The sequence below is a fragment of the Bacteroides faecis genome (assembly GCF_020091505.1).
Classification (GTDB): Bacteria; Bacteroidota; Bacteroidia; order Bacteroidales; family Bacteroidaceae; genus Bacteroides; species Bacteroides faecis.
This window is the reverse complement of sequence record NZ_CP081916.1, coordinates 4,670,298-5,131,670: the sequence shown is the minus strand read 5'-3', so window position 1 is coordinate 5,131,670 and position 461,373 is coordinate 4,670,298. Positions and strand designations below refer to the sequence as shown.

The window sequence follows — 461,373 nt, the reverse complement described above, 5'->3', positions numbered from 1 at the left end:
CCATAAAGCAGACGCACGTGACAGCCTTTCCGTACTTGTCGAGCAGTACGGAAAGGCTGTTTTCATTCAAGGGCTCTCCAACGTTCTCCATCAGGTAAGGACTATGGCAGCCTTTGCAGTGATTGGGGCAGTTGGAGAGATTGATAGCCAGCGTTACTTCGTCCGGTATTTCTTGAAATACAATATCGTAATCAGCGTACCGAAGCATAATATCTGAGGTCTGCCTCCTTTTGACGTGCCTGGGAGAAATTGCTGATACGTTTCATGTAGCCGATAACGCGGGTCAGATAGTCCACATCCTCGCTATGACATTCGGGACACTCGTGCAGATACCGTTTGTCGATGTGATGACATTTATTACATACGGTGTTCGGAATGTTGAATGTAAAGTAATTGCAGCCTTCGGTAGCAGCCACACGGAGTAATTGCCGGTATTGTTCTTTGCTGAGATGTTCTTCCAGGTTCATGTGCAGAGCAGAACCGCCTGTCAGATGTTCGATATAGCGATGGCCATGCAGACGGAATTTATCGACGATGTTCAGCGATTGATCTTCTACGATATAGAAGTAACTGTTATAGCATTCGCGGTAAGTCTGGAATCCTGCTTCCTTGTCCCATTTCGCATGCTTCACTCCGACATTTTCGGCAGGAATCATTTCACAGTTGAACAGAATGTCTTTTGTACGGTATTTCTTGTTATATTTTTCAATCATGCCGAGAATTTCCTGTACAAAAGCTTCATATTTAGGATTATCATTAATGTCGATTCCCATGAACTGTGCGGCTTCCACCAGTCCGTTTACACCGATAGTAAGATACTGACGACTCATATTGATGTAACCGGCATCAAATAGCGGCAACATTCCTTTTGCCTGCAGTTGCTTCAGATTCTCATTATAGGCCAGTTGTACTTTATGAACCAGATCGACTACTTCTTCCAGAAAGAAAGGATAAAGCATGCCGGATTTTACAGCGTGCTGGATACAGCGGTTCAGATTGATGGTGAGCACACTTTTAGAACCGGTAGAAACTCCTCCGGCTCCCAGCGTATAACTGAAACCGTTGTCTTGTATCTCATTACGCAAGCGGCAGCAACTGCTCAAAGAATCGGCATTGTCGCTCATATAAGTAAAGAAGGAATGCCCCTCTGCATACATCTCGGCAGTGAAGTCACCGTATTCTTTATCCAGCACGTCACCGTCTTTTGTCAAGAGTGCCATTGTCTCGACAGGGAATGTCAGTACGGTGCGGGTGCGTTCTTTATTAAACCATTTCATAAAACGCTTCTGCAACCAGCTGAGTGAATCCCAGTCGGGCTTGCTTCCATCCGGGAAAACGAAGTGCTCGAAAAGGCTGTTGAAATAATACTTGTCATAATAAGCTACATTCCAGAAGATAGCCTGGAAGTTGCGTGCTCCTGTAGGCTGATTGATGGAATAAACTATTTGTTCGAAACAGTCCGTTATAACTTTGTCAATCGATCTTTGTTTCAGGGATAGGTCTGCGAGTTTATCGGGGTTCTTATAATAATCCTGTCCGTATTCCAGTCCTATGAAATAGTTCATATACATCAGAAACTCGGGCGTAGCGCATGCCCCGCTCAACATACTCGATACGATGAATACCATATTGACGAATCCGCCACAGAAAGATTTCAGATTGGTGGGGGCAGTGGAATTGCCTCCTACGGCTGTTGTGCCTGCTATCAACCAGGGATACATCGTAATACTTGCACAGTAGTTGGCAAGATTGGTTTCATCATTCTTGTAGATGAAGTGATGATTCAGCAGGTCCAGATAACGGTCGGATATTTCTTTGCCGTACATATCTTTCAGGCGGTCTATCAACAGGCGGCGGTTGAGGCGGATAAAATTCGATTTGGGGAGTTCGCCTATCAGTGTGGCGATATTCTTGTTCTCCATATTGGCGTTGGAATCGTATTTGCTGCCGGTAGCCGGATTGGAAGCGTCGCAATAATCGAGAAGAAATTTGAGCTTGTCCCTTACTTCCCGGTCTTCCAGATGTTTCTGGCGATACAGCATATATGCCTTGGCAACGCTGTAATAATGCTCTGCCATCAGGGCGACCTCCACCTGGTTTTGGATTTCTTCTACATTTGTCCCGTCACTGATACTGACACGACTCAACACGTTGGTGATAACATCCTGTGTTGCAAAACTTCCTACTGACAAGAATGCCTTGGATATTGCATTCTTAATTTTGTCGAGGGAAAAAAGTTCTTTCTTCCCGTCCCTTTTGATAATAAATATCTCCGAACTGATTATACCTATATTTTAAGAATTAACAAATATAATTTGTGCTTACATAGTTATTCGTGCACGACAATTTCCGGAGCTTGTAATAAAATGGATCTGTGTAGGATTCGTTCTATTGCCTTTCACCCGAAAGCCTGGAATAACGGTTATCATATCGGCAGGTCTTCTGACTTGTTTCTGTTGTGACGCCTTCCCGGTTTGTTCAGCAAAACCAGTGGCGGATGAATGCCACAACATTTCTCTCATTCTGATGGAGGGATAAAACTTACAGCTACGGGGATAGTTCCTGATTTTCACGGGATTCCCTTTTAATTCCGTTTCATGTTGATGATGATTCGGAAACCGATGTTGTCGGCAAAGTTAGAAATTAAATCAATAATCCAACTGAAAAGGGGATAAAATTATTCGGCTATTATTAGCATATATCTGAAAGCCGTTATGCTGATTTCACTGTGCATAATAAAAAGAAAAAAATCTTTTTTGAAACAGGATACACAAACCCGGATACTGTCGCAAAGTGAAAATAAAGTGTTAATCTCATCGATTTGTGTCTTTTATCAATGTTCTGTTTTTAATATTGAGAATGAATGTTTTCGGTATGATTTTCTTTAGATAGAGAGAATTATGCATATAAAGATGAAATAATATACACTTTCTGAAGGCTTTATTGCATCAATATAACTGTTATATGCATCATAACAATGCATGAAACAGGTTGTTCCTTTAAATGAAACGGTCCGTTGGTTTTAAAGGAACGGGTCATTGGTCGGTGAGGAAGGTTTGTTTTCTTTGCAAGGAAGGGGGAAATCTCTTTTTCAACCGGCTTTTTACGCTGGTTGTTTTCATTTTCCATCACTATATATTGTGTTAACTTGGACTGGTTTTCTTACAATTGGTGTTATTGGGGATGTAACAGCTACAGAATTGTATCATATCGCAATATAATAATCGATATTCCTGTTCATTGGATATTTTTAGATTGGAAATCCAGCCGTTTTTTCGATCTTCCTTCTGATCCCTCTGTATATTTCGTATCCAGTTTTTGCATAATAGTCGTTCTTTCATATTTGTTCTCTAACAGGGAATGCCGGAACATACATGTATCGTTTCTCCTGGATGGATTGAGTAAATAGATGTTAATTCAGCTAGAGACCTGCGAACTAATATTTGATATGGAATGTTGTTTAATCTAAATAACGAGCTTTAATTATGAACTAAAAAGTTAGACATGAGCAAATAAAACATTTCTAATAATTTAGCAAATGAAACATTACAATTTAAAAAAGAATGATTATGAGAAAATCTATTATTTTATTAGCTATGGTATTGGGCGCTTTTACAGCGAATGCCCAGACTGTTGTGGAAGGTACAAAGTTTGCAGATAATTGGTCTGTAGAAGTAAACGCCGGTGTGATTACTCCTCTTACTCACAGCGCTTTCTTTAAGAATGCACGTCCCGGTTTCGGAATCGGAGTCTCCAAACAATTAACTCCTATATTTGGTTTAGGATTGCAAGGCATGGGATATATCAATACTACCCAAAGCAAAACAGCTTTTGACGCATCTGACGTTAGCCTGTTGGGTAAAGTAAACCTGATGAACCTGTTTGCAGGTTACAAGGGTGTTCCTCGTTTGTTTGAGGTTGAGGCAGTAGCCGGTGCGGGTTGGCTGCACTATTATGTGAATGGCGATGGCGATCAGAATTCATGGTCTACCCGCTTCGGATTGAATCTGAACTTTAACCTTGGTGAAAGCAAAGCCTGGACTTTAGGAGTGAAACCAGCCATTGTATATGATATGCAAGGTGACTTCAATCAGGCAAAAAGCCGTTTCAATGCCAACAATGCGGCATTTGAATTGACTGCCGGACTGACTTATCACTTTAAGACCAGTTCAGGAAACCGTTACTTCACTGAAGTGAGAGTTTACAACCAAGGCGAAATTGACGATCTGAACGCTTCTGTCAATGCTCTTCGTGGACAGGTGAATAATAAGGATGGTGAGTTGAACAGCGCTAACCAGAAAATCAGCGGATTGCAGCAGGAACTTGAAGCATGTCGCACTAAGGTTGTTCCGGTTGAAACTGTGGTAAAGACTGCCCGTGTTCCCGAATCTATCATTACTTTCAGACAAGGCAAATCATCGGTTGATGCTTCACAGCTCCCGAATGTAGAACGTGTAGCTTCTTATATGAAGAAATATGCCGACTCAAAAGTAGTGATCAAAGGATATGCTTCTCCGGAAGGTAGTGTGGAAGTCAATGCCCGAATAGCTGCGGCTCGTGCAGAGGCTGTAAAAACGATCTTGGTCAACAAATATAAGATTAATCCGGCACGTATCACTGCCGAAGGTCAGGGAGTAGGTGACATGTTTACCGAACCGGACTGGAACCGTGTAAGTATATGTACTATTGAAGATTAATAGGATATGTAAATAGAATAGGTGAGGGCTGTCCTTGTATGGGGCAGCCCTTATTTTGTTTTAAAACAAAATATGAATGGACGAAGTACAGAAAAATGGGTAAAGTCATTGTTTGTTTATTTAAAGTGACTATTTTTGGCAAACCATCCGTTTTATGCTGAAAAGAGTGGCAAAGCAATTGAAATAAAACTATTTATGGATATACATGATATCATTGACAACATATATAAACTGCCGGATGTTTCGAAAGAAGCATTATTGAGTGATGCTTCCGAAGTGGTATATCCTAAAGGTTTCCATCTGTTTTGGGCAAACCGTAAAAGCACTAAATTTTATCTGATGAAGAAAGGGATGCTGCATGCCTACACCCATAAGTCGGATAAGAAAGTTACATTCTGGTTCGGGAAGGAGGGAGATGCTATTTTCCCGTTGCAAACTCTCTATGATAATCAGGCGGGATATGAGAATATTGAACTTTTGGAAGACAGCGCCCTGTATGAACTGAGTGTTGATAAATTGCATAATCTCTATCTGGAAGATATACACATAGCCAACTGGGGAAGGAAATTTGCCGAAAGAGAATGTATCAAATCAGAGAAACTTTTTATTTCCCGACAATTCAAAACTTCATTGGAGAGATATCAGGAACTGATATCCGACTATCCTGATATACTTCAACGCGTACCGCTGGGTATTATAGCGTCATATTTAGGTATCTCGCAGGTCAATCTAAGTAGAATCCGGGCAAAGATCAGGTGATTTTTTATCAAATGTAAAATTCCTTTTTTACAAATGTAAAATAGAGGTGGACGGAAATTCATGACCTTTGCAACTAAAAACAATAAGTGTTATGAACTGGATTCTTTTGATTTTGGCAGGATGTCTCGAACTGGTATTTACCTTCTGTCTGGGAAAAATAAACAGGGTTATAGGAGTAGAGAAATATCTGTGGTCATTGGGGTTGCTGATATCTTTATGTGTCAGTATGCTTCTCCTGATAAGAGTAACAAAGGCATTGCCTGTTGGCACAGCTTATGCTATATGGACCGGTATCGGTGCGGCAGGCACTGTGTTGATCGGTATCTTTTTCTTTAAAGAACCGGCAAGCTGGAGCAGAATGTTTTTTATCTTCACATTGATTTGCTCCATCGTTGGTTTGAAATTGGTATCACATTGATACCTTATGGTATCATAAAAAAATAATTATCGATTATAATTTGGTAGTTATGAAAACAAAGCCCATATTTGCAGCCCCAAAATAAGGACAGGCATAGAAAATCCTCATCGGAGGGTGCTATAATAATAATTATGGTGCTGGATAAGATGAATGGTGCGAATCATTCAGCTTGTCCGGCACTATTTTATTTTGTAACAAATAGAGATTAGAGGAATAAGTAGCGAAGAAACTATGAAGGAGTTAAATTTGACACAAGGGAGCGTTCCGAAGGTATTACTGCAATTTGCGGTTCCTTTTCTGATTGCGAATGTGCTTCAGGCGCTTTATGGCGGGGCTGACCTCTTTGTTGTGGGACAATACGATGATTCTGCAAGTGTAGCGGCTGTGGCTATCGGCAGCCAGGTGATGCAGACAATTACAGGTATTATTCTTGGTATTACGACGGGAACAACCGTGCTGATCGCTATTGCTACCGGAGCCAAGGATGACAAGAAGGTGGCTTTTACCATCGGTTCTTCCGTGTGGCTGTTTTCAATGATCGGGGTACTGCTTACTTTGGTCATGGTGGCCTTTCATGGTCAGATAGCGGAGTTGATGCATACGCCGATGGAAGCAATGGCAGATACGAAAAGTTATATTCTGGTGTGTTCGGTCGGCATCTTGTTTATAGTAGGATATAACGTCGTATGTGGTATTCTGCGTGGGTTGGGAGACTCTAAGACACCGCTCTGTTTTGTAGCGCTGGCATGTGTGATTAATATTGTACTTGATTTTATACTGGTAGGATATTTCCATTTGGGAGCTACAGGAGCAGCAGTTGCCACCATAACGGCGCAGGGAGTCAGCTTTGTGATATCTCTTTGGTTCTTATATCGGCATGGATTCCATTTTGAGTTTACACGAAAAGATATCCGGCTGAACCGGAATCTGGCTAAAAGAATCATGACATTGGGGGCACCTATTGCGTTGCAGGATGCGTTGGTTAATATCTCCTTTTTGATTATAACCGTTATAGTCAATCAGATGGGAGTGATCGCATCGGCCTCTTTAGGTGTTGTAGAGAAAATCATAGTGTTTGCCATGTTGCCTCCGATGGCGATTTCATCGGCAGTGGCAACGATGACAGCACAAAACTACGGAGCCGGACTCATACAGCGGATGAACAGATGTCTGGCTTCCGGGATAGGTATTGCACTTGTTTTCGGTATATCGGTTTGTGTCTATTCACAATTCCTGCCGGAAACGCTTACCGCATTCTTTACGAAAGATGCTGCGGTTGTGGCAATGGCGGCGGAGTATCTGCGAGGATATAGCATCGACTGTATTATAGTAAGTTTTGTGTTCTGCATAAATTCTTACTTCAGCGGACAGGGAAATTCACTATTCCCGATGATTCACAGTTTGATAGCGACTTTCCTGTTTAGGATTCCGTTGTCGTACTGGTTCAGCCAGATAGATAGTTCTTCCCTGTTTATCATGGGGTTTGCTCCGCCTGTTTCAACAGTGGTTTCATTATTGATATGCATTTGGTATTTAAGGTATACACGGAAGAAAGTTTATTTGAAAGGCACAATGATGCCTGCTATGTCGAATTAGGTGTTTTTAAGTGGATATATTAACTAAAATCAATTTGTATGGAAGCTTATTTGAAGAAACTCTGTTTTGAGTATCAGGTTGAAGAAAAGGAAGTGAAAGAACTGTTGGCTCGCATGGAAATGGTGTATCTGGATAAAGGAGAAACGATTGCTTCTGCTACAATGCCCGAGCAGAGCTTGTATATTATCGTTTCCGGCATCCTGCATACATTTACTACCCGGCAGGGAGAGGACAAAACTGTCAGATTCCTGTCCGAAGGTGATGCTATCTTGTGCTACAATACAAGTAAGCATTCTATAAAAACACTGACAAGGTGTGTTGCCTATTACATCAGTGAAGATGAGATTGAAGAGTTATGCGCAACATCCATAACGTTTGCCAATCTGATGCGTCAGCTGATGGAATATCAGTTTTATTTGAAAGAGGAAATGAATGTAAATACCCGTAAACTGACAATCAGAGAAAGATATCTTTCTTTATTGACAGAGATACCCGATATCCTGTACAGGGTCCCTTTGAAATACATTACTTATTATTTAGGGGCTGACGTGACAAGTCTGGGATACTTGGCTGGCAGTCATAAATAAGAAACATTTTCTTGTGATCCGTCTCTTTAATATATTCCTTATTAAATAGTCTGTGGGCTTCCTGTTTTTTTAGTTGGAGAGGCTTTGGATTATTTGATAAGGAATATTATTTTTGTATCTCAAATGAAGAACTCGATCCCCCGATATACTTTCTATAAGAATAAGTATGGGAGTGAACTTTTAGTAGATGTCGTCGAACTGAAGTATGTAAAGAAGTTCCTCGCCCTAAGTTCTGTCCATACGCTGACTTACTATGATATCACGTTTGTCACAGAAGGAGAGGGCATGTTCTCGATAGATAATCAGACTTGTGAAGCGGTTTCCCGTGATGTGTTTTTCTCTAAACCGGGAGAGATTCGGAATTGGGATACCCATCGTATAGTTAATGGCTATGCCTTGATCTTTGAAGATGAGTTTTTATCTTCTCTTTTTAAAGATTCTCTTTTTGTGCAGCACCTCTCATTCTTCAAATCGGGGAAGACATCATCCAAATTACAGTTGTCGGATGAACTTTATATGCGTATCCTTCAGATATTGTATAACATTAAAGCGGAGATTGATTCGTACAAACAGAATGATGTACATGTATTGAGGGCATTACTCTATGAAGTACTGATGTTGTTGAACCGGGCCTATCAAAAAGCGGATATCGGGGGAGAGAGTACAAGTAAAGAAACCAACAATATCCATATAAACAAATTTATTAAGTTAGTTGACGCCCATTTGAAAGAACAGCATTCTGTTCAATATTATGCAGATAAACTTTGCATTACTCCGAATTACCTGAATGAGATTGTAACTTCAATAATGGGACTCAGTGCGAAGCAATATATACAGAATAAAGTAATGGATGAGTCTAAGAGACTACTTGCCTATACAGATTCCTCTATATCGGATATTGCATTTGAACTTCACTTCTCAACCGTTTCTTATTTTATCCGTTGCTTCCGACAACATACGGGAGAAACGCCTCTACTTTATCGAAAAACGCATAAACCGTAAAAAGTGCTATTTCTCCCTTTCTTTTTATTGCACTGATTGTGTTCTATATTCCTACTTTCGCATCAGATAATAACCATTTAAAATAATTGAATAATGAGAGATGCAGAAAAGACAGTAGGGAACATGATTGATAAGTTGAAAACGGCTTTTATCGGTTCCATAGATAATGAAGGATTTCCTAATATCAAGGCCATGTTGCAACCCCGAAAGCGGGAAGGGATAAAAACAGTTTATCTGACGACAAACACTTCATCAATGCGTGTCGCGCAGTATAGGGAAAACAATCATGCCTGTATTTACTTTTGTGATGCGAGGTTTTTTAGAGGTGTGATGCTGCGTGGCACTATGGAAGTGCTGACTGATAGTGCCAGTAAAGAGATGATCTGGCAGGAGGGTGACACCATGTATTATCCGGAAGGCGTGACAGATCCCGACTATTGCGTGCTGAAATTTACGGCAACTTCCGGAAGGTTTTACAGCGGTTTTAAGTCTGAGAGTTTCATGGTTGAATAAAGCTTGGAAACAGGGAGTGTTATGGGATTGGTAGGACAAGTAAATGAAGAGAGTTATCCCATTACATCCCTGACGTATTGCATGGGTGAAATACCATAAAATTCTTTGAATTTCTTCCCGAAATATTTGGCATCGCAATAGCCTAGTAAGGTTGCGATTTCAGAAACATTATATTGTCTGGAAGCCAGCATCGTTTTGGCAATCCCCATCTTATAGGAGAGAATGTAATTGGTGGGAGATTTTCCAACAATGAACTTCACTCTGTTATAGAATGCTGTGCGACTCATTCCTATGTCGGCACACAGCATTTCTACTGTATATTTTTCACTCGAAAGATTCTTCTCCAGACATTTCTGTATTTTATCTATCAGTATGGCGTCACTGTCGCCCTGTGATACCTTTTCAGAATGGTTGGCAGGAAGAGTAGCTGCCGCAAACTCTTTGAGTCGCTCTTTTTGTGCAGCACGGTGATTGATCAGAGCTATTATATCTGCCTTGAGTTTGCAGACGTTTATCATACGTAATTCTACTTTGTCGGCACCACAGCCGATATGTGCCAGATAGCTTTCGCTATCGCACAGGCTTATCAGAAGGATTACCGGAATATTACACATACAGGTATCCGCCTTTATCTCTGAGCAAAGCTCACTTCCATATATGCCATTGACTGTTTCGTCAACAATGATGACATCCGGATTACGCTGGGTGGGAGAGGAACAAACCAGTTCGGGATTGTCAAAAACGGAAACCTGAAAGTTTTTCGAGAATCGTTCATGTAGATAACCGCTCAGTTCTGTATCTGCCATAACCAGAAGGACATGAGGTACTTTATTGCCTTTCGATGCCTCTTTGTCTTTTGGAGACAACTGCTCTTTGCAGGGAAAAGTGTTTTCGTAACCATTCATTACAGAATATTGAGTGATCGGGCAGTAATCTTTTCTGCAAGGGATATGTATAGGGATACTGATTTGGATAAAAATGCCTCTTCCTTTTTTTCTTCCTGTTATTTTTCCATCATGTAGGCGGATTATTTTCTTGACTATATGGAAATGCCTGCAATAAGATATTGGCATTCCTGCCAGGATCGATTGTCCCGAACGTGAATCCCTTTTTTCAGTATACGTGCTGTTGCTTATTTGTAGGTTCCAGTAGCCATCGGTATGTGACACCCTAATGTCTATGTGCTCCTCCCGGGGAGTTATATCTATTATCTTATATAGTAAACATTGCAGCGTTGCAGTCATCATAGCTTCATTGATCCGGCAACTGACGTAGCCTGCTTCCCTGTTGGTGCATAGTTGTATCCTGCGTGTTTGGGCGTATGTCCGGCAATGGGTGATTATTGAATTGATATAAGTATGAAGTTCGAATTCGTTGGTTTGAAATTCTGAAGCTGCATGATTGGTCAGCTTGTTCAGGACTGCAATGTTTTGGTAGCATTCCATGACATGCATCGTGTAACCGAGCGCATGATTTAGCTTTTTTGAGATATCTTCCGGAAGTTTTTCCGAATCGATGTCATTCAGCAGATTCTGCATTAATGTTAATGGAGTTTGAGTCCTGTGTACCATGCTCAGGGCAAGGCTTAATTTGTCGTGGGAAAGTAGTTCTTTGTTGCGTTTTGTTCGATGGTAGGCTAGTAGAGATATAAATAATCCGAGGCTGAGACTTCCAATGGGATATGTCAGGGAACTTGCATCTTTTTCTGCCTTTATAGGAGGATGGAAAATACCTGAATATGGATGCGTCTGATTTAGATTCGCACTAATCAGCGTAAAAGTGAATATTAATATAAGTCTCATACAGAATTTAAATAAGGGTTAAATAGTTTTTGTGATAAGCCTATGCCGTTTTTTTCATTCAATCACATAGCTTGGTTCTAATATGCTACTGCAAGTATAATTAGTTTCCTATATCCGGACTGGGTATTTTTCGTCAAAAATAGGGGTAATATTTATCAAAGGATCATTTTATGGAGGGATTTAACTAAGAAAAGGGAGGTGGACCAGCTGTTTGTCATCCTTTTGTTATGTATCTGACATCAAAATGAAATATATCCGTTATGAGAATGCTATATTCAATGCTACTGGTATTTACCGAAAATAGTTTGGTAAATACCAATAATACCAGAAGTCTCTTATGTCTATATTCTTCGTTTGTTTATCCTTTCGGACAGACCCCATTCTTATAAAACAGATAACTTTCTTCTATCGCTTCAGCTGTATCGGCTTCTAATGCATATAATATTTCCCTGCAAAATTCCAGTTGTCCGATGCCATTGGCAGTTACAATATTTTCATCTCTTACAGCCTGTTTATTTATATAATTGGATTCGCCTGTATATTGATCTCCGGCATATTGTTTCAAGTAATCGAGTGTATTGCTGGTATGCTTTACCTCATTTAAAAAACCATGCATACCAAGAAAGACGGAGGCGTTGCAAATACCAGCAACCAGTTTCTTGTCTTTGAGTGCTTTCTTTACAAGCGGAACAATCAATTCGGCTTCCGGTGAAAACCATCTCATGCCGCCGATTAATATCAGGCCCGCATAGTCTTCCGGCATATCTTTTAGATCATAATCGGGTAATACTCTGAGTCCTCCTATTGAAGTGACAGGCTCTTTGGTTATTGAGAGGTATTTTACTTTATAATTGATGGGGTTTCCGGGTTTAACACCCTGATTCAAACAGATGGCTGTAAATGCACCCTCCCAATCGGCAAAACCATTTAATAATACAAATATTACTTCTTTCATACGTTATTCTATTTTTTGTATGCACAAAGATGCTATATTTAATTGAATTATGAGTCCATAGCCGGACGAATAAATTTATGTACTTGAAGATTTTGTGTAACGGAGAGTGTTTCAGTTTCGGGAAAACGTTCCGTCTGACTAATTTGAGAATGCAAAATAGGTGCAAGTGGCATTAAAAAGAAGTTGGGTATAGAAGAAGAGAACTTAAATTAGAAAACAAGTAAGATACTTATTATTATGGAGTAGAAACATTATTTTTGTATTCTATAATAATTGAAATATGGAATTCGTAGATCGGATAGAAAAACAAAAACGGCTCCAAAAAGCGTTGAACGGTGAGAAATCTGCATTTGTCGTTGTATATGGCAGGCGCAGGTTAGGAAAATCCACCCTGATAAAAAAAGTGCTGACTTCAAATGATGTGTACTATATAGCTGACCAAACCGAGCGTGCGCATCAAATCAGCCTGCTTGCCAAAGAAATCGGTATGGTAATACCGGATTTTGATAAAGTAGTATATCCTGATTGGGAAGCAATACTGACAGCTCTTAACCATCGGACTCAAGAGCGTTTTTCACTCTGTTTGGACGAGTTCCCGTATTTGGTCAAGAGTTCTCCTGAACTCCCTGCCCTATTGCAAAGGTTGATAGATTCCCGTAGCCTTAAGTATAACCTGATTATTTGTGGGTCTTCCCAACAATTGATGCAGGGATTGATATTGGATGGTAGTGCCCCGTTATACGGACGTGCAGACCAGATGCTGAAACTATCTCCTATACATATTAAGTATTTACAGGAAGTATTGCATTCGGATGCTGTGAGTACGGTGGAAGAATATGCTATATGGGGAGGTGTGCCCCGTTATTGGGAGCTTCGGTTACAAGATGACGGCTTGCAGGAGTCAATAGCTTATAATATACTCAATCCGTTAGGTACACTGTACGAGGAACCGATCCGTCTGTTTATGGACGATATGCGGGATGTAATTCAGGCATCGACGCTTCTCTCTGTGATTGGGAGCGGTGCCAACCGGTTATCGGAAATTGCCGCACGCCTGGAAAAACCGGCTACCCATTTATCCGGTCCATTAGAGAAACTACGCTAACTGGATTTCATCGAACGGGAGATTCCTTTCGGTGAGAATCCGAAGAACAGCAAGAAGAGCCTGTATAAGGTAAGTGACCCATTTATGGATTTCTATTTTCATTTTGTAGTTCCCAACCGCTCGCTGATAGAACTCGGACGTTCCGGTTTTGTGACGGATGCTATCTGCTCACAGTTTTCTCGATATGTATCTGCCTGGTGGGAAAAACTATGCCGTCAGGCCGTCAGTGGTGGAGTAATCGGCGGAGATATGTACAATCTTGCCGGACGTTGGTGGGGCAATGTATCAAGGGATGAAGCTATCGAACTGGACGTAGTGGCACAGAGTATGGACGGTAAGAAACTGCTTGTCGGGGAATGTAAATGGACAGAAGGTGAAGATGCAGGCAGGCTAATTTATGAACTGACTGCCAAAGCTCGGAAACTCCCTTTCTTGAAAGGGCAGGAAATCGTTCCGGTATTATTCCTGAAACAAAAGCCGCTTCGTGAGAGTGATGCTCTGGTGATAACACCTCAGGAAATTATTGATGCTATCGGCTAATTAAAGTAAAGAACCCGCTATTTTTGCTAAAGTGAAGAAAAAGAAAAAGCTCTGAAATTCTTGAATTTCAGAGCTTTACTATTTGCTTTCGCGGTGCGTACGGAAGATGAACCTTTATTCTATTCTTCACGTACTCAATATCTTAGCAATCTCTAAAATCTTTCTCCCACTAATAACCCCACGTGTGCAATTCTTTGGATTGCTTGGTGTTGCGGTGGTTGTTTGAGTTGGTGCAAAAATACGAAATAGTTCATATAATAATCATCAATAGCCTATAATTTTTACAAGAAAATATTGTATCTTTACTGCAAATAAAGAAACTTAGTATGTTTGAACAGATAAAGTTATACATATCCAACAAATGGGAGAAATTATATCCATTACTATTTTCTTCGATGATATGTTTGCTATTGTACTTTTTTAAAGATAATGAAATAATAGATAAGTGTTATTATAAATGTTTTGATAAAACATTTATATCAGCTTTAGTTACAGCGGAAAGTATTGTTTTTGGGTTTTTATTGACAACGATGGTAACTTTGATGCAGTTAAACAATTCCGCTATTAAAAATTTAATTGATACTAATAGATTTCCAGAGTTAATACAATACAATAAGACAGCGGTAATATATTCTTTTTTATCTGTTATCTTAACCTGTGTGTTTTTATTAACATTAGAAATTCAAATACCTTATTACAATATATTTGTTGCAATATGGATATTTGTTATGAATATGGTCATATTCCTAAGTTATAGATTTTTGAATATATTTTACTCCTTTCTTAAACGCTGAATACTATCTACCACAGTAGAAACTTCTTTATAAAGTTTCATATAAACCGTATTAATACCATTTTTTCTATCCATAAATTGAAGGTTTGAAGCTATAATAGGTTCTTCTATTGAAAAACGAAAATCAATTTTGTTTAGTAAAAATCTACAACATCCTCTATTTCAGCTCCATCTTCATCTAAGATATTTCCTTTAATTATAAGTTTATTACCTTTTTCTCGCCCTAATTCTGTTGCCTCTGAATGAATACGTCCAAAACTATCTATAATATTTAAGATTTCCCCTTTCTTTAAGCTTTTTACTTTATCCGCAGTAAAAGAACATTGCATGTATTTATCTGCATTAAGCTGATCGGATATACTTGCCAATCCTCTTGATGACCCTTTAGACAAATTATTTCTAAGAAGCCCGGTTGGTTTAGCTAATTTCAAATTTACATATTTTATTCTCACCATGTTTTCAACTCTTTCATACGCCTCTTTTTTTAAAAGAGGACTGATTTCAATCCAAAAAGTAGGAATAGAGTCCCTAATAGCCCTCGCCTCAAAATATGCACATATTTTTGACGGACTAACTCCCATTCTATTTGTCTCTAAATATAGTACTTTAAATTGGGGATCATATAAAAATACATTAGGATAGGCTAAGCCTTGTCCATCATCTAAGGGCAATGCTGTATAATCGTCTCCATTTCCAGGTTTATGAGCCGGTGGAATATTTTTTCGACTTGTAGTTACAAATAGACCAACAATACTTCCATTTTTCTGTATTTGAGTATATTTAAGTTCGATTGTTCTATATTGATCAAGAACAAAGGGTTTTAACGAAGATTCTTCGTTATCTAAAAGGAGTTGTACAAAATCCATGCTTTCTGGAATATTCACTGAATAGCATGTTACTTTTTTATTAACCATAGTATTATCGTCTTTTGTTACTTACAAAAGTATTACGTTACAACGAATTAAGCAAATTTTTAAATAGAAAATATTAATAATATACACAATCAAACTTGACCTTTATTCATTTTTTGATATGGCTAATAAGAACGCAAATTTATAAACGCCATTATATTGTTGGTTAATTTTCTAAAGTTCAAATGATTACAAAAATATTTTTTTTGTAAAAGTAGGGCACTACCCTTTTATTTACTCCTAATTTGCTTTGTATTCTTTCAATAATTCTATGGCAAACAGAGATTAAAAATCAATTCTGATACATTTTTCTATTAGCTTTTAGGGCTTTTTTGTTAGAATGTCCCTTTTTTACACCTATTATCAATCTAAGAAATCTTACTTTTGCCTGATAGTTAAGGCAAAATGGAGAAAATTCAAGTAATACAACCTACCAAATTGCTCGCTCCTTATATAAAGCAATATTGGTTTTTAAGGATAGATGATGTAAAGCAAGGCTTCCAACGTTCTATCCCGGCAGGTTGTGTAGCACTTGTTTTTCATAAAGGAAATAAAATTATTTCTTCTTTTCATAAGGGAACGCAGCCACAATCCTATATAAGTGGGCAAATCAGTACTTATTCAGACATAGAATTTTCCTTCTTGGATATGGTCATTATTTTATTCCAGCCTATCGGATGCAGGATGTTTTTTCCATATCCTATGGAAGAGTTTACTAATCAGAATATAAGCATTGATTTGTTAGATAATACCTATTTAGTAGAATTGGAAGAGAAAATAAATGAAGCATCAGATAATTATCAAATAGTCAGATTGATAGAAGAATATTTATTAAATAGACTATGCGAAAATATATCATGCAACGCCAATAGGATGATGGCTACTATACACAATATCAATGAAGGTGAAGGAAATATATCCGTTTTATCTCAAACGGCTTGTTTAGGATATAAGCAATTCAAACGGATATTCGCTGAATATGTAGGACTAAATCCAAAAGATTTTATCCAAATCACACGATTTAGAAAGGCATTCAATATTTTGCAATCAACTCCACAAATCAGTATAAGTAAGGTTGCCTATGATTGTGGATATTATGATAAATCACATTTAATAAAAGAGTTTAAAATGTTCACGGGTTATACCCCTACACAGTTACTTGATATTTGTGATATTTATACCGAAAATCTATCGGAATTCAATTCTGTATTTATCAACGACAACAAAGAACTTAATAATATCGCTTTATGAAAATATTGATATACGGTGCTGGCGTAGTGGGTTGTACTTATGGCTGGCAATTATCCAAAGCAGGATGTGACGTTACTGTATTGGTGCGTAAAGGGCAAAAAGAATTTGTACAAAAAAATGGTATTCACATTATTTGTTCTGACTTTAGAGAGAAAGTAAAAAAAGATACAGATATAATCTTTAAGCCTACAGTAATAGACGAACTTTCGTCAAATAATGATTTTGAATACATTATTGTCTCCACCAATAAATTGCAATTATCAACTATATTGCCAAGTCTTTCAAAGTCAGCAGGAAAAGCAAATGTTGTATTTTTCCAAAATAACTGGGATGTTTTTACTGAAATAGATAAATATCTAAAACCTGAACAATATTTTTTTGCCTTTCCCTTTATGGTCGGGGGCGGAAAAGAAGATAAAAGCATACATTGTGCCATTTCAGGTCTAAAATATTCCAATACTCCGTTAGGTGAAAAAGACGGGCGGATAACTCCACGAGTAGAAAAGCTTTCTATAATACTGGATAAAGCAAACTTAAAGCCTGTCATTTCTAATCAAATATTAGTATGGCTAATCACACATTATGCTGTCGCTGCCGGTCTTTCAGCGGGAATAATGAGTGCCGGAAGTGCCTCTAAATTTATAGAGAATACAGCTATTATCAAAACTACAATGAAAGCTATTCGGGAAGGCTTAGCTATTTGTGAAAGAATGGGCATCAATCCTAAAACAGAAAAAGCAAACAGATTATATCTTTTACCTCTATTTATCAGTGTGCCAATAGCTAAGAAAATTTATAGTAATGATGCTCTGCAACTTATGTTTGATGGACATATAAATCATTCTCCTGCTGAAATAAGGCAAATGATAGATGATATAATAGATAGTGGTGTAAAATATGCTGTTATAACTTCTAATTTGGCACAATTAAAAAGTTATATATCTTCTAACCAAACTAATAAAAGTAAGTGAATAAAGCTATCAATTCGATAGCCATTAAATATAAGTATATGAAAGATATATTACAAGAGAGATTTTTCCAATTATTATTGGAATGCTCGCAGCGTAAAGTTTCTGTAACAGAATTTACAGAAGCTATTGAGGAATTGGCTACACATTTAGCTGATTTCAGTTGCAACGAACAGGATTATAGCGTTTTACTTCGTTATTTCTCCTTTGGTTTGCATCGACTTAAATCGTATCGTGTGCGGTTTGAGCAAGAAAAAAATGCCCTACTTGCATTTAATTGAGGAAGCAATAGGATTACTAAATAATGAAATGCGTATTATCAAACTGCGCATAAAATATCCGGAACAGTTTCAGCAACACGCAAATAAACTATTCCTTTCCCCTCTCCATTTAGCAGACAAAACAAGCCTTATTAGTATCATGGAAATAGTCAGCGGTCTATTTCTCTCCCAGCGTATAATATATCAAAATGAAAAAACTGTTCACCTGACGGACTTAGGAAAAGCCTTTGAATGGCTCTTTAACATCAAATTAGGTGATTATCACCAAAAATACATGGATGTCATCAAGCGAAAACCAGCCAAACTAACGGAGTTCCTTAATGAACTGGCAAACCTTATCCGCAAAGAACACGAAAACAAAGGGTATAGATAATCAGGTGTTTAGCATCAATTTATACAGGGTAGCGTATGCTACCCTGTAATTTGTTTGCTTTCCTTTTCTGAACTTTGCTTCATCAATCGATTGAAAATCTTAATGTATAACCTGAAAAATGAAGCAATATGTATGTAGATAATTACGAGTTCAAAGACTGGATGCAAAAGTTACTTGATAAACTGCTTGAAGTAGGCAAAGATGTAAAGAGTTTGCAGACCAACCCCGAAGTGATGCCGGGTGATAAGTTATTGGATAATCAGGATTTATGCCTGTTGTTCAAAGTAAGTACCCGAACATTGCAGAGATTGAGAAGCAAGAAACTGCTGCCCTTTATGATGATTAGCGGGAAAGCCTACTATCGGGCTTCCGATGTGCGTGAGTTCATAAAGAAACGGTTCGATGTGGGTACGCTCCGAAAGTTCGAGAAAGAACACGGAACGGATAAGTAAGTATGAAATTCATCCCGAAACTGTACACGTGGCAGTTCCGGGATGTTTTTTCTTTTGACAAGCCTGTACTTATTTCTCTGCCGATATTATTCCCTCTTCCTTATAAGATGCTTCAAACTGTTTGGTAAGCGCAATAATCTGCTGGTTTGTCTTTACCAGTTCAACAGTGTATTGTTCCAGTTTGTAAAGCAGGGCAAGTGCTTTCTTTTCCGCAAAATTGGAATGGAGTTCTTTCACCGTTTGGTTATACAGTATGCCTATGCTCCTGAATTGTGAAAACAGTTGGGAGAGCTGGATGTAATAATCAACCTTGCTTTTATCAATCCTAAGTACTTTAAACGACTTTCCAAAGATACAGTTCTTGATGAAATGTGCCTTTACCTTATAGCCAGACTGGTCGTAAAAAGCTAAGAACTTGGCGTTCTCCACATCATCCAAATTCAGGGAATAACGGTGCGTTCGTGGGTCAAGTTTAGGCTTGCGCCCACCTTTGTTAAATGGCTTCCTTTTCTGTTCCATACTGATAATAATTTACTGGTTTTACGACTTCGGAGTAAAACCAACCACCTTCAAAGGTGGCAAGGTTTTGAGGCACAAAAAACGAAGTGCGGGCCTCAAAACACAACTTGCTATGTTCCAATGAACATAAAAATCTTCCCTACGATCAGATTGCCAAAGCAAGCGGTTCGGCTTCCTCCTATGTCTGTTTATCGGTTACAAAATTACAGACAGCTGTTTACCCCTGAAAGATGGGCTATTACGCCAAATTGCGACACAAACGGCCAAAGTACCCCCATTTTTAAAAGCATCTGTTTTTACCCTTTTCTTTGCTGAAAATTGATTGAATGGTGGCAATATATAAGGCAGTCAAACAAGGTTTGAATATGGCTTTAAAACATGTTTGAAAGGCGTTTAACGATTTGGCAATACTGCCATAAAACTGGCTTACCATCTTTCAACATTATTAAAAATCAATCAACCTATTCATAAACCATTAAAAATTGAAAGTATGGAAGAAGTAAAACAATCATTACAGGAACCTGCAAGCAAGGAACGGGAAAACTATAAATCGGTGTTCTTTAAAAAGCGGGCGGTTTGCAACCGTCAAAGCGTGTACATAAGTGGAGAAATACAGAAACGTATCATGCAGATTGTAGGTGTGATTACAAACAAACAAGTAAGCATCGGAAGTTTCATTGATAACGTACTGGAAGAGCATTTGAATACGTACAATGATGTCCTTTCGGTTCTCTACCGGGAAGAAATGCAAAAAGGAATATTCAACCAGCCAAAAGAGAATAAAGAATGAATATAATAACTATTGAGGAACAGACCTTTAAACAGTTATGCAGTCGGTTCGCCAACTTTGCTAATCAGGTGGAACGCATTTGCAGGTTGAACAATCATCAGTCCGATAAATGGTTGTCAGGTCGTGAAGTGTGTGCCCTGCTCGGTATCAGCATCCGAAGTTTGCAGAACTACCGGGACAGTGGTAAACTGGGTTACTCCCAAATCGGGAATAAGCTGTACTATAAATCTGTCGATATTGAAACACTGGTTGCTGAATGTACAGTTAACCATCTTTCAGGAAAGAAAAACAACTATATACCAACCAATAAATAAGTATCGCCTTATGACAAGAAAACAAGATGACAATTCAGAAGCAAACCAATCTTTTACCCTCCCGGCTATTGTGGGTACATGGGAAAGTTTAAATCTTCATCCTACGGTGATGATATATCCAAGTAAGAAAAAGTATCTCCTTTCGATGCTTCATGTATCGGATAACGGACAGGCGCAACCCGCTACTTACGAGATACAGAAAGAAGATAGCCGTTACTTTATTGTTTCAGCCTTTAAGCGGCTTTATATCGGCTATGACAAGGCAAAAGACAGCCTTTCCATTTCTTACTATGGCAATTATCTGCGTAATTGAAAATGTATATACTAATCATTCAAGCTAACTATAAATCAATATGGAACTAATAAACAGCAACAGTGAAATGATAAAAGAGTTCTTTCAATCTATGGATAGAATGTTAGACGGTATCAGCCGACTGGCAAAGGAGAGCAGACCGCATTTGAACGGCGAGAAGTTTCTAAGCAACCGGGAAGCAGCCAAATATCTGAAAGTAAGCATCCGCACGCTGCAAGAATGGCGAGATACGGGCGTTATCCCTTACATTCAGATAAAAGGCAAAATAATCTACCGTCAAAGCGATATAGAACGGCTTTTGCAGACCTACTACAACAAGGAACGGCAGGAATAACCCACCGTCCTAAAAAACACATTTTTTCCGAAACTGACTAAGAACATTAACTCTATCAGTGTAGTATTCCGTCTGTGCAAGCCTTTGGAAGAAAATACTACCCGGAGCGTAGCGCAGGCGTGGAGATTTTCTTTCAAACCCGTAGGGCTTGGGCTTGAACGGACGGAATACGAAGCTTACCTTTGTTAATGTTTTATTCAGCTTTGGAAGAATCTTCGCTAATCAGTCTGTATTTACTCAAACTTCTTCTCTTGCTTATTGTCATTTTTCATGCCACTTTCACTCAATGATTGTGATATAGAAGATGTAATTGTTAATTGGGCATTTTTAAAATTAGCTTCTTGTTGATATTGAATGCTTAGCCATTGAGGGAAATAGAATGACTTTACATTTTCCCATTTTATGTTTGTATAATGTAAATCTTGCGCCATTGCTTCTATTAATAACAACTCTTTATCAAAAATCAAATTGGAATTTGGAGTAGGATGTTGCAATACAGAATAATAGTCACTCCATGCTTTTCGCACTTTCTTACTATCATAAAAAACAACATCAATAGAATTAAGCGCACGAACATATTCTATTGTACACCTATTATAACGTGTTGCCATTAATATCTTAAAAATTTCCATTTTATCTTTTTTCTTATCAGTTCTGATTGATAAATACCTTGTTATAAGAACTGCTATAATGGGTGATAAAACAATTGCTATTATATTTATAATATTCTGTATATCCATTTTTTACTTATTTTGAGACGAAAATAGAAATTATTTATCAAAAAAGCAATAAAATTCAGCTTATTGAAAAATTCTTTTTCACATTCACCATATCACGCATAATGGAGCTATCTAAAACCTTTGCATAATGCTGTGTCATTCTGATATTGGAATGTCCCAAAATCTTAGATACATTTTCCATTGATACATCATTAGCGAGAAAAACAACTGTAGCCGCAGTATGTCTTGCAACATGAGTAGTTAGGCGTTTGGTAATGCTGCACAAATCAACGATTTCCTTTAGATAGGCATTCATGCGCTGATTACTAATTACAGGCAAAAGCACACCTTTCTTTATGCACTCTGCATTATCTTCATATTTCCTTAATATCCTTTGAGGAATAGATAAAACAGGAATATTGCACATTTGATTAGTTTTCTGTCTTGCCTTGCGTATCCATAAAGTACCGTTATTGTCTTTTATCAAGTGCTCACGGCTTAACTGCTGCACATCGACAAAAGCAAGTGCGGTAAAACAGCAAAAGACAAAAATATCCCTTACCTGCTCCAAACGTTTGATAGTAAATCCTTTGTTCATCAAAACATCCAATTCTTCACGTGAAAGGAACTCTACATTAACTTCTTCCTGCTTGAAGTGGATGCCGTAAAACGGGTCTTTCTTTATCCAGTCGTTAGCCAAAGCAATACGAACAACTTTTTTCAAGTTCTTCAAATGCTTCAATGCGGAATTGTTTTGGCAATGCTTATCCGTTTTCAGCCAAAAATCAAAATCACGGATAAATTGCCCGTCCAGTTCTGCCAGCATTATATCATCACGGTGGTAACAACTACGGATATATTCTTTCAAGCGGTTTATGGAAGTATCAAACTTGGTAACTGTGCTTTCCGTATATTCCTTACCAATCAGGGCACGGCATTTCTCGTTATGCTCCGCATACACTTCTAGCAAGCTGCGCTGCACCTTGTCCCGTCCGTAGAAACAATCCTTTATTGTATCGGCTGTTATCGGTTTGTTGTCTATTTCCAGTTCACGGTGTATCTGCAATACTTTGGCACGAATCGTATTGATATAGTGGTTCAGTTCTGTAGCTACACGGTCTTTTCCTTTGGAACATTCCTTTTTCTGATTCCATAAATCTACGGGAATGCTCCGTTTAATCATAACTTCGACTACTCGTTTGTTTACGGTGATGCGCATACAAATAGGAGCTTCACCGTTTTTCAAAAGTTTCGCTTTCTTGATAATGAACAATACGCTTAGTGTGTTTCTTTTCACTGCTCCCATAATTCTTTGTTTTTTAAGTGGTACAAAATTAGTTTGCTACACTCAAAAACCAGCTACGCAAAAAGCTGACAATCAAAGACAAAAGCGTCAATTCGTGGGAGCAAAAACAGTTTTCAAAAAGTCCCACGAATAAGCCACGTGAGAACTGCTTTAAACCGCTATTTTTTGCCTAAGCGGGGAAAAAGAAAAAGCTCTGAAATCCTTGAATTTCAGAGCTTTACTATTTGCTTTCGCGGTGCGTACGGGACTCGAACCCGTGACCCCATGCGTGACAGGCATGTATTCTAACCAACTGAACTAACGCACCAAATTTTAATTAAACTAACTCATCTTATTCTTCCTGCTTCTCTATTACTTAAGAAGCGGTCCGGACGGGACTCGAACCCGCGACCCCATGCGTGACAGGCATGTATTCTAACCAACTGAACTACCGAACCAGAATGTCATTTTGTTAATCTGCATCTCTCTTGATTGCGGGTGCAAAGGTAGATGTTTTTTGTAAATCTGCAAATGTTTTGATGAAATTTTTTTTTCAATAAAAAGCAAGAAAAATGCTTAGTGTCTCATTTTGAGTACTTTTATAAAGAAAAAAAGTTGTTTTTCCTTCTGTCAGGATGGTGACGCTATCCGGTCGTCATAGTGACGCTATCTTGATGGGATACCGTCACTATCCGAAGGTGATAGCGTCACCATCCTGAAACTTGTCATCCTCATCATAGGAAATAACTTTGGATATCTTTCTATCTGTAAGAAATCACCGTTTTTATATCAACTTTCTGCTTGAATAATTCGTAGTTTTGCAATAAATCGTTATTTTTGCACCCTAAAATAGGAGAGGTAGAACATTTTCTGCCCGGAATAGTAAATTAGTAAAAAGAATGATGACTACAGCCAAACTGTTATTGCACTGTCCCGATAAACCGGGAATCCTTGCGGAAGTGACAGATTTTATTACGGTAAACAAAGGAAATATTATTTATTTGGATCAGTATGTAGACCATGTGGAAAACATATTCTTCATGCGTATAGAATGGGAGTTAAAAGACTTTCTGGTGCCGCAGGAGAAGATTGAAGATTATTTCAGAACGCTTTATGGGCAGAAATATGAAATGGATTTCCGTCTTTATTTCTCGGATGTGAAACCGCGTATGGCTATATTTGTCTCTAAAATGTCCCACTGTCTTTTTGATATGCTGGCTCGTTATACGGCAGGCGAATGGAATGTAGAAATACCTCTTATTATAAGTAACCATCCGGATTTGCAGCATGTGGCTGAACGTTTCGGTATTCCTTTCTACTTGTTTCCTATCACCAAAGAGACAAAAGAAGAACAGGAACGTAAAGAAATGGAATTGCTTGCCAAACATAACATTACCTTTATCGTATTGGCACGTTATATGCAGGTGATCTCCGAACAAATGATTAATGCGTATCCGAATAAGATTATTAATATCCACCACTCTTTCCTTCCGGCATTTGTGGGAGCAAAGCCTTATCATGCCGCATTTCAGAGAGGTGTGAAGATTATCGGTGCAACCAGTCATTATGTGACTACGGAACTGGATGCCGGTCCGATTATCGAACAGGATGTAGTGCGTATTACACACAAAGATTCTATAGAAGATCTTGTAAATAAAGGAAAGGATCTGGAAAAAATCGTTCTTTCGCGTGCGGTACAAAAACATATCGAACGTAAGATTCTGGCTTATAAAAATAAAACAGTAATATTTAGTTGATGAAAGTAGCAGTCGTAAAATACAATGCTGGAAATATCCGTTCTGTGGATTACGCCTTGAAGAGGTTGGGAATAGAAGCAGTGATTACTGCTGATAAGGAAATTCTTCAATCTGCCGATAAGGTGATTTTCCCTGGAGTAGGAGAGGCGGAAACTACCATGAATCATTTAAAGGCAACAGGACTTGATGAACTGATTAAGAATCTGCGTCAGCCTGTGTTCGGAATTTGTCTCGGTATGCAGTTGATGTGCCGGTATTCCGAAGAAGGAGGGGGAGATTGCCTGAATATCTTTGATGTGGACGTGAAACGTTTTGTTCCGCAGAAGCATGAAGACAAAGTTCCGCACATGGGTTGGAATACAATCGGGAAAACAAATAGCAAACTGTTCGAGGGATTCACCGAACCGGAATTTGTCTATTTTGTGCATAGCTTTTATGTGCCGGTTTGTGACTTTACTGCTGCTGAAACTGATTATATTCATCCGTTTAGTGCGGCTTTGCATAAGGATAACTTTTATGCCACCCAATTCCATCCGGAGAAAAGTGGAAAGACGGGAGAGAAGATTCTGAAGAACTTTCTGGATCTCTAATAAACGTTGCAGCAGTTTATAATAAACTCCGCTATCGTTTATAATAAACTCGGTTGTCGTTTATAATAAACTAAATAGTAAATCGTAAATTATCAAATTGTAAATAGACAGATGATAGAAATTATTCCAGCCATTGATATTATTGACGGGAAATGTGTACGCCTTTCTCAGGGAGATTACGACAGTAAGAAGGTATATAACGAGAGTCCGGTGGAAGTTGCCAAGGAGTTCGAAGCGAATGGAATTCGCAGGCTTCATGTGGTAGATCTGGACGGAGCTGCTTCTCACCATGTAATCAACCATCGGGTATTGGAGCAGATTGCTACGCGTACCTCTTTAATAGTAGATTTCGGTGGTGGAGTAAAGAGTGATGAAGATTTGAAGATAGCTTTCGAAAGCGGTGCTCAGATGGTGACGGGTGGAAGTATTGCCGTGAAAGATCCGGAGCTGTTCTGTCATTGGCTGGAAGTATATGGCAGTGAGAAGATTATCCTCGGAGCAGACGTCAAAGAACATAAGATTGCTGTAAACGGCTGGAAAGACGAAAGTGCCTGTGAGCTTTTCCCCTTTCTCGAAGATTATATGAATAAAGGTATCCGGAAAGTTATTTGTACGGATATTAGTTGCGACGGGATGCTGAAAGGGCCATCTATTGACTTATATAAAGAGATGCTGGAGAAATTTTCGGACCTCTACCTGATGGCTAGCGGCGGGGTGAGTAATGTGGATGATATCATTGCCTTGAACGAAGCCGGAGTCCCCGGAGTTATCTTTGGTAAAGCATTGTACGAAGGACATATCACGTTGAAAGACCTGAGAATCTTTTTATAATCGGGTTTTCGGATAGAAAAATTACAAATTGTCAAATAGTAAATAAGATAGTATTGTGTTAGCAAAAAGAATTATACCTTGTCTGGATATAAAAGACGGACAGACCGTAAAGGGAACGAACTTTGTCAATTTGCGTCAGGCCGGTGATCCGGTGGAACTGGGGCGGGCTTACAGTGAACAAGGAGCTGATGAACTTGTTTTTCTGGATATCACTGCGAGTCATGAGGGGCGTAAGACTTTCACGGAACTGGTAAAGCGGATTGCTGCCAATATCAACATCCCGTTTACCGTAGGGGGAGGGATCAACGAATTGAATGATGTCGACCGCCTGCTGAATGCCGGTGCAGATAAGATTTCAATTAACTCTTCCGCTATTCGCAATCCTCAGCTGATTAATGATATTGCCAAGAATTTCGGGTCTCAGGTTTGTGTGCTGGCGGTAGATGCCAGACAAACGGAAAACGGATGGAAATGTTATCTGAATGGCGGACGTATTGAAACCGATAAAGAATTACTTTCGTGGACCAAAGAAGCGCAGGAGCGTGGAGCCGGTGAAATCTTGTTTACGAGCATGAACCATGACGGTGTAAAGACCGGCTACGCAAACGAAGCGCTTGCCTCTTTGGCGGAGCAACTTTCGATTCCTGTGATCGCTTCGGGTGGTGCGGGACTGAAAGAACACTTCCGTGATGCCTTTTTGGTGGGAAAAGCAGATGCGGCATTGGCTGCCAGCGTTTTTCATTTCGGAGAAATTAAAATTCCCGAATTAAAATCGTATCTTTGCGGCGAAGGAATAACCATCAGAGGGTGAGGTACCCCGGGCAGGCTTCCATGCAGATAGGAAGCATAATAGGACGTGGACTGTGAACAACGGTATGATGTCACACAAACGGCATAGTAATTTGAAATAGTAATTAGAACTTAAAATAAGATGGAATTGGATTTCGATAAGATGAACGGACTTGTTCCGGCTATCATACAGGACAACGAGACACGTAAAGTCTTGATGCTGGGTTTCATGAATAAAGAGGCCTATGACAAAACGGTGGAAACCGGAAAAGTAACTTTCTTCAGCCGTACCAAGAATCGTCTGTGGACGAAAGGAGAAGAAAGCGGTAACTTCCTTCACGTTGTTTCTATCAAAGCAGATTGTGATAACGATACCCTGTTGATTCAGGCAGATCCGGCAGGTCCTGTTTGTCATACGGGCACAGATACTTGCTGGGGTGAGAAAAATGAAGAACCTGTCATGTTCCTGAAAGCGTTGCAGGATTTCATCGACAAACGTCACGAAGAAATGCCCGAAGGATCTTATACCACCAGCCTGTTCGAATCCGGAATCAACAAGATTGCACAGAAGGTGGGAGAAGAAGCTGTGGAAACAGTGATCGAAGCGACCAATGGAACAAACGAACGTTTGATCTATGAAGGAGCCGACTTGATTTATCATATGATTGTGTTATTAACTTCAAAAGGCTATCGTATCGAAGACCTTGCACGTGAATTGCAGGAAAGACATAGCAGTACATGGAAGAAGCATTAATTCAATATAGGAACGTAGAAATCCATCAACAGGAACTCTGTGTGCTGAGCGATGTAAATCTTGAATTGCGCAAAGGAGAGTTCGTCTATCTGATCGGGAAGGTAGGTTCGGGAAAAACGAGCCTGCTCAAAACACTGTATGGCGAACTGGACGTGATCGACGGTGAAGCGGAAGTATTGGGCTATAATATGCGTTCAATCAAACGCAAGCATATCCCTCAGCTGAGAAGAAAGCTGGGAATCGTATTTCAGGACTTTCAGCTGCTGACGGATCGTACCGTATACAACAACCTGGAATTTGTACTTCGTGCCACCGGTTGGAAGAACAAGCGGGAAATTCAGGAAAGGATAGAGGAAGTGCTCGATTTGGTGGGAATGTCTAACAAAGGCTACAAACTCCCCAATGAACTTTCCGGTGGCGAACAGCAGCGCATCGTAATAGCACGTGCCGTACTCAATTCTCCGGCTATTATTCTGGCGGACGAACCGACCGGAAATCTGGATGTGGAGACAGGCAAGTCCATTGTTGAATTGTTGCACAACATCTGTGAATCGGGTTCTTCCGTGGTGATGACGACGCACAATCTGCAATTGCTGAAAGAATATCCCGGCAGCGTATATCGTTGCTCCGAGCATCGCATAACGGATGTGACCGACGAATACATGCCCAGGCAGAGAACAATAGAAATAGATTTAAATATAGATAACTAAAACAGTAACGAAAATGAAAGTTTTAAAGTTTGGAGGAACTTCCGTAGGTTCTGCTCAGCGGATGAAGGAAGTAGCCAAATTGATTACCGATGGTGAACAAAAGATTGTTGTCCTTTCTGCTATGTCAGGAACAACAAATACATTGGTGGAAATTTCGGACTATCTGTATAAGAAGAATCCGGAGGGTGCCAACGAGATTATCAATAAGCTGGAATCAAAATATAAACAGCACGTTGATGAACTTTATGCAACTCAGGAATATAAACAGAAAGGGCTGGAAGTCATCAAGTCTCACTTTGACTACATCCGCTCCTATACTAAAGACCTTTTCACTTTGTTCGAAGAGAAAGTGGTTTTGGCACAGGGAGAGCTTATTTCTACGGCTATGGTGAACTTCTACCTGCAGGAATGTGGTGTGAAGTCCGTGTTGCTCCCGGCTTTGGAATTCATGCGTACTGACAAGAACGCGGAGCCGGACCCCGTATATATTAAGGAGAAACTGCAGACACAACTGGAACTTTATCCGGATATGGAGATTTACATCACACAAGGTTTTATCTGCCGCAATGCTTACGGTGAGATCGATAACCTGCAGCGTGGTGGCAGCGATTACACCGCTTCTTTGATCGGTGCTGCCGTGAATGCTTCTGAAATCCAGATATGGACAGACATCGACGGTATGCACAACAACGACCCGCGCATTGTTGACAAGACAGCTCCGGTTCGCCAGTTGCATTTTGAAGAAGCTGCCGAGTTGGCTTACTTCGGTGCAAAAATTCTGCATCCGACTTGCATCCAGCCTGCTAAATATGCCAACATCCCTGTACGTCTGTTGAATACAATGGACCCGGATGCGCCCGGAACGTTGATTTCCAATGACACGGAGAAAGGCAAGATCAAAGCTGTAGCTGCTAAGAATAACATTACGGCTATCAAGATCAAGTCAAGCCGTATGTTGCTGGCTCACGGTTTCCTGCGTAAAGTCTTCGAAATTTTTGAAAGCTACCAGACTTCCATCGACATGATCTGTACTTCTGAGGTAGGTGTATCTGTTACGATAGACAACACCAAGCACCTGAATGAGATTCTGGACGACCTGAAAAAATACGGTACGGTCACTGTAGACAAAGATATGTGTATTATCTGTGTAGTAGGCGACTTGGAATGGGAGAATGTAGGTTTTGAAGCAAAAGCACTTGATGCGATGCGTGATATACCGGTACGAATGATTTCATTCGGAGGAAGTAACTACAACATCTCTTTCCTTATCCGGGAATGTGATAAGAAGATAGCGTTACAGTCGCTGAGTGACATGCTTTTCAACAACAAATAATTCCACAAATAATACTGAGCGCTTTTACCGATACTGATAAAAGCGCTCTTTTTAACTAACTAAACAAGTTTCTTGAATGATGAAAGGAATATTTCCAATCGATAAATTCCGTACTTTGCAGACACCTTTCTATTATTATGATACGAAAGTGCTGCGTGATACATTGTCGGCTATTAACCAAGAGGTTGCCAAATATCCTAGCTATTCCGTACACTATGCTGTCAAGGCAAATGCCAATCCGAAAGTAATGACCATTATCCGTGAAAGCGGAATGGGAGCCGACTGCGTGAGCGGTGGAGAAATACGTGCCGCTATCCGTGCCGGGTTTCCGGCCAATAAGGTTGTTTTTGCCGGAGTCGGTAAAGCAGACTGGGAGATCAACCTCGGACTGGAGTATGGCATCTTCTGTTTCAATGTAGAGTCTATTCCCGAACTGGAAGTCATCAATGAACTGGCTGCGGCACAGAATAAGATTGCTAATGTCGCTTTCCGCATCAATCCGGATGTAGGAGCACATACGCATGCTAATATCACTACCGGTCTGGCTGAAAACAAATTCGGTATCAGTATGCAGGATATGGACAAGGTGATCGATGTCGCCTTGGAGATGAAGAACGTGAAATTCATCGGCCTGCACTTCCATATCGGTTCTCAGATATTGGATATGGGCGATTTTATCGCGCTCTGCAACCGTGTGAATGAATTGCAGGATAAACTGGAAGCGCGTCATATTCTGGTAGAACACATCAATGTCGGCGGTGGCTTGGGTATTGACTACGGACATCCGAACCGTCAGTCCATTCCCGATTTCAAGAGCTACTTTGCTACCTATGCCGGACAACTGAAACTGCGCCCTTATCAGACACTGCACTTCGAACTGGGACGTGCGGTGGTAGGACAATGCGGTTCTCTGATATCCAAAGTACTGTATGTAAAGCAGGGAACCAAGAAGAAATTCGCCATCCTCGATGCAGGTATGACAGACTTGATTCGTCCGGCTTTGTATCAGGCTTACCACAAGATGGAAAACATTACTTCGGAAGACCCCGTAGAGGCATATGATGTAGTAGGCCCCATCTGTGAATCATCAGACGTTTTCGGTAAAGCGATTGATTTGAATAAGGTAAAGCGCGGAGACTTGATTGCACTTCGTTCTGCAGGGGCTTACGGCGAGATTATGGCATCCGGATATAACTGCCGTGAACTGCCGAAAGGATACACTTCTGACGAATTGGTGTAAATAAAATGTGAATGTAGTTTAAAAATACAGGGAGGATGGAACAATTTTAACTGAAATCTTGTTATTTTTGTAATGAGTTCAAAAGAAAACTACATTAACAACTTAATAAAAATATACGATTATGATTTCAGAAAAATTACAGAAAGCAATCAATGAGCAGATCACTGCGGAAATGTGGTCTTCTAACCTGTATTTAGCAATGTCTTTCTATTTTGAGAAAGAAGGTTTCAGTGGATTTGCACATTGGATGAAGAAGCAGTCTCATGAAGAACTGGAACATGCTTACGCAATGGCCGATTATATCATTAAACGTGGTGGAATGGCCAAAGTCGACAAGATCGATGTGGTTCCTAACGGCTGGGGTACTCCGCTGGAAGTGTTTGAGCATGTTTACAAACATGAATGCCATGTATCGGAAATGGTAGACAAGCTGGTAGATGTGGCTGCTGCTGAAAAAGATAAAGCTACTCAGGATTTCTTGTGGGGATTTGTTCGCGAACAAGTAGAAGAAGAAGCTACCGCACAGGGAATTGTGGATAAGATCAAGAAAGCCGGTGATACTGGTATTTTCTTTGTTGATTCACAGCTGGGACAACGTTGATGGCAATCTGAAAAATAGAAAATAAGATAGGAGAAGCTGTTTGGATTTATATTCAGACAGCTTCTTTTTTTTAACTTACTTTGCTCATATTTAAAAATCTGTTATCTTTGCCCACTGCAATGAGTTATTCTGCACACAAAGGATCATTCATTTGCTACAGTCTAATTTGGAGTATATGATCAGATTTTTATGGCTCCTGATGATGTTTAGCTGTTTGGCAGCCGCATCTTTTGGACAAGCAACTACTTCCTCTATGAGCGGAAGAGTTGAGGACGAACAAAACGAACCGTTACCGGGTACTACTGTAATTGCAATACACGAACCGTCCGGAACACGCTATGGTACAGTGACTAACCTGCAGGGAACTTACCATTTGGAAGGTATGCGCACCGGCGGGCCATATCGGATTGAATTTTCGTATGTCGGCTATCGGACAGCTATTTTTACCGGCATATCTCTGAAACTTGCCGAAACCTATGTCTGTGATGCCAAATTGAAAGAATCTGCCGAACTGGATGAAGTAGTCGTTATAGGCACGGCTTCTAAATTTGCCGGAGAAAAAACCGGAGCATCTACCCATATTACATCAAAAGATATTTCTTGTCTCCCTAATATTTCTCGTGGTCTGACGGCCATCACCAAGATGTCTCCTTACGCTACTAAAAATGGCTTTGGGGGGCGTGACCAACGTATGAACAACTACACGATTGACGGAGCGAACTTCAATTACAGTGCGGGACTGGATGGTGCTGTTTTGCCCGGAGGCGGAAATCCGATTTCAATTGATGCGCTGGAAGAGATACAGGTGAGTATCGCTCCTTTTGATATACGTCAGAGCAATTTTGTCGGAGGTTCGGTAAACGCGGTGACAAAGAGCGGAACAAATCGGTTTCGTGGTTCCGTCTATATGTACACAAAGAATGAATATCTGCGTGGGAACAAGGTAGACGGTTATGACCTCGGCGACCGGGAGGAAGAGCGGCGTAATGTATATGGATTTACTTTCGGCGGACCGGTTATAAAGAATAAGCTATTCTTTTTTGTGAATGGAGAATATGAATATAGTCCGCAGCCCATCCATAAATGGAAACTGTCCGATGACGGTAAGGACGATAGCCAGAATATGATTTCACGTGTGACGGCGGAAGACATGAGCCGTTTTTCGCAGGATCTGAAGAACTTGTATGGATATGATACCGGTTCGTGGACAGATTTTGCCGGACGTACGGATGTGTATCGTGTCATGGCACGTATGGACTGGAACATAACTGACAAACACCGTTTCATGCTACGTTATAACTATACCGGACAGAAAAAAGATAATAATCTGGTAGGATCGGCGTTGAGCATTAATGGCGGACCGGTCAGCCGCTATTCGATGTCTTTCCGTAATTCCACCTGGCAGCAATTGGATAATGTGAATTCACTGACTGCAGAGTTGAATAGCCGTTTGAGTGCTGCTTTGACCCATCAGCTTTTGGTGAGTCTGACTTTTAATGATGGAAACAAAAGAGAATGTAAGGGCGATTTTCCTACGGTCGATATCATGAAACCCGATGAAACGGGGACAAACCGTGCATTTATGAATGCAGGATACGAGCAGCATGCGTGGAAAAACGGAATCCGTGAAAAGGTTTGGAGCATTACAGATAACTTTTCCGTTCATTGGGGAAACCATAGTCTGACATTAGGGGCAAGTTTTGAATCGCAGAACGTTTCAAATAGCTATATGCGCTACGGAGCAGGGTATTACCGTTACAACAGTTACGAGGACTTCGTGAATAAGGCGGCTCCTGTAGCCTTTGCTCTCTGTTATTCTTTAACGGGAGACGCAGAAGCTCCGGCTTCCGTTCATTATGATCAGTTTTCGCTGTATGCGCAAGATCAATATAACGTGAATGAACGGCTTAAACTGCTTTATGGTATCCGCATGGATATTCCGCTTTATGTCAACAAGCGATATGAGAATCCTTCCATCACCTCTTACGAATTTAATGGTACGAAGCTGAGTACCGCTTACTGGCCGAAGGCGACTCCGCTGTTTTCGCCGCGTATTGGCTTCAATTACGATTTATCAGGTGATCAGACACTGAAACTTCGAGGAGGAACGGGAATCTTTACCGGACGTTTCCCATTAATTTTCCTGTCGAAGATGCAGGAAGGAAGCGGTATGCTGAAGACGACCGTCTCGGTACTTCAGAATACAAACGATCCTCGTGAGAAAGAGCTGTTGGCGGCTTTGGCAGGCGGTATTCGTAATCCTCAGCAGATCTTGTCGGAGATTGCCCCTCAGTATCCGGATTGTTTCCCCACAGAACCGGGAGCAGTAAATGAGATCATAACGATTGACCGCCACTTTAAGACTCCGCAGGTATGGACAACTTCTCTGGCACTGGACTATCGTTTGCCATTTCCTTTCCGGTCCGATTTGACGTTGGAGGCTATGTATATCAAGGATATCAATGCCATTCTGCAACAGAACGTGAACATGATTGCTCTGGATGAGTCCAAGATGTCCCGCCTGTCCGGTGCTGACGATCGCTATATTTATCCGGGAAATAAGGACAACCGCATCAATGCGGATATCACCCGTGCCATGCTGATGACGAATACAAGCAAAGGACATAGCTATACGCTGAACGCCACTATGAATATGGAGCCGGTCCGAAATCTGAATCTGATGGCATCCTATACTTATACCCGTTCCCGCACGTTGTCGAATAATGCGAGCAACCAGATCGAAAATGCGTGGCAACAGGAACCTTCCGTGCAGGGAGCCAACTATCTGTCCATGCACAATGCTTCTTATCTGGACTCCCCCCACCGTGTCATTGCATCTGCATCCTATACCATCGAATACGCCCGAAACTTTGCCACCGGCATTTCTCTGTTTTATACCGGGCAGTATAATGGTTCTTATACCTATCTGATTGATGGAGACCTGAATAACGACGGCTCTCAATATGACCTGATGTATATACCGGCTACCCGTGATGAACTGAATTTTACCGACTTGAAGAAAACAGACGGAACCGTGCTGTTCCCGGCGGCTGAGCAGAGAGAGGCTTTCTGGGCTTTTGTGGAGCAAGATCCGTATCTGAGAAAACGAAAGGGAAAATATGCGGAGACAAACGGAGCGTTTCAACCTTGGTATCACCGTTTTGATTTGCGTGTGGTACAGGACTTTAAGGTGAAGGCGGGAAAGACTACAAATACCCTTCAACTGAGTGTGGATATAATGAATATCGGAAATTTGCTGAATGATGCCTGGGGAGTACCCAAAGGTGCTACTATCAACAAACCGCTGCAATATAAGGGCTTGAATGAAAAGAATGAACCGATATATACCATGGGTACATTGACAGAAGACGGAGAGACAATATTGCCTTACCGTAGTTTTGCTCCCGTTCGTTCTTCTGTCAATTGTTGGCAGTTGCAATTTGGAATCCGTTACATCTTTAATTGAAAGGATAATCTTTAGATGAATAATGAAAATAGAAAAATAATCTTCCTGTTTCCTTTACTGATCTATTTAATTTCAGCACTGGTCGGTTGTACCTCTTCCCAAGAGCGGCGTATACTGGTCGTTCATTCTTATGAAGAAACGTACGCTGCTTATCCCGAGTTTAATCGTCTGATAGCTAAACAATTCAAGAAAGAAGGAGTCAATGCTGATATTCGGACGCTCTATCTGGATTGTGAATCCTATAAGGAAGAGACGGAACTGAAGCGAATGAGATATTTGCTTGATTCTGTATCTGGAGACTGGCGACCGGAAGTGATTCTGGTGAATGAAGATCAGGCGACCTACTCTCTTCTGAAGTGTGGTGATCCGTTAGTGAAAGAGGTGCCGGTGGTCTTTGCCGGAGTCAATTATCCGAATTGGGAGTTGTTGAAGCAATATCCCAATGCGACGGGCTTTCATGATAAGATCGGCTTTGTTCAAAATGCTGAAATGGCCAGAAAACTCTTTGGGGATAGTGTCCGTCTGTTTACACTTCTGGATTCTACTTTTCTGGATGTGCAGATAAGAAAGGACGCGAGGAAGCAATTGGCAGGACATAGAGTAACAGGTTTCATGGATTATCCCGACATTCCTTCTGTGGAACAGTATCGGCTGGTAAGGGAAGAGGGATATATTCGTTTTCTTTCCATTTCTATACGTAGCAACCGGGACAAGTCTGAAGCCAATCTGATGTGGGCGTTGAATAAGAACTATCGGGGGCAATGCTATATTCAGTTGAAGCGGGATTTTACGACCATCAATATTGGGGCCATCTGTGTGAGTCCCAGTCTGACTGTGATCAATGAGGGTTTTGAATGTGGAGAGAAACTGCTTGGAGGATATCTGACTTCGTTGCCGGTTCAGGTAGAAGAGGAGGTAAGAGCTGCTGTACATATATTGAATGGAGCTTCATCGTCGGATATGCCGGTGACTGAGAGCAAGAAGGAATACCTGGTTGACTGGAATGTGATGAAACAGTTGGGGATAAAGAAGGAGAAGATTCCTGCTAATTATAAGATTGTCAATATTCCCTTTAGTAAGGAATATCCATATTTTTATATTTCTTCCATCGTGTCTTTGGCTGGATTGTTGTTTGCCATTGTTACCTGTTTGTTGTGGCTCTATCTTCGTGAGCAGAAAAGGAAAAAGCAGGCACTTTATGCATTGGCAGACGAAAAGGAAACTCTGGCATTGGCTATTGAGGGAGGAACCACTTACGCATGGAAGTTGGAAGACGAGTTCTTTGTCTTTGAAGATGCCTTTTGGAGATCACAAGGTATGTCTCCCCGCAAATTGCCTTTTACGGACTTGGGGAAGTTTGTACACCCCGGCCATTGGGACAGTGTAAAGCTTAGCCGGAGAAACCTGAAAGAAGCAAGTAAAAAGATAGTTCAGCTACGCTGCGATTTTAGCGGAAGAGGATATCAGTGGTGGGAGTTTCGCTATACGACCAATCTGCTGGAAGGAGGGGGATACAAGACCGCCGGACTTTTGCTCAACATACAAGAGATGAAGGATCGGGAAGAAGAACTGGACGCTGCCCGTTTGCTGGCAGAAAAGGCGGAACTGAAACAATCCTTTCTGGCGAATATGAGCCATGAGATACGTACACCGCTAAATTCAATCGTAGGTTTCTCCAATATTCTGGCTAGCGATGAAGAATTAAGTCCGGAAGATAAGCAGGAGTATATTGACACCATTAATAAGAATAGCGATTTGCTGCTCAAACTGGTTAATGACATTCTGGAACTTTCCCGCATCGAGTCCGGATATATGTCTTTCTGCTATAAGAAGTGTATAGTGAAGGAACTGCTTAATGACGTCTATATGACCCATCAAGTGTTGATTGCACCCCGTCTTGATTTTCAGAAAGAGGAAGAAGATATATGTCTGGAAATTGATGTTGACAGAGACCGACTGATACAGGTCCTTACGAACTTTCTGAATAATGCGACCAAGTTTACGGAAAGTGGATTTATCAAAATCGGCTACTACTATATGGAGGAAGAAGAGGCAGTGCATATTTATGTGGAAGATACCGGCAGAGGCATTCCCCGTGAAGAACAGCAGATGATTTTCAGCCGCTTCTACAAGCAGAATGAATTTTCGCAGGGAGCCGGACTGGGACTGTCTATTTGCAAAGTGATTGTGGAAAAGCTGGGTGGCAAGATAACCCTTCAATCGGAAGCGGGCAAAGGAAGCCGTTTCACGGTCATTATACCTTGCCGGGTCATATCATGACGTATCGCGTAAAATGAGTCGTACCGACGTATAATAAATATGTAATATTCAAAACATAGCTCTCCGGAAATGGGCAGAGCTATTTCTTTTTCCCTTTCTCCATAGTTCCCAGATAGATTTCCAGTGAACGGGTAGAAATCTGTATTTCACGGAAAGATACTCCTAAAGAAGCGATCAACAGAATCAAAGCCAGCCCGAACACATACGCCGACAGTAATTGCAGTCCGATGTAGATGAGGAACATGCTGACTACACAGAAAAAAAGACTTGCAATGCCCAGCCCCTGCATCGTTCGTGTCAGGTTTAAGCGTTTTCTTAAATTCTCGATTTGTGCTACCGTGATATCCGTAGGATTTTCCATGTAACGGTCCCGCAACTGTCGTACCAATTGTGCATACGATAAAAAACGATTGGTATAAGCCAGTAAAATCAGTGAAACAGCCGAGAAAAGCAGGGCAGGAGTAGTGAGAGTCAATTCTTCCATCTTGAAAACAAATTAGTAAGTATTAGGTATTAAAGTATTAAGTATCAAGTATTAGGTATTATGCTATGCAGATAAACGATCGGCAGCTACGGTAATACCTAATACTTAATACCTGATACTTATTATTTAAGCACTCCGAGTTCTTTGCCGACTTTGATGAAGGCAGCGATACATTTGTCGAGATGTGCTTTCTCGTGTCCGGCGGAGATCTGTACACGGATACGAGCCTGTTCTTTCGGAACGACCGGATAATAGAATCCAGTCACATAAATTCCTTCTTCCTGCATGCGTGCAGCATAAATCTGCGACAGTTTGGCATCATACAACATAACGGCGCAGATTGCACTCTGTGTCGGTTTGATGTCGAATCCGGCGGCTGTCATCTGGTCGCGGAAGTAGTTTACATTCTCTACAAGCTTGTCATGCAGCGCATTGCTTTCTTTCAGCATTTTGAATACTTCGAGACTTGCACCGATGATACCCGGAGCCAATGAGTTGGAGAACAGGTAAGGACGGCTGCGCTGACGCAGTAAGTCGATAATCTCCTTGCGACCGGTAGTGAATCCGCCCAATGCACCTCCGAAAGCTTTGCCCAGTGTGCCTGTATAGATGTCCACACGTCCGTGAGTTTTGTACAGTTCGCTGACGCCGTGGCCTGTAGCGCCAACCACACCGGCAGAGTGCGATTCGTCTACCATAACCAGCGCATCGTACTTCTCGGCAAGATCACAAATCTGATCCATCGGCGCTACGTTGCCGTCCATAGAAAATACACCGTCGGTGACAACGATACGGAAACGTTGCGCCTGAGCCTCTTGCAGGCATCTTTCCAGGTCCTTCATATCCGCATTGGCATAACGATAACGTTTCGCCTTGCAAAGACGTACACCGTCGATGATAGAAGCGTGGTTCAGAGAATCGGAGATAATGGCATCCTCTTCGCTGAAAAGCGGTTCGAATACACCCCCGTTGGCATCGAAGCAAGCTGCGTACAGAATCGTATCTTCTGTCTGGAAATAATCCGAGATGGCAGCTTCCAGTTCCTTATGTATATCTTGCGTTCCGCAGATGAAGCGGACAGATGACATACCATATCCGCGGCGGTCCATCATTTCCTGAGAAGCTTTGATCAGGCGGGGGTGGTTGGACAGTCCCAGATAGTTGTTGGCGCAGAAGTTCAGCACTTCTTTGCCTTTTACAGTGATGGCAGCTTGCTGCGCACTTTCGATAAGTCGTTCTTCTTTGTAAAGTCCGGCTTCCTTAATTTCAGCCAGTGTCTGGCTGAGATATTCCTGCATTTTACCGTACATAGTGTTTGAGTGATTAAGTTATACTGCAAAGGACACGATTTTTCTTGGAATAAACAATATCTTTTTGATTTAAATCTGAAAAAAAAGTGCTTACTTTGCGCACTATTTAGCTTAACACTTTTATTTAAAAGGAAAAATGAAACACATTTTGATTATTGGAGCCACCGGACAAATAGGGTCCGAGTTGACGATGGAGTTGCGCAGGCGTTATGGAAACACAAACGTAGTAGCGGGTTATATTCAGGGCGCAGAGCCCAAAGGCGAGTTAAAGGAGTCGGGACCGTCGGCTGTTGTCGATGTAACGAATGGTGAAATGATTGAATCGGTGGTGAAAGAACACCACATAGATACAATATATAATTTGGCTGCACTGCTTTCGGTGGTAGCCGAGTCCAAGCCGAAGCTGGCCTGGAAGATTGGTATTGACGGATTGTGGAATGTTTTGGAAGTGGCGCGTGAGCAGGGATGTGCGGTATTTACCCCCAGTTCTATCGGATCGTTCGGTGCAAGCACGCCTCATACACTGACACCACAGGATACCGTTCAGCGTCCTCGCACCATGTATGGTGTCACCAAGGTGACGACAGAGCTGCTGAGTGACTACTATTTTAACAAATACGGTGTCGATACCCGTGCTGTCCGTTTCCCGGGCATCATTTCGAATGTGACCCCTCCGGGAGGAGGAACTACCGATTATGCCGTAGATATTTATTATTCGGCAGTGAAAGGAGAAAAATTTGTGTGCCCGATCAAAGAAGGCACTTTAATGGATATGATGTATATGCCGGACGCGCTGAACGCAGCAATCATGCTGATGGAAGCAGATCCGACCAGGCTGATACACCGCAACGCTTTCAATATCGCCTCTATGAGTTTCGATCCTGAGACGATATACCATGCCATCAAGAAGCATGTGCCTGCGTTCGAAATGGTCTATGACATAGATCCTTTGAAACAGCGCATAGCCGACAGCTGGCCCGATAGTCTGGACGATACCTGCGCCCGTGAGGAGTGGGGATGGAAGCCGGCTTACGATTTGGAGAGCATGACGGTGGATATGCTTGAAAAGCTAAGAGAGAAACTGAAAAAATGAAAAAACTTATTGCGGGGGTACTGGTGCTCAGTGTTCTGGGTTCCTGTGGAAACAAGAAAACGAGCATCGACCCCTTTGCATCTATCACACATGAGGTGGATTCTATCCGGCATAAAGCCGATTCAATCCATCAGGAGGAGTTGCCGGAAGAACCTAAACCGACAGAAGCGGACGAATCTTTCGACGATTTCATCTACAATTTTGCTTCCGATGATGCTTTGCAGCGTCAGCGTGTGAAATTCCCGTTGCCCTATTACAAGGGAGACGAGAAGACCAATATCGAAGAGCGCAACTGGAAGCATGATGACTTATTTACCAAACAGCATTATTATACGCTCCTGTTTGATAAGGAAGAAGATATGGATCTGGTGGGGGATACCTCGCTGACCTCCGTTCAGGTAGAATGGATATTCGTGAAAACCCGAATGGTGAAAAAGTATTATTTTGAGCGTATCAAGGGGGCATGGATTTTAGAGGCTATCAATCTGCGTCCTATTGAGCGGAATGAGAATGAGGACTTTGTGGAGTTCTTCAGCCATTTTGCTGCCGACAGCCTTTTTCAGAGCCAACGTGTGCAGGACCCTTTGGCTTTTGTCACCTCAGATCCGGATGATGACTTCTCTATTCTGGAGACCTCTCTGGATTTGAACCAGTGGTTCGCCTTCAAACCGGCATTGCCTGCAGACCGTCTCTCGAATATCAATTACGGACAGCGGAATGATGATAACTCGCCGACAAAGATTCTCGCATTGAAAGGAATTGGAAACGGCTTCTCTAATATTCTCTATTTCAAACGGAAGGCAGGCGAATGGCAGCTGTATAAGTTTGAAGATACCAGTATTTAGCAACCAAAAAACAGAAGAAATGTATTCTCTTTTATCACACAATACGTTTGGCATTGACGTCAGTGCCGAACGGTTTCAGGAATATGCTTCGGTAGAAGAACTGAAGACATTGATAGCTCAAGGTGCCCTTACGACACCTTTTTTACATATAGGCGGTGGGAGCAATCTGCTTTTCGCCAAAGATTATGACGGGCTGGTTCTGCATTCCCGTATCGAAGGAATCGAGGTGATGGAGGAGGACGACCGTAGTGTGTCCGTACGGGTAGGAGCAGGCGTGGTCTGGGATGACTTCGTAGGTTATTGTGTAGAGCACGGCTGGTATGGAACGGAAAACCTTTCCCTGATTCCCGGTGAAGTGGGAGCAAGTGCCGTGCAGAATATCGGTGCTTACGGGGTAGAGGTGAAAGACCTGATCATCTCCGTAGAGACGGTGAACATTCACGGTGAGGAGCGCGTTTATGCTGTAGAAGAATGTGGCTATGCCTATCGCGACAGCATTTTCAAACGTCCGGAGAATAAATCCGTATTTGTGACCTATGTTTGCTTCCGGCTCAGTAAGGAAGAACATTATACGTTGGATTACGGCACCATCCGTCAGGAACTCGAAAAGTATCCCGCACTGACATTGCCGGTGCTCCGGAAAGTGATCATCGATATCCGTGAAAGTAAACTGCCCGACCCGAAAGTGATGGGAAATGCCGGCAGTTTCTTTATGAATCCTATCGTTCCGCGCGAAAAGCTGGAAGCTTTGCAGCAGGAATTTCCCCGAATCCCTTTCTACGAACTGAATGACGGACGAGTGAAAATTCCGGCAGGATGGATGATCGACCAGTGCGGCTGGAAAGGAAAATCCCTGGGACCGGCAGCAGTGCATGACAAACAGGCATTAGTACTGGTGAACCGGGGCGGTGCAAAGGGGAGTGACATTATAGCACTTTCGGATGCGGTACGGGCTTCTGTTCGTGAGAAATTCGGCATAGACATCCATCCGGAAGTAAACTTGGTTAATGGATAATGGAGAATGATCAATTATCCATTAAAGAGTTATCCATTAGAGAAATTGTTGATTAAAGAAATGAAAGTAAGAATACTTGGAAGCGGAACATCGACGGGAGTTCCCCAGATAGGGTGTAGTTGTCCGGTCTGCACTTCTCCCGATCCCAAAGATAACCGTTTGCGTGCGTCTGCTATCGTTGAAACGGAAGACGCCCGGATACTGATCGATTGCGGACCCGATTTTCGGGCGCAGGTGTTGCATCTTCCTTTTGAGAAGATAGACGGGGTACTTATCACGCACGAGCATTATGATCATGTGGGCGGACTGGATGATTTGCGTCCGTTCTGCCGTTTCGGGGCGGTTCCTATTTATGCTGAAGAATATGTGGCACAGGCACTGCGTCTGCGGATGCCCTACTGTTTTGTCGATCATCGTTATCCCGGTGTTCCTGATATTCCTTTGCAGGAAGTGGTTGCCGGGCAAGCCTTTTCCATTCATCGTACGGAGGTGGTTCCTTTGCGGGTGATGCATGGGCGGTTGCCGATTCTGGGCTATCGTATCGGTCGGTTGGGCTATATCACGGATATGCTCACCATGCCCGAAGAATCTTATGAACAATTGGAGGGGATAGATGTTCTGATAATGAATGCGCTTCGCATCGCTCCTCATCCCACCCACCAGAGTCTGGAGGAGGCATTGAAGGCGGCAGAACGTATTCGGGCAAAGGAGACATACTTCATCCACATGAGTCATGATATGGGGCTGCATGAGAAGGTAGAGAAGGGACTTCCTGAAAATGTTCACCTTACATACGACGGAATGGAAATCATTTTCTGATTATCGGTGACTTTTTTTAGCAAAAGTTTTGTTTTCTTTGTAGAAATTATTATTTTTGCCCCTAGCCGATAAACAGCAAATATTATGAAACTTCGTACGATAGTGAAAATAGCGATCACTTCTTCTGTTGTACTTTTGTGCTCAGGTTTTGCGTTGTACTCTTTTTTCAGGTTATCGGCTGCCGAAGATCAGAAGGATTTCGATCTCTACACCTTGGTTCCTTCCTCCGCTTCAGCAGTGTTTGTGACAGAAGACGTGGCGGAATTTGTAATGGAAGTAGATGAGCTGACTTGTAGCAGAGACCATCAGTATCTTTATGTATCCAAACTGTTTTCTTATCTGAAACAATACCTTTACTCTCTTCTGGAAGATGCGCCTCACGGTTTGAGCAGGCAGATGAATCAGATGCTGATTAGTTTCCACGAACCGGACAATGATCGTAATCAGGTGCTTTATTGCCGGTTGGGGAATGGTGACCGTGAGCTGATCGACCGTTTTGTGCAGAAATACGTTTCGTCGGGCTATCCTCCGAAAACATTCGATTATAAGGGCGAGGATATTATCATTTATCCGATGGCTGACGGCGATTTTCTCGCTTGTTATCTGACGGAAGATTTCTTGGTGCTCAGTTGCCAGAAGAAACTGATAGAGGAGGTGATCGATATTCGTAAGACAGGCAAGTCATTGTCCGGAGACCCTGATTTTGAGGAAGTGCGTACACCGAAAAAAAGTACGGCTATCGCTACTGTTTATACCCGTCTGGCAGGAATGATGGGGTGGACGGAGTTTGATATGAAACTGAAAGATGATTTCATCTATTTCTCCGGCATCAGCCACCATGTAGATACTTGTTCCACCTTTATAAATGTAATCCGGCAACAGGAATCCGTCAAGGGATTTCCGGGTGAAACGCTGCCTTCTACCGCTTTTTATTTCAGCAAACAGGGAATTACGGATTGGGCGTCCTTGCTTTCCTATGGTGACCGGCAGGAATATGCGACGGCGGGCAGGACAGGTGAGGTCCTGAACCGGGATCGGGAACTGTCGCGCTATCTGGCGGAAAATACGGGGCAGGACTTGGTGGCGTGTCTTTTCCAGCGGGAAGATTCGCTGATGGGGCCTGCGGCTGTTTTGAGCCTCTCTGTGATGGATGTGACTGAAGCGGAAAGAATGTTGCGCTCGTTGGTAAATACGGCTCCGGCAGAGGAAGGAATGGGGCGGAATTCCCGTATAACTTTTTGTTATACTTCCGCTAAGGCCTATCCTGTATATAGGTTGCCTCAGACAACGTTGTTTACGCAACTAACCAGTTTCGTAGAGCCGTCTATGCATGTTTATGCCACATTCTATGGAGGGCGTTTGCTGCTGGCTCCGGATGAGGATAGTTTGTTGAGATATATCCGTCAGTTGGACAACGGTGAAGTGCTCGATGGAGCATTGGCTTATCGGGCGGGCACGGACGGATTATCTGATTCGTACCACTTCATGTTGATGGCGGACTTTGCCCATGTGCTCGACCAGTCCGGATATCAGGTTCGCTATGTGCCGGAATTCTTTCTCCGCAACTCCGACTTTTTCCGTAATTTCGTTCTTTTTGCACAGTTCACTTGTGCGGATGGGGTGGTGTATCCTAACCTTGTTTTGAAGTATAAATCCGAGTAGAATCCGATGAAAAAAACAGGCGAAAAATAGAGGGGGAAAATAGCTCTTAATTTGCGAAACTAAAAGCTCTGAAACGCCTTCTGGCAGGGCGCGAAAACCGAATGGAAACCAGTAGAGTAGAGAAGAGTATATAATTCTATTCTAAAGAAATAGAATTAATAAGAAAAAAGATAGAGGATTTTGCCGCCGCCGACTCACTTTTTATTCCATTCCGTAAGATGTCTTTGAGGGAACTCATGAAGGGGTGTCAAAAGTAACTAAAGTGAGGACTGTTTAGTTACTATTGACTTTTGGGGTCAGTCCGAAAACCCTGTTTGAGCTCCATGCTATACCGAAAAGAATATATTTAGGCACGGATTACACGGATTTCACGGTTTTAGTGCTATGATTACGTAAAACAACCGTGTTAATCCGTGTAATCCGTGCCTAATCCTCAATTTATAATTTTGTTCATTTCCGTACAAAAAATAATCTGAAAACAACCGGGTTTTCGAACTGATCCGACTTTTGGCGCACCTTCATGGGGCTTTTTTTGTCTCGCTGCCCAATCTCCTTCAGCTCGCTGCTCGATTTCTTTCGCCTCGCTGCTCAGTCCTTTTCAGCTCGCTGCTGAATCTGCGTTGGCTCCGAGGTGAATTCACTTCAGTTCGGTGTACGGTTACTGCAGGGGACAGTCATAAAAAAAACTCCCGATAGAAATGGTTTCATCGGAAGTCTTTTTATGCGGATCATTTTAATTCTTAGAACGGCAGGTCGTCTTTTGCATCGCCCGGAGTGAAATCCGGAGTAGCAGACGGAGCCGGAGGAGGAACGGGAGCACCCGGAGCCATAGGGGCACCTGCGCTTACACGCTCAACTTTCCATGCACGGATACTGTTGAACCAACGGTCGTTCCATTGACGGGCGTCAACGTCGAATGATACGGTCAGTTCTTCGCCCATCTGAATGTTGAACTGTTCGATTTTGTCGGCACCAAATACGTCGAAACACATTTTGCGCGGATATTGGTCATGGTTTTCAATTACGAACTCTTGTGATTTCCACTCGTTGCCGCTAGTCTTTGAAACTCCACTTCTCGGAGGGAGGATAGCGATGATTTTTCCTGTAAATTCCATTGCGATAATTTTAAATTCTGCGGCGAAGTTACAATTTTTTAGGAATATCCCTCACACAATGCTTGTTTTTTCTTTCGTTTTCTTGGGCAGCACGAATCTTTTTTCGTAACTTTGTGCGATATATAATTCAAAACTTAAATACTCGAAAATATATGAAATTTATCGTTTCAAGTACTGCTCTTTCCAGCCATTTACAGGCTATCAGTCGTGTAATTAACTCAAAGAATGCGCTGCCTATTCTCGATTGTTTTCTCTTCGAATTGGAAGACGGAACATTGTCTGTGACTGTTTCTGACAGTGAAACGACTATGGTGACTACCGTAGAGGTAAATGAAAGCGATACAAACGGGCGTTTTGCCGTAGTAGCAAAAACATTGCTTGATGCACTGAAAGAAATTCCGGAACAACCGTTGACATTCTACGTCAATACGGACAATTACGAAATCACAGTGCAGTATCAGAACGGAAAGTATAGTCTGATGGGACAGAATGCTGACGAATTTCCTCAGTCGGCTGTATTGGGCGACAATGCAGTCCGTGTGGAAATGGAAGCGAACGTACTGCTCGGCGGTATCAACCGCTCGGTATTTGCGACTGCCGACGATGAGCTCCGTCCGGTAATGAATGGTATATATTTCGATATTACAACAGAAGACATCACAATGGTGGCATCGGACGGTCATAAGCTGGTGCGTTGCAAAACGCTGGCTGCCAAAGGAAACGAGCGTGCCGCGTTCATCCTTCCGAAGAAACCCGCTACATTGCTGAAAAACCTGCTTCCGAAAGAACAGGGAACAGTGACCATCGAATTTGACGAACGCAACGCCGTGTTTATGCTGGAAAGCTACCGCATGGTCTGCCGTCTGATCGAAGGACGTTATCCGAACTACAACTCGGTGATTCCGCAGAACAACCCTCATAAAGTGACCGTAGACCGCCAGCAGCTGATCGGAGCTTTGCGCCGTGTGTCTATCTTCTCTTCCCAGGCAAGCAGCTTGATCAAACTGCGCATGCAGGAAAATCAGATTGTGATTTCCGCACAGGACATCGATTTCTCCACTTCTGCCGAAGAAACGCAAGTTTGCCAATATGCAGGCGCTGCCATGAGCATCGGATTCAAGTCTACTTTCCTCATCGATATCCTGAACAATATTTCAGCCGATGAAGTGGTAATCGAACTTGCCGATCCATCCCGTGCCGGAGTCATTGTACCGGTAGAGCAGGAAGAAAATGAAGACTTGCTGATGCTGCTGATGCCGATGATGTTGAACGATTAGTTATTTAATGGATAATTGAGAATGGATAATGGATAATGAGCTGCGCTGTCAGTAGTCAGGAGTTATCCATTTTTTATGTTTCCTGTCCATTCTTCATTATCCATTATCAATTGTCCATTATCCATTGAATAATTATCCATTAAAGAAAGATATGAGATTAAATTTGAAAAACCCGATTGTTTTCTTCGATTTGGAGACGACGGGAACCAATATCAACACAGACCGGATCGTTGAAATTTGCTATCTGAAAGTATATCCTAACGGGAATGAGGAAACGAAAACAATGCGTATCAATCCCGAAATGCATATTCCTGAGGCCTCTTCTGCCGTACATGGCATTTATGACGCCGACGTGGCGGATTGTCCGACTTTCAAGGAAGTGGCGAAGAATGTTGCCCGTGACATTGAAGGCTGCGATTTGGCCGGATTCAATTCCAACCGTTTTGATATTCCGGTACTGGCAGAAGAGTTTCTTCGTGCCGGCGTAGATATTGATATGACAAAACGCAAGTTTGTGGATGTACAGGTGATCTTTCATAAGATGGAGCAACGCACCCTTTCGGCTGCCTATAAGTTCTATTGCGAAAAGAGTCTGGAAGATGCCCATACGGCTGAGGCTGATACACGTGCCACTTACGAGGTGCTGAAAGCACAGCTCGACCGTTATCCGGATCTTCAGAACGATATCGCTTTCCTGGCAGAATATTCTAGTTTCAGTAAGAATGTAGATTTTGCCGGACGAATGGTGTATGACGACAACGGTGTGGAAGTATTTAACTTCGGAAAATATAAAGGAATGTCTGTAGCCGAGGTGCTGAAGAAAGATCCCGGATACTACAGCTGGATTTTAAACAGTGATTTCACGTTGAATACCAAAGCGGTGCTGACCAAAATCCGTTTGCGTGAAATGAGTAATTTGATTACAAAATAATGCTAAAAGGAAAAAAGATAATTCTTGGAATAACCGGTAGCATCGCTGCTTATAAGGCTTGTTACATTATCCGCGGGCTGATAAAGCAAGGAGCGGAAGTGCAGGTTGTCATTACTCCGGCGGGAAAAGAATTTATTACTCCCATCACTCTTTCGGCTCTGACCAGCAAACCGGTCATCAGCGAGTTTTTTGCCCAGCGGGACGGCACGTGGAACAGCCACGTAGACCTGGGATTGTGGGCAGATGCCATGCTGATCGCACCCGCCACTGCCTCTACCATCGGAAAGATGGCGAATGGGATAGCCGACAATATGCTGATAACCACTTATCTTTCGGCAAAAGCTCCGGTATTCGTGGCACCGGCTATGGACCTCGATATGTATGCCCATCCTTCTACACAGAAGAATCTGGATATACTGCGTTCCTACGGCAACCATATCATCGAACCCGGAACGGGCGAACTTGCCAGCCATCTGGTAGGCAAAGGGCGTATGGAAGAACCGGAAAACATTATTCGTGTGCTGGATGAATTTTTCTCTGCAAGTGCCGAACTTCAGGGAAGGAAAATCATGATAACCGCCGGACCGACTTACGAAAAAATTGATCCTGTCCGTTTTATCGGCAACTATTCTTCCGGTAAGATGGGATTTGCACTGGCGGAAGAGTGTGCACGCCGTGGGGCAGAGGTGACGTTGATTGCCGGACCGGTACAACTGAAAACGCAACATTCGCGTATTCACCGGATTGATGTGGAGTCTGCCCGGGAAATGTATGAAGCAGCGCAAGCCTGTTTCCCGACTGCTGATGTAGGGATTCTTTGTGCGGCGGTTGCTGATTTCCGTCCCGAAACGGTGGCCGGCCAAAAGATCAAGCGAGAGAAAGAAGAAGAACTGACCTTGCACCTTCAGGCTACGCAGGACATTGCTGCAAGCTTGGGAAAGATCAAAGAAGAAAATCAACTGTTAGTGGGCTTTGCCCTCGAAACGAACAACGAACAGCAGAATGCCGAAGGAAAGCTCGAACGCAAAAACTTCGACTTTATCGTCCTTAACTCCCTGAATGATGCAGGAGCCGGCTTCCGTCATGATACAAACAAGATTAGCATTATTGATCGCAAAGGTCGCAAGGATTATTCTTTGAAGCCTAAACAGGAAGTAGCACAGGACATTATCGACCATCTGGCCGCTGTCTTAACTCTCTGATCTTTAATTCTCATTTTTTAATTTTTAAATTACAGAAAGTGTTACGTTCACTCTATATTCAGAATTACGCATTGATAGAAAAACTGGATATCGGTTTTGAAACCGGGTTCTCTGTCATCACAGGTGAGACAGGAGCCGGAAAATCGATTATTCTGGGAGCAATCGGTCTGCTGCTGGGGCAGCGTGCCGACGTGAAAGCGATTCGTCGTGGAGCTTCTAAATGTATTATCGAAGCACGTTTTGATATCTCGGCATACGGCATGCGTCCGTTTTTTGAAGAGAACGAACTGGAATACGACGACGAAGAATGTATCCTGCGACGCGAAGTGCAGGCATCCGGCAAAAGCCGTGCATTCATTAATGACACGCCCGCTTCGCTGGCACAGGTGAAGGAACTGGGCGAACAGCTGATCGATGTGCATTCGCAACATCAGAATCTTTTGCTTAATAAGGAAGGTTTTCAGTTGAATGTGCTCGACATTCTGGCTCATAATGACGACGCGCTGGAGAAATACCATTCATTGTATAACGAATGGAAACAGCTCGACCGTGAACTCTCCGAGTTGACGGCACTTGCCGAGCAAAGCCGGACAGATGAAGACTATCTCCGTTTTCAGCTGGAACAGATTGAAGAGGCTCATCTTGCCGAAGGAGAGCAGAGCCTGCTGGAACAGGAAGCGGAAACATTGAGTCATGCCGAAGAAATCAAAGCGGGACTTTACCGCATCGAGCAGTCCTTTTTCTCGGATGAAGGCGGACTGCTTTCGTTCTTGAAAGATAATCTGAATACGCTGAATGGCCTGAAAAAAGTATATCAGCCTGCCGGCGAACTAAGCGACCGCATGGAAAGCGCTTATATCGAATTGAAGGATATTTCGCAGGAAGTATCATCGCAGGGAGAATCGATAGAGTTTAATCCTGCCCGGCTGGACGAAGTGAACGACCGTCTGAACCTGATTTATTCTTTGCAGCAGAAGCACCGGGTGCAGACGCTCGAAGAATTGATTGCCTTGGCGGATCAATACCGGAATAAACTGTCCGAGATTACCTCTTATGATGACCGGATAGCCGAACTGACTGCCCGCAAAGACGCCCAGTATGACCGGGTGAAGAAACAGGCAGCCGTACTGACAAAAGCCCGTGCGGCAGCCGCCCGCGAAGTAGAGAAACAGCTGGCTGGCCGGCTTGTCCCGCTGGGGATGCCCAACGTCCGCTTTCAGGTGGAAATGGGCTTGAAGAAAGAACCGGGTGTACAGGGTGAGGATACTGTCAACTTCCTGTTCTCCGCTAACAAGAACGGAACCTTGCAAAGCATATCTTCTGTCGCTTCCGGAGGAGAGATTGCACGTGTGATGCTTTCTATCAAAGCGATGATTGCCGGTGCGGTGAAATTGCCGACGATTGTATTTGATGAGATTGACACCGGAGTTTCCGGTGAGATAGCCGACCGCATGGCAGATATGATGCAGGAAATGGGTGACCGCAACCGCCAGGTGATCAGTATCACGCACCTGCCGCAAATTGCAGCTCGCGGGCGCGCTCATTATAAAGTATATAAGGAAGACAGCGATACGGAAACGAACAGCCATATCCGCCGTCTCACCGATGAAGAACGGGTAGAGGAAATAGCTCATATGCTGAGTGGAGCCACTCTGACAGAGGCTGCTCTTAGCAATGCGAAAGCTTTGTTGACCCGTATTTCATAATCCATAATTCAAAATTTATAATTCAAAATTACAATGACCGATAAAAGTGAAATGATTTTCGGCGTCCGTGCCGTCATAGAAGCCATTCAGGCAGGAAAAGAGATTGATAAGATCCTCGTCAAGAAAGATATTCAAAGTGATCTTTCAAAGGAACTTTTCGCAGCATTGAAAGGCTTGCTGATTCCTGTTCAGCGTGTGCCGGTGGAGCGTATCAACCGCATCACACGGAAGAATCATCAGGGTGTGGTTGCCTTCATTTCCTCTGTGACTTATCAGAAGACGGAAGACCTTGTTCCTTTCCTTTTCGAGCAAGGCAAGAATCCGTTCTTTGTGATGCTGGATGGCATAACGGATGTGCGTAACTTTGGCGCGATTGCCCGTACCTGCGAGTGTGCGGCGGTAGACGCGGTGATTATTCCTGCACGTGGCAGCGTGTCGGTGAATGCCGATGCCATGAAGACTTCCGCAGGTGCATTGCATACACTCCCTGTTTGCCGCGAACAAAATTTGCGTGCTACTTTGCAGTATCTCAAGGATAGCGGTTTTCGTATCGTTGCCGCTACCGAGAAAGGAGATTATGACTATACGAAAGCCGATTATACAGGTCCGATGTGTATTATTATGGGGGCGGAAGATACGGGTGTATCCTATGAAAATCTGGCTCTCTGTGACGAATGGGTGAAAATACCGATGCTGGGAACCATCGAATCTCTGAATGTTTCCGTGGCTGCCGGTATTTTGATTTATGAAGCTGTGAAACAAAGAAACAACGACTGATATGAAGAAACTTTTAATCTTACCTCTGGCGCTTTTCCTTTTGGTACAGAGCGGTTGGGCGCAAACCCCGAAATGGGTGGAGAAGGCGAAACGTGCTGTATTCTCAGTAGTGACTTATGACAAGAATGACAAGATACTGAATACCGGGAACGGATTTTTCGTATCCGAAGACGGGTTGGCTCTGTCCGATTACAGCCTTTTCAAAGGGGCCGAACGTGCGGTGATTATCACGGCTGAAGGCAAGCAGATGCCGGTCAGCCTGATTTTGGGAGCAGATGATATGTACGATGTGATTAAGTTCCGTGTGGCCATCACTGAGAAGAAAGTGCCGGCGTTGACCGTAGCAAATACGGCTCCGGCTGTAGGGGCTGATGCGTGGATGCTTCCTTATTCTACGCAGAAGAGTATCGCCTGCGTTTCGGGTAAAGTGAAAGAAGTATCGAAGATTGCCGGCGAATATCATTATTACACCTTGAGTATGCAGATGAAGGACAAGATGGTGAGTTGCCCGGTGATGAATGTGGAAGGACAGGTGTTCGGTATTTCCCAGAAGTCTTCCGGTGCCGATACAATAACGACTTGTTATGCGGCAGGAGCGGCTTTTGCGATGTCGCAGAAGATTAATGCTTTGTCTTTGGGAGATGTAGCCTTGAAAAACATTGGTATCCGTAAAGGATTGCCCGAAGCTGAAGATCAGGCATTGGTGTATCTGTTTATGGCTTCCACGCAGATGTCGGCTGATGACTATGAGAAATTGATGGACGATTTCATCCGCCAGTTCCCTGGCAGTACGGATGGATATATTCGCCGTGCCGGCTATTATGTGGCAAAAGGGAAGGAAGATCAGTCTTATTTCGATAAGGCGGTAGCTGATTTTAATCAGGCCCTGAAGATTTCAACCAAGAAGGATGATGTGTATTATAATATCGCCAAACTGATATACGGTTACCAGCTCTCGAAACCGGAGCAAACTTATAAAGACTGGACGTACGATACGGCTTTGAAGAATGTCCGTCAGGCGGCGGCTATCGATCCTCTTCCCGTTTATACGCAGTTGGAAGGTGATATACTTTTTGCTCAGCAGGATTATGCCGGTGCGTTGGCTGCTTATGAGAAGGTGAATGCCAGCAATCTGGCTTCGGCTGCTTCGTTCTTTAGTGCTGCCAAGACAAAAGAGTTGCTGAAGGCAGATGCAAAAGAAGTAATCGCATTGATGGACAGTTGCGTAGCTCATTGTCCGCAGCCTGTCACAGCAGACTTTGCTCCTTATCTGTTGGAACGTGCACAACTGTATATGAATAACGATCAGGCAAGAAATGCAATGCTCGATTATGATGCTTATTATAAGGCTGTGAATGGTCAGGTCAATGACCTTTTCTATTACTATCGTGAGCAGGCTGCATTGAAAGCCCGCCAATACCAGCGTGCATTGGATGATATCGTGAAAGCGATAGAGCTGAGTCCTAAGGATCTGACTTATCGGGCAGAGCATGCGGTTATTAATCTGCGGGTAGGGCGTTATGAAGAATCTATGCAGATATTGAACGATATATTGAAGGATGAGCCGAAGTATGCAGAAGCATACCGCTTGTTGGGACTTTGTCAGATACAGCTGAAGAAGACAGATGAGGCTTGTGGAAACTTCAATAAAGCGAAAGAACTGGGCGATCCGAATGTGGAGGGGCTTATAAAGAAATATTGTAAATAAGCGTATATCTGCCGACCGGAGATATATACTTAATGTTGAAAAAGTAAACCCCTGCCGACTACAGAAGTCGGCAGGGGTTCTTCGTTTTTGGGGACGTTGTAAAATACTCTCTCTCTCTAATTTCTCCCCACTTGTCAAGTTCAGGTTTCAGGTCTTAATATGATATATAGGTTTGATTCTTTTTTGTCTTGTTTATAAGTTAAATGCAGTAATTTGTGAAATACTGCATCCGTTCTTCATTTTTTTTCTCCAAATGGTTACTTTTTTACTTTTTGACCCATAAAAAGCCTGAAATCGACTTTGTTCAGTGAGTAAATTTAAAATATAGTATCTATGTCGTGCATACTCTTGTTGTATTTTCATGTTTTTAGTAATCCTGTCTTCGTTTTTCTTGTTTATAAGTGGAAAATAGTAGAGTTGCAGAAAGAGTTTTTTGAAAGGCGAAAATTAGAAGTAGCAAGTTTGGGAATTGCAAAATTAAACTAGAGTTATCTATATTTTAGGCGCAAATCGAAACTTATATTAAATTTATTTGTTTGTTTTCATAAATATGCCCATCTTTGTGCCGTTATTTGATTCGTTGCGTAATAGGTAACGGATAAGTGTGGGGTAAATAGATGATTTATAGCAAAAAAAGCATACAAGAAGTTCTGCCGGCAGATGTGACTGGCAGGAGCGTAGCGCACCCTAAACGTTGGTTAGTGGCTTTAGTACGTGTTTCTCATGAGAAGAAAACGAGTGAGCGGCTATCTAAAATGGGGATTGAAAATTTCCTTCCTGTTCAGCAAGAAGTGCATCAATGGAGTGATCGTCGAAAGGTAGTCGAGCGTGTTCTTCTTCCGATGATGATATTTGTGCATGTCGATCTTTATGAGCAGAAAGAAGTTTTAACATTGGGTTCTATCAGCCGATATATGGTGTTGCGTGGAGAGAGTACTCCTGCTGTCATTCCCGATGAACAGATGCACCGCTTTAAGTTCATGCTAGACTATTCTGACGAGACGATTAATATGAGTACGTCTCCCTTGTCACCAGGAGAAAAAATTAAGGTTATCAAAGGACCACTATCCGGACTTCAAGGAGAATTGGTTACTGTAAATGGGAAATCGAAAGTCGCAGTCCGGCTTACTATGCTGGGATGTGCTTTTGTAGATATACCAGTAGGGTGTGTGGAACCGCTGGAAAAATAAGGGTTTAAATAAGTGAAACAAGCATTAAGTGAACAAAAGGGGTATGGTGAATTTTTTACTGCAAGAAAACATAGATGATCTGCAAAAGCTGTCGGATCGTCTACTTCATATCAGCGATGAAAATGGGTATATATACGCTGATGACCTTTCAGAATTACATCAAGCAATTCACGAAAAAATCATAGATCTATATTCCCAACGGGGGAAGACACCGGAGCAGGATGCTACCCTGTGTTTGGCAATCCTAATGGGATATAATGTGTCGATGTACGCCAATCCGGAAGACGAAGAAAGAAAACAGGCTGTTTTGACCCGTTCTCTGTCTCTTCTCGATGTTCTTCCCCCTTCTCTTCTTAAGCAACAGTTATCTGCCGTTTGTCACGAGATGCAGGAGCTGTGCGAAATCAACTGAAACTTTTTTATTTGTCAATGAAAATGCAAAAACTTTTTAGCATTCTACTCTTTTGTTTGATGCTGGGAAGTGGCTCGCTTATGGCTCAGTCCATGAGTGACTCACAAGTACTGGAATATGTAAAGGACGGTATCCGGCAAGGTAAGGAACAGAAGCAGCTCGCTTCCGAACTGGCCCGTAAGGGTGTAACCAAGGAACAGGCAATGCGTGTGAAGCAGCTGTACGAGCAGCAGAACAATGTAAATACCTCGAAATCAACGGGCACGGACATCAACGAATCTCGCCTGCGTGAAGAAACAAAGGAAAATACTTCCGACATGCTGGAGGACCATCCCACCACTCAGGACCTTGCCCGTGGTGATCAGGTCTTCGGACGCAACATCTTCAATACCCGCAACCTGACATTTGAACCCAGTGTCAATCTGGCTACTCCCTCCAATTACCGTCTAGGTCCCGGTGATGAAGTAATCATTGATATCTGGGGTGCCAGTCAGAACACCATCCGCCAGCAGATCTCTCCGGAAGGTACCATCAATATTTCGAAGATCGGTCCTGTCAACCTCAGCGGTATGACGGTCTCTGCCGCCAATGACTATCTGAAAGCGGCATTGAATAAGATATATAACGGTTTAAACAATACTACCGACCCCACTTCGGACATCCGTCTGACACTTGGTAATATCCGTACCATCCAGATCAATGTGATGGGAGAAGTAGTGCAGCCGGGTACCTACGCCTTGTCTTCCTTCTCTACGGTCTTCCATGCGCTTTACCGCGCAGGCGGCGTGAGTGATATCGGTAGCCTCCGGAATGTGCAGCTGGTACGAAACGGAAAGAACATCGCCACCATTGACGTCTACGAATTCATCATGAAAGGCAATACGCAGGACGACATCCGCCTGCAGGAAGGTGATGTCGTGATTGTTCCTGCTTATGATGTATTGGTAAAGATCAGCGGCAAGGTAAAACGTCCTATGCGTTTCGAAATGAAAAAGGGGGAGTCGCTGTCTACCCTTATCACCTATGCCGGTGGCTTCGATGCCGATGCCTACACGCGTTCATTGCGTGTTGTCCGTCAGAATGGTGAGGAATACGAAGTCAACACGGTCAAGGACATGGATTACAGTATCTACAAAATGCGTAACGGTGATGTCGTAACCGCCGAAGCCATCCTTAACCGCTTCACAAATAAATTGGAAATCCGTGGTGCGGTGTACCGTCCCGGCATCTACCAGCTCAGCGGCAAACTGAATACCATCCGCGAATTAGTCAATGAGGCTCAGGGTCTGACCGGTGACGCTTTCCTGAATCGTGCCGTCCTATATCGGCAGCGTGAAGACCTGACCAGTGAAGTTGTTCCCGTAGATATCAGGTCTATTATGGACGGTACTTCCCCGAATCTTGCCTTGATGAAGAATGACATCCTCTACATCCCAAGTATCCATGATTTGGAGGATCGGGGCAATGTCACAGTTCATGGTGAGGTCGCGCACCCCGATTCATATCCCTATGCGGATAACATGACTCTTGAGGATCTGATCATTCAGGCCGGTGGTCTGCGCGAAGCTGCCTCTACTGTCCGGATTGATGTCTCGAGACGAATCAAGAATCCCCGCAGTACTGCGGATAATGATACGATCGGCCAGATGTACAGCTTCTCTTTGAAGGATGGCTTCGTAATAGACGGCCAGCCCGGTTTTATCCTTCAGCCTTATGATCAGGTATATGTCCGTCGCAGTCCCGGTTATCAGGCACAGCAGAACGTCGCCATTGAGGGTGAAATCCTTTTCGGAGGAAATTACGCCATGACCAGCCGTGAGGAACGTCTTTCTGATCTGGTGAATAAAGCCGGTGGTCCGACCAGTTACGCTTACCTGCGTGGTGCAAAGCTGACTCGTGTGGCTAATGCCAGTGAGAAGAAACGTATGAGCGATGTCGTCCGCTTAATGCAGAGACAGTTGGGTGAGGCCATGATTGATTCTTTGGGTATCCGCGTTGAAGATACCTTTACGGTTGGGATTGATTTGGAGAAGGCCTTGAGTAACCCTAAAGGTAATGCCGATCTTGTTTTGCGTGAAGGTGATGTGATCTCTGTTCCTAAGAATAATAATACCGTAACTATCAATGGTGCTGTCATGGTTCCGAATACGGTTTCTTATATACAGGGAAAAGATGTGGACTACTATTTGAATCAGGCCGGTGGTTATTCAGATAATGCGAAGAAGAGTAAGAAGTTCATCGTTTACATGAATGGTCAGGTGACGAAGGTGAAGGGTAGTGGTAAGAAACAGATTGAACCGGGTTGTGAGATTATTGTGCCTAGTAAGGCTAAGAAGAAGGCGAATATTGGGAACATACTGGGTTATGCTACTTCCTTCAGTTCTTTGGGGATGATGATTGCTTCTATTGCCAATTTGATAAAAAAATAACAGATATCTATCATGACAGAACAGAAACTAGCAAAAGACCTCTCATCCGTATCCAACGAACCGAAGGCTGATGAGATGGAAATTGACCTGATGGATATTCTAAGAAAAATCATCGCTATTCGTAAGACCTTATATAAGGCTGTCGGCATAGGTTTGGTCATTGGTATCATTGTGGCTTTGAGTATTCCAAAGAAATATACGGTTGAGGTAACTTTGTCTCCTGAAATGGGCCATTCCAAAGGCAATAGCGGTCTTGCATCAATGGCTGCCTCCTTCTTAGGAGCTGGGACAGGTATGAGTGGTGATGGGGTGGATGCTCTAAATGCTTCCCTTTCACCTGAGATTGTCTCTTCCACTCCTTTTCTGCTGGAGCTTTTGTCTATGAGCGTACCTAGCGGTGGTGAAGAAAGTGAAAAGATTGATTTAGGATCTTATTTGGATAGCCAGTCTTCTCCTTGGTGGAGTTACGTTATGGGACTTCCAGGTATGGCAATAAGCGGGGTAAGGGCGTTGTTCGCAGATGAAGATGAGTCCGACGGTTTGAGAAACAATAAGTTCGGTACTATTGAACTTACTAAAGAAGAGGATGAAAAAATCACTTCTTTAAAGAAGAACATAACAGCTGTGATGGATAAGAAGACTGCCATAACCAATGTTTCCGTCACTTTACAAGATCCCAAAGTTGCCGCTGTCGTAGCCGATTCCGTTGTCCATAAGTTACAGGAATACATCACAGGTTATCGTACTTTTAAAGCAAAGGAGGATTGCGCTTATTTGGAGAAGCTGTTCAAGGAACGCCGGGAGGAGTATTACGCGGCTCAGAAGAAGTATGCTGAGTATGTGGATACCCATGACAACCTGATTCTTCTGAGTGTTCGTGCCGAGCAGGAGCGTTTGCAGAACGACATGAGTTTGGCTTATCAGGTTTACAGTCAGGTTGCCAACCAGTTTCAAGTAGCCCAAGCAAAAGTTCAGGAAGAGAAACCCGTATTTGCGGTAGTAGAACCTGCGGTTGTACCTCAACAATCTTCCGGTACGAGCAGAAAGATGTATGTGATCGTCTTTGTCTTTCTGTCTGTGGCGACAGTCATCGGTTGGAAACTCTTTGGGGAAGAGTTTTGGGACAAGCTGAGGCGTGAATTTGTGTAATACGTCGTATAGAAGTTTTAAAAAAGGGAGAATATAGAATACGATCATGAAGAAATCATTGGAAAGATTTTTGCAATACACCAGCCGTAATTTTTTTAATTGTTGGCTTATTCTCGGGGTGGATACACTGATCTCCGGTTTGTGTACTCTGTCTGCCTTTATCGGCATTTATTACATTGTGGGCATCGGCTGGAATATTTTTCAGTTGTTACAGGTCACCGCTGTATCTTTGCTGTCAAGCATAATTGGTGATTTGCTTTTCAACACCTATCGCAACACCATCCGTTATTCCGAGATCAAGGATCTTTGGCGGATCACCTGTAGTGTTCTGTTCAAAACATGCTGTCTTGCCGTCTATGTGTTTTTTATATTAAACGGAGACCGCTTATTCGGCAGCCAGAATCTGGTATTTGTCATCTCCGACGGTATGTTCACTCTGATCGCTTTGATCGGTTTTAGAGTCATAGTCATCGTTACTTATGATTCTCTGATCGGTATGGTCCGTAAGACGGACACTCGTGTGTTGATCTATGGTACCGATGACAAGAGCGTTGCCTTGAAGACGCGTCTGCGCAACAGTTCGCATTACAAGATAGTCGGTTTTTGTATTTACAGTCCTGATCATAGTCGCCGTATTCTTGCCGATTCTCGTGTTTATTCATTCTCGGACAAGTCCGGTTTTAGGACGTTGATTCAGAAGCACCGTATACAGGCTGTTCTTTTTTCCCGCTATGATTCCATCAAGGAGGAAGAGAACCGTCTTCTTGAATATTGTAAGAGCATTGGTGTGAAGACTCTGATCGCCCCCTCAATCAGCGAGGCGGACGTCGATGGTCTTTTCCATCAGTTTGTCCGTCCTATCCGTATTGAGGACCTTTTGGGACGTGAGGAGATTAAGATCAACATGGCTGAAATTGCAGCGGAATATTGCAATAAGACCATTCTTGTTACTGGAGCTGCCGGTAGTATTGGCAGTGAGCTTTGCCGGCAACTAGCCCAGATCGGTGTCCGTAAACTAATATTATTTGATTCTGCCGAGAGTCCTCTTCATAACGTCCGTTTGGAGTTCGAGAAGAAATATCCTGGGATAGACTTCGTACCGGTTATCGGTGACGTTCGTGTTATTCAACGTCTCCGTATGGTCTTTGAACTGTATCATCCTCAAATCGTATTCCATGCTGCTGCTTATAAACATGTCCCTTTGATGGAAGAGAATCCTTGTGAAGCGGTCTATGTCAATGTAATAGGTTCCCGTCAGGTTGCCGATATGGCGGTGGAATATGAAGCAGAGAAGATGATTATGATCTCTACGGATAAAGCGGTTAACCCCACGAATGTAATGGGAGCCTCTAAGCGTCTGGCTGAGATCTATGTTCAGAGTTTGGGTACAGCAATAAAAGAAAGAAAAGTAAAGGGTAAGACAAAATTCATCACCACCCGTTTCGGTAATGTTTTAGGCAGTAATGGTTCTGTTATTCCCCGCTTTAAAGAGCAGATAGAGAATGGTGGTCCTGTCACTGTTACCCATCCTGACATCATCCGTTACTTTATGACCATTCCGGAAGCTTGTCGTTTGGTGATGGAGGCTGGCATGATGGGAGAGGGGAACGAGATCTTTGTTTTCGAGATGGGTGAGCCTGTAAGGATCGTGGATCTAGCTACCCGTATGATTGAGTTGGCCGGTTACCGTCTGGATGAGGACATCAAGGTAGAGTTTACAGGTCTTCGTCCTGGGGAGAAACTTTATGAGGAGCTTTTGAGTACTGAGGAGAATACTCTTCCTACTTCTAATAAGAAGATCAAGATTGCTAAGGTCCGTCGTTATGAGTATGATGACGTGTTGGATTCTTACTCTGATTTTGAGGCTTTAGTCCGAAATGTCAGGATCATGGACACTGTCGCTCTGATGAAAAAGATAGTTCCGGAGTTTATTTCTAAGAATTCACGATTTGAAGTCTTGGATAATGAGGACTCTTCGTTTGAAAAATAAATCCATCAATTTTACTTTTTTCTTAAACGGACTAAGATCATAGAAAAGTAAGCACTCAATTTAGGGTTATGAGTTAAAAGTTCTACATTTGTTGCAAACAAAATAACGATATTATGTATAGTAGTGAAGATTTAGAGAGTTTTTACTTTTAATATCAAACCGTGGTATTGTCTCGTGGAGAGTTTCTACAATATTTTTGTATGAAGAATAAAGTACCCTATAATATCTTTCAAAATGGTATAAGGATACTCATAATAAAATAGTCGAGGTCAAGGTTGACGGTATGCCTTGTGAACAGCCCTCTTGTAGTTCTACCGCTTGACAGAAATAGCGATAAGGGTGTGCGAATCCAGTTCTTTGTATAAATAATGGATTGCACATATCTCATAAAGAATCTTAGCTATCGGTAGGCTGTCACTAAAAAATATTGATTGGCTATAATATATAAATAATTTATAAATAATTACAAAAGCAAATGCTTTAGTCCTGTTACGGGGTCTAAAGTGACTACTTAATATGACAAAGAAAGTAATGTTAGTCTTCGGAACTCGTCCAGAGGCCATTAAGATGTGCCCGCTGGTCAAGGAGCTCCAGAAGCGTCCAGACGAGTTTGAAACCATTGTATGCATCACTGGTCAGCACCGGGAGATGCTCGACCAAGTGCTCCGAATCTTCGAAGTGAAGCCCGATTACGACCTCAATATCATGCAGAAGGGGCAGGATCTTACTGACGTCACTTCCCGAGTCCTTTATGGTATGCGTGATGTGCTTAAGAAGTGTCGTACTGATGTAGTCCTTGTACACGGCGACACTACTACCTCTACCGCTGCAGCTCTTGCTGCCTTCTATGAGCAGCTCCCTGTAGGTCACGTTGAGGCAGGTCTCCGTACCCACAACATTTACAGCCCATGGCCAGAGGAGATGAATCGTCAGATTACCGATCGTATCGCTATCTACAACTTCTCGCCAACCCCACTCTCAGAGAAGAACCTCCAGGACGAAAAAGTCCATGGCAACATTTACGTCACCGGCAATACCGTCATCGATGCCCTTCATATGGTAGTCGATAAGCTCAAGACTGATGTCACCCTTACTGAGGAACAGAACAAAGTGCTGCTCGAAGCAGGTTACGATGTCACTCGCCTCTTAAATGGTAAGAAGCTTGTTCTCATTACCGGTCACCGTCGTGAGAACTTTGGCAGCGGCTTTATCCGTATGGTGACTGCCATGAAGGACCTCTCCGAGAAGTACACAGATGTTGATTTCGTCTATCCAATGCACCTTAATCCTAACGTGCGCGAACCTATCCACGAAGTGTTTGGTGGAGACCTCACCCGTCCAAATTTCTTCTTCATCGAACCCCTCCAGTACCTCGAGTTTGTGCACCTCATGAGTAAGGCTAATATTGTTCTCACCGACTCTGGTGGCATTCAGGAAGAAGCACCAGCGCTTGGTAAGCCCGTTCTTGTGATGCGCGACACCACCGAGCGTCCTGAAGCTCTCGTTTTTGGTACTGTCGACCTTGTCGGTACTGATTACGATAAGATCGTCAATGAAGTCAGTACCCTTCTCGAGGATGCAGTCGCCTATGAGAAGATGTCTCATGCAGTCAATCCTTATGGCGACGGACAGGCTTGCCGTCGCATAGCCGATGTGCTCGCTGGTAAGGAGACTGACCGTTATGAGGTAAAGTAAATAACGTGAGTTGTTAGCATCCGAAAAAGTCGTATATGAAACACTCCTGAAATAGATTTCGTTTAAGTGAAGTTTCGACTATGAAATAGCAGAAAAGGCTCGGTCCGTTGCTATAGTACCTTTCACCGACTAATGGAAAGACCTTGACACATGGAACACTCTTGCCGATGAATTCCATTGTTCTATCATTAGCAATGTTGTAATAGGTGCTTATTACGAGAACACTCACGTTATCAACGACTCCAGTACCCCCCATCTATGTTGATGACTTGAATAATGTGGCTGTAGCTACTTGTCCTGATGGCATCCTTGTGTGTTGCAAAAGTCATTCGAAGGAGATCAAGAAGACAGTTGAGAACCTTATCCGCGTCCAATGTACGAGGAGGGGGGATGGGGCTCTTATTGTGTGCTTGATGACTCCACTATGAAGGAGGGCAGCATTCGTTCGCTAAAAGCATCACCCTAAACCCTGGTAAGAATATCTTTCATCAGACTCATTACCATCGTTCTGAGGGCTAGATTTTTGTAGAAGGTGAAAGGATCTTTGTGCTTGATGACAATGCGGAGAGAGTGAAGACTGGTGATACAGCCATCATTCCTGTAGAGACTTTCACTCTATTAGGGTGTTCACAAGGCTCACCTTCATTGAGGTTCAGAGCGGCAATCCGTTTGTTGAGGAGGATATTGAGAGAACAGAGAGGAAATAGAGTAAGTGATTAAGAGTTTGTGCCATATGTGATATATGAGTTTTGTTGATTATTCACTTTTGAAAAATGCAAAATAAACAAATAGGATCAATCAACCAGTTGAAAGCAGGAGCAATTCTCAATTATATTGTAATTGTTCTGAATATACTTGTCACATTACTATACACCCCATATATGCTTCGCATGATGGGGCAGAATGAGTATGGGCTATATGCACTTGTTGCTTCTGTAATTGCATACCTTACAGTTTTAGATTTCGGTATAGGAAATGCAATTGTAAGATATACAGCAAAATTTCGGGCAGAAGGAAAAATTACTGAGCAATATGAGATGTTCGGCATGTTCTTTCTTTTATATGTTGTGATAGGTATAATTGCTTTGTCAATAGGTACAGTTCTCTACTTTAATGTTGATTGTTTATTCGCCGAGACAATGTCTTTGGCAGAGCTATTGAAAGCAAGAGTTATGATACTTATTCTTGTATTTAACCTTGCTTTCACATTTCCAATGAGTATATTTGGTTCTATTATTACCGCTTATGAACGATTTACATTTCCCAAGGTCATAAACATAGTCAGAATCTTGTTGAATACCGGAGTAATGATAGTATTGCTATCAATGGGTTATAAGGCAATAGCATTGGTTGTTATTCAAACAATATTCAATGTTTTTACATTAATCATCAATTTTATCTATTGTAAAAAGAAATTGAGAATTCAAATTCTATTTTCGAATCTCAAACTATCCTTGCTTAAAGAAGTTGCCATTTATTCATTTTGGATTCTATTGGACGTTGTAATGAACCAGATATACTGGAATACTGGTCAATTCGTACTAGGGGCTATATCAGGAACTGCAGCTGTAGCAGTATTTGCCGTAGCCATACAGATGGAAAGCATGTACATGCAATTCTCTACTGCCATATCTTCTGTTTTCCTTCCAAAGGTTACTAGTATGGTCTCTCAGAGAAACGATAAAGAAGAAATCTCCAGCCTATTCATACGTACAGGAAGAATTCAAAACATCATAATGAGCTTTATGCTGTTTGGATTTATTGTATTTGGCAAAAGATTTATTGAATTGTGGGCAGGCGAAGATTATTCTGATGCATATTATATGACAGTTGCTTTTTTTGTTGCTCTCTATATTCCTCTGATTCAGAATCTTGGTATTACCATTCTTCAGGCTCGAAATGAAATGAAATTTAGAAGTTTACTATACATCTGTATTGCAGTTGTCGCTTTGGTTATTCAAATTATTTTGGCGAAGAGTTGGGGAGGAACCGGTTGTGCTTTAGCAATCGCAGGCGCTTTATTTGTTGGACAGGGGGTGATTATGAATATATACTATAAAAATAAACAATCTTTAGATATACCGAAATTCTGGAAGGAAATACTAAAGATGGATATAGTACCAATACTTATTGTCGGCATATTCTCTGTAATATTGAGGTTTGCCCCATTTGTAAACACCTGGACATCATTATTATTAACTGTTGCAGTATATGTATGTATATACGCTCCATTATATTATATGTTTAGTATGAATGAGGAGGAAAAGAATCTCATTGTTAAACCTATTCTGCGAATATTTTCAAAATGATTAATGTAATTGATAAACATAATTGTTGTGGCTGTAGTGCCTGTGCATCCATTTGTCCTAAACGATGCATTCAGATGGTTGCAGATAATGAAGGGTTTCTTTATCCTCAGGTCGATATGGATACCTGTATAGACTGTGCCCTCTGTGAAAAGGTGTGCAATGAACTGCAACCATACGAAAAACGAGAACCTCTCAAAGTACTTGCAGCTATCAACAAGAACGAGGAGATTCGACTCAAGAGTTCCTCTGGAGGCATCTTCTACATCCTTGCAGAAAAGATCATCAAAGAAGATGGTGTCGTCTTTGGTGCTCGCTTTGATGAGAATTGGCAGGTGGTAATAGATTATGCTGAGGATATGAAAGAGGTAGAAGCCTTCATGGGCTCCAAATATGTGCAGGCCCGCATGGAGAATGCATATAAAGATGTGAAGCGTTTCCTCACAGATAGTCGTATGGTACTTTTTTCTGGAACCCCTTGTCAGGTTGCTGGTCTTCACAAGTACCTTCGCAAGCCATATGATAACCTCTTGACGGTTGATTTTATCTGCCATGGTACACCAAGCCCAAAGGTATGGGGTATGTATCTCGATGAAGTTGTCAAAGAAGTAAAAAGTATCAGTAGCGTAGAGTTCCGCAATAAAGACAAGGGATGGAAGGACTTCAGTTTTAACCTTAGATTCAACGAAGGTGACAAGACAGCATCAATGCTTTCACCATATAAGCAAAATCACTATATGAAGGCATTCTTACGTGATATAATTCTTCGTCCTTCTTGTTACGAATGCAAAGCTAAGGGATGCAGCAGTCAGAGCGACATTACCATTGCCGACTTTTGGGGAGTCCACAATATCTATCCTGAGATGGATGATGACAAAGGTACCAGTCTAATACTCCTCAACACCGATAACGGAATAGATACTTTAGATAAAAAACAGGTTATTTCTGCGGAAACAAATTTTAAACGCATTAAATCACTCAATCCAGCTTGCTATCTTTCGCCAAAAGAACCCTCGAAACGCGATGAGTTTTTTGCAAGATTGGATAATGAGAATATGATAGAGCTGATAAACGAGTGTACTAGACCCACATCTAAACAACGATTATATAAAATAGTATATGATTGTACCTTGTTGATATATAATATGTTAGATCGTGTAGTGAAGGTAAAGAAGTCATTCAACTAGAATTCAAATTATTAGATGTCATCCTTGATGATCCCAGAATCATTTCGATATGCTTTAGAAATAAGGAGACTAGATGGAAATAATAGTAAAGAATGTTCATGTAAAAAATGAGTTGTGTGAATAATATTAACAAACAATGAAGGTCGGTGTATTAACATTAAGATTTCATTCCAATTTTGGCTTCATAATGCAAGCCTATGCAATGCAGTATGTCATCAAACAGTTGGGACATGAACCTTATACATACTACACTAAGGTTGTTGAGGAAAAACGTATAAATAAGGCAAAACAGGTAATTAAGAATTGCTTGCTTAAACTAATTAGAAAGTATAATGGTCCTGTAATTCCTCATTGGCCAACAAATGAAGATTACGAGATTATTGACACATACACAAACCAGTTTGTATTTGATAATATTGCATTAACCCCGTATTTTTCAAGTATTAAAGAACTTGAGAGATATGATCATCGTTGCTTTGAAGCATTCATTGTAGGCAGCGATCAAGTTTGGCGTGAGGAGTTTTCGCTCAATATTCCGACCTATTATTTTGATTTTGTCAAGCATCCTGCAAAGAAAATTTCTTATGCTGCTTCGTTTGGAGTTTCGAAGATTGACTACCCCAAATCACTGATAAACAAATGTAAGAGATTGATACGTGATTTCTCATTTGTATCAGTACGAGAAAAAGAAGGTGTGACCATCTGCCGAGAGAATTTTGGTGTTGATGCAGTACAAGTATTAGATCCGACCATGTTGGTTGATGATAAACAATATTCAAGTTTAGCGGATAAATCAACAAAAAAATATCCTGATAAATATATCATCACATACATTCTCGACGAAACTAATAAATCTACAGAATTTGTTGCTAAACTTAGCAAACAGTTAGATCTTCCTGTAGTAAATATTTTATCATATAAGAAGGGAAAGAAAGTAACCCCTTATCCTTCAATATATGATATACTTAAAGGGTTCAGAGATGCAGATTTTATAGTAACAGATTCTTTCCATGCTTCTGTTTTTTCTATATTATTCAATAGACAATTCTGTGTATTAAAAAATCCATATAGAGGTATAAGCAGAATCACTACGTTATTAAATACATTCTGTATCTCAGATAGAATTGTTGATGATACCCTACCTACAAATCAAATTGATTTTTACAATATTAACAAGATGCTTATTGGTAAGAGGACTGATTCTCTTTCACTTTTTAACAAGGTCCTAAATGAGTAGTTTAATTCATATATTTGATGATAACAAATTCTATACTCGGTTAATTCTTTTAATCTTAATCGAATTAGGGAATTTCTATTTACTGGAATCGCCATTAAATATTATGATTACGGCAATTGAAGTTGTAGTAGTGATGTCTTTGATGATAAGGAAAGATTATCCTTCTGCATTGATCTTTCATGTGATTTTTTGTTTGACGGGATGTGATGCGACATCCGCATCATCTGACGCACAATTATTCTCATATCCAGAAATTAAACTGATTGGTCCGCTCACGCTGTCGTATATATTGCTCGGCATGTTGTGGCTCGCAAATAGGAAAAAGACCATTCAAGCGCCCAAAGATTCGCTGTTGTGGGGGGTCCGAAAACTGATGTCATTTTTTTTGATCTATGGTACAGGTATCGGTGTTCTGGGCCTTCTTATCTTTAATTATCGACTCAATGACTTCATCACAGCATTCATTTACATATTTGTAGGTTATTTATACGTTGATATTTTCTCACGTAATTACGATGACAATTATCTGCATAAATGCAAGAATGCAGCTATGTCATTATTGCTGACGGCTCCGATTGTTTCATTCATATCATATTTTTTACTTAATATTCGAGTATCATATTCTGTGTTCGATGCCTTGGTGTTTAACGAGGAGTTTATTATGGGGGCTATCCTGATATTAATTCTGTTTACTGATGTTAAGTACAAGGTAGCATACATGGTATCGCTCACATTATACATCGTTTGTCTTGTCATAGCAGGACGAGGAGGTTTTTTCTTGTCTCTTTTGATATGTTTCTTGGTATTAATCTATTTTACATATTTTGTTCCAAATTCAATTCTCAAGTACACCAAGTATTTAAGAATTATATTCCCTATATTTATCATTGTAGGAGGATCTGCGATCGTAAGCTTCTTCTTATCTATCGAAGGTGGTCAGAGTCTTGCAGGAAACAAAGTTATGGAGTTGATTTCTTTGCTGGAAGCCTTGTTTACAATCGGTTCAACAGGATTCACTCTTACGGATATTTCCGATTCACCCTATATACGAGTTGCAGAGGTGTTGAATATTCTGGATAATGGTATAAGAGACCCTCTAGGTTTGATATTCGGTCATGGCTTTGGTGGAGTCTATACTGATAGTACTGGGTTATTCCGCAATGTAGATGTCTCAATTGGTGGTTTCCCTCTTGAGATTATCAATTCAGGAAGATATGGAACTGCCCACTCGTTTCTTCCGAACACTCTGCTGTTTAATGGCCTAATTGGAACATATATGCTTCTCAAAAAAGGTTTTATGTACTTGAAAAACATCAAGTATTCTCCATTATGCTTTGCAGGATATTTTCTATTCTTGTATAGTTTCTATTTCAATACATCACTATTTCTTGCAGCTACTTTCGCATTATATGCTGCAGAGTATGATATAAAGAAATATTCTAACGTGAACAATTAATACAATGAATATTCTAATAGTCGATTACATCTGTACCCGAGGTCATGTATTTTTCAATAGGATACATATCAATGCGCTAATGCAGACTGGACATAAGTTGTCGTATGTTTCCAGAAAAGGGTACTTAGAGGTTCCTGAGAATGCTGAGTACTATGAGATACCAGAAGAGTACTATTTACACCAAACAGAAAAGCAACTCAGTTCTATCCAGCATATAAAGTATGATATCAAAAAACTGCTTTATACAAAAAGCGTTGCTAACAAGATAAAGCCGGATGCAGTAGTTGTGCTAACCTACGATGCTCTATCTCTTGTATTCTTTAGGGTGAAGTGTCCTACATTCGTAATCAATCATGTAAATGTGGATTTCTTGAGTTTTTGGTACAGAGATCTTGCGACGAAACTTCTTCCGAACAATTTCATACATGTATGTTTGACAAAAAGGATACATGAGTATATGAAGTCAAGATGCAAGAACAAAAAGTCTGTTTATATTCCCCATGGATATTTGCCGGAACATATCCAAGTTAACGAGAAAGAGAATGTAGTCTTCTGCCCTACAACTTCATCCATGGATAAACATCTTTTAAACAGTATTATAAATAATGGCGAGGTAATTAAGTACTTGACAGAGCATAATATACAGTTAGTTATAAAATCAAACAAACAATATGGTAATGTTGCATCATGCATTACTATACTGAACGGATTTATTCATAAAAAACTATATCAAAAATTGGTTCAGAGCCCGATAGCAATCTTCTTGCCATATGATAAGTCATTTAATTATAGAGCTAGTGGTGTGTTTCATGAAGCACTTTCATATAACACTCCTATTGTGACTAGTGCAATACCTATTTTTGATGAGTATAAGAATTTGGTAACGTATGATTTTCAGGTCAAAAGTCCATCGGAATTCATAGCTGTAATTGAATTCGTAATGCAGAAAAGTGAATACTACCGTAATTTGGACATCTTGGATCCTTGCAAGTATTGGAAAGATTGTTTTATAGTCCAAAATAGATAATATATGAAAATCGTAATCATAGATACAAGTATTCCTATCAATACTAGGAATAGTAAAATTGAGAATTCGTTCAAAGAGATTTATCCTGAAGCTGAGATGCTGATTTTAACTTGGAAGAGAGATAAGGTAGCGTTTGTCACTCCATCCAACTATATCGTCTATGAGGCAGAGGCAGCATACGGTAATCCTACAGAGAAACTCAAGAAGATATTGGGTTTTGCTAAGTTTGCACGCAAGAAACTTCGTGAACTGCAGCCGGATGTAATCATAGCTTCACATTGGGAGTCGTTATTGGTGACTCCTTCCGATCTGCCTAATAAGCCTGTTCTTATTTACGAGAACCTAGATGTTCCAACTGGTTCTTATCTTATCCGCAAGGCAATTCAGATATTGGAGGGTAGAAAGTTGAAGAGTTTTGATTTGATTATCCATGCATCCCGATTCTTCCAGGAACTCTATCCCGAGTCAATGCCTCAGATTATACTTGAGAACAAGTCAAAGTTTGATTTCAAACAGGAGGAACAGTCAACTCACAATCCTTTCGTAGTGTCGTATATCGGTACCATCCGCTATAAGGAAATTTTGGAGCACTTTGTGACAGCAGCTTGCAGTATCGATGATATAGAAGTGAAAATCTTCGGTGATGGACATGATTTGGAGCACATAAAGGCATTCTCGAAGGGATACAAGAATATCTCGTTTTATGGTTCCTACTCGTTCTCACAGATACCAGAGATATATGGCCAGAGCGATCTTGTATGGGCTGCATACCCTAATAAAGACTATAATGTAGTGTATGCTATCTCAAACAAGTTTCATGAGTCAATGGCATGTGGCAAACCTTGCATTTATGCAGACAAGACCAAGTTGGGTGACTTTGTCAGTAGCAACAAGATGGGGTATATCGTAGATCCTTATTCGGATGAATCCATCAAAAAACTCATTTTGAATATCAAAGACAATCTCTCAGAATATGAAGCATGTAAGCGAAATATCCTGAAGAACAAGCAGTACGAAACTACTTGGGGGCAGGATTTTGCAAAAGTGGTAGATTTTATCAATCAAAAATTAGAGGAACGACGTCATGAATAGTAAGGACAGTCCGCTTGTGAGTGTAGTGATGCCATGCTACAATGCTGCTCAGTATATAACCGAATCAATAGAGTCTGTGATTGCTCAGACTCATCGGAACTGGGAGTTGATTATTGTCGATGATTATTCAAAGGATAATTCTGTTGAAATTATTCAAGACTATCAAAATAATGATAACCGCATTAAACTGATACGTAACGCAAGGCCATCTGGATCTCCTGCCGAGCCTAGGAATATTGGTATAGAGCATTCGACCGGTGAGTATATTGCCTTCCTTGATAGTGATGATATCTGGACTTCAGACAAGTTGCAAAAGCAGTTGGCAAAGTTCCAAGAGGGTGACTATGCTATAGTGTATGCAAACTACGAGGTGATGTGTGAGGATGGTTCCCGTACTGGCAAGATTGTGAAAGGACCAGCCTTTACGGACTATAAGCAATTGTTGAAATACAATAGCATAGGTTGCTCAGAGGCGATTTTCAGGAAAGAGTGTCTTAATGGTTGTCGTTTTAAGAAGATAGGTCATGAAGATTATCTCTTTTGGTTGACCTTCCTTAAGAATGGAGGTACTGCTGCAAACAGCAATGAGGTGCAGTTGATCTATAGAGAAAGAGAGTCATCTGTATCTGGAAATAAAGTAAAGGCCGCCAAGTGGACCTGGAATATCTACCGTAAGGAACTTGGTTTAAATATCCTCGAGGCATCTTTCTGTTTCCTGCATTATGTAATTAAGGGAATTGAGAGACATGTTGGAGTATAACAAATGTGTAAAAATGAGTGTCAATAATAATGGTTTTATAAACCAAGAGTGTATAGGAAGTAAAAAGAAAACAGCCTTTATTACCGTTCATGTTGGCGAAAATTTCGGATCTGCCTTGCAAGCAATTGCGACTCAAAGAGTATTGGAACAAGTAGACACAGAGCCTACTTTGATTAACTATATTCCTCCTCGAGTGACGTTTTCCGGCTTTCTGAAAAGAGGTTTAAAATCACCAAAGGACATCGTTTGTATGCTTTTGAAATTACCTTGCTTCTTGAAGAACAAGAAGATTTTTGAGTCGTTTGTCAAGAAGCATAGTAATATCTCTGTCCCTATCTATAAGGGTGATGATTTTACTAAGAAGTGTCCAAAAGCCGACTGCTACATCACTGGTAGTGATCAGGTGTGGAACTTTGTCTATAATGAGGGGTTTGATGAGCATTACTTCTTCCAAGGTATTCATGGTCGCAAGATTTCCTATGCAGCATCAATGGGAATGACCGAATTGAACGAAGATGAGAAACAATGTATGACCCAAAGCCTGAAAGACTATGACTATCTATCTGTCCGTGAAGAGAGCGGTAGAGAAGTCCTATCTGGACTTGGATTTGATGATGTGCAGGTCTTGATAGATCCCACATTGATGCTGGATAAGGATGAGTGGGCAAAATATGCATCACCCAGATTGATTGACAAGCCTTACCTCTTTGTATACATGCCATACAATGCCAGTGACGAGGAAGCACATTACAAAGTCATTCGTCAGATTGCTGCTAAAAAGAGCTTGAAGATTGTTTCCTTCTCACTTACATATCTGAAGGATAATCGTGCAGATATCACATTGCATTATCCATCACCAGCAGATTTCTTATCTTTGATGCTGTATGCTGACTATATCCTGACTAATTCGTTCCATGGAACGGCATTTAGCATTAATTTGAATAAAGACTTTGCGGCTATTAAGCCAAACAAGTTTGAGTCACGCATTACTAACATTCTGACCACAGTTAGCTTGATGGACCGTTTAGTGAATGGCCTTTTGGCATCGGAAGTAACCGATAAGATTCTCAGTACGATCAATTATGATAAGGTGAATGCAGTTCTTGATCAAAAACGAAGCGAAGCTATTGAGTATCTAAAATCGGTGATAAAATGAAAACCTATTTTCAGACAAATAACCTTGCAGAGTGCTGTGGATGTAGTGCATGCGCAACGGTCTGCCCCAAAAACTGCATAGAATTTAAGATAAATGCTGAGGGTTTCAAGTATCCTGTTAAAGATATGGATAAGTGTATTGACTGCGGTCTTTGCGAAAAGGTATGTTCTTTTTCTGATGAATACACTTGTAACAATACGCAACATCCTAAAGCGTATGCTGCTTACGATAGTCAGAACCGTGTGGGCAGCAGTAGCGGAGGATTGTTCTACACTTTGGCTAAACATATCATAGAGGATAAGCATGGATGGGTGTACGGAGCTTCGTTTGAAGATAAGCTCCAGTTAAAACATATTGGAGTAAATACTATCAAGGATCTACAGAAGTTACGCGGATCTAAGTATCTGCAAAGCGATATAGGCGATACCTTCAGACGAATCAAACAACATATCTCGAATGGAGAGTATGTACTTTTCGTTGGTACTCCTTGTTTAGTGGCTGGTTTGAAAGCGTACTTGAAATATAAGCAGAGTGAGTACTTACTGTGTGCAGATTTGATATGCCATGGTGTACCTTCCCAGTATGTTTTTGATGAACATGTCAAGTATTTGGAGAATAAGCATCAGGCTACATTGACCTCCTACCAGTTTCGTAACAACGCTCGGTGGGGAGTTTGTGAAATCGTAGATTTCGCAAACCCTAAGATCCATAAAGTGTTGCCTTCTTACGACTTGAGTCTCTATTTATATTCGTTTATGCGCTCATATACTTATCGCGAGAGTTGTTATCATTGCAAGTTCACAAAACTCCAGAGACAAGGTGACTTAACGCTTGCCGATTGGTGGGGTGTACGCTTATTCTTCCCATTGATGGATTATCGAAAGGGCGTTTCTTTGTTGTTGGTAAACAATGCAACTGGGGCAAAGGCATGGGAACAAATCAAAGACCGATGCGTATTTGAAGAGTCAAATATCGACGATGCATCCAAATACAACTGGAATCTGAATCACGTCAGCAAACGTCCCGTGGAGAGAGACACCATCTATCAGAGGATTCGGGAGGAAGGCTACGAGAAGACAATGAAGGATATCAATCCCAACAGTCATTCTACTTTACGCACTTGGATTATACGAATCAGAGAGTTGGAGATAGTTGATGATATTATCTACTATATGAGGAGGTTGATGGTGAAGATGAAATGATAGGATTACTAAAAAAAAAGCCCGCACAAAAGTCGCGTTATAGTATGGTGCAATGCAGATTTAATAGACGAAACTGATAGCGGGATTCAGATATAATACAAGATAAAGGATTGAAAAATAAAGAAACTTTGTCAAAAAAAATAACGGCAGAATGTGTCATGAGAATAATTTTACATTGTCTAAATGTATTGATCATTTGGAGAAAATATTATAAGAAAATTAAATGAACAGTAATTTATGAATTATTTATTAGTAGTTGCACATCCTGATGATGAGGTTTTAGGAGCTGGTGCGACAATAAAAAAACTTACTTCTGTAGGACATAATGTAGATATTTGTATTATGTGTACGGAAGCAAAAGCACGTGCGTTTCGTCCTGAAGATGAAGAATTAAATGCCGATCTTGATGCAAGTGCACAAATACTGGGTATCCGTAATAAGTATGAGGGGACCTTCCCAAATATTGAAATGAATAACTCTACGCATTTAAGTTTAGTTCAATTTATTGAAAAGGTTATAATAGTATCGGATTGCGATATAATAATTACTCATCATCCAGCAGATACTAATAATGATCATATGCATACAAGCATGGCTTGTCAAGCTGCAATAAGGTTATTTCAGCGTCGCACTGGGGTTAAACCATTGAAGGAGTTCTGGTTTATGGAAGTTCTTTCGTCAACAGAATGGTCTGTTAACACAAGCATGAATAGATTCCAGCCGAATACGTTTGTAGAGGTCGGGAGAGATAATGTGGATGTTAAGATTGCTGCTTTGGCAACTTATCGCGGAGTAATGAGAGCATATCCTCATCCTCGTTCAGAGGAAGCTATAAAAGGTTTGGCTGCATATCGTGGTGCACAGAGCGGAACAAACTATGCGGAAGCATTCGAGGTTGTTCTAAAAAGAATCTAATTGTTCACTTTATACTCATGGTTACTTCCTATCCATTTTTATACACTTTTCAATTTGATAACTTTCAAATTAGATAAACCAAATAATGTACAGATATTTTTTTAAACGATTCTTTGATATTTTGTTATCTCTAATTGCAATAGTAATATTGTCACCGCTTTATCTCATCATTGTCGTTTGTGTGAGGATATGGATGGGAAGTCCGATACTATTCTCACAAGAGAGGATTGGTAAGGGGGAGAAAATATTCAAGATGTATAAGTTTCGCTCGATGACTAATGCGAAGGATGAGAATGGCAATCTGCTCAATGAACAACAGCGACTGAACAAATTCGGAATCATGTTGCGTTCTACATCATTGGACGAGTTACCGGAGTTGTTCTCAATACTTATGGGTAATATGTCGATAGTGGGTCCGAGACCACTGAGAGCTTGTGACCTACCATACTTCAAAGAAAACGAAAGGGTGAGACATAGTGTTCGTGGTGGTCTAATACCTCCTGATGGATTATCGTTAGAGCCAATCACAACGTATGAAGAACAGTTTGAATATGAGGTTGATTATGTCAACAATATTTCGTTGTGGTTAGATTTGAAAGTGATATTCTACACACTCATTATACTCTTTAAACGTGTAAATGAGAATTATGGTATTGACGAACGTCCACATCTGAAGGAATACAGAATAAAACAGGGATTTGAAATAAAATAATCAACAAAATTATGGTCAAAGAAAAAATAAATGAACTGGTAGCTAAGTATGGTTCACCGCTTTATGTGTTTCAGAAGGAAGAGTTTGTGAAGAACTACCTCCATTTTGAGAAATGCTTTAAGAATTTGTATCCTAAGTATCAGTTGGCCTATTCTTACAAGACGAACTATACACCTGTCATTTGTGAGATTGTTAAGCAATTAGGTGGTTATGCTGAGGTAGTTTCAGACATGGAATATAATGTGGCAAAACGATTGGGCTATGATAACGAGAAAATCATCTACAATGGGCCTTATAAGACTGAGCTTAGTATTGAGCATCTGCTTGCGGGTGGCATTCTGAACATTGATAACATAGAGGAAGTGAAAAAGGTTTGTGTAGTTGCAGAAGCGCATACTGAGAAGCAACTGAAGGTCGGTATTCGTGTTAACATTAATATTGGTCAGTGCTTCATTTCCCGCTTCGGCATTGATAGCGATAACTCGGACCTTGATCTTGCCTTCTATTTGCTGAAAGAAAGTGGTGTGAAGGTAGAAGGCCTTCATTGCCACATCGGCCAGTCTCGTACCATTCAGGCATGGAAGAACAGAGCTGAAGTTATGTTAACCCTTGCTGACAAGTACTTTCCGGCAGAACCACCGAAGTATCTGAATTTGGGAAGCGGAATGTTTGCTGTAATGAAACCTTCGCTTGCTGAGCAATTTGGTGACAATATTCCATCTTTTGAGCAGTATGCTGCTGCAGTAGCCATTCCATTTGCTGAGCACTATGCTTCGTTGCCAGAAGAAAAGAAGCCTATTCTTTTTACAGAACCAGGCACAACAATTGTTAACAGCTATATTGACTTTGTCGGACGTGTTGACAGTATCAAGCGTATCAAAGGTCAAGACATTGTAGTGATGGATTGCAGTAAACACATGATTGGAGACATTTGCCAGATAAAGCAGTTACCAATAGATGTTATATGCTGCTCAGAAGAACAGATAGAATTGAATAATGCTAACTTCGTTGGTTATACTTGCTTAGAGCATGATGTGATGTACACCGCCTATCATGGTAAACTTGGAGTTGGCGACTATGTGGTATTTGCTAATGTGGGAGGTTACTCAAACAATTTTAAACCACCATTCATTGCTCCAAACTGTGCAATGTGTGAGCTTGACGAGAATGGAAATAGTCGAGTAATTAAGCGTAGAGAAGAGTTTGACGATGTATTCATCACTTATATTTTCTAAATATATGAGGGATTTAACTATACTTACAACTGCGTCTGGTGCGCAGTTTATGCCAGGTCTTGTATCTTGTCTGCATAACAATGGGGAACGAAAGGTGAAAGTGATTGGTGTGGATATGAAGAGTGACGAGACACTTTTACAGATGGTAGATGAATATTTCTTGGTTCCTTCAGCTTCTGATCCTCACTATGTGGATGCTTTGCTTGAAATATGTAGTAACGAGAAAGTTGACGTGTTGATGCCTTTCATGTCTAGTGAACTGGAAGAGTTGCAGAGAAGACGTAGCGAGTTTAAAGCTGTTGGTACTATGCTTTCTGTTTCTGATGGTGATGCTATCGCAATATCAAATAACAAGTTGGCACTATATGAGTTCATGGCTGTTCGCGGATTGAGAACTCCGAAATATTGTCCGGTTAGAAACCTCGAGGAATTTGACAAGGCGTTTGAATATATTGGTTATCCTCAGAAGGCGGTCTGCTTGAAAGCAACAGAAAGTAGTGGTAGTCGTGGAATCAGAATTGTAGATCCGACCAAGTCGAAGTTCGACATTCTTTTCTACGAGAAACCAAACTCTTTCTTCATCTCATACGATGAGTTAAGAGGTATTTTGGCAGAGAGGCCTTCATTTCCTGAAATGATGGCGATGGAGTATCTGCCTGGTGAGGAGTATTCGGTTGATCTATTGGCTGACAGGGGGAAGATTTTATATATGGCTGGTCGTGAAAGTAATGTAAACCTTGCAAGTATACCACAGGTAGCTACATTGAGAAAAAACGACGAAGCATATGAGATAGCAGAGAAAGTAATCGGTGCATTGGAACTAGATGGTAATGCTGACTTGGATTTCAAGTTTGACGAAAATGGTCATCCTGTTTTGATGGAGATTAATCCTCGTATTGCTGCCACCATGCAGATATTCAAAGAAGGTGGTCTGAACCTGCCTTATCTTCGTGTCAAGCAACTTATTGGGGAAGAACTGCCAGAAGTCAATATTGAATATGGTATTAAGATGCACAGAAGATACTTGGAAATGTTTGCAAGAGAATAAAAGAATGAGAAAAGTCCTTGTAATTGGTGATGACAGCTATATTGGGTGTAAAATCAAAGCATGGCTTGATGCATTTCCTTCCGAATACGATGTTGATATAATCTCATCTAGAGAAAATAAATGGAAAGAGGCAGATTATACTAAGTACGGAACTGTAGTAAATACTGCCGGTATTGCTCATATAAACAATATAACAGAAAACATGAAACCTCTGTTTTATGCCATTAATCGTGACTTACCGATTAATATTGGAAAAATTTGCAAAGAGAATGGTGTGAAGCATTTCATTCACTTTAGTTCGATGAATGTCTATGGCGATTGTTGTGATGACTTGAAGATTCGTAAGTTTGAAAAGCCGACTAGTTTTTATGGTGATAGCAAATATCAAGGTGACCTGGGGTTGAAGAAGTTGGAAAATGAAAACTTTAAGATTTCATACGTTCGGCCGCCGTTTGTTTATGGCAAGGGGTGCAAGGGTAACTACAACAACGTGGTGAAGCTTGCTTTGAAAGTGCCTTTCTTTCCCTGCTATCATAACAAGAAGAGTATGATATATATTGATAATCTCTGCGAATTTATTCGCAAGGTGATAGACACGGAATTGGATGGTGTGCTGACTCCGCAAAACAAAGAATTGGTTTCAACTTGCGATATTATTTATGAGATTGCCAAGGTACACGGCAGGAAGTTACCAACGTCAAGCATCTTCAATCCATTTATTTGGATAGCAGTGAAACTGTCGAAAAAGATACGTAGAGGGTTGGGAAACGACAACTACACTCTAGCACTATCGGATTACTTTAACTATAGCTATTGTGTAGTGAGCTTTAAAAATTCGATTAAGAATACCGAATCATAACATAATAAGATATAAATGCGAATCAGTAGTTGCCTTTGATTTATAGTTTAAAAAATAGATAAATAAATGTGATGGCAATTTTCCCATCGTATGCAAAAGAAGCTCGGATGTAGATTTGATCTTCATCGTTTTTTGAATATTTGTTTTCATTCTGTCGTAATTTTGGGTTTGAATGAATGGATTTACTGTCTGACAAGTTCGTTGATAGCCTCTGACATCAAATTCAATCTATAATTGCATGTTTAGTAAGAAGGTAACTTGGGGAATCATGAAAGCAGGTATTCCTTGGTAAAAGTGTGTATATCTTTGATTTTAAAGTATTGTTTATAGGCTCTGCAAAACAGATATATAGTTAACAGTTCCCGGTCGGTAAAGACAGGATTTGTGTTATTACTGAAACTCTGACAGTAGAACTTCAGTGAAGATTCATAAATATCGCAGATATACATATATAGTTTTATAAGTTTTAATTCTTTCTCCTAGGGAATTATAATTAGAAAAATGAATAGTTTATTCTTCTAATATAGTGTTTTTTAAGGAGACTAGAAGAATTTTTTATGAGGTAATTATCTGAATATTATAATTTTAATAAATGAAAAGGAGGTTGGTTTTCAACTACTGATTTGCATAAATTCTAATGAGATGTGATAATTGATAATCTGTTTCTTGATAACTTATTGGAGTAAGCTGTAGATTCCCTATGTTTGCGTCAAAATTATGACTTAAGAACTTCATCTGAAGATCAGTCGCAACGTATGCTTAATGCCGTTTTACCTGGTACTCAAGCTCCTATTCATAGACATCAATAAATAACAGAGTGTGCTTTTATCCTCAAAAAGGAAAGATTGAAGAGATTTTTTACGATGAAAAAGGTGTTGAATACGAGTGTTATTATCTTGATGCTAATTCTGAGTGTCGAGGATGTGTTGTTCCTAAAGGTATTTGGTATATCATTGACGTTGGATGATGTATGGAGTTATGAGTGAAGAAAAAGGATAAAATTGGTCATTATTATTTATCTGATTTTACAAGATAATTTTGGTCGGATTAGTATCTTTGCAAATCAATCATTGAGTGTATTTCTGCATAGTAATAATCGTATTGATAATAGCATATATGCTGTTCAAGAAGAAGTGTTATTATTTACATGAGGAATATTTGAAAACTAAAATGGCGTAAAATTATGATTATAGATGAAAAGTTGTTAGACAAGGTTTCAGAGAAAGCAAAAGCAAGTGAACGGCTGAGAATGAATTTTAATCTTCATGATTCTCTTGATGCAAAAGCGCAGCGTTTATTAAATGCATTGGAAATTGGTACTATACTTCCTGTTCACCGTCATCGTAATACCGCAGAAACTTATATTCTTCTTCGTGGAAAAATTCGTGTGATATTCTATAATGAAATGGGGGCTGAAACAGAATCGTTTTTATTAGATCCTTTGAATGGGAATTATGGTATTCATGTCCCTATCGGACAGTGGCACACATTAGAGGTATTAGAACAAGGTTCTGTTGTTTTTGAGGTGAAGGATGGTCCTTATATTCCATTCCAACCGGAAGATGTATTGTATTGATAAACGGTCCATTATTATTTATGTTCCTGTGAGTAGGATTTTATATAATCTTCAATTTCTTGTGTTGCAACAGTGTAAGTTAGTTGAAGCTGTTCAAAATGGGTATCTCTTGTAAAGCGACTTCTATTAGTAAGCATCGCTAATAAATTCTTGGATTTTAATTTATTACTAGAATATGTTAGCGCCCTAAAAACTAAATTATTAGTAGAGATTCCACTTTTTAAAATAGAGTATATATCGTAATAATCGCGGAAATTACTTCTACGTAACATTACTTCCATTTTCGTTCTTAATATTTGCTAATCTAAGATTATTTAAATAATTGATAGGTTTACTGACTGGAGAGTATTTAGGACAAGCATAAAATGAGAAGTTGACATCTGACACAAGATATTCTACATGGTCTATCCCTGAAGTTTACTTCTCTAGATTTGCAGCATCCCATCAAGGGATAGATCACAGCAGTATTTTCTGCCGCATCATCATTCGCAGCTTAATTTTTCCATTGTGGCTATCAATTATGATGTAAATATAGCTATTTTTAGAGAATTGTACAACTTTCTTCGCTTACCTTTTATCTCCTTTTTTTCATGTGGATTTCATCTTTTTCTACGAGTATAATTACCTGTGTTGATACCTTGTATCATCAGCATTAAATCCTGTCAGGTTGTTTTGTAAACATGGATTTCTGTTATGCACGTCTTGCAACGGGTTAACTGGATTAAGGTCTTGAGTAGTTCTGTGTTCACTGTATTTCGGGTGTGTAATATATTTTATAAGAATAAAGAACTTTATATTCCGGAGCAATAGTAGCGGAGTGAGGTGCGCCGACATTGCTTGTACAAGACAGAACGGAGTTTGGAGAGTGAGAACCTAGTACAATGGGAATAAAACTTTGAGCCGGCAATTTCGACTCACGCAACTTTTTTTGCCAATAATAGAATTTCGCTTCGTTGATTACTTCATTGGCATAAAATTACAAACCCTCAAATCGTTATTCTCGTAACGGGAATAGATTGATTCAAACTCTTTAAGCTTCCACATAGCTTTGGGGTGATAAAGGTAGAACAGAACAAAGAAAGTGAAAAGACGGGGGCAGCGAATGCTTACAAAGTAAATTGGTGCGAGTTATAAAATAGGATATTACTCCATTTGTAATTGCTTGCAATTCAATTCTTAGAATTGAAATAAACGACGATTGGGAGCGTATTCTTGAACGAATACACCGATAAAAAGAAAAAAACATTGAGGAGATTCAATACAATCTTCTCAATGTTTGAATCCAATCATTAAGAAGATTTTTTCAAACTTCCCAATGATTTTTGTAAACTTTCAAAGTGACATAATGACAAAAAGGACATATGGTCCCTTTTATAAATTCTTATGATACATTCTTTAAACTATCTTGCTGATTTTTAATTCATTGAGTGCCTTTTATGGACTGTTTTTATGTGATTGCCGAAATCGTATTTTACGCGAGTTAGATTGTTGCTTTGTTGATGAATGCTTTTGGTAGTTTACCAATAAAGTGTTGGATGTTGTACGAATTATTTGAAGGATGAAGTGTGGGAGATAGCATTAAGGACAATAATAACTGGTTATGCTCATAACAACAAAAAATCAGGTAGATATTTGTACACGATTTTAGGAAAACATGGCATTTGCTTTCTGTTTTTTACCTTGCTGATCCGCTTCTTTTTCCTCATTGCCATCTTCAAAACTATTATATGTCTTTTTGTCCTTTTGTCTTTTTGAGAGAGAAGGGTAAAGCGAAGTGTTGGATGCGGATGAGTGTGTGCAACTATTTGTAAACCAGATTATAACATGCTATTTGTTTCTCGGATAGGAAAAACGGAATCCTCAAAATAGGTTGTAGTATCGCGTAATATGCTTTTGGGGGAATATTTTTGTGGCAGGCTTCGCAAGTGAGGAGATTTCATCGGTCAACAGTTAATAGGTTTAAGAAAATATGCTACAAAAAACTACTTGGTTTCTTTTTTGTTTTCTATTCTTGATAGAAAAGGCGATTTTTTGACATAAAAGCTTTCTTTATTTAATTTATTTTATATCTTTGTTAGCATATCAAGATTACAATCAACTATTTATTCACATAAACTTAATAAAATTATGTTCAAAGCTCCTTTTTCTTTTGACGGTCGTATTCGCAGGATCGAATATTTCCTGTCTGGTATTATCGGTGGTATCGTTTTTGGTATTGCCTATTCTCTGGGATTAGCTACTTTATTTCTTGGTGCGGCTGCCGGTTCTGCAGGTGGTTCTGTTTTCGGTATCCTGATTGGTTTCGTGGCAGGTATTGCCTCCCTGTGGTTTTCTTTGGCACAGGGCGTTAAGCGTTTGCACGACTTGAACAAATCCGGCTGGCTGATTCTGATTTGCTGTGTTCCTATCATTGGTTGGGTATTCGGCCTTTATATGTTGTTTGCCGATGGTACGGTAGGTCCTAACCAGTATGGTGAAGATCCGAAAAACCGTATGCCGTATCAGCCACAGCCTGCTTCTGTCAATGTAACGGTGAACGTGTCGAGAGACGGAGTAAAGGTGGATCAGACGGTGAAAGCCACTCCTGCCGAAGCATCGGCTGAAACTTCAGCTGAAGCCCCTGCTGAAGAAGAAAAAACAGAAAAAGCTGAATAGTCTTTAATAAGAAGAAATATGGTTGCCTCTTGCAAAATTCGTTTTGCGGGAGGCATTTTTTTGCTACCTTTGAGGATTGGTAAACAAAAAAAGAAAGATAAATATGAAAAAAGTAATTTGCAGTGAAAAAGCGCCGGGAGCTATCGGACCTTATAGTCAGGCGATAGAAGCCAATGGAATGGTATTTGTATCCGGTCAGTTGCCTATTGATGCGGCTACCGGAAAGATGGCGGAAGGAATTGAAGAACAGGCACGCCAGTCGCTGGAGAATATAAAACACATCCTGGAAGAGACAGGTTTGACAATGGGAAACATTGTGAAAACGACTGTATTCCTCCAGGATATGTCATTGTTCGCCGGGATGAACGGCGTATATGCTACGTATTTTGACGGAGCTTTTCCGGCACGTTCGGCAGTTGCTGTAAAGGCTTTGCCGAAGGATGCGTTAGTAGAGATTGAGTGTATCGCGGTTCGCTAACAAATCGGCAACAATAAAGTTACTGCCTCCCACGAAGATAAAGTCTTTAGGGGGGCAGTTTTCTTTTGCCGCCCGCACGGCGTCTGCTACGGTAGGATAGGAGGTACCCTTCAGTCCCGCTTCCGAAGCCATTTTCATCAGCTCATCTTCCGGCAGCGCACGCTTCACGCTCGCTTTGGTGAAATAGTAGGTGGCGTCTTTCGGCAACAGTTCCAGGACGCTGCTGATATCTTTGTCATTGACCATGCCAAATACAATATGCAGTTCCTGATTTAATTTATTGTGTATATAGTTAAGCTGCTGACGGATACATTTGAAACCGTCGGCATTGTGACCTGTGTCGCAGATGACGTCGGGGTAGCTCTGGAGCTTTTGCCAGCGTCCCATCAGACCGGTCATTTCGCATACGTCAGAGAATCCGGTATGGTAATCCTTCTTGCTGATTTCATATCCCCGGTTCTTCAGAATCTCCAGGGCTGCGAGGATCGTGAGGCAATTTTCTGTCTGACAGAGGCCGCTCAGTTCGTAGTAGAGTCCCGTCATAAAACTGGAATTATGAATCAATATCGCGTCTTTTCTTTTATCAATGATTCTGTCTATGGCGTGTATGGCGTCGGTCGGGTTGATAAGAGAGACAAATTGCATCATTTTCATCGGAAGCTCCTGTATCTGCTGAAGTTTTATTTCCTCCTCCAATAACTCCTGCAACTCGGCTCTGGATTCTTTCAGGGTATCATAGGGGGCATATCTCACATTGGTGCAACTCTTTAATTCTTCCGCGAAGACGATGCAGGCATTCATAGCCTTGGCTTTCATCGTGAAGACTCTTTTCACTGCTCCTGATACTTTACCCACTATTACCGGAATGTCTTCTTTGATGATTCCTGCTTTTTCTTTGGCGATTTTAGTCAGTGTGTTGCCCAGATATTGCATATGATCCCAACCGATATTGGTAATGACACACAGATCGGGGGTGATGATATTGGTACAGTCCAGACGTCCGCCCATACCTACTTCGATTACAGCTACATCTACCTGCTGGTCGGCAAAGTAGCGGAATGCCATTGCTGTGGTGAGTTCGAAGAAAGAAGGGTGCAGAGGCTCGAAGAAAGAACGGTGTTCTTCTACAAAGCTGACTACATAATCTTCGGGAATCATTTCACCGTTGATACGGATACGCTCGCGGAAGTCAATCAGATGCGGGGAAGTAAATAGCCCGACTTTGTATCCTGCTGCTTGCAGTACGGCTGCGATCGTGTGTGAACAGGAGCCTTTTCCATTTGTTCCGGCGATGTGAATCGTTCTGAATTGTTGATGCGGATGACCTAAATGTTCGTCCAATTTGTGTGTTGTCTCTAAACCCGGCTTATATGCTTTTCCACCAATTTGCTGAAACATAGGTGTACTTTCATATAAGTACTTTAAAGTGTTCTGATAATCCATGTTTTATAATATTTAACTCCGGGCAATCTTTATTGCTCGCAAAATTGTTTATCTTTAGAACCATCAATTCAACCGATAGCGGAGGATTGATGAATCAGACTGCAAATATCAACATTAAATTCTAAGAAATCATGGGAACTAAGAAAAATTTTGTAATTGACACAAATGTTATTCTTCACGACTACAATTGCTTGAAGAATTTTCAGGAAAATGATATTCATCTTCCCCTTGTCGTACTGGAAGAACTGGACAAGTTCAAGAAAGGAAACGAGCAGATAAATTTCAATGCCCGTGAATTTGTCCGGGAACTGGATTTGCTGACGAGTGACGAGCTGTTCTCCCAAGGGGTGAGTCTGGGAGAAGGAATGGGTCGCCTGTTTGTAGTTCCCGGAAATGTGGATGCTCCCAAAGTGCATGAGTCTTTTCCGGTGAAGAAACCCGACCATCTGATACTGGCAGCTGTTGAATATCTGGCAGCCAAATATCCGAAAACTCCGGCTATATTGGTGACCAAGGACGTAAACCTGCGTATGAAAGCCCGTTCTATCGGTATTACCAGTGAGGACTATATCACAGATAAGGTATCCAATGTCGATATATTCGAGAAATCCAATGAGATCTTTGAAAATGTAGATCCGGCATTGATCGATCGCATCTATTCATCTAAAGAGGGCATTGATCTGAGCGAATTTGACTTTAAGGATGTCATTCACCCTAACGAATGCTTCGTTTTAAAGAGTGATCGTAACAGTGTACTGGCGCGCTACAATCCTTTTACTCATTCCATTTGCCGGGTAACGAAAGGACGTAATTATGGTATTGAGCCCCGTAATGCCGAACAGAGTTTCGCTTTCGAGATACTGAATGATCCGAACGTCAAATTAGTGGCATTGACCGGAAAAGCGGGAACAGGTAAGACATTGCTGGCTTTGGCAGCAGCTTTAGGCAAGTTGACTGACTATAAGCAGATATTGCTGGCACGTCCGGTAGTGGCATTGTCCAACAAGGATATCGGTTTTCTTCCGGGGGATGCCCAGGAAAAAGTGGCTCCTTACATGCAGCCGCTATTCGATAATCTGAATGTGATCAAGCGTCAGTTTGCCGCCAACTCGACCGAAGTGAAGCGTATCGAAGATATGCAGAAAAGCGAGCAGCTGGTGATTGAAGCATTGGCATTTATCCGCGGACGTAGTTTGAGCGAAATGTACTGTATCATTGATGAAGCGCAGAACCTTACCCCGAATGAAATAAAAACGATTATTACCCGTGCAGGTGAAGGTACGAAGATGGTATTCACAGGAGATATCCAGCAGATTGACCAGCCTTATCTGGATAGCCAGTCCAATGGTCTTGTGTATATGATCGACCGTATGAAAGACCAGAATATCTTTGCACATGTCAATCTGGTGAAAGGGGAACGTAGTCAGTTGAGTGAGTTGGCTAGCAACTTGTTATAAAAATGAAGAAATAAGAATGAAGAAAAAAGAATGAAGAATTACTTGCAGCATAAATGCGCTAGCGAATTCTTCATTCTTCATTTCCCCAAAGTTCTTCATTTTTTAGGCTTCTTTCTTTCCGAAGTATTTCAGGAATTGGGTACGTTCGAATGTATTGATACCTTGAACGTCTTTAATATTCAGCTTTCCTTTGAATTGAGCGATATTATTGAAACCTTTGCGTTCCATCCATGCGGAAAGGAAACGGGTGGATTCTCCGATAAATGCATTCGTATTCTGATAGATAGCACTGCAAACTTCTACGGCTGAAGCACCGGCAAGGATTACTTTTACTACCGCTTCCGGATTGGCGACACCGCCGGAGGCTGCATAATCGATTTTGTTTACCACTGAAGAAGCGATTCCAATCCAGCGGAGAGGAGTGGCAAGGTCGGCGGAGGTGCTGAACACTTCACCGGATACTTGTTCCATATTCTCAATGTTGATGTCCGGCTGGTAGAAACGGTTGAAAAGAACCACTGCAGCTGCTCCGTTAGCATATAGCTGGTCGATCAGGGCTACGGGGTTGGTCAGGTTGTCACCCAGTTTCATAATAACCGGAATGGTTACCGTTTGTTTGATATGACGCAGAATGTCGATGTGACGCTGCTCAAATGAGCCATACGTATATTGCACATCCGATTGCAATGCCAGAATATTGATTTCCAGTGCATCGGCGCCGGCCTCTTGTATCTGTTTGGCAAAGTCTACCCATTCCGAGTCTGAATAGCAGTTGATGCTGGCTATGATGGGAATAGAACACTCTTTCTTGCTTTCCTTGATTAAAGTGAGATATTCAGCTAACTTATGTTCACGGATATATTCTTCCAGATAATCACTTGCTTCCGGATAAAAAGCGGGGTCTTTCAGTTGATCCGCTTCCAGCATAATTTGCTCTTCAAACAGAGATTTCAGTACAATGGCACCTGCTCCTGCTTCTGCCAGTCTCTTATTCTTGCCGGCACTGTTGGTCAGTCCCGAGCTACTGATAATGATTGGGTTTCTGAGAGAAAGCCCTGCGAAAGTAGTTTTTAAATCGGTCATGGTAATAATGATTGATTAAGTATTATAGTTTCTTTCTCCGAATATCTTGCTTCCGACCCGCACTAAAGTACTTCCTGCAGCGATTGCTTCGTGATAGTCGTGTGACATACCCATCGACAATTCGCGGAAAGTATCCGAATCGGCAAACCAGTTTGCTTTTATTTCCTGAAAGAGCCTATTCAGTAAACAAAATTCCCGGTTAATTTGTTCAACATCGTCGGTGTTGCTTGCCATTCCCATCAATCCGCAGATGCGTATGTGAGACAGTTCTTTCCATTCGCCGGCATGCAGCATGTCTTTGCATTCTTCGGGGCTGAAACCGAATTTGGTTTCTTCTTGGGCAACGTGAATCTGTATCAGGCAGTTCACGATACGTCCCGCCTTGGCTGCTTGCTTGTTGACTTCCGCCAGTAGCTTATAAGTGTCGATTCCGTGTATCATTTCTACGTAGGGAATCATGTACTTAATCTTATTTGTCTGCAAGTGCCCGATAAAATGCCATTCGATGTCTTTCGGCAAAGTTTCGTATTTAGCTGTCATTTCCTGCACTTTGCTTTCTCCGAAAATACGCTGTCCCGCCTGATAAGCCTCTTCTATCGCTTCATTGGGGTGGAATTTTGAGACAGCAACCAGCCGGACTCCTTGTGGGAGTTCGGCCAGCACTTGCTTTAGATTGTCAGCAATACTCATGGTTACTTATGCTTTTGACGGATCAAATTCCGGTTTGTCATTCGGTCCGGCGCTATAAGGATATACATCCATCAGCGGAGTTTCTGATACCATACCGATTTGATAGTCAGCCATTGTTCCTTTCATGCCCTCGTCCAGTTTCTTCACTGCGTCGCGCAAGTCGGCAGCCTGAACCAGCACTTGGGTAGAAGTCTTTTTCTCGGCGCCGCTTTTCTCGTCAAGGGTGATAAAGATCAGTTTGCACTTAAACCAGCGGTCAGCGCTTTCTTCATCGCTGGGGAAAAGTTCGCTATAGTTGGCACGTTTGATGTCCGATACTGTAAATTCTCCTGTGATAAATGGAGTCATCTCCTCGATAATACGTGCTTCTGCTTCTGTAAAGCTGAGTGCATCTACCAGATAAGGTTCCGTCACTTTCTTCTGCATTCCGTTTTCCATTGTTTTCTCGTAACGGATTTTGCACTCAAACCAAGTATGCATTGCCATAATTTTTCTTCTTTTTTAGTTTATTGATTCGTGTAAATTGCCTACAAAGATAAACAAAATACGAAGTAACTGCCGAAAGATTTTTATTTTCTTTTATGCAGATTTCTCAATTCGAACGAAAGCATGACGCGGAAAAGTCCGATGATGAAGAAAGTAAAGGAGATCATGTAGACTACGTATAATGCGCCTACTGCCGGTTGCCACAATATGATCAGGGCACAGATAATGGCAAGGATGCCGAAAGCCATGTACCAGCCCCAGTCGCGAGTGCCGTAACGTTTGAGGTCGATGGAGTAGCCGGTGGAGGAGAAGCCCCGGAACATAAGCCAGAAGGCGATGATAAACGGAATGACTTCCATGCTGACCATCGGATAGGCGATCAGGTAAATACCTAAAATAAGGTCGATGATTCCTCCCACCAGATACCAGCCCCAACTGGGTACTCCCTTGCGGTTACTGAGAGAGAATATGATTTCGAGAATACCGCTTATCAGCATCGATATGCTGAAAACGATGCTCAATGCGACATAGCTGCTGAGGGGTGAGAACATAAGCCAAAGGGCGACAATGATATACACAATTCCTAATAAAAGAGAAGTCCACCAGTTTTTTACTGAGTGCTGGATCTCGTTGAATACAGTTTCCATACGTTTTAAATTTTAAATGAATACTCTGTGAATTTGTGGAGGAATAACAAATTGATTTTAGAAAAGGTTTTCGTGTGAACATATTCCGGGGATAAGTTGTTTTTATTATAAAGTAATTTTAAAATGTAAATGCAATATGGCAACAACAAATTTCAAAGGACAACCGGTGAAACTGATCGGTGAATTTATACAAGTAGGTAAAGTCGCTCCTGACTTTGAGTTAGTAAAAACTGATTTGTCTTCTTTCTCTCTGAAAGACCTGAACGGCAAAAATGTAATTCTAAATATTTTTCCAAGTCTGGATACGAGCGTTTGTGCAACATCGGTACGCAAATTTAATAAAATGGGAGCAGGTCTCAAAGATACGGTCGTACTGGCTATTTCCAAAGACCTTCCTTTTGCTCATGCACGCTTTTGCACGACTGAAGGCATTGAGAACGTAATTCCATTGTCTGACTTCCGCTTCTCTGACTTCGACGAGAGCTACGGACTGCGTATGGCAGACGGACCGCTGGCAGGATTACTGGCACGTGCAGTAGTCGTGATCGGTAAAGACGGCAAGGTAGCTTATACGGAGCTTGTTCCGGAGATTACTCAGGAACCGGACTATGACAAAGCATTAGCGGCAGTTAAAGAATAAGTATTAAGTAATAAGTATTAAGTATTATTCCATGCGGTTGGTACCAATAGTACAATAAGCGGCTTCGATTAATACTTAATACTTATTACTTAATACCTAATTACTTTTTTCCTAAACCTCAACCACATGGACAAAATTCGATTTTTCTTCATTGCCCTGTTAGGCATGGGCGCTGCCCACTTGTCGGCTCAAACCGCCGATAGTACAAAAACTTCTCCCTGGACAACGGAAGGTTTTGCCGGACTCAAACTGACGCAAGTAAGCCTGACCAACTGGTCTGCCGGAGGTGATAACTCCGTCGCTTTTGACTTGCAAGGTACTTATCAAGCTAATTATAAAAAAGGAAAGCATATATGGAATAACCGCCTTGAACTGGCTTATGGATTGAATAAGACAGGGGAGGACGGCATGAGAAAAGCCAATGATAAAATATATTTGAATACCAACTATGGTTATTCTATCGCCAAAAACTGGTATGCGAGTGCATTTGCCACTTTTCAGACGCAATTCTCACCCGGATATGACTATTCTGTCAATAAGGATGTCGCTATCTCCGAATTTATGTCACCGGGCTATTTGACCACCGGTCTGGGATTTACGTATGATCCGGGAAAGATTTTCACGGTTGTATTGTCTCCTGCTTCCTGGCGCGGAACCTTTGTTCTGAATGACCGTTTGTCTGACGAAGGTGACTTTGGAGTAGATCCCGGCAAGCATCTGTTGTCGAGCTTCGGTGCCAACCTGAAAGGGGAGGTGAAATATGAATTCTTGAAGAATATGACTGTATACTCCCGTCTGGACCTGTATTCTGATTATTTGCATAAACCTCAGAATATCGATGTCAACTGGGAAATACAGATAAATATGGCAATTAATAAATGGTTCTCCACCACGCTGACCACTAATATGGTATATGACGATCATATCAAGATCGTTCAAAAAGACGGCAGTAAAGGATCTCGCCTGCAATTCAAAGAGGTGTTAGGCGTGGGAGTGCAATTTAATTTCTAATTTAGGTATTAAGTATTAGGTATTAAGCCATGCGGATAAGCTCATAAACAGCAGCTTCGGTTAATACTTAATACCTAATACTTAATACTTATTTTTTCTTCATTCCTTTATAGACCAGGAAGCCTACGATGAATATTCCGATGGCGATGAAGCAATAGCCGATTTCGTGGCTGTATTCTGTGACTTTGGCGATCAGTTGTTCTTCGCTTTCGATGCCGGGCACTGTTGACAGATAATAACCGATAACAGCCAGGATGGTGTTCCATAATCCGGCTCCTATAGTAGTGTACAGCAGGAAGGTGTGCATTTTCATGCGGGCAAGTCCTGCCGGTATGGAAATTAGCTGACGTACTGCCGGAATCAATCGACCGATGAATGTGGAGAGTGCGCCATGCTTGTCGAAATACGATTCGGCATGCTGTACTTTTGCTTCGTCAATCAGACACATATGGCCGATACGGCTGTTGGCAAACTTATAAATGATGGGGCGTCCCAGCCATTTTGCCAGATAATAGTTGATTAATGCTCCGATATCTGCACCGATGGTGGCAAACAAGACTACCAGATAAATATTAAGCTCGTCATTGACAGCTGCCTTGTAAGCCGCCGGCGGGATGATCACTTCCGACGGGAAGGGGATGAAGGAGCTTTCTATAGTCATTAATAAAGTGATTGTCCAATAATTCAGGTGTTCCAGACACCACTGGATAAAAGCTACTGATTCCATATGTTTTTGGGCTAAAGTTTATTAATATGATTAGTTGTTTCCTTTCTCTTTCTTCATGCGTTCCCATACTTCTCTCAGCATCTGTTCTCCTTCTTCCGTTTGGTTGGGGCGGGATAACAGGTCCAGAATGATATCTTCGCTGATGGGATGCTCACTTTCATTGTTGTACTTGAAGAAGTCGTCTATTTCATTATGCATCAGGCTGAGGACACTCAGTTTCTCTGCGATGTCCGCATAGTTGGGATCAATCCGGTATGCCTCCTGAAAACAGAGCTTGGCCTGATATAAGTACTCTGCGTCCGAATAGGCCGAGGCTACCATATACCACATTTCCGCACTTGGTTCCATTGTCAGTGCTTTATCAAAAGATTTGACCGCTTTTTTCTTTTGATTTTCCTGTATGTAGAGTTTGCCTTCTGCCAGATAGATGGCAGGATCATCCGGTTGGATGGCTATGGCTTTTTTGCATAGCTGATGCGCTTCCTCATACTTGCCCAGTCGGGAGGCGGCTACGGCTTTATTGGTATAAGTATCTATCAGTAAGGGAGAATTGCCGAGACCCTCTTCTATAAAGCGGTCGATGACACGTTGGTAGTAATCGTCGGCTTCTTTCCATGCTTCTTTGTTGGAATATGTAAGCCCCAGAAACATATAACCCATTTCGGGAGGAAGAGCTTTGTACTTTATTGCCTTTTTATAATCTTCAATGGCGGCATCTGAGTTGTTCAAGTAGAAATAGCTATGTCCGCGATAGGCGTAAGCTTCTCCACATTTGTCGTCGGCAGCCAGTGCAAAGTCGCAGGCTTCGATTGCTTTTTCACAGTCTTCGGCTGCAAAGCGGCATTTGGCAAGCCCTACCCAGTAGCTGGCGTTGTAGGGGTCGATGTCGATCAGTTGATTGTAGAAAGTTGATGCGGCTTCGAGCTGGTTGGTACCTGTGAGGTAGTCCGCCATAACCGCCATGAAATCTTCTTTTTTGCCATGACGGGGAGCACCCTTGTCCAGCCATTCTTTGGCGGCTTCGGGATATCCCATATCCATATAAAGATAGACGATGTTGATGATCGTTTCCAGTTCATCAGCATCTTCTATAGTATCCAGTACATTTCGGGCGTTTTCCAGTTGTCCTTCGTTCAGCATAAGTTCCGCTTTCAGCATTTTCACATCTGTATCATATTCGTCTGTAATACTTTCCACCACTTTTTTTGCCAGAGGAATTTTGCCGGTATCCAGATAAAGATAAGCTTGCTCTACCAGTAGATCTGTACTGTCGGGATGCAGGTGGAGGCCGTAAGTTATGACTTCTTGCGCTTCGTTGAATTTACGTCCGGCGGCATATTGGTCAGCAATGTCGGCTAATTGGTCTCCGTCCAGATAGAGTTGCCGGTTTTCCGCTCTGGCCGTTTCATATTGAGCGATTAACTCGTTCAGTTCTTTATTTGCGGACGGTGAATTTTTTCTCCCCATTCTGATTTATTTTGATTTGAATAAGACAGTGCTAAAAGAGGTTTTAGGCACGGATTACACAAATTACACGGAACTGAAAGTTGATGTAACTTAGAACCGTGTTAATCCGTGTAATCCGTGCCTGAAAATATCAGTAAGCTATTTTTCGGCTTTTGGCACTGTGTCTTTTTGTTGTTACCAAGCCTGTGAAGGCTGAATTATTTATTGATTTTACCCCAGGTATCTTTTAATCCTACCGTACGGTTGAATACAAGTTTCTCCGGAGTCGAGTCTTTGTCTATATTGAAATAGCCGATGCGTTGGAATTGCAGGTATGAGAGTACAGGCAAGGTTGCCGCAAACTTCTCGATATAGCAATTCGGAAGAACTTTCAGAGAATCCGGATTGATGATTTCCTTCATTGCTTCCAGAGCTTCGCATTTCTTTGCTTCGCGGATAGCAGCCAGTTCATCGCGTGGGTTTTCTACTTTCCACAGACGGTCGTAGAGGCGCACTTCTGCTTGCAGGCAGTGGTTGCAGCTTACCCAGTGGAGCGTACCTTTCACTTTACGGTTGGCATCTGGCATACCGCTGCGGGTATTTGCATCATATTCGCAATATACTTCTGTGATCACACCGTTTTCATCCTTCTTGCATCCGGTACATTTCACGATGTAAGCGTTTTTGAGGCGTACTTCCTGTCCCGGAGTCATGCGGAAATATTTCTTGGGCGCGTCTTCCATGAAGTCTTCGCGTTCCATCCATAATTCGCGGCTGAACTCAATCATATGGCTTCCGGCTTCCGGATCTTCCGGATTGTTGATGGCTTCCAGTTGTTCTACTTGTCCTTCCGGATAGTTGGTGATGATGAGTTTCACCGGGTTGATGACAGCGGATATACGGGTAGCACGGCTGTTCAGATCGTCGCGGACAGAGCTTTCCAGCAATGCGATATCGTTCAGTGCGTCGTAAGTGGTGTAACCGATCTTATCGATAAATTTATGGATAGACTCCGGAGAGTAACCACGACGGCGGAAACCGCAGATAGTCGGCATACGGGGGTCGTCCCATCCGTTCACCAGTCCTTCTTTTACCAGCGTCAGCAGGTTACGTTTGCTCATCAGCGTGTAGCTCAGGTTCAGTTTGTTGAACTCAGTCTGACGGGGACGGTTGTCGTTCAGGTCCTTGCCTTCTTTCAGCCAGTCGATGAAGAGGTCGTAGAGCGGACGGTGCACCACAAACTCAAGTGTACACAGAGAGTGAGTTACTCCTTCAAAGAAGTCACTCTGTCCGTGGGCGAAGTCATACATCGGATAAGCCTTCCAGGTAGTGCCTGTACGGTGGTGCGGATGTTTTACGACACGATAGATGATCGGGTCGCGGAAGTGCATGTTAGGATTGGCCATGTCGATTTTGGCACGGAGTACCATAGCACCTTCTTCTATTTCACCGCTGTTCATCTTCTTGAAAAGTTCCAGACTTTCTTCGATAGGGCGGTCGCGGTAAGGGCTGTTCACACCTGCCTGGGTGGGAGTACCTTTTTGTTGGGCAATCTGTTCGGCAGTTTGCTCGTCAATATATGCTTTTCCTTCCTCGATGAGGCGGATGGCGAAGTCCCATAATTGCTGGAAATAGTCGGAAGCGTAGTATTCGTTTCCCCATTGGTAGCCCAGCCATTGAATATCTTCTTTGATGGCTTCTACATATTCCACATCCTCTTTGGTCGGATTTGTGTCGTCGAAACGAAGGTTACATACGCCGCCATGCTTGGCAGCGATGCCGAAGTCAAGGCAAATAGCTTTGGCATGACCGATGTGAAGGTATCCGTTCGGTTCGGGCGGGAAGCGGGTCTGCACTTTTCCACCATTTTTACCTTCCTTCAAATCCTTCTCTACTGCCTGTTCAATAAAGTTCAGGCTTTTCTTATCGCCTGTGTCTTCGTTTTTAATATCTGTCATAACGTTAAAATGTTAACTCTATTTATAGGCTACAAAAGTAGGACATTTTTTTTATTTTACTGGAATATAACCGCTCTTTTTTATAATCTCCTGCCCTTCGGGTGAAAGAATGAAGTCAATCAGAGGAGCTACCTGTTCTTTATTCTTCACATTATAGTAGTAATAAAGGGGGCGGACGATGGGATAAGTTTTGTTCGTTGCGTTCTCCACCGTCGGAGCGGCATAGTGGCTTCCGTCATATGATACGGAAAGCGTCTTGGTGCGCGGAGATACATAAGCCAGGCCGACATATCCGATAGCTCCTTTCGTCTGGCTGACGGATTGGATGATGGCACCTGTGGCGGGCATGGAAAGGCTGCCTGCCATATAATTTTTATTTTTCAGCACGTTTTCCTTGAAGAACTCATAAGTACCCGAAGAAGTTTCGCGGGAGTAGACTACTATTTTGCGGTCGTCGCCGCCTACCTGTTTCCAGTTGGTGATTTTTCCCCGGAAGATGTCTTCCAGTTGCTGGCGGGTGAGCTGTTTCACCGGATTGGAAGGATGCACCACTACGGCAAGGGCATCGTAGGCTACGATGACTTCGTCCACCTCTTGTCCGGCTTCCTTGGTTTTCATCTTTTCGCTGAATTTGATTGGACGGGAAGCCATGGCGATATCCGTCGTATTGTCCATCAGTGCAGAGATACCGACACCGGTTCCTCCGCCGGTGACTGTGACCCGTGCATCCGGCTGCAGATTCATAAATCGCTCTGCTGTTTGTTGGGCAACAGGCAATACAGTGTCGCTGCCTTTGATGCGCTGTGCGTTGGCGCTGAGAGACAGAAGGGAAAGGGCGATTAATAAATTTCTTCTCACTTTCATAATTATTCTTTTTATTGTTGGTGCAAATAAAACAATCACATATTACATTTTTGTTTCAGATAAGCGGGAAATAGTGTTTGTAACACAAATGTAACAGCATTGAAATACTTCCTTCAAACATTAGTCACACCTCCTTAATAAGGAGTCGCTTTCTTTGCATCAGAAAACCAATAGGTATGAAGAAGATTTTTGAGAAGATAATAGAAGGAATTTTGACTTGTAGCGGTTTCGTAACAAGTATTACTATCCTGCTGATCGTACTTTTCCTGTTTACAGAGGCTTTCGGGCTGTTCAATAGTAAAGTGATTGAAGAAGGGTATGTGTTGGCTTTGAACAAAAGTAATCGGGTAAATACGCTGAGTCCTGCTCAGATAAAGGATGTTTTCGACGAAGAGATAACAAACTGGAAAGAACTCGGTGGGGAGGATCTCCCTATCCGGGTTTTTCGTTTGGAAGACATCACGGAGTATTATACAGAGGAAGAACTCGGACCCGCTTATGAGTATGCCGGTGAAAGAATCATGCAACTGGTGGAGAAGACGCCCGGCATTGTAGCTTTTGTCCCGCAGAAATTTATAGTGCAGCCTGATGCGGTGCATTTTATCAAGGATAATACCATTTCGGTAAAAGATGTCTTTGCAGGTGCCGAGTGGTTCCCGACAGCTACTCCTGCTCCATTATTCGGATTTCTGCCGTTGATTGCGGGCACCTTGTGGGTAAGTCTGTTCGCTATCCTCTTTGCACTTCCGTTCGGACTTTCGGTATCTATCTATATGTCTGAGGTTGCTAATCCGAAGGTGCGCAACTGGCTGAAACCGATCATTGAACTGTTGAGTGGTATTCCTTCGGTGGTTTACGGTTTTTTCGGTTTGATTGTCGTTGTCCCGCTGATTCAGAAATTCTTTGATCTGCCGGTAGGGGAGAGTGGTTTGGCAGGAAGTATCATTCTGGCTATCATGGCGCTGCCTACTATTATAACAGTGACCGAAGATGCCATGCGGAACTGTCCGCGTTCGATGCGGGAAGCGAGTCTGGCTTTGGGAGCTTCGCAGTGGCAGACTATATATAAGGTAGTGATTCCCTATTCGATCTCCGGAATTACTTCCGGAGTAGTGCTGGGCATCGGGCGGGCTATCGGAGAGACGATGGCAGTGCTGATGGTGACGGGTAATGCCGCAGTGATACCGACAACGATTCTCGAACCGCTCCGGACCATTCCGGCAACGATTGCAGCGGAACTGGGAGAAGCTCCGGCAGGCGGACCGCATTACGAAGCGTTGTTCCTGTTGGGCGTCGTACTGTTCTTTATTACATTAATCATCAACTTTAGCGTGGAGTATATCTCTTCTAAAGGAATAAAACGTAGCAAGTAACATGGAAATACGAAGTAATAATAAAGCGAAACACCGTTCTCAGAAACTGGCATTCGGAATTTTCCGGTTGTTGAGTCTCTGTATTGTGCTGATTTTGTTTGCGATCCTCGGTTTCATTATATATAAAGGTGCGGGGGCTGTCAGTTGGGAGTTTATCACGTCCGCTCCTACGGATGGGATGACCGGCGGAGGCATCTGGCCGGCTATCGTCGGTACCTTTTATCTGATGGCAGGCAGTGTGCTTTTCGCTTTTCCGGTGGGAGTGATGAGTGGCATCTACATGAATGAATATGCACCGAAAGGGAAGCTGGTACGCTTTATCCGGGTGATGACGAATAACCTGAGCGGAATTCCTTCTATCGTTTTCGGTCTGTTCGGTATGGCTCTGTTTGTCAATTACATGGGATTCGGTGACAGTATTCTGGCTGGTTCTTTGACATTAGGTTTACTTTGCGTACCTTTGGTTATCCATACTACGGAGGAGGCGTTGAAAGCAATTCCCGACAGCATGCGTGAAGGAAGCCGGGCATTGGGAGCTACCAGGTTGCAGACGATCTGGCATGTGATTCTTCCGATGGGGATGCCGAACATCATTACAGGATTAATTCTGGCTTTGGGACGTGTTTCGGGTGAGACGGCACCGATTTTGTTTACTTGTGCCGCTTACTTCCTGCCGCAATTACCTGCAAGCATTCTGGATCAGTGTATGGCATTGCCGTATCACCTGTATGTGATTTCTACCAGCGGAACGGATATGGAAGCACAGTTACCGTTGGCTTATGGTACCGCTTTGGTGCTGATAGTGATTATCCTTCTGGTTAATCTGCTGGCAAATGCATTGAGAAAATATTTTGAGAAAAGAGTAAAAACGAATTGATTAGTATATGGATACAGTAAAAATAGATACACGCGATGTAAACTTCTGGTATGGTGACTTTCATGCCTTGAAGGGGATCAGCATGCAGATTGAAGAAAAGTCTGTAGTTGCCTTTATCGGACCGTCGGGATGTGGTAAATCGACTTTCCTCCGTCTTTTCAACCGGATGAACGACTTGATTCCTGCTACTCGCTTGGAAGGGGAGATCCGGATTGACGGACATAATATTTATGCCAAAGGAGTGGAAGTGGATGAACTTCGAAAGAATGTGGGAATGGTTTTTCAGCGTCCTAATCCTTTCCCGAAAAGTATATTCGAGAATGTAGCTTATGGGCTCCGTGTCAATGGGGTGAAAGATAATGCTTTCATTCGTCAGCGGGTAGAGGAGACACTGAAAGGGGCTGCGCTTTGGGATGAGGTCAAAGATAAGTTGAAGGAATCTGCCTATGCTTTGTCCGGTGGACAGCAGCAGCGTCTTTGCATTGCCCGTGCAATGGCGGTATCTCCTTCGGTATTGCTGATGGACGAACCAGCTTCCGCACTCGATCCTATTTCTACGGCTAAAGTAGAGGAATTGATTCATGAACTGAAGAAGGATTATACCATTGTAATCGTGACGCATAATATGCAGCAGGCCGCCCGTGTCAGCGACAAAACGGCTTTCTTTTATCTGGGAGAGATGGTGGAATATGATGATACGAAGAAGATATTCACCAATCCGGAAAAAGAGGCTACTCAGAATTATATAACCGGTCGTTTTGGTTAAGTATTGCCGGAATGTTTGCAGAAAACAGAATATTAATCATTTATATATAAAGAGACTATGGTAAAGTTTATAGAATCGGAGCTTATTCTATTGAAGAAAGAAGTGGATGAAATGTGGACATTGGTGTACAATCAGCTTGACCGTGCGGGGGAGGCCGTGATGACGCTTGATAAAGAACTGGCACAGCAAGTGATGGTGCGCGAACGTCGGGTGAATGCCTTTGAACTGAAGATAGACAGTGATATAGAGGATATCATCGCATTGTACAATCCGGTAGCGATTGACCTCCGTTTTGTACTGGCAATGCTGAAAATCAATACGAATCTGGAACGTCTGGGAGACTTTGCAGAAGGTATAGCCCGTTTCGTTATCCGCTGCAAGGAACCGGTGCTGGATGCCGATTTGCTGGCCCGTCTGCGCCTGGGAGAGATGCAGGCAGAGGTTTTATCGATGCTGGAACTGGCGAAACGTGCCTTGAACGAAGAAAATATTGAGATGGCGACTGCGGTATTTGGTAAAGACAACCTGTTGGATGACATTAATGCGGAAGCAACGGGTATTCTGGCAGATTATATCCGTGAACATCCGGAAACAGCTCATACTTGTGTAGACTTGGTTGGCGTGTTCCGGAAATTGGAACGTTCAGGTGACCACATTACCAACATTGCAGAGGAAATAGTATTCTTTATTGATGCAAAAGTCTTAAAACATAGCGGAAAAGTAGACGAAAACTATCCAAAATCGTAATTTTTTGCATGTTTTTAAACAAAAATTAGGGCTACTTAGAAAATAGTCCTATATTTGTCACCTGTAACGGACAAGTTACGGGCGTTTTTACTGCAAATGATAATAAATCCAAAGATATTTCAAAAAGATGTTATATGACATGTTTTATAATTTGGAGAATAACAGTAAAAGCGACTATATTTGCACCGTTATCCTGAAAACAATCTTTTTACCTTAAAAAAAAACTAATACCTATTGAAAACTGAAAAATGGAGCTTTGTGAAAAGCCCCATTTTTTTTGCTCTATACTGAAGGTCAGGAAGTTGCGTTATACGGTGTTTGAGAGAGGGGATTCTTCTTTGCGTCTATTGCTTTTCTGTCGATTTCATGGATCATATATCGTATCATTTCCTACATTTGTACTAATGCTTTCGAAACTTTCTTCGGGTAGGAACAAATCAGGCTATCAATATTATTCAGAGTGTTGATTAGAAAGTTCGGAATTTATTCACAAGTTAACCTTTGCAATATATGAAAAAAAACAGAAAGTTTTCCAACTTCCTTCCTTATTCGTATCTTTGTGCTATTATATTAGCGCAGCTGTTGATGAAAAAGCTAATATATTAGTACAGTTGGCTGAAAGGTTTAGAAGCTCTCTTATTTCCCTTTTTAGTCAGTATTTTATTGTAGAACATTAATAATTAACATTATGTTTTCTGGAATCGTAGAAGAGTATGCTACCTTGGTGGCACTGGTGAAAGACCAGGAGAATATACACTTTACATTTAAGTGTTCGTTTGTAAATGAGCTGAAGATTGATCAGAGTATTTCTCACAATGGAGTATGCCTGACGGTAGTGAACTTGACCGATGATACGTATACGGTAACTGCCATGAAAGAAACGCTGGACCGTTCGAATCTTGGTTTGCTGAAAGTGGGCGATAAGGTGAATGTAGAGCGCAGCATGATGATGAATGGCCGTCTGGACGGACATATCGTACAGGGGCATGTGGACCAGACCGCTACTTGTGTGGAAATAAAGGATGCGGACGGAAGCTGGTATTTTACATTCAAATATGCATTTGATAAGGAAATGGCGAAACGTGGCTATATCACAGTGGATAAGGGTTCAGTCACTGTAAATGGTGTCAGCTTGACGGTATGTAATCCGACGGATGATACTTTTCAGGTAGCTATTATTCCTTATACTTATGAGCATACTAACTTTCATACGTTCGAGATCGGTAGCGTAGTGAACATTGAGTTTGATATCATCGGCAAGTATATCAGCCGGATGATTCAATATAAATAGTTCAATTGGGAATTGTTAGCTTCAATCGTAATTTATAAATCGTAAAACTCTAATTTGGATGGATTTTCTGCAATTAGTGTTGTCTCGCCAAAGTGACCGGGCATATGATAAAGGTCGTCCGGTAGAAGCGGAGAAGCTGGAACGGATTCTGGAAGCTGCCCGTCTGTCTCCTTCTGCCTGCAATGCGCAGCCGTGGAAATTTGTGGTAGTGACAGATCATGAGCTGGCTTTAAAAGTAGGTAGGGCAGCAGCTGGACTAGGGATGAATAAGTTTGCTAAAGATGCCCCTGTGCATATTCTGATAGTGGAAGAGTCTGCCAATATTACATCCCTGCTTGGAGGTAAAGTAAAGGATAAGCATTTCCCGTTGATTGATATTGGTATTGCTGCCGCTCATATTACATTAGCTGCCGAAAGTGAAGGACTGGGGTCTTGTATTTTGGGATGGTTTGATGAAAAAGAGATAAAGCAATTGACTGGGATTCCTGCTTCTAAACGCTTGCTGTTGGATATCGCTATCGGGTATCCGGTGAAAGAAAAACGAAAGAAGATGAGGAAGACGAAAGAAAAGGTCATTTCTTATAATCGGTATTAATTGAAAAAAATGTATATTCCATACTTTTGAGAAGTAGATATATAAGAAAAAGCCTCGTTGGCTTAAAAGGAACGGCCTCTTCCTTTTAAACCAACGAGGCTTTCCTTTAAAACCAACGCACTGTTTCTTTTAAACTAAAAAGTATTCGTTGTAAGATGTTGACTATTAGTTGTTTACGAATACGGGCGCTTATGAGTATTTTTCTAGTAAAAAACAGATACAACAAAGCTTGTTTTTACAGATCTTTCAGTAGTACTTTACTTGCTTTCTTATAGTATTCTTCTCTGGATTCAGTCAGTACTTTCCACTCGTCATTGAACTCTTCATCCTTGTCTATCTTAAAGTTTTCGGAGCCGTACGTATCCAGGCGGTCAAGCAGAATCGCTACATTCAGTTGGTTGATATCCATTGAAGGCTGATAGCCGATATCTTCACTTTTCTGGTCGGTCACTACTTCGTGAATCAGATCTATCTCTTGCAACTGATAAAGTACTTGATTGGTCAGTCGGATCGGGATTTGGTGTTCTTCCGATATCTCCATGGCCGTATAAGGCGGCTCGTTTTTTTCAAACCGTTTGGCGATCAGTGACATGATAAGGATAGAAATGAAATCACGGTAACGTCTGCTGATGTTACGGGTGTCCTGATCGAAACTAAAACTGCGGATATTTTGTCCGGCATAGGTCAATTCGGCTCCAAACAAACAGATTGTCCAAGAAATTTGCAGCCATAGCAGAAACAAGGGGAGGGCGGCAAAGCTACCGTAAATAGCATTGTATTTCGATACCCATAACTGGCTGTTGATATACAAGAACTGGAAAGCCTGGTAAGCGGAGCCTGCCCAAATGCCTGCAATCAGTGCATGTTTGAATTTCACTTTCGTGTTGGGCATGAAAATGTAGAGTCCGGTGAACATCAGCCAGGTTAAGACAAATGGGATCAGGCGTATTGCGAATTTCATGACAGGAGCCAGTAAAACGAAATCGTCCATCTGCTTGAGTACAGTACTTACAAATAAAGAAAGTCCTCCCGAAACGACAATCAGAATCGGCATGAGCAGAAACATCGAGAAGTAGTCTGTTATCTTGCGGTACATGGAGCGTGCTTTCTTGACTTCCCAAATACGGTTGAAGGTGATTTCGATGTTACTCACCAGATTAATAACGGTCCATAACAACATCACCAGACCTACTCCAATGAAAATACCGCCTTTGGTTTGAGACAGGTAGGAGTTGACAAACGAAAGAATAGCTTCTGTCGTTTCGGTGTTTCCTCCGAAGCCGCTGCGGAACTGATGCTCCATCAGATTATCAAATCCGAATCCGCGGGCTACGGCAAAAAGGATAGCAAGTATAGGTACAATAGCAAGCAGTGTACTATATGTCAGTGCTGAGGCCTTATTAGCCATCCGGTCTTTGGTAAATCGATTGATGCAGAGATAGACGGTTTTAATAATATTGTAGAGCGAGAACTTCGTCCTAGTCACTTCATCTTCCGTGATGCGCCAGATGTCATACGTGATGAATTTCCATATATCGGTGATTTTCTTCTTCATGGCTCAGAATTTAAAAAGCAGTTTAAAAAAGAAAAAAAGCAGTCAGCCTATAAGCCGAGTTCTGTACCTTATATAATAAGGTGCCTGTCATTTATCTGAGTGGCGTGTCACCACGACACTTTAGCGGTCTACCCTCCGACATGGAGCGAGCAACTCTCATAACGCCGGTTTACATGACCTTACAACTCCTAAGACGTACAGCCCACATGTCACCATGCTGCTGGTAGGCTCTTACCCCACCTTCTCACCCTTACCTCTCCCCGAAAGGAGCGGCGGTTATTTTCTTCTACGTTACTCTACCCTCGCGGACAGCTTTCTGTTAGGAAGTAGGATGCTCTGTGTTGCCCGGACTTTCCTCCTGCACGAAACGCGCACGCGACAGACCGGCCAACTGCTTTAGACTGCAAAAGTACGTCATTTATTTTGTTTTAGCCAAAGAAAGTGTCACAAATAGAAATAATTTCTACCTTTGCTATCATTAAATCATGATTCAATGAAGAAAAATATCCTTTTTTTCTATTGCTTGCTGGTAGTAGCAGTAGTTAGTCTGAAAGCTCAGGAAATACGCCCCATGCCTGCTGATTCAGCTTATGGGGTAGTACACATTTCTGTTTGTAATATGCGTGATGAAGGTAAGTTTACTTCCGGAATGAGCACGCAGGCACTGCTTGGGATGCCGGTCAAGGTATTGCAATACACCGACTGGTACGAGATTCAGACTCCGGATGACTATACGGGATGGGTGCATCGGATGGTGATTACGCCGATGTCGAAAGAGAAATATGATGAATGGAACCGTGCAGAGAAGATTGTGGTGACTTCCCACTACGGATTTACGTATGAAAAACCGGATGACGACTCGCAGACCGTATCGGATGTTGTTGCCGGCAATCGCCTGAAGTGGGAGGGAAGTAAAGGGCATTTTTACAAGGTGTCTTATCCGGATGGCCGCCAGGCCTATATCTCCAAACATATTTCACAACCAGAGAGTAAATGGAGAGCTTCGTTGAAACAAGATGCTGAAAGTATTATTAAAACTGCTTATACAATGATCGGAATTCCCTATCTATGGGCGGGGACTTCTTCGAAAGGAGTTGATTGCAGCGGGCTGGTCCGGACCGTACTCTTTATGCATGATATTATCATCCCAAGGGATGCGTCACAACAGGCTTATGTAGGCGAACGCATTGAGATAGCCCCTGATTTCTCCAACGTGCAACGCGGAGACCTCGTCTTCTTCGGTCGTAAAGCTACAGCCGACCGTAAAGAAGGCATCTCACACGTCGGCATCTACCTGGGTAATAAACGCTTCATCCATGCCTTGGGAGACGTACATATCAGCAGCTTTGATCCCGAAGACGAGTGCTACGATGAGTTCAATACCGGTCGTCTGCTTTTTGCCACTCGTTTCCTGCCCTATATAAATAAGGAGAAAGGCATGAATACCACCGACCATAACCTCTATTATCTATATCACTAACCATTATCCATTAAACAAATGCCAAATAGAAGAGATTTTCTGAAAACGGCTGCCTTTGCGACTTTAGGTTCCGGAATAGCTGTCAGTCAGGTATTGGCGGGAGAATGTATGCCTTCTGCTATTCATGTTAATAAATATGGTATAGGGGGAAAGATGAAAATGACTTTTTTCCCTTATGAGTTAAAGTTGAGGCATGTCTTTACGGTAGCCACTTATTCGCGTACTACTACGCCCGATGTGCAGGTAGAGATCGAATATGAAGGGGTGACCGGGTATGGAGAAGCGTCTATGCCCCCTTATCTCGGAGAAACAGTGGAGTCGGTAATGAACTTCCTTAAAAAAGTAAATCTGGAGCAATTCAGCGATCCTTTTCAATTAGAGGACATTTTGTCATACGTTGACAGTCTGTCGCCTAAAGACACGGCAGCAAAAGCTGCGGTGGATATTGCCCTTCATGACTTGGTGGGAAAGCTGCTGGGAGCGCCTTGGTATAAGATATGGGGATTGAACAAAGAGAAGACGCCTTCTACCACCTTTACGATTGGTATTGATACGCCCGATGTGGTCCGTGCGAAAACAAAAGAATGTGCCGGTCTGTTTAATATATTAAAGGTGAAGCTGGGAAGGGACAATGATAAGGAAATGATAGAGACAATCCGTTCGGTAACGGACCTGCCGATAGCCGTTGATGCCAACCAGGGCTGGAAAGACCGCCAATATGCACTCGATATGATTCATTGGCTGAAAGAGAAAGGGATTGTGATGATAGAGCAGCCTATGCCGAAAGAGCAGTTGGATGACATTGCCTGGGTGACGCAACAAAGTCCTTTGCCTGTATTTGCCGACGAGTCGTTGCAGCGTTTAGGGGATGTAGCCGCTTTGAAAGGTGCATTTACGGGAATCAATATTAAATTGATGAAATGTACCGGAATGCGTGAAGCATGGAAGATGGTCACGCTGGCACATGCTTTGGGAATGCGCGTGATGGTGGGGTGTATGACGGAGACTTCGTGTGCGATATCTGCCGCCTCGCAATTTTCTCCGGCAGTCGATTTTGCCGACCTTGATGGAAACCTGCTTATCTCCAACGACCGCTTCAAAGGAGTGGAAGTAGTGAATGGAAAAATCACATTGAATGACTTACCCGGAATTGGTGTCATGAAAATCTGATCTTACTGAATGAATGTCAGACTGTTAAAGCCATCTGACATACAACGAATGTAAATTTGTCAGTTGCTGTCGTTAAGCGCTGTTAAGCCCTAAATATTCTCTGTTAAAAGAGGACAAAAAAGAGTGACAAGTAGAATAAGTGAACGATATTTGTTATTATTTTAACGTCGTAAAAGTTAAAACAATGTCAGATATTAACATTTTAAAGAATTATAAATCATGAAACAGACAACAAAGAACATTCTGGGAGTAGGAGCAATTATTCTTCTGAGCTCAGGAGTTGCAGGATTGACAACTTACAAATTGTTGCAATCTAACGAAGCTGCCAAGGAAACATCTTTTAATGAGATGTTCAAGCAGAATCCCAATGTCAAATTGGCTGCTTTTGATGCGGTAAACGCTCAGCCGGTTGATTTGACACAAGCTGCTGAGAACTCCCTTCATGCTGTTGTACATATAAGATCTACGCAAGAATCCAAAACTAAAACGATTCAGCAGGCACCGGATATTTTCGATTTCTTCTTCGGTGACGGACGTGGACAACAGCGTCAGGTACAAACCCAGCCTCGCGTAGGTTTTGGCTCGGGAGTGATTATCTCTAAAGACGGTTATATCGTAACCAACAATCACGTGATTGAAGGTGCAGATGAAATCAGTGTGAAGCTGAATGACAATCGTGAGTTTAAAGGACGTGTAATCGGTACTGACCCGAGCACTGACCTTGCATTAGTGAAAATAGAAGGAGATGATCTGCCGACTATTCCGGTAGGTGACTCTGATGCACTGAAAGTAGGCGAGTGGGTATTGGCAGTAGGTAACCCGTTCAATCTTAACTCTACTGTAACTGCCGGTATCGTCAGCGCAAAGGCTCGTTCATTGGGTGTATATAATGGTGGTATAGAATCTTTTATCCAGACAGACGCTGCCATTAACCAGGGAAATAGTGGTGGTGCACTGGTCAATGCTAAGGGAGAACTGGTAGGTATCAACTCTGTACTTTCTTCTCCGACCGGAGCTTATGCCGGATATGGATTTGCTATTCCGACCAGCATTATGACGAAGGTTATTGCTGACCTGAAACAATATGGAACTGTGCAGCGTGCTTTGCTCGGTATCCGTGGAGGATCTATTGGCAGCAGCTTGATGGACGACAGACAACCGATTGATAAGTCCGGTACTACTTTGGCAGATAAAGCTAAGGCACTGGGTGTAGTAGAAGGAGTCTGGGTTTCTGAAATCGTTGAAGGTGGTTCGGCTGCAGGTGCTGATATCAAAGTCGATGACGTAATTATCGGTCTGGATAATAAGAAGGTTTCAAATATGGCCGACTTGCAGGAAGCTCTTGCTAAACATCGTCCTGGGGATAAGGTGAAAGTAAAACTGATGCGTGATAAGAAGGAAAAGACTGTTGAAGTAACGTTGAAGAACGAACAAGGCACAACGAAGATTGTAAAAGACGCAGGTATGGACATCCTGGGTGCTGCATTCAAAGAATTGCCGGATGACTTGAAGAAACAGTTGAACCTCGGTTATGGCCTGCAAGTGACAGGTGTTTCTTCCGGTAAGATGTCAGATGCAGGAGTCCGCAAAGGCTTCATCATCCTGAAAGCTAATGACCAGCCGATGCGCAAAGTCAGTGATCTGGAAGAAGCAATGAAAGCTGCTGTTAAGTCTCCGAATCAGGTATTGTTCCTGACAGGTGTATTCCCATCCGGTAAACGCGGATACTTTGCAGTTGATCTGACTCAGGAATAAACTATAAATTAAGGTAAGAAGATTGTAGGATAAGCTAATGAAATAGAAAAAGGATGCCGTCACACAACTTGTCGGCATTCTTTTTTGTTTTATTAGTTGAAAATATAGTGAAAAAGTTGCCTAAATATGTATGTTAACAAATTATTTGTCGTAACTTTGCACTCCAAATCTGTTTTTAAAGAATGAGACAACTAAAGATTACCAAAAGTATCACTAACAGAGAGAGCGCTTCTCTTGACAAGTATTTGCAGGAAATCGGTCGTGAGGACCTGATTACAGTCGAGGAAGAAGTGGAACTCGCTCAGCGCATTCGTAAGGGTGACCGTGTAGCATTGGAAAAACTGACACGTGCCAATCTTCGTTTCGTCGTATCTGTGGCTAAGCAGTACCAGAACCAGGGTTTGAGTTTGCCTGACTTGATTAATGAAGGCAATTTAGGACTGATCAAAGCCGCCGAAAAGTTTGATGAAACACGTGGATTCAAGTTTATCAGCTACGCTGTATGGTGGATTCGTCAGTCTATTCTGCAAGCATTGGCAGAGCAGTCGCGTATTGTTCGTCTCCCGTTGAATCAGGTAGGTTCGCTGAATAAGATCAGCAAAGCCTTCTCAAAGTTCGAACAGGAAAACGAACGGCGTCCGTCTCCCGAAGAGTTGGCAGATGAGCTGGAAATTCCGGTTGACAAGATCTCTGATACGCTAAAGGTATCCGGCCGTCATATTTCGGTGGATGCACCTTTTGTGGAAGGAGAAGACAACAGCCTGCTGGATGTGTTGGTTAATGACGATTCGCCTATGGCGGACCGCTCTCTGGTTAATGAGTCTCTTGCGAGGGAAATTGATAGAGCTCTTTCTACGTTAACCGATAGAGAAAAAGAAATCATTCAGATGTTTTTCGGTATCGGACAACAAGAAATGACATTGGAAGAAATCGGCGATAAGTTTGGTCTCACACGTGAGCGCGTTCGCCAGATTAAAGAAAAAGCAATTAGAAGACTAAGACAAAGTAATCGTAGTAAATTGCTCAAATCCTACTTGGGATAAGTGAGGAATATCAGTTTCTGAAAGAAAAAAAGAATTAGAGTCGCATAAGTTACACTTCTTGGAGTAATCATCTGAAGAAGGTACTTATGCGACTTTTTACTTAGCTGTTGTTTATCTTATACTATGCAAATTTATGAAGAAGTCTGTTCTGATATTATTCACTCTTGTGGGGATTTGTATTGGCTTTGTCGCTTACGGACGATGTACTGGGACCGCTGGTGAGCCTGCAGTTGGGACTGTTGCATCTCATGCCGTTCCTTCGCCCTCCAGCAAAGAACAGCGTTTGCAAGAGAAAGCTCTTGCTGCGAAAGCCTATTGTATAGAGAATGGATTTAATACGAATTATTGTTTTCTGATAGATTTCAGTATTCCTTCCGGTAAAAAACGTTTCTTTGTCTGGGACTTCAAAGGTGACTCCATCAAATATTCAAGTCTCTGTGCTCATGGATATGGCAAGGAGAGCACGTTGAAAAAGCCGGTATATAGTAATGTGGAAGGGAGTTATTGTTCTTCTTTGGGAAAGTATAAGGTCGGAATTCGCTCATATAGCAAATGGGGAATTAATGTGCATTATAAATTACATGGGCTGGAGCCGACAAATAGCAATGCTTTCAAACGATATATCGTACTGCATTCTTATACTCCGGTGCCGGCTTCGGAGATATCCCCCATGTATCTTCCATTAGGTATTAGCCAGGGGTGTCCTGTGATTTGTGACGAGGTAATGCGTAAAGTGGATGCTCTGCTAAAAGTCGAAAAGAAGTCCGTGTTATTATGGATATATGAATAGAAATACTAAATCTTAATGATAAATAGATGATATTTCTTCTTTTTTGTTACCTTTGCCACAATTAAAAATTTATGATATGAAATACGTAAAAATACTATTTGCAATGGCACTTGTGTTGACAATGTGCTCGGCTTTCTCTTTAAAGAAAGACCACTCTAAAACAGTTTATGCCTTCGGAATTGCTGCCTCCTTTACGGATACGGTTGTGTATTTTACGGATATTCAGATATTGGATAGTGCGAAGGTTAGCAAGGAAGGTTTCCTCACTCATCGTGATTTGTATAGCTATCAGTTGAAGAACTATGTGGAAGATAACGGACTGCAGCAGAATAGTACATGTATGATCTATTTCTCAGAAAACAGAAAGAAGCTGGAGAAAGAAGCAACGAAAATTCTGAGTAAATATAAAAGGAACAGGAATACAACAGTGACACGGATTGATACTGATAAGTTTCATTTTATAAAACCGGAAGAGTAAGAGATTTATTGTTAATATGATAAGAGATGCAAGTTTGCATCTCTTATTTTTTTATCTTTGCGGTCATAACAAATGAAGAATATGATGAAAAAGATTAAAATATTATCCCTTTTGGTGTGTTTGATTGCTCTATTTACGGCTTGTCATGATGAAGAGGATAAAACTAATTATGGTTCGCGTACTGTGTTAGTTTATATTGCGGGTGACAACTCTCTTTCTCGTTTTGCCAGTGAAGATTTAAATGAAATGATAGAAGGTATGCAGAGTGTGGATGATAATCGCAACAATCTGCTGGTTTATATGGATAAAGGTTCGAATCCCAAGCTGATTCGTTTGAGAAAAGATAAAGACGTAGTAGTGCAAGATGTTATTGCCACTTATGATGCACAGAATTCTGTCGATGTTGATGTTATGAAGAATGTTTTTACAACAGCTTTTTCTCATTATCCGGCGGACAGCTATGGTGTTGTCTTTTGGTCGCATGGTGATGGATGGCTTCCTTATAATAATCCTTCTACTCGTTGGTGGGGACAGGATACTGGTAATGGGGATAACAGAATGAATATCCCTGATTTAAATGAAGCATTATCTGTAGCTCCTCATTTTGATTTTATATTATTTGATGCTTGTTATATGCAATCTGTTGAGGTCGTTTATCAATTACGTAATCGAGCTGATTATTTTATTGGTTCTCCGACAGAAATACCAGGTCCCGGAGCCCCTTATGAGGTAGTGGTTCCTGCATTGTTTGCTGTGAATAGCCCGGCTGTTAGTATTGCAGAAAATTATTATTCTGTTTATGCTAAAAAATATAATAGTACCGGTGCCGGCATTTCAAATGAAAATTGGACAGGAGGAGTTTCGATTTCTGTTATAAAGAGTAGTGAGTTATCGGCATTAGCTGCTGCTACGAGGGATGTTTTGCAAACAGCAGTCTCTATGCAGCAGTCACATGATATCGATATTTCTAGTATATTGTGCTATGATCCTTTACGTGAAAATAATTATCATGATTTGATGGGGCTGATGCAGTCAATACAAGGAAACTCACAAGCTTTTAATCATTACAAAGAAATGTATAAGAATGCTGTTATATGGAAAAATACTACAGATAATAATTATTGTACATATTCATCGGGCTATGGTAAGATGGTTTCTATGGATGGATTTGAAGGAGTCTCTACTTATATATTGCGTGAAAATAATTCTAGCCAGGAGAAATATTATCGTCAATTTGTGGAATGGTATTCTGCTGCCGATTGGGATTCTGTTGATTGGTAGTTCTAAGGTTGGTGATATTTGATTAATAACTTATATTTATTGTTCAGCTGAAATGAAAATTCTTTTAATGAGAAATTGTTTTCGGTTTATCATATTTCTTTTGTTTAGCATTGATTTATAGCTTCTAATTTATCGAATACTTGGTGACACTATGCCGTTATTATAGTGACAGTATCTTTGTTGGATGGTGTCACTATCGTAACAGGATAGTGTCACTATCTTTTTCTAATGATATAGCTCTATAATAATGTATATAGATTCTTCCTACTTTTAAAGCTATAAAGAAAAAATCTCTTTTCGATATCCTTGTCAATCAGTAAGTTATATTTTTATTCAAAAAAAACTTGAAAAAAGAGTCGTATATATTTGGATATTGTCATTAAGTTCTCTACTTTTGCACCCGCTTTGCTAGAGAGACAGAGCCTAACAATTGACATTCTGCTAGAGAATATGGCTTCAGAAAATAAAAACAAAAAAAACTTCGAAAAAGTTTGGATGTTATCTGAAAAAGTCCTTATCTTTGCATCCGCTTTCGCTAAGAAAGCTGCGCGACAGGAGTCACGTTAGTTCTTTGAAATATTGATAAACAATACAAGTAGTACAAGAAAAAATAGAACCGTCAATGCTTGTTGGATGCATAGCAGTATGTATCTGATGACAGGTATTAATGAAGTCAATAAATTGTACGGCATCCTGAACAGAGCAAATACCATTCTTTCATAGGAATGATAACAATACTTTTACAATGAAGAGTTTGATCCTGGCTCAGGATGAACGCTAGCTACAGGCTTAACACATGCAAGTCGAGGGGCAGCATTCCAGTTTGCTTGCAAACTGGAGATGGCGACCGGCGCACGGGTGAGTAACACGTATCCAACCTGCCGATAACTCGGGGATAGCCTTTCGAAAGAAAGATTAATACCCGATGGCATAATAGAACCGCATGGTTTGATTATTAAAGAATTTCGGTTATCGATGGGGATGCGTTCCATTAGGCAGTTGGTGGGGTAACGGCCCACCAAACCTTCGATGGATAGGGGTTCTGAGAGGAAGGTCCCCCACATTGGAACTGAGACACGGTCCAAACTCCTACGGGAGGCAGCAGTGAGGAATATTGGTCAATGGACGAGAGTCTGAACCAGCCAAGTAGCGTGAAGGATGACTGCCCTATGGGTTGTAAACTTCTTTTATATGGGAATAAAGTGGTCCACGTGTGGATTTTTGTATGTACCATATGAATAAGGATCGGCTAACTCCGTGCCAGCAGCCGCGGTAATACGGAGGATCCGAGCGTTATCCGGATTTATTGGGTTTAAAGGGAGCGTAGGTGGACAGTTAAGTCAGTTGTGAAAGTTTGCGGCTCAACCGTAAAATTGCAGTTGATACTGGCTGTCTTGAGTACAGTAGAGGTGGGCGGAATTCGTGGTGTAGCGGTGAAATGCTTAGATATCACGAAGAACTCCGATTGCGAAGGCAGCTCACTGGACTGCAACTGACACTGATGCTCGAAAGTGTGGGTATCAAACAGGATTAGATACCCTGGTAGTCCACACAGTAAACGATGAATACTCGCTGTTTGCGATATACAGTAAGCGGCCAAGCGAAAGCATTAAGTATTCCACCTGGGGAGTACGCCGGCAACGGTGAAACTCAAAGGAATTGACGGGGGCCCGCACAAGCGGAGGAACATGTGGTTTAATTCGATGATACGCGAGGAACCTTACCCGGGCTTAAATTGCATTTGAATAATCAAGAAATTGGTTAGTCGTAAGACAAATGTGAAGGTGCTGCATGGTTGTCGTCAGCTCGTGCCGTGAGGTGTCGGCTTAAGTGCCATAACGAGCGCAACCCTTATCTTCAGTTACTAACAGGTCATGCTGAGGACTCTGGAGAGACTGCCGTCGTAAGATGTGAGGAAGGTGGGGATGACGTCAAATCAGCACGGCCCTTACGTCCGGGGCTACACACGTGTTACAATGGGGGGTACAGAAGGCCGCTACCTGGTGACAGGATGCTAATCCCAAAAGCCTCTCTCAGTTCGGATCGAAGTCTGCAACCCGACTTCGTGAAGCTGGATTCGCTAGTAATCGCGCATCAGCCATGGCGCGGTGAATACGTTCCCGGGCCTTGTACACACCGCCCGTCAAGCCATGAAAGCCGGGGGTACCTGAAGTACGTAACCGCAAGGAGCGTCCTAGGGTAAAACTGGTAATTGGGGCTAAGTCGTAACAAGGTAGCCGTACCGGAAGGTGCGGCTGGAACACCTCCTTTCTGGAGTGATGCCGTTACAATGACTTTCATCGGTTCTATAATTGTACTACTGGTACTTGTTTATTTATAACATATAGATCAACCATCTATAGAAGTATAGATAGAGATAAACAAGAGAAATAAAGAAGCCGAGTCTAACATATCAGGTAGACAAGGTTGAACTAGTCCTATAGCTCAGTTGGTTAGAGCGCTACACTGATAATGTAGAGGTCGGCAGTTCAACTCTGCCTGGGACTACTTCGAGAAAGAAAATGAAAACTGCAGTGATCGGCATATATCCTTTTCCTGCGTCCTTGTTCATTCTTCTTTATCTTCGGGGGATTAGCTCAGCTGGCTAGAGCATCTGCCTTGCACGCAGAGGGTCAACGGTTCGAATCCGTTATTCTCCACCATCTCTGAACATAGAGAAACGATCTTTGACATGATGTACAAAAAGTAAAATTTAGTAAAGAGCTAAAAGTATATATCGAACCGTACGTAACAGATATGGTACATGGCTGTTGAGAATGCAGAAGCATTTTCGAAATTCCATTCTCCATCATCGGTTAAGTAAGTTTGAAAGAAAGTAAGCAAGGGCGCATGGCGGATGCCTTGGCTCTCGGAGGCGATGAAGGACGTGATAAGCTGCGATAAGCTCTGGGTAGGTGCAAATAACCTTTGATCCAGAGATTTCCGAATGGGACAACCCGGCATTCTGAAGGAATGTCATCCATCTTTGATGGAGGCTAACGCAGGGAACTGAAACATCTTAGTACCTGTAGGAAAAGAAAATAATAATGATTCCCCTAGTAGTGGCGAGCGAACGGGGAATAGCCCAAACCACCCATGTTACGGCATGTGTGGGGTTGTAGGACCACGATATCGCAAGACATCTGATGAATAGAATCCTCTGGAAAGTGGAACCATAGACGGTGATAGTCCTGTATATGAAGTCAGATTAAGCGTAGTGGTATCCTGAGTAGCGCGGGACACGAGAAATCTTGCGTGAATCTGCCGGGACCATCCGGTAAGGCTAAATACTCCCGAGAGACCGATAGCGAACCAGTACTGTGAAGGAAAGGTGAAAAGCACTTCGAACAGAAGAGTGAAATAGTCCCTGAAACCGTGCGCCTACAAGCGGTCGGAGCTGCGTAAGCAGTGACGGCGTGCCTTTTGCATAATGAACCTACGAGTTACTTTTTCCGGCAAGGTTAAGCATCTTGAGATGCGCAGCCGAAGCGAAAGCGAGTCTGAACAGGGCGTCGAGTCGGAAGGAGTAGACGCGAAACCAAGTGATCTACCCTTGGTCAGGTTGAAGGTTAGGTAACACTAACTGGAGGACCGAACCGATAAGCGTTGAAAAGCTTCCGGATGAACTGAGGGTGGGGGTGAAAGGCTAATCAAACTTGGAGATAGCTCGTACTCCCCGAAATGCATTTAGGTGCAGCCTTGTGAGTTACTAATGTGAGGTAGAGCGACTGATAAGATGCGAGGGCTTCACCGCCTATCAAGTCTTGATAAACTCCGAATGCGCATTAGTTCTATCACAGGAGTGAGGGCATGGGTGCTAAGGTCCATGTCCTAAAGGAGAAGAATCCAGACCATCAGCTAAGGTCCCGAAATAAACACTAAGTTGAACTAACGAAGTCAGATTGCTAAGACAGCTAGGATGTTGGCTTGGAAGCAGCCATTCATTTAAAGAGTGCGTAACAGCTCACTAGTCGAGGAGTTTGGCGTGGATAATAATCGGGCATCAAGTGTTTTACCGAAGCTATGGGATCCGTAAGGATCGGTAGGGGAGCATTCCACTCAGCGTCGAAGGTGAAGCGTGAGCTTTGCTGGAGCGTGTGGAAAAGCAAATGTAGGTATAAGTAACGATAAAGGGGGTGAGAAACCCCCTCGCCGAAAGACTAAGGTTTCCTGATCAACGCTAATCGGATCAGGGTTAGTCGGGTCCTAAGGCTCAGCCGAACGGTGAGGCCGATGGCAGAACAGGTTAATATTCCTGTACTACCTTAAGGAGTGACGTGGAGACGGAGGCGTGACAGCGCCGCGGACTGACGGAATAGTCCGTTGAAGGGTGTAGATGTTGATTATCCCAGGCAAATCCGGGATAAGAGTCGAACCTGATAGTATGGAGCGTTCTTCGGAACAATCCAATAGTGCGTGTAATCATACTCCCAAGAAAATCCGCTAAACTTAATCCTTAAGGTACCCGTACCGCAAACGGACACACGTAGTCGGGTTGAATATACTAAGGCGCTTGAGTGATTCACGGTTAAGGAACTAGGCAAATTGACCCTGTAACTTCGGGATAAAGGGTCCCAACGAGAGTTGGGCGCAGAGAATAGGTCCAGGCAACTGTTTAACAAAAACACAGGGCTGTGCGAAATTGAAAGATAATGTATACAGCCTGACACCTGCCCGGTGCTGGAAGGTTAAGAGGAGATGTCATCGCAAGAGAAGCATTGAATTGAAGCCCCAGTAAACGGCGGCCGTAACTATAACGGTCCTAAGGTAGCGAAATTCCTTGTCGGGTAAGTTCCGACCTGCACGAATGGTGTAATGATCTGGACACTGTCTCAACCGTGAGCTCAGTGAAATTGTAGTATCGGTGAAGATGCCGATTACCCGCGATGGGACGAAAAGACCCCGTGAACCTTTACTATAGCTTAACATTGAATTTGGGTAATTGATGTGTAGGATAGGCCGGAGACTTTGAAGCGCAGACGCCAGTTTGTGTGGAGTCGCTGTTGAAATACGGCCCTTTGATTATTTGAGTTCTAACTCGTTGATACGAGGACACTGTTTGGTGGGTAGTTTGACTGGGGTGGTCGCCTCCAAAATAGTAACGGAGGCTTCTAAAGGTGCCCTCAGGACGATTGGTAACCGTCCGCAGAGTGTAATGGCATAAGGGCGCTTGACTGGGAGACTTACAAGTCGATCAGGTAGGAAACTAGAGCATAGTGATCCGGTGTTTCCGTATGGAAGGGACATCGCTCAAAGGATAAAAGGTACTCCGGGGATAACAGGCTGATCCCTCCCAAGAGCTCATATCGACGGAGGGGTTTGGCACCTCGATGTCGGCTCGTCACATCCTGGGGCTGGAGAAGGTCCCAAGGGTTGGGCTGTTCGCCCATTAAAGTGGCACGCGAGCTGGGTTCAGAACGTCGTGAGACAGTTCGGTCTCTATCTATCGTGGGCGTATGAAATTTGCGTGGCTCTGACACTAGTACGAGAGGACCGTGTTGGACTGACCGCTGGTTTACCAGTTGTGCCGCCAGGTGCATTGCTGGGTATCTAAGTCGGGATTGGATAAGTGCTGAAAGCATCTAAGTACGAAGCCAGCCACAAGATTAGATTTCTTAGGGTCGTTAAAGACGATGACGTTGATAGGATGCAGGTGTAAAGGTGGTAACATCAAAGCCGAGCATTACTAATTGCCCGTCCACTTTCTTCCGGCTTTGTACGGATTGGATATATACGTTTAGCGATCGTATCAGCAAGTTCATTAAATTGGATTTTTGATATCTTACTTGAATTTTACTTTTCATCATGTCATAACCTTATTGAATTCATTCAGGTGGTTATAGCACGAGGGTTCCACCTCTTCCCATTCCGAACAGAGAAGTTAAGCCTCGTCACGCCGATGGTACTGCGTAACAGTGGGAGAGTAGGTAGCCGCCGTTTTAAAGAGTCCCCGCCAGTCTTTATTGACTGGCGGGGATTTCTGTATTTATACCCATCCATCATCTTTGCTATATTCTATCTTTTATCTTTATAAAGCCATATATTAGCTTCATTTTAGTTCAATCGGATTCGAATGATTCCTGCTTTTAAAACGTCTTATTCTATCGAAATCATATTCTCTCCTGTTGATTTTCTGTAGTTTGATCTAATTTATTTTCCTTTTCTTTTGTTTTCTCAGAACAAATGCATACTTTTGTAGTGTACTATTGAACTAATACACTTAGAGCCATATATTAGCTCTAACAGCTAAAAAAATAATATTATGATTAAAGTTGAGAATTTATCTTTTACTTATCCCAAATCAAAGCACATGGTATTACACGACTTTTCTTTTTCTTTAGAGGCAGGTCGGGTTTATGGACTGTTGGGACGTAATGGGGCAGGGAAATCAACTCTCCTTTATTTGATGACTGGATTATTGACTCCGAAAAAAGGGAAAATAATGTACCATGATATAAATGTCCGTTCTCGTCTGCCAATGACATTGCAGGATATGTTCTTGGTTCCGGAAGAATTTGAATTACCTTCTATATCATTGAAAAAGTATATTGACTTGAATGCTCCTTTTTATCCAAACTTTAGCAAAGAGGATATGTATAAGTATCTTCATTGTTTTGAAATGGATATGGATGTGAATTTAGGAGCACTTTCTATGGGGCAAAAAAAGAAAGTATTTATGAGTTTTGCTTTAGCTACCAATACTTCTCTTTTATTGATGGATGAACCGACAAATGGATTGGATATTCCGGGAAAGAGCCAGTTTCGCAAATTTATGGCATCGGGGATGACAGATAATAAAACAATTGTGATTTCAACTCATCAGATACGTGATATAGACAAAATGCTGGATTCTGTTATGATCATGGATGAAAGCCGGGTATTATTGAATGAATCGACAGTGCATATATGCGAGAAATTGTGCTTTAAGGAAAGTGATGACCGTAGTCTGATTGATAAAGCGCTTTTTGCCGTTCCTTCTTTGCATGGGAATAGTTTGCTTTTACTGAATGAACACAACGAAGATTCAGATATCAACATAGAACTGCTATTTAATGCAATACTGGCACAACCACAAAAGATTGCTAATTTGTTTCACGCTCAAGAAGAATAGATTATGATAAAGGATACATTTTTTAGTTTTTCTCGCTTTGGAAAATTATGCCGTAAAGAGATTTTAGAGAATTGGAAGTTGTATGTGCTTCAGTTGTTGGTAATGTATTTAATAATGGCAATTATATTGATTTGGTATAGCTATACTGATTATAGTAGTTTTAATATACTTACTAAAACAAATGATTTAAATGTTCATATATTTACGTTGGTCTTTTGGATGTGGTCTTGGTGGGCATTTATGTGCTTGGGAACTTCTTTTGCATTTAAAACCATGAAATGTAAAACAGGTCGTATTACAATGTTGATGATTCCTGCTACTGTCTTTGAGAAGTTTTTCTTTCGATGGCTGGTATATGTGCTTATTCTTCCTTTACTTATTTTTCTATCTATTTGGCTGGCGGATTATACACGTGTACTTTTTTATTCTGCAATATATTCAGAAATACCTTTTATTGAAGTTACTGACTTCAAACACTTTGTTGGTCAGGGAGATGGAGGGTATTCACTATGCCATAGTTGGAAAGATGGTTCTTTGCTAATATTACTTAATGTATATATTCAATCATTGTTTTTACTGGGGAGTATTGTTTGGCCTAAGAACTCTTTTATAAAAACACTTATTAGTATTGTGCTTGTTGCCTTTCTTTATAATTGGGGAGTAGTAGCTTTCACTCGTTTTTCAGAGAATAGTACTCTTTCAACCTTGATTTTGTTTTTCTTTAAGTGGGGATATATTTTATTCCCAATATTGACTATTATAAATTGGACATTGACTTATTTCCGCTTGAAAGAGTCGGAAGTAATCCATCGAATATAGAAAAGGAGGGTATGTATGAATTTTAAAGAAAGCAGAGCAATATATTTACAGATAGCCGACCGTATTTGTGATGATATCTTGTTGGGACAATACGAGGAAGAAGGACGTATCCCTTCTGTCAGGGAATATGCGTCTATTGTAGAAGTGAATGCAAATACAGTAATGCGTTCGTATGAGTATCTTCAGTCTCAGGAGGTGATTTACAATAAAAGAGGGATTGGCTTTTTTGTAGCGTCCGGGGCAAAGATGCTGATTCATTCATTGCGAAAAGAGCAATTCTTAAAAGAAGAAGTCGGCAGCTTTTTCAGGCAACTTTATACACTTGGTATTTCTATCAAAGAAATAGAGAAGATGTATTATGAGTTTATACAAAGACAAAATCAATAATAAACAGATAAGATATGAAACGCACAACATATATAATAATAGGACTTTTTGTATTGGGCTTATTCTTTATACCTATCCTTCTGCAGACACCTGGCGGTGAGAAAACCGATAATCGTTTATCAATGGAAGGTGAGCGGACTGAAATAGAAATGACGGGAATCCGTCATGTGAAGGTTGTTGAAAAGTTAGGGAAGATAGATAAAGATCATATAGGCGTATTAGGTAAGTTGGATGTGGAAGCCTCTCACTCTTCAGGTAAGAGTATATTTGTGTATCCGAAAAGTCAATATTTGCATGTGACACAAGAAGGGGATTGCTTATTGATTGAAATTAATCTGGATAATGAAGATATCTATCAGGTAATTAGACAGGTAGAAAATGGATGCAGATTGGTTTTAGATGGTTTGAATCTGGAATTGAAAACGGATTCAACATTGTTATCTATTGAGAATCGTGCGGCTAGGCTGGATATTAATGTAAGGAAATTGTGTTTGGACTCTTTATATCTCTTTAATGACGAATGGCAGAATATCTCATTGACTTCTTGTCGCTTTCGTTCGTTGGATATAAAAGGAGAGAAGTTGCAATTGAAAGCTGAGCGGGTAGAGGCAACAAACTATTATGAAGAGTTAGGGACTTTTAGAAGTCGTGAGACTACTCAGTTTATGGTTGAGAATCTGTATTTATCAGGAAAAGATTCGCATAAGTATCGGCCAGGTATGAATTGTAATCGTATCTTCTGGAGTCCTCAGGTCAGAGATGCAGAACTTGAGCTGACCTTGAATCAGAAGAGTGAGATCATATTGAATCGTTGAACATAAATGAAAAGGAAATGAAAGTCATAAAGTCTATTGCAGTTTTAAGTCTGTCAGCTTGTTTGTTTGCTTGTACTTCCAAACCTGATTTAGACGGATTTCGGAAGGTAGATATTAGTAATAATATGCTGGATACGATGCCGGAAGGCAGATTGAGTAATTATAAAGAAACGATAGAGAAAACTTATTTATTGGGGTGTCTGGTATTGAGTACAGCGGGTAGTTCGTCAGAAAGCTCTCCGGCTCAGTTGAAAGAATGGAAGGAGGCTCTGAGTATGCCCGATACGATAAAGCCGATATATAGGGAGAGACTGTGGGACTTTGTTTTTTATCCCCAGATTACTTATGAAGTTGAATCTAAGTATTTGGGTATTTATCAACGAAGAAAAACAGTAATTAAAGGTATCGGGCTTGATATGATAACAGGAGAAGAAGAAAAATATATCAAATCGAGACAAAAGTAGTTTTTGAGTATTTTATTCATTATAATATTTTAAAGCAGGTGTCATTTAGTAATATTACTAGGATATAACCGGAATAAAATTGGTGTAAAAGTGTGATTTTATAAGAAGAGAGGCGTTTTCTTTGCGTCTTTCTCTTTTTTATCAAATTGATTTTTGTAAATTTGGCGAGAATCTTACAGAGACACACAGTTAATATAGTAATAATACTAAATACTCCTGTTAATATGGAAAACAAAATTCAAGAGTTGACCGATAAGATTTATCGTGAAGGCGTGGAAAAGGGAAACGAGGAAGCGCAGAGACTTATCGCGAATGCTCAGGAAGAAGCAAAGAAGATTATTGAAGATGCTCGTAAAGAAGCTGACTCAATTGTTGCTGCCTCTCGTAAATCTGCTGATGAACTGGCAGATAATACAAAATCAGAGTTAAAACTATTTTCCGGTCAGGCTGTCAATGCACTCAAATCCGAGATTGCAACGATGGTCACTGACAAGTTGATAACCGCTTCTGTGAAGGATTTCGCTCAGGATAAGGATTATCTGAATGCGTTTATCGTTGCGCTGGCATCCAAATGGAGTGTAGATGAACCTATTGTCATCTCAACGGCTGACGCTGAATCACTGAAAAAGTATTTCGCAGCTCATGCAAAAGCTCTGCTGGATAAAGGTGTGACTATCGAACAAGTGAACGGTATCAAAACTTTATTCACGGTTTCTCCGGCGGACGGTTCATATAAGGTGAACTTCGGAGAAGAAGAATTCATGAATTACTTCAAAGCGTTCTTGCGTCCTCAATTGGTAGAAATGCTATTTTAAAAGAAGCGACTATGAGTAGTAAATACTATTACTTGGTAGCCGGTTTGCCGGAGCTCACTCTGGAGGACAGTAAACTGAGCTATACAGTAGCCGATTTTAAAACCGAAATCTACAGTGGATTGTCTGCTTCAGACCAGAAGTTGATTGACCTGTTCTATCTGAAGTTTGATAATGCCAACGTGTTGAAACTCCTCAAAGACAAAGAGGCGGAAATAGACAAACGGGGAAACTATTCTGCTGCGGAACTCACCGAGTATATTTCTATTCTGAAAGAAGGCGGTGAGATCAGTCCTAAAGAATTCCCTTCCTATTTATCTACTTTTATTTCCGACTATCTGAATACTCCGGCTGAAAGCATGGTGTTGCAGGAAGACCATCTGGCTGCTCTGTATTATGAACATGCTATGAAATGCGGAAATAAGTTCGTCTCTTCCTGGTTTGAATTCAATCTGAACATTAATAATATTCTTGTTGCATTTACAGCCCGTAAATTCAAATGGGATATTGTTTCCTATATTGTAGGAAATACGGAAGTGTGCGAAGCTTTGCGTACATCCAGTGCCCGCGATTTTGGTTTGTCCGGTGAAGTGGATGTTTTTGAATCGCTGGTGAAGATCAGTGAGATTACGGAACTGGTGGAACGTGAAAAGAAATTGGATGCTCTGCGGTGGAACTGGATGGAAGATGCTATCTTCTTCGATTATTTCACTGTAGAACGTATTTTCGCTTTCTTACTGAAGCTGGAAATGATTGAGCGTTGGATTTCATTGGATAAGGAAAGAGGAAATCAATTGTTCCGAAGCATTATTGAATCGCTGAAGAATGAGGTACAGATTCCCGCAGAATTCAGATAATAAATTTAAAAAAATATATGGCAACAAAAGGAACTGTTAGTGGCGTTATTGCCAACATGGTGACCCTCGTCGTTGACGGCCCGGTAGCTCAGAATGAGATTTGTTATATCTCTACCGGTGGCGATAGATTGATGGCGGAGGTGATTAAGGTTGTAGGTTCGCATGTGTATGTTCAGGTGTTCGAAAGCACACGTGGACTGAAGGTGGGCGCCGAAGCCGAATTTACAGGACACATGCTTGAAGTGACCTTGGGTCCGGGTATGTTATCGAAAAACTATGACGGTCTGCAAAACGACCTTGACAAGATGGACGGTGTTTTCCTGAAAAGAGGACAATATACATATCCGTTGGATAAAGAACGTATATGGCATTTTGTTCCGATGGTGAGCGCCGGTGATAAAGTGGTGGCTTCCGCATGGCTGGGACAAGTGGATGAAAACTTCCAGCCGCTGAAAATTATGGCTCCGTTTACTATGAATGGAACGGCTACCGTCAAAACGATTATGCCCGAAGGGGATTATAAAATAGAAGATACAATTGCTATTCTGACAGACGAGGAAGGAAATGACATTCCGGTGACTATGATTCAGAAATGGCCGGTGAAACGGGCTATGACGAATTATAAAGAAAAACCGCGTCCTTTCAAATTGCTGGAGACCGGTGTACGTGTTATTGATACGCTGAACCCGATTGTAGAAGGTGGTACGGGATTTATCCCCGGTCCGTTCGGTACAGGCAAGACAGTGCTTCAGCATGCTATTTCCAAACAGGCAGAAGCGGATATCGTAATTATCGCGGCTTGTGGTGAACGTGCAAACGAGGTTGTGGAAATCTTTACGGAATTCCCGGAACTGGTTGACCCGCATACGGGGCGTAAGCTGATGGAACGTACAATCATTATCGCGAATACTTCTAACATGCCGGTAGCAGCCCGTGAAGCGTCTGTATATACAGCTATGTCATTGGCTGAATATTATCGTTCGATGGGATTGAAAGTATTGCTGATGGCTGACTCTACTTCCCGTTGGGCACAGGCATTGCGTGAAATGTCCAACCGTATGGAAGAATTGCCCGGACCGGATGCGTTCCCAATGGATATTTCTGCTATTATTTCTAACTTCTATGGCCGTGCAGGTTATGTAAAACTGAATAACGACGAGACCGGCTCAATTACTTTTATCGGTACGGTGTCACCTGCCGGAGGTAACTTGAAGGAGCCTGTAACAGAAAACACAAAGAAGGTAGCCCGTTGTTTCTACGCACTGGAACAGGACCGTGCCGACAAGAAACGTTATCCGGCTGTGAATCCGATTGACTCATATTCCAAATATATCGAATATCCGGAATTTGAAGAATATATCAAAGATCATATCAATGATGAATGGATCGGTAAAGTGAATGAGCTTAAAACCCGTTTGCAGCGTGGTAAAGAAATTGCCGAACAAATCAACATTCTGGGTGATGACGGTGTACCTGTAGAATACCATGTTATCTTCTGGAAATCTGAACTGATCGACTTCGTAATCCTGCAGCAGGATGCCTTTGATGAGGTGGACTCGGTAACTCCGATGGAACGTCAGGAAGCTATTCTGAATATGATCATAGATATCTGTCATACAGAATTTGAATTTGAAAACTTCAATGAGGTAATGGATTACTTCAAGAAAATGATCAATGTCTGTAAGCAGATGAACTACTCGAAGTTCAAATCAGAGCAGTACGAAGGGTTCCAGCAGCAATTAAAAGAACTGATTGTCGAAAGAAGCGTTAAATAGTAAATTGTAAATAGCTAAATTGTAAATATATAGATGGCAACAAAAGCTTTTCAAAAGATATATACCAAGATTACTCAGATTACCAAGGCTACTTGTTCGCTGAAAGCGACAGGAGTAGGGTATGACGAGCTTGCCACTGTGAACGGTAAACTGGCACAGGTGGTTAAGATTGCCGGTGACGATGTCACTCTGCAGGTATTTGAAGGTACGGAAGGTATTCCTACCAACGCTGAAGTAGTGTTCCTCGGCAAATCGCCTACGTTGAAGGTGAGTGAGCAGTTGGCAGGACGTTTCTTCAATGCTTTCGGTGATCCGATTGACGGAGGTCCGGAAATTGAAGGACAGGAAGTGGAAATCGGTGGTCCGTCAGTGAATCCGGTGCGTCGTAAACAACCGTCGGAGTTGATTGCAACGGGTATTGCCGGCATCGACTTGAATAATACACTGGTATCCGGCCAGAAGATTCCGTTCTTTGCCGACCCTGACCAGCCTTTTAATCAGGTGATGGCAAACGTGGCATTGCGTGCTGAAACAGATAAGATTATTCTGGGCGGTATGGGTATGACCAACGATGACTACCTGTACTTTAAGAACGTATTCTCTAATGCCGGTGCTCTCGACCGTATTGTGAGTTTCATGAATACAACGGAAAATCCTCCGGTAGAACGTTTGTTGATTCCGGATATGGCATTGACCGCTGCTGAATATTTCGCTGTAAACAATAATGAGAAAGTACTGGTACTGCTAACTGATATGACCAGCTACGCCGATGCGTTGGCAATCGTATCTAACCGTATGGACCAGATTCCGTCTAAAGACTCTATGCCGGGTTCGCTCTATTCGGACTTGGCGAAGATTTACGAAAAGGCGGTACAGTTCCCTTCCGGTGGTTCTATTACGATTATTGCAGTGACGACATTGTCCGGTGGCGATATCACGCACGCTGTGCCTGATAATACGGGTTATATTACGGAAGGACAGTTGTTCTTGCGTCGTGACAGTGATATCGGTAAGGTCATTGTTGACCCGTTCCGTTCATTGTCTCGTCTGAAACAGCTGGTAACCGGTAAAAAGACACGTAAAGACCATCCGCAGGTGATGAATGCCGCTGTACGTCTGTATGCCGATGCTGCAAATGCAAAGACTAAGATGGAAAACGGTTTTGACCTGACCAATTACGACGAACGTACGTTGGCTTTTGCGAAGGACTATTCTAACCAGTTGCTGGCCATTGATGTCAACCTTGATACTACTGAAATGCTGGATGTGGCCTGGGGCTTGTTCGGTGAATATTTCCGTCCGGAAGAAGTGAATATCAAGAAGGAACTTGTTGACCAATACTGGCCGAAAGGTGAATAATTAGCAACTAGTAATTTATAACTAATAATTAGCAAAAACAACGTGGCTATAAAGTTTCAATATAACAAGACCTCTCTTCAGCAGCTCGAAAAGCAACTGAAAGTGCGGGTGCGTACGCTTCCTATCATTAAGAATAAGGAAAGCGCCCTCCGCATGGAAGTGAAACGCTGTAAAACGGAAGCTGCCGATCTGGAGGATAGGCTCGAACAACAAATTCAAGCCTATGAAGCCATGTTCGCCCTTTGGAATGAGTTTGACGCTTCATTGATAAAGGTGAATGATGTTCATCTTGGCGTGAAAAAGATTGCGGGTGTACGTGTACCGCTACTCGAAAATATCGATTTCGAGATACGTCCGTACAGTATGTTTAATGCTCCCAAATGGTATGCCGACGGTATCCATTTGCTGGAGGAACTTGCTCATACGGCAATTGAACGTGAGTTTATGCTCGCCAAGCTGAACCTGCTAGAACATGCGAGGAAAAAGACCACTCAGAAGGTGAATCTTTTTGAGAAGGTACAGATACCGGGCTATCAGGATGCATTGCGAAAGATCAAGCGGTTTATGGAAGATGAAGAGAACCTGTCGAAATCATCGCAAAAGATCATGAAGTCCCATCAGGAAAAAAGGAAGGAGGTAGAGGCATGATTACAAAAATGAAGAAACTTACATTCCTGGTTTATCATAAGGAATACGAAGAATTCCTGAACAGCCTGCGCGAACTTGGCGTGGTTCACATCGTGGAGAAACAGCAAGGTGCTGCCGACAATACGGAACTGCAAGAGAATATCCGTCTTTCCAACCGTCTGACAGCTACTCTGAAACTGCTTCAGAATCAGAAGCATGAGAAGGATGCTGTAATTGCAGCGGAAGGAGGAACTGCCGCTCGTGGTTTGCAGGTATTGGACGAAGTGGATGCTTTGCAGACAGAGCATGGCAAATTGTCTCAGCAACTGCAAGGTTATGCCAAGGAAAAGGAGGCATTGCAGGCATGGGGCAACTTTGATCCGGCAGGTGTCCGGAAGTTGAAAGATGCCGGTTATGTGATCGGTTTCTATAGCTGTTCGGAAGGAAACTATAAAGAAGAATGGGAGACGGAATACAATGCGATGATCATTAACCGTATTTCTTCCAAAGTGTTCTTTGTGACCGTCACCAAAGCCGGTCAGGAAGTAGATCTGGATGTAGAACAGGCCAAACTTCCCGCTTATTCGCTGGCACATCTTGAAACGTTGTATGATACAACGGAACAAGCTATTGAAGAGAACGAAAAGAAACTGGTTGCACTTTCTGAAACAGATGTACCTTCCCTGAAGGCAGCTCTGAAGGAATTGCAGGGGCAGATTGAATTCTCTAAAGTAGTATTGAGTTCAGAACAGGCAGCCGGTGATAAACTGATGCTGGTTGAAGGATGGGCTCCTGCCTACAGTAAAGTAGAGATAGAGGCTTATCTGAACGATGCACATGTATATTATGAGATTACCGATCCGATGCCGGGTGATAATGTTCCTATTCGGCTGAATAACAAGGGATTCTTTGCCTGGTTTGAACCGATCTGTAAACTGTATATGCTTCCGAAGTATAACGAACTGGACTTGACACCGTTCTTTGCCCCGTTCTTTATGGTTTTCTTCGGGCTCTGTCTGGGAGATTCCGGATATGGACTTTTCCTGTTTCTCGGAGCTACGGCATACCGGTTGATGGCAAAGAAAGTGACTCCATCCATGAAGTCCATCCTGTCGCTGATACAGGTGCTGGCTGTTTCAACCTTCTTCTGCGGTTTGCTGACAGGTACATTCTTCGGAGCGAACATTTATGATCTGGACTGGCCTATCGTGCAACGTCTGAAACATGCGGTTCTGATGGACAACAACGATATGTTCCAGTTGTCACTGATTTTGGGTGCTATTCAGATTCTGTTCGGTATGGTACTCAAAGCGGTGAATCAGACAATTCAGTTTGGTTTCAAGTATGCAGTAGCGACAATCGGATGGATTATCCTGTTGGTTTCAATGGCTGTTTCGGCTTTGTTGCCGAACGTGCTGCCGATGGGAGGTACAGTGCATCTGGTTATTCTGGGTATCTCCGGTGCGATGATATTCCTCTATAATAGTCCGGGAAAGAACATCTTTATGAATATCGGACTTGGGTTATGGGATTCATATAACATGGCTACCGGTCTGCTGGGGGATGTCTTGTCCTACGTTCGTCTGTTTGCCCTCGGACTTTCCGGAGGCATTCTGGCGGGAGTATTCAACAGCCTGGCAGTAGGTATGAGTCCGGATAACGTGATAGCAGGTCCTATTGTAATGGTGCTGATCTTTGTGATCGGTCATGCCATCAATATCTTCATGAATGTGCTCGGTGCAATGGTTCACCCGATGCGTCTGACATTCGTGGAGTTCTTCAAGAACTCCGGTTATGAAGGAGGCGGCAAGGAATACAAGCCTTTTAGAAATTTAGAATAGAATATTGAGAAATAACAAGTTAAGAATTAAACAATAAAAATAGAATAAGATTATGGAAATGAATTTGTTTATTGCCTACATTGGCATCGCGGTTATGGTTGGTTTGTCAGGCATTGGTAGTGCTTACGGAGTAACTATTGCAGGTAACGCTGCTATCGGCGCATTGAAAAAGAATGATAGTGCATTCGGTAACTTCCTTGTATTGACAGCACTTCCGGGTACACAGGGTCTGTACGGTTTTGCCGGTTACTTTATGTTTCAGACTATCTTCGGTATTCTGACTCCGGAAATCACTGCGATCCAGGCATCAGCAGTTTTGGGTGCAGGTATTGCTTTGGGATTGGTTGCATTGTTCTCGGCTATCCGTCAGGGACAAGTTTGTGCAAACGGTATCGCAGCTATCGGTCAGGGACACAACGTGTTTAGTAATACATTGATTCTTGCCGTATTCCCGGAACTTTACGCTATCGTTGCTTTGGCTGCTACCTTCTTGATCGGTAGTGCACTCGCGTAAATTTTTCCGCAACGATATTTTTTAATAAAGATCTTTCAATCCCCTTGTGAATGCAGCTTTGCGTTTGCAAGGGGATATTCTTTTTTCATGGCGGGCTAACCTTTCTTTCCTCTTATTAACTCATATTTTTCGCATAAAGTATTATTTTTCAAAGAATAATGCGTACTTTTGCACTCGCATACTAAAAAGAGTTTTAATATATTATATGGTAAAAGATTTATTAACCCCCGATTATATCTTCGAGTCCAGCTGGGAAGTATGTAATAAAGTGGGAGGGATATACACCGTATTGTCGACACGGGCGAATACATTGCAGGAAAAATTCCGCGACAGAATTTTTTTCATAGGTCCTGATGTGTGGCAAGGAAAAGAGAACCCTCTATTCATCGAGTCGGATAATCTGTGCGCTGACTGGAAAAAGCACGCATTCAAAAACGATCATCTTTCCGTCCGTGTAGGACGATGGAATATACCCGGTGAACCTATTGTCATTCTTGTTGATTTCCAACCTTTTTTTGAAAAGAAGAACGATATATACACAGAAATGTGGAATCGTTTTCAAGTAGACTCGTTGCACGCTTATGGCGATTACGACGAGGCTTCTATGTTTTCGTACGCTGCCGGAAAAGTAGTAGAGAGTTTCTACCGCTACAACCTGACAGAAACGGATAAGGTGGTATATCAGGCACATGAATGGATGACCGGAATGGGAGCACTTTATGTACAGGAAGCTGTCCCCGAAGTGGCTACTATTTTTACAACCCACGCTACTTCCATCGGACGCTCGATAGCCGGCAATCATAAGCCGCTGTATGACTATCTGTTTGCTTATAACGGCGACCAGATGGCGCAGGAACTGAATATGCAGTCAAAGCACTCTATTGAGAAGCAGACGGCGCATTATGTAGACTGTTTTACGACAGTAAGTGAAATTACGAATAATGAGTGCAAGGAATTGCTCGATAAACCGGCAGATGTAGTACTGATGAATGGTTTTGAGGACGATTTCGTACCTAAAGGCAGTACATTTACTGGAAAACGTAAACGTGCCCGCTCATTGATGTTGAACGTAGCCAATAAATTGTTGGGAACAAATCTGGATGACGATACGTTAATTATCGGTACCAGTGGTCGATATGAATTCAAGAACAAGGGTATTGACGTATTCCTGGAGTCATTGAACCGTCTGAACAGGGATAAAAAGCTCCATAAGAACGTATTGGCGTTTATCAATGTCCCCGGTTGGGTAGGAGATCCCCGTGAAGACTTGCAGGAACGTCTGAAAAGCAAAGAAAAATTTGATACACCGCTTGAAGTTCCTTTCATCACTCATTGGTTGCACAATATGACGCATGACCAGGTGCTGGATATGCTGAAATATCTGGGAATGGGCAATCGTCCCGAAGATAAAGTAAAGGTGATTTTTGTGCCTTGCTATCTGGACGGGCGTGATGGTATTCTGAATAAAGAGTATTATGATATATTGCTGGGACAGGATTTGAGCGTATATGCTTCCTATTACGAACCGTGGGGATATACTCCGCTGGAAAGTGTAGCGTTTCGTGTGCCTACCATTACTACTGATCTGGCAGGTTTTGGCCTTTGGGTGAACAGCCTGAAGAATCAGCATGGTATCAATGATGGAGTGGAAGTGCTGCATCGTTCGGACTATAATGATTCGGAAGTGGCGGATGGCATCAAAGATACGATTACGCTGTTTGCAGATAAGTCGGAAAAAGAAGTGAAGGAGATCCGTAAGCATGCGGCAGATGTTGCAGAGCAGGCATTGTGGAAACACTTCATTCAATATTATTACGAGGCTTATGATATTGCCTTGCGCAATGCCATGAAGCGTCAGTTAGGCTAAAGAAATATTTTATTATCAATAAGTAAACAAAAAACATTATGAAAATTAAAGTTAGTAATGTGAATACTCCGAACTGGAAAGAGGTTACAGTGAAGTCACGTATCCCGGCTGAGTTGGAGAAATTGTCCGAGATTTCACGCAACATCTGGTGGGCATGGAATTTTGAAGCGACAGAACTATTTAGAGATCTAGATCCGGAACTTTGGAAAGAATGTGGCCAGAACCCTGTGTTGTTGCTGGAACGTATGAGCTATGAGAAGCTGGAAGCGTTGGCAAAAGACAAGGTGATTCTGAGGAGAATGAATGATGTTTATACAAAATTCAGAGATTACATGGATGTGAAGCCGGATGAAAACCGTCCGTCTGTAGCTTATTTCAGCATGGAATATGGTTTGAGCAGCGTCCTGAAAATATATTCCGGTGGTCTGGGTGTATTGGCCGGTGACTACTTGAAAGAAGCTTCTGACAGCAATGTAGATCTTTGTGCGGTAGGTTTCCTGTATCGTTACGGTTACTTTACTCAGACGTTGTCTATGGATGGGCAGCAGATTGCCAACTACGAAGCGCAGAACTTCGGCCAACTTCCTATCGACCGTGTGATGGATGCGAATGGTCAGCCGTTGGTGGTGGATGTTCCTTATCTGGATTATTATGTACATGCTAACGTATGGCGTGTAAATGTAGGACGTATTTCTTTGTATCTGCTGGATACAGATAATGAAATGAACAGCGAGTTCGACCGTCCTATTACTCATCAGCTTTATGGTGGCGACTGGGAAAACCGTCTGAAACAGGAAATCCTGTTGGGTATCGGTGGTATCCTGACACTGAAAGCATTGGGTATCAAAAAAGATGTTTATCATTGTAACGAAGGACATGCTGCATTGATCAATGTGCAGCGTATCTGCGACTATGTAGCTACCGGACTGACATTCGATCAGTCTATCGAGCTGGTTCGCGCTTCTTCTCTTTATACAGTTCATACTCCGGTTCCTGCCGGTCACGACTACTTCGACGAAGGTTTGTTCGGTAAGTACATGGGTGGTTATCCTGCTAGAATGGGTATCAGCTGGGACGACCTGATGGATCTTGGACGTAACAATCCGGGTGACAAGGGCGAACGTTTCTGTATGTCGGTATTTGCCTGCAACACTTCTCAGGAAGTAAACGGTGTAAGCTGGCTGCACGGAAAAGTTTCTCAGGAGATGTTCTCTACTATCTGGAAAGGTTACTTCCCCGAAGAAATACATGTAGGTTATGTGACTAATGGTGTTCACTTCCCCACATGGAGTGCTACCGAATGGAAAGAACTGTACTTTAAATATTTCAACGAAAACTTCTGGTTCGACCAGTCGAATCCTAAGATTTGGGAAGCCATCTATAATGTACCCGATGAAGAGATCTGGAAGACTCGTATGACGATGAAGAATAAGTTGGTGGATTATATCCGCAAATCATTCCGTGATACATGGTTGAAAAACCAGGGAGATCCTTCGCGCATCGTTTCATTGATGGACAAGATTAACCCGAATGCGTTGCTGATTGGTTTCGGTCGTCGTTTCGCTACTTACAAACGTGCGCACCTGTTGTTTACTGACTTGGAACGTCTTTCTAAGATTGTGAACAACCCCGACTATCCGGTACAGTTCCTGTTTACAGGTAAGGCTCATCCGCATGATGGAGCAGGACAGGGTCTGATCAAACGTATTATCGAAATCTCCCGTCGTCCGGAATTCCTGGGTAAGATTATCTTCCTCGAAAACTACGATATGCAGTTGGCGCGTCGTCTGGTTTCAGGCGTTGATATCTGGTTGAACACTCCGACACGTCCGTTGGAAGCATCCGGTACATCAGGTGAAAAGGCTTTGATGAACGGTGTTGTCAACTTCTCTGTATTAGACGGATGGTGGCTGGAAGGCTACCGTGAAGGTGCAGGATGGGCGTTGACTGAAAAACGTACTTATCAGAATCAGGAACATCAGGATCAGTTGGATGCTGCTACTATCTACAGTATTCTTGAAACAGAAATCCTGCCGTTGTACTATGCTCGTAACAAGAAGGGCTACTCGGAAGGATGGATCAAGGTAGTGAAGAATTCCATCGCTCAGATTGCTCCTCACTATACAATGAAACGTCAGTTGGATGACTACTATAATAAATTCTACAACAAGTTGTCAAAACGCTTCCAGATGTTGTCTGCCGATGACAATGCAAAGGCAAAAGAAATTGCTGCATGGAAAGAAGAAGTAGTCTCTAAATGGGATTCTATCGAAATCGTATCTTGCGACAAGGTAGAAGAATTGAAAGCTGGTGATATCGAAAGCGGAAAAGAATATACTATTACTTACGTGATCGACGAGAAAGGCTTGAATGATGCTATAGGACTTGAATTGGTAACTACTTATACCACTGCGGATGGCAAACAGCACGTTTACTCTGTAGAACCGTTTAGTGTGATCAAGAAAGAAGGCAACCTGTACACATTCCAGGTTAAACACAGCCTGTCAAATGCCGGTAGCTTCAAGGTGTCTTACCGTATGTTCCCGAAGAATCCGGAGCTTCCGCACCGTCAGGACTTCTGTTACGTGCGCTGGTTTATCTGATAGCTTGACGGAGCAGGGAAGTGATGCTTCCCTGCTTGGCGTCCCTATATAAAAGAAGCCCCTGCAATTCGAGCGGTCGAAATTGCAGGGGCTATCTTTTTATATCTCAATGTAACGGCGTGGATAAGATCAGTATCTTCGGCAAAAGTGCCTGTACTTGAATCAGATTAACCTACTGCGTTAACAAGAATAAGATACCTTGTCGGATGTTGTGCCATCCTATTGGCACAACTGTGCCAACGGCGTGGCATAACTGTGCCAACACGGTGGCACAAGTGTGACAACGGTATGGCACAATTGTTACTTCATCAGGTGAAGTCTCTTATCAGCTTCATTTATTTGATTACTTCCGCTAACTTAGCTTGCAGACCTTCTCCGTGAAGACCACGGGCAATGATAGTACCGTCGCCGTCAATCAGCACAGTGTGAGGAATGCTGTTTACTGCATAAAGCTGTGCACCTTCGCTTTGCCAGAATTTCAGGTCGGACATTTGCGGCCAAGTCATATTCAGTTTTTTGATCGATTCTTTCCATGCGGCACCGTCCTGGTCGAGCGATACGCCAACGATTTCGAAGTTTTTGCCTTTGTATTGAGCGTAAGCTTCTACAAGATTAGGCATTTCACGACGGCAAGGACCACACCAGCTAGCCCAGAAGTCAACCAGTACCACTTTGCCTTTGCCTGCGTAATCAGACAGTTTCACAGTTTTACCTTCCGGAGTCTGCATTTCGAAGTCAATGAACTTAGTACCTACGGCAGTCTTCTTTTGTTTTTCAGTCTGCTCTTTTACTTTTACGATTGTTTCGTCATTTTGGAAATTAGCCGGGATTTGTTCCAACAAAGCAGCATTCTCTTCAGTAGAGTTATTGTAGAAAGTCTGTTTGAACAAGAATACACCTACCGGATTGGTGATGTTTTTCTGTACTCCTTCTTTGATTACTTTATCATATTCTTCTTCCAGCTGTGCACCTTCTTTTTGTTTGGCTTCTTTCTGCTCGTCACTTAAAGAAGAGTCGCCCATCGCTTCGTAGATGGCGTTCATCTTTTTGCTGATATCATTGATTTGAGTTCTGATAGCCTGGTAAGCGTCATTGTTTGAAGTACCGGTTGCAGAATCATTATCCTTTGTCAGGGCAATGTTTATTTTACCGTTTTCGAGGAAGAAATCAATCATAAGCGGTTCTCCGTTTACTTCGCAAGTGACATAACGGTTTACTACAGAATCCTGTGTGCCTTCAAAGGTAAAAGTACCTTTAGAGATGACTGCGGTATCTAGTTTAGTAAGATTTCTGCCTGTTGCTTCCTGAAGGTAAACAGTGTCGCCGTCGGCAGCGCCTTCTACTGTACCTGTGATAACGTATCCGGCTTTGTTTCCGGTACAAGCTACCATGCCCAACGCTGCCGCCGCAATAACTAAATAAGTTAACTTTTTCATGCTTTTGTAAAATTAGTGAATAAATATTTATGCAAAGATAGATTTTTTTTCTGTCTGCCATCGAAAAACACTGTTATATTAGATTAACACGTAGGTGGAAATCGCAGAAATGTGTACCTTTGCAGCCCAAACTTTAGTATGAATATGCAAGAAGACAAATCCATCATTGAGGTTAGCCATGTCTCGAAGTTTTTTGGCGACAAGACAGCATTGGATGATGTAACTCTGAACGTGAAAAAGGGCGAGTTTGTAACGATTCTCGGTCCTTCCGGTTGCGGAAAAACGACATTGTTGCGTCTCATTGCCGGTTTTCAGACAGCTTCGGAAGGCGAAATCCGAATTTCGGGTAAGGAAATCACACAGACTCCTCCCCACAAACGTCCGGTGAACACGGTATTCCAGAAATATGCTCTGTTCCCGCATTTGAATGTATACGACAATATTGCTTTTGGGCTGAAGCTGAAAAAGACGCCGAAACAGACGATCGGCAAGAAAGTGAAAGCCGCTTTGAAGATGGTTGGTATGACAGATTACGAGTATCGGGATGTCGATTCTCTTTCCGGTGGCCAGCAGCAGCGTGTAGCTATTGCCCGGGCGATTGTCAATGAGCCGGAAGTGTTACTGCTCGACGAACCATTGGCTGCGCTCGACCTGAAAATGCGTAAGGATATGCAGATGGAATTGAAAGAAATGCATAAATCTCTGGGCATTACCTTCGTATACGTGACTCATGATCAGGAGGAGGCACTGACGTTGAGTGATACAATCGTTGTGATGAGTGAAGGAAAGATTCAGCAGATCGGTACGCCGATTGATATCTACAATGAGCCGATCAATTCATTTGTGGCTGATTTTATCGGAGAGAGTAATATTCTCAACGGAACGATGATTCATGATAAACTGGTACGCTTCTGCGGTACGGAATTTGAATGTGTGGACGAAGGCTTTGGCGAAAATACTCCGGTGGACGTAGTGATCCGACCGGAAGACCTTTATATCTTTCCGGTTTCGGATATGGCACAGCTGACCGGTGTGGTACAGACTTCGATCTTCAAAGGAGTGCACTACGAAATGACCGTGCTTTGCGGTGGATATGAATTTCTGGTTCAGGATTATCATCATTTCGAAGTCGGTGCAGAGGTCGGTCTGCTGGTGAAACCGTTCGATATTCATATCATGAAGAAAGAACGTGTATGCAATACGTTTGAAGGTAAGTTGCAGGATGCTACTCATGTAGAGTTTCTGGGCTGTACGTTCGAATGTGCTTCTGTGGAAGGTCCGGAATCCGGAGCAGATGTCAAGGTAGAAGTGGACTTTGATAAAGTGATTCTTCAGGATAACGAAGAAGACGGTACGTTGACGGGAGAAGTGAAGTTCATCCTTTATAAAGGAGACCACTACCATCTGACCGTATGGTCTGACTGGGACGAGAATGTGTTTGTAGACACGAATGATGTCTGGGATGACGGAGACCGTGTGGGTATTACTATCCCTCCGGATGCGATTCGTGTAATTAAAATAACCGATTAACAGGAAAGGAAGTGAATAAGAAGTTTATAGTATTTTTGTCATCACGTAAGAGCTGGACTCTTCCTTACATTATTTTCTCGGCGATCTTTGTGGTCATACCGTTGCTTCTGATTGTCGTGTATGCGTTTACCGATGATAACGGTCATCTGACACTCGCCAATTTTCAAAAGTTCTTCGAACATCCCGAAGCCATCAATACCTTCGTCTATTCCATAGGTATTGCCATTATTACTACTCTTATCTGTATCCTGCTGGGATATCCCGCAGCCTGGATATTAAGCAACAGCAAGTTGAACCGTTCCAAAACGATGGTTGTACTGTTTATTCTGCCTATGTGGGTGAATATACTGGTGCGTACCCTTGCCACTGTCGCCTTGTTCGATTTCTTCAGCGTTCCGCTGGGAGAAGGGGCGTTGATATTCGGTATGGTCTACAACTTTATTCCTTTTATGATCTATCCCATTTATAATACCTTGCAGAAGATGGATCATAGCTATATTGAGGCGGCACAGGATTTGGGAGCCAATCCGGTACAAGTCTTTTTCAAGGCAGTTCTTCCGCTTTCCATGCCGGGAGTGATGAGCGGTATCATGATGGTGTTTATGCCGACCATTTCGACATTCGCCATTGCCGAGCTGTTGACGATGAACAACATCAAGTTGTTTGGTACTACTATTCAGGAAAATATCAATAACAGTATGTGGAACTATGGAGCGGCGCTTTCGCTGATCATGTTGTTGCTGATAGCTGCTACTTCGCTGTTCAGCACCGATGATAAGGACAATACTAACGAAGGAGGAGGCTTATGGTAAAGAAGATATTCGCGCAGACTTACTTGTGGATATTGCTGTTGTTGCTGTATTCCCCTATTGTGATTATTGTGATCTATTCCTTTACCGAAGCCAAAGTATTAGGCAACTGGACCGGATTTTCCACCAGACTTTATTCATCGCTTTTTAATACAGGTGCCCATCACTCTCTGATGAACGCCCTGATCAATACCATTACCATCGCGTTGCTGGCTGCCACTGTATCTACCTTGCTGGGTAGCATTGCCGCTATCGGCATCTTTAATTTAAAGGCACGTTCGCGCAAGGCGATTGGCTTTGTGAACAGTATTCCTATTCTGAACGGTGATATTATAACCGGTATATCGCTTTTCCTTTTATTCGTATCTTTGGGAATCACGCAAGGATATACGACGGTAGTACTGGCGCACATCACCTTTTGTACTCCCTACGTCGTATTAAGCGTGCTGCCACGTCTGAAACAGATGAATCCGAACATTTATGAAGCTGCCCTCGACTTGGGAGCCACTCCTATGCAGGCATTGCGGAAAGTGATCATTCCGGAGATTCGTCCGGGAATGATCAGCGGTTTTATGCTTGCTCTGACGCTGTCAATCGATGATTTTGCCGTCACTGTATTTACGATCGGCAATCAAGGGCTGGAAACACTTTCCACCTATATTTATGCCGATGCCCGCAAAGGAGGTCTGACTCCGGAGCTCCGTCCGCTGTCCGCTATTATTTTTGTGGTGGTGCTGGCATTGCTCATAGTGATTAATTACCGTGCCGGAAAAACGAAGAAGAAAGATTAATGAACATGTGCTGCTACGTAAATAAAATGAAAAGAATAGTTTCTGTTATCCTGTTTTTACTGGTCCTGTCCGGTTCTCTGAGCAGTTGTTACAATTCCGGTGAGCCACGCGAGAAAGTCCTTAAAATCTATAACTGGGCAGATTATATAGGCGAGGGGGTACTCGAAGACTTTCAGGCATACTATAAAGAACAGACAGGCGAAAATATCCGCATCGTTTATCAGACATTTGATATCAACGAGATCATGTTGACGAAGATCGAAAAGGGACATGAGGATTTTGATGTGGTTTGTCCGTCGGAATATATCATTGAGCGAATGCTGAAAAAGCATCTGCTGCTGCCCATTGACACCACTTTTGCCCATTCTCCCAACTACATGAACAATGTGGCGCCGTTTATCCGTGAACAGATTAATAAGCTGAGTCAGCCGGGTGAAGAAGCGAGCCGCTATGCGGTCTGCTATATGTGGGGAACGGCGGGAATCCTGTATAATCGGGCGTTTGTTCCCGATTCCGATGCTTCCTCTTGGGAATGCCTCTGGGACAAGAAATATGCAGGCAAGATTCTGATGAAAGACAGTTACCGGGATGCCTACGGAACAGCCGTTATCTATGCCCATGCCAAAGAGCTGGAAGAGGGAACCATGACGGTGGAGGACTTGATGAACGACTATTCGCCGCGTGCTATGGAGGTGGCCGAGAAGTATCTGAAAGCGATGAAGCCGAATATTGCCGGATGGGAAGCGGACTTCGGCAAAGAGATGATGACGAAGAATAAAGCATGGCTGAACATGACTTGGAGCGGTGATGCGATCTGGGCAATTGAAGAGGCGAATGCGGTGGGAGTAGATCTTGATTATGTAGTTCCGAAAGAAGGAAGTAATATCTGGTATGATGGCTGGGTGATTCCTAAATATGCGAAGAATCCGGTGGCTGCCAGCTACTTTATCAACTTTATGTGCCGTCCGGACATTGCGTTACGGAATATGGACTTCTGCGGATATGTGAGTTCTATCGCTACTCCGGAGATTCTGGAGGAGAAAGTAGATACGACTTTGGATTATTACGCCGATTTGAGTTATTTCTTTGGTCCGGATGCCGACAGCATACAGATTGACAAGATTCAATATCCCGACCGTAAAGTAGTGGAACGTTGCGCTATGATTCGTGACTTCGGAGATAAAACCAAAGAAGTGCTGGATATCTGGTCGCGCATAAAAGGCGACAATCTGGGGGTAGGTATTACTATTCTGATTTTTGTAGTGGTAGCCTTGATGAGCGGGTGGATGATTTATAAGAGATGGCAGCGTTACAATCGTCGGAAACAACAGAACCGCAGAAGCAGAAGAAAGAGAAAAAAGAATGTGAAGCGGTAAGCTAAAACACCCGGTAGTAAGCGGTGGATGATAAACGGATGATACGGTTGGAACCGGGCATCGTTTGTCATCCACCGCTTTTTTTATCCTGCTCTTTTCATGGAACGGATGATGTCTTTCGTCTCTTTGTCTACACGCAGAGATTCAATGATTTTCTGCAATGATTTATTGTAGGTCCAGTTATCCAGCCTGCTCTGTTGGAGATACTTCATTGTTTTATCCGGAAATTTAATGAAGCAGATGGAGATCATCCATGCCATTGCCATACGTGCATAGTAGGCCCCGTGTGTAAATCGGTCGGCATATGCCAGCAATGAATCGATATGCTCCTCATCTACATAATGAAACAGCATCACGATTCCGAACCGGAGCTGATACTCTTCTTTTGATTCCAGATAAGGCTGGACAAACTGCCATATCGTTTCTTTTCCTTTCCGTGCCGCTGTCTTCAGTTCGCCGGAGAAAATGTCGCATACAGCCCAGTTATTGATTCGCGGGACGAAGAGGCGAATGTATTTGATTCGTTCTTCCGGTTCCATCTTGGCACGTCCGATCACCATTCCCTGTAGCATTGTCTCTTCGTAATACAGTGTATCGGTTGCTTCGACGAACGTGCGCCAGTCTTCTTTCTTGGCTATTTCTTTAGCCATTGTTCTGAGTTGCGGGATACGTACGCCGAGAATATTATCGGCACCGGGAATTAAAGAAGAATGAAATTCCCTGTATGTAGGGTCTTCCAGCGTTTTCAGCTCGTTTCGGACGTTTTCTGTTGTTGTCATTAGAGTAGATTTATTATTTATGCAAATATGTGGAAAGAGTGTGGTTTCTTTATGCAGCCACACTCTCTTTTGTCTTTTATTCTATAAATAATGAAGCAGTCACCCTATTTCTTAGTCATATCAAAAGAAAATGTGGTAGCCGGAAATGTATCAAATACTTCTTCGTTTACCGTAACTTCCGTTGCCTGAATAGCAAACGTTAGTTTCTGCCCTTCGTAAGCGTATTTGCCTTTCTCGTCTGCTTTGATTGTTACTTTCACGGTGAGTTTGGGAGTCTCTTCTTCTCCTTCTGCTTTTACTGACGGCTGCTCCATTGCGATTTCCAATACTAAAGGTTCAGGTGAAAGTTGAAGCAAGATGTTATCTTTGTTGTCGTTGAAAGCTGCCTGATAAGGGATTTTGTATTCTATATCTCCCACAGCTTTAATGATGGCTTCGGCAGCCTCCGGATCTGTGATAATGCTTTTGATCAGACCATCTACCGGAAATTTGCTGATTAAAATATGGTTATCTTTCAATTCGGCATTTACGGCGACTCCTTCCTCCGTTTCATTTCCTGTACTTTCCAGGGGAGCAACAGATGTTGTCTGCATTTTACCGGAGTAGGTTCCTTCTACATCTTTGATGGAATATACCGGAATACTTTCGTCATCATCACTGCTACAGGAACTAAAGGTGCTTGCCAGCCCCAACGCCATTACCAATAAAACAAAACGACCAAGACAACATACTTTTTTCATTTCAGTTAAAGTTTTCATACTGTTAAACAAATTAGATTATTAATTCTCAAAATTAAGGTGTACGTACATAGAGTAAATACCGGGAATCACGGAATACTGCATCATGAAAATAAAAAAGAAAAAGGTACTCCCGCCGGTTTCTCCGTCTAAATCGTGCCGGAGTACCTTCAGACCTGTTTTTAAATGTCTGTTTTATTCAGAATATTTTTTTCTGATTGACTCTCTTGGAGTAATTCCGAAGTATTCTTTATACCTGTTGCGGAAGTTTTTCAGATCTTTCAGCCCAATCATTTCCGGTATTATGCTGACCGGATACTTTCCGCTTTCCAATAACTCGTGTGCTTTCTCCATGCGAATGGCTTCGATGAAGACGTTGGGAGCTTCACCGGTCAGTGACTTCCATTTGTTATAGAATTTGGTTCTGCTCATTCCCAGGTGTGAAGCTATTTCATCTATTGTCAGGTCTTCCTTCTCTATGCGCTCCAGAACATAATCTTTTGCTTCATCAATCAGTGACTTCCTGACATCTTCAAGAGTCTCCATGCCGGTCTCGGCAGACTGTACCTTCAAGAATTGTTCTCCGAACACTTTGTGGAGGAATGCTTTTCTCAAAAGGCGGCTGTTTCTGATAAGAACGGAAATCTCTATCTTTAAATCTTCCACGTGAAAGGGGGTGTGCATAAATGTATCTGCTAATGAAGCTTCCCTTTTGTTGCGTTGATCCACATCGATATGCGATCCGTAAAGAATAACCGGTATGATCGATGTCTCTTTAGAAGTCTTCAATCTTGAAGAAAGTTCATCACCACCCATTCCATGCAGCACTGTGTCACATATCAGCAGGTCCGGATGTTCTTTTTTTATACACGCCAATGCTTCCTGTCCATTATTAAAGCTTCTTACTATATATTTCTCCGACAGACATGTTTCCAGATAGAACCTGAAATCGTCATTACTATCCGCCAAAACTACGACCGGTCGGGACGAACTTCTTTTCTGCGTACCTTTGTGGAATAAAGCATCGGTCTTTTCCTCTTCCACATTCTTTTCGATGTGAACAAAAGTGTGCCCGGATGCGTTCTCACATAAACATTTCACAGGAAAGCGTAATGCGATAGTCTGGCATGAATGGTTAACCAGTATTTCTCCGTTACATAGCTCAATCAGCCTTTTACATAGAGTGCTTTTGGCGAAATGATATCTGGATTCCGTTTTCTGTTTAAGAAGATGCTTTGTAGAACATTTGTAACACTTCATCAGATTGCTGCTTTCGGTATGAGTAGTGCTGATTTCCCAATATTTGTTGCATAAAGATGCACTTAAAGTAATGTTTTTTGATGGCTCAGAATGATCTATTACATTCTTGATAAACTTCTCAATAACGGGAGAAATTTTACTTTTATCTATCCATACGCTGGCATATTTAAACTCCGTCCGAATCTCTAATTTTACTTGTTTACTTGTCGCATGATCTTGCAGAGAAGAAATTCTGCTATTAAGGAAATTTCCTAGTTCATATTCTGCAAAATTCATTCTTTTGGAATAGATGAATAGTTGTTTCATATCCATTAGCCTGGCTAAATGTTCGTTGAGGCAATCTATGTTGCGGATGGCCAATGACAGATCCTTTTTGATACTGTCAGGACAATCATTGTTGCAGGCTGACTTCAGCGGAGTATGAAGTGACGTGACCGGAGTACGGATATTCTGGAAAGAATCTATAAAGTATTGATTTTCTTCTTTTAAGAAAGCGATTTCTTTCTTCATGGTAGACGTGTGGAATACGAACCAATACAATAAAAACACTCCTGCTACCGAAAATAAAATTGAGAATAATTCATTTTGAGTAGTTATAGTTGTGAATATGGAAGCGGATAATGACGTTATAATTAAATATTTCATATTTATTTGTTTTATAGTAACGTCACTTGGTGAAACCGGTCTATTCCTCCTGTCTGAGTTTAAAACGAAAAATGCACAGTATTATAGTCTTATGATTGTATATCAATAAGTTCAAATAACATGATCTCAGAATTAGTTGTTCTTTGAAGGTTGATAATGGGAATGTGTAGTATATATGTAGAGTTTTAATTCTAATGTTTGAACTCTTTCTAAAGGAATGCTGATTTTCCTCCAAGTAACAATAATTATTTGATTGTTTTTTATTGATTATATATGTTAAATAGTTTATTCAAAATATGGCAGGATAGGAGGTAGTCTTGTCTTGTGTTGGGTACTTTTGGAATATTTTCCATTAAGTACCAATTTAGATTTTCTCATTTGTAGGTTAGGATAATATATACGTATTTTTTTATAATAAGGTATTGCTTGCTCTAAGGAGGTAAAGATACGGCTTAGTTATAAAAAATTGATATAATATTTGATTAAAAATGAATACTTATCACTTTTGGTGTTATATCTGCGATAAAAGGGATGAAAAACTTGTATATTTTTAATACAATGTTATATTTATTGTTCTATGAAAAATATGGGTAATCGTAATGAATGGTATACCTGTAATTAAAATAGTGTTAAAATAGAAGGCAGTAGGACCGAAGCTACTATTGAACCCTTTGTTTGCAAATTGGCGATGAGTGCCGATAAAGTAGATTTTAGTGAGGTCGTTCTAAAAAGTATACTTGATAAATAGGTATAATGCTGTGCATGTTTTCCTATATTTATCAGGTTCATTTGAAGTATTCTACTGTATGAATTAAAGAGTTTTGGTTATCTATTAATGGTCTAGTGTTTATGTTTTGTCCTGTTACAGTTGTATATCTATTGGGATGCACAACAGTAACCGGGTTGTAGCACAAGTCTGTCTGCCCGGTTGCTCAACTGTAACTTCATAGTCTCTTTATGATTGGATAGGGGATGCGAAGAAAAAGTGCAGTTTGGGTTGGATAAAAGGTGAAAAGTATATAGACGTTTTTTGTAAACTTATAGAAAAAAGAATGCTTTTTGAGGGTTAAGGTATTGATTAGTAGTGCTGTGACATTTTTGTTTCTCCCCTTATAATAATTAGATTAGATACAAAAATGTCACAGCATTCATCTGATAATCCTCGGTTGCTACTTCTCTTTTTTTAGCCCATTACTTTCCCACCAGTTAATTATATGAGCGTTGGAAGAGTAAATAGCTTCCGGAGGATGATCAATTAAATAAAGTCCGTATATTATTTTATTAGAGAATGGTACACGAATTTCTCAGAATTGTTTATTCTTTGTTTTTCTGTGTTACTTCGATACCGTCCGGCCACATAACTTTAGAATGGGCTATTGCATCATTACCATTGCCTGTCTGATCTATCGCTTTATCGCCTTCTCCTTCATTAAATTTCCAATAAGCACACAGACCGGGTGTGGTAGGCTCTACACTGTACATATTCTGATAGATTTCTTCTTGTGTACGGGCTACGTTCCAAATACGTGCCTCGCAAATTTCACCATCAAGTTGGCGGAGAAATACATCAGGTTCATCATAAGAGTGACCTATCTTGAACATGTAGGCCTGTTTCTCACGTTCTTGTTTACCCAGATTGATCGGTGTACCGTTACCATAATCTTCGATGCGACTCTGTTCCTTGCCATCTACATACATAATAGCAGTTTTATGTTCTGTATCGTAGGTCACAGCTACATGATACCACTCATTTGCCTGCAGCAGTTTGTTGTTACTTGGATTGGGGAATTTTACATCACCGGGACTTGAGAATTGTAATTGTTGACGTGGGAAACCGGCATCTCCGATGCGGAACAAACAGTATTGTTCTATACCCATGATAGTGGAAATATCTCTTTCAAACTTGTTCACACGGATAATGGCTTCAAATGTCAATTGTGCCATATTGTTCACAACTGAAGCAGTAGGACTTCCGAAATCAAAACCGGGCACTTCGAAGTAGTTATCTTTTAAGCTGGCAGCGGTAGTTATGGCACTGGAACGGCGTATCACGTAACAGATTGTGCTGGAGCCTCCTAGAATACTCATTCCATTTGAAGCTTGGTCGATGGTGACAGGTAACAAATAGCCTGCGTCAATTTCCAGGTCGGTGAGAGATGAGAAATCAATGGTGATAGGTTTCGAGGTGATTTCACCCTTTGGGATAACGACTTGTTCTGCCGAAAATTTGTAATGCCTGGAGTCAAGTACTGTAAACTTGGTTCCGAGGCGGGCGTTGTAAATGTCAGCGAGTGACGGCTCTGCTTTGAAATTAACATTGATATCTGCATCTGTAGGAAATGCGAGTACAGCCGAGATTTCTTTCTTTCCGTCCGCAATTGTCCGGTTGAAAGTAAAGTTGCTAACATCTTGCAATTCGGCAGCGTCAATGTAGACAACATTGTCGAAGGGAGAGGCATTGTTGTAGTCTTTGTTGTCGCAACTCACTGCCGATAGCAACGTGGCTAAGGTGATGCCTGCAAAAGAGGCAGTCGACAAAGCGCTCCGAAAGATTCTTTTTGTTTTCATGCGATTCTTGTTTTTTAGTAATTAGATTAATTCTTTATATATGGTGATATTAATTTCGTTCTTTATTGATTCTTTTTTTATAGTCCTTGGACTTTTATGAGACTTTAGATTTTATAGTTGGGGTCATTGGCCGGTATATTTATTATCTAAGTTTATGCTTTTTAGATAAAAAACAGGTGTTACGCTTTTTATCTTTATGGCAAAATATTCTTTTGATTGCTTATATAATATGAAGAAAAGACTGGGAGTGTTCCTGTAAGAGTGTTGTTTCTTATGCAACACTCCCAGCTCTTTTTCTTTATCCGACGCAATGCCTGCTTTAGCATACTTTTAAAGAGGCATTGCGCCAGATTGTATTACACCTTAATTAGTAGTTCTTCGGATATGAAGTTCCGGTATAGCTTACTGTCCTTCCTCCCCATACATACGGAGCGAAACAATTCATAGTTCCTGAACAATCATAATTGCGGAGATTGAACGACATAACGGCACCATATCCGTTATAGTTGCTTGCACAAACCCCGATGTCATCACAAGATGGCCAACCACTAGTATAGTGCAATGACAGTTTTGCCCATTTGCTCTTTGGAAGTCCTGAAGGCGGATTAGAACTGCAACCGAAGTTCGGCCACATGTAACTGATAGCGTTCATGGTAGTCTGGTTAAAACCTGTATAACCACCGTAATCAAATGCTGTAATCAGTTTGTCCGGCAACAACTCACGCACTTTCTGAATGAGCAGACCAAAGTTGTTGGTACTTGGTGTGGGAGTACCGGATATCTTTCCATATTCGGCATATTCATCATCGAAATCCACACCGTCCAAACCATAGGTTGTGACACAGTTGGCTACTTGATATGCGAAATCATTGAGTAGTGAATCTCCCGCAGCTATATTTTCATTAGTAAGATTGGCAAATCCGACTCCCGTGTGGTCGCCAAGCAATCCGAGTAACACCTTAATTCCTTTATTCTGTAACGGCTTCACTAATGTGTTGATATTGTTCAGAATATAAGTTTGGTTAGGGTTGTGATACAGTTGCACTGATGATGCGGTTCCACGTATATTGGAAGCGAACAGAATCACATGATCAATCACCTCTTCGTGAGGATTCGTGCCGGTGAAGTAGTACTCACCTGCATTCAACGGGTTTATATCGTTTGTTTCGATATAAGCGGTGAATTTAGGTGTCTTTGTACCTACAGCGCGTGTGGTAATACCTTGAGAAGCATCCTGTGCTTCATTTACGGTGTTATCATTGCTGCAACTTGCAACAACGAAGCTTGCAGCCATAGCTACAATCACTAAGAAAATACGATTTAATGTTTTCATCTTTTTAAAATTTTAGATGTTCATATTAAATTCAGGAAACAGTCAAATAACATTGATATAGAAAATAACTGTAGATTTCGGAGATGTACTATTTTACCTCCTTTCTTACTGTCTTTCTTTAACGTTCAGACATCAATACATACTCTTGGTTCTCATTTATTTTCCGATGTTCTCTTGATATTTTTATTTTTTGTTTTTACCAGTCTTTGGCAAAAACATTATATGTTTGATTGAGCATATAGTATAAATACTGACTATCATACATATAATCTCCATTTACAAATCCTTCAGCTCCCGGAGGCCATGGCTTTATTCCCCACTGTCTGCCGTCACTCATAAAATAGCCTACTGTGTAAATCATGCCCATATTAAAACCTTCGTATTTATTTTGTTCATTGGCGGTAAGGTCTGTTCCAAATACCAATATGTTATTATCTCTCTCTTTTTCTTTTTTCCACATCACAAGTTTCTTGGAAGAGTCATCTCTAAGTTGGGCTGTTCCGGTATAATAACGGGGAATATTTACCTTTCCATAATATTCGGGTGCTAATCCTGCAATAGGTCTACGGGTATATTTGCTGTAAGACTGTTCGGATTCCCATGGTTCGATGATTTGTACTTCTTCTTCTTCGCTCACATATCCGTGCCATGCGTAATTGATGTATTTGCCTACTTCAATTCCGCCACATGCATTGACATCGTAGAAATATTCGGTAGGTTCGCCTTTATCTACCAAAGTGAGTAACTTGTCATCAGGCAGGACTTCATGTAGTGCTTTAATCAACTTGGGGTAGGAAGTAGTATTTATTGCAGGCATGCCTTCTTTGCCATAACCGCTGTCTCTATCCCAAAGATTCACTCCGTCTAGTTGATAAAGCTCTATCACATCTTTTACTTGGTTACTGAAATCAGCTATCTGTGCGTCACTCATATTACAGAATCCCAATCCTTTTCCACCTCCTTCGATACAGATGCAGACTTTGCGACCGTGTTCTTGGAGTCGGCGGATATATTTGTCTGCATTTTCAAGTACGTAGCGTATATCGCTGCTTAGGTTGAGTAGCGCACGTTTGGTTGCAGAATCGTAATCTACAGTTACAATTCTTAGATTGACGATGTCGCCAATCGTATATAATGTTTCAGACCAATCTTCTGTATTTGTTTTATTGATTCCATATACATCAGCTATCAATGGCTGGTAGTTTTCCGTATTTACATAAAATACAGTAAATAAATCGGGTAGTATCGGCGGCATTGCTGTTGGCATTTGGGAATTGTATGGATAAATAGTCGTAAGCTTCTCTCTGATACTTACCCCATAATAAAGCACCTGTTTTTCGTCTTGAGCCTGTACATCTGTCGGTGCTTGCACTATGGTGAGTGGAAGTAGATATGTTGTTTCGGCTTCTAATCCCTGTGTCAAGATTGTAACCTTTATTTTTTCTGATACTTGTTTTCCGGCAGCAATAGTAAGTGTACCTCCCTTTTCGAATTGTACATTGGCTGCAGGTAATGCTTTCAGACTGGTCAGATTCGTTTCATTATAAATGTCCACAAGCTTTTCATCGGCTATCGCGGTTACTGTGACTGCGCTTGCAGCCGGTTGTGTCAGGGTGTAATAAATGGCGTCGGTAGCGGAAGTTTCGTCTTTGGATAGTCTGATAGCCAGTTTATTGGTCAATGATTTTTCACTGTACAATATTCCCCCTATCTTACTCATCGCCACTTCATCGGGCAACTTGCCTGCTGCCATTGAAATAGGATCTTCGGTACATCCCGCCATTGCTACTAGTAGCAACAGGAACAGGAGATGTTTGATTGTATATTTTTTCATAACAGTATATTTTTTAGTTTGACGGATTCATCAATTGTATAGCTGTCCTGGTGATTGCATAATGCATTTTTGTTTGATAATAATCGTCACCTGTGGCAAAAATGGCTAGTCCTCCAAGAGGGCCTAGTGAAACTACGCGTTCAGTCATAACGGTTACGGCATCTTGTTTCACATTGGTTTCGTCGATTATTTGGTTATTGATTTTTGCAGCCAATAGCAGCTTCTCTTTAGGTAATGATTGGTTGTCAAGCAGTCCTGTGACCAGTAGTTTCAAGGTGGTGACATTAGTTATATCAACAGTGTTCAGTACTATATAGTCTAGTTTTTCGATATCGGAAGTTTCCACAAATGCGGGGTCGCCATCCAATACCAGTAATTTGTCACCACTAGCTGCTGCAGAGAGTCTGGAAACAATCAACTTTGCAGCTTCTTTGCGTGCGGCCAGTTCCGCTTCCGTACCACTATAGAGTGGCATGCCCGTAAAGGCAAAACCATTCAGATTCAGTTCGGTCGCTGTAGCGATAGCTTTGTCGAGAAAAGCCCCCAGTTTAGCTGCATCGGAAAGAATAGCCGCTTGTGAAGCGTAGTCTACACGGTAAAGTACTTTTGTACTTTTCTCCTGTAATAAGGGGATGTCTTCGCGGTCATAAGTGCTGATGTTTTCTGAATTAGCTAACGTGACTATATCCAGTGAATCAGGCAATGAACGAAGATACGCACCTTCATTCTTAGACTCTTCGGCACCATTATCGAAACTGCTGTATGTGATGTAATGCGGACGTTCTTGCTTGTAGACACGCAGCGATTCCATATAACGCGCCCAAAGTTCGGGATTCTGATCTTTGGCGTTTTGAGGGGCAATATCTACGGATTCTATATCTTTCCAGTCGTTACATGAGGCAATTGACAGGAGAGCCAGCAACAGGAATAATCCGGTGTATAACCTGGTGATTGATATTTTTATTTTCATATCGTTTGATGTATATATTTTTAGTTCTTTCTTCATTATTATAGTCGGGCAATTGTCCTTCTGAATGTGGACGGTTACGGAGTACGCGGTTTTTTATCCCACCATAAGGGAGTAGCTCCGTTATCGTCTCCACCCAACATCTTTACAGCTTCTGTGATATACTGGTTGTTGGAATACTCACGCGGTGGATACCACAAACGGCGAATCTTAATAACTTTGTCGTTGATGACACCGCCACTGTTATTTACAACTACCGGTAGCAGTTTGGGGTAACCCGTACGGCGGTATTCGCTCCATGCTTCTACTGTGCAGGGGAACATTGCAATCCACTTTTGAGTGATTATACGTTCCAAATTGGCTTCAAACTTATCGTCGCCATCTTGCCAGGCAATAGTAATGGTGCTGGCTGGAGCTGCGACAGAATAGGTACGCATAGGATCGGTATACGCTTGCGGTTTGTTTTGAGAGTCGGCAACATAAGCATCGGCGCCGGTTAGTCCGTATTGGTCGAAGGAAAGTGTAATGGCCTGTTCATACAAAGACTTGGCATCTCCACCCATATTCCATCCCCGTAAGGCACCTTCTGCACGCAGGAAAGTGATTTCGGCGGCGTTCATCCATAAATAGGGACTTTCGGTAGCGATGACGGGTTTGCTATAACGGTCTTTCACTTCGTCCTTATTGGCTACGTCGATACCGATGCGGATACCTGCATAACCGTCAACTTTTACATTTTGGCCGCCTACCCTTTCGTCCAATTTTACGGTGGTGAACATCTTTGGCCGGCGAGGGTCGTTGTAACCATTCATATAAGAAATAATATCGGCACCCACACGGTGGTCATTCCAACCATTGAAAATCATAGAAGCACGATTCTCTTCTACTGTCAGCCAGGCGTTATCTGCGTTCGAGGTAATGACACCTGCGGATACAGCAGCTTCGGCAACTTGTTGGGCAGTGGCAGGATCAACGTAAGACATGCGGATAGCCATGCGCAGTTTCAGGGAGTTGGTATATTTGTGCCATTTATTCATATCACCGTAATAAACATCATCGAATTTACGGAAAGCTTCAGTCCCCAGGTTTAGATTCTCTTTCAATACAACATCCACTTCGTCCAGTTCTTTCAACATTTGTTTATAAACGTCTGCTTGGGAGTCATATGGCACAGAGAGTGATATTCCGCCTTGTTCGTCTACTATCTTGCTATAGGGGATAGGTCCATACATATCTGTCATACGGTGCATAATAGCTACGCGCAGTAATTTGGATAATGCCAATGCGACAGGATCATCGCTTTGGTCGCGCAGGTCACGGTAGAGCGGATAAGTTTCGGTGAAAACGTCGGAAAATGTTTTGTCCTGCCAATCCACAGACGGATTATATGTTTCAAATTTGGTTGTCCACGGGTTAGTGGCTCCGAAGTATCCGGCATACGGACCGGCAGCCAGCGCTTCAATAAATTGATAAAGATGCTCTTTGACGGGAACGACAAGCCCCTGTAGACCTCTTAGCGTAGCCCCTAAATTATAGTTTTCACGTCCCAGTTCATTCTTGTCCACTTCGTAATCTTTGCGGTTGATGTCGGCAAAGTTACTTGTACAGGCCGTTCCGCCAATAAGTAGTAGAGCAAAGAAGAACATCTTCAGGATAGATGTCACTTGTTTCATAATAGTTGATTTAGTTCGTTAAAAGTTAATTTTTACATTGAAACCAATGTTACGGGTACTTGGCAACATGAAGTAGTCGATTCCCTGATAATAGTTGTCCGTTGTGGCTACTGATTCGGGATCGAAAGGAGCTTTATTGTAAATCATCCATAAATTACGACCTATTACAGATACTTGGATATCACACACGTTTCCCAGCCACTTGCGCGGGATAAGGTATCCGATGCTTGCTTCTTGCAGACGCACGTTGGTGGCGTTGTAGGTGTAGTATTGAGGCAGTCCGCTTTCACTGCCAATCGTTGTATAATAGTTTTGCGCATCGACAAGTGTGCGGTTATTTACCAGTACACCGCCATTATCGCGTGCCAAAGCCGAACGTTCAGATACACCGTACTGGTCCATGGCTGCTTCTGTGGCAGAGTAGACAATGCCACCGATACGTGCCGTAAAGAGAGCGCTTAAGCTTATACCTTTCCATGAGAAGTGATTGCTCCATGCCAAATTGGCTTTTGGAAATACACTACCCAACTTGATGTCCGGCAGATTATTTTCTATAGCTACTATGCCGGTGGGGTCGATATCCACCATACCATTATCATCACGTTTCAGATCGGACTGAGTATAGAGGTCGCCCAATGTGCCGCCTTCCTTCAGAATAAAGCGTGCCTTTCCAAGTCCGCCTACATCCAGTCGGTCTTTGTTTATAAGTTCACCTGTCTCGGGATGTACGTAATCTCTTACTAGTTCTTTAATTTTATTTTTGTTATGGCTAAGGGTGAAGTTACTGTCCCAACGGAAGTTGTTATTCCAGGTATGTCCGTAACCCAATGAAAGTTCCAGTCCTGTGTTACGTACATAACCTGTCTGAAGATAAATGGTAGTGTAACCGGATGATACGGAAATTTGAGGGTCGAATGTTTGGTTGAATGTATTGGCCAGGTACCATGACAGGCCGAGATTAAAGTCCTTGAAAAGTTTCATGTCCAAACCGACTTCCCATGAATCGGTACGTTCCGGTTTCAGATCACCGATAGGATAGTGAGTCTTGGGCTTCCAACTTTGGGTGGCTTCATTATATTCATAAGTTGGAGAAGTTAGGTTGCGCGGATAAGGCATACCGACGGAACTGAACGAACCACGTACTTTCATGTAGTCAATGAAACTTGGCATCTGTATCATTTCGGAGATAACGCCCGAAAGTCCTACCGAGGGGTAGAAGAACGAAGAAGTGGATGAATTGGCGAGTTGCGATGCCCAGTCGTTACGTCCGGTCAGAGTCAGATAGAGCATGCTTTTCCAACCGACTTCTACACTGGCAAAGATGGATTGCGTTTGTTCCTGCCATTCGTCCTGACGTGCTTTCTTCTTGGCATTGTCAAGGTCGAAGACGTTGAATACGTTAGGGATTCCCTTTTCACGTATCGGACCACGATAACTTAATTCTTCAAATTTATTGTTTACAATACTGGCTCCCACGTTTGCTACTAATGAGTAGTCACCGAAACGCTTGTTGATATTGGCAAGTACATCGGCGTATGTTTGAGTTTCATCAGGTTTGGCAATGGTATAATGTCCCTGTGTGCTCTCTTCGGTTATGGTCGCATTTGAACTGGCATACAGTTTCTGTTCATACTTAGTGTGAGAATTGTCTATACGCACACGACCTGCAATGTTTAACCAGTCGGTGATATCATAACTTAACTGTGCGGAGAGCATATAACGTTTTTTTTGGTTGAGGCGTAAATTGCGATATGCAATCCAGTATGGGTTTTGCATACGAAGATCCCCTTCACCTTGCGGCCAAAACATCGTATTGATTTTACGTGCCGGATCCCAACGTTCAAATACTTTGATAAGACTGAAATCGTCACTACGTGGAAACAGGTAGACGGGTACAATTGGGTTGGAATATACGCCCTGGTTGGTCATGTTACGATCGTTTTGAATAATATAGCTGGCGCCTACATCAAGTTTCATCCGGTCATTCAGGAAACTTGTCGTATTGCGGAATGTAAAGTTAAAACGATTGTAACGGTTATTGGGGACTATACCTTGAGAATTTACGGATGCAGCCGAAAAGAAAGTCTGATTTTTCTCCGTTCCGGTAGAAAGAGTAACAGAGTTAGTGAATATCAATCCGGTGTCGAAGAAATCCTTAGGCTCGAATCCGGTACGTGAAGCCTCGTTCAACAATGGTCCCCAGCTTAAAGTGGTGGTACCACCTGTCTTGCCTCGGCTGCCTGTCCCATAGCGATTCTGGAACTGAGGAAGTACGAATGGTTTAGAGAACTCAGTATTACTGTTGACAGATACTTGTAGTTTTCCCACTTGTCCTCGTTTTGTAGTGATAACGATGGCGCCATTGGCTGCATTGCTACCATAGAGAGCGGCTGCAGCGGCACCTGTCAGTACGGATATGCTTTCTATATCATCCGGGTTCAGGTCTGCAATGCTTTCGGACTTACCACGAGAATCAAATTCCGTTCCACCTCCACCGCCAAAATTGAACATAGGAATACCATCGATAACGTATAGTGCATTGCTGCTCTGTTCGATAGACTTTGTACCGCGCATCACGACTTTACTTGCTCCACCCACACCGGAGGAACTACTATTGATATTGACACCGGCTACTTTTCCGTTCAGACTGTTGATGAAATTAGCATCCTTGATACCAGAAATTGCATCAGCCTTCACCTGCTGCACATTGTAGCTCAGTGCCTTTTGTTCGCGTTTGATACCGAGAGCGGTGACTACTACTTCGCTCAGTTGTTTAGTGTCACTTACTAATCTTATTTCGTAGATATTTTTATCTGTTATTTTCACACTTTGAGGTGTATATCCCACGTAAGTGAAGCTTAATGTGCTGCTTTGAGGAGCCATTATATTGAAATTACCATCGATATCGGTGATTGCGCCTATGGAGCTTCCTTCTACTTTAATGTTCACTCCGATCAGTGGCTCATTATTTTCGTCGATTACTATTCCACTAACTTTCTTTGCAGGAATTCCTTTAGGCTTGTTGTCAGGAATAATCATGATATACTTATCTTTGAACTGATAAGTAAATCCACTTCCCCGGAGAATTTGTGCAAGGGCATTCTCCAATGCCACAGCTTTCAGGTCAAGATTTAAAACAGGCTTGTTTCTTAGTTGCGAATCATTGTATCCGACAGAATAATCGGATTGTTTTTCTACTTCCTTAAGTGCCTCGATGATAGATATATTTTTCTTCTGAATCGTGATCTTGGCACTATTTTGTGCAAAGGAGGGTGCTTGCATCATCAACAAACAGAAAAAAAGTAAAAAACTTCTTCCCTTTGCGGTTTGATCTACTATAAATTCATAAATTTGTAGCATTTTCTTAGTATTAGGTTATTAACTAAATTATTTCACGGTAATTGAGTAGAGTAAGACTCTAGTATTGAGAATTTTGATTTCATATCCGGGATAGAGTTAGGGCTCCGTTCCGGATACTTTTTTACATGGGCTTTTAAAAGGTTAAAAAGGTTATTGAATATTGTTTTTTACTATTTCGTTTTTCCGGGGATACTTATTACTTAGAGATTAAGTAACAGTGATCTTCTTTTATCTTATAGTCCATTTGACCTACTACACTCACTATTATATCCATTACCTCAGAGAGTGGTGCCCGGTCTTTGAATCGGAAACTATACTTGTCTTCTTTCAGATTCTTGAGCTGATATTCGAATGTATAAGGATATTTACGTTCGAGTACTGTAATTATATCTTTGACGGACATTTCTCTGAATACAAGTTCTCCGCGTTGCCAGGCTGTAACCTCCTTCATGTCGGGATTGTCCAGGCAATGGCGACGGGTGTCTTTATTGTAAGCCAGCTGCTCATTCGGTTTTAGAATCACCTGCGATTTTAAATCATTGTACTCTACCAATACACTTCCTGAAATCAATGTGGCTGCCAACACCGGATTTTCCGGATAGGCTGAAACATTGAACTCCGTACCCAATGCTGTCACCTGAAAATCATTGGATTTGACGATGAACGGATGTTTTTTATCCGGTTTGACTTTAAAGTTAGCTTCACCGATTAAAAATACACTACGGTCTTTCCCGGTAAAGTTTTGCGGATATAAAAGTGTACTTTGTGAGTTCAGCTGTACCTGAGTTCCATCGGGTAGAGTGAGAGTCCTTATTTCAGCAGTAGGAATATATTGTTGAATAAGGTTCGCTTCTGTATCTTTACCGATGGTAGAAAGGTAAACGGAAGAAGCCGCTACTATAAATAAAACCGCCGCAACAGCCTGCCATATATGAATCGGTCGGATTGTTCTTTTTCGTGGTACGGAAGGAATTCCAGCGTTCTTTTTCAAAAGTTCATAGGACTCTTGCATATCGGCTGCGGTTCCTCGCTTATGAGCATCATCCCACAATTTTTGCAGTGCTTCATCTTTTTCAACGGTATGCTCTTCGTCTACCAGCCACTTGTAGAAATCTTGCTGAGTAGATTCCGGATAGTCGTTTCCGGTGAATAATGTTATTATTTTCTGAAAGTAATTCTTCATATTGAGGTATTAATGTTGTAACTGTTATATTAATACTTCAATTAACTAAGGCAGCTTACTTAAGGGAGTAGCAGAAAAAATGCAAAAAAAATGATTTTTTTTATTTCAAGCAGGGTTAAATAGATGTGATGTTCCACTGTTCGTTTCGAAATATTTAGTTTCTCGGCTATTTCAAGATTGCTCATATGCTTGAAACGACTCATTTCGAAAATCATTCTGCGTTGTTCCGGGAGACGTTCGAGAACTAATTTGATGATTAGTTGAGCCTCTTTATAATAGATGGGGTTGAGTGTATCTTCTGATTGGAAAAGTTCGTCGATGAGAGTTTTTTCTATAATTTTCTCCTGATAAGCCAATTCTACTTTTTTGTGTTTGATAAAATTGAGAGTTGTACTTTTAGTAAGAGTATAGATATAAGGAGTCGGATTAGGAACTTCTGCCCATAATTCAGGCTTAGTCCATAGTTTGGTGAAAACATCTTGGGTAATATCCTTCGCGTCTTCTTCGGATTTAAGCAGCATTAGGGCGAAATATTTCACTACTGAATAATACTTCGTGAATATTGTTTCGAATTGTTGCGCTAAAAGTCTTTCGTCTTGGTCTGGGGTCATCGGGTTAACAGATTATTAAAATCGAAAGACAAATGTAAACAAATTAAATTAAGATACGAAGAAAAAAGGAATAGTTTATAAAAAAAGAAAAAAGATAGTGACACTATCCGGTCGGGATGGTGTCACTATATGAGTGGGATGGTGACACCATCGTAGCAGGATAGTGTCACCATCTTAAAGTCCTTTTTCTACCAGTTTCTTTTCACGGTTCGATAGCCATAACCGATGATTACAAGGAAACAAATGAACGGCAAAATGAATGAAACATTGACAGCCGGCATAGAGCCAATTTCTTTCATATCAATGATACTTGCCTGTAACGGAGGTAGTACCGAGCCTCCCAGGATCGCCATAATAAGACCTGCCGCTCCAAATTTGGCATCGTCTCCCATACCTTTCAGGGCAATTCCGTATATAGTGGGGAACATCAGTGACATGCATGCGGAAACGGCTACCAGACAGTACAGTCCGAAGATATTCTGCAGGAAGATAGTTCCCAATGTAAAGATACCTCCGAAGATGGCAAGGATCATCAGTAATTTTCCGGCATTAAGATAACGCAGGATAAAGGTACAGATAAATCGGCTGATACAGAAGATAACCATTGCTATGATGTTGTACTGCTGTGACAGTACTTCTGCACTTTTTTCGTCCATACCATATTCCGGTGACATAAACAGGCGGGTTCCGTATTGAATGATGAATGTCCAGCACATAATCTGTACACCTACATAGAAGAACTGGGCAATCACTCCTTCGCGATAACGTGTCAGGGTAAAGATACGTTTTAGTGTCGGGAAAAAGTCTATTTTGTGATTCTGATCTCCGTTCTTTGGCATTTTGACGAATCGTATCAGTAGCAACATGGCCAGAATAACTATTCCGATAGTGAGATAGGGAGCAATCAAGACGGCAAGGTCACTTTCTTTGATAGCCTGAAATTCGCTTTCATTGAGTAAGGCACGTTCGTCGGTTCCCATCGGGTGGAGTTTTGCCTGAATAAATTGCATGGCTACAAACATACCGAGTAATGATCCCATTGGGTTGAAAGACTGGGCCAGATTCAGACGCCTTGTGGCAGTTTCTTCCGTTCCCATAGAAAGAATGTATGGATTGCAACTGGTTTCCAGAAAGGAAAGTCCACAGGTCAGAATAAAGTAAGCGATCAGAAACGGATAATATTCTCCCGTCATTTTGGCGGGAAAGAACAAGAAGGCTCCGAAAGCATATAGCCCAAGTCCCAGTAATACGCCGGCTTTATAAGAATATTTACGGATGAACATGGCAGCAGGAAAAGCCATGGCAAAGTATCCGCCGTAGAAAGCTACCTGAACCAGTGCTCCATCGGTTGCACTCATCCTGAAAATTTTGGAGAATGCTTTTACCATCGGATTGGTAATGTCATTCGCAAATCCCCATAGTGCAAAGCAGGATGTAATAAGTATAAATGGAATAAGATAGCTGACGCCGTCTTTTGAGATGATAGACTGCTTGGTGTGTTTCATGGTTATTTTTGTTATTTTAGGTATTATATAGATGGAACATTCTCTCCATTGGTTTCCATTTCTCAGCCGAACTCATTCCCGGAGCAGCCTGCTGGAAGATAGACATGTATTCTTCCCATTCCTGTTGTCGGGGGAGGGTGTTCAGGCGTGTCATAGCTGTGTCCCAATCAAAGTCTGCAGGAGTTTCGACGATCATAAACAGACGGGTGCCCAGAATGTAGATTTCCATCTCAAGGATACCTACTTCGCGGATTCCCGCAAGGATTTCGGGCCATGCTTCTGCCTGACTATGTCTTTTCCGGTACTCGGCAATTAGTTCCGGAGAATCCCGTAAATCAAGAGTCTGGCAATATCGCTTGACAGGGACGTTGTAGGTTTTTACTTGATAACCAGTTTGAGGTGTTTCCATATATTTCTTATTTTTCAGGGTAATATACTTGCGGTGTAACGCTGCGGCTTACAATTTCTCTGATTTCCCGGAGACTGGATATTTCTCCTTTGGCCATTGCCTGAGTCAGAATGTTGCCCATAGCAGTAGCTTCTATAGGTCCTGCATAAACAGGGATACCGAGTGCGTTGGCTGTGAGTTGGTTGAGCAGTTTATTTTGTGATCCTCCTCCGATGATGTTTAGCCGGTGAATCGGGGAGGGGAGACAACGGTTAAGTTGTTCTACTGCTTCCCGATATTTGAAGGCTAGTGACTGGAGTACACATTTTACCGTTTCTGCCTTGTTTTGGGGAACTTCCAGGGAATGAGCCCGACAGTAATTCAAAAGAGCAGTTTCCATATTTTCAGGGTTCATGAAGGCTGCATCGTCTACAGGAATAATGGTGTCGATTTCTGCTTCGGCGGCTTGCGGAAGAATCGTATCATAATTTTGTTCTTCTCCACACATTTTCCATTCGCTCATCAGACGCTGCAGAATCCATAGCCCGGTAATGTTTTGCAGGAATCGGATATGTCCGCCTACCCCTCCTTCATTGGTAAACTGAGCGAGTCTTGCTTCTTCCGTTAATATGGGTTCATCCACTTCGACTCCCAGCAATGACCATGTGCCGGAGCTAAGAAAGGCTACTTGTCCTTCCATTGCGGGGACGGCAGCAACGGCACTGGCAGTGTCATGTGAGCCAACTGCAATAATATCGACGGAGCCTAATCCGGTTTCACGGACTATATCTTCTTTTAGTGTTCCTCTGATGGTTCCCGGTAGAATAATTTCTCCGAATAAATGTTCGGGGAGTCCCAAAGCACGAATAGTGTCCATCGACCAGTTTCGTTGGCGTGCGTCGAGCAATTCGGAGGTGGAGGCTATGCAATATTCATTATTAGCCACTCCTGTCAGGTAATAACTGAAAAGATCAGGCATGAACAGCAGTTGGTGGGCAACTTCCAATTGTACATCTTGACTCTGTTGCATGCTGTAGAGTTGGAATAGCGTATTGATGGGCATTACTTGTATTCCTGTGCAGGCGTAGTGCTTTTGTATATCCAGTATTTGGAATGCTTTAGCGGGCATTCCGTCTGTCCGGGCATCCCGATAGCAGACAGGGTTGCCCAGCAAATTTCCTTTTTTGTCAATCAGGCCGAAGTCTACTCCCCAAGTATCGATACCGATTCCTTTGACACGGTATCCTTTCTGTGCAGCGAGTTTCAATCCGGTTTTCATATCCTCGAACAAGGCCGGAAAATCCCAGTAAACATGATTTCCGAGTTTGACTTGCCGGTTGGTAAAGCGGTGGACTTCTTCTAATTCCAGTTTTCCCTGAAGAAGGGAGCCGGCGATAACACGTCCGCTGCCTCCTCCAAAGTCTACTGCTAAATATGTGTTTCTTGTGGTATCTTCCATGGTATTCCCGGATACTTATTTGGTTTTCTTTCCTAATACGTATATTTCCAGGTCTTCTATTTCTTCCGGTGTCAGTACGGAGTAATCGCCGCCGGACTGAACTATGATGCGACAGGCCATTTCAAAGAAAGTAGCCCGTTCGTACACTTGGTCAAAGTCTTTTCCGCATACTACTTGTCCATGATTGGTCAGCAGGACGGAATTATGATTCAGCATAGCCTCTACTACCGCTTTCGCCAATTCAGGAGACCCTGGTCGATAGTAAGGAATTACAGGGATTTCAGAGCCTACATGACAGGGGATCTCTGCTGTTACATTAAAATTCGTCGGTTTGTTTTTCATGCAGGAAATGGCAGTAGCATATTCCGACTGAAAATGGAGTACTACATTTACATCCGGTCGTTCGCGAAGGACGCCGAGGTGAAAAGTACTTTCCATAGACGGCTTTACACCATTAGCAGGCATACCGCTGGCAATATTGCAGATAGATACTTTTTCTTTGGCAAGGGTAGGGACCCATGAACCTGTACCCGAAATCAGTGCTTCTTCTCCGATTCTCCAGGAAAGATTTCCGCTGCTGCAGAGCATTAATTTTGCATCTCCGTAGCGGTGTGCCTGTGCAAGAAACTGTTCGATGTGTTCGTTAGTTATCATAGTGTTTTTATTTAAGCCGTATAGGGTGGAAGCTTGTTTTTCAGGCAGCTTCCACTTCTATGCGGCAAAGTTAAATTTTTAATTTATATAGGACGAAGGTTTCTTGTTTATTTGTAGATAGGTCCGTAAGTTGTGCAGGCTCTGTAGTCTGCTCCTTCTTTATCCATGCCGAATGCGTTCCATGCAGCCGGGCGGAAAATTTCGTTCTCATCTACATTGTGCATGCAAACAGGGATGCGAAGCATAGAGGCAAGGGTAATCAGGTCTTGTCCGATGTGACCGTAGCTGATAGCGCCATGATTAGCTCCCCAGTTGTTCATTACAGAATATACATCTTTGAAAGCAGCTTTGTCGCACAGACGGGGAACGAACCAGGTAGTAGGCCATGTCGGGTCAGTACGCATATTCAGCTTCTGGTGGATTTCCGGATCGATTTCAACGGTCCATCCTTCTGCGATTTGCAGGACAGGACCTAAGCCTTTAATCAGGTTCAGGCGCATCATAGTGACAGGCATTCCACCTTTTGAAAGGAAGTTGGATGAGAAGCCGCCGCCACGGAAGTAGTCGCGGTCCGCCGGATACCATGTCGTTGCTTTGAGGCAGTTTTCTACATCTGCATCTGTCAGGTTCCATGGTTCTTTCATGACAGGATTTCCTTCTGCGTCTAATGACTGGCCGGAACCGTCGAGGGTTGTTGCTCCCGAGTTGATCAAGTGGATGATACCGTTTGCAGCTAAGCCGGTCAACTCTTTACCGGTTACACGTTTTACGGCTTCAGGACTCCAATAAGTACGTACATCGGAGAATATTTGTGCACGGTTGGTCAGTAAATGTCCGAATAGCATGGCCACACCGTTGCAGGCATCGTTTTCGGTAGCTACTACAAATGCTTCGCGGATGCCGTTCCAGTCGAAAGAGGTGTTGAGCAATGCTTCCGGATAGTCACCGTTAGGATAGAAGTCTGTCCATTGGCGTTGTCCCTGGAAGCCGGCAGCGATGGCATTGTGTCCCAGAGCTTCTTCCTTGAATCCCATTTCTTTCAGTTTCGGGTTTCCGGTCATCAGGTCGCGCATGATAATCATCATCTTCACAACAAATTCCCAGTCTGCATCCTTTTGTTCACGGTTTTTACGTTTTTCCGGACGGTTCTTGAAGTCCTCACCTTCGTTTACTTTACAGTACTTTTCAGTCCATGCCATTGCTTTGGCGTATTCTTCGTGGTCATAAATACCTTCTTCCATGCGGCGGATGATTTCTGTCAGGTCTATTGACTCATTGCGCATTCCCAGATATTCCTGGAAGAAATCAGGATTAACGATAGAGCCGGCGATGCCCATAGAGACGCTGCCCATTGAAAGGTAAGACTTACCTCTCATAGTGGCTACTGCCTGTGCTGCACGTGCAAAACGAAGAATTTTTTCTGCTACGTCTTCCGGAATTGTGTTATCGTCGAGGTCTTGTACATCACGTCCGTAGATACCGAATGCAGGAAGTCCTTTTTGCGCGTGTCCCGCCAATACGGCTGCAAGGTATACAGCTCCCGGACGTTCGGTTCCGTTGAAGCCCCATACTGCTTTCGGGTAATGTGGATTCATATCCATTGTTTCCGCACCATAGCACCAGCAGGAAGTGACGGTAATAGTAGACCCTACACCTTCTCTTTCAAACTTTTCCGCACAAGCAGCGCTTTCGGCTACACGACCGATGGTGCTGTCGGCAATTACACATTCCACAGGAGTGCCGTCACCGTTTTTCAGGTTATTGCCGATTAACTCAGCTACTGCTTTGGCAAGGTTCATTGTCTTTTCTTCAAGACTTTCGCGAACGCCGCCCTGGCGACCGTCGATAGTGGGACGAATCCCGATTTTCGGATACTTTTTCATGGTTTCTTAATTTTTTTATTTAGTGGTTAATATCTGTGCTGAGCTGTGCTGGTTATGTGGCAAAAAAAATCATAGGGAGTTTCGGAGTCTTACTTCTGTAGGCAGGTATTTTTGTATCGGTACATTGTTCAGAACAAAATTTGCCGCCTCATTTCCCATCATTTCCCAATCAATGCTCAATGAAGTGATTCCTTCGTCAATCACTTCGTAAGAAGGAATATCATTGTATGCCAGCAGACCGAAATCTTTTCCGCATTTCAGTCCTTCCAGTCTTCCTTGTTTTACAACCTTCACTACATCCTGTTGTTTAATGGCTATATAGGCCACTCCTTTACGTACGGTCAGGTTATCAATATCTTCCTGTATTTCACATAAAAATCCTTGTTCCTCGCAGAAACGGGTAAAATACTCTTTACTGCTCTGAGGATGTTTCAGGTTTTTAGAGAATAACAGAACAAGTTGAGGATAATGCCGCAATCTTTCCTTCAGCATAAGTAATGCCTGATAGAAAGCTTCATCAAAGTCCTGGCAAATATAAGAGTACTTTTCTTTCTCGAATTTGCCGAAGTCAAGGAGCAGTAATCTTGTAGGATGGATTTTATTGAGAACTGTACTGAATTTCTCGTTATCGAAATTCATCACTATGTATTTATTGTATTTTCCTATAGATTCGCGGATAATGGTATTGAAAAGCCGTTCATTGTATTGATGAAACAGCAAGTCTACCTTGTAATTAATAGGCAGATGTTTAACGAAACTATTGTATAGGGCTTCTTTGAAAGGAGTATATTGGTCAAGCAGGAGCAGGATGTTGGTTACCTGACTGGTTACATAATATCCTTTTCCCGGAGTAGAGTCGATCAATCCGCGTTCGCGAAGATCGAGAAAGGCTTTGAAGACCGTATCACGGGATACTCCGTATTGTGCACTTAACTGATTGATGGAAGGCAAAGAATCTCCTTCACGAAATTCTTTCATGGAAATAGCCTGACTAAGTGTGTCCGCCAATTGCGTAACCTTACTGGACTGTTGACCAAATGTTTTCTTTTTACCAGTTCGTCTCATACTGTTATAAGATAAATGACTGTGCTGAGCTATGCTGCTGCAAAGAAAGGAAATTAATTCATAAGTCGAGAACTAATTTTATATGTTCTATAGCAGGAAATAAAAAAAATCCCCTTCGGCGAACCGAAGAGGATTTATAGCTTTTTCCAAATTTCTTGTTAGGAACCTGCCGAAATTTATTCAGCAGCAGCTTCTGTTGCAGGAGCTTCTTCAGCCGGAGCCTCAGTTGCTTCTTCTGCAGGTGCTTCAGCAGCAGCTTTTTCAGCAGCTTCAGCAGCTTTCTTTTCAGCGAGTGCTTTTGCTTTCACTTCGTTGATCTTCTTTTCTGCTTCCAGACGTGCTTTAGCTTCCGCTTTCTTTTCTTCGTCTTGTTTAGCTTTCAAAGCAGCCAGACCTGACTGTTTGTTATTCTTCCAAGCTTCGAATTTAGCTTCTGCTTCTGCTTCTCCGAATGCGCCTTTTGCAACACCGCCCAAAAGATGTTTCTTCATGTAAACACCTTCACGAGAAAGGATATTACGTACAGTGTCACTTGGCTGTGCACCTTTCAGTACCCATGCCAATGCAGCGTCGAAATTCAAATCTACTGTAGCAGGATTGGTGTTCGGGTTGTAAGTACCAATCTTCTCAATAAATTTACCATCACGTGGTGCTCTGCTGTCTGCAATTACAATTGAATAAAACGCGTAACTTTTACGTCCGTGTCTCTGCAATCTGATTCTAGTTGCCATTTTTAATAATTGTTTTTAATTAATGATTTGAATTATGCTACTAACTCGTAATAGCGGGTGCAAAGATACAGTTTTTCTTTTGATTGACAAATATTTCCTTTTTTTTTCTTACGAATACCTCCTCGGATATCGGAACAGGATGGCGAGCAAGGCACAGGCTCCCATGGTGAACGGGTAATAGAGATTACCGATGATACTGATAGGAGAGATGTTGGCTAATCCTGCGGCAATCAGCATTTGTGCTCCGTAGGGTATAATACCTTGTATCAGACAGGAGAAAGTATCAAGGATGCTGGCGGTCTTTCTACGGTCGAGGTGGAATTTCTGTGCGATATCCTTGGCAATAGGTCCTGTTGTGATGATGGCAATTGTATTGTTGGCGGTACATAGATTAGCGATGCTGACCAGAGCGGCAATGCTCAGTTCCGCACCACGTTTTCCGTTGACGTGGCGGGTCAGCTTTTTGATGATAAAATCGATACCGCCATTATAACGGATCGTTTCGAGCATACCACCTGCCAGCAAGGTGATAATAATCAATTCTCCCATACCTGTGATACCCGTTCCCATTGCTCCAAACCAATCGAATACATCAAAATTTCCGGTAACTATACCGATGATACCGCTTGTCAGGATACCTATGATTAATACCAGCATCACGTTCATTCCGGCAATGGCTGTTCCCAGTACTATAATATAAGGTATCACTTTGACCCATTCGATCGTTTGTACTTGTGTGGGTGCAGTGATGGATAACCCTTGGAAAATATAGATTCCCAGCACGATAATTGCTGCCGGAACCACAATTATGGAATTGACCCGAAACTTATCGCGCATCACACATTCCTGTGTTTTGGTAGAGGCGATGGTCGTGTCGGATATAAATGACAGGTTATCTCCGAAGAAAGAACCTCCGACAACGACTGCTACCATGAATGGAAGGGCTATTTCAGTCTTTTCGGCCAGACCTACAGCAACAGGGGTAAGGGCTACAATCGTGCCTACACTCGTGCCGATGGATAATGAGATGAAACAGGCGGCTATGAATATACCCGCCAATAGTAAATTGTCAGGGAGGATGTGCAGTGTCAGATTGACGGTTGCATCAATGGCTCCCATCTGCTTGGCGCTTTGTGCAAAAGCTCCGGCAAGAATGAAAATCCATATCATCAGGAGGATATTCTTGTTGGCGGCTCCTACTGAGAACTGGTAAATTCGCTGTTCGAGCTTCAATCCCCGTGTGATGGCAATTGCGTAGCAGGAAGAGACGAGGAAAGCAACGGTGATAGGTACTTTATAAAAGTCATTAACAAGAATGGAAGTAACCAGGTAGAGGCAAAGAAATACGAGTAACGGACTTAGTGCCCACCAGCTACCATGACGTTCTTTATGTATTTTTTCTTCTGTCATAAATTGATATTATGGTATGTATTCGAACTGCAAAGATAGTAAGGAAACACATAAGTAGGATAAAAGGCTTAATTTTTCATCTTTTCTTTTTCCGTTTGGGCTCTTTCTTTTTCCGCTTCAGAAATTAAATTCCTTCTCTTTTTTCCTCTTTCCGTTACTTTCGTGCCGTTGACAACGTAACTAATGTAGAATAGAATGACAACGACTAAATTTTCATTATGTGTTTTTTGTCTCTGCCTGCTCACATCGTGTGGTAAAGGAGAGAAGAAAACGAACGAGCCTGTACGGGTAAAAGTGGCGGAAGCGGCAATTCATGTTCCTTCTGCAGAGCGTGAATTTTCATTCATTTCCAAGCCGTTCAAGGAGACTGAACTCTCTTTTCGGGTGGGCGGACCGATTGACCGTTTTGAAGTGTATGCAGGTAACTTCTATCACCGGGGAGATATTATAGCTGAAATTGATTCTCGTGATTTTCGTATTCGTAAGGAACGTGCCGAAGCTATTTATCATCAGGCAAAGGCGGAATTCGAGCGAATCAAAGTGTTGTATGAGAAAAACAACTTATCTGCCAGTGCCTATGAAAAAGCGCATGCAGACTATACTTCTGCCAGAACGGCTTATGAAACAGCCGTCAATGAACTCGAAGATACACGGCTGATCGCCCCTTTTGACGGATATATAGGGGAAGTATATATTGAAAAATATCAGGATGTGAAAGCAACTCAGTCTGTCGTCTCTTTTATCGATATCACTCAGTTGAAGATAGAAGCGTATGTGACTCAGGAAATCGCATTTCAAGCGAAGGAGATCAAGGAAGTAGGAATTCGTTTTGATGTTCGTCCCGAAGTCGTATATCCGGCAAAAGTGATAGAGATTTCGAAGAGTACGACGCGCAATAACCTTTCTTTCCTTATGACGGCATTGTTGCCCAATAAACAAGGGGAATGGCCTGCCGGTATCTCAGGGAAAATGTTGCTGGATCTTCCTTCCTTGTCATCTGTCCCCATGGTGACTGTTCCGCAAACGGCTCTTAATCATCGTCCCACTGAAGGAGATTATGTCTGGATGGTGGATCATGCGACAGGGAAAGTGTGGAAGAAAAAAGTCGTTTTAGGTGAATTACTTCCGAATGGAAGAGTGGAAGTGAAGGGTGGACTGCAGGCAGGAGATCAGGTAGCTGTGAGTAAATTACGTTTTCTTTCGGACGGGATGCCTGTGGATATCATTTCTCAGAAAGAAAACAAACCGGTTACTGCTCAAAAGTAAATAGAAGATGAAATTGGTGAAATATTTCTTGCAGAAGAAGTCGGTGACTATTCTGCTGCTGGTATTAGTGTTGGGAGGAGGATTGTTTTCTTATGTCAAAATGGGAAAACTGGAAGATGCCCCGTTTACTATCAAGCAAGCATTGGTGATGACTCCTTATCCGGGTGCTTCTCCTTCCGAAGTGCAGTCTCAGGTGACGGATGTATTGGAGGAATCGATACAGTCATTAGGAGAGTTGTACTATCTGAAGACTGAGAATCGGGCAGGATTATCTAAAATAACTGTTTATGTGAAGAAGGAAATCCGGGCAGACGAGATGCAGCAATTGTGGGATAAACTTCGTCGGAAAGTCAATGATGTGCAGTCGAAACTTCCTGCAGGAGCAGGTCCTTCCGTGGTAAATGATGATTTTGGGGATGTGCTGGGTGTTTTCTATGGTCTGACGGGGGAAGGATATTCTTACCGGGAACTGGAAAATCAGGCGAAGCTTATCAAGAATGAGCTGCTCAGAGTGAAAGATGTGGCAAAAGTCGAGATTTACGGCGTACAGTCTCCAACGATTGATGTTATTCTTAATCCCTCCGTTATGGCACGGAGCGGAATTACGACTGCGGATATTTCGCGTGCTTTCGATGCGCAGAATAGAGTGGTGGATGCCGGAGGAATTGATGCCGGTGTAAACAGGATACGGATTGAGTCTACCGGAAATTTTTATTCTCTGGATGATATTCGGAATATGACTATCGTATCACGTACAGGTGAACATTTCCGGTTGGCTGATATTGCGGAGGTTCAGGAGAGCTATCAGACACCTCCAAGCAATAAAATGCGGATTAACGGTCAGCCTGCTGTGGGGATTGCTATTTCTACAATTCCTACAGGGAACGTGGTCGATATGGCAGAGGCGGTGAAACTGGTGATTGACCGTTTTACAGAAACAATGTCCGAAGGGTTTGAGTTGCAGACGATTTATGACCAGGGTTATGAATCGGCGGTAGCCAATCAAGGATTTATCTTGAATCTGATCATATCTGTTGTGACAGTAGTAGCTATTCTGTTGTTCTTCATAGGGTTCAAGAATGGCATTCTGATTGGCAGCGGATTGGTGTTTTCTATTTTTGCTACGTTGATTGTGATGTTTTCGCAAGGAATTGCATTGCAGCGTATGTCACTTGCCGCCATTATCATTGCCATGGGAATGCTGGTAGATAACGCTATTGTGGTTTCTGATTCGGCCTTGGTCAATATGCAGCGGGGGATGCGTAAACGGGTAGCTATATTACGCGCTTGTTCTTCGACCTCATTGCCCCTGTTGGCGGCAACAGTGATTGCGATTCTGACCTTCTTGCCTATTTATTATTCGCCGCATATTACCGGCGAGTTATTGTCATCCTTAGTTGTAGTTATCGGCGTTTCGCTGATGTTCAGTTGGGTCTTTGCGCTGACACAGACTCCGTTCTTTATACAGGAGTTTGTCCGTCGGCCAAGACCCGACGAACTTAAGGCGGCTCTTTTTGCAGGCAAGTATTATGATAAATTCCGTTCTGCATTAAGATGGGTGATTCGTCACCGGTATGCGACGATTGGATGTATGGTCGTTATGCTGGTGTTGTCGGCATGGAGTTTCAAGTTTATTCCGAAGGTCTTTGTCCCTGCTTTGGATAAGCAGTATTTTACATTGGATATGTGGCTGCCCGAAGGGACACGGATTGAAGAAACAGATAAGATGGTGATGGATATGGCGGCGTATATCCGTGGACAGGAAGAAACGGAAATGGTCTCGACTTATGTAGGGCGCACTCCGCCGCGTTATTACCTGTCAAACGTCTCCTTTGGCCCTCAATCCAACTATGCACAGATTCTGGTGAAATGCAAGACTTCGAAACTTTCCCGTCAGTTGCATGCCCGTTTGCAGGATTCTATTTCGTTGAAGTATCCGGAGCCGTTGATTAAAGTAAATAAATTCGAGTTGAGTCCTTTGACGGAGGCGGTGATTGAAGCCCGTTTTCTTGGACCGGACCCTGCCGTACTCGATTCGCTGGTGGGACAGGCTGTTGAGGTGATGAGGCGAAATCCCAAGGTTGCGGATGCCCGGAATGAATGGGGAAATATGTCGATGATAATTCGTCCGGTGTATGATCCGATGAAAGCCGGAGCATTGGGGATTACAAAAGCTTCGATGATGGAGTCGGTGAAGTCAATTAATGATGGTTTGCCTGTCGGTGTCTATCGGGATAATGAAAAGAAAGTTCCCGTTCTTTTGAAATCGGGTAATGTGGATATAACGGACGCTAATTCTTTAGGAGACTTCTCCATATGGAATGGAGAAAGGTCGGCTCCGCTTTCGCAGGTAACGGAGCGGGTAGAGACGACATGGGAATTTCCACAGGTGAGAACCTATAACCGTCAGTTGTCAATGGCTGCAATGTGCGGCGTGAAACCGGGGCATACGATGGCGGAAGTACACGGAGAAATCCGGAAAGAAATAGAGAATATCCGACTTCCCGAAGGATATACTTTCTTTTGGGATGCCCAGTATAAGGATCAGGGGGAGGCGATGCAGGCTATTGCCAAATATTTCCCGCTGGCATTTCTTGCATTGGTTGTTATTTTAGTTTGTCTGTTCGGTAATTTCCGTGACCCGGTTATTATTCTTTGTGTCCTGCCTTTGTCTTTGATAGGCATTGCGGTGGGGATGCTTTTGACTGGTTTCGATTTTGGGTTCTTCCCGATAGCCGGCTGGTTGGGGTTGCTTGGGATGATAATTAAAAATGTGATTGTACTGATTGATGAAATAAATGTGCAGCACCGGACCGGAATTGATCTGTATACATCTATTGTTGAGGCTACGGTTTCCCGAACTCGTCCGGTATTGATGGCAGCTACTACTACCATCCTCGGTATGGTTCCGTTATTGTTCGATGTTGCTTTCGGCGGAATGGCTGCTACTATTATTTTCGGACTGACGTTTGCTACGGGACTGACCTTGTTTGTCACCCCTGCATTATATTCAATGTTTTATAAAGTAAAAGGAAAATAAAGATGAAAATAAGAATATATAGCTTGTTGTTTTGCGGCTTTGCTCTGGGACCTTTATCTGCTTTTGCCCAACAGAGTCCTCTGCTTGAGAAATACCGGACGATGGCACTGGATTACAATCACGACTTGAAGGCGGCAGAAAAGAACATAGCCGCCAGTGTGGAAGTGGAAAAATCAGCCCGGGCAGATTTGAAACCGAAACTTTCCGGAGCAGCTAATTTTCAGTATACAGAGAATCCGCTGGAACTGACTTTGGACGTCCCTTCTTTGGGATTATCGAGAACTGTAGAAGGGAGGCAGCTAAACTATGGTGGCTCTCTGTCTATCGTGCAACCGATCTATACGGGCGGACGCGTGCTGGAATCCATTCGCATGGCACAGCATCAGCAATCATTGGCTGCCAATCAGGCAAGGGCTTTGAATGACGCCGTTTGTTATCAGACTGATATTCAATATTGGAGTGCCGTAGCCCGGCAGGAGATTGTGTCTGTTGCCGAAGATTTTCGTAACTCTATAGCAGCTTTGGTTCAGACAATCAAAGAAAGGGTGGAGGTAGGGCTTGTTGATCCGCAAGATTTACTGATGGCGGAAGTAAAGTTGAATGAGGCGGAATATCAGTTGCTTCAGGCACAAAGTAATTTTGAAACAGGGCGCATGGCATTGAATTCTATGATTGGCGTTCAGCTGGAACATCATACGGAGCTGGATTCGCAGATACCGATGGTGGTGGTCGAAGATTCTACGTGGCTGTCTGCCGGCATGACACGTCCTGAGATCCAAATAGCTTATGACCGGATTCGTATGGCCGAGAGTACAAAGAAGTTGAATGATTCGCAGTTCAAACCTCAGTTTTATGTGGGTATAGACGGAAGTTACTCTTCTCCCGGATATAATTTCAAGAAAGATCTGGACCCCAATTATGCTGTTTATGCTAAAGTCTCCGTACCCATTTTCGAGTGGGGAAAGCGTAAAAGTGAGAAACGTGCTTCTTCTTTTCGGATAGGTATGGCAGAAGATAATTTGAATAAAGTGATGGATCAGGTGGAACTGGAAATAGGCGTGGCACGTAAAGCATTGTCACAAGCCATTGAGCGGGTCCGTTTAAGTGAAAGTTCATTGGCCAAAGCAGAAGAAAATGAAGCGAAAGCCATAGAACGTTATAATGAAGGAAAGGTTTCAGTGGTGGAGGTGATTGATGCGCAAACCTATCGGCAGACATCGCAGGTGAATTATGTGCAGGCCAAAGCTGCGGCACAAGGACACTATTCGGAGTTAATAAAAGCTCTTCACGGATATGATTGTCGATAAAAAGCGCTAACTTTGTATGAAAAGAGCCGACTATATGAATGTAAAGTTGAACACCTTATTATATGTAGTGCTGTTTTCAGGGTTGGGTATATTCTCTTTCCTGTTACTGATCAATTATGCAACCTTCTCTGATCGGGTTGCTGATATATTACATTCAGTCAGTACACTGGGATTTTTTATATTGGCTTTTAATGTGCTGGGATATACCACTATCAGATTAAGTTCATGGATCGACAATCAGTATGCGCTGAATCTGCATCGGTGTTGGAAGCTGGTCTCGGTCTATATGGTCGTAATGGGGATGTTTTTTTTGCTGAACTACGGTTTGATGGTAACTGCCAAATTATTGGCAGGAGCTTCCCATCCGTTTACGTTTCCCAACGGAGGATGGCGGATTCTTATTACTGTATGGCTGGTAGAGCTTGTCATTTTAGGATTGCTGCTGGCTAATCGTTCCATGCGGAATACATTGAAGTTGCAGCAAGAAGCGGCTGCCTTGCAGAAAGAGAATAATACGGCACGATATACGGCTCTTCAGAACCAATTGAATCCTCATTTCCTATTCAATAGCCTGAATACATTAATTTCGGAAATTCGATACAATCCGGCAAATGCGGAGTTGTTTACCCAGCATCTTTCCGATGTGTACCGTTATATTCTTCAGTGCCAGAATCAACGACTGACAACATTGAGGGAAGAACTGGAATTTCTGAACTCTTATATCTTTTTGCATCGAGTACGGTTAGGGGATTGCATCCATATAGATAACCGTATTCCGAAAGCCTGTCTGGAAGCTCAACTTCCCCCGCTTACGATTCAGTTACTGGCGGAGAATGTAATAAAACATAATGTGATTCATATGGGGAAACCAATGACTATTGAACTGTTTTATCTGGAAAAGGAAAGGGAACTGGTAGTCAGTAACCGGATGCAGGCTAAAAAATCAGCAACAATTTCAGGGACCGGATTGAAGAATCTTGCTGCCCGGTATAGATTGTTGTGCAATCGTGATATAGTAGTAGAAAACACTTTACAGAAGTTTACCGTAAAAATACCTTTGCTCTATGAATAAAATAAAAGCAGCCATCATAGAAGATGAGATTCCGGCAGCCCGTCTGCTTAAGGATACATTATTGTCTCTTCGTCCCGATTGGGAAGTTCAGTTGTTGCCCGGTAACATTGAAGAGGCGGTAGAATGGTTCGGACAACATCCTCATCCGGATATTCTCTTTCTGGATATTCAGCTGACGGATGGTAATTCCTTCCTTTTTATAGAACAAGCGCACCCGGAGAGCATGATTGTATTTACTACAGCTTATGATGAATATGCCGTACGTGCTTTCTCTGTGAATAGTATTGACTATCTCTTAAAGCCAATCCATGAGGACCGTTTGATGCAGACTATTCTTCGTTTTGAAGGGTTGACAAAGAATTATATTCATGATTTCAACCATGAAAGCCGGATGCTGGAAATATTGCAGCAACTTTCTGTTGTACAGGAAGCTTCTTCTTCAGCACAGAAAAAGTATCGTACCCGTTTCCTGATTTCCGGTGGTGAGAAGCTTTTTACTTTGCAAGTGAGTGATATCGCCTACTTCTACTCAGAGAATAAGCTCACCTTTGCCGTGACTCATAAGAACCGTGAGTATCTAATTGATCTGGCATTAGACCGATTGAGCGAACAACTTGACCCGGATCACTTTTTCCGAACGAACCGTCAGACATTGGTCTGTATTGATGCCATTCAGCGTATTGAATCCTACTTCTTGGGAAAAGCGATTGTTCATGTGCAACCACCTTTCAAAGATAAGATCGTGGTGAGCAAAGACAAAATGGCTTCATTCAGGATGTGGCTGAATTATTAGTCATTTTATAGCAATATAATGCGCTTTTGCATAATGTCTGTAAGTTGTGCCTTCAACTGACGGGCATTGATTGGTTTCGGCATATAACCGTCGAAACCACTTTCCATTACCTGCTGTTCGTCCGAAGCGTATGCAAAAGCCGTGACTGCAATAATCGGTACCTTAGCGGAGTATTTGCGAATTTCTTTAGTTGCTTCATATCCATTCAGAACGGGCATGTTGATGTCCATCAGTATGATTTGCGGATTATATTCTTTGAACATATTCACAGCTTCCTGACCGTCCCAGGCATGAATCAGATGGTAGTCGTATTTTAGAATAGACTCGAATAACTTATAGTTGCTTTCATTGTCTTCAGCAATCAGAATGATCAGTTTGTCCTTTTCTATGAAAATCGTCTGTGTTTTCTTCGGGAGAGGCTTTTCTACTGTTTCGGCTTGTTTGTAAGGCAATGTAAACCAGAATGTAGCCCCCTTTCCTTCTTCTGATTCCACTCCGATTTTACCACCCATATGATCAACGAGTGTCTGGCAAATTGAGAGCCCTAATCCTGTTCCTTGTGTAAAGGAATTCAATTTTATAAAACGTCCGAAGATACTTTCTTGTTTATCCTGGGGGATGCCGCAACCTGTGTCAGTTACGTAAAAATAGAGCTCATCGTTTTGGTGTTCATATCCGAACCGGATGCTGCCTTGAGGTGTAAACTTTATGGCATTGGTTATAAGATTGATAATTAACTGGGATAACCTGTTTTTTTCTATATGTGCAAAACAAGGTTCTGCAGGAGCTACAAATTCCAGCTTTACAGTATCCGACTTGAGTTTCAGTTGGCAGCTGTTTTCCAGATCTTTCATTAAATCATTGAGTTCAATATCGGAATAATGTAAATCCAATGTTCCGGCTTCTATTTTGGATAGGTCGAGGATGTCACTGATGAGTTGCAACAATAGGGTATTATTGTTTTCAATGATGCTGACATATTCCTGTTTTTCCTCTTCTTCCTCCGTAGAGGCCAATATGCCGGAGAAGCCGACGATAGCATTTAATGGAGTACGAATTTCGTGACTCATGTTGGCGAGGAAGGCGGACTTCAGACGATTAGATTCTTCGGCACGGTCTTTGGCATTGATCAATTCCATTTCCATTTTTTTCCGTTCGGTAATAACGAGTGAGGAGCCTATCAAAGTTAACGGTTTGCCGTTCTCATCCCGCGTTTCAACAGCTGCCTGGGCTTCCACCCATTCTATTCTATGAAATCCGTTTTGTGTGCTGATCACACGGTACTCTTCTTTCACTTTTTTCGAATGACCTTCTATCAGGTTCTGATAAGCTTGTTCTACCCGTTTTCGGTCTTCTTTGAATATCTTGGAAAAATATTGATTGTCCGGAACAGCCAATTGATCTTCATTAATGTCTTTTCCTTGTGTGCTTAGCTCTATCGGTTTATTGATGTCACATAGGATTGTTTTGCTTTGCAAATCCCATTTCCAGGGTACAATGTTTGCCACATCGAGTGACATGGCTAGCTTATTATTGATAGTACTTAGTTTTTGTTGTGCCCTGTGTAATTCCGTACTGTCCAGGCAGAATACATCGATCATCTTGTTTTGAGGATTCGCTTTGAGCACAATGTCATAGAAAGTATTTATTTTCTTGAAATAATAGGGAAAAGTTATTATCTTATTTTCAGACAAAGCTATTTGAGTGAAGTGTAAGAATGGGGGCATTGACTCAAGGAATATTTCACTCGCTTTTCTTCCGATAACTTTCTCTTTGCGGAAAAATTTCTTTTCAAAGTGAGCATTCACATTACGGTAAATCAATTCTATAGGAGTACCGTTTTTGTCAGTAATCACTTCTTCCTGCATATATAGAATAGGCATATTATTAATCAGGCTTTTATAGTTTGCCATTGCTTCGATCTCTTTTTGCTGTGCTTTTTTGATGATATTCAGATTATGAATACGATAGAAAAAAAATAATGCCAATAATAGAATGAAGAAAAGTGTTCCTATAATAAAGTACCTGTTCTGTTCCCAAAAAGTGAGTGGTTTGTTTAGAAAACAGGTGTTGGGCGGACACATGGAGGGGGAGTATCCTTTACGAAGCAAGATAGTATAATTAATGATGGGCACACCGTCCGATGGTGTATAGAAAGGAATTTCCCGTGCCTGCTTTCCATTAAGTATTTCGGAGACAATATGAATCAATTGCTGATTGTAATGTTTCTGATTGTAAGTATAGCCACCTATCATACCTCCGTTTTCCTCGGTAATGTCGGCCATATTGAGGGTGAAAATAGGGGCGCTGGTTGTCACGATAAGTTTGTAGGCATTAGAAGCTAAGTATGTATTTCCCGCAAATTTAGTTTTATAGAGCCAGGAAGCAAATAGTATTCCTGTTGTATTCGGATCGATAAAATACAATGAATCCAGTAATTGGTTGGTTGTCCATTTCTTCGGAGTGATGAACTGATATTCGATGTCCGGATTCATGGTTTTCAACTTGCTCTGTATCTCAATGCTATTGGTTTGGTTGATTTGCCGTTCATCCCCGATAAATATAAATTTCTTCATATCGGGGACTATATGAGATATTAGTTGTATGTTTTCCTGAAGATAGAGGTTAGAGTATAAATGAACCAAGTTGTATGGATCGGCCAGTTGAGAGAGTGGTATACAGTCGGCTTTTACAATCGGTTGCTTGCATATATAGACTTCTTGTGAGCCTATATAGTTTTCTTCCGAACATAATACGATAGGAATATCCCCCCATAGTTCTCTATATTCGTCGCGCAGCAATAGAGCTGAATTACCCAATAATACCAGTAAACGTGGATGATGTTTACTATATTTTTCCTGAATAAGATTCTTGAATTCCTTCAAGGTGGTATCGGTATCAATCATTAGCATATTCATATGTTCCGCATATAAAGTTAATTGGGGAACTTTTTGTACATATTCTGATATAGCGGAGATCATCCGATTACTCCATGGAGCAGATTCTGCATAGGAATTGATACACAAAATGTAATTTGAGATATCTATGTGGTCTCTTTGCGCTAAAATAGGGGTAATAGATACGAAACATAGAAAAAACAGTAGCAGATGTTTTTTTATATTCATAAAGAGGTCTGTTTGTGCTCGATTTAATAATTAATGGTTGATTTGATATGGACAAAAGTAGTAAAAACAATCTGAAAAACGATAATATCCCTTCAAAAAATGATAAAATGAAAATATTAACTAAAGAATTTCATCTTTTATGTTGTATAGGTGCGTAAACCGAAAGCGAGAACCGGCTCCCTGTTCGGATTCTACCCCGATATGACTGCCGAGATGATCTATGATACTTCTGCAGATGGACAATCCCAGCCCCGTTCCTTTCGAAAAAGAATTCAATTTCACAAAACACTCGAATACATGTTCTTTTTTGTCCGGAGCGATGCCCATCCCTGTATCTGTCACGGAAAATTCGATTGTCTGACTATTTTCGTTCAGATGATATTCAAGAAGAATTTGACCTTCACTGGTGAATTTGAGAGCATTGTTGATGAAATTGGTGATAACCTGCATTAAACGTTTCTTATCTGTATAAATGCAGTAATCTGGAAGGTTGGAAGCAAGTAGAACGGGTACTGCCTTGTCCTCCTTTATGTCGTAATTGCGCATAATATCCTCACAGAAGCTCTTGACATTGAGATGGTCCATCGTGAATTCAAGAGTTCCGGCTTCTATTTTTGATAGATCCAGAATATCTGATATTAACTGTAACAGCAAATCTGTATTCTCTTGCATAATATTAATGTATTCCCGGCGCTCTTCTTTGCTGTCTGACTCGACAAGGAGGCTTGCAAAACCGACAATTTTTAAACCCATAGTATTTACAAATATCAGTTAGCGATTCTGTGATTTTTGCTTCGATAGTTTTATCACTGTTCAATCGTTCTAGAAAATGAAGTAAAAATGCGCTAAATCCTTGTTTCTCTTTGTTCATATACTGTTTATACCTAAGGTTAGATACGTTGCATGTGTATCGTTTTTCTTTTCAAATATTCAGGTCGCTAATATACAAACTTTTGAAAGATAATAATGTTTTACTATTTTTTTGTAATAGTCCGTTATTCTTTATTTTGATACGAAAACAGAAGGAGTGACAGCAGTTTTTTCTTAACTATAGAGAGTAATCGCCATATGTAGGTGTATGGAATGGGTACTATCTGTTTTTTATCAATAGTTACCTGCTCATTGTTGTGTTTTATTGACGAACGGATTGGGAAAATTGGTGAGTGGGAAGCGGATTTTGTAAGTCGTTGGTTCTTAATACTATATGAGTATTGTTTTTTCCCTTTTAAACCAACACCCTGTTGGTTTAAAACCAAGGACCCGTTTCTCGGTGTGCAACGGGCCGTTGGTTTTAAAGGAACGAATGACTTAATAATCCAATTGCATGAATCATTCTTCTTTTGTGTAGAATTCTTCTAAGATGTACTGCCAGGGTTATTTCAATGCTTCTATGATTCTTGGTAACATTGTCCAGATCGTATTCTCATCTTGTGCAGTAAAAAAGTTGCCATCTATTTCCGATTTTTCATCCGTGGCGGTTCCATTTTGAATTGCCGGTTTGGCTAGCGGGTGAACAGCTATTATTTTGCCTTTCGTTATACCTGTAAAGTCAAACATCATGGCGCCGGCACAATGCCCGATCATCACCTTTCCTTTTTCTCCGAAGGTCTTGATGACTTCCATCAAGTCTACATTGTAAGGCTTGTCTGCGTATTGCTGGAATACAGGTACTGCATCACCGCAAGAGAATACGAGTGCGTCAAATTCGTCCTCATGTCCTTTTAGATTGGCTATTACATCATCTACTGTCAGGGTAACTCCTGAATTAGTTTTGATTTCTTTCGTATCCGATACGGCAAATACTTTATATGGAATGCCGTTTTCGAAAAAAGCTTCTAAATACTGGAATAAACCACACCCATTTACCGGATTAACTGCTAAAACTGCTACTTTCTTTGCCATAATCATCATTATTAGAGTGAAACAATAGTTATTTTTAGTAAGTTTATTACTTTTGTGATGCAAATGTATCTACCTTGATTGAGAAATACAATAACGAACCTCAGAATAAGGAAGTTACATGGAAGTAACTATTGCTGAAACTCAACAATATATAAAACGTTAAAAGATGAAAAACTTTCACCCGACAGGGAATTGTCCCGTAAGAGATGTTATATGCCGCTTGGGAGACAAATGGTCGATGCTGGTACTCATTACTTTGAATGCCAATGGCACGATGCGTTTTAGTGATATTCATAAAACGATAGAGGATATTTCACAGCGGATGTTAACTGTTACTCTTCGTACGCTTGAATCTGACGGCTTGGTTGAACGGAAAATATATGCAGAAGTTCCTCCCCGTGTAGAGTATTACCTGACAGATACAGGAGGAACTTTAATTCCTCATCTTGAAGGATTGGTTGGCTGGGCTTTAGAAAATATGGATACAATTCTGGAGCATAGGAAAGGCAGCTGATCAGTCAGGGCAATTGTGTTATTAGGCGCAAATGAAAACAAACAGGACTTCATTTGCGCCTGATAATCCATAGTGAAGACGGATGCTACTTTATTTCATTCCATCCCGGTGGAGTTGTATTTAGCAGATGGCGCACGAAGAAATCATAGCGTTTATGTTCACCATAACTTTCTCCCATCGTATGATGGGCTCCGGGGATGACGACTAATTCAAAATCTTTATTAGCTTTGATCAGAGCGTTCACTACCTGCATGGTGGAAGCCGGATCTACGTTATCATCCATTTCACCTACTACCAGCATTAGCGGACGGCTAAGCAGATGGGCATTTTCAACATTCGATCCTTCTTTATATTGCTCCCCAATGGGGTATCCCAGCCATTGTTCATTCCACCAGATTTTATCCATGCGGTTATCATGGCAACCGCAGGCTGAATATGCTGCTTTATAGAAGTCCGGATGAAACAGTACTGCTGTCATTGATTCTTGTCCACCTGCGGAACAACCATATATTCCGACACGATCTATATCCATATAAGGATACTTTTGGGCTGCAGATTTTATCCAGGCGATATGATCGGGTAACCCGGCATCTTTCAGATTCTTGTAGCACACGTTTTCGAAACTGCGTGAACGGAAAGAAGTTCCCATACCGTCTACCATTACAACAATAAAACCGAGTTCGGCAATACCACTCATATAATAGTTATAGGGGATGAAATTCTTGGGGACGTATTGGCTGCCGGGCCCTTGGTAGATGTATTCCAGAACAGGGTATTTCTTGGCGGGGTCGAAGTTGGAGGGACGAATGATGATTCCCCACATATCCGTTTTCCCGTCACGTCCTTTGGCTGTGAATACTTCGGGGGCTTTCCAGCCTTCCGCTATCAAACGGCTGATATCGGCAGTTTCGAGTGGCATGATGACTTTTCCGTTTTCAGCATTGCGGAGTACGGCTATGGGGGCTTTGTCTACCATTGAATATACATCGACCAGATATTGCATATCTTTGGAAAACCATGCGTTGTGCATTCCTTCTTCCGGAGTGAGACAAGTGAGATTTCTGCCATCGAAGCCGATACGATAGTAACGGATCAGGTAGGGATCTTCATTGGCCTGTACACCATTTGCCGAAAAATAAATAAGTTGGTTCGTTTCATCTACACGAAGAATATCACGTACATACCATTCGCCTTTGGTTATCTGATGAACAGGTTGGGCTGTGGTGCGATCATACATATACAGATGATTCCAGTTGTCACGTTCACTCATCCATATCATCCGTTTTCCATCTTGCAAGTCGTGGCGGAAATGGCGGGAATAATTGACGTATTTATCACTTGTTTCTTCTATTAACGGACGTACTTTTCCTGTTGTAGCCGAAAGCTCCAATACCCGGTAAACCTGATGGCCGCGTTGGTTGTATTCGAAGGTAACGGCTTGGCTGTCTTTATTCCATTCGGGACTCGTAAGATAATATTGTTGAGAGAATAAATCTGTTGATGGAATCACATCGTGTCCTGTTTCTACTTCGTAAATGCAGGGTATCCTAAATGGAAGTTCGTCTCCCGGTTTGGCATACTCTTGTTTGTGGAGTTTAGGTTGAAGTTGGTCGGCAGGGGAGGATTCAACATAATATACATAGCGTTTTTCTACCGGGCGGATCTTGCAGGAAGCCACTTTTTTACTGTCGGGAGACCAACGGATATAGGCTGAGTAATAATTTCCCAAAGTACCGTCGAGACTTAACTGTCTTTCTTTTCCGGTGGCTATTTCCTTTACATATATATTATGATTCTTAGTGAATGCTACATATTTCCTGTCAGGAGAGGAGACGGGAGTTGCTGTTTTTTCGTCGTCAGTTTCCATCCAGTGGCGTTGTTTGTGTGGAGCCGGCAGAGTGCCTTCGTCTGTCAGCTGATTGGTGTTGATGGCATACATCCATCGATGATTGTTGAAGACGAAACGTAGTGTATCCAACTTCTTATTGACTGACAGACGATCCAGATAAAGAGAAGTCGATTCTATTTTACGTCCTGATGCTTCACTTAAAGCCGTTGCCATAAGTTTGTGGTCGAACAAGTCTTTCCTGTTTTTATGGTCGGCATCCACTAATACATAGAGATGTCCTTCGGGAGTATTTCGCACATACCAGAAATGATGTGTTTCATCAATCCACTCCGGATTCACATTGGAATAGAATACTTTGTTGGCACTGAATTTTTCTCCTGATGAGTAAGCGCGGCGGTAATCTTCTATGGTACCTTGTGCAACAGCTGTGTTTGTGCAAAAGAGCAAGACTGCTAATAACAGGTTTTTCATGATTCTACGATTAAAATTTGCCAACAAAGTAAACGATAATAATAGGAGAAAACAAACGCATTGTATTATTTTTCTATTGATTTGGACGATTGTCTGATTGTATCTGTATATTCTTAGAATGTGATATTCTCAATTTCAGCATTTATATCAGAGCAGGGACCGGCTGGACCGGTTCTCAAGATATACTTTCGAGAAATTGTTTATCAGGTGAATTTTTATACCTTTGCAAGATACTGATAAGATGTTCAAAGTTTTACAATATGGAGATAAAAAAAGTAATTTCTGATAAAAAAGAGTTTTTGGAACTGTTGCTGCTGGCTGATGAACAGGAAAGTATGATCGACCGTTATCTGGAACGTGGTGATATGTTTGTCCTGTATGATGACGGGTTGAAAGCGTGCTGTGTCGTCACCTGTGAAGGGGAGGGGATTTACGAAATTAAGAATATAGCTACGATCTCTTTTTTCCAGCGACAGGGATACGGTAAACGCTTGATTCAATTTTTATTTGAACATTATCAAGGGAGGTGCTCTGAAATGTTGGTTGGAACGGGAGATGTGCCTTCTACGAGATCTTTCTACGAACATTGTGGCTTCACCATCTCTCATCGGGTAGAGAACTTTTTTACCGACAATTATGACCACCCTATGTATGAAGACGGTGAACAACTGGTAGATATGGTGTATCTGAAAAAGACATTTTAGTGTTTACTCTGTAATGGAAATGGATGTAAACCGGTTGGTGGAAGAATATGGGAATATGATTTCCACGATTGCACACCGGATGATTCAGAATAAAGAAATAGCCCGCGAAGCGGCGCAGGAAGTGTGGTATGAACTTTGCAAAAGTTTCCATAGTTTTAAAGGCGATTCGGAACTTTCTACATGGATATATACTATTGCCCGGCGTACCATCGGCAGGTATGCGGAAGGTGAAAGGCAGATGAAGATGACCGAGGTAGAATATTTCCGTTCGTTGCCTGAAATCGAATATTCCGGTGAGGAAGAGGCAAAGCGGGAATGGATAAAGGAAAGATGCGACTGGTGTATTACTGCTCTGAATCATTGTCTGAATAATGATGCCCGACTGATTTTTATCTTTAGAGAAAATGTAGGGTTGCCCTATCGGCAAATCAGTGCGATAATGGAACTGAAAGAAAGCAATGTACGGCAAATCTATAACCGTTCAATTCAAAAAATCACTCTTTTTATGAATGATACCTGTCCGTTGTATAATTCCGGTGGTACCTGTAAGTGTCGTATTTGTAAACCGGTACATTCCATTGATATGGATAAGGAATACGCAATAGTGCAGAGAATGATGAGGCTGGCAGATTTATACCGGAAATTTGAAAAAGAGTTGCCTCGAAAAAATTATTGGGAGAGATTTTTGCTGTAAGTTGTCACAAACCTCATGTGTGTTTTCACTAACTATATGTATAATTTAAAAACATATAGTTATGAGTAAAATTGAATTTTTAAAAGAGCAGATGATAGAGGCTCGCGCTTTTGTGAAACGTTTGATGTCCGAATTGCCGGAAGATTTATGGTATGTGATTCCCGAGGGTACGGATTCAAATTTCATCTGGCAGGTGGGACATTTATTGGTTTCGCAGAATTTTCATACTATGACTGCTGTGACAGGAGTAAATAAGAAAGTAGGAGAGCTGTTGCCTATTAAAGAATATAACAGAATATTTAATGGAATGGGAACCATGCACCGTTCTATAGAAAAAGATATGATTCCCGTACTTAAATTAAAAGAAGAGTTTGAGATTGTTCACCAAATTTGTATCAGTAGCTTGGAAACATTAAATGATGATATCTTATCCGATTGTTTGGAACCTCTTCCGTTTAAACATCCGGTAGCAGAAGTAAAGTATGAAGCACTGGCATGGAGCTTCAAACATGAAATGTGGCATAGTGCGGAAATGGAAGCTATCAAAAGAGATTTAGGCTATCCGATTGTGTGGATGAAACAAGAAATATAATAATATAAGCGGAATTATAAAAAAATGGGGCATTAATCGGAAGACCAGTGTCCCATATTATATTTGTTCTACTCGTGAAGTATTTATAAATCATATACGGTTACGGCAATCAAACCACAGGTGCTTGTGGAGGTATTGACTTCTGGGGCAGTTGCTGGGAATGGACTTCATCCACGAACGCAGATGGTTTGTATATTGTCAAAGGTGGTAGTTGGGACTCTGACCGTGATGATTGTCGCAGCGAAAAATCGGATGTCGTAAGAACGGGTACGCAAGGCTATGTCAATGTTGGTTTCAGGGTAGTAAGAACCGATTTTATTTAATCATTAAAAACAATATTCAAATATGAAAAAGTTATGTGGAACATATGATTTCTTAAATATTCGTCTTATTATAACTCACAAAAGTGACTATAAATTCAATTAGTATTGAATATAATTAAATATAGATTTAATTATATTCAAATAATTATTTGTTTTATTCGTTTTTGTGATTACTTTTGTGATAAATTAAATCATCTAAATGTAAATCATATGAAGTGTATCTCTCTTACTTTAGCTCTTTTCTTATCCTTGTGTAGCTTTTTATGTCAGGCTCAGATTCTTCCTGTGGAAGAGCAAGCAGTAGTCTTGAATACAAAAGAGGGGGATATAAAAGGAAAGCTGCTGCTTCCTGATGAAGGGAAAGTATGGCCGGTAGTATTATTGATAGCTGGTTCGGGACCAACTGACATGGATGGAAATTCAGCTGTTGGTAACATGAAGAATAACTCGTTGAAGTTTCTGGCTGAAGGTTTGGCGAAGAATGGCATCGCATCTTTGCGTTTTGATAAGCGGGGGATAGCAAGTAGTGCTGCTGCCGGAAAGGAGGAGGTAAAACTACGTTTTGAAGATTACGTGAATGATGTGACCGGATGGATTGATTATTTGGCAAAGGACCGTCGTTTCACCGGTATTACGGTAGTTGGTCATAGCGAAGGTTCGTTGATTGGTATGTTGGCTTGTAAGGACCGTCCGAAAGTAAAGGGATTTGTTTCGTTGGCGGGAGCCGGGCGTCCGGCTTATGAATTGATAGAAATTCAGGTTGCCGCTCAGAAGTTACCTGAAGCGATGCTGAAAGAAGTGGCTTCCATTAATGAGTCGCTGAAGGGTGGTAAAGAGGTGACGGATGTTCCTGTGTATTTACAATCGTTGTTTCGTGCTTCTGTTCAGCCATACCTTATTTCATGGTACAAATATAATCCTCAGACTATTATTGCTGCTTTGAAAGTACCCGTTCTGATTGTACAGGGGAAAACTGACATTCAAGTTTCCGTGGAAGATGCGGAACTATTGAAGAAGGCTTGTCCTGCTGCCAGATTCCTTCTGATCGATCGTATGAATCATGTTTTGAAAGATTGTGATGTGACGGATCAGCAACAGCAACTTGCTGTTTATACTAATCCTTCGTTACCTGTGAATACCATTTTAATATCTTCTGTCAGTTCATTTATAAAGAAACCAAAGTAATATGGGGGAGATAAAGAAGCGTTTACCATTACAGTGCCCGGCATGTGATGCTCCTTTGAGAGTGAACCGGTTGTTTTGCGAAGAGTGTAATACAGAGGTTTGTGGTAATTTTGAACTGCCTCTGCTGGCACGGCTGTCGGAAAAGGAACAGCAGTTTGTACTCGACTTTGTAAAATCGAGTGGCAGTTTGAAAGATATGGCAAAAAATATAGGAGTCAGTTACCCTACTGTTCGAAATATATTGGATGATTTAATCGAAAAACTAACAAAAATGGATGTATGATGGGAAATAAGGTAATAGAACAAATCGTAAATCCGTTCATTCGGATTGCCGGTATGAAAGCATTGGGCTGGGGAGTTTTAGGTCTGGCTGTTTCTACGTGGATCTGTTGGATATCCGGTTATCATTATCACGGATTGCTTCATTTCGGTCCTGCTCCCAATCCGGCTTGGTGGTGTTATTTGGCGGAGCATTTGATCGTGTGGCTGATTCCTGCGTTACTGTTCTTTCTTGGAGGTGTTTTTTTGTCACATTCCCACATTCGTATAGTAGATGTGTTGGGCACTGTGCTGTTTGCCCAGTTACCGTTACTGGTGATGAATTTAATTAGTTTATTGCCGCCTATGCGAATGTTGTCTCAAATGGATATGAACATGTCACCCGAAAAGCTGCTGGCACAACCTTATTTCTTGCAAGCGGTGGTTTTGTCGTTGCTGGGATTACCCTTTCTGATCGTTATGCTTGTATGGATGTTTAACGCATTGAAGGTATCTTGCAACCTGAAGAGCTGGCAGTTGTGGACAGTTGCACTAGTAGGAATTATCGGCGGTGATGTTTTGTGCCGTATAGTGATCGGGTGGTTGTATTGACGGTCAAAAACATGGTGACACTATCCTGCTGTCATAGTGTCACCATCACACAGATATAGTGACACCATAACAATGGGATAGTGTCACCATGTTAAGACTGTTTATATTGCCATCCAGGCATTCCTATTCATTGAACCAGTCTATCTTTTTAGAGAAGTACATTACTAATGCCAGAATGCAGAACAATCCCAAACTACCTGCCAGTAAAGCGAAGGTCTCCAGCTGAATGAGAATAAAGATATAAAGGTAAAGGATGCTCAACAATCCGGACATGGTCAGTGCAGGTTTCTTCTTTTTGATGATACCAAACATGTATCCTCCTACCAACATAATGGTTAATGCAGCCGATATTAAATATGCCGGGTTGAAACCGATATGTTCGGAGAAGGAGAGTAGTAAGCTGTAAAACAGACATAATGCCAGACCTACCAATAAATATTGTAAAGCGTGGATACGGGTCTTATTCATGATTTCTGTGAAGAAGATTACTCCGAACGTTAGCAGGATAATCAGAATTGCATATTTGGCGGAACGCATAGATTGTTGATATTGCTCTACCGGAATCTTAAAGTTGACACCAAAACTGGAATTATCCACCTCTTTAATATTGGCACCACTGTAATCCATCATGACCTGTGAATAGTTACGGTTCAGATTTAAAACCTGCCATTGAGCCGAGAAATCTTTTTCTGTGACATTCCGGTTATTAGGCAAATAATTGCCTGTAAAACTGGGGGTGCTCCAGTTAGCTTTCAGATCAACACGAGTTGTTTTCCCCAGTGGGATAAAGTTTAGAGATTGAGAACCTTTCAGTTTTATTTTTATCTCATAAGGCAGTTTCTTGTTCGTCTTCAACTCCGACAGATTAGCGATGGCATGCACACCTGTACTGCTTAATCCCCTGTTGTCCATTCCCGGTTCAAAGATATAAACAGAATCTCCCAAAGCAATGCTGATTTGCTCGCTGATTCCCCGCATGTCCGTCAGGTTCAGGCAAATGGCAGCTCTGTCCAATTGTAGTTGCTCTATATCTATTCTGCTTTTTCTCAGTTCTTCCGAGCTGAATGAACCTTTCAATGTGAGCTCCGACTGATATACATTGACCTCATAGATACTCCTTTTGAGTATTTCTGTTTTTAGCTGGCCATTGATTGAAAGTTCGTCAGGGAATAACATCAGGTCTTTGATAGATACTTTCTTTTCCCCTTTGTTTTCCGTAACGACCGGATACTGGATATTCAGATACGGTCCGGTGACGGTCTGTGCAAGGCTCCATTTTTCGCTTACCTCGTTAATTGCTTCTTCCTGTGTGCGTCCTCGTTCCGAGATGAGGTCTTCGATCATAAACATAGGTATCATCAGAAGAATAATTAATCCTCCGATAATCACAATTTTGATTGTTTTTGAGAAGCGATGCAGGCATCCTAATGGTTGCTGCTGTTCTACCTCTTCGTTTGATTTTTCATTGAAACCGTCCATAAGATAATAGTGTTTAGATGAATTATTATGTTGACTTTAGAAAATTCTCTAAGGCTTCAATATGGGATTTAAAGGCATCTCTGCCTAATTTTGTAGCTCGGAAAACTGTTCGTGGTTTTCGGCCTACAAAACCTTTTATGCATTCGATATATTTCAGCTCTTCCAGTGCACGGGTATGACTTGCCAGATTGCCATCTGTCAGGGAAAGCTGTTCTTTCAGAAAATTGAAATCAGCTTCCTCATTGACCATCAGCACAGCCATAATCCCCAACCGGACTTTGCTTTCGAATGCTTTATTAATATTTTGGAATGCTTCTATCATTTATGATTTCCTTCTTTCGTAATGTAAATAGAACAATATGCCATATAGAATATGGAACCCACCGAAACCGATGGCCCAAAACAGTAAGGAATGACCTTCCCAAAAACAGTCGATGATTCCCAGTCCGATAAAGGCATATCCTAACCAGGCAATGCTGGAATAGGTAAACTTGGAAACATTGACTAATGTCAGACCATAAAATAAAAGCATGATTGATCCTATTATGCCATAATATCCATGCAATAGAATGGAAATACATAATATGCCTCCGGTCAACATCGGGAGAGAAAAATTCCACAATGCCCGATAAGTCAGCCGGCTAAAAAACTTTTGCCCAGTCTTTTTGGATTTATAGTAGGAAAGGATACAGGCAGTGACAGCGGAGACTGTCAATACAAGTGAAGCTACTATGATCATTAGTTCCAAAGCTGTGCTCAACTTTGTGTCTGGTGTAATAACTTGTGTAGCGACATAGGCGCCCACTAATGCGTAAATGCCCGCCATAATTGCAGCGAGACCACTGAAAGAGATAAACTTTGAGGACTTTTCCATCAACTCTTTTATCTCATTTACTGATTCTAATGCTTTGTCTTTATTCATATAAAAAAGTACTTTGTAGTGCAAAGTAAAATAAAAGATTTCAGATGAACAAGATTTTAATCGGATTATTTTGAAGAGAAATATTGAGATATACTATTAATACGTTGATAATTAAATAATTAATATATGGATAAATGAAGTCGTATGTAATAACTAAATTTGATATATAAACGAAATTAGTCAAATGTTTGACTAATTCGGGGGAAATACTTAACTTTGCCGCCGAAACGAAACAGGTAAAAAGATTTTTAGAAGATGAGAACAGGAGCAGAGTTTAGAGAGCTTATGTTGCAGGTTGTTCGTACTCGTATGGCTTTTCGCAGGGCCATGCAGCGCACTTTAAAAAAGAACAACGCAGGTATTACGTTTGAGATGTTGCAGGTATTGAGCAGTTTATGGCATGAGCAAGGAATCAGTCAGCAAATATTGGCCGAGCGTATCGCAAAAGACAAGGCATGTTTGACCAATCTGATGAATAATCTGGAAAAGAAAGGATATGTTTGTCGAAAAGGAGACCCTACCGACCGGCGTAATAAACTTGTCTTCCTGACTCCGGAAGGAGAGGAGTTTAAAAATCAAATTCGTCCGATTCTCGATCAGGTTTATGTATATGCAGAGAATATAATTGGCATCGAAAGTATTGAGACAATGTTGTCCGAATTAAAGGATGTATACGATGTGTTGGAAGAAGTATAAAGTATATCGGGCTATTCTATTTTATCCGATTTTTGCCGTCCAACCGATAATGGCACAAACAGATTCTTTATTTCTTACCGTAGAACAACTTTTCGAAAAAGGAGTGCAGCATAATTTACAGCTTCAGGCAGATATAATGAAGGAATCAATGGCGAGGGAGCGGGCAAAGACTGCACGGGCTGCGCAATTTCCGGAATTACAAATTGGCCTGAAAGGGGGAGTTGTGGGGCAGCCTGTTGTCTGGGAGCATGGATTGTCCGATCCGATGTATCCCGATGCTCCGGATTGGTCACAAAACTATACAATTGACTTTTCTCAGCCATTGTATCAGGGAGGGAAAATCCGGAGTACGATTCGTAAGGCTGATATGGAAAAGCAGTTTGCCGGGCTACAGACATTGACGGATCAGGCTGAAATCAAGCTTGGTTTGCTGAACCGGTATATGAATCTTTTCAGTCTTTTCAAGCAACGTGAAGTATTGGTCAGAAATATCGAAGAGTCGGAACTTCGTTTGCAGGATATTCGTCGGATGAAAAAGGAGGGGTTGATTACTAATAATGATGTGCTGCGAAGTGAGATGCAACTGACTGGCGACCGCTTAGCTTTGCAGGAAACGGAAAATAGTATATCGTTGGTATCACAACAACTCGATATTCTGTTGGGACAGGATGAGAATTTATTACTGAGCCCGGATACTACTCTCCTTTATCAGGCAGTAGCTTTGCAATCGTATGATGATTACATTGTACAGGCGTATGCCAATGATCCCGCAATGAAACTGCTTCGTACGCAGACTGATTTAGCCCGTAATGAGATTCGGATCACCAGATCGGCTTTTCTCCCGAATGTATCGATGTATGCATCAAATACATTGGCACGTCCGGTGTCGCGTACATTGGCAGATATGTACAATAATAACTGGAATGTAGGTATATCGGTCTCTTATCCTTTGTCTTCTCTATATAAAAACAACCACAAGGTGAAAGAGAGCAAGATGATGGTGTCATTGCGGGAGAATGAGGAGGAACAGAAAATGCAGGGAATCCGCATGGAAGTACGTTCTGCATTTTTACGCCATCAGGAGGCTTTGCAACGGGTAGAGGCTTTAAAACTGTCTGTCCGGCAGGCGGAAGAAAACTATCGGATCATGCAAAACCGTTATCTTAATCAGTTGGCTATCCTGACAGATTTGCTGGATGCAAACTCTGTCCGTTTGGATGTAGAGTTGCAACTGGTAACTGCGCGTACCCGTGTGATTTATACTTATTATCAACTTCAGAAGGCTTGTGGCCGTCTCTGAATCTATCTGGCAATGATATGGCAAATGAATTAAAAGAAAAACAGCAGAAACTGAAAAAAGTAAGAGTACGCAATGTGATTTTGAACTTAGTGTGTATTTGTCTGGCGGGTTCGGGGCTCTGGTGGACCGCCACTTACTTTTGGCGTTATATTAATTATGAGGTAACTAATGATGCTTTTGTGGACCAGTATGTTGCCCCGCTGAATATTCGAGTTTCGGGATATATCAAGGAAATTTGTTTCAAAGAACATCAGTATGTGCATGAAGGAGATACTTTGCTGATACTCGATAATCGTGAATACCGGATCAAAGTGAAGGAGGCGGAAGCGGCTTTATTGGATGCACGCGGTTCACAGGATGTTCTTCATTCGGGTATCGAGACTTCTTATACCAACATTGCCGTGCAGGATGCGAATATTGCCGAGGCAAAAGCAAAACTATGGCAATTGGAACAAGATTATCATCGTTTTGAACGCTTACTCAAAGAAGAATCTGTACCGGAACAGCAGTATGAACAGACAAAGGCCGCGTATGAAGCAGCGAAAGCACGTTATCAGGCATTGGCTGCGCAGAAACAGGCTGCGTTGTCTCAGTATGCGGAAACAAGTAAGAAAACGACCGGTGCAGAAGCGGCTATTTTGCGTAAAGAAGCTGATCTGGATTTGGCTAAGCTAAATTTGTCGTATACCATATTGACCGCCCCCTATGATGGATTTATGGGGAGACGTACGCTGGAACCCGGCCAGTATGTACAAACCGGACAGACGATTTCTTATCTGGTGCGTAACAAGGATAAATGGGTGACTGCCAATTATAAAGAAACTCAGATAGCCAATATCTATATCGGTCAGCCGGTACGTGTAAAAGTGGATGCCGTCCCCGGGAAAATATTTCATGGAGAGGTGACTGCTATTTCCGAGGCAACCGGCTCCAAATATTCACTGGTTCCTACAGACAATTCTGCCGGAAATTTTGTAAAAGTACAGCAACGCATTCCGGTGCGAATAGAACTAGATGATGTATCTGCGGAAGAAATGGCACAATTGAGGGCAGGTATGATGGTCGAAACTGAGGCTTTGCGCAGATGATAACGATGAAAGAATTGGAGGCGCCTGTTCGTCAATGGGTGTCCGATTGGCTTGGCTTTGTCAGCATCTTTATAGTCATTCTTCCTGTCACAATGCTGAACGGTTCGTATACCGGAAGTATGTTGGAAGTCTCTAATACACTCGGGACCAATTCGGAAGATATAACGATGGGATATTATGCTGCATCTGCAGGGATGGCTATCGCTTATCCGATTATTCCAAAAGTGTTGGCGGCTGTTTCCGTAAAGTTCCTTTTGTTGACAGATCTGGTTCTGCAGTTTTTTTTGAGCTGGATATGTGCCCGTTCGCAAAATGCGGATATCTTGATTGTCTGTAGTTTTGCTATCGGATTTTTGAAAGGATTTCTGATGCTATGGTTCATTCGTTATGCCCAGAAGATCTTTAGTCCGAATAATGTCCGTAGTGAGTTTTACTCCTATTTCTATCCGTTAGTATATGGCGGAGGACAGGTTTCTATGTTGGTTACCGCTCAATTGGCATATTATTATGACTGGAAGTATATGTATTATTTTATGATGCTTCTGATGTTGGTTGCCATCCTGCTGGTTATTATCTGTTTTCGGCACAACCGGCCTATAAAATCAGTTCCGATAGCTGATTTGCATATCCGTGAAATGTTTATTATCTCAGCCGGATTGCTGATGTTGATGTATGTTATCAATTACGGGAAGGTACTTGACTGGATGTCTTCCGCCAAAATATGTGCTTATATTGTAATAGCTCCTATGCTGATTGCCTTGTTTATCTGGATTCAAATTCATTCGGATAAGCCTTATGTGAGTCTCGCCCCTTTATATCAGCCCAAAGCTATCATCGGATATTTGTATATGATGATTGTCATGTTTTTCAGTACATCGACTACTTTGCTGACTAATTATCTTAGTGTTATTCTGAAGGTGGATACTACGCATACGTATTCTCTTTATATTTATTTACTTCCGGGATATTTGGCAGGAGCTTTCATTTGTTTCTGGTGGTTTCGCTGGCAGCGTTGGCGTTTTCGGTTTTTGATAGCGGGAGGTATGGGGTGCTTTGTCATATTCTTTGCTATTTTGTATTTCGGTATCTCTCCGGGCAGTACGTATGAAATGTTGTATTTGCCTATATTCTTCCGCGGATTGGGAATGTTGACTTTGATTATTGCTTTTGCATTGTTTGCAGTCGAAGATTTGAATCCGAAATATCTATTGTCGAATGCTTTCTTTCTGATCATTTTTCGTTCGGTACTAACCCCTATTATGGCTACTTCTTTTTACAGTAATGTACTTTATCGGCTGGAGCAGAAATATATGTGTTCTCTGTCGGAAACGATAACGACGGCTGATCCTTTGGCTGCATCGAAATACAGTCAGTCTTTAAACACGGCTCTGTCACAAGGTCACAGGTATGACGAAGCTGTACAAATAGCAACTAATTCTCTCCATGCAACCTTACAACAGCAAAGTTTGCTGCTTGCTTTAAAAGAGATTCTGGGATATCTGTTGGTAATATCGGTTATTATTGCTGTTGTCTCCCGTTTTATCCCGTTTCATAAAACGATTCGTGTTACATTCCTTAGGACAGGGGATGATATGGTTTAATATGAGTAGGCGCTTTGAAGTTCTTGTAGATAAAAAGAGTTTTTGATAATGAAAAGAGTTGCTGTCCGGTCCAACTTATGTTGGCTATTGGATAGCAACTCTTCATATTGTTCTACGTACCTTTTAAGGTTTCGTTTTAGTCTATTGCGTTAAATGTACATTACTTTTATAAAGTAACTCCTGTCTTAAAGATCGCAATTTCGCGATAACCTTTCTTCTCGTTGTTCACGAGTTCGCCGCTTGCCACTTTAATCACATAATCGATAAAACGTTCACAAGTTTTCTCCATCGGTTCGTTTTCAACGATCACTCCGGCATTAAAATCAATCCATCCCGGTTTGTTCTTTGCTAAAGTAGAGTTGGTAGAAATCTTCATTGTCGGAACAAAAGTACCGAAAGGAGTTCCGCGTCCGGTAGTGAAAAGTACCATATGACATGCGCTGGCTGCGAGAGTAGTGGCAGCTACCAGGTCATTACCCGGGGCAGAAAGTAAATTGAGCCCTTTCTTTTGCAGGCGTTCTCCGTAAGGCATCACCCCGGATACATAACTCTTCCCACATTTCTGTGTACATCCCAGTGCTTTTTCTTCCAAGGTAGAGATGCCTCCGGCTTTGTTACCCGGAGATGGATTCTCACCCACAGGCTCTCCATGTGACAGGAAGTATTCTTTGAAATCATTAATCAGATGCACAGTCTGTTCGAACAAGTCCTTGTTTTCGCAACGATTCATCAGGATTGTTTCTGCACCGAACATTTCCGGAACTTCTGTCAGCACGCTTGTACCACCCTGCGCAATCAGAAAGTCGGAGAACATACCCAATAACGGATTGGCTGTAATACCGGAGAAACCATCGGAACCGCCACATTTCAGACCAACACGCAATTCGGACAGAGGCACTTCCGTACGTTCATCTTTAGATGCCTCAGCATATAAGTCACGCAGAATTTCCATTCCTTCTTCATATTCATCGCCTACTTTCTGAGTAACCATAAACTTTACACGATCCTGATCGAAATCACCCAGAAATTCACGGAATACATCCGGCTGGTTGTTTTCACATCCCAAACCTACCACCAATACTGCACCTGCATTGGGATGAAGTACCATATCACGAAGAATCTTTTTCGTATTTTCATGGTCGTCACCAAGCTGTGAGCAACCGTAATTGTGGGGGAATGCAACGATAGCATCTACCCCTTTTCCTTCTGTTTCGCGACGCAAACCTTCGGCTAGTTGTCCGATGATACCGTTTACACAACCTACAGTCGGGATAATCCAGATTTCGTTTCTTACACCGACATCACCATTCTTACGGCGGTAACCTTTGAAAGTTAGGTCTTTATGGGGGATATCCAATGCAACCTGAATCGGATTATAGGTATATTCCAATAGTCCGGCAAGGTTCGTCTTGATATTCGTTTCGTTCATCCAGTCTCCCTGTCTCTTCGCCATGCGGGCATGGCCGATAGGGTAACCATACTTGATTACGTTCTCGCCTTCTGCAAAATCTTTGAGTGCAAACTTATGACCGGCAGGAATGTCTTCATTCAGTGTAATCTCAATGCCATCTACAGAGAGATGCTCTCCTTCCGGGAGGTTAACAATGGCAACAGCAACGTTGTCGGCAGGATTAATTCTTAAATACTTTGTTTCCATGTACTTGTTTAGTTGGATTTTGTTGTTATTTGTTATGGTAATAGTCTATTGTCTCTACAGTCAACAAGTCAATTGGCATATAGTTGATGCAGGTCACGTCTTTCTTGAAAATGAGGTGATCGCACAGTGCCTTGATACCATTGAGACCTTGTAGCTCCGGTTGCTGGGCTATGAGGAAAGAAACGCTTCCTTCTTTCAGGCAGGTGACGTTTCGTTCCAAAAGGTCATAACCTATCAGATTGAAATCTTTCTTTCCGCGGCTTTGCAGATATTCGCCAACGATGTAGACTTTCGAATTGAAAGTGATTCCATTCTTTACACTCGGGTGGGCGCGGAAGAATTCATCCAGCATTTCGTTATCTTCATCATTACGCTCTGCATGTAAGTCGAGCTCCAGTATATTACAAGACGGATGATGTTCCTTCATGTACTGCCTGAATCCGATTTCCCGGTTTTCCTGTTGATTAGAACCGACAATTCCTTCATGTATTTTGCGGAAAATGACAATCTCTTTTTCATCTCTGGCAAGCAACATCAACATACGGGCGGCAAAGTATCCGCTTTGGCGTGAGTTCTGCCCAAAGAAGGCGAGGGGAGGGACGTCTTTAATATTTGAGTCTATATATATAAAAGGTATATCCAGTGCTTGCAACTGGTCAGTGAATCCTTTAGTATATTGAGGAGCTGTAGGAGCTACCATAACTCCGTCCGGTTGTTGAGTCAGAATTGCTTCGCTGGCATCTACAAACGAATGGTAATCGTAAGGATCATAATAGTTGATTTTCACTGAAGTATTGAAATCTGAATAGGTAGCGATGGCTTCGTGGATGCCCAATTCTACTGCGGTCCAGTATTCACCTTCCAAGTGTTGGGGCAGAAGGCAAATGAATGTATACTTTTTGTTGGATGCTAAAGCGCTGGCATACATATTAGGTTGGTAGTCAAGCTGCTTCAGAATTTCTTCCACCCGTTTTTTACTTGCTTCTGATACGCCGCTGCGCCCGTGAATGACGCGGTCTACTGTTCCTACTGACACGTCTGCTAAGCGGGCGATGTCTTTGATTCTGATTCTTTCGGGCAATTTATTCATACGATCACCTTATTTATATAGGTTTATGTGCTCGCACACAATAATAATCTTAATATTTTCGACACAAATATATAACAATTTTTGTAATTACGAAAATTGTTGTATCTTTGTGCCCGCACACGAAAGGTGTGTGGTGTTACTCTGTTTATAGATTAAATGTCATATAATCAGCTGTTTAAACCCTAAAATGGACTGAAAATGATAAATTGAAACTTCATAATATTAATAACTTAGAATTTAAAACATAAGATTATGGGAAAGAAAGTCGTTACATTAGGCGAAATCATGCTTAGATTGTCAACTCCGGGTAATACTCGCTTTGTTCAGTCTGACTCTTTTGATGTAGTATATGGTGGTGGAGAAGCAAACGTTGCAGTAAGCTGTGCCAACTACGGACATGAAGCCTATTTCGTAACCAAATTGCCAAAACATGAAATCGGACAGTCTGCTGTAAACGCTTTGCGTAAATATGGTGTGAAGACAGACTTTATTGCTCGTGGTGGAGACCGTGTAGGTATCTATTATCTGGAAACTGGTGCTTCTATGCGTCCTAGCAAAGTTATCTATGACCGCGCTCATTCTGCTATTGCTGAGGCTGATGCCGCTGACTTCGATTTTGATGCTATCATGGAAGGTGCTGACTGGTTCCACTGGTCTGGTATCACCCCTGCTATCTCCGATAAAGCTGCCGAACTGACTCGTCTGGCTTGCGAAGCTGCGAAGCGTCACGGTGTGACTGTATCAGTTGACTTGAATTTCCGTAAGAAACTGTGGACTAAAGAAAAAGCTCAGTCTATCATGAAACCATTGATGCAGTATGTAGATGTATGTATCGGCAACGAAGAAGATGCAGAACTTTGTCTGGGCTTCAAACCGGATGCTGACGTTGAAGCAGGTCATACAGATGCTGAAGGTTACAAGGGTATCTTCCAGCAGATGATGAAAGAGTTCGGATTCAAATATGTTGTTTCTACATTGCGTGAATCTTTCTCGGCTACTCACAACGGCTGGAAAGCTATGATCTACAATGGTGAAGAATTCTATACTTCGAAACGTTATGATATCGATCCGATTATTGACCGTGTAGGTGGTGGTGATTCTTTTTCCGGTGGTATTATCCATGGTTTGATGACTAAGCCTAACCAAGGTGCTGCTCTTGAATTCGCTGTTGCTGCATCTGCTTTGAAACACACTATCAATGGTGACTTCAATTTAGTTTCTATAGAAGAAGTTGAAGCTTTGGCTGGTGGTGACGCAAGTGGTCGCGTACAGAGATAAGTTGAGAATAGAGAGTTGAAAATTTGAATAGTCAATTCATTTAAAATAGTAAATAATAAGATGGCAAAATTCGATAAAATAGCCGTAATGAATAAAATCGGCTCTACAGGTATGGTTCCTGTGTTCTATCATAAAGATGCAGAAGTGGCAAAGAAAGTTGTAAAAGCTTGTTATGACGGTGGTGTCCGCGCTTTTGAATTCACCAACCGTGGTGACTTTGCGCAGGAAGTGTTTGCTGAAATCGTGAAATATGCAGCAAAAGAATGTCCTGAAATGGCTATCGGTATCGGTTCAATCGTTGATCCGGCTACTGCTGCAATGTATCTTCAACTGGGAGCTAACTTTGTAGTAGGTCCGTTGTTCAACCCGGAAATCGCTAAGGTATGTAACCGTCGTCTGGTGGCTTACACTCCGGGCTGTGGCTCTGTATCAGAAGTTGGTTTTGCGCAGGAAGTAGGCTGTGACCTTTGCAAAGTATTCCCTGGAGATGTCTACGGAACTAACTTTGTAAAAGGGTTAATGGCTCCGATGCCATGGTCTAAGCTGATGGTGACAGGCGGGGTAGAACCTACCAAAGAAAACCTGACAGCATGGATCAAAGCCGGTGTATTCTGTGTAGGTATGGGCTCTAAACTGTTCCCGAAAGATAAGGTAGCGGCAGAAGACTGGGCTTATGTAACTGCAAAATGCGAGGAAGCTCTCGGCTATATCGCTGAAGCACGCAAGTAAGATTAGACGGCGAAAGCCATCTATATAAAACAAGAGGCTGATGTGTCAGCCTCTTCAAAATATGCCTCAAAGGGTTAGTTAGTTTAGTTAGTAATGAGGCATATTTTTTCCATTTTGTTTAAAGGTGTTTAAAGGGGATAAGTCATCGGAATGAGTGATCATTTCGGTGACTTGTTTTTTTTGTTTGCTGCGGTCGTTCTTTTTAAGAATGATGAACCATTCGTACTTTGATAATTCGTCCGATAACGAGTGCTGCAATATATACCACGGCAAAGCCTATGATTGAAAATACAAACGGCTTCTGTTCATTGAAAGTACGACGTGGAGGTATAGCTGCGTAAGCCTCATTAGTGGTAGTCTGATTGTCAGACTTGGCGACGGCTGTTACTTGCAGTGTTGTTTCTGTTGCTACCATCTGGCAGCTATCTGTTGTTGTGGATACAGTATCCACTAATACTTCTGTAGACATCTTTTTTACCCTTTTAAATGATACGTAATACAACATAGTACTAAAGGGTTAGTTCAAAGGGATTTTTAAAATCGGCGCAAAGGTAATTAAAAAAGTAAATGATAGAGCATGAGAAGACTATTCTTTTCAAAGGATTTGATATAAATCAATTTTTAAGAGCTTTTTCTCTTGTTCGTTTGCCGGCGGTGGAGAATGTAGACAGGCAGAAGCATTAGTAATAAACAGAAGATGCTGATGAGAGGGAAATAGCGATTGTAGATATACTCATTTTCATCAACATTATTCATCAGGCAAACAGGCATGTACATTCGGGGTTATCGCTGCTGTGTAATGACAAACAGATTGAAGCAGCTTATCATGACAATGAGGGCAAGGACTACCTTTATATACAAATGTGATTGCTTTTTGTGATCTTTTGGCAAGAGTACTATCATGTGTGTGTTAAATCTGTGCGATCTGTCACTTGAAATTTGCCAAAGAGTCTCCTTTCTGTTTATGTATAAGAAAAGGAGATCTTTCGGCAAATTCAGAATAACAAGATACTATGTATATATTTACTTTAAACCAATCTTAAATCGGTTATTCGGGTACATAAATGATTTCACCATTATCCAGTTCATAGGCGATACCTACTTTCTTTCCACGTTTTCCTTCTTTCTTATCCTGATCTTCAGATGGAGTATATCGGTTGATCTTATTACCTTCTTTGGTAATGATTTCCATATTCTCTTTACCCGGATTTTTCACCATCGTATAGTCTTCCTGCGAAAAGACCTCTGTCATGTTATACCGGCTGACGAGTGCTACCATCAATGCAACAGCAAAAACCATCGCAATGTCGAACAGGTTGGATACTACACTGATAGGATCGGCGTCTTCTTCTTTTCGTAATAGGTTATGCTTCATTTCTCTGTAGTTTTATTGATTGAACGTTTGTCATTGAGCAGTTCGGATATGAATTCAAGATTGGTCATATCCTGTAAGTACCAGCGTTGTTTCACCTGCTGTGTGAGGAAACCTACGGCACCTGCTACCAGTCCGACTACAGTGGTGGCGAAAGCAATCTGCATGTTGTAAGCCATGGAAGCAATATCACCACTGGCCAGTCCTGCAAGGGCAGGGCCCATTGGGATCAGCGTTCCCATCAACCCTAAGATAGGGCCCAGTTTAGTCAGAGTTTTAGAGATGGCTAAATCTTTGTCTGCTGCAATTTCAAAATTAGCTAATAAGCGTTGTACCTGTGCCGGAGTATCACGCGCATCCAATACTTGGCGCATATACATAATGACAAGGGATCTGGAGTTTTCCGGAAGATTGGAGCCAAGTTCTCCGACGGTATCCGGAGTCAGTTTGTTCAGTTCGTTACGGAGCAGAGCCTCTGTTTTACGGATAGACAGATATTGACCATAGAAACTACCGGCAAGTATGATTGCACGGCAAAAGAGGATGATTAATAAAACGATCACAGGAACAAGTAGGCCTGTTGAGATCCAGTATAAAATGTCTGATATAAGATTCATTGTTATTGATAATTTAATGCGTTATTTATTCTTTTATTGTTTCACACTTTTTTCTTTATTTCTATTTCGGATGTTCCACCAGAGAAGACCGAGAATTCCACCAGCCAATGCAATGATTATGACGCCTGCCAATGCTTTCCAGTCTATTTCACTGACACCTGCTGCGGAAGTCTTTCCGTTGACTGTGGCAACAATTCCCAGAACGGCTACCAAGGCATTGGTCAGGAAAAATAGTTCGAGGCGTAGCTCTTTCTCCGGCAGTAAATGGAGGAGTATAAATCTGCCACAAGGAATAGCTGCCAGAATAAAGGCTGCATAACTCCAGGCTATCGTCTGGAATGAAGTGCCGGGAAAAGCAAAGATGAGATATACCAGACCGCTGAATAGAACGGGAAAAATCAATAATCCCGGAAACCAGCGGAGGAAACGGTACATGAGTATCATGCGCGGTTTGACCGGATAGTCATTGGCCACGTGGACGGCAAGCATGGCATAAGCCATTTGTATGCAGACTTCCACACTGAGAAGCACGGAAGTATCCAGCATCAAAGGCTGATTGCTCAGCCAGTTTGCTATCTGAGTTTTCGATTGCTCGATAGCATATGGCCACATTAATCCGGTGAAGACAGCGCAGATAGCGGCGATAATGCAGACCGCTATCAATTTCCAGAACGTTTGCTTCAACAGAAAGTTGAATGCTGTAAGAAGCATAAGTACAAGAACAACTGTATCCATTATACGATTTTACGATTTACAATTTATGATTGATAATTCACCGCTCAGGACTTACATCTGACTGTTTTTGCGACGCTTGCGTACAAAGAGTATCAGAGCAAGAATAACGATTATAACAGCGATGCCTACAGCTACATTGCTCAATGTATTTGTTTGCTTTTCGGCTGTCTGATTTATTTCTTCTTTTTTCATGACCACTCCCTTATTGTTTCCGCTGGCTTTTGCTTCACGGATTTTAGAGATATTCTCTTTATACTGTGTAGCGGTTTGTGCGTCAGCTTTAGATGCAATGAAGTCACGGAGTTTGGAATTGTCACAAACAAATCCGGAACACGACGGACGGTAAGTATTGACGATTTCCGTATGAAGTTTACTTAACTCTGTAACCTGTTCTTCACTTGCTTTCCACAACCCTTTGCGGGCGCTTTCAAGCATTACAGCAGTCATCTCTTCCAGAGCTGCAGGATTCTGTTGCTCGAAATATTGTTTGACTCCCAAGTTCAGTTCATCCTTCACATATACATTATATATATTATCCCAGAGTTCTTTGTCGATTGCGGCTGGTTTCATCACATTCCATCCATAGGTGTTTGTGATAACTTCTGCAAATTCACTTGCGGAAGAGGCTCCACCTTTCATTTTCTCTTTGATGTAAGTCGGATTCAGAATAGTGGTACGGCTTTCTACGCCGACAGCTTCTTTCAGTTCTTGCATCTTCATGTGGTTCCGATTGCGATAATCACTGAGATAGGCATCCGGATCTTTGCCGGTCACATTGCGTACGGCAAGATTCATACCTCCCATAAATTCGTATACATGGTCGAGGCTTAAAGCTCCCCAAGTATTGCTTTGTCGTGGCTGTACTACAACATCCGTTCGGGTCAGTGCGGCTTCGAAAGCGAACTTCTGGAATACTTCCCAATTCTTTTCACTGCCGTAATAGGCTCCCATATTGTTGAGATAAGTATCTGCGATTTCCGATTCATTCTCCCAACGGTCGCCGGATTCCACCATTTCCTGAATACCTGTTCCATACATGCCGTTGGTTCCTCCGAATACCCGGAACGTTGAAATTTCGCGGGCATCTTTCGGGCTTAGTCCTTTTTCGGTCAGTACCCGTTCGGCTTCTATTACGCTGGCGGCAACCTGATTCTCATATTGGTCGTCTTTGGCCGTGGCAGCCATCTCTACTGCACGATTGACAAGGAAGAGGCGGGAGGCGGCAAGATCACGGAGCTGTCCGGAAGTCTGGACCACTACGTCAATACGTGGGCGTCCTAACTCGGCAGAAGGAATCAGTTTTAAATCACTGACACGACCGAAAGCGTCACGGACAGGTTCAACTCCTAACATATAAAGTACTTGTGCGATGGTTGCTCCGCCGGTTTCAATAAACTCGGATGACCAGAGTGTGTAGCTGACTTTGCGTGGTATGGAGTCGTTGTGACGTTGCTTGTATGTCTCGATCGTCTGTTTGGCTAAAGCAATCCCTTTTTCCCACGCAGACTCTGTCGGAGTTGCTTCGGCATTGATAGCATACATATTGCGTCCGGTAGGCAGCGTGTTCGGATTAGCGATCGGGTCACCACCGGGAGTAGGGGCCGTGTATCCACCTTTTAATGCATTCATCAGACTGCTAAGTTCCTCTTCAGGGCTTGTCAGCAGTGCATTTTTATAGTTAGCTATATTCTTGATTGTACGTTCTACTTCGGTTACTGCAAGTGCGAATTCTACTTCTTCTTTGCTGTATTCTTTCGGAGCTTTTCCCATAGCAGCCATCATAGCTGACATCCCCTGTGGTTTTTCGGCATTTTCCGTTTTTTCCGGTTTGCCCGGAGTATTTGCAGTTTTGCTTTGCTCTTTATTGGCTTTCATGCCGGCTTCCATCTTCTTCAATGCTTCCGGGCTGGCTCCCATAGATTTAGCCATTTCCATTGCTTTTTCCGGGTCCATGTTAGCTCCCATTTTTTTCATGGCCTCTTTCATGCTTTCGGGCATTTTGCCATGAGGGTTTGTTTCTGTTTTTGCCGAAGTGGGATGACCATTGCCTGATTTTGTTTTATCTGCCTGATCCTTCTGGGCTGCGGCAGCCATCATCATTGCCATCATGCCTTTGGGGGCATTACGCTCTGCTTCTATCTGTCTTGCCTTTGCTAGTTCCTGCGGAGTGATTCCGGCTGTACGACAAATCAGTTCATCGTTCGCCAGTGAAGGATTAGCCATCAGTCTTTCTACCAGAAGGCGGGCAGGAGTGAGGTATTGTTGTGTAAAGACACTCCGATGCTTTCCGGCAGCTTCTGTCGCTTTTCCACGTTGCTTGTCAAGGGCAAAAAGGCTATAAGCAATTGGTTCTGTAGCCATTGCGTAAACAGAAGAAGTAATTCTTTCCGGTTCGTAAGGAATCCCCATAGTGTACAGTTGTCCTGTGATTTTCTCTGTAGCCAACTCTTCGGCAAAGTTTTCTACACGGACGATTTCATCTTCTGTATATGGTTTGTTGGCAATACTGTCCAGTCCTAAATCACGGTGAATACCCATCTTCACAGTCAGGATTTTCACAGCCAGTGCTTCCTGGTCTTTGTTTTCCTTTTGAGAATTATTATAGATTTTGATCTTTTCCATTAATTCCCGGTAGATGCCCCGCACGCTGCTTTCCAGAAAAGGAGGAGTGAGGTATGACTGCAATGTAGTATAAGAACGGCGTTTGGCCATCATGCCTTCTCCGACGTTCCCAATGGAGTAGATATAGTAATGAGGAACAGCCCCTACCAGACGGTCCGGCCAGTCATTGCTGCATAAGGCAACTTGCTTTCTTGGAGTAAATTCCAGACTGCCGTGTGTACCGAAGTGGATAAGTGCATCGGCCTTGAAACCGTGCTGCATCCATAAATAGGAAGCAATATAGGTGTGTGGCGGAGCCATGTTGGTACCATGTACCACTTGGAAAGAATTGTCACCGCTTCCGGCAGCATTTTGTGGCAAAAGCACAACATTGCCGAATTGTAAACGGGCGATACCCAGTTTACCATCGGGAGTCGCCATATAATTGCCGGGAAATTCACCGAAAGCATCTACTACTTCCTGATACTTTTCGGGACGAAGTGATTCTTTCACCCAACCTTCATACTGTTCTTTTGTTATCAGTTCGGGGTGTCCGTTTTGCATGAACTCGTTGAAAGCTCCTTCTGCATAAGCATTGAATACTGCTCCCTGAGCTTGTATCATTTTTCCCAGTTCCTGTGCATTGGCAGGGAGGCCGGATATATTATATCCTTCCTGTTTCATCCGAAGCAGAAGATTATAAAGGGAAGGTACTACTTCCATTCCGGCAGCTGTCAATGCGTTTTGACCGGGACCTTTGTAGTAGTAGATTGCTACTTTCTTTTCAAAATTTGGTTTCGTTTTCAGATTCAGATAGTTATCTATCGTAGATACAAAAGTCTTCAGACGTTCGGGAACTGCATATGAATGACGCAATCCTTCTTTATCTTCATACTGTGCAAAAAGGGCGAAAGGACGAATAGCTCCGTCTATCTCCGGTGTCACGATACTTTGCGACATGAACCCTCCCGACATACCCATCGGATCATTTTCCCATTCATCCACAAGACTGTTGATTGTGAGCGGAGCGAACAAAAGGATATTCTTAGCTTTCAGATAATCTACCATTTTATCTCCCATGCGTCCGTGTGCCATGTTAATAACAGCATCGGGCTGCACTTCATCAATGAATGACATAAATCTTGTCATGGATTGAACGGGATACACATTGTATCCTGCATTTTCGAGCGCTTTGATCAGATCGGTGGCATCTGCCATTTGTCCGGTAATCATGATTTTTCGTGCTTTTTCTTTATAAAGGTTGTTATCACGCGTGAATTTCTCATAATCGGTAACAGTGAGGAATTCGAGTTCATCATCCGGGTTACTGATTCCGGCATGATAAAGCATGTCGCTAGGCCTTTCTACCGGATCTTCCACTTCGGGTACGGCAGAAGCCTTTCTGTCGATGGCTTTACGGATATAGTTCAGCATGTTGCGGTAGTTGGTTTTTCCACCGTTGCTTAGATAGCCGCGTATGAGATTCTGCTGTATACTGTCGAGGTTGCAGATATTGTTGGCCGGGTTGGTAGCCATGGAAGTGTATACAGGGATACCTTTATCCGCTGCCTGCTGTATTTGTTGACGCTGCTCTTCGACAATACGCAGTCCCATGCCATTGATGAATACCATGTCATAATTGGTCAGACGATCGAGATTGTCAAGAGACACTTCACTAAGTTTAATGAATGAATTGTCGTTGGCTTTCGAAATACTTCCCTGTTGTATCGTCTGGAAGTTGACGAAAGCAATCTCTGTAGTACTGAACCAGATATTCCATACGGATAGCCCTGTCAGGGCTGCTACGACGATGCATCCACCTAAAATGATTTTACTTTTCTTTTTCATTTCTCTTATTTTTAGCTTTGTATGTAGTTCTATTGCTGCTGTTTATTTCTTGAAGATCCTGTCTATATCCAGTGAAAGTCCCAACGTAAGATTGGTGCCCGTTGTGGTAGGTGAGTTGAAATAATAGTAATCAGGCACATAATCGAACAGATTGTTTACAGCCAGATTCATATTTACTCCTTTGATGATTCCCAACGAGAAGGTAAGATCCCATATCATATATCCCGGATACTCTACTGCCTGACTTCCGGCAGCCGGATTATTGAAACTATCGTTGTATATGTTGGTTTTCACTTTCGACAGCACGCGTCCGTTGAGTGAATAGTTGAAATCGACTTTATTCAGCGTTTTTCCCCAGTCAATTCTAACAGTTGCTGTGTGAGGGCGTGTATCTGTGAACTTTTTTTGTCCGTCGCGCATGAACTCATGAATATAAGTGTATGACAGGCGATAGCCGAGTCCGCAAGGATATTTTGCGGAGATGTTGGCATCAATTCCTGCAATATCCATTTTGTCGGTATTGGTATATATTTGTCCCTTGGGGTCTTCACTGTAAACGGTATTGATACGATTATGCACCAGATTATAATAGCCTGTCACAGAAAAGTTATAACGGTTCTTGGTATATTCGGCAGATACGGAGAAATTGTGACTCGTTTCCGATTTCAAATCCGGATTACCATAGATCATCATCATATTTGCCATATTGAATACCATATACATCTCCTTTAGAGTAGGGGAGCGGAATCCTTGCGAATAAGATCCTCTTAATGAACAGCTGCCTATCTTGTACATCATTCCCAGATGTGGAGACAAATGACGTACATTCGAATCAGAGAAATAGTCGAACCGCAATCCGGCTATTACGTTCAGCCTTTCTGTCGGATTCCAGTCGAACTGTCCGAATGCGTCTGCTGTATGCATAGTATGGTCCGCGTTATCAGTAAACTGGTAAGACATCAGATAATCGCGCAGATAATCGGCGCCGACAGTTAGCGTATGCTTTCCATTAAAGGTATAATTGTAGAGTGCATGTACATTGTGTTGCACGTTGCTGTAATCACGTACATCATTTTTATAAAGTGACTGATAGTCGCTTTTGTCATACTGGTCAAAGGTATAACCAACTTCAAGATTACTCATAATATTGAAAGTATAGTTAGCTTTCATTCCGCCACTGAATCCCCGATATCTGTCTTGGGTATCTCCCGGCTTATTACGTTCACGGAAATAATATCCCGCTCTTCCTGTCAGTTTGAGTGTTTCAAGCGGATGATAGATTAGACGTTCTTTAAAGTTCCATACCCGGCTTCCAAACACTGTAGAGAAGTCTCCCGGGTTGTCTACGGCATAAGTGTCGACATTGTTATATTGTACGTTGGTCAGGCTGTTGAATTTGCCAGCATTGAATCCCACAGTGCCGCCATATCGCTGGTCATTGTGTTCGGAGAAGCGCGAATTGAGATTGAGGTTCCATGGATCATCCGATTCGCGGGTAATGATATTAATCACTCCTCCGATAGCGCTGGAACCGTAAAGGGTAGATGCTGCTCCCTTTACTATCTCTATGCGCTCGACATTGTCGAGATTCAGACGCTCATAGTCTACATTATTAAGTGTTTCTCCTGCTAACCGTTCGCCATCTACCAGAAACAGCACGGAGTTACCCCCAAAACCTTGCATGTTGATGGCGGTTTGCTGATCCATGGAAAAGGTAAATTCGATACCGGGCAATTCTGTCTTTAGCAGATCGGCAACGTTATTGGCATTTACTTTCTTAATATCCTCCGAGGTGATTACCCGAGTGATGATGGGAGCATCTTTCAGCAATTTGGGAGTACGGGTACCGGTTACAACGACCGTTCCGAGGTCGAACTGATCTTCGGATAAACGAAAATTCACTTTCTTTTCCTTTTCGGTAGTTATTCTTTTTTCTTCTGTTTGATAACCTATGTAGGATGCTGTGATGATATATGAACCGATTCCGGGGAGTTGTAATGTATATGTTCCGTCAGCAGTAGTGACAGCTCCTGTTTTTTCTCCTTTTATGGAGATGGTAGCACCTGGGAGAGGTTCTCCGTTTGTATCAGTGACACGTCCGCTGATATGTTCTGTTGATTGTTGTGCGAATGTGGAACAGGTTGCTATAAAGGAGAATAGTAAGATGGATACTATATATGTAGGTTTCATTCTTTGTAATTGGTTTCTTAGTTGTTTTCTTCGAAATCAAGCGGATATAGAAAATCGAAGTCGATATATCCTTTTATGCCTCTGGCATTGGTATAGTTGGTAAAACGAATTGCTGCATAGGTGTTATCCTTCAGCCGTATCAGATAAACTTGATTGGACATCGTATAAATAGGGGGCATACTTGAAGTATCTACATTCAACCAGCCGGATAAGATCTCATTGCGATAATCTTCTGTATATTTAATGTTTCCTTCCATCATGCCGGACATATCGATTGCTATTTTATCAGTTGTCCATTCATCTTTTATAAAATTTTCTTCAGCAGGAAGTTTTCCACTTGCTTTCAGCTCATCAATATTAGTATAGGTCGTCTGATAGGCTGCACCTTCGTTTGTTTTGATATCGTAACGGTGGATGGCGAGATCCCATTCTGCCGGTATCTCACTTTTATGTTCCTCTCCGATTTCTACAGTTGTTGCTTTGCGTTCGGATAAATCGATATATACCCAGTTGGTGTACTCGGTAGTATTGATTTGTGAAAAGCTACTTTCTTTAATTTCCATCTCACTTTCGATGGGATCATCATAAATCCCTTCAAACATTCCATTACAAGCTGAGAGCGACATCGTCGCTCCCAGTATCATGATATTTTTGAAAATAGTGTGACTACTTCTTCTCATATCTTCTTTCAAATTAGTTATTGTGCACTACTTTTGCTGCTTCCGATGAAAATTGCCGTGATTGGCATAGGCATACTTCCCGGTTTGAAAGCTACAGTGATTTCAGCGGTACCGTCTGTTGCAACTGTACCTTCCAGGCTTACACCTGTAATTGGGGTAGGAGTGCCGGTTGAAGATTCTGCCTCAGATTCGAATTCACCTAAACTTAGTGTGTAGCCGCTAGTTGTTTTTTCAACGTTTACTCCGTTAATCGTGAAATCTCCCAGACTCATATTACTTCCTCCTCCGGTTAAATTGCCAAATCCGTTCAGGGTGATATTTACTGTAGTTTCTGAAGCACGTTTAACAATTGCTTTGCAATCTTCGGTAGAACCGTATGAACTTCCCATAACACTGATGGAAAGATTAGTATTGTACTGATAGGTAGAAGCTACATAATAAGCAATCGGAGTTTCTGCTTGAATGAATTCGATGTCGATACCGCCCATCGGTACGGGAACATTCGCTTTGAGAGTTAATACCTTTGCATCGCTGACACTACCTTCCAGTGTATATTCGTAGTTACCCGGAGTGTTTCCACCCATGGCCAAAGCAACTTCACCTTCACCTTTGAAAGATTTAGAAGAAACTTTCAGATTATTCAGTATGAAATCTCCGGACCCAGATTTATATACCAGATTGATAGTACCATCCGAATTGGCTATAATGGTGGCACTGGCATCGGCTCCCATTAGATAGTCGGAAAACATTTTGCTTTCACCAATAGAATAACCTTTATAAGTGCCGGCAATTGCTTTCGCTTGTTCTGCATTGTCGGTATCGTCGTCGCTGTCACTACAAGAAACAAAAGTTGATGATAATGCCATAAGGGCAATCATCCATAAGTTTAATATTTTCATCCTTAATTTTGATAGATAATGATTAATTTATTTTTCGTCTGCAAAGTTACGGGGATATATAAGCAAGGACAATACCTAAAAGAAATGAAAAGAAATAGGGCGTTTAATCATATGTAGGTATTAAAGATAACTGGTTTATATTTTTACAGTCATTTATAAGCTTTAACTCAGGAGTCTGCTCAAGATTAGGGAGAAAAATATGAACTATTTATTTTAGCATTTGTTTCCTGGATACAGGATATAAAACTATATATAATATGGAATCTCATCATCACGAACATACTCATCGGATAACTTCGCTCAATAAAGCTTTTATAATAGGTATTGTTCTAAATCTCTCTTTTGTGATAGTTGAATTTGGAGTTGGTTTCTATTACAATTCTTTGGGGCTGCTTTCTGATGCCGGACATAATTTGGGTGATGTGGCAAGCTTGATACTTGCTATGCTGGCTTTTCGGTTGGAGAAAATTCATTCGAACAGCCGTTATACTTACGGATATAAAAAGAGTACCATATTAGTATCTTTATTGAATGCGGTTATATTGTTGGTCGCTGTCGGAATAATTATTGCCGAAAGTATTGATAAGTTGTTTTATCCTGTTGCAGTAGACGGTTCTGCTATTGCATGGACAGCAGGAGTGGGAGTGGTAATCAATGCACTTACTGCGTGGCTTTTTATGAAGGATAAAGATAAGGATCTGAATGTGAAAGGTGCGTATCTGCACATGGCGGCAGATGCATTGGTGTCTATAGGTGTAGTTGCTTCCGGTATCATTATCATGTATACGGGATGGAGTATTGTCGATCCAATTATCGGACTGGGGATAGCTGTGGTTATTGTGATTTCAACATGGGGACTTCTCCGTGACAGTCTTCGGTTGTCATTGGATGGTGTTCCTGTGGGGATAGATATTAATGAAATAAGGCAGATAATACTGGATCAGCCCGGCGTGGAGAGTTGTCATCATCTGCATATATGGGCATTGAGTACTACGGAGACTGCTTTAACTGCACATATAGTCATTGATAATATGGAAAGAATGGAAGAGATAAAACATCTGATCAAAGCACGGTTGGAAGAAGCGGATATTCATCATGTTACTTTGGAGTTTGAATGTGAAGGCGTACCGTGCGAAACTGAAAATGACTGTTTTTAGGTATTTTTAGCTGATGATATAGTTATATATGGTGATTGTCCGGGCTGTGAATAGTGTCTATTTTTGCAGTCCGGATAATACTATATAACAAACGCTAAAATGAGAGCATTTATTATCACTTTAATTTTTATCTCTGTAATTTATTCTACAACTACTTATGCCCAACAAAGAGACGTTGAACTGACCGGTATGGTCACTGATCATCAAGGTGAGCCACTTCCCGGAGTTACCATTCGTGTCAGGAATACACAGTTCGGTACGGTAACAGATACTGACGGACGCTATCTGTTGCGTGGGCGGTGGAAAGAGGGAGAGATAATTGTCTTTTCTTTTGTGGGAATGAAAGATGTCCGTATAAAGTATAGCGGGCAAAAAGTACAGGACGCTGCCATGCAGCAAGATACCAAGTCACTGGATGAAGTTGTTATAGTTGCCAAATCGAATATTAATGAGCTGGATATTCGTGCAAAATCGGGCGTGGTGCAACGGGTAGATATGGAAAGGTTAAACAGCAAACCTATGATTGACATGTCTTTGGCTTTGCAAGGAACGGTTCCCGGACTGATAGTGACAAATACGGGTGACTTGGGTTCGAAGCCCAAGATACGCATTCGTGGAAACTCATCTTTCCGTGAAGGAGACTCGGCAAACGAGCCGCTTTATGTGAAAGATGGACAAGTTATTTCGTCGGATGCTTTTATGACACTCAATCCATCAGATATAAAGGAAATAAAAGTGCTGAAAGATGCTGTTGCCTGCGCCTTATATGGCATTAAAGCAGCTAACGGAGTGATTGAGATTACTTCCTTGCGTGGAAATCCGGACGGGAGGCTGACAACCAATTACAGTTTTAATATGGGTATTACCACCCGTGGCCGCAGAGGAGTGGAAATGATGGATACTGACGAGAAACTGGAGTTGGAGCGATTGTTACAAAATGCTTCCACCCCGGGATATCGCTACAGTGAAGATTATTATCGGAAGTATTACGCTGCCGATCCCAATCTCAATCAAATGATAGCCGAAGGACAGTCTGTACTGGATTCTCTGAGAAATATCCATACCGACTGGTTCGATGAATTGATACACTTGAGTACTTACCAACGTCATAACCTGAGTGTAAGGGGCGGAACGGAGAATACTTCTTATTATGCATCTGTCAATTATGCCCAGCAAGGTGGACGAGTGCCGGGAAATGATACGCACCGTTTCACTGCCAGTTTGAGTCTCGACCAGAAATTGGGTCGATGGGGTTACCTTTCGGTAAGTACGAATGCAGGATATTCTGCAACGGATACTCCAAATGGTAGTGTGTATTCACCCACGGACCTAGTTTATCAACTGAATCCTTACGAGACACCTACCAGTAAATTAATATCTTACTCCAACGAGTCGTCTGAATATACTTATAAAGATTTGCTTAGTCAATATAACAGCAAATCGACCGATAAGCGGGGAGGAGTGAGCGGAAGTCTGAACTTGCAACCTGTCAAAGGACTGGATATTGATGCCGTGGCAGGTATTGATGTGGTACTGAATGAAGCATTGACATTAGTACCTTCCACTTCTATTCAGGAGCGTAAGAGCGGATCTCCTGTGGAAGAACTCGGTAAACTGACGAAAGACAAGAACGTGACGACGAATGTTTCTTCCAATATACGTATTACCTACAATAAGGTGTTTGCCGACAAACATGATTTTACGGTCGGCGGCAATATGGACTACTATATGACAGATGCTGACAATGTCTCCATTGTAGGTTACGGAGTAGGTACTCAAATGTCTCCTGCGGCTATCAATCAGTCTATATCCGGTAATCGTAAACCGTCGGTTGGATCGTTGAAAGAAAAGACTGCTCAAATGGGATTTGGATGGGTGATGGGGTATAGCTTCGATGCTACTTATGACTTTTTTGCTACGTATAAGGCGGATGCTTCTTCGATCCTTCCCAAAGACAAGCGATGGAATGCCGCGTGGGCAGTCGGTTTGGGGTGGACGGTGAGTCAGTATCCTTTCCTGAAAGATAATGAAGTAATTTCTCATCTGAACCTGAAAGCCTCTTATGGAAGAATGGCCAATCTGGCAGGTGTATCTGCTTCATCGACTATCGGAACTTTCTCTTATTCGACAAATTATTACGGCAATGCCCGTCTCTTGCAACTGCTTGCACTTTATAATACGGATTTGAAGCCGGAGCAGACGACGTCTACAGATGTCAGCCTGTCGTTCGAACTGTTTAAACGCCTGACATTAAGTGGTAATATTTATCGGAGGGAAACAAGTGATGCACTGCTGGATGTTCCTGTTCCTTTGTCCAACGGCTTTCATACCATGAAACGTAATATTGGAGTACTTCGCAATGAGGGGTACGAACTGAGTGCTTCCGTAAAGGTGCTGGATACTTCGGACTGGCGTTTGTCTTTGCGTGGTTCGCTGGCTTACAATCGCAATAAGGTAGTCGACTTATATTATTCCGACCGTCTATATACAAGTGAAGAGGAGGTCGTTCCTACTTATGAGGTCGGAAAAGCTTACGATATTGTTTACGGGTTGAAGTCTCTCGGCATTAATCCTATCACCGGGCTTCCGGTATTTCAGGGAGCGGATGGCCGTGAAATACCGGCTACTGAAACTCCGGTGAAGGAGAATATTATAGCGTTGGGGCATGCTACTCCTCCCTATAGCGGTACATTAAATCTGAGTTTTTCATACAGGGACTTTGACTTGGATATGGACTTTTATTATGTATTCGGAGGTATCAAGCGATATAACTACAGTTATGTACGTTCATCCGACACTTCGATAAAGAATGCCATTAAAGGACAAGTACAGGATATGTGGTTCAAACGGGGAGATGAAGGTAAAAAATATCATTCACCTTATTATAGCTCGTCTGCCCTTGCTTCGTTAACGCTGTATCCTAATACGGAAACGGTGGGAAAAAGTGATTATCTCAAACTGTCTATGGTGTCGTTACGCTATCGTGTTCCACATGCTTTTCTTGAAAAGAACATCCGTTTTATTCAATATGCTAATGTTGCTTTTCAGGCTTCCAACCTGTTTATGATTACTCCTTATAGTGAGTCCGATCCGGAAACGGGAACACTGGCAGGAGGAATGCAACCGGTATTAACAATCAATCTAAGTTTGACTTTTTAATTAGAGAAGTGTATGATAACAATAATACATAAAATAAAAGATTGGAGTTATTTATTGGCAATATGCTGTGTAGGTGCATCGTGTTCGCTTGATATTCCTTATGAGAACCAGTTTTCCGATCCGGATGCTGTCACTACTCCGGCTGCTGCCCGTGAATTGCTGGCATCTGCTTATTCGGAACTGCCGACCCCGGAGTTTAATTTGTCTGTATTGGGAGATGATTTTGAGCCGACATATCTGATTGCTCGTAACTCTTCTTTGAGTAATCTGTATAAATGGCAGCCACAGCCGTTGGAAGACATTTCCTTATCCATGTGGCAAGAATATTATGCAACAGTAGCTATTGCCAATGCAGTATTGGAGCGCATTGATAATGTGAGCATAACTTCGGATAAAGAAAGGCAGGAAATACGTTGTATCGTCAGTGAAGCGAAACTGTTGAAAGCCTATTGTTATTTTAATCTGTTACGCCTTTTTGCTCCTGCTTATGCCGATGGTCCGGAGAAAGACGGTATCATTCTGAAAGATGAGTTTAAACTGGGATTCCTGAAGCGTTCGAGCATAGGGGAATGTGTTACAGCTATTCGTAACCTATTGACAGAAGCTGTAGAAGTGGAGAATAATCCTGCACAGGAATATTGGCTTTCTCAATATAGCGGGTATTATCTGCTGGCTGAATTGGAATTATATGCCGGGAATTATGAACAGGCAGAAGAGTATGCGCAGAAGGTGATTGATATTAAAGGAGGGTATGATGTGTTGACGACAGCCGGCTATAGCAAGTTGTTTGGAAACGAAGTTTGTGATGAACGTATCTTTTCTGTTTATACCTCCGGTTCGTACTATACCGATATGAACTACGATAGGGATAAGGGGGATTTCTTTACGCTGAACACGTCTTTGGTCCGTCTTTATTCCGAAGGAGATATTCGTTATGACGAGACCGTCTATTGGTTTGCAATGTCGGGAGAAACGGTAGGAGAGATCACTTCGTCTCCCTATTTGGGAAAATATAACAAGATGAATTGGGAGAAAAAGGAAACGCGGTATATCAATAAATTCCGGGTGGCAGGTGCCTGCTTTATTCTTGCGGAGGCTTATTGCCGTGACGGGAAGGCGCATGATGTGCAGGCGGTGAAAGTGATGAACGAGTATCTCGCACGGCGGGGAGCGACTTTGCTGGATGAAAATCTTAGCGGTGAGGTATTGTTGAAAACTGTCCTTACGGAAAAATGGAAAGAATATGCGGGAGAAGGAGAGCGCTACTTTGACTTGAAACGTTGCCGGAAAGAAATATTGTCGGATTGGAATGTTTCCGGTTCAATGGACGGCAGACGAATACAGAAAGATGATTATCGTTGGACATTCCCCATTCCCAGGGGAGAATATCTGTATAATGAGAATGTGTCGCAGAATGAAGGCTGGACTAAAATAGAGAATTAAGATAGCTAATTTGAATTACAAATAAAAAGAAGAAAAAATGAAGAAGTTTTATGTTTATGCAATGGGGGCTTTAATATTGCCTTTCCTTGCTTCGTGTGGAGATGACAAAGAAGATAGCGGATATACAGGAGTGAATCTGATTTATTTGTCGGCTGAGAATCCGGTAGTAGAAGAAACGGAAGCTACGCCATTGACGGTGAATGTTGATTTGACTAAAGCTTGTGAGCAGAACATTACGCTCAATTTCGAGATTTTGAATGATGAGAAAGAGATATTAAGGTTGGAGAGCAATCCGGTCACTATTCCGGCAGGAAGTAAATCGGCTATTTTTCAGGTAGTGTCCAACCAAAAAGAGCTATTGACGGAAGATACTTACTTTGAAATTGGTATTTCTACATTTCCTTTAGACAATATGAAGTTGAATGCTTCGTTAAGAGTACGTGTGAAGCCTAATCCTCAGATACCTGAACTGACGGAAGCCCAGAAAATACTGATTGAAGGCTATAAGTCGAAATATGGCATTGATCTGACCGATTGGCTGGGAGCTGTAACTTATCATACAAAAGTGGAGAGTCCTGCCAGTGATTATCTTCCTCCTTTTGCAGAGCCTTTCACCAAAGATTTTGATGGAAAAACGATAATAACGCTGAGTGACCAGTCTACGGAAGAACTGCCGGTATTGAAGATGGTGGATGATCCGATGGGACTCACAGAATATCTGGCTTGGGTGTTGAGAAAGGAAACGATAGAAAACGATGAATTCTGGTATGGAGAATATGCAAGTCCTGCTTATGCTCAGATTATGGAATTGTTGAATTGGAATAAGGCGAACCCCGGGACTTTTACGATGTCTTTGGATGGAATAAAATTGAAAAATATTTCGGATGGAACGGCTACCGTTGATTTTCTGCCGGTGAGTGTACCTGATGTTCGTACGATTATTCCTTTTGAATATGTATTCAGCCCGTGGGAGCTCCAGAAAAAACTGATTAAAGAGGGAAATCAGATAGCTATTGATCTGGAAGAGGCTGACGGCACAGCTAATCCGGCTCATTATTTGCAAGCGTCTGATGTTGCAATAGATGAGTTGGAGGATGGAACCTTTATGCCTCCGGTTGGGAAAATTGATTTCAAAGCGAAGAAGCTGACTTTCCAATTTGTGTTTGATCATGCGTATGCCGGAGGGTATAATCGTGCCAATGTCGTTTATGAAAAGAAATAATATAAAAAAATGCTTATACATAGTGGCTATCTTCTTAGCTGCAATGTATGTCAATATACCGGTTTATTCCAATTCTCGGTCTATCCCTGTCTCTCTTCCCGCAGGGACACTGGAAGGACATCTGCCCAATGGCTTGCACTATCTGATATTGCAGAATCCTTCTCCTGTTTCCCGCGTTGAATTTCGTTTGGTGATGCGTGTTGGTTCTGTACAGGAAACCGAACAGCAGAAAGGATGTGCTCACTTCCTGGAACACGTGGCTTTCGGCGGAACCACTCATTTCCCCAAACGTTCGCTGGTAGAATACCTGGAATCTCAGGGCATGAAGTATGGGCAAGATATCAATGCTTTTACCGGTTTCGACCGTACCATCTATATGTTTGCTGTCCCTACCGACCATCAAAAGGAAGAAGCTGTCAATCGTTCCTTACTGATCATGCGTGACTGGCTGGACGGTATTTCCATGAACCCTGAAAAGGTAGAGAATGAAAAGGGAATCATATTGGAAGAACTGCGCGGTTATGACTTGGGAGACGACTTCTATTCACTGAAGATAGGACAGGGGATATTCGGACGGCGTATGCCGTTGGGAACAGCAGAAGATATTCGGAAAGTAACGCCACAGATACTGGAAGAGTATTATCAAAAATGGTATATCCCCTCTTTGGCTACATTAATTATTGTAGGCGATGTGGCTCCACAGGAGATAGAAGCCCGGATCAAAGAATACTTTTCTTCATTGCCCAAACGTTCGTCAGATGATTTCCGGACTTATCCGCTGGAATATGAGAAAGGTATTCATTTATCGGAAATCCGTGACTCGTTGCAGACGAAAACAAAAGTAGAACTGATGATTCCGCATCCTTGCGTGGTAGAGCGTACGTTGGGAGATGCAGTGCGGAAAAATATGGGAAGATTACTTGTACGTGCTATTTCCTCCCGTTTCAATGGTAGGAAGTTGAAGACGAATGTGTCAGATCAGTGGTATCTGAGCGATAAGAATCATCTGGTCCTGACGGTAGAGGGAAAAAACAGAGAAGAGCTATTGACTGCTCTCTCTGCTACCGTAGCCGAATTGAATCATCTGATTCGGAATGGATGGGAAGAAGAGGAGTTAAGGGATATAAAAGATGATTTTTGCCGTCAAATGGCATCCGGTACCAACAATATTTCCCGTTCTTCTTCCGCTTGGTGTGACGATTTCGTTGATTATGTCATATCCGGCGACCGGTATCTGACTGACTCAATTCAGCAGACACAGCTAAAGATTGCCATGGGTGAGCTACAAGGTAACGCTCTGCAAGCATTATTGAAAGAATGGTACTCGTTTTATAAGGAAGCTTTGTTGGTAGCTTGTAGTAGTCATTCCGGCTTAGGTGCTCCGTTGACCAAAGAGGAGATTGCTGGGGCATGGTCGCATGGTGAACAAACAACCTGCTCTCCTTATACCTATGTGAGTCCCGAGAAAGAGGAAGAAACTGAAATCGCTACTCCTCCCTGCCTTGCGGTATGTCCTCCTTTTGATGCTACTTCTATTACCCGCATTGCGGAATACCCGAAAATGAACGTCCGCGAGATAGAGCTGAAAAATGGAATCCGCTTAATTCTCAAACCTACCCAAGAAGCAGACACATCTCTGTTTCTGACTTCTTTCGCCCCTTTCGGAACCTCGTCTTTGTCTGACGAAGAATATCCTCTACTGGAGGGTATGGCGGGATATATGGACATGGGGGGCATTGCGAAGGTAGAAGGAAAGATTCTCTCGGACTATCTCTCCCAGAAAGAGATTTCGCTTACGATGGCAATGGAGAACCATTGGCATGGCTTCATGGGAATGGCTCCGGTTACCGGTGCGACGGAGTTTTTTAATCTGATTTATGAAAAGATATTCGACCCCGAACTAAGACGGAATGATTTCGAAGAAATACGTCAGGGATTACTCCGGGATTACGGAAAGGAAACCGTTTTAGAAAAAATGTTGAAGCGTGCACCGGACCGCCTCTTGTCCGCCCGTATGGATGAATTGATGGGAGCAGCTCTGCCCCGTTCTTCGCGTAAACTGTCTCTCGAACAGATGGAAGGTTTGAATCTTGATTCTATCGCGGCTTTCTACCAGAAACTCTATACACGTCCTGAAGGGACAACGTATGTCATTTGCGGCAATTTCAATCCGGACAGTGTCATGCGCCAGTTTGTATCGGTATTCGGACGTATTCCTGCTTCATCGTCTCCGTCAGAATACGCGTATCCTCCTTTTGAACTTCCTACGGCCAAGTACGTAGAAGGTTTTCCAAATGACAATGAAACGCAGACATTGTTTGACTATCTCTTCTTTGGGCATTTCGAACCTGGACTGAAAAGTACATTAACGCTGAAACTGATGCGTGATGTCATTCGCAGCCGCCTGATATCTGTTCTCCGTGAACGCGAATCGCTCGTTTACTCGCCTTACATCTCTTTAGTGTACGACGGTATCCCGTGGGGAATATTTTATTTTGATATCAATGCGTCCGCCGACAATCGTAATATGCCGGGCATAGATGTTTTATTGAAAGATATTCTGCAGAAGCTGCAACGTGAGGAAGTGGATCTGGAAGAACTGCAAACCATCAAACGTTCTTTCCGGATAGCAAAGCGTGAAGCACTGAATGAAGAAGCATCTGCCACATGGCGGTCTACACTGGTCGGACTGCTGAAAAACGGAGAATCACTTGCTGACTTCGAACGGTATGAGGAATGCCTTGACAGCATAACTCCCGCCGCTTTGCGCGAAGCATTTGAACGTTATCTGGATATCGAGAATTACGTTCTATTATATTTAAGTAAAAAACAACTGAATAATGACACAAAGAATAATTAATCGTGTATTATCTCTGGTATGTTTGTGTTGCTGTTTCCAGAACATCATGTATGCTCAGGAGGAAACCGGCAGACGTGCTTATACCTTATTTGATAATACCGGCAAAGAAATCACTTACGGCGAATTGATTCGGCATCTTTCCGGATATGACATTGTCTTTCTGGGAGAGATACATAATTGCCCCATAACTCATTGGCTGGAATTTGAGATCACTCGTTCGCTTTACCACCTTCATAAGAACAAACTGATGTTGGGGGCAGAAATGTTGGAAAGCGATAATCAATTGATTCTGGACGAATACATGCAGCGTAAAATTTCTTATGACCGTTTCGAAGCGGAAGCCCGTTTATGGGATAATTACAGTACAGACTATTATCCGGTTGTTTTCTTTGCCAAAGAGCATGGTATTCCGTTTATTGCTACCAATATCCCCCGTCGTTATGCCAATAGCGTGAAAAACGGAGGACTTGAAGTGCTTGATTCTTTATCTGCCGAAGCTAAGAAGTATATAGCTCCCCTTCCTGTTCCTTTTGAATATAACGAGAAAGAAAGTGAAGCGGCATTTAGCCTGATGAATATGATGGGAGGAAAGAAAACCGGGGACAATGAGAAACTGGCTCAGGCACAAGCCGTAAAGGATGCTACCATGGGCTGGTTCATTGCCCGCAACATGAAAGATAAATTCCTGCATATCAACGGAAGTTATCATTCGGACTTTAAAAGTGGAATTATCCCTTATCTGCTTCGTTACCGTCCCGGTACGAGTGTGGTGACAGTCACTTCCGTACGTCAGGAATCCATCAGTAAATTGGATGATGAAAATAAAGAACGTGCTGATTTCTACATTTGTGTACCGGAAGATATGGTGACCAGTTACTAAAGGCGGAGCTGAATCTATATCAGTGAAAAGAATAAAAGTCTCTATAAAACAACTTTATGGAGACTTTTTTTGTACCTTTGCGCCCTTAAAACTAACTAACCTTTTATTTTTATGTTTACTGACTTATTGCATTCCTCTTATTTCTCCCTTTTCCTGATTGTTGCATTGGGATTTATGTTGGGTAGAATTAAGATTAAGGGGCTATCGCTTGATGTGTCAGCGGTGATCTTTATTGCTCTTCTTTTCGGACACTTCGGCGTTATCATTCCTAAAGAATTAGGAAACTTCGGTCTGGTACTTTTTATCTTTACCATTGGTATTCAGGCTGGTCCGGGATTCTTCGATTCTTTCCGTAGTAAAGGAAAGACGCTGATTCTGATTACTATGCTTATTATTAGCTCGGCCTGCCTGACAGCAGTCGGACTGAAATATGCATTTGATATTGATACACCGAGCGTTGTCGGATTGATTGCAGGAGCTTTGACCAGTACTCCGGGACTGGCGGTAGCAATTGACAGTACAAACTCTCCGCTGGCATCTATTGCTTATGGTATCGCTTATCCATTTGGGGTCATTGGAGTGATCCTGTTCGTGAAGTTACTTCCCAAAATTATGCGTGTAAATCTGGACCAGGAAGCCCGTCGCCTTGAAGTAGAGCGTCGTGGACAATTCCCTGAATTAAACACATGTATTTATCGTATCACAAACGCTAGTGTCTTTGACCGTAGTCTGATGCAGATAAATGCACGTGCGATGACAGGAGCGGTCATTTCGCGCCTGAAGCACAAAGATGAAATATCTATTCCCACTGCGCATACGGTATTGCATGAAGGAGACTATATTCAGGCAGTAGGCAGTGAAGAATCGCTGAATCAGTTAGCAGTATTGATGGGTAAACGGGAGGAAGGTGAACTGCCTTTGGACAAGACACAGGAAATCGAGTCTTTGTTGCTGACTAAAAAAGACATGATTAATAAACAACTGGGAGACCTGAACTTACAAAAAAACTTCGGTTGTACAGTGACCCGCGTACGTCGAAGTGGTATTGATTTATCTCCGTCCCCCGATTTGGCATTGAAGTTTGGTGACAAGCTGATGGTGGTAGGAGAGAAAGAAGGTATAAAAGGAGTAGCTCGGTTGTTGGGAAACGATGCGAAGAAGCTTTCCGATACGGATTTCTTCCCTATTGCGATGGGTATTGTATTAGGAGTTTTATTCGGCAAACTGAATATCTCTTTCTCCGATAGCTTGTCATTCTCTCCGGGGCTGACAGGAGGAGTGCTGATGGTAGCTCTTTTTCTGAGTGCAATCGGTAAAACCGGACCTATTCTCTGGTCTATGTCCGGACCCGCCAATCAGTTGTTACGCCAGTTAGGTTTGCTTCTCTTCCTTGCCGAAGTAGGAACTTCCGCCGGAAAGAACCTCGTAGCTACTTTTCAGGAAAGTGGACTGCTGATGTTCGGAGTAGGAGCAGCTATTACAGTGGTGCCGATGCTGGTAGCCGTACTTGTAGGACGACTGGTATTCAAAATCAGCCTGCTTGACTTGCTGGGAACCATCACGGGAGGTATGACAAGTACTCCGGGATTGGCCGCTGCCGATTCGATGGTGGATAGCAATATTCCAAGTGTAGCCTATGCAACTGTTTATCCGATAGCTATGGTATTCCTTATTTTGTTTATCCAGGTGATAGCCTCAGCTGTGTATTAATGAAAATCAATATATATAGGTATTGATTGTTAAAAAATAGTTCGTATCTTTGCCGCCTCAAATAAAAAGATGAGGTGAAACGATTGTCATTGAATATCATGCGCTGTTTCTTACCGGTACTGTTTGTATCGTATCTGGTAAGTATCACATTCTTTGCTCACATACATGTGGTCAATGGCGTGACAATCGTCCATTCGCATCCCTTCAAAAAAGGGGCGGCACATAAACACTCAACAGTCGAACTGTTATTAGTTCATTTCTTGTCTCACCTGACAACGGACGGTGCGGCTGTTGTGTTTGCTCTTTCTCTTTTCATCCCATTTATCTTGTGGCGGTTGCATGGTATTACGCAACATACGCACTACCATTCTCCCTACCATGGGGTGGTGGCACTCAGGGCTCCGCCTGTTATTCGTTTTTCCGCTATTTAAACTGATGGTATTCTGTCTTGTGTCAAGACAGGAGTAATCATCTGTTTGTTTACATCATCACTTTACAAAAAACGAATAACAAACGAAAAATGAAGAAATACATTCTTTCGCTTGTCTGTTTGTGCTGTGCATTGTTGCCTGCCCTCGAAGGACAAGCTGCTCTCCATGAGCATCCTGAATATCCGGATTTACGTAAATCGGATGCTAATATTGTAGGCCATATCCTTGATAAAAACACGAAAGAACATCTGCCCTATATCACTGTGGCATTGAAAGGTACAACGATTGGTACCGTGACTGATGCTACCGGACACTACTTCTTAAAGAATCTTCCCGAAGGTAACTTCGTGCTTGAAGTTAGCTCAGTCGGCTATAAAACCGTAAGACGCAATGTGACACTGAAAAAAGGCCGTACACTGGAAGAGGATTTTGAAATAGAAGAGGACGCGGTTGCCTTGGATGGTGTAGTCGTTTCCGCCAACCGTAACGAGACTACCCGCCGCTTGGCACCTACTTTGGTGAATGTAGTCGATATGAAAATGTTCGAAACAACCAATTCTACTACCTTGGCACAGGGATTGAGTTTCCAGCCGGGAGTGCGTGTAGAATCCAACTGTCAGAATTGCGGCTTCCAGCAGGTACGTATTAACGGTCTGGATGGTCCTTATACACAAATTTTGCTTGATTCCCGTCCCATCTTCAGTGCGCTTTCAGGAGTGTATGGTATTGAACAGATTCCCGCCAGCATGATAGAACGTGTAGAAGTAATGCGTGGAGGCGGTTCGGCTTTGTTCGGTTCGTCTGCTATTGCCGGAACAATCAATATTATCACCAAAGAACCGATTCGCAATTCAGGAATGTTGTCTCATACGATCACAGGTATTGGAGACGGAGACGCTTTCGATAATAATACAGCTTTGAATGCTTCACTGGTTGCGGATGACCAGCGTGCAGGTTTATATATCTTTGGTCAGAACCGTCATCGTTCGGCCTACGACCATGATGGAGACGGATACTCTGAAATACCGAAAATACATGGTCAGACTGTTGGTTTTCGTTCCTTCCTGAAAACGACTACTTATTCGAAACTGACTTTCGAATATCACCATATGGAAGAATTCCGCAGGGGAGGGGACTTGCTGAACCGTCCACCTCACGAAGCGAATGTTGCCGAACAGACAGAACATTCTATCAATGGCGGTGGATTGAAATATGACTATTTTTCACCGAACGAGAAACATCGCTTCAATGTGTTTGCCTCTGCACAGCACATCAATCGTGACAGCTATTATGGAGGTAGACAGGACTTGAATGCCTATGGAAATACCACCGACCTGAACTGGATGGCAGGATCACAGTATGTCTATAGTTTCGGAAAATGTATTTTCATGCCTTCTGACCTGACAGCCGGAATAGAATTTAATCAGGATAAGCTGGAAGATAATATGTGGGGATACCATCGTACAGTAGACCAGAAGGTAAATATCGGTAGCGCATTCCTGCAAAATGAATGGAAGAACGATCGCTGGGGATTTTTGCTTGGTGGCCGTCTGGATAAACATAACCTGATTGATCATATTATATTCAGTCCGCGCGCTAACTTACGTTTCAATCCTACACAAAATATCAATCTGCGTTTGAGCTATTCTTCCGGTTTCCGTGCGCCGCAGGCTTTTGATGAAGATTTACATGTAGAGAATGTGGGTGGAAAAGTGGCAATGGTTGAGCTTGCAAAGGATCTGAAAGAGGAGAGATCACAGAGTTTGAGTGCTTCGGCAGATATTTACCATCGTTTCGGGGCATTCCAGATCAATTTTCTGGTAGAAGGATTTTATACTAAATTATCGGATGTTTTTGCTTTGACCGACGGTGAAGTAAAAGATGGTATACTGACACGTACACGCTATAATGCTCCGGGAGCCCGTGTCATGGGATTGACACTGGAAGGAAAGATGGCTTATCTGAATAAATTCCAGATTCAGGCAGGAGTTACTTTGCAGCAGAGTCATTACAGCGAGCCTCATGAATGGAATCCGGATGCTCCGGCAGTGAAGAAGATGATGCGTACTCCGAATACTTACGGCTATTTTACTGCAACCTATACTCCGGTAAAACCGTTGTCTATTGCTCTTTCGGGCACCTATACCGGTTCGATGCTGGTGCCTCACGAACCCGTTCCCGGATTCCTGGATAAGCCGATAACAGTAAATACGGAGGATTTCTTTGATATTGCATTGAAGGCGGCTTATGATTTCAAGCTATATAAATCAGTGAACCTGCAGGTGAACGCCGGAATACAAAATATCTTCAATGCTTATCAGAACGATTTTGATAAGGGAGCCGACCGTGATTCAGGCTATATTTACGGTCCTTCACTGCCGAGAAGTTTCTTTGCCGGCGTGAAGATTAGCTATTAATAATGGTTTAAGAACCTTTTTAGCTCTAAAATCGTTATATATAGGGATTGTCCGTCTGTGAAACAATCCCTATATTTGTCACGCAAAACTAAACATATTAGATTTCTTGCACAAAAACGAACGAATGAAACAATTATACCTGAATATAATGAAGTGTTTTCTGCCTGTACTATTTATATCGTACATGGCAGGGATTACTTTGTTTACCCACTCCCATGTGGTAAATGGTGTAACAATTGTCCATTCACACCCTTTTAAGAAAGGCAGTGAACACAGCCATACGACTGTTGAGTTCCAGTTACTTCATTTATTGAATCATGTATTGACAACAGATAGCGGAATCATTCCTTTATTTGTTGCTGCTGTTTTATCTATATTATGTATTCTTTTCACCCGTCCGCGAGGCATGCGATATGCGTGCTCTTGCCCGGGTGTCGTTTCTTTAAGGGCACCTCCCGCCGTTTAGTCTACACTTTAGGAGGCAGATATTTATCATTCAGAAACAAATACTTTATTTGCTTCCGCTACCTTATTATTTTCTGATTAAAAACATTAAAAGACTAACGACAATGAAAAAATATCTTTTAGTCCTGGTCAGCCTGTGTTGTGCCCTGTTGCCTGCATTGGCTGAGCACCCGGAGTACCCTGAACTGAGAAAATCTGATGCGAATATCATCGGTCATATATTAGATAAAAAAACAAACGAACATTTGCCGTATATTACAGTAGCACTGAAAGGGACTACTATCGGAACGGTAACGGATGCTACCGGACATTATTTTCTGAAAAACTTGCCGGAGGGGAATTTTGTACTGGAAATCAGTTCGGTAGGATATAAGACGATCAGCCGGAATGTAACCTTGAAGAAAGGGAAAACATTGGAAGAAAATTTCGAAATAGAAGAAGACGCGATTGCTTTGGACGGAGTCGTCGTTTCTGCCAATCGTAGTGAGACAACACGGCGTTTGGCTCCGACTTTGGTGAATGTGGTCGATTTGAAGCTGTTTGAGACTACTAACTCCTCCACCTTATCGCAGGGACTGAATTTTCAGCCCGGAGTGCGGGTAGAAACAAACTGTCAGAATTGTGGTTTCCAACAAGTCCGAATCAATGGTCTGGATGGCCCCTACACACAGATACTCATCGATTCCCGTCCTGTGTTCAGTGCCCTTTCAGGTGTGTACGGTTTAGAGCAGATTCCCGCCAGCATGATTGAACGTGTGGAAGTGATGCGTGGAGGAGGATCGGCATTGTTCGGTTCATCGGCTATTGCAGGTACGATTAATATCATCACGAAAGAGCCTTTGCGAAACTCCGGCCGGTTATCGCATACAATTACTTCCATAGGCGGCAGTTCATCCTTTGACAATAACACCTCGCTGAATGCTTCGTTGGTGACGGACGATCATCGTGCCGGATTATATATTTTCGGGCAGAATCGTCATCGGTCGGGATATGATTACGACGGAGACGGATTCACAGAACTTCCGAAACTGAAGAATCAGACGGTAGGTTTCCGCTCTTACCTGAAAACGAGCACCTATTCTAAACTGACGTTTGAATACCATCATATGCAGGAGTTCCGGCGTGGCGGCGATATGCTGAACCGTCCTCCGCATGAAGCCCATATTGCCGAACAGTTACAGCACTCCATAGATGGCGGAAGCCTGAAGTACGATTATTTCTCACCGGATGAGAAGAATCGTTTAAGTGTATTCGCTTCAGCGGCTAATACGGATCGTGACAGCTATTACGGACCTGGTAACGACCCGCTCAAAGCATATGGAAAAACGACGGACCTCACTGCGATGGGCGGCGCGCAGTATGTACACTCCTTTGATAAACTGTTGTTCATGCCTTCCGATCTGACGGCAGGGCTTGAATACAATCGCGACCGGTTGAAGGATAATATGTGGGGGTACGATCGCCACACGGATCAGACTGTCAATATTTACAGTGCCTTTCTACAGAACGAATGGAAGAACAAACACTGGGGGATTCTGATTGGTGGTCGTCTGGATAAACACAATATGGTGGATGATATCATTTTCAGCCCGCGTGCCAACTTGCGTTTCAATCCTACGGATAATATCAATCTGCGTTTGAGTTATTCCTCCGGTTTCCGTGCCCCACAAGCATTTGATGAAGATATGCATATCGAAAATGTAGGTGGAACGGTCGCTATGATTGAGCGTGCTAAAGATTTGAAGGAAGAAAAATCGCAGAGTTTTAGTATGTCTGCCGATATGTATCATCGTTTCGGTGCTTTTCAGACTAATCTGCTGGTGGAGGGATTCTATACAAGACTGACTGACGTCTTTGTACTGGGAGAACCCTATGACCGGGGAGATGGTATATTGGTGAAGCCCCGCAGCAATGGCCCGGGGGCTAAAGTAATGGGAATCACCTTGGAAGGAAAACTGGCTTATCTTTCCTTGTTGCAAATACAAGCCGGGTTAACATTGCAGCGTAGTCGCTATGATGAAGCGCATAAATGGCACGATGACGCCCCGGCAGAAAGAAAAATCTTCCGTACTCCCGATACATATGGCTATTTTACCGCTACTTATACTCCGATCAAACCTCTGTCAATAGCTTTATCCGGTACATATACCGGTAATATGCTTGTGCAGCGTATGGATATCACAGCAGAAAATGCAGCGATGGGAGATATGCCCGAACGGAAAGCAGAAGCGATACTTACACCGAAATTCTTCGATCTGGGAGTAAAAATAGCCTATGACTTTAAGCTATATAAAACGGTAGATTTACAGCTTAGCGGAGGTGTTCAGAATATCTTCGAATCTTATCAGAAGGACTTCGACAGGGGAGCTAACCGGGATTCCGGCTATATCTATGGCCCCGCACTTCCGAGAAGTTTTTTTGCGGGAGTAAAGATTAGTTATTAATAACAATGCCGGTCTGTTATTTTCCGATGCCAGAGTAGCGGACTATGCATCCGGGAATGTGATGAAACGATTGCTTCCCGGATGTTTTATAAATGAGGAAGTTCTTAAAAATAGGATATCTTAGCTGTTGGCAGGTTGTATCCACCCTTTTAGGGTGTGCATTTAGTAGGGAATCACTAAAAACTTCTCTTTCTCTTTTAGTAGTTTTGCTGTTTGAGTTGTATTATATATAGATAGTCAATAAAAGTCAAAGTAATCAATTTATTAAACAGTTAACCTTATGCTCAAACAACTAAGTACTTCTTTACTGATTGTATCAGCATGTATTTTATCCTCTTGTACGCCTACGGTGAAGCAAGAGATCGCAATTTTACCTACCCCCGTTAGTCTGACGGAACAGTCGGGTGCTTTCGTCTTAAAGGATGGAATGAAAATCGGTGTTTCCGATCAGTCTTTATTTCCGGCTGCCGGATATTTGCAGGATATTCTGCGGAATATAGTATCTACCTCAGTAGAAGTGACCGAGGCCGGTCAGGCGGATATTTATCTTCAACTGGAACAAACCGATGGAAAATCGGGTTCTTACAAGCTTCAGGCTACCCCCGAGTCTGTTCAGATAGAAGCCGGAGATTATTCGGGTATTGTTTCCGCTATTGCCAGCCTTCACCAACTCTTGCCTGCCGAAATAGAAGTGCAGGGTACGAAGCAGACTTTTTCTATTCCTGCTGTGCAGATAGAAGATTCACCACGTTTTGAATGGCGGGGATTTATGTTGGATGCCTCCCGCCATTTCTGGAATAAGGATGAGGTGAAGCATGTATTGGATTTGATGTCCCTGTATAAACTAAATAAGTTCCATTGGCACTTGACGGATGATCAGGGATGGCGGATCGAAATCGAGAAATACCCGTTGCTGACGGAAAAGGGAGCGTGGCGGAAGTTCAATAAACACGATCGTGGTTGTATGGAACGTGCAGTAGAAGAGGATAACACCGACTTCCTGATTCCGGAAAATAAGATACGGATTGTGGAAGGGGATACCCTGTACGGTGGTTACTATACACACGAAGATATCAAGGAAATTGTGGATTATGCTGCGCAGAGAGGAATTGATGTAATTCCGGAAATAGATATGCCGGGACATTTCTTGGCTGCCATCACCCAATATCCCGATCTCGCTTGTGACGGGCTGATTGGTTGGGGGGAAACCTTTTCTTCTCCTATCTGTCCGGGGAAAGATGCTACTCTCGAATTCTGTCAGGACGTCTTTAAAGAGATATTCGATCTCTTCCCTTATGAATATGTACACATGGGTGGTGACGAAGTAGAGAAAACCAATTGGAAGAAATGTCCCCGTTGCCAGAAACGAATCCATACGGAAGGACTCAAATCTGTGGAAGAATTGCAGGCATGGTTTGTGCGTGATATGGAGAAGTTCTTCCTGGCCAATGGTAAGAAACTGATAGGCTGGGATGAGGTCGTAGCCGACGGTCTGACCTCGGATGCTGCCATTACCTGGTGGAGAAGCTGGTCGAAAGAGGCGGTGCCTATGGCCACTTCACAAGGACAAAAAGTGATTGCCTGTCCGAATGAATATTTCTATTTTGATTATGCGCAGGATAAAAACTCCGTGAAGAAGATACTCGCATATGACCCGTATGCGGACGACCGCCTGTCTCCGGAACAGAAAGATTGTTTCTGGGGTGTACAGGCTAATCTCTGGGCAGAATGGATTCCGTCTATGAAGCGTGTCGAATACCTGATTCTTCCCCGTATGGTGGCATTGAGTGAAATAGCCTGGGTACAGCCGGAGGCAAAACCGAATCTGGAAGAGTTCTATCGCCAGCTTGTTCCGCACTTCAAGCGGATGGACGTAATGGGTTTGAATTATCGGGTACCCGATCTGGAAGGATTCTATCAAGTGAATGCTTTCCTTGATGAGACTTCGGTTGATTTAACCTGTCCGCTACCCGGCATTGAAGTTCGCTATACTACGGACGGCAGCATGCCGACGAAGCAATCTACTCTTTACGAAGGCAATCTGAAAGTGACGGAAACGACAGATTTTACTTTCCGTACCTTCCGTCCCGACGGTTCTCCTTCGGATGTAGCACGTACTCGGTATGTCAAAGCTCCTTATGCAGAAGCGGTAATGGCCCGGACTTCTCTGAATCCCGGATTGAAAGCTGTATGGCATAAATTCCGCGGCAATCTTTGTGAAGATATTGATACAGCTCCCGTGAATGGAGAATATATCGTAGAATCTGTTTCCATTCCCGAAGAAGTGAAAGGTGATATCGGCCTTGTGTTGACCGGCTATCTGGAAGTACCTGCTGACGGTATTTATACTTTCGCTCTTCTCTCGGATGATGGCAGTACACTGAAACTGGATGGCGAACTGCTGGGCGATAATGACGGAGCACACTCTCCGGTTGAGATCATTGTACAGAAGGCGTTGAAAGCCGGACTGCATCCGATGGAAGTACGTTACTTCGATTGTAACGGAGGAGTGTTGCAAATGGAACTGGTCAATGAAAAGGGCGAAAAGGAAGTTCTCCCGAAAGAATGGCTGAAGAATTAAGAATGATGAATGAAGAATGAAGAATTGGCTGCGCTATCACGCTGCAAAGTAATTCTTCATTCTTCATTTCTATAGGTAGTACATTGTAAGAATATCCCTATAAATGGGTATTTCTCAAACCAAAAGTTCTTCTCAACTTTGCAGAGTGAATAAAACGCCACTATGCAATATTTGAAAGAAGACATACAGGAAAAGATTCTCCATATAGCCGAAGAAGTATTCTCCGAAAAAGGATATAAGGATGCTTCCATGCGCGAAATTGCTTCCCGGTCGGGGATAACAGTCAGCAACATCTATCACTATTTCACCAATAAGGATGAGATATTCCGTACGATTCTGAAGCCGGTGCTGAATGAATTGTATGCCAAGATATACAGTCATGATGCTAACCAGATGACGATAGATGTTTTTATAAGTTCAGATTTTCAGCAGGCATCTGTGCAGGAGTATATTGATTTGGTTTCCGGGCACCGCATCCGATTGCGTATGTTGCTTTTTCAGGCACAGGGATCGTCTCTGGAAAACTTCCGCGCCGAATATACCGATGCGATGACACGTACTATTTTTGTCTTTTTCCAGGGAATGAAGCAGAAGTATCCACATTTGAATATAGGTATCACCGATTTCTTTATTCATCTCAATACGGTGTGGCTGTTTGCTTTGCTCGAAGAACTGGTGCTGCACCACGTGAAGAAAGAAGAAATGCAGAAATTTATAGCAGAATATATAGCCTTTGAAACGGCAGGTTGGAAGGAGCTCATGAACGCATGAGCTCCTTCTTTTTTTTGAACGATTCGAAAGATTGTTCTTTTTTAAAGACTTAGTGATATATAAATAAATGGTATGAAAGAAAAACAGAAAAGAAAGAGTGGTGTAGCCCGCTTGTTTGAGATAGCAGGCGAGAAGAAGGGCTTGCTGATATTGGCCGGAATACTTTCGGCGGTCAGTGCCTTATGTATGTTGGTTCCCTATTGGTCAGTATATGAAGTGCTGAAAGAACTTTTGTTGCATGGCAGCAAGATCAATGAATTGGATAGCAGTGTACTTATGCACTGGGGATGGGTAGCGTTTATCGGTCTGGTGGCAGGACTGCTTTTGCTGTATGGAGCATTGATGGCATCTCATGTAGCTGCATTCCGTATTCTTTATGGGTTGCGCATCCGTTTGTCCGAACATATCGGACGACTTTCGCTGGGATACCTGAATGGTACTTCTACCGGAGCAATCAAGAAAACGATGGAGCAGAATATAGAGAAGATCGAGAATTTTGTGGCACACACGATTCCCGATTTAGTCAATGTGCTGGCAACCGTTGTGCTGATGTTTATCATCTTTTTTTCGCTGAACGGGTGGATGGCAGCCATTTGTGTGGTCTGTATCGTTTGCAGCATCGGTTTGCAGTTTATGAATTTCTTTGGCAAGAAAGCTAAAGAGTTTATGAAGATCTATTATGACACGCAGGAGCGTATGAGTGCTTCGGCTGTTCAGTATGTGCGGGGTATGCCTGTGGTGAAGATCTTTGGTCAGAGTGTCCGTTCGTTCCGTCAGTTTAATAGCGAGATAGAAGCTTACAAGAGCTATGCCTTAAGGGTCTGCGATACCTATCAGTCCGGTATGACCGCCTTTACGGTATTGCTGAACTCGCTGATCACCTTTATTTTGCCCGTCGGCTTGTTGCTTTTGAGCAGAGAACCGCAGAATATTGTTCTGGCGGCAATTTACCTCTTCTTTATTATCATGGGGCCCGGTGTGGCATCTCCTATTTATAAGTTGATGTATCTCGGTTCAAGTACGAACGAAATCGATGAGGGAGTGAAACGTATCGACCGCATATTTGATGAACAGGCACTTCCTGAAGCAGAGGTTTCGCGTCTGCCTGTTTCCTATGATATCGAGTTTCGTCAGGTGTCGTTTGCCTATGAGAACAAAGCGGAAACGACTCGTACCGAAGCACTGAAAGACATCTCTTTTACTGCACCGCAGGGAGCGATTACTGCATTGGTGGGGACGTCCGGTTCCGGGAAGTCTACGGTAGCCAATCTGATACCCCGTTTCTGGGATGTCAGCGAAGGCGAGATTTGTATAGGCGGAATCAATATAAAAGAGATAGCGACCGAGGATTTGATGAACCTTGTTTCATTTGTTTTTCAGGATAGTTTTCTCTTCTTCGATACCCTTTATGAGAATATCCGGGTTGGCAATACGTCCGCTACACGCGAGCAGGTGATCGAAGCTGCCCGTGCGGCGCAATGTCATGATTTTATAGAAAGTCTGCCGGATGGCTATAATACCCGTATCGGTGATAAAGGAGTGTATTTGTCCGGTGGTGAATCGCAGCGGGTCTGTGTGGCAAGGGCCATTCTGAAAAATGCGCCGATACTGGTGCTTGATGAAGCGACTGCCTTTGCTGATCCGGAGAATGAATATAAGATGCAGCAAGCTATTCAGCGACTTATAAAAGATAAAACGGTCATCATTATTGCCCACCGGCTTTCGTCTATTATTTCAGCCGGGCAAATACTGGTGCTGAAAGAAGGCAGACTCATACAAAGCGGGCGCCATGAAGTATTAAGTAAAACGGATGGAGTATACAAAAGAATGTGGGATGCCTATACCAGCGCGTTCCGTTGGCAATTAACTGTTAAAAAGGAGGAAACAAAATGAATGTAATCAAGAATATTACGGTAGGACATACCGAACGTCTGCGTAAGCCTGTCGGTTACACGATGCTTGCCAATCTGGTGAATATTGTCCCGTTCTGTCTTTCTATCGAAGCTATCAATGTGATATTCCGCACGTTCGACGGTAGCGGTACACCGTTGGATACCAATCGTCTCTGGATGATTTTTGCTGTATTGGTGGTGTATATGCTGGTAATGGCTTTTGCCGAACGTGCCGCCTATCGTGCCAACTTTCGGGGGGCTTATGAAATGAGTGCCGAAGGGCGCATTCATCTGGCGGAGCATCTGCGTAAATTATCATTAGGCTTCCTGTCCCGCAGAGATCCGGGCGATCTTTCTTCGATGCTGATCACTGATTTTACTATGGCGGAAACGGGTATCTCGCATCACTTGCCTCAATTGATAGGAGCATTGGTGATGCCGGTCCTTGCCTTTTTGGGGTTGCTTTGGATTGACTGGCGCATGGCAGTGGCTATGTTTGTTGCTTTACCGCTTGCAGTTGCCGTGCTGCTGCTTAGCAATATTGCCCAGCGCAAATTGAGTGTACGGCAGATTGAAGCCAAGATTAATGCCGGAAACCGTCTGGAAGAATATCTGCAAGGGATACGGGTGATGAAAGCATACAATCTGCTGGGCGGTAAATTCGAACGCCTGAAAATGGCTTTCAGTGATCTTCGTCGCGCCTGTATCCGGCAGGAAGCACTTCTCGGTCCTTTTATCTTATTCTCGGTCACATTGATCCGTGCCGGACTGACATTCATGATACTCTGTGGTACTTATCTGTTGATAGGAGGGGAACTTTCACTGCTTACGTTTGTCATGTTTCTGGTAGTCGGTTCCCGTGTCTTCGATCCTCTGACGTCCGCTCTGACTAACTTTGCCGAGTTCCGCTACTTTTCCATTGCGGGAGGACGTATCCTTTCGTTGATGAACGAACCGGAGATGAAGGGGGACCGTGACGTGCCCGAAAGCGGAGACATTACCTTTGACCATGTATCCTTCGGCTATCAGGAAAAAGAGATATTGCATGATATCTCCGTGACTCTTAGAAAAGGAACACTCACTGCTCTGGTCGGTCCTTCCGGAAGTGGAAAGAGTACCATGCTGAAACTTTGCGCACGTTTCTATGATCCCTGTAAAGGTGCGGTTCGTTTTAACGGAATGGATATGAAGGAGCTGGAGCCGGAGTCGTTGATGAAGCATTGCTCTATGGTCTTTCAGGATGTGTATCTGTTTCAGGACACGCTGAAGAACAATATCCGTTTCGGCAGGACGGATGCTACGGATGAAGAGATCGTAGCGGCAGCGAAAAAGGCTTGTTGCCACGAATTCATCATGCACCTGCCCAAAGGGTATGATACGATGGTAGGAGAGGGCGGCTGCACGCTTTCGGGAGGAGAAAAACAACGGATTTCCATCGCCCGCGCTATCTTGAAAGAAGCTCCGGTAGTATTGCTGGATGAGGCTACTGCCTCTCTTGACCCGGAAAATGAGGTAGAAGTGCAACAGGCCATCAATACCTTGATTGCGGGACGAACGGTAATTGTCATCGCTCACCGGCTCAAAACAATTAAGAATGCCGATCAGATTATTGTACTGGAAGAAGGAAGAATTGCAGAGCAGGGTACTCATGATGAGTTGCTGAGTCAGCCGGGACTGTATGCCAAACTCTGGAATATACAGGAACAGACATCGGGATGGAAACTGTAAATACAGACCGCCGGATATAAAAACAGAAAGGTCCGGCTTTCACAAGCCGGGCCTTTTGTTTACTAGAATTTATGCTATTTACACTTATTCTGTAATATTGAATACATTATATGGTTTTTGTTTACTAACAACCAAATGTGAAAATGCGGGAGAATCACTTCTGCCGATTCCAATGTTTTCAATGTGGCTACGTAATTTTTAATTATGACTAATTAATTCAATTCTGATACTGCAAAGATAGAGGCTTTTACGATTTCATGCAATCACCTGAAATGGGTATTCTTGGGGGAGTTAGTAACTATATATGGTGGGTTTATATCGTGTGGTTATCTGCCAATATAACGATTATAACGGTAAACCGGACATTTATATTATAAACTGTTTTGTCTCTGTCATTTGGCAGAATCTTCCGTCAATCTGTTCAGATGGCATACCAACAGTTTTCCTTCATTATCTCTCAAATGCATACCGTTGCCCTGGCAATAGCGGAAGTATTTACACCGGGCACATTCGTCCTTTTTCATCCATGAACGGTCACGGTAAGGTTGGAATCTCGTTTGCCATACTTCCCAGAAGTCGTCTTGATAGATATTGCCCTGGTGATAGTTGGAGCGGATACTGCTACAAGCGCTGATGGAACCGTCAATCAAGACGGAACCTACTGAAACTCCGGCGCTACAAAAGAAAGGTGTGTTCCGTACTTCACCTTCGTAATTTCCCAGGAAACCTTCGCAGGCATAACTGGCTCGGATTATTCCTTCTTTTCGGGTGTCGCGGATGAAGTCGAGTACTTGTTTTAATTCTTCTCCGTTCATGCGAAATTCCGGTTCTTCGGCGGCTCGTCCTACCGGAAAGATGGTAGATACTCTCCATCGTTTGACTCCGAGACTGATAAGCAGCTTTTTCATGGCCGACAATTGTGGCAGGCTACGGCGGGTGACACAGGTAATGACATCGAATGTCAGTTCAGGAATGGCTGTAATTTCGCGTATGGCATTCACTGCACGGTCGAAACTTTCGGGATGGCGGCGCATCCAGTTGTGTACATCTTCCAGTCCGTCAAGGCTGATGGATATGCTGCTCATACCGTTGCGGATTAAGTTGTGTAGCCGTTGGCGTGTGAGGTAAAGTCCGTTGCATACCATTCCCCACGGATAACCTCGTCGGGCTATTTCTTTGGCACAAGTTTCAAGATCTTCACGTACGGTCGGTTCACCGCCTGAGATGATTACAAATACGTTATGCGGATCGGTGTGTGTGGCTATGCTGTCCAGTACTTTCAGGAAATCTTCCAAAGGCATATCCGGAGTAGAAGGAGAAGATTTGCAGTCGCTACCACAATGGCGACAACGTACGTTGCAGCGTAATGTACATTCCCAAAATAGTTGTCTGAGGGGATGTTCTTCTATTCTTTCGCGTTTCATCCGGCGGAATATCTCTAAAGCCAGCCATCGACGCGGAGATAAGGGAATGATACGTTTCATTCTTTAGTTTCCTCTTCTTCTTTTTTTTCTTCTTTTATTAAGGTGACTTTTCTGTCTTGTCCGAGCTCCTGCATTTTTATTGTTTTTTGCTGGTATGCACCATTCTTCTCACCGTCTACATCGGTATACTCAAGGTATATTTCACTGTTTTTGGGAGGGTACTCTTTGAATTTTAGTGTACTGGTTGCTATGCCGCTTACCGTGTAGTTGTCTATCTCGTGTGATTCTGTGTAGGCAGTATCTGTAATTAATGAATCATTTTGATTTTTGTAGCTGGCTACTACGCGGATTCCATTGATGGTGTCCTCATCTTCATTTTGTACCTGAGTGGTTAGTTTGACATCGGGAGTCCAGTCGGGACCGGGACCGTAATAACAAGGCTCATCCCAAACGTTGTTATTGCTGCATCCGGAGAATCCGAGAGCTGCCAGAAGGCTTAGTAGATATTTGTTTTTCATATCTTTAAGTGTTTAGTTCTTGATGGGACAAAGATAAGTATTCTTTTGGCTCATTATATTGATTTTGTCTGTTTTTATTTTGTGAATAAGATAAATTGATATAAAAAAGAAACTGAAGGGCAACGATCTGCTTAATAGGAGAGATGAAAAAGTCGATTGGTTTGCATATTCTGCTATATGGTTGCATTTTGATTTCAATAGCGGTGTTTTTCTTTCTCCTGATTATCATAAAAAGCTTCAAATAGGGGGCTGCACCTTTCAAGAACCAAGCTTTCTATTTTATGCCCGGCTCTCAGAGTACTTCAGGTAGGGGGGGAGTTGGGGTGAAGAGCGAGGTCAGACGAAATATAGAGTAAGTATAAGGAACAAATAGAGTAACTATGCTTGGCGGATAGCGTCACTATGCTTGGTAAATAGCGTAACTATGCTTGTAAGATAGCGTCAGTATCTTGAAAATGAGTAAAAATGTACTGTTTCAAAACATTCTTTCTTCTATTTCATTCGTTATGTCGGTTGAATCAGATAGTGCAGAAGGGAAGATATTTGGTAAATTAGTTCGCATTGAGAGCGGAAAGCGAAAGAAAAAGTGTGCAGAGTGACGAGTCTTATGTCATAAAGGAGTGATACTGATAAATCTCTAACGCTCTGGAGTCGAATAAAAATATCGGGTATGATGATAGACCGGAAATATGGAAGCTATGGGGAAGCTAAAATACAAAGTGTCAAAAGTGACACTTTGTATTTTAGCTTTTAGAGTGAGTCTTAGCATGGCTATGCATCTCACCTGGTGGAAAATTCACACTGAAATAGATAATCGATGTCGTAGGAATGTTATAGTGGAGAAAATGTGGAGGAACATTGGCTTGCGAAACAGAGGGAATTCTATTCTTGTGGCAATCTATAGTTTACTGATATCCACCTTCTGTTTGTTTTCAGATGCTGCTGATTTTACTTAATCGACAGTAATATCTTGCTTCCAGGTTATCCCGCTTATGTCTGTCAAAGTAAGTTCATACCTGCCTTTGGGTAAATTCTGTAGACTGCTGTCTTTTATTGTAAGGGTTGCTTTACTCCCTAACGGAATGATCAGGCTGTGCTTGCCCGGAGTTACCTTGGCTATATAGTCATTTTTAATTCCGGTAAGAGGGAATCGGGAAAGTTCTTCTCCATCTTTTTGAAGTATGGTCTTTCCTCTGGAATCTTTTAAAGTAATACCTATAAGGAATGATCCGTATACATCCGCACCTTCTATACGGTATACTTTAAAGTTGAGGGCATCATTGTGGATATCTGCATTGGATATCTCCAGTTTTGGTTTGACTGATTTATTATGTAGCGGTCCCCACACACCATTGTGAAATTCTTGATTGGTATATAGGGTAAGAATGAAAAGTAGTATCGCTCCGGTTATCGCCACTTTACTGAATTGCTTAATAGGTAGCGGGAGTTCACCGGAGGTGAGCCATACAAGCCATTTCTTTTTGGACAGTTTGGATTGGAACAAATGATCTAATGAATACTTTCCGCCTCCGGACAGGAAAATGGTAAACCCTGCGGCTACTCCCAAAATGCCGATTTGCCATTCGTCAAGACAGGTAGTACCTAGCCAGCCGGAGCCTAGGAGAATACCGAATGCCAGGCTGAATACACCGATGCTCATTAACCTGGTGAAGAAACCAAGCATATAAAGGAGCCCGACAACGCCTTCTACTAAAGTGAAAATAAGCATTGCCCACCAAAGTAAATCGGGGGTGCTGACCAGGTATTCAATAATGGGTTTGATACCAATAGAGTTGGGAAGGAAATGATTGAATTTTTCTCCGATGTATCCGCTGCTGTCCGGAATGAGCTTGTTTTCGAGGACAAGTCTGCGCCAGAAAGCTGAGAAGTAAGTCCAGCCGACTATCAATCGTAGTGAAAGAGTGAAAATACCTGCAAGTACGTAGGCTTTGGTTTGTTCTTGTTGCTGTGTCACCATACTGCTTGTTGTTAGTTTGTTGTTGAGAGAATCGTTTCTTATTAAACAAGTTTCCAATGGAAAATGTTCTAAAGGAAACCTGTTTTTATGAAACGATTCTACTCGAGACAAACTACATACAAAACAAAGCTAACAATGCAAAAGTTATTTTTTAAACGGCTATCTTTATGCCTTCTTTTTTATTACAATACCGCTTGCATTGTTGGCAAAGGTCATATCCCAGCATGGCTCCCAGAATGAAATCTTCCTCAGCTGTCAGTTGGTTTAAGGGACGAATGATGATGTGCCGCATGGCTTCCATGCATTCGGGCTTGCCAAAAAACAGGTTAATCTTGTTAGTACCTACTTCTTGTATCATATAACTGATCTTCTGATTCTTCAGCCGGCGGATAGCAAATTCTTCGTGCTCTCTGCTCATCGTATAGAGTACCATATTGCGTACGCCTTTCTTGAACTCATAAATGTGGTTGAGGAAAATCCGGATTTCTCCGGGAATGATTCTTTCGGTAGCCATAATGCAAACTGTTATTTAATATGGAGATAAAGATTAGCTGATTTCTTGCTTTATTTGTTCAGCCCATGTGCTGATACGTTCATCGGTCTGACCGTCTTCATTGACTTCGTCGAGTGGGAGACCCACGAATTTACCGTTCACGACAGCGGTAGAAGAATCGAATGTATAACCGGCAGTGTCTACTGCTCCACAAAACTTGCAATGAGTGCCTTTCAACTCTTCATAAAGAATTCCGATGGCATCACAGAAAGTATCACTGTAAGAATCGGAATCACCGCAACCAAACAAGGCTACATGTTTGTGAGACAGGTCGCATTTCTTTAAAACTTTAACTCCGTCATACCAGTCGTCCTGTAATTCTCCGGCTCCCCATGTGGAGCTACCTAATACCAATACATCATATTCATTAACCAAAGCTTCAGTGAGTTTGGATACATCATAAATATGTGTGGAAGGAACTTCTAGTTTTTCTGCAATCCGACGGGCGAGGTCTTCTGTTGTTCCGGTTGTGGAACCATAAAATACTCCAATTTTATTCATCTTTGATTCTATTTTAATGTGATGGTGCAAAGATAGAGGGTATCGGAGACATAGAAAATCCCCATTTATAATGGAATAATTGCTTCATTCTCATTATAAATGGGGATAAAATAGAATATGGAACTGTAAATTAGTTGAGACCAATCCTTTTTAATGGTGGAACAGGCGAATACCTGTGAATGCCATCGCCATATTATACTTGTCGCAAGTACTGATAACATGGTCATCGCGTACAGAACCACCCGGCTGTGCGATATAGCTTACACCGCTTTTATGCGCGCGTTCGATATTGTCTCCGAAAGGGAAGAATGCGTCAGAGCCTAAAGCCACTCCTGTCATTGTATCCAGCCACGCACGTTTCTCTTCACGGGTCAGCACTTCCGGCTTTTCTGTGAAGAATTGCTGCCAGATACCTTCTGCTAATACATCGTCGTGATCTTCTGAGATATAAACGTCAATCGTATTGTCACGGTCTGCGCGGCGGATCTTTTCAATCCAGGGCAGATTCATCACTTTCGGGTGTTGGCGGAGATACCAGATATCAGCTTTGTTTCCGGCAAGGCGTGTACAGTGGATACGTGACTGTTGTCCGGCACCGATACCAATCGCTTGTCCGTCTTTTGCATAGCATACGGAATTGGATTGTGTATATTTTAAGGTGATTAGTGCAATAATCAGGTCACGCTTTGCTTCAGCCGGAATTTCTTTGTTTTGCGTAGGCATTTCTTTCAAAAGACTCTCGTCTATTTTCAGCTCGTTTCTGCCTTGCTCAAAAGTAACTCCAAAAACATCTTTATGCTCAATAGGGGCCGGACGGTAAGCCGGATCTATTTTGATGACATTGTAAGTTCCTTTTCTTTTGTTTTTTAGAATTTCCAGGGCTTCGGGAGTATAATCAGGTGCAATTACACCATCAGATACTTCACGATTGATGATGCGTGCTGTTTCTTCGTCACAAGTGTCGGACAGTGCGATAAAGTCTCCGTAAGAAGACATACGGTCGGCACCACGTGCACGTGCATAGGCAGTAGCCAGTGGCGATAGTTTTACATCATCTACAAAATAGATTTTCTTCAGCGTGTCGCTCATTTCTACGGCAACAGCAGCCCCTGCCGGGCTGACGTGTTTGAATGATGCAGCCGCCGGAAGGCCGGTAGCTTCTTTCAGTTCTTTTACTAGTTGCCAACTGTTGAATGCATCCAACAGATTGATATAACCGGGGCGTCCGTTTAATACCTCAATAGGTAGTTCGCCTTCTTTCATGAAGATACGGGCAGGCTTTTGATTCGGGTTGCAGCCGTATTTCAGTTCGAGTTCGTTTGCCATATTTTTAATTATGAATTACTGATTACAGATTGATAGCGACAAAATTACTAAAAAAAGAATAGCCAGCCTACACTCCTGTTATAAATTAGTAACATGTAATTAGTATTTGGAAAACTGTAAACAGCGAAAATACCTATTTGTGGTGATTGCATATCCTCGAAATATTCCGTTTCTTTGCAGTCGCTAATATAAATAGGTGTAAATGGATAATTTGCAAAAATACAAACCAACTGATAAGATGATCGATCTCATCAGTGATAACTATTCCTTGTTACAAGTGATGAGCCGTTTCGGTCTTTCGTTGGGATTTGGTGACAAGACAGTGAAAGAAGTCTGTGAGCTCAATGGAGTAGATTGCCGGACTTTCCTGATTGTAGTCAATTTTATGTCTGAAGGTTTCTCCCGAATGGATGGAAGCAGTGAGGATATTTCTATTCCTGCGCTGATTGATTATCTGCGGCAAGCCCATATTTATTTCCTGGACTTTTCTCTCCCTGCGATTCGTCGTAAATTGATTGAAGCAATTGACTGCTCACAGGATGACGTCGCTTTTCTGATCCTCAAATTCTTCGATGAATATACACGGGAAGTGCGTAAGCATATGGACTACGAAGAGAAAACGGTATTTAAGTATGTGGATGCGCTGATAAATGGCAATGCTCCCAGAAATTATCAGATCAGCACATTCTCCAAACATCATGACCAAGTGGGAGAGAAGCTGACAGAACTGAAGAATATCATCATTAAATATTGTCCAGCCAAAGCCAATGAGAATCTGCTGAACGCGGCTCTTTTCGATATATATGCTTGTGAGGCCGGTTTGGAATCTCATTGTAAAGTTGAAGATTATATTTTTGTTCCTGCCATTCTGAAGCTGGAAAGGAGGATTAGGGAAAATGAAAAATAACGAAGCCGTTCGAATAGCGATTGCCGAAACCTCAGTAATTATTCGAGGGGGGCTGACCGCTGCCTTGAAGCGCCTTCCTAATGTGAAGGTGCAGCCTATTGAATTACTTTCAGTTGAAGCTCTGAATGATTGTCTGCGTACGCAGTACCCGGAAATGTTGATTGTAAATCCTGCTTTTGGTGATTACTTTGATGTGAGTCGGTTCCGGGAAGAAACTGCTGGCAAGAAAATACGTTTGATTGCCTTGGTTAGTTCTTTCGTAGATGCCTCTTTGCTGAGTAAATACGATGAGTCTATTTCCATCTTCGATGACTTGGATATTCTTTCTAAAAAGATTCATGGACTGCTGAATCTGGTTTCGGAAGAAGAGGAGGTTGACAGTCAGGAAGCGCTTAGTCAACGAGAGAAAGAGATCGTGATTTGTGTGGTGAAAGGCATGACAAATAAGGAGATTGCGGAAAATCTGTTTTTATCTATCCATACTGTTATTACTCACCGTAGAAATATCAGCAAAAAGCTACAGATACATAGTGCGGCTGGATTGACTATTTATGCCATTGTAAATAAGCTTGTTACACTTAATGAAGTGAAGGATTTATAACCTTCAAATTATGTTATAAAATCTGAAACCGTTTGCGAACACGGAAACTTTTCGTACCTTTGCAGAGCAGTTGAGAAATTGCTATTAGTTTAAAAGGTAAAAGAAAAGATTATTAAGGTATTAGATTTAAATAATAAAGGTATTAAATTTTTTAGTGTTCAATAGGACATTTTTTGGTAAAAGGTAAAAAGGATAACAATAGGTAAGAAGTTTAAAAGGTAAAAAGAAGATTGGTTTTCAGGAATTGAGGTAATAAAAGAAAAGCCTTCCTGGCTTTTCTGATGCTGTGGCGAGTGGTTCCCTTTTAGGAATTGACTCGTTTTTTTGTTTATAAATGCGGGGCACCGGAAAAGAAACAAACTGAAAACAACCGGGGTTTCGGATTGATCCTAAAGAATCGATATAAAAACAAAATCCCGACGAAATCGCTTCGGCGGGACTCTATTTCATTTTTTACTTAAATGTGGCTACGTAATAAAATTATGACTAATTAATTCAATTCTGATACTGCAAAGATAGTGTGTTTCAGTATCTGTCACAATCCCCTTTATGAGGTATATTGCGTAGTTGTTCTCACTATTAATAATTAGAGGTAGGTATCATTTTACTTTTTTCCACTCTTTGGTTGCGAAATCATAGGATTTGATCACTTTTGCAGGGCATCCGGCACAGATAGAGTATGCCGGGATGGAGCGGCTGACAACGCTTCCGGCAGCTACTACACTGTGTTTTCCTAGAATTACTCCCGGTAGTATGACAGAATTTGCTCCTATCCACACATCATCTTCAATAGTAACGGGTTGGGTACTTACTCCCTGTTCATCGATTAATTTCTCCGCATCTTGATAATTGTGATTAAGTCCTGTGACTGTTATATTCTGGGCAAGATTCACATGGTTTCCTATGCGAACCGGACCGATTAGGGTATTTCCCAGTCCGATACGGGTATAATCTCCAATAAATAAGTCTCCCACCGCATTATTAAGGCAGCAGAAATCCTCTACTACTGAATAACATCCTAACGAGAACTGATTGAAAGGAGGAAGGTCTTTGCGGACACTGCGATAAATAACGGAACCTTTTCCACGTTTCAGATATACAAAATAGAAGAGTCGTATCCACCAGTTGGGACGTGTTTTTACAGGATGCATAATAAAACGGTGTACAGCTTTTTTTAATGCTGGATTCTGTTTGATTCGCTGTTTTAGTGTCTTTTTCTCCATATTGAATGTTTTTGCTTTTTTTTATCTTCTACTAAATAATCCGGTATTGCCAGGCTGTATGTTATTGCCGATCCTAAGAGCAATATCCACCATTTGAGCGACGAAGTCCAGCTGTATCCTGTTATCAATAAAGTCCAGATGCTGACAAAGGTACACAATTTTATCGGAGAAGGGATCAGTTGTTGGGCTATGCGGTTACAGAAATTCCAGTTTCCCTCTAATAGAGATGGCAATAGATAAGAGAGAGTCTTTCGTATGCGTCTGCGATAAGGATAAACAGGAGCTGAATCACAGTATACAATTACGTCAGGTAGGTATTCAATATATATATTCTGTTTGAATAACTTTCGTTCGAGATTTGTTCTGGCAGTTTTTTGATTCTTTTGTAGCCATTCCAGGTCAAAAGCCATATTGGTTCCGAAGAGGTTTGAAGAAAAGCCGATCTGAGTATTTCCTGATCTGAAGAGACTATTGTTTATTTCTTCGGATAGGACATGAAAATGTTTTCGAATTCCTTTATGTTCATTGACAACTGTATGTAGTTGTATGGCTTGTATTCCGGCATCGTAGGCATTATAAATCTTTTCTAGAAAATGGGATGATAAAGAACTGCTCTTGTCAGAAAGAAGAATAACTAACTTATATCGTTCTTTATCCAATGAATGAATTGCTTCCAACAAGTCTTTGTATGTGATGAACTCATATGCTTCTTGATACATTGAAGGAAGAAGACTTCCGGCTGGAACCAATATAGCGCAATGATATTGTTTTTGAGCTTTAGGGTAATTTGTTCGTTTGAAATGTGAAGCAACAACCAATATGAAAAGATATAGGAGCAAAAGTCCTATACAAAAAAATAAAAAATCATCTGTTATGTAGATAAAGTTATCCATTCTGTAGTGAATGAGTTATACGTTCTCTTTTTGAACAAATGCAGTAACTGTTTTCAGAATGATTTTTATGTCCAGTCCGAAGGAGAATGTTTTTGCATATTGGATATCCAGTTGCTTGCGTTCTTCCGCAGAGAGTTTGCCTGCTTCACCTCTTTTTTCAACCTGCCATAGTCCGGTAAGTCCGGCGGGTCCCATGAACCGGTCGATATGTTCATCGCTGGTCAGTAACTCTGCTTCGTAAAGTGGGAGAGGGCGATTACCTACTATAGACATATCTCCTTTGAGGATATTGATAAGCTGTGGTAGTTCATCAATGCTGTATTTACGTATGAAACGCCCTACCTTTGTTATTCTTGGGTCATTTTCCAATTTTACAAAAGCGTTGCTCTTCTCTTTCGATTTTTTGTGAATATAGTCTTCTTCCGAAATAACGAAATCATCGGATATCAGGAGGATTTCTTCTTCATCTGCTTCTTCAGATATGCCGGATTCTTCTCCCCAGATATCATCTTCTTCCTGTTCTTCCTGCTGATACTGGTTGAGAGCATTAAAATCCTTCAGATGTTTATCGGCGTCGGTATACATCGAACGAAATTTGAGAAAATCGAATATCAGGTAGTTGCTTCCTACACGTTTGGATTTGTAGATAATCGGTCCTTTACTCTCCATGCGAATAGCTATAGCTGTGGCTATTAAAAGAGGAGAGAGAAAAAGTAATGCTATTCCGGAAAAGATTATATCAAAGATTCTTTTCCATGTGGGCAGACAAAAAGCATTCAGATTTTGTGTTTTGAGTTGTAGAGCCTCTATTTTTTGCTCTTTTCTACGTGTGAGGAAAGTTGATAAATCTTTTAGTACTTGACTGTTGGTTTCGTACTTAATAGTGTTGTTAACCCCCGCTTTCAGGTATTCTGTAGCTTCTTCCTTAGTGATGCTATCTATAACCAGTACCATATAAAGTCCCGGATATCTTTTGCGCAGAGAACGGATATCCGCGATATCTTTTGATAGTTCGATCTGCTCAATAAATAAAGCTGCATCGTATTTTTCTCGTATCTTGTCTAACACTTTAGTTGCTTTATGGCAGTTTGGTGCTGCATAGAATACTCCGGTACTTAACTTCGAAAACAGTTCTATCGTTTTGTTGTGTCTACCTATGTAAACAAAATATTGCATTTAAAGGCTGTATTAGTCGATAATCTTTTTGATTCGGATTTTTAGTTCCAAAGGATTGAATGGCTTCAGGATATAGTCCTCTGCTCCTTCTTCCAGTAATTTAATTCTTTCCGTAGTACTTTCTTCGCTGGATAGCATAACGATAGGAATTGACTTGAATAACTCATTGGTTTTCATATATCTGAGGAATTCATCTCCTCTCATTAACGGCATACGGATATCGGAAATAATGAGATCGGGTACATTACCTTCATTAAGCCAATCTATTGCTTTAATAGGATTTTCCAAGTACATAACATCGTAATCTTTACCTAAATATATACTTGCAACTTTTCCAATAGTCGCTTTATCATCAACTAATAGTATTTTTTTTTTCATACAAATAGAACCTTTCTATTGCCTGCTTTGTTACTTGATTTATATAGATTAAATTGAATCTCTTGTATTTGTTTCACTTCGTGCAAATATATATATAATTTTAGAATAAACTTTCAATTAGCAGAAGTAAAATTCATAGAAACTATTATTTTTATTTATTAATAGGACATATCAGATGCGTTTAGTGAGGAAAAAACACGGATTTCATGATTTTTATGAAACCCGTGCTGATAAGGGAGGTTAGTTTTTATTTGTTTGGAATACTTTATTTACATCAAAATCATTCCACCATTTTTCATTTTCTGTGCCACCGCTCGTAACCCAGTCACCGAATTGTGAATAGGCAGTCTTGATATTTACATACTCTAAAGGCCATTTGAAATTAGAAGGAACCATAATGCCCCATGCTAGATTCTCTTTACTTATGTAGTATTTCTTACTGCCCGAATGACTGTTGTCGTTGTTTCCGCCAAACAGATCTGTATTTGCCAGCTTTGTTGGTTGATATCCTGCAACATGTATTTCCTTTCGTTGGTTTCTATTGCCATCCACAATAATAAAGACATTCAGTTTATTGATATTGAAAGCCTCTGCTGATATTGTCGGATTATTGAATACAATAGAGAAACTGATATTTTTAGGTTTGGTATTACCAGCGTAATCTGAAAACGTATTAATCTGTTCATATCGATCTCTTCCCAATACTTTATGGGCGTCATCAAACAAAGGTATTACAGCATAATCCTGACCATTTTCAATATTGTTATTATTCAGATTGAAGTTTCTGACAAGAGTCTTGTCGTTGAATTCTACTGATTGGGTAATTGCTGTGGCAGGCACATTGTCCAGCATGATAGCTGCTCCGATGCTTTTTGTTGCTCCGGCTGCGGATAGGTCAATACTCAATTCGAACTTTGTTACCTTATTTTTTTTATTAGTGAATATTTGCCTTTTCTGAATGGTCAAGACGATGTCATTCATGTCATAATCTCCATATAATGGCCATTGATCTTCAAAAAGGTAGGTGTAATTCTGATTATCTTCCACTTCAATGGGGAATTCCGGATTTACAGGTGGAGTAGGAGTCCCTCCATTATATCCGTTACTACATTCGGACTCAGGTATTGAAACAGTGTTTTTACCTTCTTCTCCCCATTCTGCTCCACCTGTCATTGTCCAACATATATTCCAGTCATCTATCTTTTCAATTACATGATCAGAACAAACTATCTGGAGGTTACCTGAATAATGGATAAGATTTGGGCTTAATGTTTTAGCGACAGCTTTCTTAATGATCAGGAGTGCTTTTTCAGCTCCTGTCCCTTTAAATCCTTTGTCTTTGTCTTGGTATCCGTATTTAGCTTTTTCTGTAATTTCAAACAGTGCTTTAGCTCCTAATTCTATTTTTGCATTGTTCATGTATAGCTCTTTGCATTGGACAAAGCCGCCACCATCAACTATTAAATGACCTTCTGTCATTTCAAATTCATCAGTTACTATCAGTTTACATTTATTATAACAATAGTCATTCCATGCAGATATTTTCATATCTTCTGTGGTCCATGATCCTTCATTAACCCAAGAAGCTCCGGTACTGTTGATTACTGTTTCCTCTGCTTCTATAGTACCCGTGTTAATTATGTGACTATTTCCTTGAGCATATATTTCCTCCGCTTTTAAGTTTCCAGAATTGGATATCGTGCTTTGACCATTTTCTCCACTTAATCTGTCTTCAATGTTGGCAGTACCAGCATTGAAGAAGGTAGAAGAGTTGGTGCAGATTAATTTTTCGGCAGTAATTGTTCCTAAATTGTAAAGTTTATAATTATTGTCTAATTGTATTGTTTTAGTTACTGTCAAAGTTGCTCCAGTACCAATCGTAATCATGCAATTGGCTTGTCCGTTATTTTGGGCCTGAGGCATGGAAACTTTTTTCCCAGGGAGAATATATAAACAAGAGCCTTCAGTAAGATAAATCTGCTCAGATAGTTCAATATCTTCAGTTATATATAATTTTATATTTTTTATCCATAAACTGATTCTCTTCGTGGAAGAAGTAACTTTATAGCTGTTGCCTTCTACGCATTTTTCAGCGTTAAAATTTTCAATGTTACTAGGACATTCTAAAGGAAATAAAGACGTATCATCGGGATTGGGGTCTGTTATTGTGGTAAAACCGCGAGTCGTAGCAGCAAGACTCCGTATAGAAGGTGTAGTTGTTTTGAAATTGCAGTTGGCAATTCCATCTGCAATCTCTGCTGTTCTGATAGTAGCAAGTCCCGTTGGAGTGATTTCTTTTACAAAAATAGTTTTGATTGTACTTTCGATTGAAATTTCTGATGTATATGGTTCATTTCCTTTGGCTACACCTTTATCTAGAAGGTGTGCATTTGGCGAAATAATAGGATTTGTATCATATATCTCAACTACATAATAAAATTCATCATCAGTCTGAGCATTAACTTCTACATTGACTTTTACATTGGAGGTTGTTGCCCAATTAAATCCATCCGGTGCAGCAAAACCATCCCCCATTGGATTGGATGTCTGATAAGACGGATCATATAAATCCTTTTCAGAATCTATACAACTGAATAACATACTTACTATTGCTATCGCAATAACCGGCGTAAGCAGAATTGTTTTTTTCATCATAATGTCTATTGTTTGATTGTTCTTTTGTTTGTTGCAAAGATAGTTGTATATTTTGAATTAAAGATGTATTTTTTGATATTTATTGTGTGGAAAACAACTATATTTCCGTTTTGGTTCACTTTTTTCGAAAAGTGAAAAGATGTTTGTCTTGTTTTTCTTTTGTCGAAACATTAGATAGTAACAATCAGGGGATTACTATGATGGTTATTTCTCTAAGGTTTGGTTATTTCTCCTATTAAACAAGAGTTCATTTTGTATCGTATCTCTTTATTAGGCAGTCCGTGTCCTAGCAAAAACATTAGTTTGGTTACAGCACATTCTGGAGTGCTGTCATATCCGCTGATGACGCCTGCTTCTAACAGATGCATTCCTGTTTCATAACGCCCCATTTCTACTGCTCCGGAAGCGCATTGCGTGATGTTTACAATAATAATTCCACGATCAGTAGCCTCTTTTAATTCCCGGATGAACCATTCTTTTTGTGGTGCATTTCCTGATCCGAAAGTTTTCATAACAACTGCTTTTAATCCTGGAACATGGAGAAGTGAATGAATGATTTCCTCCTGAATGCCGGGAAAGAGAGTTAGTATGACTACATTCGTATCAAATAGATAATGTGGCTTTAACGGTTTGTCAGGGTCGGGTTTGCGAATAAGATTAGGTTCGTATTTAATGTGAATGCCCACACGTGCCAATGGCGGATAATTGAAAGACCGGAAGGCATTAAAGTTCTCGGCATTAATTTTTGTAGTACGATTGCCGCGCATCAGATGGTTTTCGAAGAAAATGCATACTTCGGGGACAATAGCCGTACCGTCCGGATTCTTGGCAGCGGCAATTTCGATTGCTGTAATCAGATTTTCTTTTCCGTCTGTACGCAGTGTTCCGATAGGCAACTGAGAACCGGTAAGAATAACAGGTTTATTCAGATTTTCGAGCATGAAACTCAGTGCAGAAGCTGTATAGGCCATTGTATCTGTTCCATGTAGAATTACAAAGCCGTCGAAGTAGTCGTAATTATAGTTGATTATTTTTACAAGTTTCGCCCAATAAGCAGGTTCCATATCAGAAGAGTCGAGAGGGGGATCGAATTGATAGGAAGAAATGCGATAGTTGAATCTTTTCAGTTCAGGCACGTGTTTGAGCAAGTGGTCGAAATTAAAGTTTTCTAAGGCACCTGTCTCCGAATTTTCTATCATTCCGATAGTTCCACCTGTGTAAATTAACAAAACTGAAGGGGTCTCTATACTCATAATTGATAAATTTCTGTTAAAACGCTGACAAAGATATAGATTAATTGTGAATTATGAATAGTAAAAGATGAATTTGTTCGTAGTTTGCTGTGAAATGTTATAAATATGAATATTTATGCGAAAAGCTGCGATGGATTAAAAGAAAAAATGAGGTGAGTCATAAAAAGTAGTAAGGTAACTAAGATAATCGGGTAAAATCGTAATGCAAAGCAAAATGATGTTATCCGATTATTTTAGCTACTTGCTGTTAAGCTGTTTCCTATGGCTATCTGAGTGCTTCTTTCAGTTTTAGAATGGCTTTTTCCGGATCTTTTTCTTCTTCAAGCAGAGTGACAAAGCGGCTGCCTATAATAGCTCCGGAAGCATGTTCGCAAGCCGCTTGGAAAGTTGCTTTGTTAGAGATGCCGAACCCTACCATTAACGGGTTGCGCAAATTCATATCTTCAATCTTCTTAAAATAGGCACGCTTCTGTTCGTTGAAGTCTTGTTGTGCGCCCGTAGTTGCTGCAGATGAAACCATATAGATGAATCCATCTGTATGTGCATCAATCTCCCTTACCCGCTCTTCACTGGTTTCCGGGGTAATGAGCATGATTACTTTGATTCCATAACGCTCGGCAATGATGCGGTAGTGGTCTTGATAATCCCTAAAGGGCAAATCGGGGATGATAACACCATCTATTCCACATTCTACACATTGATGGCAGAAGTTTTCAAATCCGAACTGCATGATCGGGTTTAAATACCCCATAAATACCAATGGAATGTTTACATCCTGACGAATGTTGCGTAATTGTTCGAAAAGGATCTTTAATGACATTCCATTACGTAAAGCCTGAGTAGCCGCATTTTGGATAACAATACCGTCTGCCATAGGGTCACTGAATGGAATACCGACTTCGATCATACTGACTCCATGTTTTTCGAGCGTACGGATAACGTTGGCTGTTCCATCTAATGTAGGATCACCTGCACAAAAATAAATAGAAAGAATGTCTTTCTTGTTGCTATTGAAGAGTTGATTAATTCTGTTCATGACTATTGAAAATTTAAATTTATGATTTTAGTTCATTTAGAAACATCCGAATGCGTTCCGGGTCTTTTTCTCCTGCTTTCCGTTCGAAGCGGCTGTTCAGGTCGTAACCTGCCAGTCGGGGATGATTGAATTCTTTCAATGCGTTGGCACTGTGACAATTGATGCCGCCGCTCAATAAGAATGGAACTTGTCCGTTGTAGGTATGCAGGATATTCCAGTCGAATTGATTTCCTGAGCCACCATACTGCTCACATTTCGTATCAAACAGGAAGAGATTGCAAGCTTTTTCATACTCGCTTACATGATTCAAATCTTTCGGACGGGCTACGGAAAAAGCTTTGATGATTTTCAGACCGGAGGCGCGCAATGACTGGCAGTATTCCGGTGATTCTTTGCCGTGAAGCTGGATATATTCCAGTCCGAAACGATCGGCGTACATCGTGATTACTTTTTTGTCTTCATTCACAAAAACTCCGACACGGCGGGCATGAGTAGGCAAGTAGGCAGGAAGTTCGTAGAGATAACGGGGAGATTTGGGATAGAAAATAAATCCCATCATATCCACTTTCTGTAGTGATTCCACGTCCCGTATATTCTGGGCTTCACGCATACCGCATACTTTGATGATTTTTCCGTTGATCATAGGTCTGTCCGTTTTTGATGGTTAATAAATTTGTTGGATGGCTTTTAAGAAATTCTGCAAAGTTTCTCCCGGTTGTGGAGTTTTCATAAATGTTTCTCCGATAAGGAATCCCCGGAATCCCGCTGTCCGAAGACGTTTTACCACTTCCGGATCGGAAATGCCACTTTCCGATACCAATACTGTATTTAGTGGAAGTTGTCCTGCCAGCCGGAAAGAGTTCTCTACATCTGTGTAGAAAGTACCCAGATTGCGATTATTAATTCCTACCATGTCTATTTGGCTATTAATATAAGGCAATTCTTCCGTGCTATGTATTTCCAGTAATACTTCCAGTCCCAGTTCATGTGCCTGTTCCGCCAGTTCTTGACATTTCCCTTGTTCCAATGCGGCGGCAATAAGGAGTACAGCATCTGCGCCGACTATTTTAGCTTGATATAGCTGATATTCATCAATGATGAAATCTTTCCTTATAATAGGTATGTCGACTAAAGGACGTGCAGTGCGGATGTCTTTCAGGCTTCCTCCAAAGAATTTTTCATCAGTGAGAATAGAGAGGGCAGAAGCACCTGCAGTGACATAGGATGGAACAATTTCTTCGGGACGTGCCTCCTGCTTGATCCACCCTTTAGATGGCGAACGACGCTTAAATTCGGCAATGATACCGGAATCGGAAGAAGCTAAGGCTTTTTTCATGGAGTGGGAAGCCGGAATTTCATGGATACCTTCCTGCAATTGCTCGATGGAAATAGCTTGCTTCTGCAAATCAACTTCAAATCGCTTGTTAGCTATAATTTCGGATAATATATCTTTCATTTATTTTGAATTATTACTTATCACCTATTATTTATTATTCAATTCAATGAATTTCTTTAATGTAGTCAATGCCCGGCCACTTTCCAGAGATTCCTTAGCGAGGGTGATGCACTCTTCAATCGTTTTTTCCGGATGAACTACCTGAATAGCGAAAGCTGCATTAATAACAACTACGTTCTTTTGTGCTTCCGTAGCCGTATTATTCATGATGTTATCAAAGATTTTGGCGGCGTCTTCCGGTGTTTGCCCGCCATCCAGATCAGCATCTTGATAACGGGAAAATCCGAGACTTTCCGGAGTGTAGATCTTCTCATTCCCACAGGTTGCTACCTTGAACTCGTTTGTCAGAGAAATTTCATCATATCCGTCCAGACTATGGACAACTGCAAATTTAGTCTTACTTTCCTGATAAGTATAGGTATAAAGGCGCAAAAGCGGAAGATTATATACACCTAAGAGCTGATAAGCCGGTAATACCGGGTTAACCAACGGACCGAGCATATTAAAGAAGGTACGTACTGCCAGTCCTTTACGAATCGGGGCAACTGCTTTCAGTGCCGGATTAAACAATGGAGCATGCAGATAGGCGATATTACATAGTTCCATGCTGCGACGCATCTGGTCTACATCACTTGTGAATTTGACACCATGCTGTTCCATTACATTGCTGGCGCCACTGACTGAAGTTGCTCCATAATTGCCATGTTTCACCACCGGAATACCTGCTCCGGCTACTGTAAAGCAGGCGGCTGTCGAAATATTGAACGTATTTTTCCCATCACCTCCCGTGCCGACAATATCTATCGGAGAGAACTCGCTCAAGTCAACCGGAACCCGCATTTCCAATAATGCATCACGAAATCCGCATAACTCCTCTACAGAGATATTACGCATCAGAAAGACAGTGATCAGTGATGCCACCTGTACATCATTGTATTTTCCTTGTGCGATGTTTTGCAAGATAGTACGGGCTTCATCGCGTCCCAGATATTGGTGCTCGAAAAGTTTGTATAGAATCTGTTTCATAAGTTTATTCGTTTAAGAAGTTTTTGATAATTTCTTTTCCTTGTGGCGTCAGTACGGACTCGGGATGGAACTGGATTCCATGTACATTGTAGGTCTTATGGCATAGTGCCATAATTTGTCCTTCCCGGCTTTCTGCTGTTATCTCCAGGCATTCTGGAAAACCTTCCCGGCTGACTACCCAGGAATGATAGCGCCCGACAGGTATCTCTTTGCCTAATCCTTCAAAAAGTACCTCTTTCTGTAGGATACTGATCGGTGTCTGTACACCATGATATACTTCTTTCAGGTTTTCCAGATGTGCGCCAAAAGCCTCGCCGATAGCCTGATGCCCCAGACAAACGCCTAAGATACTCTTTGTCGGTGCATATCTTTTGATGACGGGCAATAACAATCCTGCTTCTTCAGGTATCCCCGGACCCGGCGAGAGAATAATTTTGTCAAATCGTTCCACTTCATCAAGGTCTATCTGGTCGTTGCGGGCTACTTCGATGTCTGTAGCTCTCAGTTCTTTCACTACATGCAACAAGTTGTAGGTGAAAGAATCGTAGTTATCTAAAAGTAATATTTTCATTTTGTTTTCATTGTAAAATTGTTGTTCAAATGGTTATTCTGACTTTTTCAGACGGGCTACTTTGAACGATTAGTTTTTTAAATTGACAGCCAAATCGATTGCTTTTTTCAGAGCTCCTAATTTATTGTTCACCTCTTGCAACTCGTATTCATCCTGGCTACGTGCTACGATGCCTCCTCCGGCTTGAAACCATAATTCATTATTCCGACTGACAAAAGTACGAATGGTAATCGCTTGATTTAGTTCTCCGTTTAGTCCGATAAAACCGATACAACCACCATAAGCACCTCGATTGTGAGGTTCAATTTCGCTAATCAACTGCATGGCACGTACTTTAGGTGCACCGCTCAATGTCCCCGCAGGGAAAGTATCGATGAAAGTTTTAATCTTATCCGCTCCTTCATTCAACTGGCCGCTTACACGGCTGACCAAGTGAATTACATGGCTGTAATACTGTGGCTCCTTATAAAACAATACCCGTACATCGTGACAGTTACGCGAAAGGTCATTTCTTGCCAGATCAACCAGCATCACGTGCTCTGCATTTTCTTTTGGATCTGCAAGGAGTGCTTCAGTCAGTTCGCGGTCTTTTACCGTATCTCCGGTACGGCGGGTTGTTCCGGCGATCGGGTCGATATAGGCACGTCCGTCTTCAATTTTACAATGTGTCTCCGGTGAAGAACCGAAAATACGATATCCTCCGAAGTCGAAATAGAAAAGATAAGGAGAAGGGTTGATACTTCGAAGAGCACGATAAACTTTGAAATCATCTCCGGCGTACGGTTGGACGAATCTTCTGGAAAGAACAATTTGAAAAACATCCCCACGCATACAATGTGCAATTCCCTTGCGAACATTCGCTTTATGTTCTTCATCGGAGATCGGACTGGTGACAGGACCTGTCACCGAGAAATTGTAAGAAGCATAATTCCTGTTCTCGATAGCAGCTTCCAGTTCCGGCAAACCGCTTTCTTCTCCTTCACCCAGCATCTCTACCAGAGTCAATTCATTCTTGAAGTGATTGAAAACAATGATATACTTATATAATATGTATAGCAAATCCGGAGCATCATTCTGTTCATCATGACTTTCTTTTACCGGAATATGCTCGAAATATTTTACCGCGTTGAACGTGGTATATCCGTAAAGTCCGCAAACATTTTTGTTCTCTCCGGTCACCAGAAACTGGCTGATGAATTGATTCATCGCTTTTTCTACGGTGAATGATTTGGTTAACGGTTCTTCCTTCCGGCTATTGTCGGGATAACTCGTCGTGACAATTCCACTATTGACACCTATACTTGCCAGTGGGCATAGAGCGATGAATGACAGGGAATTTTCTCCAGCATGGTAGTCGGAGCTTTCCATCAATGCGGATTGCGGATACATATCACGTACTTTCAGATAGATACTGACCGGAGTATGCATATCTCCGAGTACCTGTTTGCTATGGGCTGTATAACTGAATGTTTTCATTTTTATAAATTCTAAATCCAAACTACAAATTAGATGTTGATAATCACTTTTCATTGAAAGACAAATAAGTTTCAATGTCCTTGTCGCCTCGTCCCGATACGGTCAGTACAACCACATCTTCCGGTTTGAACTTCAGTTTTTTCAGTGCACCGATTGCATGGGCAGATTCCAGTGCGGGAATGATTCCTTCAAGTTGGGTCAGTTCATAAGCGGCGTCTATTGCTTCGTCATCATTGACCGCCAATACGGTAGCACGTCTTTGAGCGGCAAGATTAGCGTGTATCGGACCGATTCCCGGATAATCCAGCCCAGCAGATATAGAGTAAGGCTCTTCAATCTGTCCGTCCTCGTTTTGGATAACGTAAGTACGTGCTCCGTGAATGATTCCCATTTTACCAAGTTGGATCGTAGCGGCGGTCATTCCGGTCTCTATTCCTTTCCCGCCTGCTTCTGCCAGAATGATGCCTACCCGTTCGTCGTTGATATAATGATAAATAGTTCCGGCGGCATTACTTCCTCCACCTACACAAGCTATCAGATAATCAGGGTAATCACGACCTTCTTTTTCCAAAAGTTGTTTTTTGATTTCTTCGCTGATTACAGATTGCAGTCGCGCCACCATGTCAGGATAAGGGTGAGGACCTACTGTAGAACCGATGATATAATAAGTGTCGGCAGGATGACAGCACCAGTCGCGGATCGCTTCGTTAGTCGCATCTTTCAGCGTCATATTTCCGGAAGTGACAGGGATTACCGTAGCTCCCAGCATCTTCATTTTTTCTACATTGATGTGTTGGCGTTCAACATCCGTTTTACCCATGTAGACGATACATTCCATATCCATCAGTGCACATACGGTAGCTGTAGCCACACCGTGTTGTCCCGCTCCGGTTTCGGCGATGATACGTTTCTTACCCATGCGTCGTGCCAGCAGAATCTGCCCGATGGTGTTATTGATCTTATGAGCACCCGTATGATTCAGATCTTCCCGTTTCAGATACATTTTGCAACCATACTTCTCTGAAAGCCGGCGTGCCAGATAGAGTGGGGAAGGACGTCCTACGTAGTCACGCAATAACTGGTCAAATTCTCTTTTAAATTCCTCACTTTCGAGTACTTCAAGATACCTGTTCTTTAATTCTTCTACACATTTGTGGAGAATTTCCGGTACATAAGCACCGCCGAACTCTCCGTAATAGCCATCCTGGTCAACTAAAAAACTTTTCATAATCCTATTTGTATTTATTGTTTTATTTATTCGATTTTCAAAACGGGTAAATAAAAAGAGCCCTGTCGCAGGTTGCGACAGGGCTCTTTCAAATCTGTTATATTTTTAATGAGGTATATACATACGAGCGCTGCTCCCTTACGACTGTCGGAGTTGTAACGGGCGCCACCACCAATATGTATTTACTAACATTGTTCTCATTGTCTTTCGTTATTTAATTGTTATTTAACGGGGGCAAATATAGACACTTTGTTTGAAACAACAAACAAAATCTGACTTTTTTTCTTTTTCTCCCTCATTTTTCTGATATAGAACAATTCTCAGTCAAATCTGTTCTTATAAATATTGAATATTTAAACAAAAACAATTATGAAACAGAGAAAAGTTTTAGTAGGTATAGCTATTGCTATTTTTATTATACTATTGTTGTATTGGTTATTGGTAGCTGAAGACATGAAACCGTGGTTGTCTGCTATGGTCCCTTCGGTAGCACAGCAATTCATTGTCTGATCTCCGGGAGGTTTCAGATAATTGGTGTATATTTGCAAGGTTAGTAACTAATAACCAAAATAACAACAATAGACAGATATGGAAAATTTTATCTTTCAGAATCCCGTAAAGCTGATTATGGGGCATGGAATGATTGCCCGACTGAGTAAAGAGATACCATCCGACAAACGTATCATGATTACCTTTGGTGGAGGCAGCGTGAAAAAGAATGGTGTGTATGATCAGGTGAAAGAAGCACTTAAACATCATTTTACAGTAGAGTTCTGGGGTATTGAGCCCAATCCTGCCATTGAAACGCTTCGAAAAGCGATAGCTTTAGGTAAGGAGCAGAAAATAGATTATTTATTAGCTGTGGGTGGCGGTTCGGTTATTGATGGTACGAAGCTGATTTCCGCAGGTTTGCTGTACGACGGTGATGCCTGGGACCTGGTACTTGCCGGACGCCCGGTAACCAAAACCGTTCCTCTTTCTACCGTACTGACACTCCCTGCTACAGGTTCGGAAATGAATAACGGAGCTGTTATCTCCCGTCACGAAACCAAAGAGAAATATCCTTTCTATTCCAACTTCCCTTTGTTTTCTATCCTCGATCCGGAAGTAACCTTTACTTTGCCTCCCCATCAGGTAGCCTGCGGATTGGCAGATACATTCGTTCATGTAATGGAACAATATATGACTGCCGCCGGACAGAGTCGTGTGATGGACCGTTGGGCGGAGGGAATTCTGCAAACTCTGGTGGAAATAGCTCCGAAGATTCGTGAGAACCAGCATGATTATCAACTGATGGCGGATTTTATGCTTTCGGCCACTATGGCATTGAACGGATTTATAGCAATGGGGGTATCTCAAGACTGGGCAACTCACATGATTGGTCATGAAATCACTGCATTGCATGGGCTGACGCATGGCCATACGCTGGTGATTGTTCTCCCCGCAACTTTGCGTGTGCTCCGGGAAGCAAAAGCGGACAAGTTATTGCAGTACGGTGAAAGAGTATGGAAGATCACTTCCGGAACGAAAGAAGAACGCATTGAGGAAACGATTCGTCGTACTGAAGAATTTTTCCGTTCATTAGGATTGACTACTCGTTTGCACGAAGAAAATATTGGTGAAGAGACCATTCTGGAAATTGAGCGTCGTTTTAATGAACGTGGTGCAAAGTATGGAGAAAATGAGAATGTGACAGGTGCTGTTGCCCGTAAAATATTGGAAACTGCTCTCTGATCACTTCTTCTTTTAATATAAACGAACAAAGCTGTCCGAAAAGGGTCTGTTTACTATCACTTTGATAGAGGTAAACGTACTTTTCGGACAGTTTTTTACTTATAAGCAGTATCAGACTTTATACTTTTTGATGCATCGGAAGTCTGAACCAGAAGCATGAACCTTCTCCTTCCCTGGAATTTGCTCCGATGGTACCTTCTAACCGTTCTACAATTACACGACAGATAGCTAACCCAAGTCCTGTACCCTTTGCAAATGTGTTTAACTTAACAAAACGTTCAAATACTTCGTCTATTTTATCTGCCGGTATTCCAATGCCTGTATCTTTTACATAGAAGTAAATTTCATCTTTTGTTTCATCAATCCTGTATCCCATTTGGATAGAACCTTCTGAAGTGAATTTCATTGCATTGTTTGTGAAGTTGATGATAACTTGTGAAAGACGTACGCGGTCTGTATGAAAAATACACTCTGTTGCTTTCTCCGTAAAAGTGATTGCTACATCGGGAGAAGTATTTTTCTCTTGCATTTGTCTGCAGATACCTTCCATTAACTCATTGATATCAGTAGGAGCAAAGGTAAATTCCATGGTGCCGGCTTCGATTTTGGACAGGTCGAGAATGTCATCTATCAATTGCAGCAACAGCTCATTATTACTGGATACTATCTTCATGTATTCCTGTTTCTCTTCCTCTTCACCCATTTGACAGATCATGTCAGAAAATCCAATAATCGCATTCAACGGAGTACGTATCTCGTGACTCATATTGGCAAGAAAGGCTGATTTCAGGCGATTTGATTCTTCCGCCCGTTCTTTGGCTTCCTGAAGCATTTTGTCCATTTTCAGTTTTTCGGTGATATCCTCGAAACGCAGCAGGCCGCCGATAATTTCTGTTCCTTCATGATCGTATACCGGAGTAGCTGTTACCTCAAAGTCTACCTGATCAATCCGGATGGTGTGACGTATGATTTTTCCTTGTTCAATCGCTTTCTGAAAGGCACATTGCCCGCATGGAGTATCGCGCAGTGCACTCGTTTTATAACAGATTTGTCCCGGTATATAACGCCTTCCTTTCACCATATTAGTAATTTGCGTTGTCTCTTCCCATTGTACCAGGTAGTTTTTATCGATATAGATGAGTCCGAAATTCACGCTCTTCAGTGCTAACTTCTGTTTGTTTAGTGCTTTTTCCAACTCTTCTTTGGCTGCAATCAATTCCCGTTCGTAGGTTTTCAACCGGGTGATATCCCATCGGACTACTAACAGCCATTTTTTCTTTTCTTTCCATTTGATGATTGATTTTACAGCGATTGTATCATGTGCTACTCCGTCTGCTGTACTGTAACTTTCTTCTGCCCGATATATCTTTCCTGCCTGTACAAGAGACTCATCCACTTCACGATATCTTCTGCCCCGTTCTTCTCCATAGATTTCATAATCAGTATATCCCACTGCTCCTTCCCGCTTGATACCGGATTGCAGTTCGGATTCTTTGTTCCAGTAGTAATATCGAAAGCTGTCCTGGATATCTTTTACCATAATAGGGAAAGGGAGATTATCAAGTATATCGAATAAAGAATGGTAGTAATTCTTTTCTTTTCCTGTATTCTTTTTCAGTTGTTTCAATCTGTATAATAAAAAGCAGATAATCAGGAGTAAAATGCCTATTAGTAAATAATAATAGCTCCAATGCTGGTCTGTATTCCAAATAATGGATAGGATATTGTTTGCCATAATTTATGTTTGTACTAAATCTGTGGTAAATATATGCATTTTCTGTAATACTTAAAGGGAAATTCTAAAATATATTGTTGTTTAATCTTGTAAAGTCTGTCGGGAGGGCTGTGCATGTCCGGTTTGTGGAATTTTGGTGCACTTAATTTCCGGTTTGGTTTTAAAATATTTTGATTGAACGTCTTTTTGTAAAAAGTAAGAATGTATTAAAATATTAAATGATGTCCTGTGAACTAAAAACAATTCTAATTTGTTTTTATAGCGGCAAAGTATTTTTTAATTTTGCTCATCCAAAACAAATCTTTGATACATTCAGGATAAAACAATCATTTTATTTTTTTGCTTATGTTGATAACCATTACCATTCTCGTTCTTTCGGCTATCTTTTTTGTAAACGGTAAGGTACGTTCGGATCTTGTGGCACTATGTGCGTTAGTAGCTTTACTTATCTTTCAGATATTAACACCTGATGAGGCCCTTTCCGGTTTCTCCAATTCGGTAGTCATTATGATGATCGGACTGTTTGTGGTGGGTGGAGCTATTTTTCAGACAGGTCTGGCAAAAATGATTAGTTCTCGTATTCTTAAACTTGCAGGAAACAGCGAAATTCGCTTGTTTTTGCTTGTTATGCTGGTCACTTCTGCTATTGGTGCATTTGTCAGTAATACCGGTACGGTAGCATTGATGCTTCCTATTGTGGTTAGTCTGGCGATGAGTGCCAAGATGAATCCGAGCCGGTTGCTGATGCCATTAGCTTTTGCCAGTAGTATGGGAGGAATGATGACGCTGATCGGTACACCACCGAATCTTGTTATACAAAATACATTGACTTCCGCAGGTTTCGAACCGCTTTCTTTCTTTACCTTCTTGCCCGTAGGTCTTGTGAGTGTGGCAGTCGGTACACTGGTTTTGATGCCTCTTAGTAAGTGGTTTCTTTCTAAAAAAGGGCAGAAAGATGATAATAGCCGTTCGGGTAAGTCACTAAAAGAATTGGTAAATGAATATGGACTTTCGAGCAACCTGTTCCGTATGCAAGTGATAAAAGATTCGCTTCTTTTGGGAAAGACTATTCTTGATTTGGATATTCGTCGTAAATATGGACTCAACATTATGGAAGTCCGTCGTGGAGACGCCTCGCAACATCGTTTTCTGAAGACGATCACTCAGAAACTTGCCGAACCGGATACTATGTTGGAAGCGGAAGATATTCTGTATGTGTCTGGAGAATTTGATAAAGTACAACAGTTTGCCGAAGATTACTTGCTCGATATATTGGATGATCACGCTACGGAAGAGACGAAAAGTACTACCAATTCTCTTGATTTTTATGATATAGGTATCGCTGAAATAGTATTGATGCCTGCCTCTAGTCTGATTAACCAGACCATCAAGGAGTCCGGATTCCGTGATAAATTTAATGTGAATGTGTTGGGTATCCGTCGTAAGAAGGAATATCTGTTGCAGGATTTGGGGAATGAGCGGATTCATAGTGGTGATGTGCTTTTAGTGCAGGGAACCTGGAGTAACATTGCCCGTCTTAGTAAAGAGGATTCGGATTGGGTGGTGTTAGGACAGCCTTTGGCAGAAGCGGCGAAAGTAACTTTGGACTATAAAGCTCCCGTTGCCGCCTCTATCATGGTGCTGATGGTGGCAATGATGGTATTTGACTTTATCCCGATTGCCCCGGTAACAGCCGTTATGATAGCAGGTATTTTGATGGTTCTGACAGGATGTTTCCGTAATGTAGAGGCTGCTTATAAAACGATTAACTGGGAAAGTATCGTGTTGATTGCAGCTATGCTTCCTATGTCGCTGGCATTAGAGAAAACAGGTGCTTCGGAATATATCTCCAATACTTTGGTCAGTGGGTTGGGAGCTTACGGGCCTGTAGCATTGATGGCGGGTATTTATTTTACAACTTCATTGATGACTATGTTTATCAGTAACACGGCTACAGCTGTCCTGCTTGCACCGATTGCTTTGCAAAGTGCTATGCAGATTGGTGTTAGTCCGGTTCCTTTCCTGTTTGCAGTGACGGTGGGTGCAAGTATGTGTTTTGCTTCTCCGTTCTCTACACCGCCTAATGCGTTGGTAATGCCTGCCGGACAATATACTTTCATGGATTATGTGAAGGTGGGATTACCGTTGCAGATTATCATGGGAATTGTGATGATATTTGTGCTGCCATTGATTTTCCCATTCTGATAGATTATACCCTTATAACGTTTAAGAAACTGCCCTGTAATCCAGTCCGGATTTACAGGGCAGTTCTTTATATATGGGTGGAAGAGGTGTCAAAGGATGCCATATTTTGTGTATACAGACTATCAATAATTCCATCTGACAGTCCGATAGTAGGTACAATGATTCCGGTCGCTTTTACATAAGTAGCTACTTCCAGGAATATTTCCGCAGCCGGAACGATGACATCTGCCCGGTCCGGTTTTAGCTTATATTGTTTGATACGTTGCTCGGCAGGAAGAGTTTGCAATGCTTCGTAGATTTCGCGTAGCGATTCAACGGGTAGGAAAGAAGCCTTTTTATCTTTTTTGTCTGCCAGACGGAACAGTTTGTTGATGTTTCCTCCCGAACCGATGATGCTGATAGGTGCATATTCCGTGGCAAGCCCTGTCAGATCGGTATGTAAAGCCTCTCTTTCTTCTTCTTTCACCATGCCGCTGAGCATACGGACCGTGCCGATATTGTATGAGCGGGAGCTCTTCAGTTCTCCGTTGCTGATCAGATTAATTTCAGTACTACCGCCGCCGACATCTACATACAGGTAGTTCTGCCCGGAGGCGAAAAGCTGTTCGATGTGATTGTCGTACACGATGTGTGCCTCCTCCTGTCCGTCGATGATATCTACACGTATACCTGTTTTCTTAGCTATTTGTCGGACGATGTCTTTACCGTTCCGGGCATCGCGCATGGCAGATGTAGCGCAGGCACGGTAGTCTACCACATCATATATCTTCATCAACTGTTTGTAAGCTTTCATCAGGCGGATTAGCTTTTTCTCTTTTTCTGCGGAAATCACACCCATTGTGAAAGCATCTTCTCCCAGTCGTAAAGGGATGCGAATGAGTTGCACCTTACTCATTAGTTCGGGGGCATTTTCTTCGTTTACGCATTTTATCAGTAATCGTACGGCATTGGAGCCGATGTCGATGGCTGCATAATTCACTTTCTTCATACTAATCATAATGTATTCTTGTATTCTTTGTATAATTCTTCTTGTGAGCGGAAAAGTACGTTTGTCTTGTCTGCTTCGACGAAGGCAGGAGTGGAGCCTTTGCAAAGAGTGGAACGGAATCCTTTCCAAAGCCGATTTTCTCCCGTACCGTCTACTATGCGTCCTTTCGCTGTATCCCGGTATCCGTAACAGACGATTCGCTTTAAGTCTGCCTGTATCTCCTTATCATAGACCGGAGCCAGTACTTCAATGCGGTTATCCAGGTTTCGTGGCATCCAGTCGGCAGAACCGATATAGTATTTTTCGTCTCCGTCATTGGCAAAGATGAAAATACGGGAGTGTTCCAGATATCGGTCGATAATACCATTGATATGTATATTTTCGCTGATACCTGGGATACCTGTTACCAGGGAACAGTTACCGCGTACTACCAGCTCTATCTGAACTCCGGTAGCCGAGGCTTCATATAATTTTTCAATGAGTGCTTGATCGGTAATATGGTTCACTTTTGCCAGAATATAGGCTTCTTTTCCTTGTTCCTTGTTCTTAATTTCTTTGTTGATGAGGGCGATCAGTCGTTTACGCATGTCATTAGGAGAAACGAGCAACTCTTTGAAGTTGACAGGAGTGTACGGTTTTTCAATAAAGTCGAATACTGCATTTACTTCCCGGACGATAGGGCGATGGGCAGTCATAATTGTATAGTCAGTGTACATACGTGCGTTTCCTTCATGAAAGTTGCCTGTACTGACACAGGCAATATCTCCGTGGCGGGTACCGATGTGCACTAGCTTGGAATGGATTTTCAATCCTTCCACACCGAATATGACATGAATACCTGCATCCTGCATTCTTTTGCTCCAGTTGATGTTGGAAGCTTCGTCGAAACGCGCCAGCAGTTCGATGACTACCGTTACTTTTTTCCCGTTCTTGGCTGCGCAGATCAGTGCTTTTATCACTTTTGATTCTTTGGCCAACCGGTAAAGTGTCATTTTGATGCTTTTTACTTCTTTGCTGATAGCCGCTTCACGAAGCACACGGATGAAAGTATCAAAGCTATGAAACGGATAGTGTAATGAGCGGTCTTTTTGTCGGATCAGCGTCAGAAGGCTTTCCTTACCGTTTAGTTCCGGTTTGAAAATCGGTTCCCAGACGGGATACTTCAGGTCATTACGCCCGCATACCGGAAACTTCATCAGATCTTTGAAGTTATGATAACGTCCTCCTGCCACACGGGTATCGTTTTTGTCTACATTCAGCCGGTCAACTAATCTTTTCAGCAAATCTTTGGGTATCTGTTCATCATAAACAAATCGAATCGGTTCTCCTCTCTTGCGGCTTTTTACTCCTTTTGAAATCTTCTGAAGTACGCCTGTTCGCAGATCGCTGTCTATCTCCATTTCGGCGTCTTTGGTGAATTTGAAAGTATAAGCTTCGTAATCAGTGTACTTCATTCCGACAAAAATCATAGGCAGGCAATAACGGATCACATCATCGAGAAACATCAGATATGTTTTCCCGTCCGAATCCGGTAGTTGGATGAAACGTCCGAATTCTCCGGCTGGTAATTCGATAACAGCATAGTCTTTTTCCTTTATTTTTCCTGTTTCGTCTTTGCGAAGCAAACGGATAGCGAGATAGATATCCTCATCTGTCTGGTCGTCTAAAGGTCGGGCTCCATTGAGGAAAAGCGGATTGGTAGAGCCGTTCAGTTTATTTCGGTAGAAAGAGGTGATGAATGTTTTCTGTTCATCGTTCATCTCCGTTTCTTTGATTACATAGATATTCTCCTTTTTCAGTTCTTCCATGATGGAAGCGAAAGTATCTTCAAATTGTTCGTAGAAGCGATTGTGTAGTTTACTTATCTGTTTGAGTGTGCGTGTGGCGGTTTCCTGCTCTTTTAATATGTTCTTATCAGCATATTCTATGATTCGGTTCAGTGTGGCGACGCGGACACGAAAGAACTCGTCCAGATTGTTAGAATAGATGCCGAGAAAAGTCAGGCGTTCCAGAAGGGGTACTTCCGGACGGGCAGCTTCGAGGAGGATACGCTGATTAAAATACATCCAGCTGATGTCACGTTCTACATAAGGACACTTCTTTTTTGCTTCGCTTGATTTCATGATGAAAGACCTGTTTTTTTATTTTCTGCAAAAGTATCTAAGTGAGGTGTAATGGCTATAACGATTTTGTTACGAACTTATTACAATCTACGTTTGTTATTTTTATATATGGATAGAAACACTTATATTCGCAAAAGTATTGAAACAGACTTCGTTAAAAAATATAGAATATATGAAAACAATGAATTATTCTCTGATTCGCATTTTGTTTGCGCTTGTCATAGGTTTGGTGTTGGTGCTTTGGCCCAATGCGGCAGCTAGTTATATTGTCATCACGGTAGGGGTGGCATTTCTAATTCCCGGTGTAATCAGCCTTTTCGGTTATTTCGGACGGAAAAGACCGGAGAATGTCCCGGCTCCCCGTTTTCCGATTGAGGGGGTAGGGAGTTTGCTGTTCGGTCTTTGGCTGATAGTGATGCCCGAGTTTTTCGCAGATGTGCTGATGTTCTTGTTAGGTTTTATCCTGATTATGGGTGGAGTACAGCAAATAGCTTCTTTGTCGATGGCACGTCGATGGATGCCTGTTTCGGGAGCGTTTTATCTGATTCCTTCGCTGATTCTTATTGCAGGTATCGTTGCTCTGTTTAATCCGACTGGTGCCCGTAATACAGCATTTATAATCATTGGTATCAGTAGTTTGGTTTATTCGTTGTCTGAGTTGATAAACTGGTTTAAATTTACACGCCGCCGCCCTAAGAACCCAATTACACCTGATGATGAAGATATTGAAGATGCTAAAATTATAGAATAAAGGTCAGATTTCGGTTGCTATATAAAAAAGAAGAGGACTACCTCGCGGTACCCCTCCCCTGCAAACTTAAAACAACCAACAAAAGAAATAGATAATTTCAATTAAATGAGGAATGAAGAATTAGCTGTGCGTTTATCACAACCTGCATAGTAATTCTTCATTTTTAGTTCTTCATTTATATTATATGCTTATCTTACAAACAGTAACTCTCTGTATTTTGGGAGTGTCCACATTTGGTTGTCAACAATCAGTTCCAACTTGTCAATGTGATAACGGATCTCTTCCAATGCCGGCACGATTGTATCATGATAAGCGATAGCCTTTTCACGTTCACTCTCAATCTTATTTGCAACCTTACGCGCTTCGATCATGGCATCTACATGTTCCTTGATGAAGGCGGTGCGGTCAGCGATTTCTTCAATCAGTTCCAGGTTTTTGGCTGACAGTTTTGCTGCCTTTTCTGCCGGAAACAGGGATTGCATCTTGTAGACATTGTTAATCAGGTCTGTCTGATATTGAGTAGCTACCGGAATGATATGATTCATTGCCAGGTCGCCTAATACACGGGCTTCGATCTGAATCTTTTTGGTATATGTTTCCCATTTCACTTCGTTTCGAGCTTCGAGTTCCTTTCTCGTCATTACACCGATTGCTTCGAACATAGCGATGGTTTCCGGTTTCAGATAGTTGTCAAAGATGACAGGGACGCTTGTTTCACAATCCAGACCACGACGGGCAGCTTCTGCTTTCCATTCGTCGCTGTAACCGTTACCGTCGAAATGAATGGCTTTACATTCCTTGATGTATCCACGGATGATTTCAAGTATGGCAGAAACTTTCGGCTCTCCCTTTTCAATCAAGGCATCTACATCTTTTTTAAACTTCTTCAACTGGTCTGCTACGGCAGAGTTTAGGGCGATCATGGCAGAAGCACAGTTTGCTTCGGAACCTACGGCGCGGAACTCAAAACGGTTGCCGGTGAAGGCAAATGGGGAAGTACGGTTACGGTCTGTATTATCAATCAGCAGTTCGGGAATTTGCGGGATATCCAGTTTCATACCTTGCTTGCCGCTAAGACTGATCAGGTCATCCTTTGTGCTGTTCTCAATATGATCCAGCACTTGAGACAACTGTTTGCCTAGGAAAGAAGAAATGATTGCCGGAGGTGCTTCGTTAGCTCCCAGACGGTGCGCATTGGTAGCGCTGGAGATGGAAGCTTTCAACAGTCCGTTGTGATGATAAACTGCCATCAGGGTGTTGACGACGAATGTCACAAAACGCAGATTATCTTCCGGTGTCTTGCCCGGTCCCATCAATAAAATACCAGTGTCGGTACCCAGAGACCAGTTATTGTGCTTACCCGAACCATTTACTCCCTTGAATGGCTTTTCGTGAAGCAATACGCGGAAACCGTGACGACGGCTTACTTTACGCATCAGCGACATGATTAGCAGGTTATGGTCATTGGCCAGATTACATTCTTCGAAGATAGGAGCCAACTCGAACTGGTTTGGAGCCACTTCGTTGTGACGGGTTTTTACAGGGATACCCAGTTTGAGAGCCTCAATTTCGAGGTCTTTCATAAAGGCAGCTACGCGGGTAGGGATAGCACCGAAATAGTGATCTTCCAACTGTTGGTTCTTGGCACTGTCATGTCCCATCAGCGTACGTCCTGTCATGAGCAGGTCAGGGCGTGCGGCATACAGACCTTCGTCTACCAAGAAATATTCCTGTTCCCAGCCCAGGTAGGCAACTACTTTCTTCACTTCCGGATTGAAGTAGTGACATACGTCTACGGCAGCTTTATCTACGGCACGCAATGCTTTCAGTAATGGAGCCTTATAGTCGAGAGCTTCACCGGTGTATGCGATAAACACAGTGGGGATACAGAGCGTATCATCTACAATGAATGCAGGTGAGGAAGGGTCCCATGCGCTATAGCCACGGGCTTCGAATGTGTTGCGGATACCGCCACTCGGGAACGAAGAGGCGTCCGGTTCCTGTTGAACCAGTAGCTTGCCTGAAAACTCTTCCATCATACCGCCCTTGCCGTCATGTTCAATGAAAGCGTCATGCTTTTCTGCCGTGCCTTCGGTAAGCGGTGCAAACCAGTGTGTATAATGAGTGACACCCATTTCGACCGCCCATCTTTTCATTCCGGCAGCTACTTCGTCAGCTATGCTACGATCTAGGGGAGCCCCATTGTCAATAGCGTCAATCAGCGCATTGTACACCTTACTGGGAAGGTATTTGAACATCTTTTCTTTGTTGAACACATACTTGCCGAAATATTCCGAAGGACGTTCAGCGGGTGTCGGCACTTCAACAGCTTTCTTCTTGAACGCTGTTTCTACTACTCTGAATCTAAGTTTTGACATAATACCTAATTTGATTTGTTGTTAAATATGTTAGAGTAAAAAATTTAGTTATAAGCAGATTCTCCGTGTTCGTAAATGTCGAGGCCTTCTTCTTCGACACGTGCCGGAACTCGCAGACCATGAACCTTATCAAGTACTTTGAAGATGGTGAATCCCATACTTGCTGCCCATGCTCCGACTACTAATGCTCCGAAAATCTGTGCACCAAGGAAACCTGCTCCGTGTCCGTAGAATAAACCTTCACTGGTAGAAAATAGCCCCGTGAGAATTGTTCCCAGAAAACCGCAGACTCCATGTACGGATGAAGCACCGACAGGGTCGTCAATTTTCAATACCTTATCGATAAAGTCAACGGCGAGTATCATTACTACGCCACAAATAGCGCCAATCACTACTGCTCCTGTCGGAGATACTGCATCGCATCCTGCTGTGATACCTACCAGACCTGCCAAAACTCCATTTAGTGTCAGAGATAAGGATGGCTTGCCATACTTCATCCAGCTAACTACCAGCGCAAAGAAACCACCGGCGCAAGCGGCCAGGTTGGTTGTCAGGAAGACATGAGAGATTGCAATTGCATCCGCTTCAGTACTTGCAGCCAATTGTGAACCAGGGTTGAAGCCGAACCATCCGAACCAGAGAATGAATACACCTAATGCTGCGACTGTCAGATTATGTCCCGGAATAGCTTTTGATCTTCCGTCTTTTCCATACTTACCGATACGCGGTCCCAAAATAGCAGCACCTACCAGAGCAATCCAACCACCTACAGAGTGAACGACTGTTGAACCTGCAAAGTCATGGAAGGTGGTTCCAAAGAGATTCATCATGAAAGAGCCTTCTTCACCGTTCATCAGCCAACCACCTCCCCATGTCCAATGACCGGAAATTGGGTAAATAAGCACACTGATAAAGATTGTGTATACTAGATACATTGAGAATTTTGTACGTTCTGCCATTGCTCCGGACACGATGGTAGCTGCTGTTGCACAGAACACTGTCTGGAAAACAAGGAAACCTTCTTTGGGCAAATCGCTATCCAGAAAAGACAAGTTAAAGAAGTGAGGCATTCCGATGAATCCTCCTGCACCGAACATCAGCCCGAAGCCAATAAACCAATAGAGCAGTGAGCCGAACATGAAGTCTACAAAGTTTTTCATTAAAATATTGGCAGTATTCTTCACCCTTGTGAAACCGGCTTCGACTAATGCAAATCCCGGCTGCATAAAGAATACCAGCATTGCTGCAAGCAGCATCCAAACAGTATTTAATCCGAGTGCCAGCTCTCCAATTGTATCGGAAGCACTTATGGCAGCTTCTTCAGATGTTGTTGCTACTTTAACAGGGTCTGTCGCAATTTCAGTGATGGTCTCTGTAACCGCCGTAACAGTATCGGTGACAACAGTTTTTTGTGCGAAAACGCTCGTAGTGAGACAGCTGAAAATGAGCATAGCAGTAGCTATCCACAGCTTTACAGAGCTGTGCTTTTTATATATTGTATCCATAATGATTATCTTATTTAATACCTTTTTATTATGTTATAATCCGCAAGGAAACCTGATTCCGGCACCTTGCCGGTTGTTGGTTAGCGTTCTTGTTCGGCGTTATAGAGGGCAATGTCGCCTCGCTCGGCAGTGCGGATGCGGATGGCATCTTCGATGGGAATGACGAAAATACGTCCGTCGCCGATTTCTCCGGTTTGGGCGGCTTTGATGATTGCCTGTACCGTTTTCTCTGCGTTTTTGTCGCGTACTACAATCGAAATCAGGATACGTTCGATTGTACTGGTATCATATACAACTCCACGATAGATACGTCCTTGCCGTGCTTTACCGATGCCTCTTACATCATAATAGGAGAACCATTCGATATCTGCTTCAAGTAAAGCATCTTTTACGTCCTCGAATTTGGTTTTACGGATAATAGCTTCAATCTTTTTCATATACCTTAAATATTAGTGTGACTTGTAAAAAAAGAGGTATAGGGGGCAGCCATAGCAGGTTACCATACAACAAACCGATAAAATCTAAACTCTAACTACCTTTTCTATTCCCTATACACTCTTTAGATATAAAATTCTCTCTCTTAAAAACTTAATCCGAATGTGAAGTGAGCACCTTCCGTGCGTGGATTGACTGATACTTTGGCAAACGCCGGAACCGAGAAAGAATCAGTGACTTTGATTTCTTTGGTAGCTCCGAGGCTGATATCCGATACGCAGAATCCACTTGTATACCCATTATAAAAAGATGTTTCCCAAGGTACTATGCCTAAATCTACCATCCAGTCGAGTCCACCCAATTGGAAGGGTGCGCTTAGTGCGAGGTAGGATGAATAGGCTCTTTTCCCATTCCCTTTCACTCCGTCAGCTCCTGCAAAGTTGGTATACCAATTGACAGCCAGCGGACCAAAATCATATCCAATCTGTGCTTCAAAAACATGGGCGGTTGAATGAGCGCCATATTTGAAATACTTGTTGGTAGAATAGATCGTTTCTCCTTCATCGTCTACTCCTGACGGAACCTGAGTATTAAACCAGTAATCAGTGATCGAAACACTAAAACCATTTATTGAATAGCCGAGTGTTAAATCGAATTCTTTAGTGTCTGATGACTCAAATCCTGCTGATCCCCATACTCCGAGTGAAAAACCTTTGTAAGAGATTCCCAGTGAAGGTTGGATACTTACTCCACCCAGGTCCTGACCACGCCAGATATAACCGCTTACCAAATCTGCTCCTACAGAAGCTTCTACTTTATTTTGTGCCTTCATGGCGGATGGCACAATCCCCGTTAGTAATAATGCTACTATTATTACCCCCAATTTTTTGTTAATCGTCGTTTTCATCGTCTTTTTACCTTTAAAAGTTAGAAAAATGTGGATGTACGGTCCAGTGTTATATAGTAGCGCGCAAAATACTATCAGTTAAATGAAGAATTAAGAATGAAGAATCAGAAACAACAAGTTAAAATGATAAACTCAAAAGAACTATAGTCGAGATGGGGGTATCTCATACTGCAAAAAAATCTTCATTCTTCATTTCTAAAGCCAGTTTTTAATCCTTCTCATCGCTTCGATACAGTCGTTACGATCGCCGAAAGCTGTCAGTCGGATATATCCTTCGCCGCTGGGTCCGAAACCTACACCGGGAGTTCCGACTACGTTAGCTTCATATAGCATCTGTTCGAAGAATCGCCAGGAAGAGAGTCCGTTCGGAGTTTTCACCCATAAATAAGGCGCATTGACTCCGCCGTATACTTTCAGTCCGGTAGCTTCCAGTCCTTCTTTCATTATTTTTGCATTGGTCATATAATAATCAATCGTTTTTTTGATCTGTGCTTTTCCTTCTGCACTGTAGACTGCTTCCGCTGCCCGTTGAGTGATGTAGGAAGTGCCGTTGAACTTAGTACATTGGCGACGGTTCCACAATCTGTTGAGTGGAATACGTTCACCTTCCAGAGTGGCAGCGGTCAGTTCCTTCGGTACTACGGTGTAGCCGCAACGTACTCCGGTGAATCCTGCTGTCTTTGAAAAACTACGAAATTCGATCGCGCATTTCTTTGCACCTTTTATTTCGTATATAGAGTGGGGGACATCCGCGTCCTGAATATAGGCTTCGTATGCGGCATCGAACAAAATCAGTGTATCATTTGCCAATGCGTAATCTATCCACTTCTTTAGTTCCGGTTTCGTTAGTGTGGTTCCTGTCGGGTTGTTCGGATAGCAGAGATAAACAATGTCTATCCGTTTGTCGGGAATCTCCGGAATAAAGTTGTTCTCACTTGTGCAAGGCATATAGGTCACATTGCTCCATTTGCCTGTTTCTTCTTCCAGTATTCCGGCACGTCCGCACATAACGTTGCTGTCTATATATACCGGATAGATAGGGTCTGTGACACCGACACTGTTGTCATGACGAAGAATGTCTCCTATGTTACCTGTATCACTTTTTGCTCCGTCACTGACAAATATCTCCGATGACGAAAAATGGATTCCCCGGGGAGCAAAATCATTTTTTATAATGGTTTCAATCAGAAAGTCATATCCCTGTTCAGGACCATATCCGCGAAATGTATCTTTACTTGCCAGTTCTTCTACTGCCTTGTGCATAGCTTCGATACAGGCTTGGGGAAGCGGCTGGGTGACATCTCCGATACCTAACCGGATGATATCCTGTTTAGGGTGCGTTATTTTGAACGTATTTACCTTTTTCGCTATATCCGAGAATAAATAGCTTCCCGGTAGTTTTAAGAAATGTTCGTTTACTAATGCCATATTGTTATTGTTTTAAGTTTTGCTATATTCTTATCTTTAATTGATTGTTCGGAAACGCTTATTTCATCAGCCTATTTGGGTTGGCCGTTGTCTGCTTCTATTTCTCCATCGAAAACTTTGGTTGCCGGTCCTGTCATTAATATATGTCCCGAGGCTTCTTCCCATTCGATAGTGACAGTTCCTCCGTCCATTATAATATCGCTTTTTCTTCCTGCAAGTCCGTTGATACAGGCTGCTACTGCTGTTGCGCACGCACCTGTTCCGCAGGCTTGAGTTATTCCCGATCCTCTTTCCCATACTCTCATTCGTATGGTATCTTTCCCAATTACTTGGGCGAATTCTACATTTGTCCTGTCCGGGAAGAGATGATATTTTTCTAGCTCAGGGCCTATTTTCGGCAGATCGATCTGAGAGATATCTTCTACAAAAGTAACCAGATGAGGATTTCCCATTGATACTTGGGTAGACCGGAAAGGATATTCTTTTCCAAAACAGACTTCACCTGTTTCCAGTGGACTCCCCATATCTACCGTGACTGCGCTAACCGTTTTTCCATTTATATGTAGTTTCAGGATTTTAATACCTGACAATGTATCAAGGGTGATTTCTGTCTTATCCGTCAATCCGTACTCATATACATATTTGCCTACACACCGACTTCCGTTACCGCACATCATCGCTTCGGAACCATCTGCATTGAATATACGCATGCTGAAATCAGCTTTGTCAGAAGTACCAATCAATATAAGTCCGTCACTTCCGATTCCCGTATGGAATCTGCTCCATGCAATCGCCTTCTTTTCAGGATCTGCTATCGGATATCTGGTAGTATCTACATAGATGTAGTCATTTCCTGCCCCGTGCATTTTGGTAAATTTTATTTTATTTGTCATTTTGATCCTTATTTATTGATTGTTGTAACCTTTTGTTTTATTACGATGCAAAGATATGACTTTTTGCTTTATGTTTTAGTTGAAAGTATGTCTAATATCTATTTATTTTTATCAAACTTTCAATTGATTTGTATACAGGGATCTTTAGTGTTAATCTGAAATTTTACATGTGCTTATTTTGATAAATTATTATTTGGTGGATTCGTTTTGCATATCTTTTCATAATATATGAGGATTTTATAGTCAATTTCTCCTGTATATTACTATAAAAACAAGAAATGACTTCTTTTGGTTTTGACGATATGAAAGTGAATTTGCTTATTTGTATGACATATTGTTTATCGAATATGGAGAAGAACCTTTTTTATATATTCATTGTTCTCTTCCTAACAATAACATAATAAATGTAGGAGATATGGATATAGAGAAACAATTGGAAGTTGCCGCACAGAGCAATCATTTGGTATTGGTTGTGTTTTACGCTGACTGGTCGCCTCATTATGAATGGATAGGACCTGTGCTCCGCACTTATGAGCAGAGAGTGATAGAACTGATAAATGTGAACATTGAAGGAGATAAAGCCGTAGCCGATTCATATAATATTGAGACGGTACCAGCTTTCCTTCTATTGCATAAGGGACATGAACTGTGGAGGCAAGTAGGTGAGTTGACGGTAGAAGAGTTGAAAGAGGTATTGGAAGATTTCAAATAGCTTCTATTGGGATTTTATGTAAAAAGCACCATCATGCATATTGGTTTACTGCATGATGGTGCTTAATATTGTTTTAGCTCTTAGAAATTTTCTGTGAGTGATTATTTTAGCATATCTTGTGCCACAATCGGTTCATTGGTCGTAATGAAATCCACCTTCTGGTCAATCAGCCACTTCATGTCTTCTGCTTTGTCTACCGTCCAGACATTGACTTTCAATCCGAGATCATGTGCTTCTTTGATCCATTCGGGATGTTTTTTGATTACTCCCATGTGGTAGTCAAGTCCGGCAGCGCCGAGGTCTTTCAGTTCTTTGGGAGATAGTTCTCCGTTGAGGTAGAATACCGAGGTTCCGGCAGGTGCCAGACGGATAAACTCTTTCATTGCGTGCAGCGAGAAAGTGATATATTCCATACGATCTTCCAGTCCCATCTTTTTCACCATGGCAAGGATTTCCTGTACGGCTTTTGTTTCACGTTTTTTGCTGTTATGCGCTTTCAGTTCAAGTATTAGCTTAGTATTGCATTTTTTGCCGGCTTCCAGATATTTTTGCAGGCTGGGCAGATTTTCTCCGTTTGATAGTTTCAATCCTGTAAGAGCATCTCCCTTGGAATATTCCATGTATTTCATCTTGTAGACAGGATCGTGGTTGACAACCAGCTTATTGTCTTTGGCAAGCCATACATCAAATTCGGAACCATAGCAATGTATAGAATCCGCCTTTTGCAAAGATGTGATGCTGTTTTGGGCAGAACCTGCTGTTTTCCAATAGCCACGATGAGCGATAACCTGTGACTTTTGTGCTTGAACGCTAGCTACTGAAATGATAAGGGCGGCCATTAGAATAATTCTTTTTATTTTCATTGATAGTACGTTTAAAGAGTTTATGAGTCCAAAAATATAAAAAATAAAACACAGATTAGCTTGTTATTATGCTAATCTGCGTTAATTGGCTGCTTTTATGCATAGAAATATAGACTTTTTATTCTTGACTTTACAAACTGATGAATAAACATTGGCCGATATCATCTATGGAGAAGATAATGACAACTAATCAGGAGTTTCATCATTTGAGCTTTTGATGATAATAGGGAAAGTGAAATGTTGATATTCCGGACGGTATTTCCCATTAATATATAAAACCTCCCAAGGATAGATTTCTTTTAGCTTCTTTTTGATGGCTGTTATTATCGGATGGCTCTGGTCTTCGGTCATGACTTTATCCAGTCGGATTTTGACATTGCTGTCTATATAGTGTCCGTCAGCGGATAAATCGAAATCAGATAAAAAGATAATATGTCTTTTTCCGCTTATTTCGGGGAACTTTTCCCAAGGGAAATGTGCCTGTAGACTATCTCTGATTTGTAATAGCTTGATCCCTTCCTTTCGGCTATTGTGATAAAACACTTTATCTGTGACAACACCGTCTTTGATAGTCAATACACACTCCTCCATGTAGTTTCTGTCGAAACCTCCGGCACCAAAACGTATAATATCACCCCGGCCTAACCGTACTTTTCCGCTAAACCAGGAAGCAAAGATTCCATCGTCTGTTTTATATTCACTAAAAAAAGAATCTATTCCCTTAACTTCTCTCTTTTCTGTGCTATGGTTTTCCGATATTTCAATAATGACCTTTTGAAGGTACAATTGATTATTCTTTATTTCCCAGACTCCTGTATATCCGTCCCAGTTTGCAGTCGTCCAATGTCGCTCTTTGGGCAAAAATTCTCTGAATTTAGTGTTATGTATGGAATCTATGTCAATCGGTTGGGCCAGCATATCCCATTTCACTCCGTCTATGAATAGTATTTCTGATTCTTGTGAAGTAGAGAATGCAGAAGTAATACTTAGCAAGGAAAAGATACACCAGCACCATAAAAACTTAATGTTCATTTGTTTATTGAATGATAGATGATAAATATATTCTCAAAGGTATGAGTTTATTTCAGACATCTATCATTTTTCAACCGATTTATTTTATCCGTTCGTCATAAGCCTCTTCATGTATTCCTTTTACCGCTCTGCCGCTTGGCTCATTTAAATTTTTGAAAGCTGCATCCCATGCGAGTGCTTCTGCTGTGGAACATGCTACACTGGGTACGCTCGGTACGCTGCGTGCCGCACTTTCACTGGGGAAATACTCTTCAAAAATACTCCGGTAATAATATTCTTCCTTGTTCTGTGGGGTGTTGATCGGGAAACGTTCGGCTGCATGTTTCATCTGTTCGTCGCTGACGGCAGCAGCTGTCATTTCTCTTAATGTATCAATCCATGAATATCCTACACCATCGCTGAACTGTTCTTTCTGCCTCCATGCCACGCTTTCCGGCAACATGTCGGCAAAAGCTTCACGTACAATTCGTTTTTCGATCTCTTTACCGGGACACATTTTAGCCTTCGGATTCAAAGTCATTGCCACATCCAGAAATTCTTTATCCAGAAAGGGAACACGTCCTTCTACACCCCAGGCAGACAGACTTTTGTTGGCACGGAGGCAGTCGTACATGTGAAGTTTTGAGAGCTTGCGTACGGTTTCCTCGTGGAAAGCCTGTGGAGTAGGGGCTTTATGGAAGTAAAGATAGCCTCCGAAAACTTCATCGGCCCCTTCACCGCTCAGCACCATTTTGATTCCCATTGATTTGATAACACGTGCCAGCAAATACATAGGGGTAGAAGCACGTACAGTAGTCACATCATATGTCTCGATAAAATAAATGACATCCCGGATAGCGTCCAGTCCTTCCTGAACCGTATAATTAATTTCGTGATGAACCGTACCGATGTATTCTGCCACTTCACGTGCCTTGCTCAAATCGGGTGCCCCTTTTAGTCCGATAGCAAAGGAGTGGAGTTGAGGCCACCAAGCGTCACTTGCTCCGTCTGTTTCGATACGTTTTGCTGCATATTTCTTGGCGATAGCGGAAATGACGGAGCTATCTAGCCCGCCTGAAAGAAGGACTCCATAAGGAACATCACTCATCAACTGGCGATGAACAGCATCTTCCAATGCTTCTTTTACGTCATAGGCTTTGGCTCCGTTGTTTTTTACAACTTCGTAGTCTGTCCATTCACGGGTATACCAACGTTTCATTTTCCCCTCTTTACTATAAAAGTAATGTCCCGGGAGGAACGTCTCGTATTTTTCACAGAAGCCTTCGAGTGCTTTCAGCTCACTGCCAAAATAGATTTTTCCATCCTTGTCTTTCCCTATATATAAAGGTATGACACCGATAGGGTCCCGGGCAATCAGGAATTCGTCTTTTTCTTCATCATAAAGAACGAAAGCAAAGATACCGTTGATATCTTCCAGGAAATGAATGCCTTTATCTTTGTATAAAGCAAGGATTACTTCGCAGTCACTTCCTGTTTGGAAGTTGTATTTACCGGCATATTTTGCACGGATATCACGGTGGTTGTAGATTTCGCCATTTACGGCAAGCACTTGTTTGCGATCGGGAGAGTAGAGGGGTTGCCCGCCACTTTGCGGGTCAACGATGGAGAGACGCTCGTGTGTCAGAATGGCGCTTCCGCCTACGTAGATGCCACTCCAGTCCGGTCCGCGGTGACGGATTTTCTGAGCCATTTTCAGTGCTTTGCTTCTTAGTTCCTTAGTCTGAACTTTTATGTTGAGTATACCTGCTATTCCACACATAACTTTAAGTGTTTGGGGGTTATATAATATATTGTTTTCTCGCTATTCTTTTTAAATGGATTGGTTATAATTCTTTCGTTCCACCTAGGTTTTTCTTTCGTTCTACCCAGGTGGAACGAAAGAATCATAGTAATCCAACTTTTTCTTATTACCTGTCGTAGTACTATTTGGTCAGGTAATCATCTATCTTAGCTGCTGCCGCCCGTCCTCCTGCCATAGCCCGTACTACCAGACTTGCGCCTGTATCCGCATCTCCGGCAACGAATACGTTTTCCGGGAATTTAGGTTGCTCCGGTTTCAGGAATCCCATAGCCAATAGTACCAGATCCGCCTCGATTACTTCCTTCTTGCCTGTAGGCTTCATCGTTGGACGTCCGCCGTCTGCTGTCGGAGTCCATTCCACCTCTTCCACTTCTACACCTGTAACCTTACCGTCTTTCCCGAGGAACTGGTTGGAGGCCAGGCACCAGCGACGTGTACAACCTTCTTCGTGGCTGGAAGTCGTTTTAAATACTACAGGCCATTGAGGCCACGGAGTAGCCGGATTGTGACCTACGGGCGGTTTGGGCATGATTTCAATTTGTGTAACACTGGTTGCTCCCTGTCGTACACTGGTTCCGATACAGTCTGATCCGGTATCGCCGCCACCGATGACAAGTACCTTTTTGCCTTTAGCGTTCACTAACTTATCCTTTGCGAAAGTCTGACCTTCCAGAGTCCGGTTTTGCTGTGCCAGCATTTCGAGTGCAAAGTGAATACCTTTCAGTTCACGTCCCGGAATACTCAAGTCACGGGCAACGGGGGTTCCGGTACAAATGCAGTAAGCGTCAAAACCTTTCGGCAAATGATGGACGTCTACTTCTACTCCCATCTCAAACCGGATACCTTCTGCTGCCAATATTTTCATACGCCGGTCAATGACATTTTTATCCAGTTTGAAATTTGGAATGCCGAAACGTAACAATCCTCCCGGTGCTTCGTCCTTATCAAACAGGGTGACGGTGTAACCTTTCTGGTTCAACTGATTGGCAGTTACCAGTCCGGCAGGACCGGCACCGATCACTGCTACACTTTTTCCGTTTCTTCGGGGTGTTTGTACCTGTATATATCCTTCACGAAAAGCGGCTTCTACGATAGCCGCTTCATTCTCGCGAATCGTCACCGGCTGGTCGCAGGATAGTTTCAGCACACAGGACTTTTCGCAAAGGGCAGGGCATATACGTCCGGTAAATTCCGGAAAGTCGCAGGTTGAGGATAAAATTTCATACGCTTTTTTCCATTTTCCTTTGTATAATGCGTCCTGCCATTCCGGCTGTTTGTTGCCTATCGGACATGCCCAATGGCAGAATGGTACGCCACAGTCCATACAGCGGGAAGCCTGCAACTTGCGGCTGTTTGTATTCAATGTCTGTTCTACCTGACTATAGTCAGTGATGCGCTCGCTTATGGGGCGGTATCCCGCTTCCTGGCGAGGTATATTTAAAAATGCTTTTGGATCTCCCATTTTCTTTAATCTTAAATATTAAGTGTTAGGTATTAAGTATTAGCCGTAGCCTTCTGCATCGTTAATACCTGATACCTATTACTTGAATTAATAGTCTCTCTGCATATCTGCAATTTTCTGCTGTAACTTTCTCATCTGCTCTTCCTGTAGCACCTTTTTATATTCGATAGGTACTACCTGAATAAACTGATCGGCATAATGGTTCCAGTCATCGAGCATGGTACGTGCCAGTTTCGAACCGGTGTACAGATAGTGCTGTCGAATCAGTTCGTGCAGTTCTTTTCGGTAACTGGCCTCTTCGATCAGTGATAATTCTACCATCTCCATGTTGCAGAAATAATCGAAATTGCCGTCTTTGTTCCACACATAAGCTACACCGCCGCTCATACCAGCTGCAAAATTTCGTCCCGTTTGTCCCAGAACCACTACGCGGCCTCCGGTCATATATTCACAGCAATGGTCGCCTACACCTTCTACTACAGCGACAGCTCCCGAATTACGTACGGCGAAACGTTCGCCGGCACGCCCATTGATGTATACCTCGCCACTGGTTGCCCCATAAAGCAGGGTATTACCTGCAATTGTGTTCTTCTCGGCTTCGAAGTTGCTGCGGATAGGAGGCAGGACGGCGATACGTCCGCCACTCAAACCTTTACCCAGGTAATCATTGGCTTCACCTTCCAGCTTGAAATTTACGCCCGGCACCAGAAAAGCGCCGAATGACTGTCCCGCAGAACCTTTGAACTTTACATTCAAGGTATGTTCCGGCAAGCCTTTTTCTCCGTACTTCTTGGCAATGACACCGGAGAGCATGGCACCTGTCGCCCGGTCCGTATTGGCAATCGTATATTCCAGCGAAACTTCTTTTTCGTGTTCAATCGCCTCTTGGGCAGCGTCTATGATTGTCACATCCTTTACGGTCGAGATGCCGTGCTCCTGATCGGTGACGTGACGGATAGCCGCACTGTTGTCTATACGTGCCAGTAATTTGGTGAAGTCGATCAAGGCATGCTTCGGGTTCGGATCACCCGCAACGGATTTGCGTTCAATCAGGTCTGTGCGTCCGATGATGTCATCCATCTTGGTAAATCCCATTTCTGCGAGATATTCACGGACTTCCTGTGCCAGGAATGTGAAGAAGTTGACCAGATATTCACTACGTCCGTGAAAACGTTTGCGTAATTCTTCGTTCTGAGTAGCTACACCTACCGGACAAGTATTCTGATGACATTTACGCATCATCACACATCCCAATACGATCAGTGCGGAAGTAGCGAAACCATATTCCTCGGCTCCCATCAATGCCATTAAAATAATATCGCGTCCGGTTTTCAATTGTCCGTCGGCTTGCAGAACGACTTGTCCGCGCAGGCCGTTCAGAACCAGTGTCTGTTGTGTCTCGCTCAATCCCAATTCCGGAGAAATACCTGCATAGCGGATGGATGAAGCAGGAGAGGCTCCCGTACCGCCTTCGGCACCGGAAATGACAATCAAATCCGCTTTTGCCTTTGCCACACCCGCGGCGATTGTGCCGACTCCACTTTCTGCCACCAGTTTGACACTGATTTTGGCTTGTGGATTCACGTTTTTCAAGTCAAATATCAATTGTGCCAAATCCTCGATGGAATAAATATCATGGTGGGGAGGAGGAGAAATCAGCGAGATCCCCGGAATGGAGTGGCGTGTCTTGGCAATCACATCGTTCACTTTGAATCCCGGAAGCTGTCCGCCTTCACCCGGTTTGGCTCCCTGAGCTATTTTAATCTGTATTTCATCAGCATTAACCAGATATTCGGCGGTGACACCAAAGCGTCCGGAAGCTACCTGTTTGATGGCGCTTCGCATGGAAGTTCCGTCCGGCAGCGGGTGGAAACGGGAAGCGTCTTCACCACCTTCCCCTGTGTTGCTGCGTCCATGGATGGTGTTCATGGCAATTGCCATCGCTTCGTGGGCTTCCTTGCTGATAGAACCGAAAGACATGGCACCCGTCACAAAACGTCGGAGGATATTCTCTATAGGTTCCACTCGGTCGATAGAGATAGGATTGCGACGGAAACTCAGGAAATCACGCAGAAAAATAGGACTCTCCTTATCGTCTGCCAAATGAGTGAACTCTTTGAATTTCTTGTAGCTGCCTAAGCGGGTAGCCAGTTGCAACGTGCTGATTGTTTCCGGATTCCATGCATGTTTTTCTCCGTCTTTCCGGAAGGCATACAATCCTCTATTCAGTAACTCTTCACTCTTCACCTCCCGGATACCTTCATCGTGGAAAGCGATTGCGTCTTTGGCTACCTCTTCCAGACGAATACCTCCGATTGGTGACCCGATTCCACCAAAGTAAGCCTTACTCAATTCCTCACTGAGCCCGACAGCTTCGAAAATTTTCGCACCACGATAAGAGCGGATGGTGGAGATACCCATCTTGCTCATGATCTTGAACAGACCTTTGCAGATAGATTTGATATAGTTTTTCTCTGCTGTAGCATAATCCAGCTGAATATCTTTGTCCTTCACCAACTTGTCGAGGATAGCAAATGCCATATATGGATTCAGTGCGCTTGCTCCGAAGCCGAGCAATAAGGCAGCGTGCATAACTTCACGTATTTCTCCGCTTTCTATAATCAAAGCTGTCTGAACACGTTTGCCTACGGAAATCAGATGATGGTGAACGGCGCTTACTGCCAGCAATGAAGGGATTACCGCATGGGTGGCATCTACCTCACGGTCGGTCAGCACAATGTAGTTTACACCTTCCGTTACCGACTCTTCCGCCATTTTGCACAGCCTGTTCAGTGCTTCCTGCAAGCCGGCTTTTCTTTTCGATACTTCAAACAACATCGGCAATTTCACAGTCTTGAAACCCTTGTAGCGGATATTGCAGAGAATATCCAGCTGTGTGTTGCTTAGAATCGGATGATTCAGACGTACCATTTTGCAATGGCTTTCACTGGGAGTCAGAATGTTCATGCCTACCGCTCCGATATATTCCGTCAGAGACATGACGAGTTCCTCACGTAGCGGGTCGATCGGTGGATTAGTCACTTGTGCGAATTGCTGGCGAAAATAGTTGTAAAACAACTGAGGTTTATCGGAGAGTACAGCTAAAGGCGTATCATTCCCCATTGAATGAATCGGTTCCGCACCTGTGCTTGCCATCGGCATAATCAACCGTTCGATGTCCTCTTTGGAGTAGCCGAAAGTACGGAGCATCCGGTTATAATTTTCTACGTGATGAGGTACTTTGCGCCCGCTTTTCAGTTCATCCAGTTCGATACGGTTGGTCGACAACCACGTACGGTACGGTTTCGCTTCGGCAAGTTGTTTTTTCAATTCACCGTCATAGTAGATTTCTCCTTTTTTTGTATCAATCAGCAGAATCTTTCCCGGTTGCAGGCGTCCTTTTTCTTTTATGTCTCCCGGTTCGAAGTCCATTACACCTACTTCGGAGGCAACTACCATCAGGTCGTTTTTAGTGATCAGATAGCGGGCAGGGCGCAGACCGTTACGGTCGAGCATACCACCGGCAAAACGTCCGTCACTGAAGAGCAGGGCTGCCGGTCCGTCCCATGGTTCCATCAGGATAGAATGATACTCATAGAAAGATTTCAGGTCCTCGCTGATCGGGTTTTTCTCGTTGAAAGATTCCGGTACGAGCATTGCCATGGCATGTGGCAGGCTTAATCCCGACATAACCAGAAACTCCAGCACATTGTCCAGAGAAGCGCTGTCACTCATGCCCGGCTGTATAATCGGTCGGATCTCTTTGATATCTCCCAGATCAGGAGTGGAGAGTACACTTTCACGGGCCTCCATCCATCCGCGGTTGCCGCGAATCGTATTGATTTCGCCGTTGTGGGCCAACAAACGGAAGGGTTGTGCCAATCCCCATGTCGGGAATGTGTTGGTACTGAAACGGGAGTGTACCAGTGCCAGTCCACTGGTAAAATAGCTGTTCGTCAGATCGGGATAATAGTTGCGTAGCTGCAATGACGAAAGCATACCTTTATATATAATACTCTTGGTAGAGAGCGAAACGACATAAAAATCATTTCTTGTCGGAATGGCTGACAATCTGACTTTATTCTCTATCCGCTTACGGATCAGATACAATTTGCGGTCGGCAGCTTCCGTTTCCGTAAATCCGGTGATGAATACCTGTTTGATGTCCGGTTCATTAGCCAGAGCTGCTTCACCCAGAATTTCCGGGCAGGTAGGTACATTGCGCAAGTGCATCAATGTAAGTCCTTCTTTCTCTATTTCCTCAATAATGATACTTAAAATAGCTGCCTGGTCTTCCTCATTTTTCGGCAGAAAAAGCAGGCCGGTACCATAGCGTCCTTTTTCGGGAACAGGAATGCCTTGCAGTAAAATAAACTCATGCGGAATCTGTAACATAATACCTGCACCGTCTCCGGTTTTGTTATCCGCCCCTTCAGCACCACGGTGGCGCATGTTCTCCAATACTTTTAAAGCCGACTCAACAAGGTCGTGTGACTTTTTTCCGTGAATGTCCACCAGCATGCCAACTCCGCAGGCATCGTGTTCGTATGCCGCGTCGTACAACCCCATCTGTTGAGGTGCTCGTTGGTAGGTGAATCCTTCTGTTGCGTTGTTAAAAAGTTCTTGTTTTTTCATTCTTTCTAGCTTTATTGTATGATAATACCTATTTATTCCATCAAAATGTTCGGCAAAATTAATGATTTAATTTCATAATGATAGTATTTTGTTAGTTTTCTGTAACACGAAATAAAAAGCCTGCTCTTTATTCTTTTAGATTGTAATCAAAATCTGCGGATTTGTATCAAATTTATTAGTTGTTTGCTTTTATTTTATTCTGATTGTAACTTGTTTCTTTTTGAGCTAAAAATAATATATTATTTAACTTTTTGATGTGTTTACAACTTTTTTATGTGCTTATGTCAAATAAATATAGAAAAATTTATCTTTATGTCATTTAGAATTCGTATATTTGCAACCGAAATAAAAATATCATAATATGTGTGGAATAGTAGGCTATATTGGTAAAAGAAAAGCCTACCCCATCCTTATTAAAGGGTTGAAGCGGCTGGAGTATCGTGGATATGACAGTGCAGGGGTAGCATTGATCAGTGATAACCAACAATTAAATGTGTACAAGACGAAAGGAAAAGTCTCCGAACTCGAAAATTTCGTCACACACAAAGATATTTCCGGTACAGTCGGAATTGCCCATACCCGTTGGGCTACACACGGGGAACCTTGTTCAGCTAATGCCCATCCTCATTATTCTTCTTCCGAAAAGCTCGCTCTCATTCACAACGGTATCATTGAAAACTACGCTGTTCTCAAAGAAAAACTTCAGGCCAAAGGTTACACTTTTAAAAGTAGTACCGATACCGAGGTGCTTGTTCAACTAATCGAATATATGAAAGTTACCCATCAGGTTGATTTGCTCACTGCCGTTCAGTTGGCATTGGGCGAGGTGATTGGTGCTTATGCGATTGCGATTCTTGATAAGGAGCACCCGGAGGAAATTATTGCGGCCCGCAAAAGCAGTCCGCTGGTGGTAGGTATTGGTGAAGAGGAATTTTTTCTGGCGTCGGATGCCACGCCGATTGTAGAATATACAGATAAGGTGGTATATCTGGAAGATGGTGAGATAGCGGTGATCAACCGGGGAAAAGAATTGAAGGTAGTCAATCTGAATAATGTGGAAATGACCCCCGAAGTGAAAAAGGTAGAGTTGAACCTCGGACAGCTGGATAAAGGGGGCTATCCGCATTTTATGCTGAAGGAGATTTTTGAGCAGCCGGACTGTATCCGTGATTGTATGCGCGGACGTATCAATGTGGAAGCGAATAATGTGGTGCTTTCGGCCGTGATTGACTATAAAGAGAAGTTGCTGAATGCCAAACGCTTTGTCATTGTGGCTTGTGGTACTTCCTGGCATGCGGGACTGATCGGTAAACACCTGATTGAAAGTTTCTGCCGTATTCCGGTAGAAGTGGAGTATGCTTCCGAATTTCGTTATCGTGATCCGGTGATCGACGAGCATGATGTGGTGATTGCCATTTCGCAAAGTGGAGAAACGGCGGATACACTGGCGGCAGTAGAACTGGCGAAAAGTCGCGGTGCTTTTATATATGGTATATGCAACGCGATTGGTTCCTCTATTCCCCGTGCCACTCATACAGGTTCGTATATCCACGTCGGCCCGGAGATTGGAGTAGCTTCTACCAAAGCATTTACAGGACAGGTGAGTGTACTGACAATGTTGGCATTAACTCTCGCCAAAGAGAAAGGTACGCTGGATGAGGCGCATTATCTCACAATTGTGCAGGAACTGAACAATATTCCCGAAAAAATGAAGGAGGTGCTGAAGCTGAATGATAAGTTGGCGGAATTATCAAAAACTTTCACCTATGCGCATAACTTTATTTACCTCGGACGCGGATATAGTTATCCTGTTGCTTTGGAAGGTGCGTTGAAATTGAAAGAAATATCGTATATTCACGCCGAAGGTTATCCGGCTGCCGAAATGAAACACGGACCGATTGCCTTGATTGATGCTGAAATGCCGGTAGTCGTCATTGCTACCCAGAACGGACTGTACGAGAAAGTACTGAGCAATATTCAGGAAATCAAGGCACGAAAAGGCCGGGTAATTGCATTTGTAACTAAGGGAGATACAGTGATCAGTAAAATAGCCGATTGCAGTATCGAACTTCCGGAAACAATCGAGTGCCTTGATCCGTTAATTACTACGGTACCTCTCCAATTGCTTGCTTATCACATTGCGGTGTGCAAAGGAATGGATGTAGACCAACCTAGAAATCTGGCAAAGTCGGTAACTGTGGAATGATTAAATAGTAAATAAATTAGATGGAACAATTGAAACATGAATGTGGCGTTGCCATGATACGGCTGCTCAAACCTCTGGAGTATTACGAGAAAAAGTACGGAACATGGATGTACGGTCTCAACAAACTCTATCTGTTAATGGAGAAACAGCACAATCGGGGACAGGAAGGAGCAGGACTGGCATGTGTGAAACTGGAAGCAAATCCGGGTGAAGAATATATGTTTCGTGAACGTGCATTAGGTTCCGGTGCTATCACTGAAATCTTTGAAAACGTACAAAGTAATTTTAAAGACCTGACTCCCGAACAATTGCATGATGCAGCTTTCGCCAAACGTACTTTACCTTTTGCCGGTGAAGCATACATGGGGCATCTGCGTTATTCCACCACCGGAAAATCCGGAATTTCCTATGTACATCCGTTTTTGCGAAGAAACAACTGGCGTGCCAAGAATCTGGCTCTCTGCGGAAACTTCAATATGACGAATGTCGATGAAATATTTGCCCGTATCACCGCTATCGGACAGCATCCCCGTAAGTATGCCGACACCTATATCATGTTGGAACAGGTAGGCCATCGCCTTGACCGTGAAGTGGAACGCCTCTTCAATCTTGCCGAAGCCGAAGGACTGACGGGCATGGGGATCACTCACTATATAGAAGAACATATCGAGCTGGCGAACGTGCTGCGTACTTCCAGCCGTGAGTGGGACGGGGGATATGTGATCTGCGGTCTTACCGGAAGCGGCGAGTCTTTTGCTATCCGTGACCCGTGGGGTATCCGTCCGGCTTTCTGGTATCAGGATGATGAAATTGCCGTATTGGCTTCCGAGCGTCCGGTGATTCAGACAGCTCTGAATGTTCCTGTGGAAGAAATCAAAGAACTGCAACCCGGACAGGCATTGCTTATCAGTAAAGAAGGCAAGCTACGGACATCGCAGATCAATAAGCCACGCGAAAGACGCGCTTGCTCCTTTGAGCGTATTTACTTCTCCCGTGGAAGTGATGTCGATATCTATAAAGAAAGAAAACTTTTGGGAGAAAAACTGATTCCCAGAATTTTGAAAGCCATTCATAACGATATCGATCATACCGTTTTCTCGTTTATCCCCAACACGGCTGAAGTTGCTTTCTACGGAATGTTGCAGGGGCTGGATGATTATCTGAATGAAGAAAAGGTACGCCAGATTGCTGCATTGGGACACAATCCCTGTATGGAGGAGCTGGAAGTTATTCTTTCCCGCCGTATCCGCAGTGAGAAAGTGGCTATAAAAGACATAAAGCTCCGTACCTTTATTGCAGAGGGAAACAGTCGGAATGATCTGGCTGCTCACGTATATGACATTACTTACGGAAGCCTTGTCTCCGGTGTCGATAATTTGGTGATTATCGATGACAGTATTGTGCGTGGTACTACCTTGAAGCAAAGTATTATCGGTATTCTCGACCGTCTTGGTCCGAAGAAGATAGTGATTGTATCCTCTTCACCGCAAGTTCGTTACCCGGATTATTATGGGATCGATATGGCAAAGATGAGCGAGTTCATCGCTTTCAGAGCGGCCATCGAATTGTTGAAAGAACGTGATATGAAAGATGTCATTGCTGCGGTTTACCGGAAGTCCAAAGATCAGGTCGGCTTGCCGAAAGAGCAGATGGTAAACTATGTGAAAGAAATTTATGCCCCATTTACGGATGAAGAAATATCTGCCAAAATGGTGGAACTGCTGACACCGAAGGGAACGAAAGCCAAAGTGGAAATTGTCTACCAACCGTTGGAAGGGCTTCATGAAGCCTGTCCGAACCACCTGGGGGACTGGTATTTCAGTGGCAATTATCCTACGCCGGGTGGTGTGAAAATGGTGAATCAGGCATTCATCAACTACATTGAGCAGATGTATCAATTCTAACAACCATACAACGATTCAGAAATAAGAATGAGAAATGTGACATTAATCCTTGACGACGGGAGCCGGTTTTCCGGTAAGTCGTTTGGTTACGAGAAGCCGGTGGCGGGCGAAGTAGTTTTCAATACCGCCATGACCGGATATCCGGAGAGCCTCACTGACCCTTCCTACGCCGGACAGCTGATGACTCTTACCTATCCTCTGGTAGGAAACTATGGAGTTCCTCCTTTTACCATCGAACCGAATGGACTCGCCACTTTTATGGAAAGTGAGAAAATACATGCGGAAGCGATTATCGTAAGTGACTATTCTTATGAATATAGCCACTGGAATGCAGTGGAAAGTTTGGGTGAATGGTTGAAACGTGAACAAGTGCCGGGTATCACGGGCATCGATACGCGTGAACTGACCAAAATACTTCGTGAACACGGAGTGATGATGGGAAAGATTGTCTTCGACAATCCAATTGACAATGGACAATTGACAATTGACAATTACGCTGCCGTGAATTACGTAGACCGTGTTTCCTGCAAAGAAATAATTTCCTATCTTCCTGACGGGACATCCCGTTCTTTTCCATTAACCATGCCCATTGCGCAGCTTAATTGTCAATTGTCAACTGTCAATTGTCAATTGAAAAAAGTACTTCTGGTGGATTGCGGAGTCAAGACAAATATAATCCGTTGCTTGCTGAAACGGAATGTGGAAGTTATTCGCGTACCATGGGACTATGATTTCAACGGACTTGAATTTGACGGGTTGTTTATATCCAACGGACCGGGTGATCCGGATACCTGCGATGCAGCTGTACAGAATATTCGCAAAGCAATGGCAAACGAGAAACTTCCTATCTTTGGAATCTGCATGGGAAACCAGTTGCTTTCGAAAGCCGGAGGGGCAAAGATTTACAAACTTAAATATGGACACCGCAGCCATAACCAACCGGTACGCATGGTAGGAACGGAACGCTGTTTCATTACTTCACAGAATCATGGTTATGCCGTGGATAACAATACGCTGGGTGCAGATTGGGAACCGCTGTTCATCAATATGAATGATGGCTCCAACGAAGGAATCAGGCACAAGAAAAATCCCTGGTTCTCCGCACAGTTCCATCCGGAAGCTGCGAGTGGTCCTACGGATACGGCATTCTTGTTCGACGAATTTGTAAACCTGCTAAAATAACCGACCATCATGAAAGAAAATATAAAGAAAGTATTGCTGCTGGGTTCCGGTGCCTTAAAAATCGGTGAGGCCGGTGAGTTCGACTATTCCGGTTCGCAGGCGCTCAAAGCCTTGAAAGAAGAAGGGATTGAAACCATTCTTATCAATCCGAACATTGCTACGGTACAGACCTCTGAAGGAGTAGCAGATCAAATTTATTTCCTTCCGGTCACTCCGTATTTCGTGGAAAAAGTGATTCAGAAAGAGAAGCCGGAGGGTATTATGCTGGCATTCGGCGGACAGACTGCGCTGAACTGTGGCGTTGCTTTATACAAAGAAGGAATCCTTGAGAAATATAATGTTAAAGTGCTCGGTACTCCGGTACAGGCCATTATGGACACGGAAGACCGTGAACTCTTCGTGCAGAAACTGAACGAAATTAATGTAAAGACCATTAAAAGTGAAGCTGTAGAAAATGCAGAAGATGCGCGCCGTGCTGCGAAGGAACTGGGATATCCGGTCATTGTCCGTGCCGCTTATGCATTGGGTGGTCTGGGCTCCGGTTTCTGTGATAATGAGGAACAACTGGATGTGCTGGTAGAAAAAGCCTTCTCTTTCTCTCCGCAAGTGCTGGTCGAGAAATCGCTTCGCGGATGGAAAGAAGTAGAATATGAAGTGGTGCGCGACCGTTTCGACAACTGTATCACGGTTTGTAATATGGAGAACTTTGACCCGCTGGGTATCCATACCGGTGAATCAATTGTTATTGCTCCCTCCCAGACGCTGACTAACAGTGAATATCATAAACTCCGCGAACTGGCGATACGTATCATCCGTCACATTGGTATTGTGGGCGAATGTAATGTTCAGTACGCTTTCGACCCCGAATCGGAAGATTATCGGGTGATTGAAGTGAATGCCCGTCTTTCCCGTTCTTCGGCCTTGGCTTCTAAAGCAACCGGATATCCGTTGGCTTTTGTAGCAGCCAAATTAGGACTCGGCTACGGACTCTTTGATTTGAAGAACTCTGTGACAAAGACTACTTCCGCTTTCTTCGAACCGGCACTGGATTATGTCGTATGCAAGATACCTCGCTGGGACTTAGGAAAATTCCATGGTGTAGACAAGGAATTGGGATCTTCCATGAAATCGGTAGGGGAAGTGATGGCCATCGGACGTACTTTTGAAGAAGCTATTCAGAAGGGACTGCGCATGATCGGACAGGGAATGCATGGCTTTGTAGAAAACAAGGAACTGGTTATTTCTGATCTCGATAAGGCATTGCGCGAACCGACCGATAAACGTATTTTTGTAATTTCGAAAGCTTTCCGGGCAGGATATACCATCGATCAGGTGCATGAACTGACAAAGATTGACAAATGGTTCCTCCAGAAGTTGATGAATATCATGCAAACCTCCAAGGAGCTTCGTCAATTGACAATGGACAATGGACAATTAACAATGAGGAAAGAAAAAGAAGCGCATGCAATCGAAGATCCGCAAGGTAATTGTCATTTGTCAACTGTCAATTGTCAATTGCCATTTGTCCATTCTCTATTAAGAAAAGCGAAGCAACAGGGCTTCTCTGATTTTCAGATTGCCCGTGCCATTGGTTATGAAGGTGATATGGAAGATGGAAGCCTGTATATCCGCAAATATCGGAAGGCTGCCGGCATTCTTCCGGTTGTAAAACAGATCGATACGCTGGCTGCCGAATACCCGGCACAGACCAACTATCTGTATCTGACTTATAGCGGAGTGGCAAATGATGTACATTATCTGGGTGATCATAAGTCTATTGTCGTGTTGGGATCCGGCGCCTACCGTATCGGTTCTTCTGTAGAATTTGACTGGTGCGGCGTACAGGCTCTGAATACCATTCGCAAAGAAGGCTGGCGCAGTGTGATGATCAATTATAATCCGGAAACGGTATCTACGGACTATGATATGTGCGACCGTCTCTACTTTGATGAACTGACATTCGAACGGGTAATGGATATTCTTGAACTGGAAAATCCGCATGGTGTCATTGTCTCTACCGGTGGTCAGATTCCGAATAACCTTGCCTTGCGTCTGGATGCTCAGAATATCCACATACTGGGAACAAGCGCCCAGAGCATTGACAATGCCGAAGACCGCGAAAAATTCTCTGCAATGCTCGACCGTATCGGCGTAGACCAGCCACGCTGGCGTGAGTTGACATCGTTGGAAGATATCAACGAGTTTGTCGATGAAGTCGGGTTTCCGGTTCTTGTTCGTCCGTCTTATGTGCTTTCGGGGGCTGCGATGAACGTCTGTTCCAATCAGGAAGAGCTTGAACGTTTCTTGAAGCTGGCTGCTAATGTATCAAAAAAGCATCCGGTGGTAGTAAGCCAGTTTATCGAACATGCGAAGGAAGTGGAAATGGATGCTGTCGCGCAGAATGGCGAGATCATAGCTTATGCCATCAGCGAACATATTGAGTTTGCCGGTGTGCACTCCGGTGACGCTACCATTCAGTTCCCGCCGCAGAAACTGTATGTCGAAACTGTCCGCCGTATCAAACGCATTAGTCGTGAGATTGCCAAGGCGCTGAATATATCCGGTCCGTTCAATATCCAGTATCTGGCAAAAGATAATGATATCAAGGTGATCGAGTGTAATTTGCGTGCCAGCCGTTCCTTCCCGTTTGTCAGCAAGGTGCTGAAGATAAACTTCATAGAACTGGCTACCAAAGTGATGCTTGGACTTCCTGTGGAGAAACCGGAAAAGAATCTGTTTGAACTGGACTATGTAGGAATAAAGGCTTCGCAGTTCTCTTTCAACCGCTTGCAGAAAGCCGACCCTGTATTGGGAGTGGATATGGCTTCTACGGGTGAAGTCGGCTGTATCGGAAGTGATACTTCCTGTGCTGTGCTGAAAGCTATGTTGTCTGTCGGCTACCGCATTCCTAAAAAGAACATACTGCTTTCTACAGGTACAATGAAGCAGAAAGCTGATATGATGGATGCGGCGCGCATGTTGGTAAACAAAGGATACAAGCTATTTGCAACCGGTGGTACTCATAAAACCTTTGCGGAGAATGGTATTGAGAGTACGCTTGTCTACTGGCCGAGTGAGGAGGGACATCCACAAGCGCTGGAAATGCTTCATAATAAAGAAATCGACATGGTGGTCAACATTCCGAAGAATCTGACTGCCGGAGAACTGGACAATGGATATAAAATCCGTCGCGCAGCTATTGACCTGAATGTTCCGTTGATTACGAATGCCCGTCTGGCAAGCGCATTTATCAACGCCTTCTGTACGATGACTGTGGATGATATTGCCATCAAGAGCTGGGAAGAATATAAATAAGATGTAATCAGTTGTTGTATAATAAGTTGAAAAGGCTGTTCCTGTATACTCAGGGACAGCTTTTTTTAGTGTCACTATCCTGTCGGTATACTGTCACTATCGCAGGGTGATAGTGACAGTATACTAACGTGATAGTGACACTATCTTTTTTGAAGGAAGCGGGTAAGAATTTTTTTTAATGCGCATTAGTTGCATGATTGGACAAATTGGTGTAAATTGCGCAATCAATTCAAAAATATTCTAAAAACAGGGGAGTAATATGAGCATGGATAATCATATCGTAATTATGGCCGGAGGCATCGGCAGCCGTTTTTGGCCGATGAGCACACCGGAATGTCCCAAACAGTTTATTGATGTAATGGGATGTGGACGTACGTTGATTCAACTGACCGCTGATCGTTTTGACGGTGTCTGCCCACGGGAGAATGTGTGGGTAGTGACGTCCGAGAAATATATTGATATTGTCCGGGAGCAGTTGCCGGAGATTCCTGAAAGTAATATTCTGGCAGAACCTTGTGCGCGGAATACGGCTCCCTGCATCGCTTATGCTTGCTGGAAAATAAAGAAAAAACATCCGAATGCCAATGTGGTGGTGACTCCATCGGATGCATTGGTCATTGATACGGGAGAATTTCGCCGGGTAGTAGAGAAAGCTCTTCGTTTTACTGACAACAGCAGTGCTATCGTGACACTGGGAATCAGACCGACTCGTCCGGAAACCGGATATGGATATATTGCCGCCGGAGATCCTATCATGACTGACAAGGAGATTTTTACTGTAGATGCATTCAAGGAAAAACCGGATAGGGAGACTGCTGACAGATATCTTGCCGAAGGTGGCTATTTTTGGAATGCGGGAATCTTTGTATGGAATGTACGCACTATCACTTCTGTGATGCGTGTATATGCTCCGGGTATAGCGCAAATCTTCGACCGTATTTTCCCGGATTTCTATACAGAGAAGGAAAACGAAACGATTAAAAAGCTATTTCCTACCTGTGAAGCTATTTCTATAGACTATGCGGTCATGGAGAAGGCGCAGGAAATCTATGTACTCCCGGCTTCTTTTGGCTGGTCGGACTTAGGGACATGGGGAGCGCTTCGTGGACTGTTGCCGCAAGATAAATCAGGAAATGCTACAGTAGGTCCCGATGTCCGTCTGTATGAAAGCAAGAATTGTATCGTACATACCAGTGAAGAGAAGCGTGTTGTTATTCAGGGACTGGATGGATATATCATTGCCGAGAAGGATCAGACACTGCTGATTTGCAAACTGGATGAGGAACAGAGAATAAAGGAATTCTCAAAGTAATCCTTAATTCTTTTGATATTCCTGAGGCGTCATTCCTGTCATTCGCTTAAAGAACTTGCTGAAGAAGGACGGATTGGGAAAGTTTAATTCATCAGAAATTTGATAAACAAGGCGATTGCTGTGTTTGAGCAGCACTTTTGCCTCTAGTATAATGGACTGGTTGATCCAGTCCATTACTGTTTGTTGACTGGCTTGCCGGATCACTGTATTCAGATAACGGGGAGTAAGGCAAAGTTTGTCTGCATAAAAACTGACGTTCCGTTCTGTCTTGCTATAAGTGTTGACCAAAGAGATGAAACGTTGAAAAATATCGTTCTGATGTGTCAATGGGCTCGACTCGGACTGTCCTTTGTTTTTGGCTATATATTCTATATTATATAGTAATCCTGCCAATAGATGCTGGATTACTTCTTTTCTGAATACAGGTTCTTGTAATACATCCCACATGACTGTTATAAAATTCTCTATTTGTACCTGCTCAGTGGTAGTCAGTGGAAGCAGCAGATTCTTTTTCCGTTGGAGGAAATGGGCAAAGAATTCTTCTTTACCGGATACTGGCAGGAAATTATGCTCTATCGCCATCATATGAGCATCAAAGTCTTGGGAGGTCTCTATAATTTGTATGATAGAGCCCGGGGCGATCAGAGAGATATAATTAGGACGAAAGATATACTCGATCAGATTAATGAGAACTCGTGCCCGTCCATTGGTAATGATTGCGATACGGCCTTCCTGTAACCGGTAAGGTTGTCCGATTTTGAAAATGGTCGTTTCCATTTTCGAGAAGCTCGTTACAAACCCGAACTCGGCATTGATGAAACGAAATTCGTTGTGACGTACTATATTGATATCCTTCAGTAGCTGGAGGCCTAATTCCATAGGTTCTTTCTGTTCCATTCCCTTTGCTCTTTTCCGGCAAAGATAAGAAATTGCCTCAAAATCTTCTCCTTTTTTAGGATAAATCGAACTAACGGGACATATTTCCCAACTATCGGAATGTGAAGCTATCGCTTAAACGGCTATCTTTGTCTTTTGAAGAATTCATAGAAAACAGGTGTATGAAAAGAATCATTTTTAGTATTTCGCTCTTGCTCTTTGTGACGGGAATGTATGGGCAGGCGAGACGTATAACATTAGAAGAATGTCAGCAGAAAACGCAGGACAACTATCCGTTGGTGCGTCAGTATGATTTGATAGAGAAGACGAAAGAATATAATTTGGAAAATGCGGCGAGAGGATACTTGCCCCAGTTCGCTCTTTCGGCAAAAGCGTCTTATCAAAGCGAGGTGACGGAGTTACCTGTTGCCATTCCCGGAGTGGATATCAAAGGAATGTCTAAGGATCAATATCAGGTGATGTTGGAGTTACAACAGCAGATATGGGATGGCGGAGGAATCCGGATGCAGAAGAAGCAGACTGAAGCGGAAGCGGAGATCAACAGAGAAAAGTTGAACGTGGATATGTACTCGTTGAATAGCCATGTGAATGATCTGTATTTTGGAATTCTGATGTTGGATGAACAGTTGGCTCAGAATGCCTTGTTGCAAGACGAGCTGGGAAGGAACTTCCGTCAGATTACGGCTTATGTAGAAAATGGGATTGCCAATCAGGCTGATCTGGACGCTGTGAAAGTGGAGCAATTGAATACTCGCCAGAAAAGAGTGGAGTTGACTTCTTCGCGCATGGCTTATTTAAAGATGCTTTCGTTGTTGGTAGGAGAGGTACTTTCTCAGGAGACTGTGTTTGAAAAGCCTGTTCCGCAAAACGAACTTTCGGCTGTCAGTGACATTCGCCGACCGGAACTGTCATGGTTTGATGCACAGGGAACGGGATTGCAGGTGCAGGAGAAAGCATTGAATGTGCGTCATCTCCCTCATTTTGGCTTGTTTGTGCAGGGAGCTTATGGTAATCCGGGATTAAATATGCTGAAGAATGAATTTTCTCCTTATTATATTGCAGGCGTCCGGCTTTCGTGGAATTTCGGGAGTCTGTATACGCTGAAGAACGACCGCCGTGTGATTGAAAATAAACGGAAACAACTGGACAGCAATCGGGATGTGTTTCTTTTTAATACACGACTGGAAATGACACAGCAAGATCAGTCTATCCGTTCGTTGGAAAAACAGATGCAGGATGATGATGAAATTATCCGGTTGCGTACTAATATTCGTCGGGCTGCGGAGGCCAAAGTTGCAAATGGTACGCTGACGGTGACCGAGATGCTTAGGGAACTGACGAATGAGAGCCTTGCACGTCAGGCGAAAGCAATGCATGAGATTCAACGGCTGATGAGCATTTATCAATTGAAATATACTACTAATCATTAATAAAATCTTTCGGATATGAAACGAATGACAAAAATAGGAATATACGGGATGGCGGTATGGATGTTTGCTGCCTGTGGGAATGGAGTGCCCGACTATGATGCAACGGGAACATTTGAAGCTACGGAAGTGACCGTTTCTGCTGAAGCGTCAGGAAAATTGCTGCGACTGGAAGTAGAGGAAGGAACAAGGCTGAAAGCCGGTGAAGAAGTCGGTTTGGTAGATACCGTCCAATTATATCTGAAGAAGCTGCAACTGGAAGCAAGTATGAAGTCGGTAGAGAGCCAACGTCCCGACCTGGCAAAGCAGATAGCTGCTACCAAACAACAAATAGCTACGGCTCAACGGGAAAAGAAACGGGTGGAGAACCTGCTTGCTGCCGGAGCTGCTAACCAGAAACAGCTGGACGACTGGGATTCGCAGATCGCTTTGCTTCAGCGACAGTTGATTGCACAGGAATCATCATTGCTGAATAGTACGAACAGCCTGACGGAACAAGGAAATTCGGTCGGTATACAAGTGGTACAAGTTGAAGATCAGTTGAACAAATGTCATATCCTGTCGCCTATCGAAGGTACGGTACTGGCTAAATATGCGGAAGCGGGAGAACTGGCATCTGTTGGCAAGCCGCTGTTTAAAGTGGGAGAGATTGACCGGATGTATCTGCGGGCTTATGTCACTTCAGAACAATTGTCTCAGGTGAAGCTGGGAGATGAAGTGACTGTGTACTCCGATTATGGAAATTCGGAACAGAAAGCTTATCCCGGTGTGGTCACCTGGATTTCCGACCGTTCGGAATTTACTCCCAAAACTATCCTGACTAAAAATGAACGTGCCAATCTGGTATATGCGGTAAAGATTGCCGTGAAAAATGACGGTTCGCTGAAGATTGGTATGTATGGAGGTGTGGTATGGAAAAAGGAGAATCCATAGTTGTTGTAAAGGGAGTCAGTAAGAACTACGGGAAAGTAGAGGCATTGAAAGAGGTTTCCTTTGCAGTAGAGCGGGGAGAAATTTTTGGGCTGATCGGTCCCGATGGGGCGGGTAAGAGTACTTTATTCCGTATTCTGACTACTTTATTGCTGGCTGATAAAGGCACGGCGATTGTCAACGGACTGGATGTGGTGACGGATTACAAGTTGATTCGCACGAAAGTAGGGTATATGCCCGGAAGATTCTCGCTTTATCAGGATCTTTCTGTGGAGGAGAATCTGGAGTTTTTTGCGACAGTCTTTCATACGTCGATACAGGAAAACTATGATTTGATTAAAGATATCTATCAGCAGATTGAGCCGTTTAAAAAAAGAAGGGCAGGAGCTTTGTCAGGAGGTATGAAGCAGAAGCTGGCGTTAAGTTGTTCTCTGATTCACAAACCTGATATTTTATTTCTGGATGAGCCGACTACCGGGGTAGATCCCGTGTCGCGAAAAGAATTCTGGCAGATGCTCCGTAATTTAAGGAAGCAGGGGATTACAATTATTGTTTCAACTCCTATTATGGATGAGGCTCGTCAATGTGACCGGATTGCTTTTATTAATCATGGACAGGTGCATGGGATTGATACACCCGAACGGATTCTTCAGAAATTTGCTTCTATTCTTTGTCCGCCACCTTTGGAACGGGAGGAAGCGCAGAATATGGCAGTTCCTGTTATTGAAGTGGATCAGCTGACTAAATGCTTTGGGCATTTTACGGCAGTCGACCATATTTCTTTTCAGGTGAAACGCGGAGAGATTTTCGGTTTTCTTGGAGCCAATGGAGCAGGTAAGACAACTGCAATGCGCATGCTTTGCGGATTGAGCCGTCCGACATCGGGGGTAGGCAAGGTGGCCGGTTATGATATCTTCCGCGAAGCTGAACAGGTAAAAAAGCATATCGGATATATGAGCCAGAAATTCTCTTTGTATGAAGATCTTAAAGTGTGGGAGAATATCCGCCTTTTTGCCGGGATCTATGGAATGAAGGATAAGGAAATTGAAGAAAAGACAGAGGAATTGTTAGAACGCCTCGGCTTTGCAGACGAACGGAATACACTGGTAAAAAGCCTTCCTTTGGGTTGGAAGCAGAAGCTGGCTTTTTCTGTCTCTATCTTTCATGAACCGAAGATTGTGTTCTTGGATGAACCGACCGGAGGAGTGGACCCTGCTACCCGCAGACAATTCTGGGAACTGATTTATCAGGCAGCCGATCGGGGAATAACTGTTTTTGTTACCACACACTACATGGATGAAGCGGAATATTGTAACCGGATATCGATTATGGTAGACGGACAGATCAAGGCGCTGGATACACCGACTCGACTGAAAGAGCAGTTTGGTGTGGAGACGATGGATGATGTGTTTCAACAACTTGCCCGCCATGCGGTGCGTAAAGCAGATTGATTATGAAACAATTTATAGCTTTCGTAAAGAAAGAATTTTATCATATTTTCCGTGACCGGCGTACGATGTTGATTCTGTTGGGAATGCCGGTCGTAGAGATTATCCTGTTTGGGTTTGCTATCAGTACGGAAGTGAAGAATGTCCGGCTGGCTGTTCTTGATCCTTCGAATGATGTGGTGACAAGGAAAATTATAGACCGTCTGGATGCGAGTGAATATTTCACGGTTACTGCCCGCTTTCATTCTCCGCAGGAAATGGAGGCTGCCTTCCGGAAAAATAAGATTGATATGGCGATTGTATTTGGAGAGCGTTTTGCCGACGGACTTTATAAGGGAGATGCCCGTGTGCAGCTGATAGCAGATGCAACTGATCCTAATATGTCTACTTCGCAAACCAATTATGCTGCCAGTATCGTTTCTTCGGTGGGGCAGGAAATGTTGCCTTCCAACGTTTCTGTTTCCCGTTTGATTCCGGATATCAAATTATTGTATAATCCGCAAATGAAGAGTGCCTATAACTTTGTGCCCGGGGTTATGGGACTGATTTTAATGTTGATTTGCGCGATGATGACTTCTATTTCCATTGTCCGTGAAAAAGAGACCGGTACCATGGAAGTATTGCTGGTATCTCCGGTAAAACCATTATTTATTGTGTTGGCGAAGGCAATTCCTTACTTTGTTTTATCGTTTGTCAATCTGACTACTATTCTGTTGCTTTCAGTCTTTGTGCTGGATGTGCCGGTAGTGGGGAGTTTATTCTGGCTGGTGATGGTATCCTTGCTTTTTATCTTCGTATCGCTGGCTTTGGGCTTGCTGATTTCTTCAGTGACAAGTACACAGGTGGCGGCAATGTTGGCATCCGGTATGATATTGATGATGCCTACCATGGTTTTGTCCGGCATGATTTTTCCGGTAGAAAGCATGCCAATAGTTCTTCAGGTCATATCGGACATTATTCCGGCCCGTTGGTATATACAGGCTGTACGCAAACTGATGATTGAAGGAGTGCCGGTTGTGTTGGTACTTAAAGAGATTAGCATTTTATTGCTGATGGCCATAGTGCTTATTACAATCAGCATCAAGAAATTTAAATATCGATTGGAATAAAGGAATTTATTATGATAAAATTTCTGATAGAAAAAGAGTTTAAACAGTTGCTTCGCAATTCGTTCTTGCCGAGATTGATTCTTGTCTTTCCCTGTATGATCATGTTGCTGATGCCTTGGGCCGTGAATATGGAAATAAAGAATATACAGCTGAATATCGTTGATAACGACCATTCGGTTATTTCTCAGCGGTTGGTGAATAAGATTGCGGCTTCTACTTATTTCCGTCTGACGGAAGTTCCGGCATCTTATGCGGATGGATTGCGGAATATTGAATTGGGAACGGCGGATATTGTGATGGAGATACCCCGTCATTTGGAAAAGGATTGGATGAACAAAGGGGAAGCTCATATCTTGATTGCCGCCAATTCGGTAAATGGAACGAAAGGAGGGTTGGGCAGTTCTTATCTGGCTACTATTATCAATAATTACGCAACCGAATTACGTGCGGAACGTCCTGATGCCGTTTCAGCTTCGGGTAGTGCCCCTTCTATTCGTATCGATACGCAGGGATTATTTAATCCGAATCTGAATTATAAGCTTTATATGATTCCTGCACTGATGGGAATGTTGCTGACTCTGATATGCGGTTTTTTACCTGCTTTGAATGTCGTTAGTGAGAAAGAAGTTGGAACCATCGAACAGATTAATGTGACCCCTGTACCGAAGTTTACTTTTATTCTGGCCAAACTTCTACCTTACTGGATCACAGGCTTTATCGTATTGACTTTGTGCTTTTTATTATCTTGGTTGCTTTATGGAATAACTCCTGTAGGACACTTTATTGTGATTTATTTTTTGGCGATTCTGTTTGTGTTTGTTATGTCCGGTTTCGGGCTTGTCATATCCAATTATTCGGCAACTATGCAGCAATCCATGTTTGTGATGTTCTTTTTTATGTTGATTCTGATGTTGATGAGCGGACTATTTACACCGGTGAGCAGCATGCCTGAGTGGGCGCAGGTGATCACTTATTTTAATCCGTTGAAGTACTTTATGGAAGCAATGCGTATGGTATATCTTAAGGGAAGCAGCTTACTGGAATTGCTGCCTGAAATAGGAGTCTTGTTTCTTTTTGCCCTGGTTTTCAATAGCTGGGCAGTGTTCAGCTACCGGAAAAATCAATAGTCGGGTAATGGGACTATATAAAAAACAGCTCTTTTCCTTTATGATCGGAAAGAGCTGTTTTTTTATTATCTCTTCACCCGCTTGAGGTGAATTGCGGTTACTGTGTTATTTTACTTCGATTTGCTTTTCGGCTTTCTTCACTTCTTCTTCAGAAATCTTAGGAAGTTGAACATTCAATACTCCGTTTTCTACTGCGGCAGATATTTTTTCTTTATCTACATTATCCGGTAGAATCATAGTCTGCTGGAACTTGGAATAAGAGAATTCGCGACGTAGATAGCGACCTTCTTTCTTCTCTTCTTTGTTTTCAGTCTTCTTCTCCATGGTGATAACGAGGTTATTTTCTTCATCAATGCGAACATTGAAGTCCTCTTTTGTCATCCCCGGAGCAGCCAGTTCAACTTTGTATTCTTTTTCTGTTTCAAAAACATTGATTGCAGGTGCGGTAGCATTTGCTTTTACCATCCAATCGTTATCAAAGAAATCGTTAAAAATACTTGGTAACCAGTTTTGAGTTCTTCTAACAGGCATCATAATCTTAGTCTCCTATCTTTTAGTTAAACATTCGGTTTATTCAATTTTGAACTTCGGGTCGTCGCTTTCTGCAGAGAGGAATTTTCGACTCTTGCCGTCCGTTTTCGAACCGTCGTTCGCTGTTATAAGTGCAAACCTTATGCCAAAAGATATTTGAGGCTGTAAGTGTCTATTTGTCATCTTGATAATGTCAATTTATCTTGTTTGATGACAAAATGTAGCCTGTGTTTGTTTATTTTATATAATATAGATATTAATTTGATATTCTATTTCTTCTCAAGAAGCTTGAATCTCAACCTTAATACTTGTCTTTCTTCATCATAATCATGACTGATGATTTTGAAAGTTCCTATTTCTGAAGTATTGGATACATGTAGTCCGATACAGGCACAGGCGTCGTAATCTCCGATACGTATAATACGAAGGGTTTCACTGGCATCAGCGGGAAGTTTGCTCAGGTCTACGATGTCTTTTGCTTCTTCATGAGTCATGAATTCTACAGTAACGGGCAGATTTTGGTCGATAGCTGCATTTACTTTATCTTCGATCATTTGTATTTCCGCCTCCGTGGGACATACAGAAAGAATATAGTCGCATTTACTCTTTTTCCTTTCTATATGGGCATTTCTTGAGCGGAGGCAACCAAAGGTTTTTACCATAGTGGCATTTAATAAATGCTCTGCTGTATGCATAGGCGCGATTGACACATCCTGAAATTTGGGGGCTGCTTGATTTATTTCCATAATAGACAAATTTTTATTGCTTTTAGACATAAGAACAAAAGAACATATTTTTTCTTATGCGTTATTTTTATGTTTATATTCTCTGAATTTTCTTTTTATTTCGATACGTTCACCACCAAAGTTTATTAATAAGCCGTGGTCTGTATTGGTAGCGGTTAAGTAATTTACTAATTGGGTTTCGTGTATAGGAAGAAGATGCTGTACCGCTTTAAGTTCAATGATTATTTCTCCTTCTACGATTATGTCTGCTCTGAATTCTCCTACAATTTCATTTTTGTAATATACATTTATAGGAGTTTCTGTATCTGCATGAATACCCTTTTCTTTTAATTCTATCATCAATGCTTTCTGATAAACATTTTCAAGAAAACCTGCTGCAAGGTGTGTTCTTACATTATAAGCACACTGGATAATAGCTTTTATCAAACTTTCTATTTCCATGTTTCTTTTTTGTTCTTATGTTCTTTTGTCTAAAAAATAAGATAATGTGTCTCATCTGTATGCATGGGAGGATATTCCTGTTTGTTGTGGTCGTTGAGTTGAATTTCTGATTCCATTATTTAATTAGTTATTTCAAGTTTATTATAAGTTATTATTTTTGTATTTTAGTTTGGGAGAGATCCCCAAAAGCAAACCTACTTTTCATTTCCCGAATAATTTACTCGTATAATCAAGGGAACGGCTAATGTCGAAGTACATTTGATTGCCTTCATAATGCTGGCATTTATCAAACTCTATCAGATCGCATTTATTGACTAGCGATTGACTTTTCATGTTTTCCATTCTGAATAACATGTTCAGTAGCTGGTATTCATCATTAACGCAGATAACCTTGAATGCTGTCTCTTCACTTGTGCCGTCTCCTGTAAGGGAAATCATAGTAAGAAGGGCTGCGTATCGCTTCGAATAATGCTTTATTTCCTGGATATCTTTTTCAAGTAAACCTGCTAATCCGTACATGTTGTATAATAATTGAAGAGATACAGGATTCTTTTTCAGCAGTTCTTTACCGGTATTATAAGCGTCTTCATACTTTTGCTCTTTAATCAGTTTCCGGAGATCTTGAAAGTTATCCATACTTCCTTTATAGGCAGGAGTAAAGGAGTATCCGTAATATATCATGGCATAATCCTGGCGGGTGAGTAGGCTATCATTTTCCTCAAAACGTTGCATGAGTTTCTGAAATTCCGTACTATGGTCGGTTACATATTCCTTGATGGCAGAATAATCTACGTTCAATATCTCTTGTGCGGAACAGTACATCTGAAGACTAAGTATACTTATAAAGAAGAGAGTTATGAGTTTTTTCATGGCAGTATTTTTTAGGATATTATGATTTACAAAAATACCATTCTTTTTCAGGATTCCAAATGTATAGGCATAAAAAAAGGAGCAACGCCTTGCTCCAACCTTTGTTAACCTTAAATCTAATACTATGAAAAACACAGTGCAAAGATACGGACTTCTGTGAAATCTGCAAATAATCCAAAGAAAAATCCATGTTATATAACATAGATTAAGAAAATTACTTCTTCACTTAACGGATATTCGGTATTTAATCGTTCATATAAAGAGTTTTTTTATCTTTGCATGCAATTTGAATTACTAATCTTTATTATAAGTATATGGAAAAGAAAAAATTGGGTCAATGGATGTTATTGGCTGTTGTTTGTTTGAGTTTCTCGGTAGGAGAGATCTATGCACAGAAACATGAGTTCGCTGACTTTAAACGTTATGCGAAAGAGAATGCAACACTTGCGCAACCTGTGAAGAAAGAAAAAAGAGTTGTTTTTATGGGCAATTCCATTACGGAAGGATGGGTGAGGACGCATCCTGACTTTTTCAAAACGAATGGATATATTGGCCGTGGTATCAGCGGACAGACTTCCTATCAGTTTTTACTTCGTTTTCGGGAAGATGTGATAAATCTTGCTCCGGCATTGGTTGTCATTAATGCGGGAACAAATGACGTGGCTGAAAATACAGGTCCGTATAATGAAGATTATACATTCGGAAATATTGCATCTATGGCAGAGTTAGCGAAAGCAAATAAAATAAAGGTGATTCTGACTTCAGTGCTGCCGGCTGCTGAATTTCCATGGAGACGGGAGATCAAGGATGCTCCTCAAAAGATTCAGTCACTGAATGCCCGTATAGAAGCTTATGCCAAGGCTAACAAAATTCCGTTTGTGAACTATTATCAGCCGATGGTAGTTGGCGAGAACAAGGCTTTGAATCCTCAATATACAAAAGATGGAGTACATCCGACAGGTGAGGGATATGAAGTCATGGAAACATTGATCAAACAAGCTATTGAAAAGGCACTTTAGTGAATGAATTAGTCAATAGAATATATAAAAAATGCCTCTTGAAAAGAAATCAAGAGGCATTTTTTCTTGCTCTTAGGTTGTGGAAAAGACTAGAAAAGTGTCATAATCTCATTCCAACTATTTACTCGTTTATAATCTGTTATAAAAATATTATGCGGTTGGGGGCTGTGTCAAAACTAAGGCACATCCCCTTCTTTTTTTAATATAAAATAGTCGTTCCTCTTTTTTGTCTATGCGACTATTTTTTCAGTAATTAGGTAATAAGGCTTAATATTCGTCGTATTTTGAGTCACACGTGGTCTGATAAAGATAAATATAGTGTGTGCACTCCTTCTCTTTCCTGCTTTTAGTAGTTTTGTACACATCTTTTTGATATTAAAAGCTATAGCAAAGAAGGCAAAGTCCATTGTAACCTTGTCTTCTCCCACATGCCGGAACCTTTTGTATGCCATGTTGTGTTTCATTTGTCCAAAAACTGCTTCCGGTTCTATACATCGCCTTCCCCTATGCCTGATGCCTTCTTCCGAGAGTAACCTTTCCCGTGCCTGCCGTTTGTATTGGTTTAACCGGTGGTTGACTTCTATCATACGGTTCCCCCGAGCTTTAAAGCAACTGCCACACAAAGGACACCCTTCACATCTTTGTGCTTTATATCGGGCACTTTCGGTGATGTATCCGCTTGCTGTTTTGTCACGTCTAGTTCCTATACGGTTCATGTGCTGCCCCATAGGACAAACGTAATAATCCTCCCCCGCATTGTAATGGAGACTCTCCGCATGGAATGGATTGGGGGTATAACGGGGACGCTGTTCTTTATGGAAGTAGTTGTACTTGACAAAGGCTTCTATCCCATTATCTTGCATGAACCGATAATTTTCTTCCGAGCCGTAACCGGAGTCTGCCACACCGACAGTTGGTAAGCGGTTATAGCGTTGCTCAAAGGAGTGGAAGAAAGGTATGAGGGTCAGTGTGTCGGTTGGGTTGGGAAACAGTCGGAAGTCTATGAGGAATTGGTTCTCGGTACCTATTTGCAGATTATATCCGGGTTTGGTCTGTCCGTTTCTCATGGCGTCTTCTTTCATGCGCATGAAGGTGGCATCAGGATCGGTCTTGGAGTAGGAGTTGCGTTCTCCAAGAGTATCAAGATGGTTGTCGTATTCTATCAACTTGTCACGGTACTCCTCAAGTTCCCGGACCTGTTTCTTCTTTTCCCGGATGACCTTCTTTTGTTCCTTGTCCTTTGTTACAGGCTGGTGTTCCAGCACCTCTTTAAGTTCATTCACTATATCTGAGAGCATGGCGGGAGTGAACTCTACGGGTGTATCTTTCATGGAGTTCTCTTGGGCTATGACTTCATCCACCTGCTCCAGGAGAATGCGGATCTTATCCATCAGCTTTGTACGGTTCTTTTCGACTGTCTTGCGCCAGACAAAAGTATATTTGTTGGCTTTGGACTCAATCTTGGTACCGTCGATATACTCTACGTCAAGGCTGATGAAACCTTTGTCGGCAAGGACAAGAACCAACTGCGTGAATACGGTATTTATTTCCTCTTTTACACGGTTTCGAAAACGGTTGATGGTAATAAAATCCGGATGTTCATTACCGGAAAGCCAGATATAATGAATATCACGTAGGAGAAGATTCTCTATTTTGCGGCACGAATAGATATTGTTCATGTAGGCGTAGATAATCACCTTAAGCATCATTTTAGGATGATAAGGACAACGACCGGTTGCTTTATAAAGCTTCTTGAAATTGTCAAGATTGAGATTATCAACAACAGTATTAACTATGCGAACCGGATCGTTCGCTGCTATGTTTTCATCAATTCTTCCGGGAAAAAGAACTGTTTGGTTGGGAATGTAAGGACGAAAATGTAACTTTGCCATAACGAAAAACTTTATGCCTAAAGATACAAAAACTTTGGGTAATAACAAAGCCCGGGCTTGTGAAAGTCTGGGCTTTGTGCATAAAAAAAGGTTGTGCCAGCGTTTTGACACAACCTCATCAGAAACTCTGAGATTTTTGGGATGATCGTCAATCATTATATCTCCTTTGATACTGTTTTTGCGTCCGCAAAATATCATTTGCTCCCATGTGATGAAAGGGAAATGTTTGTTGAGCCATTCTTGTTTTTCTGTTAGACTTTGCGGATATTCGGTGGCTGAAGACTATACTATAGCTTCTTTGGGGGGATATCGATTATTTGGTTACTGAAGATTCCAAAGTAGAGTCTATTATGGAACATTGGCCAAGGCATTCGTATATTATTTTATAGAATTGAAAAAGCTTAGATAACGTATGGACATAAAAAAAGGAGCAACGCCTTGCTCCAACCTTTGTTAACCTTAAATCTAATACTATGAAAAACACAGTGCAAAGATACGTACTTCTGTGATATTAGCAAATTATTCATCCTTAATAGGTGTTTTTATAACACTAATTAGCAAAAGTGCGGGTTTGTTATAGATTTATTGATATTTATGAGCCGTTTATCCCCATTTTTCTTTCATCAAATCTTCCAGTTTTAATAATTCGTTCCGATATTGGGCGGCTTCGATAAATTCCAGCTTTTTGGCAGCTTCCTGCATTAATTTGCGGGTACGTTCTATGCTCTTCTCCATTTGTGCTTTACTCATGTATTGTACAACAGGGTCGGCTGCAATATTGGGAGAGGAAGGTTCCACGTAAGCATGTTTTTCCTTCAACATTTCATCGGCTTCCGAGCCGGCATTGCCAAATACAGACAAGTTTCTGGCCTTCTTGATCTGCTGTGGAGTGATACCGTTTGCTTCATTGTAAGCCAGCTGTTTCTCACGTCGACGATTTGTTTCATCGATCGTAAGCCGCATGCTGTCCGTTATTTTATCAGCATACATAATCACTTTTCCGTTTACGTTACGGGCGGCACGTCCTGCTGTCTGGGTCAATGACCGATGGGACCGGAGGAATCCTTCCTTATCGGCATCAAGGATAGCGACAAGAGATACTTCCGGCAAGTCAAGTCCTTCACGGAGCAGATTGACGCCAATAAGTACATCGTAAACACCTTGTCGCAGGTCATCCATGATCTTCACACGTTCTAACGTATCTACATCGCTGTGAATATAGTTGCATCTTACATTATTATTGAGAAGATATTCGGTCAACTCTTCCGCCATACGTTTAGTAAGTGTTGTGACAAGTACCCGTTCTTCTTTTTCGATGCGGAGCTGAATCTCTTCCATCAGGTCGTCAATCTGGTTGAGGCTCGGTCGCACTTCGATGACAGGATCAAGCAGGCCGGTAGGACGGATAACCTGTTCTACAACGATTCCTTCCGATTGTATCAGTTCATATTCCGCCGGTGTGGCACTGACATAAATCACTTGCTTTGTCATCTCTTCAAACTCTTCAAACTTCAGAGGACGATTGTCCATGGCAGCAGGCAATCGGAAGCCGTATTCTACCAGATTGATTTTACGGGCACGGTCGCCTCCGTACATTGCGCGGACCTGCGGTATGCTTACATGGCTTTCGTCAATAACCAGTAAAAAGTCGTCCGGGAAGAAGTCGAGAAGACAATAAGGACGTGTGCCGGCAGCACGGCCATCGAAATAACGGGAATAGTTCTCGATACCGGAACAATGTCCTAATTCCCGGATCATTTCCATGTCGTAGGTCACCCGTTCGTACAGTCGTTTGGCTTCATATTCTTTACCGATAGATTCGAAGAATGCTACTTGCTTGGTTAAATCATCTTCTATCTCATGAATAGCGCGAAGAGTAGCCTCTTTGGTGGTCATGAATAGGTTGGCGGGATAAATCTTATAAGCTTCGAAAGGGGCGGTAGTCATGCCGGTAATCGGGTCCACTTCTTCTATGCCATCAATTTCATCCCCCCAGAAAGTGACGCGAAGCAAGGTGTCCGAATAAGCGAGATAAATATCTACCGTATCTCCTTTTACGCGGAAGTTGCCTCGATTCAGTTCAATATCGTTACGGACATACAGGCTATCTACAAGACGACGCAGGAAAACATTGCGGTCGAGCATCCGGCCCCGTTCAATTTCAATTACATTTTTATAGAAATCCGACGGGTTTCCCATACCATAGATACAGGAAACAGAGGATACGACTACTACATCTTTCCGACCGGATAACAGAGAAGAGGTAGCAGCAAGACGCAGTTTGTCAATCTCGTCATTAATGGCAAGATCCTTTTCTATATAAGTGTCTGAATTCGGCAGATAGGCTTCCGGCTGGTAATAGTCATAATATGAAACGTAGTATTCTACGGCGTTATTAGGGAAGAATCCCTTGAACTCACTGTATAGCTGCGCTGCCAGTGTTTTATTATGGCTCAATATCAACGTAGGTTTGTTGATGTTGGCGATCACATTGGCGATGGTGAATGTTTTTCCCGACCCGGTAACTCCCAATAATGTCTGTGCAGGAACTCCCTGAAGTACCCCTTCAGTGAGCTGAGCGATGGCTTCCGGTTGGTCCCCGGTAGGTTTGTAAGCTGATGTTAGTTCAAAATTCATAGTTAAATCCTAAAAAGTGGAGCAATATTCGGCAAAATAATTGAGATTACAAATCATTTTTCCAAATAAATCCTTTACTTTGCAACATATTAATATCATGAAACAGATTCATACAACTAATAATACCAAGAGAACATGATTTGGAATGAGACCATTGAGTGTATGGACCGCGAAAGTCTTCGCAAGATTCAAAGCATACGACTCAAGAAAATTGTGGATTACGTTTATCACAACACGCCTTTCTATCGGAAGAAAATGCAGGAAATGGGTATAACCCCGGATGATATCAATTCGATTGACGATATCGTGAAACTGCCGTTTACTACGAAACATGATTTAAGAGATAATTATCCTTTTGGACTTTGTGCTGTACCGATGAGCCAGATTGTGCGCATTCACGCTTCTTCCGGTACTACCGGAAAGCCGACAGTAGTGGGATACACCCGCAAAGACCTGTCATCATGGGCGGAATGTATATCACGTGCTTTTACTGCTTATGGAGCAGGTCGTTCAGATATATTTCAGGTTTCTTATGGATATGGACTTTTTACCGGTGGGTTAGGAGCACATGCCGGAGCTGAGAATATTGGAGCGTCTGTGATTCCGATGTCCAGTGGTAATACAGAGAAACAGATCACATTAATGCATGATTTTGGATCAACTGTTCTTTGCTGTACTCCTTCGTATGCGCTTTATCTGGCGGATGCCATTAAAGATTCTGGTTATCCGCGTGAAGAGTTCCAGCTGAAAGTGGGAGCTTTCGGTGCAGAGCCCTGGACAGAGAATATGCGTCATGAAATCGAAGATAAGCTCGGTATCAAAGCATATGATATCTACGGATTGAGTGAAATAGCCGGGCCGGGTGTCGGTTATGAGTGTGAATGCCAGCATGGCACGCACTTGAATGAAGATCATTATTTCCCGGAAATTATAGATCCGAATACATTGTTGCCGATAGAACCCGGGCAGACGGGTGAACTGGTGTTTACTCATCTGACAAAGGAAGGAATGCCATTGCTCCGTTACCGTACGCGTGATTTGACAGCGTTGCATTATGATAAATGTTCCTGCGGGCGTACATTGGTTCGTATGGATCGTATTTTGGGACGTAGTGACGATATGCTGATTATCCGTGGTGTGAATGTATTCCCGACTCAGATAGAGTCTGTTATACTTGAGATGGAAGAGTTCGAACCACATTATTTGTTAATAGTGGACCGTGAAAACAATACCGATACCATGGAACTTCAGGTAGAAGTGCGTCCGAATTTCTATTCGGATGAGATAAACCGCATGCTGGCGTTGAAGAAGAAGCTGGCAGGTCGTCTGCAAAGTGTGCTTGGTCTGGGAGTGAATGTAAAGCTGGTAGAGCCGCGTAGCATTGAACGTAGCGTGGGCAAAGCAAAACGAGTGATTGACAACAGAAAAATTTGAAATAGATATTAAGTAATAGGTATTAAGTATTATCGTAGCTGTAAATGGAATCCGCATGGCTGATATTTAATACATATTACCTAATACCTGTATTTAAAACTTAAAACTTTACGATAATGGTAGCAAAACAACTCTCTATCTTTTTGGAAAACAAGTCCGGCCGTTTGACGGAAGTGACTGAAGTGCTGGCAAAAGAGAATATCAATCTTTCTGCCTTGTGCATCGCCGAAAATGCTGATTTTGGCATTTTGCGTGGAATTGTATCCGATCCGGATAAAGCATATAAAGCATTGAAAGATAATCATTTTGCTGTGAATATAACAGATGTAGTTGGTATTAGCTGTCCGAATGTGCCGGGAGCTTTGGCAAAAGTGCTGGGATTCTTGTCGGCAGAGGGCGTCTTTATCGAATACATGTATTCATTTGCCAATAATAATGTGGCAAATGTTGTGATTCGTCCCAGCAATATGGATAAGTGTATTGAAGTACTGAAAGAAAAGAAAGTCGATCTGTTGGCTGCGAGCGAATTGTATAAGCTGTAACCGGGTGACTGACAATACAAGCGGACGGTGAACGAGGAACAGTAGGGCTGGTGTATGAGCATGGCACTACTTGTTTGTCGTTCACCGTTTATTATTGACTGTTGGCAGCTTCCCGTTTGACGTCATTTTTTCTCTTTTCGTCGATGTTTAACGCCTTTTATGTATTAAAAAACATAGATTAATTGGTTAATTCCCCGCGAATAAGTAACTTTGCGCAATATTTTTTAAAAGGATGAAGAAAAATATCATTATAACTTTGCTCGCAGCAGCCTCTCTGACATCGTGTGGAGAGTACAACAAATTGCTGAAAAGTACCGATTACGAATACAAGTACGAGGCCGCCAAAAACTATTTTGCAAAAGGGCAGTATAACCGCTCAGCTACCCTGCTGAACGAATTGATTACAATCCTTAAAGGAACTGATAAGGCGGAGGAGTCTCTGTATATGTTGGGTATGAGTTACTATAATCAGAAAGATTATCAGACAGCTGCCCAGACATTTATCACCTATTTCAACACTTATCCTCGTGGGACTTTCACTGAACTGGCACGTTTCCATGCAGGTAAATCCCTGTTCTTGGATACTCCGGAACCACGTTTGGATCAATCAAGCACTTATCAGGCTATCCAGCAACTGCAGATGTTCATGGAGTATTTCCCGAACAGTACCAAGAAGCAGGAAGCGCAAGATATGATTTTTGCTTTGCAGGATAAGCTGGTGTTGAAAGAACTCTATTCAGCGAAGTTGTATTATAATCTGGGCAACTATCTGGGAAATAACTATGAGTCATGTGTAATTACAGCCCAGAATGCACTCAAAGATTATCCCTATACAGATTATCGCGAAGAACTTTCTATCTTGATTCTGCGTGCCAGACATGAAATGGCCATTTATAGTGTAGAAGATAAGAAGATGGATCGTTACCGTGAAACGGTAGATGAATATTATGCTTTTAAGAATGAATTTCCAGAAAGCAAATACCTGAAAGAGGCCGAAAAAATATTCAATGAATCACAGAAAGTAATTAAAGACTAAATTTAAATAGATTTATGGACTACAAAAAAACGAATGCTCCTGCTACGACAGTAACCCGTGATATGATGGAACTCTGTGCTGACACAGGGAATGTTTATGAAACTGTTGCCATTATTGGTAAGCGTGCTAATCAGATTAGTGTGGAAATTAAAAACGATCTTTCTAAGAAATTAGCAGAGTTTGCTTCTTACAATGATAATCTGGAAGAAGTATTCGAAAATAGAGAGCAGATTGAAATTTCTCGTTATTATGAGAAACTTCCGAAACCTGACTTGATTGCTACACAGGAATACATCGAAGGGAAAATTTATTATAGAAATCCGGCTAAGGAGAAAGAGAAACTTCAGTAATTTATTTTCTAACGAAAGAATTGATAGTCAAGTAGTAAGCGGGAAGTATTTTCCTATTCCTTATTGCTTGGCTATTATTGTTTAACTTAACTACTATAGAATATTTATGATTCAACGGATTCAAAGTTTGTACTTATTGATTGTTACAGCGTTGCTGATCGCAGCAATGTGTTTGCCAATGGGATATTTTATCGACACTACGGGAGAACATCCTTTTAAAGCTCTGGGAATAGATGTGAATGGAACTTTCCAGTCTACTTGGGGGATATTTGGTATTCTGATGCTGAGTGCCCTGGTAGCTTTTGCGACTATTTTTCTGTATAAGAACCGCATGTTACAGATTCGCATGTCGATCTTCAATAGTTTGTTGCTGGTAGGTTATTATATTGCCTTTGTTGCTTTCTATTTTGCATTGAAGAGCGACGCTAATTTGTTCCGTATTGGTTGGGCACTTTGTTTGCCACTGGTATCCATTGTTCTGAACGTGCTGGCTATTCGTGCTATCGGACGTGATGAAGTGATGGTGAAGGCTGCAGACAGACTTCGGTAAGAGTATGAAAGAAGCTCCCGGCATAGGGAGTGGCTTTATAGAAATAAAAAAACAGGCGCGAACTTCGCGCCTGTTTTTTTATTTCTACTATCTTTTACTTTTTCAGATCGAATAGATAAGTGAATTTCACCGTGATTGTGCCATGAGCTGCACGAGAGAAATAGTCTTTTTTCGTTGTACTGTAAAAGTCGGACAATGCAAAATAATAACGTCCTTCGAGCAGGAAGCTGCCGGCTTTCTTGGTTCTGAATTCTATTCCACCACCACCGGCTATACCGTAATCGAATTTGTTTTGGATTTTATCACCGTAAACAGCTTTTTGCGTGTCTGTCAGTTTATTCATATCTATATTCTCCATGCTTTCAGATTCGCCGATCAAGAGTCCGATCTGCGGACCGGCGTTGACAAAGAATTGCAATCCTCTTTCTTTTCCGAATGCCAGATGCGCCAGGAAAGGGATATCGATATAAGTCATTTTCCGTGTGTATGAGCGGGTAGGATCTTCCACTGTCTGTCCGTTTGCATCCATAATTTCGAATAGCTCATCCCAGCCACGTTGTGAGATGTTTAACTCCACTTGCGCGCCACAGATCATCGCAAAATATTTTTCGGAAATATAACGTGCTGTCAACCCTCCGGTGATACCCATTAATGAGTTTTGCTTGATTTTAGGAGTAAATGAAGCACTGTTTAAGTTGACACCCCCATTAAACCCGACAGAAAAATTCTGGCGTGGTTCGCCAATCTGTGCGGTGGCCGGAAGTGCAAGTCCCATTATCAGGGAAGCAGCGATCAGAACAGATTTTATCTTTATCATTTTTTGTATTATTCGAAGTCAAGTTTTACTAATTCAAAATTCTTCGTGAAATGGATGAAGAATACTTTCTTGTTGATGAATCCTCCCCAGTTGTTGACGCGTTCAAATTTGAATCCTGTCTGTATGGGAGTCAGATTCATTTTTGGCAAGTTGTTTTCCAGCTCCGAGCCATAGCGTGACAATCCTTTCAGAAAGAAGAAACCTGTATCAAAACCGAGCATTCCGTAGCTGGGATATTTGCTGACTAAATCTTTACTATACCATTTGTGGTAATTGTTGGTGAACTGTATAGCAGCCGGAAACAATGTATTGGTGTAGAATGATGAATAGAAATAGGTATCCAGTTCAAAGAAACTTTCCAGATGATCCCGGGTGTACGTTTGCCATTCAGGATAACCGAACAGGCGGATATTCTGCTCCGGAGTGTCTCTGACCAATAGAATCAGCTGAGGAAGAATCTTGATCAGCATAACATTATTGCCTGAAGCCGGGATGAAAACATTTTCCTTGTCAGTGCGAAGAGCTTCCTTCAGCATATCTTTGGTAGCGTTTTCATTGACGGTTTTCATCGATATTCCCTTGTTTTTCAACTCTTGTTTCATGCCACTTATAAACTCAGCCTTTTCTTTGTCTGCGCTGGTTGGCTCAATGAAAATGACGTTTGCATTCGGAAATTGGCGGGTAAAGTGTTCGTATACTTCTGAATACAAATAGGATTGTGGAGTATTAATCTGATAGATGGCGGGATTATTAAACACCTCTTCACCTTTCGAAGAGAAAGGGATGACTAACCGTATATCATTCTTTTTTGCAAAAGTAGATAAAGGTTTGATTTGCTGCTGGTGCATCGGGCCGAAAATGACATTCATACTCTTCATCTCATTCTTAGCCAGAATAGAATTTAATGTAGAAACATCTTTCCCACAGTCATATACATATAAATCAATGGAAGTGCCTGTACGTTTCAGGCTGTCTACTGCCATCAGGAAACCTTCATAATATTCCACCATCCGTTTGTCTTCCTGGAAAGGCAATAGCAAAGCGGCTTTGATAGTGGAAATTTCCTGAGGAGTTTCTTTACTCTTGCGGAAAAGTTCGTTGTTGCTGGGTGGAATAGCGTACGGGTCCTCTTTGGGAGTTGTCGGCTGCATCGTTATTGCGCCAGGATAGGGGATGCAAAGATATTGTCCTTTTTTCATTCCGTTTTTCAGTTCGGGATTGGCGGCAAGCAGTTCTTGCTCGCTGATTCCGTATTCGCGGCTTACGCTGAATACAGTTTCTTTGCGTTTCACCTTATGCATATCTTTGCATCTGGATTGTACAGGACCTTGGATAGCAGGTTTATCAACCGGTGTTTGTGCCGTTGCTGTTTCCGGTTCTTGCTCCAATGGGATGAGAATCACCTGACCGATACGGAAGTTTTCAGCGCTTAATCCCGGATTTGCTTCACAAATGGCTTTCGCAGATACATTATAGATTGTAGTCAGTTTATATAAAGTTTCTCCGGATTGAATCGTATGAAATGTTTCTCCTTTCTGGCTTTCTTTTCCTTTAGGGATTTTTATGGCCTGTCCGGCATAAATTTTCTCATCACATCCGGGATTCAAACGTATGATGTCGTTTGTTGTGACATTATACATCTTGGCGATTGAGTATAAACTCTGTCCTTTTTCGATGGTATGCAAGAAGTAAGATTGGTTCTCTTGTGCATAACTAATAGCGTATGAGGCGCTTATAAAAAACAAACATAAGAATATTCGGCTTATCGGTTTCATCAATTTATAACTATTGGTTCTTGAAATCAAGGAACAAAGGTACGAATAATGCCCTATATCTTCATAAGATTTGAGTTAAGAAAATAATATTGTGCTTTTTTAGGAGCATATTTCGGGCGGAAACATTAATTTTGTACCATTTATGAAGGATATGAATATGCAAGAAACAGAATATATTAATGTGTATGGTGCTCGTGTGCACAACTTGAAAGATATTGATGCTGAAATTCCCCGTAACAGTTTGACAGTGATTACCGGATTGAGTGGTAGTGGTAAATCTTCTTTGGCTTTCGATACGATATTTGCCGAGGGACAACGCCGTTATATCGAGACTTTTTCGGCCTATGCCCGCAACTTCCTGGGGAATCTGGAACGTCCGGATGTCGATAAAATAACTGGTTTGAGTCCGGTTATTTCCATTGAACAAAAGACGACGAATAAAAATCCCCGTTCCACTGTAGGAACAACAACGGAGATATACGATTATCTTCGTCTGCTTTATGCCCGTGCAGGTATTGCCTATTCGTACTTGTCGGGTGAGGAGATGGTGAAATATACGGAGGAACAGATTCTGGATCTGATTCTGAAAGATTATAAAGGAAAGAAGATATACTTGCTCGCACCATTGGTCCGCTCGCGTAAAGGACATTACAAAGAACTTTTCGAACAGGTACGCAAGAAAGGATATCTCTATGTACGGATAGATGGCGAACTGCGTGAAGTGACACATGGTATGAAGCTCGACCGTTACAAAAATCATGATATTGAGGTTGTAATAGATAAGCTGATTGTAGCTGATAAAGATGATAAACGGCTGAAACAGAGCGTGGCAACTGCGATGCGTCAAGGTGATGGCTTATTGATGATTCTCGATGCGCAAACAGAAAATATCCGCCATTACAGCAAGCGCCTGATGTGTCCGGTCACAGGATTGTCTTATCGGGAACCGGCTCCTCACAACTTCTCGTTCAACTCTCCGCAGGGAGCATGTCCGAAGTGTAAAGGATTGGGAGTCGTTAATCAGATCGATGTCGACAAGGTGATTCCCGACCGTGAACTTTCCATCTATGAAGGAGCCATAGCGCCTTTGGGAAAATACAAGAATGCGATGATTTTCTGGCAGATTGGTGCTTTGCTGGAGAAGTATGAGGCTACTTTAAAAACTCCGATGAAGGAATTGTCAGACGATGCGGTTGAAGAAATCCTGTATGGTTCTGACGATCGGATTAAGATCAAAAGTTCGTTGATAGGGACTTCTTCCGATTACTTTGTGACCTACGAGGGAGTCGTAAAATATATCCAGATGCTTCAGGAAAAAGATGCATCTGCTACAGCGCAGAAGTGGGCGGAACAGTTTGCACGGACCACTGTTTGTCCGGAATGTAAAGGTGCCCGGTTGAATAAAGAAGCATTACACTTCCGTATTCACGACAAGAACATCAATGAGCTGGCAAATATGGACATTAATGAGCTATATGACTGGCTGATGAATGTGGACCAGTTCCTGTCTGACAAACAGAAGAAAATCGCTGCCGAGATTCTGAAAGAGATTCGTACGCGTTTGAGATTCCTGCTGGATGTAGGGCTGGATTATCTGGCGCTGAATCGTAGTTCAGTCAGTCTGTCCGGTGGTGAAAGCCAGCGTATTCGTCTCGCTACACAGATTGGTTCCCAATTGGTGAATGTACTTTATATTCTGGATGAACCCAGTATCGGATTGCACCAGCGTGACAATCTGCGACTGATCCGTTCGTTGAAGGAGCTCCGTGATATGGGGAACTCTGTTATAGTAGTTGAACATGATAAAGATATGATGCTGGCTGCCGACTATGTGATTGATATGGGACCGAAAGCGGGACGTCTGGGCGGAGAAGTCGTTTTCTCCGGAACTCCGTCGGAAATGCTTAAAACCGAGACGATGACTTCGCAATATCTGAACGGAAAGATGAAAATAGAAATTCCGGTCAAGCGGAGAAAAGGGAATGGGAAGTCTATCTGGCTGAAAGGAGCGAAAGGAAATAATCTGAAGAATGTAGATGTTGAATTTCCGTTAGGTAAGTTGATTTGTGTGACAGGAGTATCCGGAAGCGGTAAGTCGACTTTGATTAATGAGACTTTGCAGCCGATTCTTTCACAGAAATTCTATCGTTCCTTGCAGGACCCCTTGGAATACGAGTCTATTGAAGGACTGGAAAATATAGATAAGGTAGTCGATGTGGATCAGTCTCCGATAGGACGTACTCCTCGCTCCAATCCGGCTACCTATACGGGTGTATTTTCAGATATCCGTAATTTGTTTGTAAGTCTTCCGGAAGCCAAGATCCGCGGTTATAAACCCGGTCGTTTCTCTTTCAATGTATCGGGCGGTCGTTGTGAAGCCTGTACGGGTAACGGATACAAGACGATTGAAATGAACTTCTTGCCGGATGTGTATGTACCTTGTGAAGTTTGCCATGGCAAACGCTATAATCGTGAAACGCTGGAAGTACGTTTCAAAGGAAAGTCCATTGCTGATGTGCTTGATATGACTATCAACCGTGCTGTCGAATTTTTTGAGAATGTTCCGCAGATTCTGAATAAGATAAAAGTCTTGCAGGATGTCGGTTTGGGCTATATTAAATTAGGACAGTCATCTACCACCCTTTCCGGTGGAGAGAGCCAGCGTGTGAAACTAGCGACAGAATTGTCCAAACGAGATACCGGTAAAACACTTTACATTCTTGACGAACCGACTACCGGCCTCCATTTCGAAGATATCCGTGTGTTGATGGGGGTACTTAATAAATTGGTGGATAAGGGCAATACCGTTATTGTAATCGAACATAACTTGGACGTTATCAAGATGGCGGATTATATCATAGACATGGGGCCTGAAGGTGGTAAGGGCGGGGGAGTACTCCTTAGCTACGGAACACCGGAAGAGGTTGCGAAGAGTCAGAAAGGTTATACTCCGAAGTTTCTTCGCGAGGAGTTAGGACTTTGATATTGAAGTATAAGTGCCGGCTTATGGGCTTTTGTCCGATAAGTCGGCATTTATCATATTCTTTAGTATATATTGCATACAAGATTAATAAAAGAAACAACAAAATGAAGATCAATAAGACGAATGCGGCGCGTTTGCTGGATAAAGCTAAAATAGCTTATGAATTGATTCCTTATGAGGTGGACGAAAATGATCTGAGTGCTATTCATGTAGCAGCCAATTTAGGCGAAAATATAGAGCAGGTATTTAAGACACTTGTTCTTCACGGTGACAAAAGCGGCTATTTTGTTTGCGTCATCCCGGGTGAACACGAAGTTGATTTGAAACTGGCGGCAAAGGCTTCCGGCAATAAAAAGTGCGATCTCATACCCGTGAAGGAACTTCTTCCGCTGACGGGATATATCCGGGGAGGTTGTTCGCCCATTGGAATGAAGAAGCATTTTCCTACTTATATTCATGACACTTGCCTGCATTTTCCGTATATTTATGTAAGTGCCGGTGTACGGGGGCTTCAGATAAAGCTTGCACCGGATGATTTAATCCGTGAATCGAGGGCAGAAATTTGCCGTTTATTTGAGGAATAAATCCAAAAAAGTATATATTTGCAGAATATATGTCATTAGAAAAATTATCAATCATTAATTAATAAATTTATATCTATGTTTGACAAACACCCTAAAGGACTGATAGCAGCCGCTTTAGCCAATCTAGGTGAACGCTTCGGCTTCTATACAATGATGGCAATCCTCGTGCTTTTCCTGCAAGCTAAGTTTGGAATGAATGGAAAAGAAGCAGGATTTATTTATTCAACTTTTTATTTCTCCATTTACATTCTTGCTTTGGTCGGAGGTATTATTGCCGATAAGACACGAAACTACAAAGGAACTATTTTCACGGGAATCGTGCTGATGGCAGTGGGGTACCTGTTGCTGGCTATTCCATCCAAGACTCCGGTAGACAATCAGACCTTTTATCTGGTGATCACCTGTGCCAGTTTGTTTGTGATTGCATTTGGTAACGGATTATTTAAAGGAAATCTGCAGGCTCTGGTAGGGCAGATGTATGATAATCCCCAATATGCAAGTATGCGTGATTCCGGTTTCTCCTTATTCTATATGTTCATTAATATCGGTGCCATTTTTGCTCCGTTTGCAGCGGTAGGTGTACGTAACTGGTGGTTATCTACTTTCGGTTACAATTATGATGCCGATCTTCCTGCATTATGTCATGGTCATTTGGCTGGTACGCTGTCACCCGAAGCTACCGAAACATATCATACATTGGTAGAGAAAGCCTCCAGTGTTCCGGTACAGGATTATACAGCATTTGCATCTGATTATTTGAATGTCTTTACCACAGGTTTCCATTATGCGTTTGGAGTGGCTATCATCGCGATGGTCATTTCTTTGACGATCTATTTGCTGAATAAGAGAAACTTCCCGGATCCCAGCAAGAAGGCAGCTGCTTCTTCCTCCTCTTCGTCTGCTACTGTAGAAATGAGTATTCAGGAAGTAAAACAACGTATGTACGCTCTCTTTGCAGTATTCGGAGTCGTTATCTTCTTCTGGTTCTCTTTCCACCAGAACGGTTTGACATTGACTTACTTTGCAAAAGAATACACTGACCTCAATTTGTTTGGCATGCCTATTTCCGCAGAGTTGTTCCAATCACTGAATCCATTCTTCGTTGTCTTCCTGACTCCTGTGATTATGGCGATCTTTGCCAGTCAGCGCAGACGTGGAAAAGAACCTTCTACTCCTAAAAAGATTGCGATTGGTATGGGTATTGCGGCATTAGCCTTTATCGTAATGGCTGTCGGCTCTTATTTTGCCAATCTACCTTTGCACAAGGATATTATTGCTGTAGGTACTTCACCGGTGAAAGTGACTCCGTTCCTGTTGATGCTGACTTATCTGATTCTGACGGTAGCTGAGTTGTACATTTCCCCGTTGGGAATTTCGTTTGTGTCTAAAGTGGCTCCTCCGAAATACCAGGGTATCATGCAGGGAGGATGGCTAGGTGCAACTGCGCTTGGTAATCAGCTGCTGGTGATCGGTGCTATCCTATACGAATCAATTCCTATCTGGATGACATGGACTGTATTTGTTGTAGCTTGTACTATTTCAATGTTTACAATGATTTTCATGCTGAAATGGCTGGAACGCGTAGCGAAATAAGCTTACGTCAGTAATACATAAAACGAATGCCCCGGAACAGATATTGTCATTCAATCCATGTTCCGGGGCATTTTGTATATAGCTTTATTTTTCAGATATCCAGTCCCATGATATAGTCATTCATGTAATATCCGTTGCCAATCGGAAAATCCCCTTCCCGCAACTTTCTCATTCCCATCCGTTCATAAAACAGTAAAGCTTTATTGTCACGGTTCACATTCAGCTCCATTAAGCAAGGTTCCGGATGTACTTCCTTTATATATTTGATAGCTTCTCTGAATAAAAAGCTGCCGCAGTGCGCGCCTTGAAAATAGGGGAGAACATAAATTTTCTGAAGATGGAATACATTTTCTTCCTGTTGTTGTACAGAGACGTAGCCGCAGGGCTCGCACTCTTCATACGCGATAAAATAAACATGGCCTTCTTCTTCCATTTGTTTCCGGATATTTTCGGGAGAGTACATCCAGTCCATCATATAATCCAGTTGTTCGGGAGATAAGATCTCTTTATAAGTAGCGGGAAATACTTCACCCGCCATTTGGTTGATCAGTCCGCAATCATCTGTGGTTGCTTTTCGAATAGTAAACATATGTATTTTCTTTTTTGTTTTTTTTTGAGTTGCAAATATAGCGATTATTTCTTTTTATAATAAGGTGGTAACTTCTTAATGGTTTAATTATTATTAAATTATAGTACTTTGCAATGCAAGGTACTAAAGTAATGCATATATTTGTTCTGTCAAAAAGAAAAAGAACAATGAATGTAGACAATGTAAAATCTCAGATGAGAAAAGGCATGTTAGAGTATTGTATCATGCTTTTACTTCACAAAGAGCCGGCCTATGCTTCTGACATTATTCAGAAGTTGAAAGAGGCGCAGCTGATTGTGGTGGAGGGTACCTTATATCCATTGCTGACACGTTTGAAGAATGACGATTTGTTGAGTTATGAATGGGTAGAATCCACGCAAGGTCCACCTCGTAAGTACTATAAGCTTACAGAAAAAGGAGAAGCCTTTTTAGGCGAGCTAGAGCTGTCCTGGAAGGAGCTGAATGAAACAGTGAATCATATTGCTAGTAGATAATTCGATAAAGAAGAAATAATAATGAAAAAAACATTGACTGTAAATTTAGGAGGAACTGTCTATCATATAGATGATGATGCCTACCGTCTGTTGGACAACTATCTGGCCAACCTGAAACATTATTTTCGCAAACAGGAGGGAGCGGAAGAGATTGTGAATGATATCGAGATTCGTATTGCCGAGTTGTTTGCCGAGAAAGTGTCTGCAGGGAAGCAAGTCATTACCCTTGCCGATGTAGAGGAAATCATAGCCCGGGTAGGCAAGCCGGAGGACTTTGGTGTATCTGACGACGAATCTGAACCTCGTAAAAAGGAGCAGGCTGCTTCTGCCGGTCAGGGATATACACGGACTGCCACTACCCGTCGCTTGTTCCGTGATCCGGATAATAAACTGCTGGGAGGTGTGGCTTCGGGGCTGGCCGCTTATTTTGACTGGGATATAACGCTGGTACGCATCTTGATGATTGTCCTGTTGTTCGTTCCTTATTGTCCGATGATTATTCTTTATATTATAGGATGGATTATCATTCCCGAAGCACGTACGGCAGCCGAAAAACTGAGCATGCGTGGGGAAGCGGTGACCATTGAGAATATAGGTAAAACGGTGACAGACGGTTTTGAACGGGTTGCCGACGGAGTGAATAACTTTGTGAACTCAGATAAGCCACGCACCTTTCTACAGAAAGTAGGCGATGTATTTGTGACGATAGCTGCCATTATTCTCAAGATATTCCTGATTGCCCTTATCATTATTTGCTGCCCGATATTGTTCGTGCTAGCGGTGTTGATAGTGGCGTTGGTGTTTGTGGTGATTGCTGCACTCATTGGCGGAGGAGCTATACTTTATGAGATGCTTCCGGCTATCGACTGGGCTCCTATAGCCACCGTATCTCCTATAATGACATTGCTGGGTACCATCTCAGGAATTGCCTTGATAGCTATTCCGTTAGGAGCCTTCCTGTATACCATTTTTCGTCAGTTGTTCCATTGGTCACCGATGGGAACCGGTCTGAAATGGTCTCTGTTTATCCTGTGGGTACTGGGGCTTGTCATCGTAATTATTAATTTGTCAGCTCTCGGATGGCAGTTGCCGTTGTATGGCCTGCACTGCTTTTAATGTAAGATTGTTCTATTAAAAAAGAATAATATTTATTCTTTTTCTGAGAAATGTACCCCGATAGTGTGTCCGGGGTACATTTTTTGTTTGTCTTTCTTTCTAAATCGAGATTTTTAATTAAGTTTGTAATAGCTTATTCAATAGATAAAGAAAATGGGTGAACATATATGTTTCAGGCGAAACGAACGTTTGGCTACCGTCAATCCTTATTGGAGAGGAAATCCGATGGTGCGCGGACGTTTTTTTAACAGGCAACACCGTTTCCGCCCCGGTATGGGAAGTGTGCTGAAATGGCGTCTGTCTCCCAATCCTCAGCGGAAAGAAAAGAAGACAGTGAAGTGGGACCCCAAAGTCTGCTATCTTCGTTCGCTGGATGTTGTGGTGGGAGATTCTTTAATATGGTTGGGGCATAATTCCTTTTTTCTTCAGCTGGCAGGTAAAAGAATCATGTTCGATCCGGTTTTCGGGAGCATCCCTTTTGTGAAGAGACAAAGTGAATTTCCTGCCAATCCCGACATTTTTACAGGAATTGATTACCTGCTCATTAGTCATGATCATTTTGACCATCTGGATAAACAGAGCATAACCCGTCTGCTGAATAACAATCCGCAAATGAAACTGTTTTGTGGGTTGGGAACCGGAGAATTGATACAAAGTTGGTTTCCGGAAATGAAGGTGATTGAGGCCGGCTGGTATCAGCAACTGGAAGATGAAGAACTGAAAATAACGTTTTTGCCGGCACAGCACTGGAGCAAACGTTCCGTGCGTGACGGAGGGCAGCGGTTGTGGGGCGCTTTCATGTTGCAGGGACATGGTGTCTCTCTTTATTATAGTGGAGATACAGGATATTCTAGCCATTTCCGGGAAATCCCGGAACTGTTCGGAGCTCCGGATTATGCTTTGCTGGGTATCGGCGCGTATAAACCCCGCTGGTTCATGCGTCCCAATCATATCTCTCCTTATGAATCACTGACTGCCTCCGAAGAGATGCGGGCAGGAATTACCATTCCGATGCATTATGGTACATTTGATTTATCAGACGAACCTTTGCATGATCCGCCTAAAGTATTTGCAGCAGAAGCAAAAAAAAGAAAGATCCGTGTGGAAATCCCTTATCTGGGAGAAATCGTAAAACTGAGTAAAAGAAAGTAATTATAAAACGAACTAAAGAGATGAAGAAGTTAGAAGTAAAAGACCTGAAAGAAAATTTCTTTGAGGCGATTGGTAAAGAATGGATGTTGGTTACTGCCGGTACAAAAGAGAAATTCAATACAATGACAGCCAGTTGGGGTGGTATTGGGTGGCTTTGGAATAAGCCTGTTGCTTTTGTTTTTATTCGTCCCGAACGATATACATACGAGTTTATAGAGAAAAGTGATTATCTGACGCTTTCCTTTTTGGGAGAAGCCAACAAAAAGGTCCATGCAATTTGTGGCTCAAAATCCGGTCGTGATATGGACAAAGTGAAAGCAACCGGACTGAAACCTGTATTTACAGAACAGGGCAATGTGTTTTTTGAACAAGCCCGCCTGATTTTGGAATGCAAAAAACTTTATGCGGACAATATTAAACCGGATTGTTTCCTCGATAAGGAATCTATAGAAAAATGGTATGGCGGTGCTCATGGAGGTTTCCATAAGATGTATATAGTAGAAATTGAAAATATTTGGGAGGGAGATTAATTCTCCCTTTTTTTATTTTTTATCGGTAAAACTTTGACAAGTGATATAAATATTATACATTTGCCCTAAACTAAACTATTGTAACACAACTAAAACTAAGCGTTATGAAAACAAAAATGTTCTTTCTTGCAGGTATCTGCGCTGCACTCGCAGCTTGTAGTAGTGATTCGGATGAAGTGTCTTCTTCTCCATCCAATGCTCCGGCGATATTAGAGGTCGTTTCCTATAAGTTTGTGCAGGAGGAAACGGATGTGGTAGAGTGGATAGAAGGAGAGGTGCAAGTACTACAACATGTTGAGAATAATAAGAGCACACCTCTTCCAATGGAGTATAAATCGGAAGAAAGGTATAAGGATTATTCTTTATTTGTATTAACGGATGGCGTATTGCCAAATAAAGTTGAAAACTTGGAGGATTTAAAGATTAGTGTACCTATCGTAGATACCAAAGGAAAACTTTTTTATAGTGGTGGAGTAGAAACTCCATTGATTTTTGGACGTCAACAAGCTGTAGAAAATGGAGACCGTTCCGTTGAACGTATCAGCTATACAGTTCCACCCTATTCTATTTATGAAATAACGAGGCATGACTGCGGATATAAATGTACATTAACTTTTTATATAACTCTAAGAGATTTAAATACTGATAAAAAATATCCATTGAAAGGTAAATGGACAGGGATACAGTTTAATAGTTTACGTAAGACTTTGTCTGATGTTACTGATAAGTCGTCTGTAAATTATGTAAATTATGAGATAGAATAATTTCAGATAATAGCTACAATAAGAATGTCCTATATGCTGACTAATGAAAGCTGCATATAGGACATTTTATTTAATGATCATTTTTAGAATGATCTTTGTTTAAACTATTGCTTGTTTGATTTCAGCCATTTATCCAGCCACTCAAAGAAAGTGCGTTGCCACAAGACACCATTCTGCGGTTTCAGTACCCAATGGTTCTCGTCCGGATAAATCAGTAACTCGGCAGGTACACCACGCATTACAGCGGCATCAAATGCAGCCATAGCCTGATTAGCCAGAATACGGAAATCTTTCTCTCCATGAATACAGAGAATCGGAGTATCCCATTTATCTACGAATAGGTGAGGGGAGTTGGCGAAAGTGCGCTGTGCTACCGGATTTTGTTTTTCCCAGTATGCGCCACCCATATCCCAGTTGGCAAACCATTTTTCTTCTGTTTCCAGATATTGCATTTCCATATTGAAGATTCCGTCGTGAGCGATAAAGGCTTTGAAGCGTTTGTCATGATGACCGGCTAACCAATATACGGAGAATCCTCCGAAACTAGCGCCAACACATCCCAGACGGTCTTTATCTACATACGATTCTTTAGCCATCTCATCGATAGCAGTGAAGTAGTCTTTCATACACTGACCGCCATAATCACCGCTAATCTGTTCATTCCATTCCACTCCGAATCCCGGCAGTCCGCGACGGTTCGGGGCTACAATGATATAGTCGTTGGCAGCCATAATCTGGAAATTCCAACGATAAGACCAGAACTGGCTTACCGGACTCTGAGGGCCACCTTCGCAGAACAATAGTGTCGGATATTTCTTATTCGGATCGAACTGGGGAGGATAGATTACCCATGTCAGCATATCCTTGCCATCCGTCGTTTTCATCCAGCGACCTTCTACCTTGCCCATTTCCAACTGATCATAGATATGCTTATTCTCCTGCGTCAATTGAGTAGCAGAACCATCCAGTGCTACGGCATAGATTTCGTCGCCCATGCTCATAGAATGACGTTTGGCAATTAGTTTGTCGCCAAAGAGCGCTACCCCTTCGTAATCATACATTCCCGAAGTGATCGCTTTCACAGAGTCATTTGTCAGGTCAAGAGAGTAAATCTGAGTTTCTCCATGCCACACACCTGTAAAATAGATTGTCTTGGCATCATTTCCCCAGATAAACGCATCTACATTAGACTCAAATGCCTTGCTGACAAAACGTTTCTCACCGGTTTCCAGATTCATGATAAACAAGCGGTTCAGATCAGCTTCGTAACCGTCACGCTCCATGCTTTGCCATGCAATATACTTGCCATCCGGAGAATATTGCGGGTTGGTGTCATATCCCTTGTTTTCTTCGGTGATATTATCCGTTTTCTTTGTATTCAGATCATACACATAAATATCCGAATTGGTAGAAATCGCATATTCCAGCCCCGTTTTTTTACGACAGGTATAAGCCACTTTGTCCGAAGTCGCATTCCATGCCAGTTGTTCAATACCGCCCCAAGGCTTCATCGGACTTTCGTATGGTTCTCCTTCCAGTATATCTACGATATTGGAAATACCGTTGCCGTCAAAATCGGCCACAAAAGGATGTGGTGCAGTGGTCACCCACTCATCCCAGTGTTTATACATCAGATCGGTGATGATAATACCGGTAGCTTTCGGCAGATCCGGATGCTTGTCGGCAGTACTTTCTTTGGTTTTCACTTGCGATATAAACAGTAGTTTCTTGCCGTCCGGTGAGATTGAATAACCTTCAATGTCTCCGTCGTAGTTGGTCAGTTGTTTGCGACCGCTACCGTCCGGGTTCATCTCATACAACTGGCTGCTTCCGTTGTCGTTGCTCAGGAAAACCAGCTTCGTTCCTCCTTTGATCCAGGTCACTTCATTTTCCTGATAAGGAGTGCGGGTGATCTGCCGGTTGTCGCTGCCGTCCGCGTTCATGACGAAAACTTCGCGATTACTCTTGTTTTCCGGTACACTGTAGTATGCTACCGTATACGCAATTTTCTTTCCGTCGGGCGATACCGCCAATCCTCCGATACGTCCCATTGCCCAAAGAGCTTCAGGCGTCATGCGCTTCCCTTCGATCTTAATATCGGATTTTTCGATAAGCACCTGATCCGTTTTGCCTGCGTCTTTTGTTCCGCCGCAGGCAGCTAACAACATTGCTGCCGACATCATAAATAGATTTGCTTGTCTCATATTTTATAAAATGTTTATTTTCTTGCGAAGATAATGAAAAAAGAATTTAAATCTTCTTTTTCTGCCAGTTTCCTTTCTTCATATACCAGTAGCAGAAGAGAAGGATAAAAATACCATATACATGTTCCGTTGTCCAGGCGAATGCGATATCCATTTTCAAGTAAAGAATAAAGTATGTGGCGTAAGCTACATAAATTGCCAGTACACAGAGTTCCATGGCCAGTGCCGTGCGGGTATTTCCTGTTCCCGATACTGACTGGAAATAAACGTTGGCCGGCACCAATAACAGATAGGCTGAACAAAGCACCCATAGCGAAGGTATGGAGGCTGCCCTTAAATCGGGTATGTCCGTGTAAATGCGCAAAATCAGGTCCGGGAACAAGCAGAAGAACACCAATATAGGCAGTACGAACACATATCCGATGCGGATATGCTGGTTGATCGTTCCCCGTACACAGTCTTTCTCTCCCGCACCAATCAGGTTGCTGACCAGTGAACCGCACGTAGCGGCAAAAGCCATGGCCACCATGAATGGAATTCCCGATACATTCCGGATGATGTTGGCGATAGCCAGCGAACGCTCTCCCAAATGCTCTACAAACAGGAAGAACATAAACCAAGTGGACAGAGATACGAAATTCTGAATCATTGTCCATACGGAAACGTTGAGAATCCGCTTGAGAGTCCGGCTCTGGAATTTAGGCAGAATATTCAGCGCATACTTCTTGCAGTCGATCCGTTTCCATGTATAAATGATAAAGAAGATGGCGGAAACTAATTCGGCCAGTGAAGAACCGATAGCTGCACCGGCGATACCCAACTGCGGGAAACCGAATTTACCGAAAATCAGGATGTAGTTGAATACCACATTCGACAATACCATTACGACGGAGTTCAGCGTCAGTGTCTTAGTCTGTGTCGTGCCGACAAAGAAAGCACGGAACATCACTCCGACAAAGGAGAAGAAGAACCCGTAAACCCGCCAGTGGATATAGCTTTCGGCTGCATCATAAATGTGGTGGGACGAAATGATATTTTTCAGGATAAGCGGTGAAAAGACAATCGAAAGTGTAAATAAGACTGCGGCAATAGCCAGAAGAAAATAGACGCCCTGATAGAAAATCGGCCCGATTTCCTTGTAGTTCCCTTCCCCGTTACGACGGGCAATCAGGATTTGTGCTCCGATACTGAATCCGAAGGCCATCATGAAGATAGCCAGATAATATACACCTGCGATGGCAGATGCCCCTAATTCTATTTCCCCGACGCGTCCGAGGAATGCGGTATCCGTCATACCGATCATTTGCTCCATGATCAGACTGATCAGAATAGGGTAGGCGATCGTCCAGATTTGTTTATAAGTATATTTTGTCTTCATATTAAGTTTGTTTTTTAGAGAAAGAAAGCCGGACAAACCCCATTCGGTTGCCCGGCTTTCTCAGAATATATTTTCCGATAATTTCTTATCGTTTATTCTGTTTTTGCTGCTGTAATAATTCCTGTTGCTTTTGCATAGCTTCCAGTCGTGCAGCAAATCCGGTCTTTTTCATTTGTTTCGGGTCTTTCTTCTTAGCTTCCAGAATAGCCAGCAATTTTGTTTCGTCCGTAGTCTTACGCAACAAAATCATGGTTCCTACACTAATCAGTGTTGACACGAAATAGTAATAGTTCAATCCCGACGGATAATCGTTCAGTACGAACAAGAACATGATCGGCATCAGATACATCATCCATTTCATCGCCGCCATTTGCGGTTGCGCTCCTGTATCCTGCATTGTCATCGTATATTTGGTGTTCAGGATGTTGGTTACCGTCATCAGCAGGCAGAACAAGCTGAGATGGTTGCCCAGGAACGGAATATGGAACGGGAACGTGATGAACGCGTCGTAAGTAGACAAGTCATCCGCCCACAAGAAACTCTGCTGACGCAATTCGATAGCGCTCGGTACAAACATGAACAATGCCATCAAAATCGGAAACTGCAACAACATCGGCAGACAGCCGCCCATCGGGCTTACACCGTACTGGCTGTAAAGGCTCATCACCTCCTGTTGTTTCTTCATCGCATCTTCCTGCTTCGGATATTTCTTGTTGATCTCGTCGATTTTCGGTTTCAGTACACGCATCTTGGCAGAAGACATGTATGTTTTCCAGGTAGCAGGGTAAACCAGCACCTTCACCATAATCGTCAGAATCAACAGTACGATACCCATGCTCAAGCCCCAGCCTGACAGCCAGTCGAATACGTTGATCGTGATAAACTGGTTGATCCAGCGAATCAGCGGCCAGCCCAGATAGACCAGTCTGTTCAGTTCCCATTTCTCTGCACGTCCTTTGTCCAGTGCCTTCAGTGTCTTATAGTGGTTCGGGCCAAAGTAGAAATACATTTCCGTCGGTTGTTTGCCGCTCGGATCAAAGAAAGTACTCATTTCGGCAGAGTAATCTTTGATGTATCCGCTTCCTTGCTGTTCCATTCTTGACTTCACGGAAACCTTGTTGAAATCCTGATCTGCGATGAATACAGAAGAGAAGAACTGGTTTTTGAATGCAACCCAGTCGATCGCTGTATTACCCAGCTCCTTTTCGTCATCCTTGGCTGCCGACAGGTTATCTACATTGTCACCTTTTACTTTATAAGTCAGCTCTGAAAGGCGGTTTTCGTAAGTGAATCCCTTTTCGAGCTGGCGTGCGCGCTGTGTCCAGTCAATGTCTACATACTCCGTACTGGCCAGTTTGCCTTCCATACCTGTAGCTTTGATTTCAAAGTTCATCAGGTAGCTGTTGGGTTTCAGCGTATAGATAAAATCTATGTAGCTGGCATTGTCCGCAGCCAGGCGCATGGTGACGCTGCTGTCTGTCTTGTTGACAGCCTCGAAGTAATAATCCTTCGTCTGGATGGCTCCTTGCTTGTTGTAGAAGTTGAAACTCATGGTAGCGTCATCGCCGTCGAACAGTACGACAGGAGTTGTCTTGTCCTGTCCTTTGTATTCTTTCAGCATTGCCGAATAAACCCGTCCGCCTTTCGTAGTGAAAGTTATTTCCGCTACGTCGTTCTGGATGCTGACTTTAGAGTCGGTTCCATGCATCGCGTTGAAGAACAGGGCAGAGGAATCTGCTGCAACCGCTGCGCTTTTGTTTTCGTTGGCGAGTGCGGCTTCTGTTTTTGCTTTCAGCGCTTCCTGCTGCTGTTGCACCACGGCAATAGAATCGTAGTATTTCTTCTGTGCAGCTATCTGTTCCTCGCTCGGACGGCTCAGAAAACTGAATCCTACCAATAATATACCTATTAAAACGAGACCTGTAATGGTGTTTTTATCCATTCCTATTAATTATGAATTATAAATTTTTGAATAATAAATAGTCAATTGTCAACTGTCAATTATCAATTCTTCTCGTTCTCGATGGCTGCCTTCACGAAAGCCACAAACAACGGGTGCGGGTTCAATACCGTACTGCTGTATTCCGGATGGAACTGTGTACCGATAAACCATTTCAATGCCGGAATTTCCACGATTTCTACCAGATCCGATTCGGGGTTGATACCCACGCATTTCATGCCGGCAGCTTCGTATCGGGCCTTATAGTCATTGTTGAACTCATAGCGGTGGCGGTGACGTTCCTGGATATGTTCTTCGCCATAAGCCTGAAATGCTTTCGAGCCTTTCTGAAGTACACATTCGTAAGCGCCCAGACGCATTGTACCACCCATATTCGTAATCGCTTTCTGTTCTTCCATGATGTCGATCACGTTGTGCGGAGTCTTTTCATCCATTTCACGCGAGTCGGCATCGGCATATCCCAGCACGTTGCGGGCAAATTCGATAGCGATACATTGCATACCCAGACAGATACCGAAGGTCGGAATATCATGTGTACGTGTGTATTTGATGGCAACAAATTTGCCGTCGATACCACGTTGACCGAATCCCGGGCCAATCATTACGCCTGCCATGCCTTTCAGTGCTTCGGCTACGTTTTCATCTGTCAGCTTTTCACTGTTTACAAAGTGAACTTCCACTTTGCGGTCGTTGTAAGTACCTGCCTGTGACAATGCTTCGCGAATAGACTTGTAAGCATCCTGCAAGTCATATTTTCCTACCAGTGCGATATTAATAGGTTCTTTCGTTTCAGCAGCATGACGGCGTTCCAGGAATTTACGCCACGGACCGAGTCCCGGAGTTTCTCCTACCGGCAGCCCCATCTTTTCGAGAATCGTGCTGTCCAGTCCCTGTGCCTGCATCAGAAGAGGTACTTCATAGATTGTTTCTGCGTCGATAGACTGTACGACAGCCTTATCGTCCACATTGCAGAATTGAGCCACTTTCTTGCGAAGTCCATCGCTCAGCGGGTGTTCGGCACGGAGCACCAATACGTCCGGCTGGATACCTACGCTCTGGAGTTCCTTGACAGAGTGCTGTGTCGGTTTCGTTTTCAGCTCTCCGGCAGCGGCAAGATAGGGAACATAGGTCAAGTGTACACATAAAGTGTTCTTGCCCAATTCCCATTTCAACTGGCGGATACTTTCGAGATAGGGGAGTGATTCGATATCACCTACCGTACCACCGATTTCGGTAATTACAAAATCGAATTTGTATTTGTTACCGAGCAATTTCACGTTCCGTTTGATTTCGTCCGTGATATGAGGAATCACCTGAATAGTCTTACCCAGATAATCTCCGCGGCGTTCTTTGTCAATAACACTTTTGTAGATACGTCCCGTAGTGATGTTATTGGCCTTCGTTGTCTGTATACCCAGGAAACGTTCGTAATGTCCCAAGTCGAGATCGGCTTCATGTCCGTCTACGGTAACATAGCATTCTCCATGCTCATACGGGTTCAAAGTTCCCGGGTCGATGTTGATGTACGGGTCAAACTTTTGGATGGTTACATTATAACCTCTTGCTTGCAGCAATTTACCGATGGACGATGAGATGATCCCTTTTCCTAAAGAAGAGGCAACACCACCGGTGACGAAAATATACTTTGTTTCTCCCACAGCTATAACTGTTTTAATTATTTTTACTTTAGTAGTTTCTTACGAACTTAAAAAGCGCAAAATTATAAAAAAAAGAGGAAGAATGCAGACTTTCCCCTCTACAATTTTATTAAAAAATGCAATTTTGAAGGAATACTATGTTTTCTAAACAAAATAATGTAGATTTGCACCAAATTAGGAATATTATGAGAAGAGAGTTATTATCATTCGTAGTTTTTACTTCAACTTTATCTTTATCGCTTTCAGCACAGACCACCACCCAACCTTCTACAGTAGTGGCTGAAGCGAAGATTGTGAAGGCAGACACACTTTCGTCAGAACTTCAGAAGTATTTAATGCTTAAATTGAATATGTCCGGCGAAATTCCTAAACTGGATACCGTATCTATCTTATATAATAAGTATATCGGCCAGTTGGACTATCTGAATGACCCGTCTGTACCGCCGCGTTACATTCCGTCCGATCCCAATTATTTTCGTCTGTTTACTCCGCTGGCCTATTATTATGCTCCGATGGCGCAGTATTCGAAAGTGGACTGGAAACCGGTGCGATTTGATTCTCTGCCTGATCAACTGTCCAGGTTGACAGCGGAACTTCTTCCATATGATACTTTGGCATACACAAGGTCTGCACGTGCCAATGAGTCGGTCAATAAAGCATTGATGGATCTTTATCTCAATCATCCGGAACTGGTTGTCACTACTGAAAACCGGATCATGAGCCGTGACGTCTTCCGCCGTGACGTGAAACCGAAGATTTCTCCGAAGGCAACTGTCATCCATCTTTTCCAGCCGGAAGAAATGAGCAACAATGTGGGGAAGGCAAGTATGAAGATCAATCGCCCCAACTGGTGGGTTACCGGAGGTAACGGTTCTTTGCAGATCAGCCAGAACCACCTTTCGGACAACTGGTACAAAGGAGGTGAAAGCAACTTCGCCGGTCTGGCTACCTTGCAGCTTTATGCCAATTACAATGATAATGAGAAAGTCCTTTTCGAAAATCAGTTGGAGGCCAAATTGGGCATGACGTCTACTCCGTCGGATAAATTTCATGATTATCTGATCAATACCGACCAGTTCCGTCTTTACAATAAGTTAGGATTGCGGGCGTTGAAAAACTGGTATTATACTATTTCTTCTGAGTTTAAGACCCAGTTCTGTCACGGCTACAAAGCCAACAGCGAAGAACTTGTTTCCGCATTCCTGTCTCCGGCAGATTTGGCAGTCAGTATCGGTATGGACTACAAACTGAATAAGAAGAAATTCAATCTTTCAGTTTTTATCGGTCCACTGACCTATAACTTGCGATACATTGATAACGCGGAAGTAAACGAAACCAAATTCGGTCTGGAGAAAGGCAAATGCTCTAAAAATGACTTTGGTTCTCAGTTGCAGTCAACGTTCAACTGGAAAATCATTTCGGCTATTTCACTGGACTCCCGTCTGAACTATCTGACCAACTACGAATGGGTACGTGTAGAGTGGGAGAACACGTTCAACTTTGTTTTGAACCGTTATCTTTCTACTAAACTTTACATACATGCCCGTTTCGACGACAGCTCAAAACCAACCGTTGAAAATGGCAGTTTCTTTCAGTTGAAGGAATTACTGAGTTTCGGTATCAACTATAATTGGTAATATTCTATTCAGGCACGGATTACGCGGATTTCACGGTTTTAAGAATTAAGTAACTGAAAACCGTGTTAATCTGCGTAATCCGTGCCTGATTTTTATCCCTATGTCCTCAACGTCGAAATGATATACCTTCCCGGATTATCAATCTTCCCCCATTTGGTGGTAGACAATGTGATCCATATCTGTGTTCCCTTCTTTCCGTAATCCGACAGTTTGAGAATAGCTGTAACTTCCTTCTTGTTTGTCACTCCATGCTGTGCCAGGCTGTCCAAAAGTCCTTTCACGTTGTGCGTGCTTTTGTTATAAGCATAACCGGGGATTTCAATCGAAGGCGGAGCCGTATTGTCTTCTTCTTCCCCTGCTTTACTCTGCTCTCCTTTACTTTGTCCGGAAATGTCTGCAATTTCGGGTGAAATGTTTTCATTTTCCGGTTTCAATTCACTTTGTGCCGACGCATTGTCTGCATTTTCTGCATTACTTTCCTTTTCCTGTTTTCTGGTGTCATTGATCAGCAAGTAAGGCAAATCCTCTAATTTTCTTTTTCTGCGGCAGGTGGCATCTATCCAGATGCGCTGGATTTTGACAGAAGTCAATATCTGAAACTTTTCATAGCTTTCTTTGTCAAAGAATCCTTTGTCAAGCAAAATCTGAATAATTCCGTCCATCTCTTTTCCACTGAGTTCTCCTCCCAGTTTACGGGCAAAGATCAAAGATTGTTCCTCGCCCCATGGAATATAATATCCTTCTTTGAATATTTTGCATAGAAGTTTGCATACGGCTCCGTCCACTCTGATACCATATTTGGCTTCAGCCAGTTCAATTGCATCTCTGTCGAAAAAGTTTACGGTAAGCGGGAAATAGTCTACGCTAAGATACGTTGTACTCATGTCGTCTAATGGTTTGTTTTAAGTTTATACAATAGGTTTCCAATCCAGAAAATTCTCAATCTGAAAGGTTCTCCATCCTTTCTCTTCCATGCACCAGAAAATGAAAGTACTGTGTACCTGTGTCATGTCATAAGAGTGGTGAAAGTCTCGGTTGTAAGAAATGAGAGTTCCTGTAACCAGTTGAAAGTTGCCGTTCTGTCTGTAATACGCAATGATAGCATGTCCATATTGCATATAATTTGCCAGCGACTTCACTTTTTCGGCTATTCGTTCTGCAATTGTTTCCGAATAACCTTTCTCTGATACGATACGTCTTTTCCATACTTCTGTCAATCGATCTTTTTGTTCTTTCGTTTCTTTTGTGGCTGCTAGCCGTTTTTCTTTAGTCATTTCATTCTAATTTTGATTACTATTAAGTGTTATTATGTTTGAAGAAAAGGCGGACTATCTGTGAGATGCTTACACTATCGTATGATGATGCTTACACCATCCTGTATCTATAGTGACACTATCTTGTCATTATAGTGATACTATAATTTCTATCGGATAGTTCGTTCTTTTCTTCGTTTTAAAAACGGGGGCAAAATTATGAGTTGTTTTTTTTCGCTCCAATTATTCTTACTGTTTTTTGCTGTAATACTTAGACTTATAATGTTTTTTCTCTTCTTTTTCGCGATTTGCGATTTCTCTTGTCTTTTTGCTTAAACCATGTATTTCACTGAGTATACTGCTGTATTTCATTAGTCTATACCCGTGATGCGTATTTACGTAAAATATTCTCCAGCCGGCAATGTAACTGGCCAGACCTGTTAAAGATTTTACAGAGAAACGAAACTCCTCATCTTCGTAAAAAGAGCGAAGGCAGGCTATAAAAAAGAATTTTTTCTCACCTGTAATTCCTTTTCTTCTTCTCACTTCATTGATGTCGATGATTTCGTCATCATCCTGATAATCAGTTTCAATGTTTTTCTTTTGTTGCGTGCCCACCGCATTTTTCAGGCTTTTTTTTAGTTGTTGTCATAACGCTTAAATTAAATAAAATTAAGAAATAAAGGCGTTGAGATGGTAATTTCAAATTTTCGCCCTATAATTGTATATAAAATAACTAGTGATGCAAATGAATAAAAATGGATTTAGCCGATGTGGGGAACTATACATTGGCCTTTTACGAAAAGAAGGTCGTTTTTCTACGGCACATGTCTATCAAAATGCTCTTTTCTCTTTCAATAAGTTTTGTGGTAATACCAGCGTATCTTTCAGACAAGTCACTCGTGACCGGCTGCGTCGTTACGGAGAGCATCTTTATGATTCTGGCTTGAAGCCGAATACGGTGTCTACTTATATGCGTATGCTTCGCAGCATCTATAATCGTGGAGTAGAGTCGGGTAGTGCGCCCTATATTCATGGTTTGTTTCGTGATGTATATACGGGAGTGGATATCCGCCAGAAGAAAGCTCTTCCGATGAGTGAACTCCGCCGGCTTCTTTACGAAGATCCCAAGTCGGAGTCTTTGCGGCGTACACAGTCTATTGCTGCTCTGATGTTTCAATTCTGTGGAATGTCTTTTGCCGATCTGGCCCATTTGGAGAAGTCAGCCTTGGACTGTAATGTACTGCGATATAATCGCATCAAAACCAGAACTCCGATGAGTGTGGAAATTTTGGATACCGCCAAGGAGGTTATGAATCAGCTCCGTAATTCCCAGCCGTCGCGTCCGGGTTGTCCTGACTACCTTTTCGGTATTCTCTCCGGCAATAAGAAACGTAAGGATGAGCGTGCTTATCGTGAGTATCAATCTGCACTACGTCGGTTTAATAATCATTTGAAGAGTTTGGCAAGAGCTTTGCGGTTGGCTTCACCGGTAACTTCTTACACGATCCGCCATTCTTGGGCAACTACTGCAAAATATCGTGGAGTTCCAATTGAAATGATCAGCGAATCTTTAGGGCATAAGTCTATTAAGACGACGCAAATTTATCTGAAGGGTTTTGAATTGAAAGAGCGTACGGAGGTGAATCGGATGAATTTACATTACGTGAAGACTTGTCCTTTGGGACGCTTGTAAATGGTCAAAGTGTTGATAATCATAGGTTATAGTTGTGCGTTACTTCTTAGGTAACGGATTTAAATTTGACGCAAAGATAGACAAAAACACATGTATTAAACAAATAAAAGCCTACTTTTTTTCGTTTTAATCCTGAAATTAGAAAAAAATGTATCTAAACATGAAAAAGGCTTATTTTCATGCTTAGGAACTTATATGCCCAATTTTCCTAAGAATCTCAGTTTTCTCTAAAGCTGAGATATTCTCACACCTCCATTTGCCGATGTTTTCCGACTTTTTTCTCCCGAACTGTATTGAAGTATACTTTTCCGTTACCTAAGAAGTAACGGAAACATATGGGGTAAAAAAACATGATTCTAACAAAAGAGAAATCAGCCATCCTCGGAACCAAAAATGGGACAGGGGAGGGCGTAGCATGCTTAAAACGCTGGTATGTGGCACATGTTCGCATACATCACGAAAAAAAAGTAGCTGAGTATTTGGGGAAAATGGGAATTGAGACTTTTGTTCCTGTCCAGCAAGAAATTCATCAATGGAGTGATCGCCGCAAATTAGTCGAGACCGTTCTTCTTCCGATGATGGTATTTGTTCATGCTGATCCTAAAGAACGCATGGCTGCTCTGACTCTTTCTACCGTAAGCCGTTATATGGTGTTGCGTGGTGAGGGGAAGCCTGCTGTGATTCCTGATGAACAGATGGCTCGTTTCCGTTTTATGCTCGATTATTCGGAAGAGGCAATCTGTATGAGTTATTCTCCGTTGGCCCGTGGTAAAAAGGTTCGTGTTATCAAAGGACCTTTGACGGGACTTGTAGGGGAGCTTGTTGCATTAGATGGCAAAAACAAAATAGCAGTTCGTTTGGATATGCTAGGATGCGCTTGTGTCGATATGCCTGTCGGATATGTAGAGCAAATTGACGAGAGAAATTAAGTGGGTGATGGGGACCTTCACTAGTATACAGGGGAAAATAGATAAACTTCAAAAAACAGTTGATACTTTGCTCCATATGGGTGAGAATGCGAGCTGTATATGTGTCGACGATCTAGCACTACTCAATAAGGAAATTCATGAACAGATCAATGATCTGTATCTTTATCATGGTGAAACAACTGAGCAGGAAGCTGCTTTATGTTTATCTCTTTTGATGGGATATAGTGTATCTATGTATGCTAATCCTGAAGATGAGATAAAAAAACAAATCATTCTTATTCGTTCTCAAAAGATTATACAAAATCTATTCTCCTCACCATTGAAAAATCGATTACACACCATTTACAATGAACTACTATCATAGTATGTCTATGAATTACGTTTTATAAAGACTTTATAATTTATTGGGGTATTTAATTATGAAACACGCATTTGACCGTTTTGTTCAATACTTGCAGAAAAATTACTTTAGTTATTGGATTGTATTGGGAATTGATACATTCATAGCTTTGGTTTGTACCTGGGTGTCATTTATCGGCATTCATTATATTACGGAAACTCCCAAGGAAATTACCGCGTTATTTTATATTCTGGCAATTTCAGTTGTATCCAGTATTTTAGGTTCCGTTTTATTTCATACCTATCGCAATACGATCCGTTTTTCCCAGTTGAAGGAATTGTGGCGACTGGCGGGGAGTGCACTGATAAAGGCCGTCTGCTTAGCAATTGCCATCTGGTTCCTTCTGTCTCAAACGGGCTTGCACAACAGTCAGAAAATAGTCTTTGTACTGTTCGATGGCATGCTTACTTTTATTGTTATGGTAGGGTTCCGTATCCAGTTGATTCTGGTTTATGAGTTCTTGCTGAATCTGCTGAATAAGAAGAATATGCATATTCTGATCTATGGTATTGATGATAAGAGTGTGGCATTGAAAGTCCGTCTAATGAATAGCTCCCACTATAAAGTTGTAGGTTTTTGCATTTATGGAACAGGAGATTCTATCCGGCGTGTGGCTGACCTTCCCGTTTATTCTTTTAAGGATGAAGAGTGCTTCAACAAACTGATTCATAAGAAATGTATCGGAGGCATCCTGTTTGCCCGCTATGAAAATACCCGTGAAGAGGAAGACCGCCTGCTCCAGTATTGCAAAAGAAGCGGATTGAAGACACTAATATCTCCAAGTATTAGTGAGGCCGATGAGAACGGAAGTTTCCATCAATGGGTACGTCCTATCAAAATTGAGGATTTGCTGGGTCGCTCAGAAATTCATATTAATATGGAGGAAGTGATGACCGAGTTCTGTGGCAAGGTTGTGTTGGTAACGGGAGCTGCCGGTAGTATTGGTAGCGAGCTTTGCCGGCAACTGGCTCAGATGAACATTAAGAAACTGATTATGTTTGATTCCGCTGAGTCTCCTTTGCATAATGTCCGTCTTGAATTTGAGAAGAATTATCCCGGTCTTGATTTTGTTCCTGTCATTGGAGATGTCCGTGTAAAAGAACGTCTTCGTATGGTGTTCGATATCTATCAGCCTCAGATAATCTTTCACGCCGCTGCTTATAAGCATGTTCCGTTAATGGAGGAAAATCCTTGTGAAGCTGTATTGGTCAATGTTGTCGGTTCCCGTCAGGTTGCTGATATGGCAGTTGAATACGGAGCTGAGAAGATGATTATGGTTTCTACCGATAAGGCTGTGAATCCGACTAATGTCATGGGATGCTCGAAACGATTAGCCGAAATCTATGTACAGAGTCTGGGATGTGCTATCCGTGAGGGCAAAGTGAAAGGCCATACCAAATTTATCACTACCCGCTTTGGCAATGTATTGGGTAGTAACGGCTCTGTCATTCCCCGTTTTAAAGAGCAGATCGAGAATGGTGGTCCCGTCACAGTGACTCATCCTGATATCATCCGTTTCTTTATGACTATTCCCGAAGCTTGTCGCCTGGTGATGGAGGCTGCTACGATGGGTGAAGGCAATGAGATTTTTGTTTTTGAGATGGGCAAGGCCGTGAAGATTGTCGACCTGGCTACCCGTATGATTGAACTTGCCGGTTATCGTCCCGGTGAAGATATTGAGATCAAGTTTACGGGCTTGCGTCCCGGTGAGAAGCTTTATGAAGAAGTCTTGAGTGATAAGGAGAATACGATTCCTACCGAGAATAAGAAGATAATGATAGCTAAGGTACGTCACTATGAATATGCTGATATTCTTGATACTTATACAGAGTTTGAGAAGCTATCCCGTACGGTAAAGATCATGGATACGGTGAAGTTGATGAAGAAAGTGGTACCTGAGTTTAAATCGAAGAACTCACCGCGATTTGAGGTCCTAGATAAATAATTAGAATAATCTATAACACTAACATAAATCAACAATGGATACAAAAGATTTGAAGATTGCTGTTGCAGGTACCGGCTATGTTGGTCTTAGCATAGCAACACTTTTGTCGCAACATCACCAGGTGACGGCAGTCGATGTGATTCCCGAGAAAGTAGATATGCTCAATCGTAAACAATCACCTATTCAGGATGAGTATATTGAAAAGTATTTGTCTGAAAAGACATTGAATCTGACTGCTACGCTTGACGGTGCCAAGGCATACAGTGACGCTGATTTTGTGGTCATTGCGGCTCCTACTAACTATGATCCGGTGAAGAATTATTTTGATACCCATCATATAGAGGATGTCATAGACCTGGTTTTAAGTGTCAATCCTGATGCTGTGATGGTAATCAAGTCTACTATTCCTGTTGGATATTGCCGTGGACTTTATTTGAAGTATGCCCGTAAGGGAGTCAGGAAGCTTAACCTGCTTTTTTCTCCGGAGTTTCTTCGTGAGAGTATGGCTCTTTACGATAATTTATATCCAAGTCGTATCATTGTTGGCTATCCAAAACTGATTGATGGTGAGCAGTTTGACGAGGAAAACGAAGCTATTAAATCCATTGCTGATGTTCCTGCCCTAGAGAAAGCTGCGCATACTTTCGCTGCATTGCTTCAGGAAGGTGCAATCAAGGAAGATATTCCTACTCTTTTTATGGGTATAAAGGAGGCGGAAGCTGTTAAACTGTTTGCTAATACCTATCTTGCTTTGCGTGTCAGTTATTTTAATGAATTGGATACTTATGCGGAGATGAAAGGTCTGGATTCTCAGTCAATCATACAGGGTGTTGGTCTTGATCCTCGTATTGGAACACATTATAATAATCCATCGTTTGGTTATGGCGGTTATTGTCTGCCTAAAGACACGAAACAACTCTTGGCTAACTATCAGGACGTACCTCAGAACATGATAACTGCTATTGTAGAGAGTAACCGCACCCGAAAAGATTACATAGCTGATTCCATTCTTCGCAAGGCTGGATGGTACGATTATAATTCACACAATCAGTACGATGGTCAAAAGGAGCCTGTCACTATAGGAGTGTATCGTTTGACTATGAAGTCTAATTCGGATAATTTCCGGCAGAGCGCTATTCAGGGGATTATGAAGCGTATTAAAGCAAAGGGGGCAGAAATGATTATTTACGAACCTACTCTTAGCAATGGAGAAAATTTCTTTGGCTCCAAAGTCGTTAATGATCTTACTCGTTTTAAAGAATTAAGCAAGGCCATTATTGCTAATCGTTTTGATGAGTGTTTAAGTGATGTAGAGAAGAAAGTGTATACACGCGATATCTTCCGTAGAGATTAAAATAGCCTTTTTCTTCAATCAATAAAATTGTTTGGTTGTTCCTCTGTATATTTCATTTGTTTTATGTTGTATAAGCTTTTGTAAGCACTAAAATCAGGTTCTAGATTAAAAGAAATATTTTCGTTGCAAGGTGAAAAATGTGTACAGCAGTGAATTGGGCAAGATTTTATTTCAAGTACCAAATTGAAGCTAGGTTTTGTGGAGAATCTCTCCAAGCATTTTTGGACTCAATACTATAGAGAACTTTGTAAGATAGTTGCTATACAAACATGACAATTCTAAATATAGAGAATATAAGAAATACTATATATGAAACAGTTAGCTAGGAATATATACAATAATATTCGAGGAGGAATAAATGGACTTAAAAGCACATTAATTGAGAGATTTATACCAAGTCTTCCAAGTAAAACTCTCAGAAATCTTTTCATTCGATGGAGTGGCGTAAAGGCTTCAAAGAATGTTCATTTTTACTTTGGATTCACAGTGAGGAATCCTAAAGGTTTAATAATTGAGGATGGGGTTAATATAGGTCCTAAATGTCTTTTGGATGCAAGAAAAGGTCTTATAATTCGTAAAAATGCTGTTATTGCATATGAGGCTGTTATCTGGTCGCTTAATCACGATTATAACGATAAATATTTTTGTGGTAAAGGAGCACTTACTGAAATTGGAGAATATGCTTGGATTTGTAGTCGTTCAATAATACTTCCTGGAGTTAAGGTCGGCGAAGGAGCTGTAGTAGCTTCCGGAGCTGTTGTGACGAAGGATGTTCTACCATATACAATTGTCGCTGGAGTTCCCGCAAAAGTCATAGGTAAAAGGGAACGTAAAGGTTATCAGTATGGCTATCACTTTAAAGATGATACTTCGCATTTATATTAAAAAGTATGCAAACATCAACAAGAGTAATATTTAATACAATCGTACTTTATGTTAAGGTTATCCTGTCCTTGGCAATTGCTTTCGTTTCTATTCCATTGGTGTTGAATGCCTTGGGAGCGAGCGACTATGGTTTATACAATCTTGTGGCAGGAGTTGTGGCGATGCTTTCATTTTTGAATAACTCAATGACTGTCTCTACCCAACGATTTATGTCTGTTGCGATGGGAGAGAAAAATGAAGAAAAAATTAATTCTATTTATAATACAAGTTTTCTTTTACATTTACTCCTAGGCTTGCTGGTTGTTGTTGCTTTTGAGACTATTGGGTTATTTGCGATTGATAGACTCAATATTATTCCAGAGCGAGTGTGGTGTGCAAAGATTATTTATCAACTCCTTATTTTTAGCACCTTTGCAAAGATTGTATCAGTTCCATTTGATGCTTTGGTCAATGCGAAAGAGGATATGTTGCCTTTTTCTGTCATAGAGTTAATTGATTCTGTACTGATGCTTGCTGTTGCGCTTTCTATTGCGTACATTTCTGGGGATAAGCTGATTTACTATGGTGCTTGTGTCGCCTTTATTTCTGTTTTGACTTTTTTTATGAAATATGGGTGGTGCCGGTATGCTTACAAAGATTATTGTATACAATTAAATACATATCGAGGAAAGTTCATAATCAAGGAGATGGTAGGCTTTACTGGATGGAATCTTTTTGCAGGTCTTGCAATGATTGGAAGGAATCAAGGTGTTGCAGTTATTATAAATATTTTCTTAGGTACAATAGCAAATGCAGCATATGGGGTTGCGAACCAGATAAATGGTGCTCTTGGACATTTTTCTGCTACATTTCAAAAGGCCATTAATCCTCAGTTGATGAAAAGTGAAGGAATGAATGATAGAAATAGACTTTTTCGTATATCATTTATCTCATCAAAGTTCTCTGTACTTGCTCTTGCGTTCTTTGCCGTTCCTTTCATCATGGAGATGGACGAAGTTTTGACTCTTTGGTTAAAAGATAATATTCCACCATTTACATTGAAGTTGGCTCAGTACATCCTTCTTTTATCTATAACATATCAATACTCAGTGGGAATTATGGCTGCTATTCAGGCAACAGGAAAAATCCGTAATTATCAGATAATTATGGGAAGTTTTCTACTAATGAATATTCCTATAGCCTATGTCATTTTAAAGATGGGGTATTCTGTATATTATACAACTATAGCTTTTGTGATACTGGAACTCACTTCTTTGTGTGTAAGATTGTTTATGGCGAATAAATTGACAGGTATGAGTGTCAAAGAATATATTCAGAATGTTATTCAACCAACTATGATAATCATAGTTATTCCTGTTATTATTGCGATGATTCCTCACTTTATGATCTCTAATTCTTTCTTAAAGCTTGTAATTGTATGCTCAATATACTGTTTGCTCTTTGCTGTATTAATGTTCAGATTTGCATTTGATGAGGGTCAACGAGAGCATATTAAATCAAAAATTCAGCATCTTCTAAAGCGATAAAAATGAAAATAGGATTATTAGCATATCATGCAGCCTGTAACTTTGGCGCATTTTTGCAGCTCCTTTCTACTGTCGAATATATCAAGAAACAGGGTGATGAGCCTATGGTGATAAATTGGATTCCTAAGGATTTCAGTAAAGATTATGAGAAGCGGTCCCTACTAAAGGTTAGAGATTTATATGTTCGTATGAGAAAACAATACTATCCAATGACAGAACTTTGTGAAACAGATAAGCAAGTAGCAAAAGTAATTGAAAAGGAAAGAATTGAGGCTGTAATTATTGGTAGCGATGCCGTTATTCAGCATCATCCTTTGCGTGAACGTATTCATTTTCCTTGTAAGAGAATCATATATATTGGGCATCCTACTAGTGATAGAATGTATCCAAACAGTTTTTGGGGGGCATTCAATAGATATTTGGACCATCCGGTTCCGATTGCGGTAATATCCGGCTCATCTCAGGATTCAATGTACTATTTTATAAAGGGTAGAACTAAGTCTCGGATGAAGCAGTCTATTTTGGAATTTCGCTATGTGTCTGTTCGTGATGATTGGGCCCAAAAGATGGTGGCATATCTTACTGATGGAGAAATGATTCCGGAAGTTACACCTGATCCTGTCTTTGCGTTTAACCACAATGCATCTCATTTGGTACCTTTTAAAGAAGACATAATTAAGAAATTCAATATTCCTGAAAACTATATTCTACTCAGTTTTAAGGGAGAGAAATCTGTGAATCAGGCTTGGATTAATGAATTCCAAGAATTGGCTAATAAAAATGGTCTTGTATGTGTAAAACTGCCTTATGCTGATGCGTCTGCCTTTGGCGATATTCAATACACAGCAGGTGATACTATATCACCTTTAGAATGGTATGCTTTGATTAAGTATTCGAAAGGGTATGTAGGAAACAATATGCATCCGATTGTGACATCTATAGCTAATGGTGTCCCGTTCTATTGTTTTGACAATTACGGAATTCCGAAGATTGACGGTCAATGGACTAATGGAGAATCAAGTAAGATTTATCATATTCTGAGTACAGCTGATTTATTGAAGTATCGAGTTTTTATATCTGGTCAGGATTATTCTCCTACATCAGCACCTGCTGTTATGGATGCTATTTTATCTTTTGATGCTGTTAAGGAGAAGGCTTTTGCTGCAAGGTATTACCAAAGTTATTTAAATATGATGATTCAGGTTCTCAATCAATTAAAAAAATAACGATGATTTCTGCTTGTATAAATATACAAAGCAACTGTAAGCCATGGCTTCGCAAAGTATCCATGATGATTCTTGCGTTGTTACCGATACTGGCTTGGTATGAGATACCATTTCCAGTTGGTTTGGGATACACTTTAATACTGTTTTTGTCAGCATATATTATAGTCAGAAACAATTTTAAAATTAATGTGATTCCTATTATATTTTGGCTTTTGTTTGTGTATATTTGTCTGATATGGATATATCATCACCATTTTGAATTATGGACTCTGATTCCTCCGGGTGGATGGCTTTTCTTTTTATTCTTTCTTGCCCTTATAGGAGGTATACTATCATTTGATTTACAGCTTCTTAAGAGATATATGCGATGGGTGGTTCTGATTTCGGCTGCTTTGTTTTGGGTGCAGTTTTCTTTGAAATTAGCCACAGGTTCTCATGTATTTTGTTTTGTACCAAATCTCACAGGTGGGTTTACTTATGAGGGGATGTCGTATGCAGAACTTGTTGCCCATCAGATGTCAGGTTCGCGTCCATGTTCGATATTTCTTGAACCATCATATATGGCTTATTACTATGTGAGCTATCTAGCTTTGATATGGTTTGAAACTAATAAACAGGAAAAGTGGTTGAATAAGGAGGGCATTCTTATCATCTTCTCTCTCATAGCTTTGAAGTCTGGTTCCGGAATGGTCGGATTGGTGATTCTCTTTGCTGTGAAAATGTTCAGTATATTTTGGAATGCGAATATTATTAGACGTTTTATAATGATTATGCTGTTCGTTCCATTAATTATTGCTTTAATATACATGTATGTTGGCAGTGAAATGGGACAGGAGATGTTTTCGCGAACTGAAGAATTCTCTATTGAAGGAGCGAGTGGTTTTACTCGAGTTGTTGGAGGTTATTTAATGTTTGATCAGCTAACCTTTGATGAACAGATTATTGGTATTCCTGATGTACGAAACAGATTTGGAATAGAGATGTATGACGGGAATTTCATTTTTTATGCTAATGGTGTACAAACTATTCTACTATCTCTTGGTTATATTGGCGCTTTGCTATACGGTCTTTTTTATATAATACTTTTTCGTAATACGAACCTTGCATCGAGGATGTGTATAATTATCTTGTTCGTAATGGGACTTTTAGAGTCAAACTATCTTAATCCATATATGATGCTATTGACGATTATTCCTTGTGCAGATTATCATTTCACTAAAAATAGGCTAAGAGTCTAGATATGAAAATACTTTATTATTCTCGTACGTGCTTTGGCGATTGTGATTTTCCACTGATAAAAGCACTAATAGCACAAGGTCATGATGTGACTGTGTTATATTCTATGACCCCTCGTTCTTTAAAATCTACAGTGTTCAATATTAATCAGATTATTCCTAAAAGTGGCATATTCCCGCTAACAGCTTATTCTGAACTGAAAATATTTTCTTCGTATGTCCCTATTGAGAATATTTACATAGCAAACGAGCCGGTAGGCCGCTTTGGTTGGAGTAGTTTTATGGTAGCGATGAATGTTTTGTCCTTTTTTAAAAAGGGTAACTATGATCTAATTCAATATATTGAAACACCATCATTATTCCATTTTGTGCCATTGTGGTTCTTTAGAAATAAATTAGTCGTTACAATTCATGACGGAAAACCTCATACAGGGGAAGGTGATAGGCAAGAGGATATTCGTCGTTCGATTGTAAAGTGGTACGTCAAGAAGTTTATTGTTCTCAATAAAGCCGAAGTGGATGTATTCGCAAAAGGATACAATGTGCCTAAAGATAGAATATTCACATCGCATTTAGGATATTATGATATGCTTCGTATGTATGGGGATGTAAACAAGAAAAAGGAGAATTATGTACTTTTCTTTGGACGTATTTCTCCATATAAGGGGGTAGAATATCTTTTTCGGGCGATGGAGAGGGTGCATAAAGTCCATCCTAATGTAAAAGTCATTGTTGCAGGTAGTGGAGAAATGTATTTCGATGCTTCAGAGTATGAGAAATATGAATATGTAAAGATTGTCAATCGATTTATAGAACTTGATGAACTTGCTGATCTAATTCGTGGTGCATTATTTACAGTGTGTCCTTATACTGATGCAACACAGAGTGGAGTAGTATATTCATCATTTGCACTGAATACTCCTGTAATTGCTACTAATGTAGGTGGGTTACCTGAGATGATTGATAATGGTAAGACAGGAATTATTGTTCCTCCTAAGGATGTAGATGCCCTTGCCATTGCAATACAATCATATCTTGATAATCCTGTTCTTCTTCAGCAGATGAGTGAGAATATAGCTGAGAGTGCAAGATTAGGAAAAGGTTCATGGAATGTAATTGCTAAAGAATATGTTGAAATATATAATAAATAGAGTCAGATGAAGAATAAAGTTTTGGTAATTGGTGCAGACCACCATAATACTCTTGGTATAGTTGAGAGTCTCGGCCAAAAAGGGCTCAACTCTTATGTGCTTATAGTTGGCGAAAATATAAACAGCTTTGTACTCAAAAGTAGGTATGTAATAGAAGGTTGGGTATGCTCATTACCAGAACAAGTGGTTGATGAAATGTTAAAACATTTTTCTGATACAAAAAACAAGGCGATAGTATATTCATCGTATGATAACGTGTCTTCTGTACTTGATTCTTCTGTTCAGCGGCTAAGTCCCTTTTTTATACTTCCAGTAACAAATATTTCAGGAAGTTTGGAACGTAAAATGAGTAAAGAATATATGTCTGATCTTGCAAGAGAGGTTGGGCTTGATGTCCCTCGTACGTGGATGGTATCTGATGGGGAAGTGCCTGCAGATATTGAGTTTCCATGTATAACCAAGGCTATTTCAAGTGTGGAGGGAAGCAAGAAAAATATTAAAATTTGTAAGAGAAGAGAAGAATTGGAGGAGTTTTTAGCGAATTCTGAGCATTGTCCGATTATACAGATTCAAAAGTTTATAATAAAGGATTTTGAATTCCAGTTTTTGGGTTGCTCAATGGATAATGGAAAACATATAATTATCTCAGGGCGTACACATATTGATCGTCCTAACGGGATAGATAATACTTTCTTTTTGAAATTTGATAAGGTTGAACCGGAGTTCTTAGATACACTTAGTAAAGCTAAAGAGTTCATTAAAAGGGTCGGCTATTCAGGAACCTTCAGCATTGAGTTTTTGAAAGAAAAGTCAACTGGTAAAAATTATTTTACAGAAACAAATTTCAGAAATGATGGAAATGCAATTTGTCAAACATCGGCTGGTATGAATATTCCATATATTTACTATTTGTATTATTCTGGAGGTGATTGGCAAAAAGAGTTGTCGACGTCCACTGTTAGCACTACTTATTTAATGCCAGAAATATATTATTTTAAGTGTATGCTAAAACGTGAGTTCTCATTGAAAGAGTGGTGGCGAAATTATCGACGTACAACATGTTTCATTACCTACTTTAAAGAAGACTCAAGGCCATTCTGGTATAGTTTATTTAGAGAATTCAAAACAACACTAAGGAACCGATTGTAAATTCTATTATTTATGAATGTATTGCGGAAATTGTATAAAGAGCTAACTTCTCTTCATTGGGAAATCGGTTTCTTGGATAATACTTTTGAAGGTATTGTTAAAGGCGATGAACTTAAACTGACTCTTGTAACTCATAATTTTCCCAATTCTTGGTTTGCTGACCCTTTTATTCTTGATGTGACTGAAGATACTATTATTGTATTGGTGGAAGAGGTGACAAAGAAGATTTCTAAGGGAAGAATCTCGAAGTTAGTGATTGACAGGAGGAACAATTATGTTATAGAGAAGAAAGTTATATTGGAGCGTCCGGGACATCTGAGTTTTCCTATCATATATCGTAAAGATGATAAGATATATGTTTATCCAGAAAACAGTGAAGATGGTGTGCTTAATATCTATGAGTATAATCCTATAAATGACGACATGACATTAATTCATGAATTGTCTGATAAACCATTAACAGATGCTGTATTCACAGATTTGTTTGGGAAACCACAATTATTTACGACACAAGCCGAGTATGCAAATGGCTTTCAGCTTGACCAATATGAGTGGAGTGACACGAAGCAAAAGTTTGTATATGTGACGAGCAACATTTTTCCAGAGCGTATTGCTCGAATGGCTGGATATTTTTTCAAAGTTAATGGAAGGGTGTATCGTCCTGCACAAGAGAGTAATACCAATTATGGTCATGGTATCTCTTTGCAAGAAACCTCTTTTGTCGATGGAAAATGGGTCTTTAAAGAAGTTAGAAGAATGATATCACCTCATTTCGAATTGAGACAGTCGTTTCATACCTTGAATTCTTACAAGGGAGTGATTGTTGTTGATGTACTTGGTAAACGTTATCCGCTAGCGAGTAAAATGGTGAATGCGGTCGCTGCTTTAGTAAAGAGGGCTTTAAAAAAATAAATTGTTATGAAATTTGAACACTATAATACTAGAAACGGGAGCGAAATAGATATTCCTATTCCTACAAGTTACAGAGATTGTCTTGAACTCTTGAAAAGTGATTATTTTAGGATTTTTGGACGAGTCGATAGTCTTGGGGTGATATGGTTAAAGTCATTTCGTGATAGAGCACTTAAACATTTGTTTTGGTTGAGATTTGCAAGTTATCGTGGCTGTTTCTATCCTATATGTAAATTGCGTCATGAACATTATAAACTTAAGTATGATTGTCGTGTTCATGCCGGATCTAAGATTGGCTATGGTTTGTATTTAGGGCATGCAATGAGCATGTGTGTTAGTATTAGGTGCATTATTGGCAATAATGTTAATTTGTCTCAGATGAGTAATATAGGCACAAATGAGGGTAATCAAGCAATTATTGGGAATAATGTATATATAGGTCCTATGACTTGTTTGATAGAAGGTGTACATATTGGCGAGAACTCATTGATTGGTGCAGGTTCAATAGTAACGAAAGATGTTTATTCGAATAGTACTGTTGTAGGAAATCCTGGTAGAGTAATTGGAGAGAATAAACATCCTGAGTACATTCAAAATCGATGGTTGATTAAAAGATAAAGAAATGTGGTATAAAGATGCATTTACTTTCTCTGATTGTTGAAATATCTTGATTGTTGTTATGATGTATAGGTAATATATAATTTATGGGTATGTGGATATTGGAACAAACAACGGCAAATCAGCAATCGTTGGAGATTATGCAATCATAAACTCGTGTGTGTTGTAGGGTAGTAAATAATGGAAATGATGTGGTGATTATGGAAGGATCTGTGGTAACCAAAAATGTTGAGTTTTTAGCAATTGTCTAGGGGGTCTGTAAAGAAAATAAAAACAAAGGAATAATGAAAATAGTAGAACTAATAACATTCTTAGCCGGTGGAGGTGCAGAACGCTTTGTTGTTGATTTAAGCAATCAGTTAGTTAAAGAAAACGAAACATATCTTGTTACTATTCTGGATGATAAGAAGGAAACGGAAGTTAGGAATTTTTTTAGATCGGAGGTTTCTGATAGTGTACATTATGTGAATTTAGGACTTCCAAATGGTCTCAAGTTGTCTAGTCAGTGGAGGGTATATACCGTTCTCAAAGCACTCAATCCTGATGTGATTCATGTACATATGATTTCTACCCTTAAATATAGTGCATTGGCTACAGGATTGCTTTCTTTTTCGAAGAAAGTGTATTTCTCCGTACATAGTGATTTGCATAATGGTTACGATAAGGGACTGCTGAGGTTGTATTGCAATACTTTGGGAAGATTGGGTCGTTTTAAATTGTCTTGTCTCTCAGAAAAGAACTATGCTGACTTTAAGGCATTTTATTCGCGTACTCCTGTACGTTGTATAACTAATGGACGAGCTCCAATAGTTTCTACAGATTTATTTGGGGCGGTAAGCAATGAGGTGAATCAGCTTAAAAACAATGCTTCCTCCCTTTTACTGATTCATGTTGCGAGATGTCATCCGGTAAAAAACCAGAAGCTTCTGATTGAATCAGTGAACATACTGGTACAAGAGGGGTACAACATTGACCTGATTGTCGTGGGTGCAGGATTTAATACTCCGGAAGGACAGTCGATAGTATCAATGGCGTGTGATAGGATTCACTTTGTCGGACCTCGAAAAAATGTGGCTGATTATATGCTGAATGCCGATATTTTTTGTCTATCCTCAAATTTTGAAGGAATGCCAATCACACTTCTTGAAGCAAGTCTTGCGGGACTTCCAGCTGTGAGTACTCCAGTGTGCGGAGCTGTGGATTTGATTAAAGATGGTGTAAATGGCTTTCTCAGTAAATCTCATAGTCTGGAAGATTACAAGAATGCTTTAATAAAAGCCATTGATAATTATGATTCAATTAAGGCAAATGCAATGAGCATGAAGGACAACAGTCCTTATACAATTGCTGAGTGTGCAAGAAAATATGTGGAATACTTTAATGAATAAACTTCATGTCTGAATCAAGTATATTTGAGAAAGTTCTGTTTGTGGGAATGGATTACAAGGTGCCCAAAGGAGGCATTGCTAGTGTACTCAATACTTATTCTACTTTTATTCATCCTTTCAAATTTGTTAGGATTGCTGCAAGTGAATTGAACAATGTGCAGAAAGTATGGTATGCTGTCAGTGGATATTTATTGCTCATTTGGAAACTTTTTACTGATCGAAAAATAGAGATAGTACATATTCACTCTGCTTCTGGTACTAGCTTTTGGCGAAAGAAATATGCAATAAAGATTGCAAAGATGATGGGGAAGAAAGTTGTTTTTCATTGTCACGGGGGTGGCTTTAAAGAATTCAGACTCTCAAATATTAAAAAAGTGGATGCTATCTTAGCAATAGTGGATTGTGTCGTGTGCCTTTCCGGTGAATGGAATAATTATTTCCAAAGTATCGGGTGTAGGCATATTGTGACTATCAGAAATGTGATAAGGGAACCAAACATTGAGAATGTTGAAAAGAATGGACTTGTACATTTTCTATTCCTTGGGTTAATTTGTGATAACAAAGGTATTTTCAATGTTTTGAAGGCGATAGGAGATCATAAGCAGGAACTTCAAAATAGGATAGTTTTGCATATAGGGGGGAATGGGGAGACAGATAGACTTCTTTCAATTATCAAAGAGCTGGGAATAGAAACATTAGTAAGATTTGAGGGTTGGGTTGATAAAGAGAAGAAACAATATTTATTGAACTTGGCGGATGTCTACATTCTTCCTTCATTTATTGAAGGTGTACCTATTTCTATTCTTGAGGCTGAGTCATATCATAAGCCTGTCATAACCACTAATGTAGGAGGGATTCCTTCTATTGTTCAAGATCGTGTGAGTGGGGTGTTTGTTACTCCCGGAAATGATAAAGAGATATATCTGGCTATGAAAATGATGGCTGAAAGTGAAGAGCTTAGGCAGAAGTATGGTGAAGCTAGTTACAGAATAAGTCGGGACTATCAGCCTGAGGCAATAAAAAAAGAATTAATAGGGTGCTATGATAAAATTTTAAAAACGAGTAATATAAGATAGGATGAGTTGTGCTAATCTCTTGATTGGATGTACAACAGATTTGCGATTATAGTATAAAGACTGTCATTACAAAAGACTTATTGAAAGATATCAATATTTTATAATATACTGTTATGAAGAAGAAAGTCATTCTTGCAGTTGTAACTTTGTTCTGTAAACTTCATTTGTTAAAGCCTATACAAGTAGCTCGGTTGAAGTACTTCTACAAGTTTCATAAGATGCCGAATTATGAGCATCCTACCGATATTAACGAAAAGATTAATTGGAACAAGTTCTATGGTGATACTAGCCGATGGGCTGACTTAGCTGATAAATATAAGGTTAGAGAATATGTGCAGTCTCTAGGACTTGGAGATACACTGGTAAAACTTTATGGTCGATGGGACAAGGCAAGTGATGTAGATTGGGACAGGCTTCCCAATCAGTTCGTCTTAAAAGTGAATAACGGTTGTGGTGATATTCTTATATGTCGTGATAAAGATAAACTTGATAAAGCTATTGTTATAGATACTTATGATAAACTTGTATCAATTAAGTATGGTGATGTTACGGGTGAACCCCATTATGCCAGAATTCAGCCTTGTGTCATAGCGGAGGAACTTCTTGATATTAATAAACAATCTATTAACACCTCTTCGCTAATCGATTATAAGGTGTGGTGTCTCAATGGTAAGCCTTATTGTATATGGTGTGCTTGGAATAGAGGAAAGAAAGGGGCTGATACCGGAGTCTATGATTTGGATTGGAATTATCATCCAGAGTGGTCTGTGTTTACGGAGCATTACAGACAAGGTAAAGAAATTCTTCCTAAACCAAAGTGTTTTGAACGTATGCTTGAGGTTGCATCTAAGTTATCTGAAGAGTTTCCGATACTTCGTGTTGACCTATATGAAGTAAATGGAAAAATATATTTTGGAGAACTTACTTTTACTTCACTTGGCGGATTTATGGATTATCTTACTTCAGAAGTTCTTTTGGATATGGGAAGCAAAGTCAGAATAAATGAAATATCAGAAGAATATGCACATATTAAGTGTTGAGAGTGCGTTGAAAATCAAATATATACGCTGGTTTTAGGTAGATGTATAGATATGTTTTTTACAGGGAAAAAAACAGACGAAATAGTTTATTGATGCAACAGGTATTTACGTCTTTGTTTTTTGCAATAGTGTTGTTGTGGCTGTTTCCTTTGTATGCTATACAAAAGGGGGAAAAGCCATACTCAGATAATAAAGAAGTAAATAGGTATATTAAGGAGGTCTACGTAAAGAATGTTCTGGAAAATTTTGATTCTAAAAAAAATGACAATTTGTTTTGGCTTAAAGTCTAAGAAAACTGGACGTTATTATAACTATATCAGAATAGGTGATGAAAGAAAGGGACCTTCAGGCTATGTAGAAATTTTATCTCATCTTTACGATACTTATCAGGAGGCAATATCGGCTTCCAAAAATTATAAAGGTATTATTGAAAGCAAGGCAGGACTGTTAAAGTGTGATTTTTTCAAGTACCTGACGCTTATTCAAAGTCATTTGTTTGTAATTATTATGATATCACAAATATTGATAATTCTCCTGATATAAAGCAATATATGCGGAGGAATAAAATGCTGATTGAGATAACAAAAGTTAAAACTAAGGCTTTGAAGACAGCTGTCAATGGTAAAAATACATATCAGTGTGAAGATCAGTTTGCGGATTTGTCAGAAGTGGCTATATATCGAAATGGAAAGAAAGTGAAGCCTGAAAACTATAGGCTTTTCAAACAGGGGAAAGTGCAGTTTAATGATGAAAAAAAAGTAGTGCGAGAGCAGGTTTCTTTTGAGTATAACCGTAATGTAAAGTATTATAAGCCATATTCAAATGACCTGTCAAGTAATCTTTTCACATTCCTCAAGGTTCAGACTGAATGTGAAGGGGTAAAGTATCAGTTCGTTTCAGATCCGGCTGGGCTGGACCGTAAAGTGCTAATGCTCAGTTGTGACAGCCTTTCGGAAAATGAGAAAAAAGTACGTATACAATTTTCTTCTAGAAAATATCCACTGACTTATTTTAAAGATCAAATAAAGATATTTATTCCTGAAGATATGAGGTCTGCTATGCTCTCTTACCCCAAGGCCATAACCTGGTTCAGTATTCAAGGTTCATGGTGTCAATTTGGCTCAAAAACTGGTGGAACTGAACAGATGTATTCAGGTTCAGCCAATTCTTTAGGTATATCAAAACCTGAGACGAATTCTAAAGAAATCTATTTTCACCTACTTTGTCGAAGGAGACACTGTAACATTCATACAGGGTTGGAAGAATACGATGCACTTAATGATGAACTATCATCTTTCCCGATAAAAGCAGGTGGATGGATTACGATTGAACGCGAATGGAAAATAGGAAATCCGGGTATATGCAAACATACAATTATTGACTCCGATGGAGAGCATGTGTTTTCGGTTGATGCTTATAATTGTGTTTGCAACCCTGAAAATGAGCAGGAAAGATATATAGAGAAATACGTAGGAGAGAACCCTTATAATTTTTGCTATCTATTTATTTGTAAGATATATACGAGCAAAGAGTTTGCTGACTATTGTATAAAGAAAATTGGAAAGTGTTACCTGTACTATAAGGATTATATATTTCTCGAAGGAGAAAATGTAAATGCGTTTGATCTACAATAATAAATACTAATCAAATGTCAAAACTTAATAATATTGCAATGTTTGCCAGTAATGACGGCGGACATTTTGCGCAATTAATGGCTTTGAAGAACTTATTCGGGAAGTATGATTCCGTTGTACTTACCGACAATAAGCGTGCAAATAGGAATATTCCTGCTCTTAAGGATGTTAAGGCTATTGAGTTTGCGATGGCTTTTGCAGATAAGCGTGACGAACTTACTAAAGATAAAAATCGAAAATTGACTCATGCGAGCTATCTGTCCGCTTATTGGACTTTATTTCGTCAGTGTCACGCAATCTGGAAAAAATATCGTCCCAAAGTAATTGTATCTACCGGCAGCAATATAGCTGTCCCTTTATGTTTTATTGCGAAACTGCACGGTTCTCGTTTTGTTTACATAGAAACTCGCGCTAAGGTGTATAGTAAAACTATCTCCGGAAAGATTGTGGGACGATTAGCAGATAAAGTCATTGTACAATGGCCGGAAATGGTTGATGTGTACAATGGAAAAGCTGATTATTATGGAACTTTAGTTTAGTTTTAGGAGTATGATTTTTGTAACAGTGGGAACTCAGCCTAACGGATTTCTCCGTTGCCTGAAAGAAGTTGAAAAATTGATTGATACGTATGGTATTACAGAAGAGGTTGTTGCTCAAATTGGATATACGAATTTTTTGACAGATAAATTTACAACTATACCATTTACGGGTGAAAACGAATTTAAGGAGTATATCAAAAAGGCATCTGTAATTATTACCCATGCCGGTAGTGGTGCAATATTTAGTAGTATTAAACTTGGTAAAAGAATTATAGCTATGGCTCGTCTGCATGATTTCAATGAGATGGCAGACAATCATCAAACAGAACTTGTTAAGAAACTCAGTGATGGCGGATATATCATTGATGGAACCTATTCTCTTGTAGACGCATGGCCAAAGCTTGAAAAATTTGTTCCTCGTGCAAATGATTTTCAGTGCGATATTGTGCCTGTGCTTGATAAGTATATGTCAGATTTGATGAAATAGAGTAATAGGACGAGGGGTGAGGAAACGAATATTAACGGTTTACGAATATGAATATATTAATTACAGGTGTCCATGGTTTTGTGGGCTCTAATCTTGTAAAAGCACTTTCTCTTGAAAATGTAATTTATGGGCTTGACATTGTGACTCCCGAGAAAGAAGGGGTAGTAAAGACTTTTTCATGGGACGATTTGGATAGCACTGATTTTCCGCAGATTGATGCCATTATCCATCTGGCAGGTAAAGCTCATGATACTCGTAATAAGAGTGCAGCGGATGTGTACTTCAAGGTAAATAAAGGTCTTACCCAACGCATTTTCGATTGGTATCTCACCCATGAGTCTACAAAGAAATTTATATTCTTTTCTACAGTGAAGAGTGCTTCTGACAGAGTAGAGGGGGAGTGTCTTACAGAGGAATGTGTTCCGACTCCGGTAGGTCCTTATGGGGAAAGCAAAATTAAAGCAGAGAACTATATAATCGGGCATTTTGCACCTAAAGCTCTCAAACGTCCTTATCACAATTTTGATGATAGTGATTCTGTCATAAAAGACAAACAGGTGTACATTATGCGTCCTTGTATGATTCACGGTCCTGGCAATAAAGGTAACCTCAATCTTCTTTATGGAGTAGTGAATAAAGGTATTCCTTGGCCTCTTGGTGCTTTTGAAAATTGTCGCTCATTTACAAGTATCGGAAATCTTTGTATGGTAATTGAAGGACTTTTAACTAAAAACGTACCTTCGGGAATTTACCATATGGGAGACGATGAAGCTCTTTCTACTAATGAGCTCATTCAGGTTATTTGCGAGACTCTTGGTAAAAAGGCTCATATTTGGCGTATCCCTAAAAAAATAATGAACGGGGTTGCAAAGGTGGGGGGATGGCTTCATCTTCCGCTCAATCCTCTTCGAATGCAGAAACTCACAGAAAACTATGTGGTGAGTAATAGCAAAATAAAGTCTGCTTTAGGCATCAAGCAGATGCCAATAAGAGCGAGGGATGGATTGACAGATACTATTAGAAGTTTTAAGCAGTAGATGTGATTATGAATATACACCTAATCTACGGAATCACTTTTGTGGTTCTTCTTGCTATGGAGTTGGCGTACTTCAAAGTGGCTGACCATTTTAATATCATCGACAAACCCAATGAGCGGTCATCGCATTCTACCATTACATTGCGTGGAGGAGGTATAATTTTCTTGGTTGGTGTATGGGCTTGGAGTTTGTTCTTCGGGTTTCAATATCCTTGGTTCTTAGCGGGACTGACACTGGTGTCCGGTGTGAGTCTGGTGGATGATATTCATTCATTGCCAGACTCTGTGAGATTAGTGATACAGTTTGTGGCTGCGGTCATGGCTTTTTACCAGTTGGATATATTGTACTGGTCGATGTGGTGGATTATATTATTGGCCTTGATAGTATATGTCGGTGCAACGAATGTGATAAACTTTATGGATGGAATCAATGGCATTACGGCAGGATATTCTTTGGCTGTATTGATTCCGCTGGCATTGGTGAATATAAACGGTGTGTTTGTAGAACAGAGTTTGATTATATCTACAATTCTTGCCTCACTGGTATTTTGTGTTTTTAATTTTCGGCCGAAAGGTAAAGCTAAGTGTTTTGCCGGGGATGTAGGCTCTATCGGCATTGCTTTTATCATACTGTTTTTGCTGGGCAGTGTGATAATCAAAACTACGGATATTACTTGGCTGATATTCTTATTGGTATATGGTGTGGATGGTTGCTTAACTATTGCGCATCGTATTATGTTGCATGAAAACTTGGGGGAGGCTCATCGTAAACATGCCTACCAGATTATGACTAATGAATTAAAGATTGGGCATGTAATGGTGGCATCGTTGTATATGGTTATGCAGTTATTGATTTCTCTTGGATTTATCTATCTCTGTCCCGACACAACGCCTGCTCATTGGATGTATTTGCTGGGGGCATTCACCATATTGACTGTAGCTTACATATTGTTTATGAAAAAGTATTATCATTTGCATGAAGAATATCTCGTATCATTGAAAAATAATAGGTATGGAAATAAATAAAGAATTGCTTGAATCTCTTTGGACTGAGGCAAAAGGAAATGTACGTCTGCGTCAGAACTACGACTTGCGCACTTCTTCTGCCGACAGCAGCCAACGGATGCTCAACGCATTGTTGCCGGAAACAGAAGTGCCTATCCATCGGCATGAGAAGACTGCGGAAACGGTGATATGTGTTGCCGGCAGACTGGAGGAGATTATCTATGAGGAGGTGGACGGATATGTTCACGACACGACTTCCCGTTGTACGGATGTGGTAAGGACAAAAGGCTTTAAAGAGGTGTCACGCCATGTATTATCTCCTGCAGAGGGCCAATTCGGCATTCAGATACCGGCTGGAGCGTGGCATACCATACATGTGATAGAGCCTTCTGTTATTTTTGAAGCAAAGGATGGCAAGTATGGGGAGGACGGAAGCGAGACTTTAGAGAAGTTTATAGCAAGGAGAGTCTCGGAATCAGAAGTGCCTGCTTTCTTGAATTCGTTTGGAGACCTTAAGAAAAACATCGAATATCTCATAGGCAGGGAACGTCAGTTTGGTGCCATGGATGTTATTTCTCCACTCTACATTGCCCGTACGCTCAATGTGCCTCTTGATAAGGTGGAATCTGCCATGAAGGAAATAGGAATTTACTAATTATAACTTTACTGGAAATAAAAATATGAAAAGAATGAAATATTTAGCTTATTGCGTATGGGTGGCATTTATGTTGACTGCCTGTCAGTCTTACAAAAAGGTGCCTTATCTGCAGGATGCAGAAATGATATTGCATAGCACTCAGGACGAGCAATTGTATGATGCAAAGATTATGCCCAAAGATTTGCTGACGATTGTGGTGTCGTGTACCAGTCCTGAACTGGCGGCTCCCTTCAACCTGACGGTAGCTACACAAAACAATGCCGTTTTGAACTATACTACTACCCAACCTGTGCTGCAGCAATACCTAGTTGATAATGGGGGTAATATAAATTTCCCTGTACTAGGTGAACTTCATGTGGGTGGTCTGACCAAGAAAGCAACCGAACAAATGATCGTGGAGAAACTGAAGACTTACATAACGGAGACGCCTGTTGTGACGGTGCGCATGGTGAATTACAAGATTTCTGTGATTGGAGAGGTGGCTCGTCCTGGTACGTTTACTATTTCAAATGAAAAGGTGAACATCCTGGAAGCCTTGGCTATGGCAGGGGATATGACTGTATATGGTTTGCGTGATGATGTTAAGCTGATACGTGAGAAGGCCAATGGAAAACAGGAAATTATTCCTTTGGATCTGAATAAAGTGGAGACTATTCTTTCTCCTTATTATTATTTACAACAGAATGATATCATATACGTAACTCCTAATAAGGCGAAAGCTCGAAACTCAGACGTGGGAAATAGCACAAGCTTGTGGTTCTCTGCCACTTCTATCCTTGTTTCTATAGCCAGCTTATTGTTTAACATCTTGAAATAAAAAGAAAGAGTTATGAAAGAAGAAAAGCAATATGAGAAAAGTCATGCTACTAGTGAAGAACAGATTGATTTTCAGGCATTACTTTTTAAATATATTATCCATTGGCCCTGGTTTGTAGGGGCAGTGTTACTATGCTTTGTTGGTGCGTGGTTTTATCTGCATTGGGCTACACCTATCTATAATATTTCAGCTACTGTCTTGATAAAAGATGAGAAGAAGGGTGGAGGCGCAGGACTCTCTTCGGAGCTGGAGGATATGGGCTTAAGCGGTATGATGACTTCTTCCAAGAATATTGATAATGAGTTGGAAGTTTTGCGTTCGAAAACGCTCGTTAAAGAGGTGGTTAATCAATTAAACCTATATATAACTTATGCAGATGAGGATGAATTTCCTGCTAAAGGTTTGTATAAGACGTCTCCGGTGCAGGTGAGTTTGACACCTCAGGAGGCTGAGAAACTAAGCTCTCCGATGGTAGTGGAAATGACCTTACAGCCTAAAGGTAGTATGGATGTGAACGTGACTGTAGGTGAGAAAGGATATCAGAAGCACTTTGAAAAATTGCCTGCTATCTTCCCGACTGATGAGGGTACGTTGGCTTTCTTTCAGGAAGTTGATTCGGTAGCTTTGCAGGATGGGACGAAAGTTCCTCGGATGGAGAAGAATGTACGTCATATAACTGCGACTATCAACAAACCGATGAGAGTGGCAAAAGGATATTGTAACAGTCTGTCTATTGCACCTACTTCTAAAACTACTTCTGTGGCTGTGATTTCATTAAAAAATTCCAGTTTGCAGCGTGGGCAGGATTTTATCAACCAGTTGCTTGAAATGTATAACCGCAATACGAATAATGATAAAAATGAAATTGCTCAGAAAACAGCTGAGTTTATTGATGAACGTATTAGTATTATTTCAAAAGAATTGGGAAGTACAGAAGCAGATTTAGAAACTTTCAAGCGTGATGCTGGTATAACGGATTTGTCGAGTGAAGCTCAGATCGCCTTGGCTGGTAATGCTGAATATGAAAAGAAAAGTGTGGAGAACCGTACTCAAATCAGTTTGGTGAATGACTTGCGCAAGTATCTGAGAGGCAATGAATACGAAGTATTGCCGAGTAATGTGGGTTTACAGGATGCCGCTTTGATTGGTGCGATTGAACGCTATAATGAAATGTTGGTAGAACGTAAACGCCTGTTACGTACATCAACGGAGAATAATCCTGCTATTGTGAATCTGGATACGAGCATCCGTGCTATGAAAGCCAATGTACAGGCTACCCTTGAAGGAACTTTGCAAGGGTTGATGATCACTAAATCCAACCTTGACCGTGAAGCAAGTCGCTACTCTCGTCGTATCAGTAATGCTCCGGGGCAGGAACGGGCTTATGTAAGTATTGCCCGCCAGCAAGAGATTAAAGCAGGATTGTATCTGATGTTGTTACAGAAACGCGAAGAGAATGCGATCGCACTAGCTGCTACAGCGAATAATGCAAAAATTATCGATGAAGCAATAGCTGACGATACTCCGGTATCTCCTAAAGGCAAAATGATTTATTTGATTGCATTGATGTTAGGTATTGGAATCCCTGTTGGCATCATCTACCTGATTGACCTGACGAAATTTAAAATTGAAGGTCGTGCCGATGTAGAGAAACTAACGACTGTCCCTGTTGTCGGTGATATTCCATTGACAGACGAAAAGAATGATAAAAATGGTTCTATTGCGGTATTTGAGAATAAGAACAATCTGATGAGTGAGGTTTTCCGTAATGTTCGAACCAATCTTCAGTTTATGCTCAATAATGACCAGAAGGTTATCCTTGTGACCTCGACCGTTAGTGGAGAAGGAAAATCGTTTGTTTCGGCAAACCTGGCTATCAGTCTTTCTCTTTTGGGAAAGAAAGTGGTGATTGTCGGTCTTGATATTCGTAAGCCGGGACTTAATAAGGTATTCCAGCTTTCGAACAGGGAAAAAGGTATTACCCAATATCTTTCCAATCCTGAAACGGATTTGATGGAACTGGTACAGCCTTCGGATATCAATAAGAACCTATATATCCTTTTGGGTGGCACTGTTCCTCCTAATCCGACCGAACTGCTGGCTCGTAACGGACTGGACAAGGCCATAGAAACCTTGAAGAAGCACTTCGACTATGTAATAATGGATACTGCCCCTATCGGTATGGTAACCGATACCTTATTGATAGGCCGTGTAGCTGACTTGTCCGTCTACGTATGCCGTGCCGACTATACTCATAAAGCCGAATATACATTGATCAATGAGTTGTCTATTGAGAAGAAGCTTCCTAATCTTTGTACCGTAATCAACGGTGTGGACTTGAAAAAGAGAAAATACGGTTATTACTACGGCTACGGCAAGTATGGTAAGCACTACGGCTATGGCAAACGCTATGGTTACGGCTATGGATATGGTCAGACCAAAAGTGAAAGAAAAGACTAGTAATTTTGAAATAAATATGAAAAAAACGTTGAAAAAGGATGATTTATTTTGTATCTTTATAGCTTATAAACCAAGCATAAAGATACAATGAATCAACCAGATTTTGTAGTGAAATGCTACAATAAACAAGACTTAGCCCAAATGTATTTTCCTGATATAACAGTTCGCGCTTCAGTAAATAAACTTCGTCGTTGGATGCGTAGATGTCAGCCATTAATGGATGAGATACTTTCTACGGATTTTCATCCGAAAACGAAAGCTTTTTCTGTGCGGGAAGTAAGGTTGATTACTTACTATTTGGGTAAGCCGGGAGATTTATAATCTCAAAATCCTTTTATTATTCATCACAATGACTACGGGAGGCAGCACTTTCGCTATCTCCCGCAGTTTTTTTATAACTCTGAATATTCCTTTCTCGGATCAAAGCAAGGACATGCTTTATGAATCGAGGCACTAAGCTGATAATGTCCCGCTATCTGCGCCTCCGGATACTGATGCCTGAGAATCGTCAGCAGATCGATCAGGGCAAAACGCTGCGCGGCAGTTCTTGTATCCGCCGGTTTGCCATCTTCATTCAGTCCGCCTTCATAGCAGATTCCGATACTATGCCTGTTGAATCCACGCACATGAGCACCCATCTCAGAGATGGGACGGCAATGGTGAAGAACTCCGTCACGGGTAATATAAAAATGGTAACCGATATCAAGAAAGCCCCGTTGCAAATGACATTCGCGAAGCTGTTCTACACTGAAGCGAACATTGCAGCGCGTAGCGCTGCAATGAATCACCAACAACTTAATCTCTCTGGGGAGATACTCATCTTTAGAACTTTCCATACGGATGTATTACAGATGAGCCGCACAGGACGTTACTCCGAGAGCAGAAATGATAGACGTTGCAATTGTCACAATGAACTGAAGAATATTCTTCCAAACTTGTTTTTTCATACGATTTAAATTTTAATGATTAATCAATTAAACGGTCGGGTCCGGTGCTTCTTCGTCGTCACCTGAGCCATCTGTATTTCCGCCTTTTCCATCGTCCGGCAGCGGTTCGTCTCCCGAATCAGTTTTGCCGTCACTCTTATACAGTGCGAAGTCCAGCGTTTTACACAACTTGCGGAGATCACTTCCCGGATAGAAAAGCACTTTACCTTTCTCGATACACGATGCTTTGAATTCCTTCTCCGTTGCGGTAGCCGTTGCCGTCTTGAGACTCATGCGGAAATTCCCCAGATCGCCCATCTGAACGATATTCCCTTCATCCAGTACATTGACGATTTCGAGCAGAAACTCACCGATACAGCCTTCCAGCTCTCCTTTGGAGTACGAGGAACGTTCCGTAATACGCTTGCAGACTTCCTTAACGGTAACTTTGCGTCCGCTGCGTGCCACTGCATAATACTTGGGTGCTTCACTAGGTTTCAACAGGTTCTTGCGAGCCATAACAACATAATTCTGTGCCATAATTTTTAATACTTATTACTTAATACTTAATACCTGTAACCGATTACTTAGCAAAGATACTACATGAGCAAGTGCTCGTGATGTGCAGTGACGCACACAGACGCACTGATAAAAGGAAAAAACATTGGGAAGATTGTATTGAATCTTCCCAATGTTTGCATCCGATCATTGAGAAGTTTTTTTCAAACTTCCCAATGTTTTCAGGGAGTCTTCAAAAGGACAAAAGGACCAAAAGGACAGATAGGACTATTTTATGAGATCTTCTGATACTTCCCATGAGATATCTTATTGATTTTGACGTCAATGAGCGATTTCAACAGTCTGCTGATCTTGCGGCGGCTGAAATCGTATTTTACGCCAATCTGTATTGCTTCTTCGGTAGTGAACGTTTCCGGCAACTCGCCGATGAACTTTCGTGTACTGTTCGGATCTTTCAACGGATGGAACTGGGGAGACGGCATGGAAGACAATAATAGCCTGCTATGTTCATAACAGCAGAGAACGATCTGGAGAGAGCGCTCGAAATCTACATCCTTACAATAGATATCCGGTGCGCCATCATTCGCCTCGAACTGGCGGATGCGTGCCTGGATCATGCTGATGCGCATCACAAGACAGGCATACCGCTTGACTACGGCCTGAAGGTCATCGTTACCTTCCAGAACCACTTCGGCAAGCAGCTTGGAAAACGTATGATTCAGATAATCCCATTGAGAACGGCTGAAGTGAAACAATACAGGATGATTCTCACAGAAATGATAAAGTTCGAAAACACGATGGGCAAGCGGCTTGAAAGACTCTTCGAGCGAGATACTGTCATCTCCCATGGGCTTCCACTTCGGAATGCTGCGGAAAGTGTAGAGCATGATACGGCTCGGAAGTCCTTTTTCCGAAGTCTCTATCAGTGAAGCCATCTGACTCGGGGTGCCGGTGAGGAACATGGCAAGCATGGGAAAACGGATATAAATGGGGGTTAAGCCATTGATCTTGAAAGCGGAATCGATATTCTCATGCTCGAATGTCTTGCGGAGCATATCGTCAAAGTTACCGCAATCCAGATGATTGGCTGTAGCCAGCGTCTGCGCCTCGGTATCGAATATGATGCTTCCTTGCGGACCGTTGTCCCGCATTTGGATCTGCATACGGCTGTAGCTGGTAGTGGCAGGGAGAAAAAGCATTTTGTAAGCCGGTTTTTCCGGCTCTTCGGGACACTCTTCATGTGCCTTTTTCTTATAAGTACAGTCCAGTTTCCATTGGGTGTACTTATGGTTATAAATTTTCTGCTGAAGTTCGCTATTGGAAAGTATCCAGTCGTGGACCTCTTCCAGCAGATAACGTCCTGTTTGCGCAATGCTCTTGTTGCTCCCGGCGGGGGCAATGCCGAAACTGTAGAAATGGGGAGAATACTTTTTGTGATTATAGATGCCGAATGTGCCGGGCAGTACGGAACTCAATGCGGTGAGGTTGGAGAGAAAGGAAAGATCCTGTTCACGATCACCTTCCTCTTCGAGGATACATTCGTTCAGCAGATCGGGCAGATATTTGTACACGCTTTTGGGAAAACAGGGCGTTTCTTTTCTGAATTCTTCGCCTTGCCAATATGCTTCATCTGCTTCATAGATGTTTTCGGATGGGCTATATGTCACTTTTGTCATTTTGTCCTTATGAAGAGAAGAGCAAAGCGGAGAGGCGGAGACATGTGGGGCAGAGGTAACTTTTTGGTAACCAGATTGTAGGATGCTCCTGATTTCCTGAGCGGGAAAGTCGGAGTGCTCAAAATAAACCGTAATCCCGCGTAATATGCTTTCTTGCGAATACCTTCTCCGGCAAGCTTCGCAGGCGAGTTTAAACAGATTGGTGTGTCGTTGCCCGGCAGTCAATGGATTTAAGAAAATGTAGGACGAAAGGAACAAGCTGACTTCCTCTTCCGAGAAGTTCTCTGAAGTTTCGCTTGTTTTTGCCGGTAGCGGAGGAGAGGGGAGGTTTTCTGCTGTCGGCTGGAACGGTTGTGTTTCCACAGCCGCTTCCAGAACGAATGACTGATAAAGACTGGCTACGTATCCGTCCGGTGAATAGGTGAAATAACACAGGCGGCTTTCGTCTTTACAGGCGGGATCGCTGGTAAGGCCGGTCAGCTGGTCGTAGTAACGGCTGACCAGTAGCTGCCCTTCCCGGTGACGGCCTTCGATGCCTTCCACATAGGCGAAGATTTTCACGCCGTCCGTAGGGCTTTCCAGAGCAGCTACGGTATGAGGGTCGGCAGCGCAAAGACGGATGATCTCCAGCCGGTTGGGAACGTGGTCGTAGTCGAGCCCGATAATGTGACTGGGCAGCCGGAAATTTCGGATGGCATGCGCTCCGTCGAAAGTGCCGGCAGGGGTGAAGCAGGGGAGCTGGCTTTTTATTTTTTGTGCCGCTTCATGGTCTCCCTCCTGATGATACCGCCGGATCGCCTGAATGATGGAGGCATAAACCGGATGGATACACATAAAGATGACTTCGAGAAAAGACATGACTTTTGGTTTTTTGGAATACACGTTTTCGTAAACGGAAACTTTAATTTCTTCGAGTACTTTCATTTGATTTTGAAGTTTTAGAATTACTTTTGCACCCGCTATCGGGATAACGGGTGCAAAGGTAAAGAATACGGATTTGGAGGCGGTTTCATAGGTTGAAACAGGTTGAATAACCAAATATAAATCTATTTTTTATAAATATTTAAACAAAGAGCAAACATGACAAAAGAAAACAATCATGGACCTTATGAGTTTTTGGGAAATATGGTAGTGAGTTTAATGAATGTCGATCCGTCAGTATCCATCTCTTTTCTGGAGACGGAAATACATGTTTCCAGAAGGGATGTGTGTGCCATGCGGCAAGGGAAAGACTTACACCTCTATCAATATGTGCGCGTGATGAACTGTATCATGGATGAGATACATCTGGAAATTCTGTTGAATGTATTGTTGAAGGAACTGAAAACGGTATTGACAGCCCATTGTGACTTGGTGATTGGTACAGTTCCTCACCGGCCTTATGGAAACAGTCAGCCGGCAGAGTGGATGGTGGTAATGAAATGGGACGGGGTAAGAGGCTGATTGGATTGTCTTACCCTGAATGTTATCTCAGCTTCCGGAAGTAGGCGCGTATTTTCTTCATGATCTTGATGCCCATCACTACTCCGTCAAAGATAGCCATACCGGTATTGAACGAACGCATGAGCGAATCCGCCTTATTGGTGGCGGGCGCAAGCGGAGCGAATATCTCACGGGTGGTAGCTGTCATGGCTCGTTTCTGGGCATGAATCTCGTTCAAGAGCTTCTTTTTGCGTTGAGTAATCTCTTCTAATGTAATTTTGGCAGGTGTTTGCGCACTCATAACTTAAATTATTTTGAATCGTTTAAAAATAAGTTGGCGAGGAAGTTTACCATGGGAGAGATGATAAGCTGCTTGCGGAAAATAATGACTAAAGCCATAATCAGGACATTGATACCGGCTATAATGGCGAAACTTACCATGAGTCCGCCTACTAAAGGCTCCAGTACATAGGCCAGAGCAAATAACAGATAAAACAGGGCCACCATGCCGAGGATAATAAGTACTACAATCATGATCAACGTAGAAAGAAGTATGGTTAACTTCTCCGTCAATTCTAATTTGGTGTATTCCTTCTGAAGTTCCAGATACTTTTTGAACTCAAAAAACAACTGTTGAAAGTTCTCAATACTCTTATCGTCTGCAAACATGGTCGCTCTGTTTTAGTCCTTTACTTACTTATTCTCCTATTTCTCCTTTAATTTCAGCTGCAATTTCATCAACGAGATTATCCATCTCGTTGCGATTCAGCTTGATTCCTTTTTTACGAAGAATTTCTGCGATCTTGTGACGGGTATCTTCTCCCTTTTCAGGAGCAAACAAAATACCAAGGGCTGCGCCTACGGCTGCACCACCCAAAAAAGCTGCTAATACATTTAATCCTTTCATAATTTATACTGTTTAAAATGATTATGATACAACAAATATAACATTTTTCTTAAAAGGTTGTTCGCAAAAGCAAGAAAAAAGTACTCTCTTTTTATCATTCTTGATTTCTTTTATGGTTTAATCTTATTTAACTAGACTTTTGGACTAACAAATGGGACTTAAGGCGTACTTTTGTCACTCAATATTGTAATTCAGAACATAATGAAAGCAAAGATTGTTTTTATAACCGGAGCAAGCAGCGGAATAGGGCAGGGATGCGCGCGCAAATTTGCGAAGGAAGGATGGAACCTGATTTTGAATGCCCGCACCGTTTCGAAGCTGGAAGAACTGAAGGAGGAGCTGGAAAAGGCATATGGAGTACAGGTCTGTGTGCTGCCTTTTGACGTCCGCGACCGGAAACAGGCTGCTGCCGCATTGGAAGCATTGCCGGAAGAATGGAAATCGATCGATGTATTGGTGAACAATGCCGGACTGGTGATCGGAGTAGACAAGGAGTTCGAAGGCAGTCTGGATGAATGGGATATCATGATCGATACGAATATAAGAGGTCTGCTGGCCATGACGCGCCTGGTTGTTCCCGGCATGGTGGAGCGCGGACGCGGACACATTATTAATATAGGTTCTATCGCCGGAGATGCCGCTTATCCCGGAGGCAGTGTTTACTGTGCTACCAAAGCTGCCGTGAAGGCACTTTCGGACGGACTCCGGATAGACTTGGTGGATACTCCGCTGCGGGTGACGAATATCAAACCGGGCATGGTAGAAACAAACTTTACAGTAGTACGTTATCGTGGCGACAAGCAGGCGGCTGACAATTTTTACAAAGGGATACGTCCGCTGACCGGAGACGATGTGGCCGAAACGGTGTATTATGCAGCTTCGGCTCCCGCGCATATTCAGATTGCAGAGGTGCTTTTGATGCCAACTTATCAGGCAACAGGCACTATTTCTTATAAGAAGAAGGCAGAATAGACGTTTTTTCGCCGGATTTCTTTGCCGGATGATAAAATTTCTATTATTTTGTTGCCCGAAAACTAAATGTGAACGAACAAGATTATTGAATTATTAATTAAATACAGAGTATTGGATATGAAAAAATTGGTCGTATTAGGAATGGGAGTATGCATGGTGCTTGCGTTTGCATCTTGTAAATCCAGTGAGAGCGCCTATAAAAAAGCTTACGAGAAAGCAAAACAGCAAGAATTGGCAGAACCGCAGGTGGAAGCTCCGGTAGAAGTGACTCCAGTAGTTGCAGCTCCTGTGACAACACCTAAGGCTACAGATACAACCGGCGTTCGTCAGGAAAAGGTTACAGTTGTTTCCGGAACGGACGGACTGAAAGATTACAGCGTAGTAGTGGGCAGCTTTGGCGTGAAGGCAAATGCGGAAGGCTTGAAAGACTGGTTGGACGGTCAGGGTTACAACGCTACAATTGCGTTCAATGCAGAAAAAGCAATGTACCGTGTGATTGTAAGCTCATTCGCTGATAAAGCGGCTGCTATCGATGCACGTAATGCATTCAAGGCTAAATACCCGAGTCGCACAGACTTCCAGGGAGCTTGGTTGCTGTATCGCATTTATTGATTTCTTTTTGGTAATATATATCGGGATGAATGAATTATTTTCCCGAAATAAGAAGGCGGTAACTGGGAAGTTACTGCTTTTTTGTTGCACAATGTAAATTCGTTTTTTAGAAATTTTTATCATTCTACTAAAAGAAGTTATAAATAGCAGGTGGGAAACTTTTATAGCAAAGAAAGTTTTTACTTTTGTCAACTCTTACCTTGGAGGATTTATTGCCTTAGTGTAAAAGAGGTTTTAATAATGAAATTGAATGGAACAGAAATATGTAATGGCTGCTATCGATGCAGCGTTGAAAGCAGGTGAAAAAATCCTTTCTATCTATGAAGATCCGAAGTCGGATTTTGAAATAGAGAGGAAGGCGGATAACTCTCCCTTAACGATAGCAGACAGAAAAGCCCATGAGGCGATTGTTGCCATTTTGAATGAAACTCCTTTTCCGGTTCTTAGTGAAGAAGGAAAGCATATGGACTATGCGGTGCGGCGTGATTGGGATACTTTATGGATTGTAGACCCGCTGGACGGAACGAAGGAGTTCATCAAGCGTAACGGAGAATTTACGGTAAATATAGCTTTGGTGCAGAACGCTGTACCTGTAATGGGTGTTATTTACGTGCCCGTAAAAAAAGAACTTTATTTTGCAGTGGAAGGGACAGGTGCCTATAAGTGTTCCGGCATTGTCGGTCTGGAAGACGGGGGAGTGACCCTGCAGCAGATGATTGGGAAATCGGAACGGATGCCATTGGCGGATGCGCGCGACCATTTTATTGCTGTCGCTTCCCGTTCGCACCTGACGCCTGAAACAGAAACATATATTGCAGACTTAAAAAAGAAACACGGCAGTGTGGAACTGATATCGAGCGGAAGTTCTATTAAAATCTGCCTGGTTGCCGAAGGAAAGGCGGATGTCTATCCGCGTTTTGCTCCGACGATGGAGTGGGATACGGCTGCCGGACATGCGATAGCCCGTGCCGCGGGAATGGAAGTGTATCAGGCTGGAAAAGAGGAACCTTTGCGATACAACAAAGAGGATCTGCTGAATCCGTGGTTTATTGTTGAAGCAAAAAGAGAACACTAATTAATGTTTATATGACATTCGAAATTGTATTTGTACTATTATCCTTATTAGGAATGATGGCTGCCCTGATCGCAGATAAGATGCGGCCGGGCATGGTGCTCTTTTCGGTAGTGGTTTTATTCCTGTGTGCCGGCATTCTGACTCCGAAAGAAATGCTCGAAGGCTTCAGTAATAAAGGGATGATTACCGTTGCCCTGTTGTTCCTGGTAAGTGAGGGTATCCGTCAGTCGGGTACATTGGGGCAGGTGATCAAAAAACTGCTTCCGCAGGGAAAAACGACGGTGTTTAAGGCACAGTTGCGTATTCTGCCTTCGGTAGCATTCATTTCTGCTTTTCTGAATAATACTCCGGTTGTAGTCATCTTTGCCCCGATCATCAAGCATTGGGCGAAATCGGTAAAGCTTCCGGCCACCAAGTTCCTGATTCCCCTTTCTTATGTGACCATTCTGGGTGGTATCTGTACGCTGATCGGTACTTCTACCAATCTGGTTGTGCACGGCATGATTCTGGAAGCCGGCTATGAAGGCTTCACCATGTTCGAACTGGGAAAGGTCGGCATCTTCATTGCCATTGCCGGTATCATATATCTTTTCATTTTCTCCAAACGGCTCTTGCCCGATGCACGTCCGGATACGGCTGTGCCCGATGAAGAAGTGGAGGAAGGAGAGAAGCTGCATCGTGTAGAAGCTGTATTGGGAGCCCGTTTCCCCGGTATCAACAAGAAACTGAGTGATTTCAATTTCCAGCGTCACTATGGTGCGGAAGTGAAAGAGATCAAAACACGTAACGGTCAGCGCTATGTCGATCATCTGGAGGATGTAGTGCTCCGTGAGGGTGATACGCTTGTGGTGATGGCGGATGATACGTTTATCCCGACTTGGGGAGAATCTTCGGTATTCGTGCTGCTTACCAACGGCAATGATCCGGATACTTCGGGAAAGAAGAAGCGCTGGCTGGCGCTGATCTTGCTGGTATTGATGATTGTCGGTGCTACGGTGGGCGAACTGCCGGCAACCAAAGAGATGTTTCCCGATATCAAGCTGGATATGTTTTTCTTTGTCTGCATTACTACTATTATCATGGCGTGGACCAATATTTTCCCCGCCCGTAAATATACCAAATATATTTCGTGGGATATTCTGATTACGATTGCCTGCGCGTTTGCCATCAGTAAGGCTATGGTGAACTCCGGTGTGGCCGATTGTGTGGCAGGATTTATCATCGGTTTGAGTGACGATTACGGACCGCATGTATTACTTGCTATATTGTTTGTCATCACGAATTTATTTACGGAACTGATCACGAACAATGCGGCAGCGGCTCTGGCATTCCCCTTGGCACTGTCTATCTCGGCACAGTTGGGCGTAAGTCCGACTCCTTTCTTCGTCGTGATCTGTATGGCTGCCTCTGCCAGCTTTTCCACACCGATCGGTTATCAGACGAATTTGATTGTGCAGGGTATCGGCAACTACAAGTTTACGGATTTTGTCCGTATCGGTCTGCCGCTCAATATTATCACTTTCTTAATCTCTGTTATCCTGATCCCGTTGATCTGGAACTTTTAAATAAACATAATTTATAAATGGAAGAAAAGAATCATATATATCCGATCTTTGACCGCATGATGACGCGGAAGGACAAAGAAGAACTTCTGGGACAGCACAGCGTGATGATCTGGTTTACAGGTCTGAGCGGATCGGGAAAAAGCACGATTGCGATTGCATTGGAGCGCGAGCTCCATAAGCGCGGATTGCTTTGCCGTATTCTGGACGGCGACAATATCCGCAGCGGTATCAATAACAATCTGGGCTTCTCCGAAACCGACCGTGTGGAGAACATCCGTCGTATCGCCGAAGTCTCCAAACTGTTTCTGGACAGCGGTATCATTACGATTGCGGCATTTATCAGCCCTAATAATGATATCCGTGAAATGGCGGCGAATATTATCGGAAAGGATGATTTTCTGGAAGTTTTCGTAAGTACTCCGCTGGAAGAATGCGAAAAGCGGGATGTGAAAGGGCTGTATGCCAAGGCACGCAGAGGGGAAATTCAGAATTTCACCGGAATTTCTGCACCGTTTGAAGTGCCCGAACATCCGGCGTTGTCATTGGATACTTCGAAGCTGAGTCTGGAAGAGTCGGTCAATCGTCTGTTGGAGATGGTGTTGCCGAAAATAGAAAAGAAATAAATGAAGAAATTTCAAAAAAGATGGAAGAATATAAACTGAGCCATTTGAAAGAACTCGAAGCCGAGTCAATTCATATCATCCGCGAGGTGGCGGCGGAATTTGAGAATCCGGTGATGCTGTACAGCATCGGAAAAGATTCTTCGGTGATGGTGCGCTTGGCTGAAAAAGCGTTTTATCCGGGAAAAGTTCCCTTCCCGTTGATGCATATCGATTCGAAGTGGAAGTTTAAGGAAATGATCCAGTTCCGCGACGAATATGCCAAAAAATATGGCTGGAACCTGATTGTGGAAAGTAATATGGAAGCGTTTCATGCAGGGGTAGGACCTTTCACGCATGGAAGCAAGGTACATACGGACCTGATGAAGACGCAGGCATTGCTGCATGCGCTGGACAAATATAAATTTGACGCTGCATTCGGCGGCGCTCGTCGTGACGAAGAGAAATCGCGTGCCAAGGAACGTATCTTCTCTTTCCGTGATAAATTCCACCAGTGGGACCCGAAAAATCAGCGTCCTGAATTGTGGGATATCTACAACGCCCGTGTGCACAAGGGAGAAAGTATCCGTGTGTTCCCGATCAGTAACTGGACGGAACTGGATATCTGGCAATATATTCGCCTGGAGAATATCCCGATTGTTCCGCTATATTATGCTAAAGAGCGTCCTGTGATCAATCTGGATGGTAATATCATTATGGCGGATGATGAACGTCTGCCGGAAAAATACCGTGACCAGATCGAGATGAAGATGGTGCGTTTCCGTACATTGGGCTGCTGGCCGTTGACAGGCGCGGTAGAGAGCAGTGCGGCTACCATTGAAGAGATCGTGGAAGAGATGATGACAACTACCAAGAGCGAGCGTACTACCCGTGTGATCGACTTCGATCAGGAAGGAAGTATGGAGCAGAAGAAACGTGAAGGGTACTTTTAAGCAATTAAAAATCAGAGACTAAAAATGGAAATGGATAATAAGCTGGATATAAAGGCTTTTCTGGACAAAGATGAACAGAAGGACTTGCTGAGACTGTTGACCGCCGGTTCGGTAGATGACGGAAAATCGACTTTGATCGGACGTCTGTTGTTCGACAGTAAGAAACTGTACGAAGATCAGCTGGATGCATTGGAACGTGACAGTAAGCGCGTAGGGAATGCAGGCGAACATATAGACTATGCTTTGTTGCTCGATGGCTTGAAAGCGGAGCGTGAACAGGGAATCACGATTGACGTGGCTTACCGTTACTTCTCTACCAATGGCCGTAAATTTATCATTGCGGATACTCCGGGACACGAACAGTATACACGTAATATGATTACCGGTGGCTCTACGGCCAATCTGGCAATTATTCTGGTAGATGCCCGCACCGGTGTCATCACTCAGACACGTCGCCATACTTTTCTGGTATCTTTGCTGGGCATTAAACATGTGGTGCTGGCTGTCAATAAGATGGACCTGGTGGACTTTTCTGAAGAACGGTTCAATGAAATCGTAGCGGAATACAAGAAGTTTGTAGAACCATTGGGTATTCCGGATGTGAACTGTATTCCTCTTTCTGCACTGGACGGAGATAACGTAGTAGACAAGTCCGAACGTACGCCGTGGTATAAAGGAATCTCTTTGCTGGACTTCCTCGAAACAGTACAGATCGATAATGACCATAACTTCACGGATTTCCGTTTTCCCGTACAGTATGTGCTGCGCCCGAATCTTGATTTCCGCGGCTTCTGTGGTAAAGTAGCATCGGGTATCGTACGCAAAGGAGATACAGTCATGGCACTGCCTTCCGGAAAGACTTCCAAAGTGAAGAGCATCGTGACGTATGACGGCGAACTGGAGTATGCTTTCCCGCCGCAGTCGGTTACGCTGACACTGGAGGACGAGATCGACGTCTCCCGCGGTGAAATGCTGGTGCACCCGGATAACCTGCCGGTGATCGACCGTAACTTTGAAGCAATGATGGTATGGATGGATGAAGAACCGATGGATATCAATAAATCCTTCTTTATCAAGCAGACGACCAACTTAAGCCGTACCCGTATCGACGCGATCAAATACAAAGTGGATGTCAACACGATGGAGCATCTTTCCATTGACAATGGACAACTGACAAAGGACAATTTGCCATTGCAACTCAATCAGATCGCCCGCGTTGTGCTGACTACTGCCAAGGAGCTTTTCTTTGATCCTTATCAGAAAAATAAATCTTGCGGTTCGTTTATTCTGATCGATCCGATTACGAACAATACTTCTGCCGTAGGTATGATTATCGACCGGGTAGAAATGAAAGATATGGCCGCCACAGACGATATCCCCGTACTGGATCTGTCGAAACTGGACATCGCCCCGGAACATCACGCTGCCATAGAAAAAGCCGTGAAGGAACTGGAACGCCAGGGACTCTCCATAAAAGTGATTAAATAAAATGTAGAACGATGGGATTACTAGAATTTAATAAACTTCCGATTAATACGTTGGTAGGTGCCGACTGGAAAACGTTTAAGGCGATCACTGCCGGTCGTGATATTGATGCTGCTTATAAAGGGAAATATCGGTTGACTAAAGCGGTGTGCCGCCTGCTTTCTCCGCTGGCCGCATTGCAGGATAGACGTTACGAAAAGTTGCTGGCAAATCAACCGCTCGAACATGATCCGGTATTCATTCTGGGACATTGGCGGAGTGGAACGACTTTTGTACATAACGTATTTTCTTGCGATAAGCATTTTGGCTATAATACGACTTACCAGACCGTATTCCCGCATCTGATGATGTGGGGACAGCCTTTCTTCAAGAAGAATATGAGCTGGCTGATGCCGGACAAACGTCCGACTGATAATATGGAACTGGCTGTGGATCTTCCTCAGGAGGAAGAGTTTGCCTTGTCGAACATGATGCCTTATACCTATTATAACTTCTGGTTCCTGCCTAAATATCAACAGGAATATGCGGACAAGTATCTGCTGTTTGATGATATCAGCGACGAGGAACTGAAAGTATTTGAAGAGGTATTCACGAAATTGATCAAGATTTCCTTGTGGAACACCAAGGGTACGCAATTTCTCAGCAAGAACCCTCCTCATACGGGCAGGGTGAAAGAACTGGTGAAAATGTTCCCGAACGCCAAGTTTATCTACCTGATGCGTAACCCGTATACGGTATTTGAATCTACACGCAGTTTCTTTACAAATACCATCCAGCCCCTGAAACTGGAAGATATCAGCAATGAACAATTGGAGGAGAATATCCTTTCTATCTATGCAAAGCTGTATCATAAGTATGAATCGGATAAGAAATACATTCCCGAAGGCAACCTGATCGAAGTGAAGTTTGAAGACTTCGAAGCGGACGCGATGGGAATGACGGAGAATATTTATCAGTCACTTTCTATCCCCGGCTTCGCCGAAGCACAAGGAGATATCGCGAAATATGTCGGCGGCAAGAAGGGATACAAGAAGAATAAATATAAATATGACGACCGGACAATTCGATTGGTAGAAGAAAACTGGGATTTTGCTTTGAAACAATGGGATTATAATTTATAAAAGAAAGGATAAGTATTGATGATTAAGAAAATGGTTCATCGCCTGTTTCTGACAGGCTTCGTTGCATTTTTTTCTTCCTTGCCTTTGATGGCGCAGCCTAAAGTGGAAATGGTCCCCTTCGGGGATATGGACCAGTGGGTGGACCGCCAGATAAAAGAGTCGGGGATTATCGGGGGAAATACGAAGAATGTATATGCGATAGGTCCGACGAGTGTGGTCAAGGGAGATCAGGTGTATAAGAATATGGGTGGCTCGCCGTGGGCGACATCAAACGTGATGGCGAAAGTAGCGGGTATTACCAAAACGAATACGTCGGTTTTCCCGGAAAAGCGGGGAGATGGTTACTGCGCGCGTCTGGATACACGTATGGAAAGTGTGAAGGTATTGGGACTTGTCAATATTACCGTATTGGCCGCCGGCTCTATCTTTACGGGATCTGTGCACGAACCGATCAAGGGCACCAAGAACCCGCAGAAAATGCTGCAGACCGGGATTCCGTTTACAAAGAAACCGGTCGCTCTCCAGTTTGACTATAAAGTGAAGATGTCCGGCAGGGAAAACCGTATCCGTGCTACCGGTTTCAGTAAAATTACAGATGTAGCGGGCAAGGATTATCCGGCTGCTATTTTATTTTTGCAGAAACGCTGGGAAGATGCCGACGGAAATGTTTATGCCAAGCGCATCGGAACGTTGGTGACTTATTACTATCACTCTACTGACTGGAAGAATAATGCCACGTATGAAATTATGTATGGAGACATCACCAGCCGTCCCGAATATAAACCTCATATGATGCGTCTGCAGGTGACGGAGAACTATACAGTCAACAGTAAAGGTGAGAGTGTGCCTATCCATGAAGTAGGATGGGGAGATGAAAATGACGAACCGACTCACCTGTATATTCAGTTTACAGCCAGCCACGGCGGAGCTTACATCGGCTCACCCGGAAATTCATTATGGGTGGATAATGTAAAACTGGTATATTGATAATGTAACGGAAAAAGGAAGGATAACCAGTGATAATCGATATCATTGGTTATTTTTTTTGCTTTTGTTTTTCTTTCAAAAATGTTGGCTAAGACGGCTGTAGCCTATCTAACACTTTTATCATCTCATATAAATATCATGGGGAAATGTTTTTTTACGAGTTTTTTTGCGTGTATTACAATAAATATCTATATTTGCACTAAATTTATAGAAAAAGGGTGGAGATTTATATCTCTTTAGTTTTAAGATTTAGAGCCTGTAGAGTTGTTGTTATAGCGTAACACAAACTGCATTATATTATTTACTAAAATAAATTGAGATGAAAAAGGGTTTATTGTTTATTTTAATGGTAGGGGCTTCTGTGTGCCTGTCTGCTCAGGAAAAAGGAAAAACAGAAGGTAAAGCCTACACTGTAGAAACTAATCGTTTTGGGGCCAATTGGTTCATTAGTGGTGGCGTTGGTGGTCAAATGTACTTTGGCGACAACGACGGTAAAGCGGATTTCGGAAAACGTATTGCTCCGGCACTTGATATTGCCGTAGGTAAATGGTTTACTCCGGGTATCGGATTGCGTGTAGCATACAATGGTCTTCAAGCTAAGGGAGCTGCTCCCAGCGCTAGTACCTTGTATACAAAGGGTGGTACTTACTCTAATGGCTACTACAAGCAGAAATGGAACATGGCTAATTTCCACGGTGATGTTCTTTTCAACCTTTCTAACATGTTCTGCGGTTACAACGAAGACCGTCTTTACTCATTCATTCCTTATGTAGGTGCGGGTGTGGCTCTTTCCTGGTCAGAACCTCATCAGCAAAACTTGGGTATCAACGCTGGTTTGATCAACCGTTTCCGTGTATCGGACGCTTGGGATATCAACCTTGAATTGCGTGGCCTTTTGATGAAGGATGCATTCGGCGGAACTTCTAAAGAAGGTATGGCCGGTGTAACTGTGGGTGTAACTTACAAATTCAAGAAACGCGGATTCAACGCTGTTCCTACTGTACCGATGGTACCGGAAAGCCAGTTGGACGACATGAGAAACAGAATGAACTCTCTGAAGAGTGAAAACGAATCTCTGAAACGTGACCTGGTTGAAGCACGCAACAAGAAGCCGGAAGTTATCGTGAAGAAAGAAGGCGGCTTCGTTCCGCGTCTGGTAGTTGTATTCAACATTGGCAAGAGCAACATCAGCAAGAGAGAATACATGAACATCGAAGCTATGGCTAAGGGTATCAAGGCTAATCCGGAAAAGACATTTACTGTTACAGGATATGCTGACAAGGGTACCGGTTCTGCTGAATACAACATGAAGTTGAGCAAGAAGAGAGCTGAAGCTGTACGTGACTTGATGGTAAACGAATTTGGTGTACCTGCTTCTCAACTGAAGGTTGATTACAAGGGTGGTGTAGGCAATATGTTCTACGACGACGCTAAGTTGAGCCGTGTTGCTATCGTGGAAGAATAATCCAGATTTGAAATAATAGAATAAAAAAGACGTTTCCTTTCGCGGGAAGCGTCTTTTTTGTATTTTTGTACCCCATGAGCAGAATAGTAGCTATAGATTATGGAAGGAAGCGTACGGGAATAGCCGTAAGCGATACGTTGCAACTGATTGCAAACGGACTGACCACGGTGCCTACACACGAACTTTTGAATTTTATCGGTGAGTACGTGGCAAAGGAACCGGTAGAGCGGATCATCATAGGATTGCCCAAACAGATGAATAATGAAGCGTCGGAAAATATGAAGAACATCGAACCCTTTGTCCGTTCATTGAAGAAACGCTTTCCGGAGCTTCCTGTAGAATATGTGGACGAGCGTTTTACGTCCGTTCTCGCGCATCGCACCATGCTGGAGGCGGGGCTGAAAAAGAAGGACCGGCAGAATAAAGCACTGGTGGATGAGATAAGCGCGACTATTATTCTGCAAACATATTTGGAGAGTAAACGTTTTTAATAATAAGACAGAGAATAATTTAATTTTTTAGCAGAGTATAAAAATATGATTTTACCAATTTATGTATATGGCCAGCCTGTTCTGAGAAAGGTGGCAGAGGACATAACCCCGGAGTATCCGAACCTGAAAGAGCTGATTGCAAATATGTTTGAAACAATGGTGCATGCAGATGGCGTGGGACTGGCTGCTCCGCAGATCGGACTGCCGATCCGTGTCGTTACAATTACCTTAGATCCGCTTTCGGAGGACTATCCGGAATTTAAGGATTTTAATAAAGCATATATCAATCCTCATATCATCGAAGTAGGTGGCGAAGAAGTCAGTATGGAAGAAGGCTGCCTGAGTCTGCCCGGTATTCATGAGGCTGTGAAAAGAGGGGATAAGATCCGTGTGAAATACATGGACGAGAACTTCGTGGAGCACGATGAGGTGGTGGAAGGCTATCTGGCAAGGGTGATGCAGCATGAGTTCGACCATTTGGACGGAAAGATGTTTATCGACCACCTTTCTCCGCTACGCAAACAAATGATAAGAGGAAAATTAAATACGATGCTGAAAGGAAAAGCACGTAGTTCATATAAGATGAAACAGGTGAAATAAAGATAAAAAACGTTTATATCCCTGTTAAGTAAGCGAAAAGCATTATTTTTGTTTCGTTTACAAGCATAAAATATCAATGATAAAAAGAATACTAACAGTTTTATTGCTGTTCCCCACACTGGTTTGTGCTCAGATTAATACAGAGCGGGTGATGACTATCGCCCGCAATGCATTGTATTTTGAGGACTATGTGCTATCTATCCAGTATTTCAACCAGGTAATTAACGCGAAGCCCTATTTGTATGAGCCCTATTTTTTCAGGGCGCTGGCAAAGGTGAACCTGGAAGATTACCAGGGAGCGGAAGCGGATTGTAATGAAGCAATCAAGCGGAATCCGTTTGTTGTAGGGGCATATCAGGTTCGTGGATTGGCGCGGATTCGTCAGAATAAATTTGACGGAGCGATCGAAGATTATCAGAAAGCATTGCACTATGATCCCGAAAATATCACTTTGTGGCATAATCTGACCTTATCTCATATTCAGAAAAAGGATTACGATGCGGCAAAGGAGGATTTGGAAAGCTTGCTGAAGGTTTCTCCGCGATATACACGTGCTTATCTGATGAGGGGAGAGGTCTCTTTGCAGCAGAAGGATACGGTTGCGGCATTGAAGGACTTTAATACGGCTCTCGAACTGGATAAGTATGATCCGGATGCCTGGTCGGCAAGAGCTATCGTCCGCTTGCAGCAGGCGAACTATGCAGAGGCGGAAGCGGATCTGGACCGTGCGATTCATCTGAGCGCGAAGAATGCGGGAAATTATATTAATCGTGCTTTGGCCAGATTTCATCAGAATAATCTGAGAGGGGCCATGAGCGATTATGATCTGGCTTTGGATATTGATCCGAACAACTTTATCGGACATTATAACCGTGGTTTGCTCCGTGCCCGTGTCGGGGATGATAACCGTGCCATCGAAGACTTCGATTTTGTGATCCAGATGGAACCGGATAATATGATGGCTATCTTCAACCGTGCGTTGCTTCGTGCACAGACGGGAGATTACCGTGGGGCTATCAAGGACTATACGACAGTTATCGACCAGTATCCGAACTTCCTCGCAGGATATTATCATCGTGCGGAAGCCCGCAAGAAGATCGGCGACAAGAAGGGGGCGGAACAGGATGACTTTAAACTGCTGAAGGCGCAGCTTGACAAGCAGAATGGAGTAGCGGACAAAGACGTTGCCCAGAATAAGGACAAGGAGAATCAGAACGGCGAGAATGGAGACGAAGGCGAGGAAGGAAAAACTCGTAAGAAGTCTGATAAGAACATGAACAACTATCGTAAGATTGTGATTGCCGATGATTCTGAAGCTGACCAGCGCTATACAAGTGATTACCGCGGACGGGTACAGGATAAGAATGTGAACATTAAACTGGAGCCGATGTTTGCTCTGACTTATTATGAGAAATCGAGTGAAGTGAAGCGTTCGGTGAATTTCCACAAGTTTATCGAAGATTTGAATCTGTCGAATGTACTGCCGAAGCGTATCCGTATCACCAATATGGAAGCTCCGCTGACAGAAGAACAGGTGAAATTCCATTTTGCCTTGATAGACACGCACACCTCGGCTATTGTGGCCGATGACAAAAGTGCTCCGAAGCGTTTTGCCCGTGCCATTGATTTTTATCTGGTGCAGGACTTCTCCAGTGCGGTTGCCGACCTGACTCAGGCTATATTGCTGGACGGTGATTTCTTCCCGGCTTATTTCATGCGCTCGCTGATTCGTTGTAAGCAACTGGAATATCAGAAGGCTGAACAGGCTGCCGAAGCGGACTTGCCGAGTGGCGGTGCTGCCAAGGAAGTGAGTGCGGTGGATTATGAAGTGGTCAGAAAAGACTTGGACAAGGTGATCACGCTGGCTCCGGACTTTGTTTACGCTTATTATAATCGTGCCAATGTAGCGGCTATGCTGAAGGATTACCGGGCTGCGATTGTCGACTATGATAAGGCGATTCAGCTGGCTCCGGACTTTGCAGACGCTTATTTCAACCGGGGGCTTACGCATATTTTCTTGGGTAACAATAAGGCGGGAATCTCTGATTTGAGCAAAGCCGGCGAACTGGGAGTTGTTTCTGCTTACAACGTGATCAAACGTTTCACAGAACAGGCTGAATAACATTTTTTTGATAAAAAATAGAAAACTCAAAAGATTTCGTTACTTTTGCGTGCTAATTATGAAAATATAACATCATCATATTATGATAAAGATAACATTTCCCGATGGCTCCGTTCGTGAGTATAACGAAGGAGTGAACGGTTTACAGATTGCAGAAAGTATCAGTTCACGTTTGGCACAGGATGTGCTGGCATGTGGTGTGAACGGCGAGACTTATGATTTAGGACGTCCTATTAATGAAGATGCTGATTTCGTACTTTATAAATGGGATGATGAGGAAGGTAAACATGCATTTTGGCACACAAGCGCTCACTTGCTGGCTGAAGCTTTGCAGGAACTTTATCCGGGTATCCAGTTTGGTATCGGACCGGCTATCGAAAACGGTTTCTACTATGATGTAGACCCGGGAGAAGCCGTGATTAAAGAAAGTGACCTGCCTGCTATCGAGGCGAAGATGCTTGAATTGTCGGCAAAGAAAGAAGCGGTAGTCAGAGAAAGCATTTCGAAGACGGACGCTCTGAAAATGTTCGGCGACCGTGGCGAAACGTATAAATGTGAGTTGATCTCCGAACTGGAAGACGGACATATTACCACTTACACTCAGGGTGCATTTACTGACCTTTGCCGTGGTCCTCACTTGATGACGACTGCGCCGATCAAGGCTATCAAGCTGACAACAGTAGCCGGTGCTTACTGGCGCGGTCACGAAGACCGTAAGATGCTGACCCGTATCTATGGTATTACATTCCCGAAAAAGAAAATGCTGGATGAATATCTGGTATTACTGGAAGAAGCCAAGAAGCGTGACCACCGTAAGATCGGTAAGGAAATGCAACTGTTTATGTTCTCCGAAACGGTAGGTAAGGGACTTCCGATGTGGTTGCCGAAAGGTACTGCGCTGCGTCTGCGCCTGCAGGAATTCCTGCGTCGTATCCAGACACGCTATGACTACCAGGAAGTAATTACTCCGCCAATCGGCAACAAGCTGTTGTATGTAACTTCCGGCCACTATGCAAAATATGGTAAGGATGCTTTCCAACCGATTCATACTCCGGAAGAAGGAGAGGAGTACTTCCTGAAACCCATGAACTGTCCGCATCACTGCGAGATATACAAGAATTTCCCGCGTTCGTACAAGGATCTTCCGTTGCGTATCGCAGAATTCGGTACGGTATGCCGCTATGAACAAAGTGGTGAGCTTCACGGTTTAACTCGTGTACGCAGCTTTACTCAGGATGACGCGCATATTTTCTGCCGTCCGGATCAGGTGAAAGATGAGTTCCTCCGTGTGATGGATATCATTTCTATCGTGTTCCGTTCAATGAATTTCCAGAACTTCGAGGCTCAGATATCACTCCGTGATAAAGTGAACCGTGAAAAATATATCGGTAGCGACGACAACTGGGAGAAAGCTGAACAGGCTATTATCGAAGCTTGTGAGGAAAAAGGTCTGCCGGCGAAGATTGAGTACGGTGAAGCCGCTTTCTATGGTCCTAAGCTCGACTTTATGGTAAAAGATGCTATCGGTCGCCGTTGGCAGCTGGGAACGATTCAGGTAGACTATAACTTACCGGAACGTTTTGAACTGGAATACATGGGATCTGACAACCAGAAACACCGTCCGGTAATGATTCACCGCGCACCGTTCGGATCAATGGAACGCTTTGTTGCCGTACTGATCGAACACACTGCCGGTAAGTTCCCGTTGTGGCTGACTCCGGATCAGGTGGCTATCCTGCCGATCAGTGAGAAGTTCAATGAGTATGCGGAACAGGTGAAGATGTATCTGAAAATGCATGAGATTCGCGCTATTGTGGACGACCGCAACGAAAAGATCGGGCGTAAGATCCGTGACAATGAAATGAAACGCATTCCTTATATGCTGATTGTAGGTGAAAAAGAAGCTGAAAATGGTGAAGTTTCTGTTCGCAGACAAGGGGAAGGCGACAAAGGAACCATGAAATATGAAGAATTTGCTAAAATTTTGAACGAAGAAGTTCAGAATATGATAAATAAATGGTAACTTTGCAGCCGTTTCATGATAAATATTTAGTAGAACAATAAAAAATCAAACTAGGAAGTAAACGTTTTTAATGAAGAATGACACTTTAAAAGGGCAATATAGAATCAATGAACAGATTCGTGCCAAAGAAGTCCGCATCGTGGGCGACGAGATTGAACCGAAAGTATATCCTATCTTTCAGGCCTTGAAAATGGCCGAAGAGAAAGAACTGGATTTAGTTGAAATTTCCCCCAATGCTCAACCTCCTGTTTGTCGTATTATTGATTACTCTAAATTTCTTTATCAATTAAAGAAACGCCAGAAGGAGCAGAAAGCGAAGCAGGTTAAAGTGAACGTGAAGGAAATCCGTTTCGGACCTCAGACTGACGATCATGATTACAACTTTAAGCTGAAACATGCCAGAGGCTTTCTGGAAGACGGGGATAAGGTAAAGGCTTATGTATTCTTTAAGGGGCGTTCCATCCTTTTCAAGGAACAAGGTGAAGTGTTGCTGCTTCGTTTTGCCAACGATCTCGAGGATTATGCAAAGGTGGATCAGATGCCGGTACTGGAAGGAAAGCGTATGACAATCCAGCTCTCTCCGAAGAAGAAAGAAGCGCCTAAGAAGCCTTCAGTTTCCAAACCGGTAACTCCGGGGCAAAAGGCTGAAAAGCCGGAAGCAGGCGAGGAAGAATAAAAAAGAATGAGTGCGTGGCGCGCAGGTATAGTGCGTCACCATTATATATTTAATAATTTTAAAAACAAGTAAGATGCCAAAGATGAAGACTAACTCCGGTTCTAAAAAAAGGTTTACCCTTACCGGAACAGGTAAAATCAAAAGAAAGCACGCTTTTCACAGTCACATTCTGACTAAGAAATCGAAAAAGAGAAAAAGAAATCTGTGCTACTCAACAACTGTTGATACAACAAATGTAAGCCAGGTTAAGGAACTCTTAGCAATGAAGTAATCAAAAGCGTACAAAGTATTATTAAAGTATTAACCGAATGCTTTAGCCTGAAGTTCGTTGCGTGAAGTAACGGCGCTAACATTCAAAAAAAGTAAAACTATGCCAAGATCAGTAAATCATGTTGCTTCAAAAGCAAGAAGAAAGAAAATTTTGAAATTAACCAGAGGTTACTTTGGTGCAAGAAAAAATGTATGGACCGTAGCTAAAAACACTTGGGAAAAGGGTTTGACTTACGCGTTCCGTGACCGTAGAAATAAGAAAAGAAACTTCCGCGCTCTTTGGATACAACGTATCAACGCTGCTGCACGTCTTGAAGGAATGTCTTATTCTAAATTGATGGGCGGTTTGCACAAAGCCGGTATTGAAATAAATCGTAAGGTTTTGGCTGATTTAGCAATGAATCATCCGGAAGCTTTCAAAGCTGTGGTTGCTAAAGCAAAAGCTGCTTAAGTTTCAATCGTTTAGGATTTACAAAGTGTCAGTTATCGAAGCGGTAACTGGCACTTTTCTTTTGTTAGGCGGAGAGAAAGGATGAAAAAAAATGTTAGTAGGCAAACAAATTCTTTCTTTTTCTTGCTATTCTCAGAGAATCTTATTACATTTGTGATACAAAAATATTAGCCGTATCGACTGGATCGGGAAACTCTTCAAATTAATCTGATGCACCGAGAAAGCTTCGTTCTTCAATGGCGGGCCACATCCTTCGGGACAGCTTTTAAGCCGGTGGATTACAAAGAGGGCGAGCGCTCAAATCTTGTTCTATCAGAGTTTCATCACATCGTCGATGCGGCTTTTTTATATACTTTTCTATGATATTCTATTTTTCAGGTACAGGTAACTCTAAATGGATTGCGAATCAGCTTTCCAAAAAACAACAAGAAGATTTGTTTTTTATTCCCGATGCATGGAAGAATGATACATGGGAGTTCTCTCTGCAGGAGGATGAGAAGATCGGTTTTGTCTTTCCGGTATATTCGTGGGCGCCTCCTGTGATTGTACAGGAGTTTATTCGTAAGCTGTCTTTGAAAGGTTATCGGCAGCAATATTTGTTTTTCGTGTGCTCGTGTGGAGATGATACGGGGCTGACTCAGCAGGTGATGGAAAAAGCACTGGCTGCGAAGGGATGGACGTGTAATGCCGGATTTTCGGTGATTATGCCCAATAACTATGTCTTGTTTCCCGGATTTGATGTGGATAGCAAGGAGTTGGAAGAGAAGAAACTGGCGGAAGCGGTTCCGGCGCTGGAAAGGGTCAATCGGTTGATAGCCGAAAAGGAATATGTGTTTGCTTGTAAAGAGGGGAGTTTTCCTTTTCTCAAGACACGGATTATAAATCCGTTATTTGTTCGTTATCAGATGTCTCCCAAGCCTTTCTATGCTACGGACGACTGTATCGGATGCAAACGGTGTGAGAAAAGTTGTCCGGTAGGGAATATCACGATGAAGGACAGAAAGCCTGCCTGGGGGAATAACTGCACCGCCTGCCTGGCATGTTATCATGTGTGTCCTCAGCAAGCGGTGCAGTATGGTAAAAAGACCAAAGGCAAGGGACATTATTTCAACCCCGACTCTGCTTATTGATCTTTTATTTTGATACAGCAGTTGGACAGGTCTTCGATGATGGCAAGGCTTTCTACCCTGACGCCTTTCTCTTCCAGTATTTTGCGCCCGTTTTGGAAAGCTTTTTCGATAATGAATCCCATTCCTACCAATTTTGCTCCGGATTGCTCTATGAGGTCGAGAATGCCTAGTGCGGCGTTTCCATAAGCGAGGAAGTCGTCAACGAAAAGGACATTGTCACCGGGAGTCAGAAAATCGGCACTGATTACCACTTCATAATCACGGTCTTTAGTGAATGAATGTACGGTAGTGCTTAGTGCGTTCTGAATGGTCTTGGGTGATTTCTTTTTGGCGAATACGACTGGTAAGTCCATCAGATAGCCGGTCATGATGGCAGGAGCGATGCCGCTTGCCTCGATAGTCATGATCTTGTTTACGTTTGTGGCTGCAAAGCGGCGGACAAATTCTACTCCGATTGATTTCATCAGGACAGGGTCCATCTGGTGATTAATAAAACCATCTACTTTCAGGATACCTCCTTCGTAGCACTTTCCGTCCTGCAGGATTCTTTTTTTTAGTAATTGCATTATAATCTAATAATTAAATAATGTGCTAATATGCCATTTGTTACTGATATCACGCAGTATTGGGTTGGCATATTAGCACATCGGCTATTTGAATATTTATTTGTTGTCTCTTAAGTCCTTCACTCTGACGGCTTTTCCCTCGCTTTGCGGGAGAGACCCTTTCTTTACCAGTTTTACTTTTGGAGTAACCAGTATTTCATCTTTTAATTGACGGATAATATCTCTGCGGATCTTTTCCAGTTCGATATAGTTGTCTGTAGAAAGATCGCTTAGTTCCACTTCGACGATCATCTCGTCCTGATTGTTGACTGTCTCCAGTGTAATCAGATAGTTGCTTCCTAACTCCGGGAACTGAACCAGAATCTTTTCGACCTGCATCGGGAAGATGTTGACTCCCTTGATGATAAACATATCGTCACTGCGTCCTTTGATTCGGTCGATGCGGAGATGAGTACGGCCACACGGACATTTTCCGGGTAGTATGCGGGTGAGGTCGCGGGTGCGGTAGCGGATGAGCGGCATCATTTCACGGTCAAGTGTAGTGAGTACCAACTCACCGATTTCTCCTTCGGGAACAGGTTCGCCTGTTTCGGAATCGATGATTTCTACCAGGTAGCAATCTTCCCAGAAGTGCATTCCGTTCTGTTCCTGACATTCGAAGGCAACGCCGGGACCATTCATTTCCGTCATACCAAAACTGTTGTATGCTTTCACATTCAACATCCGTTCTATTTTCCGGCGCTGTTCGTCGGTATGTGGTTCGGCACCGATCACTAAGGTTTTCAGAGTTGTTTCTCTCGGATCGATTCCTTCTTCCTGAAACACTTCGGCAAGGCGGATAGCGTAGCTCGGAATGGCGTGTAAAGCGGTTGTCTTAAAGTCGTTGATGAATTTTATCTGCCGTTTGCTGTTTCCGGCAGCGGCAGGTACGGTGAGGCAGCCAAGACGCTCCGCGCCATATTGGAAGCCCAGTCCACCTGTAAACATCCCATATCCGGAACTGTTCTGGAAGACATCTGTCTGGCGGATTCCTACCATATAAAGGCAACGGGCTACCAGATTGGCCCACGAGTCGAGGTCATGTTGTGAATGTACGATGACTGTCGGGTTTCCTGTGGTTCCACTGGAAGAGTGGATACGTACACCGTCGCTTTTCATGTCGCCTGCCACTAGTCCGAAGGGGTAGTTGGCGCGCATGTCCGATTTAGTGGTGAAAGGGATTTTGCGGATATCGTCCAATGACCGGATGCTGTCTCCGGTGATGCCGTTCTTGCTGAAGACCTCTTTGTAATAAGGTGAGTTAGCGGCTATGTTAATCGTTTTTTTGAGTCGCTGAAGCTGCAGTTCCTGCAACTTCTCGCGACTCATGGTTTCAATTTCTTCTTCCCAGTATTGTGTACTCATGATTGTGATAGTTATTGCATTAGCTTTTCTGCAATTTCCTTGCCGGCAGCCAGTGCTTTAAGATTCATTTCGACAATTGCTTCTCCTTTGCGCAGGAAGATTTCGCGGATGCTGTCTTGCACCTTCTCATAATCGATACCGAGGAATGGAATGGTTGCCCCCAGCAAAACGATATTGGCGACCCGTGCAGAACCTACTTCTTTTGCCACTTTATCCACATTCAGTACGATCTTGTGCGGCAATTTATTGATTTCAGCCATTACTTTGTCTTCTTCCGGATAATTGGGGATGTTGACGAACGGAGTTTCGTTGGTTACCAGCCAGCCTTCCGAACTGAGATAAGGAAGATAGCGCAGACCTTCCATCGGTTCCAGCGAAATGATAAGGTCGCATTTGCCGGATGGTATCAGATCCGAAGCAATCGGCTTGTCGCTGATGCGGAGGTTGGATTGAACGTCTCCACCACGCTGGCTCATTCCGTGTACTTCTGCTTGCTTCATGTAAAGTCCTTCTTTCAAAGCAGCTTTACCGATTACTGTAGCGATGGATAAAATTCCCTGTCCACCTACTCCTGATAGTATAATGTCTTTTTTCATGGCTTACTTACTTCTTTTTTTGCGTGCTAATGTTTGGATACACTCTCTGCGCGGGATGATGACGGATACGCCGTTGTATTCGATTTCCTCGCGTATGATCTGTCTCATTTCCTCGTGGTTCTTTTTCAATGGAACAACGACACGGATATGGGCGGGATCGACTCCCAGACCGATACAGATGGATTCGATGCGTCCTGTGCCGGCAGAGTCCTGGCCGCCGGTCATTGCTGTTGTCTCATTGTCTGAAATGACGATAACGACGTTGGCATTTTCGTTGACACAGTCCAGTAAGCCGGTCATTCCGGAGTGTGTAAAGGTGGAATCACCGATAACGGCAACGGACGGATGAAGACCTCCGTCAGCCGCACCTTTCGCCATTGTGATGGAAGCACCCATGTCTACGCATGAATTGATTGCGTTGAACGGAGCGTTTGCTCCCAAGGTATAGCAACCGATGTCGCTGAATACCTTATGGGAAGGATATTCTTCCTTAAGTACTTCTGTCAGTGTGATGTACATATCACGGTGCCCGCATCCTTCGCACAGTGCGGGAGGGCGCATTTCTACTACAGAAGGTATGCCGAATTCGGATTTGTTTTCTTTGCCGACTGCGCGTGCTACAGAGTCCGGATTTAATTCTCCGTCTTGTGACAGTGTGCCGTCCAGACGTCCTTTTACTTTGATACCGATGCCCAGATAGCCTTTCAGGTGCTTTTCTACGAATGGTTGTCCGTCTTCCAGTACCAGAATTTCGTCGCAGGATTCAACCAGTTGCAGCAATTGCTTTTTAGGCAATGGATATTGGCCAATTTTAAGTACCGGGTATTCGCAACCTTCGGGATAGTTTTCCATCAGATAGTTGTAACCGATACCACAAGCGATGATTCCCAGTTTTTTGTTAGGACCGTCTGTGTATTTGTTGTAAGGAGACTCTTCGGAAGCCTTGATGAATTCATCCTGGCGTGCAAGTAATGCTTTATAGCGTTTACGGGCATTTCCCGGCAATAGGATAAACTGGCGGGGATCTTCGCTGAATGAGATGCCATTCTGCGGTTTCTGCTCTTTGCGCTCTACTCCGGAACGGGAGTGTGCAAGACGGGTAACCATGCGCATTAAAATCGGTTCGCCTGTCTTTTCTGAGAATTCGAATCCGTTGTATACCATGTCGTATGCCTCCTGCTGGTTACTGGGCTCGTACATCGGTATCAGGGAGAAGTCCCCGTAGAAACGGCTGTCCTGCTCATTCTGTGAAGAGTGCATGCTGGGATCATCGGCTGCTATCACAATCAGTCCCCCTTTCACACCTGTGATGGCAGAATTGACGAAGCAGTCTGCAGCCACATTCATGCCCACATGCTTCATACACACTAAGGCACGTTTGCCTACAAATGACATACCCAGTGCAGCTTCCATGGCAGTTTTTTCGTTGGCACACCAACGGTTATGTATATTCTGCTCAGTGGTTATAGGCGCCATTTGGATATATTCAGTAATCTCAGTTGAAGGAGTACCGGGATAGGCATATACACCTGAAAGTCCGGCATCCAGTGCAGCTTGTGCAATGGCTTCATCGCCAAGTAAGAGTTGCTTGCTCATATATTTCCTTTATTAGTGTTGATCACAGTTTGTTATTCTATCGCGCAAAGATAGCCTTTTTAGCTCGTTTTATCACAAAATTACTTGAAAATCTTTCTTTCATTAAGTGCTTTCCAATATTTTCTTGCATTTGCCATGTGATCGGCATAATTGGATGCGAAATTGTGGGTACCGGAGAAATCTTCTTTCGCGCACATGTAGATGTAATTGTGTTTCGTGTAGTTTAATACACTGTCCAATCCTTTTTTAGAAGGGATACGGATGGGGCCCGGAGGTAATCCGGTGTTAATGTACGTATTGTAGGGGGAATTGACTTTCAGGTGTTCATTGGTGATGCGTCGCAGGCCGAAATCCTGTAAGGCGAACTTGATGGTCGGGTCTGCCTGTAGTGGCATATCTGTGTGCAGGCGGTTGATGTATAAGCCGGCTACCACTGGCTTTTCTTCATTGTTGTTGGTTTCTTCTTCAACAATGGAGGCGAGGGTGCAGACTTCTTCCGGTGTCATGCCGATGGCGGTTGCCCGGGCAAGGCGTTCGTCGTTCCAGAATCGTTGGTGTTCTGTTTGCATACGTTTGAAGAACTCGTCGACGCTCATATCCCAGTATACCTGATAGGTTTCGGGGATAAAGAGGCAAGCCATAGTGATCGGTGTATATCCCATTTCTGCCTGAAATGTGGAATCGAATAAGTGGCGGGCTATCTCGGCGGAGTCGATCATTAGTTGCTTGCCGACACTCCGTGCGAGCCGGTCTAATGTCCGCACGCTTCCGATAGTGAGGTTTATCGGTTCCTGATAACCTCTGGAAAGTCGGCTGAATACATGATATACGTTGTCATTCGGTCGTATTGCATAACGTCCGGTGTGTATGTTTTGATTCAGTTTTTTATATTTTGCCATCCAGAGGAAGCCGGTGAATTGGTTGACATGACCGGTTTGCCTGATCTTATTGTAGATAGAATCTGTCGTATCATCCCGGTCTATATATACATAGACTGTTTTGGAAGGATGAAACTGCGGAGCGAACAGATAATAATAGACTGTTCCTCCGACAATGGCGCACAGAAGGAAGGCTCCGATCAGAATGGATAATAAGATATTCCTTGTTTTCTTTTTCATCTTGAGACGTTACTTTAAAAATTGCGTCAAAGATAGGAAGATTTTGGATAGGAGCGATTCCTTTCAGTGATGAATAGTTGAAATCCGGCTGAATTTGTCGGATGTCAGTGAGGCCACTGGTAATAATCGGCATTGGCTTCTACTTCATTTTCTATTTCATCGGGCAAGGGAGAGAAGAAGTCCATATTGGTCAGCTTCTCGATGCTGTCGATTGTCACTGCGTAGGTGGAAAGCGGCTCTACCGCTTGTCTGTTGTTGAATAAGAACCCGATGCCACGGACCGGCTTGACAAAAGGAGAGAGGACTACTTTGAAGAACCGTTCGGGTACTGCTACTTTGTTTTTTCCGATAGTCCGGGATGACTGGTTGATGATAGGCCCGCATATAATGATGATAGCACTATCGGCTATCGCCCAGTCTCTTATTTTTTCTTCCAGATTTTTCCAGCCCCTTCTGTTGAGTTGTGGATGTTGCGGACACATATTGCTGAAATAGAAGGATTCTTTCATGACTTCAGGGCTCCATTTCATGTCGGCAGCAGGTGCCATGTGTCCTTTGTCATATCCCGAACGTGCATAATCCGCATTGGTTGCAATTGTACCTTTTACTAAAGGGTCGGCAATGAAGTTGTCGCTTCTCTTTTCTTTTCCTTTTGTTTCCTGACGGGTCAGCTCATAAGAAACCCAATTCGGAATTTTCAAATCTTTATTGTAGGAAACCGTATATCCCTTGTGATGAATGATCTGTTCCTGACGGGGAACTGATGAAACGGGAATTTCCAGATCTTTGCCGGAAGGGATGGGGCGGGAAACTGATGTTTCTGTCTGATTCTGACTACTGCTGTGCTGGACACTGTATTGCTGATAGTACAGATAGAGCCCGTAACAAATGGGAATGAGTACAATGACGGCAATGATACATCCTAATCTCTGACTGGAATGTGACTTCTTCTTCTTAAATAATCTCCTGCTCTTACCTCGTTTCATGCGATTTGCTTTGGGGGTTAATAAGAAAAGCGCTAACTATTCTGTAGTTAGCGCTTTATTGTCAAGAGCCGCTAGCCAGACTTGAACTGGCGACCTACGCGTTACGAATGCGTTGCTCTACCAACTGAGCTATAGCGGCGGTTTGTCTCTCGTTTACGGCGTGCAAAATTACAGCTTTATTTGAGAAAACAAAAGGATTCTGAATATTTTTTGAGCTTTAATTTAAAATCGTCCTTTGCCATAACTCTTTGCATAAAGTAGCGGTGGTTTAACTTTCGAACATTCTGCTGCGTGCCAGCATACATGCGCCTACAATGCCTGCTTTATCTTTCAATTTGGACGTAATGATGGCAGAATCTTTATTGACCAGATTGAGTGAATATTTGCGTACCGCTGTCTTGATGGGCTGGGTGATGTAATCTCCTGTTAAAGATACTGTTCCGCCTATAATGACCAGTTCCGGATTAAAGATATTGATTAATCCTGCAATCTGTTTGCCCAGTTTTTGCCCAATTTCCTCGACAATCTCAATGCAAAGCAAATCTTCCTTGTTGACGGCTGTGATGATTTCGTCAAGCGTAATAGGATCTTCTTCTCCGGATATTCGGGTAGAAAGGATAGAACTTTCTCCACTTTGGATGCGTTCCAGAAGAATACGGTGAAGGGCAGAGCCGGATGCTTCTGTTTCCAGGCATCCTTTCTTGCCGCAATGGCAAATGATTTCATTATCGTATGCATTAACATGGCCGAATTCTCCCGAGAATCCTGATTTTCCGGTATAAACTTTGCCGTCGATAATGATTCCGATACCGACTCCCCAGCTGACGTTGACGAAAATAATATCTTTTTCTCCTTTTACACATCCTTGCATATACTCTCCGTAAGTCATGGCACGGGTGTCATTGTCAATGGTCACTTTATGGCCAAGCTTTTCTGATAGAACATCCGCTAACGGGCGTTCTTCAAAATTGAACTGGCTGAAACTATAGCCGGATTCCGGATTGACACGTCCCGATACATTGACATTGATATTTAAAATCTTCTCCTTATTAATAGGAAGCTTTTTTATGAAGTTGAGAATGAGCTTGCATAACTCGTTCATTCCTTCTATCGAGTTCTCAAATTTATAAGGGATATTCATTTTAAGTTCGACCATATCACCCTTAAAGTTGATCAGCCCGATATTGACAGCAAATCTTTTTATGTCTACACCTATAAAATAACCGGATTCCGGATTCAGTCCGTAGAGATTCGGATGGCGCCCTCCGCTGGTTTCCAGTTTCCCATAATCATTAATGTAGCCATCTTCACACATCTCGCCAATAAATTTGGTAATAGTGGGCACACTTAAGTCCAGCTCTTTTGAAAGATCGGGAATGGTGGAACTTCCATTATATATATAATGTGTAATAATCCTCTTTTTAACTAGGGCGTTTTTGGAGCCCATTTCTATTTCTTTCAAAAATTGTTGGTTCATACGTCTTACTTATTTTCTAATATCCACAAAGATAATTAAATTTTTTATTAAATAAAGAGTTTTGTGACGAAAAAATTAGAATTGAATCTCTATATATGCTTTGTTGATTTCCCATAGAGAAGGGAATCTATTATAGATAATTATTTGAAATCTTTTTATATGATGATGTATTATAGTGAGTTATCCTCTAAAATGATAAATATATTTCCCCTATTAATGAATAATAGTGCTAAAATCAACTTTATTAATAAAATATTTTATTATCTATTGTTTATTTAATAAATATAACTATATTTGTACCGTGATATTAATTAAGAAGTGTTGTAACCAAATCGTTCTAAAATGAAAAACTTACTCCAAACACTCTGTGGGCTATTTCTGGTGGTATTCTATTCCTCTTGTATGAATTCAGGAGATAATAGAGTAGATGTACTGATTGTAGGTGGCGGTGCCAGTGGTGTGACCTCAGGAATTCAGGCAGCCCGTATGGGAGCAAATACCTTAATTTTGGAAGAAACTACTTGGTTGGGTGGGATGTTGACTTCGGCAGGTGTAAGTGCCGTCGATGGAAATTATAGATTGCCTGCCGGACTTTGGGGAGAATTCAAAAACAGATTGTCAGATTATTATGGAGGGTTAGATTCCTTGAAGACAGGCTGGGTGAGCAATGTATTATTTGAGCCTTCAGTTGGAAATAGGATCTTTCACGAAATGGTATCGGCAGAAAAGAATCTGAAAGTTTGGAAACAGACTCGCCTTGAAGAAGTAAAAAGGGTGGGTGATGAATGGATAGCTAAAGTGAATGTGGAAGGGCAGGGAACGAAGACTGTCCGGTCGAAGGTGATGATTGATGCTACTGAACTGGGAGATGTGGCAAAAATGTGCGGAGTGGGATATGACATTGGTATGGAGAGCAAAAATGATACACACGAAGATATTGCTCCTGAGAAGCCGAACAATATTGTGCAGGATATCACTTATGTTGCCATATTGAAGGATTATGGAAAGGATGTGACTATTCCGGAACCGGAAGGCTATGATCCTAAAGAATTTGCTTGTGCGTGTGCTAATCCGGTATGTATTACTCCCAAGGAGCCGGACCGTGTCTGGTCTAAAGAAATGATGATTACTTATGGGAAGCTGCCTAATCATAAATATATGATTAACTGGCCGATAGAAGGTAATGATTATTATATCAATCTGATTGAGATGTCTCCGGAGGAACGCGGAAAAGCTTTGGAATATGCCAAACATTATACAATGTGTTTTGTCTATTTCTTGCAGCACGAGCTGGGATACAATACATTGGGCCTGGCAGATGACGAATATCCGACCGAAGACAAGCTACCTTTTATTCCTTATCACAGAGAGTCCAGAAGAATTCACGGATTGGTTCGTTTTAATCTGAATCATGCGCTGAATCCATATACACAAGATGAAAAACTATATCGTACTTGTATCGCAGTAGGCGATTATCCTGTAGATCATCATCATACCCGCTATCATGGCTATGAGGAATTACCTAATCTTTATTTTCATCCGATACCTTCTTATGGTTTACCGTTGGGTACATTGATTCCGAAGGATGTTGATGGCTTGATTGTTGCCGAAAAATCCATTTCAGTATCGAATATCATAAATGGGACGACTCGTTTACAGCCGGTGGTATTGCAGATAGGACAGGCAGCAGGTGCTTTGGCTGCGCTTGCAGTAAAAAATAATCAGAAGATTGATGAAGTCTCTGTCCGTGATGTCCAGAATGCTATTCTGGATGCAAAAGGATATCTGCTTCCTTATCTGGATGTGCCTGTGACGGATGTGAAGTTTGCGTCTTATCAACGGATTGGCTCTACCGGTATATTAAAAGGAGAAGGGAAGAACGTGGATTGGTCTAATCAGACTTGGCTGAGAGCGGATACAGTTTTACTCGCTTCCGAACTGGATGGATTGTTTGATGTATATCCTGCATCAAAAGATGAATGGAAGAAAACCGGAACGGAGAAATTAAGTATTGCAGAAGCCGTTCAGCTTGTCCGGAAAATAGCGGAAAACGAAAGGCTGGCTGTTACCGTTGATCCGGAAACTCTATGGAAAGCATACGGATTTCAGACGTTGGATATGAATCGGGATATCTTGAGAGGAGAAATGGCTGTTTTGATTGATCAGGTTTTAGATCCTTTCAATAAGAAACAGGTGAGCATAACGGGGAAATATATCTGAACCATATAAATGGCGCTCAATTGTTTTTGTGAGACTCTGTATATTCAATAGGTTAACATATATATGAAGTAAAAACAAAAAAATTAAAACTATGGAAACTAATAATCGTAGAGATTTCTTGAAGAAGGCAGCTCTGGCCGGAGCTTCCGCTTTAGTTGCCCCTTCGTTATTTGCAGCCGAGGGAGAGGGAAGGGGAGGACTTTCCCCGATAAACAAGGCTGGCGATTTGGAAAGCAAATTAATTGTTCCTAAAAATAATGGCTTGAAAATTACAGGAACCTTTTTGGATGAAATATCTCATGATATTCCTCATCAGAATTGGGGTGAGAAAGAATGGGATCTGGATTTTCAGCACATGAAGAGAATTGGTATCGACACGGTGATCATGATTCGTTCCGGTTACCGTAAATTTATGACTTATCCTTCGCCTTATTTATTGAAGAAGGGATGTTATATGCCATCAGTCGATTTAGTGGATATGTATTTGCGTCTGGCTGAGAAATATAATATGAAATTCTATTTTGGATTATATGACTCAGGACGTTACTGGGATACAGGTGATTTAAGTTGGGAGATTGAGGATAACAAGTATGTGATTGACGAAGTGTGGAAGATGTACGGAGAGAAGTATAAAAGTTTTGGAGGCTGGTACATCAGCGGAGAAATTAGCCGGGCAACGAAAGGAGCCATTGACGCCTTTCGTGCTATGGGAAAGCAATGTAAAGATGTATCAAACGGACTTCCTACTTTTATCTCTCCGTGGATTGACGGAAAAAAAGCGATCATGGGAACAGGAAAATTGACCAGAGAAGATGCGGTTTCTGTACAACAACACGAAAAAGAATGGAATGAAATTTTCGATGGTATCCATGAGGTGGTAGACGCATGTGCTTTTCAAGATGGACATATTGATTATGATGAATTGGATGCATTCTTCTCTGTCAATAAAAAATTAGCAGATAGGTATGGTATGCAATGCTGGACAAATGCCGAGTCTTTTGACCGTGATATGCCTATTAATTTTCTACCCATTAAATTTGATAAGCTTCGGATGAAGCTCGAAGCTGCCAAACGAGCCGGATATGATAAGGCTATTACCTTCGAGTTTTCTCATTTTATGAGTCCTCAATCTGCTTATTTGCAGGCCGGACATTTATATGATAGATATAGAGAATATTTTGAAATAAAATAAACAATATGAAGTCTGCAATTAACTTTAGCTATCTTATATTCCTTTCTGTTGTGGCTGCATTAGGAGGGTTTTTGTTCGGATATGATACTGCTGTCATCTCCGGAACAATTGCTCAGGTTAGTCAACTTTTTCAACTGGATGCTTTGCAACAAGGATGGTATGTGGGATGCGCTTTGATAGGTTCTATTGTTGGTGTCCTTTTTGCAGGGATTTTGAGTGACAAACTGGGACGAAAATTAACGATGGTTATTTCGGCTGTTTTGTTTTCTACATCTGCTTTGGGTTGTGCTATTTCTGCGGATTTCACTCAACTGGTTATTTATCGCATTATCGGTGGAGTGGGTATTGGAGTCGTTTCTATTGTCTCTCCTTTATATATATCCGAAGTCTCGGTGGCACAGTACAGAGGGCGTCTGGTTTCTCTGTATCAGTTGGCGGTAACTGTTGGATTTCTCGGAGCTTATCTGGTCAATTATCAATTACTTGGATATGCGCAAAGCGGTTCGCAGTTGAGTATAGACTGGTTGAATAAAATATTTGTGACTGAAGTATGGAGAGGAATGTTGGGAATGGAAATGTTGCCGGCTGTGTTGTTCTTCATTATTATATTCTTCATTCCTGAAAGTCCCCGTTGGCTGATCGTAAAAGGAAAAGAAGAAAAAGCTGTCAATATATTAGAGAAAATATATAATTCTGTTTCAGAGGCAACAAGTCAATTAAATGAAACGAAATCCGTTTTGACGTCTGAAACAAAATCTGAATGGGTTTTACTGATGAAACCGGGAATTTTTAAGGCAGTCATCATTGGTGTGTGCATTGCGATTCTAGGTCAATTCATGGGCGTGAATGCCGTACTTTATTACGGTCCTTCTATTTTTGAAAATGCAGGTCTTTCCGGAGGGGATTCTTTATTTTACCAAGTTCTCGTAGGACTAGTTAACACTTTGACCACCGTTCTTGCGCTTGTCATCATCGACAAGGTGGGACGTAAGAAACTGGTTTACTACGGCGTATCGGGCATGGTCGTTTCCCTTCTCCTGATCGGTGCTTACTTCCTTTTCGGCGAAAGCCTGGGAGTATCCAGCCTCTTCCTGCTCATCTTCTTCCTGTTCTATGTATTCTGCTGTGCCGTTTCCATCTGCGCCGTGGTATTCGTGCTCCTCTCGGAGATGTATCCCACCAAGGTGCGCGGACTGGCCATGTCCATTGCAGGATTTGCCTTGTGGATCGGGACGTACCTGATCGGACAGCTCACTCCATGGATGCTCCAGAACCTTACCCCCGCCGGAACATTCTTCCTGTTCGCCATCATGTGCGTGCCTTATATGCTGATTGTCTGGAAGCTTGTGCCGGAAACCACCGGAAAGTCGCTGGAAGAAATTGAAAGATACTGGACCGGTTCGGGACAGCGGGAAAAAAGACCTTAATAACAATAAACTAACAACTGAGAAGTATAGAGGGGCCACAGGCGGTTTTTGTATGGCCATTCAAAAAAAACGTTTCCCTGCCTGCCGTGCCTCTGTACCTATCTATAATAAAAACAATATTATGGATTTTAAGAAATTAGCGAATCAATACCGGGATGAGCTGCTGGAAAACGTCCTTCCTTTCTGGCTCGACCATTCCCAGGATCATGAGTCTGGCGGTTATTTCAGCTGTCTGGACCGTGAAGGGAAGGTTTTCGATACGGATAAGTTCATCTGGTTGCAGGGACGTGAGGTGTGGATGTTCTCCATGCTTTACAACAAAGTAGAGAAACGACAGGAATGGCTCGATTGTGCCGTTCAGGGTGGTGAGTTTTTAAAGAAATGCGGACATGACGGGCAGTTTAACTGGTATTTTTCACTGGACCGTTCGGGTAGACCTTTGGTAGAACCATACAACATATTTTCGTATACGTTTGCCACGATGGCCTTTGGCCAGTTAAGTCTTGCCACGGGGAATCAGGAATATGCGGACATAGCCAAAAAGACTTTTGAGATAATTTTGTCCAAAGTTGACAACCCTAAAGGTAAATGGAACAAGCTCCATCCGGGCACACGTAATCTGAAGAACTTCGCACTCCCGATGATTCTCTGTAATCTGGCATTGGAGATTGAGCATCTGCTGCCTGCCGGTTATCTGGAACAGACAATGGAAACCTGTATTCATGAGGTGATGGACGTGTTCTACCGTCCGGAGCTGGGTGGCATCATCGTTGAGAATGTGGATGTGGACGGTAATCTGGTTGACTGCTTCGAAGGCCGTCAGGTAACTCCCGGACATGCTATTGAGGCGATGTGGTTTATCATGGATCTGGGCAAACGGCTGAATCGTCAGGACCTGATTGAAAAGGCTAAGGATATTACTCTCACGATGATCAGCTACGGTTGGGACAAGGAATATGGCGGCATCTATTACTTTATGGACCGTAACGGTTGTCCTCCCCAGCAGTTGGAATGGGATCAGAAACTCTGGTGGGTGCATATCGAGACACTGATCTCCTTATTGAAAGGTTATCAGTTGACCGAAGACAAGAAATGTCTGGAATGGTTTGAAAAAGTGCACGACTATGCGTGGACACACTTCAAGGATTCGAAATATCCGGAATGGTTCGGTTATCTGAATCGACGAGGTGAAGTGTTGCTGCCACTTAAAGGAGGAAAATGGAAAGGATGCTTCCATGTACCGAGAGGGCTGTATCAATGCTGGAAAGTACTGGAACAGCTATAGCAAATAAAGAATTATGTTAACCAATCTTTTTAATAATCTAAAAATTAATTCTATGACAGAGTTTAACTCAAAAATCAAGCAGAACTCTCGCATATTGAAGATATTTCTGTTTTCGATATGTGCACTTTTTGCATGTGCTATTAATAGTCATGCGCAGAGTTTAGTAAAAGGAACTGTTACTGATGGCACAGGTGAACCTTTACCGGGTGTGAGTATTGTTGTGAAGGGAACGACAAACGGTACAGTTACAGACATGGATGGAAAATACAGTATTCAAGCTGCGGCTAAAGATATTTTATCATTTTCTTATATCGGAATGACTAATCAAGATATAAAAGTCGCCGGTCGGACAGTTATAAATATTGTAATGAAAGATGATGTTGCTGCGTTGGATGAAGTTATCGTCGTAGGTTACGGTGTTCAGAAAAAGCAGTCATTGACCGGAGCGGTATCGGCAATGAAAGGAGATGAATTATTAAAGGCTCCTTCAACCAATGTAACTCAAATGTTAGCAGGTAAATTGGCCGGTATTTCTTCGGTACAGGAATCCGGTGAACCGGGATTGGATAATGCTTCCTTGCGTATTCGTGGCTCTGTTTATGATGCTGTCTATATTGTGGACGGATTCCCCCGTTCGATTACCGACATCGACCCCAATGATATAGAGAGTATTTCTGTTTTGAAAGACGCAGCTTCGGCAGCTGTATATGGTCTGAAAGCTGCCGGTGGTGTTATTATTGTAACAACGAAGAAAGGTACGGAAGGTAAATCCAAAGTTACTTATGACGCTTCTTTCGGTGCTTCTATGAATGCTAATTTCCCGAAATTCATGAATGGTCCTCAATTCGCTTACTATTATAATTTGGGTGATATGATGGATAAAATGGCTAACGGGGTCATTACAGATGTAAACGAATATACTCCGGTCTTCTCCAAACAAAATGTGGAAGACATGCTGACAGGTTCTAATGGCTGGGGTAATGTTAACTATATCGATAAGGTATTTGGTACAGGTTTCAATCAGAAACATAATGTTTCCATTCAGGGAGGGACCGATAAAATGCGTTATTATGCCTCTGCCGGCTATATGGGACAAAAAGGTAATATTGATAATTTCTACTATAACCGCTATAATATACGTACTAATATCGAAGCGCAAGTAGCCAGAGACTTTACTATGACAGTGGGTATTGCAGGCAGATCGAGCAAACGCCATACACCGGGCTTTGCATCCGGAGGTACTGATTCTAATTCGGAGTTAGGAGAACAGGGATGGATGTCCGTAGCAAACCAGACTCTTCGTATGCATCCATATGTACAGGAAAGTTATAATGGGCTTTATACAGCAACAGCCAATGGTAGCGGACAGGCCAACAGCCCTCTTGCTGCAATTTATGAATCAGGTTATAAAGTGACACGTACAACAGAAGCGCAGACTAATATTTCTTTGCAGTACAATGTACCCTGGGTAAAAGGACTGAGCCTGAAAGTAAACGGATCTTATGACTATGTTACTTCTCATAATAAGAATCTGGATATACCTTATTATACAGAGATGATAACAATGCCTACCACCAATATTACCGAATTGAAATATGCCAATACATTAGACCCGCGCGGCAATACTACTAATCAGTTAGGCGAAGGGCAGACTACTACTCGTCAGCTTGTTGGTCAGGGAAGTATCCACTATGCCAATACTTTCGGAAAGCACAATGTCGACTTCCTGGCCTTGGCTGAAGTACAGGATTGGAAACAGAATAAATTCTCGGCATACGCCACTGATATTCCTTTTGTAGAACTTCCCGAACTTGACTTTGGAAACCCGGCCAAATCAAACCCGATATCAGGCGGAAGTGATGCAAAGAGAAGCATCGGATACGTATTCCGTTTGAAATACGACTATGACAACAAATACTTGGCTGAGTTTACCGGACGTTATGATGGTTCTTATAAATTTGCAGGAAATGTGAGTGGAAAGCGTTGGGGATTCTTCCCTTCCGGTTCAGTAGCCTGGAGAATATCCAAAGAAAGCTTCATGGAAGACCTGACCTTTATTGACGATTTGAAAGTCCGTGCTTCTGCAGGTCTGCTGGGAGCTGACGCCATTACTCCCTATCGCTTCTTGAGTACATATGCTTATGGAGATAAAGTAATGATTGGTGGCAATTCTTATCCGAGCATGTACACGGCAGCTGTACCTAATGCAACTCTGACATGGGAAAACACACTCTCATATAATGTAGGATTCGATTTTACAATGTGGAATGGTTTACTGGGAGTCGATTTTGACGCATTCTACAATTATACTTATGATATGCTGACTTCGATGAGTAGTAACGCATATCCTGCTTCTATGGGTGAGTATTACAATACATATGCCAACTATAACAAGATGGATGCCAAAGGTATTGATGTTGTAGTATCACATCGTAATAAGTTCTCCGTAGCATCAAAACCTTTCAATTACGGCGTATCAGCCAGTGTTACATGGGCTAAGAACCGTTGGTTGCGCTATGCTTCTGATTATGCTAACCAGCAGATGTGGTTTAGAGTAACTGGTGATAATGTGTATGCAAATTACGGATGGATTGCAGAAGGTTTGTACCGGACGGAAGAAGAAATCGATAAATCCGCATGGTATGGCAGCCGTCCTAATATCGGTGATATCAAATATAGAGATTTGAATGGTGATGGTAAGATTGACTGGAGCGACAGAGCTCGTATCGGACGCAATAATCGTCCGGCTGTGACCTATGGTTTGACACTCAATGCAAGCTGGAATGGTTTTGATTTCAATGCACAGTTCACGGGCGGAGCACTATTCGATGTTTCTCTGACAGGTACTTATTATAATGATAATGATGACAATACTGTCTGGACAAAGACGTTTAAGGATGGAGCCAACTCACCGTTATATTTGGTTGAGAATGCTGTAAGTGAGTACAATCCGAACGGAACTTTTCCGCGCATTACAGCTGGAGGACTTACTCATGGAGGTGACAATGGATTATCTTCAACCTTTTGGTTGCGCAATGGTAAATATATTCGTTTGAAATCCGCACAGTTGGGATATACACTCCCCAGAGTATGGATGGATAAGGTGGGTATTGAAAACCTGAGACTGTATGTACAAGGATCAAACCTGTTCACTATTTCCGGACTTCCTGACGGAATTGACCCTGAGTCTCCGGGAGTTAATAATGGCTATTATCCACAACAGCGTACTATTATGGGAGGCATTACTTTAACTTTCTAAACCTATAAAATCGATAAGATATGAAAACAAAATATTTAATAAGCGTTGGTATTCTCTGTACATCACTCGGTTTTTCTTCCTGTAGTGATTACCTGGATATGACACCTACGAATGAAGTCTCTGACAAGACCGTCTGGAACTCGGTAACGAATGCAGAGCTGGCTGTGAATAGCTTTTATCATTACACTGCATATTTTGGAAACTATAACGAAGGCCAATGTAAAGCTGGTATGACCGAAGGTTTAACAGACCTGATCAAATATGGAGACGCCAATTATAATGCCTATCGTTATGTCCCCAATGAACTCTCTTATGGAGAAACATCGGTAGTTGATGCCAACTATGTGGCAACTTATTTAGGAAACTGGGCCAAAGTCTACGAATATGTTCGTCGTGTGAATGAAGCGCTTTATAACCTGGATAAATATGGAAACTTTGCTCCGGACGATGTTACCCGTCTTGAAGCAGAATTACGTTTCTTCCGTGGAATGCTGTATTTTGATCTGGTAAAACGCTATAAAGAAGTAATCATCTACGATAAAGACCTTACCAAGATTCAGCCTAACATGCCGTTGAGTACGGAAGAACAAGGATGGGACTTTGTGGAATCCGACCTGAACTTTGCAGGAGAACATCTGAAGAAAAGTGCGACTTCCAATGGTCGTGTAACGAGTGGTGCTGCATACGCATTATTATCACGTGCCATGCTCTATGCCGAACGTTGGGCTAAAGCGAAAGCTGCTGCTGAAGAAGTGATTAACTCCAAACTGTATTCACTGGTGAAGGATAATTATGTTGATGCATTCAAGTCAAATAGCAGTGAAGCTATTTGGGAATATGATTACAATGCTACCAATAAAGTATATCACTCATGGGATAATTTCTATGCTCCTGGCGGCGACAAGAAATTTGACGGCAACAATCAGGTTGGAGGTTTGGCAAATCCGACTCAGGAAATGGTTGAATCTTATGAATATGCTACTACGGGAGGTTTCCCCGATTGGTCTGCATGGCATACAACAGAAAGTACGGAAGAAAATCCTCCATACAGCAAACTGGAACCACGCTTTCAAGCTTCTATACTCTATAATGGAGCCACATGGAAAGGTCGTACGATAGAACCATTTGTCGGAGGTAATGATGGCTGGATGCAATGGCTTGTAGAGAAAGATGGTAATGGACGTACTGCTACAGGTTATTTCCTGCGTAAGCTTGTAGACGAAAATCATAGTTTCTCAACTTCTCAATACAGTGTAGCCCCTTGGATTGCCATTCGTTATGCCGAAGTATTGTTGAATTATGCCGAGGCTTGCTATCGTACCAATGATGTGAACAATGCGAACAATGCAGTGAGAGAAATACGTTCAAGAGTTGGACTTCCTTATTCGGATAAGAGTGGAGATGCATTGATGGCAGCCATCCGTCAGGAACGTAAAGTAGAACTTGCATGTGAAGGATTTTATTACTGGGATATGCGTCGTTGGAAACTGGCTCAAAGCACATTTAGCGCAACGCGCCGCCATGGTCTGAAGATTGAGAAGAATGCAAACGGCACATTCAAGTATACGTATGTCGAAGTAGATCATAAAGATCTTAGCTTCCCGAGTAAAATGTATCGTTGTCCGCTGCCGTCTAGCGAAATCAACGGCAATCAGTCAGTGAGTCAATATCCGGAATGGCAATAACCTTTAAAGAAAAATGATTATGAAAAAGAATTTATTATACTTATTAATAGGAATATCTGCCTTCTTTGCTTCATGTCAAGATCCTGAAGGAGTTGGCGTAGACACTTCCAGACAGGGAATAACCAGCCTTACGGCAATCTTTACTTCCGGGCCGTACAAAGAGTCGGAAGCAGTCAGTCATAAGATTTTTGCAGATGAATATACTTCAGACCGTTTTGTCATCCCGGTTCCCTGGTTCTTCCCGGAGACGAGTGATAATGAGACCGAACAGTATATGACGGCAATGCGTGTGAAAGCGGAGCTGAACAATAATTATATCATTACGCCCAGTATTACCATTCTGGACTTGACAAAAGATAATTATTTTACTCTGACTGCTCCGGATGGATCAAAGCGGGAAATCTGTATTACAGGACAGCGTACTAAATCTGTTGCATGCCAGATGATTACATTTAGTTTGCAGAATCCTGAACTGACCGGAGTGATTGATCAGGCATCCAAAACAATTTCGCTTATCAGTGCCGATGATTTATCTTCTTGTCTGGCTGATTTCGAGGTTTCCGCTCATGCTACTATTTCTCCGGACCCGAGCACTACAGCTCTGAATTATAATGAACCGGTAGAACTGACGGTTACAGCTCATAATGGCGTTGACAAACAGGTGTATACAGTCAAGAAGAATATACCGGCCAAAATACCATATGGCTTTAATGCTACAAGTGTAGAGCTGTTATTTAATCTTGATCCGACTGCTATATTAGGTATTCCATGGGCAACCACTAACGCGCCGACTATGGGAGCAATCAATAATAATCTAGTCGTTTGTATGGGTGATGGTACTACTCCGATGTATTTTAACCGGATTACTGGAGTAAAACAAGGTACGATCAACCTTGGCTCAGCCAAAGCAGCCAGTGTGACTAGTGATGAAGCTAATCATCTGTTGATCTGCAACCATCCGGAAAGCGGAGAAAAATGTAACATCTATATTACCTCATCAGTTACTCAGGCTCCAACTTTGTTCTACTCATTCACCAACAATGCCGGTGTACCGATGGGAGCCAAAATGAAGGTGACAGGGGATGTGAAGAAGGATGCTATTATCATTATTACCAATGAAGGCATCACCAATGTAACTTCTTCAAGTAAATTCACTCGCATTGTTGTGAAGGATGGAGTAATACAGACACCGGAAGTTATAGATATCAGTGCTACCGGCTTGTCATGGGGAGCAGCTCCAGTCAACAATACGACTGTTGTACCTGCATCCAATGATGTAAATGACGGAAACTTCCTCTCTTATTACGATCCGAATATATTTACATACCTGAATGGTTCGAATACCATTGCTACTCAGTTGAGCAATCCTTCAGGCAGTAGTTGGGCACAAAATCAGAACTGTCTGGATTCTAAACAGTTCAATAATGCAAACTATGTTGCACTGTTTATCGTTAGCCATTTCCCGCATTGGGGTACTGGCCCGGAACTCTACTTGTATGATGTGAATGACAAGAGTAAGCTGACCGGAGATATAACTTCTGCTCCTGCGTTGGTTCTCTCAAATAATTCGATAGCTTGGTTCCAGTCTGCCACTGCAGGCACAGCATCCGGTGATGTATTGATAGCTCCGACAGCCGACGGCTTTAAGCTGTACATTTATTACTATGATAATAATAGTAGTGTCATCGGAGCCTATGTAGCCGATTGTATTGACAAATAGTATAATAATAAAGAGGTAGGATATGAAAAAACTTTTTAAAATTTTGATATTGATATTTTGCGGAGTAGCTATATTTACTTCCTGTAAAGATGACTCGGATGGAATTCCAGAATGGCCATGGAATGACAATTCGACGGAAGAGCCGGACGATCCGGATGTTACAGAGGCGAAACCACGTTATGTGTGGATCGATGCAGCCGCTAATTTCCCGGATTATGCAAATAGTAAAGAGAATATTGCCAAAGATATGGTGAAAATAAAAGCTGCCGGCTTTACTGATATTATTGTTGATGTACGCCCGACCACAGGAGACGTGTTATTTAAGACTGATGCAGTAGACCAGGTGAGGCGGATGGATGTATGGGGAAATTCGGGTTATGTTTATTATGAACGTACGGAAACATGGGATTATTTGCAGGCTTTTATAGATGAGGCTCGCAATCAGGAGTTGAAGGTACATGCTTCCATTAATACGTTTGTTGGCGGCTATTTGTGCCCTTACAATCTTGGATCGGACGGCATGTTGTTCCGTGACGACTCTAAGAAGGAATGGGCAAGTGTGGCCAATTTGGAAGATGGCTTGACCAATACAATGGATTTATTGAATGACGAAACAGACTCCGGAGCAAAATTCATGAACCCGGCTAATGATGAAGTACAGAACTTTGTTTTGCAGTTGCTGGGCGACCTTGCTAAATATGATCTGGACGGAATCATTCTGGACCGTTGCCGTTATGATGATTATGGCTTGGAAAGTGATTTCTCGACTGTATCCAAACAAAAATTTGAAGAATATATAGGTGAGACAGTGACCAACTTCCCGGGAGATATTATGGCGCCGGGTACTCAATCACTGCCTTCTTCCCAGCCTGCCTATTTTAAGAAATGGTTGGAATTCCGTGTAAAAGTGATTCATGATTTCATTGTGAAAGCACGCGAGAAAGTCAAGTCTGTCAATACCAAAATAAACTTTGGAGTTTATGTAGGCGCTTGGTACTCTTCTTATTATACTTCGGGAGTAAACTGGGCCAGTCCGAAATATGATACTTCGGTTTATTACCCCAAATGGGCTACTGCGGACTATAAAAACTACGGTTATGCCGACCATCTGGATTATATATTCTTGGGAGCTTATGCCTCTGTAGATAAAATCTATGGCAGTGGTGAATGGACAATGGAAGGATTCTGCAAAAATGGTCGTGAATTGCTGAAAGGCGATGTTCCTTATGCAGGAGGTCCGGATATTGGCAATAGCACCGGCTGGACTGATGGAGGACAATCCGCAAAGATACCTGACGCCATTGACGCATGTATCAACAACAGTGACGGCTTCTTTGCATTCGATCTTTGCCATATCAAAAAGTATGATTACTGGAATGCGTTTAAGACAGGCTTTGACAAATATCTGGCATCCATTCCTCAATAGATAATTGAGGATGGAATGCGCTGACTATTACGATTCGTTTTAATCAGTATAGCAAGTCTGAGGCTCAGGTCTCAGACTTCTTTTAATAGAAGCATCCATAAAGAACAATAACCATGAAAATATATTTATTACACTTGTTTTTGTTGATGAGCTTCGGGGTAAACTTGCAAGCTCAAAACTTCTCCGACAGCATCCGTGGAAAAGTGACCTGCAACGGTAAAGGTGTCCAGGGAGTAGTTGTCACAGACGGTATCGATTGCACGTTGACCGACAAACAGGGAAATTATGCCCTTTACCCCAACAGAGATGTCCGTTTTGTCCAGATGTCGGTTCCTGCCGGATATTTGCCACAAACGAAAAAAACTATTCCCTTGTTTTATCAGGAAGTAAATCCTGAAAAACGGAATACATACAATTTTGAGTTAATAAAGAATCCCCGGAATGATACAGACCATATTTTTCTGGTACAGGCAGATGCACAGGTTACTTCTGAAGATGATGTAAGGGCATACGCTGAATTCCTGAAAGACATGAAACAGCATGTACAACCTTATACCGGTAAGAAAGATGTGTTTGGTATAGATTGTGGAGATATTGTAGGCGATACACCTTCTTTGTATCCATCGTATATAGATGCAGTTTCTTCTTTAAATTTTCCCATTTACCGGACTATCGGAAATCATGATATGACTTACGGCGGTCGTACTTTCGAATATTCGTACCGTACTTTCGAAAGCTACTTCGGTCCCATTTACTATTCTTTCAATAAAGGAGAAGCGCACTACATTGTACTCGATAACTGTTTTTATGTGAATCGTGATTACCAATACATCGGATACATTGACGAACGTACCTTCAAATGGCTGGAAAAAGACTTGTCATACGTACCCAAAGACAAGTTGATATTTGTAGTGATGCACATACCTTCCAGCCTTCAGAAAAAGCTGAGATATAACACCCTGGATCAGGATGAGACGGTCAATACAGCCGCATTATATGAGCTACTAAAGGGATATGATGCGCATATTATCTCCGGGCACACTCATTTTAACACGAATGTCTGTTTCAATGATTCATTGATGGAGCATAACACGGCAGCCGTATGCGGAACATGGTGGCGTGCAGATGTAAATGTGGATGGAACTCCCAGAGGATACGGAATCTATGAAGTGAAAGGAAATCGGCTGAAATGGGTATATAAAAGCGCCGGTTATCCGCTGGAATACCAATTTCGCGCTTATCCGGCAGGAGCATCGGAAGAGTATCCTTCCGATATTATAGCCAATGTATGGAACTGGGACGACTTGTGGAAAGTAGAATGGTACGAAAATGGGCAGCGAATGGGAGACATGCAGCAGTATCAAGGATATGACCCGATGGCAAAGGCTATCTGCTCTGATAAGGAAAAGGTGAAATACGACTGGATTTCTCCTGTCCTTACCGGCCATCTGTTCCACGCTGCCCCTCACGATAAGAATGCAAAGATCGAAGTCAAAGTTACCGATCGTTTTGGCAATGTATATACTCAAACCATTGAAAATAAATAATGATATGAAACTTAAAACCAAATACTTTTTATTACTGATATGTTCGTTGTTCTTTCTGAAGGCGGAAGCGAAGGTAACGCTGACCTCCATTTGGGGCGATAACATGGTATTGCAGCAGCAATCGGAGGTAACCTTTTACGGAAAGGCGTCTCCCGGAAAACGTGTGTATGTATCCGCCTCCTGGAATAACCGTAAGATTTCGACTGTCAGCAATCAGGACGGACGATGGGAACTGGTTCTGCCTACCCCCGAGGCAGGAGGCCCTTACACAATCACTTTTTCTGATGGAGAAGAACTCATGTTGAAAAACATTCTGATTGGCGAGGTATGGTTCTGTTCGGGACAATCGAACATGGAAATGCCGGTGAAAGGATTTCGCGGGCAACCGGTATTCGGTTCGCAGCCATATATTGTTTCCGCTCATCCGAAACGTCCGCTCCGCCTTTATACTGTAAAGAATGCTTGGAGTACCACTCCGAAAGAAAATGGGATAGAAGGCAAATGGAGTGAATCTTCGCCCGAAGAAGTTGCCGATTTTAGTGCCACAGCCTACTTCTTCGGCCATCAGTTACAGCAATCTCTGGATATTCCGGTCGGTCTGATACACTGCTCCTGGAGTATGTCGAAGATCGAGGCATGGATGAATAAAGAAACTTTGTCCGAATTTCCGGGAGTCACTTTGCCGGACGCCAGTCAGAAGGAATTCGGATGGGCTGCCGGAACTCCTACTTTATTGTGGAATGCTATGGTCAATCCGTGGAAAGGCTTTCCTGTAAAAGGCGTGATATGGTATCAGGGAGAAGCCAATACTCCCGATCCGAAGCTATACAAGGAGCTGTTTCCGGCCATGGTTTCTCAATGGAGAGATTTCTTTCATAATCCCGAAATGCCTTTCTACTATGTACAAATAGCTCCTTGGAAGTCTGAAGGTAATGATAAACTGGACTGGGCATGGTTCCGTCAGTGCCAACTGGAATTAATGAAAGAAGTGCCCAATGTGGGAATGGTGACGACCGGAGATGCCGGAAGCGAAAACTTTATCCACTCACCCTATAAGATAAAAGTCGGCGAACGATTGGCTTACTGGGCTCTGGCTAAGACATACAATCGTAAAGGATTCCAATATTCCGGTCCCATATACAAGGCTTATCAGGTAAAAGGAAATGCGGTAGAGATTGACTTTGACTATGGTGAAGACGGTCTGACTCCGGAAAATCAAAACGTGAAAGGTTTTGAGATAGTGGGCGAAGACGGTGTATTCCGTCCTGCAAAGGCCGAAATCATCAATGGTTCGTCGGTAGTCAAGGTTTGGAACGATTCCGTAAATGATCCGATGGAAGTACGTTATTGCTTTCGTAATTATGCACAGGGAGAGTTATGCAATAATGCCGGTCTGCCGGCATCTCCGTTTCGGATAGTGATAAAGAAGAAGCCTGCTCTCATGTGGATTGACGCAGAAGCAAATTTCGAGCGTTTCAGCCATAAGGATTCAATTGATTATTATTTGAACAAGATCAAAACGCTGGGATTCACACATGCTATCGTAGATATCCGCCCGATTACCGGGGAAGTGTTATACAAGAGCGATTTCGCTCCTCAGATGAAAGAATGGAAAGGAGCGAAAGCCGGAGATTTCGACTATCTGGGATATTTTATCAAGAAAGGGCATGAGTTGGGACTGGAAGTACATGCATCATTAAATGTCTTCTGCGCCGGACATAATTACTTCGATCGTGGAATGGTATATAGCGGACATCCGGAGTGGGCATCTATGGTGTATACTCCCGATAAGGGGATTATTCCGATCACGGAAGAAAAACACAAATATGGAGCTATGATTAATCCTGTCAACGAAGAATATCGTACTCATATATTGAATGTATTGAAAGAAGTTGTAACCAAGTACCCGGATATAGACGGATTGATGCTCGACCGTGTACGCTACGATGGCATCACGGCTGACTTCTCACCGCTCTCGCGTGAGAAATTTGAAGCGTATACCGGCAAGAAGTTGTCTAAATTTCCGGAAGACATCTTCACCTGGAAGAAAAATGCAGACGGAAAATATGTACCACAACCGGGTAGGTATTTCCCAAAGTGGCTCGAATGGCGCACAAAGAATATAACAGATTTCATGGCTTTGGCACGCAAGGAGGTAAAGGCTGCCAATCCAAGAGTTTCTTTCGGAACCTATACCGGAGCCTGGTATCCATCTTACTATGAGGTAGGAGTAAACTTTGCCAGTAAAAACTATGATCCCGGCAAAGATTTCAGTTGGGCTACTCCCGAATACAAAAATTATGGATACGCAGAGTTGCTTGATCTCTATGCAACCGGCAATTATTATACCGACATCACGATTGCGGAATACAAGAAGACAAACCGCAGTATCTGGAATGAAACCGATTCACAAGCACAATCCGGCACTTGGTATTGTGTAGAAGGTTCTTGCCGGCATTTGCGTCATATTCTGAAGGGAAACAAATTTATAGGAGGTATTTTAGTTGACCAGTTCTATGATAATCCCGCCAAACTGTCGGAAACAATAGAAATGAATCTCCGTCGTTCGGATGGTTTGATGGTATTTGATATCGTACATATCATTTCCAAGAATCTCTGGAAGGAGGTAGAGGAAGGGATGAAAAACGGAGGAAGCTTATGAATAACAGAGCTCTGGCACTAGATGCTTTGCGGGGATATGCGATTATTACAATGGTACTTTCGGCTACCATCGTAACGCATGTGCTTCCCGGCTGGATGAGTCATGCACAGACACCGCCGCCGGATCATGCATTCAACCCTATGCTGCCTGGAATTACTTGGGTCGATCTCGTATTTCCCTTCTTCCTGTTTGCTATGGGAGCAGCTTTCCCTTTCTCGATCGGAAAACGTGCAGAGAAAGGTGATTCCAAACTCAAACTGGTGTATGAAGCTATTAAGCGGGGTGTTCAACTGACTTTCTTTGCTATATTCATTCAGCACTTCTACCCCTATGTGTTGAGTTCACCACAGGATATCCGGTCATGGCTGCTGGCAATTCTCTGCTTTGCCATCTTGTTTCCGATGTTTATGCGTATTCCTCTCAAAATGCCGGAATGGGCGCATACGTGCATCAAGCTTCTTGCTTATGGAGTAGCTGTGATACTGATGGTAACCACTTCTTATGCAGACGGAAGAACGTTCAGCCTGTATTTTAGCAATGTGATTATTTTGTTGCTGGCTAATATGGCGATTTTCGGTTCCATTCTTTACATCTTTTCGATGCATAATCGCTGGATACGCATGGGTGTTCTATTGCTATTGATGGCAATTATATTGGGAAGCACCGCAGAAAACTCATGGACACAGGCGGTATTTAATTACACTCCTTTGCCTTGGATGTATCGTTTCGATTATCTGAAATATCTGTTTATTGTAATCCCCGGCAGCATTGCAGGAGAATATCTGATGGAATGGATGAAGAATCTCAAAGATACTGACCATTCGGATTCACTGCAATACCGCAAACTGAGTATTGTATTGGTTCCATTAACTATAGTGCTCATCATTTTCAATCTTTACGGACTTTATACACGCATGTTAGCAATAAACTTATCGGTGACGCTCATTTTATTACTGGCCGGCAAATATCTGTTTTTACGTCCAACGGACGGGATTGCTCTGTTATGGAAAAAGTTATTTAATGCGGGAGCTTATCTGCTTCTTTTAGGCTTGTGTTTTGAGCCTTTTCAGGAAGGAATAAAGAAAGATCCTGCCACCTTTAGCTATTTCTTCGTGACTTCCGGGCTGGCATTTATGGCACTTTTATTCTTAAGTATCGTTTGCGATTATTTCCGATGTGTACGAAGTACCCGCTTTCTTGTTATGTCCGGGCAGAATCCGATGATTGCTTATGTGGTTGGTGATTTATTTATCCTGCCTTTGGCAAACATAGTGGGGATAGCTCCATTACTTTCTTATTTTCAGCAGAATGCATGGCTGGGGTTTCTTCAAGGAGTGATATTGACCGGTATATCTGTTTTGGCAACCATGTTCTTTACGAAAATCAAGTGGTTCTGGAGAACTTAAATTTGAAGAGATAGTATTCGGTTTTCGATAACTTTCATCTATCAGAAAGATCGTAAAATAGCATAATCAAGATCATTATTCTCTTATTTTCTTGATTATGCTATTTCTTGTTTGTGAGAAAGAGACGTAACCAGAAGAGTAATGGGATGAAAGAAGGAATTAATATACGTAATTGTGCATAAAAGAGCGGTCGTTTGCATAAAAACAACCGTATTATAGAGGAAAAACATAAGGTTGATTGTCATAAAACATAAGGTTGCTTTATACCAAACATACCATTGCTTTTAATGAAACATACCATTGGTTTAAAACCAACATCACATAGGTTGTAAAGTGAGGATATTTAGCTTATAAAAGGAGGGTACGGCAATTATCAGACAATGTTTCTCAGGTGGAAGGAATGCGCCGGTTTGATACATAAAACGCCTAGATGCGCTCTTGTTGTGGATTTATAGGGATAACAGGAATAAAATGATTGTTTTCCTGTATCATTGACGACATTCTGATTTATCGTAACGGCAATTCTATGCGTTTTTTTTCTTTATTCGCCCCAAGTGTGGAAAGAGACAAGGCACGACACTTTAAATTAGCAAAATGACAAAATGCCATTTTGCTAATTTGTTATCTGTCCTTAATAAAATGATTCTGGTTTTAATGGCCAATCTGTAATCGTTGATATATAGGGAATCAATGATGTAGCCATTTTTGTCTGTCCTTTATAGTTGGGATGCCATACACTAAATTAATGATTAAAGGTAATCACACAACTTCCGGGGCCATCGGATACGATCTTAAGTCCTTGGGTTGTCACTTTATTACCTGCGATTGTTATTGATTCGCTTTTCTCTCTGATAGTGAAAGTCTTCTTTATATAGCCGTCAGGCAGCTGTATCATTTTGTTGACGCTCTTCTTGCAATCAATAAAGAGGACCTTCTGATTATCTATAATACCCTCATAACACAGCAAACCATCATCATCGGAAACAGGAGACTTGAACCAAGTATAAACTCCGCTCCAATGAATAACATCTCCTTTTTTATGTTCTTTATTGGCTATTATCTTATGATATGTTTTATTGCTGGAATTTCCGATGAAGATAATGTCATCATCTGCTATCTCTTCATGATTTCCCAGTCCGTCAGCGAATAGATAAGAGGATTGATAGGCATGTACACTTTTCTCAATGAAACGGCGAAATGAGGGATACTCTTTCTTTGTAAAGGTGGAGACCTCTTTTTGTACCGTCCAGTCAGTATACTTGCCACCGGCAGTTAATGTATGTGTCTCTTTCTCAAACATAGACTGCATTCCATAATACATCTGTACCGTCACAGGAGACTCATTCTGAAACTCATGGCTAACCGAGACTTGGATATTATTTCTGTAAACAGAATAACTGACAGTCTCTATGCATAATACATCATTCAAAAGTGTTTTTCCGCTACTGGTATCGGCTTTGGAAGGATTCATTATTTCATTGGTTACTGTTATTTTTATCTCTTTTGTCAAAGCCGACATATCTTCCTTTATTTCTTTTCCATCCACATAAATATGATAACCGACATTGCGGGCAGTTCGAGTGACTTCATCCAAATAGGGATGATTTCCTCCACACCATCCATATCCCGTTATATTAAAAGGACCGATATTGTCACTGTAGGCCAGATTCAGAACGGATGCCGGGGAGGTATCGGGCAAGGTAGTAGGAGCAGGCATACTGTTGGCTATTGTCCCTACTCTATAAAATGTGAACAGTTCATTGAACATACACTTCTTGAACCAATAAAGAATATCGGTTTCAGCATCCAGCTTGGCTGATATGTATAAATCTTCGCCAGTTATTTTCACTCTCATTTTTGAATCTCCATTCGAACAGGCTACCAAGTGCCAAGATAAGAATATGAATGCAAAAAATAAACGTTTCGTCATGACTTCTATCTTTATTTTAAATCAAATCTGAGAATTTCTTTGATGTCTGTAGCCGACGCTGCTATGATGCCGAAGATTACTAATACTGAAGAATCAACCATGAATATTTATCTTTCTTTATTTACACACGAAATAAAATTCGATCTGTAAATTCATAGGTTTTACTACTTCATTAATTTTTTAATGATTGGAGTCACCAGATCTGCATACCTCATCATTCCTAAGTCTGTAAAATGAATACCATCCACTGTTGCTTCCCCGTCATTACCTATCATGTTTTTCGAATGAATCAAGTATATCTTCTTTTCACCTTGTTTCTTTAGTGAATTAAATATCTCATTTAAGGTCTGATTTTTCCTTTTCACTTCACGGTCTATTCTTTGGTCGAATAATGTGTGAGTGAAGACAGGGTCTTCTATAAACACAATGGGCGTATCAGGGTGCTTATCCCGGATGATTCGGTAGAAAGTCTCCATCCGTTCCCCCATTTGTTCAACGGAAGCATTGGGTACAAAATCCAGCACAAAGACACTGGCATCTACTTCTGACATTATTTGGGCTACTTCCAGATCGAGCAATGCATTGCCACTGAACCCTAGATTAATACACTCCCGGTTGAGGCGTCGTGAAATGATGTTAGTATGTGCCATTCCCGGACGCGCTGCACATCCTCCTTGCAAGATACTGGTACCGTAAAAAGCAACAGGCTTTTTGCGGACCGGACTGTCAACTAAAGGTTGGTCAATAGTTGACAATGAGTCTACTCCGATAGACAGGGAGGCGACTCCGTCATATAAAGGCAGATAGAGCATGTACTCCCTTTCTTTGGGCTGCATGTTTGCAATAATCGTTGCACTGTTCGTTTTAGCAGTAGGGCGGGCACTGTTGACAAAACGCCAGTCACCGTTTTCCTGAAGGCAATAAAGGTCGAGTCCTTTGGTTCCTACATCCGTCATATGATTCATATGATTATTAAAAAGAGCCTCCCATTTTACCGCTATTTGGGTGGAGTTACTCCGAAAACGTATTGCTAGACCTGCGGAGTTACGGCTTAAATTCCATAACCGTTCGCGAGATACGTTCTTCAATGAATCCGGGAATCTTTCATAACGAGTTCCGGTAGCTTCAGTGGCTTTCCCAAGAAGAGGGAATTGTGACGCTTCATGATACGTCAGTTGTGCTTGCAGGTCGAATCCAAACAAGCACAACATAGTAAGAATAAAAAAATGTTTCATCATTTACTTAATTCCGACAGCAGTCAACACTTTCCGTTGCTTGCCGTCACTGCCTTTAATTGTTTCTTTTCCGTTGACCAGCATACATGAAGAGCCGCCTCCATCTAAATTTAAAGCCTCTGTACAACCCAGATCCTTCATAACTGTGGCTACATTGGCAGTAGTTAATCCTGCTACTCCTTCTGTCATGTTTCTGCCTTCGCATACAAAGATAATCATTTTTTTATTCTTTGTATATCCAATGGCGGTACGAGGTTGATTAGATGCAGCAGAAATATTCAACATCTCCTGTACATAGGTATTTTTGATTTCACCTCCACGCAGTAAAACTGTTACTCCTCCGATACCGGTGGTTGCTTCCAATGCCTTCGCACCACTGGGAAAAGTAGATGACGGTGCCGGAAGCGGGTCCTTTTTTATATCATTGTCAGCAGGGGCAGGGTAACAGTAATTGATTCCATCGGAACCTTGATAAGTCCATGTGGTTTGAAATGTTCCATCTTTCATCTGACAGAAAGCTCCTAAAGTCGGATACCACATCGTAACCCAGTCCTCTGAATAATAATTCTGATTAGGAGCTAGTAATTGCCCATTACGAATTACCAGATTCTGTGAATAATAGAACCCGCCGCTAGCGAAGAACAATCCGCCATTAACAACGATAGGATCTTTGGAAGATTCATAAAATTCCGAAGGAGTATTCAATGCCTTTCCTCCATATCCATTAGCTTCTTGTGAAAAGGCAATATCTCCCAGAACTTCGAATTTAGCTTTAGTCATATCGGCAACGGCTATATATGCAATAGCCTTTTTCCCGGCTAAATTCTCTGGAGATTTGTATACTTGAATATAATCGGGAAGTTTGCCGAGATTATCGACAGCCGTCCATCCTTGTTCTATAATATCAGGATTCGGGTCTTCTTCTTCGGTATCCTGATCCCATTCCCACGGATGATCCGGATAGTTCTCTCCTCCACATGAACATACGGAAAAAGCAAATAAGACTGTTGCTATAAAATACAATCGTTTGATTATCATAATCATGTCCTCCAAAAACATTTTAGTTTGGTAAATAATATCGTTATAAGTAAAGCCAGAGAAGTTACAATGACTCCTCTCAAAAAGCCAAGCCATGCATTTTGATCCAGATAAGACAGGTAAGTTCCCAGTCCTGCGAGGTTTAATATCGGCAATACGACCAGTTGAGTGGATACATAAGCAATCATAGGATTCTGACCTGCGTATTCCAGTGGTCGTGTCAGTCTTCTCCATGAGTAGATATCACACATGATGGAAAAGGCAATCATAGCCATAAATGCAAGTCCAGCTGACAGAAAATAGTAGCTGTAGGTAGAAGGATCTTTCCGGATGCCTCCTTCGTAGGCTTCAAAAGCCAGTCCCAGCAGTACCAGATAAGCACCTGCTTTAAATAGCCTGTACCAATAATTGGCATTTTTCCCTTCAATCTGTAGCAAGACGTACAAAATGCTTAGGATAATGATACTTCCTGCCAAGTTGAGAAGCAAATACCGCATATACAAACCGTACAAATTCAAAATAATAAGTCCGATAGTAAGCAGGAGTATCCAGGGCATTCTTTTATACTCGTCATTGTTGGAAGCTATAGATGGCGTTGTCTGTTTGCTCTGCAGCCATCCGTACAGATACTCTCCGGCAATCGTACCGGGAATTACGATAAACAGATATTTCAGGTAGGCAAACTGATACATCCATGGTAACGGAGAGAATGTCATCACAGCATGATTCCATGATTCCGGATTCTCTTTCCCCAGAAATACTGCCATGATAAATGGCAGTATGCCGATACGAATCCACGGCTTATTGATTGTAAAAGTATAGATTAACGAACCAAAGATTGCCATATTGGCTAATACCAGAATGATGATATTACTATATCCTAAACTAAAGGTCCGCCCATCGGCATACGTGATGTTCAGCAACATGATGACACCGATGGAATAAGCAGCTATTTTAATCAGTAATCTCACGTATTCCGGCATCTTGAACGGGATTCTCATAAACATGGGAAACATCAATGCAAAACCGGCTAACGCAATCAGCCATGACCGGATATCCTGTGGAGAAGATACCACCCAAGGATAGATATGTTGAATGTAAATAGCAAAAAAAGTCAGACGAAAACCTCGCAGTACACTATCGTATACAATCTTCCAGCGGGAGCTGCCTTTTCTGTATTTGTTACCTATTGAAAAAGGGAAGGCAGCTCCCATAGCAAACAAGAAAAAGGGAAACACGAGGTCTACCCACGTGATGCCATATATAGAACCATCGAATACAAAATTAGAACGAGGTCCTACCTGGGCATGATACATCCAGCCGGGGAGTACTCCCCAAGCGATACTTCCGGAAAGCACCATCGTAAGAATTGCATATCCTCGGAGGGCATCCAAAGAAGAAGCTCGTATATTACTTTTCATATTTATTTTTTTATTGTTGTACTACGATTCGGAATGGTGAAGCCGGTATCTCCGCATTATTAAAAAGATCACCTTCCATATAATTGCGGAAACAATAGCGCACTTCGACGGGATGGGATATGGAATCATTCCATACTTTTACACGTGCGGAGCCATTTATAATTTCTGCTTCTGCCGGCACAATCCTTCCATTCTTATCTACCAGTTCGAATCCTTTCAGTCTTTGGTTTTCGGGAATAAGTCCTTCATTGCCGTTCTCAAAAGTGATTTCTACCACATTTCCTTTCAGTTGACAGCTTTTATAGAAAGGCCCTGCATATAGGAAACCTTCTTTGCCATAGGTTTTTGCCAGCGCCCAATATGCCAGCCGCTCACCGACCTTGATTTTATAAGGAGGATGAATAAACTTTTCACTTCCTGCATCGGTCGTTGTCACCATCCCTACATTGGGAACTTCGTACATAAGTTCCAACTGACACTGACGAAACCATGCCCGGTCCAGCTTATCTTTCCCTTCTGCCTGCCAAGGAGTGATTTGCACATAATATAAGGGCATTCCGGGATTATTGAAAAATTCTCTCCACTGTGCCACCATGGCAGGAAACAGTTTCTTATAAAGAGTCGGATTGGGAGAGTTCGACTCTCCCTGATACCAGATAACCCCTTTGATTGGGAATCCTTTCCAGGGATTTACCATTGCATTCCATAACAAGGTAGGGGTACCTGCAGGCCATTCAAACTCAGCTTGGTTGATATCCGGCAACTGGACTTCAGGAAAGTGTTGCAAAGTTTGTTTATCCATCCAGGTTTCTATTTTCGAAGCACTCCATGAACAATGAATGAGACCGACAGGGACATCTAATGAACGCTGTAACAAATCACCGAAGAAATAAGCGACAGCACTAAAATCTCCGACTTCTTTGGGAGACAACTCCGACCAATGACCTGTGACGCCCTCTTCTTTAGGAGTTGTACTCCAATCTCTCTTGACGGTAAACAGGCGTAGTTCCCGCTTAGGATCGGCGGTTACAATATAAGGTTGCGAACCGTACACCGGTTGTCCGCGAAATCCCCTGACGGGCATTTCCATATTAGATTGTCCCGAGCAAAACCAGACTTCGCCAATCAGAATATTATTCAGCGTCAGTTTTTCGCCATCCGAAAAGGAGATTGTATAAGGACCGCCTGCGGCAGGAGTGAGAAGCTTTAGCTTCCAGTTGCCTTCCTGATCACTCCGGGTCGTTACTTTATGCTGATTCCATGATGCAATCGCAACGATTTGTTTATTGGCGGATGCTTTTCCCCTAAAGATTACTTCCGATTGTTGCTGCAACACCATGTTGTCTCCCCAAATGGAAGTTAGCCTGACTTTTGCCTGTATTCCCAATGGGAATAACAGGCAAATAATCCATAAGTAATATCTTAGATATTTCATTGTTTCTTATTTAGAAATTGTTTGCAGGTAAACATTACCGAAGCGGTCTGTTACCTTAATTTTTATGTTAGCTCTCGGATTTTCAGGAGTGGCACGAAACATGTGACCGGTGTTTGCTGCTGATATCCAGCTTTGCATGGTTCTTTTCTTATCCGTACATACTTTGTGTGCATAAGGGTCGACTCCTGTATATTGAGTCATTGCTCCCATTACTTTCCCGTTTTCCAGCCATTCTACTTTCCAGTTCTTATCCCAGTTCCATACGTTTGCTATAATGTCTTTTGGAAACTCCTTGGATGTTCCTGCTCCGTAACTACGGAATTGGTAATCTTTCGGATGACCGGCACTTTTATAATACCATTTCACCTGATTGCCGTCTACTTCATAGACTCCGTATCCTTGGGGAGTTCCGTCTATGCAGACATCTGCATGCCACCAAATGCCGCATACGGCAGCTGTGTTATGTTCCATCTGATGATCGTTGAATACGATATTGGAGTTAGAATGAAGATGTCCCGTCAGAAAGTGGGTTTCGTATCCGTCCAATAATCGGTGAACAGATTCGGCATTGATCGTTTCTCCCGCCAGCATACCGTAATCATAGTTGAAAGGTCTTTTCTGTTCCGTTATCCGAGTGGGGATATGTGTTATGAAGAATACCAGTGTGCCTTTAGGTACATAAGATAAATCTTCTTCCAGCCATTTGAAAGTAGTTTCATCTACATAACCGATGTAGAAGTATTCACGTCCCACATAAAAGTTGTTGTTTATAACAATATAGTGGGCATTTCCTTTGTTGAACGAATAATGGGTAGGACCGAAATATCCTTCGAAAGTCCGGTACGATGTTTCATGAGTAGCTCCGTTACAATCGATATCGTGATTACCGATTGCGCGGTATATGGGTATATCCAGTTTTTTTGCTTTATCTATATAAGGTGGAAAGAAAGTGGCTGGTGTGTCCCAGAAGATATCTCCGCAATTCAGTCCGAATACATCACGATCGGTATGTTGGTCGATTAATTGTTTATAGTCATCGACGATGGGGGCGTACAAATCCCAATGTTCTTTCAAGCCGGCTTGTACATCTGCTTCCAGTACAAACAGATGTTTGCTGTCATCTTTAGGATTCTTTTTCAGGCGGAAGTTATATTCATTTGTCTTGCTCAGATCAATTTCCTGATAGAATCTGGGAATGGTCTGTTCGCAGTCTGTCAGGTATCCGGCAGGAGTTGTGATATATACAAAACGTGTATTTCCGAGATTTGGCAGATGATAGATACCGTTCTTGTCTGTAGTGACACAACGCAGTCCGTCTGTCACTACCACATTGGCTATGCCTTTGCCGTCGCAGGTAACGGTTCCTTTAATCATTCCTGCTTCATCCAGCTTGGTTTCATCCAGTGCTTCTTTTAGTTCGTCCCACCATCCGTTACGGATAATATGTACAATATCAAAAATCATCACACCGTCCGATTCTTTCAGATTCATGCGTACCGCCTTCTGAAACTGATTTACATCTCGTTTGTAATCTTCTACATACAGTCCTCCGCATACGGGTACTGCATCTTTCAATAAGTATTTGGAATATTTGCAACCTCCTTCTACGCATAGATATTCTCCGGTAGAAAATTCACTGTCCGTTTCATTTTTATGTTTGCCGGATGACCGGTAATAATCGTCGAGTGTTACATTCCAATAATAATTCCCGTTTGTGTAGAAATCCAGTAATTCGGCAAATCCATAATTCTTATAGTCGGGTGTTGCCCAACTGAAGTCTTTGCTGACATCATACTTCTGGCTTGCCCAGTTTACTCCTACTTCGAAGTAGGTAGGATACCATGCCCCTGTGTAGGCTGCCAGCATACAATCGGGATTCACTTTTTTGATGGAAGTACGTACGTCTTTGATGAAATTATAGATGACGGAAGCCCTCCATGTCAGCCATTGATGATAATACGGACCACCGACACGGTCAATTCCTCCTTCGGCATTAGGCCGCCATTCAAGTATATCCTCCGGAAATCTGTCTATCTTCTTTCCTATAAACTTCTCGAACATTTTTCGGGATTCGGGAGAGAAATCAGAATCGATACAATCGTAACGGGCACGATCCAGCATAATACCGTCGAAAGCATAATTCCTGACTACTTCCTTGATAATGTCTATTTCGTATTTCTGCACTTCCTTTAATGCCGGATTCAGGAACATGGTAGGTTTTCCTTCTATTTCCGTTACGGGCAATAATCCTTTGCGTGGGACATAATTGATGGCCTGCCATTTCTTATGCTTATCAAAAACGGCACCACGCTTTACGATATTCTGTCCATCTGCAAAAATATTCATCCCGGCAAAGATAACCATCCCATGGGCATGGGCTGCCTTAATAAAGGTATTGATAAAGTCAAAATCCGGACGATCGAAATTCTTCCAGTTCTTTTTCTGTGCGGCGTATTTGCTGGGGTATAGCACTTCACCTGTGTTATCTTTTATATCCAATACTAAGTGAGTGATTCCTGCTTCATGGCATTTGTCCACATAGTAACGGATGGAATCCGGGTAGCTGAATCTCTGAAAATTTGCAGAACAATCCAACCACATCACTTTGGACTTTCCGGTAGCAAAAGCCACCATTCCAATCCATAACAGTAGGGAGATAATTGAGAGTCTTTTCATATGTTTATAGGATTCAAATGTTTATTATTCCAGAGCTCCTCCAGCTCTCATTCCATTTTCAACTTCTTTCCATAATCCTTTATTGATGATGTGTACTATGTCAAATACCATCAATCCGTCTGATGCTTTCAGGTTCATTTCGATTGTTGCCGAGAGTTTTGCAGGGTTATCATAGAATTGATCTACCAGGATACCCCCCATGAATTGATTGTCTTTCATTATATGGCGTAATTTCTGACACGATCCTTCTACCGAATACCATGTACCGCTTTGGCCTTGTGAATCGGTTTCGTTCCATACGGTTTTCTTATTCTTCAGAGATTCTTCGATTGTGATATCTGTATAGTAGTTGCCGGTAGCATAGAGGTCGATCAGTTCTGCATATCCATAGTTTTTGTATTCCGGAGTAGCCCAATCAAAATCTTTACTCGGGTCATACTGGTTACTGGCAAAGTTGACTCCCACTTCATAATAGGAAGGATACCAGGCACCCGTATAAGTACCAAAAGAAATGTCCGGATTGACTGCTTTTACTTCCTTTCGGGCAAGAGCCATAAAGTCGTAAATATTTTTGGTACGCCATTCGATCCATTTCAGAAAATGCTTGCCACGCTCGGGATAATATTTGCCGTTGGAGTCTTTCTTCCATTCAAAAATATCTTCCGGGAATTTTTCTACTTTTTGTCCGATATATGCTTCAAACTGCTGGCGGGAGATATCGGAGAAGTCGGCGGAAATACCATCATATCTTACTCTGTCCAGCATTAATCCGTCTAAATCAGGGTAACGTTTAACCAGGTCTTTCAAGACATTCAGAATATGTGTCCGAAAATCCTCGTTGATAGGGTTCACCATGGCAGAATATTTTTTCTTTTCGTTTGTTATGGAAGTCATGCCTTCCGGAGTATATACAACAGATGCCCACTCGGGGTGAGTGGAATACACCAATCCGCGGTCAAAGTAGTTATGACCGGCAACAAATACATTGAGAGAAGCATGCACTTCTATTCCCAATTCATGCGCTTTCTTGATAAAATGTCCCAGATAGTCAAAGTCTTTACGTTCATATCCTTGCCATTCGCGCATCTTAGGTGCGAATTCTGTGTCGAACAATACTTCTCCCGTGATAGGGCGTACATCAACAACGGCGTGGGTAAAGCCCAGTGATTTTATCTTAGTCAGATAATAATCTATTGAATCGGGATGGCTGAAACGTTCAAAATTGGCTTCAGCATCAAACCACATCAAGGCAGGTTTTACATTTTTGTCTGCTGTCTGGGGTGTAGTGCTTTTACATCCTCCCAGTGCTGTGATCAGTAAAACGGATAAGAGTGCTAGTGTTATTTTCTTCATGTTATTATATGCTATTCAGTTATTCCTTTTATTTCATCGCAAGTTCGATGCCTTCTTTGGCATATTGCCACTGACCGGCTTTTTTCAAATGAATCATATCAAACAGGAAATATCCGTCACATACGTCCATACAAGCTTTTACAGACTGTACGATTGCTTGGTTTTCTTGTTCCTGGGTTGCCTGATTGTTGGTATCCCAGTTACCTACATCCGGACCTCCGGCTACAATAGGACATTCTCCTTTAATCTTATCTTTCGCCAATGAACAAAATCCTTCCATAGTCCATTCGGTAGTTCCATGTACTTTAAGCGGAGAAGCATAGGCACCGATAAGGATCTGATCCATGCAGGCAGCATAGCCATAATTCATATATTTGCCGGTTGCCCATTTGTAATAACGAGAGGTATCATAAGTGGTAGCAGCCCAGTTAACGCCTACATCATAATAGGAAGAGTACCAACCACCTACGTAAACTCCAAACTTAATTTTAGAGTTGACTTCTTTGACGGCAGTGCGTGCTTTCTGCATAAAGTCATAAATCACTTTTGCGCGGAATTCCAACCACTTAGTCATATATTTAGGATAAGTGGCAGGAAGACTGGAAGCACCCGGTGCCAAAATGTCGTCCGGGTAATTTTGGATTTTTATTCCTCCCATGTAAGCCTCGAATTGCTTACGGGACTCTTCAGAAAAATCGGCTTGCAGATTAAGGAAGCGTCCACGGTCTAAGAAGATACCGTCCAGATCGTAGCTTGCAAGATCTTTCAGTAAGTTACAAAGGAAAGTTTGTACTTCCGGATGGGCAGGATTGAAGAACTTGGCACTTTCACTAGTGTTCATTACACTTGTAATCCCTGTCTGCATGTTCATCTGCGTTGCCCATGCTGCTTTAGACTGATCTCTGTACAAAAGTCCTGTGCCTCCGTCGATCTGATTTCCACCGACAAAAGTATTAATGGCGGCATGGATACGAAGTCCCTGTTTGCGTGCTTCGTCAACGAAGGCTTGCAGGTAGTCCCATGTTGCTGTTCTTTCTACTTTGGTATAGTTGCTTCCGATCCAGGCATACATAAATTTGACCTGATCTACATGATTCGTTTTAAATAAAACATCTCCGGTAGTGGGACGTACATCTACTACAATATCAGTGAAACCGGCATCTTTGGCTAAAGCCAGATCACGGGCTATGTTTTCTTTGCTGTTGGCAAAATCGGGAAAGTTGGCAGCTGCGTCAAGCCAGATATAACGGGGTTTGGAGGCATTAGGATTCTCTGTCGGTTCTTCGTCTCCTCCTCCGCTGGTGTCTCCCCAATAATCTTTTGAATCGCTGCCGCCACATGCCATGCACAAGCAGGCAGCTATTCCTCCTATAAATGCTTTTATTATATTTTTCTTGATATTCATTTTATACGACTTAATAGTTGAAGTAAAAAGCCTGTACCTGAAAGAGGTACAGGCTTTTTGCATAAAGATGGTATTTTACATGTCGATACAGTCACACTGTACGCAACCTACGTATCCATTGCAGAACATAAAGTAAACGTACATATAATAACCGTCATCAGAAACTTTCAAAACTACATCACCACAGTAATTACCGTTCGTATTTCCAAGAATCTTAGAACCATAGTTTCCATTGATTCCCAAACCGGTACTTCCGAAGTCAATAGCCTGAGTAGCTAACGAGCCTGATGAAAGATCGAACAAGTAGATATTATCGGCAGTTCCCCAATTCCATGGATTCACCAGATTTGAAGCTACATATTCCACCTTGTTAAATACTGTATAATCGACAGCATTCGGTACGTAGTTTCCATCAAGTGCCACTCCCTTATTCTTAATTGCATTTGTTTTTCCATCCATCCAGCATAGGTTGCGTGGTTCGGCGTAGAACGTAGTATAATAATCACTGGTCGGATCTGTCGGGTCAGAGTAAATGACATCAGCATTTGTTCCCCATCCGCCTATTCCTTGTGCTGTAATGATGTCCGGAGTCTGTGATTTAAGTACGCCATTCTCTACCTGCCAACGGGCAAACTGACCTGAAGTGGCATAGATAGGAGCAGTAATAATAGCATTACTGTTCAGACTGCCACATACTGACAGTTTTCTGCCCATAGCCAGCGAAGTAGTAAATTCTATGTATTTCTCCGGTGCTTGGTCGACTCCCGAGGCTTTCCATACAGTAAATGCTGGTCCGGCATTTGGAGTCAGATTCGTGAACAGAATATTTCCGTCCTTGTCTGCTGTTGCATAGAAATTTGTCAGACTACCTGCAAAGCTAATGTTCATTGTTCCTGCTTTTTCGCCATTCTTGGCATGCAAGTATACAGGATTCTTCGCACGTTCATTAATGACTACATAGTCATTTGTTACAGCAATACCGGTCGTCATATCGAAGCTGGAGATTCCCATGTCTGTCAGTTTCTTAGCCCAAATAAGTTTAGCACTGTTTGCACGCAAGCCGGCAGCAATCTTTTCAGGGATTTCCTTCTTGACGGTATACGTAGATTTAGTTGTACCGTTTTGCGCAGTCACAGTGACTTTCTGGTCTTGGTCGTAATTCAATGCAACCGTAGTCGGATCAGGTGAGATCGTTGCTCCGTGAGATATTGATACATCTGCTAAAACTTCACCTATACTTTCCAGGCTAATCAGAGAAATAGTTTTGGTACTTTCGTTGATAATACCTGATAATCCCAGACTTGTGAGATTGAATTTCGTGATTGCGCACTCATTACTTTTACGTATTTCTGCTACAACTTTATATTCGGTACTCGTACCGGTCTGATCTTTCACCGTAATATAATTGTCCTTCGTCATATCCATAAATAATAATGTCGGATAAACATATACATTATTATCAAGGTCAGCGATTACACGCATTTTCTTCAAGTCAGATGTTTGCAGAACGTTGTCTGAAAGTTTGGGGTAGTTATACGGAAATACAACTGTAATTATATGATTCGTATAATCTATTTCACTCGTGAAACTATTGTCATCACTGTCGTCATCCGGGAAGGATGCTGTCAAATTGTTGATTATGTTTCGTTCAACAGTCGGATTAAAATCTTCCGGGCTGTGACACGCACTCATACCCATCAGAAACGCAATGACTGAAACGATTGATAATATTTTATTTTTCATTGTATTAAGCTTTTAGTTATTTCCATTCATCATATTGCTCAATTAACGCATTGTTTTTTATCTCAGAGGTCGGTACCGGCAGGACATATAATTTCTGCGGGAATTTACGATCCTGTCCGTCACAATCGATGTATTCGTATGTGCCGTTCGTTATCTTAAGACCATGGCAGCGATAGTTGTTATATTCGATGTGGGCCAGTTTCCAACGGCGCATATCCCAGAATAAATGTCCTTCGTATGCCAATTCTACTTTACGCTCATTACGATAATCTTTGAACCATGCCTCACCACTCGAAGACTTGCCCGGCAAATTCACTCCTGCACGAGCACGAACTCTATTCATTAAAGACTGTGCTTCACCGGTTTTATTAAGCCGGTATGCAGCTTCGGCTTTGTTTAGCAGAACTTCTGCAAAACGGATTTCTACCCATGCCTGTGAACTTTTAGTACCTTTTACATCAATCAGTTTCTCATCCAATAGTTTGCGCAAGAAATAACCAGTGGTTGTTTTTCCATACGAATAAGATTGTTCACGATAAGCCATGAAAGCTCCGTTTGTTCCACCTACACTACAGTCCATGACTTTACCTTTCCATGTACAGCCACGATAGATAATTGTGGCTGCGAAGCGTGGCTCTAGTTGGTCATAAGGAGGTTCTTTTGTGGTAGTGCCATGCCATTCGGTCCAATCTACCTTATTGCCGTTCTTGTCTTCATAAGATTCTACCATTTCCTGAGTAGGAGTACCCAAAGCACCAAAGTCATAACCATCACATTGAGGAACATAATATTGGTCAAAAGTGTGGTTGGGTCCACTGTCTTTATTGTAATCAAATTCCAGAATAGCTTCCTTATTGTTACCTTTCCAAGCATCCGCATAGTTGTCTACCAAATCATACAACTGAAGTTTTTCAACTTCATCGGCTGCATTATAGGCATCTTGCCAACGTTCTGCATATAGCATAGCACGTGATTTCAATGCATAGGCAGCCCCCTTTGTCACCCGGCCTTTATTGGCCGCATCCCATTCTTTTGGCAGGTTGGTAGCTGCAAAGTCCAGATCATCTGCAATGAACTGCCATGTTTCAGCTGCCGTACTCCGTGCTTTATCATTAGAGGCAGGAAGGTCGTCGTAAAGAATAACTCCGCCATGACGTTTAGCTAATTGGAAATAAACGTAAGCACGGAAGAAACGTACTTGGGCTTCCCATTTCAAATTCTTGTCTTCAGGGAATGTTGAGTATTGTTTCTGCATGGACAGGAATTGGTTCATCTGACGGATATTACCGTATGCGAGGTCTTTATCCCAAATATTGTAACGGCATCCATCCGGACTGATAACATCCGGATTGGTGACGTAGTTGTTCGGATGTCCGGCTCTGTCTCCTAAAGCTACCGAACCGTATTTGAATGTCTCAGTCAGACTTTCAGTCAAACTTCCGGAGAACTGTGATTCACCGAACTGACCATATTTGTTCAGATATGTATAGAAAGCATTCACATACTTATCTACATATGCTTCATCTTGCCAAACAATCTCATCACTTACAGTCGATGTCTGTTTGACACCGTCCAGCCAATCATTGCACGAACTGATGGTAAAGCCTAATGCTAGTGCTAATGATATATTTAATAATATCTTTTTCATATACTTCCGTTTTTTAGAATGTTAGTTTTACACCTAGCGTATAAGTTCTCTGTTGCGGGTAATAACCATTGTTTACAGCAGGAGATTCCGGGTCAATGTTGTATTTGGTCAGTCCGCTAAAGGTCAACAGGTTATAGCCTTCAACATAGAGTCTCAGACCTTCTATACCTGCAGGGTTCAGCCATTTCTTCGGGAAATTGTAACCAATTTGTGCAGTCTTCAGGCGCATATAGTTTCCGTTTCTGTACCAGAAGGTAGAAGAGTATCCATTGTTATTACTTGGACCAGTAATTTCCAGGCGTGGAAATTCTGCATTGGTATGTTCCGGAGTCCATGAGTTTTCAACCAGGAATGTCGGTGAGTTTCCTCCATGATAGAAAGGTTTGGTAAATGAGGTATTATCTTGTGTACCCGCAGAACCGCTGGCTGTATACTGACCGGTCAGGGCTACGACATTACCCAATCCCCAAGAGAACAACAAGTCAAAGTCAAATCCTTTCCAATTACCGAATAAGTTCAAAGAACCGGTATGTTTCGGAGTAGCACTTTTACCTACATAACCTTGATCTTGTGCAGCAGTAATGATACCGTCTCCATTTCTATCTACATATTTAATGTATCCCGGCAGGGCTTTATAACCTTTGACGGTAGCCGAATTAGCAATCTCTTCTTCGCTTTGGAACAGTCCATTGGCGATGAAACCGTATTTGGAACCTATTTGCTTTCCTGTCAGACGCTGATATTCAGGAGCATTATCCGAATCACCTACATATTTCAGCCAACGGCCATATGCATAAGACCAGATTAATTTCGCACCATAATTGAATTTGTTGATATGATTATAGTGAGTCAGAGTTAGATCAAATCCTTTATAATCACTTTTATTCACGTTTGCAGAACTGAAATAGTATCCGCCTCTTGAAGGAGCATATGCACCTGTGACTGTAGCCAGTTTGTCATATTCATATTTGTAGAATACATCAAATTCGACACCTAATAATCCGTTCCACATCGTTGCGTCAACGCCGACATTATAATTCAGACATTGAGCCCATGACAAATTAGGATTACCTAATACAGAAGCATACATCATTGTCTGGCTGCTTCCACCAATGATTACGGCATTTTTTGTAATGCCCATCGTATTTCTCCATTGGAAAGCGCTTACGCCACTTGTTGCAGTCTTACCAATACCGGCTCTTAGCTTTAGGTTATTGATCCAGGGTGCGTTGAACCAGTTTTCATTATTGATTCTCCAACCTGCGGAAACACCGGGCAATGTCACCCAACGTTTGTTCATTCCACCAAACAGGTAGCTACCGTCATGACGTAGAGAAGCTTCCAGATAATACTTATCGTCGTAATTATAGTTCACACGTCCTACAAAGCCCGCTACTCTTGTATGTCCGCTATATCCTCCGATGCTCGGGAACTTTTCTGCTCCGTTTCCGGTTTTATTAGTTATCTGGTTAAGTTCATCCAGTTGGATAAAGTCCAGTCCGTAACCGGTTGCGCTCAACGCATTACTCTTATTCTCACGAGTTTCTGCGAGAAACATTCCACCTACGGTATGCTTGCCAAACTTATTATCGTAGGTTACACTTGTTTGTGTAGTAAATGTATATCCTCTGGATGCGGATTCACTCAAACTAATAGAGTTACCGGATGCATCTGTTTCTTTATAATAGGTTAATGAAGTGCTTTCACTTGTTGGAAGGTTCATTATCATCACTTCATAAGGATTACTCAGGATTTTACTGAAGTTATAAGTTAAGTCATAAGCTCCCTGGAATTTGAAACTTAATCCTTTCAGCCATGGTGCGTCATACTTCAAGCTGAAGTTAGCCTGAATATAAGAATAATTGGATTTGCTGTATCCCGATTCGTTGATAGATGCTAACGGAGCTACCGGAGAGGAAGCGGTCGGCGTAGATACATTGTAAGTTTTTCCATCATATTCGTAAGTATCGGGCACATAAGGCAAGGCACGAATAACTTGTTGTGGTACATTATGCCAGTCATCCGGATTAGCGGAATAACGAGGGGAATCTCTTTTCTCAATACGACCGGATACTCCTAATGTGAAGGTAAGACTCTTGGTTAATTTGGCATCGATATTGGAACGAAGGTTTAAACGGTTGTAACCATAATTGTCGATATTACCTTTCTCATCCAGATAACCGATAGATGCGAAGAAACGCACTCTGTCACTACCTCCGGTTGCCGATATATTATGGTGTGTACGAGTACCGGTACCATAGATCTTATCATACCAGTTTGTATTTCCCCAACCATCAACTCCATCTTTCATTTTCTGCACCATTTCTGAGGTAAATACTGTAGGGTCACCTTGTAACTCCCGTGCTTTATTATACCAGTAAGCATATCCGGGACCGTCCAACCACTCTTGTTGTTCCGCATTCTGGCTGAAACCGACCGAACCGGTATAAGTGATAGACATCTTTTCCGCTTTTCCCTGTTTGGTAGTAACGATGAAAACACCGTTGGCATCCAAACCATAAACAGCTACGGCAGAGGCATCTTTCAAGATAGATACAGACTCTATTTCGTTAGGGTCCAAGCCGTTAAAGTCGGCAGACGTACGGCGGATACCATCAATCACATATACAATACCGCTCTGACCGCGCATTGTCAGTGTTGCATTGTCCGATCCCGGCTGACCGCTGGACTGTACGGCTGCAACTCCGGCAATACGTGCACCAACTACGTTACTGATACTCATCGTAGGAGCTTTCAACAATTCTTTGTCGGATACTGTAGATATGGCTCCGGTAATACTGCCACGTTTTTGTGTTCCGTACCCAACTACCACCACTTCGTCCAGTGAAGCAACATCGTCTTTCATGGTTACCGAAATGAAATGCTGACCATTTACTTTGATGTCCTGAGTATTCATACCAACATAAGAGAATATCAATACATCATTATTTCGGGCATTGATACTAAACTTTCCATCCATGTCTGTTATCGTACCACTGGTCGTACCTTTGACGGCTACAGACACTCCTGGCAATGGTTCGCCACCACCATCACTTACTGATCCTTTTATTACGTTTTGTGCGAAACAACTCAATGTGCACATGAACGCAATAAACAATGAGGTCATGAACCTCGGATTCCATTTGATTCTTTTTTTCATTGCATTACAATATTAGATAGGTTTATAGAATAAAGTGTTCACAATATCTTTCATATAGGTGCCCGGCTTGCAGGTAAGCCGAGTTAGGGCTCATGAAATGAGAAAACTCAAATGTGATTGCATTTTCCATTCCAGCTCTTCTCGCAGCATCTAGCTTTAACAGCAGCTTTTCCCATTTGATAGGTAAGAAACGAATAGGCATGTCACGGTCGAAAGATTCGATATTGGTCCAGCATTTCATGTTGTATTTATCTGCCAGTTTCTTATTGATAACCAAATAGTCATATAATTCATGATAATCCACCTGACCATCTTGAAAAGCCATGATATCAACAGCTCCATTGACGTTATTCAATATTTCATCCCATTCTTCCTCATGCTCTTTCACAGACAGTGCTTTGTCGCCTGCCATTACCTGGTCTGTTTTTACTCCGTGTATATAAGGAGAGACCATGGTCGACAGATTCCCGGAAACTGCTTTGGCATGTTTCCCGACTTCTGCATAAATCTTGGACATATTCTTTGTGCGCCGGCTGATTTCTTGTGACAAATACCAGCCCTGGAATGATTTATGATGACCATATTTTTTCCAGACTTCGTCTATCAGTGCCATATTCAGATCTATTTCTTTCTGAAACAGTCCTTCCTGCCAGTACTTTCCGGAGTCATACATTCCAAAGTAAAAAGCCATATTGTATTTATCGGCTAATGTCAGGAACATTTCAACCAAGTCTACAGGGGGATAATAGACATCTTCTTTTCCTAATAAACATTGAAAAGGGGAGGCAATCCATTTGCCGAGACCGGCTCGAATGAGCACAACGGTATTGATTCCCATTTTCTTCATTGCTTTAAAATCCTGATCCCACTCTTTGGTACCCCAGTTCTGATGCGGAATATCCCAGCTTATTTCATCCAGAAAAGTCGCTTTAATAGGCATTCCTTTTAGAGCATCGGGCGTAGCAAACGTCTCGAATGTCTCTTCGTCAGTAGCTACTTTTTTTATAGGAGTGCAAGCTGTCAGAAGCTTGCTGCCTGCTAACAGTGAACATGTGGCAAATGCGGTTTTCAGAAAATTACGTCGTCCATCCATAGTGTTGTTATTAATTTAGGATTATAAACTTTCCAGTGTTTTCCAGCACTGATACAGCCCTCTCGGTACGTGGAAGCATCCTTTCCATTTTCCGCCTTTGAGTGGCAGCAACACTTCACCTTGCCGATTCAGATAACCGAACCATTCCGGATATTCCGAGTCTTTGAAATGTGTCCATGTATAGTCATGCACCTTCTCAAACCATTCCAGACATCTTTTATCTCCGGTCAACCGGTAACCTTTCAGTAAGGAGATCAGTGTCTCGATATGCACCCACCAAAGTTTCTGATCCCATTCCAATTGCTGGGGAGGACAACCGTTACGGTCCATAAAGTAATAGATGCCGCCACATTGCTTGTCCCAACCATAATCAAGCATTGTTAAGGTGGTTAACATTGCTTGTTGTACCAGCTCCGGTCGGTTCAGCCGTTGCCCCAGATCCATGATAAACCACATCGCCTCAATAGCATGTCCGGGAGTTACCTGACGGCCTTCGAAGCAGTCAACCAGATTACCGTCCACATCCACATTCTCAACGATGATGCCACCCAGCTCCGGACGGCAGAACACGTCCATCACCTCATGAATACAGGTCTCCATTGTCTGCTCCAGATAACCGGCAGGCAGCAGATGCTCAATCTCCAATGCCAGATTACAGAGAATCATCGGGAGTGCGAAGTTCTTCAGATTACGTGTGCCCGGATGGAGCTTGTTCCATTTGCCTTTAGGGTTGTCAACTTTGGACAAAATTATCTCAAAAGTCTTCTTGGCTATGTCCGCATACTCTTGATTTCCAGTTGCAAGACTTAACTGACCAAAGGCCATCGTGGCAAACGTATATGAAAAAATATTATACGGTTCTACCAGTGGTCTACCCGAACGGTCCAGTGAAAAATACCAGTTAAACTGCCCGTCATGTCCGTATTTCTTTAAAAACTCACCACCCTGAACGGCACAATCGAGCCATTCCTGTCGTTTCTCTACTTTGTTGTAAAGCATGGAGAACATCCACACCTCACGTCCCTGCAACCAGATGAACTTATCCGTATCGAAAACCTTCCCTTCACGGTCCAGGCAGCTGAAATAACCGCCAGACTCATGATCCTGGGAATGGTCGAGCCAGAAAGGAAGGACGTTTTCCAGCAGCTCATCCCGGTATTGATTCGCTAATTTCTTAAAATCCATAATATTGTTTTTATTATAGATAGGTACAGAGGCACGGCAGGCAGGGAAACGTTTTTTTGAATGGCCATACAAAAACCGCCTGTGGCCCCTCTATACTTCTCAGTTGTTAGTTTATTGTTATTAAGGTCTTTTTTCCCGCTGTTCCGAACCGGTCCAGTATCTTTCAATTTCTTCCAGCGACTTTCCGGTGGTTTCCGGCACAAGTTTCCAGACAATCAGCATATAAGGCACGCACATGACGGCGAACAGGAAGAATGTTCCGGCGGGGGTAAGGTTCTGGAGCATCCATGGAGTGAGCTGTCCGATCAGGTACGTCCCGATCCACAAGGCAAATCCTGCAATGGACATGGCCAGTCCGCGCACCTTGGTGGGATACATCTCCGAGAGGAGCACGAATACCACGGCGCAGATGGAAACGGCACAGCAGAATACATAGAACAGGAAGAAGATGAGCAGGAAGAGGCTGGATACTCCCAGGCTTTCGCCGAAAAGAAAGTAAGCACCGATCAGGAGAAGGGAAAAGACCATGCCCGATACGCCGTAGTAAACCAGTTTCTTACGTCCCACTTTGTCGATGATGACAAGCGCCAGAACGGTGGTCAAGGTGTTAACTAGTCCTACGAGAACTTGGTAAAAATTGCAAGTTTGTAGCTTTGTTTGTTAAATATATGCTGAGAAAATCTTATCTTTGTCATCGTTATACTAACTAATACCCCCATTTATGAAAAGAAATCATTATTTACTTACCCTTGTTCTCTTGATAGGGTGCTCCCTTTATGTGAAAGCCTCAGACACAGTTTTTGTCCATCAGACACAAATTCCTATTTTAATTGAGCGGCAGGACAATGTATTGTTCTACTTTCGTTTAGATGCAAAAGAAAGCCGGATGATGGATGAGATCGTTCTTGATTTTGGCAAGAGTGTGAATTTGTCGGATGTACAGGCCGTTAAACTCTATTATGGAGGTACAGAAGCTTTACAAGATAGAGGAAAGAAAAGGTTTGCACCGGTCGATTATATATCCAGTCATCGTCCGGGAGGAACATTGGCAGCGATACCATCTTATTCAATTAAATGTGCGGAAGTACAGAAACCTTCTGCGAAAGTCGTATTGAAGAGTCATTATAAGTTATTTCCGGGTGTTAATTTCTTTTGGATCAGTTTACAGATGAAACCCGAAGCTTCTCTTTTCACGAAAATAAGTTCCGAACTCCAGTCGGTAAAGATAGATGGCAAAGAAGCTGTTTGTAAAGAACGGTCACCGAAAGATATAATTCACCGGATGGCTGTCGGTGTTCGGCATGCCGGTGATGATGGCTCAGCTTCTTTCCGCATTCCCGGATTGGTCACTTCCAATAAAGGAACACTGCTTGGCGTATATGATGTTCGTTATAATAGCAGTGTCGATCTGCAAGAATATGTAGATGTCGGTTTGAGTCGTAGCACGGATGGCGGCAAAACATGGGAGAAGATGAGACTGCCTCTTTCGTTTGGTGAGTACGATGGTTTGCCTGCTGCGCAGAATGGAGTAGGGGACCCTTCTATTCTGGTAGATACCCAAACGAATACAATATGGGTTGTTGCGGCATGGACACACGGCATGGGTAATCAGCGTGCCTGGTGGAGTTCTCATCCCGGGATGGATATGTATAAAACGGCACAATTGGTTATGGCAAAAAGTACGGATGACGGTAAGACTTGGTCGAAGCCGATTAATATAACCGATCAGGTAAAAGATCCTTCCTGGTATTTCTTGCTTCAGGGACCGGGACGGGGAATCACGATGAGTGACGGAACTTTAGTATTTCCTACTCAGTTTATCGATTCTACCCGTATACCTAATGCCGGAATCATGTATAGTAAAGACAGAGGAAAAACGTGGAAGATGCACAATCTGGCACGTACCAATACAACCGAAGCGCAAGTGGTAGAAATAGAGCCCGGAGTGCTGATGCTGAATATGCGGGATAACCGTGGAGGAAGCCGTGCCGTAGCAATTACAAAAGACTTAGGAAAGACATGGACAGAACATCCTTCCTCTCGAAAGGCACTGCAGGAGCCTGTGTGTATGGCAAGTTTGATTCATGTTGGAGTTAAAGATAATGTACTTAATAAGGATATTCTTTTATTCTCGAATCCGAATACTACCAAAGGACGTAATCATATAACTATTAAAGCAAGTCTGGACGGAGGAGTGACCTGGCTTCCCGAACATCAGTTAATGCTGGATGAAGGAGAAGGCTGGGGATATAGCTGTCTGACAATGATCGATCGGGAGACTATTGGCATCTTATATGAAAGCAGTGCAGCTCATATGACATTCCAAGCGGTGAAACTGAAAGATCTGATTCGATGAGAAGTCTTCGAATCTTTTTAGGAATTGCATTTTTATTCCATACATTATATATATTGGGAGCAGGTCAGTTGCATCTGCTTCCCCAACCTCAGCAATGTATTTTGGCAAAAGGATATTTTGTCATGGGTAAAATGCGGCTTTCTACTCCTGTGCTTTCACAGGAATGGAAGCAGTTTGTGACAGAGATGGGAGGTACTTTGGCCGATCAGTCGGCATCCTCCATAAATATAAAACTGATTGACACGATTGAAAATATACCTGTCAATCAGGAAGAGGCTTATCGTCTGACTATTACTCCAAAGACTATTACGGTAGAGGCTGTAGCAGAGCGTGGCGTATATTGGGCGATGCAGACACTTTTTCAATTGAAAGAAGCGGGTGGAAGAAGAAATCGTTTGCAATGTTGTACGATCACTGACTGGCCGGCTTTCCGGATTAGAGGTTTCATGCAGGATGTAGGACGCAGCTACTTGTCTGTAGAGGAACTGAAGCGTGAGATAGCTATATTATCCCGGTTTAAAATCAATACTTTTCACTGGCATTTAACGGAGAATCAGGCATGGCGTTTGGAAAGTAAAATTTTTCCAATGCTGAACGATAGTATCAATATGACTCGTATGGCGGGCAAATATTACACGTTGGAAGAAGCCAAAGACTTGGTAGCTTTCTGTAAGGCCCATCAGGTACTATTGATTCCGGAGATTGATATGCCCGGGCATAGTGCGGCATTTATTCGTACTTTCCGTCATGATATGCAAAGCCCGGAAGGAATGAAAATATTGAAGCTTCTGTTGGATGAGGTCTGTGAAACATTTGATGTTCCCTATATCCATATTGGTACAGATGAGGTGCAGTTTACCAATCCACAGTTTGTCCCTGAAATGGTGGCTTATGTCCGTAACAAAGGAAAGAAAGTGATTTCCTGGAATCCCGGATGGAAGTATAAGGCAGGTGAAATTGACATGATGCAGCTTTGGAGTTATCGGGGAAAAGCCCGGCAAGGTACTCCGGCCATTGATTCCCGTTTCCATTATCTGAATCATTTTGATACGTTCGGTGATATTATTGCATTGTATAATAGTCGTATTTATAATGCGGATATGGGAAGTGATGATCTTGCGGGAGTTATTATGGGCATCTGGAATGATCGTTTGATAGATAAGGAATGGAATATGATTCTGGAGAATAACTTTTACCCGAATATGTTGGCGATTGCAGAACGTGCGTGGCGGGGAGGAGGAACTGAATATTTTGATAAGCAGGGAACAATTCTTCCTGCGGATGAGAAGTCGGAAGTCTTTAGCAACTTTAAGGACTTCGAAAGTCGTATGTTATGGTATAAAGAGCACATGTTTAAAGGATATCCATTTGCCTACGTCAAACAGACTAATGTAAAATGGAATATTACAGATGCTTTTCCAAATGAAGGAGATCTGACTAAAGTGTTTCCACCGGAAGAGGAGTTGAAAGATTCATATATTTATGAAGGAAAACACTACGGAGTACGTCCTGCCATAGGAGCTGGTATTTATCTTCGACATGTCTGGGGCAAAATAGTACCGGCTTTTTATAAAGATCCGCAGGAAAATCATACAGCTTATGCCTATACGTATGTTTATTCTCCTAAAGCACAGGAGGTAGGTCTATGGGCAGAATTTCAGAACTATGGACGTTCGGAGAATGATCTGCCTCCATTACCGGGGAAATGGGATTATAAAGAAAGCCGTATTTGGATTAATAATCAGGAGATATTACCTCCGGTATGGTCTGCTACTCATCGGGTGAAAAATTCGGAGACAGCTTTAGGAAATGAAAATTGTGTGGCTCGTCCGCCGCTACAGGTTCATTTGAATAAGGGCTGGAATAAGGTATTGCTGAAACTGCCTGTCGGTAAATTCTCGATGAATGAAGTACGATTGGTGAAATGGATGTTTACTACGGTATTTGTTACTCTTGACGGAGAAAAGGCTGTGGAAGGACTGATCTATTCTCCGGAGAAGAAATTGTAAAAGCTTACGTTAACAAGAAAAATGAAGAAGTCTTTTATTATTTATTTGTTTCTGACTTTGAGTGTAGTACTCTATGCGCAGCAACATCGTATAAAAGTCGCTTGCATAGGTAATAGTATAACCTATGGTTATGGATTGCCCGACCGGGCTACACAGTCATATCCGGTGCAATTACAGAAAATGCTGGGAGAGTCCTATCAAGTTGAAAACTTCGGTAAGTCCGGTGCTACGCTGTTGAATAAGGGGCACCGGCCTTATATGCAGCAAGATGAATACCACAGGGCTATTGACTTTGCCGGAGATATTGTGGTCATTCACCTGGGCATCAATGATACTGATCCTCGTGACTGGCCCGATTACCGTGATTTCTTTGTGAAAGATTACATTGCACTGATTGACTCTTTTCGGGTTGCCAATCCCGAAGCCCGGATTATGATTGCCAGACTCACACCTATTGCCGACCGTCATCCTCGTTTCCTGTCAGGAACACGTGACTGGCATGGAGAAATACAACTGGCGATTGAAAATGTGGCCCGCTATGCCGGGGTGCAGTTGATTGATTTCCATAAGCCGTTGTACCCTTATCCTTTTATGTTGACGGACGCTGTACATCCTGATCCCGAAGGAGCATTTGTTTTGGCTCAGACAGTATATTCAGCCATCACCGGAGATTATGGCGGACTAAAAATGCCGTTGCTTTATACAGATAATATGGTATTGCAACGGGAGGTTCCATTAACGATTCAGGGAACTGCCAATGCGGGAGATCAAGTGACTGTAAGTATAGCTGACCGACAAATGAAAACAAAGGTAGGTCCGAATGGAAAATGGTCGGTAACGCTGCCTCCTTTAAAGGCAGGGGAGCCTTATACCCTGAAGATTTCAACCAATCAGAAGGTACTTCAATATCATAACGTATTAGCGGGTGAAGTCTGGCTTTGCTCCGGTCAGTCCAATATGGAATTTATGCTGAAACAGGCTTCGACTGCCCGGCTTGATATTCCACGTGCCGCAGATCAGGAGCTTCGTCTGTATGATATGAAAGCGCGTTGGCGCACAAATGCTGTCGAATGGGAAACGACTGTACTTGATTCATTGAATCATCTCCAATATTATAAGGATACAGAGTGGAAAGAATGCGCTCCGGAAACCGTTTCTGATTTTTCGGCAATTGCATACTATTTTGGTAAGATGTTAAGAGACAGTCTGAAAGTTCCGGTTGGATTGATTTGTAATGCTGTTGGTGGTTCTCCCACAGAAGCTTGGATAGATAGAACTAGTCTGGAATATCATTTCCCTGCCATTTTAAAGGATTGGACCCAAAATGATTTTATTCAGGAATGGGTACGTGGACGGGCTGCATTGAATATAAAAAAGTCAGTGAACAATCGGCAGAGACATCCGTATGAGCCCTGTTATTTATATGAGTCGGGTATTCGCCCTTTAGAACAGTATCCGATACGAGGGATAATCTGGTATCAGGGAGAATCGAATGCTCATAATTGGGAAGCCCATGAGGCGTTATTTAAACTACTGGTGAATGCTTGGCGAAAGAACTGGAATGATGATTGCTTACCTTTTTATTATGTGCAATTATCCAGTCTAGATCGTCCGTCCTGGCCTTGGTTTCGTGATAGTCAGCGCAGAATGCTGAATGAAATCTCTGACATCGGAATGGCTGTGTCCAGTGATCATGGTGATTCTTTGGATGTACATCCTACTTGTAAACAACCAGTGGGAGAACGTCTGGCACGATGGGCTTTGAATAAGACATATCTGAAAGACATTGTTCCTTCAGGTCCCTTATTCCGTAGTGCAGATGTTCGGGGTGAGAAGGTTTATTTGTCTTTTGATTATGGACAAGGGATGCGAAGCTCTGATGGAAAGTCTTTGCGATGCTTTGAGGTTGCGGAATTTGAGGGTATCTATTATCCGGCAACGGCTGAGGTGGTAGGAGAACAAGTGAAGGTATACAGTAAAGAAGTACGGAATCCTCGTTATGTACGGTATGGCTGGCAACCTTTCACGCGGGCTAATCTGGTTAATCGTGCGGGACTTCCTGCTTCGACGTTTCGTGCTGAATTTGCGGTGAAATGAGATATTTTGTGGCTTCAATAGGAAATATTTGACAAAAAAGTAATATCTTTACTCCGTTAATATCTAATGCCCCCACTATGATCTTAAATTTGACAGAAAAGATAGCTCCGATAGCATGTGGATTGCTATGTTGCTGTAGTATGGTTTATGCTCAGGGAAATGACACTTCGGAAGTCATGCTACTGGATACCGGTTGGGAATTTTCTCAATCAGGAACAGAAAAGTGGATGTCAGCTACGGTTCCCGGTACGGTCCATCAGGATCTGATCAATCATGAATTACTGCCGAATCCCTTTTATGGAATGAATGAAGAGAAAATTCAATGGGTGGAGAATGAGGACTGGGAATACAGAACCTCTTTTATAGTTTCCGAAGAACAATTGAATCGTGACGGAATCCAGCTTATATTTGAGGGTCTTGATACTTATGCAGACGTATATCTGAATGGTTCATTATTGCTTAAGGCAGATAACATGTTTGTCGGTTATACGGTTCCTGTGAAATCTGTATTGCGAAAGGGCGAGAATCACTTATATATTTATTTCCATTCACCTATCCGGCAAACATTGCCACAATACGCCTCTAATGGTTTTAATTATCCTGCGGATAATGATCATCATGAGAAACATCTTAGTGTGTTTACTCGTAAAGCTCCGTATAGTTACGGTTGGGATTGGGGAATCCGAATGGTGACAAGTGGAGTCTGGCGTCCGGTCACACTTCGTTTTTACGATGTGGCTACCATATCCGATTATCATGTCAGACAAGTATCGCTGACGGATGAAACGGCACGCTTATCTAATGAACTCATTGTAAACCAGATCCTTTCTCAGGAAGTTCCGGCTGAAGTAAGAGTTCGTGTTTCTTTGGATGGTACTGCTGTTGCAGAAGTCAAACAGCAGGTGAAATTGCAGCCCGGAATAAATCATATAACTCTTCCTTCTGAGGTGACGAATCCTGTACGATGGATGCCTAATGGTTGGGGAACTCCGACTTTGTATGACTTCTCTGTTCAGATAGCTTGTGGAGAACGGATTGTTGCAGAGCAATCTCACCGGATCGGTTTGCGAACGATTCGTGTTGTGAATGAAAAAGATAAGAATGGAGAGTCTTTTTATTTTGAGGTCAATGGCATACCGATGTTTGCCAAAGGAGCCAATTATATTCCTCAGGATGCATTGCTGCCTAATGTTACTGCTGAACGATATCAGACCTTGTTCCGTGATATGAAGGAAGCCAATATGAATATGGTTCGTGTATGGGGTGGCGGGACATATGAGAATAATCTTTTCTATGACCTTGCTGATGAGAATGGTATACTCGTCTGGCAGGACTTTATGTTTGCGTGTACTCCTTATCCTTCGGATCCTGCTTTCTTGAAGCGGGTAGAGGCAGAGGCTGTTTATAACATTCGTCGTCTTCGGAATCACGCCTCTTTAGCTATGTGGTGTGGCAATAATGAAATATTGGAAGCATTGAAATATTGGGGCTTTGAGAAGAAGTTTACTCCGGAAGTTTATCAGGGATTATTGCATGGCTATGATAAACTCTTTCATGAATTACTGCCTTCAATGGTCAAAGAATTTGATGCAGATCGTTTCTATGTGCATAGTTCTCCTTACCTTGCCAATTGGGGACGTCCGGAATCGTGGGGGACAGGAGATAGTCATAACTGGGGAGTTTGGTATGGTAAGAAACCTTTTGAGTCTTTGGATACCGATTTGCCGCGTTTTATGAGTGAATTTGGTTTCCAGTCATTCCCGGAAATGAAAACTATTGCAACTTTTGCTGCCCCCGAAGATTATCAGATTGAATCGAAAGTGATGAATGCCCATCAGAAGAGTAGTATTGGAAATTCATTGATTCGTACTTATATGGAACGCGATTATATCATTCCTGAAAGTTTTGAAGATTTTGTCTATGTCGGATTAGTCTTGCAAGGGCAGGGGATGCGACATGGACTGGAAGCTCACAGACGCAATCGTCCTTATTGTATGGGGACATTGTATTGGCAGTTGAACGACAGTTGGCCTGTGGTATCCTGGTCAAGTATTGATTATTATGGAAACTGGAAGGCGTTGCATTATCAGGCAAAACGTGCTTTTGCTCCCATCTTGATTAATCCTATACAGCAGAATGACAGTTTATGTGTCTATCTGATTTCAGATTGGCTGGATGCGATGGAGCAAATGGCATTGGAAATGAAAGTGGTAGATTTTGATGGAAAAACATTAGGCAAGAAGGTGCAGATACATTCGTTGAAAGTTCCGGCTAATACTTCCCAATGTGTTTATCGCATCAATATTGATGGTTGGCTGACTCCCGAGGAGTGTCAACGCTGCTTTTTACAATTGATACTTAAAGATAAATCAGGGCATCCGGTTGCAGAGGCCGTTCATTTCTTTAAAAAAACGAAAGATTTGCAGCTTCCTCCGGCATCAGTATCATATAAAATGAAACAGACAGATGGTAAATGTGAATTGACTCTTTTCTCGTCAACATTGGCAAAAGACCTTTTCATTGAGATTCCATTGCAAGGAGCCCGTTACAGTGACAACTTCTTTGACCTTCTGCCTGGAGAACGTAAAAAAGTGATTATTACTTCTCCTCAGATAAAAAAAGGGGAGGAGTTCTCTGTAAATATCAAGCACATTCGTGAAACCTATAAATAAAACTAATTTATTAACTACTAACACCTAATTTTTTATTTTATGAAACAACTCCTAAAACTAACCGGATGTCTGGCACTGGCAGGGCTAATGAGTTCTTGCGGTTCAGTACAAGAAGAAGCCAATTATCAGATTATCCCGTTACCACAAGAAATTGTCACAACGCAAGTAAACCCCTTTATTCTGAAAAGCGGTGTGAAAATCCTCTATCCGGAAGGAAATGAGAAGATGCAACGTAATGCGAAATTCCTTGCTGAATACCTGAAGACTGCAACCGGCAGAGATTTCTCGATTGAAGCCGGAACAGAAGGAAAAAATGCAATAGTGCTGGCATTGGGATCGGAAGTAGAAAACCCTGAAGCTTATCAGTTGAAAGTCACCGACCAAGGTGTTACGATTACTGCCCCTACAGAAGCTGGAGTTTTTTATGGTATTCAAACGTTGCGTAAGTCATTGCCTATTGCACAGGGAGCTGACGTAGCACTGCCTGCTGTAGAAATTAAAGATGCCCCCCGCTTCGGTTATCGTGGTGCACATTTCGATGTCAGCCGTCATTTCTTCACAATAGATGAAGTGAAGACTTATATTGACATGCTGACCTTGCACAATATGAATCGTCTGCACTGGCATATCACTGATGACCAAGGATGGCGTCTGGAAATCAAAAAATATCCGAAGTTGACAGAGATCGGTTCTCAAAGATCAGGAACTGTAATCGGACGTAACTCAGGCGAATATGATAATACGCCTTATGGTGGATTCTATACGCAGGAACAGGCAAAGGAAATCGTTGACTATGCTGCTGAACGTTATATTACCGTTATTCCGGAAATTGACCTTCCGGGACATATGTTGGCTGCACTTACTGCTTATCCAGAATTAGGATGTACCGGTGGCCCGTATGAAGTATGGAGACAATGGGGAGTAGCCGATGATGTGCTTTGTGCTGGAAATGATCAAGTCTTGAAATTTATAGAAGATGTATATAGTGAATTGATAGATATCTTCCCGTCGGAATATATCCATGTTGGTGGTGACGAATGTCCGAAAGTTAGATGGGAAAAATGTCCGAAATGTCAGGCACGTATCAAAGCATTGGGATTGAAATCGGATAAGAACCATAGTAAAGAGGAACGTTTACAGAGCTTCGTTATCAATCATATCGAAAAATTCCTGAATGATCACGGACGTCAGATTATCGGTTGGGATGAGATTCTGGAAGGCGGACTTGCTCCTAATGCAACTGTTATGTCATGGCGTGGTGAAAGTGGTGGCATTGAAGCTGCCAAGCAGAAACACGATGTTATCATGACACCGAACACTTATCTGTATTTTGATTATTATCAAGCTAAAGATACTGAAAACGAACCTTTTGGTATCGGAGGTTATTTGCCAATCGAAAGAGTTTACAGCTACGAGCCCATGCCGGCCTCTCTTACTCCGGAAGAACAGCAATATATAAAAGGTGTACAAGCTAATCTTTGGACAGAGTATATTGCTACTTTCTCTCATGCTCAATATATGGTATTGCCTCGTTGGGCAGCTTTGTGTGAAGTACAGTGGTCAACACCTGATAAGAAGAACTATGAAGATTTCTTATCTCGTCTTCCACGACTGATTAAATGGTATGATGCAGAAGGATACAATTATGCAAAGCACGTATTTGATGTGAAAGCTGAATTTAATCCGAATCCGGCTGATGGTACTTTAGACATTATACTTTCTACAATCGACAATGCACCTGTCCATTACACTTTGGATGGTACTGAGCCGACTAGCGCTTCTCCAGTTTATGACGGTGTCTTGAAAGTCAAGGAGAATGTAGATTTCTCAGCTATTGCCATTCGTCCCACAGGAAATAGTCGTGTCGTTTCAGAGAAAATCAATTTCAGTAAATCAAGCATGAAGCCGATTGTTGCTAATCAGCCTGTGAATAAACAATATGAGTTTAAAGGTGTGACTACTTTGGTCGATGGCCTGAAGGGAAATGGTAACTATAAAACCGGACGTTGGATTGCATTTAGAGGTAATGATATGGATGTGACCATTGATTTCAAACAGCCTACCGAGATTTCAAGTGTTGCCATTTCTACATGTGTAGAGAAGGGAGACTGGGTATTTGATGCAAGAGAATTTTCTGTGGAGGTATCAGATGATGGCACGAACTTCAAGAAAGTGGCATCCGAAAACTATCCTGCAATGAAGGAAACTGATAAAAATGGCATCTATGACCATAAACTAACATTTACACCTGTAACAGCACAATATGTGAAAGTGATAGCTTCGCCCGAGAAAAGTATTCCGGAATGGCATGGTGGGAAGAATTATCCAGGTTTTTTATTTGTAGACGAAATTACTGTTAATTAATGGATATAAGAAAGAGATACACTAAAGTTTGTCTTTTCTTATGGGTAATCGGGATGTGCTTTTGTGCACATCCCATAAAAGCACAGTCCGTAATACCTGTTCCCTTAAAGATGGAGCAGGGTACGGGCTCTTTTTTACTTTCTGAAAAAACTAAGCTTTATACAAACTTACAAGGAGAAGAAGCTGCTCTTCTTGGCGACTATTTGAAAACTGCCTTATCACTACAATTTAAGGAAGGAAAGAAGAAAGATAAACAGAATGTCTTGTCTTTACTAATATCAGAAAAGAATCCTCTGCTGGTGTTACCGGAAAGTTATATACTGTCTGTTACTCCTGAGCATATTTTAATCAAAGCTTCTTCTGGGGCAGGACTATTTTATGGAATTCAGACATTGTTGCAGCTGTCTCAACCTTCGGGTACAGATTATTCTATAACTTCTGTTGATGTGCAGGATACCCCTCGTTTTGCCTATCGTGGAATGATGCTGGATGTTTCCCGTCACTTCCTCTCTAAAGAATTTGTGAAAAAACAGATAGATGCACTGGCATTTTATAAAATAAACCGATTGCATTTGCATCTGACAGATGCAGCAGGATGGCGACTTGAAATAAAGCAATATCCTTTGTTGACGGAATTTGCAGCTTGGCGTACAGATGCTAACTGGAAGAAGTGGTGGAACGGCGGACGGAAATATCTTCGTTATGATGAACCCGGTGCTTCCGGTGGTTACTATACTCAAGATGATATGAAGGAGATTATTGCATATGCACGACAACATTATATCACAATCATTCCTGAAATAGAGATGCCTTCTCACTCGGAAGAAGTATTGGCTGCCTATCCGCAATTATCCTGTTCGGGCGAACCATACAAGAATGCTGATTTCTGCGTGGGGAATGAAGAGACATTTACTTTCCTGGAAAATGTATTAACTGAGGTAATGGAACTTTTTCCATCGGAATATATACATATAGGCGGTGATGAAGCTGGTAAGGGGGCATGGAAGACTTGTCCGAAATGTCAGAAAAGGATGCAGGATGAACATCTTTCTAATGTAGACGAACTGCAGAGTTATCTGATTCATCGTGTAGAACTGTTCCTGAATGCTCACGGACGTAAGTTATTGGGATGGGATGAAATCCTCCAAGGTGGTTTGGCTCCTAATGCTACTGTAATGTCATGGCGTGGCGAAGAAGGAGGCATTGCTGCTGTACGTTCTGGTCATCAGGCAATAATGACACCCGGTAAATATTGCTATTTGGATAGTTACCAGGACGCTCCATATTCTCAGCCGGAAGCTATCGGAGGGTATCTGCCATTGGAGAAAGTTTATTCGTACAATCCAGTCTCAGATTCTTTAACCGTAGAACAGGCAGAACTTGTTTATGGTGCGCAGGGTAATCTCTGGGCTGAGTATATTCCTACACCGGAACATATGGAGTATATGATATATCCTCGTATCTTGGCTTTGGCAGAAGTGGCGTGGTCAGCTCCTGAACGTAAATCATGGCCCGATTTCCATAATCGTGCTTTAAAAGCGGTTGATGATTTGCAAGCAAAGGGATATCATACCTTTGATCTTAAAAATGAGATTGGAAGTCGTCCGGAGTCTTTAAAACCGATCAACCATCTGGCTGTAGGGAAGAAGGTTATTTATAATGCTCCCTATAGTCCTCATTATCCGGCTCAGGGAAATACAGCTCTGACTGATGGTATTCGTGGCGACTGGACCTATGGAGATGGATCTTGGCAAGGATTTATCGATAAAAAACGTTTGGACGTTATAATTGATATGGGGGCAAGGACTTCCATCCATTCGGTTTCTGCCGATTTTATGCAAGTAGTAGGAGCAGAAGTCTTTCTGCCTGAGTCCGTCCTTATTTCTGTTTCCGATGATGGGACCAGCTTCACAGAGTTGAAACAATACACTTCTAAGGTTAATAAAGAGGAAGCTATTAAATTTATTAGTGTTTCATGGGAAGGCAATGCTAAAGGTCGGTATATACGCTATCAAGCTTGCGCCGGAGAAGAATTTGGCGGATGGATATTTACGGATGAAATAGTTGTGAAATAATTAGATGTATATTTATGACTTTAAATATTAAGAATTTATTAGGAATAGCCGTGCTTTTTTCTTTCTCTGTGATCAGTGCGCAAGTACGTACCTCATACACTTTTGAGAAAGGATGGAAGTTTACGCGTGAAGATAATGCCGATTTTATTCAGCCTGACTATAATGACGTCAAGTGGCAATCGGTAGTAGTACCTCATGACTGGGCTATTTATGGACCTTTTGGTATAGATAATGATAAGCAGTTGACCGCCATTGCCCAAGACGGGCAGAAAGAGGCAATGGAGCATGCCGGACGTACGGGGGGGCTTCCTTTTGTGGGGGTAGGCTGGTATCGGCTGAATTTTGATGCTCCTTCTTTTGCTAAGGGTAAAAAGGCAACATTGATTTTTGATGGAGCTATGAGCCATGCACGTGTATATGTCAACGGTCAGGAGGCTGGCTATTGGCCCTATGGATACAATACTTTCTATCTGGATGTAACCCCTTATCTGAAAGAGGGGATGATGAATACTTTGGCTGTTCGTCTGGAGAATGAAACGGAATCCTCCCGCTGGTATCCGGGAGCCGGACTTTACAGGAATGTGCATTTGGTAGTGACGGAAGATGCACATATTCCGACATGGGGTACACAGTTAACTACTCCGGTAGTAAAGGACGACTATGCGAAAGTTAATATAAAGACTACTTTGGTTGTACCTTCCGGAAAACAATTTGATGCTTATCGTATTGTGACTGAACTAAAAGATAAAAATGGAAAGGTAGTAACTACCAATGAAAAACAAGGTACTCGTTTTGATGATAATGTCTTTAGTCAGGAACTTGTTGTTACTCATCCGGCTTTATGGAGTCCGGAAACTCCTGTCCTGTATCAAGCCGTCTCTAAAGTCTATGAAGGCAATACATTGAAAGATGAATATGTAACATCATTCGGTATCCGTACTATTGAAGTCATTCCCAACAAAGGATTTTTCCTGAATGGGAAGAGAACTCCATTCAAAGGTGTATGCAATCATCATGATCTCGGTCCTTTGGGAGGTGCCGTAAATGATGCCGCCATCCGTCATCAGATTCGTATCCTGAAAGATATGGGCTGTAATGCGATCCGTACTTCTCATAATATGCCTGCTCCTGAATTGATCAGAGCTTGTGATGAGATGGGAATTATGGTGATGGCAGAATCGTTTGATGAATGGAAAGCTATGAAGGTAAGGAACGGCTATCGCCATGTTTTTGACGAATGGGCAGTGAAGGATTTGACGAACTTAATACGCCATTATCGTAATAATCCGAGTGTGGTGATGTGGTGTATCGGAAATGAGGTTCCCGAACAGTGGGATGGGAATAAAGGACCTAAAATGTCTTATTTCCTGCAAGAAATCTGTCATCGTGAAGACCTGACCCGTCCTGTCACACAGGGGATGGATGCACCGGATGCCGTTGTCAATAATAATATGGCTGCAGTAATGGATGTTGCCGGATTTAACTATAGACCGCATAAATATCAGGAAAATTATAAAAAGCTTCCCCAGCAGATTGTTTTGGGGAGTGAGACTGCTTCTACAGTTAGCTCTCGTGGAGTATACAAATTCCCCGTTACCCGTCAATGGATGAAGAAGTATGACGATCATCAGTCTTCTTCTTATGATGTAGAGTCTTGCTCCTGGTCCAATCTTCCCGAAGATGACTTTATCCAGCATGAAGATCTGCCTTATTGTATAGGAGAGTTTGTTTGGACAGGATTCGATTATCTGGGCGAACCGACTCCCTATTATACAGATTGGCCTAGTCATTCTTCCCTGTTTGGTATTATCGATTTAGCAGGTTTGCCGAAAGATCGCTACTATCTCTATCGCAGTCACTGGAATAAAGAAGAGGAAACACTGCATATTCTTCCTCATTGGAACTGGGCGGGACGTGAAGGAGAGATAACTCCTGTCTTTGTCTATACTAACTATCCTTCAGCTGAATTATTTATCAATGGAAAGAGTCAGGGAAAACGTACCAAAGACCTTTCTGTAACCATCAATAATAGTGCCGACTCTGTTTCAATAATGAACTTGAAGCGTCAGAGTCGTTATCGTCTGATGTGGATGGATACAAAATATGAGCCGGGTACGGTGAAAGTTGTGGCTTATGATGCAAATGGTAAAGCTGTAGCTGAAAAAGAACTTCATACAGCCGGTACTCCCGACCATATTGAATTGGTAGCTGATCGTGATGTTATTAAGGCAGACGGGAAAGATCTCTCTTTTGTGACAGTACGTGTAGTAGACAAAGATGGTAATCTGTGTCCAGATGCCTCCCATGAGATTAGTTTCAAAGTGAAAGGAGCAGGCACTTATCGTGCAGGAGCTAATGGGAATGCAGCTTCTTTGGAATCTTTCCAGCGTCCGAGGATGAAAGTCTTTAGTGGCATGATGACTGCTATTGTGTCTTCAACAGAACAATCGGGAAAAATAACCCTTGAAGCTACGGGTAAGGGCTTAAAAAAGGGAGTCTTGATCATTGAAAGCCGCTAGGAAGCTAAGAAGTAAGAAATATCGTTGTAATATGTGTAATTCCTCTAAGTGTATCGCTATGAAACACTTAGAGGAATTTCTGTTGGCTCAGGCAAGAGTTTAACATCTTGGTGGGCAAAATAAAAGCTGTAAAAGTATGTTCTTTTATTAAATTGTATTACTTTTGCATCGTTTTAGTACTGTATCCGTTTCTCTATGAACCTTGGTTCTTATATGGAGATAAGATAAAAAGGCTAAATCCTTAAGAGATGCGCTACTGCTTCATAAATGGATTTCATTTGTGGAAGTCAGGGCGCTTTTGTCTTTTAAGTAAGTGATGAAATAAAAACAAGGGGTAATGGGTGATAATGAATGATTTGGACAAAGAACGACAAACAGAGGGAAGTAAGGCATGGTATGCCATACAAACCTTCTATTGTAAAGAAGAGCATTTGGGGAAATATTTGGAGGAAAAAGGGGTAAATTATTTTATTCCGATGCGTTTTGTAGAGTATGAGACACTCGATGGTAAAAAGCATCGGAAGCTGACTCCAGCTGTACACAATCTGCTGTTTATCGAGAAAGAATTTACGGAAAAGGAACTATTAGAGAGGGTAAAGGATTGTACTATACCTTTTCTGCTTGTTCGTGACCGGAGTACACGGCGGTGTTATGAAATTCCAGACCATGAGATGTTGGAATTCCGTGCCGTATGCGATCCTAATTATAAAGGAACTCTTTATGTCGATACAGTTACAGCAGAAGCCCGTCCCGGACAAGCAGTTCGGGTGATCCGTGGCCCGTTTGCCGGACTCGAAGGCAAACTTACGCAATACAAGAAGAGCTATTACGTAGTTGTTACGTTGGCTACTATCGGCGTCATGCTGCACATTCCAAAGTGGTATTGCGAAAAAATCAACTAATCATAACATTACGATCATCTGGTCGACACCTTGTCGTCGGACAACTTATGTCTGGCTTGTAGAACTATTTTTCAAATTCAGAAGATAATCTATTTATTTAATAAAATATTCAGTTTTTGAGTAGAAGGATATATCCTGCTATTCTAATTTTGAGTACTCATAACAAATCAATGAAAGGAATCGTTTTAGCCGGTGGTTCAGGTACCCGTTTGTATCCGATCACAAAAGGAGTGAGCAAACAACTGCTCCCTATCTTTGATAAGCCAATGATTTATTACCCTATTTCAGTGCTGATGTTGGCTGGTATCCGTGAGATTTTAATAATTTCTACTCCTTATGATCTTCCAGGCTTTAAACGCCTTTTGGGAGATGGTTCAGATTATGGTGTGCGTTTCGAATATGCGGAGCAGCCTTCTCCGGATGGATTGGCCCAGGCTTTTATTATCGGAGAAGAATTTATCGGTAACGATTCTGCTTGTTTAGTGCTCGGTGATAATATTTTCTATGGACAAAGTTTCACCCGTATGCTTAAAGAGGCTGTTCGTACTGCAGAAGAAGAAAATAAAGCTACTGTTTTCGGATATTGGGTTGCTGATCCAGAACGATATGGTGTTGCTGAATTTGATAAAGAGGGAAATGTCTTAAGTATAGAAGAAAAACCTGTTCAGCCAAAATCTAATTATGCAGTAGTTGGTCTTTATTTCTATCCTAATAAAGTGGTGGAGGTAGCTAAAAATATCAAACCGTCTTCGCGTGGTGAATTAGAGATTACGACAGTGAATCAGCAATTCCTGAATGATCAGGAACTTAAAGTGCAGCTACTGGGGCGTGGATTCGCCTGGCTAGATACGGGAACGCATGATTCTCTTTCAGAAGCCAGTACTTTTATTGAAGTTATAGAAAAACGTCAAGGTTTGAAAGTAGCCTGCTTGGAGGGTATCGCTTTGCGTCATGGATGGATAACTGAAGATAAAATGCGCGAACTGGCCAAGCCTATGTTGAAGAATCAATATGGACAATATTTGCTTAAAGTCGTAGATGAATTAAAAATGAGTTGTTTATAATCTATAATTGCTCTGATAAGTATAATTATATAGATGCAAACTTCAGTTTTAATGATTAACCTGTATATGGCAAAAGAGAAAATGTATGTGATTGGTTGTACGTCATTGATCATGCTCGTGCTATTGATGTGATTTTTCATAATGGGGGGAGATAGCCAAAACTTATACCATACACTAGATTAGTACTAAATAATAATGACAGAATATTCTAGTAATAATAAGCGAATAGTTAAAAATACATTATTGCTATATATCCGTATGATGTTTACAATGGCAGTGGCGTTGTTTACAAGTCGTGTAGTGTTAAATGCTCTTGGAATTAGCGATTTTGGTATTTACAATGTTGTTGGTGGGTTTATAGCAATGTTTACTGTACTAAGTGGTAGCTTTTCTAATGCAATTACGCGTTTTATAACTTTTGAGTTAGGTAAGAAAGATTCTCAAAGGTTAAATGCTGTCTTTTGTACAGGTGTAAATATTCAGTTGATAATGTCTGTGGTAATTGTTATTGCGGCAGAAATTATAGGTCTGTGGTTTTTGAATTATCACATGAGTATTCCTGATGACAGATTGAATGCTGCTCATTGGGTATTACAATGTGCTATTGGTGCATTTGTTCTAAATTTGATAAGTGTTCCGTTTAATGCTGAAATTATAGCTCACGAAGAAATGGGGGCTTATGCTGTGATTAGTATTGTTAATGCAGTTCTACAGTTAATTATTGCATATATGCTGTACTTGTCGCCATTAGACAAGTTGAAAACATATTCGGTATTATATTTGGTTGTTGCATTTATTATTCGTACAATATATGGTATTTATTGCAGGCGTAAGTTTGAAGAATGTACCTATCATTTACTTCTTGATAAAGACTTGTTTTCCGAAATGGGTAAATTTGCTGGTTGGAACTTTCTAGGTTCATCAGCTTTTATGCTGAACACACAAGGCGTAAATATGCTGATGAATATTTATTTCGGTGTGGCAGCAAACGCAGCTCGTGGTATTGCCGTACAAGTTGATTCGGCAGTAAAATCTTTCGCCAATAGTTTTACTACAGCAATTAATCCTCAGATAACGAAATCTTATTCTGCAGGAGAATTGGATTATATGTATCAATTGGTTTGTCGTGGAGCAAAGTTTAGTGCTTTTCTATTTCTGTTTATTGCGGTGCCTATTGTGCTTGAAACACCGACAATACTGAAAATTTGGCTTAAAACTGTTCCAGAATATACGATTGTGTTTGTAAGGCTGATAGTGTTTTCTTCATTTGTAGATTCTCTATTAGGAAATTCATTTTGGACTGCTATTATGGCGACTGGTAAGATAAAAGGCTATCAGATAGTCATAGCAATTGTCGGAGTTATGGTTTTTCCTTTTTCATGGTTATGTTTTGAATTTGGTTGTGGTCCTGAATCTACTTATATTGTATACATAATTATTTATTGTATAGCATTGCTGGTTCGTTTGTATTTTATGAAAGTACTATTATATATGCCATTGAGTTATTTCTTTAGAGATGTATTGGGACGTGTAGCTGGCGTTATGTTATTAACATTTATAATCCCATTACCATTACTTTTGGTTTTAGACGGTGGTTGGATTAGATTATCTGTTGTTTGTTTGTGCAGTTTGCTTGTAACATCTGCTGTTGTTTATACAATAGGTCTCACACAGAGTGAGAAAGTTACTGTTACGTCCAAGTTAAAGAAAATCGTACAGAGGTTTTCATAAGAATGTAATTTTTGCAAAAGTCTTAAAGCGGAATATATGAATTTAAATGTAAAAAGTGGCATTTTATGAATAATCAAAGATTAAAAATTTTATTATTGGGTGGAACTGGGGCGATGGGAATACATCTTTCGAAGATATTGAATAATCAAGGGGAGGATGTGTATGTGACTACACGTAGAGAACGTAAAGGTGTAGGAATTACTTATATACAGGGTAATGCACATGAAACCGCTTTCTTAAGTGATATTTTACGAAAGTATCATTTTGATGTACTTATTGATTTTATGATTTATAATACATCAGAGTTTGCAGATAGAGTGGATTTGCTGTTATCTTCCGTAGGACAATACATTTTTCTGTCGAGTTCCAGAGTTTATGCCGATTCGGAAACTCCTATAACGGAAAATTCTCCGCGTCTTTTAGATGTATATAAAGATGAAGAATATCTCAAAACAGATGAATATGCTCTTAGTAAGGCGCGGCAAGAAGATATTCTTCACAGATCCGGAAAAAATAATTGGACAGTTATTCGCCCGTATATTACATATAGTGAAATTCGTTTGCAATTAGGTGTGTTAGAAAAAGAATTATGGCTTTATCGTGCTTTGAATGGACGAACGATCGTTTTTTCAAAGGACATCGCAGAAAAAAGTACTACGCTTACATATGGGTATGATGTAGCATTGGGAATAGCATCAATAATCGGTAAAGAAACAGCTTTTGGGGAGGCATTTCATATAACATCGGATGAAAGTTATACATGGAAGGAAATATTGGAAATCTATCTTGATACTATAGAAAAGAAAACTGGGATGCGTCCAAAAGTGCTGTTACTTGATAAAAGTCCACATTTGGAATGGATAGGTGCGAAATGGCAGGTTATATTGGATAGATATTATAACAGGCGGTTTGATAATAGTAAGATACAGCAGTATATAGATACATCCCAATTTGTACGAACCGAAAGTGGACTAATATCTTGTCTTGAATCTTTTCTTTGTCATCCTCAATTTAAAAAAATGGGATGGGGTATACAGGGTACATATGACAGAATAACTGGAGAGTGGGCTCCATTTAGTGAGATCTCTATAATAAAAGATTGTATAAGTTATTTGCTTCATAGAACTGTAGTGCCCCCAAAAAGTAAATTGTCAATATAAATATCAGATAAATATGAAAGAGTATTATTCAGCAGAGCGTAATGTACAGATTGTTATAGCTTTGCTTAAAGCCTATAATATAAAGAAAATAGTTGCAAGTCCAGGTACTACTAATATACCTTTTGTATGTAGTGCTCAAAATGACTCTTATTTTGAAATGTATTCATGTGTTGATGAACGTTCGGCAGCATATATGGCCTGTGGACTTTCGGCAGAATCTGGTGAGCCTGTCGTATTAACATGTACAGGCGCTACCGCATCTCGCAACTATTTTTCAGGTTTGACAGAGGCTTTTTATCGCAGACTTCCGATTTTAGCATTGACTTCAACACGTCCATTGTCATATATTGGTAACCATTTAGCCCAAGTTATTGATCGTACGGCAGTTCCAAATGATATTGTAAAAATTAGTGTGTTTGCCCCTCTTGTAAAAGACAGTAATGATGAATGGGATTGCCAATTGAAGGTCAACAGAGCGTTGATTGCATTAAAGAAAGATGGGGGGGGGCCTGTACATATTGATTTGGAAACAAACAGTAGCTTTGATTTTTCTGTGCAAGAAATAAAAGATGTTCATGCTATACAGTATATTACGATACGTGATACTTTTCCAATATTACCGAAAGGACGTATTGCTATTTTTGTCGGTTCGCATACAACCTTTACACAAGAACTTACTGTAGCAATAGATATTTTCTGTGAAAACAATAATGGTGTTGTTTATTGTGATCAAACAAGCAATTATCGTGGAAAGTATAGGATTATGTCTTCTTTGTTGGGATGCCAAGATAAATACAAGAGCGTTGCTTGCCATATGGATCTACTCATTTATATCGGTGATATATGTGGTGCTTATGAATCAGTGCTGCTTATGCCTAAGGCAAAGACTGTTTGGCGTGTAAGCGAAGATGGTATTATTCGCGATCCTTCACATAGTTTATCGAAGATGTTTTATATGCAGGAGGTTGACTTCTTTAATCATTATATTGAAGCGCAGACGAATGAAAAGAACTTATCCTTTTATAATGAATGTAAGCAAGATTACGATCATCTTTATTCACTGATATCGAAGAAAATACCATTTTCGAATATTTGGTTAGCATATGAGTTGTCTCCACGTATTCCGGAAGGTAGTGTGATGCATTATGCTATTTTAAACTCATTACGTGCATGGAGTTTCTTTGAAACGCCTAATACTGTGAGGGGATATAGTAATGTAGGGGGATTTGGTATTGATGGTAATATTTCTGCGTTGATAGGTGCTTCATTGTATAATAAGGATAGATTGTATTTCGGTATAATAGGTGACTTGGCATTTTTCTATGACATGAATACATTAGGCAATAGACATGTAGGGAAAAATGTCAGAATATTACTTGTAAATAATGGCAAAGGTATGGAATTTCGTAACTATACACATCCAGCCTCACGTTTTAGCGATGTACTTGTGGACCAGTATATGGATGGTGCTGGGCATTTTGGACAGAAGTCAATATCGTTGGTACGTCATTACGCTGAAGATTTAGGATATGAATATCTAACAGCTTCCTGTAAAGTAAGTTTTAGTAAAAATGTAGAACGTTTTCTTATTCCTGAGATTACAGATAAACCTATGATTTTTGAGGTTTTTACAGAACAAGTTGATGAGAATGAGGCTTTGTATACAATACGTAATTTAGAAAAGTCTACAGATAAGATTATGGAAAGTATAGCAAAGAAATTAATTGTCAATGTAGCAGGGGAAGAGGGATTTGAAAAAGTGAAAAAAATAATTAGAGGTAGATAATAATGAAAATTGGTATATTGACATTTTATCGTGTAGCTAATTTTGGAGCTAATTTGCAGGCGTTATCTACTTATAGTTACCTATGTAAACATGGACACGAGGTAGTATTTCTTGAATATGTATCTTTTCAAACAGTATGGTTAAGATTAGTCTCATATTACAAGAACTTTATAAAGCCAAAACGTAGCTATTTGCAGTTGGCAGAACATTTTAAGTTTATTGATAATAATATGAAAGAGCAAATACCACATTTGCTAACTGCTGACCGAGTAAGGAATGCTATAAAAAAACATGGAATTGATGCTGTGATAATAGGTTCTGATGCAGTTGTACAGAATTGGCCGTTATTTTCAACATTAAAGTTAGGTAAACGGCGTCCATATTGGATTGAGCCATTGCCTTCAGAACGTCGTTACCCCAATCCTTTTTGGGGGTATGGTTTTTCTGATATCATACCTACGGCTATGATGTCTGTGTCATCACAGAATAGTAAATATCAGAAATTTAGTAGGTATATGCTTAAGCGCATGGGCAAAAGTTTGAAAAGACTGAAATATATTTCGGTGCGTGATGCTTGGACCAAGGACATGATGCTTGCTGCAGGACCTGAACTTTCAATTGACATCACTCCAGATCCTGTTTTTGCTCTTAATCAAAATGTAGGAGAAAAGATACCTTTGGAAGAGGATATTCGTAATCGTTTTGTTCTTCCCGATAAATATGTATTGATAGGGATGCGAACTCAGATCTTGTCTATACCTTTTCTTGAAGCTCTAAATGACGCTATGCGGATAGAAGGTAAAGAGTGTGTTGCTTTCCCTATAGATGGAGCAATGGCATTCAGTCATCCATTTAAACACTCAATATCTATACCACTTTCTCCACTTGATTGGTATGCTTTGATTAAATATTCAGCAGGATATGTAGGAAGCAATATGCACCCTATCGTATCTAGTTTGGCGAATGGTGTTCCTTGTTATAGTTTAGATAATTGGGGAAGTACAAATTTCTGGGGAAAAAAGGAAAATAATGCTAGTAGCAAAGTTTTTGATATTTTGAAACAATACGGGTTGGAGAATAATTGGGCTCAAATAGAAAATAATGTATGTAATGTTACTGTTAATGAAATAGTTAAGAGATTAAAAGAATATCCAATTGAACAGGTTATTACAATTTCAAAGGTAAGATATGCAAAATATGAAAAAATGATGCAGGATATTATTGAATCTCTGTTTGGCAGATAAGTATATTCAAAATCTTTTGAATATTAAGAATGAAAAGTTACAATACTCTTAGAATCATAAAGAAAGCTATTACTATATATATGCTATTTTGCATAGTTATAGAATGCATAGCTTTTCCTGCTCTTGAAAATCTGTTTGGTTGTGTGGTACTACTATATGGGTGGCTATTTATAAGTCGGACAGTATTGAAAGTAGATTTTTTATATCATTATTTTATACCCTTTGTTGCGATTTTCTTTTATGGAATTTGCTTTTTTGCTTTACCATTAGGCGTAACATTGATAGAAGGTAAACCTATAACTTTCCGTTTTAATGTACCCTATATTACGTTTTTCAATTTAATGCTGAATGTGACAACTATTGTATTGGCGTTTCATACTTGTCGACGGATATATAAAGAAGGGTGGCTTTTAGGTATATGGAAAAAACTTGGATATTTTAAAGTTCCTACAGAAGCTCAAATATGGGCTATGGCCGGTGCGGGCATTTTTGCCTTACTATACAATATAACTATTCAAGGGACTGATATGATGGACGCAGAGAATAAAGGTGCTTGGGGACAAATTATGAATCAAATGACTAAGTTTGCAATACTTCCAATCGCTATGCTTTTTCCCAAATATTATGGTCGGAAGAATACCGCGATTCCTCGTACTTCATTGATTGTCTACTTTTCTTTTATCATTTTTTTAGCAATTGTTACTACTAAAAGAACATTGATGTTTACCGGCATAGTCTCATGGGGGCTTATGGCTTTCTTGGTCGTTTTACTTGAAAACAAAAAATTATTTAAGACAAAAACAAATATTCTGATAATTATTGGATTATATTTGGTGACAGGGCCTGTTGCAGACTTGGCTACGGCTATGATATTGAATAGGCAATCAGCTTATTCAAGCAAAGCAGGGGAAACATTTACCAATATTTGGAAGTTGTATTCAGATAAAGAGAAATTGCATAATGCTTATAACATGGCATCTTTGTCTAATTCTGATAATGGAGGAGATAATTTCTATGCTTGGAGTGAATATTATGTAGACAATATTTTATTGGACAGAATATGTAATCTTCGTACTCAAGACTTGACATTGGATTATGCCACTAAATTAGGGTATGACAATTCAAAGATGCACAGATATGCTGAAAATTTCCTCATGTTTCAAATACCTACGCCTATTTTGGATATTTTCGGGTATACAACTAATAAATTTGATAGCAACTACACACCTGGTGATTTACTCTCTACAGAAGGGCTTGGTCTCAAGAATATGTATAAAGGGTTTCGTGTCGCAGGCGATTCAGGTATAGGGCTTTATTGGATGGGATATTCTTATTATATTTTCGCGTTCTTTATATACGTTTTAGTTTTCTACTTTTTTTCTTCATTGGTTTCTACGAAGTTACAATTTATTATTCCTATTCCCATTATAATAGCTTTGTTGAAATATATGACCTATTTTAATAATTCTACAGGCATCTTTAAAAGTTTGAATCTCATACTTAGAAATGGAATGCAGGATATTTTATTGTATGTAATATTGTTTGGTGTAATTCGTTTAATAATTAGACAAAAATAAGTTGTGATAAATGCATTGTAAAATGAAATATGGAATAATACAACCAACATATGCTCTTACAAATAATAGTGGTGTAATGGTACAATGTAAAATGTGGGCAGAGGGATTAAGAAAATTGGGGCATGAGGTCTTGTTAATAAACTTCTGGGATAAAAATGAATGGAAAAGTTTTGATGCGATTATTGTAGTCAGTTTTTCATTGGGATTAAGGATCTTGATTAAGGACTTGTTTAAAAATAACGCCAACTTGGTTATGGCTCCTATTATTGACCCTAGCATACCAGCTTGGCGTTATAAGTTTTATTGTAAGTGGTGGGGAAATCAGAAATATTTAGGATTGACATCTCGTTTTCATGACTTATGGTTGTCTAAAGACTGGTTTAAACTTTGGTTAGTTCGTTCTGAAGAAGAACGTCACTATACTAATTACTGTTTAGAACGTTCACAAAAGATAATTAAAAAAGTTCCATTACATTTTCGTATTCCGCCTATAGAAGAGATGCCGCTTAAAGAAAATTTCTGTTTTCATGCTAGTCGATTGGCTTCAACTAATAAAAATGTTCCTCGTCTTATTGAAGCTGCAAAGAAGTATGGTTTTAATTTGAAATTAGCAGGTTATCTTCACGGAGTATTAGAAAAGAATTGGCTTGAAACTTTAATAGGTGATGCAGAAAATATAGAATATGTTGGTGAAGTATCTGAGAAGGAGTTATGGAATTTATATAAGCATGCTAAAGTTTTTGCTTTGCCGTCACTTCAAGAGGGGGTTGGAATGGTAGCATTAGAAGCAGCAGCATATGGATGTGAAATAGTATTAACTAACTATGGTGCCCCTAAAGAATATTATGGGGGGCGGGCAATATTGGTGAATCCTATGAATGTTGATGAAATAGGTGAAGCTATAATGACTGCAATGAATAGAGGTTATGCTCAACCAGAACTGATGTACTATATGAATGAAAACTATAGTGAAAAGGCCTGCTGTCAATTGCTTGATAAATATATTCAGGAGGCTATATCTTTAAAATAGTCGGAATATACGTCTTATGTGAAGTTTTATGTTAGTTGTAATTTTATTCCAATAAGAATGAACAAACCTTCTATTTCAATAATTGTTCCCTGTTATAATGTTGAAGAATTCCTTAATGAAACCATTGAATGTATTCTAAATCAAACTTACCAGGATTGGGAACTACTACTGGTAAACGATGGTTCTAAAGACTTTACTCCGCAAATATGCGATGAATATGCAAACAAAGATAAACGAATTAAAGTAATTCATAAAGAGAATGGCGGACTTGTGTCAGCACGCAATGCTGGATATGATGCAGCAATAGGTGATTGGCATATGTATTTAGATGGTGATGACTGGATAGACATAAATACTTGTGAGAAATTGATGTTCTATCTTTCTAGGCATACGGATGTGGATATAGTATTTTGGAAATGTATTCAGGAGTTAGGTGATATCTCCATTAAAGGAAAATGGGAATGGATATGTTCGGAGCAAGAGCATATTTACATAGATGATGAGTGCCATGATTTAGCCAGACATACTCTTATCTACAAAAGTGGTATTGCAACAGCTTACTGTAAACTGATACGAGCAGATTATGCGAAAAGGAATGGGATAAGACATAATGATCGTCTGAAACAAGGAGCCGAAGGACTAGAGTTCTCTTTACGTTCATTTTATCATGCAAAGAAAGTTCTTTTTGTTAATGAATATTTTAATCATTATAGATATAATCCTAACTCAATATCTAAGAAGGTTGATGAAAAAAATACTGGATATTTGGTAGATTGCTTTCATGTAATTCAGGAAAATATTGAAACATTTCCAGACAAAAAAGTATTTATCGAACCGTTATACCAAAGAGTGGCTTATGTGGTTATAGCTATAGCAATGAGTACTTACTTCCATCCTGATAATAAGGATTCTGTGTTTAAGAAGATAAACAAGTTTGCAAAGGTTATTAAAGAGAACGATTTATTCTCGACATCTATTGCTAAATGCACTACTACAGGAATGGATAAACAACGTAAATTGACACTAACTTTTATTAGACTACAT

The 461,373-nt window shown here is 42.0% G+C and carries 366 protein-coding genes, 5 tRNA genes, 3 rRNA genes, 1 other RNA gene, 6 pseudogenes and 1 riboswitch (2 of these 382 running past the window's edge); of the genes and pseudogenes, 239 read left to right on the top strand and 142 right to left on the bottom strand.

What is annotated here, in order from left to right:
• The 3 genes from nrdG to K6V30_RS20225 form a co-directional block, all read right to left on the bottom strand.
• Positions 1-208, bottom strand: partial view of an anaerobic ribonucleoside-triphosphate reductase activating protein gene (gene nrdG / locus K6V30_RS20235; RefSeq protein WP_010538648.1) — the 5' portion only. 278 nt of this gene lie to the left of the window's left edge; 208 of the gene's 486 nt are visible here — the first part of the coding sequence; it begins with the start codon at positions 206-208; its stop codon lies off the left edge, out of view.
• The gene (nrdD, locus tag K6V30_RS20230) at positions 192-2,285 is read right to left on the bottom strand and encodes an anaerobic ribonucleoside-triphosphate reductase (RefSeq protein ID WP_055268977.1); all 2,094 of its coding nucleotides are present in this window, start codon (positions 2,283-2,285) and stop codon (positions 192-194) included. The genes nrdG and nrdD overlap by 17 nt, the downstream gene beginning before the upstream one ends.
• Before the next feature lie 130 nt (positions 2,286-2,415).
• A riboswitch (cobalamin riboswitch) is annotated at positions 2,416-2,638 on the bottom strand.
• A gap of 302 nt (positions 2,639-2,940) precedes the next feature.
• Positions 2,941-3,132 carry a hypothetical protein gene (locus tag K6V30_RS20225; RefSeq protein ID WP_139147243.1) on the bottom strand — a complete coding sequence of 64 codons (192 nt, stop codon included), beginning with the start codon at positions 3,130-3,132 and terminating at the stop codon, positions 2,941-2,943.
• 431 nt (positions 3,133-3,563) lie between these two features.
• Here K6V30_RS20225 and K6V30_RS20220 point away from each other — a divergent pair, with 431 nt between their 5' ends.
• From K6V30_RS20220 to K6V30_RS20190, 7 genes are all read left to right on the top strand, one after another.
• Entirely contained in the window at positions 3,564-4,697 is a 1,134-nt protein-coding gene (locus tag K6V30_RS20220) for an OmpA family protein (RefSeq protein WP_010538646.1), read from the top strand.
• A 195-nt stretch (positions 4,698-4,892) separates the two neighbouring features.
• Positions 4,893-5,456 (top strand): Crp/Fnr family transcriptional regulator, encoded by a 564-nt coding sequence (locus tag K6V30_RS20215; protein ID WP_010538645.1) that lies wholly within the window; start codon positions 4,893-4,895, stop codon positions 5,454-5,456.
• Positions 5,457-5,547: 91 nt separating this feature from the next.
• Positions 5,548-5,874: a DMT family transporter gene (locus tag K6V30_RS20210; protein ID WP_010538644.1), complete on the top strand. Its 327-nt coding sequence runs from the start codon at positions 5,548-5,550 to the stop codon at positions 5,872-5,874.
• Positions 5,875-6,105: 231 nt separating this feature from the next.
• Positions 6,106-7,470: an MATE family efflux transporter gene (locus K6V30_RS20205; protein WP_055268975.1), complete on the top strand. Its 1,365-nt coding sequence runs from the start codon at positions 6,106-6,108 to the stop codon at positions 7,468-7,470.
• A 38-nt stretch (positions 7,471-7,508) separates the two neighbouring features.
• Positions 7,509-8,057: a Crp/Fnr family transcriptional regulator gene (locus tag K6V30_RS20200; RefSeq protein WP_010538642.1), complete on the top strand. Its 549-nt coding sequence runs from the start codon at positions 7,509-7,511 to the stop codon at positions 8,055-8,057.
• Positions 8,058-8,180: 123 nt separating this feature from the next.
• Entirely contained in the window at positions 8,181-9,059 is an 879-nt protein-coding gene (locus K6V30_RS20195; protein ID WP_010538641.1) for an AraC family transcriptional regulator, read from the top strand.
• 93 nt (positions 9,060-9,152) lie between these two features.
• Complete coding sequence (locus K6V30_RS20190) at positions 9,153-9,572, top strand: pyridoxamine 5'-phosphate oxidase family protein (RefSeq protein WP_010538640.1); 420 nt, start codon at positions 9,153-9,155, stop codon at positions 9,570-9,572.
• Positions 9,573-9,625: 53 nt separating this feature from the next.
• Here the strand turns inward: K6V30_RS20190 and K6V30_RS20185 are convergent, their stop codons facing one another.
• Together K6V30_RS20185 and K6V30_RS20180 are read right to left on the bottom strand one after the other, a co-directional pair.
• Positions 9,626-11,374 (bottom strand): helix-turn-helix domain-containing protein, encoded by a 1,749-nt coding sequence (locus tag K6V30_RS20185; RefSeq protein WP_070101306.1) that lies wholly within the window; start codon positions 11,372-11,374, stop codon positions 9,626-9,628.
• Positions 11,375-11,732: 358 nt separating this feature from the next.
• Positions 11,733-12,329, bottom strand: a complete 597-nt coding sequence (locus K6V30_RS20180; RefSeq protein ID WP_055268973.1) for a type 1 glutamine amidotransferase family protein — start codon at positions 12,327-12,329, stop codon at positions 11,733-11,735.
• Positions 12,330-12,609: 280 nt separating this feature from the next.
• Between K6V30_RS20180 and K6V30_RS20175 the strand changes: the two are divergent.
• A pseudogene (locus K6V30_RS20175) lies at positions 12,610-13,974 on the top strand (ATP-binding protein).
• Positions 13,975-14,901: 927 nt separating this feature from the next.
• Here K6V30_RS20175 and K6V30_RS20170 read toward each other — a convergent pair.
• Positions 14,902-15,681 carry a DUF6731 family protein gene (locus tag K6V30_RS20170; protein ID WP_224207191.1) on the bottom strand — a complete coding sequence of 260 codons (780 nt, stop codon included), beginning with the start codon at positions 15,679-15,681 and terminating at the stop codon, positions 14,902-14,904.
• Positions 15,682-16,083: 402 nt separating this feature from the next.
• Between K6V30_RS20170 and K6V30_RS20165 the strand changes: the two genes are divergently transcribed.
• The 5 genes from K6V30_RS20165 (at position 16,084) to K6V30_RS20145 (ending at position 19,003) form a co-directional block, all read left to right on the top strand.
• Entirely contained in the window at positions 16,084-16,929 is an 846-nt protein-coding gene (locus tag K6V30_RS20165) for a helix-turn-helix domain-containing protein (protein WP_055268971.1), read from the top strand.
• Positions 16,926-17,900, top strand: a complete 975-nt coding sequence (locus tag K6V30_RS20160) for a ketopantoate reductase family protein (RefSeq protein WP_055268970.1) — start codon at positions 16,926-16,928, stop codon at positions 17,898-17,900. The genes K6V30_RS20165 and K6V30_RS20160 overlap by 4 nt, the downstream gene beginning before the upstream one ends.
• A gap of 38 nt (positions 17,901-17,938) precedes the next feature.
• The gene (locus K6V30_RS20155) at positions 17,939-18,178 is read left to right on the top strand and encodes a hypothetical protein (protein ID WP_044154245.1); all 240 of its coding nucleotides are present in this window, start codon (positions 17,939-17,941) and stop codon (positions 18,176-18,178) included.
• A complete protein-coding gene (locus K6V30_RS20150) occupies positions 18,132-18,551 on the top strand; it encodes an RteC domain-containing protein (protein WP_044154150.1) in 420 nt (139 codons plus the stop codon). The genes K6V30_RS20155 and K6V30_RS20150 overlap by 47 nt, the downstream gene beginning before the upstream one ends.
• 128 nt (positions 18,552-18,679) lie before the next feature.
• A complete protein-coding gene (locus K6V30_RS20145) occupies positions 18,680-19,003 on the top strand; it encodes a helix-turn-helix domain-containing protein (protein ID WP_055268969.1) in 324 nt (107 codons plus the stop codon).
• Positions 19,004-19,072: 69 nt separating this feature from the next.
• Here the strand turns inward: K6V30_RS20145 and mobA are convergent, their stop codons facing one another.
• A complete protein-coding gene (gene mobA, locus K6V30_RS20140) occupies positions 19,073-19,522 on the bottom strand; it encodes a conjugal transfer protein MobA (protein ID WP_055268968.1) in 450 nt (149 codons plus the stop codon).
• 490 nt (positions 19,523-20,012) lie between these two features.
• On the opposite strand from mobA, the gene K6V30_RS20135 reads away from it, so the two are divergent.
• From K6V30_RS20135 to K6V30_RS20120, 4 genes are read left to right on the top strand one after another with little or no spacing between them, the layout of a single operon-like run.
• Positions 20,013-20,312 (top strand): DUF3408 domain-containing protein, encoded by a 300-nt coding sequence (locus tag K6V30_RS20135; RefSeq protein WP_055268967.1) that lies wholly within the window; start codon positions 20,013-20,015, stop codon positions 20,310-20,312.
• Positions 20,309-20,626: a helix-turn-helix domain-containing protein gene (locus tag K6V30_RS20130; protein WP_010538628.1), complete on the top strand. Its 318-nt coding sequence runs from the start codon at positions 20,309-20,311 to the stop codon at positions 20,624-20,626. The genes K6V30_RS20135 and K6V30_RS20130 overlap by 4 nt, the downstream gene beginning before the upstream one ends.
• A 10-nt stretch (positions 20,627-20,636) precedes the next feature.
• Positions 20,637-20,939: a DUF3876 domain-containing protein gene (locus K6V30_RS20125; protein ID WP_010538627.1), complete on the top strand. Its 303-nt coding sequence runs from the start codon at positions 20,637-20,639 to the stop codon at positions 20,937-20,939.
• Between the two features lie 40 nt (positions 20,940-20,979).
• On the top strand, positions 20,980-21,273 hold the full coding sequence (locus tag K6V30_RS20120) for a helix-turn-helix domain-containing protein (RefSeq protein WP_010538626.1): 294 nt from the start codon (positions 20,980-20,982) through the stop codon (positions 21,271-21,273).
• 233 nt (positions 21,274-21,506) lie between these two features.
• Here the strand turns inward: K6V30_RS20120 and K6V30_RS20115 are convergent, their stop codons facing one another.
• The 4 genes from K6V30_RS20115 to K6V30_RS20100 form a co-directional block, all read right to left on the bottom strand.
• Positions 21,507-22,013, bottom strand: coding sequence for a DUF6680 family protein (locus K6V30_RS20115; RefSeq protein ID WP_055268966.1), 507 nt, complete (start codon positions 22,011-22,013; stop codon positions 21,507-21,509).
• 55 nt (positions 22,014-22,068) lie between these two features.
• Positions 22,069-23,298, bottom strand: coding sequence for a site-specific integrase (locus tag K6V30_RS20110; protein ID WP_055268965.1), 1,230 nt, complete (start codon positions 23,296-23,298; stop codon positions 22,069-22,071).
• Between the two features lie 233 nt (positions 23,299-23,531).
• Positions 23,532-23,605: transfer RNA gene (locus tag K6V30_RS20105), tRNA-Asp, on the bottom strand.
• A gap of 56 nt (positions 23,606-23,661) precedes the next feature.
• Positions 23,662-23,735, bottom strand: a tRNA-Asp gene (locus K6V30_RS20100).
• Between the two features lie 441 nt (positions 23,736-24,176).
• Between K6V30_RS20100 and purU the strand changes: the two genes are divergently transcribed.
• The 11 genes from purU to K6V30_RS20045 all read left to right on the top strand — a co-directional run bounded on the left by purU (position 24,177) and on the right by K6V30_RS20045 (position 37,628).
• On the top strand, positions 24,177-25,034 hold the full coding sequence (purU, locus tag K6V30_RS20095) for a formyltetrahydrofolate deformylase (RefSeq protein WP_055268964.1): 858 nt from the start codon (positions 24,177-24,179) through the stop codon (positions 25,032-25,034).
• Positions 25,034-25,624, top strand: a complete 591-nt coding sequence (gene hisH / locus K6V30_RS20090) for an imidazole glycerol phosphate synthase subunit HisH (RefSeq protein WP_055268963.1) — start codon at positions 25,034-25,036, stop codon at positions 25,622-25,624. The genes purU and hisH overlap by 1 nt, the downstream gene beginning before the upstream one ends.
• 111 nt (positions 25,625-25,735) lie before the next feature.
• On the top strand, positions 25,736-26,455 hold the full coding sequence (gene hisA, locus K6V30_RS20085; protein WP_010538620.1) for a 1-(5-phosphoribosyl)-5-[(5-phosphoribosylamino)methylideneamino]imidazole-4-carboxamide isomerase: 720 nt from the start codon (positions 25,736-25,738) through the stop codon (positions 26,453-26,455).
• Positions 26,456-26,510: 55 nt separating this feature from the next.
• A complete protein-coding gene (hisF, locus tag K6V30_RS20080) occupies positions 26,511-27,266 on the top strand; it encodes an imidazole glycerol phosphate synthase subunit HisF (RefSeq protein ID WP_010538619.1) in 756 nt (251 codons plus the stop codon).
• A gap of 120 nt (positions 27,267-27,386) precedes the next feature.
• Positions 27,387-27,998: a bifunctional phosphoribosyl-AMP cyclohydrolase/phosphoribosyl-ATP diphosphatase HisIE gene (hisIE, locus tag K6V30_RS20075; RefSeq protein ID WP_010538618.1), complete on the top strand. Its 612-nt coding sequence runs from the start codon at positions 27,387-27,389 to the stop codon at positions 27,996-27,998.
• Complete coding sequence (locus K6V30_RS20070; protein ID WP_010538617.1) at positions 27,983-28,708, top strand: cell division ATP-binding protein FtsE; 726 nt, start codon at positions 27,983-27,985, stop codon at positions 28,706-28,708. Before hisIE ends, K6V30_RS20070 begins: the two co-directional genes overlap by 16 nt.
• 13 nt (positions 28,709-28,721) lie before the next feature.
• On the top strand, positions 28,722-30,041 hold the full coding sequence (locus tag K6V30_RS20065; RefSeq protein ID WP_010538616.1) for an aspartate kinase: 1,320 nt from the start codon (positions 28,722-28,724) through the stop codon (positions 30,039-30,041).
• Positions 30,042-30,120: 79 nt separating this feature from the next.
• Positions 30,121-31,281 (top strand): diaminopimelate decarboxylase, encoded by a 1,161-nt coding sequence (gene lysA, locus K6V30_RS20060; RefSeq protein ID WP_055269036.1) that lies wholly within the window; start codon positions 30,121-30,123, stop codon positions 31,279-31,281.
• A gap of 121 nt (positions 31,282-31,402) precedes the next feature.
• Positions 31,403-31,882, top strand: coding sequence for a ferritin (locus tag K6V30_RS20055; protein WP_010538613.1), 480 nt, complete (start codon positions 31,403-31,405; stop codon positions 31,880-31,882).
• Positions 31,883-32,057: 175 nt separating this feature from the next.
• The gene (locus K6V30_RS20050) at positions 32,058-35,348 is read left to right on the top strand and encodes a TonB-dependent receptor (protein ID WP_055268962.1); all 3,291 of its coding nucleotides are present in this window, start codon (positions 32,058-32,060) and stop codon (positions 35,346-35,348) included.
• Between the two features lie 15 nt (positions 35,349-35,363).
• Positions 35,364-37,628 (top strand): sensor histidine kinase, encoded by a 2,265-nt coding sequence (locus tag K6V30_RS20045; RefSeq protein WP_055268961.1) that lies wholly within the window; start codon positions 35,364-35,366, stop codon positions 37,626-37,628.
• Between the two features lie 79 nt (positions 37,629-37,707).
• Here K6V30_RS20045 and K6V30_RS20040 read toward each other — a convergent pair whose 3' ends face one another.
• Positions 37,708-38,112 carry a DUF2721 domain-containing protein gene (locus K6V30_RS20040; RefSeq protein ID WP_010538610.1) on the bottom strand — a complete coding sequence of 135 codons (405 nt, stop codon included), beginning with the start codon at positions 38,110-38,112 and terminating at the stop codon, positions 37,708-37,710.
• A 122-nt stretch (positions 38,113-38,234) separates the two neighbouring features.
• Positions 38,235-39,422, bottom strand: a complete 1,188-nt coding sequence (gene kbl, locus K6V30_RS20035; RefSeq protein ID WP_010538609.1) for a glycine C-acetyltransferase — start codon at positions 39,420-39,422, stop codon at positions 38,235-38,237.
• A gap of 136 nt (positions 39,423-39,558) precedes the next feature.
• Here kbl and K6V30_RS20030 point away from each other — a divergent pair, with 136 nt between their 5' ends.
• From K6V30_RS20030 to K6V30_RS20010, 5 genes are all read left to right on the top strand, one after another.
• The gene (locus tag K6V30_RS20030) at positions 39,559-40,515 is read left to right on the top strand and encodes an NAD-dependent epimerase/dehydratase family protein (protein WP_010538608.1); all 957 of its coding nucleotides are present in this window, start codon (positions 39,559-39,561) and stop codon (positions 40,513-40,515) included.
• The gene (locus K6V30_RS20025; protein ID WP_010538607.1) at positions 40,512-41,360 is read left to right on the top strand and encodes a DUF4348 domain-containing protein; all 849 of its coding nucleotides are present in this window, start codon (positions 40,512-40,514) and stop codon (positions 41,358-41,360) included. Before K6V30_RS20030 ends, K6V30_RS20025 begins: the two co-directional genes overlap by 4 nt.
• A 19-nt stretch (positions 41,361-41,379) precedes the next feature.
• Positions 41,380-42,375, top strand: a complete 996-nt coding sequence (gene murB, locus K6V30_RS20020; protein ID WP_010538606.1) for a UDP-N-acetylmuramate dehydrogenase — start codon at positions 41,380-41,382, stop codon at positions 42,373-42,375.
• A gap of 60 nt (positions 42,376-42,435) precedes the next feature.
• Entirely contained in the window at positions 42,436-43,194 is a 759-nt protein-coding gene (locus K6V30_RS20015) for an MBL fold metallo-hydrolase (protein ID WP_055269035.1), read from the top strand.
• Between the two features lie 84 nt (positions 43,195-43,278).
• On the top strand, positions 43,279-44,856 hold the full coding sequence (locus tag K6V30_RS20010) for a DUF3352 domain-containing protein (protein ID WP_055268960.1): 1,578 nt from the start codon (positions 43,279-43,281) through the stop codon (positions 44,854-44,856).
• A 740-nt stretch (positions 44,857-45,596) separates the two neighbouring features.
• Here the strand turns inward: K6V30_RS20010 and K6V30_RS20005 are convergent.
• The gene (locus tag K6V30_RS20005; protein WP_055268959.1) at positions 45,597-45,971 is read right to left on the bottom strand and encodes a DUF3127 domain-containing protein; all 375 of its coding nucleotides are present in this window, start codon (positions 45,969-45,971) and stop codon (positions 45,597-45,599) included.
• A gap of 152 nt (positions 45,972-46,123) precedes the next feature.
• On the opposite strand from K6V30_RS20005, the gene dnaN reads away from it, so the two are divergent.
• From dnaN to K6V30_RS19865, 28 genes are all read left to right on the top strand, one after another.
• The gene (gene dnaN / locus K6V30_RS20000; RefSeq protein WP_010538602.1) at positions 46,124-47,248 is read left to right on the top strand and encodes a DNA polymerase III subunit beta; all 1,125 of its coding nucleotides are present in this window, start codon (positions 46,124-46,126) and stop codon (positions 47,246-47,248) included.
• A 151-nt stretch (positions 47,249-47,399) separates the two neighbouring features.
• Positions 47,400-48,179, top strand: a complete 780-nt coding sequence (locus K6V30_RS19995; protein WP_022302366.1) for a 3'-5' exonuclease — start codon at positions 47,400-47,402, stop codon at positions 48,177-48,179.
• Complete coding sequence (gene coaBC, locus K6V30_RS19990) at positions 48,179-49,381, top strand: bifunctional phosphopantothenoylcysteine decarboxylase/phosphopantothenate--cysteine ligase CoaBC (protein WP_055268958.1); 1,203 nt, start codon at positions 48,179-48,181, stop codon at positions 49,379-49,381. Before K6V30_RS19995 ends, coaBC begins: the two co-directional genes overlap by 1 nt.
• Positions 49,382-49,419: 38 nt before the next feature.
• Positions 49,420-51,087 (top strand): DNA repair protein RecN, encoded by a 1,668-nt coding sequence (recN, locus tag K6V30_RS19985; RefSeq protein ID WP_010538598.1) that lies wholly within the window; start codon positions 49,420-49,422, stop codon positions 51,085-51,087.
• A 33-nt stretch (positions 51,088-51,120) separates the two neighbouring features.
• Positions 51,121-51,864: a 23S rRNA (guanosine(2251)-2'-O)-methyltransferase RlmB gene (gene rlmB, locus K6V30_RS19980; RefSeq protein ID WP_010538597.1), complete on the top strand. Its 744-nt coding sequence runs from the start codon at positions 51,121-51,123 to the stop codon at positions 51,862-51,864.
• A 1-nt stretch (position 51,865) separates the two neighbouring features.
• A complete protein-coding gene (locus K6V30_RS19975; protein ID WP_010538596.1) occupies positions 51,866-53,572 on the top strand; it encodes a serine protease in 1,707 nt (568 codons plus the stop codon).
• 617 nt (positions 53,573-54,189) lie between these two features.
• Positions 54,190-54,762, top strand: a complete 573-nt coding sequence (locus tag K6V30_RS19970; RefSeq protein ID WP_010538595.1) for a UpxY family transcription antiterminator — start codon at positions 54,190-54,192, stop codon at positions 54,760-54,762.
• Between the two features lie 43 nt (positions 54,763-54,805).
• Positions 54,806-55,174: a UpxZ family transcription anti-terminator antagonist gene (locus K6V30_RS19965; protein ID WP_022302369.1), complete on the top strand. Its 369-nt coding sequence runs from the start codon at positions 54,806-54,808 to the stop codon at positions 55,172-55,174.
• 17 nt (positions 55,175-55,191) lie between these two features.
• The gene (locus tag K6V30_RS19960) at positions 55,192-57,603 is read left to right on the top strand and encodes an SLBB domain-containing protein (RefSeq protein ID WP_055268957.1); all 2,412 of its coding nucleotides are present in this window, start codon (positions 55,192-55,194) and stop codon (positions 57,601-57,603) included.
• 12 nt (positions 57,604-57,615) lie between these two features.
• A complete protein-coding gene (locus tag K6V30_RS19955; RefSeq protein ID WP_055268956.1) occupies positions 57,616-58,752 on the top strand; it encodes a chain-length determining protein in 1,137 nt (378 codons plus the stop codon).
• A gap of 46 nt (positions 58,753-58,798) precedes the next feature.
• Positions 58,799-60,742: a polysaccharide biosynthesis protein gene (locus K6V30_RS19950; protein ID WP_055268955.1), complete on the top strand. Its 1,944-nt coding sequence runs from the start codon at positions 58,799-58,801 to the stop codon at positions 60,740-60,742.
• A gap of 516 nt (positions 60,743-61,258) precedes the next feature.
• Positions 61,259-62,437, top strand: coding sequence for a non-hydrolyzing UDP-N-acetylglucosamine 2-epimerase (gene wecB / locus K6V30_RS19945; protein WP_055268954.1), 1,179 nt, complete (start codon positions 61,259-61,261; stop codon positions 62,435-62,437).
• Positions 62,438-63,210: 773 nt separating this feature from the next.
• On the top strand, positions 63,211-64,746 hold the full coding sequence (locus K6V30_RS19940; protein WP_070101304.1) for an oligosaccharide flippase family protein: 1,536 nt from the start codon (positions 63,211-63,213) through the stop codon (positions 64,744-64,746).
• Positions 64,747-64,820: 74 nt separating this feature from the next.
• Complete coding sequence (locus K6V30_RS19935; RefSeq protein WP_055268953.1) at positions 64,821-65,930, top strand: Coenzyme F420 hydrogenase/dehydrogenase, beta subunit C-terminal domain; 1,110 nt, start codon at positions 64,821-64,823, stop codon at positions 65,928-65,930.
• A 136-nt stretch (positions 65,931-66,066) separates the two neighbouring features.
• Positions 66,067-67,167 (top strand): polysaccharide pyruvyl transferase family protein, encoded by a 1,101-nt coding sequence (locus K6V30_RS19930; RefSeq protein ID WP_055268952.1) that lies wholly within the window; start codon positions 66,067-66,069, stop codon positions 67,165-67,167.
• A complete protein-coding gene (locus K6V30_RS19925; protein ID WP_055268951.1) occupies positions 67,160-68,623 on the top strand; it encodes a hypothetical protein in 1,464 nt (487 codons plus the stop codon). The genes K6V30_RS19930 and K6V30_RS19925 overlap by 8 nt, the downstream gene beginning before the upstream one ends.
• A 4-nt stretch (positions 68,624-68,627) precedes the next feature.
• Complete coding sequence (locus K6V30_RS19920; RefSeq protein WP_055268950.1) at positions 68,628-69,650, top strand: hypothetical protein; 1,023 nt, start codon at positions 68,628-68,630, stop codon at positions 69,648-69,650.
• A 3-nt stretch (positions 69,651-69,653) separates the two neighbouring features.
• The gene (locus K6V30_RS19915) at positions 69,654-70,742 is read left to right on the top strand and encodes a glycosyltransferase (protein WP_055268949.1); all 1,089 of its coding nucleotides are present in this window, start codon (positions 69,654-69,656) and stop codon (positions 70,740-70,742) included.
• The gene (locus K6V30_RS19910) at positions 70,735-71,502 is read left to right on the top strand and encodes a glycosyltransferase family 2 protein (protein ID WP_055268948.1); all 768 of its coding nucleotides are present in this window, start codon (positions 70,735-70,737) and stop codon (positions 71,500-71,502) included. Before K6V30_RS19915 ends, K6V30_RS19910 begins: the two co-directional genes overlap by 8 nt.
• A 13-nt stretch (positions 71,503-71,515) precedes the next feature.
• Positions 71,516-72,658 (top strand): polysaccharide pyruvyl transferase family protein, encoded by a 1,143-nt coding sequence (locus K6V30_RS19905; RefSeq protein ID WP_070101308.1) that lies wholly within the window; start codon positions 71,516-71,518, stop codon positions 72,656-72,658.
• A complete protein-coding gene (locus tag K6V30_RS19900) occupies positions 72,655-73,860 on the top strand; it encodes a Coenzyme F420 hydrogenase/dehydrogenase, beta subunit C-terminal domain (protein ID WP_055268946.1) in 1,206 nt (401 codons plus the stop codon). The genes K6V30_RS19905 and K6V30_RS19900 overlap by 4 nt, the downstream gene beginning before the upstream one ends.
• A gap of 237 nt (positions 73,861-74,097) precedes the next feature.
• Entirely contained in the window at positions 74,098-74,775 is a 678-nt protein-coding gene (locus K6V30_RS19895; RefSeq protein ID WP_055268945.1) for a PIG-L deacetylase family protein, read from the top strand.
• 85 nt (positions 74,776-74,860) lie between these two features.
• Positions 74,861-75,487, top strand: a complete 627-nt coding sequence (locus K6V30_RS19890) for a sugar transferase (protein WP_055268944.1) — start codon at positions 74,861-74,863, stop codon at positions 75,485-75,487.
• Positions 75,488-75,498: 11 nt separating this feature from the next.
• Positions 75,499-76,722, top strand: coding sequence for a type III PLP-dependent enzyme domain-containing protein (locus K6V30_RS19885; protein ID WP_055268943.1), 1,224 nt, complete (start codon positions 75,499-75,501; stop codon positions 76,720-76,722).
• A gap of 4 nt (positions 76,723-76,726) precedes the next feature.
• On the top strand, positions 76,727-77,770 hold the full coding sequence (locus K6V30_RS19880) for an ATP-grasp domain-containing protein (RefSeq protein ID WP_070101307.1): 1,044 nt from the start codon (positions 76,727-76,729) through the stop codon (positions 77,768-77,770).
• A 4-nt stretch (positions 77,771-77,774) separates the two neighbouring features.
• On the top strand, positions 77,775-78,629 hold the full coding sequence (locus K6V30_RS19875; RefSeq protein ID WP_055269033.1) for an NAD-dependent epimerase/dehydratase family protein: 855 nt from the start codon (positions 77,775-77,777) through the stop codon (positions 78,627-78,629).
• Between the two features lie 704 nt (positions 78,630-79,333).
• The gene (locus K6V30_RS25415; RefSeq protein WP_220388364.1) at positions 79,334-79,438 is read left to right on the top strand and encodes a DUF6016 domain-containing protein; all 105 of its coding nucleotides are present in this window, start codon (positions 79,334-79,336) and stop codon (positions 79,436-79,438) included.
• A 374-nt stretch (positions 79,439-79,812) separates the two neighbouring features.
• Entirely contained in the window at positions 79,813-80,205 is a 393-nt protein-coding gene (locus K6V30_RS19865; RefSeq protein ID WP_055268941.1) for a WbuC family cupin fold metalloprotein, read from the top strand.
• 14 nt (positions 80,206-80,219) lie between these two features.
• On the opposite strand, the pseudogene K6V30_RS19860 reads toward K6V30_RS19865, so the two are convergent.
• Positions 80,220-80,613: pseudogene (locus tag K6V30_RS19860) on the bottom strand (nucleotidyl transferase AbiEii/AbiGii toxin family protein); the annotation flags it as partial.
• Between the two features lie 1,719 nt (positions 80,614-82,332).
• Between K6V30_RS19860 and K6V30_RS19855 the strand changes: the two are divergent.
• Both K6V30_RS19855 and K6V30_RS19850 read left to right on the top strand, forming a co-directional pair.
• Positions 82,333-82,860: a DUF805 domain-containing protein gene (locus tag K6V30_RS19855; RefSeq protein ID WP_010538568.1), complete on the top strand. Its 528-nt coding sequence runs from the start codon at positions 82,333-82,335 to the stop codon at positions 82,858-82,860.
• A gap of 103 nt (positions 82,861-82,963) precedes the next feature.
• Positions 82,964-83,338, top strand: coding sequence for a RidA family protein (locus K6V30_RS19850; protein WP_010538567.1), 375 nt, complete (start codon positions 82,964-82,966; stop codon positions 83,336-83,338).
• Here the strand turns inward: K6V30_RS19850 and K6V30_RS19845 are convergent.
• Entirely contained in the window at positions 83,306-84,781 is a 1,476-nt protein-coding gene (locus K6V30_RS19845) for a bifunctional folylpolyglutamate synthase/dihydrofolate synthase (protein ID WP_010538566.1), read from the bottom strand. The genes K6V30_RS19850 and K6V30_RS19845 overlap by 33 nt on opposite strands.
• Before the next feature lie 131 nt (positions 84,782-84,912).
• Between K6V30_RS19845 and K6V30_RS19840 the strand changes: the two genes are divergently transcribed.
• Positions 84,913-86,238 (top strand): PhoH family protein, encoded by a 1,326-nt coding sequence (locus tag K6V30_RS19840; RefSeq protein WP_010538565.1) that lies wholly within the window; start codon positions 84,913-84,915, stop codon positions 86,236-86,238.
• 102 nt (positions 86,239-86,340) lie between these two features.
• Here the strand turns inward: K6V30_RS19840 and K6V30_RS19835 are convergent, their stop codons facing one another.
• The 4 genes from K6V30_RS19835 to K6V30_RS19820 all read right to left on the bottom strand — a co-directional run bounded on the left by K6V30_RS19835 (position 86,341) and on the right by K6V30_RS19820 (position 89,144).
• Entirely contained in the window at positions 86,341-87,321 is a 981-nt protein-coding gene (locus K6V30_RS19835) for a dihydroorotate dehydrogenase-like protein (RefSeq protein ID WP_010538564.1), read from the bottom strand.
• A 15-nt stretch (positions 87,322-87,336) separates the two neighbouring features.
• On the bottom strand, positions 87,337-88,011 hold the full coding sequence (locus tag K6V30_RS19830; protein ID WP_010538563.1) for a YggS family pyridoxal phosphate-dependent enzyme: 675 nt from the start codon (positions 88,009-88,011) through the stop codon (positions 87,337-87,339).
• A 6-nt stretch (positions 88,012-88,017) separates the two neighbouring features.
• The gene (locus tag K6V30_RS19825; protein ID WP_008762440.1) at positions 88,018-88,497 is read right to left on the bottom strand and encodes a DUF4494 domain-containing protein; all 480 of its coding nucleotides are present in this window, start codon (positions 88,495-88,497) and stop codon (positions 88,018-88,020) included.
• Positions 88,498-88,580: 83 nt separating this feature from the next.
• A complete protein-coding gene (locus tag K6V30_RS19820) occupies positions 88,581-89,144 on the bottom strand; it encodes an HdeD family acid-resistance protein (protein ID WP_010538562.1) in 564 nt (187 codons plus the stop codon).
• A gap of 136 nt (positions 89,145-89,280) precedes the next feature.
• On the opposite strand from K6V30_RS19820, the gene tpx reads away from it, so the two are divergent.
• Both tpx and K6V30_RS19810 read left to right on the top strand, forming a co-directional pair.
• Positions 89,281-89,784, top strand: coding sequence for a thiol peroxidase (gene tpx, locus K6V30_RS19815; protein WP_010538561.1), 504 nt, complete (start codon positions 89,281-89,283; stop codon positions 89,782-89,784).
• 126 nt (positions 89,785-89,910) lie between these two features.
• On the top strand, positions 89,911-90,795 hold the full coding sequence (locus tag K6V30_RS19810) for a DUF3078 domain-containing protein (protein WP_055268940.1): 885 nt from the start codon (positions 89,911-89,913) through the stop codon (positions 90,793-90,795).
• 88 nt (positions 90,796-90,883) lie between these two features.
• Here the strand turns inward: K6V30_RS19810 and K6V30_RS19805 are convergent, their stop codons facing one another.
• The 4 genes from K6V30_RS19805 to K6V30_RS19790 form a co-directional block, all read right to left on the bottom strand.
• On the bottom strand, positions 90,884-91,522 hold the full coding sequence (locus K6V30_RS19805; RefSeq protein WP_010538559.1) for a DedA family protein: 639 nt from the start codon (positions 91,520-91,522) through the stop codon (positions 90,884-90,886).
• A gap of 30 nt (positions 91,523-91,552) precedes the next feature.
• On the bottom strand, positions 91,553-92,989 hold the full coding sequence (locus tag K6V30_RS19800; protein WP_010538558.1) for a tetratricopeptide repeat protein: 1,437 nt from the start codon (positions 92,987-92,989) through the stop codon (positions 91,553-91,555).
• A 197-nt stretch (positions 92,990-93,186) separates the two neighbouring features.
• Positions 93,187-94,926, bottom strand: a complete 1,740-nt coding sequence (locus tag K6V30_RS19795; RefSeq protein ID WP_010538557.1) for a glutamine--tRNA ligase/YqeY domain fusion protein — start codon at positions 94,924-94,926, stop codon at positions 93,187-93,189.
• 51 nt (positions 94,927-94,977) lie between these two features.
• Positions 94,978-95,790: a PstS family phosphate ABC transporter substrate-binding protein gene (locus K6V30_RS19790; protein ID WP_010538556.1), complete on the bottom strand. Its 813-nt coding sequence runs from the start codon at positions 95,788-95,790 to the stop codon at positions 94,978-94,980.
• Between the two features lie 176 nt (positions 95,791-95,966).
• Here K6V30_RS19790 and pstC point away from each other — a divergent pair, with 176 nt between their 5' ends.
• From pstC to K6V30_RS19760, 6 genes are all read left to right on the top strand, one after another.
• Entirely contained in the window at positions 95,967-97,163 is a 1,197-nt protein-coding gene (pstC, locus tag K6V30_RS19785) for a phosphate ABC transporter permease subunit PstC (RefSeq protein WP_070612406.1), read from the top strand.
• A gap of 1 nt (position 97,164) precedes the next feature.
• Positions 97,165-98,040: a phosphate ABC transporter permease PstA gene (pstA, locus tag K6V30_RS19780; protein ID WP_055268938.1), complete on the top strand. Its 876-nt coding sequence runs from the start codon at positions 97,165-97,167 to the stop codon at positions 98,038-98,040.
• Positions 98,041-98,047: 7 nt separating this feature from the next.
• Complete coding sequence (gene pstB / locus K6V30_RS19775; protein WP_010538553.1) at positions 98,048-98,806, top strand: phosphate ABC transporter ATP-binding protein PstB; 759 nt, start codon at positions 98,048-98,050, stop codon at positions 98,804-98,806.
• Between the two features lie 57 nt (positions 98,807-98,863).
• The gene (gene phoU / locus K6V30_RS19770; protein WP_010538552.1) at positions 98,864-99,553 is read left to right on the top strand and encodes a phosphate signaling complex protein PhoU; all 690 of its coding nucleotides are present in this window, start codon (positions 98,864-98,866) and stop codon (positions 99,551-99,553) included.
• Positions 99,554-100,241: 688 nt separating this feature from the next.
• Positions 100,242-100,844 carry a riboflavin synthase gene (locus K6V30_RS19765; protein ID WP_010538541.1) on the top strand — a complete coding sequence of 201 codons (603 nt, stop codon included), beginning with the start codon at positions 100,242-100,244 and terminating at the stop codon, positions 100,842-100,844.
• 58 nt (positions 100,845-100,902) lie between these two features.
• Positions 100,903-101,439: a nitroreductase family protein gene (locus K6V30_RS19760; RefSeq protein ID WP_011107707.1), complete on the top strand. Its 537-nt coding sequence runs from the start codon at positions 100,903-100,905 to the stop codon at positions 101,437-101,439.
• A 235-nt stretch (positions 101,440-101,674) separates the two neighbouring features.
• On the opposite strand, the gene K6V30_RS19755 is transcribed toward K6V30_RS19760, so the two are convergent.
• Together K6V30_RS19755 and rnpB are read right to left on the bottom strand one after the other, a co-directional pair.
• A complete protein-coding gene (locus tag K6V30_RS19755) occupies positions 101,675-102,994 on the bottom strand; it encodes a YihY/virulence factor BrkB family protein (RefSeq protein WP_055268937.1) in 1,320 nt (439 codons plus the stop codon).
• Positions 102,995-103,028: 34 nt separating this feature from the next.
• Positions 103,029-103,389, bottom strand: an RNA gene (gene rnpB, locus K6V30_RS19750) — RNase P RNA component class A.
• A 98-nt stretch (positions 103,390-103,487) separates the two neighbouring features.
• Between rnpB and K6V30_RS19745 the strand changes: the two genes are divergently transcribed.
• The 26 genes from K6V30_RS19745 to K6V30_RS19620 all read left to right on the top strand — a co-directional run bounded on the left by K6V30_RS19745 (position 103,488) and on the right by K6V30_RS19620 (position 132,842).
• Positions 103,488-104,474, top strand: a complete 987-nt coding sequence (locus K6V30_RS19745) for a C40 family peptidase (protein WP_055268936.1) — start codon at positions 103,488-103,490, stop codon at positions 104,472-104,474.
• Between the two features lie 18 nt (positions 104,475-104,492).
• A complete protein-coding gene (locus tag K6V30_RS19740) occupies positions 104,493-105,644 on the top strand; it encodes a dipeptide epimerase (protein ID WP_055268935.1) in 1,152 nt (383 codons plus the stop codon).
• A 219-nt stretch (positions 105,645-105,863) separates the two neighbouring features.
• Positions 105,864-107,399 carry a trypsin-like peptidase domain-containing protein gene (locus K6V30_RS19735; protein ID WP_010538536.1) on the top strand — a complete coding sequence of 512 codons (1,536 nt, stop codon included), beginning with the start codon at positions 105,864-105,866 and terminating at the stop codon, positions 107,397-107,399.
• A gap of 182 nt (positions 107,400-107,581) precedes the next feature.
• Positions 107,582-108,442: a sigma-70 family RNA polymerase sigma factor gene (locus K6V30_RS19730; protein WP_002561589.1), complete on the top strand. Its 861-nt coding sequence runs from the start codon at positions 107,582-107,584 to the stop codon at positions 108,440-108,442.
• 133 nt (positions 108,443-108,575) lie between these two features.
• Positions 108,576-109,232 carry a murein L,D-transpeptidase catalytic domain-containing protein gene (locus K6V30_RS19725; RefSeq protein ID WP_010538535.1) on the top strand — a complete coding sequence of 219 codons (657 nt, stop codon included), beginning with the start codon at positions 108,576-108,578 and terminating at the stop codon, positions 109,230-109,232.
• 76 nt (positions 109,233-109,308) lie between these two features.
• Positions 109,309-109,710, top strand: coding sequence for a hypothetical protein (locus K6V30_RS19720; RefSeq protein WP_008762460.1), 402 nt, complete (start codon positions 109,309-109,311; stop codon positions 109,708-109,710).
• An 81-nt stretch (positions 109,711-109,791) separates the two neighbouring features.
• Complete coding sequence (locus K6V30_RS19715; protein ID WP_081030763.1) at positions 109,792-110,991, top strand: clostripain-related cysteine peptidase; 1,200 nt, start codon at positions 109,792-109,794, stop codon at positions 110,989-110,991.
• Positions 110,992-111,733: 742 nt separating this feature from the next.
• Positions 111,734-113,262: ribosomal RNA gene (locus K6V30_RS19710) — 16S ribosomal RNA — on the top strand.
• A gap of 163 nt (positions 113,263-113,425) precedes the next feature.
• Positions 113,426-113,499, top strand: a tRNA-Ile gene (locus K6V30_RS19705).
• 78 nt (positions 113,500-113,577) lie between these two features.
• A tRNA-Ala gene (locus K6V30_RS19700) sits at positions 113,578-113,654 on the top strand.
• A 167-nt stretch (positions 113,655-113,821) separates the two neighbouring features.
• Positions 113,822-116,701, top strand: a 23S ribosomal RNA gene (locus K6V30_RS19695).
• A gap of 119 nt (positions 116,702-116,820) precedes the next feature.
• A 5S ribosomal RNA gene (gene rrf / locus K6V30_RS19690) occupies positions 116,821-116,931 on the top strand.
• Together the 16S, 23S and 5S rRNA genes with 2 tRNA genes alongside form the textbook arrangement of a ribosomal RNA operon.
• A 322-nt stretch (positions 116,932-117,253) precedes the next feature.
• Positions 117,254-118,102: an ABC transporter ATP-binding protein gene (locus K6V30_RS19685; protein ID WP_010538533.1), complete on the top strand. Its 849-nt coding sequence runs from the start codon at positions 117,254-117,256 to the stop codon at positions 118,100-118,102.
• A 3-nt stretch (positions 118,103-118,105) separates the two neighbouring features.
• Positions 118,106-118,921, top strand: coding sequence for a hypothetical protein (locus tag K6V30_RS19680; protein WP_010538532.1), 816 nt, complete (start codon positions 118,106-118,108; stop codon positions 118,919-118,921).
• 15 nt (positions 118,922-118,936) lie between these two features.
• A complete protein-coding gene (locus K6V30_RS19675) occupies positions 118,937-119,308 on the top strand; it encodes a GntR family transcriptional regulator (protein WP_010538531.1) in 372 nt (123 codons plus the stop codon).
• A gap of 14 nt (positions 119,309-119,322) precedes the next feature.
• Entirely contained in the window at positions 119,323-120,123 is an 801-nt protein-coding gene (locus K6V30_RS19670) for a hypothetical protein (protein ID WP_055269600.1), read from the top strand.
• 17 nt (positions 120,124-120,140) lie between these two features.
• On the top strand, positions 120,141-120,587 hold the full coding sequence (locus K6V30_RS19665; RefSeq protein ID WP_011107696.1) for a hypothetical protein: 447 nt from the start codon (positions 120,141-120,143) through the stop codon (positions 120,585-120,587).
• 224 nt (positions 120,588-120,811) lie between these two features.
• On the top strand, positions 120,812-121,402 hold the full coding sequence (locus tag K6V30_RS19660) for a hypothetical protein (protein ID WP_010538528.1): 591 nt from the start codon (positions 120,812-120,814) through the stop codon (positions 121,400-121,402).
• 11 nt (positions 121,403-121,413) lie between these two features.
• Positions 121,414-122,256 carry a DUF2764 domain-containing protein gene (locus K6V30_RS19655; RefSeq protein ID WP_010538527.1) on the top strand — a complete coding sequence of 281 codons (843 nt, stop codon included), beginning with the start codon at positions 121,414-121,416 and terminating at the stop codon, positions 122,254-122,256.
• Between the two features lie 17 nt (positions 122,257-122,273).
• Complete coding sequence (locus tag K6V30_RS19650; protein WP_055269601.1) at positions 122,274-124,031, top strand: V-type ATP synthase subunit A; 1,758 nt, start codon at positions 122,274-122,276, stop codon at positions 124,029-124,031.
• Between the two features lie 33 nt (positions 124,032-124,064).
• Positions 124,065-125,390, top strand: coding sequence for a V-type ATP synthase subunit B (locus K6V30_RS19645; RefSeq protein ID WP_008762991.1), 1,326 nt, complete (start codon positions 124,065-124,067; stop codon positions 125,388-125,390).
• 42 nt (positions 125,391-125,432) lie between these two features.
• Positions 125,433-126,038, top strand: coding sequence for a V-type ATP synthase subunit D (locus tag K6V30_RS19640; RefSeq protein WP_005681263.1), 606 nt, complete (start codon positions 125,433-125,435; stop codon positions 126,036-126,038).
• Positions 126,035-127,858, top strand: coding sequence for a V-type ATP synthase subunit I (locus K6V30_RS19635; RefSeq protein ID WP_055269603.1), 1,824 nt, complete (start codon positions 126,035-126,037; stop codon positions 127,856-127,858). The genes K6V30_RS19640 and K6V30_RS19635 overlap by 4 nt, the downstream gene beginning before the upstream one ends.
• A 52-nt stretch (positions 127,859-127,910) precedes the next feature.
• The gene (locus K6V30_RS19630) at positions 127,911-128,372 is read left to right on the top strand and encodes a V-type ATP synthase subunit K (RefSeq protein ID WP_005675599.1); all 462 of its coding nucleotides are present in this window, start codon (positions 127,911-127,913) and stop codon (positions 128,370-128,372) included.
• A 205-nt stretch (positions 128,373-128,577) separates the two neighbouring features.
• Complete coding sequence (locus K6V30_RS19625) at positions 128,578-130,239, top strand: glycogen/starch synthase (protein WP_022301180.1); 1,662 nt, start codon at positions 128,578-128,580, stop codon at positions 130,237-130,239.
• 38 nt (positions 130,240-130,277) lie between these two features.
• Positions 130,278-132,842 carry a glycosyltransferase family 1 protein gene (locus K6V30_RS19620; protein WP_010538523.1) on the top strand — a complete coding sequence of 855 codons (2,565 nt, stop codon included), beginning with the start codon at positions 130,278-130,280 and terminating at the stop codon, positions 132,840-132,842.
• A gap of 335 nt (positions 132,843-133,177) precedes the next feature.
• On the opposite strand, the gene K6V30_RS19615 is transcribed toward K6V30_RS19620, so the two are convergent.
• Entirely contained in the window at positions 133,178-134,278 is a 1,101-nt protein-coding gene (locus tag K6V30_RS19615) for a redoxin domain-containing protein (RefSeq protein ID WP_055269605.1), read from the bottom strand.
• Positions 134,279-134,416: 138 nt separating this feature from the next.
• Between K6V30_RS19615 and K6V30_RS19610 the strand changes: the two genes are divergently transcribed.
• From K6V30_RS19610 to K6V30_RS19595, 4 genes are read left to right on the top strand one after another with little or no spacing between them, the layout of a single operon-like run.
• On the top strand, positions 134,417-135,808 hold the full coding sequence (locus K6V30_RS19610; protein WP_083312167.1) for a polyamine ABC transporter ATP-binding protein: 1,392 nt from the start codon (positions 134,417-134,419) through the stop codon (positions 135,806-135,808).
• A gap of 11 nt (positions 135,809-135,819) precedes the next feature.
• The gene (locus K6V30_RS19605) at positions 135,820-136,620 is read left to right on the top strand and encodes an ABC transporter permease (protein ID WP_010538520.1); all 801 of its coding nucleotides are present in this window, start codon (positions 135,820-135,822) and stop codon (positions 136,618-136,620) included.
• On the top strand, positions 136,614-137,408 hold the full coding sequence (locus tag K6V30_RS19600; protein WP_022301177.1) for an ABC transporter permease: 795 nt from the start codon (positions 136,614-136,616) through the stop codon (positions 137,406-137,408). Before K6V30_RS19605 ends, K6V30_RS19600 begins: the two co-directional genes overlap by 7 nt.
• Positions 137,409-137,434: 26 nt before the next feature.
• A complete protein-coding gene (locus tag K6V30_RS19595) occupies positions 137,435-138,784 on the top strand; it encodes an ABC transporter substrate-binding protein (RefSeq protein WP_055269717.1) in 1,350 nt (449 codons plus the stop codon).
• 83 nt (positions 138,785-138,867) lie between these two features.
• On the opposite strand, the gene K6V30_RS19590 is transcribed toward K6V30_RS19595, so the two are convergent.
• From K6V30_RS19590 to K6V30_RS19500, 19 genes are all read right to left on the bottom strand, one after another.
• Positions 138,868-139,563, bottom strand: a complete 696-nt coding sequence (locus K6V30_RS19590; RefSeq protein WP_010538517.1) for a DNA alkylation repair protein — start codon at positions 139,561-139,563, stop codon at positions 138,868-138,870.
• Between the two features lie 104 nt (positions 139,564-139,667).
• Entirely contained in the window at positions 139,668-140,321 is a 654-nt protein-coding gene (locus K6V30_RS19585; RefSeq protein ID WP_055269607.1) for a DUF4840 domain-containing protein, read from the bottom strand.
• 174 nt (positions 140,322-140,495) lie between these two features.
• On the bottom strand, positions 140,496-142,205 hold the full coding sequence (locus K6V30_RS19580) for a hybrid sensor histidine kinase/response regulator transcription factor (protein ID WP_055269609.1): 1,710 nt from the start codon (positions 142,203-142,205) through the stop codon (positions 140,496-140,498).
• A 1,314-nt stretch (positions 142,206-143,519) separates the two neighbouring features.
• Positions 143,520-144,773 (bottom strand): DUF1735 and LamG domain-containing protein, encoded by a 1,254-nt coding sequence (locus K6V30_RS19575; protein WP_055269611.1) that lies wholly within the window; start codon positions 144,771-144,773, stop codon positions 143,520-143,522.
• 367 nt (positions 144,774-145,140) lie between these two features.
• The gene (locus tag K6V30_RS19570; protein ID WP_055269613.1) at positions 145,141-146,106 is read right to left on the bottom strand and encodes a glycosyl hydrolase family 18 protein; all 966 of its coding nucleotides are present in this window, start codon (positions 146,104-146,106) and stop codon (positions 145,141-145,143) included.
• Between the two features lie 196 nt (positions 146,107-146,302).
• Positions 146,303-147,940: a BT_3987 domain-containing protein gene (locus tag K6V30_RS19565; RefSeq protein ID WP_224207190.1), complete on the bottom strand. Its 1,638-nt coding sequence runs from the start codon at positions 147,938-147,940 to the stop codon at positions 146,303-146,305.
• 13 nt (positions 147,941-147,953) lie between these two features.
• Entirely contained in the window at positions 147,954-148,910 is a 957-nt protein-coding gene (locus K6V30_RS19560; protein WP_022301170.1) for a glycoside hydrolase family 18, read from the bottom strand.
• Positions 148,911-148,984: 74 nt separating this feature from the next.
• Complete coding sequence (locus tag K6V30_RS19555) at positions 148,985-150,580, bottom strand: RagB/SusD family nutrient uptake outer membrane protein (RefSeq protein ID WP_010538510.1); 1,596 nt, start codon at positions 150,578-150,580, stop codon at positions 148,985-148,987.
• Between the two features lie 18 nt (positions 150,581-150,598).
• Positions 150,599-153,940: a TonB-dependent receptor gene (locus K6V30_RS19550; RefSeq protein WP_055269617.1), complete on the bottom strand. Its 3,342-nt coding sequence runs from the start codon at positions 153,938-153,940 to the stop codon at positions 150,599-150,601.
• Positions 153,941-154,136: 196 nt separating this feature from the next.
• Complete coding sequence (locus K6V30_RS19545; protein WP_055269619.1) at positions 154,137-155,123, bottom strand: FecR family protein; 987 nt, start codon at positions 155,121-155,123, stop codon at positions 154,137-154,139.
• A 59-nt stretch (positions 155,124-155,182) separates the two neighbouring features.
• The gene (locus tag K6V30_RS19540; RefSeq protein ID WP_055269621.1) at positions 155,183-155,734 is read right to left on the bottom strand and encodes an RNA polymerase sigma-70 factor; all 552 of its coding nucleotides are present in this window, start codon (positions 155,732-155,734) and stop codon (positions 155,183-155,185) included.
• A 188-nt stretch (positions 155,735-155,922) separates the two neighbouring features.
• Entirely contained in the window at positions 155,923-157,239 is a 1,317-nt protein-coding gene (fucP, locus tag K6V30_RS19535; RefSeq protein WP_010538506.1) for an L-fucose:H+ symporter permease, read from the bottom strand.
• 16 nt (positions 157,240-157,255) lie between these two features.
• Positions 157,256-157,648 carry an L-rhamnose mutarotase gene (locus tag K6V30_RS19530; protein ID WP_010538505.1) on the bottom strand — a complete coding sequence of 131 codons (393 nt, stop codon included), beginning with the start codon at positions 157,646-157,648 and terminating at the stop codon, positions 157,256-157,258.
• 7 nt (positions 157,649-157,655) lie between these two features.
• Positions 157,656-159,086, bottom strand: coding sequence for a rhamnulokinase (locus tag K6V30_RS19525; RefSeq protein ID WP_055269623.1), 1,431 nt, complete (start codon positions 159,084-159,086; stop codon positions 157,656-157,658).
• Positions 159,087-159,101: 15 nt separating this feature from the next.
• Positions 159,102-159,740 carry a class II aldolase/adducin family protein gene (locus K6V30_RS19520; RefSeq protein ID WP_055269625.1) on the bottom strand — a complete coding sequence of 213 codons (639 nt, stop codon included), beginning with the start codon at positions 159,738-159,740 and terminating at the stop codon, positions 159,102-159,104.
• Between the two features lie 107 nt (positions 159,741-159,847).
• A complete protein-coding gene (gene fucI / locus K6V30_RS19515; RefSeq protein ID WP_055269628.1) occupies positions 159,848-161,623 on the bottom strand; it encodes an L-fucose isomerase in 1,776 nt (591 codons plus the stop codon).
• A gap of 69 nt (positions 161,624-161,692) precedes the next feature.
• Positions 161,693-162,688 (bottom strand): GntR family transcriptional regulator, encoded by a 996-nt coding sequence (locus K6V30_RS19510; RefSeq protein WP_055269630.1) that lies wholly within the window; start codon positions 162,686-162,688, stop codon positions 161,693-161,695.
• A gap of 176 nt (positions 162,689-162,864) precedes the next feature.
• Positions 162,865-163,419: a 30S ribosomal protein S16 gene (locus tag K6V30_RS19505; protein ID WP_055269632.1), complete on the bottom strand. Its 555-nt coding sequence runs from the start codon at positions 163,417-163,419 to the stop codon at positions 162,865-162,867.
• A 108-nt stretch (positions 163,420-163,527) separates the two neighbouring features.
• Positions 163,528-164,829: a Na+/H+ antiporter NhaC family protein gene (locus tag K6V30_RS19500; protein ID WP_055269634.1), complete on the bottom strand. Its 1,302-nt coding sequence runs from the start codon at positions 164,827-164,829 to the stop codon at positions 163,528-163,530.
• A 195-nt stretch (positions 164,830-165,024) separates the two neighbouring features.
• On the opposite strand from K6V30_RS19500, the gene K6V30_RS19495 reads away from it, so the two are divergent.
• Genes K6V30_RS19495 through K6V30_RS19475 form a run of 5 tightly spaced genes read left to right on the top strand, consistent with a single transcriptional unit; the run spans position 165,025 to position 172,307 of the window.
• On the top strand, positions 165,025-166,095 hold the full coding sequence (locus K6V30_RS19495) for an efflux RND transporter periplasmic adaptor subunit (RefSeq protein WP_022301168.1): 1,071 nt from the start codon (positions 165,025-165,027) through the stop codon (positions 166,093-166,095).
• Between the two features lie 7 nt (positions 166,096-166,102).
• The gene (locus K6V30_RS19490) at positions 166,103-169,135 is read left to right on the top strand and encodes an efflux RND transporter permease subunit (RefSeq protein WP_010538497.1); all 3,033 of its coding nucleotides are present in this window, start codon (positions 166,103-166,105) and stop codon (positions 169,133-169,135) included.
• Between the two features lie 2 nt (positions 169,136-169,137).
• Positions 169,138-170,442 carry a TolC family protein gene (locus tag K6V30_RS19485; protein ID WP_055269636.1) on the top strand — a complete coding sequence of 435 codons (1,305 nt, stop codon included), beginning with the start codon at positions 169,138-169,140 and terminating at the stop codon, positions 170,440-170,442.
• A gap of 16 nt (positions 170,443-170,458) precedes the next feature.
• Complete coding sequence (locus K6V30_RS19480) at positions 170,459-171,514, top strand: sensor histidine kinase (RefSeq protein WP_055269638.1); 1,056 nt, start codon at positions 170,459-170,461, stop codon at positions 171,512-171,514.
• Positions 171,507-172,307, top strand: coding sequence for a LytR/AlgR family response regulator transcription factor (locus K6V30_RS19475; RefSeq protein WP_010538494.1), 801 nt, complete (start codon positions 171,507-171,509; stop codon positions 172,305-172,307). Before K6V30_RS19480 ends, K6V30_RS19475 begins: the two co-directional genes overlap by 8 nt.
• 5 nt (positions 172,308-172,312) lie before the next feature.
• Here K6V30_RS19475 and K6V30_RS19470 read toward each other — a convergent pair whose 3' ends face one another.
• The 3 genes and pseudogenes from K6V30_RS19470 to K6V30_RS19460 form a co-directional block, all read right to left on the bottom strand.
• Complete coding sequence (locus tag K6V30_RS19470; protein WP_055269640.1) at positions 172,313-175,432, bottom strand: ATP-binding protein; 3,120 nt, start codon at positions 175,430-175,432, stop codon at positions 172,313-172,315.
• A gap of 120 nt (positions 175,433-175,552) precedes the next feature.
• Positions 175,553-176,173, bottom strand: a pseudogene (locus K6V30_RS19465) (sensor histidine kinase); the annotation flags it as partial.
• 633 nt (positions 176,174-176,806) lie between these two features.
• Positions 176,807-177,334, bottom strand: a complete 528-nt coding sequence (locus tag K6V30_RS19460) for a DJ-1/PfpI family protein (protein WP_055269719.1) — start codon at positions 177,332-177,334, stop codon at positions 176,807-176,809.
• A 166-nt stretch (positions 177,335-177,500) separates the two neighbouring features.
• Between K6V30_RS19460 and K6V30_RS19455 the strand changes: the two genes are divergently transcribed.
• Positions 177,501-177,848, top strand: coding sequence for a winged helix-turn-helix transcriptional regulator (locus K6V30_RS19455; RefSeq protein WP_010538490.1), 348 nt, complete (start codon positions 177,501-177,503; stop codon positions 177,846-177,848).
• Between the two features lie 85 nt (positions 177,849-177,933).
• Here K6V30_RS19455 and K6V30_RS19450 read toward each other — a convergent pair whose 3' ends face one another.
• Entirely contained in the window at positions 177,934-180,168 is a 2,235-nt protein-coding gene (locus tag K6V30_RS19450; RefSeq protein ID WP_055269642.1) for a S9 family peptidase, read from the bottom strand.
• Positions 180,169-180,428: 260 nt separating this feature from the next.
• Between K6V30_RS19450 and K6V30_RS19445 the strand changes: the two genes are divergently transcribed.
• The 6 genes from K6V30_RS19445 (at position 180,429) to K6V30_RS19420 (ending at position 184,536) form a co-directional block, all read left to right on the top strand.
• The gene (locus K6V30_RS19445) at positions 180,429-180,872 is read left to right on the top strand and encodes a GNAT family N-acetyltransferase (RefSeq protein ID WP_055269644.1); all 444 of its coding nucleotides are present in this window, start codon (positions 180,429-180,431) and stop codon (positions 180,870-180,872) included.
• Between the two features lie 13 nt (positions 180,873-180,885).
• Positions 180,886-181,566 carry an RNA polymerase sigma factor gene (locus K6V30_RS19440; protein ID WP_010538487.1) on the top strand — a complete coding sequence of 227 codons (681 nt, stop codon included), beginning with the start codon at positions 180,886-180,888 and terminating at the stop codon, positions 181,564-181,566.
• Positions 181,567-181,627: 61 nt separating this feature from the next.
• Entirely contained in the window at positions 181,628-182,158 is a 531-nt protein-coding gene (locus K6V30_RS19435) for a DinB family protein (RefSeq protein WP_010538486.1), read from the top strand.
• 533 nt (positions 182,159-182,691) lie between these two features.
• Positions 182,692-183,666: an alpha/beta hydrolase gene (locus K6V30_RS19430; RefSeq protein ID WP_055269646.1), complete on the top strand. Its 975-nt coding sequence runs from the start codon at positions 182,692-182,694 to the stop codon at positions 183,664-183,666.
• 1 nt (position 183,667) lies between these two features.
• Positions 183,668-183,949: a DUF2089 family protein gene (locus K6V30_RS19425; protein ID WP_010538484.1), complete on the top strand. Its 282-nt coding sequence runs from the start codon at positions 183,668-183,670 to the stop codon at positions 183,947-183,949.
• Positions 183,949-184,536 (top strand): hypothetical protein, encoded by a 588-nt coding sequence (locus K6V30_RS19420; protein WP_055269648.1) that lies wholly within the window; start codon positions 183,949-183,951, stop codon positions 184,534-184,536. Before K6V30_RS19425 ends, K6V30_RS19420 begins: the two co-directional genes overlap by 1 nt.
• A 123-nt stretch (positions 184,537-184,659) precedes the next feature.
• On the opposite strand, the gene creD is transcribed toward K6V30_RS19420, so the two are convergent.
• The 3 genes from creD to K6V30_RS19405 are packed head-to-tail and all read right to left on the bottom strand — an operon-like array spanning position 184,660 to position 186,937.
• Positions 184,660-186,015: a cell envelope integrity protein CreD gene (creD, locus tag K6V30_RS19415; RefSeq protein ID WP_055269650.1), complete on the bottom strand. Its 1,356-nt coding sequence runs from the start codon at positions 186,013-186,015 to the stop codon at positions 184,660-184,662.
• A gap of 25 nt (positions 186,016-186,040) precedes the next feature.
• Positions 186,041-186,337 (bottom strand): winged helix-turn-helix domain-containing protein, encoded by a 297-nt coding sequence (locus K6V30_RS19410; protein WP_010538481.1) that lies wholly within the window; start codon positions 186,335-186,337, stop codon positions 186,041-186,043.
• Positions 186,338-186,937 (bottom strand): hypothetical protein, encoded by a 600-nt coding sequence (locus tag K6V30_RS19405; RefSeq protein WP_224207189.1) that lies wholly within the window; start codon positions 186,935-186,937, stop codon positions 186,338-186,340.
• Between the two features lie 255 nt (positions 186,938-187,192).
• On the opposite strand from K6V30_RS19405, the gene K6V30_RS19400 reads away from it, so the two are divergent.
• Genes K6V30_RS19400 through K6V30_RS19385 form a run of 4 tightly spaced genes read left to right on the top strand, consistent with a single transcriptional unit; the run spans position 187,193 to position 191,622 of the window.
• A complete protein-coding gene (locus K6V30_RS19400; protein ID WP_055269654.1) occupies positions 187,193-187,633 on the top strand; it encodes a MarR family winged helix-turn-helix transcriptional regulator in 441 nt (146 codons plus the stop codon).
• Complete coding sequence (locus tag K6V30_RS19395; protein WP_055269656.1) at positions 187,614-188,933, top strand: TolC family protein; 1,320 nt, start codon at positions 187,614-187,616, stop codon at positions 188,931-188,933. Before K6V30_RS19400 ends, K6V30_RS19395 begins: the two co-directional genes overlap by 20 nt.
• Positions 188,934-188,950: 17 nt before the next feature.
• Positions 188,951-190,021 (top strand): HlyD family secretion protein, encoded by a 1,071-nt coding sequence (locus K6V30_RS19390; protein WP_055269658.1) that lies wholly within the window; start codon positions 188,951-188,953, stop codon positions 190,019-190,021.
• On the top strand, positions 190,018-191,622 hold the full coding sequence (locus K6V30_RS19385; protein ID WP_055269660.1) for an MFS transporter: 1,605 nt from the start codon (positions 190,018-190,020) through the stop codon (positions 191,620-191,622). The genes K6V30_RS19390 and K6V30_RS19385 overlap by 4 nt, the downstream gene beginning before the upstream one ends.
• Positions 191,623-191,788: 166 nt before the next feature.
• On the opposite strand, the gene K6V30_RS19380 is transcribed toward K6V30_RS19385, so the two are convergent.
• Together K6V30_RS19380 and K6V30_RS19375 are read right to left on the bottom strand one after the other, a co-directional pair.
• A complete protein-coding gene (locus tag K6V30_RS19380) occupies positions 191,789-193,279 on the bottom strand; it encodes a UxaA family hydrolase (protein ID WP_055269662.1) in 1,491 nt (496 codons plus the stop codon).
• A 25-nt stretch (positions 193,280-193,304) separates the two neighbouring features.
• Positions 193,305-194,369 (bottom strand): LacI family DNA-binding transcriptional regulator, encoded by a 1,065-nt coding sequence (locus K6V30_RS19375; RefSeq protein WP_055269664.1) that lies wholly within the window; start codon positions 194,367-194,369, stop codon positions 193,305-193,307.
• Between the two features lie 252 nt (positions 194,370-194,621).
• Here K6V30_RS19375 and K6V30_RS19370 point away from each other — a divergent pair, with 252 nt between their 5' ends.
• Together K6V30_RS19370 and K6V30_RS19365 are read left to right on the top strand one after the other, a co-directional pair.
• Entirely contained in the window at positions 194,622-195,647 is a 1,026-nt protein-coding gene (locus K6V30_RS19370) for a sugar kinase (RefSeq protein WP_010538476.1), read from the top strand.
• Positions 195,648-195,707: 60 nt separating this feature from the next.
• The gene (locus K6V30_RS19365; protein ID WP_010538475.1) at positions 195,708-196,376 is read left to right on the top strand and encodes a bifunctional 4-hydroxy-2-oxoglutarate aldolase/2-dehydro-3-deoxy-phosphogluconate aldolase; all 669 of its coding nucleotides are present in this window, start codon (positions 195,708-195,710) and stop codon (positions 196,374-196,376) included.
• Positions 196,377-196,578: 202 nt separating this feature from the next.
• Here the strand turns inward: K6V30_RS19365 and K6V30_RS19360 are convergent, their stop codons facing one another.
• The 8 genes from K6V30_RS19360 to K6V30_RS19325 form a co-directional block, all read right to left on the bottom strand.
• Positions 196,579-196,845, bottom strand: a complete 267-nt coding sequence (locus tag K6V30_RS19360; RefSeq protein WP_010538474.1) for a hypothetical protein — start codon at positions 196,843-196,845, stop codon at positions 196,579-196,581.
• Positions 196,846-197,424: 579 nt separating this feature from the next.
• Positions 197,425-197,751 carry a DUF2149 domain-containing protein gene (locus K6V30_RS19355; protein ID WP_010538473.1) on the bottom strand — a complete coding sequence of 109 codons (327 nt, stop codon included), beginning with the start codon at positions 197,749-197,751 and terminating at the stop codon, positions 197,425-197,427.
• Positions 197,748-198,365, bottom strand: a complete 618-nt coding sequence (locus K6V30_RS19350) for a MotA/TolQ/ExbB proton channel family protein (RefSeq protein WP_010538472.1) — start codon at positions 198,363-198,365, stop codon at positions 197,748-197,750. The genes K6V30_RS19355 and K6V30_RS19350 overlap by 4 nt, the downstream gene beginning before the upstream one ends.
• A 33-nt stretch (positions 198,366-198,398) precedes the next feature.
• Positions 198,399-199,100: a hypothetical protein gene (locus tag K6V30_RS19345; protein WP_010538471.1), complete on the bottom strand. Its 702-nt coding sequence runs from the start codon at positions 199,098-199,100 to the stop codon at positions 198,399-198,401.
• Positions 199,101-199,151: 51 nt separating this feature from the next.
• Positions 199,152-203,549: a cobaltochelatase subunit CobN gene (locus K6V30_RS19340; protein WP_055269666.1), complete on the bottom strand. Its 4,398-nt coding sequence runs from the start codon at positions 203,547-203,549 to the stop codon at positions 199,152-199,154.
• Between the two features lie 42 nt (positions 203,550-203,591).
• Positions 203,592-205,739 (bottom strand): TonB-dependent receptor, encoded by a 2,148-nt coding sequence (locus K6V30_RS19335; protein WP_055269668.1) that lies wholly within the window; start codon positions 205,737-205,739, stop codon positions 203,592-203,594.
• 17 nt (positions 205,740-205,756) lie between these two features.
• Complete coding sequence (locus tag K6V30_RS19330) at positions 205,757-206,419, bottom strand: HmuY family protein (protein ID WP_029425604.1); 663 nt, start codon at positions 206,417-206,419, stop codon at positions 205,757-205,759.
• A gap of 17 nt (positions 206,420-206,436) precedes the next feature.
• Positions 206,437-207,318, bottom strand: a complete 882-nt coding sequence (locus tag K6V30_RS19325; protein ID WP_055269670.1) for a calycin-like domain-containing protein — start codon at positions 207,316-207,318, stop codon at positions 206,437-206,439.
• A gap of 257 nt (positions 207,319-207,575) precedes the next feature.
• Between K6V30_RS19325 and K6V30_RS19320 the strand changes: the two genes are divergently transcribed.
• The 15 genes from K6V30_RS19320 (at position 207,576) to K6V30_RS19250 (ending at position 232,478) form a co-directional block, all read left to right on the top strand.
• Positions 207,576-208,475 (top strand): cation diffusion facilitator family transporter, encoded by a 900-nt coding sequence (locus K6V30_RS19320; protein WP_010538466.1) that lies wholly within the window; start codon positions 207,576-207,578, stop codon positions 208,473-208,475.
• Positions 208,476-208,574: 99 nt separating this feature from the next.
• Positions 208,575-211,634, top strand: a complete 3,060-nt coding sequence (locus K6V30_RS19315; protein WP_010538465.1) for a SusC/RagA family TonB-linked outer membrane protein — start codon at positions 208,575-208,577, stop codon at positions 211,632-211,634.
• Positions 211,635-211,646: 12 nt separating this feature from the next.
• Positions 211,647-213,077 carry a RagB/SusD family nutrient uptake outer membrane protein gene (locus K6V30_RS19310; RefSeq protein ID WP_055269672.1) on the top strand — a complete coding sequence of 477 codons (1,431 nt, stop codon included), beginning with the start codon at positions 211,647-211,649 and terminating at the stop codon, positions 213,075-213,077.
• 37 nt (positions 213,078-213,114) lie between these two features.
• On the top strand, positions 213,115-214,299 hold the full coding sequence (locus K6V30_RS19305) for a DUF4929 family protein (RefSeq protein WP_055269674.1): 1,185 nt from the start codon (positions 213,115-213,117) through the stop codon (positions 214,297-214,299).
• A complete protein-coding gene (locus tag K6V30_RS19300; RefSeq protein WP_055269721.1) occupies positions 214,286-217,159 on the top strand; it encodes a M16 family metallopeptidase in 2,874 nt (957 codons plus the stop codon). Before K6V30_RS19305 ends, K6V30_RS19300 begins: the two co-directional genes overlap by 14 nt.
• Positions 217,140-218,039: a ChaN family lipoprotein gene (locus K6V30_RS19295; RefSeq protein WP_010538461.1), complete on the top strand. Its 900-nt coding sequence runs from the start codon at positions 217,140-217,142 to the stop codon at positions 218,037-218,039. The genes K6V30_RS19300 and K6V30_RS19295 overlap by 20 nt, the downstream gene beginning before the upstream one ends.
• Before the next feature lie 111 nt (positions 218,040-218,150).
• A complete protein-coding gene (locus tag K6V30_RS19290; protein ID WP_055269676.1) occupies positions 218,151-219,749 on the top strand; it encodes an aspartate:alanine exchanger family transporter in 1,599 nt (532 codons plus the stop codon).
• A 98-nt stretch (positions 219,750-219,847) separates the two neighbouring features.
• The gene (locus K6V30_RS19285) at positions 219,848-220,180 is read left to right on the top strand and encodes a hypothetical protein (RefSeq protein ID WP_050544933.1); all 333 of its coding nucleotides are present in this window, start codon (positions 219,848-219,850) and stop codon (positions 220,178-220,180) included.
• An 89-nt stretch (positions 220,181-220,269) separates the two neighbouring features.
• Positions 220,270-222,597: a TonB-dependent receptor gene (locus K6V30_RS19280; protein ID WP_055269678.1), complete on the top strand. Its 2,328-nt coding sequence runs from the start codon at positions 220,270-220,272 to the stop codon at positions 222,595-222,597.
• Between the two features lie 124 nt (positions 222,598-222,721).
• Entirely contained in the window at positions 222,722-223,063 is a 342-nt protein-coding gene (locus K6V30_RS19275; protein ID WP_010538458.1) for a hypothetical protein, read from the top strand.
• A gap of 103 nt (positions 223,064-223,166) precedes the next feature.
• Positions 223,167-225,506 carry a TonB-dependent receptor gene (locus K6V30_RS19270; RefSeq protein WP_010538457.1) on the top strand — a complete coding sequence of 780 codons (2,340 nt, stop codon included), beginning with the start codon at positions 223,167-223,169 and terminating at the stop codon, positions 225,504-225,506.
• Positions 225,507-225,786: 280 nt separating this feature from the next.
• Positions 225,787-228,087 carry a family 20 glycosylhydrolase gene (locus K6V30_RS19265; RefSeq protein WP_055269680.1) on the top strand — a complete coding sequence of 767 codons (2,301 nt, stop codon included), beginning with the start codon at positions 225,787-225,789 and terminating at the stop codon, positions 228,085-228,087.
• Between the two features lie 162 nt (positions 228,088-228,249).
• Positions 228,250-228,858, top strand: coding sequence for a TetR/AcrR family transcriptional regulator (locus tag K6V30_RS19260; protein ID WP_010538455.1), 609 nt, complete (start codon positions 228,250-228,252; stop codon positions 228,856-228,858).
• A gap of 72 nt (positions 228,859-228,930) precedes the next feature.
• Positions 228,931-230,751 (top strand): ABC transporter ATP-binding protein, encoded by a 1,821-nt coding sequence (locus K6V30_RS19255; protein ID WP_055269682.1) that lies wholly within the window; start codon positions 228,931-228,933, stop codon positions 230,749-230,751.
• Positions 230,748-232,478, top strand: a complete 1,731-nt coding sequence (locus K6V30_RS19250; protein WP_055269684.1) for an ABC transporter ATP-binding protein — start codon at positions 230,748-230,750, stop codon at positions 232,476-232,478. The genes K6V30_RS19255 and K6V30_RS19250 overlap by 4 nt, the downstream gene beginning before the upstream one ends.
• Before the next feature lie 392 nt (positions 232,479-232,870).
• Here the strand turns inward: K6V30_RS19250 and K6V30_RS19245 are convergent, their stop codons facing one another.
• The 6 genes from K6V30_RS19245 to K6V30_RS19220 all read right to left on the bottom strand — a co-directional run bounded on the left by K6V30_RS19245 (position 232,871) and on the right by K6V30_RS19220 (position 238,778).
• Positions 232,871-233,962 carry a TIGR04133 family radical SAM/SPASM protein gene (locus K6V30_RS19245; RefSeq protein ID WP_055269686.1) on the bottom strand — a complete coding sequence of 364 codons (1,092 nt, stop codon included), beginning with the start codon at positions 233,960-233,962 and terminating at the stop codon, positions 232,871-232,873.
• Positions 233,959-234,420 carry a radical SAM-associated putative lipoprotein gene (locus tag K6V30_RS19240; protein WP_055269688.1) on the bottom strand — a complete coding sequence of 154 codons (462 nt, stop codon included), beginning with the start codon at positions 234,418-234,420 and terminating at the stop codon, positions 233,959-233,961. The genes K6V30_RS19245 and K6V30_RS19240 overlap by 4 nt, the downstream gene beginning before the upstream one ends.
• 952 nt (positions 234,421-235,372) lie before the next feature.
• A complete protein-coding gene (locus tag K6V30_RS19235) occupies positions 235,373-236,398 on the bottom strand; it encodes a TQO small subunit DoxD (protein ID WP_010538449.1) in 1,026 nt (341 codons plus the stop codon).
• 151 nt (positions 236,399-236,549) lie between these two features.
• Complete coding sequence (locus tag K6V30_RS19230; protein WP_010538448.1) at positions 236,550-236,912, bottom strand: DUF2023 family protein; 363 nt, start codon at positions 236,910-236,912, stop codon at positions 236,550-236,552.
• 33 nt (positions 236,913-236,945) lie between these two features.
• Positions 236,946-237,452: a flavodoxin FldA gene (gene fldA / locus K6V30_RS19225; protein WP_010538447.1), complete on the bottom strand. Its 507-nt coding sequence runs from the start codon at positions 237,450-237,452 to the stop codon at positions 236,946-236,948.
• A 150-nt stretch (positions 237,453-237,602) separates the two neighbouring features.
• Entirely contained in the window at positions 237,603-238,778 is a 1,176-nt protein-coding gene (locus K6V30_RS19220; RefSeq protein WP_010538446.1) for a phosphoribosylaminoimidazolecarboxamide formyltransferase, read from the bottom strand.
• A gap of 202 nt (positions 238,779-238,980) precedes the next feature.
• On the opposite strand from K6V30_RS19220, the gene K6V30_RS19215 reads away from it, so the two are divergent.
• Both K6V30_RS19215 and K6V30_RS19210 read left to right on the top strand, forming a co-directional pair.
• Positions 238,981-239,685, top strand: a complete 705-nt coding sequence (locus K6V30_RS19215; protein ID WP_008763082.1) for a hemerythrin domain-containing protein — start codon at positions 238,981-238,983, stop codon at positions 239,683-239,685.
• Positions 239,675-240,286, top strand: a complete 612-nt coding sequence (locus K6V30_RS19210; RefSeq protein WP_055269694.1) for a response regulator transcription factor — start codon at positions 239,675-239,677, stop codon at positions 240,284-240,286. The genes K6V30_RS19215 and K6V30_RS19210 overlap by 11 nt, the downstream gene beginning before the upstream one ends.
• A gap of 599 nt (positions 240,287-240,885) precedes the next feature.
• On the opposite strand, the gene K6V30_RS19205 is transcribed toward K6V30_RS19210, so the two are convergent.
• The 13 genes from K6V30_RS19205 to trpB form a co-directional block, all read right to left on the bottom strand.
• Positions 240,886-241,509, bottom strand: a complete 624-nt coding sequence (locus K6V30_RS19205) for an acyltransferase (protein ID WP_010538443.1) — start codon at positions 241,507-241,509, stop codon at positions 240,886-240,888.
• Positions 241,491-242,228 (bottom strand): glycosyltransferase family 2 protein, encoded by a 738-nt coding sequence (locus tag K6V30_RS19200; RefSeq protein WP_371441465.1) that lies wholly within the window; start codon positions 242,226-242,228, stop codon positions 241,491-241,493. Before K6V30_RS19200 ends, K6V30_RS19205 begins: the two co-directional genes overlap by 19 nt.
• Positions 242,229-242,417: 189 nt before the next feature.
• Complete coding sequence (locus tag K6V30_RS19195; RefSeq protein WP_010538441.1) at positions 242,418-243,578, bottom strand: sugar transferase; 1,161 nt, start codon at positions 243,576-243,578, stop codon at positions 242,418-242,420.
• 12 nt (positions 243,579-243,590) lie between these two features.
• Positions 243,591-243,956 (bottom strand): response regulator, encoded by a 366-nt coding sequence (locus K6V30_RS19190; RefSeq protein WP_055269696.1) that lies wholly within the window; start codon positions 243,954-243,956, stop codon positions 243,591-243,593.
• Between the two features lie 240 nt (positions 243,957-244,196).
• Complete coding sequence (locus tag K6V30_RS19185; protein ID WP_055269698.1) at positions 244,197-246,611, bottom strand: LruC domain-containing protein; 2,415 nt, start codon at positions 246,609-246,611, stop codon at positions 244,197-244,199.
• A gap of 212 nt (positions 246,612-246,823) precedes the next feature.
• Positions 246,824-247,864: an asparaginase gene (locus K6V30_RS19180; protein ID WP_010538439.1), complete on the bottom strand. Its 1,041-nt coding sequence runs from the start codon at positions 247,862-247,864 to the stop codon at positions 246,824-246,826.
• A 265-nt stretch (positions 247,865-248,129) separates the two neighbouring features.
• Positions 248,130-248,900 carry a tryptophan synthase subunit alpha gene (gene trpA, locus K6V30_RS19175; RefSeq protein WP_010538438.1) on the bottom strand — a complete coding sequence of 257 codons (771 nt, stop codon included), beginning with the start codon at positions 248,898-248,900 and terminating at the stop codon, positions 248,130-248,132.
• 19 nt (positions 248,901-248,919) lie between these two features.
• Positions 248,920-249,543 carry a phosphoribosylanthranilate isomerase gene (locus K6V30_RS19170; protein ID WP_010538437.1) on the bottom strand — a complete coding sequence of 208 codons (624 nt, stop codon included), beginning with the start codon at positions 249,541-249,543 and terminating at the stop codon, positions 248,920-248,922.
• Between the two features lie 21 nt (positions 249,544-249,564).
• The gene (trpC, locus tag K6V30_RS19165; protein ID WP_010538436.1) at positions 249,565-250,356 is read right to left on the bottom strand and encodes an indole-3-glycerol phosphate synthase TrpC; all 792 of its coding nucleotides are present in this window, start codon (positions 250,354-250,356) and stop codon (positions 249,565-249,567) included.
• Positions 250,357-250,383: 27 nt separating this feature from the next.
• A complete protein-coding gene (trpD, locus tag K6V30_RS19160) occupies positions 250,384-251,382 on the bottom strand; it encodes an anthranilate phosphoribosyltransferase (protein WP_010538435.1) in 999 nt (332 codons plus the stop codon).
• A 4-nt stretch (positions 251,383-251,386) separates the two neighbouring features.
• Complete coding sequence (locus K6V30_RS19155) at positions 251,387-251,953, bottom strand: anthranilate synthase component II (protein ID WP_010538434.1); 567 nt, start codon at positions 251,951-251,953, stop codon at positions 251,387-251,389.
• A 69-nt stretch (positions 251,954-252,022) separates the two neighbouring features.
• Positions 252,023-253,429 (bottom strand): anthranilate synthase component I family protein, encoded by a 1,407-nt coding sequence (locus K6V30_RS19150; protein WP_029425599.1) that lies wholly within the window; start codon positions 253,427-253,429, stop codon positions 252,023-252,025.
• Positions 253,430-253,472: 43 nt separating this feature from the next.
• Positions 253,473-254,657 carry a tryptophan synthase subunit beta gene (gene trpB, locus K6V30_RS19145; RefSeq protein WP_010538432.1) on the bottom strand — a complete coding sequence of 395 codons (1,185 nt, stop codon included), beginning with the start codon at positions 254,655-254,657 and terminating at the stop codon, positions 253,473-253,475.
• Between the two features lie 369 nt (positions 254,658-255,026).
• Here trpB and K6V30_RS19140 point away from each other — a divergent pair, with 369 nt between their 5' ends.
• The gene (locus K6V30_RS19140) at positions 255,027-255,167 is read left to right on the top strand and encodes a hypothetical protein (protein WP_022301897.1); all 141 of its coding nucleotides are present in this window, start codon (positions 255,027-255,029) and stop codon (positions 255,165-255,167) included.
• 78 nt (positions 255,168-255,245) lie between these two features.
• Positions 255,246-256,391: an iron-containing alcohol dehydrogenase gene (locus tag K6V30_RS19135; RefSeq protein WP_010538431.1), complete on the top strand. Its 1,146-nt coding sequence runs from the start codon at positions 255,246-255,248 to the stop codon at positions 256,389-256,391.
• 118 nt (positions 256,392-256,509) lie between these two features.
• Here K6V30_RS19135 and K6V30_RS19130 read toward each other — a convergent pair whose 3' ends face one another.
• Complete coding sequence (locus K6V30_RS19130; protein ID WP_010538430.1) at positions 256,510-258,126, bottom strand: PAS domain-containing sensor histidine kinase; 1,617 nt, start codon at positions 258,124-258,126, stop codon at positions 256,510-256,512.
• A 345-nt stretch (positions 258,127-258,471) separates the two neighbouring features.
• Between K6V30_RS19130 and K6V30_RS19125 the strand changes: the two genes are divergently transcribed.
• The gene (locus tag K6V30_RS19125; protein WP_010538429.1) at positions 258,472-260,331 is read left to right on the top strand and encodes an SLC13 family permease; all 1,860 of its coding nucleotides are present in this window, start codon (positions 258,472-258,474) and stop codon (positions 260,329-260,331) included.
• A gap of 67 nt (positions 260,332-260,398) precedes the next feature.
• Here the strand turns inward: K6V30_RS19125 and K6V30_RS19120 are convergent, their stop codons facing one another.
• Both K6V30_RS19120 and K6V30_RS19115 read right to left on the bottom strand, forming a co-directional pair.
• The gene (locus tag K6V30_RS19120) at positions 260,399-261,328 is read right to left on the bottom strand and encodes a Ppx/GppA phosphatase family protein (RefSeq protein ID WP_010538428.1); all 930 of its coding nucleotides are present in this window, start codon (positions 261,326-261,328) and stop codon (positions 260,399-260,401) included.
• Positions 261,325-263,442 (bottom strand): RNA degradosome polyphosphate kinase, encoded by a 2,118-nt coding sequence (locus K6V30_RS19115; RefSeq protein WP_010538427.1) that lies wholly within the window; start codon positions 263,440-263,442, stop codon positions 261,325-261,327. Before K6V30_RS19115 ends, K6V30_RS19120 begins: the two co-directional genes overlap by 4 nt.
• A gap of 172 nt (positions 263,443-263,614) precedes the next feature.
• On the opposite strand from K6V30_RS19115, the gene K6V30_RS19110 reads away from it, so the two are divergent.
• Positions 263,615-264,193 (top strand): HdeD family acid-resistance protein, encoded by a 579-nt coding sequence (locus K6V30_RS19110; protein ID WP_010538426.1) that lies wholly within the window; start codon positions 263,615-263,617, stop codon positions 264,191-264,193.
• A gap of 188 nt (positions 264,194-264,381) precedes the next feature.
• On the opposite strand, the gene K6V30_RS19105 is transcribed toward K6V30_RS19110, so the two are convergent.
• The 6 genes from K6V30_RS19105 to dapF all read right to left on the bottom strand — a co-directional run bounded on the left by K6V30_RS19105 (position 264,382) and on the right by dapF (position 271,739).
• Positions 264,382-266,571, bottom strand: coding sequence for a glutamine synthetase III family protein (locus K6V30_RS19105; RefSeq protein ID WP_010538425.1), 2,190 nt, complete (start codon positions 266,569-266,571; stop codon positions 264,382-264,384).
• Positions 266,572-266,615: 44 nt separating this feature from the next.
• Positions 266,616-268,076: an ammonium transporter gene (locus tag K6V30_RS19100; protein ID WP_010538424.1), complete on the bottom strand. Its 1,461-nt coding sequence runs from the start codon at positions 268,074-268,076 to the stop codon at positions 266,616-266,618.
• An 80-nt stretch (positions 268,077-268,156) separates the two neighbouring features.
• Positions 268,157-268,513, bottom strand: a complete 357-nt coding sequence (locus K6V30_RS19095) for a P-II family nitrogen regulator (protein WP_010538423.1) — start codon at positions 268,511-268,513, stop codon at positions 268,157-268,159.
• Between the two features lie 143 nt (positions 268,514-268,656).
• Positions 268,657-269,418 carry a hypothetical protein gene (locus K6V30_RS19090; protein ID WP_010538422.1) on the bottom strand — a complete coding sequence of 254 codons (762 nt, stop codon included), beginning with the start codon at positions 269,416-269,418 and terminating at the stop codon, positions 268,657-268,659.
• Positions 269,419-269,613: 195 nt separating this feature from the next.
• Positions 269,614-270,846 carry an LL-diaminopimelate aminotransferase gene (locus tag K6V30_RS19085; protein ID WP_010538421.1) on the bottom strand — a complete coding sequence of 411 codons (1,233 nt, stop codon included), beginning with the start codon at positions 270,844-270,846 and terminating at the stop codon, positions 269,614-269,616.
• 71 nt (positions 270,847-270,917) lie between these two features.
• On the bottom strand, positions 270,918-271,739 hold the full coding sequence (gene dapF, locus K6V30_RS19080) for a diaminopimelate epimerase (RefSeq protein WP_055269700.1): 822 nt from the start codon (positions 271,737-271,739) through the stop codon (positions 270,918-270,920).
• A 415-nt stretch (positions 271,740-272,154) separates the two neighbouring features.
• Here dapF and K6V30_RS19075 point away from each other — a divergent pair, with 415 nt between their 5' ends.
• On the top strand, positions 272,155-272,451 hold the full coding sequence (locus K6V30_RS19075) for a thioredoxin family protein (RefSeq protein ID WP_055269723.1): 297 nt from the start codon (positions 272,155-272,157) through the stop codon (positions 272,449-272,451).
• Positions 272,452-272,552: 101 nt separating this feature from the next.
• Here K6V30_RS19075 and K6V30_RS19070 read toward each other — a convergent pair whose 3' ends face one another.
• The 5 genes from K6V30_RS19070 to gltB form a co-directional block, all read right to left on the bottom strand.
• Positions 272,553-273,290: a glycerophosphodiester phosphodiesterase family protein gene (locus K6V30_RS19070; protein WP_081030839.1), complete on the bottom strand. Its 738-nt coding sequence runs from the start codon at positions 273,288-273,290 to the stop codon at positions 272,553-272,555.
• A 210-nt stretch (positions 273,291-273,500) separates the two neighbouring features.
• The gene (locus K6V30_RS19065) at positions 273,501-274,346 is read right to left on the bottom strand and encodes a hypothetical protein (RefSeq protein ID WP_010538417.1); all 846 of its coding nucleotides are present in this window, start codon (positions 274,344-274,346) and stop codon (positions 273,501-273,503) included.
• A gap of 79 nt (positions 274,347-274,425) precedes the next feature.
• Entirely contained in the window at positions 274,426-276,105 is a 1,680-nt protein-coding gene (gene asnB, locus K6V30_RS19060; protein ID WP_010538416.1) for an asparagine synthase B, read from the bottom strand.
• 163 nt (positions 276,106-276,268) lie between these two features.
• Entirely contained in the window at positions 276,269-277,609 is a 1,341-nt protein-coding gene (locus tag K6V30_RS19055; protein ID WP_010538415.1) for a glutamate synthase subunit beta, read from the bottom strand.
• Positions 277,610-277,696: 87 nt separating this feature from the next.
• Positions 277,697-282,244 carry a glutamate synthase large subunit gene (gene gltB, locus K6V30_RS19050; RefSeq protein ID WP_055269705.1) on the bottom strand — a complete coding sequence of 1,516 codons (4,548 nt, stop codon included), beginning with the start codon at positions 282,242-282,244 and terminating at the stop codon, positions 277,697-277,699.
• Positions 282,245-282,605: 361 nt separating this feature from the next.
• Between gltB and glmS the strand changes: the two genes are divergently transcribed.
• From glmS to K6V30_RS19025, 5 genes are all read left to right on the top strand, one after another.
• Complete coding sequence (glmS, locus tag K6V30_RS19045; RefSeq protein ID WP_010538413.1) at positions 282,606-284,450, top strand: glutamine--fructose-6-phosphate transaminase (isomerizing); 1,845 nt, start codon at positions 282,606-282,608, stop codon at positions 284,448-284,450.
• A 20-nt stretch (positions 284,451-284,470) separates the two neighbouring features.
• A complete protein-coding gene (locus tag K6V30_RS19040; RefSeq protein WP_055269707.1) occupies positions 284,471-286,354 on the top strand; it encodes an amidophosphoribosyltransferase in 1,884 nt (627 codons plus the stop codon).
• 27 nt (positions 286,355-286,381) lie between these two features.
• Positions 286,382-287,536 (top strand): glutamine-hydrolyzing carbamoyl-phosphate synthase small subunit, encoded by a 1,155-nt coding sequence (carA, locus tag K6V30_RS19035; RefSeq protein WP_010538411.1) that lies wholly within the window; start codon positions 286,382-286,384, stop codon positions 287,534-287,536.
• Positions 287,537-287,545: 9 nt separating this feature from the next.
• Positions 287,546-290,851 (top strand): carbamoyl-phosphate synthase large subunit, encoded by a 3,306-nt coding sequence (gene carB / locus K6V30_RS19030; protein WP_055269709.1) that lies wholly within the window; start codon positions 287,546-287,548, stop codon positions 290,849-290,851.
• A 265-nt stretch (positions 290,852-291,116) separates the two neighbouring features.
• Complete coding sequence (locus tag K6V30_RS19025; protein WP_029425597.1) at positions 291,117-292,163, top strand: mannose-1-phosphate guanylyltransferase; 1,047 nt, start codon at positions 291,117-291,119, stop codon at positions 292,161-292,163.
• Positions 292,164-292,166: 3 nt separating this feature from the next.
• Here the strand turns inward: K6V30_RS19025 and K6V30_RS19020 are convergent, their stop codons facing one another.
• Complete coding sequence (locus tag K6V30_RS19020) at positions 292,167-293,060, bottom strand: AraC family transcriptional regulator (protein WP_010538408.1); 894 nt, start codon at positions 293,058-293,060, stop codon at positions 292,167-292,169.
• Positions 293,061-293,221: 161 nt separating this feature from the next.
• On the opposite strand from K6V30_RS19020, the gene K6V30_RS19015 reads away from it, so the two are divergent.
• Genes K6V30_RS19015 through K6V30_RS18995 form a run of 5 tightly spaced genes read left to right on the top strand, consistent with a single transcriptional unit; the run spans position 293,222 to position 299,101 of the window.
• Positions 293,222-294,490, top strand: a complete 1,269-nt coding sequence (locus tag K6V30_RS19015) for a TolC family protein (protein WP_055269711.1) — start codon at positions 293,222-293,224, stop codon at positions 294,488-294,490.
• A gap of 15 nt (positions 294,491-294,505) precedes the next feature.
• Positions 294,506-295,420, top strand: coding sequence for an HlyD family secretion protein (locus tag K6V30_RS19010; RefSeq protein ID WP_022301887.1), 915 nt, complete (start codon positions 294,506-294,508; stop codon positions 295,418-295,420).
• The gene (locus tag K6V30_RS19005) at positions 295,399-296,868 is read left to right on the top strand and encodes an ATP-binding cassette domain-containing protein (RefSeq protein WP_010538405.1); all 1,470 of its coding nucleotides are present in this window, start codon (positions 295,399-295,401) and stop codon (positions 296,866-296,868) included. The genes K6V30_RS19010 and K6V30_RS19005 overlap by 22 nt, the downstream gene beginning before the upstream one ends.
• 2 nt (positions 296,869-296,870) lie before the next feature.
• Complete coding sequence (locus K6V30_RS19000; RefSeq protein WP_055269713.1) at positions 296,871-297,974, top strand: ABC transporter permease; 1,104 nt, start codon at positions 296,871-296,873, stop codon at positions 297,972-297,974.
• 11 nt (positions 297,975-297,985) lie between these two features.
• Positions 297,986-299,101, top strand: coding sequence for an ABC transporter permease (locus K6V30_RS18995; RefSeq protein WP_022301885.1), 1,116 nt, complete (start codon positions 297,986-297,988; stop codon positions 299,099-299,101).
• Positions 299,102-299,206: 105 nt separating this feature from the next.
• Here K6V30_RS18995 and K6V30_RS18990 read toward each other — a convergent pair whose 3' ends face one another.
• From K6V30_RS18990 to K6V30_RS18975, 4 genes are all read right to left on the bottom strand, one after another.
• Entirely contained in the window at positions 299,207-299,635 is a 429-nt protein-coding gene (locus tag K6V30_RS18990; protein WP_010538402.1) for an Hsp20/alpha crystallin family protein, read from the bottom strand.
• 266 nt (positions 299,636-299,901) lie between these two features.
• On the bottom strand, positions 299,902-300,378 hold the full coding sequence (locus K6V30_RS18985; RefSeq protein ID WP_032837111.1) for an alanyl-tRNA editing protein: 477 nt from the start codon (positions 300,376-300,378) through the stop codon (positions 299,902-299,904).
• A 54-nt stretch (positions 300,379-300,432) separates the two neighbouring features.
• Positions 300,433-300,819 (bottom strand): GxxExxY protein, encoded by a 387-nt coding sequence (locus K6V30_RS18980; RefSeq protein ID WP_010538400.1) that lies wholly within the window; start codon positions 300,817-300,819, stop codon positions 300,433-300,435.
• A gap of 201 nt (positions 300,820-301,020) precedes the next feature.
• Entirely contained in the window at positions 301,021-301,689 is a 669-nt protein-coding gene (locus K6V30_RS18975; protein ID WP_010538399.1) for a DUF4919 domain-containing protein, read from the bottom strand.
• 314 nt (positions 301,690-302,003) lie between these two features.
• Between K6V30_RS18975 and K6V30_RS18970 the strand changes: the two genes are divergently transcribed.
• Positions 302,004-302,708, top strand: a complete 705-nt coding sequence (locus K6V30_RS18970; protein WP_010538398.1) for an SGNH/GDSL hydrolase family protein — start codon at positions 302,004-302,006, stop codon at positions 302,706-302,708.
• Positions 302,709-302,938: 230 nt separating this feature from the next.
• On the opposite strand, the gene K6V30_RS18965 is transcribed toward K6V30_RS18970, so the two are convergent.
• On the bottom strand, positions 302,939-304,600 hold the full coding sequence (locus K6V30_RS18965) for an IS1182-like element ISBthe2 family transposase (protein ID WP_224207187.1): 1,662 nt from the start codon (positions 304,598-304,600) through the stop codon (positions 302,939-302,941).
• A gap of 603 nt (positions 304,601-305,203) precedes the next feature.
• The gene (gene uvrB, locus K6V30_RS18955; RefSeq protein ID WP_010538396.1) at positions 305,204-307,237 is read right to left on the bottom strand and encodes an excinuclease ABC subunit UvrB; all 2,034 of its coding nucleotides are present in this window, start codon (positions 307,235-307,237) and stop codon (positions 305,204-305,206) included.
• 135 nt (positions 307,238-307,372) lie between these two features.
• Between uvrB and K6V30_RS18950 the strand changes: the two genes are divergently transcribed.
• The 5 genes from K6V30_RS18950 (at position 307,373) to K6V30_RS18930 (ending at position 311,149) form a co-directional block, all read left to right on the top strand.
• Positions 307,373-308,671 carry a phenylacetate--CoA ligase family protein gene (locus tag K6V30_RS18950; protein ID WP_010538395.1) on the top strand — a complete coding sequence of 433 codons (1,299 nt, stop codon included), beginning with the start codon at positions 307,373-307,375 and terminating at the stop codon, positions 308,669-308,671.
• A 116-nt stretch (positions 308,672-308,787) separates the two neighbouring features.
• The gene (locus K6V30_RS18945; RefSeq protein ID WP_010538394.1) at positions 308,788-309,213 is read left to right on the top strand and encodes an amino acid-binding protein; all 426 of its coding nucleotides are present in this window, start codon (positions 308,788-308,790) and stop codon (positions 309,211-309,213) included.
• A gap of 232 nt (positions 309,214-309,445) precedes the next feature.
• The gene (locus K6V30_RS18940) at positions 309,446-310,249 is read left to right on the top strand and encodes an outer membrane protein assembly factor BamD (RefSeq protein WP_022301880.1); all 804 of its coding nucleotides are present in this window, start codon (positions 309,446-309,448) and stop codon (positions 310,247-310,249) included.
• Between the two features lie 14 nt (positions 310,250-310,263).
• The gene (locus K6V30_RS18935; RefSeq protein WP_004299989.1) at positions 310,264-310,599 is read left to right on the top strand and encodes a DNA-directed RNA polymerase subunit omega; all 336 of its coding nucleotides are present in this window, start codon (positions 310,264-310,266) and stop codon (positions 310,597-310,599) included.
• 106 nt (positions 310,600-310,705) lie between these two features.
• On the top strand, positions 310,706-311,149 hold the full coding sequence (locus K6V30_RS18930; RefSeq protein WP_055271681.1) for a DUF4293 domain-containing protein: 444 nt from the start codon (positions 310,706-310,708) through the stop codon (positions 311,147-311,149).
• A gap of 94 nt (positions 311,150-311,243) precedes the next feature.
• On the opposite strand, the gene K6V30_RS18925 is transcribed toward K6V30_RS18930, so the two are convergent.
• Positions 311,244-311,966 (bottom strand): porin family protein, encoded by a 723-nt coding sequence (locus K6V30_RS18925; RefSeq protein ID WP_055271679.1) that lies wholly within the window; start codon positions 311,964-311,966, stop codon positions 311,244-311,246.
• A gap of 8 nt (positions 311,967-311,974) precedes the next feature.
• Positions 311,975-313,741, bottom strand: coding sequence for a muramidase family protein (locus K6V30_RS18920; protein ID WP_055271677.1), 1,767 nt, complete (start codon positions 313,739-313,741; stop codon positions 311,975-311,977).
• A 157-nt stretch (positions 313,742-313,898) separates the two neighbouring features.
• Here K6V30_RS18920 and uvrA point away from each other — a divergent pair, with 157 nt between their 5' ends.
• From uvrA to K6V30_RS18905, 3 genes are all read left to right on the top strand, one after another.
• Positions 313,899-316,724, top strand: coding sequence for an excinuclease ABC subunit UvrA (uvrA, locus tag K6V30_RS18915; RefSeq protein ID WP_055271685.1), 2,826 nt, complete (start codon positions 313,899-313,901; stop codon positions 316,722-316,724).
• Positions 316,725-316,828: 104 nt separating this feature from the next.
• Positions 316,829-317,308, top strand: a complete 480-nt coding sequence (gene ybaK / locus K6V30_RS18910; RefSeq protein ID WP_010538388.1) for a Cys-tRNA(Pro) deacylase — start codon at positions 316,829-316,831, stop codon at positions 317,306-317,308.
• 75 nt (positions 317,309-317,383) lie between these two features.
• Positions 317,384-318,901: a peptide MFS transporter gene (locus tag K6V30_RS18905; protein ID WP_022301875.1), complete on the top strand. Its 1,518-nt coding sequence runs from the start codon at positions 317,384-317,386 to the stop codon at positions 318,899-318,901.
• Between the two features lie 91 nt (positions 318,902-318,992).
• On the opposite strand, the gene K6V30_RS18900 is transcribed toward K6V30_RS18905, so the two are convergent.
• Entirely contained in the window at positions 318,993-319,490 is a 498-nt protein-coding gene (locus tag K6V30_RS18900; RefSeq protein WP_010538386.1) for a GNAT family N-acetyltransferase, read from the bottom strand.
• 167 nt (positions 319,491-319,657) lie between these two features.
• On the opposite strand from K6V30_RS18900, the gene K6V30_RS18895 reads away from it, so the two are divergent.
• The 5 genes from K6V30_RS18895 (at position 319,658) to K6V30_RS18875 (ending at position 323,546) form a co-directional block, all read left to right on the top strand.
• Positions 319,658-319,984, top strand: a complete 327-nt coding sequence (locus K6V30_RS18895; protein ID WP_010538385.1) for a PadR family transcriptional regulator — start codon at positions 319,658-319,660, stop codon at positions 319,982-319,984.
• A 21-nt stretch (positions 319,985-320,005) separates the two neighbouring features.
• Complete coding sequence (locus K6V30_RS18890) at positions 320,006-321,100, top strand: PspC domain-containing protein (protein WP_022301873.1); 1,095 nt, start codon at positions 320,006-320,008, stop codon at positions 321,098-321,100.
• A 153-nt stretch (positions 321,101-321,253) separates the two neighbouring features.
• Entirely contained in the window at positions 321,254-322,252 is a 999-nt protein-coding gene (locus tag K6V30_RS18885) for an MBL fold metallo-hydrolase (RefSeq protein ID WP_022301872.1), read from the top strand.
• Positions 322,253-322,272: 20 nt separating this feature from the next.
• A complete protein-coding gene (locus K6V30_RS18880) occupies positions 322,273-322,782 on the top strand; it encodes a flavin reductase family protein (RefSeq protein ID WP_010538382.1) in 510 nt (169 codons plus the stop codon).
• A gap of 104 nt (positions 322,783-322,886) precedes the next feature.
• Positions 322,887-323,546, top strand: coding sequence for a hypothetical protein (locus K6V30_RS18875; RefSeq protein ID WP_010538381.1), 660 nt, complete (start codon positions 322,887-322,889; stop codon positions 323,544-323,546).
• Positions 323,547-323,650: 104 nt separating this feature from the next.
• On the opposite strand, the gene dpp5 is transcribed toward K6V30_RS18875, so the two are convergent.
• The 4 genes from dpp5 to K6V30_RS18855 all read right to left on the bottom strand — a co-directional run bounded on the left by dpp5 (position 323,651) and on the right by K6V30_RS18855 (position 330,746).
• Entirely contained in the window at positions 323,651-325,750 is a 2,100-nt protein-coding gene (gene dpp5, locus K6V30_RS18870; RefSeq protein ID WP_022301870.1) for a dipeptidyl-peptidase Dpp5, read from the bottom strand.
• A gap of 46 nt (positions 325,751-325,796) precedes the next feature.
• Positions 325,797-327,128, bottom strand: a complete 1,332-nt coding sequence (bexA, locus tag K6V30_RS18865) for a multidrug efflux MATE transporter BexA (RefSeq protein WP_022301869.1) — start codon at positions 327,126-327,128, stop codon at positions 325,797-325,799.
• Between the two features lie 85 nt (positions 327,129-327,213).
• Positions 327,214-329,070 (bottom strand): membrane protein insertase YidC, encoded by a 1,857-nt coding sequence (gene yidC / locus K6V30_RS18860; protein ID WP_022301868.1) that lies wholly within the window; start codon positions 329,068-329,070, stop codon positions 327,214-327,216.
• A 62-nt stretch (positions 329,071-329,132) separates the two neighbouring features.
• Complete coding sequence (locus K6V30_RS18855; protein WP_055271675.1) at positions 329,133-330,746, bottom strand: CTP synthase; 1,614 nt, start codon at positions 330,744-330,746, stop codon at positions 329,133-329,135.
• A 185-nt stretch (positions 330,747-330,931) separates the two neighbouring features.
• On the opposite strand from K6V30_RS18855, the gene K6V30_RS18850 reads away from it, so the two are divergent.
• Positions 330,932-332,383 carry a DUF3078 domain-containing protein gene (locus K6V30_RS18850; RefSeq protein ID WP_050544932.1) on the top strand — a complete coding sequence of 484 codons (1,452 nt, stop codon included), beginning with the start codon at positions 330,932-330,934 and terminating at the stop codon, positions 332,381-332,383.
• Positions 332,384-332,481: 98 nt separating this feature from the next.
• Here K6V30_RS18850 and K6V30_RS18845 read toward each other — a convergent pair whose 3' ends face one another.
• The 3 genes from K6V30_RS18845 to K6V30_RS18835 form a co-directional block, all read right to left on the bottom strand.
• Positions 332,482-333,267, bottom strand: a complete 786-nt coding sequence (locus K6V30_RS18845; RefSeq protein ID WP_055271672.1) for a DUF4373 domain-containing protein — start codon at positions 333,265-333,267, stop codon at positions 332,482-332,484.
• 24 nt (positions 333,268-333,291) lie between these two features.
• Complete coding sequence (locus K6V30_RS18840) at positions 333,292-333,657, bottom strand: SH3 beta-barrel fold-containing protein (RefSeq protein WP_022301865.1); 366 nt, start codon at positions 333,655-333,657, stop codon at positions 333,292-333,294.
• A 228-nt stretch (positions 333,658-333,885) separates the two neighbouring features.
• Positions 333,886-334,254 (bottom strand): DUF4119 family protein, encoded by a 369-nt coding sequence (locus K6V30_RS18835; RefSeq protein ID WP_224207186.1) that lies wholly within the window; start codon positions 334,252-334,254, stop codon positions 333,886-333,888.
• 130 nt (positions 334,255-334,384) lie between these two features.
• On the opposite strand from K6V30_RS18835, the gene K6V30_RS18830 reads away from it, so the two are divergent.
• The 25 genes from K6V30_RS18830 (at position 334,385) to K6V30_RS18710 (ending at position 361,123) form a co-directional block, all read left to right on the top strand.
• A complete protein-coding gene (locus tag K6V30_RS18830; RefSeq protein ID WP_055271683.1) occupies positions 334,385-335,332 on the top strand; it encodes a tyrosine-type DNA invertase cluster 3b in 948 nt (315 codons plus the stop codon).
• 350 nt (positions 335,333-335,682) lie between these two features.
• A complete protein-coding gene (locus tag K6V30_RS18825; RefSeq protein WP_010537666.1) occupies positions 335,683-336,261 on the top strand; it encodes a UpxY family transcription antiterminator in 579 nt (192 codons plus the stop codon).
• A gap of 7 nt (positions 336,262-336,268) precedes the next feature.
• On the top strand, positions 336,269-336,625 hold the full coding sequence (locus K6V30_RS18820) for a UpxZ family transcription anti-terminator antagonist (protein WP_055271668.1): 357 nt from the start codon (positions 336,269-336,271) through the stop codon (positions 336,623-336,625).
• 55 nt (positions 336,626-336,680) lie between these two features.
• Positions 336,681-338,606, top strand: coding sequence for a polysaccharide biosynthesis protein (locus tag K6V30_RS18815; protein ID WP_224207185.1), 1,926 nt, complete (start codon positions 336,681-336,683; stop codon positions 338,604-338,606).
• Between the two features lie 34 nt (positions 338,607-338,640).
• A complete protein-coding gene (locus tag K6V30_RS18810; protein WP_055271073.1) occupies positions 338,641-339,960 on the top strand; it encodes a nucleotide sugar dehydrogenase in 1,320 nt (439 codons plus the stop codon).
• 309 nt (positions 339,961-340,269) lie between these two features.
• Complete coding sequence (locus K6V30_RS18805) at positions 340,270-340,845, top strand: acyltransferase (RefSeq protein WP_081030932.1); 576 nt, start codon at positions 340,270-340,272, stop codon at positions 340,843-340,845.
• A 5-nt stretch (positions 340,846-340,850) separates the two neighbouring features.
• Entirely contained in the window at positions 340,851-342,371 is a 1,521-nt protein-coding gene (locus K6V30_RS18800) for a lipopolysaccharide biosynthesis protein (RefSeq protein WP_055271075.1), read from the top strand.
• Between the two features lie 2 nt (positions 342,372-342,373).
• Entirely contained in the window at positions 342,374-343,597 is a 1,224-nt protein-coding gene (locus K6V30_RS18795) for a polysaccharide pyruvyl transferase family protein (RefSeq protein ID WP_055271077.1), read from the top strand.
• A 2-nt stretch (positions 343,598-343,599) separates the two neighbouring features.
• Entirely contained in the window at positions 343,600-344,835 is a 1,236-nt protein-coding gene (locus tag K6V30_RS18790; protein ID WP_055271078.1) for a hypothetical protein, read from the top strand.
• A gap of 2 nt (positions 344,836-344,837) precedes the next feature.
• Positions 344,838-345,983: a glycosyltransferase family 4 protein gene (locus K6V30_RS18785; protein WP_055271080.1), complete on the top strand. Its 1,146-nt coding sequence runs from the start codon at positions 344,838-344,840 to the stop codon at positions 345,981-345,983.
• Between the two features lie 6 nt (positions 345,984-345,989).
• Positions 345,990-347,132: a hypothetical protein gene (locus K6V30_RS18780; protein WP_055271082.1), complete on the top strand. Its 1,143-nt coding sequence runs from the start codon at positions 345,990-345,992 to the stop codon at positions 347,130-347,132.
• Between the two features lie 12 nt (positions 347,133-347,144).
• Positions 347,145-348,044 carry a glucosamine inositolphosphorylceramide transferase family protein gene (locus tag K6V30_RS18775; RefSeq protein ID WP_055271084.1) on the top strand — a complete coding sequence of 300 codons (900 nt, stop codon included), beginning with the start codon at positions 347,145-347,147 and terminating at the stop codon, positions 348,042-348,044.
• A gap of 6 nt (positions 348,045-348,050) precedes the next feature.
• Positions 348,051-348,662: an LbetaH domain-containing protein gene (locus K6V30_RS18770; RefSeq protein WP_055271086.1), complete on the top strand. Its 612-nt coding sequence runs from the start codon at positions 348,051-348,053 to the stop codon at positions 348,660-348,662.
• A gap of 284 nt (positions 348,663-348,946) precedes the next feature.
• Positions 348,947-350,050 carry a glycosyltransferase gene (locus tag K6V30_RS18765; RefSeq protein WP_055271088.1) on the top strand — a complete coding sequence of 368 codons (1,104 nt, stop codon included), beginning with the start codon at positions 348,947-348,949 and terminating at the stop codon, positions 350,048-350,050.
• Positions 350,051-350,055: 5 nt separating this feature from the next.
• Positions 350,056-351,126 carry a glycosyltransferase family 4 protein gene (locus K6V30_RS18760; protein ID WP_055271090.1) on the top strand — a complete coding sequence of 357 codons (1,071 nt, stop codon included), beginning with the start codon at positions 350,056-350,058 and terminating at the stop codon, positions 351,124-351,126.
• A gap of 113 nt (positions 351,127-351,239) precedes the next feature.
• Positions 351,240-352,166 carry an ATP-grasp fold amidoligase family protein gene (locus tag K6V30_RS18755; RefSeq protein WP_055271092.1) on the top strand — a complete coding sequence of 309 codons (927 nt, stop codon included), beginning with the start codon at positions 351,240-351,242 and terminating at the stop codon, positions 352,164-352,166.
• Positions 352,167-352,717: 551 nt separating this feature from the next.
• Complete coding sequence (locus K6V30_RS18750; protein WP_224207184.1) at positions 352,718-353,800, top strand: hypothetical protein; 1,083 nt, start codon at positions 352,718-352,720, stop codon at positions 353,798-353,800.
• 14 nt (positions 353,801-353,814) lie between these two features.
• Positions 353,815-354,339: a PssD/Cps14F family polysaccharide biosynthesis glycosyltransferase gene (gene pssD, locus K6V30_RS18745; RefSeq protein ID WP_055271094.1), complete on the top strand. Its 525-nt coding sequence runs from the start codon at positions 353,815-353,817 to the stop codon at positions 354,337-354,339.
• A gap of 10 nt (positions 354,340-354,349) precedes the next feature.
• Positions 354,350-354,826, top strand: coding sequence for a glycosyltransferase (locus tag K6V30_RS18740; RefSeq protein ID WP_055271096.1), 477 nt, complete (start codon positions 354,350-354,352; stop codon positions 354,824-354,826).
• A gap of 47 nt (positions 354,827-354,873) precedes the next feature.
• The gene (locus tag K6V30_RS18735; protein WP_055271098.1) at positions 354,874-355,863 is read left to right on the top strand and encodes an NAD-dependent epimerase/dehydratase family protein; all 990 of its coding nucleotides are present in this window, start codon (positions 354,874-354,876) and stop codon (positions 355,861-355,863) included.
• Positions 355,864-355,871: 8 nt separating this feature from the next.
• Positions 355,872-356,888: an MraY family glycosyltransferase gene (locus K6V30_RS18730; RefSeq protein ID WP_055271100.1), complete on the top strand. Its 1,017-nt coding sequence runs from the start codon at positions 355,872-355,874 to the stop codon at positions 356,886-356,888.
• Complete coding sequence (locus K6V30_RS18725; RefSeq protein WP_055271102.1) at positions 356,875-357,522, top strand: WbuC family cupin fold metalloprotein; 648 nt, start codon at positions 356,875-356,877, stop codon at positions 357,520-357,522. Before K6V30_RS18730 ends, K6V30_RS18725 begins: the two co-directional genes overlap by 14 nt.
• Positions 357,523-357,547: 25 nt before the next feature.
• Positions 357,548-358,342: a polysaccharide biosynthesis/export family protein gene (locus tag K6V30_RS18720; protein ID WP_055271104.1), complete on the top strand. Its 795-nt coding sequence runs from the start codon at positions 357,548-357,550 to the stop codon at positions 358,340-358,342.
• 12 nt (positions 358,343-358,354) lie between these two features.
• Complete coding sequence (locus tag K6V30_RS18715; protein WP_055271106.1) at positions 358,355-360,802, top strand: GumC family protein; 2,448 nt, start codon at positions 358,355-358,357, stop codon at positions 360,800-360,802.
• Positions 360,803-360,889: 87 nt separating this feature from the next.
• The gene (locus tag K6V30_RS18710) at positions 360,890-361,123 is read left to right on the top strand and encodes a DUF4248 domain-containing protein (protein WP_008760682.1); all 234 of its coding nucleotides are present in this window, start codon (positions 360,890-360,892) and stop codon (positions 361,121-361,123) included.
• Positions 361,124-361,194: 71 nt separating this feature from the next.
• Here the strand turns inward: K6V30_RS18710 and K6V30_RS18705 are convergent, their stop codons facing one another.
• The 4 genes from K6V30_RS18705 to K6V30_RS18690 all read right to left on the bottom strand — a co-directional run bounded on the left by K6V30_RS18705 (position 361,195) and on the right by K6V30_RS18690 (position 364,847).
• A complete protein-coding gene (locus K6V30_RS18705) occupies positions 361,195-361,638 on the bottom strand; it encodes an N-acetylmuramoyl-L-alanine amidase (protein ID WP_022302410.1) in 444 nt (147 codons plus the stop codon).
• Between the two features lie 9 nt (positions 361,639-361,647).
• Positions 361,648-361,749 carry a smalltalk protein gene (locus K6V30_RS18700; protein WP_022302409.1) on the bottom strand — a complete coding sequence of 34 codons (102 nt, stop codon included), beginning with the start codon at positions 361,747-361,749 and terminating at the stop codon, positions 361,648-361,650.
• A 27-nt stretch (positions 361,750-361,776) separates the two neighbouring features.
• Positions 361,777-362,268, bottom strand: coding sequence for an HU family DNA-binding protein (locus K6V30_RS18695; RefSeq protein ID WP_010537685.1), 492 nt, complete (start codon positions 362,266-362,268; stop codon positions 361,777-361,779).
• Between the two features lie 251 nt (positions 362,269-362,519).
• The gene (locus tag K6V30_RS18690) at positions 362,520-364,847 is read right to left on the bottom strand and encodes a DUF3987 domain-containing protein (protein ID WP_055271108.1); all 2,328 of its coding nucleotides are present in this window, start codon (positions 364,845-364,847) and stop codon (positions 362,520-362,522) included.
• A 156-nt stretch (positions 364,848-365,003) separates the two neighbouring features.
• On the opposite strand from K6V30_RS18690, the gene K6V30_RS18685 reads away from it, so the two are divergent.
• Positions 365,004-365,366, top strand: coding sequence for a hypothetical protein (locus tag K6V30_RS18685; RefSeq protein WP_010537687.1), 363 nt, complete (start codon positions 365,004-365,006; stop codon positions 365,364-365,366).
• 22 nt (positions 365,367-365,388) lie between these two features.
• On the opposite strand, the gene K6V30_RS18680 is transcribed toward K6V30_RS18685, so the two are convergent.
• From K6V30_RS18680 to K6V30_RS18670, 3 genes are read right to left on the bottom strand one after another with little or no spacing between them, the layout of a single operon-like run.
• Positions 365,389-365,646 (bottom strand): hypothetical protein, encoded by a 258-nt coding sequence (locus K6V30_RS18680; protein WP_010537688.1) that lies wholly within the window; start codon positions 365,644-365,646, stop codon positions 365,389-365,391.
• 8 nt (positions 365,647-365,654) lie between these two features.
• A complete protein-coding gene (locus tag K6V30_RS18675) occupies positions 365,655-366,014 on the bottom strand; it encodes a phage holin family protein (RefSeq protein WP_010537689.1) in 360 nt (119 codons plus the stop codon).
• A gap of 28 nt (positions 366,015-366,042) precedes the next feature.
• Positions 366,043-366,252: a YtxH domain-containing protein gene (locus K6V30_RS18670; protein WP_010537690.1), complete on the bottom strand. Its 210-nt coding sequence runs from the start codon at positions 366,250-366,252 to the stop codon at positions 366,043-366,045.
• Positions 366,253-366,453: 201 nt separating this feature from the next.
• Between K6V30_RS18670 and K6V30_RS18665 the strand changes: the two genes are divergently transcribed.
• The 18 genes from K6V30_RS18665 (at position 366,454) to K6V30_RS18580 (ending at position 384,849) form a co-directional block, all read left to right on the top strand.
• Positions 366,454-367,224: an SDR family NAD(P)-dependent oxidoreductase gene (locus K6V30_RS18665; protein ID WP_010537691.1), complete on the top strand. Its 771-nt coding sequence runs from the start codon at positions 366,454-366,456 to the stop codon at positions 367,222-367,224.
• Between the two features lie 117 nt (positions 367,225-367,341).
• On the top strand, positions 367,342-367,836 hold the full coding sequence (locus tag K6V30_RS18660) for an SPOR domain-containing protein (RefSeq protein ID WP_010537692.1): 495 nt from the start codon (positions 367,342-367,344) through the stop codon (positions 367,834-367,836).
• Between the two features lie 250 nt (positions 367,837-368,086).
• Positions 368,087-368,911 carry a 3'(2'),5'-bisphosphate nucleotidase CysQ gene (cysQ, locus tag K6V30_RS18655; protein WP_055271110.1) on the top strand — a complete coding sequence of 275 codons (825 nt, stop codon included), beginning with the start codon at positions 368,087-368,089 and terminating at the stop codon, positions 368,909-368,911.
• Between the two features lie 11 nt (positions 368,912-368,922).
• Positions 368,923-370,476: an SLC13 family permease gene (locus K6V30_RS18650; protein WP_010537694.1), complete on the top strand. Its 1,554-nt coding sequence runs from the start codon at positions 368,923-368,925 to the stop codon at positions 370,474-370,476.
• A gap of 17 nt (positions 370,477-370,493) precedes the next feature.
• Positions 370,494-371,099, top strand: coding sequence for an adenylyl-sulfate kinase (gene cysC, locus K6V30_RS18645; RefSeq protein WP_010537695.1), 606 nt, complete (start codon positions 370,494-370,496; stop codon positions 371,097-371,099).
• A gap of 8 nt (positions 371,100-371,107) precedes the next feature.
• A complete protein-coding gene (gene cysD / locus K6V30_RS18640) occupies positions 371,108-372,028 on the top strand; it encodes a sulfate adenylyltransferase subunit CysD (protein ID WP_255323267.1) in 921 nt (306 codons plus the stop codon).
• A 3-nt stretch (positions 372,029-372,031) separates the two neighbouring features.
• Positions 372,032-373,516 carry a sulfate adenylyltransferase subunit CysN gene (cysN, locus tag K6V30_RS18635; RefSeq protein ID WP_255323266.1) on the top strand — a complete coding sequence of 495 codons (1,485 nt, stop codon included), beginning with the start codon at positions 372,032-372,034 and terminating at the stop codon, positions 373,514-373,516.
• An 11-nt stretch (positions 373,517-373,527) separates the two neighbouring features.
• On the top strand, positions 373,528-374,634 hold the full coding sequence (locus K6V30_RS18630; protein WP_010537698.1) for a sulfotransferase family protein: 1,107 nt from the start codon (positions 373,528-373,530) through the stop codon (positions 374,632-374,634).
• Between the two features lie 18 nt (positions 374,635-374,652).
• Complete coding sequence (locus K6V30_RS18625) at positions 374,653-375,621, top strand: PCMD domain-containing protein (protein ID WP_055271112.1); 969 nt, start codon at positions 374,653-374,655, stop codon at positions 375,619-375,621.
• 319 nt (positions 375,622-375,940) lie between these two features.
• Positions 375,941-377,086, top strand: coding sequence for an OmpA family protein (locus K6V30_RS18620; protein ID WP_022302405.1), 1,146 nt, complete (start codon positions 375,941-375,943; stop codon positions 377,084-377,086).
• 74 nt (positions 377,087-377,160) lie between these two features.
• The gene (gene ruvX, locus K6V30_RS18615) at positions 377,161-377,577 is read left to right on the top strand and encodes a Holliday junction resolvase RuvX (RefSeq protein ID WP_008760699.1); all 417 of its coding nucleotides are present in this window, start codon (positions 377,161-377,163) and stop codon (positions 377,575-377,577) included.
• A 45-nt stretch (positions 377,578-377,622) separates the two neighbouring features.
• The gene (gene def / locus K6V30_RS18610; protein WP_022302404.1) at positions 377,623-378,177 is read left to right on the top strand and encodes a peptide deformylase; all 555 of its coding nucleotides are present in this window, start codon (positions 377,623-377,625) and stop codon (positions 378,175-378,177) included.
• 76 nt (positions 378,178-378,253) lie between these two features.
• Positions 378,254-380,299: a tetratricopeptide repeat protein gene (locus tag K6V30_RS18605; protein ID WP_022302403.1), complete on the top strand. Its 2,046-nt coding sequence runs from the start codon at positions 378,254-378,256 to the stop codon at positions 380,297-380,299.
• Between the two features lie 82 nt (positions 380,300-380,381).
• Positions 380,382-382,322 (top strand): threonine--tRNA ligase, encoded by a 1,941-nt coding sequence (gene thrS / locus K6V30_RS18600; protein ID WP_008766072.1) that lies wholly within the window; start codon positions 380,382-380,384, stop codon positions 382,320-382,322.
• A gap of 70 nt (positions 382,323-382,392) precedes the next feature.
• On the top strand, positions 382,393-382,998 hold the full coding sequence (gene infC, locus K6V30_RS18595; RefSeq protein ID WP_010537703.1) for a translation initiation factor IF-3: 606 nt from the start codon (positions 382,393-382,395) through the stop codon (positions 382,996-382,998).
• Positions 382,999-383,071: 73 nt separating this feature from the next.
• On the top strand, positions 383,072-383,269 hold the full coding sequence (rpmI, locus tag K6V30_RS18590) for a 50S ribosomal protein L35 (RefSeq protein ID WP_004297539.1): 198 nt from the start codon (positions 383,072-383,074) through the stop codon (positions 383,267-383,269).
• A 99-nt stretch (positions 383,270-383,368) separates the two neighbouring features.
• Complete coding sequence (gene rplT, locus K6V30_RS18585) at positions 383,369-383,719, top strand: 50S ribosomal protein L20 (protein WP_004297540.1); 351 nt, start codon at positions 383,369-383,371, stop codon at positions 383,717-383,719.
• 359 nt (positions 383,720-384,078) lie between these two features.
• The gene (locus K6V30_RS18580; RefSeq protein ID WP_022301555.1) at positions 384,079-384,849 is read left to right on the top strand and encodes an EFR1 family ferrodoxin; all 771 of its coding nucleotides are present in this window, start codon (positions 384,079-384,081) and stop codon (positions 384,847-384,849) included.
• Here the strand turns inward: K6V30_RS18580 and xpt are convergent.
• From xpt to K6V30_RS18540, 8 genes are all read right to left on the bottom strand, one after another.
• Complete coding sequence (xpt, locus tag K6V30_RS18575; RefSeq protein ID WP_022301554.1) at positions 384,843-385,415, bottom strand: xanthine phosphoribosyltransferase; 573 nt, start codon at positions 385,413-385,415, stop codon at positions 384,843-384,845. The genes K6V30_RS18580 and xpt overlap by 7 nt on opposite strands.
• Before the next feature lie 96 nt (positions 385,416-385,511).
• Positions 385,512-386,819, bottom strand: coding sequence for a phenylacetate--CoA ligase (locus K6V30_RS18570; protein ID WP_055271114.1), 1,308 nt, complete (start codon positions 386,817-386,819; stop codon positions 385,512-385,514).
• Positions 386,820-386,830: 11 nt separating this feature from the next.
• Positions 386,831-387,415, bottom strand: a complete 585-nt coding sequence (locus K6V30_RS18565) for an indolepyruvate oxidoreductase subunit beta (protein ID WP_010537707.1) — start codon at positions 387,413-387,415, stop codon at positions 386,831-386,833.
• Between the two features lie 3 nt (positions 387,416-387,418).
• Entirely contained in the window at positions 387,419-389,011 is a 1,593-nt protein-coding gene (locus K6V30_RS18560; RefSeq protein WP_010537708.1) for a thiamine pyrophosphate-dependent enzyme, read from the bottom strand.
• An 80-nt stretch (positions 389,012-389,091) separates the two neighbouring features.
• A complete protein-coding gene (mltG, locus tag K6V30_RS18555; protein WP_010537709.1) occupies positions 389,092-390,129 on the bottom strand; it encodes an endolytic transglycosylase MltG in 1,038 nt (345 codons plus the stop codon).
• A gap of 104 nt (positions 390,130-390,233) precedes the next feature.
• Complete coding sequence (locus K6V30_RS18550) at positions 390,234-391,115, bottom strand: DNA/RNA non-specific endonuclease (RefSeq protein WP_022301095.1); 882 nt, start codon at positions 391,113-391,115, stop codon at positions 390,234-390,236.
• A gap of 66 nt (positions 391,116-391,181) precedes the next feature.
• Positions 391,182-391,254: transfer RNA gene (locus K6V30_RS18545), tRNA-Thr, on the bottom strand.
• A 129-nt stretch (positions 391,255-391,383) separates the two neighbouring features.
• Positions 391,384-392,592, bottom strand: a complete 1,209-nt coding sequence (locus K6V30_RS18540; protein ID WP_010537711.1) for an ROK family transcriptional regulator — start codon at positions 392,590-392,592, stop codon at positions 391,384-391,386.
• Positions 392,593-392,934: 342 nt separating this feature from the next.
• Between K6V30_RS18540 and K6V30_RS18535 the strand changes: the two genes are divergently transcribed.
• The 11 genes from K6V30_RS18535 to K6V30_RS18485 all read left to right on the top strand — a co-directional run bounded on the left by K6V30_RS18535 (position 392,935) and on the right by K6V30_RS18485 (position 412,421).
• A complete protein-coding gene (locus K6V30_RS18535) occupies positions 392,935-394,812 on the top strand; it encodes an FAD-dependent oxidoreductase (RefSeq protein ID WP_055271116.1) in 1,878 nt (625 codons plus the stop codon).
• Positions 394,813-394,903: 91 nt separating this feature from the next.
• On the top strand, positions 394,904-396,004 hold the full coding sequence (locus K6V30_RS18530; RefSeq protein WP_010537713.1) for a DUF4434 domain-containing protein: 1,101 nt from the start codon (positions 394,904-394,906) through the stop codon (positions 396,002-396,004).
• Positions 396,005-396,009: 5 nt separating this feature from the next.
• Positions 396,010-397,431 (top strand): sugar porter family MFS transporter, encoded by a 1,422-nt coding sequence (locus K6V30_RS18525; RefSeq protein WP_055271118.1) that lies wholly within the window; start codon positions 396,010-396,012, stop codon positions 397,429-397,431.
• Between the two features lie 121 nt (positions 397,432-397,552).
• Positions 397,553-398,716, top strand: a complete 1,164-nt coding sequence (locus K6V30_RS18520) for a n-acyl-d-glucosamine 2-epimerase (protein ID WP_224207183.1) — start codon at positions 397,553-397,555, stop codon at positions 398,714-398,716.
• Between the two features lie 52 nt (positions 398,717-398,768).
• Positions 398,769-401,975, top strand: a complete 3,207-nt coding sequence (locus K6V30_RS18515) for a SusC/RagA family TonB-linked outer membrane protein (protein WP_055271151.1) — start codon at positions 398,769-398,771, stop codon at positions 401,973-401,975.
• 20 nt (positions 401,976-401,995) lie between these two features.
• On the top strand, positions 401,996-403,660 hold the full coding sequence (locus K6V30_RS18510; protein WP_055271149.1) for a RagB/SusD family nutrient uptake outer membrane protein: 1,665 nt from the start codon (positions 401,996-401,998) through the stop codon (positions 403,658-403,660).
• A 19-nt stretch (positions 403,661-403,679) separates the two neighbouring features.
• Positions 403,680-405,380 carry a DUF5018 domain-containing protein gene (locus K6V30_RS18505; RefSeq protein ID WP_055271147.1) on the top strand — a complete coding sequence of 567 codons (1,701 nt, stop codon included), beginning with the start codon at positions 403,680-403,682 and terminating at the stop codon, positions 405,378-405,380.
• 22 nt (positions 405,381-405,402) lie between these two features.
• A complete protein-coding gene (locus tag K6V30_RS18500; RefSeq protein ID WP_055271145.1) occupies positions 405,403-406,806 on the top strand; it encodes an alpha amylase family protein in 1,404 nt (467 codons plus the stop codon).
• A 113-nt stretch (positions 406,807-406,919) separates the two neighbouring features.
• Positions 406,920-408,353, top strand: a complete 1,434-nt coding sequence (locus K6V30_RS18495; protein ID WP_055271142.1) for a calcineurin-like phosphoesterase C-terminal domain-containing protein — start codon at positions 406,920-406,922, stop codon at positions 408,351-408,353.
• The gene (locus tag K6V30_RS18490; protein ID WP_055271140.1) at positions 408,322-411,015 is read left to right on the top strand and encodes an alpha amylase family protein; all 2,694 of its coding nucleotides are present in this window, start codon (positions 408,322-408,324) and stop codon (positions 411,013-411,015) included. The genes K6V30_RS18495 and K6V30_RS18490 overlap by 32 nt, the downstream gene beginning before the upstream one ends.
• The gene (locus tag K6V30_RS18485) at positions 411,012-412,421 is read left to right on the top strand and encodes a DUF5009 domain-containing protein (protein WP_055271138.1); all 1,410 of its coding nucleotides are present in this window, start codon (positions 411,012-411,014) and stop codon (positions 412,419-412,421) included. The genes K6V30_RS18490 and K6V30_RS18485 overlap by 4 nt, the downstream gene beginning before the upstream one ends.
• 742 nt (positions 412,422-413,163) lie before the next feature.
• Here K6V30_RS18485 and K6V30_RS18480 read toward each other — a convergent pair.
• The 14 genes and pseudogenes from K6V30_RS18480 to K6V30_RS18415 form a co-directional block, all read right to left on the bottom strand.
• Positions 413,164-414,276: a hypothetical protein gene (locus K6V30_RS18480; RefSeq protein ID WP_224207182.1), complete on the bottom strand. Its 1,113-nt coding sequence runs from the start codon at positions 414,274-414,276 to the stop codon at positions 413,164-413,166.
• 239 nt (positions 414,277-414,515) lie between these two features.
• Positions 414,516-415,562, bottom strand: a complete 1,047-nt coding sequence (locus tag K6V30_RS18475; protein ID WP_109114774.1) for an SGNH/GDSL hydrolase family protein — start codon at positions 415,560-415,562, stop codon at positions 414,516-414,518.
• 27 nt (positions 415,563-415,589) lie between these two features.
• Positions 415,590-416,624, bottom strand: coding sequence for a phosphodiester glycosidase family protein (locus tag K6V30_RS18470; protein ID WP_055271159.1), 1,035 nt, complete (start codon positions 416,622-416,624; stop codon positions 415,590-415,592).
• Between the two features lie 2 nt (positions 416,625-416,626).
• Entirely contained in the window at positions 416,627-418,045 is a 1,419-nt protein-coding gene (locus K6V30_RS18465) for a DUF5009 domain-containing protein (protein ID WP_055271132.1), read from the bottom strand.
• Between the two features lie 13 nt (positions 418,046-418,058).
• A pseudogene (locus K6V30_RS18460) lies at positions 418,059-419,480 on the bottom strand (sialate O-acetylesterase); the annotation flags it as partial.
• A 6-nt stretch (positions 419,481-419,486) separates the two neighbouring features.
• On the bottom strand, positions 419,487-422,156 hold the full coding sequence (locus K6V30_RS18455; protein ID WP_055271128.1) for a calcineurin-like phosphoesterase C-terminal domain-containing protein: 2,670 nt from the start codon (positions 422,154-422,156) through the stop codon (positions 419,487-419,489).
• 24 nt (positions 422,157-422,180) lie between these two features.
• On the bottom strand, positions 422,181-423,509 hold the full coding sequence (locus K6V30_RS18450; RefSeq protein ID WP_055271126.1) for an alpha amylase family protein: 1,329 nt from the start codon (positions 423,507-423,509) through the stop codon (positions 422,181-422,183).
• 28 nt (positions 423,510-423,537) lie between these two features.
• Complete coding sequence (locus K6V30_RS18445) at positions 423,538-424,914, bottom strand: alpha amylase family protein (RefSeq protein ID WP_081030934.1); 1,377 nt, start codon at positions 424,912-424,914, stop codon at positions 423,538-423,540.
• A 75-nt stretch (positions 424,915-424,989) separates the two neighbouring features.
• On the bottom strand, positions 424,990-426,657 hold the full coding sequence (locus tag K6V30_RS18440; RefSeq protein ID WP_055271124.1) for a DUF5018 domain-containing protein: 1,668 nt from the start codon (positions 426,655-426,657) through the stop codon (positions 424,990-424,992).
• Positions 426,658-426,673: 16 nt separating this feature from the next.
• Positions 426,674-428,305, bottom strand: a complete 1,632-nt coding sequence (locus tag K6V30_RS18435; protein WP_010539478.1) for a RagB/SusD family nutrient uptake outer membrane protein — start codon at positions 428,303-428,305, stop codon at positions 426,674-426,676.
• A gap of 13 nt (positions 428,306-428,318) precedes the next feature.
• Positions 428,319-431,465 carry a SusC/RagA family TonB-linked outer membrane protein gene (locus K6V30_RS18430; RefSeq protein ID WP_055271122.1) on the bottom strand — a complete coding sequence of 1,049 codons (3,147 nt, stop codon included), beginning with the start codon at positions 431,463-431,465 and terminating at the stop codon, positions 428,319-428,321.
• A gap of 22 nt (positions 431,466-431,487) precedes the next feature.
• Positions 431,488-432,558, bottom strand: coding sequence for a DUF4434 domain-containing protein (locus tag K6V30_RS18425; protein WP_055271120.1), 1,071 nt, complete (start codon positions 432,556-432,558; stop codon positions 431,488-431,490).
• Positions 432,559-432,579: 21 nt separating this feature from the next.
• On the bottom strand, positions 432,580-433,743 hold the full coding sequence (locus K6V30_RS18420) for a n-acyl-d-glucosamine 2-epimerase (protein WP_010539475.1): 1,164 nt from the start codon (positions 433,741-433,743) through the stop codon (positions 432,580-432,582).
• A 120-nt stretch (positions 433,744-433,863) separates the two neighbouring features.
• Positions 433,864-434,379, bottom strand: a pseudogene (locus K6V30_RS18415) (MFS transporter); the annotation flags it as partial.
• Between the two features lie 85 nt (positions 434,380-434,464).
• Here K6V30_RS18415 and K6V30_RS18410 point away from each other — a divergent pair.
• From K6V30_RS18410 to K6V30_RS18330, 17 genes and pseudogenes are all read left to right on the top strand, one after another.
• On the top strand, positions 434,465-436,099 hold the full coding sequence (locus tag K6V30_RS18410; RefSeq protein WP_055271565.1) for a sialidase family protein: 1,635 nt from the start codon (positions 434,465-434,467) through the stop codon (positions 436,097-436,099).
• Entirely contained in the window at positions 436,096-438,108 is a 2,013-nt protein-coding gene (locus tag K6V30_RS18405) for a family 20 glycosylhydrolase (protein ID WP_010537716.1), read from the top strand. Before K6V30_RS18410 ends, K6V30_RS18405 begins: the two co-directional genes overlap by 4 nt.
• Before the next feature lie 21 nt (positions 438,109-438,129).
• Positions 438,130-440,205: a GDSL-type esterase/lipase family protein gene (locus K6V30_RS18400; protein WP_055271563.1), complete on the top strand. Its 2,076-nt coding sequence runs from the start codon at positions 438,130-438,132 to the stop codon at positions 440,203-440,205.
• A gap of 77 nt (positions 440,206-440,282) precedes the next feature.
• Positions 440,283-442,877 (top strand): beta-mannosidase, encoded by a 2,595-nt coding sequence (locus K6V30_RS18395; RefSeq protein WP_055271561.1) that lies wholly within the window; start codon positions 440,283-440,285, stop codon positions 442,875-442,877.
• A 39-nt stretch (positions 442,878-442,916) separates the two neighbouring features.
• The gene (locus tag K6V30_RS18390) at positions 442,917-445,241 is read left to right on the top strand and encodes a glycoside hydrolase family 20 protein (RefSeq protein WP_055271559.1); all 2,325 of its coding nucleotides are present in this window, start codon (positions 442,917-442,919) and stop codon (positions 445,239-445,241) included.
• A complete protein-coding gene (locus K6V30_RS18385) occupies positions 445,241-447,316 on the top strand; it encodes a glycoside hydrolase family 20 protein (protein ID WP_055271557.1) in 2,076 nt (691 codons plus the stop codon). Before K6V30_RS18390 ends, K6V30_RS18385 begins: the two co-directional genes overlap by 1 nt.
• Before the next feature lie 14 nt (positions 447,317-447,330).
• Complete coding sequence (gene galB, locus K6V30_RS18380; RefSeq protein ID WP_055271555.1) at positions 447,331-449,835, top strand: beta-galactosidase GalB; 2,505 nt, start codon at positions 447,331-447,333, stop codon at positions 449,833-449,835.
• A 347-nt stretch (positions 449,836-450,182) separates the two neighbouring features.
• The gene (locus K6V30_RS18375; protein WP_022301110.1) at positions 450,183-450,737 is read left to right on the top strand and encodes a UpxY family transcription antiterminator; all 555 of its coding nucleotides are present in this window, start codon (positions 450,183-450,185) and stop codon (positions 450,735-450,737) included.
• Between the two features lie 170 nt (positions 450,738-450,907).
• Positions 450,908-451,801, top strand: coding sequence for a glucose-1-phosphate thymidylyltransferase RfbA (gene rfbA, locus K6V30_RS18370; protein WP_010537723.1), 894 nt, complete (start codon positions 450,908-450,910; stop codon positions 451,799-451,801).
• Positions 451,802-451,860: 59 nt separating this feature from the next.
• Positions 451,861-451,947: pseudogene (locus K6V30_RS18365) on the top strand (dTDP-glucose 4,6-dehydratase); the annotation flags it as partial.
• Positions 451,948-451,996: 49 nt separating this feature from the next.
• Positions 451,997-453,532, top strand: a complete 1,536-nt coding sequence (locus K6V30_RS18360; protein ID WP_022301108.1) for a lipopolysaccharide biosynthesis protein — start codon at positions 451,997-451,999, stop codon at positions 453,530-453,532.
• Positions 453,533-453,597: 65 nt separating this feature from the next.
• The gene (locus tag K6V30_RS18355) at positions 453,598-454,692 is read left to right on the top strand and encodes an NAD-dependent epimerase/dehydratase family protein (RefSeq protein WP_022301107.1); all 1,095 of its coding nucleotides are present in this window, start codon (positions 453,598-453,600) and stop codon (positions 454,690-454,692) included.
• A 13-nt stretch (positions 454,693-454,705) separates the two neighbouring features.
• Positions 454,706-456,478, top strand: a complete 1,773-nt coding sequence (locus K6V30_RS18350; protein WP_010537726.1) for a thiamine pyrophosphate-binding protein — start codon at positions 454,706-454,708, stop codon at positions 456,476-456,478.
• Between the two features lie 2 nt (positions 456,479-456,480).
• Entirely contained in the window at positions 456,481-457,722 is a 1,242-nt protein-coding gene (locus K6V30_RS18345; protein ID WP_055271553.1) for a polysaccharide pyruvyl transferase family protein, read from the top strand.
• 185 nt (positions 457,723-457,907) lie between these two features.
• Positions 457,908-459,299, top strand: coding sequence for a hypothetical protein (locus tag K6V30_RS18340; RefSeq protein ID WP_139147249.1), 1,392 nt, complete (start codon positions 457,908-457,910; stop codon positions 459,297-459,299).
• Positions 459,300-459,321: 22 nt separating this feature from the next.
• Positions 459,322-460,329: a glycosyltransferase gene (locus tag K6V30_RS18335; RefSeq protein ID WP_022301104.1), complete on the top strand. Its 1,008-nt coding sequence runs from the start codon at positions 459,322-459,324 to the stop codon at positions 460,327-460,329.
• 57 nt (positions 460,330-460,386) lie between these two features.
• Positions 460,387-461,373: the 5' portion of a glycosyltransferase family 2 protein gene (locus K6V30_RS18330; RefSeq protein WP_224207180.1), read on the top strand. 63 nt of this gene lie beyond the right edge of the window; only the first 987 of its 1,050 coding nucleotides appear in the window; the start codon lies at positions 460,387-460,389; its stop codon lies beyond the right edge, outside the window.

What these genes read in the sequence shown, in the direction of transcription:
- trpA (WP_010538438.1), bottom strand. Translation starts at nt 248,900, where the DNA reads ATGAACAGAATTAATCAACTCTTCAATAGCAACAAGAAAGACATTCTT.
- K6V30_RS18925 (WP_055271679.1), bottom strand. Translation starts at nt 311,966, where the DNA reads ATGATAAAGATAAAATCTGTTCTGATCGCTGCTTCCCTGATAATGGGA.
- K6V30_RS19260 (WP_010538455.1), top strand. Translation starts at nt 228,250, where the DNA reads ATGCAATATTTGAAAGAAGACATACAGGAAAAGATTCTCCATATAGCC.
- asnB (WP_010538416.1), bottom strand. Translation starts at nt 276,105, where the DNA reads ATGTGTGGAATAGCAGGTATACTCAACATAAAAGTTCAGACTAAGGAA.
- K6V30_RS19400 (WP_055269654.1), top strand. Translation starts at nt 187,193, where the DNA reads ATGAGAACAGGAGCAGAGTTTAGAGAGCTTATGTTGCAGGTTGTTCGT.
- K6V30_RS20215 (WP_010538645.1), top strand. Translation starts at nt 4,893, where the DNA reads ATGGATATACATGATATCATTGACAACATATATAAACTGCCGGATGTT.
- K6V30_RS19735 (WP_010538536.1), top strand. Translation starts at nt 105,864, where the DNA reads ATGAAACAGACAACAAAGAACATTCTGGGAGTAGGAGCAATTATTCTT.
- K6V30_RS18940 (WP_022301880.1), top strand. Translation starts at nt 309,446, where the DNA reads ATGAAGAAAAATATCATTATAACTTTGCTCGCAGCAGCCTCTCTGACA.
- K6V30_RS19810 (WP_055268940.1), top strand. Translation starts at nt 89,911, where the DNA reads ATGGACAAAATTCGATTTTTCTTCATTGCCCTGTTAGGCATGGGCGCT.
- K6V30_RS18500 (WP_055271145.1), top strand. Translation starts at nt 405,403, where the DNA reads ATGAAAAAACTTTTTAAAATTTTGATATTGATATTTTGCGGAGTAGCT.
- pstC (WP_070612406.1), top strand. Translation starts at nt 95,967, where the DNA reads ATGAAGAAGATTTTTGAGAAGATAATAGAAGGAATTTTGACTTGTAGC.
- K6V30_RS18435 (WP_010539478.1), bottom strand. Translation starts at nt 428,305, where the DNA reads ATGAAAAAGATATTATTAAATATATCATTAGCACTAGCATTAGGCTTT.
- K6V30_RS18550 (WP_022301095.1), bottom strand. Translation starts at nt 391,115, where the DNA reads ATGAAACGAGGTAAGAGCAGGAGATTATTTAAGAAGAAGAAGTCACAT.
- K6V30_RS20120 (WP_010538626.1), top strand. Translation starts at nt 20,980, where the DNA reads ATGGAACTAATAAACAGCAACAGTGAAATGATAAAAGAGTTCTTTCAA.
- K6V30_RS20210 (WP_010538644.1), top strand. Translation starts at nt 5,548, where the DNA reads ATGAACTGGATTCTTTTGATTTTGGCAGGATGTCTCGAACTGGTATTT.
- K6V30_RS18565 (WP_010537707.1), bottom strand. Translation starts at nt 387,415, where the DNA reads ATGAAAAAAGACATTATACTATCAGGAGTAGGTGGACAGGGAATTTTA.
- K6V30_RS19885 (WP_055268943.1), top strand. Translation starts at nt 75,499, where the DNA reads ATGGTCAAAGAAAAAATAAATGAACTGGTAGCTAAGTATGGTTCACCG.
- K6V30_RS18840 (WP_022301865.1), bottom strand. Translation starts at nt 333,657, where the DNA reads ATGACTAAAGAAAAACGGCTAGCAGCCACAAAAGAAACGAAAGAACAA.
- K6V30_RS18485 (WP_055271138.1), top strand. Translation starts at nt 411,012, where the DNA reads ATGAATAACAGAGCTCTGGCACTAGATGCTTTGCGGGGATATGCGATT.
- K6V30_RS19740 (WP_055268935.1), top strand. Translation starts at nt 104,493, where the DNA reads ATGCCAAATAGAAGAGATTTTCTGAAAACGGCTGCCTTTGCGACTTTA.
- K6V30_RS19485 (WP_055269636.1), top strand. Translation starts at nt 169,138, where the DNA reads ATGAAAATAAGAATATATAGCTTGTTGTTTTGCGGCTTTGCTCTGGGA.
- K6V30_RS19730 (WP_002561589.1), top strand. Translation starts at nt 107,582, where the DNA reads ATGAGACAACTAAAGATTACCAAAAGTATCACTAACAGAGAGAGCGCT.
- K6V30_RS19600 (WP_022301177.1), top strand. Translation starts at nt 136,614, where the DNA reads ATGGTAAAGAAGATATTCGCGCAGACTTACTTGTGGATATTGCTGTTG.
- K6V30_RS19725 (WP_010538535.1), top strand. Translation starts at nt 108,576, where the DNA reads ATGAAGAAGTCTGTTCTGATATTATTCACTCTTGTGGGGATTTGTATT.
- K6V30_RS19015 (WP_055269711.1), top strand. Translation starts at nt 293,222, where the DNA reads ATGAAAAGAATCATTTTTAGTATTTCGCTCTTGCTCTTTGTGACGGGA.
- K6V30_RS19305 (WP_055269674.1), top strand. Translation starts at nt 213,115, where the DNA reads ATGAAGAAGTTTTATGTTTATGCAATGGGGGCTTTAATATTGCCTTTC.
- K6V30_RS20055 (WP_010538613.1), top strand. Translation starts at nt 31,403, where the DNA reads ATGATTTCAGAAAAATTACAGAAAGCAATCAATGAGCAGATCACTGCG.
- K6V30_RS19590 (WP_010538517.1), bottom strand. Translation starts at nt 139,563, where the DNA reads ATGACAACAACAGAAAACGTCCGAAACGAGCTGAAAACGCTGGAAGAC.
- K6V30_RS18475 (WP_109114774.1), bottom strand. Translation starts at nt 415,562, where the DNA reads ATGTTGTGCTTGTTTGGATTCGACCTGCAAGCACAACTGACGTATCAT.
- K6V30_RS18620 (WP_022302405.1), top strand. Translation starts at nt 375,941, where the DNA reads ATGAAAAAGGGTTTATTGTTTATTTTAATGGTAGGGGCTTCTGTGTGC.
- K6V30_RS20125 (WP_010538627.1), top strand. Translation starts at nt 20,637, where the DNA reads ATGACAAGAAAACAAGATGACAATTCAGAAGCAAACCAATCTTTTACC.
- trpD (WP_010538435.1), bottom strand. Translation starts at nt 251,382, where the DNA reads ATGAAACAGATTCTATACAAACTTTTCGAGCACCAATATCTGGGACGC.
- K6V30_RS18710 (WP_008760682.1), top strand. Translation starts at nt 360,890, where the DNA reads ATGAATCAACCAGATTTTGTAGTGAAATGCTACAATAAACAAGACTTA.
- K6V30_RS19360 (WP_010538474.1), bottom strand. Translation starts at nt 196,845, where the DNA reads ATGTCTACAGAAGTATTAGTGGATACTGTATCCACAACAACAGATAGC.
- hisIE (WP_010538618.1), top strand. Translation starts at nt 27,387, where the DNA reads ATGGAATTGGATTTCGATAAGATGAACGGACTTGTTCCGGCTATCATA.
- K6V30_RS19490 (WP_010538497.1), top strand. Translation starts at nt 166,103, where the DNA reads ATGAAATTGGTGAAATATTTCTTGCAGAAGAAGTCGGTGACTATTCTG.
- mltG (WP_010537709.1), bottom strand. Translation starts at nt 390,129, where the DNA reads ATGAAAAAGAAAACAAGGAATATCTTATTATCCATTCTGATCGGAGCC.
- K6V30_RS19200 (WP_371441465.1), bottom strand. Translation starts at nt 242,228, where the DNA reads ATGTATCAAGAAGCATATGAGTTCATCACATACAAAGACTTGTTGGAA.
- K6V30_RS19630 (WP_005675599.1), top strand. Translation starts at nt 127,911, where the DNA reads ATGGAAATGAATTTGTTTATTGCCTACATTGGCATCGCGGTTATGGTT.
- K6V30_RS18440 (WP_055271124.1), bottom strand. Translation starts at nt 426,657, where the DNA reads ATGAAAAATAAAATATTATCAATCGTTTCAGTCATTGCGTTTCTGATG.
- K6V30_RS19940 (WP_070101304.1), top strand. Translation starts at nt 63,211, where the DNA reads ATGCAAAATAAACAAATAGGATCAATCAACCAGTTGAAAGCAGGAGCA.
- wecB (WP_055268954.1), top strand. Translation starts at nt 61,259, where the DNA reads ATGACAAAGAAAGTAATGTTAGTCTTCGGAACTCGTCCAGAGGCCATT.
- glmS (WP_010538413.1), top strand. Translation starts at nt 282,606, where the DNA reads ATGTGTGGAATAGTAGGCTATATTGGTAAAAGAAAAGCCTACCCCATC.
- K6V30_RS18815 (WP_224207185.1), top strand. Translation starts at nt 336,681, where the DNA reads ATGAAACACGCATTTGACCGTTTTGTTCAATACTTGCAGAAAAATTAC.
- K6V30_RS19430 (WP_055269646.1), top strand. Translation starts at nt 182,692, where the DNA reads ATGAAGTGTATCTCTCTTACTTTAGCTCTTTTCTTATCCTTGTGTAGC.
- K6V30_RS19250 (WP_055269684.1), top strand. Translation starts at nt 230,748, where the DNA reads ATGAATGTAATCAAGAATATTACGGTAGGACATACCGAACGTCTGCGT.
- rlmB (WP_010538597.1), top strand. Translation starts at nt 51,121, where the DNA reads ATGACCGATAAAAGTGAAATGATTTTCGGCGTCCGTGCCGTCATAGAA.
- K6V30_RS19180 (WP_010538439.1), bottom strand. Translation starts at nt 247,864, where the DNA reads ATGAGTATAGAGACCCCTTCAGTTTTGTTAATTTACACAGGTGGAACT.
- K6V30_RS18410 (WP_055271565.1), top strand. Translation starts at nt 434,465, where the DNA reads ATGAAAAGAAATCATTATTTACTTACCCTTGTTCTCTTGATAGGGTGC.
- K6V30_RS20165 (WP_055268971.1), top strand. Translation starts at nt 16,084, where the DNA reads ATGGAGAAAATTCAAGTAATACAACCTACCAAATTGCTCGCTCCTTAT.
- K6V30_RS19130 (WP_010538430.1), bottom strand. Translation starts at nt 258,126, where the DNA reads ATGGCAAACAATATCCTATCCATTATTTGGAATACAGACCAGCATTGG.
- trpB (WP_010538432.1), bottom strand. Translation starts at nt 254,657, where the DNA reads ATGAAAAGTTTTTTAGTTGACCAGGATGGCTATTACGGAGAGTTCGGC.
- K6V30_RS19625 (WP_022301180.1), top strand. Translation starts at nt 128,578, where the DNA reads ATGGTAAAAGATTTATTAACCCCCGATTATATCTTCGAGTCCAGCTGG.
- K6V30_RS19315 (WP_010538465.1), top strand. Translation starts at nt 208,575, where the DNA reads ATGAGAGCATTTATTATCACTTTAATTTTTATCTCTGTAATTTATTCT.
- K6V30_RS20115 (WP_055268966.1), bottom strand. Translation starts at nt 22,013, where the DNA reads ATGGATATACAGAATATTATAAATATAATAGCAATTGTTTTATCACCC.
- K6V30_RS20005 (WP_055268959.1), bottom strand. Translation starts at nt 45,971, where the DNA reads ATGGAATTTACAGGAAAAATCATCGCTATCCTCCCTCCGAGAAGTGGA.
- pssD (WP_055271094.1), top strand. Translation starts at nt 353,815, where the DNA reads ATGTCAAAACTTAATAATATTGCAATGTTTGCCAGTAATGACGGCGGA.
- K6V30_RS19055 (WP_010538415.1), bottom strand. Translation starts at nt 277,609, where the DNA reads ATGGGAGATCCAAAAGCATTTTTAAATATACCTCGCCAGGAAGCGGGA.
- K6V30_RS19795 (WP_010538557.1), bottom strand. Translation starts at nt 94,926, where the DNA reads ATGACAGATATTAAAAACGAAGACACAGGCGATAAGAAAAGCCTGAAC.
- cysC (WP_010537695.1), top strand. Translation starts at nt 370,494, where the DNA reads ATGGAAGAAAAGAATCATATATATCCGATCTTTGACCGCATGATGACG.
- rfbA (WP_010537723.1), top strand. Translation starts at nt 450,908, where the DNA reads ATGAAAGGAATCGTTTTAGCCGGTGGTTCAGGTACCCGTTTGTATCCG.
- K6V30_RS18805 (WP_081030932.1), top strand. Translation starts at nt 340,270, where the DNA reads ATGAAACAGTTAGCTAGGAATATATACAATAATATTCGAGGAGGAATA.
- K6V30_RS18760 (WP_055271090.1), top strand. Translation starts at nt 350,056, where the DNA reads ATGTCTGAATCAAGTATATTTGAGAAAGTTCTGTTTGTGGGAATGGAT.
- K6V30_RS18930 (WP_055271681.1), top strand. Translation starts at nt 310,706, where the DNA reads ATGATTCAACGGATTCAAAGTTTGTACTTATTGATTGTTACAGCGTTG.
- K6V30_RS19715 (WP_081030763.1), top strand. Translation starts at nt 109,792, where the DNA reads ATGATGAAAAAGATTAAAATATTATCCCTTTTGGTGTGTTTGATTGCT.
- K6V30_RS20130 (WP_010538628.1), top strand. Translation starts at nt 20,309, where the DNA reads ATGAATATAATAACTATTGAGGAACAGACCTTTAAACAGTTATGCAGT.
- K6V30_RS18675 (WP_010537689.1), bottom strand. Translation starts at nt 366,014, where the DNA reads ATGTTTGCAGACGATAAGAGTATTGAGAACTTTCAACAGTTGTTTTTT.
- K6V30_RS19275 (WP_010538458.1), top strand. Translation starts at nt 222,722, where the DNA reads ATGAAACAATTATACCTGAATATAATGAAGTGTTTTCTGCCTGTACTA.
- K6V30_RS18490 (WP_055271140.1), top strand. Translation starts at nt 408,322, where the DNA reads ATGTATATACTCAAACCATTGAAAATAAATAATGATATGAAACTTAAA.
- infC (WP_010537703.1), top strand. Translation starts at nt 382,393, where the DNA reads ATGAAGAATGACACTTTAAAAGGGCAATATAGAATCAATGAACAGATT.
- K6V30_RS18650 (WP_010537694.1), top strand. Translation starts at nt 368,923, where the DNA reads ATGACATTCGAAATTGTATTTGTACTATTATCCTTATTAGGAATGATG.
- K6V30_RS19450 (WP_055269642.1), bottom strand. Translation starts at nt 180,168, where the DNA reads ATGAAAAACCTGTTATTAGCAGTCTTGCTCTTTTGCACAAACACAGCT.
- K6V30_RS18705 (WP_022302410.1), bottom strand. Translation starts at nt 361,638, where the DNA reads ATGGAAAGTTCTAAAGATGAGTATCTCCCCAGAGAGATTAAGTTGTTG.
- carA (WP_010538411.1), top strand. Translation starts at nt 286,382, where the DNA reads ATGAGAAATGTGACATTAATCCTTGACGACGGGAGCCGGTTTTCCGGT.
- galB (WP_055271555.1), top strand. Translation starts at nt 447,331, where the DNA reads ATGACTTTAAATATTAAGAATTTATTAGGAATAGCCGTGCTTTTTTCT.
- hisA (WP_010538620.1), top strand. Translation starts at nt 25,736, where the DNA reads ATGATAGAAATTATTCCAGCCATTGATATTATTGACGGGAAATGTGTA.
- pstA (WP_055268938.1), top strand. Translation starts at nt 97,165, where the DNA reads ATGGAAATACGAAGTAATAATAAAGCGAAACACCGTTCTCAGAAACTG.
- K6V30_RS19100 (WP_010538424.1), bottom strand. Translation starts at nt 268,076, where the DNA reads ATGGATACAATATATAAAAAGCACAGCTCTGTAAAGCTGTGGATAGCT.
- K6V30_RS19395 (WP_055269656.1), top strand. Translation starts at nt 187,614, where the DNA reads ATGTGTTGGAAGAAGTATAAAGTATATCGGGCTATTCTATTTTATCCG.
- K6V30_RS20110 (WP_055268965.1), bottom strand. Translation starts at nt 23,298, where the DNA reads ATGGGAGCAGTGAAAAGAAACACACTAAGCGTATTGTTCATTATCAAG.
- xpt (WP_022301554.1), bottom strand. Translation starts at nt 385,415, where the DNA reads ATGCAATTACTAAAAAAAAGAATCCTGCAGGACGGAAAGTGCTACGAA.
- K6V30_RS18905 (WP_022301875.1), top strand. Translation starts at nt 317,384, where the DNA reads ATGTTTGACAAACACCCTAAAGGACTGATAGCAGCCGCTTTAGCCAAT.
- K6V30_RS19005 (WP_010538405.1), top strand. Translation starts at nt 295,399, where the DNA reads ATGGAAAAAGGAGAATCCATAGTTGTTGTAAAGGGAGTCAGTAAGAAC.
- creD (WP_055269650.1), bottom strand. Translation starts at nt 186,015, where the DNA reads ATGGACGGTTTCAATGAAAAATCAAACGAAGAGGTAGAACAGCAGCAA.
- K6V30_RS18790 (WP_055271078.1), top strand. Translation starts at nt 343,600, where the DNA reads ATGATTTCTGCTTGTATAAATATACAAAGCAACTGTAAGCCATGGCTT.
- K6V30_RS19240 (WP_055269688.1), bottom strand. Translation starts at nt 234,420, where the DNA reads ATGAAAAACAAATATCTACTAAGCCTTCTGGCAGCTCTCGGATTCTCC.
- fucP (WP_010538506.1), bottom strand. Translation starts at nt 157,239, where the DNA reads ATGAAACACACCAAGCAGTCTATCATCTCAAAAGACGGCGTCAGCTAT.
- murB (WP_010538606.1), top strand. Translation starts at nt 41,380, where the DNA reads ATGTATTCTCTTTTATCACACAATACGTTTGGCATTGACGTCAGTGCC.
- K6V30_RS19615 (WP_055269605.1), bottom strand. Translation starts at nt 134,278, where the DNA reads ATGAAAAAGTTAACTTATTTAGTTATTGCGGCGGCAGCGTTGGGCATG.
- K6V30_RS19215 (WP_008763082.1), top strand. Translation starts at nt 238,981, where the DNA reads ATGGATAATTTGCAAAAATACAAACCAACTGATAAGATGATCGATCTC.
- mobA (WP_055268968.1), bottom strand. Translation starts at nt 19,522, where the DNA reads ATGGAACAGAAAAGGAAGCCATTTAACAAAGGTGGGCGCAAGCCTAAA.
- rpmI (WP_004297539.1), top strand. Translation starts at nt 383,072, where the DNA reads ATGCCAAAGATGAAGACTAACTCCGGTTCTAAAAAAAGGTTTACCCTT.
- hisH (WP_055268963.1), top strand. Translation starts at nt 25,034, where the DNA reads ATGAAAGTAGCAGTCGTAAAATACAATGCTGGAAATATCCGTTCTGTG.
- K6V30_RS20160 (WP_055268970.1), top strand. Translation starts at nt 16,926, where the DNA reads ATGAAAATATTGATATACGGTGCTGGCGTAGTGGGTTGTACTTATGGC.
- K6V30_RS19070 (WP_081030839.1), bottom strand. Translation starts at nt 273,290, where the DNA reads ATGGCCGCCCTTATCATTTCAGTAGCTAGCGTTCAAGCACAAAAGTCA.
- K6V30_RS18765 (WP_055271088.1), top strand. Translation starts at nt 348,947, where the DNA reads ATGAAAATAGTAGAACTAATAACATTCTTAGCCGGTGGAGGTGCAGAA.
- K6V30_RS19905 (WP_070101308.1), top strand. Translation starts at nt 71,516, where the DNA reads ATGAGTGTCAATAATAATGGTTTTATAAACCAAGAGTGTATAGGAAGT.
- K6V30_RS19350 (WP_010538472.1), bottom strand. Translation starts at nt 198,365, where the DNA reads ATGAATCTTATATCAGACATTTTATACTGGATCTCAACAGGCCTACTT.
- K6V30_RS20015 (WP_055269035.1), top strand. Translation starts at nt 42,436, where the DNA reads ATGAAAGTAAGAATACTTGGAAGCGGAACATCGACGGGAGTTCCCCAG.
- K6V30_RS19025 (WP_029425597.1), top strand. Translation starts at nt 291,117, where the DNA reads ATGGATAATCATATCGTAATTATGGCCGGAGGCATCGGCAGCCGTTTT.
- K6V30_RS18495 (WP_055271142.1), top strand. Translation starts at nt 406,920, where the DNA reads ATGAAAATATATTTATTACACTTGTTTTTGTTGATGAGCTTCGGGGTA.
- dnaN (WP_010538602.1), top strand. Translation starts at nt 46,124, where the DNA reads ATGAAATTTATCGTTTCAAGTACTGCTCTTTCCAGCCATTTACAGGCT.
- K6V30_RS19330 (WP_029425604.1), bottom strand. Translation starts at nt 206,419, where the DNA reads ATGAGAAGAAGTAGTCACACTATTTTCAAAAATATCATGATACTGGGA.
- K6V30_RS18700 (WP_022302409.1), bottom strand. Translation starts at nt 361,749, where the DNA reads ATGAAAAAACAAGTTTGGAAGAATATTCTTCAGTTCATTGTGACAATT.
- K6V30_RS19040 (WP_055269707.1), top strand. Translation starts at nt 284,471, where the DNA reads ATGGAACAATTGAAACATGAATGTGGCGTTGCCATGATACGGCTGCTC.
- K6V30_RS19220 (WP_010538446.1), bottom strand. Translation starts at nt 238,778, where the DNA reads ATGGCAAACGAACTCGAACTGAAATACGGCTGCAACCCGAATCAAAAG.
- K6V30_RS19425 (WP_010538484.1), top strand. Translation starts at nt 183,668, where the DNA reads ATGGGGGAGATAAAGAAGCGTTTACCATTACAGTGCCCGGCATGTGAT.
- trpC (WP_010538436.1), bottom strand. Translation starts at nt 250,356, where the DNA reads ATGAAAGATATATTATCCGAAATTATAGCTAACAAGCGATTTGAAGTT.
- K6V30_RS19480 (WP_055269638.1), top strand. Translation starts at nt 170,459, where the DNA reads ATGAAAAGAGCCGACTATATGAATGTAAAGTTGAACACCTTATTATAT.
- K6V30_RS18735 (WP_055271098.1), top strand. Translation starts at nt 354,874, where the DNA reads ATGAATATATTAATTACAGGTGTCCATGGTTTTGTGGGCTCTAATCTT.
- K6V30_RS18360 (WP_022301108.1), top strand. Translation starts at nt 451,997, where the DNA reads ATGACAGAATATTCTAGTAATAATAAGCGAATAGTTAAAAATACATTA.
- K6V30_RS18690 (WP_055271108.1), bottom strand. Translation starts at nt 364,847, where the DNA reads ATGAAAGTACTCGAAGAAATTAAAGTTTCCGTTTACGAAAACGTGTAT.
- K6V30_RS19155 (WP_010538434.1), bottom strand. Translation starts at nt 251,953, where the DNA reads ATGAAAATATTACTTTTAGATAACTACGATTCTTTCACCTACAACTTG.
- K6V30_RS19660 (WP_010538528.1), top strand. Translation starts at nt 120,812, where the DNA reads ATGGAAAACAAAATTCAAGAGTTGACCGATAAGATTTATCGTGAAGGC.
- K6V30_RS19390 (WP_055269658.1), top strand. Translation starts at nt 188,951, where the DNA reads ATGGCAAATGAATTAAAAGAAAAACAGCAGAAACTGAAAAAAGTAAGA.
- lysA (WP_055269036.1), top strand. Translation starts at nt 30,121, where the DNA reads ATGAAAGGAATATTTCCAATCGATAAATTCCGTACTTTGCAGACACCT.
- K6V30_RS20180 (WP_055268973.1), bottom strand. Translation starts at nt 12,329, where the DNA reads ATGAAAGAAGTAATATTTGTATTATTAAATGGTTTTGCCGATTGGGAG.
- K6V30_RS20170 (WP_224207191.1), bottom strand. Translation starts at nt 15,681, where the DNA reads ATGGTTAATAAAAAAGTAACATGCTATTCAGTGAATATTCCAGAAAGC.
- K6V30_RS19185 (WP_055269698.1), bottom strand. Translation starts at nt 246,611, where the DNA reads ATGATGAAAAAAACAATTCTGCTTACGCCGGTTATTGCGATAGCAATA.
- K6V30_RS20220 (WP_010538646.1), top strand. Translation starts at nt 3,564, where the DNA reads ATGATTATGAGAAAATCTATTATTTTATTAGCTATGGTATTGGGCGCT.
- K6V30_RS18685 (WP_010537687.1), top strand. Translation starts at nt 365,004, where the DNA reads ATGACAAAAGAAAACAATCATGGACCTTATGAGTTTTTGGGAAATATG.
- K6V30_RS19370 (WP_010538476.1), top strand. Translation starts at nt 194,622, where the DNA reads ATGGGAAAGAAAGTCGTTACATTAGGCGAAATCATGCTTAGATTGTCA.
- K6V30_RS19325 (WP_055269670.1), bottom strand. Translation starts at nt 207,318, where the DNA reads ATGAAAATATTAAACTTATGGATGATTGCCCTTATGGCATTATCATCA.
- K6V30_RS18880 (WP_010538382.1), top strand. Translation starts at nt 322,273, where the DNA reads ATGAAGAAGTTAGAAGTAAAAGACCTGAAAGAAAATTTCTTTGAGGCG.
- uvrB (WP_010538396.1), bottom strand. Translation starts at nt 307,237, where the DNA reads ATGAATTTTGAACTAACATCAGCTTACAAACCTACCGGGGACCAACCG.
- K6V30_RS18795 (WP_055271077.1), top strand. Translation starts at nt 342,374, where the DNA reads ATGAAAATAGGATTATTAGCATATCATGCAGCCTGTAACTTTGGCGCA.
- K6V30_RS18720 (WP_055271104.1), top strand. Translation starts at nt 357,548, where the DNA reads ATGAAAAGAATGAAATATTTAGCTTATTGCGTATGGGTGGCATTTATG.
- K6V30_RS19970 (WP_010538595.1), top strand. Translation starts at nt 54,190, where the DNA reads ATGATTTATAGCAAAAAAAGCATACAAGAAGTTCTGCCGGCAGATGTG.
- phoU (WP_010538552.1), top strand. Translation starts at nt 98,864, where the DNA reads ATGGTAAAGTTTATAGAATCGGAGCTTATTCTATTGAAGAAAGAAGTG.
- K6V30_RS18400 (WP_055271563.1), top strand. Translation starts at nt 438,130, where the DNA reads ATGAAGAAGTCTTTTATTATTTATTTGTTTCTGACTTTGAGTGTAGTA.
- tpx (WP_010538561.1), top strand. Translation starts at nt 89,281, where the DNA reads ATGGCAACAACAAATTTCAAAGGACAACCGGTGAAACTGATCGGTGAA.
- K6V30_RS20200 (WP_010538642.1), top strand. Translation starts at nt 7,509, where the DNA reads ATGGAAGCTTATTTGAAGAAACTCTGTTTTGAGTATCAGGTTGAAGAA.
- K6V30_RS19880 (WP_070101307.1), top strand. Translation starts at nt 76,727, where the DNA reads ATGAGGGATTTAACTATACTTACAACTGCGTCTGGTGCGCAGTTTATG.
- K6V30_RS19845 (WP_010538566.1), bottom strand. Translation starts at nt 84,781, where the DNA reads ATGGATTATCAGAACACTTTAAAGTACTTATATGAAAGTACACCTATG.
- K6V30_RS19745 (WP_055268936.1), top strand. Translation starts at nt 103,488, where the DNA reads ATGAAGAAAAATATCCTTTTTTTCTATTGCTTGCTGGTAGTAGCAGTA.
- K6V30_RS19255 (WP_055269682.1), top strand. Translation starts at nt 228,931, where the DNA reads ATGAAAGAAAAACAGAAAAGAAAGAGTGGTGTAGCCCGCTTGTTTGAG.
- K6V30_RS19235 (WP_010538449.1), bottom strand. Translation starts at nt 236,398, where the DNA reads ATGGTGACACAGCAACAAGAACAAACCAAAGCCTACGTACTTGCAGGT.
- K6V30_RS19575 (WP_055269611.1), bottom strand. Translation starts at nt 144,773, where the DNA reads ATGAAAACAAAAAGAATCTTTCGGAGCGCTTTGTCGACTGCCTCTTTT.
- K6V30_RS19230 (WP_010538448.1), bottom strand. Translation starts at nt 236,912, where the DNA reads ATGGCTACCGAAAGAATCATTCCCGGAGAAATCCGGATTTTCCTCAAC.
- K6V30_RS19675 (WP_010538531.1), top strand. Translation starts at nt 118,937, where the DNA reads ATGAATTTTAAAGAAAGCAGAGCAATATATTTACAGATAGCCGACCGT.
- K6V30_RS20045 (WP_055268961.1), top strand. Translation starts at nt 35,364, where the DNA reads ATGAATAATGAAAATAGAAAAATAATCTTCCTGTTTCCTTTACTGATC.
- K6V30_RS19910 (WP_055268948.1), top strand. Translation starts at nt 70,735, where the DNA reads ATGAATAGTAAGGACAGTCCGCTTGTGAGTGTAGTGATGCCATGCTAC.
- K6V30_RS18785 (WP_055271080.1), top strand. Translation starts at nt 344,838, where the DNA reads ATGAAAATACTTTATTATTCTCGTACGTGCTTTGGCGATTGTGATTTT.
- K6V30_RS19375 (WP_055269664.1), bottom strand. Translation starts at nt 194,369, where the DNA reads ATGAATAAATTGCCCGAAAGAATCAGAATCAAAGACATCGCCCGCTTA.
- K6V30_RS18680 (WP_010537688.1), bottom strand. Translation starts at nt 365,646, where the DNA reads ATGAGTGCGCAAACACCTGCCAAAATTACATTAGAAGAGATTACTCAA.
- K6V30_RS19655 (WP_010538527.1), top strand. Translation starts at nt 121,414, where the DNA reads ATGAGTAGTAAATACTATTACTTGGTAGCCGGTTTGCCGGAGCTCACT.
- K6V30_RS19410 (WP_010538481.1), bottom strand. Translation starts at nt 186,337, where the DNA reads ATGATAGAAGCATTCCAAAATATTAATAAAGCATTCGAAAGCAAAGTC.
- K6V30_RS18525 (WP_055271118.1), top strand. Translation starts at nt 396,010, where the DNA reads ATGAAGTCTGCAATTAACTTTAGCTATCTTATATTCCTTTCTGTTGTG.
- K6V30_RS18825 (WP_010537666.1), top strand. Translation starts at nt 335,683, where the DNA reads ATGATTCTAACAAAAGAGAAATCAGCCATCCTCGGAACCAAAAATGGG.
- K6V30_RS20135 (WP_055268967.1), top strand. Translation starts at nt 20,013, where the DNA reads ATGGAAGAAGTAAAACAATCATTACAGGAACCTGCAAGCAAGGAACGG.
- K6V30_RS18470 (WP_055271159.1), bottom strand. Translation starts at nt 416,624, where the DNA reads ATGATAATCAAACGATTGTATTTTATAGCAACAGTCTTATTTGCTTTT.
- K6V30_RS19495 (WP_022301168.1), top strand. Translation starts at nt 165,025, where the DNA reads ATGACAACGACTAAATTTTCATTATGTGTTTTTTGTCTCTGCCTGCTC.
- K6V30_RS19245 (WP_055269686.1), bottom strand. Translation starts at nt 233,962, where the DNA reads ATGAAACGTATCATTCCCTTATCTCCGCGTCGATGGCTGGCTTTAGAG.
- K6V30_RS18345 (WP_055271553.1), top strand. Translation starts at nt 456,481, where the DNA reads ATGAAAATTGGTATATTGACATTTTATCGTGTAGCTAATTTTGGAGCT.
- K6V30_RS18355 (WP_022301107.1), top strand. Translation starts at nt 453,598, where the DNA reads ATGAATAATCAAAGATTAAAAATTTTATTATTGGGTGGAACTGGGGCG.
- K6V30_RS18420 (WP_010539475.1), bottom strand. Translation starts at nt 433,743, where the DNA reads ATGGATTTTAAGAAATTAGCGAATCAATACCGGGATGAGCTGCTGGAA.
- K6V30_RS19620 (WP_010538523.1), top strand. Translation starts at nt 130,278, where the DNA reads ATGAAAATTAAAGTTAGTAATGTGAATACTCCGAACTGGAAAGAGGTT.
- K6V30_RS18730 (WP_055271100.1), top strand. Translation starts at nt 355,872, where the DNA reads ATGAATATACACCTAATCTACGGAATCACTTTTGTGGTTCTTCTTGCT.
- K6V30_RS19500 (WP_055269634.1), bottom strand. Translation starts at nt 164,829, where the DNA reads ATGACAGAAGAAAAAATACATAAAGAACGTCATGGTAGCTGGTGGGCA.
- yidC (WP_022301868.1), bottom strand. Translation starts at nt 329,070, where the DNA reads ATGGATAAAAACACCATTACAGGTCTCGTTTTAATAGGTATATTATTG.
- K6V30_RS20010 (WP_055268960.1), top strand. Translation starts at nt 43,279, where the DNA reads ATGAAACTTCGTACGATAGTGAAAATAGCGATCACTTCTTCTGTTGTA.
- K6V30_RS19405 (WP_224207189.1), bottom strand. Translation starts at nt 186,937, where the DNA reads ATGAATAAAGACAAAGCATTAGAATCAGTAAATGAGATAAAAGAGTTG.
- K6V30_RS19855 (WP_010538568.1), top strand. Translation starts at nt 82,333, where the DNA reads ATGTTCAAAGCTCCTTTTTCTTTTGACGGTCGTATTCGCAGGATCGAA.
- K6V30_RS19140 (WP_022301897.1), top strand. Translation starts at nt 255,027, where the DNA reads ATGAAACAGAGAAAAGTTTTAGTAGGTATAGCTATTGCTATTTTTATT.
- K6V30_RS18850 (WP_050544932.1), top strand. Translation starts at nt 330,932, where the DNA reads ATGAGAAGAGAGTTATTATCATTCGTAGTTTTTACTTCAACTTTATCT.
- K6V30_RS18450 (WP_055271126.1), bottom strand. Translation starts at nt 423,509, where the DNA reads ATGAAGAAAATAACACTAGCACTCTTATCCGTTTTACTGATCACAGCA.
- K6V30_RS19960 (WP_055268957.1), top strand. Translation starts at nt 55,192, where the DNA reads ATGAAAATGCAAAAACTTTTTAGCATTCTACTCTTTTGTTTGATGCTG.
- rplT (WP_004297540.1), top strand. Translation starts at nt 383,369, where the DNA reads ATGCCAAGATCAGTAAATCATGTTGCTTCAAAAGCAAGAAGAAAGAAA.
- K6V30_RS18935 (WP_004299989.1), top strand. Translation starts at nt 310,264, where the DNA reads ATGGACTACAAAAAAACGAATGCTCCTGCTACGACAGTAACCCGTGAT.
- K6V30_RS18900 (WP_010538386.1), bottom strand. Translation starts at nt 319,490, where the DNA reads ATGTTTACTATTCGAAAAGCAACCACAGATGATTGCGGACTGATCAAC.
- K6V30_RS18375 (WP_022301110.1), top strand. Translation starts at nt 450,183, where the DNA reads ATGAATGATTTGGACAAAGAACGACAAACAGAGGGAAGTAAGGCATGG.
- K6V30_RS18510 (WP_055271149.1), top strand. Translation starts at nt 401,996, where the DNA reads ATGAAAACAAAATATTTAATAAGCGTTGGTATTCTCTGTACATCACTC.
- K6V30_RS18465 (WP_055271132.1), bottom strand. Translation starts at nt 418,045, where the DNA reads ATGAAAAGTAATATACGAGCTTCTTCTTTGGATGCCCTCCGAGGATAT.
- K6V30_RS18980 (WP_010538400.1), bottom strand. Translation starts at nt 300,819, where the DNA reads ATGGAAATAGAAAGTTTGATAAAAGCTATTATCCAGTGTGCTTATAAT.
- K6V30_RS18395 (WP_055271561.1), top strand. Translation starts at nt 440,283, where the DNA reads ATGATCTTAAATTTGACAGAAAAGATAGCTCCGATAGCATGTGGATTG.
- K6V30_RS20070 (WP_010538617.1), top strand. Translation starts at nt 27,983, where the DNA reads ATGGAAGAAGCATTAATTCAATATAGGAACGTAGAAATCCATCAACAG.
- K6V30_RS19340 (WP_055269666.1), bottom strand. Translation starts at nt 203,549, where the DNA reads ATGAAAAAGAAAAGTAAAATCATTTTAGGTGGATGCATCGTCGTAGCA.
- K6V30_RS19150 (WP_029425599.1), bottom strand. Translation starts at nt 253,429, where the DNA reads ATGAAAACATTCAGTTATACAGCCCATAGCAAACAGGTACTCGGAGAT.
- K6V30_RS19470 (WP_055269640.1), bottom strand. Translation starts at nt 175,432, where the DNA reads ATGAATATAAAAAAACATCTGCTACTGTTTTTTCTATGTTTCGTATCT.
- K6V30_RS18670 (WP_010537690.1), bottom strand. Translation starts at nt 366,252, where the DNA reads ATGAAAGGATTAAATGTATTAGCAGCTTTTTTGGGTGGTGCAGCCGTA.
- K6V30_RS18875 (WP_010538381.1), top strand. Translation starts at nt 322,887, where the DNA reads ATGAAAACAAAAATGTTCTTTCTTGCAGGTATCTGCGCTGCACTCGCA.
- K6V30_RS19825 (WP_008762440.1), bottom strand. Translation starts at nt 88,497, where the DNA reads ATGGCAATGCATACTTGGTTTGAGTGCAAAATCCGTTACGAGAAAACA.
- K6V30_RS18920 (WP_055271677.1), bottom strand. Translation starts at nt 313,741, where the DNA reads ATGAAACCGATAAGCCGAATATTCTTATGTTTGTTTTTTATAAGCGCC.
- K6V30_RS18535 (WP_055271116.1), top strand. Translation starts at nt 392,935, where the DNA reads ATGAAAAACTTACTCCAAACACTCTGTGGGCTATTTCTGGTGGTATTC.
- uvrA (WP_055271685.1), top strand. Translation starts at nt 313,899, where the DNA reads ATGCAAGAAACAGAATATATTAATGTGTATGGTGCTCGTGTGCACAAC.
- K6V30_RS20190 (WP_010538640.1), top strand. Translation starts at nt 9,153, where the DNA reads ATGAGAGATGCAGAAAAGACAGTAGGGAACATGATTGATAAGTTGAAA.
- K6V30_RS18695 (WP_010537685.1), bottom strand. Translation starts at nt 362,268, where the DNA reads ATGGCACAGAATTATGTTGTTATGGCTCGCAAGAACCTGTTGAAACCT.
- K6V30_RS18750 (WP_224207184.1), top strand. Translation starts at nt 352,718, where the DNA reads ATGCGGAGGAATAAAATGCTGATTGAGATAACAAAAGTTAAAACTAAG.
- gltB (WP_055269705.1), bottom strand. Translation starts at nt 282,244, where the DNA reads ATGAAAAAACAAGAACTTTTTAACAACGCAACAGAAGGATTCACCTAC.
- K6V30_RS19085 (WP_010538421.1), bottom strand. Translation starts at nt 270,846, where the DNA reads ATGGCATTAGTAAACGAACATTTCTTAAAACTACCGGGAAGCTATTTA.
- K6V30_RS19310 (WP_055269672.1), top strand. Translation starts at nt 211,647, where the DNA reads ATGATAACAATAATACATAAAATAAAAGATTGGAGTTATTTATTGGCA.
- K6V30_RS18830 (WP_055271683.1), top strand. Translation starts at nt 334,385, where the DNA reads ATGAATAAAAATGGATTTAGCCGATGTGGGGAACTATACATTGGCCTT.
- K6V30_RS19265 (WP_055269680.1), top strand. Translation starts at nt 225,787, where the DNA reads ATGCTCAAACAACTAAGTACTTCTTTACTGATTGTATCAGCATGTATT.
- cysQ (WP_055271110.1), top strand. Translation starts at nt 368,087, where the DNA reads ATGGAACAGAAATATGTAATGGCTGCTATCGATGCAGCGTTGAAAGCA.
- K6V30_RS19805 (WP_010538559.1), bottom strand. Translation starts at nt 91,522, where the DNA reads ATGGAATCAGTAGCTTTTATCCAGTGGTGTCTGGAACACCTGAATTAT.
- K6V30_RS19520 (WP_055269625.1), bottom strand. Translation starts at nt 159,740, where the DNA reads ATGATAACTAACGAACACATCGAACAGTTTCTTGCACAGGCACACCGC.
- K6V30_RS18385 (WP_055271557.1), top strand. Translation starts at nt 445,241, where the DNA reads ATGGATATAAGAAAGAGATACACTAAAGTTTGTCTTTTCTTATGGGTA.
- K6V30_RS18530 (WP_010537713.1), top strand. Translation starts at nt 394,904, where the DNA reads ATGGAAACTAATAATCGTAGAGATTTCTTGAAGAAGGCAGCTCTGGCC.
- K6V30_RS19995 (WP_022302366.1), top strand. Translation starts at nt 47,400, where the DNA reads ATGAGATTAAATTTGAAAAACCCGATTGTTTTCTTCGATTTGGAGACG.
- K6V30_RS19650 (WP_055269601.1), top strand. Translation starts at nt 122,274, where the DNA reads ATGGCAACAAAAGGAACTGTTAGTGGCGTTATTGCCAACATGGTGACC.
- kbl (WP_010538609.1), bottom strand. Translation starts at nt 39,422, where the DNA reads ATGTACGGTAAAATGCAGGAATATCTCAGCCAGACACTGGCTGAAATT.
- ybaK (WP_010538388.1), top strand. Translation starts at nt 316,829, where the DNA reads ATGAAGATCAATAAGACGAATGCGGCGCGTTTGCTGGATAAAGCTAAA.
- K6V30_RS19365 (WP_010538475.1), top strand. Translation starts at nt 195,708, where the DNA reads ATGGCAAAATTCGATAAAATAGCCGTAATGAATAAAATCGGCTCTACA.
- K6V30_RS18845 (WP_055271672.1), bottom strand. Translation starts at nt 333,267, where the DNA reads ATGAGTACAACGTATCTTAGCGTAGACTATTTCCCGCTTACCGTAAAC.
- K6V30_RS19190 (WP_055269696.1), bottom strand. Translation starts at nt 243,956, where the DNA reads ATGAAAAAAAAAATACTATTAGTTGATGATAAAGCGACTATTGGAAAA.
- fucI (WP_055269628.1), bottom strand. Translation starts at nt 161,623, where the DNA reads ATGAAAAAGTATCCGAAAATCGGGATTCGTCCCACTATCGACGGTCGC.
- K6V30_RS20025 (WP_010538607.1), top strand. Translation starts at nt 40,512, where the DNA reads ATGAAAAAACTTATTGCGGGGGTACTGGTGCTCAGTGTTCTGGGTTCC.
- K6V30_RS18480 (WP_224207182.1), bottom strand. Translation starts at nt 414,276, where the DNA reads ATGAGAGTGAAAATAACTGGCGAAGATTTATACATATCAGCCAAGCTG.
- K6V30_RS20145 (WP_055268969.1), top strand. Translation starts at nt 18,680, where the DNA reads ATGTATGTAGATAATTACGAGTTCAAAGACTGGATGCAAAAGTTACTT.
- K6V30_RS19510 (WP_055269630.1), bottom strand. Translation starts at nt 162,688, where the DNA reads ATGAGACGAACTGGTAAAAAGAAAACATTTGGTCAACAGTCCAGTAAG.
- carB (WP_055269709.1), top strand. Translation starts at nt 287,546, where the DNA reads ATGAAAGAAAATATAAAGAAAGTATTGCTGCTGGGTTCCGGTGCCTTA.
- K6V30_RS20185 (WP_070101306.1), bottom strand. Translation starts at nt 11,374, where the DNA reads ATGAGACTTATATTAATATTCACTTTTACGCTGATTAGTGCGAATCTA.
- K6V30_RS19925 (WP_055268951.1), top strand. Translation starts at nt 67,160, where the DNA reads ATGAGTAGTTTAATTCATATATTTGATGATAACAAATTCTATACTCGG.
- K6V30_RS18885 (WP_022301872.1), top strand. Translation starts at nt 321,254, where the DNA reads ATGGGTGAACATATATGTTTCAGGCGAAACGAACGTTTGGCTACCGTC.
- K6V30_RS18335 (WP_022301104.1), top strand. Translation starts at nt 459,322, where the DNA reads ATGAAATATGGAATAATACAACCAACATATGCTCTTACAAATAATAGT.
- K6V30_RS19935 (WP_055268953.1), top strand. Translation starts at nt 64,821, where the DNA reads ATGGTTGCAGATAATGAAGGGTTTCTTTATCCTCAGGTCGATATGGAT.
- K6V30_RS20155 (WP_044154245.1), top strand. Translation starts at nt 17,939, where the DNA reads ATGAAAGATATATTACAAGAGAGATTTTTCCAATTATTATTGGAATGC.
- K6V30_RS18350 (WP_010537726.1), top strand. Translation starts at nt 454,706, where the DNA reads ATGAAAGAGTATTATTCAGCAGAGCGTAATGTACAGATTGTTATAGCT.
- K6V30_RS19800 (WP_010538558.1), bottom strand. Translation starts at nt 92,989, where the DNA reads ATGGGGAGAAAAAATTCACCGTCCGCAAATAAAGAACTGAACGAGTTA.
- K6V30_RS18505 (WP_055271147.1), top strand. Translation starts at nt 403,680, where the DNA reads ATGAAAAAGAATTTATTATACTTATTAATAGGAATATCTGCCTTCTTT.
- K6V30_RS18625 (WP_055271112.1), top strand. Translation starts at nt 374,653, where the DNA reads ATGATTAAGAAAATGGTTCATCGCCTGTTTCTGACAGGCTTCGTTGCA.
- K6V30_RS18630 (WP_010537698.1), top strand. Translation starts at nt 373,528, where the DNA reads ATGGGATTACTAGAATTTAATAAACTTCCGATTAATACGTTGGTAGGT.
- K6V30_RS18975 (WP_010538399.1), bottom strand. Translation starts at nt 301,689, where the DNA reads ATGAAAAAACTCATAACTCTCTTCTTTATAAGTATACTTAGTCTTCAG.
- K6V30_RS19110 (WP_010538426.1), top strand. Translation starts at nt 263,615, where the DNA reads ATGAAAACAATGAATTATTCTCTGATTCGCATTTTGTTTGCGCTTGTC.
- K6V30_RS18430 (WP_055271122.1), bottom strand. Translation starts at nt 431,465, where the DNA reads ATGAAAAAAAGAATCAAATGGAATCCGAGGTTCATGACCTCATTGTTT.
- K6V30_RS19555 (WP_010538510.1), bottom strand. Translation starts at nt 150,580, where the DNA reads ATGAAACAAGTGACATCTATCCTGAAGATGTTCTTCTTTGCTCTACTA.
- K6V30_RS19420 (WP_055269648.1), top strand. Translation starts at nt 183,949, where the DNA reads ATGGGAAATAAGGTAATAGAACAAATCGTAAATCCGTTCATTCGGATT.
- K6V30_RS19170 (WP_010538437.1), bottom strand. Translation starts at nt 249,543, where the DNA reads ATGATCAACGGAAAAATCATCAAAGTATGCGGTATGCGTGAAGCCCAG.
- K6V30_RS19765 (WP_010538541.1), top strand. Translation starts at nt 100,242, where the DNA reads ATGTTTTCTGGAATCGTAGAAGAGTATGCTACCTTGGTGGCACTGGTG.
- K6V30_RS20195 (WP_010538641.1), top strand. Translation starts at nt 8,181, where the DNA reads ATGAAGAACTCGATCCCCCGATATACTTTCTATAAGAATAAGTATGGG.
- K6V30_RS19875 (WP_055269033.1), top strand. Translation starts at nt 77,775, where the DNA reads ATGAGAAAAGTCCTTGTAATTGGTGATGACAGCTATATTGGGTGTAAA.
- K6V30_RS19065 (WP_010538417.1), bottom strand. Translation starts at nt 274,346, where the DNA reads ATGAACATTAAGTTTTTATGGTGCTGGTGTATCTTTTCCTTGCTAAGT.
- K6V30_RS18715 (WP_055271106.1), top strand. Translation starts at nt 358,355, where the DNA reads ATGAAAGAAGAAAAGCAATATGAGAAAAGTCATGCTACTAGTGAAGAA.
- coaBC (WP_055268958.1), top strand. Translation starts at nt 48,179, where the DNA reads ATGCTAAAAGGAAAAAAGATAATTCTTGGAATAACCGGTAGCATCGCT.
- K6V30_RS19895 (WP_055268945.1), top strand. Translation starts at nt 74,098, where the DNA reads ATGAATTATTTATTAGTAGTTGCACATCCTGATGATGAGGTTTTAGGA.
- K6V30_RS19000 (WP_055269713.1), top strand. Translation starts at nt 296,871, where the DNA reads ATGAAACAATTTATAGCTTTCGTAAAGAAAGAATTTTATCATATTTTC.
- K6V30_RS18725 (WP_055271102.1), top strand. Translation starts at nt 356,875, where the DNA reads ATGGAAATAAATAAAGAATTGCTTGAATCTCTTTGGACTGAGGCAAAA.
- K6V30_RS19565 (WP_224207190.1), bottom strand. Translation starts at nt 147,940, where the DNA reads ATGAAAAAATATACAATCAAACATCTCCTGTTCCTGTTGCTACTAGTA.
- K6V30_RS19090 (WP_010538422.1), bottom strand. Translation starts at nt 269,418, where the DNA reads ATGAAAACGACGATTAACAAAAAATTGGGGGTAATAATAGTAGCATTA.
- K6V30_RS20030 (WP_010538608.1), top strand. Translation starts at nt 39,559, where the DNA reads ATGAAACACATTTTGATTATTGGAGCCACCGGACAAATAGGGTCCGAG.
- K6V30_RS18445 (WP_081030934.1), bottom strand. Translation starts at nt 424,914, where the DNA reads ATGAATATCAAGAAAAATATAATAAAAGCATTTATAGGAGGAATAGCT.
- bexA (WP_022301869.1), bottom strand. Translation starts at nt 327,128, where the DNA reads ATGAAGACAAAATATACTTATAAACAAATCTGGACGATCGCCTACCCT.
- K6V30_RS19295 (WP_010538461.1), top strand. Translation starts at nt 217,140, where the DNA reads ATGACACAAAGAATAATTAATCGTGTATTATCTCTGGTATGTTTGTGT.
- K6V30_RS18455 (WP_055271128.1), bottom strand. Translation starts at nt 422,156, where the DNA reads ATGAAAAGACTCTCAATTATCTCCCTACTGTTATGGATTGGAATGGTG.
- thrS (WP_008766072.1), top strand. Translation starts at nt 380,382, where the DNA reads ATGATAAAGATAACATTTCCCGATGGCTCCGTTCGTGAGTATAACGAA.
- K6V30_RS19440 (WP_010538487.1), top strand. Translation starts at nt 180,886, where the DNA reads ATGGAAATGGATGTAAACCGGTTGGTGGAAGAATATGGGAATATGATT.
- K6V30_RS20205 (WP_055268975.1), top strand. Translation starts at nt 6,106, where the DNA reads ATGAAGGAGTTAAATTTGACACAAGGGAGCGTTCCGAAGGTATTACTG.
- K6V30_RS19270 (WP_010538457.1), top strand. Translation starts at nt 223,167, where the DNA reads ATGAAAAAATATCTTTTAGTCCTGGTCAGCCTGTGTTGTGCCCTGTTG.
- K6V30_RS19125 (WP_010538429.1), top strand. Translation starts at nt 258,472, where the DNA reads ATGTTGATAACCATTACCATTCTCGTTCTTTCGGCTATCTTTTTTGTA.
- K6V30_RS19280 (WP_055269678.1), top strand. Translation starts at nt 220,270, where the DNA reads ATGAAGAAATACATTCTTTCGCTTGTCTGTTTGTGCTGTGCATTGTTG.
- K6V30_RS18965 (WP_224207187.1), bottom strand. Translation starts at nt 304,600, where the DNA reads ATGGCAAAGTTACATTTTCGTCCTTACATTCCCAACCAAACAGTTCTT.
- K6V30_RS19900 (WP_055268946.1), top strand. Translation starts at nt 72,655, where the DNA reads ATGAAAACCTATTTTCAGACAAATAACCTTGCAGAGTGCTGTGGATGT.
- K6V30_RS19560 (WP_022301170.1), bottom strand. Translation starts at nt 148,910, where the DNA reads ATGAAAATAAAAATATCAATCACCAGGTTATACACCGGATTATTCCTG.
- K6V30_RS19760 (WP_011107707.1), top strand. Translation starts at nt 100,903, where the DNA reads ATGGATTTTCTGCAATTAGTGTTGTCTCGCCAAAGTGACCGGGCATAT.
- K6V30_RS19595 (WP_055269717.1), top strand. Translation starts at nt 137,435, where the DNA reads ATGAAAAGAATAGTTTCTGTTATCCTGTTTTTACTGGTCCTGTCCGGT.
- K6V30_RS19010 (WP_022301887.1), top strand. Translation starts at nt 294,506, where the DNA reads ATGAAACGAATGACAAAAATAGGAATATACGGGATGGCGGTATGGATG.
- K6V30_RS18605 (WP_022302403.1), top strand. Translation starts at nt 378,254, where the DNA reads ATGATAAAAAGAATACTAACAGTTTTATTGCTGTTCCCCACACTGGTT.
- K6V30_RS19505 (WP_055269632.1), bottom strand. Translation starts at nt 163,419, where the DNA reads ATGGCAACTAGAATCAGATTGCAGAGACACGGACGTAAAAGTTACGCG.
- K6V30_RS19670 (WP_055269600.1), top strand. Translation starts at nt 119,323, where the DNA reads ATGAAACGCACAACATATATAATAATAGGACTTTTTGTATTGGGCTTA.
- K6V30_RS19475 (WP_010538494.1), top strand. Translation starts at nt 171,507, where the DNA reads ATGAATAAAATAAAAGCAGCCATCATAGAAGATGAGATTCCGGCAGCC.
- K6V30_RS19380 (WP_055269662.1), bottom strand. Translation starts at nt 193,279, where the DNA reads ATGGAAACAAAGTATTTAAGAATTAATCCTGCCGACAACGTTGCTGTT.
- K6V30_RS19120 (WP_010538428.1), bottom strand. Translation starts at nt 261,328, where the DNA reads ATGATTAGTATGAAGAAAGTGAATTATGCAGCCATCGACATCGGCTCC.
- K6V30_RS19105 (WP_010538425.1), bottom strand. Translation starts at nt 266,571, where the DNA reads ATGTCAAAACTTAGATTCAGAGTAGTAGAAACAGCGTTCAAGAAGAAA.
- K6V30_RS19115 (WP_010538427.1), bottom strand. Translation starts at nt 263,442, where the DNA reads ATGAAATCAAGCGAAGCAAAAAAGAAGTGTCCTTATGTAGAACGTGAC.
- K6V30_RS19685 (WP_010538533.1), top strand. Translation starts at nt 117,254, where the DNA reads ATGATTAAAGTTGAGAATTTATCTTTTACTTATCCCAAATCAAAGCAC.
- K6V30_RS19285 (WP_050544933.1), top strand. Translation starts at nt 219,848, where the DNA reads ATGCGCTGTTTCTTACCGGTACTGTTTGTATCGTATCTGGTAAGTATC.
- K6V30_RS19075 (WP_055269723.1), top strand. Translation starts at nt 272,155, where the DNA reads ATGGATATAGAGAAACAATTGGAAGTTGCCGCACAGAGCAATCATTTG.
- K6V30_RS18540 (WP_010537711.1), bottom strand. Translation starts at nt 392,592, where the DNA reads ATGAACCAACAATTTTTGAAAGAAATAGAAATGGGCTCCAAAAACGCC.
- K6V30_RS19020 (WP_010538408.1), bottom strand. Translation starts at nt 293,060, where the DNA reads ATGGAACAGAAAGAACCTATGGAATTAGGCCTCCAGCTACTGAAGGAT.
- K6V30_RS19095 (WP_010538423.1), bottom strand. Translation starts at nt 268,513, where the DNA reads ATGAAAAAGATTGAAGCTATTATCCGTAAAACCAAATTCGAGGACGTA.
- K6V30_RS19445 (WP_055269644.1), top strand. Translation starts at nt 180,429, where the DNA reads ATGGAGATAAAAAAAGTAATTTCTGATAAAAAAGAGTTTTTGGAACTG.
- K6V30_RS19545 (WP_055269619.1), bottom strand. Translation starts at nt 155,123, where the DNA reads ATGAAGAATTACTTTCAGAAAATAATAACATTATTCACCGGAAACGAC.
- K6V30_RS19335 (WP_055269668.1), bottom strand. Translation starts at nt 205,739, where the DNA reads ATGAAACCTACATATATAGTATCCATCTTACTATTCTCCTTTATAGCA.
- K6V30_RS19300 (WP_055269721.1), top strand. Translation starts at nt 214,286, where the DNA reads ATGAAAAGAAATAATATAAAAAAATGCTTATACATAGTGGCTATCTTC.
- K6V30_RS18780 (WP_055271082.1), top strand. Translation starts at nt 345,990, where the DNA reads ATGAAGAATAAAGTTTTGGTAATTGGTGCAGACCACCATAATACTCTT.
- K6V30_RS19460 (WP_055269719.1), bottom strand. Translation starts at nt 177,334, where the DNA reads ATGGCAAAGAAAGTAGCAGTTTTAGCAGTTAATCCGGTAAATGGGTGT.
- K6V30_RS19850 (WP_010538567.1), top strand. Translation starts at nt 82,964, where the DNA reads ATGAAAAAAGTAATTTGCAGTGAAAAAGCGCCGGGAGCTATCGGACCT.
- purU (WP_055268964.1), top strand. Translation starts at nt 24,177, where the DNA reads ATGATGACTACAGCCAAACTGTTATTGCACTGTCCCGATAAACCGGGA.
- K6V30_RS18425 (WP_055271120.1), bottom strand. Translation starts at nt 432,558, where the DNA reads ATGGATGGACGACGTAATTTTCTGAAAACCGCATTTGCCACATGTTCA.
- K6V30_RS18970 (WP_010538398.1), top strand. Translation starts at nt 302,004, where the DNA reads ATGGAAAAGAAAAAATTGGGTCAATGGATGTTATTGGCTGTTGTTTGT.
- K6V30_RS19840 (WP_010538565.1), top strand. Translation starts at nt 84,913, where the DNA reads ATGGGAACTAAGAAAAATTTTGTAATTGACACAAATGTTATTCTTCAC.
- K6V30_RS19195 (WP_010538441.1), bottom strand. Translation starts at nt 243,578, where the DNA reads ATGCAATATTTTGTTTACATAGGTAGACACAACAAAACGATAGAACTG.
- K6V30_RS18740 (WP_055271096.1), top strand. Translation starts at nt 354,350, where the DNA reads ATGATTTTTGTAACAGTGGGAACTCAGCCTAACGGATTTCTCCGTTGC.
- K6V30_RS18660 (WP_010537692.1), top strand. Translation starts at nt 367,342, where the DNA reads ATGAAAAAATTGGTCGTATTAGGAATGGGAGTATGCATGGTGCTTGCG.
- K6V30_RS18520 (WP_224207183.1), top strand. Translation starts at nt 397,553, where the DNA reads ATGGATTTTAAGAAATTAGCGAATCAATACCGGGATGAGCTGCTGGAA.
- K6V30_RS19355 (WP_010538473.1), bottom strand. Translation starts at nt 197,751, where the DNA reads ATGAAGCATAACCTATTACGAAAAGAAGAAGACGCCGATCCTATCAGT.
- K6V30_RS18950 (WP_010538395.1), top strand. Translation starts at nt 307,373, where the DNA reads ATGATTTGGAATGAGACCATTGAGTGTATGGACCGCGAAAGTCTTCGC.
- K6V30_RS19455 (WP_010538490.1), top strand. Translation starts at nt 177,501, where the DNA reads ATGAAAAACTTTCACCCGACAGGGAATTGTCCCGTAAGAGATGTTATA.
- K6V30_RS19135 (WP_010538431.1), top strand. Translation starts at nt 255,246, where the DNA reads ATGGAAAATTTTATCTTTCAGAATCCCGTAAAGCTGATTATGGGGCAT.
- K6V30_RS19915 (WP_055268949.1), top strand. Translation starts at nt 69,654, where the DNA reads ATGAAAATCGTAATCATAGATACAAGTATTCCTATCAATACTAGGAAT.
- K6V30_RS20050 (WP_055268962.1), top strand. Translation starts at nt 32,058, where the DNA reads ATGATCAGATTTTTATGGCTCCTGATGATGTTTAGCTGTTTGGCAGCC.
- K6V30_RS19435 (WP_010538486.1), top strand. Translation starts at nt 181,628, where the DNA reads ATGAGTAAAATTGAATTTTTAAAAGAGCAGATGATAGAGGCTCGCGCT.
- K6V30_RS19635 (WP_055269603.1), top strand. Translation starts at nt 126,035, where the DNA reads ATGATTACAAAAATGAAGAAACTTACATTCCTGGTTTATCATAAGGAA.
- K6V30_RS19950 (WP_055268955.1), top strand. Translation starts at nt 58,799, where the DNA reads ATGAAGAAATCATTGGAAAGATTTTTGCAATACACCAGCCGTAATTTT.
- K6V30_RS18985 (WP_032837111.1), bottom strand. Translation starts at nt 300,378, where the DNA reads ATGGAAATAAATCAAGCAGCCCCCAAATTTCAGGATGTGTCAATCGCG.
- K6V30_RS19865 (WP_055268941.1), top strand. Translation starts at nt 79,813, where the DNA reads ATGATTATAGATGAAAAGTTGTTAGACAAGGTTTCAGAGAAAGCAAAA.
- K6V30_RS19320 (WP_010538466.1), top strand. Translation starts at nt 207,576, where the DNA reads ATGGAATCTCATCATCACGAACATACTCATCGGATAACTTCGCTCAAT.
- K6V30_RS18890 (WP_022301873.1), top strand. Translation starts at nt 320,006, where the DNA reads ATGAAAAAAACATTGACTGTAAATTTAGGAGGAACTGTCTATCATATA.
- K6V30_RS18665 (WP_010537691.1), top strand. Translation starts at nt 366,454, where the DNA reads ATGAAAGCAAAGATTGTTTTTATAACCGGAGCAAGCAGCGGAATAGGG.
- K6V30_RS19585 (WP_055269607.1), bottom strand. Translation starts at nt 140,321, where the DNA reads ATGAAAACTTTAACTGAAATGAAAAAAGTATGTTGTCTTGGTCGTTTT.
- K6V30_RS19755 (WP_055268937.1), bottom strand. Translation starts at nt 102,994, where the DNA reads ATGAAGAAGAAAATCACCGATATATGGAAATTCATCACGTATGACATC.
- K6V30_RS18770 (WP_055271086.1), top strand. Translation starts at nt 348,051, where the DNA reads ATGAAATTTGAACACTATAATACTAGAAACGGGAGCGAAATAGATATT.
- K6V30_RS19210 (WP_055269694.1), top strand. Translation starts at nt 239,675, where the DNA reads ATGAAAAATAACGAAGCCGTTCGAATAGCGATTGCCGAAACCTCAGTA.
- K6V30_RS19890 (WP_055268944.1), top strand. Translation starts at nt 74,861, where the DNA reads ATGTACAGATATTTTTTTAAACGATTCTTTGATATTTTGTTATCTCTA.
- fldA (WP_010538447.1), bottom strand. Translation starts at nt 237,452, where the DNA reads ATGAATAAAATTGGAGTATTTTATGGTTCCACAACCGGAACAACAGAA.
- K6V30_RS19290 (WP_055269676.1), top strand. Translation starts at nt 218,151, where the DNA reads ATGTTTACTGACTTATTGCATTCCTCTTATTTCTCCCTTTTCCTGATT.
- K6V30_RS18580 (WP_022301555.1), top strand. Translation starts at nt 384,079, where the DNA reads ATGATATTCTATTTTTCAGGTACAGGTAACTCTAAATGGATTGCGAAT.
- K6V30_RS18945 (WP_010538394.1), top strand. Translation starts at nt 308,788, where the DNA reads ATGGTAGCAAAACAACTCTCTATCTTTTTGGAAAACAAGTCCGGCCGT.
- K6V30_RS20065 (WP_010538616.1), top strand. Translation starts at nt 28,722, where the DNA reads ATGAAAGTTTTAAAGTTTGGAGGAACTTCCGTAGGTTCTGCTCAGCGG.
- K6V30_RS19570 (WP_055269613.1), bottom strand. Translation starts at nt 146,106, where the DNA reads ATGAAAACATTAAATCGTATTTTCTTAGTGATTGTAGCTATGGCTGCA.
- dpp5 (WP_022301870.1), bottom strand. Translation starts at nt 325,750, where the DNA reads ATGAGACAAGCAAATCTATTTATGATGTCGGCAGCAATGTTGTTAGCT.
- K6V30_RS19790 (WP_010538556.1), bottom strand. Translation starts at nt 95,790, where the DNA reads ATGAAAGTGAGAAGAAATTTATTAATCGCCCTTTCCCTTCTGTCTCTC.
- def (WP_022302404.1), top strand. Translation starts at nt 377,623, where the DNA reads ATGATTTTACCAATTTATGTATATGGCCAGCCTGTTCTGAGAAAGGTG.
- K6V30_RS18990 (WP_010538402.1), bottom strand. Translation starts at nt 299,635, where the DNA reads ATGATGCCTGTTAGAAGAACTCAAAACTGGTTACCAAGTATTTTTAAC.
- K6V30_RS18820 (WP_055271668.1), top strand. Translation starts at nt 336,269, where the DNA reads ATGGGGACCTTCACTAGTATACAGGGGAAAATAGATAAACTTCAAAAA.
- K6V30_RS18810 (WP_055271073.1), top strand. Translation starts at nt 338,641, where the DNA reads ATGGATACAAAAGATTTGAAGATTGCTGTTGCAGGTACCGGCTATGTT.
- K6V30_RS18755 (WP_055271092.1), top strand. Translation starts at nt 351,240, where the DNA reads ATGAAGAAGAAAGTCATTCTTGCAGTTGTAACTTTGTTCTGTAAACTT.
- ruvX (WP_008760699.1), top strand. Translation starts at nt 377,161, where the DNA reads ATGAGCAGAATAGTAGCTATAGATTATGGAAGGAAGCGTACGGGAATA.
- K6V30_RS19975 (WP_010538596.1), top strand. Translation starts at nt 51,866, where the DNA reads ATGAAGAAACTTTTAATCTTACCTCTGGCGCTTTTCCTTTTGGTACAG.
- K6V30_RS18390 (WP_055271559.1), top strand. Translation starts at nt 442,917, where the DNA reads ATGAAACAACTCCTAAAACTAACCGGATGTCTGGCACTGGCAGGGCTA.
- K6V30_RS19580 (WP_055269609.1), bottom strand. Translation starts at nt 142,205, where the DNA reads ATGAAATATTTAATTATAACGTCATTATCCGCTTCCATATTCACAACT.
- K6V30_RS18800 (WP_055271075.1), top strand. Translation starts at nt 340,851, where the DNA reads ATGCAAACATCAACAAGAGTAATATTTAATACAATCGTACTTTATGTT.
- K6V30_RS18560 (WP_010537708.1), bottom strand. Translation starts at nt 389,011, where the DNA reads ATGAGCAAGCAACTCTTACTTGGCGATGAAGCCATTGCACAAGCTGCA.
- K6V30_RS19930 (WP_055268952.1), top strand. Translation starts at nt 66,067, where the DNA reads ATGAAGGTCGGTGTATTAACATTAAGATTTCATTCCAATTTTGGCTTC.
- K6V30_RS19820 (WP_010538562.1), bottom strand. Translation starts at nt 89,144, where the DNA reads ATGGAAACTGTATTCAACGAGATCCAGCACTCAGTAAAAAACTGGTGG.
- K6V30_RS19965 (WP_022302369.1), top strand. Translation starts at nt 54,806, where the DNA reads ATGGTGAATTTTTTACTGCAAGAAAACATAGATGATCTGCAAAAGCTG.
- K6V30_RS18895 (WP_010538385.1), top strand. Translation starts at nt 319,658, where the DNA reads ATGAATGTAGACAATGTAAAATCTCAGATGAGAAAAGGCATGTTAGAG.
- K6V30_RS19530 (WP_010538505.1), bottom strand. Translation starts at nt 157,648, where the DNA reads ATGGAAACACCTCAAACTGGTTATCAAGTAAAAACCTACAACGTCCCT.
- K6V30_RS19830 (WP_010538563.1), bottom strand. Translation starts at nt 88,011, where the DNA reads ATGAGTATTGCTGACAATCTAAAGCAAGTGCTGGCCGAACTCCCACAA.
- K6V30_RS19610 (WP_083312167.1), top strand. Translation starts at nt 134,417, where the DNA reads ATGAATATGCAAGAAGACAAATCCATCATTGAGGTTAGCCATGTCTCG.
- K6V30_RS18995 (WP_022301885.1), top strand. Translation starts at nt 297,986, where the DNA reads ATGATAAAATTTCTGATAGAAAAAGAGTTTAAACAGTTGCTTCGCAAT.
- K6V30_RS19955 (WP_055268956.1), top strand. Translation starts at nt 57,616, where the DNA reads ATGACAGAACAGAAACTAGCAAAAGACCTCTCATCCGTATCCAACGAA.
- K6V30_RS19385 (WP_055269660.1), top strand. Translation starts at nt 190,018, where the DNA reads ATGATAACGATGAAAGAATTGGAGGCGCCTGTTCGTCAATGGGTGTCC.
- K6V30_RS19645 (WP_008762991.1), top strand. Translation starts at nt 124,065, where the DNA reads ATGGCAACAAAAGCTTTTCAAAAGATATATACCAAGATTACTCAGATT.
- K6V30_RS19680 (WP_010538532.1), top strand. Translation starts at nt 118,106, where the DNA reads ATGATAAAGGATACATTTTTTAGTTTTTCTCGCTTTGGAAAATTATGC.
- pstB (WP_010538553.1), top strand. Translation starts at nt 98,048, where the DNA reads ATGGATACAGTAAAAATAGATACACGCGATGTAAACTTCTGGTATGGT.
- K6V30_RS19665 (WP_011107696.1), top strand. Translation starts at nt 120,141, where the DNA reads ATGAAAGTCATAAAGTCTATTGCAGTTTTAAGTCTGTCAGCTTGTTTG.
- K6V30_RS19835 (WP_010538564.1), bottom strand. Translation starts at nt 87,321, where the DNA reads ATGACCGATTTAAAAACTACTTTCGCAGGGCTTTCTCTCAGAAACCCA.
- K6V30_RS19920 (WP_055268950.1), top strand. Translation starts at nt 68,628, where the DNA reads ATGAATATTCTAATAGTCGATTACATCTGTACCCGAGGTCATGTATTT.
- K6V30_RS18405 (WP_010537716.1), top strand. Translation starts at nt 436,096, where the DNA reads ATGAGAAGTCTTCGAATCTTTTTAGGAATTGCATTTTTATTCCATACA.
- K6V30_RS19550 (WP_055269617.1), bottom strand. Translation starts at nt 153,940, where the DNA reads ATGCTACAAATTTATGAATTTATAGTAGATCAAACCGCAAAGGGAAGA.
- K6V30_RS19720 (WP_008762460.1), top strand. Translation starts at nt 109,309, where the DNA reads ATGAAATACGTAAAAATACTATTTGCAATGGCACTTGTGTTGACAATG.
- K6V30_RS20040 (WP_010538610.1), bottom strand. Translation starts at nt 38,112, where the DNA reads ATGGAAGAATTGACTCTCACTACTCCTGCCCTGCTTTTCTCGGCTGTT.
- K6V30_RS19540 (WP_055269621.1), bottom strand. Translation starts at nt 155,734, where the DNA reads ATGACCCCAGACCAAGACGAAAGACTTTTAGCGCAACAATTCGAAACA.
- K6V30_RS18515 (WP_055271151.1), top strand. Translation starts at nt 398,769, where the DNA reads ATGACAGAGTTTAACTCAAAAATCAAGCAGAACTCTCGCATATTGAAG.
- K6V30_RS18775 (WP_055271084.1), top strand. Translation starts at nt 347,145, where the DNA reads ATGAATGTATTGCGGAAATTGTATAAAGAGCTAACTTCTCTTCATTGG.
- K6V30_RS19525 (WP_055269623.1), bottom strand. Translation starts at nt 159,086, where the DNA reads ATGGAAGATACCACAAGAAACACATATTTAGCAGTAGACTTTGGAGGA.
- K6V30_RS19205 (WP_010538443.1), bottom strand. Translation starts at nt 241,509, where the DNA reads ATGGAGAAAAAGACACTAAAACAGCGAATCAAACAGAATCCAGCATTA.
- dapF (WP_055269700.1), bottom strand. Translation starts at nt 271,739, where the DNA reads ATGACAAATAAAATAAAATTTACCAAAATGCACGGGGCAGGAAATGAC.
- K6V30_RS18570 (WP_055271114.1), bottom strand. Translation starts at nt 386,819, where the DNA reads ATGAGTACACAATACTGGGAAGAAGAAATTGAAACCATGAGTCGCGAG.
- K6V30_RS19345 (WP_010538471.1), bottom strand. Translation starts at nt 199,100, where the DNA reads ATGGATACAGTTGTTCTTGTACTTATGCTTCTTACAGCATTCAACTTT.